368 protein-coding genes, 3 tRNA genes, 5 pseudogenes and 2 riboswitches (2 of these 378 running past the window's edge) are annotated in these 461,373 nt (G+C 46.2%); of the genes and pseudogenes, 202 read left to right on the forward strand and 174 right to left on the reverse strand.

Annotated elements, in window-relative coordinates:
• From OZ401_RS03480 to OZ401_RS03565, 18 genes are all read left to right on the forward strand, one after another.
• Window positions 1-555 carry the 3' portion of an eCIS core domain-containing protein gene (locus tag OZ401_RS03480; RefSeq protein WP_341469320.1) on the forward strand. The gene continues 246 nt to the left of window position 1, outside the view, so only the last 555 of its 801 coding nucleotides appear in the window; its start codon lies off the left edge, out of view; it ends in the stop codon at window positions 553-555.
• A 12-nt stretch (window positions 556-567) separates the two neighbouring features.
• Window positions 568-1,476, forward strand: a complete 909-nt coding sequence (locus OZ401_RS03485) for a Pvc16 family protein (protein ID WP_341469321.1) — start codon at window positions 568-570, stop codon at window positions 1,474-1,476.
• A 52-nt stretch (window positions 1,477-1,528) separates the two neighbouring features.
• A complete protein-coding gene (locus OZ401_RS03490; protein ID WP_341469322.1) occupies window positions 1,529-3,406 on the forward strand; it encodes a phage tail sheath subtilisin-like domain-containing protein in 1,878 nt (625 codons plus the stop codon).
• Between the two features lie 87 nt (window positions 3,407-3,493).
• Window positions 3,494-3,949 (forward strand): phage tail protein, encoded by a 456-nt coding sequence (locus OZ401_RS03495; protein ID WP_341469323.1) that lies wholly within the window; start codon window positions 3,494-3,496, stop codon window positions 3,947-3,949.
• A gap of 75 nt (window positions 3,950-4,024) precedes the next feature.
• On the forward strand, window positions 4,025-4,423 hold the full coding sequence (locus OZ401_RS03500) for a phage tail assembly protein (protein ID WP_341469324.1): 399 nt from the start codon (window positions 4,025-4,027) through the stop codon (window positions 4,421-4,423).
• Window positions 4,420-4,593, forward strand: a complete 174-nt coding sequence (locus OZ401_RS03505) for a DUF6760 family protein (protein ID WP_341469846.1) — start codon at window positions 4,420-4,422, stop codon at window positions 4,591-4,593. Before OZ401_RS03500 ends, OZ401_RS03505 begins: the two co-directional genes overlap by 4 nt.
• 17 nt (window positions 4,594-4,610) lie before the next feature.
• On the forward strand, window positions 4,611-5,102 hold the full coding sequence (locus tag OZ401_RS03510; RefSeq protein WP_341469325.1) for a phage tail protein: 492 nt from the start codon (window positions 4,611-4,613) through the stop codon (window positions 5,100-5,102).
• 3 nt (window positions 5,103-5,105) lie between these two features.
• Window positions 5,106-9,026, forward strand: coding sequence for a hypothetical protein (locus OZ401_RS03515; protein WP_341469326.1), 3,921 nt, complete (start codon window positions 5,106-5,108; stop codon window positions 9,024-9,026).
• A gap of 22 nt (window positions 9,027-9,048) precedes the next feature.
• Window positions 9,049-9,735, forward strand: coding sequence for a CIS tube protein (locus OZ401_RS03520; RefSeq protein WP_341469327.1), 687 nt, complete (start codon window positions 9,049-9,051; stop codon window positions 9,733-9,735).
• Between the two features lie 28 nt (window positions 9,736-9,763).
• Window positions 9,764-11,539 carry a VgrG-related protein gene (locus tag OZ401_RS03525; RefSeq protein ID WP_341469328.1) on the forward strand — a complete coding sequence of 592 codons (1,776 nt, stop codon included), beginning with the start codon at window positions 9,764-9,766 and terminating at the stop codon, window positions 11,537-11,539.
• Between the two features lie 13 nt (window positions 11,540-11,552).
• Complete coding sequence (locus OZ401_RS03530) at window positions 11,553-11,957, forward strand: PAAR domain-containing protein (protein WP_341469329.1); 405 nt, start codon at window positions 11,553-11,555, stop codon at window positions 11,955-11,957.
• Between the two features lies 1 nt (window position 11,958).
• A complete protein-coding gene (locus OZ401_RS03535) occupies window positions 11,959-12,390 on the forward strand; it encodes a GPW/gp25 family protein (protein WP_341469330.1) in 432 nt (143 codons plus the stop codon).
• Between the two features lie 6 nt (window positions 12,391-12,396).
• A complete protein-coding gene (locus OZ401_RS03540) occupies window positions 12,397-14,451 on the forward strand; it encodes a putative baseplate assembly protein (protein ID WP_341469331.1) in 2,055 nt (684 codons plus the stop codon).
• A gap of 12 nt (window positions 14,452-14,463) precedes the next feature.
• Window positions 14,464-14,919, forward strand: coding sequence for a YbjN domain-containing protein (locus OZ401_RS03545; RefSeq protein ID WP_341469332.1), 456 nt, complete (start codon window positions 14,464-14,466; stop codon window positions 14,917-14,919).
• Window positions 14,920-14,927: 8 nt separating this feature from the next.
• Entirely contained in the window at window positions 14,928-15,557 is a 630-nt protein-coding gene (locus OZ401_RS03550; RefSeq protein ID WP_341469333.1) for a phage tail protein, read from the forward strand.
• A 21-nt stretch (window positions 15,558-15,578) separates the two neighbouring features.
• Window positions 15,579-16,769, forward strand: coding sequence for a DUF4159 domain-containing protein (locus OZ401_RS03555; RefSeq protein ID WP_341469334.1), 1,191 nt, complete (start codon window positions 15,579-15,581; stop codon window positions 16,767-16,769).
• Between the two features lie 130 nt (window positions 16,770-16,899).
• Entirely contained in the window at window positions 16,900-22,230 is a 5,331-nt protein-coding gene (locus OZ401_RS03560; RefSeq protein ID WP_341469335.1) for a CHAT domain-containing protein, read from the forward strand.
• A gap of 572 nt (window positions 22,231-22,802) precedes the next feature.
• A complete protein-coding gene (locus OZ401_RS03565) occupies window positions 22,803-23,342 on the forward strand; it encodes a YceI family protein (RefSeq protein ID WP_341469336.1) in 540 nt (179 codons plus the stop codon).
• A 37-nt stretch (window positions 23,343-23,379) separates the two neighbouring features.
• On the opposite strand, the gene OZ401_RS03570 is transcribed toward OZ401_RS03565, so the two are convergent.
• A complete protein-coding gene (locus OZ401_RS03570) occupies window positions 23,380-23,574 on the reverse strand; it encodes a hypothetical protein (RefSeq protein WP_341469337.1) in 195 nt (64 codons plus the stop codon).
• Window positions 23,575-23,802: 228 nt separating this feature from the next.
• On the opposite strand from OZ401_RS03570, the gene OZ401_RS03575 reads away from it, so the two are divergent.
• The 15 genes from OZ401_RS03575 to OZ401_RS03645 all read left to right on the forward strand — a co-directional run bounded on the left by OZ401_RS03575 (window position 23,803) and on the right by OZ401_RS03645 (window position 50,351).
• Window positions 23,803-25,497 (forward strand): hypothetical protein, encoded by a 1,695-nt coding sequence (locus OZ401_RS03575; RefSeq protein WP_341469338.1) that lies wholly within the window; start codon window positions 23,803-23,805, stop codon window positions 25,495-25,497.
• 5 nt (window positions 25,498-25,502) lie between these two features.
• The gene (locus OZ401_RS03580) at window positions 25,503-26,207 is read left to right on the forward strand and encodes a zinc ribbon domain-containing protein (RefSeq protein WP_341469339.1); all 705 of its coding nucleotides are present in this window, start codon (window positions 25,503-25,505) and stop codon (window positions 26,205-26,207) included.
• Between the two features lie 12 nt (window positions 26,208-26,219).
• A complete protein-coding gene (locus OZ401_RS03585) occupies window positions 26,220-26,765 on the forward strand; it encodes a hypothetical protein (RefSeq protein ID WP_341469340.1) in 546 nt (181 codons plus the stop codon).
• A 2-nt stretch (window positions 26,766-26,767) separates the two neighbouring features.
• Window positions 26,768-28,156: a MurT ligase domain-containing protein gene (locus OZ401_RS03590; RefSeq protein ID WP_341469341.1), complete on the forward strand. Its 1,389-nt coding sequence runs from the start codon at window positions 26,768-26,770 to the stop codon at window positions 28,154-28,156.
• Window positions 28,157-28,205: 49 nt separating this feature from the next.
• Window positions 28,206-28,571 carry a hypothetical protein gene (locus tag OZ401_RS03595; RefSeq protein ID WP_341469342.1) on the forward strand — a complete coding sequence of 122 codons (366 nt, stop codon included), beginning with the start codon at window positions 28,206-28,208 and terminating at the stop codon, window positions 28,569-28,571.
• Window positions 28,568-29,293 (forward strand): type 1 glutamine amidotransferase, encoded by a 726-nt coding sequence (locus tag OZ401_RS03600; protein WP_341469343.1) that lies wholly within the window; start codon window positions 28,568-28,570, stop codon window positions 29,291-29,293. The genes OZ401_RS03595 and OZ401_RS03600 overlap by 4 nt, the downstream gene beginning before the upstream one ends.
• A 5-nt stretch (window positions 29,294-29,298) precedes the next feature.
• The gene (locus OZ401_RS03605; RefSeq protein ID WP_341469344.1) at window positions 29,299-30,780 is read left to right on the forward strand and encodes a class I adenylate-forming enzyme family protein; all 1,482 of its coding nucleotides are present in this window, start codon (window positions 29,299-29,301) and stop codon (window positions 30,778-30,780) included.
• Window positions 30,781-30,973: 193 nt separating this feature from the next.
• Entirely contained in the window at window positions 30,974-31,924 is a 951-nt protein-coding gene (locus OZ401_RS03610; RefSeq protein ID WP_341469345.1) for an AAA family ATPase, read from the forward strand.
• A gap of 2 nt (window positions 31,925-31,926) precedes the next feature.
• Entirely contained in the window at window positions 31,927-33,189 is a 1,263-nt protein-coding gene (locus OZ401_RS03615; protein ID WP_341469346.1) for a DUF58 domain-containing protein, read from the forward strand.
• Between the two features lie 3 nt (window positions 33,190-33,192).
• Window positions 33,193-36,189, forward strand: a complete 2,997-nt coding sequence (locus OZ401_RS03620) for a transglutaminase domain-containing protein (protein ID WP_341469347.1) — start codon at window positions 33,193-33,195, stop codon at window positions 36,187-36,189.
• A 422-nt stretch (window positions 36,190-36,611) separates the two neighbouring features.
• Window positions 36,612-36,812 carry a hypothetical protein gene (locus OZ401_RS03625; RefSeq protein WP_341469348.1) on the forward strand — a complete coding sequence of 67 codons (201 nt, stop codon included), beginning with the start codon at window positions 36,612-36,614 and terminating at the stop codon, window positions 36,810-36,812.
• Window positions 36,809-38,440 carry a cytochrome b N-terminal domain-containing protein gene (locus tag OZ401_RS03630; RefSeq protein WP_341469349.1) on the forward strand — a complete coding sequence of 544 codons (1,632 nt, stop codon included), beginning with the start codon at window positions 36,809-36,811 and terminating at the stop codon, window positions 38,438-38,440. Before OZ401_RS03625 ends, OZ401_RS03630 begins: the two co-directional genes overlap by 4 nt.
• 175 nt (window positions 38,441-38,615) lie before the next feature.
• Entirely contained in the window at window positions 38,616-43,310 is a 4,695-nt protein-coding gene (locus OZ401_RS03635) for an amino acid adenylation domain-containing protein (protein ID WP_341469350.1), read from the forward strand.
• The gene (locus OZ401_RS03640) at window positions 43,294-45,819 is read left to right on the forward strand and encodes a condensation domain-containing protein (RefSeq protein WP_341469351.1); all 2,526 of its coding nucleotides are present in this window, start codon (window positions 43,294-43,296) and stop codon (window positions 45,817-45,819) included. Before OZ401_RS03635 ends, OZ401_RS03640 begins: the two co-directional genes overlap by 17 nt.
• Before the next feature lie 20 nt (window positions 45,820-45,839).
• A complete protein-coding gene (locus OZ401_RS03645) occupies window positions 45,840-50,351 on the forward strand; it encodes an amino acid adenylation domain-containing protein (protein ID WP_341469352.1) in 4,512 nt (1,503 codons plus the stop codon).
• Here the strand turns inward: OZ401_RS03645 and OZ401_RS03650 are convergent.
• From OZ401_RS03650 to OZ401_RS03665, 4 genes are all read right to left on the reverse strand, one after another.
• Window positions 50,348-51,781 carry a condensation domain-containing protein gene (locus tag OZ401_RS03650; RefSeq protein ID WP_341469353.1) on the reverse strand — a complete coding sequence of 478 codons (1,434 nt, stop codon included), beginning with the start codon at window positions 51,779-51,781 and terminating at the stop codon, window positions 50,348-50,350. The genes OZ401_RS03645 and OZ401_RS03650 overlap by 4 nt on opposite strands.
• A 55-nt stretch (window positions 51,782-51,836) precedes the next feature.
• On the reverse strand, window positions 51,837-52,034 hold the full coding sequence (locus OZ401_RS03655; protein ID WP_341469354.1) for a hypothetical protein: 198 nt from the start codon (window positions 52,032-52,034) through the stop codon (window positions 51,837-51,839).
• A 141-nt stretch (window positions 52,035-52,175) separates the two neighbouring features.
• Window positions 52,176-53,453 carry a diaminopimelate decarboxylase gene (lysA, locus tag OZ401_RS03660; protein ID WP_341469355.1) on the reverse strand — a complete coding sequence of 426 codons (1,278 nt, stop codon included), beginning with the start codon at window positions 53,451-53,453 and terminating at the stop codon, window positions 52,176-52,178.
• A 27-nt stretch (window positions 53,454-53,480) separates the two neighbouring features.
• On the reverse strand, window positions 53,481-54,917 hold the full coding sequence (locus OZ401_RS03665; protein ID WP_341469356.1) for a hypothetical protein: 1,437 nt from the start codon (window positions 54,915-54,917) through the stop codon (window positions 53,481-53,483).
• Between the two features lie 218 nt (window positions 54,918-55,135).
• Here OZ401_RS03665 and OZ401_RS03670 point away from each other — a divergent pair, with 218 nt between their 5' ends.
• Window positions 55,136-56,128, forward strand: coding sequence for an oxidoreductase (locus tag OZ401_RS03670; protein WP_341469357.1), 993 nt, complete (start codon window positions 55,136-55,138; stop codon window positions 56,126-56,128).
• Between the two features lie 148 nt (window positions 56,129-56,276).
• Here OZ401_RS03670 and OZ401_RS03675 read toward each other — a convergent pair whose 3' ends face one another.
• The 14 genes from OZ401_RS03675 to selA all read right to left on the reverse strand — a co-directional run bounded on the left by OZ401_RS03675 (window position 56,277) and on the right by selA (window position 72,441).
• On the reverse strand, window positions 56,277-57,518 hold the full coding sequence (locus OZ401_RS03675) for a glycosyltransferase (protein WP_341469358.1): 1,242 nt from the start codon (window positions 57,516-57,518) through the stop codon (window positions 56,277-56,279).
• A 3-nt stretch (window positions 57,519-57,521) separates the two neighbouring features.
• Complete coding sequence (locus tag OZ401_RS03680) at window positions 57,522-57,926, reverse strand: diacylglycerol kinase family protein (RefSeq protein ID WP_341469359.1); 405 nt, start codon at window positions 57,924-57,926, stop codon at window positions 57,522-57,524.
• 2 nt (window positions 57,927-57,928) lie between these two features.
• Entirely contained in the window at window positions 57,929-58,420 is a 492-nt protein-coding gene (ybeY, locus tag OZ401_RS03685) for an rRNA maturation RNase YbeY (RefSeq protein ID WP_341469360.1), read from the reverse strand.
• A 4-nt stretch (window positions 58,421-58,424) separates the two neighbouring features.
• The gene (locus OZ401_RS03690; RefSeq protein ID WP_341469361.1) at window positions 58,425-60,974 is read right to left on the reverse strand and encodes an HD family phosphohydrolase; all 2,550 of its coding nucleotides are present in this window, start codon (window positions 60,972-60,974) and stop codon (window positions 58,425-58,427) included.
• A 170-nt stretch (window positions 60,975-61,144) separates the two neighbouring features.
• On the reverse strand, window positions 61,145-62,773 hold the full coding sequence (gene cimA / locus OZ401_RS03695; protein ID WP_341469362.1) for a citramalate synthase: 1,629 nt from the start codon (window positions 62,771-62,773) through the stop codon (window positions 61,145-61,147).
• Window positions 62,774-63,228: 455 nt separating this feature from the next.
• Window positions 63,229-64,341 carry a 3-isopropylmalate dehydrogenase gene (gene leuB, locus OZ401_RS03700; protein ID WP_341469363.1) on the reverse strand — a complete coding sequence of 371 codons (1,113 nt, stop codon included), beginning with the start codon at window positions 64,339-64,341 and terminating at the stop codon, window positions 63,229-63,231.
• An 85-nt stretch (window positions 64,342-64,426) separates the two neighbouring features.
• Window positions 64,427-66,067: a 2-isopropylmalate synthase gene (locus tag OZ401_RS03705; RefSeq protein ID WP_341469364.1), complete on the reverse strand. Its 1,641-nt coding sequence runs from the start codon at window positions 66,065-66,067 to the stop codon at window positions 64,427-64,429.
• Between the two features lie 75 nt (window positions 66,068-66,142).
• The gene (gene ilvC / locus OZ401_RS03710; RefSeq protein WP_341469365.1) at window positions 66,143-67,135 is read right to left on the reverse strand and encodes a ketol-acid reductoisomerase; all 993 of its coding nucleotides are present in this window, start codon (window positions 67,133-67,135) and stop codon (window positions 66,143-66,145) included.
• A 108-nt stretch (window positions 67,136-67,243) separates the two neighbouring features.
• The gene (locus OZ401_RS03715; RefSeq protein ID WP_341469366.1) at window positions 67,244-67,630 is read right to left on the reverse strand and encodes a hypothetical protein; all 387 of its coding nucleotides are present in this window, start codon (window positions 67,628-67,630) and stop codon (window positions 67,244-67,246) included.
• An 86-nt stretch (window positions 67,631-67,716) separates the two neighbouring features.
• Entirely contained in the window at window positions 67,717-68,241 is a 525-nt protein-coding gene (ilvN, locus tag OZ401_RS03720; RefSeq protein ID WP_341469367.1) for an acetolactate synthase small subunit, read from the reverse strand.
• A 64-nt stretch (window positions 68,242-68,305) separates the two neighbouring features.
• Window positions 68,306-70,042, reverse strand: a complete 1,737-nt coding sequence (ilvB, locus tag OZ401_RS03725) for a biosynthetic-type acetolactate synthase large subunit (RefSeq protein WP_341469368.1) — start codon at window positions 70,040-70,042, stop codon at window positions 68,306-68,308.
• Window positions 70,043-70,296: 254 nt separating this feature from the next.
• Window positions 70,297-70,497, reverse strand: coding sequence for a hypothetical protein (locus OZ401_RS03730; RefSeq protein WP_341469369.1), 201 nt, complete (start codon window positions 70,495-70,497; stop codon window positions 70,297-70,299).
• Between the two features lie 163 nt (window positions 70,498-70,660).
• Window positions 70,661-70,825: a hypothetical protein gene (locus OZ401_RS03735; protein WP_341469370.1), complete on the reverse strand. Its 165-nt coding sequence runs from the start codon at window positions 70,823-70,825 to the stop codon at window positions 70,661-70,663.
• A gap of 179 nt (window positions 70,826-71,004) precedes the next feature.
• Complete coding sequence (gene selA, locus OZ401_RS03740; RefSeq protein ID WP_341469371.1) at window positions 71,005-72,441, reverse strand: L-seryl-tRNA(Sec) selenium transferase; 1,437 nt, start codon at window positions 72,439-72,441, stop codon at window positions 71,005-71,007.
• A gap of 119 nt (window positions 72,442-72,560) precedes the next feature.
• Between selA and OZ401_RS03745 the strand changes: the two genes are divergently transcribed.
• The 15 genes from OZ401_RS03745 to OZ401_RS03815 all read left to right on the forward strand — a co-directional run bounded on the left by OZ401_RS03745 (window position 72,561) and on the right by OZ401_RS03815 (window position 87,424).
• Window positions 72,561-73,244: a TlpA family protein disulfide reductase gene (locus tag OZ401_RS03745; protein WP_341469372.1), complete on the forward strand. Its 684-nt coding sequence runs from the start codon at window positions 72,561-72,563 to the stop codon at window positions 73,242-73,244.
• Window positions 73,245-73,249: 5 nt separating this feature from the next.
• Window positions 73,250-73,879 carry a DUF2085 domain-containing protein gene (locus tag OZ401_RS03750; RefSeq protein ID WP_341469373.1) on the forward strand — a complete coding sequence of 210 codons (630 nt, stop codon included), beginning with the start codon at window positions 73,250-73,252 and terminating at the stop codon, window positions 73,877-73,879.
• Between the two features lie 5 nt (window positions 73,880-73,884).
• Entirely contained in the window at window positions 73,885-75,168 is a 1,284-nt protein-coding gene (locus tag OZ401_RS03755) for a glycosyltransferase family 4 protein (protein WP_341469374.1), read from the forward strand.
• Entirely contained in the window at window positions 75,165-76,199 is a 1,035-nt protein-coding gene (locus tag OZ401_RS03760) for an efflux RND transporter periplasmic adaptor subunit (protein WP_341469375.1), read from the forward strand. The genes OZ401_RS03755 and OZ401_RS03760 overlap by 4 nt, the downstream gene beginning before the upstream one ends.
• Window positions 76,200-76,307: 108 nt before the next feature.
• Window positions 76,308-78,044, forward strand: a complete 1,737-nt coding sequence (locus OZ401_RS03765; RefSeq protein WP_341469376.1) for an ATP-binding protein — start codon at window positions 76,308-76,310, stop codon at window positions 78,042-78,044.
• Entirely contained in the window at window positions 78,037-78,783 is a 747-nt protein-coding gene (locus OZ401_RS03770; RefSeq protein ID WP_341469377.1) for a response regulator transcription factor, read from the forward strand. Before OZ401_RS03765 ends, OZ401_RS03770 begins: the two co-directional genes overlap by 8 nt.
• A 166-nt stretch (window positions 78,784-78,949) precedes the next feature.
• Window positions 78,950-79,096 carry a hypothetical protein gene (locus OZ401_RS03775; protein ID WP_341469378.1) on the forward strand — a complete coding sequence of 49 codons (147 nt, stop codon included), beginning with the start codon at window positions 78,950-78,952 and terminating at the stop codon, window positions 79,094-79,096.
• A gap of 18 nt (window positions 79,097-79,114) precedes the next feature.
• Complete coding sequence (locus tag OZ401_RS03780) at window positions 79,115-79,204, forward strand: potassium-transporting ATPase subunit F (protein WP_341469379.1); 90 nt, start codon at window positions 79,115-79,117, stop codon at window positions 79,202-79,204.
• Window positions 79,205-79,219: 15 nt separating this feature from the next.
• The gene (kdpA, locus tag OZ401_RS03785) at window positions 79,220-81,013 is read left to right on the forward strand and encodes a potassium-transporting ATPase subunit KdpA (protein WP_341469380.1); all 1,794 of its coding nucleotides are present in this window, start codon (window positions 79,220-79,222) and stop codon (window positions 81,011-81,013) included.
• A gap of 18 nt (window positions 81,014-81,031) precedes the next feature.
• Window positions 81,032-83,230, forward strand: a complete 2,199-nt coding sequence (gene kdpB / locus OZ401_RS03790) for a potassium-transporting ATPase subunit KdpB (protein ID WP_341469381.1) — start codon at window positions 81,032-81,034, stop codon at window positions 83,228-83,230.
• A 43-nt stretch (window positions 83,231-83,273) separates the two neighbouring features.
• The gene (locus OZ401_RS03795) at window positions 83,274-84,008 is read left to right on the forward strand and encodes a potassium-transporting ATPase subunit C (RefSeq protein ID WP_341469383.1); all 735 of its coding nucleotides are present in this window, start codon (window positions 83,274-83,276) and stop codon (window positions 84,006-84,008) included.
• A 9-nt stretch (window positions 84,009-84,017) separates the two neighbouring features.
• Window positions 84,018-85,247 (forward strand): universal stress protein, encoded by a 1,230-nt coding sequence (locus OZ401_RS03800; protein ID WP_341469384.1) that lies wholly within the window; start codon window positions 84,018-84,020, stop codon window positions 85,245-85,247.
• A gap of 224 nt (window positions 85,248-85,471) precedes the next feature.
• Window positions 85,472-86,704, forward strand: a complete 1,233-nt coding sequence (locus tag OZ401_RS03805; protein WP_341469385.1) for a geranylgeranyl diphosphate reductase — start codon at window positions 85,472-85,474, stop codon at window positions 86,702-86,704.
• 50 nt (window positions 86,705-86,754) lie between these two features.
• Entirely contained in the window at window positions 86,755-87,078 is a 324-nt protein-coding gene (locus tag OZ401_RS03810; protein ID WP_341469386.1) for a DUF2499 domain-containing protein, read from the forward strand.
• Window positions 87,071-87,424 (forward strand): DUF3593 domain-containing protein, encoded by a 354-nt coding sequence (locus OZ401_RS03815; protein ID WP_341469387.1) that lies wholly within the window; start codon window positions 87,071-87,073, stop codon window positions 87,422-87,424. Before OZ401_RS03810 ends, OZ401_RS03815 begins: the two co-directional genes overlap by 8 nt.
• Before the next feature lie 755 nt (window positions 87,425-88,179).
• Here OZ401_RS03815 and OZ401_RS03820 read toward each other — a convergent pair.
• A complete protein-coding gene (locus OZ401_RS03820) occupies window positions 88,180-89,001 on the reverse strand; it encodes a transposase (RefSeq protein WP_341469388.1) in 822 nt (273 codons plus the stop codon).
• A 494-nt stretch (window positions 89,002-89,495) separates the two neighbouring features.
• On the opposite strand from OZ401_RS03820, the gene OZ401_RS03825 reads away from it, so the two are divergent.
• The 4 genes from OZ401_RS03825 (at window position 89,496) to OZ401_RS03835 (ending at window position 91,997) form a co-directional block, all read left to right on the forward strand.
• The gene (locus OZ401_RS03825; RefSeq protein WP_341469389.1) at window positions 89,496-90,572 is read left to right on the forward strand and encodes an IS110 family RNA-guided transposase; all 1,077 of its coding nucleotides are present in this window, start codon (window positions 89,496-89,498) and stop codon (window positions 90,570-90,572) included.
• Window positions 90,573-90,576: 4 nt separating this feature from the next.
• Complete coding sequence (locus tag OZ401_RS03830; protein ID WP_341469390.1) at window positions 90,577-90,726, forward strand: hypothetical protein; 150 nt, start codon at window positions 90,577-90,579, stop codon at window positions 90,724-90,726.
• Window positions 90,727-91,257: 531 nt separating this feature from the next.
• Complete coding sequence (locus OZ401_RS25865) at window positions 91,258-91,449, forward strand: GH-E family nuclease (protein ID WP_425607605.1); 192 nt, start codon at window positions 91,258-91,260, stop codon at window positions 91,447-91,449.
• On the forward strand, window positions 91,446-91,997 hold the full coding sequence (locus OZ401_RS03835; RefSeq protein ID WP_341469391.1) for a suppressor of fused domain protein: 552 nt from the start codon (window positions 91,446-91,448) through the stop codon (window positions 91,995-91,997). The genes OZ401_RS25865 and OZ401_RS03835 overlap by 4 nt, the downstream gene beginning before the upstream one ends.
• A 387-nt stretch (window positions 91,998-92,384) precedes the next feature.
• On the opposite strand, the gene OZ401_RS03840 is transcribed toward OZ401_RS03835, so the two are convergent.
• The 7 genes from OZ401_RS03840 to OZ401_RS03870 all read right to left on the reverse strand — a co-directional run bounded on the left by OZ401_RS03840 (window position 92,385) and on the right by OZ401_RS03870 (window position 99,735).
• Window positions 92,385-93,923, reverse strand: coding sequence for a class I adenylate-forming enzyme family protein (locus OZ401_RS03840; RefSeq protein WP_341469392.1), 1,539 nt, complete (start codon window positions 93,921-93,923; stop codon window positions 92,385-92,387).
• Between the two features lie 44 nt (window positions 93,924-93,967).
• Complete coding sequence (locus OZ401_RS03845) at window positions 93,968-95,071, reverse strand: branched-chain amino acid ABC transporter permease (protein WP_341469393.1); 1,104 nt, start codon at window positions 95,069-95,071, stop codon at window positions 93,968-93,970.
• A 14-nt stretch (window positions 95,072-95,085) separates the two neighbouring features.
• Window positions 95,086-96,147 carry a branched-chain amino acid ABC transporter permease gene (locus tag OZ401_RS03850; RefSeq protein WP_341469394.1) on the reverse strand — a complete coding sequence of 354 codons (1,062 nt, stop codon included), beginning with the start codon at window positions 96,145-96,147 and terminating at the stop codon, window positions 95,086-95,088.
• Entirely contained in the window at window positions 96,144-96,851 is a 708-nt protein-coding gene (locus OZ401_RS03855; protein ID WP_341469847.1) for an ABC transporter ATP-binding protein, read from the reverse strand. The genes OZ401_RS03850 and OZ401_RS03855 overlap by 4 nt, the downstream gene beginning before the upstream one ends.
• Before the next feature lie 16 nt (window positions 96,852-96,867).
• Entirely contained in the window at window positions 96,868-97,647 is a 780-nt protein-coding gene (locus OZ401_RS03860) for an ABC transporter ATP-binding protein (RefSeq protein WP_341469395.1), read from the reverse strand.
• A gap of 387 nt (window positions 97,648-98,034) precedes the next feature.
• Window positions 98,035-99,429 (reverse strand): substrate-binding domain-containing protein, encoded by a 1,395-nt coding sequence (locus tag OZ401_RS03865; RefSeq protein ID WP_341469396.1) that lies wholly within the window; start codon window positions 99,427-99,429, stop codon window positions 98,035-98,037.
• 75 nt (window positions 99,430-99,504) lie between these two features.
• Window positions 99,505-99,735: a hypothetical protein gene (locus OZ401_RS03870; RefSeq protein ID WP_341469397.1), complete on the reverse strand. Its 231-nt coding sequence runs from the start codon at window positions 99,733-99,735 to the stop codon at window positions 99,505-99,507.
• A 186-nt stretch (window positions 99,736-99,921) separates the two neighbouring features.
• On the opposite strand from OZ401_RS03870, the gene OZ401_RS03875 reads away from it, so the two are divergent.
• Window positions 99,922-103,239, forward strand: a complete 3,318-nt coding sequence (locus tag OZ401_RS03875; protein WP_341469398.1) for an AfsR/SARP family transcriptional regulator — start codon at window positions 99,922-99,924, stop codon at window positions 103,237-103,239.
• On the opposite strand, the gene OZ401_RS03880 is transcribed toward OZ401_RS03875, so the two are convergent.
• A complete protein-coding gene (locus tag OZ401_RS03880) occupies window positions 103,236-106,298 on the reverse strand; it encodes an alpha-galactosidase (RefSeq protein ID WP_341469399.1) in 3,063 nt (1,020 codons plus the stop codon). The genes OZ401_RS03875 and OZ401_RS03880 overlap by 4 nt on opposite strands.
• A gap of 287 nt (window positions 106,299-106,585) precedes the next feature.
• A complete protein-coding gene (locus OZ401_RS03885; protein ID WP_341469400.1) occupies window positions 106,586-107,074 on the reverse strand; it encodes an aminoacyl-tRNA deacylase in 489 nt (162 codons plus the stop codon).
• A 233-nt stretch (window positions 107,075-107,307) separates the two neighbouring features.
• Here OZ401_RS03885 and OZ401_RS03890 point away from each other — a divergent pair, with 233 nt between their 5' ends.
• The 4 genes from OZ401_RS03890 (at window position 107,308) to OZ401_RS03905 (ending at window position 114,238) form a co-directional block, all read left to right on the forward strand.
• The gene (locus tag OZ401_RS03890) at window positions 107,308-108,687 is read left to right on the forward strand and encodes an acyclic terpene utilization AtuA family protein (RefSeq protein WP_341469401.1); all 1,380 of its coding nucleotides are present in this window, start codon (window positions 107,308-107,310) and stop codon (window positions 108,685-108,687) included.
• 80 nt (window positions 108,688-108,767) lie between these two features.
• Window positions 108,768-110,642, forward strand: coding sequence for a S9 family peptidase (locus tag OZ401_RS03895; protein ID WP_341469848.1), 1,875 nt, complete (start codon window positions 108,768-108,770; stop codon window positions 110,640-110,642).
• A 66-nt stretch (window positions 110,643-110,708) separates the two neighbouring features.
• Entirely contained in the window at window positions 110,709-113,513 is a 2,805-nt protein-coding gene (locus tag OZ401_RS03900; protein WP_341469402.1) for a cation-translocating P-type ATPase, read from the forward strand.
• Window positions 113,510-114,238, forward strand: coding sequence for an SIR2 family NAD-dependent protein deacylase (locus OZ401_RS03905; protein ID WP_341469403.1), 729 nt, complete (start codon window positions 113,510-113,512; stop codon window positions 114,236-114,238). Before OZ401_RS03900 ends, OZ401_RS03905 begins: the two co-directional genes overlap by 4 nt.
• 6 nt (window positions 114,239-114,244) lie before the next feature.
• Here OZ401_RS03905 and OZ401_RS03910 read toward each other — a convergent pair whose 3' ends face one another.
• Window positions 114,245-116,233: a sensor histidine kinase gene (locus OZ401_RS03910; protein ID WP_341469404.1), complete on the reverse strand. Its 1,989-nt coding sequence runs from the start codon at window positions 116,231-116,233 to the stop codon at window positions 114,245-114,247.
• A 375-nt stretch (window positions 116,234-116,608) separates the two neighbouring features.
• Between OZ401_RS03910 and udk the strand changes: the two genes are divergently transcribed.
• Window positions 116,609-117,307: a uridine kinase gene (gene udk / locus OZ401_RS03915; RefSeq protein WP_341469405.1), complete on the forward strand. Its 699-nt coding sequence runs from the start codon at window positions 116,609-116,611 to the stop codon at window positions 117,305-117,307.
• A gap of 61 nt (window positions 117,308-117,368) precedes the next feature.
• Here the strand turns inward: udk and OZ401_RS03920 are convergent, their stop codons facing one another.
• The 5 genes from OZ401_RS03920 to OZ401_RS03940 are packed head-to-tail and all read right to left on the reverse strand — an operon-like array spanning window position 117,369 to window position 119,917.
• The gene (locus tag OZ401_RS03920) at window positions 117,369-118,004 is read right to left on the reverse strand and encodes an LOG family protein (RefSeq protein ID WP_341469406.1); all 636 of its coding nucleotides are present in this window, start codon (window positions 118,002-118,004) and stop codon (window positions 117,369-117,371) included.
• A 1-nt stretch (window position 118,005) separates the two neighbouring features.
• Window positions 118,006-118,224: a hypothetical protein gene (locus OZ401_RS03925; protein ID WP_341469407.1), complete on the reverse strand. Its 219-nt coding sequence runs from the start codon at window positions 118,222-118,224 to the stop codon at window positions 118,006-118,008.
• A 12-nt stretch (window positions 118,225-118,236) separates the two neighbouring features.
• The gene (locus OZ401_RS03930; RefSeq protein ID WP_341469408.1) at window positions 118,237-118,668 is read right to left on the reverse strand and encodes a molybdenum cofactor biosynthesis protein MoaE; all 432 of its coding nucleotides are present in this window, start codon (window positions 118,666-118,668) and stop codon (window positions 118,237-118,239) included.
• Window positions 118,669-118,723: 55 nt separating this feature from the next.
• The gene (locus OZ401_RS03935) at window positions 118,724-118,987 is read right to left on the reverse strand and encodes a MoaD/ThiS family protein (RefSeq protein WP_341469409.1); all 264 of its coding nucleotides are present in this window, start codon (window positions 118,985-118,987) and stop codon (window positions 118,724-118,726) included.
• 6 nt (window positions 118,988-118,993) lie between these two features.
• Complete coding sequence (locus tag OZ401_RS03940) at window positions 118,994-119,917, reverse strand: proline dehydrogenase family protein (protein ID WP_341469410.1); 924 nt, start codon at window positions 119,915-119,917, stop codon at window positions 118,994-118,996.
• A gap of 233 nt (window positions 119,918-120,150) precedes the next feature.
• On the opposite strand from OZ401_RS03940, the gene OZ401_RS03945 reads away from it, so the two are divergent.
• From OZ401_RS03945 to mnmE, 3 genes are read left to right on the forward strand one after another with little or no spacing between them, the layout of a single operon-like run.
• Entirely contained in the window at window positions 120,151-120,879 is a 729-nt protein-coding gene (locus OZ401_RS03945; RefSeq protein WP_341469411.1) for a CDP-alcohol phosphatidyltransferase family protein, read from the forward strand.
• Window positions 120,880-120,882: 3 nt separating this feature from the next.
• Complete coding sequence (locus OZ401_RS03950; RefSeq protein ID WP_341469412.1) at window positions 120,883-121,644, forward strand: lysophospholipid acyltransferase family protein; 762 nt, start codon at window positions 120,883-120,885, stop codon at window positions 121,642-121,644.
• 35 nt (window positions 121,645-121,679) lie between these two features.
• Window positions 121,680-123,092: a tRNA uridine-5-carboxymethylaminomethyl(34) synthesis GTPase MnmE gene (gene mnmE, locus OZ401_RS03955; RefSeq protein ID WP_341469413.1), complete on the forward strand. Its 1,413-nt coding sequence runs from the start codon at window positions 121,680-121,682 to the stop codon at window positions 123,090-123,092.
• A gap of 46 nt (window positions 123,093-123,138) precedes the next feature.
• Here mnmE and OZ401_RS03960 read toward each other — a convergent pair whose 3' ends face one another.
• Both OZ401_RS03960 and OZ401_RS03965 read right to left on the reverse strand, forming a co-directional pair.
• Window positions 123,139-124,704: an MDR family MFS transporter gene (locus OZ401_RS03960; RefSeq protein ID WP_341469414.1), complete on the reverse strand. Its 1,566-nt coding sequence runs from the start codon at window positions 124,702-124,704 to the stop codon at window positions 123,139-123,141.
• Between the two features lie 74 nt (window positions 124,705-124,778).
• Entirely contained in the window at window positions 124,779-125,315 is a 537-nt protein-coding gene (locus OZ401_RS03965; protein ID WP_341469415.1) for an ArsR/SmtB family transcription factor, read from the reverse strand.
• Window positions 125,316-125,506: 191 nt separating this feature from the next.
• Between OZ401_RS03965 and OZ401_RS03970 the strand changes: the two genes are divergently transcribed.
• On the forward strand, window positions 125,507-126,271 hold the full coding sequence (locus tag OZ401_RS03970) for a hypothetical protein (protein WP_341469416.1): 765 nt from the start codon (window positions 125,507-125,509) through the stop codon (window positions 126,269-126,271).
• A 66-nt stretch (window positions 126,272-126,337) separates the two neighbouring features.
• On the opposite strand, the gene OZ401_RS03975 is transcribed toward OZ401_RS03970, so the two are convergent.
• The 4 genes from OZ401_RS03975 to OZ401_RS03990 all read right to left on the reverse strand — a co-directional run bounded on the left by OZ401_RS03975 (window position 126,338) and on the right by OZ401_RS03990 (window position 134,221).
• Entirely contained in the window at window positions 126,338-127,696 is a 1,359-nt protein-coding gene (locus OZ401_RS03975) for a helix-turn-helix domain-containing protein (protein ID WP_341469417.1), read from the reverse strand.
• Between the two features lie 904 nt (window positions 127,697-128,600).
• Window positions 128,601-129,689: a hypothetical protein gene (locus OZ401_RS03980; protein ID WP_341469418.1), complete on the reverse strand. Its 1,089-nt coding sequence runs from the start codon at window positions 129,687-129,689 to the stop codon at window positions 128,601-128,603.
• 9 nt (window positions 129,690-129,698) lie between these two features.
• On the reverse strand, window positions 129,699-132,200 hold the full coding sequence (locus OZ401_RS03985; protein WP_341469419.1) for a mannose-1-phosphate guanyltransferase: 2,502 nt from the start codon (window positions 132,198-132,200) through the stop codon (window positions 129,699-129,701).
• Window positions 132,201-132,307: 107 nt separating this feature from the next.
• Entirely contained in the window at window positions 132,308-134,221 is a 1,914-nt protein-coding gene (locus OZ401_RS03990; RefSeq protein WP_341469420.1) for an Rqc2 family fibronectin-binding protein, read from the reverse strand.
• A 207-nt stretch (window positions 134,222-134,428) separates the two neighbouring features.
• Here OZ401_RS03990 and OZ401_RS03995 point away from each other — a divergent pair, with 207 nt between their 5' ends.
• The 5 genes from OZ401_RS03995 to OZ401_RS04015 all read left to right on the forward strand — a co-directional run bounded on the left by OZ401_RS03995 (window position 134,429) and on the right by OZ401_RS04015 (window position 138,856).
• Window positions 134,429-136,003 (forward strand): 4-coumarate--CoA ligase family protein, encoded by a 1,575-nt coding sequence (locus OZ401_RS03995; RefSeq protein WP_341469421.1) that lies wholly within the window; start codon window positions 134,429-134,431, stop codon window positions 136,001-136,003.
• A 139-nt stretch (window positions 136,004-136,142) separates the two neighbouring features.
• The gene (locus OZ401_RS04000) at window positions 136,143-136,880 is read left to right on the forward strand and encodes a class F sortase (protein WP_341469422.1); all 738 of its coding nucleotides are present in this window, start codon (window positions 136,143-136,145) and stop codon (window positions 136,878-136,880) included.
• A gap of 250 nt (window positions 136,881-137,130) precedes the next feature.
• Window positions 137,131-138,429 (forward strand): ammonium transporter, encoded by a 1,299-nt coding sequence (locus OZ401_RS04005; protein WP_341469423.1) that lies wholly within the window; start codon window positions 137,131-137,133, stop codon window positions 138,427-138,429.
• A gap of 76 nt (window positions 138,430-138,505) precedes the next feature.
• A complete protein-coding gene (locus OZ401_RS04010; protein ID WP_341469424.1) occupies window positions 138,506-138,640 on the forward strand; it encodes a hypothetical protein in 135 nt (44 codons plus the stop codon).
• 69 nt (window positions 138,641-138,709) lie between these two features.
• The gene (locus tag OZ401_RS04015) at window positions 138,710-138,856 is read left to right on the forward strand and encodes a hypothetical protein (RefSeq protein WP_341469425.1); all 147 of its coding nucleotides are present in this window, start codon (window positions 138,710-138,712) and stop codon (window positions 138,854-138,856) included.
• A 158-nt stretch (window positions 138,857-139,014) separates the two neighbouring features.
• Here OZ401_RS04015 and OZ401_RS04020 read toward each other — a convergent pair whose 3' ends face one another.
• The 3 genes from OZ401_RS04020 to OZ401_RS04030 form a co-directional block, all read right to left on the reverse strand.
• Entirely contained in the window at window positions 139,015-140,379 is a 1,365-nt protein-coding gene (locus OZ401_RS04020; RefSeq protein ID WP_341469426.1) for an MFS transporter, read from the reverse strand.
• 21 nt (window positions 140,380-140,400) lie between these two features.
• Window positions 140,401-140,880, reverse strand: coding sequence for a MarR family winged helix-turn-helix transcriptional regulator (locus OZ401_RS04025; protein ID WP_341469427.1), 480 nt, complete (start codon window positions 140,878-140,880; stop codon window positions 140,401-140,403).
• A gap of 615 nt (window positions 140,881-141,495) precedes the next feature.
• The gene (locus OZ401_RS04030) at window positions 141,496-143,076 is read right to left on the reverse strand and encodes a formylglycine-generating enzyme family protein (protein ID WP_341469428.1); all 1,581 of its coding nucleotides are present in this window, start codon (window positions 143,074-143,076) and stop codon (window positions 141,496-141,498) included.
• Between the two features lie 380 nt (window positions 143,077-143,456).
• On the opposite strand from OZ401_RS04030, the gene OZ401_RS04035 reads away from it, so the two are divergent.
• Window positions 143,457-143,786, forward strand: a complete 330-nt coding sequence (locus tag OZ401_RS04035; protein ID WP_341469429.1) for a hypothetical protein — start codon at window positions 143,457-143,459, stop codon at window positions 143,784-143,786.
• 82 nt (window positions 143,787-143,868) lie between these two features.
• Here the strand turns inward: OZ401_RS04035 and OZ401_RS04040 are convergent, their stop codons facing one another.
• From OZ401_RS04040 to asnB, 11 genes are all read right to left on the reverse strand, one after another.
• Window positions 143,869-144,744, reverse strand: a complete 876-nt coding sequence (locus OZ401_RS04040) for an isocitrate lyase/PEP mutase family protein (RefSeq protein ID WP_341469430.1) — start codon at window positions 144,742-144,744, stop codon at window positions 143,869-143,871.
• 176 nt (window positions 144,745-144,920) lie between these two features.
• Window positions 144,921-146,675 (reverse strand): SulP family inorganic anion transporter, encoded by a 1,755-nt coding sequence (locus OZ401_RS04045; protein ID WP_341469431.1) that lies wholly within the window; start codon window positions 146,673-146,675, stop codon window positions 144,921-144,923.
• Between the two features lie 39 nt (window positions 146,676-146,714).
• Window positions 146,715-148,232, reverse strand: coding sequence for a xylulokinase (xylB, locus tag OZ401_RS04050; RefSeq protein ID WP_341469432.1), 1,518 nt, complete (start codon window positions 148,230-148,232; stop codon window positions 146,715-146,717).
• Between the two features lie 193 nt (window positions 148,233-148,425).
• Window positions 148,426-149,523, reverse strand: coding sequence for a HEAT repeat domain-containing protein (locus tag OZ401_RS04055; RefSeq protein ID WP_341469433.1), 1,098 nt, complete (start codon window positions 149,521-149,523; stop codon window positions 148,426-148,428).
• 222 nt (window positions 149,524-149,745) lie between these two features.
• Complete coding sequence (locus tag OZ401_RS04060; RefSeq protein ID WP_341469434.1) at window positions 149,746-150,180, reverse strand: rhodanese-like domain-containing protein; 435 nt, start codon at window positions 150,178-150,180, stop codon at window positions 149,746-149,748.
• Between the two features lie 294 nt (window positions 150,181-150,474).
• Window positions 150,475-150,900, reverse strand: a complete 426-nt coding sequence (locus OZ401_RS04065; protein ID WP_341469435.1) for a hypothetical protein — start codon at window positions 150,898-150,900, stop codon at window positions 150,475-150,477.
• 13 nt (window positions 150,901-150,913) lie between these two features.
• Entirely contained in the window at window positions 150,914-151,852 is a 939-nt protein-coding gene (locus tag OZ401_RS04070; protein ID WP_341469436.1) for a 4Fe-4S binding protein, read from the reverse strand.
• A 183-nt stretch (window positions 151,853-152,035) separates the two neighbouring features.
• Complete coding sequence (locus tag OZ401_RS04075; protein WP_341469437.1) at window positions 152,036-152,536, reverse strand: IS3 family transposase; 501 nt, start codon at window positions 152,534-152,536, stop codon at window positions 152,036-152,038.
• A 1-nt stretch (window position 152,537) separates the two neighbouring features.
• Window positions 152,538-152,864, reverse strand: coding sequence for a transposase (locus OZ401_RS04080; protein ID WP_341469438.1), 327 nt, complete (start codon window positions 152,862-152,864; stop codon window positions 152,538-152,540).
• Between the two features lie 239 nt (window positions 152,865-153,103).
• A complete protein-coding gene (locus OZ401_RS04085; RefSeq protein ID WP_341469439.1) occupies window positions 153,104-153,400 on the reverse strand; it encodes a transposase in 297 nt (98 codons plus the stop codon).
• A 261-nt stretch (window positions 153,401-153,661) separates the two neighbouring features.
• Complete coding sequence (gene asnB, locus OZ401_RS04090; RefSeq protein ID WP_341469440.1) at window positions 153,662-155,587, reverse strand: asparagine synthase (glutamine-hydrolyzing); 1,926 nt, start codon at window positions 155,585-155,587, stop codon at window positions 153,662-153,664.
• A 334-nt stretch (window positions 155,588-155,921) separates the two neighbouring features.
• Here asnB and OZ401_RS04095 point away from each other — a divergent pair, with 334 nt between their 5' ends.
• The 15 genes from OZ401_RS04095 (at window position 155,922) to OZ401_RS04165 (ending at window position 177,674) form a co-directional block, all read left to right on the forward strand.
• Window positions 155,922-158,447 carry a right-handed parallel beta-helix repeat-containing protein gene (locus OZ401_RS04095; protein ID WP_341469441.1) on the forward strand — a complete coding sequence of 842 codons (2,526 nt, stop codon included), beginning with the start codon at window positions 155,922-155,924 and terminating at the stop codon, window positions 158,445-158,447.
• Between the two features lie 608 nt (window positions 158,448-159,055).
• A complete protein-coding gene (locus OZ401_RS04100; RefSeq protein ID WP_341469442.1) occupies window positions 159,056-160,090 on the forward strand; it encodes a hypothetical protein in 1,035 nt (344 codons plus the stop codon).
• 288 nt (window positions 160,091-160,378) lie between these two features.
• Complete coding sequence (locus OZ401_RS04105; RefSeq protein ID WP_341469443.1) at window positions 160,379-161,377, forward strand: glycosyltransferase family 2 protein; 999 nt, start codon at window positions 160,379-160,381, stop codon at window positions 161,375-161,377.
• Window positions 161,378-161,385: 8 nt separating this feature from the next.
• Complete coding sequence (locus tag OZ401_RS04110) at window positions 161,386-162,522, forward strand: glycosyltransferase family 2 protein (RefSeq protein WP_341469444.1); 1,137 nt, start codon at window positions 161,386-161,388, stop codon at window positions 162,520-162,522.
• The gene (locus OZ401_RS04115; RefSeq protein ID WP_341469445.1) at window positions 162,522-163,745 is read left to right on the forward strand and encodes a glycosyltransferase family 4 protein; all 1,224 of its coding nucleotides are present in this window, start codon (window positions 162,522-162,524) and stop codon (window positions 163,743-163,745) included. The genes OZ401_RS04110 and OZ401_RS04115 overlap by 1 nt, the downstream gene beginning before the upstream one ends.
• Complete coding sequence (locus OZ401_RS04120) at window positions 163,742-164,314, forward strand: hypothetical protein (RefSeq protein WP_341469446.1); 573 nt, start codon at window positions 163,742-163,744, stop codon at window positions 164,312-164,314. The genes OZ401_RS04115 and OZ401_RS04120 overlap by 4 nt, the downstream gene beginning before the upstream one ends.
• Window positions 164,315-164,361: 47 nt before the next feature.
• Window positions 164,362-165,666, forward strand: coding sequence for a hypothetical protein (locus OZ401_RS04125; RefSeq protein ID WP_341469447.1), 1,305 nt, complete (start codon window positions 164,362-164,364; stop codon window positions 165,664-165,666).
• Between the two features lie 12 nt (window positions 165,667-165,678).
• Window positions 165,679-166,860 carry a glycosyltransferase family 2 protein gene (locus OZ401_RS04130; RefSeq protein ID WP_341469448.1) on the forward strand — a complete coding sequence of 394 codons (1,182 nt, stop codon included), beginning with the start codon at window positions 165,679-165,681 and terminating at the stop codon, window positions 166,858-166,860.
• Window positions 166,854-168,017, forward strand: coding sequence for a glycosyltransferase family 4 protein (locus OZ401_RS04135; protein WP_341469449.1), 1,164 nt, complete (start codon window positions 166,854-166,856; stop codon window positions 168,015-168,017). Before OZ401_RS04130 ends, OZ401_RS04135 begins: the two co-directional genes overlap by 7 nt.
• Window positions 168,018-168,021: 4 nt before the next feature.
• Window positions 168,022-171,999 carry a lipopolysaccharide biosynthesis protein gene (locus tag OZ401_RS04140; protein WP_341469450.1) on the forward strand — a complete coding sequence of 1,326 codons (3,978 nt, stop codon included), beginning with the start codon at window positions 168,022-168,024 and terminating at the stop codon, window positions 171,997-171,999.
• The gene (locus OZ401_RS04145; RefSeq protein WP_341469451.1) at window positions 171,986-173,572 is read left to right on the forward strand and encodes a hypothetical protein; all 1,587 of its coding nucleotides are present in this window, start codon (window positions 171,986-171,988) and stop codon (window positions 173,570-173,572) included. Before OZ401_RS04140 ends, OZ401_RS04145 begins: the two co-directional genes overlap by 14 nt.
• A gap of 7 nt (window positions 173,573-173,579) precedes the next feature.
• On the forward strand, window positions 173,580-174,707 hold the full coding sequence (locus OZ401_RS04150) for a glycosyltransferase family 4 protein (protein ID WP_341469452.1): 1,128 nt from the start codon (window positions 173,580-173,582) through the stop codon (window positions 174,705-174,707).
• Window positions 174,704-175,897 (forward strand): glycosyltransferase family 4 protein, encoded by a 1,194-nt coding sequence (locus OZ401_RS04155; RefSeq protein WP_341469453.1) that lies wholly within the window; start codon window positions 174,704-174,706, stop codon window positions 175,895-175,897. The genes OZ401_RS04150 and OZ401_RS04155 overlap by 4 nt, the downstream gene beginning before the upstream one ends.
• Window positions 175,891-176,739, forward strand: coding sequence for a DUF1616 domain-containing protein (locus OZ401_RS04160; RefSeq protein ID WP_341469454.1), 849 nt, complete (start codon window positions 175,891-175,893; stop codon window positions 176,737-176,739). The genes OZ401_RS04155 and OZ401_RS04160 overlap by 7 nt, the downstream gene beginning before the upstream one ends.
• 26 nt (window positions 176,740-176,765) lie before the next feature.
• Complete coding sequence (locus OZ401_RS04165) at window positions 176,766-177,674, forward strand: CPBP family glutamic-type intramembrane protease (RefSeq protein ID WP_341469455.1); 909 nt, start codon at window positions 176,766-176,768, stop codon at window positions 177,672-177,674.
• A 298-nt stretch (window positions 177,675-177,972) separates the two neighbouring features.
• Here the strand turns inward: OZ401_RS04165 and OZ401_RS25870 are convergent, their stop codons facing one another.
• Both OZ401_RS25870 and OZ401_RS04170 read right to left on the reverse strand, forming a co-directional pair.
• Window positions 177,973-178,263: a DDE-type integrase/transposase/recombinase gene (locus tag OZ401_RS25870; protein ID WP_425607606.1), complete on the reverse strand. Its 291-nt coding sequence runs from the start codon at window positions 178,261-178,263 to the stop codon at window positions 177,973-177,975.
• A complete protein-coding gene (locus tag OZ401_RS04170) occupies window positions 178,229-178,648 on the reverse strand; it encodes a DDE-type integrase/transposase/recombinase (protein WP_341469456.1) in 420 nt (139 codons plus the stop codon). Before OZ401_RS04170 ends, OZ401_RS25870 begins: the two co-directional genes overlap by 35 nt.
• A 288-nt stretch (window positions 178,649-178,936) precedes the next feature.
• Between OZ401_RS04170 and OZ401_RS04175 the strand changes: the two genes are divergently transcribed.
• The 5 genes from OZ401_RS04175 to OZ401_RS04195 all read left to right on the forward strand — a co-directional run bounded on the left by OZ401_RS04175 (window position 178,937) and on the right by OZ401_RS04195 (window position 184,857).
• Complete coding sequence (locus OZ401_RS04175; protein ID WP_341469457.1) at window positions 178,937-180,256, forward strand: transposase; 1,320 nt, start codon at window positions 178,937-178,939, stop codon at window positions 180,254-180,256.
• 356 nt (window positions 180,257-180,612) lie between these two features.
• The gene (locus OZ401_RS04180; protein ID WP_341467994.1) at window positions 180,613-181,365 is read left to right on the forward strand and encodes an ISL3 family transposase; all 753 of its coding nucleotides are present in this window, start codon (window positions 180,613-180,615) and stop codon (window positions 181,363-181,365) included.
• 500 nt (window positions 181,366-181,865) lie between these two features.
• Window positions 181,866-183,677, forward strand: coding sequence for a reverse transcriptase/maturase family protein (locus OZ401_RS04185; RefSeq protein WP_341467995.1), 1,812 nt, complete (start codon window positions 181,866-181,868; stop codon window positions 183,675-183,677).
• A 136-nt stretch (window positions 183,678-183,813) separates the two neighbouring features.
• Complete coding sequence (locus OZ401_RS04190; protein ID WP_341467996.1) at window positions 183,814-184,239, forward strand: helix-turn-helix domain-containing protein; 426 nt, start codon at window positions 183,814-183,816, stop codon at window positions 184,237-184,239.
• 75 nt (window positions 184,240-184,314) lie between these two features.
• Window positions 184,315-184,857 (forward strand): transposase, encoded by a 543-nt coding sequence (locus OZ401_RS04195; protein WP_341467997.1) that lies wholly within the window; start codon window positions 184,315-184,317, stop codon window positions 184,855-184,857.
• An 88-nt stretch (window positions 184,858-184,945) separates the two neighbouring features.
• Here OZ401_RS04195 and OZ401_RS04200 read toward each other — a convergent pair whose 3' ends face one another.
• Window positions 184,946-185,263: a hypothetical protein gene (locus OZ401_RS04200; protein ID WP_341469458.1), complete on the reverse strand. Its 318-nt coding sequence runs from the start codon at window positions 185,261-185,263 to the stop codon at window positions 184,946-184,948.
• Between the two features lie 827 nt (window positions 185,264-186,090).
• Here OZ401_RS04200 and OZ401_RS04205 point away from each other — a divergent pair.
• On the forward strand, window positions 186,091-187,071 hold the full coding sequence (locus tag OZ401_RS04205) for a tyrosine-type recombinase/integrase (RefSeq protein WP_341469459.1): 981 nt from the start codon (window positions 186,091-186,093) through the stop codon (window positions 187,069-187,071).
• Window positions 187,072-187,346: 275 nt separating this feature from the next.
• Here OZ401_RS04205 and OZ401_RS04210 read toward each other — a convergent pair whose 3' ends face one another.
• A complete protein-coding gene (locus tag OZ401_RS04210; protein WP_341469460.1) occupies window positions 187,347-188,711 on the reverse strand; it encodes an IS110 family RNA-guided transposase in 1,365 nt (454 codons plus the stop codon).
• Window positions 188,712-189,109: 398 nt separating this feature from the next.
• On the opposite strand from OZ401_RS04210, the gene OZ401_RS04215 reads away from it, so the two are divergent.
• The 5 genes from OZ401_RS04215 (at window position 189,110) to OZ401_RS04235 (ending at window position 192,508) form a co-directional block, all read left to right on the forward strand.
• Window positions 189,110-189,613 (forward strand): transposase, encoded by a 504-nt coding sequence (locus OZ401_RS04215; RefSeq protein WP_341469461.1) that lies wholly within the window; start codon window positions 189,110-189,112, stop codon window positions 189,611-189,613.
• Window positions 189,614-189,680: 67 nt separating this feature from the next.
• Window positions 189,681-191,012 carry an IS4 family transposase gene (locus OZ401_RS04220; protein WP_341469462.1) on the forward strand — a complete coding sequence of 444 codons (1,332 nt, stop codon included), beginning with the start codon at window positions 189,681-189,683 and terminating at the stop codon, window positions 191,010-191,012.
• Window positions 191,013-191,066: 54 nt separating this feature from the next.
• Window positions 191,067-191,828 carry a hypothetical protein gene (locus OZ401_RS04225; protein ID WP_341469463.1) on the forward strand — a complete coding sequence of 254 codons (762 nt, stop codon included), beginning with the start codon at window positions 191,067-191,069 and terminating at the stop codon, window positions 191,826-191,828.
• A gap of 134 nt (window positions 191,829-191,962) precedes the next feature.
• Complete coding sequence (locus OZ401_RS04230) at window positions 191,963-192,109, forward strand: hypothetical protein (protein WP_341469464.1); 147 nt, start codon at window positions 191,963-191,965, stop codon at window positions 192,107-192,109.
• 18 nt (window positions 192,110-192,127) lie between these two features.
• Window positions 192,128-192,508, forward strand: a complete 381-nt coding sequence (locus tag OZ401_RS04235) for a tyrosine-type recombinase/integrase (protein WP_341469465.1) — start codon at window positions 192,128-192,130, stop codon at window positions 192,506-192,508.
• A gap of 141 nt (window positions 192,509-192,649) precedes the next feature.
• Here the strand turns inward: OZ401_RS04235 and OZ401_RS04240 are convergent.
• From OZ401_RS04240 to OZ401_RS04295, 12 genes and pseudogenes are all read right to left on the reverse strand, one after another.
• A pseudogene (locus OZ401_RS04240) lies at window positions 192,650-193,117 on the reverse strand (ATP-binding protein); the annotation flags it as partial.
• Window positions 193,118-193,188: 71 nt separating this feature from the next.
• Window positions 193,189-194,238, reverse strand: a complete 1,050-nt coding sequence (locus OZ401_RS04245) for a hypothetical protein (protein WP_341469466.1) — start codon at window positions 194,236-194,238, stop codon at window positions 193,189-193,191.
• Complete coding sequence (locus OZ401_RS04250; protein ID WP_341469467.1) at window positions 194,229-195,308, reverse strand: recombinase family protein; 1,080 nt, start codon at window positions 195,306-195,308, stop codon at window positions 194,229-194,231. The genes OZ401_RS04245 and OZ401_RS04250 overlap by 10 nt, the downstream gene beginning before the upstream one ends.
• Before the next feature lie 486 nt (window positions 195,309-195,794).
• Window positions 195,795-196,151 (reverse strand): ATP-binding protein, encoded by a 357-nt coding sequence (locus OZ401_RS04255; RefSeq protein ID WP_341469468.1) that lies wholly within the window; start codon window positions 196,149-196,151, stop codon window positions 195,795-195,797.
• Window positions 196,148-197,671: an IS21 family transposase gene (gene istA, locus OZ401_RS04260; RefSeq protein WP_341467827.1), complete on the reverse strand. Its 1,524-nt coding sequence runs from the start codon at window positions 197,669-197,671 to the stop codon at window positions 196,148-196,150. The genes OZ401_RS04255 and istA overlap by 4 nt, the downstream gene beginning before the upstream one ends.
• A 144-nt stretch (window positions 197,672-197,815) precedes the next feature.
• Window positions 197,816-198,121, reverse strand: a pseudogene (locus tag OZ401_RS04265) (IS982 family transposase); the annotation flags it as partial.
• A gap of 252 nt (window positions 198,122-198,373) precedes the next feature.
• Complete coding sequence (locus OZ401_RS04270) at window positions 198,374-198,697, reverse strand: HU family DNA-binding protein (RefSeq protein WP_341469470.1); 324 nt, start codon at window positions 198,695-198,697, stop codon at window positions 198,374-198,376.
• Between the two features lie 115 nt (window positions 198,698-198,812).
• Complete coding sequence (locus OZ401_RS04275) at window positions 198,813-200,162, reverse strand: HD domain-containing protein (protein ID WP_341469471.1); 1,350 nt, start codon at window positions 200,160-200,162, stop codon at window positions 198,813-198,815.
• 86 nt (window positions 200,163-200,248) lie between these two features.
• Window positions 200,249-201,244 (reverse strand): alpha/beta hydrolase, encoded by a 996-nt coding sequence (locus OZ401_RS04280; RefSeq protein ID WP_341469472.1) that lies wholly within the window; start codon window positions 201,242-201,244, stop codon window positions 200,249-200,251.
• Between the two features lie 77 nt (window positions 201,245-201,321).
• Complete coding sequence (locus tag OZ401_RS04285) at window positions 201,322-203,466, reverse strand: hypothetical protein (protein ID WP_341469473.1); 2,145 nt, start codon at window positions 203,464-203,466, stop codon at window positions 201,322-201,324.
• A 13-nt stretch (window positions 203,467-203,479) separates the two neighbouring features.
• A complete protein-coding gene (locus OZ401_RS04290) occupies window positions 203,480-203,947 on the reverse strand; it encodes a CoA-binding protein (protein ID WP_341469474.1) in 468 nt (155 codons plus the stop codon).
• Between the two features lie 178 nt (window positions 203,948-204,125).
• A pseudogene (locus OZ401_RS04295) lies at window positions 204,126-205,261 on the reverse strand (IS3 family transposase).
• A gap of 407 nt (window positions 205,262-205,668) precedes the next feature.
• Here OZ401_RS04295 and OZ401_RS25785 point away from each other — a divergent pair.
• The 6 genes from OZ401_RS25785 (at window position 205,669) to OZ401_RS04325 (ending at window position 216,032) form a co-directional block, all read left to right on the forward strand.
• Complete coding sequence (locus OZ401_RS25785) at window positions 205,669-205,815, forward strand: hypothetical protein (RefSeq protein WP_341469475.1); 147 nt, start codon at window positions 205,669-205,671, stop codon at window positions 205,813-205,815.
• Between the two features lie 8 nt (window positions 205,816-205,823).
• The gene (locus OZ401_RS04305) at window positions 205,824-205,913 is read left to right on the forward strand and encodes a hypothetical protein (RefSeq protein ID WP_341469476.1); all 90 of its coding nucleotides are present in this window, start codon (window positions 205,824-205,826) and stop codon (window positions 205,911-205,913) included.
• 368 nt (window positions 205,914-206,281) lie between these two features.
• The gene (locus OZ401_RS04310) at window positions 206,282-206,680 is read left to right on the forward strand and encodes a hypothetical protein (RefSeq protein WP_341469477.1); all 399 of its coding nucleotides are present in this window, start codon (window positions 206,282-206,284) and stop codon (window positions 206,678-206,680) included.
• The gene (locus tag OZ401_RS04315) at window positions 206,680-215,361 is read left to right on the forward strand and encodes a glycoside hydrolase family 94 protein (protein WP_341469478.1); all 8,682 of its coding nucleotides are present in this window, start codon (window positions 206,680-206,682) and stop codon (window positions 215,359-215,361) included. The genes OZ401_RS04310 and OZ401_RS04315 overlap by 1 nt, the downstream gene beginning before the upstream one ends.
• 216 nt (window positions 215,362-215,577) lie before the next feature.
• Entirely contained in the window at window positions 215,578-215,754 is a 177-nt protein-coding gene (locus OZ401_RS04320; RefSeq protein WP_341469479.1) for a hypothetical protein, read from the forward strand.
• Between the two features lie 59 nt (window positions 215,755-215,813).
• Complete coding sequence (locus OZ401_RS04325; RefSeq protein WP_341469480.1) at window positions 215,814-216,032, forward strand: hypothetical protein; 219 nt, start codon at window positions 215,814-215,816, stop codon at window positions 216,030-216,032.
• Window positions 216,033-216,097: 65 nt separating this feature from the next.
• Here OZ401_RS04325 and OZ401_RS04330 read toward each other — a convergent pair whose 3' ends face one another.
• The 6 genes from OZ401_RS04330 to OZ401_RS04355 all read right to left on the reverse strand — a co-directional run bounded on the left by OZ401_RS04330 (window position 216,098) and on the right by OZ401_RS04355 (window position 224,244).
• The gene (locus tag OZ401_RS04330; protein WP_341469481.1) at window positions 216,098-217,681 is read right to left on the reverse strand and encodes an ABC transporter substrate-binding protein; all 1,584 of its coding nucleotides are present in this window, start codon (window positions 217,679-217,681) and stop codon (window positions 216,098-216,100) included.
• 79 nt (window positions 217,682-217,760) lie between these two features.
• Window positions 217,761-218,633 carry a carbohydrate ABC transporter permease gene (locus tag OZ401_RS04335; RefSeq protein ID WP_341469482.1) on the reverse strand — a complete coding sequence of 291 codons (873 nt, stop codon included), beginning with the start codon at window positions 218,631-218,633 and terminating at the stop codon, window positions 217,761-217,763.
• A complete protein-coding gene (locus tag OZ401_RS04340; protein WP_341469483.1) occupies window positions 218,630-219,643 on the reverse strand; it encodes a carbohydrate ABC transporter permease in 1,014 nt (337 codons plus the stop codon). The genes OZ401_RS04335 and OZ401_RS04340 overlap by 4 nt, the downstream gene beginning before the upstream one ends.
• A 153-nt stretch (window positions 219,644-219,796) precedes the next feature.
• Window positions 219,797-221,113: an N-acetylmuramoyl-L-alanine amidase gene (locus OZ401_RS04345; protein WP_341469484.1), complete on the reverse strand. Its 1,317-nt coding sequence runs from the start codon at window positions 221,111-221,113 to the stop codon at window positions 219,797-219,799.
• A 160-nt stretch (window positions 221,114-221,273) separates the two neighbouring features.
• A complete protein-coding gene (locus OZ401_RS04350; RefSeq protein ID WP_341469485.1) occupies window positions 221,274-223,331 on the reverse strand; it encodes a glycoside hydrolase family 172 protein in 2,058 nt (685 codons plus the stop codon).
• Between the two features lie 10 nt (window positions 223,332-223,341).
• Window positions 223,342-224,244: an alpha/beta fold hydrolase gene (locus OZ401_RS04355; RefSeq protein WP_341469486.1), complete on the reverse strand. Its 903-nt coding sequence runs from the start codon at window positions 224,242-224,244 to the stop codon at window positions 223,342-223,344.
• Between the two features lie 603 nt (window positions 224,245-224,847).
• Here OZ401_RS04355 and OZ401_RS04360 point away from each other — a divergent pair.
• The 3 genes from OZ401_RS04360 (at window position 224,848) to OZ401_RS04370 (ending at window position 227,324) form a co-directional block, all read left to right on the forward strand.
• Complete coding sequence (locus tag OZ401_RS04360) at window positions 224,848-225,156, forward strand: hypothetical protein (RefSeq protein WP_341469487.1); 309 nt, start codon at window positions 224,848-224,850, stop codon at window positions 225,154-225,156.
• A 188-nt stretch (window positions 225,157-225,344) separates the two neighbouring features.
• The gene (locus OZ401_RS04365; RefSeq protein WP_341469488.1) at window positions 225,345-226,625 is read left to right on the forward strand and encodes an acetyl-CoA hydrolase/transferase family protein; all 1,281 of its coding nucleotides are present in this window, start codon (window positions 225,345-225,347) and stop codon (window positions 226,623-226,625) included.
• A gap of 78 nt (window positions 226,626-226,703) precedes the next feature.
• Window positions 226,704-227,324 carry an FMN-binding negative transcriptional regulator gene (locus OZ401_RS04370; RefSeq protein ID WP_341469489.1) on the forward strand — a complete coding sequence of 207 codons (621 nt, stop codon included), beginning with the start codon at window positions 226,704-226,706 and terminating at the stop codon, window positions 227,322-227,324.
• A 6-nt stretch (window positions 227,325-227,330) separates the two neighbouring features.
• Here OZ401_RS04370 and nagA read toward each other — a convergent pair whose 3' ends face one another.
• From nagA to OZ401_RS04400, 6 genes are all read right to left on the reverse strand, one after another.
• A complete protein-coding gene (gene nagA, locus OZ401_RS04375; protein ID WP_341469490.1) occupies window positions 227,331-228,473 on the reverse strand; it encodes an N-acetylglucosamine-6-phosphate deacetylase in 1,143 nt (380 codons plus the stop codon).
• Entirely contained in the window at window positions 228,473-230,032 is a 1,560-nt protein-coding gene (locus tag OZ401_RS04380; RefSeq protein ID WP_341469491.1) for a glycoside hydrolase family 3 N-terminal domain-containing protein, read from the reverse strand. The genes nagA and OZ401_RS04380 overlap by 1 nt, the downstream gene beginning before the upstream one ends.
• A gap of 4 nt (window positions 230,033-230,036) precedes the next feature.
• Complete coding sequence (locus tag OZ401_RS04385; protein ID WP_341469492.1) at window positions 230,037-230,963, reverse strand: BadF/BadG/BcrA/BcrD ATPase family protein; 927 nt, start codon at window positions 230,961-230,963, stop codon at window positions 230,037-230,039.
• Window positions 230,964-230,966: 3 nt separating this feature from the next.
• Window positions 230,967-231,896, reverse strand: coding sequence for an N-acetylmuramic acid 6-phosphate etherase (gene murQ / locus OZ401_RS04390; RefSeq protein ID WP_341469493.1), 930 nt, complete (start codon window positions 231,894-231,896; stop codon window positions 230,967-230,969).
• 134 nt (window positions 231,897-232,030) lie between these two features.
• Window positions 232,031-233,236 carry a Coenzyme F420 hydrogenase/dehydrogenase, beta subunit C-terminal domain gene (locus OZ401_RS04395; protein WP_341469494.1) on the reverse strand — a complete coding sequence of 402 codons (1,206 nt, stop codon included), beginning with the start codon at window positions 233,234-233,236 and terminating at the stop codon, window positions 232,031-232,033.
• Window positions 233,237-233,502: 266 nt separating this feature from the next.
• Complete coding sequence (locus OZ401_RS04400) at window positions 233,503-233,985, reverse strand: dual specificity protein phosphatase 23 (protein ID WP_341469495.1); 483 nt, start codon at window positions 233,983-233,985, stop codon at window positions 233,503-233,505.
• Window positions 233,986-234,147: 162 nt separating this feature from the next.
• Here OZ401_RS04400 and OZ401_RS04405 point away from each other — a divergent pair, with 162 nt between their 5' ends.
• Window positions 234,148-235,173: an aspartate-semialdehyde dehydrogenase gene (locus OZ401_RS04405; RefSeq protein ID WP_341469496.1), complete on the forward strand. Its 1,026-nt coding sequence runs from the start codon at window positions 234,148-234,150 to the stop codon at window positions 235,171-235,173.
• An 89-nt stretch (window positions 235,174-235,262) separates the two neighbouring features.
• Here OZ401_RS04405 and OZ401_RS04410 read toward each other — a convergent pair whose 3' ends face one another.
• Complete coding sequence (locus tag OZ401_RS04410) at window positions 235,263-237,917, reverse strand: hypothetical protein (RefSeq protein ID WP_341469497.1); 2,655 nt, start codon at window positions 237,915-237,917, stop codon at window positions 235,263-235,265.
• Between the two features lie 26 nt (window positions 237,918-237,943).
• Window positions 237,944-240,511 carry a hypothetical protein gene (locus tag OZ401_RS04415; RefSeq protein ID WP_341469498.1) on the reverse strand — a complete coding sequence of 856 codons (2,568 nt, stop codon included), beginning with the start codon at window positions 240,509-240,511 and terminating at the stop codon, window positions 237,944-237,946.
• 818 nt (window positions 240,512-241,329) lie between these two features.
• Between OZ401_RS04415 and OZ401_RS04420 the strand changes: the two genes are divergently transcribed.
• A complete protein-coding gene (locus OZ401_RS04420; protein WP_341469499.1) occupies window positions 241,330-241,539 on the forward strand; it encodes a hypothetical protein in 210 nt (69 codons plus the stop codon).
• On the opposite strand, the gene OZ401_RS04425 is transcribed toward OZ401_RS04420, so the two are convergent.
• Window positions 241,531-242,745 carry an IS4 family transposase gene (locus OZ401_RS04425; protein WP_341469500.1) on the reverse strand — a complete coding sequence of 405 codons (1,215 nt, stop codon included), beginning with the start codon at window positions 242,743-242,745 and terminating at the stop codon, window positions 241,531-241,533. The two genes, OZ401_RS04420 and OZ401_RS04425, sit on opposite strands and share 9 nt — an antisense overlap.
• Here OZ401_RS04425 and OZ401_RS04430 point away from each other — a divergent pair.
• The gene (locus tag OZ401_RS04430) at window positions 242,744-243,898 is read left to right on the forward strand and encodes an IS3 family transposase (RefSeq protein ID WP_341469224.1); all 1,155 of its coding nucleotides are present in this window, start codon (window positions 242,744-242,746) and stop codon (window positions 243,896-243,898) included. The genes OZ401_RS04425 and OZ401_RS04430 overlap by 2 nt on opposite strands.
• Window positions 243,899-244,089: 191 nt before the next feature.
• On the opposite strand, the gene OZ401_RS04435 is transcribed toward OZ401_RS04430, so the two are convergent.
• Window positions 244,090-246,591, reverse strand: a complete 2,502-nt coding sequence (locus OZ401_RS04435; protein ID WP_341469501.1) for a beta-mannosidase — start codon at window positions 246,589-246,591, stop codon at window positions 244,090-244,092.
• Between the two features lie 129 nt (window positions 246,592-246,720).
• Window positions 246,721-247,500 carry an alpha/beta hydrolase gene (locus OZ401_RS04440; RefSeq protein WP_341469502.1) on the reverse strand — a complete coding sequence of 260 codons (780 nt, stop codon included), beginning with the start codon at window positions 247,498-247,500 and terminating at the stop codon, window positions 246,721-246,723.
• A 141-nt stretch (window positions 247,501-247,641) separates the two neighbouring features.
• Between OZ401_RS04440 and lepA the strand changes: the two genes are divergently transcribed.
• The 11 genes from lepA (at window position 247,642) to OZ401_RS04495 (ending at window position 261,901) form a co-directional block, all read left to right on the forward strand.
• Window positions 247,642-249,459, forward strand: a complete 1,818-nt coding sequence (gene lepA, locus OZ401_RS04445; protein WP_341469503.1) for a translation elongation factor 4 — start codon at window positions 247,642-247,644, stop codon at window positions 249,457-249,459.
• A 26-nt stretch (window positions 249,460-249,485) separates the two neighbouring features.
• Window positions 249,486-250,184 (forward strand): dienelactone hydrolase family protein, encoded by a 699-nt coding sequence (locus OZ401_RS04450; RefSeq protein ID WP_341469504.1) that lies wholly within the window; start codon window positions 249,486-249,488, stop codon window positions 250,182-250,184.
• Window positions 250,185-250,281: 97 nt separating this feature from the next.
• Window positions 250,282-252,111, forward strand: coding sequence for a translational GTPase TypA (typA, locus tag OZ401_RS04455; RefSeq protein WP_341469849.1), 1,830 nt, complete (start codon window positions 250,282-250,284; stop codon window positions 252,109-252,111).
• Between the two features lie 104 nt (window positions 252,112-252,215).
• A complete protein-coding gene (locus tag OZ401_RS04460) occupies window positions 252,216-253,223 on the forward strand; it encodes a hypothetical protein (RefSeq protein WP_341469505.1) in 1,008 nt (335 codons plus the stop codon).
• A 418-nt stretch (window positions 253,224-253,641) separates the two neighbouring features.
• Window positions 253,642-254,640 carry a GNAT family N-acetyltransferase gene (locus OZ401_RS04465; protein ID WP_341469506.1) on the forward strand — a complete coding sequence of 333 codons (999 nt, stop codon included), beginning with the start codon at window positions 253,642-253,644 and terminating at the stop codon, window positions 254,638-254,640.
• Window positions 254,637-255,338 carry an alpha/beta hydrolase gene (locus tag OZ401_RS04470; RefSeq protein WP_341469507.1) on the forward strand — a complete coding sequence of 234 codons (702 nt, stop codon included), beginning with the start codon at window positions 254,637-254,639 and terminating at the stop codon, window positions 255,336-255,338. The genes OZ401_RS04465 and OZ401_RS04470 overlap by 4 nt, the downstream gene beginning before the upstream one ends.
• 54 nt (window positions 255,339-255,392) lie before the next feature.
• Entirely contained in the window at window positions 255,393-255,770 is a 378-nt protein-coding gene (locus OZ401_RS04475; RefSeq protein WP_341469508.1) for a hypothetical protein, read from the forward strand.
• Between the two features lie 319 nt (window positions 255,771-256,089).
• Window positions 256,090-256,216: riboswitch (cobalamin riboswitch) on the forward strand.
• 216 nt (window positions 256,217-256,432) lie between these two features.
• Window positions 256,433-257,524 (forward strand): nicotinate-nucleotide--dimethylbenzimidazole phosphoribosyltransferase, encoded by a 1,092-nt coding sequence (gene cobT / locus OZ401_RS04480; RefSeq protein WP_341469509.1) that lies wholly within the window; start codon window positions 256,433-256,435, stop codon window positions 257,522-257,524.
• Between the two features lie 24 nt (window positions 257,525-257,548).
• Entirely contained in the window at window positions 257,549-258,163 is a 615-nt protein-coding gene (locus tag OZ401_RS04485; RefSeq protein ID WP_341469510.1) for a biotin transporter BioY, read from the forward strand.
• 335 nt (window positions 258,164-258,498) lie between these two features.
• Window positions 258,499-261,123 (forward strand): ABC transporter permease, encoded by a 2,625-nt coding sequence (locus OZ401_RS04490; RefSeq protein WP_341469511.1) that lies wholly within the window; start codon window positions 258,499-258,501, stop codon window positions 261,121-261,123.
• Between the two features lie 46 nt (window positions 261,124-261,169).
• The gene (locus OZ401_RS04495) at window positions 261,170-261,901 is read left to right on the forward strand and encodes an ABC transporter ATP-binding protein (protein ID WP_341469512.1); all 732 of its coding nucleotides are present in this window, start codon (window positions 261,170-261,172) and stop codon (window positions 261,899-261,901) included.
• A 73-nt stretch (window positions 261,902-261,974) separates the two neighbouring features.
• Here OZ401_RS04495 and OZ401_RS04500 read toward each other — a convergent pair whose 3' ends face one another.
• Together OZ401_RS04500 and OZ401_RS04505 are read right to left on the reverse strand one after the other, a co-directional pair.
• Complete coding sequence (locus OZ401_RS04500) at window positions 261,975-264,269, reverse strand: xanthine dehydrogenase family protein molybdopterin-binding subunit (RefSeq protein WP_341469513.1); 2,295 nt, start codon at window positions 264,267-264,269, stop codon at window positions 261,975-261,977.
• A gap of 114 nt (window positions 264,270-264,383) precedes the next feature.
• The gene (locus tag OZ401_RS04505) at window positions 264,384-265,403 is read right to left on the reverse strand and encodes a Gfo/Idh/MocA family protein (protein ID WP_341469514.1); all 1,020 of its coding nucleotides are present in this window, start codon (window positions 265,401-265,403) and stop codon (window positions 264,384-264,386) included.
• 251 nt (window positions 265,404-265,654) lie between these two features.
• Here OZ401_RS04505 and OZ401_RS04510 point away from each other — a divergent pair, with 251 nt between their 5' ends.
• The 4 genes from OZ401_RS04510 to OZ401_RS04525 all read left to right on the forward strand — a co-directional run bounded on the left by OZ401_RS04510 (window position 265,655) and on the right by OZ401_RS04525 (window position 268,864).
• Window positions 265,655-266,464 carry a response regulator transcription factor gene (locus OZ401_RS04510; protein ID WP_425607609.1) on the forward strand — a complete coding sequence of 270 codons (810 nt, stop codon included), beginning with the start codon at window positions 265,655-265,657 and terminating at the stop codon, window positions 266,462-266,464.
• A complete protein-coding gene (locus OZ401_RS04515) occupies window positions 266,464-267,780 on the forward strand; it encodes a sensor histidine kinase (protein ID WP_341469516.1) in 1,317 nt (438 codons plus the stop codon). Before OZ401_RS04510 ends, OZ401_RS04515 begins: the two co-directional genes overlap by 1 nt.
• 120 nt (window positions 267,781-267,900) lie before the next feature.
• Window positions 267,901-268,611 (forward strand): phosphate signaling complex protein PhoU, encoded by a 711-nt coding sequence (gene phoU / locus OZ401_RS04520; RefSeq protein WP_341469517.1) that lies wholly within the window; start codon window positions 267,901-267,903, stop codon window positions 268,609-268,611.
• Window position 268,612: 1 nt separating this feature from the next.
• A complete protein-coding gene (locus OZ401_RS04525) occupies window positions 268,613-268,864 on the forward strand; it encodes a hypothetical protein (protein WP_341469518.1) in 252 nt (83 codons plus the stop codon).
• Here the strand turns inward: OZ401_RS04525 and OZ401_RS04530 are convergent.
• Entirely contained in the window at window positions 268,850-270,268 is a 1,419-nt protein-coding gene (locus tag OZ401_RS04530; RefSeq protein WP_341469519.1) for a hypothetical protein, read from the reverse strand. The two genes, OZ401_RS04525 and OZ401_RS04530, sit on opposite strands and share 15 nt — an antisense overlap.
• Before the next feature lie 3 nt (window positions 270,269-270,271).
• On the reverse strand, window positions 270,272-271,636 hold the full coding sequence (locus OZ401_RS04535) for a hypothetical protein (protein ID WP_341469520.1): 1,365 nt from the start codon (window positions 271,634-271,636) through the stop codon (window positions 270,272-270,274).
• Between the two features lie 339 nt (window positions 271,637-271,975).
• On the opposite strand from OZ401_RS04535, the gene rpsF reads away from it, so the two are divergent.
• The 5 genes from rpsF to OZ401_RS04560 all read left to right on the forward strand — a co-directional run bounded on the left by rpsF (window position 271,976) and on the right by OZ401_RS04560 (window position 275,666).
• Window positions 271,976-272,281 (forward strand): 30S ribosomal protein S6, encoded by a 306-nt coding sequence (rpsF, locus tag OZ401_RS04540; RefSeq protein ID WP_341469521.1) that lies wholly within the window; start codon window positions 271,976-271,978, stop codon window positions 272,279-272,281.
• A 106-nt stretch (window positions 272,282-272,387) separates the two neighbouring features.
• Window positions 272,388-272,843: a single-stranded DNA-binding protein gene (locus OZ401_RS04545; RefSeq protein ID WP_341469522.1), complete on the forward strand. Its 456-nt coding sequence runs from the start codon at window positions 272,388-272,390 to the stop codon at window positions 272,841-272,843.
• A 55-nt stretch (window positions 272,844-272,898) separates the two neighbouring features.
• Window positions 272,899-273,300: a 30S ribosomal protein S18 gene (gene rpsR, locus OZ401_RS25790; protein ID WP_341469523.1), complete on the forward strand. Its 402-nt coding sequence runs from the start codon at window positions 272,899-272,901 to the stop codon at window positions 273,298-273,300.
• A gap of 180 nt (window positions 273,301-273,480) precedes the next feature.
• Window positions 273,481-275,241: a peptidylprolyl isomerase gene (locus OZ401_RS04555; RefSeq protein ID WP_341469524.1), complete on the forward strand. Its 1,761-nt coding sequence runs from the start codon at window positions 273,481-273,483 to the stop codon at window positions 275,239-275,241.
• A gap of 20 nt (window positions 275,242-275,261) precedes the next feature.
• Complete coding sequence (locus tag OZ401_RS04560; protein WP_341469525.1) at window positions 275,262-275,666, forward strand: hypothetical protein; 405 nt, start codon at window positions 275,262-275,264, stop codon at window positions 275,664-275,666.
• 71 nt (window positions 275,667-275,737) lie between these two features.
• Here OZ401_RS04560 and OZ401_RS04565 read toward each other — a convergent pair whose 3' ends face one another.
• A complete protein-coding gene (locus OZ401_RS04565; protein WP_341469526.1) occupies window positions 275,738-277,573 on the reverse strand; it encodes a sodium/solute symporter in 1,836 nt (611 codons plus the stop codon).
• Between the two features lie 10 nt (window positions 277,574-277,583).
• Entirely contained in the window at window positions 277,584-278,108 is a 525-nt protein-coding gene (locus OZ401_RS04570) for a DUF485 domain-containing protein (RefSeq protein WP_341469527.1), read from the reverse strand.
• Window positions 278,109-278,550: 442 nt separating this feature from the next.
• Between OZ401_RS04570 and OZ401_RS04575 the strand changes: the two genes are divergently transcribed.
• Genes OZ401_RS04575 through OZ401_RS04585 form a run of 3 tightly spaced genes read left to right on the forward strand, consistent with a single transcriptional unit; the run spans window position 278,551 to window position 281,678 of the window.
• The gene (locus OZ401_RS04575; protein ID WP_341469528.1) at window positions 278,551-279,186 is read left to right on the forward strand and encodes a zinc ribbon domain-containing protein; all 636 of its coding nucleotides are present in this window, start codon (window positions 278,551-278,553) and stop codon (window positions 279,184-279,186) included.
• A 12-nt stretch (window positions 279,187-279,198) separates the two neighbouring features.
• Complete coding sequence (locus OZ401_RS04580) at window positions 279,199-279,885, forward strand: YggS family pyridoxal phosphate-dependent enzyme (RefSeq protein WP_341469529.1); 687 nt, start codon at window positions 279,199-279,201, stop codon at window positions 279,883-279,885.
• A 32-nt stretch (window positions 279,886-279,917) separates the two neighbouring features.
• Complete coding sequence (locus OZ401_RS04585; RefSeq protein ID WP_341469530.1) at window positions 279,918-281,678, forward strand: GAF domain-containing sensor histidine kinase; 1,761 nt, start codon at window positions 279,918-279,920, stop codon at window positions 281,676-281,678.
• 51 nt (window positions 281,679-281,729) lie between these two features.
• Here the strand turns inward: OZ401_RS04585 and OZ401_RS04590 are convergent, their stop codons facing one another.
• A complete protein-coding gene (locus OZ401_RS04590) occupies window positions 281,730-283,313 on the reverse strand; it encodes a type III PLP-dependent enzyme domain-containing protein (RefSeq protein WP_341469531.1) in 1,584 nt (527 codons plus the stop codon).
• A 770-nt stretch (window positions 283,314-284,083) separates the two neighbouring features.
• On the opposite strand from OZ401_RS04590, the gene OZ401_RS04595 reads away from it, so the two are divergent.
• A complete protein-coding gene (locus OZ401_RS04595; protein ID WP_341469532.1) occupies window positions 284,084-285,310 on the forward strand; it encodes a glycosyltransferase family 9 protein in 1,227 nt (408 codons plus the stop codon).
• Window positions 285,311-285,369: 59 nt separating this feature from the next.
• On the opposite strand, the gene OZ401_RS04600 is transcribed toward OZ401_RS04595, so the two are convergent.
• The 13 genes from OZ401_RS04600 to lpdA all read right to left on the reverse strand — a co-directional run bounded on the left by OZ401_RS04600 (window position 285,370) and on the right by lpdA (window position 301,409).
• Window positions 285,370-287,676, reverse strand: coding sequence for a xanthine dehydrogenase family protein molybdopterin-binding subunit (locus OZ401_RS04600; RefSeq protein WP_341469533.1), 2,307 nt, complete (start codon window positions 287,674-287,676; stop codon window positions 285,370-285,372).
• Between the two features lie 142 nt (window positions 287,677-287,818).
• Window positions 287,819-288,604 carry an undecaprenyl pyrophosphate synthase gene (uppS, locus tag OZ401_RS04605; protein ID WP_341469534.1) on the reverse strand — a complete coding sequence of 262 codons (786 nt, stop codon included), beginning with the start codon at window positions 288,602-288,604 and terminating at the stop codon, window positions 287,819-287,821.
• 35 nt (window positions 288,605-288,639) lie between these two features.
• Window positions 288,640-289,197, reverse strand: a complete 558-nt coding sequence (frr, locus tag OZ401_RS04610; protein ID WP_341469535.1) for a ribosome recycling factor — start codon at window positions 289,195-289,197, stop codon at window positions 288,640-288,642.
• A gap of 59 nt (window positions 289,198-289,256) precedes the next feature.
• Window positions 289,257-289,970 (reverse strand): UMP kinase, encoded by a 714-nt coding sequence (pyrH, locus tag OZ401_RS04615; RefSeq protein WP_341469536.1) that lies wholly within the window; start codon window positions 289,968-289,970, stop codon window positions 289,257-289,259.
• Window positions 289,971-290,204: 234 nt separating this feature from the next.
• Complete coding sequence (gene tsf, locus OZ401_RS04620) at window positions 290,205-290,741, reverse strand: translation elongation factor Ts (protein WP_341469537.1); 537 nt, start codon at window positions 290,739-290,741, stop codon at window positions 290,205-290,207.
• Between the two features lie 79 nt (window positions 290,742-290,820).
• Window positions 290,821-291,621 carry a 30S ribosomal protein S2 gene (rpsB, locus tag OZ401_RS04625; protein WP_425607610.1) on the reverse strand — a complete coding sequence of 267 codons (801 nt, stop codon included), beginning with the start codon at window positions 291,619-291,621 and terminating at the stop codon, window positions 290,821-290,823.
• A 562-nt stretch (window positions 291,622-292,183) separates the two neighbouring features.
• Window positions 292,184-293,362, reverse strand: a complete 1,179-nt coding sequence (bchI, locus tag OZ401_RS04630) for a magnesium chelatase ATPase subunit I (protein ID WP_341469538.1) — start codon at window positions 293,360-293,362, stop codon at window positions 292,184-292,186.
• 219 nt (window positions 293,363-293,581) lie between these two features.
• Window positions 293,582-295,345: a single-stranded-DNA-specific exonuclease RecJ gene (recJ, locus tag OZ401_RS04635; protein ID WP_341469539.1), complete on the reverse strand. Its 1,764-nt coding sequence runs from the start codon at window positions 295,343-295,345 to the stop codon at window positions 293,582-293,584.
• Window positions 295,346-295,360: 15 nt separating this feature from the next.
• Window positions 295,361-296,362, reverse strand: a complete 1,002-nt coding sequence (locus OZ401_RS04640; RefSeq protein ID WP_341469540.1) for a Yip1 family protein — start codon at window positions 296,360-296,362, stop codon at window positions 295,361-295,363.
• Window positions 296,363-296,530: 168 nt separating this feature from the next.
• On the reverse strand, window positions 296,531-297,835 hold the full coding sequence (locus OZ401_RS04645) for a dihydrolipoamide acetyltransferase family protein (protein ID WP_341469541.1): 1,305 nt from the start codon (window positions 297,833-297,835) through the stop codon (window positions 296,531-296,533).
• A 19-nt stretch (window positions 297,836-297,854) separates the two neighbouring features.
• Window positions 297,855-298,850 (reverse strand): alpha-ketoacid dehydrogenase subunit beta, encoded by a 996-nt coding sequence (locus OZ401_RS04650; protein WP_341469542.1) that lies wholly within the window; start codon window positions 298,848-298,850, stop codon window positions 297,855-297,857.
• 57 nt (window positions 298,851-298,907) lie between these two features.
• A complete protein-coding gene (pdhA, locus tag OZ401_RS04655; protein ID WP_341469543.1) occupies window positions 298,908-299,969 on the reverse strand; it encodes a pyruvate dehydrogenase (acetyl-transferring) E1 component subunit alpha in 1,062 nt (353 codons plus the stop codon).
• Between the two features lie 15 nt (window positions 299,970-299,984).
• Complete coding sequence (gene lpdA, locus OZ401_RS04660; protein WP_341469544.1) at window positions 299,985-301,409, reverse strand: dihydrolipoyl dehydrogenase; 1,425 nt, start codon at window positions 301,407-301,409, stop codon at window positions 299,985-299,987.
• A 583-nt stretch (window positions 301,410-301,992) separates the two neighbouring features.
• On the opposite strand from lpdA, the gene OZ401_RS04665 reads away from it, so the two are divergent.
• The gene (locus OZ401_RS04665) at window positions 301,993-303,216 is read left to right on the forward strand and encodes a site-2 protease family protein (RefSeq protein ID WP_341469545.1); all 1,224 of its coding nucleotides are present in this window, start codon (window positions 301,993-301,995) and stop codon (window positions 303,214-303,216) included.
• A gap of 155 nt (window positions 303,217-303,371) precedes the next feature.
• On the opposite strand, the gene OZ401_RS04670 is transcribed toward OZ401_RS04665, so the two are convergent.
• The 3 genes from OZ401_RS04670 to OZ401_RS04680 form a co-directional block, all read right to left on the reverse strand.
• Window positions 303,372-304,382, reverse strand: coding sequence for a cytochrome c (locus OZ401_RS04670; protein WP_341469546.1), 1,011 nt, complete (start codon window positions 304,380-304,382; stop codon window positions 303,372-303,374).
• An 819-nt stretch (window positions 304,383-305,201) separates the two neighbouring features.
• Window positions 305,202-306,140: a c-type cytochrome gene (locus OZ401_RS04675; RefSeq protein ID WP_341469547.1), complete on the reverse strand. Its 939-nt coding sequence runs from the start codon at window positions 306,138-306,140 to the stop codon at window positions 305,202-305,204.
• A gap of 1,361 nt (window positions 306,141-307,501) precedes the next feature.
• Entirely contained in the window at window positions 307,502-307,810 is a 309-nt protein-coding gene (locus OZ401_RS04680; protein WP_341469548.1) for an RNA-binding regulator, read from the reverse strand.
• Window positions 307,811-308,376: 566 nt separating this feature from the next.
• On the opposite strand from OZ401_RS04680, the gene OZ401_RS04685 reads away from it, so the two are divergent.
• The 13 genes from OZ401_RS04685 to OZ401_RS04745 all read left to right on the forward strand — a co-directional run bounded on the left by OZ401_RS04685 (window position 308,377) and on the right by OZ401_RS04745 (window position 321,834).
• On the forward strand, window positions 308,377-309,117 hold the full coding sequence (locus OZ401_RS04685) for an LppX_LprAFG lipoprotein (protein ID WP_341469549.1): 741 nt from the start codon (window positions 308,377-308,379) through the stop codon (window positions 309,115-309,117).
• A gap of 6 nt (window positions 309,118-309,123) precedes the next feature.
• Window positions 309,124-310,725, forward strand: a complete 1,602-nt coding sequence (locus tag OZ401_RS04690; protein ID WP_341469550.1) for an MFS transporter — start codon at window positions 309,124-309,126, stop codon at window positions 310,723-310,725.
• Window positions 310,726-310,863: 138 nt separating this feature from the next.
• On the forward strand, window positions 310,864-311,319 hold the full coding sequence (locus OZ401_RS04695; protein WP_341469551.1) for a peroxiredoxin: 456 nt from the start codon (window positions 310,864-310,866) through the stop codon (window positions 311,317-311,319).
• Between the two features lie 486 nt (window positions 311,320-311,805).
• A complete protein-coding gene (locus OZ401_RS04700) occupies window positions 311,806-313,038 on the forward strand; it encodes a hypothetical protein (protein ID WP_341469552.1) in 1,233 nt (410 codons plus the stop codon).
• Window positions 313,039-313,160: 122 nt separating this feature from the next.
• The gene (locus OZ401_RS04705) at window positions 313,161-314,759 is read left to right on the forward strand and encodes a tetratricopeptide repeat protein (protein ID WP_341469553.1); all 1,599 of its coding nucleotides are present in this window, start codon (window positions 313,161-313,163) and stop codon (window positions 314,757-314,759) included.
• A gap of 278 nt (window positions 314,760-315,037) precedes the next feature.
• The gene (locus OZ401_RS04710; RefSeq protein WP_341469554.1) at window positions 315,038-315,493 is read left to right on the forward strand and encodes an AhpC/TSA family protein; all 456 of its coding nucleotides are present in this window, start codon (window positions 315,038-315,040) and stop codon (window positions 315,491-315,493) included.
• A gap of 257 nt (window positions 315,494-315,750) precedes the next feature.
• The gene (locus OZ401_RS04715; RefSeq protein WP_341469555.1) at window positions 315,751-316,596 is read left to right on the forward strand and encodes an alpha/beta fold hydrolase; all 846 of its coding nucleotides are present in this window, start codon (window positions 315,751-315,753) and stop codon (window positions 316,594-316,596) included.
• A 451-nt stretch (window positions 316,597-317,047) separates the two neighbouring features.
• Window positions 317,048-319,450: a PAS domain-containing protein gene (locus OZ401_RS04720; RefSeq protein WP_341469557.1), complete on the forward strand. Its 2,403-nt coding sequence runs from the start codon at window positions 317,048-317,050 to the stop codon at window positions 319,448-319,450.
• A gap of 85 nt (window positions 319,451-319,535) precedes the next feature.
• A tRNA-Ser gene (locus OZ401_RS04725) sits at window positions 319,536-319,621 on the forward strand.
• Window positions 319,622-319,671: 50 nt separating this feature from the next.
• Window positions 319,672-319,756, forward strand: a tRNA-Ser gene (locus OZ401_RS04730).
• 8 nt (window positions 319,757-319,764) lie between these two features.
• A tRNA-Arg gene (locus tag OZ401_RS04735) sits at window positions 319,765-319,838 on the forward strand.
• 102 nt (window positions 319,839-319,940) lie between these two features.
• Window positions 319,941-321,011 (forward strand): magnesium transporter CorA family protein, encoded by a 1,071-nt coding sequence (locus OZ401_RS04740; protein WP_341469558.1) that lies wholly within the window; start codon window positions 319,941-319,943, stop codon window positions 321,009-321,011.
• A gap of 19 nt (window positions 321,012-321,030) precedes the next feature.
• Window positions 321,031-321,834, forward strand: a complete 804-nt coding sequence (locus OZ401_RS04745; protein ID WP_341469559.1) for a DUF4032 domain-containing protein — start codon at window positions 321,031-321,033, stop codon at window positions 321,832-321,834.
• Window positions 321,835-321,986: 152 nt separating this feature from the next.
• On the opposite strand, the gene OZ401_RS04750 is transcribed toward OZ401_RS04745, so the two are convergent.
• On the reverse strand, window positions 321,987-322,328 hold the full coding sequence (locus tag OZ401_RS04750) for a hypothetical protein (RefSeq protein WP_341469560.1): 342 nt from the start codon (window positions 322,326-322,328) through the stop codon (window positions 321,987-321,989).
• A 188-nt stretch (window positions 322,329-322,516) separates the two neighbouring features.
• The gene (locus OZ401_RS04755; RefSeq protein WP_341469561.1) at window positions 322,517-324,073 is read right to left on the reverse strand and encodes a GGDEF domain-containing protein; all 1,557 of its coding nucleotides are present in this window, start codon (window positions 324,071-324,073) and stop codon (window positions 322,517-322,519) included.
• Between the two features lie 229 nt (window positions 324,074-324,302).
• Here OZ401_RS04755 and OZ401_RS04760 point away from each other — a divergent pair, with 229 nt between their 5' ends.
• The 12 genes from OZ401_RS04760 to OZ401_RS04815 all read left to right on the forward strand — a co-directional run bounded on the left by OZ401_RS04760 (window position 324,303) and on the right by OZ401_RS04815 (window position 334,586).
• Window positions 324,303-325,502 (forward strand): class I SAM-dependent rRNA methyltransferase, encoded by a 1,200-nt coding sequence (locus OZ401_RS04760; RefSeq protein WP_341469562.1) that lies wholly within the window; start codon window positions 324,303-324,305, stop codon window positions 325,500-325,502.
• 27 nt (window positions 325,503-325,529) lie between these two features.
• Window positions 325,530-325,832, forward strand: coding sequence for an antibiotic biosynthesis monooxygenase family protein (locus OZ401_RS04765; RefSeq protein WP_341469563.1), 303 nt, complete (start codon window positions 325,530-325,532; stop codon window positions 325,830-325,832).
• A gap of 11 nt (window positions 325,833-325,843) precedes the next feature.
• Window positions 325,844-326,341 (forward strand): SixA phosphatase family protein, encoded by a 498-nt coding sequence (locus OZ401_RS04770; protein ID WP_341469564.1) that lies wholly within the window; start codon window positions 325,844-325,846, stop codon window positions 326,339-326,341.
• A gap of 265 nt (window positions 326,342-326,606) precedes the next feature.
• Window positions 326,607-328,433 carry a magnesium-protoporphyrin IX monomethyl ester anaerobic oxidative cyclase gene (gene bchE / locus OZ401_RS04775; RefSeq protein WP_341469565.1) on the forward strand — a complete coding sequence of 609 codons (1,827 nt, stop codon included), beginning with the start codon at window positions 326,607-326,609 and terminating at the stop codon, window positions 328,431-328,433.
• A gap of 1 nt (window position 328,434) precedes the next feature.
• Complete coding sequence (bchJ, locus tag OZ401_RS04780) at window positions 328,435-329,067, forward strand: bacteriochlorophyll 4-vinyl reductase (protein ID WP_341469566.1); 633 nt, start codon at window positions 328,435-328,437, stop codon at window positions 329,065-329,067.
• Between the two features lie 147 nt (window positions 329,068-329,214).
• Window positions 329,215-330,000 (forward strand): HipA family kinase, encoded by a 786-nt coding sequence (locus tag OZ401_RS04785; protein ID WP_341469567.1) that lies wholly within the window; start codon window positions 329,215-329,217, stop codon window positions 329,998-330,000.
• Complete coding sequence (locus tag OZ401_RS04790) at window positions 329,978-330,373, forward strand: DUF3037 domain-containing protein (protein ID WP_341469568.1); 396 nt, start codon at window positions 329,978-329,980, stop codon at window positions 330,371-330,373. The genes OZ401_RS04785 and OZ401_RS04790 overlap by 23 nt, the downstream gene beginning before the upstream one ends.
• 180 nt (window positions 330,374-330,553) lie before the next feature.
• Window positions 330,554-330,901: a hypothetical protein gene (locus OZ401_RS04795; protein WP_341469569.1), complete on the forward strand. Its 348-nt coding sequence runs from the start codon at window positions 330,554-330,556 to the stop codon at window positions 330,899-330,901.
• 312 nt (window positions 330,902-331,213) lie between these two features.
• Entirely contained in the window at window positions 331,214-331,987 is a 774-nt protein-coding gene (locus tag OZ401_RS04800; RefSeq protein WP_341469570.1) for a LamB/YcsF family protein, read from the forward strand.
• Between the two features lie 2 nt (window positions 331,988-331,989).
• Window positions 331,990-332,814, forward strand: coding sequence for a 5-oxoprolinase subunit PxpB (gene pxpB, locus OZ401_RS04805; protein WP_341469571.1), 825 nt, complete (start codon window positions 331,990-331,992; stop codon window positions 332,812-332,814).
• Window positions 332,798-333,727 carry a 5-oxoprolinase subunit C family protein gene (locus OZ401_RS04810; RefSeq protein ID WP_341469572.1) on the forward strand — a complete coding sequence of 310 codons (930 nt, stop codon included), beginning with the start codon at window positions 332,798-332,800 and terminating at the stop codon, window positions 333,725-333,727. Before pxpB ends, OZ401_RS04810 begins: the two co-directional genes overlap by 17 nt.
• A gap of 22 nt (window positions 333,728-333,749) precedes the next feature.
• Window positions 333,750-334,586, forward strand: a complete 837-nt coding sequence (locus OZ401_RS04815; protein WP_341469573.1) for a class I SAM-dependent methyltransferase — start codon at window positions 333,750-333,752, stop codon at window positions 334,584-334,586.
• A gap of 13 nt (window positions 334,587-334,599) precedes the next feature.
• On the opposite strand, the gene OZ401_RS04820 is transcribed toward OZ401_RS04815, so the two are convergent.
• The gene (locus tag OZ401_RS04820; protein ID WP_341469574.1) at window positions 334,600-334,794 is read right to left on the reverse strand and encodes a hypothetical protein; all 195 of its coding nucleotides are present in this window, start codon (window positions 334,792-334,794) and stop codon (window positions 334,600-334,602) included.
• Window positions 334,795-334,998: 204 nt separating this feature from the next.
• Between OZ401_RS04820 and OZ401_RS04825 the strand changes: the two genes are divergently transcribed.
• Window positions 334,999-335,469, forward strand: a complete 471-nt coding sequence (locus tag OZ401_RS04825; RefSeq protein WP_341469575.1) for a hypothetical protein — start codon at window positions 334,999-335,001, stop codon at window positions 335,467-335,469.
• A gap of 221 nt (window positions 335,470-335,690) precedes the next feature.
• Window positions 335,691-336,941 (forward strand): glycosyltransferase family 87 protein, encoded by a 1,251-nt coding sequence (locus OZ401_RS04830; protein ID WP_341469576.1) that lies wholly within the window; start codon window positions 335,691-335,693, stop codon window positions 336,939-336,941.
• A 113-nt stretch (window positions 336,942-337,054) separates the two neighbouring features.
• On the opposite strand, the gene holA is transcribed toward OZ401_RS04830, so the two are convergent.
• Together holA and OZ401_RS04840 are read right to left on the reverse strand one after the other, a co-directional pair.
• Window positions 337,055-338,092, reverse strand: coding sequence for a DNA polymerase III subunit delta (holA, locus tag OZ401_RS04835; protein WP_341469577.1), 1,038 nt, complete (start codon window positions 338,090-338,092; stop codon window positions 337,055-337,057).
• A gap of 328 nt (window positions 338,093-338,420) precedes the next feature.
• On the reverse strand, window positions 338,421-340,808 hold the full coding sequence (locus OZ401_RS04840; RefSeq protein WP_341469579.1) for an SBBP repeat-containing protein: 2,388 nt from the start codon (window positions 340,806-340,808) through the stop codon (window positions 338,421-338,423).
• A 313-nt stretch (window positions 340,809-341,121) separates the two neighbouring features.
• Here OZ401_RS04840 and OZ401_RS04845 point away from each other — a divergent pair, with 313 nt between their 5' ends.
• From OZ401_RS04845 to OZ401_RS04865, 5 genes are all read left to right on the forward strand, one after another.
• A complete protein-coding gene (locus tag OZ401_RS04845) occupies window positions 341,122-342,351 on the forward strand; it encodes a Bcr/CflA family multidrug efflux MFS transporter (RefSeq protein WP_341469580.1) in 1,230 nt (409 codons plus the stop codon).
• 21 nt (window positions 342,352-342,372) lie between these two features.
• Entirely contained in the window at window positions 342,373-343,593 is a 1,221-nt protein-coding gene (locus tag OZ401_RS04850) for a DUF2252 domain-containing protein (RefSeq protein WP_341469581.1), read from the forward strand.
• A 247-nt stretch (window positions 343,594-343,840) separates the two neighbouring features.
• Complete coding sequence (locus OZ401_RS04855) at window positions 343,841-344,212, forward strand: DoxX family protein (protein ID WP_341469582.1); 372 nt, start codon at window positions 343,841-343,843, stop codon at window positions 344,210-344,212.
• A gap of 13 nt (window positions 344,213-344,225) precedes the next feature.
• Entirely contained in the window at window positions 344,226-345,038 is an 813-nt protein-coding gene (gene ygiD / locus OZ401_RS04860) for a 4,5-DOPA-extradiol-dioxygenase (protein WP_341469583.1), read from the forward strand.
• A 133-nt stretch (window positions 345,039-345,171) separates the two neighbouring features.
• Window positions 345,172-345,296, forward strand: a riboswitch (SAM riboswitch).
• Between the two features lie 142 nt (window positions 345,297-345,438).
• A complete protein-coding gene (locus OZ401_RS04865; protein WP_341469584.1) occupies window positions 345,439-346,599 on the forward strand; it encodes a cysteine desulfurase family protein in 1,161 nt (386 codons plus the stop codon).
• 64 nt (window positions 346,600-346,663) lie between these two features.
• Here the strand turns inward: OZ401_RS04865 and OZ401_RS04870 are convergent, their stop codons facing one another.
• Entirely contained in the window at window positions 346,664-347,440 is a 777-nt protein-coding gene (locus OZ401_RS04870; protein WP_341469585.1) for a hypothetical protein, read from the reverse strand.
• An 81-nt stretch (window positions 347,441-347,521) separates the two neighbouring features.
• A complete protein-coding gene (locus OZ401_RS04875; RefSeq protein WP_341469586.1) occupies window positions 347,522-348,109 on the reverse strand; it encodes a copper resistance CopC family protein in 588 nt (195 codons plus the stop codon).
• A 421-nt stretch (window positions 348,110-348,530) separates the two neighbouring features.
• Between OZ401_RS04875 and OZ401_RS04880 the strand changes: the two genes are divergently transcribed.
• Window positions 348,531-349,397, forward strand: a complete 867-nt coding sequence (locus tag OZ401_RS04880) for an SDR family NAD(P)-dependent oxidoreductase (RefSeq protein ID WP_341469587.1) — start codon at window positions 348,531-348,533, stop codon at window positions 349,395-349,397.
• A 74-nt stretch (window positions 349,398-349,471) separates the two neighbouring features.
• On the opposite strand, the gene OZ401_RS04885 is transcribed toward OZ401_RS04880, so the two are convergent.
• Window positions 349,472-350,023, reverse strand: a complete 552-nt coding sequence (locus OZ401_RS04885) for a hypothetical protein (protein ID WP_341469588.1) — start codon at window positions 350,021-350,023, stop codon at window positions 349,472-349,474.
• On the reverse strand, window positions 350,020-350,937 hold the full coding sequence (locus tag OZ401_RS04890) for an SPFH domain-containing protein (protein ID WP_341469589.1): 918 nt from the start codon (window positions 350,935-350,937) through the stop codon (window positions 350,020-350,022). The genes OZ401_RS04885 and OZ401_RS04890 overlap by 4 nt, the downstream gene beginning before the upstream one ends.
• Window positions 350,938-351,676: 739 nt before the next feature.
• Here OZ401_RS04890 and OZ401_RS04895 point away from each other — a divergent pair.
• Window positions 351,677-355,699 carry a magnesium chelatase subunit H gene (locus OZ401_RS04895; protein ID WP_341469851.1) on the forward strand — a complete coding sequence of 1,341 codons (4,023 nt, stop codon included), beginning with the start codon at window positions 351,677-351,679 and terminating at the stop codon, window positions 355,697-355,699.
• Window positions 355,700-355,903: 204 nt separating this feature from the next.
• On the opposite strand, the gene OZ401_RS04900 is transcribed toward OZ401_RS04895, so the two are convergent.
• The 5 genes from OZ401_RS04900 to OZ401_RS04920 form a co-directional block, all read right to left on the reverse strand.
• Window positions 355,904-357,061 carry a saccharopine dehydrogenase NADP-binding domain-containing protein gene (locus OZ401_RS04900; protein ID WP_341469590.1) on the reverse strand — a complete coding sequence of 386 codons (1,158 nt, stop codon included), beginning with the start codon at window positions 357,059-357,061 and terminating at the stop codon, window positions 355,904-355,906.
• A 193-nt stretch (window positions 357,062-357,254) separates the two neighbouring features.
• Complete coding sequence (locus tag OZ401_RS04905) at window positions 357,255-357,848, reverse strand: thiamine pyrophosphate-dependent enzyme (RefSeq protein WP_341469591.1); 594 nt, start codon at window positions 357,846-357,848, stop codon at window positions 357,255-357,257.
• Window positions 357,849-357,854: 6 nt separating this feature from the next.
• Window positions 357,855-358,397 carry a hypothetical protein gene (locus OZ401_RS04910; RefSeq protein WP_342398995.1) on the reverse strand — a complete coding sequence of 181 codons (543 nt, stop codon included), beginning with the start codon at window positions 358,395-358,397 and terminating at the stop codon, window positions 357,855-357,857.
• A gap of 30 nt (window positions 358,398-358,427) precedes the next feature.
• A complete protein-coding gene (locus OZ401_RS04915) occupies window positions 358,428-359,228 on the reverse strand; it encodes a dolichyl-phosphate beta-glucosyltransferase (protein ID WP_341469592.1) in 801 nt (266 codons plus the stop codon).
• A gap of 245 nt (window positions 359,229-359,473) precedes the next feature.
• Window positions 359,474-360,415, reverse strand: coding sequence for a universal stress protein (locus OZ401_RS04920; RefSeq protein ID WP_341469593.1), 942 nt, complete (start codon window positions 360,413-360,415; stop codon window positions 359,474-359,476).
• A gap of 107 nt (window positions 360,416-360,522) precedes the next feature.
• Here OZ401_RS04920 and OZ401_RS04925 point away from each other — a divergent pair, with 107 nt between their 5' ends.
• Entirely contained in the window at window positions 360,523-360,810 is a 288-nt protein-coding gene (locus OZ401_RS04925; protein WP_341469594.1) for a GIY-YIG nuclease family protein, read from the forward strand.
• Here the strand turns inward: OZ401_RS04925 and OZ401_RS04930 are convergent.
• Together OZ401_RS04930 and miaB are read right to left on the reverse strand one after the other, a co-directional pair.
• Window positions 360,807-361,670 (reverse strand): tetratricopeptide repeat protein, encoded by an 864-nt coding sequence (locus OZ401_RS04930; protein ID WP_341469595.1) that lies wholly within the window; start codon window positions 361,668-361,670, stop codon window positions 360,807-360,809. The genes OZ401_RS04925 and OZ401_RS04930 overlap by 4 nt on opposite strands.
• A gap of 17 nt (window positions 361,671-361,687) precedes the next feature.
• Window positions 361,688-363,085, reverse strand: coding sequence for a tRNA (N6-isopentenyl adenosine(37)-C2)-methylthiotransferase MiaB (gene miaB, locus OZ401_RS04935; RefSeq protein ID WP_341469596.1), 1,398 nt, complete (start codon window positions 363,083-363,085; stop codon window positions 361,688-361,690).
• Between the two features lie 336 nt (window positions 363,086-363,421).
• Here miaB and OZ401_RS04940 point away from each other — a divergent pair, with 336 nt between their 5' ends.
• The 4 genes and pseudogenes from OZ401_RS04940 to OZ401_RS25875 all read left to right on the forward strand — a co-directional run bounded on the left by OZ401_RS04940 (window position 363,422) and on the right by OZ401_RS25875 (window position 365,850).
• The gene (locus OZ401_RS04940) at window positions 363,422-363,562 is read left to right on the forward strand and encodes a hypothetical protein (protein ID WP_341469597.1); all 141 of its coding nucleotides are present in this window, start codon (window positions 363,422-363,424) and stop codon (window positions 363,560-363,562) included.
• Between the two features lie 149 nt (window positions 363,563-363,711).
• Complete coding sequence (locus OZ401_RS04945; protein ID WP_341469598.1) at window positions 363,712-365,373, forward strand: ABC-F family ATP-binding cassette domain-containing protein; 1,662 nt, start codon at window positions 363,712-363,714, stop codon at window positions 365,371-365,373.
• Between the two features lie 43 nt (window positions 365,374-365,416).
• A pseudogene (locus tag OZ401_RS04950) lies at window positions 365,417-365,560 on the forward strand (ISAzo13-like element transposase-related protein); the annotation flags it as partial.
• Between the two features lie 17 nt (window positions 365,561-365,577).
• Window positions 365,578-365,850 carry a DUF1963 domain-containing protein gene (locus OZ401_RS25875; protein WP_425607608.1) on the forward strand — a complete coding sequence of 91 codons (273 nt, stop codon included), beginning with the start codon at window positions 365,578-365,580 and terminating at the stop codon, window positions 365,848-365,850.
• Window positions 365,851-366,259: 409 nt separating this feature from the next.
• On the opposite strand, the gene OZ401_RS04955 is transcribed toward OZ401_RS25875, so the two are convergent.
• Complete coding sequence (locus tag OZ401_RS04955; RefSeq protein WP_341469600.1) at window positions 366,260-366,484, reverse strand: cold shock domain-containing protein; 225 nt, start codon at window positions 366,482-366,484, stop codon at window positions 366,260-366,262.
• Between the two features lie 439 nt (window positions 366,485-366,923).
• On the opposite strand from OZ401_RS04955, the gene OZ401_RS04960 reads away from it, so the two are divergent.
• Together OZ401_RS04960 and OZ401_RS04965 are read left to right on the forward strand one after the other, a co-directional pair.
• A complete protein-coding gene (locus OZ401_RS04960) occupies window positions 366,924-367,883 on the forward strand; it encodes an aldo/keto reductase (RefSeq protein ID WP_341469601.1) in 960 nt (319 codons plus the stop codon).
• Between the two features lie 207 nt (window positions 367,884-368,090).
• Window positions 368,091-370,091: an Ig-like domain-containing domain gene (locus tag OZ401_RS04965; RefSeq protein ID WP_341469602.1), complete on the forward strand. Its 2,001-nt coding sequence runs from the start codon at window positions 368,091-368,093 to the stop codon at window positions 370,089-370,091.
• A 99-nt stretch (window positions 370,092-370,190) separates the two neighbouring features.
• Here the strand turns inward: OZ401_RS04965 and OZ401_RS04970 are convergent, their stop codons facing one another.
• From OZ401_RS04970 to nuoG, 11 genes are all read right to left on the reverse strand, one after another.
• Window positions 370,191-372,113 (reverse strand): tetratricopeptide repeat protein, encoded by a 1,923-nt coding sequence (locus tag OZ401_RS04970; RefSeq protein ID WP_341469603.1) that lies wholly within the window; start codon window positions 372,111-372,113, stop codon window positions 370,191-370,193.
• A gap of 99 nt (window positions 372,114-372,212) precedes the next feature.
• Window positions 372,213-372,965, reverse strand: a complete 753-nt coding sequence (locus OZ401_RS04975) for an enoyl-CoA hydratase/isomerase family protein (protein ID WP_341469604.1) — start codon at window positions 372,963-372,965, stop codon at window positions 372,213-372,215.
• A gap of 55 nt (window positions 372,966-373,020) precedes the next feature.
• On the reverse strand, window positions 373,021-373,944 hold the full coding sequence (locus tag OZ401_RS04980; RefSeq protein WP_341469605.1) for a glycosyltransferase family 2 protein: 924 nt from the start codon (window positions 373,942-373,944) through the stop codon (window positions 373,021-373,023).
• Window positions 373,945-373,954: 10 nt separating this feature from the next.
• On the reverse strand, window positions 373,955-375,478 hold the full coding sequence (locus tag OZ401_RS04985; RefSeq protein ID WP_341469606.1) for an NADH-quinone oxidoreductase subunit N: 1,524 nt from the start codon (window positions 375,476-375,478) through the stop codon (window positions 373,955-373,957).
• Window positions 375,479-375,503: 25 nt separating this feature from the next.
• A complete protein-coding gene (locus OZ401_RS04990; RefSeq protein ID WP_341469607.1) occupies window positions 375,504-376,997 on the reverse strand; it encodes a complex I subunit 4 family protein in 1,494 nt (497 codons plus the stop codon).
• Between the two features lie 8 nt (window positions 376,998-377,005).
• Entirely contained in the window at window positions 377,006-378,946 is a 1,941-nt protein-coding gene (gene nuoL / locus OZ401_RS04995; protein WP_341469608.1) for an NADH-quinone oxidoreductase subunit L, read from the reverse strand.
• Between the two features lie 26 nt (window positions 378,947-378,972).
• Window positions 378,973-379,275 carry an NADH-quinone oxidoreductase subunit NuoK gene (nuoK, locus tag OZ401_RS05000; RefSeq protein ID WP_341469609.1) on the reverse strand — a complete coding sequence of 101 codons (303 nt, stop codon included), beginning with the start codon at window positions 379,273-379,275 and terminating at the stop codon, window positions 378,973-378,975.
• A 6-nt stretch (window positions 379,276-379,281) separates the two neighbouring features.
• The gene (locus OZ401_RS05005; RefSeq protein WP_341469610.1) at window positions 379,282-379,791 is read right to left on the reverse strand and encodes an NADH-quinone oxidoreductase subunit J family protein; all 510 of its coding nucleotides are present in this window, start codon (window positions 379,789-379,791) and stop codon (window positions 379,282-379,284) included.
• A gap of 6 nt (window positions 379,792-379,797) precedes the next feature.
• Entirely contained in the window at window positions 379,798-380,484 is a 687-nt protein-coding gene (locus tag OZ401_RS05010; protein ID WP_341469611.1) for a NuoI/complex I 23 kDa subunit family protein, read from the reverse strand.
• Between the two features lie 52 nt (window positions 380,485-380,536).
• Complete coding sequence (gene nuoH, locus OZ401_RS05015; RefSeq protein ID WP_341469612.1) at window positions 380,537-381,535, reverse strand: NADH-quinone oxidoreductase subunit NuoH; 999 nt, start codon at window positions 381,533-381,535, stop codon at window positions 380,537-380,539.
• Window positions 381,536-381,548: 13 nt separating this feature from the next.
• On the reverse strand, window positions 381,549-383,567 hold the full coding sequence (gene nuoG, locus OZ401_RS05020; RefSeq protein WP_341469613.1) for an NADH-quinone oxidoreductase subunit NuoG: 2,019 nt from the start codon (window positions 383,565-383,567) through the stop codon (window positions 381,549-381,551).
• A 371-nt stretch (window positions 383,568-383,938) separates the two neighbouring features.
• Here nuoG and OZ401_RS05025 point away from each other — a divergent pair, with 371 nt between their 5' ends.
• Window positions 383,939-384,463: a DUF6141 family protein gene (locus OZ401_RS05025; protein ID WP_341469614.1), complete on the forward strand. Its 525-nt coding sequence runs from the start codon at window positions 383,939-383,941 to the stop codon at window positions 384,461-384,463.
• A gap of 50 nt (window positions 384,464-384,513) precedes the next feature.
• Here OZ401_RS05025 and OZ401_RS05030 read toward each other — a convergent pair whose 3' ends face one another.
• The gene (locus tag OZ401_RS05030; protein ID WP_341469615.1) at window positions 384,514-384,714 is read right to left on the reverse strand and encodes a hypothetical protein; all 201 of its coding nucleotides are present in this window, start codon (window positions 384,712-384,714) and stop codon (window positions 384,514-384,516) included.
• A 259-nt stretch (window positions 384,715-384,973) separates the two neighbouring features.
• Between OZ401_RS05030 and OZ401_RS05035 the strand changes: the two genes are divergently transcribed.
• Window positions 384,974-386,170: a TQO small subunit DoxD gene (locus OZ401_RS05035; RefSeq protein ID WP_341469616.1), complete on the forward strand. Its 1,197-nt coding sequence runs from the start codon at window positions 384,974-384,976 to the stop codon at window positions 386,168-386,170.
• Window positions 386,171-386,249: 79 nt separating this feature from the next.
• On the opposite strand, the gene mrdA is transcribed toward OZ401_RS05035, so the two are convergent.
• The 7 genes from mrdA to OZ401_RS05070 form a co-directional block, all read right to left on the reverse strand.
• A complete protein-coding gene (mrdA, locus tag OZ401_RS05040) occupies window positions 386,250-388,427 on the reverse strand; it encodes a penicillin-binding protein 2 (RefSeq protein WP_341469617.1) in 2,178 nt (725 codons plus the stop codon).
• Between the two features lie 153 nt (window positions 388,428-388,580).
• The gene (locus tag OZ401_RS05045) at window positions 388,581-389,996 is read right to left on the reverse strand and encodes a coiled-coil domain-containing protein (protein ID WP_341469618.1); all 1,416 of its coding nucleotides are present in this window, start codon (window positions 389,994-389,996) and stop codon (window positions 388,581-388,583) included.
• A gap of 139 nt (window positions 389,997-390,135) precedes the next feature.
• Window positions 390,136-395,163: a hypothetical protein gene (locus OZ401_RS05050; protein WP_341469619.1), complete on the reverse strand. Its 5,028-nt coding sequence runs from the start codon at window positions 395,161-395,163 to the stop codon at window positions 390,136-390,138.
• Between the two features lie 312 nt (window positions 395,164-395,475).
• Window positions 395,476-398,457, reverse strand: coding sequence for a pilus assembly protein TadG-related protein (locus OZ401_RS05055; protein ID WP_341469620.1), 2,982 nt, complete (start codon window positions 398,455-398,457; stop codon window positions 395,476-395,478).
• A gap of 46 nt (window positions 398,458-398,503) precedes the next feature.
• Window positions 398,504-399,382 (reverse strand): TadE/TadG family type IV pilus assembly protein, encoded by an 879-nt coding sequence (locus tag OZ401_RS05060; protein ID WP_341469621.1) that lies wholly within the window; start codon window positions 399,380-399,382, stop codon window positions 398,504-398,506.
• A gap of 45 nt (window positions 399,383-399,427) precedes the next feature.
• Entirely contained in the window at window positions 399,428-400,345 is a 918-nt protein-coding gene (locus tag OZ401_RS05065; protein WP_341469622.1) for a TadE/TadG family type IV pilus assembly protein, read from the reverse strand.
• 500 nt (window positions 400,346-400,845) lie between these two features.
• Window positions 400,846-401,160 (reverse strand): hypothetical protein, encoded by a 315-nt coding sequence (locus OZ401_RS05070; protein WP_341469623.1) that lies wholly within the window; start codon window positions 401,158-401,160, stop codon window positions 400,846-400,848.
• 272 nt (window positions 401,161-401,432) lie between these two features.
• Here OZ401_RS05070 and mfd point away from each other — a divergent pair, with 272 nt between their 5' ends.
• Genes mfd through OZ401_RS05085 form a run of 3 tightly spaced genes read left to right on the forward strand, consistent with a single transcriptional unit; the run spans window position 401,433 to window position 406,131 of the window.
• The gene (gene mfd / locus OZ401_RS05075; protein ID WP_341469624.1) at window positions 401,433-405,089 is read left to right on the forward strand and encodes a transcription-repair coupling factor; all 3,657 of its coding nucleotides are present in this window, start codon (window positions 401,433-401,435) and stop codon (window positions 405,087-405,089) included.
• Between the two features lie 46 nt (window positions 405,090-405,135).
• Window positions 405,136-405,333, forward strand: coding sequence for a hypothetical protein (locus tag OZ401_RS05080; RefSeq protein WP_341469625.1), 198 nt, complete (start codon window positions 405,136-405,138; stop codon window positions 405,331-405,333).
• 15 nt (window positions 405,334-405,348) lie between these two features.
• On the forward strand, window positions 405,349-406,131 hold the full coding sequence (locus tag OZ401_RS05085) for a hypothetical protein (protein WP_341469626.1): 783 nt from the start codon (window positions 405,349-405,351) through the stop codon (window positions 406,129-406,131).
• A 46-nt stretch (window positions 406,132-406,177) separates the two neighbouring features.
• Here OZ401_RS05085 and coaBC read toward each other — a convergent pair whose 3' ends face one another.
• The 6 genes from coaBC to OZ401_RS05115 all read right to left on the reverse strand — a co-directional run bounded on the left by coaBC (window position 406,178) and on the right by OZ401_RS05115 (window position 412,750).
• On the reverse strand, window positions 406,178-407,398 hold the full coding sequence (coaBC, locus tag OZ401_RS05090) for a bifunctional phosphopantothenoylcysteine decarboxylase/phosphopantothenate--cysteine ligase CoaBC (protein ID WP_341469627.1): 1,221 nt from the start codon (window positions 407,396-407,398) through the stop codon (window positions 406,178-406,180).
• A gap of 145 nt (window positions 407,399-407,543) precedes the next feature.
• Window positions 407,544-408,095, reverse strand: a complete 552-nt coding sequence (locus tag OZ401_RS05095) for a 2-oxoacid:ferredoxin oxidoreductase subunit gamma family protein (RefSeq protein ID WP_341469628.1) — start codon at window positions 408,093-408,095, stop codon at window positions 407,544-407,546.
• 12 nt (window positions 408,096-408,107) lie between these two features.
• Window positions 408,108-408,878, reverse strand: a complete 771-nt coding sequence (locus OZ401_RS05100; protein ID WP_341469629.1) for a thiamine pyrophosphate-dependent enzyme — start codon at window positions 408,876-408,878, stop codon at window positions 408,108-408,110.
• Between the two features lie 19 nt (window positions 408,879-408,897).
• A complete protein-coding gene (gene vorB / locus OZ401_RS05105) occupies window positions 408,898-410,004 on the reverse strand; it encodes a 3-methyl-2-oxobutanoate dehydrogenase subunit VorB (RefSeq protein WP_341469630.1) in 1,107 nt (368 codons plus the stop codon).
• A 13-nt stretch (window positions 410,005-410,017) separates the two neighbouring features.
• Window positions 410,018-410,266 carry an ATP-binding protein gene (locus OZ401_RS05110; RefSeq protein WP_341469631.1) on the reverse strand — a complete coding sequence of 83 codons (249 nt, stop codon included), beginning with the start codon at window positions 410,264-410,266 and terminating at the stop codon, window positions 410,018-410,020.
• A 258-nt stretch (window positions 410,267-410,524) separates the two neighbouring features.
• Window positions 410,525-412,750, reverse strand: a complete 2,226-nt coding sequence (locus OZ401_RS05115; protein ID WP_341469632.1) for a 6-phosphofructokinase — start codon at window positions 412,748-412,750, stop codon at window positions 410,525-410,527.
• 360 nt (window positions 412,751-413,110) lie between these two features.
• Between OZ401_RS05115 and OZ401_RS05120 the strand changes: the two genes are divergently transcribed.
• Window positions 413,111-414,904 carry an ABC transporter substrate-binding protein gene (locus OZ401_RS05120; RefSeq protein ID WP_341469633.1) on the forward strand — a complete coding sequence of 598 codons (1,794 nt, stop codon included), beginning with the start codon at window positions 413,111-413,113 and terminating at the stop codon, window positions 414,902-414,904.
• A gap of 171 nt (window positions 414,905-415,075) precedes the next feature.
• Here OZ401_RS05120 and OZ401_RS05125 read toward each other — a convergent pair whose 3' ends face one another.
• The 9 genes from OZ401_RS05125 to OZ401_RS05165 form a co-directional block, all read right to left on the reverse strand.
• Window positions 415,076-415,681, reverse strand: coding sequence for a serine O-acetyltransferase (locus OZ401_RS05125; RefSeq protein WP_341469634.1), 606 nt, complete (start codon window positions 415,679-415,681; stop codon window positions 415,076-415,078).
• A complete protein-coding gene (locus tag OZ401_RS05130; protein WP_341469635.1) occupies window positions 415,656-416,933 on the reverse strand; it encodes a glycosyltransferase family 2 protein in 1,278 nt (425 codons plus the stop codon). Before OZ401_RS05130 ends, OZ401_RS05125 begins: the two co-directional genes overlap by 26 nt.
• Before the next feature lie 110 nt (window positions 416,934-417,043).
• Window positions 417,044-417,844, reverse strand: a complete 801-nt coding sequence (locus OZ401_RS05135) for a WecB/TagA/CpsF family glycosyltransferase (protein WP_341469636.1) — start codon at window positions 417,842-417,844, stop codon at window positions 417,044-417,046.
• A 234-nt stretch (window positions 417,845-418,078) separates the two neighbouring features.
• On the reverse strand, window positions 418,079-419,542 hold the full coding sequence (locus OZ401_RS05140) for a flippase (protein ID WP_341469637.1): 1,464 nt from the start codon (window positions 419,540-419,542) through the stop codon (window positions 418,079-418,081).
• A complete protein-coding gene (locus OZ401_RS05145; RefSeq protein ID WP_341469638.1) occupies window positions 419,539-420,972 on the reverse strand; it encodes an O-antigen ligase family protein in 1,434 nt (477 codons plus the stop codon). Before OZ401_RS05145 ends, OZ401_RS05140 begins: the two co-directional genes overlap by 4 nt.
• A 1-nt stretch (window position 420,973) precedes the next feature.
• A complete protein-coding gene (locus OZ401_RS05150) occupies window positions 420,974-421,117 on the reverse strand; it encodes a hypothetical protein (RefSeq protein WP_341469639.1) in 144 nt (47 codons plus the stop codon).
• Between the two features lie 73 nt (window positions 421,118-421,190).
• Entirely contained in the window at window positions 421,191-422,000 is an 810-nt protein-coding gene (locus OZ401_RS05155) for a CpsD/CapB family tyrosine-protein kinase (protein WP_341469640.1), read from the reverse strand.
• Window positions 422,000-423,100, reverse strand: a complete 1,101-nt coding sequence (locus OZ401_RS05160; RefSeq protein ID WP_341469641.1) for a Wzz/FepE/Etk N-terminal domain-containing protein — start codon at window positions 423,098-423,100, stop codon at window positions 422,000-422,002. Before OZ401_RS05160 ends, OZ401_RS05155 begins: the two co-directional genes overlap by 1 nt.
• A gap of 537 nt (window positions 423,101-423,637) precedes the next feature.
• On the reverse strand, window positions 423,638-424,318 hold the full coding sequence (locus tag OZ401_RS05165; RefSeq protein WP_341469642.1) for an acyltransferase: 681 nt from the start codon (window positions 424,316-424,318) through the stop codon (window positions 423,638-423,640).
• 461 nt (window positions 424,319-424,779) lie between these two features.
• On the opposite strand from OZ401_RS05165, the gene OZ401_RS05170 reads away from it, so the two are divergent.
• From OZ401_RS05170 to OZ401_RS05190, 5 genes are all read left to right on the forward strand, one after another.
• Window positions 424,780-425,427: a hypothetical protein gene (locus OZ401_RS05170; protein WP_341469643.1), complete on the forward strand. Its 648-nt coding sequence runs from the start codon at window positions 424,780-424,782 to the stop codon at window positions 425,425-425,427.
• A gap of 281 nt (window positions 425,428-425,708) precedes the next feature.
• The gene (locus OZ401_RS05175; RefSeq protein ID WP_341469644.1) at window positions 425,709-426,302 is read left to right on the forward strand and encodes an acyltransferase; all 594 of its coding nucleotides are present in this window, start codon (window positions 425,709-425,711) and stop codon (window positions 426,300-426,302) included.
• Between the two features lie 30 nt (window positions 426,303-426,332).
• The gene (locus tag OZ401_RS05180; RefSeq protein WP_341469645.1) at window positions 426,333-427,382 is read left to right on the forward strand and encodes a glycosyltransferase family 2 protein; all 1,050 of its coding nucleotides are present in this window, start codon (window positions 426,333-426,335) and stop codon (window positions 427,380-427,382) included.
• Window positions 427,379-429,178 (forward strand): glycoside hydrolase family 44 protein, encoded by a 1,800-nt coding sequence (locus OZ401_RS05185; protein WP_341469646.1) that lies wholly within the window; start codon window positions 427,379-427,381, stop codon window positions 429,176-429,178. Before OZ401_RS05180 ends, OZ401_RS05185 begins: the two co-directional genes overlap by 4 nt.
• Window positions 429,179-429,385: 207 nt before the next feature.
• Window positions 429,386-431,158, forward strand: a complete 1,773-nt coding sequence (locus tag OZ401_RS05190) for a tetratricopeptide repeat protein (RefSeq protein ID WP_341469647.1) — start codon at window positions 429,386-429,388, stop codon at window positions 431,156-431,158.
• Between the two features lie 96 nt (window positions 431,159-431,254).
• On the opposite strand, the pseudogene OZ401_RS05195 reads toward OZ401_RS05190, so the two are convergent.
• Window positions 431,255-431,720: pseudogene (locus OZ401_RS05195) on the reverse strand (NADPH-dependent FMN reductase).
• 352 nt (window positions 431,721-432,072) lie between these two features.
• Between OZ401_RS05195 and OZ401_RS05205 the strand changes: the two are divergent.
• The 4 genes from OZ401_RS05205 to OZ401_RS05220 are packed head-to-tail and all read left to right on the forward strand — an operon-like array spanning window position 432,073 to window position 435,241.
• On the forward strand, window positions 432,073-432,573 hold the full coding sequence (locus OZ401_RS05205) for an NUDIX hydrolase (RefSeq protein ID WP_341469649.1): 501 nt from the start codon (window positions 432,073-432,075) through the stop codon (window positions 432,571-432,573).
• Window positions 432,570-433,460 (forward strand): CoA transferase subunit A, encoded by an 891-nt coding sequence (locus OZ401_RS05210; protein WP_341469650.1) that lies wholly within the window; start codon window positions 432,570-432,572, stop codon window positions 433,458-433,460. Before OZ401_RS05205 ends, OZ401_RS05210 begins: the two co-directional genes overlap by 4 nt.
• Window positions 433,461-433,475: 15 nt before the next feature.
• Window positions 433,476-434,282, forward strand: coding sequence for a CoA-transferase subunit beta (locus OZ401_RS05215; protein ID WP_341469853.1), 807 nt, complete (start codon window positions 433,476-433,478; stop codon window positions 434,280-434,282).
• 11 nt (window positions 434,283-434,293) lie between these two features.
• The gene (locus OZ401_RS05220) at window positions 434,294-435,241 is read left to right on the forward strand and encodes a DNA-methyltransferase (RefSeq protein WP_341469651.1); all 948 of its coding nucleotides are present in this window, start codon (window positions 434,294-434,296) and stop codon (window positions 435,239-435,241) included.
• A gap of 67 nt (window positions 435,242-435,308) precedes the next feature.
• On the opposite strand, the gene OZ401_RS05225 is transcribed toward OZ401_RS05220, so the two are convergent.
• Entirely contained in the window at window positions 435,309-435,749 is a 441-nt protein-coding gene (locus OZ401_RS05225) for an Hsp20/alpha crystallin family protein (protein ID WP_341469652.1), read from the reverse strand.
• 354 nt (window positions 435,750-436,103) lie between these two features.
• On the opposite strand from OZ401_RS05225, the gene OZ401_RS05230 reads away from it, so the two are divergent.
• From OZ401_RS05230 to OZ401_RS05295, 14 genes are all read left to right on the forward strand, one after another.
• The gene (locus OZ401_RS05230; RefSeq protein ID WP_341469653.1) at window positions 436,104-437,204 is read left to right on the forward strand and encodes a cbb3-type cytochrome c oxidase subunit II; all 1,101 of its coding nucleotides are present in this window, start codon (window positions 436,104-436,106) and stop codon (window positions 437,202-437,204) included.
• Between the two features lie 63 nt (window positions 437,205-437,267).
• Window positions 437,268-438,374 carry a hypothetical protein gene (locus OZ401_RS05235; RefSeq protein ID WP_341469654.1) on the forward strand — a complete coding sequence of 369 codons (1,107 nt, stop codon included), beginning with the start codon at window positions 437,268-437,270 and terminating at the stop codon, window positions 438,372-438,374.
• On the forward strand, window positions 438,374-439,777 hold the full coding sequence (locus OZ401_RS05240) for a cbb3-type cytochrome c oxidase subunit I (protein WP_341469655.1): 1,404 nt from the start codon (window positions 438,374-438,376) through the stop codon (window positions 439,775-439,777). The genes OZ401_RS05235 and OZ401_RS05240 overlap by 1 nt, the downstream gene beginning before the upstream one ends.
• Before the next feature lie 103 nt (window positions 439,778-439,880).
• Complete coding sequence (locus tag OZ401_RS05245; RefSeq protein ID WP_341469656.1) at window positions 439,881-440,045, forward strand: hypothetical protein; 165 nt, start codon at window positions 439,881-439,883, stop codon at window positions 440,043-440,045.
• Window positions 440,046-440,121: 76 nt separating this feature from the next.
• The gene (locus tag OZ401_RS05250; protein WP_341469657.1) at window positions 440,122-441,228 is read left to right on the forward strand and encodes a cbb3-type cytochrome c oxidase subunit II; all 1,107 of its coding nucleotides are present in this window, start codon (window positions 440,122-440,124) and stop codon (window positions 441,226-441,228) included.
• Window positions 441,229-441,231: 3 nt separating this feature from the next.
• Window positions 441,232-441,525 (forward strand): hypothetical protein, encoded by a 294-nt coding sequence (locus OZ401_RS05255; RefSeq protein WP_341469658.1) that lies wholly within the window; start codon window positions 441,232-441,234, stop codon window positions 441,523-441,525.
• Between the two features lie 92 nt (window positions 441,526-441,617).
• Window positions 441,618-441,935, forward strand: a complete 318-nt coding sequence (locus OZ401_RS05260; RefSeq protein ID WP_341469659.1) for a hypothetical protein — start codon at window positions 441,618-441,620, stop codon at window positions 441,933-441,935.
• Window positions 441,936-441,940: 5 nt separating this feature from the next.
• A complete protein-coding gene (locus OZ401_RS05265; protein WP_341469660.1) occupies window positions 441,941-442,159 on the forward strand; it encodes a hypothetical protein in 219 nt (72 codons plus the stop codon).
• A 13-nt stretch (window positions 442,160-442,172) separates the two neighbouring features.
• Entirely contained in the window at window positions 442,173-442,487 is a 315-nt protein-coding gene (locus OZ401_RS05270) for a hypothetical protein (RefSeq protein WP_341469661.1), read from the forward strand.
• Window positions 442,488-442,519: 32 nt separating this feature from the next.
• Window positions 442,520-443,203: a hypothetical protein gene (locus OZ401_RS05275; RefSeq protein ID WP_341469662.1), complete on the forward strand. Its 684-nt coding sequence runs from the start codon at window positions 442,520-442,522 to the stop codon at window positions 443,201-443,203.
• Window positions 443,204-443,232: 29 nt separating this feature from the next.
• On the forward strand, window positions 443,233-443,850 hold the full coding sequence (locus OZ401_RS05280) for a hypothetical protein (RefSeq protein ID WP_341469663.1): 618 nt from the start codon (window positions 443,233-443,235) through the stop codon (window positions 443,848-443,850).
• A 9-nt stretch (window positions 443,851-443,859) separates the two neighbouring features.
• The gene (locus OZ401_RS05285; protein ID WP_341469664.1) at window positions 443,860-446,049 is read left to right on the forward strand and encodes a cbb3-type cytochrome c oxidase subunit I; all 2,190 of its coding nucleotides are present in this window, start codon (window positions 443,860-443,862) and stop codon (window positions 446,047-446,049) included.
• A gap of 249 nt (window positions 446,050-446,298) precedes the next feature.
• Window positions 446,299-446,610 carry a twin-arginine translocase TatA/TatE family subunit gene (gene tatA, locus OZ401_RS05290; protein WP_341469665.1) on the forward strand — a complete coding sequence of 104 codons (312 nt, stop codon included), beginning with the start codon at window positions 446,299-446,301 and terminating at the stop codon, window positions 446,608-446,610.
• Window positions 446,611-446,663: 53 nt separating this feature from the next.
• Entirely contained in the window at window positions 446,664-447,395 is a 732-nt protein-coding gene (locus OZ401_RS05295; RefSeq protein WP_341469666.1) for a CPBP family intramembrane glutamic endopeptidase, read from the forward strand.
• 3 nt (window positions 447,396-447,398) lie between these two features.
• Here OZ401_RS05295 and OZ401_RS05300 read toward each other — a convergent pair whose 3' ends face one another.
• The 10 genes from OZ401_RS05300 to OZ401_RS05345 all read right to left on the reverse strand — a co-directional run.
• Window positions 447,399-448,172, reverse strand: coding sequence for a hypothetical protein (locus OZ401_RS05300; RefSeq protein WP_341469667.1), 774 nt, complete (start codon window positions 448,170-448,172; stop codon window positions 447,399-447,401).
• 4 nt (window positions 448,173-448,176) lie between these two features.
• A complete protein-coding gene (locus OZ401_RS05305; RefSeq protein WP_341469668.1) occupies window positions 448,177-450,399 on the reverse strand; it encodes a glycosyltransferase family 87 protein in 2,223 nt (740 codons plus the stop codon).
• Between the two features lie 149 nt (window positions 450,400-450,548).
• Window positions 450,549-451,127, reverse strand: a complete 579-nt coding sequence (locus OZ401_RS05310) for a flavodoxin domain-containing protein (protein ID WP_341469669.1) — start codon at window positions 451,125-451,127, stop codon at window positions 450,549-450,551.
• A 40-nt stretch (window positions 451,128-451,167) separates the two neighbouring features.
• Window positions 451,168-452,073: an ABC transporter permease gene (locus OZ401_RS05315; RefSeq protein ID WP_341469670.1), complete on the reverse strand. Its 906-nt coding sequence runs from the start codon at window positions 452,071-452,073 to the stop codon at window positions 451,168-451,170.
• A gap of 4 nt (window positions 452,074-452,077) precedes the next feature.
• Window positions 452,078-453,001: an ABC transporter permease gene (locus tag OZ401_RS05320; RefSeq protein WP_341469671.1), complete on the reverse strand. Its 924-nt coding sequence runs from the start codon at window positions 452,999-453,001 to the stop codon at window positions 452,078-452,080.
• Window positions 453,002-453,047: 46 nt separating this feature from the next.
• Entirely contained in the window at window positions 453,048-454,805 is a 1,758-nt protein-coding gene (locus OZ401_RS05325) for an ABC transporter substrate-binding protein (RefSeq protein ID WP_341469672.1), read from the reverse strand.
• A gap of 320 nt (window positions 454,806-455,125) precedes the next feature.
• Entirely contained in the window at window positions 455,126-457,150 is a 2,025-nt protein-coding gene (locus OZ401_RS05330; protein WP_341469673.1) for an AAA family ATPase, read from the reverse strand.
• 35 nt (window positions 457,151-457,185) lie between these two features.
• Window positions 457,186-459,033, reverse strand: coding sequence for a hypothetical protein (locus tag OZ401_RS05335; RefSeq protein WP_341469674.1), 1,848 nt, complete (start codon window positions 459,031-459,033; stop codon window positions 457,186-457,188).
• Between the two features lie 25 nt (window positions 459,034-459,058).
• The gene (locus OZ401_RS05340) at window positions 459,059-459,643 is read right to left on the reverse strand and encodes a hypothetical protein (protein ID WP_341469675.1); all 585 of its coding nucleotides are present in this window, start codon (window positions 459,641-459,643) and stop codon (window positions 459,059-459,061) included.
• A gap of 254 nt (window positions 459,644-459,897) precedes the next feature.
• On the reverse strand, window positions 459,898-461,373 hold the 3' portion of the coding sequence (locus tag OZ401_RS05345) for a glycosyltransferase (protein WP_341469676.1). Its footprint extends 132 nt past the window's final position; the window shows 1,476 of its 1,608 coding nt (coding positions 133-1,608); the start codon falls outside the window, past its right edge; the stop codon is at window positions 459,898-459,900.

Here is a 461,373-nt window from a genome sequence, read left to right on the forward strand (position 1 = left end):
GGCGGTTCTTTAGAAGAAGAATTGGCTGATGCGGTGCAATCCGAGAGAGGGCGCGGCGCTTCTTTACCTGAGTCGACTCGCAGCACCATTGAATCTAACCTCGGTCAAGATATGTCTCAGCTAAAGGTTAGCGTAAATTCCGATTTGAACCAAGCAATGGGGGCGCGCGCTTTTACCAGCGGGCAAAATGTAGTTTTGCGGGATACTGCCGATCTTTCAGATATTTCGTTGCTGACACATGAAGCGACCCATGCTATCCAGCAAGGCTTTAGCACAACCCGCCCCACTTCAATTGGCGCTGCCGATACCGAGCATGAACATGCTGCCGAGAGGAATGCCACTCAAGCTGGTGTTGCCAATGGTGTGCAGCGTCATGCGGAAAGTGATGAGGTTCAGATGAAACGTGATGAGGCAGTGCAGCGAGAAGCGGAAGATGAAGAACTTCAAATGAAGCGTGATGAGACTGTGCAACGGGAAGCTGATGACGAAGAACTTCAGATGAAACGTGATGAGGCAGTGCAGCGAGAAGCAGAAGATGAAGAACTTCAGGGGTAGCTAGAGGTAACGATGATTGAAGCGCTTGATGAATCCATAAAACTATTGCTAGTAGAAAAAATGCCACTTAACCTTACTGAAGTGGATGTCAGCTTTGATGTACCCAATCGGGAGTGGAGCGCTTCGATTTCTAAGCCTACCTTGAATATATATCTACACGATATTCGCGAAAACCTAAGCTTGAAGCAAAATGATTGGGCTATGGAACGCGATGATAAAGGACGGATTATTAGAAGCAAGTATGGTGGTCGCTATGACTTGTCGTACTTGATTACAGCTTGGACAACCAATGTCGAGGATGAACATCGCTTACTCTGGTACACCTTAGCCACATTGGTACGCTTTCCGGTATTACCACGCGAAGTCTTACTTGATCCATTGCAAAAGCAACCCTATCCGCTATACACCAAAGTGGCGCAACCAGACGGAGTATTGCGAAATGTGGCAGATGTGTGGACTGCTTTGGATAACCAATTGAAGCCAGTTTTACCTTATGTGGTAACAGTGGCGGTTGACTCGACCGTAATTAGCATATCCTCCGAAGTACGCAGCAAGTTTTTGCGCTTTTTGCCGCCAGAAATGTTTCTCTCAGATGGTGAAGTGGTTGTTTCAAACGCAAATGGCAGCACAAATAATTACAGTGAGCATTTGCAGATCGGTGGAAGGATTATAGATGCCACCGATAAGAATAAAGTAGTGCGTGCCGAAGTAGTGTTGCTGGAACAAGGGCTAAATGTAAAAACCGATGCACAGAGTCGTTTTAACTTTAATGCTGTTGTACAACGCCCAAAATATACCTTTTTGGCAATAGCGCCGGGGTATGTAACCGTTAGAAAAGTAATAGACCTTCCTTCCCAATCATATGATCTTGAAATGCAACCGGAGACCGAGCGGGCAGGAACTCAGAACCAGAATAATTAATATTTACAATTCTTTATTTTGACAAGTAAAGCCAAGTTCGAAGGAGAATGATATGCCACAATACCTTTCCCCAGGTGTTTATGTAGAGGAGGTAGATCGCGGTAGTAAGCCTATTGAAGGTGTTGGAACTTCAATTGCCGCGTTCGTCGGCTTTGCCGAAAAAGGTCCTCGTGCAGCAACACTTGTAACCAGTTGGGAACAATACCAGCTAACCTTTGGTGGGTTTATAGCTGGCGCTTTCATGCCAGCTTCTGTTTATGGGTTTTTCCTGAACGGTGGCACACGTGCTTACATTATGCGTGTCTCTCCAGCGGTTACTATTCCTCAAAAGAGTGGTGCTGGTACTGCTTTGGAAGTTACTCCCTTACTGAGCGCGGGCGATGAGGCAGTTTCGGTGACGGTTAGCGATGGCGCTGCCGGACGCTATAAACTAACGGTACATCGCGGTGATACTACCGAAACCTTTGATGATCTTAGCAGCAATAAGAAAGATAAAGCAGGACGTTATGTTGAGGATGTAATAAACGATGCGGCAAAAGGCTCGAAATTTGTCAGAGTTCATGATGCCAGCGGTAACAGAGCCGATGCCGATGTCCGCGCTCCTAAATCAGGTTCTTATTCTTCCCCCTCATCCGGAGGCGATAATAAACCTGCTGCCGAATTACCGCCCGCCTCGGTTCGTTTGAACGCTCGAACGGGTGAGGATGTACCGGCGGTTGAATTGCGCCCTGCTCCCGGTGTTAGTGGTTCTTTGACCGTAGCGGTTGAAGAGATTGCCGGACAGGATGAATTGTTCAAATTGATTGTGAAAGCGTCTTCGGGAGAGTCAGAATCTTTTGATGTAAGTTTCAAGAAAGGTCCTCAATACCTAGAGAGTGTTATTAACGGCGGTAGAACAGGGTCAAAACTGGTACGAGTCAGGGATCTAACGGGTGATAGCCCGACAAGCCCTGCGGACAAACGCCCTAATCCGGGACAGTCCACATTGGCAGGTGCAACTGAAACAAAGGCATTGTCCAGCAAAATTACTCTTACCTCTGCCGATTTTACCGGCGATGTGATGAGTCGTACCGGTTTGGGTGGTCTAGAAGCATTGGATGATGTTACTATTGTTATGTGCCCTGATTTGATGTCACTGTACCAAAAAGGCGTGGTGGATATGAAGGGGGTACAGGTAGTACAAACCGCGATGATGAATCATTGCGAAGCCATGAAGAATCGGGTAGCGATTCTCGATGCCCCTCCCGGAATGAATGCGCAACAAATCCGCAATTGGCGTATGCGCGAAGCCAACTATGACAGTAAATATGCGGCATTGTATTTTCCTTGGATTGAGGTGGATGATCCGGTCAATAAGGGCAAAACCACTCTCATCCCGCCGAGCGGTCATATGGCTGGAATCTGGGCGCGTAGCGATTCAGAACGAGGTGTGCATAAAGCTCCTGCCAACGAAATTGTGCGTGGCGCTATCGGTCTTGAAATGCAGATAACAATGGGCGAGCAAGATGGCTTGAACCCTGAAGGTATTAACTGCATCCGGGCTTTCCCCGGTCGAGGTATTCGGGTTTGGGGTGCGCGTACCCTTTCCAGTGACCCAAGCTGGCGTTATCTCAATGTGCGCCGCCTGTTCAATTACGTGGAAGCTTCTATCGAACGTGGCACACAATGGGTTGTATTTGAGCCAAACGATTTCGATCTGTGGCAGCGTATTAAGCAAGATATAAACGCCTTCCTCACTACGGTGTGGTTGAATGGCGCATTGTTCGGACAAACAACCGATCAAGCCTACTTTGTCAGATGCGATGATTCGACTAACCTTCCGGCTACCATTGATTTGGGTATGGTCATTACGGAAATCGGTATTGCTCCGGTCAAGCCGGCTGAATTTGTGATCTTCCGCATTGGACAGATGACTCAAGGTGGCGCTTAACCTTCTATACATTTTTTTGGGCTACAAGTTCAAATTGTAGCCCGTTACCGGATGCACTTTATTTTTGAACAGGAGGCTATACGATAAATGGCTGAAAAACATTCATCAGAACTGATAGGCGCCAGTAGTTTCTATCTGGATTTAAGGTCGGGTCCCCAGATTTCACTCAAAGAAGTTTCCGGGTTAGAAAGTGAAACTGAAGTGCGCGAACTTATGCAATCGACTAAAGACGGTAAGGTGATAATTATAAAATCACAAGGCGCTACCCCAGTAAAGCCCGGAAAGCTTACCATTAAATATGCGGCTTATAAGGGTGACCCCGTTTTAGATTGGCGGCAACTGGTAGTGAATGGCAAAATGGAGGAGGCCCGACGCGACATCCATATTGTCATTTATGGAGTGGACAATAAAGAAATCATGCGTTTTACCTGCAAAAACTCTTGGCCCTCCAAATATGCTTGGTCTAACCTGAGCGCCAAGAGTAACGAAGCGCTCGAAATTACAGTAACCATTGATCACGAAGGACTGGAAATCGCCAAGTAATTGGCAGGGCGGTAAAACCTTAACTTTGCCGCCCGTTTTCTACCTTCTGTCTATCTTTTTCGATAGGAGATATGCATGGCTGGCTTGCAGACCGAATTTGATTTCGAGTTGCCCAAGGGTTTTATTGATACAACCGGTACTCTACACCGCAAGGGGAAAATGCGGCTTGCTACTGCGATGGATGAAATTATACCGTTGCGTGACCCGCGTGTGCGAAATAATCAGGCTTATCTTTCAATAATACTACTGTCCAAAGTTGTAACTCGTCTCGGAACCCTTGAAACAAGTGATATTAATACCGGGGTTATGGAAAGATTGTTTTCAGCAGACCTCGCTTACCTGCAAGCTTTATATAATCGGATTAATTCGCCCACCTATGATGGCAAAACTTGCCCTACCTGTAATAGACCCTATTATGAAGATGAGGGTGAAAGTAGCGAGGAGGTGGGCCGTGAAGCAGTAGTGGGGGGATAGTTTGCTACCCCTCGGAGCAACTTTACGAGGAGGTAGCATATATCGCTTACTACTTTCACTGGAGCGCGGATGAAATCATGGCTTTGGAGCATGCAGAGCGTCGTCGTTGGGTTGAGCAAATTAGCTGGATTAATGATAGGCTCAACGGTCCGGTTGAGCATTCTATATAAAGTAGGGCAAAGGAAGTATGACAATAAACGCAAGTATATCGGCGAGCATCTCAACCGGGCCTGCTTCACGCAAAGACCCCTTATTGCCGAGCAAGTTCTGGATTGAAATTAATGGAGTAATGGAAGCCTTTTTCACCGAATGTAGCGGGCTTTCTATCCAAACTGAAGTGATGGAATACAAGGAAGGCGGGCTTAATTCGCGTACCCATAAACTTCCGGTGCGTTCTACTTTCTCGAATATTACTCTGAAAAAGGGTATGACCACTTCCAGCCTGATTTACCAGTGGTATATGAAAACTGTTCAAGGTAAACCCGAAACCCATGATTTTAGCATTATTGTCTATTCAAGCAGTTCTCCCGGCAAGCCTGTTAAACGTTGGAATGTAAGCAAAGCCTATCCCATAAAATGGAGCAGTTCGGAATTTAAGGCAAGTGATGGGCAGGGTCATTTGGTTGAAACCATTGAACTGGTGCATAACGGTTTTGTAGAAGTACCGCAATCAATTTAAATTATGGCAGAAAATGAAGAGTTAAAACCGAATATTACTGCCGGACAGGATGCAAACAAGAACATCAAGCCTGTTAGTTCTCCTGCCTTTGCTTCTAACGCCTCATTTTCGATTGCGCGACGCTTCGGCTATTATGATGCCTTATCCTCGCGCTGGTTAAATATCCCCCCCACTGCTCGTATGGGAAATTCTATCGTAGCGCGTTATAGCGTTTTTCCGCTTCCGTTTGATGCGCTTGGACGTGGTTTGCTGAGTGTGCGGCAGCGAAAAACTGCACCTCTCGCGCAAGTGCAACGCAACGTGAGCAATTTATCACCAGCTAAACCTACTTCTTACAATCTAGCGGAGGCTCAGCCGGAATATGAGTTTGAAGAGTTCGGCTATGAGAATGTTCAATCGGATTTTGACGATACAATAATAGCTAGTGATCCAGAGCCGAGGCAAAATTCAATCAGTTCAGCTTCATCCATTGCCCGTATCCGGGAATTTCAAACACCGGTACAGCGCAGCCTTGAAGGTTTGGCGCGTAGCCGTGACTGGCGCGGTATGGCAGGGCAAGATGCGTCTGAACTTGAGGGAGCGGTATTCAACTCATCCGATTCATACTACCTGGATATGGTTCAGGCTTCACGTTCCGGTACACCAGTGCAAGAGGAATCTTTCGTCAGCCCTTCTACTTCATTTAGTGATTCAGGCTTTAGAACAAGCAGTTTGCCAATACAGCCTATTTTGGTTAGCTCTGCCACTTCTTCACTGCAAAGGTTCGTTGCGCCCGAAACATCGGTTTCTTCTACAGAATCGCGCCCAACCGAAGTACCCTCGCCTGCTACTCCAATTCAGAAGCCGACCCATACGGAAAATGAATCGTTATCAGGCTACTCTGAGCCTTTGCCTACCTCACCGAATCAAGAATCAGGTAGTAGCACTCCAATTATAGCTAGCGGTGAAACGGCTGTTCCTTCCATTCAGGTTGCTCAAGGTGTTTCTGAAATAACCCAAACCTCTGCGCTTCAAAATATAGTTTCCAGCCCTTCCGAGACGGGCGGTCAATTGAACTCGCGTGTAAGTTCTGAGTCGCTTGCAAGGGCTTATACAAATGAGGAACGACCGAGCTATTCCTCGGAATCTACCTTAGCGCCTATGGTCTTTCCGCGAGCGCGCCGGGTTAATCCTGCCACTCACCAGAATTCTTTATCCAGCCCAAAAGTAATGCGCCAGCTTTCTGAACTGGCTGCCAGCCGTGAGTGGGGCAATACACTGGAATTCGGTGAAGCGCAAGGAATTCCCCCAATTATTGAGGGTGGCGCTTATACTCCGCCCGAAATGGTACAACGCAATGCTTCTTCTCCTACACAAACGACTCAGGCAGACTCTACGGCAGCCACATCTATTAATCGCAGCCTTGCCTCCGGTTCGGATTCTAACATTACTAGCGCAACTAACCGACTTACCACTAATCCAGTAACAAGTACCGAATATTCGCAAAATCCTATCTTACAAACTAATCTGGGTATTTCATCAAGTCTTGATTCTAAACAAGAGAGTGCCACTACTTCAGCCTTTCAACCGCAACCTAGTCAAATCTCCCGCTCAATAGAAAACAATAATTTAACCCAGAACGATAATGCTGTTAGTAGAGTAAGTGCCAGTATTTCAAGCCAATTACCAGAAAACTTTCCTGAAGCGAAAGAACTAGAAGCTATAAAGGAAGTGGCGCAAGAACCTGAAACGACTACCGCCACTTTGACTACAGCATTGCAGGGACAAAGCGCAATAGCCCGCGCAATTCAGAGAGCGGAAGAGGTTGTTGCAGATGAAGAAAATGATGTTGATAGGTCATATCCCCAATCGGTATCGACAATCGAATCTCCACCGATGGTCTTTCGCAGCCTAGCTACGGGAAATCCGCTCACTGTCACAAGCAATGAAAATGGAGAAAGTATTGCGCCTGAAAACCGATTAACGACAAAGGCGCAATCTAATATTTCCGATAACCGCGCTCCTGCATTGAATGAATTTGAAGAGAGCAATGCCTATGCTCAATCGCCCTCTACCTTGCCTGTTGGAGCGCAGGCTATTAGGCGATTCACCGAAGAGCGTGCCAATATAGCCGCTTGGGCTGAAAACCTACCGCAAACTATTAATGCCGGATTTGAAACTCCTTCACAGTCTGTAGCTGAAACCTACGGCGCTTCTCCATCTATAAACCGCGTGTTTGCCGCGCAGGATAAAACTGGGAACGTTATTGACGAAAATGCTACTGCTGTGACTTCAATGAAAAATAATCCTTCTGAAGTGGCACACACTGTTATGCCAGTGCAAGGTTTAATGTCTTCAACAAACTCGATTCAACGTATTGCTGACCTTGCATCTAACCGCGAGTGGGGAAATGCGTTTGATTTTGAAGGCTTTAATATTGCCGACTCTCGCCAATCAACCAAATCGCCGGATATGGTTTATCCTACTATTACGCCGAACTTGGCAACTTCCTCTGTTCAACGTACCGTTGCTGCGACTGTTGCTCCTTCTTCAAACATAGTTGGCAACCCTTTAGTCGCTTCAACTCTTAGGGAATCTGGCATATCGCCAATAGGTAGTTCAACTACCCCTGCGACTTATCCAACGCCTTCTGGTCAACATTTTGAATCAATTGCGCCAGATCAGGGATTCTTCGGCACTTCCATTTCACGCGCAATTGAGCGTGCCAAGCAACCAAACCAAGATACTGTTGTAGAGAAAAGCACCTCTGATTTAACTTTCACTACTCCAACTTTCCAACCGATTAGAGAATCTGGAATACCTCACACGGTTGGTTCAACTATCCCTGTGACTACCCACACGCCCCCTGGTGTATCCGCTATATCAGGATTGGAATTTTCCCAGACTTCAATTTCGCGTGCAATGGAACGCACTGCTCAGGCAGACGAATGGGTTGCTGCTACTATAGGCACACCTGATTTAAATTTTAGCATACCACCTCTGATAATGCGTAAAGTGGGCGATTTTACACCCACTAGGCAAGACTTTACTACTAACGATAGACCAGATTTTGCAGAATCGGTGCAAGCTTATACCCCCGGTGCATTACCGATAGCCTTGTCATTTGAAGTGGCTTCTTCCGCCAATGCAAGTTCCTCAATAATGCGCAGCCTACCTGAGACTGATTCCAGCTATGATATAGGGCAGGTTTATCTTACTGATATAGCGAGTACTAAAGACATACCGCAACAAACGCTGTTTGAGAACAGGTCTAGAGCGGACGTGCCTTCTTCTACCAATATGTCCCATCTATCCAGTGTTCAGCCACCAACCTCTCAGACAAGCACTTCTGTTGGTGAAGGACGAAAGGTTCAACCAGAATCGTTGCAGATTGGGAGTGGTTTTACTAATGGTTCAGGTTTATTCCGTTCAACTTTACTTCCGGCTTCCTCGTCAATAGATAACACCTCTCAGCCTGCCGGAATAGAGCGAATGATAATGCGCCACTTGAATGTGGCTGCCACTTCAACCGAGTCGGCTTCCGCTGAGGAAGATGTACTAAACTATCCTGCTCGCAATGTTGTTGATCAACACGCTGATATTGAACGTACCGTATTGCGTCATATCTCGCTCGCTAATGCCTCACAAGCTAGCGGTACACACAGCGAATGGGCTTACCCTTCTAGTGAGCCGGTACATCTGCGTCCAGAACCCGTTATGCGCGGTGCTGAAACAGCGGTGGTTTCCTCTGGTATCCAGAGGTTTACGGATGGAATCTCTTCTGAAAGTAACTTCAGCCAGAATTCATCTCAGTTAAGTGGAAATTCACAGCCACAAGCGGAAGTGGATATTGAAAAAATTACGACAGAAGTGTATCGCAAATTGAAACGCGACATGCAAATTGAACGCGAACGCTTGGGTTTGAGAAGCGGTTTAATGAGATAGAGCAGTAAACGGGGAAAATAGTATGTCACAGAATAATATCACCGGGGGTTTACCCAAAGATAAAAAAGCAGTTATTGTCATTAAGAAAAAGAGCGTACCTGAAAAGCGTCTGACATGCCACTTCAACCCGACCGATTATACTATTTCGCGCGATGTAACTTGGCAATTTAAATCAGTACTTGGCAAAGATGTGCCGGTAGCTGATTTTCAAGGGGGCGGCTCTAACAAATTAACCTTAAAACTGCTTTTCGATACCACTATGGAAGCGGGCGCACCTAAAGATGTACGTACTGACACCAAACACCTATGGGATGCCGCTTATATAGATACAGGCAGCAAGGATGCCGTAACCAATAAGGGCGAACCGCCTCATATCCTATTCATTTGGGGTACCACCTGGTCGTTTGAAGCAATTATTACCAATATCAGCCAAGAATTCACCCTTTTCAGCGATAGTGGAATACCCTTGCGTTCCAATGTAACCTTGAGCATGACGCAAGTGGTAGATGACCGTAACTTTGGACGGCAAAACCCTACCAGTGGGGGTATTCAGGGCAAAATCCATGTAGTGCGCGAAGGCGACCGCCTTGATTTGATTGCCAACCAGTATTACAGCAAACCGATGAAATGGCGTGATATTGCGGATTATAACAATATTGATAATCCTCGCTTAATAAAGCCGGGTATGCGTCTGGTAATACCTGAATAAGCTCTTAGAATCAAGTGAGGTTAAGGTAGTGACAACTGAGCAGAAATTAAATAATCAAAAAACCATTGCTTCTTGTCATATAAAAATCGGTGGTAGCCCGGTTAGCTCCGAGATTATGGATTCTATAATGTCGATTGAAGTGAACCAGACCTTGTATCTTCCGTCTATGTTCACGATTAGGCTGCATAACGATAACTTAGCGTGGACTGACAACGCAAAGTTCAAGATAGGCAATGATGTTGTGATTTCGATGGGTTATGGCACTGCTACTGAAGTTATGAGTGGGGAAATAACTGCAATTGAACTAGAATCTTCAATTTCCAGCTTACCCGTTCTGACGATACAGGGCTATGATAAACTACACCGCATGCAGCGAGGACGCTTCACTCGCACTTTTAATAACTCTAAGGATAGCGACCTTGTATCTAGGCTTGCTTCCGAAAAGGGTTTATCTGCTTCAGCTTCCGATACCAGCATCGTTCACCCCTATATTCTTCAAAATAATGAATCCAACTTGGAATTTTTGCAAAGACGCGCCAAACGGATTGGGATGGAGCTATTTTTTCAAGATGGCAAGCTAAATATGCGTAAGCATGTACAGGGAAGCAAGGTAGCTACCTTATCCTATGGTGAGGATTTACTTACTTTAAATGCCAGAATTAGCTATGTAGATAATGTTACTGAGGTTCTGGTGCGGGGTTGGGATGTAAAGAAGAAAGAAGCCATTGTAGGTAAATCCACATCAGCTACAGGTTATTCTTCACTCACTTCCAACAATGAGTCTTCGGCAAAAAAGGCTTTTGGCACAACTAAGACCGCTGCTGTTTTCAGCCCGGTTATGAGTCAGAGTGAAGCCGATAAGGTGGCAGAGGCTATCTTTGAGGAGCTTTCAGGCAGGATTATGCAGGTGGATGGGAGCGTTTTAGGTAATCCTACACTTCTACCAGGAAAATGTATTGAACTCGCCAAGATTAGTACCACCTTTAGCGGGACTTATTATTTAACCTCTTGTATCCATCGCTATGGAATTGAGGGCTATATCACCGAATTTGCAGCAAGTGGCAAACAAGCTAACACCTTTGCCGAGCAAGTTGGTGGTGGCGAGAACCATTGGGAATTATCACGCGGGGTTGTAATCGGGATCGTGACGAATCTAAATGACCCGGATAACTTGGGTCGCGTAAAGATAAAATTCCCGTGGTTACCACAGGCTGACGGTCAGGATATAGAAAGTAATTGGGCAAGAGTAGCAATGCCAATGGCAGGCAATAATAGGGGCTTCTTCTTTATGCCCGAAGTAAATGATGAGGTTCTGGTAGCTTTTGAGCAGGGCGATTTACAGCATCCCTATATTATCGGCGCACTCTGGAACGGTAAGGATGCACCACCAGAACTAAGCCAAGCGCTTTCTAGTGGCGTGGTAAAGCAACGACTGATTAAATCCAAAAGCGGACATATTATCACGCTAGACGAAAGCGATGATAAGCCTAAAATCAGCATTGTGGACAAAACCGGTAGCAATAAGATTATTATCGACTCGCAAAACAACACTATCACTATAGAGTCGAAAGATAAAATCAGCATAACTTCTACTACCAAAGACATAGAACTTAAGGCTGCCGCCGGGAAAGTGACCTTGGATGCAAAAGAGATTGAAATCAAAAGTAGCACTAATACGAAAATATCCGCTACTGCCAAGATGGAAGTACAAGGTTTGAATCTGGAAATGAAAGCTTCTGCCTCCGCCAAGATAGATGGCGGCGGTATGACTGAAATCAAGGGCGGATTAATCAAGCTAAATTAGGAGGTAAAAATAGATGCCACCAGCCGCAACTATGGGAGATAAAGCTAATGGACTATGCACCCATATTATTATGGTTCCAGCTCCTCCCGCTCCACCAGTACCGACACCAATTCCGCACCCGTTCGTTGGTACTATAATGGGCGGGTGCAGCACCAATGTCCTTATAGGGGGCAAGCCTGCTGCGATTATGGGCGCAACTGTACAAAATCTCCCGCCACATGTGCCGCTAGGTCCGGGTCCTTTTGGTCCGCCGCCACCGACCAATTCTGGCACAGTGATTAAGGGTAGCGCAACTGTGTTGATAAATAATAAACCGGCGGTGCGTGCCGGGGATACTTCAACTATTTGTGCCACCAGCGCAGTTCCCGGCACTGCAGTAATTGTCGGCACTGCTATGACTGTTCAAATCGGAGGCTGACTTGGATAGAGACGGTCTTACTGAACTAGGATTTATCGGCTCGGGCTGGACTTTCATTCCCGATAAAGGTACAGGCGTGAATGGCGATGGCGGGATTTCTCTATCCAGCGGAGACCGCGACATTGCCAAATCAATCTTTCTGATTTTAAGTACCGCGCCGGGTGAAAGGGTAATGCGTCCTGAGTTCGGTTGCGGCATTCACGATTTGGTGTTTGCCTCACCCGGTCCGCAAGTTTTCGGACTCATTTCTTACTATGTTACTCAGGCGTTAGGGCGTTGGGAGCCACGTATTGACGTTGAGAATGTTGATACAACGGTGGATGAGCGCAACCCTGAACGGCTTATCATCAATATATTTTATACTGTTCGCCAGACCAATAATGAACGCAATCTGGTTTATCCGTTCTATGTTATACCGCGAGGAGAGGAATAAGAAAGAATGTCTCTGCCGCAAATAAAACTGGACGAACGCACTTTCCAAGATTTAGTGGATGAGGCAAAATTGCGTATACCGCGCTATTGCCCAGAATGGACTAACCATAATGTAAGCGACCCCGGCGTAACGCTGATTGAGCTTTTCGCTTATATGGTTGACCAGTTGTTATATCAGATTAATCGTGTGCCGGAAAAAAATTACCGCTCTTTTCTGGATATGATCGGCGTGAAATTAGCCCCGCCCAATCCGGCGCGAACTGAGGTTACTTTCCGACTTTCCGCGCCCCAACCCGGTGCGGTTATTATTCCAAAATATACCGAAGTATCGACAGTACGCACCGAAACCAATGAAGCGCGGATTTTTACCACCGAGAAAGATTTGCAGATTGTTCCGCCTTCTTTGAAATATGTGTTGACCACCGCCAATTCGCAAACTTTTTCAGACCGCAGCAAAATGACTCTAGATAAGTTACCCAATCCGGTGGCAGTGTTTCAAGATGAGCCGCAACCCGGTAATGCTTTTTACTTGGGTTTTAGCCAGAATATCTCCAGCAATACGCTGGTGGTAGGGTTGGATTGTGAAAAAATCGGGGTGGGCATTAACCCTGATGATGCTCCTCTAATTTGGGAATACTGGGACGAGCGCGAGGGTGATTGGCGTTCGCTGGAATTGATGCGCGATACCACTGGCGGTTTAACCGTGCCATTTGCAGAGGTTGAGTTGGCAATACCCTCTACCGCCGGACAACATGAGATTGAATTGGTCAGCGGTTCGGGCGACCCGTTGATCGCATGGTGGCTGCGCTGCCGTTATCGCGAACTTAGCAAAGGACAACCGGATTATAATAAATCCCCGGTGATACGCAAATTCAGCGCGTATACAATCGGTGGCACAGTCCCGGTCATGCATTGCCAGATAATCCGCATGGAAGAATTGGGACGCTCTAGCGGAGAATCTGGGCAGCGTTTCCGCCTGCGCAATACTCCGGTATTGGCATTGAATCATGCCGAGAATGAAACCATAATGATTGAGTATCTGGATGAACGCGCCCCGGAAATCTGGAAGCATGTGCCGGATTTCTCAGAGTCGGATGCCAAATCCAAAAATTTTACCTGTGACCCGGTGACGGGGGAAGTAGCTTTTGGTCCTGCTATTCGCAATCCGCGGGGCGAAATCGAGCAGCGCGGCGCAATTCCGCCCTTCGATACACGAATTAATATGATAGCCTACCGCAACGGGGGTGGAATAGAGGGTAATGTTGGCAGCCAAACCCTGACTGTTCTGAAAAGCTCGATTGCCTATGTAGATAGCGTAAATAATCGTCGCCCTGCTACGGGAGGAACTAGCGCTGAATCTTTGGAGCATGCTTTACAGCGCGGACCTCGCACCCTACGCGCCCGCAATCGGGCAGTTACCGCAGAAGATTTCGAGGTTCTGACGCGAGAAGCTACCAGCGGGGTAGCGCGGGTACGCTGCCTTACTCCCAGTTCAAACGGCAATGGCAATGGTAACGGCAACGGAGAGTATGAGCGGATTGACCCCGGAACGGTGATATTGCTGGTTGTACCGGAAATTGACCCAGAATTACGTGAATTGCGCCCGGAACATTTAAACATCCCCAATTTTATGCGTACCGATATTCTGGATTATTTGGATGAGCGACGCTTGATTACTACTCAGGTTCAATTGGCTATACCTAAATATCAGTGGGTTACGGTTCAAACTAGAATCAAATCTACCAACTCGTTTGCCAATGAGCGCATCAAACGTGAAGCGGAACGTCGTTTATATCGCTTTATTCGTCCTGTTCATGGAGGACCTGACCCTTCGATGCGCTACGAGACACCAGGTGAAGGCTGGCCCTTTGGGCGGATACTCTATTTATCCGAAATCTTTCCCATACTACAAACCATTGATGGAGTTGAATTTGTAGAACGCATACAACTTTTCCCGGTGACAGATATTTCGCGTGGGCAAGCCGGGAATCCGGTAAATGAAATAAATCCCGGTGCGCGGGGGTTATTATGTTCGTACCGTCATCAGATTGTATTTATTTAAATGGATACGACTATGCCTAAACCTTCACTCTTTGCCATAGCGCTCGAATTTTTCAATAGCCTAGACTGGCATTATGAGATTGCCGGAGATGGTACTGCCTTGAAAGTGAATTTTGAAGGGGAGAATGGCGAATGGCAGTGCTATGCTGACATCAAGGAAGACGAAGAACAGTTTGTCTTTTACTCGGTTTGCCCGGAAACAACCCTGCGCGAACATCGCTCGGTTATGGCAGAGTTTCTGACACGCGCAAACTACGGGATAATTATCGGCAATTTCGAGATGGATTTCGAGGATGGGCAAATCAGTTATAAAACCAGTATAGATGTCGAAGGTGCGAGCCTCACAACCGCGCTATTGCAACGTTTGGTTGAATCGAATCTTGACATGATGGATTTGTTCTTACCGGGCATCAGAGCAATTAATCAAGGGAAAATGACCCCTGCCGAAGCTTTAGCAAAGATTGGGTAGAAAGAGAAATGACTACCGCTTTTGAAAAATGGCTGGAGTCCAGCAAAAATTACCAAAGCCCCAATGGGGTGGAGAAACCTCAACCTAGCGAATTGTTAAAGTATCTGCCGGGTCTTTATGCGCGGGATGAGTTTATGGGGCGTTTCCTCAAGATATTTGAAGATACCCTCAAACCCTTGCAGCAGATGACGGATAATCTGGCTTACTATTTTCATCCGCTTATGACTTCTCCTGAAATGATGGAATGGCTTGCCAATTGGGTAAATCTTGCGCTAGATGAAAACTGGTCTTTGGAACAAAGACGTAAGTTAGTTCTTTCAGCCTCAGATTTGTACAGCAGACGCGGCACTAAACGCGGTTTGGCAGAATACCTAACGCTATATACCGGCATTGAACCGGATATAGCCGAATATATGGATGGAATGTCGCTTGGACCTGAAACGCTGCTTGGCATAAATACTACGATTGCAGGACGCGAACGCTATGGTTTTACCGTTACTCTGCGGATGAACGGAATCAGCCCAGAGGAAATGGCGCAGAAAGAAATAATTATCCGGCGTATTATCGAAGCCGAAAAACCAGCTCATACTATTTATCGCTTGAGAATTTTAACAGGTCAACAGTCCCAGAAAGCTTGATAACTAGCACAGGAGATAGAAATGACCTTCCGACCACAGACAACCACAAAATTTCGATTTATACGGGTAAACCCATTCAGAGGTTTACTTATAGATGAAAATACATGGGCTGACGCGCATGATTACCACCGCAATATGATGCGTTTTCACTTGCTCTCAATGCACGGAGTGGGTATCGTGCAGGGTCTTGAAGTAGTAGCGATGCAACCTGCCGACAATCGCCTTACTGTAAAACCGGGAGTAGCGATTGATTCGGAAGGTCGCTTGTTGTATCTTTCCGAACCACAACTTATTACAATGCCTCCCGCCGATGCAGTTGCTACTGCTTTTATAGTATTGGAATATCAGGAAAAACAGGCGCAAATGCAAGCAGTAACCGATGGCGGCAAGGCACAGCCAACCCGTGTGTTGGAAAGCTGTCAGGTTCGCGCCAGCCTTGAGCCTGTCCCCGGTTCGATAGAGATTGCGCGTATCAGCTATAATCCGGCAACCAAGCAAGTTCGAAATCCTACGGTAGTTATGCAACCCGGTCCGAACGAAATTGATATGACGGCGCGAGTAATGGCAGCCGGAACAGGGGCAGTTGCAAACCCGGTGCGCCAGAATCGTATCAGCCTGACGGTTGGAATAGTACGCTACGGGCCTCCCGCTAGTTCGGAATGGAAACGCCATTCGGATGGGGTGCGCCGTTTGCTGCGTGATGTAGGCGCGAATACTATCCTTGATGCGAACCTATTGGATGGCGTTAGCCCAATGGATGAATCTGCCATTCGTAGTTGTCGGGTATTGTATATGACGGGGCGAGTTGGGTTTGGTTTCAGCCCGGAAGAAGAACAATCATTGAGGCGATTTCTTGATCGCGGCGGTATTTTGTGGTGCGAACCTTGCCGTAACGGCTTACCCAGTGGCGCTCCAGATGATTTCAGCCGCTCTAGTATTGAACTGGCACAACGCCTAAATCGACAATTAATCCAGCCGCGCTTTGGTCATCCTCTTTTAAACTCCCGTTTCCTTTTTGCCAGCCCACCTCCTGCGCTTGACCCTGCCGGAGTGGTAGTCGAAGCCAATCGACTGATAATTACCGGGGGGGATTATGGTTGTCTCTGGGAAGGGCGTGGTCAAGAACGAGCCGAGCCACCCTCCCGCGAAATCTTGCGCTCTGCCGGAGAGTTTGGCGCAAATGCGCTCTTTATGGCGGTTGAGCAAGGCTAATCATATTGAATATTATGTCCTGTCGGCTATAATAGGGCTATTGGGGGCAAGCATTTTGGGGGTATTAGTAAGTTCTATTAACAATGGAACATCCTAGCCCCTTGTTTAGTTTTCCCTAGGAGTTTTTAACTTGGCAGATGCAGGCAATCTGGATCTTGAATTGCATATAAAACCGGTGGATACCGGCTACCAATCCGAATTGAAGACGGCGGACGGCTCGGCTATACTCAATAGTTTTCGCTTGTCCTATGCCCCGCATGAAATAGAAAACCTCATCACCTATTTACGCCAAGCGCAACAATACGGCAATGGCTTACAGAGTCCAGAAATGCAGGTTATCCAGCAATTCGGCTGGAGTCTTTTTAATCAGGTATTCAGCAATCAGATGGAAGGTGCGCTGCGTGAAAATTTAATTCAGGCGCGGCGTGAAGACCACAAAATTCGTCTAAGGCTGGCGCTTGACCCGGAAGATTCTTTACTTAACCAACTTCCGTGGGAATATTTATATTACCCAAGCGCTAATAGCTATTTGAATCTTGCAGGCAACCTTATTTTTTCACGTTCCACCGGGAACGGGCTTCACTACGAATACGCAAAAATCAGTTTACCGCTGAAAGTGTTGGTTTGCGCCGATTCCTCTGCCTATTGTGTAGAAATCGAAGAAGCAGTCAAAGAGCAGCATTATCAAGGATTGCTACAAGTCATTTCAGCCCCAGATGTGGCGGCTATTACGAATGTCCTTGCGAAAGATGAATTTCATCTAATCTGGTTGAAATGCAACTTTGCAGCTAAGTTATCGGATAGTTCCCAAAGTTTTTCTATCTCCGAATCTAGCCGCTGGCTTTCAATTTGTCCGAAATTGCGCATCCTAATTCTTGAAAAAAATACTAATGAACTCACCGAGATGAACACGCTTGGTAATTCGCTGGTACATGAAGGATGGGGCGGTTGTGTACTGATACCCTTCGACTTAAATTCAGAAGGGCGTGAAATTGTAGCGCGTGAGCTGTTGAGCGGATTGGCGCAGGGCTTGGGCTTGGATGAGGCGGTAGCGCGTACTCGTGAACAACTCTTTAATAGCGGGCATGAAGCGGATTGGGGCGATTTGCTGGCTTTCAGCGCACATCCTGCCGGGAAAATGTTCCAGATTGAAAGCCAGAATCCCGAAGATATGCGCAAACGGCAATTATCTACTCTGTCGCGGGATGCCAAATTATCATTGGATCAGGAGAAATGGGCGCAGGCGGAGGAATTGCTGGTGCAATTACTGCAACTTGAACCAGACCGCCCGGAACTAAAGAAGTTGCTTGACTATGCCAGACGTAATCAGGCGTTGGATGAGCAATACCAGTATGCTAAAACTCTGCTACAAGAAGAACGCTGGTTGGATGCTCTGGAAGAATTTCACAAAATTAAAGCGCAGGATTCCCGCAATCGTTTCAAGGATTTGCAATCTCTAATAGCAGAGGCTGAGTCGAAGGTACAAGATAGTCAGAAAATAGAAGAAGCAAACAGCCTTTATTCTTCCGCACAGATGGCGATAATGCTAAAAGATTGGACTCTCGCCATAGAGCGTCTTGAACGGGCGTTGCGCTTGTATCCGGCATTAGAAGAAGCCGAGAACCTTTTAAAGCAAGTCAGGTTGCAGCAACAATTGCTGGAACTTTATAGCGTAGGGCGCGATTGCTTTGAAGCTGAACGCTGGCATGAAGCGCTGGAACGTCTTTACAAGCTAAGGGAACTAGATAGCGGGATGCTCTATGGCGATATTCATAAAATGATCGCCGAAGCCGAAGCCAAAGAGTCGCAGGAGCAAAAAAAAGCCCAAATAATTGAGCTTGAGGCTGAATCACAACACTATTTTGAGCAACAGCGCTGGAATGAGGGTATTAGCTGTCTTGAACAATTATTGCAATTAAAGCCTGACCACCCGAACGCTTCTGAAAAAATCTCTTTTGCCAAAGTTCAGTTAACATTGGCTGATCTCTTTGCAAAGGGCAATACGGCATTAGCTCAAGAACAATGGATGGAGGCAATAGAGTTCTTTAGCCAGCTACGTTCGCTGGATGGGCTGAGCCAATATCCGCAAGCAGCATTGTTGGTAGCTGAAACTGAGCTAAAGATAGATAAAGCACAAAAACGCACCCGTACTGCTACTATGCTGGAAGAGGCCCAGGCGGCATTATCGAAAGAAGCTTGGGCAACTGCTATACGCAAACTTGAGGTGGCGTTAACTCTCGAACCCGCTAACTCCGAAGCCTCGGAAAAACTTGAGTACGCCCGCAATCAGCAAACGCTTAGCGCTCTGTACCAGAAAGGGCGCGAGCACTACGAAGCCAAACGCTGGGATGAAGCGCTAGAGTTATTTGGCAAGTTGCAAACGCTTGATAAGTTGGCGCAATACAGCGATGTCGAAACTCTTATTTCAACTGCCGCCGCACAGCGCAGCGATTCGCAGCTTGAAGCGATGTACGCAGGGGTACAGATTGCGCTTGAAAAGCAAGAGTGGGCGGCGGCTCATCAAAAGCTCGAATCAATTTTTGCAATTAATCCCGGCTTCAAAGATACCGCTGAATTGCTGAGCAAAGTTCGCCAAAGAGTAACCGAGAACCTTTCGCAAAATGCCGCCGCGTTTTTAAGCGAAACTGTAAAGAGCGATAGCGGTGAGTATGGCTATCAAATTGACTTAAAATTGACTACTTCTCTGGCAGGTTATCAACTAGAGATGACTACCAGCGAAGGCAATCGGTATCTTGGCAACTTTTCCCTGACCTATAACGCCCAGCAATTGGACAATTTGCTGTGGTATTTGCGGCAGGCGCGTTATATTGATGCCGGGTTTGATAGCCCTGAAATGCGGGCGGTTCAAAAATTTGGTTGGAATCTCTTTATCGAACTGTTCAACAATGAGATGGAAACTGCCTTACGCAATATTCTGGTACAAGGCGAGCGTGAGGGAAAATTTACCACTATAAGGCTGTTGCTCGGTAGCGATTCCACCTTAAATATCTTACCGTGGGAATATTTGTACTATCCCTATGCCAACAGTTATTTAGGGCTGGCAGGTGATATTTCGCTGGTTAGGTTGGTAGAAACCGAAAAAGAACCTGTTCCGGCGCAAGTGCGTGGTGCTGTGCGGGTTTTGAGTTGGGTAGGAACACCAGAAGGCTATGAAAAAATAGACTCTGAAGAGTATAGGCAAATGCTGGCTGAGTCGGCGGGCGAATACCGACAACGGGGTTTGGTAAGTCTAGAGAGAGTCAAGGGTGCGACATTTTCGGCATTGCAAAAACAACTTTGGGTGGGCGAATACCATATTTTATGGATTGTCGCTCCGGTAGAAAGAGGCGAACTGAGAGTTAATGGTGAAGACGGTGAACCAGAAAGCTTGAGTGCCCTAAAGCTCTGGAATCTGCTAAAGGAACATCCCGGTATCCGCTTAGTAGTTTTTGAAACTTCGGTGGGAGATGGTTCAACCGGAATTAATACTATCGCACAAGCCTTGGTTGAACAAGGATTAGCTGGATGTGTGGCATTGCCTTTTGAAATTTCTGAAAAGAATCGCGCAGTGTTCTCGCGTGAAATTCTGGGCGGAATAAGTCAGGGCAAAAGCATAAATAGTGTGTTGGCACAAGCTCGCTTTGCCATATACGAGAATAAAAATCAAGTCGAATGGGGTACACCCATTTTATACACACAGCGACGCGATGGCATTCTATTCAATATACTTTCAACCCCCCCTGACGAGCAGCGCGTGAAGCAGCTTGAAGCTCTAGAAAATGAAGCGGACGCTGCTATTGAACGTGAAGAATGGGTTAGAGCAATTGACCGCCTTCAAAAACTGCTAGAACTTGACCCCTCTAGAGAGGAAGCTGCCCAAAAACTACGCAACCTTGAATTTCAGCAGGAACAAGCTCGGCTTTACGCCGAAGGGCGCGAATATTTTGACTCTGGTAACTGGGGGGAAGCGCTACGGGTATTTCGCACTTTAAAAGAAAACGATAGCGAAGGGCATTATCTAATAGTCGAGTGGCTCATAACAGATTCGCAACACAAACTAGAAGAACAGATATATGAAGAACACCTGTCACAGCTTTATACCGATGCCGTCTCAGCTTTTGAAACCGAAGAGTGGGATGCAGCTGTAAATGGGCTTGAAATAATTGCCAATAAAGAGCCGGAGTATCGCGAGGTAGAACAATTATTGGCGCAAGCTCGTCAGAAGTTAAAGGAAGCTCAGGAACGAGTTCCGCGACTTTATGAAGAAGCGCGTCAAGCTCTAAAAGAAAAAAACTGGGTGTCGGCGATTCAAAAGCTGGTAGATGTATTGGCAGCCGAACCGGATCATCCCACTGCACAACAATTGCTGGATAAAGTGCGCTATTACCAAATTTTGGAGGCACTTAAATTTACCCTGAAAATGCATATAGAATCCAAAAAATGGGATGAGGCTGCAATTACGCTAGAGTTATTGCGCAAACGCGATAAAAAAGGGGAATTTACCGATATTATCAGTAGCGCGAAGGTGGTCATCACCGAAGTTAGCACTAAGATAAACAATCTTATGGGTGTAGCCAGAGTTGCGATCGAAGAGCAAGAGTGGGATAAAGCTGTTGAAAAATTAACTGCCGTCCTTGAACTTTCCCCTGAACATCCCGAAGCCAATGTATCTTTACCGCGTGTCCAACTCAGCCAAAGCTTGCAATCGGTGTATCAAGCCGCTCGTGAACATTATGCCACAGCCGCATGGCATGAAGCTTTGGATGGTTTTCGTCAAGTTAAGATGATGGATAGAGGCGGCTTATATACCGATCTCGATTGGTATATTACCGATACACAAGCGCGTATGGAGGAGTCCAACCGCCAATCGCAGTTTGTGGCAATGGAACAGGAAGCCCAACTTGCGCTTGACCGAGGTGAATGGGCAATTGCGCTACAAAAATTGGAAAATCTATTAACTATATTTCCTTACCATCCTGAGACTCAGAATAAGCTGACTTACGTTAAACAGCAATTGGAACTTGAGCAACTTTACATAACCGGGAATGATCATTTGCAAGCAGGGCGCTGGCAAGAAGCTTCCGAGACACTGCGTCGATTGCAAGCCTTTGATATGTATGGGCGTTACCCGCAGGTAGGTGGAATGATTGCTTTTGCCGAGAGTAATTATACCCCTCAGATTCAACCGATTACCAGTAGTTTTCCTTTAGTTAGTGCTGCACCAGCACAACCCCGTGATAAGAAAGCTCAAACCTCACAGAAAAACGCTAATGGTAGCCAAGCAACCGAAAAAAATAAAAACAAGGGGACAAAAAGCACTGCAAAAACCGAGGTCGCTAAAAAACCGCGCATCCCTGATTCTACCGTTTCTTTCAGAGTCAGGCTCTTGTTTTTCTTCTGGGGGCTAATACCGATAGCTTTGCTTGTATTACTGATAATAAACTTGTTGCGACGGTCTTGAAATAGTTTCAAAGAGCATGTGCGCCTTATTACCTTCGCGCAAGCGGTCCCGAAACTCACTCAGCACCGAACATCTTGATAAAACACATCCAATTCATTGTTAGAGTTCTATTTTTCAATCTTACGAAATTATCCTAACAAACACTCGCAACCCTTTTCCCAAGAGGGTTCGCCAACGGTATCGAGATTGCGGAAAACTCAAACCGACTCCGTAGATTACAACCACGAACACTTGCTACCAAGTCTTTGATCGAAGCACCTCAAAAGTACTATATATTGCACTATGCCGCTATTTTTTTACGTTTTTGGTAATAACACCACAATAATTTCAGTAACCTATAACATAGCATGCACAAAGGAAATATTTTCCAGCGGCACTTGCCAAACTGAAATTTAGTAACTGGATAGTCGTGATTGAAGAAAAATGGTAAGCAGGGAATTGAAGGAAGCCGCTTAGAACTAAGCATCTCTAAAAGATGTGTGCTTAGCAATAGCAGTGTTTAGACTGTTATTGGCAAAGTTGGTTGATTTCCTGTTTATCTGTTGCGCCCTTTGAAACAGGAGGTTTCCTTTATGATTTGGCAGATAGACGGGGAAAAATCAGCGGTTGGCTTTGGCGTGAAGCACATGATGTTCTCTACGGTGAAGGGTTATTTCCAAAAATTAGAAGGGAAAATTGACTGGGATGATGAAAACCCCGGCAACTCCGAAATCGAGGCTATCATAGAAACAGGCAGCGTCCACACCGATGATACAAACCGGGACAAACACCTGAGAAAAGATTTCTTTGACATCAAGAATTACCCTTATATGACCTTCAAAAGTACCAAAATTAAGCCAATAGGGGAGAACAAATACCACTTGATTGGAAATCTTACGATTAAAAAGGTAACTAGGGAAGTTAACTTTGAAGTAGTTTATTCAGGACGTGCTGGAACACCCTTCGCTGGGGATTTCTCAAACTTTCGGGCAACTACGCAAATCAACCGCAAGGATTTTGGCTTAGTATGGAGTGCCGCTATCGAAGCAAGCGGCGTAATGGTAGGGGATCAGATAAAAATCGAGCTTCTCATAAGTATGGCAAAAGAGTATTCTGAGTTCGCCGCTGCCTAACTCCTTTTGGGGTTTTAGGTAGCGCCATTTTTCACATTTATTTAGGGTAATTTTCCCTTCGGGCTGTGCTTTGGCTGGTTTTTGTACGCAATTTTGCCAGGCGTTGATCTATAGCGGTTTCTAGCTCCACAAAAGTGGCTTTTGGATGTTGCGCGCGCCTTTCTTCCATTTCGCTAAAGATGACTTGGGCTAAATCCTTCCATTTTGACTGTTTTTCGGGCAGGTTTGTCATGTTTTCCTGCTCCTTTTTCTTAGCCTACCCTTTTTTACCCGCTTTTGTCTACCCCTTTGCCCCTTGCAAAATTTTCTCCCAAACTCTACATTAACATAAAGTTTGACAAATGGGGTAGAATTAAGGAAAATGAGTAGTAACTTTAGCATAGTGCAACAACTCGGTTTATGTCTCTTGAATGCTCCATTTGTGCGTATAAGTTGTTACCTCACTGAGGTAAATTAGCCAATGAGTGCGAGAATGAACCAATCCGATTATGTAGGTAATTTATACGAAAATCTGCCTGAACCCTATAGCTCTGAAGCAGATGAAACAGATGCTGATTTGCTGGAGGAGGATATAGCGCCTCTGCCCGGTATGCTGGATTTTGAGACTTGGGCAGATGAACGTATAAATATTTTCGCTTCGCTTGATGCGACAATGACGCACCATATTATGGAAGCGGTTTCAGCCCTTAGTGAATTACGTCGCCGTTCCGAAGAGGATGCGCGTCGAATTGCAATGCAACTAGAGCAACAACGCCTATTATTGCACAATGAAGTAAATACGCTGAAGCAAGAGCGTACCCGTTTACAAGATGAATTGAGGATTGTACGGCGCGAGGTTGAAGAAGAACGCGCCCGAAAATATGCACTTGAAAAAGAAGCTTCGCTTATGCAAGGTGGCGTTGAAAGCTCACCCAGTGTAGCGCGTGAAGTAATTACACTTACTCGCCGTGTTCAAGAATTGAGTGAGCAATTGCAGGCTTTTATGCAAGGCAAGCCTATGCCTGAAGCGCCCATACGGCAAAGTTATACTCCTGCTTCATCTTCACCGCTTCCTGAATCAAATTTTGAGCCTGAAGCTATCCCTGATGAACTGGATAAGATGATGCATTTGACCTTGCAAGAGTTTTCGGATGCACCCACCCCCCAGCTAAAGCCGAATGGTCGAATGAAAAGGCAACCAATTGAAGAATCGGCACCTTCTCTTACTTTGCCTGAAACTCAGAAAGCTCCAGAACCGCAACCAGAAGTTCCCATATTGGTAAATGCTTCCGAACAAAAAGCTGAAATACCCTTCGAGCTACCTTCGGTTGAACCACAGGAAAAAGTTCCAAGCAAACAAGCAAAGGAAGCTGACCAGCGCCTGCAACATTTATTGGGACGACGTTTCTCGCCACCCAGCTTTGAAGCAGCCGCAGATGCAGGCGAGATGCCTGCTAGGGTCATTTCTTATAAAAAAGATACTACCAAAAAGGATACTGCAAACCATAACGCGAAGGAAACTCGCGCGAAAAGCGACAAAGCGGCGCTGGAGGATTTAGGTTCTAGACTTGGCATTGAAGATGTCCAAACTCCTCCACCCATAACTTCTATAAAGCTTGGTCCGGGATTTGCCACACGAAGTTATAATTCTGGCAATAGTTTAATGGATATACTTGGTGATTTATTGCCAGATTCATTTTCGAGTTCAGAGCTTAATAATGCAAACAGCTCCGAGGAACCGAATTCGCCCACTATAGTTAATATTCATCCCGGAGAGACGATTAGGGATTTATCATCGGAAGATGAAAGACCGGTAATACCTCCACACTTGCTACCGCGTACCAATCCTGCGGCGGAGACTATAGTGCCTCCAGCACGTCTCAGCCCACCCCCCGGCGCTACTACGGGTAACGAGACGTTCAATCCCGGTGACATCGAAACCAAGTTGACCATTTCGAATTTGCAGGGGCTTTCGTTGCTAATGATGGAAAAAGTGATTCGTAGTTTGCCCGGTGTACATCAGGTTACTGTAACTGATTTTCGTAAGGGCGAACTGGTTATGGATGTGCGCCACCACCCCTCTCTGGCACTGGATAGAGTGTTGCCTCAATTGCCCGATCTGAATTTGAAACTCATCTCACGAGATGACGGGCTAATGTTTGCTCAGGAGCGATAACCGGGATGAGTAGGGTTACACCACTTTTTGAACTTCAACAGGTAGATTCAAATATAGACCGCCATAACATTAATATTGCGAATATTGAAACAACCCTGTTAGATAAAACAACGCTTGAGGCTGCACGGCAAGCGGTTTCTGACGTAGAAACATTACTCCGTAATACTCGTACAAAGTTGAAAGACTTGGAATTTGAAACACAAACTGTGGAAAAACATGCTTCTGATCTGGAAAAAAAGTTGTACGAAGGTCTGATCAAAGGCGTTAAGGAAATGAAAGCGGCGCAGAGTGAAATAGATACCTTCCGCAAGCGCCGAGCCGAGCTTGAGGATAGCAGCGTTGAAGCGATGCTGGAAGTGGAGGAAGTTGAAAAATCGCTGGAAGTTGTGCGACAAAAGCTTGCGACAGTAGAAAATGAACGTGAAAAGTCGCTAATTCCTTTAACACAAGAATTGACTAAGCTTAAAAAAGAATTGGGCGAGTTGCAACTCGCACGCGAAAAACAGGTTAGAAAAATAACACCTTCTGATCTACCACTATATGAAAAGTTACGCTCTCAGAAACAGGGTGTAGCGGTTGCCGAACTACTGATGGGTAAAATTTGTGGCAAGTGCCGCGTTGATATACCCCTTTCCAAGCAGCGAGATTTGAAAAGCCCAATTGTTATTATAACCTGCCCAAGCTGCGGGCGGATTCTATATTTGCCCTAGAGGTAATCCGAAATGGTAATCCGAGATGGGTCAGCCAATCCTGAAAAATTAATCGCTCAACTTTCGAGTGAGACGGATGTGGCTGATGCGTTTGAGCGGTTGGTGAATATGGGCGACTCGGCTATTCCGGCGCTTATTAAGGCATTGCGCAACTCCGAACAGGAGCGAGAGGTGCTATATTCAGTGCTAAGTTCTATCGAAACTGATGCCGCCTATGCTGTGCTAACCGAACAACTTTTCAAAGCTACCGATAAGCAAGAACAGACCACCCTAGCTCTTTTGTTGGCTCAGGATGGTCGCAGCGAAATTTCACCTTGGCTTGTAAAACAACTTCCTCCAAACTGGCAAGATGGTAAGTGGTGGAATCGGGTTGGTCATGAACAGTCTGAGCATATCGCTACAATACTGGCATCCTTAATAGCTTTGGATGTTGCTCCAATCTATTTGAACTGGTACGAAGAAATTTTGGATGGGGATGATGAGAAAAAACAGGATATTGCCATCTTCATCGCCGAATTACTGAACGAAGTCGATATTATCGAGTACGAGGATATTTGATTTTGCGGCAAAACCTGGCAATTGCAGGCGGCAAAACCATCCTAGAAGTTTTGCGGCTTGCGCGGCGTGGTGGTACTGCGCTCCCCGGTCTTGTAGCGCATCGCCTTGACCCCCATATACTGACCGGAATGACCGCGCGACTCTCTGGAGGTTCTGCGCTGGTAACCGGTACAAATGGAAAGACCACTACTACTCGCCTTTTTTCTTCGATTCTAGCCAGCGCTGGCTTAAAAACGGTCAATAATCGCAGTGGTTCAAACCTGATTCGCGGTTTGACCAGCACGCTTCTTTCCCAAGCAACTTTTACCGGAAAACTCGAAGCCGACATTGGTCTCTTTGAAGTAGATGAGGCTGTTTTCCCACAGGCGGCTACCGAAATTATGCCGCGCCTAGTGTTGATGAACAATCTTTTCCGTGACCAATTGGATCGCTATGGGGAAATCGAGACTATTCGGCGACGTTGGGTGGAAGCGATAAAGAAATTACACTCCGGAACTTTTTTAGTTCTCAATGCGGATGACCCTTCAGTGGCTTATCTTGGAAGGTTTGCGCCTGCTGGTGTGCGAGTGCTTTACTACGGGCTGGATGCACCCGAACAAAGCCGAGAACACTTACAGCATGCCGTTGATGCCACCAAATGTATTGTGTGTGCTACTCCTTTGCAATATTCGGCAATATATATTTCACATATGGGGCATTATCACTGTCCAAACTGCAATTTTGCCCGACCTGCGCCGAATTTTATCGCGCGAGAGGTACGTTTGGAAGGTACGGATGGCTCAGCTTTCGTGCTGGAATTTGAGGGGCAGCGTCTCGATTTGCGAGTAGGCGTTCCGGGCTTGTACAATGTTTATAATGCTATTGGGGCAGCAACCGCTTGTATTGCTCTTGGCATTGCGCCTGAAAATATTCGCCGAGGTTTGGAAAGTTTCAAAGCGGCTTTCGGGAGAATAGAACGCATTTCATTGACGCAAGGGCGCACTTTATTGCTGGCGTTGGTCAAGAATCCGGTAGGCTTTAACGAAGTTTTGCGCATGTTGCTTCAATCTCCGGGCAAATTGCGGCTGATGGCACTGTTAAACGACCTGATAGCCGATGGTCGCGATGTAAGTTGGATTTGGGATGTAGATTTCGAAATATTGCAAGACCGGGTGGAATGGCTATATACCGGTGGTATCCGTGCCTATGATATGGCGTTGCGCCTGAAATACGCCGGAGTTACTCCTGAGCTGATTTGCGCAGAAGAGAATATTAGCAGGGCGTTGGATGAGGCAATTGACCGTCTCAAGCCCAATGAAACACTTTACATAACTCCTACCTATACCGCGATGCTACAACTTCGCGAGATTTTGCAAAAGAAAGGGCTGGTTGTGCCTTTCTGGGAGGAGTAAAAACGGGGAAGCGTCAAGGCTTCACCCTTACTTGTCAGGAGAAGTAAGTATGTCACAAGAAAATAAACCCGAAGATATAGATTATCCCTTTCCAATAGCTGCTGAGGATGCGCCGCCTGCTCCTCAGCCCACTTATACTTACCAACCACAACCCGTCTCTCAACCGGTTTATAGCTACCAGCCTCAGCCTGTAGTTGCGCCGCAACCCGCCCCAATTCCACAACCGCCCACCCAAGCGGTTTACACCTACCAACCTCAACCCGCGCCTGCCCCTACCGTTGAAGCAGCTATGCCTATGCCGCCCGTGCGCACCGGAACAAATACCACCGCAGTTGAAGTGACGGTAGGAATTATTACTTTTCTCGTATTGCTGGCTATTATTGCTTCGGTACTATTTTTGGTTTGGTGGAGATGAAACTCGAAATCGCCTTTTTGTATCATGATCTGATGAATATTTACGGCGATCGGGGAAATATCATTACGCTGGTACAGCGTTGCCAGATGCGCGGCATTGAAGCGGCGGTTTCTTCTCTAACCATCGGTGATTCGATTGACCCTGAGAAATATGATTTGTACTTTTTCGGCGGCGGTCAAGACCGCGAGCAATATGCGGTAGCGGATGATTTGCAGGGCAAAAAAGGCGAAATGCTGCTAAAAGCCATCGAGTATGGCGCGGTTTCGCTCAATATCTGCGGTGGTTACCAATTGATGGGGCATTATTACCAGCCCGATGATGGTCCGAAACTGCCCGGTATCGGTGCGCTGGATGTGCATACTGTGGCGGGAAATCGTCGGTTTATCGGCAATGTGGTAGTGGATACAGAATGGGGCGAACTGGTAGGTTTTGAGAATCACAGCGGTTTGTCCTATATCGGCGCAAAGGCACGCCCACTTGGTAAGAGCGTGGTGGGCTATGGCAATAACGGTCAGGATGGCTTTGAAGGAGCGGTGCAGGGTAAAGTGTATGGCTGTTACCTGCATGGCTCGTTGCTGCCTAAGAATCCCCGCTTTGCCGATTTGCTGATTACACAAGCGTTGGAACGACGCTATGGCAAGGTAGAGCTTCCCCCGCTGGACGATGGAATAGAGTTGCAGGCACATGCCGCTGCTATAAAACGTGCAAAAGAGACTCATTAATCACTATGGCAGATTCAATTCTTGAAGCGTTTCTGAATAATTGCGAAAAGTCTCCCGACAAATTATGCCTCAGCTTTGAAAGCCAATCCCTCAGCTATGCCGCTCTGGCAAAACGCGCGCACCGCTTTGGCGCAGCCTTGCAAGAATGGGGCTTGGAAAAAGGAGAGCGGGTGGCGCTATTCCTCGAAAATTGCCCGGATTTTCTGGCAGCATATCTGGGAATTTTCATGGCGGGGGGCGTGGTGGTGCTGGTTAACACTGCTTACAAGCAAGTGGAGTTGCGCCATATTTTGAACGATAGTGGAGCGCGTTTGTGCTTCACCGACCGAGAGCGGTTGCCCGAACTCGAAAGATTACATTCCGATTTGTCGAGCTTGGAAAAGATAGTAATGCTCGGTGCCACTCTTGACAAATTTCTTCTATGCGAAAGTAATTTCGCTCCCCATTTACCACAACCTGAAGAACTGGCGATTATTGCTTATACTTCCGGTACAACCGGGCGTAGCAAAGGGGCAATGCTACTGCACCGCAACCTGATTTGCAATGTTGAGTCTTTACGACAGGCATGGGGCTGGACTGAAAATGACCACCTGCTTTTAACCTTGCCTCTCTTCCATGCGCATGGCTTGATGGTAGGCGCACACGGCACGCTCACTTCGGGAGCGAGCGCAGAGCTAAAACGCCATTTCAACGCTACTGAAGTTTATGATAGCTTGCTGACCGGGCAATTCTCAATGTTTTTTGGTGTGCCCACAATGTACACCCGTTTGCTTTCAGAAGCATCACAACGCTCTGAAAAGCCCGCGCCCTTGCGCTTGTATGTAGCGGGAAGCGCCCCATTGAGCGCCCAAACCTTTGAGGAATTTAAAGAGGTTTTCGGGCAGCCAATTCTCGAACGCTACGGCATGACTGAAACTATTATGAATATGACCAATCCTTATGAGGGAGAGCGTCGCCCCGGTACGGTGGGTTTGCCCTTTCCCGGTCAAGAGGCACGGGTGGTAGATGTGAAAACTCGCCAGCCTTTACCACCCGGCATGGATGGCGAAATCGAGGTGCGCGGTTCGCATGTATTCAAGGGCTATTGGAATCGCCCTCAAGCTACTGCCGAAAGTTTTAGCGTGGATGGTTGGTTTCGCACCGGAGATTTGGGGCAAATGAGCGCGGATGGCTATTACACCATCAACGGACGCGCTAAAGAATTAATTATCACCGGGGGGTACAATGTGTATCCGCGTGAGGTGGAAGAGCTTTTGCAAAGTTGCCCCGGTGTTGCGGAAGTAGCTGTATATGGCTTACCGGATGCGGAAATGGGTGAGAAGGTAGCGGCAGCAATCGTACGAGCCAATCTTTCGCTGAGCGAAGAAACAGTGATTACCTTTTGCAAGGATAATCTTGCCGGATATAAAAAGCCACGTCAGGTTACATTTGTGGAAGCCTTGCCGCGCAACGCTATGGGCAAAATTCAAAAACACTTATTGCGCTGAATCGTGCGGTAAAGCACGCTAAAGAATAAATTCTCTTATATTTTATTTTCATTTCTATCTGATATATACAATTCCACCTTGTCGGGAAATAAATTGTTACAAATTTAATAATTAATTTACAAAAAGGGCTGGAATAAGAGCTTCAAAACTCGTATGGTATAATATATTGGTTCTGTATATAAGGAGTTATTACATGTCTGTAGCTTTACAGGTAGCCCAACGAGTTATTGCCAACGTTGAGAAAGTCATTATTGGCAAACATCGGGAAGTAGAATTGACCCTTCTGGCGTTATTATGTCGGGGTCATATACTTATTGAAGATGTGCCCGGTGTTGGTAAGACTGCTCTGGCAAAAGCTATTTCGCGTTCACTGGGTTGCACCTTCAAACGTATTCAGTTTACCCCTGACTTGCTGCCTAGCGATATAACGGGTATTTCGATTTACAACCAGAAAATGGGCGAGTTTGAATTTAAGCCCGGTCCAATTCTTTCCCAAATAGTGCTGGCAGATGAAATCAACCGCGCTACTCCCAAAACGCAATCCGCGTTGCTGGAATCAATGGAAGAGCGGCAAGTGACGGTTGATGGTATAACTTACCCATTGGCTGAACCCTTTATTGTGTTGGCAACCCAGAACCCCATTGAATACGAAGGCACTTTTCCATTACCCGAAGCCCAGTTAGATCGATTCATGATTCGAATCTCTTTGGGTTATCCTGCGGCACGAGATGAGATTGAAATTCTCAGTCGGCAGCAAATGACCCATCCGCTCGATAGTCTTGGGCAAGTGGTGAGTTCGCAGGAGATTGTGGCGGCTCAGGCAGCAGTGCGTGAAGTGTACGTGGATGAACTGGTTAAGCAGTATATTGTGGGAATTGTAGAGGCTACCCGCAAGCACGAAGATGTTTACCTAGGTGCAAGCCCTCGCGGTAGCTTGGCGCTTTATCGAGGCTCTCAGGCGCGCGCGCTTTTGGATGAGCGCAACTATGTAATACCGGATGATGTGAAAGCGGTGGCAAGTATTACGCTGGCGCATCGTCTGATTATGAGTCCTAGCGCCCGAATGAAGAATGTGACCGGAGATTCTGTAATCGATGAGATTTTACGGCGTGTGCTGGTACCGGGCACCAGAGTTGGAAAATAGCAGTGAAAGTTTTCCGATTTATTCTGGCAATTGTCCTGATTCTTTTTGCGGCACAGGCTATTAATTTCCGTTTACTCTCAATATTAGCTTATACCCTGCTTGGGGTGCTGATTTTCAGCTTAGTATGGGCAAAATTGAGCCTACGTTGGTTGGAAATTACCCGAAGTAGTCCTAGTGAACGTGCGCAAGTTGGAGATAGCTTTGAGGAATTGATCACACTGCGCAACACAGGGATTCTGCCCAAACTCTGGCTGGAAATACACGATAGTTCGGAATTACCAAATCACTATCCCAATTGTGTGCAAAATTTACACCCGTTAGGAATAGTGCGCTGGAAAGCTCGTACCCTTTGTGTTTTGCGTGGACGTTATCGGCTCGGCCCCATCACGGTTACGGCAGGCGACCCTTTTGGACTATTTCGCTTCAAGCGGGAGTTTAAGAATACGCACCACATGACGGTGTATCCAGCCACGTTTGACATCAACAAATTTGAAGCGCTGATGGGTTCGTTGCCGGGTGGCAACCCAATCAGACAGACCAGTTACCACGTTACCCCTGATATTAGCGGTTTGCGCGAATATCGCCCCGGCGACAGCCTCAATCGAATCCATTGGCGTTCAAGCGCGCGCCAGAATAAATTAATTGTAAAAGAATTTGAATTTGACCCAACCGTAAACGTGCAGATATTTCTGGATATGGATGCTTCAGTTCACTGGGTAGTTGATCGTGCCAATAGCGGAGCAGTGCATGGGGCGAAACTGGCAGCGGTCAGCAGTCGTTCTATTGACAGCACCGAAGAATATGCGGTTACAGCAGCAGCAACATTGGTGCGTTACTATCTGGATAATAACCGAAGCGTTGGTTTGCTGGCTTGGGGGCAGGAACATACTATTTTACCGCCAGATCGAGGCATACGACAGTTCTGGAAGATTATGGAAGCGCTAGCGATCATCCGGGCGCAAGGTAGCACCGAGTTTGGGCAATTTCTGGCAGCAGAAGTTACGCGCACCCGCAGCAGTGATACGCTCATCCTGATTACTCCTTCGCTCAATGAAAGTTGGTTAAATCTACTACCTTTGCTCTTGCGGAGAGGCTCAAAAGTAGCGGTGGTGCTATTAGAACCACGCACATTCGGCGCACAGGTGGAAAGCTCTATGCTGGCGGTTGGTTCGCTGGCGGCTATGAATGTGCCCCTCTATTTGCTCAAACGTGGGGATGATATTGCAATGGCGCTGAATTCAGAGACGGCAGGATTAAGGCGGTAAATAATGGCGGTAGTTCGCGAAAAACTCAATAACAGTTGGCTACGACGGTTACATCTTGAAGAAGGCTGGCTAAGTTTTGTGCTGCTCTTCGTGGTGGTAATGACGGTGGTATGGTCAATACAATCAGCTCACTGGGTTGCCGGTAGCGAAGTATTATCAACTGCGGCGTTATTGGGTTTTGCGGTCGGCTTCGTGCTTGCGCGCACTCGCTTTGTACCGGCGATACTGGCGCACTCATTTATGCTAAGCGTGGGTTTGGTGTTGGTGGGTTTGTTCATCTTTCCCTATACTGACCAACGGTTTGATGAGTGGTATTACAAAATGGGTAGCACAGTTCAGAGGGTGGCGCGCTGGTTAGCTTCGGCTTTTCAGGGTCGCAACATCTCCGATGAACTGGTAGGTCTGGTAGGACTTGCCTTTCTTTCATGGGCGTTGGCTTATATTTCAGCTTGGATGTTGTTCCGCCGCCATTCGGTGTGGTGGTCTATCAGTCCACCGCTAGTGGTGCTGCTACTTAACCTAGCTTACAACCCGCCCAATGCTCTTTTCAATTTCGCTATCTTTCTGATTGCTGCGTTGTTGTTGGTGATTCGTTTCACTGTTTTTGAAAACCACGAACTCTGGCAGCGTGCCCGCTTATATGTAAAACCCGGCATTCTATCTTGGACACTGGGTTTAGGTTTTGGTATTACTTTTCTATTACTGGCGGTTGCTTTTGCCGCGCCCAACAGCACCGAATTTAAACCGCTACAGAACATCTTTGAACAAGTATCAGCGCCCTTTCAAAACATCCAGAACGGGGTGAATAGCTTCTTTTCTGTACCTAACGGTGGGGAAAGGCGCATTGGGCGACTCAATACCGGGTTTAATACCTTTAATAAGTCCTTTACTATCGGCGGTCCGATTTACCTCAGTAATGAACCCGTCTTGAACGTTAAAGGCACTGACCCTTCATATTTGCAAGCGGCAGTAATGGATCAATATGATGGAAAAGGCTGGGTTGCTACATATCAGGATGTACCAGATAGTAATGAGCTGATTTTCCCGCAACTTTCGCTAGGGGTTGACCAACGCCTACCCACCAGTCCTTATACCGGACGTTTTGAGAATACATTGGATATTGTGCCGCTTCAATCTGGTATCGGAACGCTCTTTACCGGAGGCGAGGCAGTAAGCACCAATCGCAATACTTTGCTGGCTTTCCATTGGGAGAAAACGGTTATACGCGCTAACCTTGCTCAAATACAGTCAAAGGAAGTGGGCAAGGATGTGAACGGGCGCGCCCGGATTTTGTTGGTAGATACTACTACCAATAAACCGATACCGCCGGATTTATTGCCGTTGATACGCTTGCTGCGGGATGCAAATACTGTGCCCGGTTTTATAGAGGTGCGCTCTAATGGCGATAGTGCGGTGATCAGAGTCGGTATCGGTGGGGTTTTTAATAGCGGTACTGCAAAAAGTCTAACGGATGGCACAATCCAATTACAAACCGGGAATTGGATTATCCGGTTGGATGGTACTGAAAGCCCCAACTTTACACATGTTTGGGCGAAACGCTCTGATAATACAATCGGTGATATTGAATATCCCCTTACAGCGCGTGGAAATGGGGTCTTTTCTTTCGGACAATCGACTTCAGGCGCTACCCGACAAGATTTTGAAACTACTTCGATTGGTAAGAATATAAAGACAGAATTAGACCAGCTTGTAAATGCGCCTTTTCCCTCTAAAGCGGATTATTCGATTGCTAACGGCGTGCCGAACTTTTTAGCTTATGAAGGCTACCAGCCGAATTATGATGATTTGCTGGCAGTAACGGCTGCGGTAGTGCCGAGCAGTGGTGATAGTTATCGCACTGTCGCCCTGCGCTACAGGGCTGACGAGCAATCTCTGCGCAGTGTTTCTACCACTACCGCAGCAACACGCGGTAGAGCAGCTATTAGCCCGCAATATCCTGACTGGGTTAAAGAGCGCTACCTGCAACTGCCTGATACTGTGCCGCAGCGCGTGAAAGACCTAGCTAAGCAGATTACCGCCGGAAAAACCAATGATTACGATAAGGCGAAAGCGATTGAAGCTTACCTACGTACTTTTAAATATAATCTCCAAGCAGGCTTCACTCCAGATGGACGCGATGTGGTAGATTACTTGCTGTTTGATAGCAAGGAAGGCTATTGTGTGCATTTCTCCACAGCTTTCACCGTTATGATGCGTTCGATAGGCGTACCTTCGCGGGTGGTTACAGGCTTTGTCGGCGGTGAGCCGGACAAACAGAATGGTGGTTATTTAGTGCGGGCTTCGGCAGCCCATGCATGGCCTCAGGTATTCTTTTCTGGGATTGGTTGGGTTAACTTTGAGCCGACTCCAGCTTATAGCCCGATTGTTCGCCCTGCCGATCCTGCTTCGGTAGCGCCACTGCCAACTCCCACGCCCGAAGCAACAGTTGTCACGACTCCTACAGCAGCACCGCTCACACCTGCGCCAACTACTACCGCGCCTAACCCGACCAATTCGGCTGTTGCTGGCTCAGCCGGAACAGGAACTCAAGGTGCACAGGTTAGTATCGAGATTCCATTCTGGGTGTATTTGATTTTAGCTTTGCTGGTTGCTACCGCTGCAATATATTTTGGATTCAAGGCGTGGTACAGACGACAATTTGTACTCAATGATACTTCCCCGCGTGCCGTATATGCTCGTTTGTTGCTTACAGCCCGGAAAGCTGGTTTGCCCAACCGCCAAACCATGACCCCTTATGAGTATTCACGCTTCCTATCAAGCTATTTGCCGGATGCCTCAAATTCGCTAGAGCAACTTACTAGCCGATACGTGCGCGCGCGCTATAGCCAGCAAGGCGAAGCGCATTTAGCAACAATGGAGCATACATCGGAAACAGAAGTTAGTGGCGCATGGCAAGCCTATATGCATACTCTTTTAACGTTTCGCAAACAACGGTTGCTAGAACGCCTGACTCCACGCTTTTTGCAAAAACATAAATAGTTTTTTGTAGGCGAGCTAAAAATATTGCAATTACCCTGTTTCAAATACACTTGCTCTTGTTAATTATGTCAGTTATGCTAAAATGAAGTAAGATACTTGTGTTGGTAGTTTTGTTGACCAATCCACCCTTCCATGTTGCTTATCATTTTGAACCTAATATTATCTAGTAAGCCCCTATTTGTAGTATATTAGCCTCACAAAAACAATCCTCCAGACTAATGTTTATATAGCCTATTTACTGCGTTTCTCTTTCCAAAATAGTATAGCTATCCCACAGGGCTTTGCAGAAGTAGCTCAAATTATTATTAATTTTCCTTGAACAAGACTTGCTGAAGCCGTCATATTGCTTTGTTCCTGCTTCCGGCGCGTGCAAGCCGTGAATTTTAAGCGATTGTAGAAGTCATTGGAAAGGAGATTGAGTTATGGATGGTCCTACCCAGTATTTGCAATGGGGCTTTATACAAATTTCAATTGCTAATCTGATTGTGATTGGCTTGCTGATTGTAGTGTTTGCGCTCGCCGTAATAGCTAGGCGGGGAGAAAAGAACCGCCCCTCTACCCTCGAAGCCTTACCTCTTTCTATAAATGAGAAGGTAGCCAAAGAAACCGAGGTGAACTTATGAACTTGACAGGTGCCCTTCGCAAAAAGGTGAGCGCTTGGATGCCACTGGAAGATTTGCTACCAGATGAACTACCTGCCTATGTGCGCTCTCCCGCCTATTTCTTCGGTGTCGCCGCTCTATCAAGTATGGTGCTTTTGATATTATCAGGAATTGTGCTGGCAATATTTGGACCGCATTGGTGGCATGCAGATGGGGTGGGTCATTTTGTGAATAGCCTCCATTTCTGGTGCTCCGAGTTATTTTTCTTCACCCTAACGTTACACCTATGGACGGAGTTCTTCAAAGGGTCCTGGCGACATGGACGGCGCTTGACATGGGTGGTGGGTGGCATTGGTTTTGCGCTGTGCATCGGCACAGCTTTTACCGGCTATCTGTCACAGACTAATTTTAGCTCACAGTGGATTGGGGTAGAAGCCAAGGACGCATTGAATGCAACTGGCATTGGAGCATTCTTTAATGTGCTGAATTTCGGGCAGATATACGGTTTCCATATTATGCTACTGCCTTTAATACTGGTACTGCTAGTTGGGTTTCACCTGTTGCAGGTGCGTATTCGTGGGGTAGTGCGACCCTACGCCGCGAAACCGCAAGAGGAACGTGAAGTGGAGAAGCTATGGAAACATAAGAAACCGAAGAAGGGTAGCACGGCAAACGAGGAATCTCCACCTATGCCATCTGACCAACGCAGATACTATCGGGGAGTACGGATGATGCCCTACGACCTAATCCGGGAAGGACTATTTGCGCTACTAGGGGTGTTTATTGTGAGCGTAGTGCTGGCAGCTATTTTTTCCTCTCCTGACGAGCCACCGTTGACTTTGCAATCATATTCACAACAAAGCCCTGTGCCTTTTATCACAACCGCTATGAACGAATTAAGTGGCGTGGGAGAAATTGGGCAGTATGGTCCTCCCTATAACAATAGTAACGGTGCGGTGCAGTCTATCGGATCAATTTCATTGCAGACTCTCGCGGGTGTAACAGTTCCTGTGGACGTAGCAAAGTTCTATGTGCTTGAACCGCTCTCTATTGCAGCTATTTCTGACCCAGACTTGGCGAGTGCGCTTCAGACATTTAGCGCTGCTTCGGACAAACAACAGGCAGATTGGGAAGATGCTTATACAAAGGCACTTCCTGATGCGAAGGTTAGTTCAGGTAATTTGGTTCTAGCTGATGGTGATTATGGTCCTCTGCCTGTGATGATGAATCGTTTATTGGGATTGGGTACAAGTGGGGCGTTAGACGGACTGTTGCTGCGGAGTGGGGGTTTTTATCAAAACGATTTTACAAAGCCTTTGCTGTTTCTCTCAGAGGACGCGCTTTCCACACGAGCAGAGCAGTTGAACTTGTTAGGCTCACAGTGGGGTATGATGAACGAAACGGGTAATTACCCCGGTCAGGCATGGCTGTGGTTATATACGTTTTGGTATCAAGTACCGCCCTTCAATACTTCTTCCAACGCAGATTTGCTGGTGTCGATTATAATGGCGATTCTGACGGCGATACTAATATTCTTGCCTTTCCTACCGTTTATTAACCGGGTGCCCTATTATCTGGGAATACACCGGCTGATTTGGCGGGAATATTACAAGGACGTAAAGAAAGCGCAAATACCTGAACCTGTCTAAGCTCTTAAACCCCCCTTCTCTTACAAGGAGGGGGGTGCAAAGTCCTCTATCATTCTTACAATACTAATTATATTTCTGGCGATTTACAATTCCCCATCACCGCTAAAATCTATATAATGCCAATTGAGCTATCATCACCCATTATTTGATATACCCAAAGAATCGGCAAAGACAAATGGGCGAAAATAACAATCTAGCCAACCGTATCGCTGCACTTTCACCGGAAAAACGCGCTCTTCTGCAAAAAATGAGTGTTGAAAAGCGAACGCCGCCAATTCCGGATTATTCGATTTTCCCGCAAACTCATACAGGCATTGTTCCTGTTTCTTTTGCACAGGAACAACTTTGGTTTCTTTATCAGCTAGACCCCGCACGTCTTGATTACAACATGCCGGCAGCCCTACGCCTACAGGGTGAACTTAATGTGGTTGCGATGGAATCAAGCCTACATGAAATTGTGCAACGTCACGAAATATTAAGAACCAACTTTAAGCTAGTGGATAGCTCTCCGGCTCAAATAATCGCACCTACTAGGGGATTACCTGTAAAGAATTTTGATTTACACTCTTTGCCGCCGGAGGAACGAGAGCAGCAAGCGCAAAAGCTTCTTGAAAGTGAAGCTCTCCGACCTTTTGACCTTGAGAATGGCTCACTTATACGCGCTTGCCTCCTAAAGCTGAATCAGGCAGAGCATATACTTTTGCTGGTAGCGCATCATATAATTTTTGATGCAGTATCCATAGATATATTTACGCGAGAACTGGCGCAACTTTACGAGAATTTTCCCAATGAAAGTAAGGAAGTAACGCAACCTCCTTTGCCCATACAATATGCCGATTATGCCCGCTGGCAGCGTCAATGGCTAAGTGGTGAAAGGCTGGAAAAACTTACCCAATACTGGGTCAAACATTTGGGTGGTTCGTTACCATTGCTGGAATTGCCTACCGACCATCCCCGCCCCGCTTCGCCTACCCTACACATCCAGACAAAACGCTTTGTTTTAGCGCAAGAGCTAACTAATAAGCTGAGTAATTTAGGCAAAAATAATAAAGCCTCTCTGTTTATGGTTTTGTTAGCCGCTTTTAATGTATTACTGCACCGCTATAGCGGACAAGAAGATATATTAGTCGGTGTGCCAATTGCTAACCGAACTCAGCCAGAGCTTAGCCAATTAATCGGGTATTTTACCAACACCTTAGTAATACGCTCTAATTTGTCCGCTAATCCAAGCTTTGAGGCTTTGCTTGAAAAAGTGCGGGATGTCACGCTAGCGGCTTACGAACATCAAGATTTACCGTTTGCAAAGCTGATAGAAATCTTGCGCCCAAAGCGTGAGTCAGGCTATTACCCGTTGGTAAGGGTTGCTTTTTCCCATCAGAATAATGCCCCATCTCAGGCAATGCTACCCGGTCTGAAAGCAACAAACATTGAAATCAGCAATGGTTATTCTTCTTTTGATTTGGCGATGATGCTTCAGGAGGAGAACGGCGTAACTAGGGGAAACCTGCTATATAGCCAAGAGCTTTTTGAATCAGCCACAATTGATGAAATGCTTGAGAATTTCAGGCTAATACTGGAAACTATTTCCACCAAGCCTGAAGCACAGCTTTCGGAATTGCCCCTGACTATCAAACCCTCAATTGCGAAAGAATCAAACCTGACGGCAAATCAGCTTTTGGTGTGGTTGGGTCAGCAATTACAGCCGAATTTGCCAATTTATAACGAAATAATGCTGTTCACCATTAATGGCGCACTTGATGTGGGGCGTTTTCAAGCCGCCTTTCAGGGGTTAGCGCAACGTAACGCCTCCCTCCGCACCGTTATTCAAGAGCTAAACGGTATTCCACAACAGGCTTTCAACGCCAATGTTAGCTATAAACTGGATTGTCAGGATTTTTCAAAAGAAGCTCATCCCGCTGATGCCCTTGATAAATTTGTTAGCGAAAGGGGCAGAATATCTTTTGATTTCAAAGAGCGTTTATTTGATACTGCCCTTATAAAACTTTCCGAAGATAAGTTTGCTTGGTATCTTTGCCTGCACCAGTTAATAACCGATGGCTGGACTTTCGCTTTATTGTATCGCCGTATGTCTGAGATATATGACTCACTGACGAGCAGTGAGGAAATCAAGCAAGAAGCCTATCCCGACTATTCAGAGTTCATAGAATATGAAGCTGCTTATCGGAAATCTGCCCAGTTTTCAAAAGCGACAAATTATTGGGATGAGAAACTAAAGAAGGGATATAGTCCGGTCTCTTTTTACAGCCGTCCCAGTCTCGAAAGAGCAAGCAAGGTTGAAAGGGTAACTGTTGAACTTGGCAGCGAGCGCACTCAGGCTATAAAGGCGATTGCTACACAGAAGGGCTTTGCTGCTTTAACCCAAGATATGGCGCTTTCCAACCTTTTCACTATGCTATTCCTTGCCTATCTTTATCGGATAAGCGGCAACCCGGTTTATTCATTGGGCGTACCTTTCCACAATCGCAATACAAAGCCCTTGAAAGAAATAACCGGATTGGTGATGACTGTTTGCCCGTTGCGGGTGGAAATTCAACCGGGCGAAACCTTTCTTTCGCTGGCGGGAAAGGTACAGGCTGAGTTGCGGCAGACCCTCCAATTTTCACAGTATGTTACCCACAACTCTCCTCAGCGTAAAACTTACGACCTGATGTTTAATTATCTCAATGCCACTTACGATAATTTCGCGGGTATGACAGCCGAAGTAAGCCTTCCTAATTCGGGCTTTGAGAATAACAGCCTTTCCCTACAGGTACAGCATTTTGCGCGTGACAAAGGGTTGGTGCTGTATTTTGATTTCAACTGTGACCTCTTTTCGCCCGAAAATAAGCAACGTGCCATTCGCCATTTTACCGCGATGCTCGATATATTTTTGAGTGATACCAATCGGGCAATCGGTCAGATTGAATTGCTGGATTCTCAAGAGGTTCAAATACTCCGCAAATTTAATGCAGCAAGCACACAATACCAGAAGGACAAACCTGTTTTCCGGCTGTTTGAAGAACATGCCGCCCTAAACCCTAACGCGCTTGCGCTAGAGTCAGGCTCTAGCAAAATGAGCTACCGCGAGTTAAATATTCGGGCAAACCGTTTAGCTTACCATTTACAACGAATTGGAATTAAGCCGGATTCGGTGGTAGGGCTATGTTTGGAGCGTTCTCCTGAAGCATTAATAGGGATAATAGGTATTCAGAAAGCGGGCGGGGCTTACCTGTATCTTGACCCACAACTTCCCGCCGAACGGCGCGAGTTTATGTTGAAAGAAGCAAAGGTGCATGCGCTTGTCACCGCTTCAGAGCTTTACCCGCTATCACCGGAGTATCTTGAGCATGTGGTTTATCTGACCGATTTTGGCGATGCTGAGATACCAATAGAAAACCCGCCAACTAGGGTTCACCCGGAGAATTTGGCATATGTGGTTTATACTTCCGGTTCAACCGGAACACCCAAAGGGGTAATGGTCTCACATGCTGCGCTACTGAATTTTACAGAAGCAGCACGACAATTGTATGCAATCACACCGCAGGATAGGGTTTTGCAATTTGCTTCGTTGAGCTTCGATACCTCGGCGGAGGAGATATTCCCATGCCTTGCCAGTGGCGGGACTTTGGTGTTGGGTGGGAAAGATATGCTTGAAACGCCCCGCGCTTTTTTCCAGAAATGCTATGAATTGCGCATTACGGTGCTGGATTTACCCACCGCTTATTGGCACATATTGGCAGCCGAAGTGCGTATCATTGACCCGGTTTTATTTTCAAAGTTGCGTCTAGTTATAATCGGCGGAGAGGAAGCGTACCCTACGGCTATGCTTGCGTGGCAAAGTGCAGTGGGCGATAGGGTTAAATTGCTCAACACCTACGGGCCTACCGAAGCAACTATTGTAACAACCCTTGCTGATTTGCGCGAAGTTGGAACGGGCATAGTACCCATCGGTAAAGTTATACCGAATACAAGGGCTTACATATTAAGCCCCGAAATGCTACAGATGCCGATCGGCGCACCCGGTGAATTATATTTGTCAGGTAGCGGGTTGGCGCGTGGCTACATTAATCAGCCGGATACTACCGCCTCTGTGTTTGTGTCTGACCCTTTCAGTGAACAAAGCGGGGCGAGAATGTACCGCACCGGAGATATGGCGCGTTATCTACCAGATGGAAACATTGAATATCTGGGTAGGCGCGACCGACAGCTAAAAGTGAGAGGCTTTAGGATAGAACCGGGCGAAATCGAAGCGGTATTGACCAGCCATCCGCTAGTTCGAGAGGCAGCAGTGCTATACTCTCATAATCAAGGTCGCTTGGTGGCGTACTTTGCAGCAAATAGCGCAGAAGCTTCTATAGTAGAAGAATTACGCCATTTTCTTGCGCGAAAATTGCCCTCTTACATGATTCCTACTCAACTTGTACAGCTTGAAGCCATGCCCCTGACAACCAATGGGAAAATCAATCGGAATCTTCTGCCAGAACCCTTACCGGAAAGCAACAATAGGGGTATCGCGCCACGCACTTTTGAAGAAAGCCTAATTGCCCAAATTTGGGCTAATTTACTGGGGCTGAAAGCAGACCAAATCTCGGTTTTTGATAATTTCTTTGAATTGGGCGGTCACTCTTTGCTAGGCACTCAGCTAATTTCTAAGCTAAATAATCTTTTCGGGGTGAAAACCCCCTTACAGGCTTTGTTTGATAACCCGACTATAGACGGCTTGATGTTGGCAATTAGCCTTAGTAAGGCACAACAGCTTGCAAAGGAAAATTTATTGCTATTACTGGATGAACTTGAATATTTGGACGAAGAAGAAATAAAGATAGCTCTTGGTGAGGAATCTCCATTTTCAAATGAACAAATCAATTGAGCAGCGTATAACTGAATTGTCGCCCACTAAACGCGCAGTGTTGTTGCGCCGCCTTCAGCGGTTAGTGGGCGCTGCAGATAATAATAAAATTACTCCCAGAGGTCGGGATTCTAATATTTTCCCGCTTTCTTTCAGCCAGCAACGTTTGTGGTTTTTAGACCAACTAGAGCCGGGAAACCCCACCTTTAATGTGCCGTTGGCGGTGCGTCTTTCACAAACTCTTAATGAAGAAGCCTTTGTCAGAAGCCTTAATGCAGTGGTGGCACGCCACGAGGTTTTACGTAGTAACTTCGTTGTAAGGGAAGGACACCCGGTTCAGGTGATTGCTACCGCTCAGTCTGTCCCTTTTATCATAGAAGATTTGCGTACTCTTTCGGCGGAAGCGCGAGAAGCCCGCGTTAATGCGCTTGCGCTTGAGGAAGCTCAATACCGTTTTGACTTGGCGCAAGGTTCACTATTGCGGGCGCGATTATTGCGAATCGGCGTGGCTGAATACGTTTTCTTGCTCACGCTGCACCATATCATCTCGGATGGTTGGTCAATGGGATTGCTGCTTAATGAGTTGGTTACATACTATCGGGGCTTTTGCAATGGGCAATCGGTCAATTTACCGACGCTTGAAGTGCAATATGCCGATTACGCACTGTGGCAGAGAGAATGGATGTCTGGAACAGTACAGGCGCGGCAATTGGCATACTGGAAAAAACAGCTTCAGGACGCGCCTTCACTTCTAAAATTACCGCTTGACCATCCCCGCCGCGAAGTAGAGCAATTTCGGGGCGCAACCGTTTACTTTAAGCTACCTGCACCGCTTACCCAACGCTTGAAAGAAGTGAGTCGGGAGCAGAATATAACGCTCTATATGTTATTGCTGGCAGCTTACCAGATATTGCTATATCGCATTTCCGGGCAGCGAGATATTCTGGTAGGTACGCCGGTGGCAGGTCGCAACAAGGCAGAAACAGAGGATTTAATCGGTTTCTTTGTTAATACGCTGGTAATGCGTACAAACTTCTCCGGGCGAGAAACTTTCAAAGAGCTATTATTGCAAGTCAGGAAAACGGCGTTGGAAGCATACGCAAATCAGGATTTGCCTTTTGAAAAACTGGTAGAAGCGCTTCAACCCGAACGTTCTTTAAGTTATAGCCCGCTATTTCAGGTGATGTTTACCTTCTTTAACGAACCTACCCGGCGCAAACTGCGCGATACCGGGTTTGAGTGGAGCGCGTTAGAAATAGATCGGGGGCTTTCTAACCGCGACCTTACCCTGCGAATGGAAGAATTAGATAATGTTCTGGTGGGACATCTCGAATATAATGTTGACCTTTTTGAAAACAGCACAATCCGGCGATTTATCGCGCAATTTGAAAGGTTATTGGTGCAATTGATGGAACATCCTGATGCTAGAATTGCAGACCTTGATTTGCTTTCGGAGGAAGAAAAGCAGGCAATAGCAAAAGCCGGGCAAACTCAGGAGAAATCCAGCCGCGACAAATTTAAACAATTTCTCGGTAAACGCCCCGGTGGTCTAAACCTTTCTCAGCCTGAACTGGTGAAAATCGGAAGCCTTTCACTGGATATGACATTCCCTTTGCTGATTCAACCTAGCGTTACTGAGGTGTCATTGGTTACGTGGGCAGAGAAAAACCTTGAATTTATACAAACCAATCTTGATAAATATGGCGCAATTCTATGGCGCAATTTCCCTGTGAATGACCCCGCAGAGTTTGAGGGATTTGCCAGAGTTATTGCGCCTGAGTTATTGGATTACGTGGAACGCTCTACTCCCAGAAATCTGGTACAGGGCAAGGTTTTCACTTCAACCTCGTACCCACCAGACCAGTATATTATGTTACACAATGAAGTTTCCTATTCGCATTGCTGGCCCATAAAGCTTTGGTTCTACTGCCAACATGCCCCTTCACAAGGGGGCGCTACGCCTTTGGCAGATAGTCGGCTTGTTTATCAACGCCTTGACCCGACTCTAAAGGAGAAATTCATCAGCAAGCGGGTAATGTATGTCCGAAACTATGGTGAAGGGGTGGACTTGCCTTGGCAGGAAGTTTATCAGACCAATGACCCCGCCGAAGTTGAAAAATATTGTCGTGATGCCGGGATTGAATTTGAATGGAAATCAGGCAACCGCCTCAGAACTCGTCAGGTACGGCAGGCAGTAGCCCAACACCCGCGCACCGGAGAAATGGTGTGGTTTAATTCAGCCCACATGTTTCATGTTGCAGCCCATACGCCGGAGGTACGCGACTCGTTGTTGGCAATTTTTGCGCCGGAAGATTTGCCTCGAAATGTGTATTTTGGGGATGGTACTCCTATTGAGAATGACGAGATAGCCCATATAAGACAAATTTACCGCGAATGTGCTATAAGCTTCCCTTGGCAAACCGGAGATATTATGTTGGTTGATAATATGCTTTTAGCACATGGACGTGCGCCTTTTTCAGGAGAACGCAGTGTGCTGGTAGCAATGGCAGAGCCATATAGCCTGTTGTAGAGTAGCAGAGAGGATAAGCCTTGAACATAGAGCGAAGCGGGGAAAATATTTCCTCCGGCGATAAAATGAAACTGCTCTCCTTGCTGCTTGAGCAGGATGGGCTGAAGCGGGAAGAAGAATCCCGTATTGTTCCTCGGCAGGGTGTTACTAATCCTCCTCTTTCACTCATGCAAGAGCGTCTGTGGTTTTTGGAACAACTGGGAGGCTTGGGGGCAACTTATAATATTCCGGCAATTGCACGGCTAACCGGGCGCGTATCGGAAGAAGCCTTAGCTGTTACTTTTCAGGAAATCGTTCGCCGCCACGAGGTTTTACGCACCACCTTTTCTAGTGAATCCGGCAGACCAGTACAGGTTATACACCCATCGTCCGGTTTCCAGTTGGAAAAGGTGGATTTGACCGGATTCCCTGAACAGGCACGCGAGGTGGAAGCGTGGAAAATAGCCAAAGAAGAAGCAACCCGCACATTTGATTTGCAAAACGGTTCACTTTTTAGGGTTAAACTGCTCCGTTTACACTCACAGGATTATTTTTTGCTTATGACCATGCATCATATTGTCGGCGATGCTTGGTCGCGCTACGTGCTTATCCGGGAAATCACCTTGCTCTACCGCGCTTATGCGGGAGGTGAAGTTTCACCCTTGCCAGAACCACCCATCCAGTATGCCGATTATGCAATCTGGCAAAGACATTGGTTCAGTGAAGAAAAACACAGTGTTCAGCTTGAATACTGGCGCAATAAACTTCAAGGCGCACCCTCAATTCTGCAATTTCCCACCGACCGCCCCAGACCGCCGATTCGCTCCTATCGGGGCGGTAGGGTAAATATCGTTTTTCCGTTAGAGCTACAAACTGCCTTAAATAACCTGAGCAGGCAACAAAACGCTACTATCTTCATGACTTTGCTGGCGGCTTTTCAGGTGTTGCTATGCCGTTACAGCGGGCAAGATGATATTGTAATCGGTTCGCCCATTGCCAACCGCACTCGCCTTGAAACTGAGAATCTTATAGGTTTTTTCGTGAATACGCTGGTGTTGCGTGGCAACCTGTCCGGCAACCCTACTTTTCTGGAACTGTTGCACCGCACTTCTGAAACAGCATTAGAGGCTTATGCTCATCAGGAGTTGCCCTTTGAAAAGCTAGTTGAGGAATTGCACCCTTCCCGCGATTTGAGCTATCAGCCTTTGTTTCAGGTAATGTTTGTTTTACAAAATGCCCCGGTAGAGCCTGTGATTATGCCCGATTTGGTTATCCAGCCCTTATCCATTGACAATAACACCGCTAAGTTCGATCTGCTGCTTGACCTAGCCGAAACCGAGCAAGGTTTGAAAGGTTATCTGGAATACAGTAGCGATTTGTTTGATGAATCCAGCATCAAGAATTTGCTTGAGCATTTTAAAATCTTGCTAGAAGGAATTGTAGCCAACCCAAACCGCAGAATCGGCGAATTGCCGCTCTTACCACCGCAAGAATATAATCGCCAAATTCTGGAGTGGAATAATACCAAAGAGTCTTTTCCTCTTGACGCTTGCTTTCACCACCTCTTTTCCGAGCAAACTGCCCGTTCGCCTCAAAGTATTGCGCTGATCTTTGAGAATCAGCAACTTACCTATGCCGAACTTGAAGCGCGTTCCAATCAACTTGGACACTATCTGCAAACGTTGGGAGTGAGCGCGGAGGTAGTAGTGGGGTTATGCGTGGAACGCTCTCTCGAAATGGTTATCGGGCTATTGGGTATTCTCAAAGCGGGTGGCGCGTATGCTCCGCTTGACCCTGCCTACCCTCAGCATCGTATTGAGATTATGCTGGAAGACAGCCATGCCCCAATTTTATTAACCCAAAGCCATCTTCAAAATTTGATGCCATCACATGGCGCGCAGGTTATTTATCTCGATCAGGATTGGTCTAAGATTGCAGAGTATCCGCAAACGCCTCCCCCTGATTATTGTACTCCTGATAATCTGGCTTATGTGGTTTTTACTTCCGGCTCTACCGGAAGACCCAAAGGCATATTGGCGCATCATCGCGGTTCGCTTAATCATCTGCTTTATACCCGCCGAGCGTATAATATTTCTCCAGCGGATACGATTTTACAGAATGCCTCGTTGGTTTCGGATGCCTCGATAGAAGACCTTATCGGTACGCTTATAGCTGGGTGCAAGGTGGTACTGGTTAGCTCTAGCGATGCCAAAGACCCATCCGCGCTGGTTAGAACAATTGATGAGCAAGCGGTTACAGCGTTGCTGGCAACCACTCCCCGCTTTTTAGGTCAATTGGTAGAAGCGGCAGAACGGGTTGGTTATCATAGCCACTCTTTAAGGCTCATTTTTGTAAATGGTGAAGCGCTATATCATCAGGAATGTCAGGCAGTACAGCGCGTTTTTGGCAAACAAGTTTTGGTAGTAAACCAATACGGTCCGACCGAAGGGGCTATAACCTGTAGCGATTACCGCGTGACTAGCACAAACCCAGAGCAGGGCGCGGTGTCATTGGGACGACCGATTTCAAACACCGAATTTTATCTGCTAGATAATAATTACCAGCCTGTGCCATTAGGAGTTGTAGGGGAAATTTTTATCGGTGGAGTTGGGTTAGCGCGTGGTTATATCGGGCGACCCGACCTAAGCGCAGAGCGTTTCGTGCCGCATCCCTTTAGCATAATTCCGGGAGCGCGTTTATATCGCACCGGAGATTTGGCACGTCTAAACCCGAAAGGTTCTTTTGAGTATGTAGGTCGAGCAGACCATCAAGTAAAGGTGCGAGGCTATCGGGTTGAACCGGGCGAGATAGAAGCGGCTTTAGCGGCATATTCTAAGGTTTCGCAATGTGCGATATTGGCGCGGGAGGACATACCGGGCGATAAACGCTTGGTTGGTTATCTGGTGGCAAAAGGTGTTCAACCGGAAGTTGAGGAATTAAGGGAATATTTGAAAAGTCAGCTTCCAAGTTACATGATACCTTCATCTTTTATCATGCTAGATTCTTTCCCACTTACTCCTAACGGCAAGGTTGATAGAAAAGCGTTACCTGCTCCGGGACAATTTCGCCCCAACTTGAGGCAAAGTTATAATGCCCCGCGCAATGAGTTGGAAGAAAAGTTGGTTAGCCTGTGGGCTGAGGCGTTGTCGCTAGAAGAAGTCGGTATTTACGACAATTTCTTTGAGTTGGGTGGTCACTCCCTCTTGGCAATGCAATTGACCTCTCGTATATCCGGCACAATTGGAAAAGAGGTTTCGGTAAAATTGCTGTTTTTGTACCCAACTATCGCCAGTATGGCTGTTGCTCTGGCAAATACTACTCCGGCGGAGGTAAGCGGTTTAAGTATCGTACCCCCGAAACAAGCGGATACGTCCCATCTAACTATTGAGCGGCTTCCCTTATTGCCAAGAGTTTTGAGCGGGGAAATTGCTCCGGCGCAGTCGGCGGCATTGTCATACCTACCCTCGGATTTACTAAAATTAACCGGGCTTGCCACTGCCGATATTTTACAAAATTGGTTCGAGCAGCGCCCTATCCTAAACGGATTTATGAATACCCCTGCCGGGAGGATTGCGCTCATTTTGCTGCCGATTTTTGGTACTGATTTATACAATGACCAACCGGGTTTGTTGAAAATGATAGGGGAAGGTGTTCAACTTGCCGGACAAGTAGGCGCGAAAACCGTTTCTCTAACCGGACTCCTGCCATCTGCTACTAATTATGGTCGCGCTGTGTTGGAATCATTAGATAAAAGTGTGAACTTGCCCGCCGTAACTACCGGACATGCTACGACTGCGGCTTCGGTAGTTTTATCTCTCAAGCATATTCTTTCTGAAAGCGGGCGAGAACTACCCAACGAACGGGTAGTTTGTTTGGGTCTGGGTTCAATCGGGCTTACCGTATTGCGCCTGATGTTGCAAGTGTTACCACATCCCCAAGAGCTTTGGCTTTGCGATTTATATAGCCGGAGAGAGCATTTGAAAAAAATAGCCCATGAAGTGGTAAATCAAAGTGGCTTTAAGGGAAATATCCGATTGTATGAATCTAGCCCTACCGTACCGGATGCAATATACGAAGCTTCCTTGATAATCGGCGCAAGCAACGTACCGGGCATTATAGAAACTACGCGCCTCAAAGCGGGTACGCTGCTGGTAGATGATTCTGCGCCCCATTGCTTTGAGCCTGAAAAAGCCATCCGGCGATTTGAGCAGCAAGGCGATATTCTCTTTACCGAAGGAGGGACGCTTAAAGCGCCCTTTGCAATTGCACAACAACGCTATTTGCCGGAAGCGGTAGAAGCGAGGATTCCGCCAGAGCAATTTGAGGCGATAACCGCTTATAAACCGTTCAATATTGCAGGCTGTGTTTTATCCAGTATTTTAAGTACAGACGCTGTGGGTTTAGAACCGACCATTGGCGAGATTCGAGTCGATACAGCTTTGCAACATTACAAGCGGTTGGAAGAATTAGGCTATGGCGCAGCAGAATTGCATTGCAATAATTATGAGCTTTCCGAGGAGCGGGTCAGGGCATTTCGCGAAAATCAGGCTTAATCGCGTAATAGGTCGAGAGATAACTCATTCAAGCGTAATTCAGGCTGGCGGACTATATGCTGTAATAAATTCTCATAATTTTGCGCCAAGCGAATTATGAAAGCATCCGAATATAAAGCTGTGGCATATTGCAACCAGCCGACCAGCCTATTGTCTCTTTCTTCCATAATCAGGTTTAAATCGAAGCGCACCAACCCAGTTTCAAATTCTAGCGGGCTTAGTCTTAGCCCTTTAATTTCCAGTCGTTCGCGAGATGGAAAATTGCTGAACTCAAAGCGAGTTTGGAAAAAGGGATGGCTGGCATTATTACCCGGTTTCAAGGCTTCCACTAGCTTCACAAAGGGCATATCTTGATGAGCAAAGGCTTCTAGGCAAACTTTATTCATAAGGCTTAATATTTGTTTGAAGCTGGAATTACCTGAAAAATCAGCCCGGATTACCAGATTATTGACAAAACAACCCAACAACGCTTCCGCCTCGACTGTGCTACGGTTAGCGACCGGAGTACCAAGCGCAATATCCTCTTGTCCACTATATAGATTTATAAGCGCGGCGAAGGCTGACAATAGAAGGGTAAAAAGAGTAACCCCTTCCTGTTGGCTCAGACGTTTGAGCGCGCTTGATAAGTCTTCAGAAAGTTCAAGGCTATAGCTCTTTCCGGCATAATCTGGGTTATTTGGTCTCGCTTCTCCAGCCAATGAGGGCTGTACTTCTGGTAAACCGAATAATTGATTACTCCAATAAGCTAATTGCTTATCAAGCTCGCCTTGTAACCAGTTACGTTGCCACAGCGTATAATCGGGATATTGTATAGGCAACTCCGGCAATGGCGAAGAATTTCCATTAGAAAAAGCGGGGTATAACACCGCCAGTTCCTTTATAAACAATCCGGTTGACCAACCGTCCGCAATAATATGGTGCACTACTAGCGCCAGCACATGGCGAGTATCCGTATGTTTTAGCAAGGCTGCTCTTATTAATGGAACACAGTTAAGGTCAAAGAGTTTGTGAGCCTGGTGCACTGCCAGCTTTTCGGTTTCAATATACTGTTCTGCTTCATTTACCACCGACAAATCATAATAGTTAAGTTCAAATACAGGCTCAGGATTAATCTGCTGGCAAAGCGTACCATCAATTAAAGAAAAGGCGGTGCGCCATGCCGCATGCCGCCGTACTATTTCTCTCAAACTTTCTTCGAGAGAAGCTCTATTCAGCTTGCCTTCCAAAATTAGTGCGAAGGCTGAATTGTAGAAAGGGCTGTTTGGCGCTTGTTGGCAACGCTTCCAGACCCATTCTTGCGAATAGGATGCCGGTATTAGCTCGCTAGGGTTATGCTTTGGAATTGCGTCGGTAGCTGAGGAGGCTAAACCTTCGGCTTGGATAAGACGTGCCAACAAAGCTAGTTTCTCTTGGTTATCGGTTCCACTCATCTCTGCGCTACCTTTGCACTTTTAAACTTAAGAATTGCATAAATATTTCACAAAGTTAGGCGGCGATACAAGCTAAAAGTTGGTCAAGAGGAACACCAGCCAAAGCTTGTTGATAAGCCCATTCACCCTGACCTCGGTGCGCCTCCCGTGCTACCACCTGTCCTAAGCTGACCAACCCCTTTTCCTCTTCAGTGTACTGAGTAATAAAATCTTTGAAATTATCTTTGGAGCCTTTTAGCCTCAAAATTAGCATATCATTTGTACTGCACAGAGTATGTAGAAAACCCTCATCTTAAGTTTTGACAATGGTGTCCACCATAGACTATCCTTTGCCGCCTGCTATTAACACTTATTATTGTGTAAAGCCGCGCTTAGAAGTAAACTATAATCTAGCTTAGCCTTCGGCGCGTATCAAATCCTCAAATGTTTCTCTTGCGCGGATGCTACGCCAATTATCTCCTTCGACCAGTATTTCAGCAGCGCGAGGGCGGCTATTATAATTTGAGGACATGCTAAAACCATAGGCGCCAGCGCTCAGAATAGCCAGCTTCATACCTTCTTCTAGTAGCGGTAAAGCCCGATTTTGAGCTAGAAAATCCCCGCTTTCGCAAACCGGTCCGACTACATCATAATTTATCAGGTCGCTGTTCAATGGCTCAACCAAAGGCACTATCTCATGATATGCCTGATAGAGCGAAGGACGAATCAAATCATTCATTGCTGCGTCCACAATTGCAAAGGTTGTTTCGGTATCGCTTTTCAGGAATAATACTTCTGTTAGTAGTGTGCCTGCTTCTGCCACTAACCAACGCCCCGGTTCTGCCAGTATTTTCCAATTACGCCCGTATCTTGCCAGTGTAGTTGCCACCAGTTGCGCTAAAGCTTCAGGAGAGGCAGCCTGTTCTTCTGCCAGCCTATACGCCACACCCAGACCGCCCCCGATGTCGAGATATTCTAGCGCACAATTATTTTGCCGCTCAACCGTTTGAGCTAATTCTGCCAATCGGTTCGCTGCCTCGCTGATTGGTTCAAGTTCATGCAGTTGTGATCCGATGTGACATTGCACTCCTACCAACCAAAGATATGGCGAATTTGTAGCGTAGCGTGCCAATTCTAATGCCTGCTCGTAGCTTATTCCAAATTTGTTACCTCTTTGTCCGGTTGTAATATAAGCGTGGGTATGGGGATCGACACCGGGATTTAAACGCAGTGAAATTCGCGCATGTAAACTCAATTGTTTGGCTAACCGCTCAATTAGCCTTAACTCCGGTTCGGATTCGACATTGAAGGCGCGAATACCGCTTTTCAAGCCCAATTCAATCTCTTTTGCGGTTTTACCTACTCCGGCAAATACAATTTTATGGGCAGGCACGCCCGCTTTCATGGCGCGTAATAGTTCCCCGCCCGATACTACATCTGCTCCCGCCCCTTCATTGGCAAGCAAACGGATTATTTCAAGATTTGAACAGGCTTTTACCGCATAAAAAATTTCAGCTTCTAAACCGGCTATAAGAAAAGCACGGGTATATTGACGGTAACGCTCACATATTGCAGATGCACTATAAACATAGCAGGGCGTACCCACTTTATTAGCAATTTCGCCAAGCTCAATATTATCAATAAATAAATGGTTATCGCGGTATTCAAATTTATTCGGCAAATTGATTGGCATTGTTTTCCTTCATTCTAGAGTTTTGAGCTACTTCTTCGGGGTATATATCCAGTACAAACCTTGACCATCCCGCCCCCGTAAAATTTTCACCTCGTAATTATCGGCAAGTGCGTTTGCTATCGGTTCAACCCATCGGTACAAACCCGGCGTAACCGTTAGGATTTGCTTCCAGCGTTTTTCTTCGAGGTCTTTTACAAATAGCTTTGAGTCGGCTTTTCCCGAACTTAACATAATAGAATAAATCAGGTAATCACCCGCTCTATCATAATAGCCATTGGCAATCAACGCGCCATCTGCCAATACAAGGCTATCCGGTGTATCCTTGATAACTGTTGCTCCCTCTTGATACGCTTCTGTGAAATTATTGGCGGCGTTAAGTTGCGAATAGCCTATTACCATTCCCGCCCCAATCAAGCACTGTATTCCGATTAGTATTGTCGGCAAGGAGCGTTTTAATTTACTTCGGGTTGCAGGTAAGGGGTTTAAATCCTTATTTTTACTTTGCAAAAAAATACAGGTCATAATACTGGCAAGATAAACCAGTTCGGTAAAATAGTAATCCACTGCCCCATCTTTAATTATAGTAACGCAAGAAAGTGCGCTGAATAGGGCATATAATGGCAAAAAGGTCTGCCCTTTTTTCCATAGGAATGCAACCCCCGCGCTGGCTAGAATTAATATGGGTAGATGGTCAAGCAAAAAGAAAAAGACCATTCCCGGCGCAAGATTAAATATAAATCGCGCTGCTCTAGAGGGGTCAAATATATTAAAGAAAATCCCATCCGAGAGGATATTTGTTGCAAAATAGGCAATTCCTAATGGCAGAATATAGGCGGCGGTGAAAATCCCGGCTTTCTTCCATTTTTTTGCTAACAACAAACTGAGCAACAACGCAATGGGTGCAGCAAGATAAGTTTGTTTGGTGAAAGCGGCAAGCGCAAACAGTAATCCGGTTGTTTTGACGTAACCGTTGCGTAGATAAAGCCATGCCCCGCTCAAGCTCAGAAATAACGCCAGAGGGTCAACTCGTGCAGTCTGCATGTAGATTATCACGGGCCAAAAGCAAAAGGGCAGGAAAATTGTTAGATAGTTATAGCGATGCGCTTGTTTTGGCAACCAATCTTTAACTATGAAACCGGCGACAATTGCCGCCGCGATGTAGCCGCCAAAGCTACAGAAGCGCACCGCCCCTTCTAGGCTCATTCCTGAGATATAGTGCAATAAGGCTGCCAGCACAGGGAACAAGGGTGGGTATTGGATACCGGGCATGCCGTAGGGTGTGTTTGGTGGCGCGTACATCGCTGCGATACCGGTTTTTTCCAACTGCCATGTTCCCGCAACCAGCATTTGTTCGGTGTAGTCCAATACCAACGGCGTGAAAAGTGCAAGAAAACCGCGCACCATCTGGATTGCGCCCAGAAATGCCAATACTGACAGCATTATTTTAAGGATTGATTTTGACATTTGAGCTAATTAACAAACTTTCGAGCCGTTTGACCAAATGATGCTAAATCTAACACAGTTCACTGGGGTTTAGCAAACCTCACTAAGCAATAACACATCTCCGGTTTAAAGACGTAGGTATAATTTTTATGCTAGTATATCGCGTAGTTTGAGTTGAATTTCAGATATTTGGCATAGCATTTCCCAAGAAACTAGGTAGTTTGAGAAAGGAATCTATAATGTCGCAGGAATTCAGAGCGTTTGTTGTGAACAAAACAGATGCCGGTTTTAGCGCAGGCTTGCAAGAAATATCCACCGATCAGTTGTCACAAGGGGAGGTGCTGATAAAAGTAGCTTACTCTTGTGTGAATTATAAAGATGGGCTTGCCTCTAGCGAAAGTGGCAAGGTTGCGCGTAAATTCCCGATGATTCCCGGCGTTGACCTCTCCGGTACAGTTGTAGAATCCTCAGACCCTAACTTCAAAGCGGGAGATGAAATTATCGCTACCAGCTATGATATAGGTGTAGCCCATGATGGCGGTTTTGGGCAATATGCCAGAATACCGGCAAAATGGTTGGTTCTTTTGCCAAAAGGTTTGAGCCTGAAAGAGGCAATGATGCTTGGTACTGCCGGGTTTACTGCCGGAATGGCAATTCACATGCTGCAATTGACCGGAGTAAAGCCCGAAAGTGGTGCGGTTCTGATTACAGGTGCAACGGGCGGGGTTGGTAGCATTGGGGTAAATATACTGGCAGGGCTAGGCTATACTGTAGCAGCCAGTACGGGCAAGGAAACAGAACATGCTTATTTAAAGAGTTTGGGTGCATCTGAAATTATCAGCCGCGCTGAGGCAGCGGCGGAGAGCAACCGCCCGATGGAAAAGGAACGGTGGGCAGGGAGCATTGATAATGTAGGCGGTACTACACTGGCTTACCTAGCGCGAACTACCAAAGCTTTTGGCTCAATTGCAGCTTGCGGCAATACCGGGGGTATTACACTTAACACTACCGTATTCCCTTTTATTTTGCGTGGGGTAAATTTGTTAGGTATAAACTCGGCTGAATGTCCTATGGCTTGGCGGCGTGAGGTATGGGAGAAATTAGCAGGAGAATGGAAACCTGCCAAGCTTTCCGAAATTGCTTTCGATGCTAATCTGGATGAGCTACCGGGTATCTTGGAAAAAATACTTAAAGCGCAGACCAGAGGGCGGGCAGTAATCAGCCTCTGGTAAAATCCAAAGCGGAGTAACAGAAAAGGGCGCAGGATAAGCGCCTTTTTTCATGCGCTGACTATAAGCCTAGCTGGTGTCATTCGAAAAAGAACTTTGTTAGCGCGGGTTATTCGCACTATTACCCCAACTTTACATAAGTCTCTAATATTTAGCGCGAACATAGAATCTCATCTAATAAGGGGGTAATCTTGTGCCAGTCGAAATGCTCGGCTACAAAAGTTCTTCCATTGTCAGCAAGCTCTTTTCTCAGGGTAGGGTTTTGCAATAGTCGTATTGCTGCCGCGCTAAATTCTTGCGAATTATTTGCGATTAACACTTCCTTGCCAGAATTTACAGGTATGCCATCTGCCCCCATTGGCGTAGTCAATACCGCTTTGCCCATTGCCAGCGCTTCTAGTACCTTAAAACGCACCCCGCCTCCCATTCGCATCGGTACGAGGTAAAGCGCTGCCTCCTGCACGAAGGGACGCGCATCTGGCACTGTCCCCGTTACAGTAATTCCGGGCAATTTCGCCAGCGCCTGTACTGCCGGAGTTGGTCTTCGTCCTACTATGAAAAAGGTTGCTTCGGGTCTTGCCAACCTGATTTTGTCCCAAATCTCATTAGCAAACCACAGCACCGCGTCCACATTCGGTCTGAAATCCATTGAACCTGTAAAGACCAATCTATCCGGCAACTCCGCGTCGGCACGGTCTGGTGCATATTCGTCAAGGTCTATCCCGTTTGGAATCACTTTGATATGTGTATTTGGATTTAGCTTGAGCAGCGCTTTGCGGTCATTATCGCTCACGGCAATTGCAGCGTCAAAGAAATGCAAAGCTTCAGATTCGTATTTACTCAAGCGTTGCGTCTGGATATAGCTGTAAAGCGCAGTTGGATAATGGCGCAATCCTGTTTTGAAGTCGCTTTCATAAGCGCGTTTCTGTAATAAATACTCGGCATTATGCTCATCCAAAACCAGTTTAGGGTGCGAAGTCTCCGAGTTTTTGAAAAGCTCTCGTACAAAGGGCGCAAGTTCCAACGCCTCGCACAGTAAAATATCCGGCTTGAATTCTATAACCAAGTGGTTGAGCATTTCTTGAAATTGGGGTGAAGCCAGGCGCAGGGCTAGGTCAGGCAAAGGATTCAAGGCAAGGCTTTGTACACGTCTGCTTTTTGAGCGCGTCGGAGGGTGTGCTACAAATTCAACTCGTTCGCAATACTTTGAAAGTTCAATGTAGGATGCCTCACGGCTTTGGCTAGTTTCTTCAGGGCGGGCAAAAGTAAGTAAAGCGATGTTATATTTACCGGTTGCACCAAGATATTTGATAAAGTTATAATTCCGTATTGGCGCACCTTGATCAGGTGGGAAAGGGTTTTGAGGGGTTAGAATCAGAATTTTGCGTGACATTATTTACCAGCCAAAAGCCCAATGTAGTAGGTGTGGCAAGAAAATTACCAGCCCTACCCCAACCGAGAAAAAAGCCGACAACAGCACCGCTCCGGCAGCCGCATCCTTAGCCACTTTTGCCAAATCGTGGTATTCATTAGTGTACAAATCCACAATAGCTTCGGCTACGGTATTAATCATTTCAAGGCTGTAAACCAGCGCCATAACCGTTAGAAGGCAAGCCCACTCCACCGATGTAATTCCCAGCAGGTAGCCTACTATTATAACTAACAACCCAGCCAGCAGATGTACCCGCATGTTGCGCTGTGTCCGCAAAACGTACGAGATACCTTGCCACGCATAGTAAAAACTTTTGAAAAAAGTAGCACGCTTAACCAAGGGAGCAATAGGCTTATTTGCCTCTTTCATTTCTATTTCCCGTCTAGAATTGTTGCGGCAGCTTCCTCTTTAGCGCGCATTACCTCACGATCGGCATCTTTTTCATGGTCATAGCCTAGCAAGTGGAATATGCCATGAATAACCAGCTCCTGCACTTCGCGAGTAGTGCTGTTCCCAAAATCAGGCGCTTGTCGCTCTGCTTGCGGATACGAGATGATAATGTCTCCCAGATAACGTGCTTCCTGAGCTTCAGGGGGGAGCGCAAAATTGCTATCTTCCTGAGATTCTTCTGCCGCAAAACTCAACACATCCGTAGTATTGTCAACATTGCGGTAACTATTATTGAGTTCGCGTACTTCCGCATCGTCGCTAACCGCCACGGATAATTCAATCGACTGATTCTCCAAACCTTCGGCATATAGCGCTACGGTAGCGGCAGAAATTATCTCCGTGTGGTTCAATTGCGTTTCATATTGCTCGGCTATATCACAATGTATCAAGAAATTTTTGCTTAAGGAAATCACTTTTCTACTCTTCTGTATTTTGTTGTATTCGGTTTATGCGCTGTCCTGCTCCCCCAATTCCCCCAGTACCCTTACGCGGGTTATTGTTGCCGTTTGTTTTGGGGTTATCTATCTCAGGTGGAATATCGGATTCTTTTTCAATACAACCGCTATCGGCTGCCCCCGAAGTAAGGGTGGCAAGAGGTTGCTCAGGCGACAACTCAACCACTGTAGCTGTCACTATTTTGTTTTCTACGCCAGCTTTAATGCCCGGTTGTTCATTATAATCCACACGCGGGTGGTAAATACTGGTTAATTGCTCGATGAACAGCAAGCGTGTTCGCTCGATTTCCCGCAATGTCAGGTCACATTCATCAAGTTGATTATCTTTAACCCGATCATCGAATATTTTATTTACAACTGCGGTAATGGTAAGCGGCTTTTTTAAGTTCGATTCAGGCTTAATTACCTCTACCTCTGGTGTTTTGCCGGTGAGTATTCGACCGCTTTGCACATTGGCACGTACCGCCGCTTCACAACCATCCGCCAGCATAACCAACGCCGCGATTTTGGTTTGAGGCTTTGGTCCGGGATAACGAAAATCTATTTCGTCAATCTCGAAACCCATTTGCTGGGCTTTGTTATAGAAATAGCTGATAACGCAGGTTCCATGGTGCTGGTGAATGATGTCCACTACCCGCTCAGGCAAATTGTGTTCTTTTGCTAATTCTACGCCATAATCCACATGTCGTTTTATTATTCGCACGCTTTCGCGCGGATCAAGTGTATCATGAATATTGGGGCGATTGCCCTGATTGTCTATAAAGTAATCAGGACGTTCAAGCTTGCCAATGTCATGGTAGTAAGCGCCTACTCTTGCCAGTAAAGAATCTCCTTCCAACCGTTCGGCAGCCTGTTCCGCCAAACTACCTACCAACATGCTGTGATGATACGTGCCCGGTGCATCCCGCATCAATTGCCGTAACAAAGGTTGGTTGGGGTGTGAAAGCTCCATCAGGACAATTGGAGAGGTTACACCAAGCGCTCTTCCCAATACGCTAAAAGTAAAGAAGGCGAGACTGGCACTTAATAACCCGTTTACTAGACTAAAGATTAGCAATAAGCCGATATTGCCCGGTTGTATATTGCCTAGAATGAGCGTATAGAAAAGACCTGCCAAAAATTGAATACTTGCGCTTGCAACTCCCGCAAAGGCGAAAAATATAGTACGCTCGGCTTTCCACAGAGTTAGCGCGCCTACCAAGCCACCACAAAAATAAACCAGCATTAACTCCGGCGATTTTCCTTCCAAGCCTGCTACTAACGCAGGCACCAGCGCCACCATCAACCCGATATTGATGTTCATCAGGGCAGTAACCGACATGCTGATTCCGGCGATTGGTAAAAGATATGGCAGCAAACTATGGTCGGAAGTGTCAATCAGTAAACGAATACCGATAGTCGCCAATATCATAGAAAAGGTTATGAAGCCTAATATTTTGTAATTTTTCCATAGGGTATTATAAAGTACGCCTATATAGCTACATAACAGAAAGAGTAAAAGCGCAATTACCCCAACCACTCCGAAAATATAAGTCCATTCATTGAGGCTGTTCCTTAGCCCGTAGCGTTCCATGATTTCGATATGGATAAGTTGGATTAACTCGCCTTTTCTGACTATAACTTGTCCCTTTGTAAGGTTCTGAGTAATCGATTGCGTGTTTTCTCTTGCCAAAATCTGGTTTCGTTTGGTAGCTTCCATATCCAGAATTGCGTTGGAAACGATAAAGGGGCGAACTAATGCTACCACCAAACGACGGTTTTGAATACTTAGCTGTGCAAAAGTGGTGGGTAAACTGGAAGGGTTGCTTACCTCAAGATTTAGCCGATTTAGTTCTTCGCTGAGCTTGCCGGGTATAATCTGGCGACTCATAACAGTATTGAAGGTGCTACGAGTTTCCGCGGATACACTATCCCAATCACTTGCGCTGAGGGCAGCAAGCGCACTCAAGTCATCTTCTGCCAAGCGTGCATTAATAATCTGAGGCTGAATCTTCATTGAGGCAAAAGCAAGCGGACCGGTACTCCGTGCGGCAGTTATTAGATCGAGTAAAGTCAATATAGCTTCTCGCTGCATATTGATACTTACTTCATCACGCTTGTAAACGTTATTGACAGGATTATCTGCATTAAGTTCACGCGCCTCATCGGTTAGGATTTTACTGCTGTAACTGAGATTACGAGGGGCTACTACCTCATCCAGCGCTACATCACCCGCTGATTGCTTATAAACCGCCTTTACGTCAACTTGCCACAGAAGCGCTATAGCTATACCGGCAAGGCTGAAAAAAGCAAAGATAAATGCGGTCAAACGGCGCGCCATTAAGGATTTATCTGTCAGATTAATTAACAATTTTAGCCAGATATTCTTTGAACCGTTTCTTTTAGCATTAGAGGTAATTTTAAGCTGAGCGGTATCCTTTTCTGCCAGATTCTGCTTACTTTTTGTATTGGAAGATGATTTAGTTTTTTTCTGAGGGTCGGGTTTCTGCTTACTTTTTTTCAATAAGCTCATAATTTTACCTAGATTTTGGAAAATTTTCCTGTTGCCTTTTTGACTTCAATCTGTCCCAATTTGACCCGACGTAGCATCATTTTATCGTAACATGAGGCAAACTACAACACAACAAAAAAAGACGCCGCAAGTTAGCGACGTCGTGGCATTTATCAAAAGAAGTTGTCAGGTTAAACTGTCTGTAGCGCCGATGCTTCTGGTTGATTTTGCTTGAACAAATGGTATACCAACGCATATTCAAGGCTATCTGCTAGCGCAAACCAACTGGCTTCTATCACATTGGTGCTACTGCCCACGGTCTGCCAAATTTCATGCCCATCGCTACTGGTAATAGTAACCCGAATACCGCTGGCAGTGCCATCTTCATTTACCACCCGCACCTTATAATCGGTCAGTCGTACCGCATCAAGTTGAGGGTAATATACTACAAGCGCCTTGCGTAACGCTGCGTCCAAGGCATTGACCGGCCCATTCCCATCTGCAACGGTATGCAACATATTTCCGGCAACTTGCAACTTGACGGTTGCCTCGCTCAGCAAGCCTTCATTGCTACTGGCGCGCCGCTCTGATAGCACCAACATGTCGCGCAACTCAAAGGGAGCGATGTAACCCGGTTGTGTGCGCCACATTATCAATTCAATGCTCGCTTCGGCATTTTCAAAGTGGAATCCACGATTTTCAAGTTGCTTTATCTGTTCGATTACTTCTTTTACTTCGGCATCACCCTTGTGCATCTGCAAGCCAAGCTGATAGGCTTTATGCAAAACATTGCTTTGCCCACTCAATTCCGAAATCAAAACGCGCTGGCTATTCCCAACACTTTCAGGCACGATATGCTCATAGGTGCGGCGATCCTTCATAACCGCATCCACATGCACGCCACCCTTATGAGCAAAGGCGCTGCGACCAACGAAGGGTAGCTGATTATTGTGTGAAAGGTTTGCCACTTCTGCCACATATCGGGAGATTTCGGTTAGATTTTTAAGATTGCCTTCGGGCAAGCATTGATAACCCATCTTTAATTCAAGGTTGGGTAATACAGAACAAAGGCTAACGTTACCGCAGCGTTCCCCGTAACCGTTAATCGTGCCTTGTACTTGCTCTGCTCCGTTCCGAACGGCAGTAAGGGTATTAGCACAAGCCAAATCGCCATCGTTATGTACGTGAATGCCCAAACGCGCGTTAGGAATAGTTTCTTTCACCCGCGAGATGATTCCCGGCACTTCTTCGGTCAGCAAGCCACCGTTGGTATCACACAACACAATCCAGTCCGCACCGGCGGCGTGGGCTTGGCGTAGCGTTTCGAGCGCATAATCCGGATTTGCTTTGTAACCATCGAAGAAATGCTCTGCATCGTAAACCACTTCGCGTCCTGCTTTTTTCAAGTAGGCGACACTATCCGAAATCATATTCAGATTTTCTTCGAGAGTAGTACCCAAAGCGCGAATTACATGCAAATCCCAAGTTTTCCCGAAAATTGTTATTACCGGAGTTTTTGCCGCAATCAGCAAACGTAGGTTGGTATCCTCTTCAGGCAAAACATTGGCGCGGCGAGTGCTACCGAAAGCCGAGAGCTTTGCATTTTTTAGCTGCAATTCGCCTGCTGCCGCCCGCGCAAAGAACTCCTCATCTTTAGGGTTGCTGCCGGGCCAGCCTGCCTCGATATAAGCAAGACCAAGCATTTCATCCAGCTTTTTTGCCAGATTTAGTTTGTCTTCCACCGAAAAGCTCAAGCCTTCACCCTGACTGCCATCACGCAGGGTTGTATCGTATACAACTATTCGATTGTCTTCCAACATGTCTGATTCTCCATTTCCAGCCGGGTCAGGCTGCGTGATAAATTTACAATTCCCGTTAGGGTCACAATTAAATGTAAGAATCAGCCAATTTGCGCGCCGACCACCAAACTAAAAGCCCTACTTAAGGCTTCTAGCGGCATGGTCGGCGCTAAACGATTTCCTTTTTCAACTTCTGTAAGCATTTTGCCTCTATTTTCGTGCTCATGTTCTATCAGGACTTTTGTTTGAGTCAGACAAGAGGCTAATAAACTTTAAGAAATTAATCCGTAAATATGTGAGAAAACCGGGCGGTTCACGAACCGCCCCTACAAATCGGCTCTCATAAGGGTTGGTTCGTAGGGGCGCATCGCGATGCGCCCACGCTTGATGGTGAAATCTGGTAGATTTACCCCAATCCTCGTTTTACGGTTTTAATTGTTAATCTTCATAAGCCCCATACCTTAATACCAAATAGTTTAGCGTGTGACTTTGGTGCGAACTCGTTCAGCGACGGCATCACCCATCTGGATAGTATTTAGTTTGGTAGTGCCGGGCTGATAAAGGTCGGGAGTGCGCAAGCCATCGTTAAGAGCCTGCTCGATAGCCTCCTCAATCGTAGAAGCTTCTTTTTCCAGACCAAAAGTTGAACGCAGTAACATTGCCACGCAACCTATTGCGGCTAACGGGTTGGCAATACCCTGTCCGGTTATGTCGGGGGCGGTGCCGTGAATCGGCTCATACATGCCGTATTGTCCACCGTATTCATTGTGGCGCGTTCCAAGGCTGGCGCTTGCCAATAAACCCATCGAACCTGCCAGCATCGAGGCTTCATCGGTGAGGATGTCGCCAAACATGTTTTCGGTTACAATCACGTCAAAAGCCGCAGGCTTGCGAATCAGGTTCATCGCTGTAGCGTCCACCAACAAATGCTCTAGTGCAATATCAGGGTATTCTTGCCCAACTTCGGTGGCTACTTCACGCCACAAACGGCTGGTATGCAGTACGTTTGCCTTGTCAACCGAAGTAACCCGTTTTTTGCCGTTACGCTGGCGTGCCAGTTCAAAGGCAGTTCGCACGATACGGCTGATTTCCTGCTCACTATAGGGCAGGGTGTCAACGGCTTTGCGTCCTTCAGCATCGGTGTAACGTTCTGCCGGTTTCCCGAAATATAGCCCTCCCGTAAGTTCACGCACTACCACTAAATCAACCCCTGCCAACACTTCCGGTTTCAGGTTGCTGGCGTTTTGCAAAGCGGGTAGATTCTTGACCGGGCGTAGGTTGGCATAAAGCTCGAAACCCTTGCGCAACCGAAACAATGCCAGTTCGGGGCGTTTCTCCATCGGGGCAGTGTCGTATTTAGGTAAGCCCACCGCGCCAAAGAGAATTGCGTCGGCGCGATTACACATTTCCATCGCTGAGTCTGAGATCGGCACACCCTCTGCATCGAGCGCAGCGCCACCTACTAAGCCAAATTCGGTATCCAGCGTATGCCCAAACTCCTCGGCTACTACCTCAAAAACTTTAAGCGCTTCTTCCGTTACTTCCTGACCGATTCCGTCACCGGGTAGTACCGCAATCTTGAAGTTCATTAAACAATCCTTGTATTAGAAATATAAATGCAGAATGCAGGAACCGCACCTTCTGAGGGTAACCGTTCCTGTATCTTCTAGTTTGTTATCTTCCGAAAGCGCGGCTCGTTCCGGCAAGCGGTCCGAACTCATCGCGGCGATAAGGGTCTGCGCCCGACTCGTCCGCAAATTCGCCCATTTGCACAAAGCGATTAACCGCTTGCAGGTAAGCACGGGCTGAAGCCACAATTATATCGGTGTGTGCGCCATGCCCGCTAACCGTGCGCCCTTTATATGATACTTTGATTGCCACCTCACCCATAGAGTCGATGCCCTTGGTTATAGCTGTAATATTGAACTCGCTGAGAACGCAGTGAACACCGGTAATGCGATTGATAGCAGCGCAAACCGCATCTACGGGCCCGTCTCCGGTAGCCGAGTCGGTTACAATCGTGCCATCGGGAGCAACTAATTTGACAGTTGCGGTAGGAATAGACTTATCGCCAGAGGTAGCCTGAATCTGTTCAAGTCGGTACAGAGTTTTGTTCTCGTTCTGAACCTGATCAATTACCAATGCTTCCAGTTCGCGGTCGGTGACAGTTTTCTTGCGGTCACACAATTGTTTGAACTCGAAGAAAGCGCGGTTCAATTCCTCACCTTCCAGATAATAGCCCAAATCTTGTAGCTTTTTCTTAAAAGCGTGCCGCCCGCTATGCTTGCCCAGTACCAGATTAGTATCTCCTGCGCCTACCGCCGAAGCATCCATGATTTCGTAGGTGCGGCGCTCTTTCAGCATACCGTCCTGATGTATACCACTCTCATGCGCAAAAGCATTTGAACCGACAATTGCTTTGTTGGGCTGTACCGGAATACCGGTGAAAGAGCTTACCATCCGGCTCGTTTTCTGGATTTGCCCAATGTCCACACCCGTCCACAGGTTAAAGAAATCCCCGCGAGTGTTAAGCGCCATCACAATTTCTTCCAGCGCAGCATTTCCAGCACGTTCGCCGATACCATTGATAGTACACTCAACCTGTCGTGCGCCTGCGCGAAGGGTAGTTAGGCTATTGGCAACTGCCATTCCCAAATCATTGTGGCAATGCACAGAAATTATAACGTTCTCAATGCCTTTTACACGCGCCTTGACGGTCAAAATCATATTCTCATATTCGTCAGGAGTGGTATAGCCCACCGTATCAGGCAAATTCACGGTAGTAGCGCCTGCATCTACCGCCGCTTGAATCATCTGGCAAAGATAATCAAGTTCGGAACGGGTAGCATCCTGTGCGCTGAATTCTATATCGTCACAATATTGTTTGGCATGTGCCACCATTTCGCGAGTTTGCACCAGCGCTTCCTCACGGGTAAGTTTGAAAAGATGTTGGAGATGAATATCGGAACTGGAGATAAAAACGTGGATACGGGGTTTATCGGAATGTTTGACTGCTTCCCAACAGCGATCAATATCTTGAGCGCGAGCGCGGGCGAGACCGGCGATAGTGGGACCTTTTACTTCCTGTGCAATTCGTCGTACTGCTTCGAAATCGCCTTCGCTGCTGATCGGAAAACCGGCTTCGATTACATCCACACCCAACCGTGCCAATTGCTTGGCAATTTCGATTTTTTCATCCACGTTCATAGTTGCGCCCGGTGATTGCTCCCCATCGCGCAAGGTGGTATCGAAAATAATTACACGGTTGTTTTTATCGTGGCTTACTACCCCACTCTCTCCGCTCTGACTGCTCATCTTATCCTCCATTTATTTACGGGCGCAAGCACTCTGGTAATACTCAAACCAGAGTGCCTTTACCTTGTGTGCTTGTTACTTTGCGTTCAACCAACTCATCATTGCGCGCAATTCCTTGCCAACCTTCTCAATTGGATGCTCTTTCTCCACTCTGCGCATTGCTTGGAAGGAAGCTTTACCGGACTGATTTTCCAAAATAAATTCTTTGGCAAACTGTCCGTTCTGAATCTCTCGCAGGATCCGCCTCATCTCGGCGCGAGTCTCATCATTTACGATGCGAGGACCGCGGGTATAATCGCCATATTCAGCGGTATCGCTGATGCTAAAGCGCATATATTCCAGCCCACCCTTGTACATCAAGTCCACGATTAGCTTAAGCTCATGCAAGCATTCGAAGTAAGCTGCTTCGGGTTGATATCCGGCTTCTACAAGGGTTTCAAAACCGGCTTTGGTCAAGGCTGCCAGACCACCACACAATACCGCTTGTTCGCCAAAAAGGTCGGTCTCGGTTTCTTCCTTAAAAGTGGTTTCAAGCACACCAGCGCGCGCTGCCCCGATACCACGTGCATAAGCCAGCGCTTGTTGTTTGGCTTGCCCGGTGTAATCCTGCTGAACTGCTACCAATGCGGGAACGCCACCACCTTCTACATACACGCTGCGTACCAAATGTCCCGGCCCTTTGGGCGCAATCATTGATACGTCTACGAACGATGGCGGTAGAACTTGGTTGAAATGGATGTTAAAGCCGTGTGCGAACATCAAAGTGTCGCCATCTTTCAAGCCCGGCTTAATATCCTGCTCGTAAACCGCACGTTGGGTCTGATCGGGCAGAAGTATCATTATGACATCTGCTTCAGCCGAAGCATCCGCCACGGTTTTAACCGGAAGATGCTTTGCGGCTTCTTCCCAGCTTTTGCTGCCTTTGTAAAGACCGATTCGCACGTCACAGCCACTTTCGTGCAAGTTCAACGCATGTGCGTGACCTTGACTACCGTAACCGATAATTGCTATCTTCTTGTTTTTTATAAGGTCGAAATTCGCATCTTTGTCGTAATAGAGCCTCGCCATTATCTCCTCCTCAAAGGTTTCGGATACCGACTTTCAGGTTTATTATCGTTCATAAATGATACAGCCTTCATGCTCGTTGTTTCCGCAACCTGATTGCACAGCCCGAACCTAGTAAACGTTATCCCAGATATTGTCGTGTGATGGTTTCCAAGTAATTAATCGATCGTAAGCCCGTTGCATCAGGTTTGGTACACGTTCTCGAGCTTCAGATCGATTGGACGTGCCGATTCGTTCTACGAAGAAATGGGTATCACCTTCGTATAACTCATAAGAAGCTTCGATACATATCCTTACCAAATCCTCATTGGCATCCGCCACAATCATAATGCGACGACCTTTGCTCTCGAGATTATCGAGTCTGCAAGAATAATAGACAGAAGCATTGATCTGCTGGATATGGTCTATAGCATCCTGCAAATCGCCTTTAATAAATCTATCCAAAGCGTTTTCCGCTTCCAGCGTATTCACCTGAGTGATTGCGTAGGTTGATCCCATTTTTCTCGAACTCCTCTCATACTACACAGTGTTTTGTTACTAAAATGCTTGAAAGCGGTAGCCCTCACAACTACCGTTTTCGTAATTTAAATTGCTCCAGCAACAGAGGATCCGCGCAACATGGCTACGCTGCCAGTTCGAACGCTCTCCTTGATACCATAACGCTTTAACAAAATAAACAGACGATCAACTTCATCTTCTGGTCCAGTAGATTCAAGTGTTATGCTATCGGGGGCTACATCCAGTACACGTGCTTTAAAGATCTCGGCAAACTGCATAATTTCAGCCCGGTTTTCAGGCTTGTCGGCGGTGACTTTTATCAGTGCCATTTCACGAATAATACTTTGCTCGGCAGTGACATCGGTTACTTTAACTACTTCCAGTACCTTATAAAGATGTTTAACCATCTGCTCGACCTCGTTGTCTTCACCGGCAACGGTCAAAGTCATACGGCTAAGATTGGCTTCTTCAGTATGTCCGACACTCAAACTTTCAATGTTGAAGCTGCGTCTTCGGAACATGCTTACAACCCGATTCAAAGCGCCCGGTTCGTCTTCCAGCAACACAACTAGGGTGTGTTTTGTTCCTGTATTTGCAGTTATAGTAGGCATTCTGGCTTCCTTATATATATTCCAGTATCCCCCTCACTTTATACAAGTGAGGGGATAGGGTTAACTAAGCTTCGGTAATAGCATCCAGGTTTGAGCCACCCGGGGGAACCATTGGGAATACGTTTTCACCTTGCGGGATGATGAAATCAATCAATGCCGGACCGTCCCAATCGTTAGCTTCTTGGATAGTGCGGGCTACTTCATCGCGGTGGGTTACGCGCCAAGCACGCACGCCGAAGGCTTCCGCCAGTTTAACAAAGTCTGGTCCTGTGATTGGGGTGCTATGGTAGCGACCATCATAGAACACCTGCTGCCACTGCCTAATCATTCCTAACACGCCGTTATTCAGGATGGCTATTTTGACGTTGATTTTTTCCTGTACGCAGGTGGCAAGTTCCTGCATATTCATTTGAAAACCGCCATCACCTGTTACCGTCCACACCGGCACATTCTCTCCCAAAGCCATTTTTGCGCCCATCGCGCTCGGCAAGCCAAAGCCCATCGTACCCAAACCGCCGCTACTAATCAGGGAATTAGCCTTGCGGAAGTTGAAGTGTTGCGCCACATACATCTGGTGCTGCCCCACATCGGTAGTAATAACCGCTTCTCCGCCTAAAACCTCACCTAAAGTTTTGATGATGAATTGAGGAGGTAACACGCCCAACCGTGCCATTTCGTTCTCACGGCGTGCTGCGTCTTTTCCGCGCCAGTGGGTAATTTTTTCCAGCCATTCAGTATGCTTGGCAGCATTGACGTGCAAGTTCAAAACCTGTAATACTTTTTTCACATCGCCTACAATCGGGATATGCACAGGTACGTTTTTACCGATCTCAGCCGGGTCAATATCAATGTGGATAATCTTGCAGTTACGGGCGAAGGATTTCAAGTTTCCGGTTACACGGTCATCAAAACGCATACCCATCGCAATCAGCACATCCGACTCATTGATAGCGTGGTTGGCATGCAGGTTGCCGTGCATACCGGGCATACCCAAGCTCAAAGGATGCGCGGTTGGGAAACTGCTCAAACCTTGTAAGGTGCTAATAACCGGAATCTCGGCTCGTTCTGCCAGTTCCATCAGTTCGTTATAAGCTTCGGAAGTGGTTACACCATGACCTACCAAAAGTACAGGACGTTGCGCCTCATTAATCAACTTGGCTGCCTGTTTGATTTGGCGAGCATGACCGAAAACAGTAGGGTTATATCCACGCATTTTTACTTCCGCAGGATACCCGCTGAAATAGGTTTTGCTGGTAAATACGTCTTTAGGAATATCCACCAGAACCGGTCCGGGTCGTCCAGTACCGGCAATGTGAAATGCCTTTTTGATGGTTGTTGCCAAATCGGCAGTATCCATAACCAACCAGTTATGCTTGGTAATTGGCAAGGTGATGCCGGTAATGTCAGTTTCTTGGAAGGCATCGCGTCCAATCAGGCTGCGTGTAACCTGACCGGTAAGAGCAACCACCGGAGCGCTATCCATCATAGCAGTCGCAATACCGGTAACCAAGTTGGTGGCACCGGGCCCGCTGGTTCCCATACAAACCCCTACCTTATTAGTGGCGCGGGCGTAGCCATCTGCTGCGTGCGCTGCTGCTTGCTCATGCCTTACGAGTATATGCCGGATTTCAGGATATTCGCTAAATACATGATAGAGCGGCAAAAGCACACCACCGGGATAGCCAAATATAATCTGTACGCCTTCTGCAATTAAGCACTCGCAGAGAATACGCGCACCGTCTAGTTCGCGTTGGGTAAAGCGAACATCAGCCTGTTGCTGTGTTGAAGTGGTGGTAGCCATTTTTTACCTCTTCCTCCTCAGATTAACATAACAATAACGACGTTTATTAGCCTTATAACAGCTTGAAACGCGTCCTTGCGATCAAAATTCGTTTTCAAATAAATGAAATTATTTAGTTTTACTGTTTTCGCGTCTTTGCGATTATTATTTTGGGAGCTATGTTACCGGAAATTTATTTGGGTCCGCTTGGCTCTTTACTCGAATACCGGGTGATTGAGGTAACGCTTCTTTGCCTTTACCTACCTGGTATCTTACTAAAGACCAAGCGGGCTAATAACGAGCAGGAGACCGATAAGGCTAATAATAATAAGGCTAATAAGTAGAAGAATAAGGGGATTAATGAGGTTAAGGGGAGTAGCAGTGGGTAGCGCGAAAGCTTGAGGCTGGTTAGCCATTCGAGAGTAACAGGCTTGGTTCGCCATCTGGCGTTCCCTCCCCTGCATTGGTTCGTTCATACGGTACATCACTGCAATTATCCTTTCCTCAAAACATCGGGCGGGCGCCCGCTTCTCTTATACTTTATAAATGTTATTACCTGTTGTTAGTAACAAATGCTTTATTTGTGAAAAAACCTCCCTTGTTGGGGAGGTTTCTTAGTTGCTGATTTTGTCTTTTCAGTTAACTAGATTTTTCCCCAGAACCACCCATCTGCTTACGTAGTATTACTACAAGGAGAGTAAGGATTGCAAGGATAAAAAGGAAGCGGAAGAAGCCCCCACCTTTTTTCGTTTTCTTTTCAATTTTTTCGGCTACTTGCGCGCTAGTCTTTTTCTGTTTTGCCATTATGGCATCTCCCTAGGAAGAAGGTTCTAATCAGTATTTACAAATTAAATACTCCCGCAAATTTAACACATTATTGAAGAACTTGTCAAGTTATTTTTCAGTTAATTTTGAATGATTTTGCGAATTTAGCCATTCGTATAGATTATTTAATTACATAAATACTCTTTCAATTAAGAGCTTTATGATGTCGGAAAATCCAAGCGACTGGATGTGGGGAAAGAACAGTTCTTTTTCAAAGCGTCTAATAGTATATCATCTTGATCGGGCAATACGGTACGAGGGTCTAGCAATAGGGTTTCGCGCTCAACTCGGCAAATTATCGCCGGGCGTTGTTGTCGTAGGGCAGCAGTTAGCATTGCAGCGCTCTTTCCCGGTATTGCGGGCAACGCCAGTAGGTAGGTTGGTAGCGTTTCGCTCGGTAGAGAACCTCCTCCCACCGTAGAAAGTCCTTCCACAATGGTAGCGCCCTCCCAGCAATTAGCTAGAACCGCTTGCCAGCTTTTGGCACGTTGTAATATTTCTGCTTGCGACATCGAAATCATTTGCCACACCGGGATTTTGTGTTCTGCTTCTCCCTTTAGATAATGCAAAAAGGTAGCTTGAAGTGCTGCAATTGTCATTTTATCGAGCCGCAACGCGCGCGCGAGGGGATGTTTTTTGAGTTTATCAATTAAGTCTTTGCGCCCGGCAATTATTCCGGCTTGCGCACCGCCAAGCAATTTATCGCCGCTAAAAGTTACCAGATGAACGCCCTTGCTAATGCTTTCCTGTACGGTAGGTTCGTGTGATAAGCCGTATTGAGCAGTGTCCAGTAATGTACCGCTGCCTAAATCTTCCACCACAATCAGGTTGTGCGCGTTTGCCAATTGTACCAACTCTTCCAGTTTGGCTGAATGGGTAAAGCCTACAACCTTAAAATTGCTGCTGTGCACCTGCAATATAATCGCCGTATTGGGATTAATGGCGTTCTCGTAATCTCTTATATAGGTTTTATTGGTAGTGCCTACATCCACCAATTTACCGCCGCTTTGCGCAATTACGTCCGGTACTCGAAAAGAACCGCCGATTTCCACCGCTTGCCCGCGTGAAATTAGCACCTCTTTAGCACGTGCGAAAGCAGAAAGCACCATTAATACCGCTGCCGCATTATTATTTACAGCCATTCCCGCTTCTGCTCCGGTTAACCGCGCTATCAAATCTGAAATATGGCTCATGCGACTACCACGTTCGCCTGTCTCTAGTTCGTATTCAAGATTGCTATAGCCTATCGCAACCTTATTCACTGCTGCCACAGCCTCAATGCTTAAAGGAGCGCGACCTATATTCGTATGTACAATTACTCCGGTAGCGTTTATAACTTCGCGCAAATTCCCGTTACTGATAGTTTTTGCCAAACTTTCGATTTCATCCAACAATTGCTGCGAACTGAGCGGTGCCACGCCCTGTCGGATATTCTGCCGTGCTAAATCCAGCCTTTCACGCGCTATAGCGGTTATAAAGTCGCGTGGCAAGCCCTCTACTTCCATCAACCTTTGTAAAGGCGCTGAAGTTAATAGCTTGTCAATTGCAGGTAGCAAACGATAGGGATTAGAAGGCTCATTTGGTGTATCAGGCATGTATTAATCAAAATTTAAGTTAATGTATTCTCACAATAATTGCGCAGGTATCCTAAAAATGCTACACTCAACTAGAGAAGAAGTCAATCCTATATTTAAAAAAGAAAAGGCAGTAAGCGATGGCAAATACCGTAGAAAAAGATAAAAAAGAACAGGCAACCACCACCGTTAGACCACGCTCATCCCGTCCTGATTCTACCGGTGCAAGGTTGGCACGTTTTGCATTGGGTTCTATTTTTGGTCTTGCCTTTTTGCTTGGTTGCTATATTATGCTTGCTACCGCACTACGTGGACCCGATACCATTACAATGGATGGCGTAACTCAAAAAGCAGGCTTGATTCCTAACCAGAAATTGCCCACCGAAGAACTGAAAGAAAACGATATCGCACCCGACTTTGCACTCTCACAATTGGGTGGTAACCCGGTACAGCTAAGCAAATTTCGAGGCAAGGTTGTTTTCGTGAATTTTTGGGCTTCTTGGTGTATTCCTTGTCAAGATGAAATGAAGGATATTAACGATTTTTACAAACTACATAAAAATGATAGCTCGGTAGCCGTTTTAACCGTAAACCAGAAGGAAGACGATAGCACTATCAAATCGTTCTTTAAGGACAATGGTGGTGTCACTGTTCCCGTGTTACTCGATAAGAATAGTGAGGTAGCTGGCGGTTATTTCGTGACAAAATTCCCAGAGTCATACTTTCTTGATAAGAACGGTAAAATTGTAGCGATTAAGCGCGGACAGCTAAGCGCCGCCGAGATAAAAGACTTTTACCAAAAAGCGTTAGCCAGTGGTATTTAAGTATTATGCCCGCATCGCAATTTCAAAACAGGCAAAATAATATCAAGCCCGATCCTGAAAAACTGGCTTATATTCAGGATGATATACCGGAGTGGCGGCAACATCTTTCCGAGAACACTATTAACGGTTTTACAGGGTTTCTGCGCTTTATGTCGCAGCGCTGGCTAACTGTGCTTAACACTTTTAATATTGGGATGGTCGGTTTAGCTTTGGCAGTACCGCTTGCTGAGCAGCAGGGTTGGCGTTGGTTGAGCGTTCCGGTTAATGGACTATGCAACCTGTTATGTGTACAAGAACCATCCCACTCTTTCTTCATTGAAGGGCATCAAATGGGCTTATGCCAGCGGTGTTTGGCAATCTATGCCTTGTTGGGGTTGACCGGGCTACTATTCCATATCATCAGAAACCGTTTGCAGCCACTTAAGCTGTGGCAATATGGCATTTTTTCCCTACCAATGCTGATAGATGCTTTTACCCAGTTATTTGGCTGGCGGCAAAGCGCATGGGAATTGCGTTTGCTAACCGGAGGTCTATTCGCTATCGGCACTGTTTGGTATATTTATCCTCAGATTGAAATTGGTATGCGCCGCATGAAAGCGCGTTTCAATGCTAGGCTGTTGGAAACGAGGGCTTAACCACGTTGCGTTATCTGCACGTACTTCCACGTTACTACCCCTTTATTGGCGGCTCAGAAGTTTATATCCAGCAAATAGTTGAGCGTCTGGTTGAGCGCGAACCCAGCGCGGAGGTTTCTATATATACTACCGATGCCTGGGATCTTGAACACTTCTGGAGCAGCGGTAAGCGTACCATCGGGCGACCTTCCCACGAAGTAATTAATGGTGTGGAAGTTGAACGCTTCAAAGTACGAAGAGTACCGATTATATCCCCTCTATTCTTTCCGGTTTGGCGTAGGTTGCTTACAATGTTGAGCGCGTCGCCGATACCTTCCGGTGTTGCCGTTCCATTGCTGCAACAAGCCTGCCGAATGACCCCGCTGATACCATCGCTAGGTCACGCTCTCCGGCAAGCTAATTATGACCTTGTGCATGCCGTGAACGCGCCCTTCGACAGTATAATTTACGATTCATGGCAAAATGTGAAGCGTACCGGAGCGGCTTTTGTGTTTACGCCGCATGTACATTTAGGAGAACCAAAAAACCCGCAGGTACGCAAATATTACACTATGCGCCACCAAATGCACTGGATGAACCAAGCTGATGCGGTAATTACCATGACTTTTCTTGAACGTGATTATGTGGTCAGTCTTGGCGTGCCGGGCGAAAAGGTGCATATTGTTGGACCGGGAATAGAACCGACCACCATAATGGGCGGTAATGGTCAGGCATTTCGGCAAAAACATAGTATTGAAACGCCCATTGTTTTTTATCAGGGTACTGCTGCCTTTGACAAGGGAACGGTGCATCTGGTACAGGCAATGCAATTGCTCTGGAAAGAAAAGAAAACTGAAGCCACGCTGGTTATTGCGGGACCGGTGATGAGCCATTTCCAAAAGTTTTATGATGAATTATCCACTGAAGATAAAGCGCGCACCAAAGTATTGGGCTTTATATCCCCGGAAGAAAAGCGTGATTTGTTCGCAGCGGGTGATGTTTTTGCTATGCCAAGCCGCACCGATAGCTTTGGAATTGTTTATTTGGAAGCATGGCTAAACGGTAAGCCGGTGGTGGGAGCGGCTGCGGGTGGCGTTCCCGGTCTGGTAAGCCATCAGCAAGATGGGTTGCTGGAGGAATTTGGAGACATCCCGGCAATCGCCAACAGCATTTTAACCTTATTGGAAGATTCAAGCTTAGCCGCAAAGTTGGCGGCGGCAGGACGAAAGAAAACGCTAGAGCATTACACCGCCGATATAGTTTACAGCAAGGTAAAAGCAATTTACGACCACGCACTTGAGGCTAAATGAGGCGTTATCTGATTCCGGCTTTGGTAATAGTGGTTTTACTAAGCCTGATCGGGGTAGTAGTATATTTTACCGTTGCTCAACCAAAAGGTACTTCAACCACAATTTATACAGTTCGAAGCGGTACAATTACTGCCAGCGTTCGCGCTACCGGGCGAGTAGAATCCTCCCGTTCGCAACAACTTTCTTTTCGTAGCCAAGAAGTAATCCGTAAAATTTATGTGAAGCCCGGTGACATTGTTCCTATCGGTACGTTACTGGCAGAACTAGATACCACAAATCTGGAAAGAAGCTTGGCACGCGCCGAAGGAGATCGAGATATAGCGCGTTTCAACCTCAGTGCAGCCCAAGAACGTGCTAACAATTCGCCAAGCCCAACTCCCAATTCTACTCCCGAACCCCAATCTTATTCAGGTGGTTATGCCGCTGCTCGGCAAGCAGAATTGGCAGACCTTCAAGTTGCAACAGCCCGGCAGGCTTTGGAATCGGCGCGTCTCTATGCCCCTTTTGACGGCACTGTATTAACGGTCAACGCGCAAGAGGGGGAATCAGTAAGTGGCGCGCTCATTCAGTTTTCCGATTTGAAAGCCTTGCAGATACGCGCTGATATAGACGAACTAGACGTTCCCAATGTAGAAATCGGACAGCCTGTAATGATAAGTCTGGATGCTTTTCCCGGTAAAGCCTTTGAAGGTAGAGTTTCAAACATTGCGCCTATTTCCACACAGCGACAGGGTTCTTCTAGTTATTCTTCAATAATTTCTTTCAATCAAAAGCCTGATATTAAAATCCGGATTGGTATGGCATCCACCGTTACTATCACAAGCCTTAGCAAGAATGACGTTTTGCTGGTTCCTTCGCGAAGCCTAGAGTCAATTGGTCTCCAAAAGTATGTAAATTTAATCAAGCCTGATGGAAGCACTGAGAAAGTAGCAGTAGAAATTGGAGTAACTAATGGGACGGAAACTGAGATTGTGAAAGGTATCAGTGCAGGAGACAAAATAAGCGTATCAGTTCAAAAAGTGGGGGGCTAGGCAATATAATTTGTAATATGTGATTGACCAAGAATATTTCCCAGACCTAGATACCAAACGGAACTATAGGGGCTACAACCTTTTAGCTGTTACCAATAAGGTGAACCAGTGAAAATTAGGGGGAAATCGAAGAAACTCTCAGCAATTTTAGCCCAGAATAGATTGTTATATTCTTCCACTGCCCGTTTACGCTGGCAAGGGCTTTTGTTTAGCTTTCTTTCGGTGGCAGTCGCTACGCTCATTCTATTTCTTTTGAATGAAGCTCCCTATAATGTGAACATGGTTTTCATGTTCCTAACCCTCGTTTCGACTGTTTGGTTTGGATTAATGACCGGCTTCCTGACTGCGGTTCTCTCGTTTTTTTGCTTTGATTTCTTTTTTATCCCTCCTTTTTTTACTCTCGTTATTGACGCTTTGCAGGGCTGGACGGCGGTATTGCTTTTTTTTGGGACGGCTCTTTTCGCCAATCAAGTAGCCGGGCGTGCCAGAATTAGCAGTTTTCAGGCACAGCACCGTGCTATGGAAGCAACTGCTCTTTATGAACTCGGAACGGAAGTTTTGACTCGGATAGATCAACGAGAAATGCTGCTGGTAGTTTTGAGGAAAGTCAGCGAAGTGTTAGGCGCGCAACACTGCACGCTCTATCTACTAGATGAGGGGGTGGAAGGTAAATTACTGGAAAGCGCTATGATTGAGTTGCCCTCTTACCGCAATAGACCTCACCGCCACCCAGACCCGGCAATCGCCCAGACGGTTTTCCAACAGAACCGCGCGGTTTATTACCCGGCTCAGCACAATTTTCAACCGGATAGTTCCGGTCAAACTGCTAACAACTTAGTGGGCGAAACCGCTCCGGTAGCCTATTTGCCGCTCACCTATGGTTCTCAGGTAATGGGAGTAATGCTGACGGTAGGGCGAGATAGGGCGGATTATCCTAACTTTAGCATCGAAGAAAAGCGGTTGATTCAGGTATTTGCCAACCATGTAGCGCTAGCAGTAGAACATGCTCGTCTGATTCGCGAGTCGGCGCAAGTCGCTACCTTGCGCGACTCAGACCAGCTTAAATCTTCATTGCTGGCTTCAGTTTCTCACGAACTACGCACCCCCCTCACCTCAATTAAAACTGCCACCGCCAATCTTGGACTGTATGACGAGCCTCAACTAGGGACAGATTATCGGGAAACCTTGAATATTATTGAACAGGAAACCGAGCGGCTAGAGCGACTGGTGAATAATCTGCTTGACCTTTCTAAGATTGAAGCGCATGCTCTTAAACCAGATTTTGGCTGGTATTACCTACCTGAAATTGTCCAAAAGGTGTTGGAACGGCTGAACAAAAGCCCTCTACTAAAGAGTCATCCGGTCACTACCACTTTTGCGTCTGATTTACCCCTAGCGCATGTAGATTACTTGCAGATTGATCAGGCGCTTACTAACCTGATTGAGAACGCTGCTAAATACTCCGCTCCCAATCGCCCAATTACCATCGCAGTAGAGTTACAAACTTGTGCTGAGGTTAAACTACCGAGTGGGCAGACTCTTGATTCGGGCATTTCCAGTACGCAAGTATTACTGGTGAAAGTGTTGGATGAAGGAAGAGGGATACCACCGGGGGAACTCGAAAGGATTTTTGACAAGTTTTACCGGGTGCGTACCAACCAAAACGGTTTGGTTATGGATGTGCCGGGCACTGGAATCGGTTTGGCTATTACCAGAGGGATTATTGAAGCGCACGGTGGTAGAGTATGGGCGCAGAATCGTCTATTTGGTGGGTCAATTTTTAGTTTTGCTTTGCCGGTTGAACCCATCGCCGAAGATTTTGAGGAAGAACAGGATTATGGCTAAAAACCAATTTGATAGCATTTATAAACCGAAAATTCTTGTGGTTGATGATGAACCCGCCATCACTATCGGTCTAAAGCGACAACTTAGCAGTCAAGGCTATGAGGTCAGAACTGCCAGTGGTGGGGTACAAGCGTTAGAAGAGATTGAGCAGAATTCACCCGATTTGGTGATTCTAGATTTAATGATGCCCGACCTTGACGGCTTGCAAGTAACACGCGAAGTGCGCCGTCGCATCCTTAGCAATGTGCCGATAATTGTGCTTTCAGCACGAGGTGAATCTCGGCAGAAGGTTGAGGCTTTGGATTTGGGCGCAGACGATTATCTCACCAAACCCTTTGGGTTGGATGAATTGCTGGCGCGGGTGCGGGTAGCTTTGCGCCATCGCCAGCAAATTAGCAATCCAATGGTTTCAGCCTCACCCACAATTATCAGCGATGATTACCTTACCATCGATCTAGAAAAACATCTTGTGTATAAAGAAGGTCAGGAAATCAAGCTTACTCCTAAGCAATATGAAACCCTGAAATTTCTGGCTTTGAATCCTGACAAGCTGATTACTCACCAAATGTTGCTGCATCATGTATGGGGTCCTGAATACGGCAAGGAAACCCAATACCTCCACGTTTTAATCGGTCAATTGCGCCAGAAACTTGAACCAGACCCCGCTTCTCCGCGTTACATTCTGACCGAACCGGGCTTGGGTTATCGCTTTCGCCTTCTCGCTAGAAACGACAGCTAATATTTTTTAGAAAAATTTTAGTCCTGCACTGCCTCTTTTTAGTAATTCTTTAGAACTAATTGATAACCTGAGAATAGGATAGTCTGCATATAGCTCTGCACGAAGTGGCACAGAGTTATTGAAGGCTGAATTTATTAGCTTTGCCCTTCTTTAGGAGAATGAATCCATGTTAGACCTTTTATTTGTAGCAGTAGGGGTTTTGTTTTTCGTGGTAGCAATCCTCTATGTTTTTGGCTGTGATTGGTTAGTCAAGGAAGAAAAAACTAATTTGGGTGGTTATGTAAAAACTACTCTTGACAAGGCTGAGAATTAACGCTAATCGGAGGAAATTATGCCAATTGATATGCTTCTAGGCTTGATTGCGGGAATCTTGCTGCTGATTTACCTGACTTTTGCGCTGCTACAGGCAGAAAAATTTTAGCGAGGGATTAAGCCAATGACCGCGAATGGGTTGCTCCAAATTGCCCTTTACTTCTTGGTAATTCTATTGATTACCAAGCCGTTGGGGATTTATATGTTTCGGGTCTTTAGCGGGGAACGCACTTTCATGCACCGTGTTATAAGACCGCTTGAGGCGGGTATCTATAAAATAGCCCGCATTGACGAGAAAAAGGAGATGAACTGGATAGTTTATGCGATCGCTATGCTCTTGTTCAGTCTCGTTACTATGCTATTGACCTATCTGGTTTTGCGCCTTCAGGATGTTTTACCGCTCAATCAGACAATTGATGCCAGTGGCACAAAAGTTGGAAAAATGCCCGAAGCGTTGGCATTTAACACCGCTGCCAGCTTTACTACCAACACCAACTGGCAAAATTATGTGCCGGAGGCAGGTTCATATGCAGCTTCAGGGGCAGCCAGCGCGGGAAGTGGCGTTACCTATTTTACTCAGCTAACCCAATTGGCTTTCCACAACTTTGTATCAGCAGCGGTCGGTATCAGTATTGCGGTGGCGCTCATCCGAGGTTTGGTACGGAGGCAAGCCCGCGAATTGGGCAACTTCTGGGTGGACGTAGTTCGCGCAGTCCTGTATATATTGTTGCCCTTGTGTATATTAATTGCGCTCTTCTATGTGTGGCAGGGTGTGCCGATGAATTTTAACGATTATACCGTTGCTACCACAGTGGAAGGGCAACAACAAATAATCGCGCAAGGTCCGGTAGCAAGCCAAGAAGCCATCAAAATGCTTGGCACTAACGGTGGCGGTTTTTTTAACGCCAACTCCGCCCATCCTTTTGAGAACCCTACCCCCTTTACCAATTTCATCCAAATGCTTTCGATATTTGCCATCGGGATGGGCTTACTCTACGCCTTTGGACGTTGGGCAGGTAACACCAAACAAGGTTGGGTGCTGGTGGGAGCTTCCATGTTTTTGTTTGGTCTAGGCTTGTTTGTGTGTTATGTGAGCGAAGCGCAAGGCAATCCGATTGTGGCAACACAAGGCGTAAACCAATCTGTAGCCGATACTAACCCCGGCGGGAATATGGAAGGCAAGGAAATACGCTTTGGTATTGTAGACTCGGCGTTATTTACCACCATTACTACCGATGCCAGTTGCGGAGCAGTTAATAGCTTCCTCGATAGCTATACTCCGCTTGGTGGGCTTGTACCCCTGACAAATATTGCCTTGGGTGAAATAGTAGTAGGCGGTGTAGGCGCAGGTTTCTACGGGAAGATTGTCTTTGTAATACTGGCGGTCTTTATCGCCGGACTGATGGTAGGGCGTACTCCCGAATATCTTGGCAAGAAAATAGAAGCCCGTGAGATGAAAATGGTAATGCTGGTGGTGCTGATTTTACCCCTAAGTATTCTGGGCTTCAGTATGGTAGCTTCGATTAATAACGTGGCGCAAAACAGCATTGCTAATCCCGGGCCGCATGGTCTGACCGAAATGCTTTACCTGTTTACCAGTTCTACTGGGAATAACGGCAGCGCCTTCGCGGGAATAACAGGAAATACCGATTTTTACAATATTACCGGCTCTGCCGCCATGTTAATCGGTCGCTTCCTAATGATAGTACCAATCCTAGCTCTGGCAGGGGCGATGGCACGTAAGAGAACTGTTCCTGCTAGCGTGGGTACCTTCCCCACTACCGGACCATTATTCGCCGGATTGCTGATAGGTGTAATCCTGATTGTAGGGGCGTTAACCTATTTTCCGGCTTACTCGCTTGGACCGTTGGTTGAACAGTTCTTTATGAATGCCGGAAAAGTGTTCCAGCTTAGCTAGGGTTTCAGGAGATTTCAAATGAGTGAGTATAATTTAAATATAAGTACTGGTAGTCTTGAACCTGCATCCCCGGCGTCACAAGTGCCTGCCACTCTACCGAATATTCCGGGAAAGCCGCATCGTCCGCGCCGTTCCAGTAGCCTGCTTGACCCTAAGATAATTCGGCAGGCGCTTCTTCCCGCTTTTACCAAACTCGATCCGAGGGTTCAATTTCGTAACCCGGTGATGTTAGTGGTAGAGGTAGGCAGCCTTATCACCACGATTGCGTTTATCGCCAGTTTCTTCGATGGGGCAAGCCAGAAAGACCAATTTTTCGTGGGCTTTACCAGTCTATGGCTTTGGTTCACCGTTATATTTGCTAACTTCGCCGAGGCAATGGCAGAAGGGCGAGGTAAAGCCCAAGCCGATACGCTGCGCCGAACTAAAACCGAAACTTCCGCGAAATTGATCACCACCGACAAGCCGGGTACGTCTGAGGTTGTTACCGCTCAGGTGGCTGCTCCTCAGTTAAAAAAGGGGGATGTGGTGCTGGTGGTAGCGGGAGAAGTAATACCGGGAGATGGTGAGGTAATCGAGGGCATCGCCAGCGTGGATGAGAGTGCCATCACGGGTGAGAGTGCGCCAGTAATACGCGAAAGCGGCGGTGATCGTTCGGCGGTTACAGGCGGTACCAAAGTGCTATCGGATTGGGTCAAGGTTAGAATCACTTCTAATCCCGGCGAAAGCTTTCTTGATCGTATGATTAGCCTCGTTGAAGGGGCTAACCGTCAGAAAACCCCTAACGAAATCGCCTTAAACATTCTCATTGCGGGTTTGACCATCGTTTTTATGCTGGTGATTATCAGCCTGCAACCCTTCGCCATTTATAGCGGTGCGCCACAGTCCCTTACCATTTTGGTAGCGTTGCTGGTTTGCCTGATTCCCACAACCATCGGCGGTTTGTTGTCGGCTATCGGGATTGCCGGAATGGACAGGCTGGTGCAGCGCAACGTACTGGCGATGAGCGGGCGGGCGGTTGAAGCAGCCGGGGATGTGGATGTGCTATTGCTGGATAAAACCGGCACTATCACGTTGGGCAATCGGCAAGCTTCCGAATTTATTCCACTCGCAGGAATCCGCATAGAAGATATGGCAGATGCGGCTCAACTTAGCTCATTAGCCGATGAAACCCCCGAAGGTCGCTCTATTGTAGTGCTGGCGAAAGAGAAATACGGGCTACGTGGGCGGGAAGTATCGCAGCATAACGCCGAATTTATCCCCTTTACTGCTCAAACTCGCATGAGCGGAGTAAACCTAGAAGGGGTAGAAATTCGCAAGGGCGCTGCGGATGCGGTGGTGCGCTATGTACGTAGCAAAGATGGTACTGTCCCGCCTGAATTGGAAGATATCGTCAGCCGTATCGCCAAAAGTGGCGGTACTCCTCTCGCGGTAGCGCGGAATGGTCAAATGTTAGGTGTAATCCACCTTAAAGACGTAGTTAAGGGTGGTATGCGAGAGCGTTTTGACGAATTGCGCCGAATGGGTATCCGTACCGTTATGATTACCGGAGACAACCCCCTAACTGCCGCTGCCATTGCTGAAGAAGCAGGAGTGGATGATTTTCTGGCGGAAGCCACCCCCGAAACCAAAATGAAGCTGATAAAGCAACAACAGGCTGGCGGAAAATTGGTAGCCATGACCGGAGACGGTACTAATGATGCCCCCGCATTGGCTCAATCCGATGTGGGCGTAGCAATGAATAGCGGCACACAAGCGGCTAAAGAAGCTGGCAATATGGTTGACCTAGACTCTAACCCCACCAAGTTGATTGAGATTGTGGAAGTGGGCAAGCAATTGCTGATGACTCGTGGCGCGTTGACCACATTCTCGATTTCCAACGATGTAGCTAAATATTTCGCCATCATCCCGGCGATGTTTGCCATTGGCTCGACTGTACCCAATCCTAAAACCGCACAGGATTACCTGAATTATCTGAGTCCACTAAACATTATGGGCCTTACCTCGCCCTATACCGCTATCCTGAGCGCGGTGATTTTCAACGCCCTGATTATAGTGGCGCTAATACCGCTTGCGCTTAAAGGCATTAAATACGTACCGTTGGGTGCAGCCAGTATTTTGCGCCGAAATTTACTTGTCTATGGCTTGGGCGGCATCATTGCGCCTTTTATAGGTATAAAGCTGATTGACATAATATTAACGCTGGTGGGTATCAGGTAAGATATATAAGCTTGCCCGAAGGTGGCATTATGGAGAATGAGAAATGTTGAAAACGATTGGACGAGAAACTTGGAACTCGATTAAAATTACACTGGTGTTGCTGGTACTTTGTGTAATATTGTATCCTTTGGTGGTATGGGGCGTAGGTCAACTGGTTTTCAATAAACAGGCTAACGGCAGTTTGATAAAAGACCAGCAAGGAAACGTGATCGGTTCAGAGCTAATCGGTCAGCAGTTCACCCGCCCCGAATATTTTCATGGTCGACCTAGCGTAGTAGGTTATAATGCTGCCGGTTCGGGCGCATCCAATCTCGGACCTACTAACCCACAGCTAATTGAGGGTAACGGCAGCGAGGTAACGGTTGTGCCGGGGGCAACCCCTCCTCCCGGTGGCACGCCCGTTGCCGGAAAGGATAACACCTACTACGTTCCGGGTAGTTATCTAGGAATTAAAAATTATGCCGAACAATTCCGGCTGGAAAACGGTTTGGCTGCCGATGCCAAATTACCTGCCGATATCGTAACTGCCAGCGGTAGCGGCTTAGACCCGCAAATATCGGTGGAAGCGGCAAATCTTCAGGTAACCCGTATTGTGGCGGCGCGAACTGCGCTCGGTGGTAAAAATGCCGGTATTTCAGTGGCTAAAGTGAAGGAACTGATTACCCAAAATACCGATGGGCGCGACTTGGGCGTATTAGGTGAACCGCGTGTAAATGTCCTGAAACTTAACCTAGCGTTAGACGCAGCTTTCGAGAAGCCGCCTGCGCCCGCTAAATAAACAATAATTATGAGCGAAAAAGAACCTTTGCCGGATAAACTTAGCAATGACAGACCAAAACCCCGCCAGATATTTTTGTCGGACGTAGAAGAATCTGTGCCGGAAACAAAGGAAGTTACCGAAGCCACCTTGCTGCCTCCCTATATTAAGCCATGGAAGATGGGAAGTCTGAAAATATTTCTTGGGGCGGCGGCAGGAGTGGGTAAAACCTATGCTATGCTGGAAGAAGGGCAGGAACTTAGAGCGCAAGGTATCGATGTAACTATCGGCTATGTGGAATTACATGGGCGCAAGGATACTGAACGTTTGCTGGAAGGCTTTGAGATTATTCCGGTGCGAAAGGTGTCATATCGAGGTACAACGCTGGAAGAAATGGATAGCGAGGCGATAATTGCCCGCCAGCCGCAATTAGTATTAATAGATGAATTAGCGCATACTAACGCACCGGGTTCAGAGCATGAAAAACGCTACGAGGATATAGAAGAAATTTTGTTGAGTGGTATAGATGTTTACTCTACCGTCAACATTCAACACCTTGAGAGCTTGAACGACCGGGTGTTTGAGCTAACCGGCACTCGTGTACGCGAGACTTTCCCCGACCGCATTCTAGACCTTGCGAAAGAGGTGCGGTTGATCGACCTGCCACCAGAAGATTTACGTGATCGGATAAAGCAAGGTAAAGTTTACCGCCCTGAGAAAATCCAACAGGCGCTAGAGCACTTTTTCAAAACCGCGAACCTGACCGTCCTGCGTGAGTTAGCTTTACGCGAAACCGCCGACTCGGTGGAATCTAGTGCGCCACGAAAAGAATATCGTGAGAAATATGAGGAATCGCCCCCAACCGCTAACGCTTTTGTACTTATATGCGTGGCATTAAAGGAAAAGGATGTGCGAGTTATTCGGCAAGGCTGGCGTTTTGCTCATCGCCTCAATGCCCCTGCCGAAGTAATCACCGTTTGGTATAGCGATTATCGCTCTGCGGAACAAGAAGCAACCATCGCCCTTTTGCGGCGTTTAGCCCGTTCCCTCAATCTGCCATTTCAAGAGCTAAGCGGTGATCCGGTAGAGTTAATCGTTGAAAGAGCTAGGGCAACCCGTGCTACTCTGATTGTTATTGGCGAAAGCTCTCGTAAAACTTGGCGTGAGAGGTTGTTTGGTTCTTTTACCGATAAAGTCCTGAGCAAGCTTGATGGTGTGGATATCTACGTTGTAGGCGACCCTGACCGCCGCCTCGGTTGAAAGCTAATAAAAATGGCGACTATGGGCAGGCTAACTGGTTACAAGTACAGTTGGACAAGGTGAACAGGTTTCGGCATCATTATCAGTCTTATAGGTTTGGAGAAAGCCGAGGTGTTAACTGTAGTTATGGCTACTGAGGGATTGTTTGCTACTCTTTATAATCCTGATAAAGCTGTGGAGACTGATTCTTTTATGCTGTAAAAAAGATTGGGAGGTTCGGCGCAATGGCGAAGCCAAAGATTTTGGTGGTAGGTGGTGGTCCCGGCGGCGCGACGGCAGGGCGTACCTTGGCGGCGGGTGGCGCAGATGTATTGATACTGGAAAAAAGCTTTGGCAGACCCAAACCCTGTGGCGGCGCAATTCCTCCGCTCGTAATTAATGAGTTTGGTATTCCCCCCGAAATTATAGATTGCCGGATGAAGTACACTACTATTTATTCTCCCACCGGACGCGAAACCGATGTAACTGTGGTTGGCACTAAACCCACCGATAAAGATTTTATCGGAATGGTGCGCCGTGAAGTTTACGATAATTATCTACGTGAGCAAGCTTCCAAAGCGGGCGCGGAAGTAATTGAAGCCAAATTGCTTTCAATTAAGATTACGCCTGATGGGGTGAAAGCAGTTTATGAAGAAAAAGGGGTTGAGAAGAAAATAGAAGCCGCCGCTGTTATTGGCGCGGACGGCGCATATTCGATGGTAGCGAAAGCAGTAGGTGCGCCGCGTGTGCCGCAATGTGTGGCAATGCAGTATCGTATTCGCTTGCCAGAAAGCCAGATGCAAGAATGGCGTGAAACTGCCGAACTATATCTTGGCGATGAGGTTTCACCAGATTTCTATGGTTGGGTTTTCCCCAAACACGATCATCTTTCGGTAGGAGTTGGCGTAAGCCCCGACCACTCCACCAAAGTTCGTACCTATCTGAATAATCTAGTAGAGCGCACCGGAAACAAGCTAAAGGATGGCAAAATATATGCTACCGAAGCACACGCTTTGCCGATGCGCCATCAGAAAAAACTTGCTTGGGATCGCGCGATGCTGATTGGTGATGCAGCAGGTATGGTGGTCAGTACCAGTGGTGAGGGTATTTATTGGGCAATGAAAAGTGGCAAAATCGCTGCCGAAACTCTGCTCAAGTTTCAGGAAAATCCCATCGCCGCAAACCTGAACGAATACGAGAAAATTTGGAAAAAGCAATACGGCACGATGTATCGTTTCCTTGATCGCTTGCAAGGTATTTATTTTGGAGATAATCGCAAGTTTGAGGTTTTCACCCAGATGTGTCGGGATGAAGATGTGCAGCGTCTTACCTTTGACAGCTATTTGCATAAAGAGATGGCGAAACTACCGGTTACCAGCGGTCTGAGAATATTCGGCAAAATGGCTTTCAACTTTGCACGCTGGTATGTGCCCGCCTTGCGACCCAAACCTCGCCCGACTCTGGCGTTGGAAGGTTAATATTAATAACCCTTGCCACTTCCGGCAGGAATTTTGTACGGAGTTCAAGTATGATTGGATTGCTTTCCATCCCTACCTGGATAGTCCACTTTAGTAGCGTGATAGAGTGGTCGCTTGCTATGGTGCTTTTCTATGTGATAGGGAAGCGTATGAATAATGTATGGTTCAAACGTATGCCCATTGTTATGATACCGTACATGTTGAGCGGCTTTTGCGCCCTCGTATACCATATTACAGAAGATACTTGGGTAGGCTTGAATGAATTGCAGAGTTATCTGACATTCTTCGGGAGTTGTTGTTTTGCTTTCTGGGCTTTTCTGTTTCTGCGCTCTGTAACGGCTACTTCAAAAAGCAAGGGGGTAGGTCGTGGATAAGATTTTCATGTCAGGTTCTCTCGTTCCCTATGTCCTATTTCTGTTTCTCATCTGGCGAATCCGTAAGCATGACCCGCGTTTGATAAACAAGTTTACTTTCATCGGTTTCTGCTCGATGCTAGGCTTTATCACCGTAACGGCAGTGGCAGGTGCAATTGCGCTGAAAGTAATAAATGCCCCTACACTGGCGCATGTTGATTACTTGCATGGAATTGCAGAAGGCGCTCTCACCATCGTAAACGGTCTTATAGTATTTGGTTTAAAGAAACAAAAGGATGCGCTGGATAGTACTGAGAGAGATGTGCTGGAAGAAGCCAGTGTTACCAGCTATGCGGCGGATGCCTAATAACATAGTTGATAACTTAAGGAATTGATGGACTTTGTCAAGTATAAAACTAGGAATTTTCAGCCTAATCTCATACCAATTTTGGCTGCTGTGTTCTTAATTTTCTCAAATGTGACTGCTTTGGCAATTGCTACTCGGACAAAATACAGGCTTTTTTTGCCAAACGATTATTTTTACCGAAGATTGACCGCTTTGAGTGGCATCGTAATTAGCTTGACAAATTCAGTTGAAGCTTATGTTGTCACCTATGAGCTTAGACTACAGCAAAGTACTCAAAAGCTAATAGACTGATGGTAACGGGAGAACCCAGGTTTCGACTTACGGTTTCATACCTGAACCGTTCTTTATTTATTAGGTCATCAGTGACAACTTAAGAAAATAGTTAAGAAGTCAAGCTTTAAGGAGCTTTTTACGGGAGGCTTTGATAATGCCTAATAACTTGGCATTTTGAGCGTAAAACTGAAAAATAGTTAGAGTTTCACCACGCGCCAAGGCTTGACTATAATGGTACAAACCCCGATACACCATTTCAACACTAATTGCCACAAAATACAACAGCCAAGTCGTCCATAACGACACCGGGGGAATTGTGAAATGACCCAGTTTGTCAAGACAAAAATAAAAGCTTGGTTAAGGAGTGTCGCTTTTATGTCCTACATCTGTCCAATATATGGCTATGATGAGTTAAAAGAACCAGACTAGCTCATAATGCTGGCTCCTCGCCAATTTGCGTGAAAAATCACCATGTCTCCTTTTTAGGCAGCCTTTTCCGTTACAGCTTTCTTCTTTTTTCGCTGCTTTCGTTCCACTTTCACTTCACGATGTAATACCCGTCGCCTCATAAGCTCAAACCCTGCTTGACCATAGGTCTGTCGCTTCAGTAGTTTTAGCCTATTTATCTGACCTTCGCTACCACCATTATTCCATTTCAAACTTAAACCCGTTTTCACTGCCTCATAATCTTTTTCTAACCCCTTAGCAAAGGCTTGTAACTCTTTTACCCCTAGCACTTTGACCTTTTTTAACCACTCGCCCAACCCATTTCCCTCAAGCTGACGTAGCATTACCATAAATTCTTGGACTTGCTCGTATGTCTGGGCTACCTCAGAGTCTATCGCACATAGCTTCTCTAGATATTGCTTTTCCCACTCCTTGCGCTTTTCCACTTTGCTCAGAAACAACCTGGCTACTTGCAACGGGCTTAAGGGTCGGTGTTTTTGGACTGACTGTTGGTAGATTGTCTCGGTTTTTTCTGACTTAAAACTACGAGCTTTTCCGCTATCGTGCCTTAGTCTCGTTATAAATCGACCCACACTGCTGCGAGAAGGGGAATAACCCATTTCTTTAAGCTCTCGCAGCATTTGCTCGGCGTTGCGACAGCCTTCGTTCCAACGCTGGAGCAAGTAGGGGACATAAGGCTCGACTGCTTTCGGTTCGATATGCTGGATAACTGCAGGCTCTGGAGGGCTTTTCATATGCAGATAACGATAAACAGTCCGCCGACTGGATCCCACCTGCCGGGCAATATTAGCAATATCTACCTTTTTGGAGTGTAGACCCTGGATCCTCTGGTACATTTCGACGTAGTGCGCCTGCCGTTTCTCGCTGTTGCAGTCTTGTTTTGAACCTAATGTAATACCAACTGTGACTGGAAGGGCTCTGAGAGTGTTCTCCTCTGATTGCGCGATCAGTTGCTGGGTCTGCTTAAGCAACTCCCGTCGATTCAGAAAAACCTGCTCTAGCGCATCCAATAGGTTTTTCCCCAAATGCCAACGGTCGGCAGACTGGATTGCCTGAGGGGCTCCAAGCTTAGCACCTTGGGCAAATGAACCTCCTTGTATAATGAAAATGTACGACACCAGGTTAAAAGAGAGGTTCAGAACCTCCTTGCGGTCAGACCGCCTGAAAGAGATAGACCCTCTTTTGATCTGGGCCACCTAATAATCTCTACCGTATCTAGCGGCTAAGCAGACCGCCCATACAAGGCCAGAAATAAGGGTAGCCCCGGTGTCAGTTACTGCTTATTAACTCCCGACAAACCTGTGGACTTAATGGAGGCACCATAATTACAATGGCTCCTGCTAAAGACCTGCCTGTCCCCAAATCCCGTCCGAAATATGAGTATTACGCCGGACTGGATATCGCCGCCAAAACCTTCACCGCGGCGACTTGCTACCGCGATGCTGAACCCAGCCGTGCGGTTAGCTTGTCTCAATCGCCCGAAGGCTACGCCAGCCTGACCAAGTTCTTACTTAAAGCCGGTCATCCGCTTGACCAGATTCTGGTAGTGATGGAAGCTACCGGCACTTACTGGATCGAACTGGCTACCTACCTGCAAGGCGAAGGTTTCGCGGTTAGCGTGATCAACCCCAAACAGGCGCACGACTTCGCCGGTGCCCTTGGTCTCAAGCCTAAAAACGACCAGCTCGATGCGCAACTCCTGGCCCGGCTTTCGGCTACCCTGCAACCGGCTCGTTGGACCCCACCACCCCAGATTTACCGCGAGCTTTACCAACGCCTTACCCACCGCCTCAGTCTTTTGGAAGCCCGCCAGCAGTTCCGTAACCAATTGCATGCTCTTTCAGTCGCCCGGCCCGTGGAAGGGGTAGTGACGAGCCTGGAGAACCTAATCGCTACCCTGACCGAACGCATCAAGCAGGTAGATAAGGAGATAAAAGAGCTTCTCAAACTGGACCAAGAATGGGCCGCTTCAGTTACTCTTCTCCAAACCATCACTGGCATCGGGCGGTTGACGGCGGTGTGGCTGGTGGTGGTGACCCTTAACTTTACGAGCTGCTCCAGCGCCGAAGGGTTGACCCACTTTACTGGCCTGGCACCCATCGAACGGAGTAGCGGCACCAGTGTGAGAAACCGGCCTATGATCGGAAAAGGTGGTCATAGTCGGCTTCGTGCGCTCCTTTATATGGCGGCAGGCAGCGCCATGCGGTTCAACCCGGTGATAAAAGCCTACTGTGAACGCATGCAAAAGACTAAGGGTCGGGCTTACAAGGAAGTGCGGTGCGCCGCCGCCCGCAAGTTGATCCACCTGGGTTTTGCCGTGGTTAAGAGCGGGCAGCCCTTCGATCCGGCTTACCAGCCCTCGTCCCAGAAAAAGGCGGGTGCCTCACTGGAGGCAAAGGCCAGCTAGGGCAGTGCGGTTAACGAAAACTAAAACTTATTCTTGCACCGAGCGCGGACAGCCGCCGCTTGGCTTGTTGGTGTTACGGCTCACTTTGCGCCTGTTCGCTGCGATGGCGTGGTGGCGGCTTTGGCTGCAACTTTTTGAATTTTTCTGTCCTTAACAAATTCCTTTCGTCATTTCAAAATTGGCTCTTGACAGCTAATACCGTATCTCATTCTGTAACAGGAGGAGGTTCTTACGAAATTTGCCCATCATGTGGTTTTCAGTTTGGCGTTACGGATGAGGATGAAGGAATATCTTATGAAGCCTGGAGAAAAGATTGGGTAGATCAGGGTATGCCATGGTATAGTAAGGGGCTAAAACCATCAAAATTTTGGAATCCGCTAGATCAATTAAATAAATTGAGATGACTTAACTAACAATTCTGATTAGTTTGGCTCGATCACCTAGATGTGTTGTATATAAGAGCTAAGCCAATCTTTTCTATCCAGTCAGATGCCTATAATTCTGAAAATTCTATAAATACATCAGACCAGCCGGATACGATGAGAGCTACAATTACCAGTAAGGCCATAGGTGACAACTTAAGGATTTGACGGACTTGTCAAGTACAAAATAATGGAGCTATGATATGCCCTACCTGTGGTAATGAGATTTCTGAAACGATTCAGGTAGAAATATTAATGGTCATGTGACCAGACGAGGATATGACCTAGATCATTTTGATACTTGGGTGAACAAAAAGATAAAATTACAAGAGCAAGATCCGCCTCCTACACGAAAAGAAGTTATTGATGAGTATAATAGTGACCTTCGAATTCAATGTCCTTCTTGTAACCAGGGGCATAAATATGAGGGGAAAAGAGGAGCCTACTCGGAATGAGTTTTGGGGAATGTTATTATGATCATTATATTAATTACTTAAAAGACCCAATTAGAAGAAGCATTATTTTTATAAATGATAATTCTCCTAAAATACAAATTTTAATGTTTGAGCACGTATTTAGAGATTGTATAATTTTTTGCACCCTTGGTTTAACACATTATTTTAAGGAAAAGTTCGAAATATTTCTACCAGTAGAAGGTGATGAGAAAGAAGTGCTCCTGGTTTTTTCAAGTATTTTAGACTTCATAGTAGAAAGAAATGTAGTCATTGAAAGGGGTATTTATTTTCGTAATATAGCAAAGTTATTTCCTGCTTTTGTGTACAAGTACCATAAAACTGCAATATATTTTACTACGCCTTTTGGTATTCCAAGTTCTTTTGATATAGTTAAATGCGGGGAAAGACAGGGAAAAATATATCAAGCGATTTTCATCAGTGAAATAGAGTGTGAGTATTTAGAAAAGAATGGGGTGGAAGAGTTGGAAACTTTATTAGAGCAGAAAGAAATTGACATTTATCAGTTAAGTAGAGAATCTTGTATTTAATGGAAATCAGGTACAAATTAAAGAGAGTTTAAATGATATATATTTGTACTGGTTTAGAATTGTGCGGGTTATAACGATCATTATTTAATAAAGTTAAGCAATCGGCTTCATTGCAAAGCTGTTTAATATCCTCAATACATATCAGTTTTCGGGCAAGTGGGCTATGATGATAGCTACAGCTACGACACCATCGGGAATATTACCGTAAGGCGAATGTGGTGAAGCAGTACCCGGTGGGCGGACAGCCTCGCCCGCACACCCCGCTGTCGGTGGGTGGGCAGAACTACAACTACGATGCCAACGGCAACCTGTGGAAGTTGGAAGTAGCATAGCGGTAGCAAATTAATTCCCAAGAAAAATTAGAACTTGTCCAAAATTGCGGGGGTTTTATTTTTGCCAATATGCCTCTCGCATTACTCGTTTGAGGGTTTTGCCCGCCGCATTTCTAGGGAAACTTTCTACAAAGGTAAGACCATGTAATCGCTGAAATTTGGCATGCACATGCTCGTTAATCCAGTTTAGCATTTCCTCCTCGCCGATTTGTGCCCCTGCTTTTAGGATAATCTGAGCAATGGGTACTTCATCCCATTTGGGGTGGGGTACACCGAATACTGCCACTTCGGATACCAGCGGGTGGGTGGCTACCACTTCTTCAATGTCTTTTGGGTACACACTGATGCCGCCGGATTTAATCATATCCTTTTTGCGATCTACCAGATAGATAAAGCCTTCTTCGTCTTGGTAGCCCAAATCGCCGGTACGCATCCATTTGCCCTGATAAAGTGCATCGGTAGAGGCATTGGGGTTGTTGTAATAGCCCGGCATGAGGGTTGGACCTCGCCCCACGATTTCGCCTACTTCCCCCAATTTAAGCGGCTGCATGTCTTCGTCCATAATCATGAACTCGTTAAAGGGCATTGCCGGACCAACCGAACCGGGCTTGCGCATTACATCTTGAGGGCGAAGAGTGGTGAGAAAACCCTCGGTCAAGCCGTAAAGTTCGTAAAGCACACCGGGTAATTTGGCTTCTAGTTCCCGCTTTCGTTCCACTGCCAGCGGTGAGCCGAGCGTCATCAGCACTTTAAGTGAGCGTAAATCGGTTTTGTCAAACAGTGGCGATTCCAAAAGCTGAATTACTTGCACCGGAACTAGCATTGTTTGCGAAACTCGCTCGTTCTGAATGACGTTCAGGGTTATTTCCGCGCTGAATTTTGGCAATACTACATAGGTTGCACCCGCGCAAATCGCCGGGAACATAAAAGCCAGCGTTCCATTGAACACCAAATTACCTGCGCTTAATACTACGCTATCAAAGGTTACGCCGTATTCCATACCCCACAGGAAGGCATACATAACGCGGGTGCGATGGCTATGCACAATGCCTTTGGGTAGTCCGGTTGTGCCCGAAGAATACATGATGTTGTAATGGTCGTATTCACTAAGCTCAACTTCAGGTTCGCTATCACTTGCGTTGGCAACCAATTTATTATACTTTACATAATCATTATCGCCGCCGATTGATACAAATCGTTCCGGGTTTATCAGCGAAAGTTCAAGCTTCATTTCCTCTACTTCGGCGGTATAATCGGGCGCAAAGTACAATGCTCGCGCTTCGCAATCCTGCAAAAGGCGCACCATATCCTTACCCTTGACCATCGGATTGAGCGGTACGATTACCGTTCCGGCTTTGGCGCAAGCCCAGAATAGGTCAAGCATTTCGAGGCTATTGGGCAGCAGCATTGCCACTTTGTCGCCTTTGTTTAAGCCCATTGCCAGCATTGCATTGGCGGCGCGGTTCACTCTCTGGTTGAATTCTCTATAGGATAGCCGATCCTGCCCGACCACAATTGCCAGCTTATTAGGATAATGACGCGCATTCCGGCGCAGCATCATACCGAGGTTCATTTCAAATCTGGCTTCTTGCATTGTTACATATCCCTTCAGTATTTTATTATTACTATCTGAAATTTCTAGGTATTACGATTACCCTTGACCAAGCCCAATATTCGGGTGCGATACAATCGCCAAGTACCTACGATTCCAAAAGGTAGGAAAAGCACTATAAGGGCGTAAATCAAACCTAGCAATAACAGCCAATGTTCCAGAATAGGTCCGACTATAAACCAACCTTTGACATTTTCTACAAACTCACGGCTGCTCAGAGAAAAATTCAGCACTTCGATAAGTGTTGCGCCGATTAATGCCCCGTATAATGTGCCTGCTCCACCCAAAATTACCATTAGCAAGGGCAGCAACGAAACGTCACCGGAGAGAACCCCCGGATTAACTATGCCGTTGCGCAAGCCGTATAGCGTACCCGCGAGGCTGGCAATGATTGAGGAGAAAACCAGCGCTACCACTTTGTAAGACAGGATGTTGAAACCGATCATTTCAGCACGTCGCTCATTTTCACGTATTGAGATTAGCACTCGCCCCAGTGGGGAATTGATAAGTCTGCCAAGCCCAAAATAGCTAATCACTGCCAACGCCAACGCCAGCAAATATACGGTAGTGGCATTGGGCGCATCACTGGCTTTAATAAGCGATAGTCCCTCGTCCCCTTTGGTAATATCTACCAATTTGCTACTCAGGTTATGGGCAGTGGTGGCTAATGCCAGCGTTACCATCGCAAAGAAAACCCCTTGCACCCGCAGCGACACAAAGCCCACAAAAACCCCTAGCACCGCACAGATAAGCGCACCCAGTATTGCGCCACTCCAGATGGGCCAACCCAATTTAAGAGCGCACAGGGCAGTAGTATATGCTCCCACCCCGAAGAAAAGGGCGTGTCCGAAACTAAATATTCCGGTATAGCCAAATAATAGGTCATAGCTCATGGCGTAAGCGGCGAAAATCAAGACCATTGCAATCAGACGCTGGTTTAGCTCAGCAATTCCCAATAGCGGTAAAACCAGCAAAGCCAGCGCTAGTATGGCTACAACCCAACCGGAACGACTGATACCGAGCGGTCCGGAGGATTTACGCAAAATTTCTTGCCCTAATGCCATTCGTTTTTGCGCAGCTTCGCTTAGTGTTTCCTCTGATTTGTCGGTTTCTATCACTTTCACATTCATCTGGCATTACCTCTTTAATAAACCTTGCTGCCGAACAATCCTTGCGGGCGCACCAGCAATACCAGCACCAGTAATATCATTACAAAGCTATCGGCTACAGCCGGGAAATGGTAGCCTACAAACGGCGTTATCAGACCGACCATCAGCGAGCCAACCGCCGCTCCGCTGAAACTACCCAACCCGCCTAACACTACTACCACGAAAGCGGTGAGCAAATATGCTTGCCCCATCGTTTCCGAGCCAGCACCGCTGTTGATGCTGTTGGCAATGCCGCCTAGCGCAGCCAGCAATGAGCCAAGCACAAATACCGCGAAGAAATAACGTTTTACATTATAGCCAAGCGCCTGTACCATCTGGGTGTCTTCCACACCGCCCCGAATTACCAACCCCACTTTGGTGCGGTTCAAGAGCCACGTTACACTGCCGAATACCACCAACCCGGTTATGACGATGGCAACCGACTTCCAGTTCACCAGTATGGTGGGGTCTGGACGAAAGCCGCCGCTGGGCCATTGCTCGGCGGTATAATTTATCGTGCCGTCCTTGCCGAAAATCAAGCGCAAGGTCTCTTCCATAATCAGCACCAAGCCGAGCGTTAACAAAATCTGGAAAACCGGACGACCATAAAGGCGGCGTATCGCAATAAATTCTATTGCTGCTCCTAGTAATGCTCCGCCAATTAGCCCAAAAACTAATGCTAAAAGCGTGGCAGGTAACGGCTCAAGTCCCATGTACATCCATGAAAGGAAATGCCCTTTATCCTCAGTAGGTATGCCGGAAGTGGTAAAACGGTTGAACGCCCACACAAAGATATAACCGCCCCACGTAAAGACTGCTCCATGCGCAAAATTTACCACATCCATCAAACCGAAAATGAGCGAAAGCCCGCTTGCCATCAGAAAAAGCACGCTGCTTTCCACCAACCCGTTGATGAGGAATTTGACAAAGGTAGACCACTTTATCGCGGTATTGATGTATAGTAGAATCAGTAATAACCCCACCACGACTCCGATTACGGTCATAATGCGGGGGTCTCGCAGCAATTGGCGGGGCTTTTCTAATCGAACGACACTCATACTCCACCTACTCCAAGATACTTGCGGGTCAATTCCTTGTCGTTTATTAACTCTTCCATCGTACCGTTGGCAACATTATGCCCATCATCTATCAAGTAGAAATAATCTCCAACGATGCTTGCCATCGTGAAATTTTGCTCTACCAAGAGAATCGTTATATGGCTCTTGAGCTTGACTAATGCCTCAATTACCGCTTGCACTACGATAGGGGCAAGCCCTTTGCTTGGCTCATCAATCAGCAGTAACTTGTTATCTACCATTAAACCCCGACTCATCGCCACCATTTGTTGTTGCCCACCCGAAAGCGTCCCGGCTTTTTGCCTCATAAAGCGTTGCATATCGGGGAAAAGCTCGGTGCAGAAATCTAAGCGTTGGCGATATTCCCCACTGGAAACGCTGCGTGCTGCCAACTTGAGGTTTTCTTCCACCGTCATATCGCGAAAAATTCCGCGATCTTCTGGCACGTAGCCAATACCACGCCGTGCCAACTTGTAGGTGATTTCTCCGTCCAGTTTTGCTCCATTGAAGGCAATTGCACCATTGCGGGGGGGAATTAAGCCCATTATAGTTTTCAAGGTAGTGGTTTTGCCCGCGCCGTTACGCCCAAGCAGCACTGTCGCTGCACCGCGCCTCACCTGCATTGAGATGCCTTGCAAAATATGAAACTGCCCGATATAAGTATGTACATCATCTAGGCTTAACATCGGCGCAGAGGGGTCATTAGACAGCCCGTTCGGTGTAAGTGCCGAGGTAGGCAGATTGGACGGTTTCATTCTTGGCTATCTCCTCCGGCGTGCCGTCGGCAATCAACTGCCCGTAGTGCATCACGGCTACGCTATCGCTAACATTCATTACCATATCCATTTTATGCTCAACCAGCATCACGGTGCAATTACCGGCTTGCTTGATGCGCTGCACCACTTCAATAATGCCCGGCACTTCATCCCGACTCATTCCGGCGGTTGGCTCGTCTAACAAAATCAGGCGTGGGTTGGTGGCAAGCAATATCCCGATTTCCAGCTTGCGCTTATCTCCATGCGAAAGAGTCTGAGCGGGTTGCAACTCGCGCCCGCCTAGCATTACGGTTTCGAGAATGGAATAGGCGCGTTTCTCATCTTGAGGATAGCTTCGAAAAGAGCGCCAGAAAATCATATTACTGCTGCCCCGGCTTTGTGCTGCCAGCCTCACATTTTCGAGTACTGTTAGGTTTGGAAAAACATTGGTAATCTGGAAAGAGCGTCCGATACCTAGATGCGAACGTTTGTGAGCGGGCGTATGGGTAATATCGCTTCCTTCAAAAGTGATATGCCCGCTACTTGGCGGCAGCATGCCACTGATAAGGTTAAAAAAGGTGGTTTTACCTGCCCCGTTTGGTCCGATTATGCTCTTAAACTCACCGCGTTGCACCGAAAGGGAAACGCCGTTTACTGCAACATTTCCGCCAAACGAGCGGGAGAGATTTTCGGTCTGAAGAATTGTAGTTTCATTACTACTTGACATAAATTAGCCCTCGATGGCTAGTTGTACAATCTTGCTTTTACGGATTATTGGTTAGTATCTCAGGAAAGAGGCTCAATATTACAGGATTTTCGCCCGAAACAGTAAAATTGAGTTTGGATTAGAGACAAGGGGCTTATGAACTTTAAGGAATTAATCCGTAAATAGGTGAGATTTCCGAAGGGCGATTCACACCCTCTACGGGGCGCAGGCGAACTGCCCCTACAAAACGACCCCATGAGATTTGGTTCGTAGGGGCGCATCGCGATGCGCCCGCGTTTGATGGTGAAATCTGATGGATTTACCCCAATTCTCGTTTTACGGATTTAATTGTTAATTTTCATAAGCCCCTTGCCTGAAATCTTCTTTGAAGCAAAAGTTGTAAAACTCTTACTTTCGGCGGATAGGTGGCGCTGATTCCTGAGCAGAGAGTTCCTTAAGCAGCTTCGGTACAGGGAAACCAAATGTCCCGGTGGTGTCTTTGGTCATCTCTACCAAGTACATCGGCTGTAGCGCCTGATGGTCTTCCTTGCGGAAAGTCAGCGTACCTTTCGCGCTAGGGAAGGACATGCCTTCCATAACCGTGATAAGCTTTTCAGGGTCGGTATCGCCGTTGGTTTTAGTCAAGGCAGAGTTGATGGCGGAAACCAAATTCATACCACTGGTATCGAATACGTCAGGGAAGGTATTATACTTCTCTTTGTAATACTTCACCAAGAAATCGTTTTCCGCGTTCTTGGGGAACTGATGCCAGTAGATACCCACACCAACAGCCCCGATTACGGTATCGCCCTGTGATTTCACGGTAGCTTTTGCGTCACCGATAGGGCTGACCAGCGCCATTTTGCTGTAGATGTCGTTATCCTTCATCTGCTGGAACAACTTGATGGCGGTTGCGCCTGCCCAGTTCAATACCAGCACGTCCGGTGCGGCATCCAGCACTTTCTGAATATAAGGGGTGTAATCGGTGGCGGTCAAGGGAACAGCCACTTCAGTCCACTGAATACCGGCGGTCTTGGTAGCGATTTCCTTCCAAGCAACGTTAGCGCCTTGCCCGAAAGCATAATCCTGATAGATATGGGCAATCTTCTTGTTTTTCTTAGAAGCCAATTCCACCGCGTAAGGTGCGCCTGCGGCGGCATCTTGGTCGGTGTTGCGGGCAGTGCGGAAGGTGTACTTGTTGAAGGCAGCGCCGGTAACGCTCTGATCGGCAGCAGGGTCAACGATAAAGATTTTCTTCAATTCTTTTTCGTTTACGGCTGCTACCTGAATGGCGGCTGCGCTGCTGACAGTGCCGACCAAAATCTCGGCTTTGTCCTGCTGAACCAACTTGCGGGCAGCTTCTACCGCTTTGTTGGCATCACCAGCATCGTCTTCTACTACTAGCTTAACTTCACGCCCTGCGATTTTGCCGGTGCCTTTGGTGAAATATTCAATAGCGGCGGGCCAGCTATCGTCCACCATTTTGCCATAACCTGCTAACGCTCCGGTACGTGAGTTAATCATACCGATAACCAAAGGCGCGGTACTGGTAGCAGCCCCGGTGGTGGCAGCGGCGACAGTGGTGGCAGCAGCAGCGGTAGTAGTGGCGGCGGCAGCGGTGGTAGTAGCTGAAGTAGTTGCCGCTGCCGTGGTAGCCGCTGCAGTAGTGGCAGCTTTGGTCGGCGCAGCGGTAGTGGCTGGAACCGGGGTAGCGGTATTATCACCGCAAGCTACCAGAAATACAGAAATCAGCATCATCAAAACGGTCAGTATATAAAATTTGACCGGTCGGCTTTTGCTCATGGTACGGTTTCTCCTCCTTGAGTAAAAAGGTTTTTAACATTAAAAAAGCCGGGTAAAAGTGATACCCCAGATTTGCTATTCACCAATGAATTTTTTAATGAAGCTTTCGGCATCATCTAGCGTGGTAAAGTGATGTTCTTCGCCGCTCTGAATATGTTTGATTATACCGCGCCAAGCGGACTGAAGAACTTCACTTTCGCCTTCCGCCTGTTCCTTATCAATAGCAGCCTTTGTTTCCTCTTCCACTTCATGCACAAACCTTAGCATGAAGCTGGATATAACCACACGATGGCGGTTTGGTTCCATAAATAGTTCCTTAATTAAAAGGCTTATTGAATAGCGGTGGGTTAATCTTCATCCAGATACGAGATTGGTAGATTTAAGATAACAAGCTTCAGTTACAAAGCAGTTACAAGATAGATACGTTGGGGTCTGCTATAATAAATAAAACCTCTGGACATGTAAGCTTTAAAATAACCGGACTGGCAAATAATGTCGTTTGGTGATGATTTAATACTACGAACCCGTTTGATACCACCTCGTTTAAGACGCTGGACGCTTAATCGCGCTCGTTTGCTTGAAGCGTTGGAAGGCGCTACCGATTATCGGTTGACCATACTGGAAGCGCCCACCGGCTATGGGAAAAGCACTTTGCTTACCAGTTGGTTGGTTTCCGGTCAACGCACCTACGCCTGGTATTCTCTTGCTCAATTCGAGTTTGACCCTTTTCTGTTCCTACTACATCTAATATATGCTTTTCACCAGACCGATCAAGCGCCGGGTGCTCGTGCGCTTGAAGTGTTGGAGCGAGACTGGAATGAGGCGCAAGGTTCTGCCGAAAAGCGCATTGCCTATCGCCCTGCCTTACAGGTATTTATAAATGAGCTTGCTACTTCCCTCACTGCTGATACTTTTCTGGTGCTGGATGATTTTCACTTTCTAGAGGGTCAAACAGAATTGTTGCGCTTGGCGGAAGAGTTAATTTCTGTTGCTCCTCCCAACTTGCACATTATTATTTCCACGCGCAGCCGCCCCAGTTTTGAATTGCTAGCGCGCTGGCAAGTACAGCAAGAAATGCTATTCATTGACAAAGATGCGCTTGCGTTCACTCCTGAAGAAACGGCACGTTTGTTTGATGAGTGCTACGGTTTTCGTCTGAGTGAATCGCAGGCAATCCGCCTTTCCAGCGAAACAGAAGGCTGGATTATTGCCTTGCAAATGGTTTGGCAGAATTTGCAAGGTGAAAATTCCACTGTCCTTGAAAGCATCTTGAAAGATCTGCCTCGCAATCTTTCCGGCTTATTTGACTACTTGGCGCAAGAGGTGTTAAGTCGCCAATCGCCCGATGTACAACGTTTTTTGCTGGAGAGCGCAGTATTACGTCGCATGTCAGGTCCAATCTGTGATTATGTGCAGGAGCGCAATGCTGGAGAAAGCGAACAACTTCTGCGCCGTCTCAGTGAGAATGGTCTTTTCATAATCGGTCAAGGAGTTGATGAGTCCGAATCGGCGGGCGGTAGATCGCGCCTCTTTTCATATCGCTATCATCATCTGTTTGGAATATTCCTGTATTCCCGTTTGCAGGAAGACCCAGCAAAACTGATAGCCTTACACTCACGCGCTGCTGCTTACCTGAATGGGCGAAACCAAATTGAGGATGCACTCCATCACCGCATCGCTGCACAGGATTGGACTCAAGCTTCAATTTTGTTGGAAGATGGTTTGGGTAAGCAATTAGTGGAAACCGGGCAATTAGAGCGACTGGAATACTGGCTTACTCTCTTTCCCGCCTCTTTTATAGTTAAACAACCCGCTCTTGCATTATTACAGGGCGATTGCCTGCGCCTGACCAGCCGTTTTGAGGCTGCACAGCAAAGTTACCGTTTGGCAATTGCGCGCTATGAACAACTTTTAGAGGAAAACTGTTCCCAAACTGAACTGCTTGAGGGTTTAGCGTTAGCTTTACAGGGTAGGGCGTTGGTTTTCCTCGATACCGTCCAGCCGTTGGCAGCGGAAGAATGGTTGGAGCGTGCGCTGGAAGCGGCAGAGGCTTCTGGCAATTCGCGCTTACACGCTATGTTATTACATGATCTCGCTGAAAATAAATTGAATCGTGGTCGTCCTCTTGAAGCCGAAGACTTGCACCAACAGGCACGAAAATTACTAGGAGAATCGGATAGTGGCAGCCAGCAGGATGCGCGAATTTTGTTGCGAAGTGGTAGGTTAGCAGAAGCGGTTGCTTATCTTGAGCGGCGTTCTGAAGGGAAAAACCGACATCCTCGTCGCGCTGCCCGTAGCCATCGCGAGGAGGTGCTGATTCTATCGTTATTGTATTCGATACGTGGTGAAAAAGAATTGGCGGTACAACTTGCCGAACAGGGCATATTCTTGGCGCGTGAATTGAAAACTCCATTTACCGAAGCAGTGGCATGGCAAAGGCTTGGTCACGCTTTGATGGTTTCAGGCGACTACCAGCGTTCTTTGGAAGCCTATGAATGCGGTCTGGAGTTGGGCGAACAATTACAAGTAAGACGTTTACGGGCAGAAGGCTTGATGGGCAAAGGGCTTTTATTGGGAAGCTACTCGCAGGGAAACCTTGCTACGGCGCAACAGGCTTTAGAAGAAGGGATTCAGGTAGCGCGAAGCGCCGGGGATGAATGGATAGAAGGCTTCCTGCAATTGAGCTTAACCGCAGTATTGGCAGAGCATGGCGAATATGGCGAAGCGTTGGGCACAGCCCAAATTGCCCGTGCCATAATGGAAAATTGCGGTGATAGATTCGGCATAATTCTTGCGCGCTTGTGGGCAGCGCTGGCTAACAGTGATGCGGCTGAACTTTCTTTACTGAAAGCTGAATGCGCCCGTTATGGCTATAAATTCTTGCTGGAATGCCCTAGTATGTACGGACCGAAAGCTCCTGAAACTTTCCAGCGTTTGCATGAATTATCGGCTGGCGTAAACCACAGCATACAATTTCAAATAAATACTCACTCTTATGATGTTAAAGCTCCGGTTGAAGCAATGCTTTTAAGGATAACTACCCTTGGAATCTTTTCGCTACATCGTCCTGATGGCTCAGAGCTTACCCCTCGCGATTGGCAACGTGAGAAAGCCCGCCAGTTATTTCAGCTATTATTGACCCGGCGCGAAAAAGCTCTTTCCAAAGACCAGATATTGGAAAGCTTGTGGCCCGAAAGCGATTATATGTCGGCGGAGGCGCGATTCAAAGTAGCCCTAAATGCGCTGGTACGTGCGCTTGAACCAGAACGCTCAAGTCGCGCCCAATCCACCTATATAATTAGAACCGGTAGCGGCAGCGACTTATCCTATATGCTGAACCTCGATCCCCGCTATGTGTGGCTGGATGCGATTGCTTTTGAGCAACTGGCAGCACAGGGGGCACATATAGAATTACAAGCCAATAGCAAGGATGACGCGCTGGATGCCTATACCCGTGCCCTTGAATTGTATCGGGGCGACTTTTTGCCGGGATGTCTCTATGAGGATTGGGCAGCAGTCGAGCGAGAAAAATTGCTATCTCTTTTTCTGACCACGGCCGAGAGATTGACTCGCTTGTTGGCAGTGCGAGAACAATGGGAACGTTGTATGGGAGTGTGCCGCTTGATTCTGGCACGTGATAATTGTTGGGAAGAAGCCTACCGCATGATGATTTTGGCGCAATGGCGGCTAGGCAATCGTTCCGCTGCTTTACGCACCTACGACAAGTGTGTCAGTACGTTGGCAGAAGAACTTGGCATAGAGCCGATGTACCAAACTCAGAAGCTCTATAATGAGATTCTGGCAGGCTAGTTGAGCCAACCCTCTATCTCTATACCAATAATCTTGACACTGCGCGGCGGTATGTTGATAGCTACGCCTTCTCCGGGCTTAGCTTCTCCCTTTTCTTGCGCTCCGGTCAGGCTACTCCAATCAAAGAGGCGATAACTGTGGTTGGGGTCAAGTTCAAGCTCAGGTGCACTCAATGGTAGGGTAGTTTGCACCTCTTGCGTGGTAGGGTTATTAAGTATGATAAAGCCTTTCCCATTAATGACGTGACCCTCCCCGAAAATTTGGGAGTCGGATGGAAAATCCAAAAGGTGCTGGTACACTTTGAAATATGGCTCAAAACGCTTGCGCCAAGTAAAGAGCTTCTTGATATAGTCCAGTAAATCTTGCGGAGCTTTCGTAAGGTCAAGGCTGGCTCCGGCATTAAACGCACCTGTGCCAATCATACTTGCTTCAGCGTATATAAGTTCCTGCGGAGCTTTCGCTAGGTTATTATCGGAATTTTCACGGTAGCTAATACTATACCAGTCTCCCCAAATTGCATAATAGGGGATGTGATAAGTGGCAGAATAAAATTGTTGTAAGCGCGTAATCTCGCTTTGTCCGAGCGGTAAGTCCCATTTGTCTGAAAGCTGCAATTGTTCGACTGCACCCAATAAATGCACATTAACGGTGCTATTCCACGCCACAATAACAAGCTCAGGACGGATGGCGCGCAATTCATCAGCTAAGGCACTGAGACGCTTTAAACCCTTGATTCTTTCAACACGGCGTTGGTCTTCGGTCAGGTTAGGTACTTCCGAATCAGGGATATTCCAATCTGCGCCGTCCCAATATATAACTTTAACGTTGTAATTTTTAACAAGGTCTATTAACCGCTCACGCACATAGAAATAGTAATCGGTATTAACCCCATATTTTCCGCTGGCGTATGGCTTCCCTTCTATCTGTTGCTCAGTGTCTTTCAAGCGCCATTCAGGATGGGTTCGATACAAATCGGTATAATATACATATTTGCTGTAGCCATTTGAGAAAGGATTAATCCAGATACCCAAACCCATACCTAGCGCAGCAGTTTTATCTGCCAGCGGTTTTAAACCCTGTGGAAATTTCTGAGGATCAGCTTGGAGCGGCATGCCGCCTTCCCATCCCGCATCGAGGTGCAAGACATCGTAAAAACCTAAATCCTTGATTTTCTCAAATTGAGTATTAACAATATCTTGGTTTATCTGGGTGGTAAAGGGATACCAAGTGCTGTACCACACCGGTTGCCATTTTGTACCTATTTTGCTGTAATAATTTTGTAGATATTGGCTAAAGCGCTTATAGCCCAAATCTACCCGTCCCGTATAAACCCCTAGCACTGCTTTGCCACTGATAAAGCCATCTCCAAGCGATTGGTTATCCTCTTGCATTACGGTGAGGCGACGGTTCGTGGCATATTCACCACCCAAGGGAGTGGCAGAAAAGAAATACAAACCGCCATCGCCCGATTCGTGTACCATTAGGTCGGTGAAAATTGCGCCACCGGGCACGCTGCTGGTTTTTTCAACCGGAACAAGCATGGGTATTGTATCCTCTTCCGGTGTTGGAGCTGCCGGGGATAGACTTTTATCAACCTGCGAATCCTCAATTGTAGCGAAGCGCACCCTAAAATCTTTTAGCTTATCATTTGGCGCTAACTGCACCCATTTTTCAATGAAATTTTGCCCTGCCAGCGCGCGGTAAAATAGTTTAAGCTGTAAAGTAGCGCCGAGAAATGAAATTTGCCCGTTTAATACCAGTTCCTTCTCCGTATCATTCCATACTGGCATGTTAAATCCAGTCAGGCTGAATTGGTCGCCGTTTATCTGGTAGGCAACTTGATTTTGCCCCTCTAGCCCAATCGAGAACCCGCTCATATTTACAAATGGCTTTAAGTCGGCATATACCTGCCCGTTTAGCCGATTTATCAGCATGTTGCGGCTCATATGCCCATTTTCTATGGTTATAATCCGCATTATGCTTTCGTTACCTATTATCAGCCTTGCCCCCGTGGTAGTGGTCGCTGCCCCTTGTGCCTTGATATTCTGGGTTGTATCGCTGATGAATTGATTTCCGGCATAGCGCCATTCGTAATAATGCTGACCTATATTAGCGGTATCTACTCTAAGTTCTGGTTTGGCAGAGGGATTATAGATCAATATCTGATTTTCAAAGACCTGAATTAGAATATCCTGATTTCGCTGGTTGATAAGGGCTTTTATCCAGTAAGGTTCGCTGAGTGGCGTTCCAAATTGTTGCGACCAGTTATATAATCGTTCGGTGGTATTTACACCATTCTGAGAAATAGTGCCGCTGCGATTTAGGAAATCCCAGAAAACATTCGGAATATTATGTCCGGCTTGCTCCACAAAATTGACGTTTTTTACATTATAAATTGCCAATCCTTCATCGCTACCGCTTCCTACCTCCCCAGCCTGATTTAGCGTTGCATTTACCGTCAGACCAACTTGCTTTTCAGCTCGGTTAGTGCCGGGTTTCAGGCTGGTAACACTCGAAAGAGATTTATAAGTGGGGGCAGGGTTATCACTACTGACTTCACCATATATATGGGTGTCACATCCCGCCAGTTGGAGCGTTTCTTTATCACCCATGCGCACTTGCCCGCTGATTAACTCGTAGGCAAGGGGCGCTATTACAATCGAAGCGGTGCTATCATTTTCCAGTTGCATCCGACCTTTTTCCCAATATTGCACCATCTTGAGGTTCTGATTATCGGAATGGTACTGTTCGAGAAAAGCAGGACCGGGGTTATTGCCGAATGTATAGGCTCTTTGCACCTTGCCGGAATTAATCGGGCTATCTAGCCGTTGCCATGGAGTGTAAAAAATTTCGTAGGAATAACTAGCAGTAGGGTAATTACTCCGCCCTGCGGAATCAAGCACTATAGGTGTACCACGTACCAGATAACCGGCATCATTAGAAAGTGCATCTCTGGGTGTACTGCGTTCACGTTGCTCCGAAGCTAGAGAGGGCAGCAGGTAGAAACCTAACATGACTAATATTGCCGGAATTGAGAGCATTAAAAAAAGTTGCCACAAGCGTTTGCTCTTACGCTTTCGGTAACTCAGGCTGCTATGTTGCTTGTATCTATTATTTCCACCAAACAAAATTATATACACGCTCAGTTTCAGGGCAAATCAATTAACCTATTCGGCTTATTATAATCGAATAAATGGAATAGTCCAGTTATTAATAGCTTATGTCTACTTAATAAATGGTATCGGTTACTGTTACAAACAAGTTGGCGCTATTGTTTTCACACAAAAAAGGGTGATTTGAGCCTGTTACAGTGCCAATCACCCTTAATTTCTTATGGAATCGAATATTACCTGCTTAATGTATCGGCTACCTCTTTCGCGAAGTTTGTTAAAACCGGTTGCACCAATTTGGCAAAATCGGCATATTTGAGGCTGATTGTTTCTGTGGAAGTCCCCGCTCTGAAATAGATTGTCTCATCTTCGGCAAGAGTTTGATCGACATACACGGGCAAATTATAGAGGTTTCCGAAGGGATGGAGTACGCCAAGCTCGCAATCATCAAAAATATCGGCAAATTCGTATTCATGTGCCAGCCTGAAACTATGTGCTTTAAACGCCCTCACTGCCTCATGTGGGTTTACCACTTTTGAAGCAGGTAATACCAACATAATCACTCTGCCATCCGCAATACCGATCACCACTTTAGCCATTAATTTCCCCGGTAAATGTTCGCTTTCCGCCACATCCCCGGCAGTATATGCCCTTGGATGGATTTGCATCTGATGAGGAATCCGCTGCTGGCGGAGGTAAGTTTCCAATCTATCTCTGCAATCCATTTTAACCCTCCTGTCATTACTAAATATCCACCTTACTATAGACTAACTCTTTAATGTGGCAGTGAAGGTATAAGGGGGTATATGTGTAGTAAATTTCGCTTGCTCATATCGTGATAGCGTTTTGGTTATAGCACTTACAAATAGTGGTAAAATGTTAGTAATGGTTGAAAAGATGTTATTGCAAAGCGCGATATTCTGCATACCGTAGTTTTTTATTAACGAGGAAATGGTTAATGAAAACGGTCAAAATTGGTGGAGGGCAAGGTTTTTACGGGGACACACCGCTCCCGGCGCTGGAAATGGCGCGTAAGGTGGACAACCTCAACTATATCGGTTTTGATTGCCTGAGCGAGCTAACACTATCCATCCTGCAAAAAGACAAGAAACGTGATCCTCAACGCGGCTATACTCTGGATTTATTGGCTTTAATGCCGCGCCTTTTGCCGATAGCCTTTGAAAAAGGCATCAAAATAATAACCAATGGCGGGGGAGCAAACCCACAGGCAGCGCGAGAATTAATACTTGGAATTGCCCGTAAGTTGGGTATCAAAGGCTTAAAAGTTGCGCTGGTAACAGGCGATGATATTTTAACGCGCTTACCGGAGTTATTGGATAACGGCTATCGTTTGGAAAGCCTTGATAATGGGAAAGCTCTTGCCGATAGCGGCATACCACTTGAACGCATTGCCAGCGCAAACGCCTATCTCGGCGCTAATCTGGTTGCCGACGCGCTAGCGCAGGGCGCTGATGTAGTGATTACCGGGCGCGTAACCGATAGCGCTCTTTTCTTGGGTCCCCTTATCCACGAATTTGATTGGAAAGCAGATGATTGGAACTCGCTTGCTTCAGGTATTGTGGTAGGACATTTGCTGGAATGTGCCGGACAGGTGGTAGGTGGCAACTATGCGGGCGGTTGGGAAGCAATAGAAGGATTGGAACACATTGGCTATCCGGTGGCAGAAGTCAATGAGAACGGCACTTTTGTTATAACCAAAACACCCGGAACAGGCGGGCTGGTTTCATGGGATACGGTACGCGAGCAATTACTTTATGAAGTGCTTGATCCTAATCACTACCTAACGCCGGATGTAGATGCCGATTTCACCTCAGTTAAGCTAGAGCAAGTAGGCGAAAACCGGGTAAAGGTATCAGGAATCAGGGGCAGACCTCGCCCAGAAACGCTTAAAGTATGTCTCGGCTACGAGGATGGTTGGATGGGAGAAGCCCAGATATGCTATAGCTGGCCCAAAGCCCTTGCCAAAGCCCGCCGCGCCGACCAAATTTTGCGCCAAATTTTGTTAGCCAATGGGTTGAATTATGAAGAAATACGCAGCGACTTTATCGGCTACAACGCGCTGCATGGTTCACTTTCTTCAGAAGAGGGCGTAGATGCGCTTAACGAAGTGGTTTACCGAATCGCGGTACGGGCTAAGGAAGAAAAGGATGCGGAAAGAATTTTCCGAGAGCTTGTGCCGCTTGGCTTGAATGGACCACCCACCGCAACCGGGAATTTCTTGCGTGCGCGTCCACGCGAACTGTTGGCGCTTTGGACAACTTTATTGCCTCGCCAAGAAATTGAGCAAGGCGCTAAAATTGAAATAAGCGAGTCTTGAGAATAGATTATTTTGTGAAGGAGTATAGCGTGGTTCAGATAGCGCCTTATGGCAGTTGGAAATCTCCTATAAGCACCGAGATGATTATTACCGATGCGGTTGGATTGGCTGATATTGCTCTAGATGGCGCAGATATTTACTGGCTAGAGGGTCGCCCAAAAGAAGGGGGGCGGGTTGTATTGGTTAGACCTGATGCTTCGGGTGCTGGAATTGATTTAACGCCAGCCCCTTTTAACATACGCACTCGTGTACATGAGTACGGTGGCGGGGCGTTGCTGATAAATAATGGGGTTATCTACTTCTCGAACTTTGCCGACCAACGTTTGTACCGTCAGGTTGAAGGGGGCGCACCGGAAGCGCTTACCCCTGCGATTGCTTTGCGCTATGCCGATGCGGTATATGATCAACACCGCAACCGCTTGATTACTGTTCGCGAAGACCATACAGCGGGCGGGCATGAACCTGTCAATACCATTGTGAGTCTGAGCTTGAGCGGTGAGAATGGTGGTGAGGTTTTGGTATCAGGTAAAGATTTTTATGCTTGTCCGCGTCTTAGCCCGGATAGTACAAAACTGGCATGGTTAGAGTGGAGTCACCCCAACATGCCGTGGGACGGTTGCGAACTAAGACTAGCATCGGTATTGCCGGATGGTACGCTAGGCGAGGCTGAACTCGTGGCAGGCGGTTTGCGAGAGTCCATTTACCAACCGACATGGTCGCCCGATGGTTTGTTGTATTTTGTGTCAGACCGCACCGGGTGGTGGAATCTCTACCGGATAACTGATGGGCAAGTTGAGTCACTATATCCGATGGAAGCTGAGTTCGGACAGCCTATGTGGGTGTTCGGAACACAAACCTATGGTTTTACTCTCGATGGGAACATAGTCTGCGCCTTTACCCAGAACGGTTTCTGGAATCTGGGTATTCTCGATCTCCAGAGCAAAGTTCTTTCGCGTATTAACCAGCCCTACAACTATATCGGTAATCTTAAAGTAAGTGGCAATCGGGTGGTGATGATTGCGGGCGGTTCAAACAAAACGATGGCTGTAGTTGAGTATGACCTTTCCAGTGGCGAAATGCGGGTACACAAACTCGCCTCCACCCTTGAAGTAGATTCCGGTTATATTTCAACCCCGCAAGCGATTGAATTTCCCACTAACGGTGGGCTTGATGCTTACGCCCTTTACTACCCACCTGCTAACAAGGATTATCTCGCCCCTGAAGGCGATCTTCCACCCTTGGTGGTGCGAAGTCACGGAGGACCTACCTCTGCCTCGCCTGCGTTGCTTTCGCTTAGCTTTGCATATTGGACTAGCCGAGGATTTGGGATTTTGGACGTGAACTACGGGGGCAGCACGGGCTATGGGCGCGAATATCGTGAACGGCTCAACGGTAACTGGGGGATTGTGGATGTAGATGATTGCGTAAATGGGGCATTGCATCTGGCAAAACAAGGGTTGGCGGATGAAAATCGGCTCGCTATTCAAGGTGGGAGCGCAGGTGGTTATACTACGCTCTGCGCCCTGACCTTCCGAGATACCTTTAAGGCGGGGGCGAGCTACTTTGGGGTTAGCGACTTGGAGGCGCTTGCTCGCGACACCCATAAATTTGAATCGCGCTATCTGGATAATCTGGTTGGTGCTTATCCGGAGCGGCTGGATTTGTACCGCGCTCGTTCTCCGATATATCACACCGAAGGGTTGCGCTGTCCGATAATTCTGTTCCAAGGTCTTGAGGATAAGGTAGTGCCACCTAACCAAGCCGAGATGATGTTTGAGGCGGTTAAGCAGAAGGGCATTCCGGTTGCTTACATCCCGTTTGAAGGTGAGCAGCATGGTTTTAGGCGGGCTGATAATATAAAGCGCGCTCTGGAAGCTGAGTTTTATTTCTATTCAAAAGTCTTTGGTTTTGAAGCGGCAGACCAGATTGAGCCGTTTGAAATCGCCAATCTATAGAGCTTTGATTGGTTCTGTCTGTCGTAACTAACTGCCAAAGACTTGGAAAGGCGAGAAGTAACAGCTATGGAGCTTCTTGTTGAAAACAAGAAGGATGGCTCTCAATTATCCCTCCTTCCTGTTAACGAGATTTACAAGGCATTTAATACCTCCCCGCAGGGCTTAACACAGGCTGAAGCGCAAGTTCGACTGGAGAAATTCGGGCGCAACACGCTCAGCGAAGGACACAAAACTCCCCTTATCTTGAAATTTCTGGCAAATTTTACCCACCTGATGGCGCTTTTACTGTGGGCTGGTGGTATTGTCGGTTTTCTGGCAAATGCTCCTCAACTTGGAATTGCTATTTGGACGGTCAACCTAATTAACGGGGTCTTTAGTTTCTGGCAGGAATACAAGGCGGAGAAGGCTACTGAAGCCCTCAAACGGATGTTGCCCAATTATGCCAGAGTGATACGAGATGGCAGTGAAAGCAAGATTTTGGCGGAGGAACTCGTTCCGGGCGACCTGCTTATGCTGGAAGAGGGCGATAATATTTCCGCCGATGCTCGTATCATTGACGAATCTGATCTTCGGGTTGACCAATCCACCCTGACGGGAGAGTCGCGCCAGGTTCGTAAAACCAAAGAAGCCGCGTTGCATACTGAATTGGGAGTCGCCGATATTGCGAATCTGATTTTCGCCGGAACGGGTGTGGCTTCTGGTAGGGCTACTGCGGTTGTAACCGCAACGGGGATGCAAACCGAATTTGGTAAAATCGCGCATCTTACACTTAATGTAACCGATCAACTAAGCCCATTACAGCGCGAACTCGGACGAGTGACCAAAATCGTTACAATGCTTGCCACCGGGATAGGCTCGCTCTTTTTTGTGCTGGCAATATTTCTGGCTAAAGTCGATCTTGCCACTAGTTTTATCTTCGCAATGGGCATGATTGTAGCCTTTGTACCGGAAGGGATGTTGCCTACCGTCACTTTGGCGCTGGCGTTGGGTGTCCAGCGTATGGCAAAACGCAATGCGCTTGTAAAAAGGCTTTCGGCGGTAGAAACGCTGGGTTGTACCACTGTAATCTGCACCGATAAAACCGGCACGCTGACCCAGAACGAGATGACGGTTACACATTTATGGTTGCCGGGACACATGTATGAGTTCACCGGAACCGGCTATGCTCCGCAAGGTCATATTGTTGAGAATGCTCAAAAGATAAATACTCCTGTCGCCGGAGATTTGCATCTGGCTCTGCGAATTGCCAGCCTGTGCAATGATGCGCGAATATTGCCGCCCGATGGGGATTCAGAAAAATGGCGCGAACTGGGCGACCCCACCGAAGCCTCTCTGGAAGTAGCGGCACTAAAGGGATGGGTTGATTTGAAAGCCGAAGCTACCGAGAACCCACGTATTCGCGAGTTGCCTTTCGACTCGTACCGCAAGCGCATGAGTACTATCAATCGGCAGGGTAATGCGCAGGTGGCGTATGTTAAAGGCGCACCTAAAGAAGTGCTGGAATTATGCAACTTTATCCAGCAGGAAGAAAGCGTGTCGGCAATAAGTGAGAGCCAACGTCTTGAAGTGATGCAGGTAAACGATAGATTAGCGCGTGAAGGCTTGCGGGTACTGGCGCTGGCTTATCGCATTCTACCGGATAACACGATGGATTTTACGGCGGAACAGGTTGAACATGACCTGATTTTTCTCGGTTTGGTGGCAATGCGTGACCAACCAAGAACGGGAGTCGGCGAGGCAATTGCCCGCTGCCATAAAGCCGGTATTCGGGTTGTAATGATAACCGGGGATTATGAATTGACTGCTGCCAGCATTGCCAAGCAACTCGGTATAGTTACTGGTGAGGATTTCAAAGTAATTACCGGCTTGATGCTTGATAGAATGAGTGATGCTGCCCTGAAAGATATTTTAAAGAATGCGCAGGTAATTTTTGCCCGTGTTACGCCTGCACATAAACTCAAAATTGTCACCACTTTCCAAGAATTGGGGCATATCGTCGCGGTTACCGGCGACGGCGTAAACGATGCGCCCGCTCTTAAAAAAGCCCATATCGGGGTAGCGATGGGGCAAGCCGGAACGGACGTGGCAAAAGAAGCCGCTGATATGGTACTGACAGACGACAATTTCGCCTCGATTGTAAATGCGGTGGAAGAGGGTCGCGCTATTTATAGCAATATCCGTAAGTTCGCTATGTATGTATTCAATAGCAATATGGCAGAAGCTGTTCCCTTTGTAGCTATGCTTTTTTCGAGAGGGGCAATACCCTTGCCGCTAACCGTAATGCAAGTGCTGGCGATTGACCTTGGCACTGATATGGTTCCGGCGATTGGCTTGGGCACAGAACCTCCCGAAGCGGGGGTTATGGAATTGCCACCCCGTTCCCAGAAAGAGCCATTGCTCAATCCTAAGTTGCTGGCACGGGCGTTATTGTGGTACGGGCTAATCGAATCGATAGCCTCTATGTCGGCATATTTCTTCCTGAACTGGCGGTTTGGTTGGCCCGGTGTTCCGCTGGCAGCCGAAGGAACCGAGATATACCGCCTTGCTACAACTATGACTCTAGCGGGGGTCGTTGCTACACAGGTAGGAGCGGTTTTTGTTTGTCGTACCGAACGCAACTCTGTTTTCAAAATCGGTTTCTTCAAGAATCGGCTGGTACTCATAGGAATAGTCGTTGAACTGGGTTTGCTGGTTTCACTGGTATATTTGCCTTTTATGCAGGGGCTATTCAATACTGCCCCGCTGGATATTATTGATTGGCTTTTTGTATTTGCTTGGACTCCGGTTATATTTTTCGCGGATGAAGCGCGCAAATTATGGTGGCGTTGGCGCAATAGACAACAAATTAATCATATTACAGGTGGCGTATGAACGAAATTGTTATTCCTGTGCAACTAATCGAAGCCTTGAAAAAGGCGCAACGTGTGGCAATATTGACCGGGGCAGGAATCTCCGCTGAAAGTGGTATCCCTACCTTTCGAGACCAGTTAACGGGCTTATGGGCAAAATATCGTCCTGAAGAGCTTGCCACCTCGAAAGGATTTCAGCGAAACCCACGCATGGTATGGGAGTGGTACGCTGCTCGCCGTGAGAAAGTCCATACGGTTGAACCGAATGCGGGGCATTATGCGCTGGCAGAACTGGCACGTAAAGTCCCTGAATTGACCCTTGCTACCCAGAATGTGGATGGGTTGCATCAGCGCGCCGGGAGTGAAGGCGTTATCGAACTGCACGGCAATATCAATCGAGTTAAATGCTTTGATGAAGGTCTGTTAGTGGATAGCTGGAATGAAAACCAAGGAATACCGCCACGCTGCCCACGTTGTGGCGGATTCCTACGTCCCGATGTGGTTTGGTTTGGTGAAATGTTACCTGACGAGGTTTTTGAAAAAGCTGAATATGCGGCAAAAAAGTGCGATGTTTTTTTCTCCATTGGAACTTCCGGTCAGGTAGAACCTGCCGCTTCATTAGCAAGAATAGCGCACGGAATTGTGATTACAATTAATCTAGAGGTCGAATCACTGATTTCACCGTACCGCTATAATTTTAACGGAAAAGCCGGTGAAATCTTGCCTTTATTGGTGCAAAAGTTGTAGGTATTTTTAATAGTTGGATTTAAGAGGAGCGGAGGCGCGTAGGTATATAGTAAGGTTAGAGCCTTTACCTTCTTCGCTCTGTACTTCTATACGTCCGCCCATTGCTTTAATAAAGTTCTGGCTGATATAAAGCCCTAGCCCTAACCCGTTGGCTTTTGATGGAGAGTTGTTGGCTTTGAAGAAGCGTTCAAAGAGGTGGGGCAAATCTTTTTCAGGAATACCAACGCCTTCATCCTGCACGGCGATAGTGATTTCTTCCAAAGCCTGTTGCACCCTTACCTTTATTAATCCACCTCTAGGCGAGTATTTAACGGCATTGCTAAGAAGGCTTGATAATACTCGTTCGAAAGCCGGTATATCGACATCGCCAATAACCACTGCGGGATTTGTGCGTAATTCAAAGTGATGAACTGGGCGCGGCATACGCACCTGCTTAGCTAGTTGTTCCGCCTCATTGATTTTGTTTCGTATAATCGGTATGAGATCAACCGGACGTTTGTGTAATTCAAGCTTGTTGGTTTCAATATCCGATATACTGGTAAGATCTTCTACCAGTGTTTGCAGGCGATCCAGTTGACCTTCCATAACCCCATTATAATGACGCAAACTCTCGATTAGTTTGTTGAGGTCAATTTTTTCGAGGCTTTCTTCTTCCAAACGTTTGTTGACAAGTCGGTTATAACCAAGTAGCGAGGTTAGCGGGGTTTTTAGCTCATGCGAGATTAAGGTAAGAAAGAGGTCTTTCTCCTGTAAAGCTGACCTTTCGGCTTCATAGTTACGGGCGTTCTCGATGGCGTTGGCGGCACGTTCAGCCAACTGTTGTAGCAATGTTACATGGCGGTCTTCAATTGGTGTAACCTTGATCTCTGGATTCTGGTAGGTAATATTATAGATTGCCAGCGCGCCAATAACCTTACTTCTTACTTTCAAGGGAACACATAGCAAGCTATTTACATGTTCTACATCCCGGATAAACGGTGCTATACGCGACCAATCGGTATTGTCCTTGATAAACATAGCGGTGGCATTTTGCACCACTTTACCCACAATTGTCTGTCCGATTCTTACAGGTTCACTATTTTTGGTGGGTATATATTCCGGTAATTCGGGCGGGGGTGTTTCTTTACTATAGTAGCCTATTGGGAAAATCTGGTCTGTATTTTCTCTAACGATAAATACAACTGAGGTATTGCCAACCATTCTGGTAGACATTTCCCCAATTACAGATAGCACTTCGCGCAATTTCAATGAGCTACTAAGAACCCGGCTTGCTTCCGCCAGCATTTCAGCTTCTTGCTCACGGCGACGGGCTTCTTCATAAAGGCGCGAATTGGTTATAGCCAGCGCTGCTTGATTGGTAATAATAGTTAGCAGGCGTAACTCTTCTCTGGAATAGACTCTGTGCTGGCTGTGGTACAAAACCATAATACCGATCAAACTCTGGCGATAGAGTAGGGGTAGGGTGAGCATTGTCATCAAACCCTCGCGCATACTCAATTCTCGCAAGCCGTTTAAACGCTGTGAAGCTTGAATATCTTCTATATAGACAGGGCTACGGATGGTTTGTAAGCGACTGAACTCACGATCTTCGTAGAATTTAAGAACTTTATCAATAAACAGGTCGGTAAGTCCCCAATTAGCCGCGCAAACCAACCTTCCGATATCGGCGAGGGGTTCTTCTTCGGTAAAAACATTGTGAGGATTAGAGCCATCGGTCAGTTCATGTTGCAGGTTTTTTCGGAGAAAAACAGCCGCTCGACTAGCTTTGAAAAGCCCTGAGACATGTTGTACAAGGTTTATAAGTACATTCCCCGGATTAAGCTCGGAATTTAGCAATGAGGAAATAACCAGGAGAGCTTCTGCTTGTTCAGGGCGAATACTAATTTCTGGCACGAATAAGTCTTCCGCTGGCACCATATTAAAGCGATTAAACGCTTGTGTACCATCCTTATTATTCTGCGAATCGGATGATACTTCATTAATATGCTCTAGCATTTGACCCCACAAAGGGAAATTATATTCCCCCACTTTAATATTATTAAGTAGTATCAAATAGATATAAACCAATTATACACATTTCAATAAATACATACAATACATGCTGTCAGCAGTAAGTGTTCAGAATTATAGTAAATGGTTTACAAGAACAGCCTTAGCCCTGTTGTAAGAAGGGGAAAGGCTTATAAATTGGAACAATATAAGTCATATTGGAACAAGCCTGCGCAGCCGCGAATATACTGCCGATTAACCTCGGTTGACAACCTTACCTTCGCCTTATAAACTCTTCTAATGATAGCGGAATGAGATATGCTATCCGGCGCAGCAAAACAGCGCCGGATATGTTTTTTTATGGTAGGGAGAAAATCGGCTATGCGTAATTCGACCCCGCTTGTTATCGGGGTGGCTGGTGGTACAGGTAGCGGCAAGACTACAGTAGCACGTCACATCGTAGAGAATATCGGCATCTCGCTGGTAGTGCATCTCCAGCACGATTCGTACTACAAAGACCTTTCCCATATGCCTTTTGAAGAGCGCACCCGTGTTAACTATGATCATCCTGATTCGCTTGATAACGATCTCTTATATCAACATCTGTTGGATTTACGAGCAGGCAAACCAATTTTGATGCCCATTTACGATTTTGTGCAGCATAATCGTTTGTCTGAGCCAGTTTTTATGGAGCCTTGTCCGGTTATTGTGGTGGATGGAATTTTGCTTTTCACCGATAAGCGTATCCGCGATTTGATGGAATTGAAAATCTTTGTAGATACCGATGCCGATTTGCGATTTATTCGCCGTTTAAGACGCGACATAAAAGAGAGAGGACGTTCGGTTGACTCGGTAATCGAACAATATCTGACTACAGTGCGGATTATGCATCAGGAATTTGTAGAGCCTACCAAACGTTATGCTGATTTGATTATCCCGGAGGGTGGGTTTAATGTGCCGATGCTATTAGATCGGATTGTGAAATTGGTGCAAACTCTCTACGACCAAGCGCTCGGTGAGCGTATTTCGCCTCTGCTGGAACGCGCTAAATTTTTTGCAGGCGCTAACGAACCCGATTAGGCAAAAAATAACCGCACAAATCTTAAAACCTGTGCGGTTTGCCATAATATTTTCGAAGTTATTATTCTGAACCCGGTACTTCCCCGTTTCCGTTCTTTTTCAGACTTTTCAATTCGTCTTCAGTAACTTTATCAATATGTTGGTGAGGTTGGTAGTTGAAAATGTAATCCAAAGCCTCTTGCGGGGTATTCGCTACATGCAACAAATCCATATGTACCGCTTTGATAAAATGTTCCTCTACCCCTAATTGGAGTTGTGCCAGCAAATGATTATAGTAGCCATTGGTATTGACCAATACCATCGGCTTCTGATGAACCCCTAGTTGCCCACCCGTAAGAATCTCAAAAATTTCTTCCAGTGTGCCAAATCCTCCGGGCAAGGTGATAAATGCATCTGCTCTTTCTTCCATAATAGCCTTACGCTCGCGCATGCCATCGGTCAGGATAAGTTCTCCGGCATCATGGTTGCCGATTTCTATTCTTTCAAGAAAGTAGGGGATTACACCTATTACGCTCCCGCCATTCTTAACCACTGCCTGACTTACCGCACCCATAAGACCAATACGCCCACCACCGTAAACCAGCACCGTTCCACGCTTAGCCATCATTTCGCCAAGTTCGGTGGCTACTTCAAAGTACTTTGGTGCAATTGAGTTACTTGAAGCGCAATATACCGCGATGTGAATAGGTTTATGCATATCAGGTAGCCTTCCTGTCTGCTTCTTCTTTCTTCCTAGCTCTTTCCTTATTGGTGAAGTACATTCGAATACGGAATCCTACTACACTGCCACCAATCATCAGAGACATAAAGAGAATATAGAATACGGCTGTTCCCATCGGTTCATTACCGGGATCAACTTGTAGCGTATTCGGCGTAGGGGTCGCTATTTGCAATAATAAATTATAGATTGAACTCATAGAATTAATTACTCACACCTTATTTTCTACCCAACGTTGACCGCTCTGTTCGTCTCCCTCCCAAGATTCCTTTTTCCAGATCGGGACGGTGGCTTTCAAGGTATCAATTACAAATTGGCATGCAGCAAAAGCTTCTGCCCGGTGTGGGCTACCAATTGCCACTCCTACCGCAATATCCTTGATGCCAAGCTGTCCAATCCGGTGAGACATTGCTATATCCGAAATGCCCCACTGTTTTTCCACTTTACGGGCAATTTCTGCCATAGTTATTTCGGCAGCCTCTTTATAGGTTTCATACTCAAGCCAGTGAACTTCATTACCCTCGTTCCAACGTCGCACTGTGCCGGTAAATAAAACTATTCCACCGTTGCGCTCATTAGAAACCGTCTCAAGCAGTTCTTGTAAATCTATTGGTTGCTCGGTTATTCGAATAAGCTGTCCCATGCATTACTCCTGTGAGTAGTAAATTACAATAACGAGTGTTGTCAACTTAAGGCTATCAGTCGGAACCTCCTCCAACCGGCGGTATAAATGCTACTTCATCACCGGGAGAAAGCGGGGAATTGCTCGAAGCGTACTGCCGATTAATCATGATTCGGCAAGTACGGGCGGGACCACCTAGCGCGGTATATTTCTGAACGAGTTGTGCCAACAGTTCTCCGGCAGTTAAGCTACCGTTTTCAGGTAAAGGAAATTCGAGATTTCCATTACCGATTATTTCTCTGAAGGAAGCAAATAATTTTACTGTTACCTTAGAAGACATCTATAATTACCCTCGCCAGGCATTGTTCAGCATAAAAAACAGGTTGGCAGGGCGTTCTGCCATGCGACGCATCAGGTAGGGATACCACTGTGAACCATAAGGAACATAAGCTCGAACATTATAACCTAAACCTGCCAATTTCTTTTGCAAATCCCGGCGTATTCCGTACAGCATTTGAAATTCAAATTTCTCTGCCGGAATATTCTGCGCTTTTACATAATCCAGAATCTGATTTATGATTTTCTCATCGTGGGTTGCAAACCCTGGATAGTTACCATTGTCCAGCAATTGTTGCATGCACTTGACATAATTACTATCAGTATCGCTTTTCTCAGCATAAGCAACGGTGGGAGGTTCAAGATACGCGCCTTTACATAGCCTTACTCTGGCTTTAAGCTCGATCATGGTATGCACATCATCTTCGGTGCGATACATGTAACTTTGCAGGACTGTGCCAGTATTGCGAAAGCCGCTTTGCCATAGTTCCTTGAAAATGTCGATTGTGCGCTCGGTGTACTCCGAACTCTCCATATCTATTCTGACAAAAATGCCGCCCAAATCACGGGCGCGGGTTAGCACCGCTGTAATATTATTTAAGCACAACCGTCTATCCACATCTAACCCTAGTGCGGTAAGTTTAACTGAAATATTGGCATCTAGTTTCTCACGCGCAATCATTCCTAACAAATTTAGATATTGTTCGGTGGAGGCAACCGACTCCGCTTCACTGAATACGTTTTCTCCCAAATAGTCAAGGCTAACATGGATTCCGAGTTTGTTCATGTCGCGCGCAGCTTTCAATGCATCTTCTAGAGTTTCGCCTGCTACGAAACGACGTGCTGCACTTCGTCCAATCCGGTTATGGCTCACGAAATTTTTCATCCGGGCACTTTTTGATAATTTTAAGATAGGTTCTTTTAAAATTGACATATCTGGGACTCCTCTAAATACCGGGAAATAAATAATATGTATCTTTACTAATGTTACCACCGGCGTAAATCGCTGTAAATTGGCAATACAACTTACTTGATGATAAAAGTATCTACTTCTAACTTTCAAGATTGGCAAAAATGTTGTAATATACTAGACTATACTAATAGGTAAGAATGGGCTTGGTGTCGGCAAGATTACCCAACCGGAAAGTTGTCTTACAGGAGTGGTGCATGTTTTCTAACCTTATCGAAGATTGGGCGCGTGGTATCGCGCGAGTGGTTGTCCGTATTTTTGTAAAAACCCCTCTTACCCCCAATAGGATTACCGTAATCGGGTTTCTGCTTAATATACCGGTAGCCTACGTACTAGCTAACGGTTGGTTTCTATTGGGTGGTTTACTAATCTTGTTTGCGGGTGTTTTTGATATGCTGGATGGGGCGTTGGCAAAAATTACCGGACGCGCCAGCACTTTCGGGGCTTTTCTGGATAGCTCTCTCGATCGTTATAGCGAAGTGGTAGTTTTTCTAGGTTTGCTGCTTTATTATCGCAATATACCTGATGCGGACAAAGATGGCGGCTCGATACTAGTCTATGTATCAATTTGCGGCTCGCTTATGATCAGCTATGTCAAAGCGCGTGCCGAAGGTCTGGGTTTGCAGTGCAAGATGGGTTTGTTACCTCGTCCTGAGCGTGTAGTATTGATTGCGCTTGGAACTTTTATCGCCGCTTTCTGGTCGCCTGCGTTGCCGATTTCGCTCTGGATACTCGCCGTAGGCACTAATTTGACCGCCTTCCAGCGTATAATTTACATCTGGATGCAAACTAATCGGGAAAATCGGGAAAAGTTGCAGAGTGAAGTGGAAATTCGCGCCGAAAATAAAAAAGAAGCCCGCTTGTCAGAAGGCGAAGAAGGCGAACCGATTCGCAAACGCTGGTCATTTAAACGCGCAAACGATTAAACCATGATTCCGGCGCGTAAGAACTTTCTAGGTGAGTTACTGGTTTTTGGGATTGCTCGCCGCTCAGTCTGGCGTGCCTTCCACTCCGTCCACATGCGGGTAGCAGAGCCGCTGCCTTTACCCCCTTCCAAACTAGACGCTCCCATTATTTTCTATGTAAACCACTCCTCATGGTGGGACGGTTATCTGGCACATCTTATTTCCCGCCAAGTTTATAACTTGAGTCCTTATCTGATGATGGATGAGCAGCAACTCAGCCGTTATCCTTTTTTTGCTTGGGCGGGCTGTTTTGGGGTTAATCGCAATGATGCAAGGGAAGCCTTAAAGTCATTGGAATATATCGTTAAAGAGCTAAAGCAAAAATCACCCTGTATATTGTGGATGTTTCCGCAAGGCGAAATAATGCCGCTGGAATTGCGCCCGTTGGGTTTCCACTCAGGACTTGGCTGGTTGGTGCGTGAGTTAGGCGATTGTTATATTGCGCCGGTATCCTTCCGTTTTGATTTTCTGCGTGAACAATATCCCGATATATTTATTAATATCGGCAAGTTCACCCGCTTTAGAGCCGGGGAAAAAATCAATACCCGCAAACTAACCGCTCAACTTGAAGAAACCTTAACGCTTGACCTTGATTGTTTGCGGGATGATGTCAGTAACGGTCGGTTGGCTGATTTTGAAACTATAGTGCAGGGTAAAAGCAGCACCGATATTGTATTCAGTTTCATTGTCGAAAAATTGCTGAGAATAAAGCCGAAAGAAGCGTAAGCGGGCAACTTTGCCCTTTCCATCGGATAAAAGATATGTACAACGATACTATTACCGCTATTTCTACTGCTTTGGGTGAAGGGGCAATCGGGTTGGTGCGCCTTAGTGGACCGAATGCCTATGAAATATTGCAGCAAGTTTTTTTTACGATAAAAGGCAAAACCCGCAAGAGCTTTGAAAGCCATCGTTTGTATTATGGCTATATTGCCGACCCGGCGATTCCGGCTGATCCTTTGGATGAGGTTATGGCGGTTTATCTTGCGTCCCCGCGCACCTATACCCGCGAACCAATGGCTGAGATTAGCTGTCATGGCGGTAGTGTCCCGTTGGAGAAGATATTAAACCTGACTCTTAGAATGGGCGCACGCCACGCCGAACCGGGCGAATTTACCTTGCGAGCCTTCTTGAACGGACGGATTGATTTGGCTCAGGCGGAGGCGGTGCAGGATATTGTTCGCTCCAAAACCGGTCCCGCGCTTGAGCAGGCGTTGGGGCAATTGGCAGGAAAGCTGTCGCAACGTATCGGGGTGGCGCGCCAGAAATTGCTTTCAGCCCTCGCCCAGCTTGAAGCTATGATAGATTTCCCGGAAGATGATGTCCCATTTGCCTCGGTTTCTCCGCAATTGGGTGAAACTTTAGCCGAAATTGATACCTTGTTGGCTACTGCCGATGCCGGACAAATTTATCGGCAAGGAATTCGAGCAGCAATTGTAGGCGTGCCCAATGTGGGTAAAAGCTCATTGCTAAACGCCCTTTTGCGAAATGACCGCGCGATAGTCACGCCAGTTGCCGGGACAACTCGTGACTTGATTGAGGAAACTCTTAATGTACGCGGAATACCGGTGGTGCTGGTGGATACTGCCGGAATAACCGCTACTGAAGATATGGTCGAGCGTATCGGTATCGAGCGGAGCAGGCAAGCGATTGCCAGCGCCGATTTGTTATTGCTGGTGCTGGATAGCTCGCGCCCTTTGCACTCCGGCGACCTTGAGTTAATCGCTGCTGTACAATCTGAACTAGCTATACGCCCAACTACCAAAGCCATGCTGGTTTTGAATAAAACGGATTTAAATCAGGGTGAGAATGAAAATTATAAGCTTGAATCGGAGTTGAATCAGAAGCTTCCAGAGTTGCCTCGTGTAAGTATATCGGCTCAAACGGGCGATAGGTTGCAGGAATTGGAAGATGCGCTGGCAAATCTAGCGTTAGGGGGGCAAAATCTGGCTGGTAGAAGCTTGATGATTACCAACACTCGGCACCGCCGCGCCCTTGAGCGTGCTCGCGAACATTTGCTTTCGGCAATTGCCAGCGATGAAGCAGGCATGGTCGCTGATTTTATCTCAATTGACTTGCGTCTGGCAATGGAAGCAATGGGTGAAATTACAGGCGAGTCGGTGCAAGAATCTCTCCTGCATGAAATCTTCTCAACTTTCTGTATCGGAAAATAAAAACGACCTCGCCTATTAAATAAGCAAGGTCGTTTAAAGCAGTTAACTATTCCATTATCATCGCGGGTTGCTCCGCATGGGACTCGATTTCTTTGCTAAGTCCTTCCGCGCGATGCGGCTTCTTTGGTAAAATTACCGCTACCAGCAGTAGAATTACAGTGCCAATTGTTACGAACATAAACACATCGTTCATACCACTTGTGCCAGCCTGTGCCACAATTAGAGCTTGTGCATCCGCTGTGGTCGGGCGTGGTAATGTACCGGCTGCAATCTGACTACCAATATCGGTGCCATGCTGCGCAGACTGTTGTACGAATAGAGAAGCGAGAACAGCAATACCGATTGAGCTAAATATTTGCCGCGTTACGTTGAAAAGTGAACTGGCTTTCGGCAGCGCAGGGCCGGTTAGCGACATCAAAGCCAGTGTTTGAACCGGTATTGCGGTCATGCCGAAGCCTAACCCACGTATTATTAACCATGGCATCAGGAAAAGCCCATCTGATTCGGGTTTCAAGGATGTCAACATAAAGGAACTGAAAACCAACAATACCGCTCCTGTCATAACCAAAACACGCGGACCAAAGCGGTTATACATTTTGCCGCCCAACCCTACCGCTACTGCTGCTGCAAGACCTTGTGGCATTAGAGCAAGACCGGCATCTAACGCGCTTAAATGCGGTACTCTGACTTGCTCAAGGAAGATTGGTAGCATGAAGAGGCTGCCGAATACCACAATCGCGGATAGCCACGAAATGATGCTAGCCACCGTAAAATCGTAGCTTTTGAATAATCTCAAATCCAACACCGGGTCTTTGCTGATGTAGATTTCATAAATGGCAAAGATAGCCACCAGCGCCAAACCGGCAATTAATAGTATCCAGACAGGTGGGTAGCCCCAACCGTGAATATCACCTCGTGGATTGGCGGCAGTTATTGTGCTTGAATCAGACTCGCTAACCAACGCAAATGCGTAAACCACTGCCAATACACCCAGAATGGACAGGCTCAGACCGATATAATCGAATGCTTTTTTGCTCTGTGCCACGAGGTTGTCGGCAGGGAAAACCCGAATTGCTAGGAAAATTGCAACAAAACCTACCGGTACATTGATGAAGAAAATGTATTCCCATCCAAAGTTAACCGTCAATAAACCACCGATAGTTGGACCAAAGGCTGGCGCTAATAGCACCGGAATACCTACCACTGCGCTGGCTGCCGCCCTTTCGCGTGGCGGGAAAGCCTGTAAGGCGATAGCGTTAGCCAATGGGAAGAGTGCGCCGCCACCAAGTCCCTGAATAATTCGGAACCCGATTAACATGGTCTCACTCTGCGCGAGACCGCACAACAATGAGCCTAGTGTGAAGAAGGCAAGGCAGAGAATAAATAGTCGTTTGATACCAAATCGCAAACTAAAGTAACCAGAAATAGGAATTACTGCGGCTTGTGCTAGAAAGTAGCCGGTAATTACCCACTGAATTGAACTCAAATCGGCTTTCAGACCCGTAGCAATGGGTGTCAACGCCACGTTGACGATGGTGTTGTCTAACACCGCCATAAACAAGCCGAGTGCTGCCGTAAGTGCAATAGCATATTTTGAGGAAGGTTTCCGCATTATTTACTCCACTATATATAATATGTTTATCAATAAGCTAAAGGGTTTTGGCAGCAGTGGCAAAACATATTCGCTTATTTGTTATTTTCAGTAAGGTTTAAATTCTTTGTAACAAATTCTACCAGTAATTCGGTAGGGCAACCGGGGATGCCCTGCTTGATTAACTCTCTTTTTTTGAGAAGTTTCTGATAGAGATTTCCCACAATATCTATTAGATAATCCAAATCAACTCGATAATAGCGCTCTTTACCTTGGCGTTCTACTTTGAGCAAGCCTACTCGTTTCAATTCTTGGAGGTGGTGAGATACCGTTGAAAGAGAAATTTGCATACGCTCTGCAATTTCCGAAACGGTAAAACTGCCCATCTCCCCATTGGTGGTGCCGCGATGCATCAAGAAAAGAAAAATATCCATTCGTGACTCATCGGCAAATGCCCGCAAAGTTCCCACCTGTTCGCGCATTCGAGTCCGCTTCTGTTCGAGCAATTCCACAGTCCATTGTTCTGGGGCATGCTCAAGTCCAAGATATTCTGCGGCAACCGCAATTTTATCTAACTCAGCCGAAGTATAACCGGCTGCGCCTCCCGTAAATTTTATATTACTACTATTCAAAGTAACGAAACCTTTTGTATATGATGAATATGCTTCATTTCGATGTTCATAACAATGTAGCATTGAAAATATAACATTAGAAAGAGATTAGGTAAATAGGTCTTTAGTCGAATATTGTGTTAATGATTGCGATAAGCAAAAATTTTGCATATACTCGTCTTGTTGGCGCAATAGTAAAAGGAGGGTAATCCTTGAGTAATCCCTATGATCCTTACGGTGGTAATCCACCCGGCAATAATCCTTATCCGGTTTATAATAACTATGGTAGTTATACCGATCGTGATGGTGTAAATGAAGCTGCCCTCGCTTTGCAATTGTTGGGCGGGACGATACGGCTCAACGATAGTATCGAAGCAGATGTGATGGATCCGGTTTTTTTTGGCATGAATGACTTTACAGCCAATGGGGTGGTAAAGGCTGTCTCAGATTTGGCAATTGCCGATAATTCGGGTGATTTTAGCTTTTTGATGTTTGGTACGCAAGGTGATTTTGATTATTTGGTGGTGGAAGCTGATACAATCCAATACGCCCGCGCTTTTATTGCTCGTGAAGTTAAGAATTGGGACATGCTGCAATATTTGCTTGCTCAAAAAGAAGCCTATTTGGCAGATTCGGAAGCCAGTATTTACCCTTGCGATTTGAGCAGGTGGGGTCTAGGCGATTGGTCAATGTTCGCCTATCGCGCGCCGGGCAGATTGTTGTTGCGTGATGGCAGTTTTGGTTTCGTAAGTGCGCGTCCTAACTATCCGCTTGAATATCTAGATTTTACGCTATGTCCCGCCGGTGAAGAAGGTCCGCAAGCTCAACACTGGATGCGCCTTATACAGGTAGGGCATAATCAGGCTCTTTTACAGGGTGATGTGCTAGATATATCGCAAAGCTCGCAAAGCCCGGTAAGAATATGGCGGCAAGCGCAGGAACCACCTAAGAAGAAAAAAGGCTTATTTGGATTATGAGAATGAGAAAAGGGGTTTGATCATGCCAATCAAACCCCTTTCTTGAATTCTTTTGTCTTTGCCGCTTTATAGAGAGCGGAAGACACCGGTTTGGAGATTGTAAGCTTTTTCCATTGATCTTAAAGCTTCCTCGGTTTGTCCTAATTGACTCAGCACTTGCCCATATTCAAAATAGGTTTGTGCCAGAATATCGTTTGAACCCGATTCTTTTAGTTGCTCAATGGCTTGCAGGAAATATTCCCGTGCTTTTTCATTATCTCCGTTTTGCATATAAGCTTGACCTAATTTAGCAAAAGACTGTCCGATTGTGGCAGTGTCATTGCTAAATTTAGCGGTTTCGGCGCTCTCTAGGGCGTACATTAAAGCCTCTTGAGGCTTATTTAGTACGACCATTAAGCTGGTTAGATGCAAACTGGCAATAGCCGTCAATCTGTTGTCATTCATACGAAGCGCAAGGTTACGAGCTTCTACCAAATATTGTTCCGCTTGCTGGTATTCATGCCGCTCATACAGCAAAATTCCCAACCTTGTTTTGGAACTTATCAGGCTACTCATACTTTCGATTGACTCATACAGAGCGATTGCTTTGGCAGTAAATGCTTTTGCCAACGGTAAATTATTGGCTTCGCGATACTGATTGGCAATGCGCCAAGTAATTCGTGCCAGCCCATTGCAATCTTGCAATTCGGCAGCAAGCTTAGTAGCTTCAGTCAATAAGCTGATTGAATGCTCATTGTCACCCAGACTTCTATAGCAATCACCCAGATCAGAAAGGACTTCAAGTTTAAGTTTTATATCTTTTACTAGAAGATTATCAATCAGGTCAAGAGCTTTTCTGAAGTTTTCCAATGCCAGCATATATTTGGTTTGCATAACGTAGATAGCGCCCATACTATGCGTTACGCGCGCTTCTGTCTCAATATCACCTAGACTATGAGCCATTTGCAAGGCGGTTTTATATTCTGAAATGGCTAATTCGACATCTGAGGAAAGTAGATGCGTATGTCCAAGCAAAAAATGAAATTGTTTTAGCTGATCGGTGGATAACTGTCGAGTTTTTATTTTTTGAAGCAGTACGGCTTTGGCTTGTTCAGGGTTTTCCTGATAGAGTGCTACTCGTGCTTCATCCAGTGCCATATCCCAGCGGGAAAATATTTCAGGATCACCTTCTAAAGCAGATTGGTTTGAAGAACCCGGAGTTGCCATGCTCAAAAGCTGTTCAACCGTGATACCAAGCCGATTAGCTATTACTCGTAGGGCTTTAGCAGATGGCACTACCCTACCAGATTCTATTAGGCTGATATAGCTTTTAGAAAACTCCCCTTCAATTAAATCCTTTTGTTGTAAGCCTTGCTGTAATCGACTTTCTCTGATTTTCAAGCCAATAACCGCAGCCTGCTCATTTGTAAGTTGAAGTTCAGGCATTTAAATTTCCCCCATGATTTCCACGACTCTCAAAAAATGAGTATTTAGTAAAGTAATAACAAACACAATGGTTCTTGCGTGGCAAACAATCTATATTGAATATTTTTGCTGGGTCTGTAAATTTCTACAAAATAAAACAGTTTAGCAAAGATAAGCTATGTTTTCACATTAAAGAGTGCTGACCGTATACAGTAACCTTGTGGAGAACGAACCCATCAATATAATGAATAATACCATTAACTCAATAGAAATGCAATAGCTTCAGGAGCAAATAGAAATAAATTAAATTAAATTTTCTTATTAAAATTCGGCAATTTGTGGAAATTGTTTAGTGATCTCTTTCACTTTATTCTTTAAGCCAAGCTATAGATACAAACCGTTTCATTTTATTGTACAGAGAATGTATTATGTTTATGCCAAACAAGTCTACCTTTCGATTTATTTTTCTAGTAAATTAAGCTCTAAGGTTGGTTCCCTTACGTTACAAGTTACTTTATTTGTCCAAGCCATATCTCAGATAAGATGCAATAACAAAATACAGCCATATTTGATAAATGCAGCTCTATGATTAATAATTTAGCTATTTAGCTACTAACGGATGAATAGTTTTAAGACACTTATTATACAAATCTCGTTTAAAAATAAATGCTTATGCCATTTGAGCCGCATTAAGCTAAAGGCAGAGATGCTTCGATTGATCAGGAATCACCCTTAAAATTCTTTTCATTTATAAATGGAGAAAGCTGCTCTAGGCAAGATTTTGTTACGTGGACACGCAGATTAGCGATTAACTCTACTTTCGGTTCGTATTCTAAAGTTCATTCTATAAAAATTAATAATCCAAGTAAAATCTGTTTATCTCATACTATTACTAATTCTTCTTTAAGAGAAGGATAGTTAGAATTTATATTGTGGGAATTGTCAAGTGCGGTTCCCAAGGTTTTTGACCACTGTTAAGATAAAAGTTCCTGTTTTCCATCACGTAGAAATCGAAATCCTTTTTCCAAGCATATCGCTGATCTTGCCCTAATAGCTCCGTATAGCCCTGATAAAGCACCGGATTTTGGCTCGCAAAATAGTTGGGATTTCGGAAAAACATCTCAAAATAGCCGGCGCAGAACTCAGTGTCATTCTGGAATACGTAGGGATGTCCAATTGGAAGCGGGTCATTCTCAGAATAAGTGTTGTTAAACCGCTTAAGGTAACGTTCAAGTTCTATACGTTTACCTTCAACAAAAAGTTTTCGAGCGCGCGGTGTGTATATTTTACCATCAGACGGGCTTAGTCCGGGTAATAAACCTTCACTATCCCCCATCTTGCCTGACCCCGAATTAAAGAAATCCAGCATATGACCAAACTCGTGTAGGAAGGGGGCAACTCCGGGCGTACTACCATAAAAGCCTTCGTACAAGCGCGAAAGCACCAATTGTATGCTCTCAGTTTCATGGTTATAGTCGCCCCCGGCTAAACCGCCATCTTGTTCAAAGGCTTTGGGGGTGGTATATAGCCAGATATGCCGGGGAGTGTTTAATAGGCGCGCAAGTATATCTCGTCTGTAAAAGAAAATCTCAGCCAGATGCCCGCCCACAATAAAAGGAATATCGGCGTGCATTTGTGCGGTTGCATCGGTTTTATTTTCAGCTTTAAGTTTAAGGTCGAGGTTAGGATGCTGGATAATTTCTTGAATAAAGCGGTAAAAATCGCTTAATTCAGCATCGTTCAGCATATTTGTGATTGGAAAATACCAATCGAGCGCTTGGTGCTTGCCCGTAACTATAAAAGTCAAAGCGGCAAGCTGTGTCCAGCAAGTTTTGGAAGTTAGGGAATTATAATAGTTGGCGGCTTCTGCCAAATCTTTTACGGCAACATTTCCGATAGGTTCTCCAAAGTTCAATTCATCAGAAAGGTTTAATCTGAGACTCCCTATTTCCAGTTCATTGTCGTTCAAAATCACTCGTTTATTGCGGAGATTTATAAAATCGAGGGTATTCATCCGTTAACCTCAATGCTGCAAGTTATTTACTACAGTAGCATATTTATCAACCAATTGTTGCGCCTGTTCATGCGAATGCGACTCTGCTTGAATATGGAAAAGCGGGCGATCAGGGTCAGGTAAAATTAATACCCACTCATCGCCAAGATTGATGCGAATCCCATCTACCTGACGTACAGTTGAGTTTTGATATTTTTCATTCAGCAAGCGCATAACCCTGCCTTTATCTTCCCAGCGGCAGTTTACCTTAGAACGTACCTGAGCATAAGCCGGTAAGTTGTTAATGACTTCACCGATACGCGCTTCTTGCTTAACGGTTAGTTCAATAATTTTGGCGATTGCGAACAAGCCGTCTGCTGCTGGCTGAAATTCTGGAAAAATGAAACTACCGTCACCATCTCCTACTAATATAACGCCGTTACGAGTAGCTGCCTGCATTTGAGCAAAAGAATTAGCTCTGGTGCGAATTACTTCACCACTGTGCTCGGCGGCGATTCGCTCAATAATGCTCGGCGCGGTCACCGGTATAGCAATAATACCGCCATTGTTAGCTTTTAACATCAACTTGGCTACGGCTGCCAGCAATTGCATAGGCGGAATTTGATTTCCTCGCCCATCTACCGCATAAATCTTTTCTCCCCCAGTATCGATTTTTACTCCGAAATCTGCATCGAGTGTGTTAGTAATAACTCCCAATCGGCGCATATCTTGCTGGAATTGTTCAGGGGTGCGGAAAAGTTTTGCTTCATCCACTGCTGCGTTAAGCGCAACTACGTCACAGCCCAACTTGTCAAGAATTGCTGGTAATATGGTTGAGGTATTGGAAGAACTGTAATCTACTACCAGTTTGCGTCCGCGCATTTGGGTATCATTTGGTAAAGCGTTGATTCTTTTCAAAAAATCGATGCTGTAATGCTCGGAAGGATTGGGTAGATATTCGATTCGCCCAATATCATCAGTATAAACCCGCCGAAAATCCTCGCGAAAGAAGATAGTTTCTACTTTGCGCTCAATACTCTTATCAATATCTATTCCACGCCTGTCCATAAAACGTATATCTACAGTGCGGTTATCAAATGGCGAAAGCCGTACGTGTACACCGCCTAAGACATGTTCCGAGATACGTGTGATGTAGCGAGCCACCGGAATTGGACAACTTCCAAGATCGGCGACATTAATTCCCGCGCTCGGCAAACCACTCAAGAGGGCGCGTTTAATCATTCGTGGGGTGTGATGCGCTTCTCGATTTACTGTAACCACGCTGCCTCTAGGCAATATCGCGCCATAGGATGCGCCCAACCTTGCCGCAAATTCTGGCGTTATATCTACGTTGACCAATCCGGTAACGCCAAAGCGACCGAATAATACACGCCGTCCCTGATTACCCCAGATAATGCTGTTATTTACCTTAGCGCCGCGCTCAATTTCTTTGGAGGGCCATATCTTTACATTTGGCTGTATAACGGCATTTTCACCTACGATTGTGTTATCGCCAATTACCGCCCCTTCAAAAATCATTGCCCGGCTTTTAATAGTAACTTGCCGCCCTATCATGCAACCACGCAGTTCGGCGCGTTCTCCAATATAGCTGTTACGCCAGATGATGCTGCGATCAATATTGGCGCGGGCTTCGACCATACATTGGTCACGGATAACAGTAGGACCTCTTATAATTGCGCCGGGTTGTATTTTTACGCCACTACCGAGATAAATTGGTCCGTATAGTTGTGCGGTAGGGGCTATTACCACATCGTCTTCTACCCAGATTCCGCCACCCAGATGCTTTCCGGTGAGGGCAACGTTAACACGTCCTTCCAGCAAATCGGCAGTGCTGCGCATGTAATCGGCGATACTGCCCACATCCGACCAATAGCCTTCAGCCACATAGCCATAAACCGGATGATTTTTCTCTAGTAACATCGGGAAAAGCTGTTGGCTAAAATCAAAGGTTACATTTTTGTCGTAGTATTTGAATATTTCTGGTTCAAGGATGTAAATACCGGTATTAACCGTATCCGAGAAAACTTCACCCCAACTTGGTTTTTCCTGCATCTGACGTATCCGCCCATCGGCATCGGTAATGATTACGCCATATTCAAGAGGGTTTGCCACTCTGGTCAAGGTTAATGTGGCAATTGCATGACGCTCTTTATGGAATTTAATTATTTCGCTGAGGTTGAAATCGGTAAGAGCATCCCCGCTTATTACCATAAAAGTATCGGTGAGCATCTCTTCTGCCAGTTTAACGCTCCCTGCAGTACCTAGGGGAATTTCTTCAATAGAATACTTTATATTGCAGCCGATTGACCTGCCATCGCCCAAATCATCTTGAATAACATCTGCCATATATTGCAGCGTTACGATGATGTCGGTAATACCATGTTTTTTCAGCAAGCTAATAATGTGCCGTAGTACCGATTGATTGGCAATGGGCACCATTGGCTTGGGGCGACCAACAGTTAGAGGTCGTAAGCGAGAGCCTTCACCGCCCGCCATAACCACCGCTTTCATTTTTGGTTGCCCCTTCTACTTTCGAGTTTTTTAGGGTTAAAGTCGACTGTTACCATTTACTGCTTATTGTAACAGACCGATTCACTTGTGTGCAACAAATTTCACCGTTAACTCCGTGCTGCTGGCTTTTTTGCTACAAGTTTCATCGGCTTAACATTTAAACTCCGGTCATTTGTATAAGTAACCAATCCCGGATGCGCGCCTTTTACTTTCCGAACGAATTTTTGAGGCACATAAGTCACCTCAACTCTGGTGCTATTTTGTCCTTTTGAATAATATGCCGCTAAAGCGGCTGCTTCTACCATAGTACGTTCCGGTACATCACGGCTACCCGATTTTATTATAACGTGCGAACCGGGCATACCTCGTGCATGTAGCCAGATGTCTTGCTTGTCGCCAAGCTGAAAGGTTACATATTCATTGTGCTGCGCGCTTTTACCTACTAAGATGGTAAAACCATCGCTACTGATAAAAACAGGAGTCTGTAAAATCTTTCGTTTTTTGCGAGTCTTTGCAGCAGCTTTCTTGCTTTTCTCATCGTCTTTGGGTCTTGAACCATACCCGGCTTCATCAAACTCGGCTTTTAGGTACATTACCTCTTCAAAGGTTTCGGCAAGCTCAAGTTGAGTTAGCATTTCTTCAAGGTAGTCCAACTCTAGCCGAGTTTCTTCAACCAGTTCAGGCACACCCGCCAATGCTTTTCGGGCTTTGTCGTATTCGCGAAAATATGCTTGTGCGTTATCGCTGGAAGATAAACGTGGGTCGAGCGTTATCTTTAATCCATCTGCTACGAGGCTAGTTGCCCCTTCACTTATTTCATAGAGATTTGAGTAAATTGCTTCGCCTTTACGCCGCAGCAATTCTGCGCTTTCCGCCCGTTTCAGTGACTCTTCGAGTGAGGTAGCCCGCCGTTTTAGTTTATCTTGGTGTTCTCCTACAACGTCTGCAATTTGTTGTTTGCGCTGAGATTGCCCGCTAACGGATTCTAATTGGGCATAATATTCTTCTGCGGCAAGGCTTAATGATTCCACTTGTTCTGGTTCAAGCCCATCCGGGATAAATTGCCGCAGTTCGTAAGGGGCAAAAGCTACTATTTGAGCCTGTTTATCTCTTACCAGTGAGGCTTTTAACCTTGCCAAGTCTTCCTGATAGAGTGGTCGCATCAGGTCTTTAAGTTCACTGTAAACCGCTTCAAAATTATGCGTGTCTGCTAATTTTCTTTCGCTATTTTCCGGCGCGGTGCGATAGGCGATTTCTCTTGCTAATTGTGGGCTTACCCCACTAAAGGAACTAACCAATGCTTGCCAGAGCGGCGTATTGGGATTTTGCGCTTTGCTGCCTTCTAATAGATGTACAAATTCGGCGGGCGATTCGTGGTGCAATAGGCGTTTTTCCTGCGGTGGTGGCGCAATGTAGGGTTGATGCGGCAAAATTGTTCGATAGCGATTTCTGCCGGAAGCAACCCGCTTGATCGCATCAATAATCAAATTATCTTCGCTAAGCAGCATAATATTGCTGTGTCGCCCCATAATTTCACAAACCAGCTTACTTTCATAAATCTCGGTTTCCTCGTCAGTGGCTACAAATTCCTCCTCCTGCTCAAGCTCAGTATCTTCCACCTCAATTTCTTCTTCTATCGCTAAACGCGCGCCGCCTTTTTGAGCAAAAGAGGGTCGCTTGCTTGCCGGAAACTTTTTAGCAATAGTAAGAATAATTATGCGCTCGAACGGCATCTGGTCTATAGCGGTTACAATGCCGTACCGCAAGTAGCGGCGTAAAACCAGCATAAAAGGATTAGCCTCTCCGGGCATCTGGCTGGCTTTTTTGCTTAGCATGTGAAAGCGGGCGTTTTGAGCATCTGCGCTCAGAATGAATTGAACTCTGCGCCTGTATTCTGGGTTATAAGCTTCCAGTACAATGCTCAAAGCTCCGGTAGGAATAATTTTCTGGATTCGGCAACCCTGTAGCAGGGTATCGGCTTCTTGGCACACCGCCGCTAATGCCAATGCATCTATGGTCAATTCCTTCTACCCTCAGTTCTGTTAAATATTTTCCCCAATAACTCTATTATAACGTTTTGGAAAAATATGTCGAAGGTAAACCAAACCGCATAATATTCCTATACAACAGGCTTGTATTATATAATTCCACCAACGCCTTGATTGAGAGACGAATACAAGTCATCGGACTAATGGACAGTTAATTTTATATTGGGCAGGAGAGTTGAAATGATTTTTAAAAGCACTCTACCGGATGTTGAACTCCCCAATGTTGATTTCACCACGCATGTTTTGCACAGAGCTACCGAATTAGGCGATAAGGTAGCCTTTGTGGATAGTGGCAACGGTAACACTTATACCTATAAACAGGTTTCGGATAATGTCAGAAAAATGGCAGTAGGTTTGCACGAACGTGGCTTACAAAAAGGGGATGTGCTGGCATTATTTAGCCCCAATTCACCTGAATACTTTATCACTTTTCTGGCTGTAGCCTCACTTGGTGGTATTAATACCACAATTAACCCGCTTTATACTGTAGATGAACTGACCTTCCAATTGAACGATGCTGACGCGAAGTTTCTAATTACTATTCCCCCTTTATTGGAAAAGGCGAAGGAAGCGGCTTCCAGAGCTAAGATTCAAGAGATTTTTGTCTATGGGGAAGCTGAAGGTCATACCTCTTTCAGCAAATTAGTTGAAAAAGATGGACAGTTGCCACAAATCGAGTGGGATTATAAGGAAGATTTGGCGGTTTTGCCCTATTCCAGTGGTACTACCGGATTGCCAAAAGGGGTAATGCTGACCCAATATAATTTGGTAGCTAACATAAACCAGATGTATGCTGCTCACTTGTATCAGGAAAACGATAACATTTTGTGCGTTTTACCCATGTTCCATATTTACGGTATGATGGTTATCGGTGCAATGGGACTTTTCAACGGCGCAACCATTGTTACTGTACCGCGTTTTGAACTCGAACACTTCCTTCAGACAATGCAAGATACCCATATTACGGTAGCGCCGCTTGTACCACCGATTATGCTTGCCCTAGCCAAACATCCGCTTGTTGACAAATATGACCTATCCGGCTTGAAAGCAATACTTTCGGCGGCGGCTCCGCTTAGCCGAGAATTGCAAGAAGCTTGCCAGAATCGTTTGGGTTGTATAGTTATTCAAGGTTATGGTTTGACCGAAACCAGTCCCGGTATGCATATTAGCCCAATCGACAAAGATAAGGCAAAAGCAGGCTCGGTGGGTATCAATCTGCCTTATGTGGATATCAAGGTTGTAGATATATCTAACGGAGAAGCGCTTGGGGTGAAGCAGGAGGGCGAAATCTGGACTAAGGGCCCACATGTAATGAAGGGTTATTTAAACCGCCCTGACTCCACTGCTGCTACTATTGATAACGATGGTTGGCTACACACCGGAGATATTGGTTATGTGGATGAGGATGGCTATCTGTTCATTGTGGATAGGCTCAAAGAACTGATCAAGTATAAAGGGTTGCAAGTAGCGCCTGCCGAACTTGAAGCGGTGATACTAACTCATCCTGCGGTTGCCGATGCTGCGGTAATTCCTTCTCCCGATGAGGAAGCTGGTGAAGTTCCAAAAGCCTTTGTAGTGCTGAAACCGGGCGTGCAGTTAAGTTCAGGTGAATTGGAGAGTTATGTGGCAGTACGTGTTGCGCCCCACAAGAAAATTCGGCGGCTTGAGTTTATAGATCAGATTCCTAAATCTGCTTCTGGGAAAATACTGCGGCGATTTTTGGTTGACCGTGAGCGTAAAGCTCTAGAACTTTAGATAAAACAACGAATCTTTTTATAAGGCGAGATAGAATATAGGATAGAATACCCTTATTCTACTCGCAATTCTTTTGTTATAATGAACTTGTGAACTTTTAGTCAGAATAAGATTTATACATATCACGAGGTTTACGAAGTTGTTCGGCAAAAATTTGAAAAAGTGGGTATTTTTTTTCTTAATACCTGTTGTAATAATTTTACTTGTAGTAATAGTGCTATTAACCGGTGATAACGGTGTAAAAGTAAGTAGTTTGCCTCCACATGTTGAGCCTACTAAAGCGGGTGGGATTCTGCCCTTTTTGCCTATTACAACTGTTGCAAATACACCCACAGCAGTACCACCCACTGCCACTCCAGTGCCTACCCTAGCCCCAGAACCCACTGCTACAGAGCTTCCTCCACGGCCTACCATTATGCCAATTGTCAGTATTATTCCGGCGCGCTTGAGGATTCCCGTGATTGGAATAGATGCCGATGTGGAACATGTGGGAAAGACCAAAGATGGTGCGATGGATGTTCCCAAGAGCTATTGGACGGTGGGTTGGTACAAGCTTGGATTTAAACCCGGAGAGTTGGGTAATTCCGTGATTGATGGACATGTCGATAATCCGAAGGGTCCTTCTATTTTCTGGGATTTGAAAAAGCTTCAAGCGGGTAATAAAGTATATATTAGTGATAATCAGGGTAAAGAATTGACATTTGAAGTTATAAAACTGGAAAAATATTCTTATGATGGCGCTCCGCTTGATAAAATATTCGGTTCTGCCGACGATGTTTATTTAAATCTCATAACTTGTTCTGGTACTTTTGACCAATCAACCCATAATTATGATCAGCGTTTGGTAGTATTTACAAAGCTAACCACCCAATCATAGGTTTTTTATCAATAAATTTAGCAGTGAGCGGCTTCATTTCAGAAAAATGCTCACTGCCAAACCAGTTTTTCCATTTTAACCCCTCCTTTTGTGCAAATAATACAAATATTTCTATTAATCTTCGTGCGTAGTGATGTAGCATGCACTTGCAGGTTACTTATATGATTGCACTATCGAAGATTAAGAGAATTTTGAAGCTACAAATCAATCGCATGTTTTGTGACTTTTGCACAAGGAGGAATTTCGAGGGATGAGTGTATTATCGGTTCTACTACAAACACAAACACCGCCTGCCCCCAAAATTGATTCTGGGGATACTGCCTGGATAATTGTGGCAACGGCTCTAGTAATGCTTATGACACCTGCTTTGGGCTTCTTCTATGGTGGTTTGGTTCGCAAAAAGAACGTGCTCTCCACCATTATGCATAGTTTCTTCAGCCTTGGCGTAATAAGCGTGGTATGGGTACTCTGGGGTTACTCATTGGCTTTCGGTCCTAGCTCGATTAAAACTGATGCCGGAAGTTTTCTTGGTAGCTTGAATTGGTTCGGTCTTAATGGTGTAACCGGGATTGACACCAACTATGCTCCCACAATCCCCCATCTCTTATTCATGATGTTCCAGATGATGTTTGCAGTTATTACTCCCGCTCTAATTACGGGCGCTTTTGCCGAACGCAAACGTTTCAAGGCATTTACTCTGTTCCTTATTCTTTGGCTCACTATTGTATATGTACCGATTTGCCACTGGGTTTGGGGCGGCGAAGATGGTACTCTCGGCTGGATTCGCCAATTGGGCGCTCTCGACTTTGCCGGTGGTACTGTTGTACACATCAACTCCGGTATTGCGGCTCTGGTTGCGGCTCTGGTTCTTGGTAAACGCCTTGGTTATGGCAAAGAGCAGATGGAAGCTCACGACGTTCCGATGGTGGTTCTTGGTGCTGGCTTACTCTGGTTCGGTTGGTTCGGTTTCAATGCCGGTAGTGCCTTAACCGCCGGTGACCTTGCCGTAAACGCCTTTGTAGTTACTCACTTGGCTGCGGCAATGGGCGCTATCACTTGGACTACCCTTAGCTGGATCCGCCAGGGTGCGCCTAGCGTATTGGGTGCGGCGGCTGGTGCAGTAGCCGGTTTGGTTGCTATCACTCCTGCCAGTGGTTTCGTAGACTCTCGTGGCGCTCTGGTAATCGGTTTCGGCGCAGGTGCAATCTGCTACTTCGGCGTAGTGCTAAAGAGCAAGCTCGGCTTCGATGATGCATTAGATGTTTTCGCAGTACACGGTATGGGCGGTATCTGGGGTGCACTTGCTACTGGCTTGTTCGCCACTAAAGCGGTTAATACCGCAGGCGCTGATGGTCTGTTCTACGGTGGCGGTATCGATCAGCTTGGAAAACAGGCGATCGGTGTAGGTGTCACGGTTTTATGGAGTGGTGTTATGACCTTCGTAATTCTCAAGGTGTTGGATCTGGTAATTGGTCTCCGGGTAGAATCACAGGAAGAACTTTCCGGTCTCGACTCTGCTTTACACGGTGAAAGCGCCTACGAACTCTAGTATTTAGAAATGGGGACACAGTTTGTAAGCTGTGTCCCAGTACTCATCTAAAAGTTATTCAGGAAGGATAAATATTATGGAATGGGTTGCATTAGTTCTTTTCCTTTTGATGGTTCTTTCATGGATTGCCTTACCAGATTCTAAGAAATCTACAAGTGCAGTTGAATTAACTTCTGTAGAATTTTCTCCGGTAAAGGTTGAGAAGGCTTAATTTATATCAAGTTTGTATCAAAGTTGCTACTGCTTAGTGTAGAAGCGAAGAAAGGGAACGAAGAGAATTATGGAATGGGTTGCACTTGTATTGTTTCTGCTAATTGTACTTTCGTGGATTATTTTACCAGACGCAAAGAAAATTACCACTGGTGCGGAGTTTACTTCTTTGGGTGATGATGCTAAAAAAGAAGCCAAAGCCACAGCTAGAAACTAACTAAGTTACAATCATTTGTGAAATAATCAGGGAGACAATTTTTCTTCCTGATATTTTGTTTTCATACCGGAATTTGACTTTGGATAAATAAACTTGCTGTCTAGTTTCAAAACCTCAAAATCCCCTTCTCCATCCGATAAACCCCGGCAGTTTTGAAGCTACAAACTTTCCAATGATTCACGATTTCTGTTCATTAGTATCCAGGCTATCGGTACAGACATAAAGCTTAATACCATACAAATGCCCATAGAAAAAGGTGTGCCACCGACTGAAGCCAGCCACCCTGCCAGTAAACCGCCAATTGGGGTTGTGCCTGCAAACACAAGCATATAAACGCTCATTACCCTTCCACGCAAGTTATCGGGGGTAATCATTTGAACAAGGGTATTTGCGGAAGCCATAACGTTGCTCATTGAGGCTCCTAAACCCACCATTAGCGCTACCGAAACCCAGAAGAACGGTGATATAGCTACTCCAAATCCAAACAAACTAAAGAAACAAGCTCCTTTAACCAGTGTCATATGTTTAGGTTTTTTGCCTGCCATTGCCAGCGTGAGCGCTCTGCCTAATGCGCCAACACCGATGCCAGACATCAATATTCCGTAGCCTTCTGCACCAACTTTCAGATAATTATTTGCGAGAACGGGTATCCATACATTGAAGTTAACCCCAAGCAAGCCTACTATTCCGACCAATATCATGATTATATTAACTGCGGGGGTGTGGAGGGTATATCCTAAACCTTCTTTCAAATGCACGAAAATTTTCCCGGTAGGCTTTTTGCCGATTCCTCCAAACAATTCAGCGTCTCTCATCAAAAATAATCCGGTTAAAACTGCCACGAAACTAAATCCATTTAACCAGAATGCCGGCGCAATACCGATCCATCCGATTAATAGCCCTGCTACCGCCGGACCAACTACTCTTGCTGCATTAAAGATTGAAGAGTTTAGCGCAACCGCATTCATCAATTCTTCTTTGCCAACCATTTCAGAGACAAACGATTGTCTCACCGGCATATCCACGGCATTAACCAGCCCTAGCATTGTAGCCAATACATAAATTTCCCAGAGTTGAACAATATTAAAACTGACTAGAGTTGCCAATATAAAAGCCAAAGACATTGCCGAAGTTTGGGTGAACAGCAGGGTACGACGTTTTGGTAGGCGATCTGCGATAATTCCGCCAAACAACGTGAGAAACATTACTGGCAAAAATTGGAGTGCTGTTACCAACCCCAATGCCAGTGGGTCGTTGGTAATTTTCAGTACCAGCCAACCCTGCGCCAAATTTTGCATCCAAGTTCCGATCAAGGAGACTAACTGACCGAAAAAGAACAAGCGATAATTCCGGTGGTGTAGCGCAGCCGCGCCTCTGGCAAAATAAGCCGGAACAGCTTTTAGCAGCTTTTTAAATTGATTGCTATCTGGCGCAAGTGGTGTATTACCAGCCTCTTCAAGCTTTAGTGTAGGATTTGGATAGGGTGAGTCGAGTTTCCCAGCTTGTGTGGTTTTGGTAGGCATTTCTATATATCCTCGATTTGATTATTCCGATATTTTTTGAAAGACCGGCAGCACCGCAACGATATTTTCAAGCTCTTGCGGGGTTAACTGCTCAAGGCGTCTTTGTAATGTCACATAGCGCGCAGCATCAAAAACCAGTAACGCCCGCTGTCCGCGTTCGGTTGGTCTCACCCAAACGCTACGCCAATCGCTATCATCCCGAGTTCGTTCAATATAACCCTGTAGCACCAACCGCTTGACCATTGAGGTAACAGTCGAGGGAGTAACACCCAATAATTCTGCCAGTTCCTGCATTTTGCATGTTTCTTGTCGCACCAGCACACGCATTAACCGCAATTGTCCTGTTGTAGTTCTCAGTTCGGATACATCTTGCCAGGTAGAATCGTCTTTTTGGTTTAATTCTTGTTCTTGTATTTGACCTAAACGGTAGAGTAAGTTGGGTAGAAGGTCTAGGAGCGCGGTGGCGATTTCCATGATATTGTCAGTATTGGTCTTAGACATAAGTAACATCCTTATTACTTTGATTATCAAACAATGTTATTAATAAATTACTTTGATTATCAAAATATATTATAGTCATAATATAAAGTCAGGTCAATATATATAAAAGTCAAAGATTGGGGTTTCACAGACACTTTGGGCATTGATATAGCGCTCATTGGTCACCGTTATTAGCTGGTGTGTCACGGCATTGAGCGCACCCAGCACATTAAAACGTTGCCGACCGCTTGGAGCGCGGATAACTATTCTGATCAGACACCATAGATAGCCCAGGTAAGCCCCTAACACTAAATGAGCGCTATCTACGAAAAAGACGCTGCGCTTAGCGGCTTTTGCTTCTTCTAAACGCGGTTCTAATTCGTTTTTTTAAAATGAGTTTGTTGTGCCTGATCAAACTTGGCTGGCACGCTGTAAGTTTTTAAGCGTTTGAGACCCAGCTTTTTGAGGAAGATACCAACCTGAGTGGGATTACCCTTAAGACCAGTTAATTCTTCAATCTTTGCCACCGCCTGTGGAATACTGACAGGCGGGGATGTACTAAGAAATAGGCTTCGAGGCTCGCATAAAGTAATAGTTTGTTTTAATATTTCCTATTCTTAACATTCTATAGGTTAGTTAAGGATTTCTGGCGCAACGGAAACCTAAAGTATCATTGGTGGTATCGGGGCGGTCAATGCGCCATGCGGCGTGGAGATAACCGGGGCGAGTTGCCCAGCCTCCCCCTCGTTTAGAATGCTGGACTTTCTGAGTATCTTGGGGTGCATTAAATGGGTTTCGAGTTGGTGCAGTCCGGTAGAAATCGGGATTATACTCATCGGCTATCCACTCTGAAACATTGCCAAGCATATCGTAAAGCCCGTAGTAGCTTTTACCCACCGGGAATTTGCCGACTTCTTCCAGCCCTCTTACTTGGGTATCTCCATTGGATAGGATTTCCACCCAATTTCCAGCATCGGGATTCCAGTCGTTGCCCCACGGGTACAGGTTGCCGGATGGACCACGAGCAGCTTTTTCCCATTCTGCATCGGTTGGTAATCTTTTTTTATCCCACGCACAAAAGTTTTGGGCATCTTCAAAAGAGACATGTACTACCGGATAGCGTGGCTGTGAAATTGAGGTTGTGCCCGGTCCACCCGGCATGTTCCAATTAGCCCAATTGACAATTGCGTACTGGTTGGTATTGTTGTTAAATACCCCGCTCTGCCCAGTTTTTTCGGCGGTAGTAAAATAGTTGGTTTCTTTTACAAAACGCTCAAACTGAGCATTTGTAACCTCGTAAATGTCGATATAAAAGGCGCTTAAATAAACTTGTCGATGTGGCAAGCCCGGTTTTGGATCAGCTACCAATTCGTCGGTGAAAAAATCTAGCATGCAATCTGGTTTGGGTACTTTCAAGCAAAGAGCGTCAAATTTCTGCAATTCTTCAAGGGTACTGCCCTGTATAAAGTTACCTTCCGGGATAAACGCCATATTATCAACAATAGTAGGCGTGAATGAACTAATTGGGGTAATACCGGGTGATAAAACCAATGCCAGTATTCCCAAAGTGGCTGCCACAAAAATAATTGAGCCGGTAATTGCAATTGATGTAGCATTCCACCGCTGGATAAAAAACCCACCTTGACGGCGCGGCACAGGCTTTGGACTCGGTTCGAGACGTAGCGATAAAGAACTGTTTGCTTCCGGTTCTTCCTCACGTAACAGCGTGGTTTCTTCTGGCTCTATTTCTGCTAGAACCCTATTCGCTTGAGCGTCGGATTCCACTGATTGGATTTGGTCGATTTCATTCTCAGGTAAAACTAAAAGAGGCGCATCAGTCACTTTGCTTATGGCTGTGGACTCAGATTTTCCAATTGGCGTAGGTTCCGTTTTTGCTTCTTCATATTGTATTTGCTCTGCTTCAAATCGTTCTTTGTAGCCTTTATAGTTATTCTGATCCGCGGCTAATTGCCAGAGTTCCTCTGCTTCTACTAGGGTTGTAATGACCTTGCGACTCATAAATAAGCCGATCAATTTATACGTATTTTTTTCGTCCGGCGCGTATTTGCCATGAATCCATCCGCTTACGGATTTGGTATCTTTCATGCCAACCAATCGCGCTAGAACGGTATTATTTAGATTTGCTTTCGCGCTATATTCCTGTATACGTTTGCCAAGCCAGTTCGATTCATCGTAATTAGGATCAGTATTTTGCATAATATTCAAGAAGTGAAAAACAAGTGCTTTGATTTAGACGATAATGTTAAAAGGAATGAAATAAGGAACAAAATAGGGAATAAAATAGGGAATAATAAGCTTAAAAAGATTCAATAAATATCCTAGAATTATCAAGGGTTTAGCTAATTATTTCGTGATTATAGTTATATTAACTGTTCGATTTAGGCAGTCTGTGCAGCGCAAGCGAATAGTAGTATTTATTTGTGCATTATAACATGGGGTTAATGATTATTTAAATCCTTTCATAAAACTCCGCACTCTTCCAGAGAACTCCTAATGCATCCAATTTTCCGAAATTTTGTATAAATGTTTCAAGCTTTTTGTAATATAGTTCTGGCAGACACAAAGGAAATAAGGGTATGATTACTTCGGGTAAGCATCTGGAAGAATATCAGTTACTAATTGAAAAATTGGTAAAACAGGGCAATACTCGCAACTCGATTGCAACAATCTTAAAAAAACAGGAATTCCAGTCTCTGGTTAATCGTGATTTGATCACCGCTATGATGGTTTATGCCTTAGCTGCTGCAACTGCGGGAGATTCAGGTGACCTTAAAGCCTCCACCTATTCTACCCAAATATTCGCACGCGCTCGTATCGTTGCTGATATTCTTGGTCAAAGTGTACCTGAAAGACTCGACCATTTGTTGTCAGAAATTGATGAATCCTATAAGTTTGGACTTAACTGATCTTAAGGGCTTCGAAAAAATTAAAGCGAAAGGGTTGCACAAAGTGAGTACAACCCCACATATTTGTACGCCAGCTTTTATTTTAGTTTGGAGTTTCTTCTCGACTGAAATTTTTGTCCACGTTAAGCCACCAACTCATCCTCATCTTTTCAAAGATGTCGTTGGTTAGCTCTAGTTTTTGTTCATACTCATCGTTTCCGGTCTCCTTGAGTATTTGCAAGCGTTGTTCAATCGCAAATATAGCAGCGTAAAGAGCCGTAGTTGGATAAATAACCAACTTATAACCCATCTCTTGTAATTGTGGGTAAGGTATCATTGGCGTTCTGCCCCCGGTGGGTAAATTCATCATGACCGGAGCTTTAACCAGTTTGGGAATAAGCGCCATTTCTTCAACGTTGATAGGTGACTCCACGAAAATCATATCCGCCCCTGCTTCATGGTAATAATTAGCGCGTTCGATAGCATCATCGAAACCGTTTATTGCTCTAGCATCGGTACGTGCAATGATTACTAGATCGGGGTCGGTGCGGTATTCTGCTGCTGCCCGGATTTTCTGGGCAAATTCCTCTTTGGGTATAACCTGCTTGCCGCTCACATGCCCACAACGCTTGGGGAAAGTTTGATCTTCTAGATGCAGCGCCGCCACTCCGCTACGTTCATATAACCGGACGGTGCGCACCACATTTAGAGGGTTGCCGTATCCAGTATCAGCATCGGCAATCACCGGAACCGAAACACACTCTGCAATATTAGCTGCGTGGTTTGCCATTTCCGTTTGGGTGGTAAGACCCAAATCGGGATTGCCCAACAGGCTGGCAGATGTTCCTGCTCCCGTCATATAAATTGCTTTGAATCCGGCTCGTTCAATAAGCCGCGCCGAAATTCCATCGTAAGCGCCCGGCGCAACGATAATACCTTCTTCGCTCATCATTTTTCTGAGCATGGTTGATGCGCGCATATAACCCCCTTTTGCAAAGCCCAGAATCTTGAAATTCTATTTTTTGAGGCACTTCTCTCATAGAAACCATTTTATTACATCACACCGCACTTATCACTGTCCAACCAATTCTCTTAAAACAAAAAGTCGAAGGGTTTTATAAGCCTTCGACTTTTCGCTAACCTATAGAGCGAGCGTTACTTCATTTTTATCACTCCGAAAGGTATCTCGTCATTCGGTTCCTCTTCAGTCCCAACCAATTTACGCCCGGCGTGCCATTCACAAGAAGGATTTTCTGTAAATTGCTCGGTCGCTTTTACAATTGCCTGATCCGCGCCCCAGCAGAACTTATCCACCCCGATAGAGTCAACCAATCCAGCGCGTTCTAGCATACGCTGTACCTGTGGCTGCAAACCCGTGAGAAAAAGCAGCCCACCTTTTTTAATCTGGTCATGCCAGATATTCTCAATAGCATGGATTCCAGAAGCATCAATAACCGGCACGCCGCGCATAGAGAGAATTAGCGCGCTACTAGATGGTAAGCTTTCCAAGCGTTCGGTAAATTGGCTGGCTGCCCCGAAAAAGAGCGAACCGCTGATATATACCACCCTGATATCACTCAATTCGTTACTTACCTTTAACCCGGCGGCACGTAATCGTTCCCAATCCACTTCGGTAGGTACTATATCGAGGCTTGCTACTTGGCTGATAAATAATAGCAAGCTAAACATGATACCGATCAAAATCGCTTGAGTAAGGTCGAAGGTTACCGTGGAAATCATGGTAACAAGCAAAACTAAGGTAGGACTTTTGAGGCGGCGCTTGAAGTAAAACTTTATCAAATGCCATTCGTTCATGCGCCAAGCTGTTACCATTAGCACTCCAGAAAGGGCGGCTAACGGTATTTGACCGATCAGGCTACCCAGTAAAAGAGCGCTTGCTAGCAGTGTGGCGGAATGAATAAAGCTAACCATGCGAGTGACACCGCCCGCCTTGACTCCCACGCTGATACGGGCAATAGCGGCTGTAGCCGGTACTCCCCCTACAAAAGGTAGCAACATATTGCCAAAACCTTGTGCGATCAACTCCTGATTTGCATCGAGTTTTGTCCCGGTCATACGCCCTGCTACTACCCCTGCCAGCAAGCTCTCGATTGCGCCCAGCGCTGCGATGGCTGAAGCCGGACCTAGCAGCTCTCCAATCTGCGAAAAGCGGTTAGGGTCAATATTGAAATGATCATCAAGGATAATGGTGGCAGGTACATTACCGATAAGCGCTACGTTCCAGTTCAATAACCAAGATATAAGGGAGGAAAGCACGATTCCCAATAATGCCGCAGGAACTTTAGCGGTAAGCGTTATCTTGGGAAGCGTCATCATCACCGCCATTACTATCAAGCCGCATGCAATCGAATTCCAGTTTATGTTTGGTATAGACCCGGTGAAATAGCCGATGATTTTCAAGGTAGTGGTATCCGCAGGCTTAGTTTTTACGCCTAAAAAATTATCAATCTGTCCTACGAAAATAATAACCGCGATTCCGCTAGTAAAACCAGTAATCACCGGAGCAGGAATGAAGTTCACGACCCGTCCCAGTCTCAGGATTCCTAGTACCAAAATCATTGCACCTGCCATCCCACCTGCCATCCACAAGCCTTGTAACCCGTAGCGTTGCGCGACCAGTATCAGCACAGCGGACATCGCTCCGGTAGGACCGCTTATTTGGTAAGGTGCGCCGCTCAATGCTCCGATAACGAACCCGCTAATTATTGCGGTGACCAGACCAGCAGCGGGGGTTGCGCCGCTGGCGACCCCAAAAGCTAAAGCGAGCGGTAACGCTACAGCCGCAACCGTAAGACCAGCCATAATATCGCTCTTAAAATGGGTGGCGTTATAGCCGCTGAACTCAGACTGCCATAATTTAAATATTGCCGGTTTCTTTACAAGTTGCATAATATGAAAATTTCCCCTCCTAAAAAAGTTCTTAAATGCTTACAATTGACGATAAAGCGGTTTTAACTTTACATAAATCTCTTTATAAAGCGGATAATATCTGCGATAAACCTCTGAATTGGCGTGGATGGGGGCGGTACGTGAGTTTATTCGGATGCTAGAATCGCATGCGCTTTGCACGTCTTTCCAGAATCCTGTACCTACTCCTGCCAGTAAGGCTACCCCGTAAGCGGGTCCCTCGGTAGCATTAATAGTAACGACTTCACGCTCGAACATATCGGCTTGAATTTGCCGCCATAGCGAGCTTTTGCCACCACCTCCGCTTGCCCGAATTTCCTCAATCGGCAAACCCATGTTTTCTAACAAGCTGAGACAATCCTTTAGGCTGTATGAAACCCCTTCCAGTACCGAACGCACCAAATGGCTGCGGTGATGCGCGGCGGTTAGACCAAACCAGACTCCGCGTGCTTGCGGGTCAAGATGTGGCGTGCGTTCTCCCATCAGGTAAGGCAGGAAAATCAAGCCTTCGCTACCAGCCGAGGCTTCTGCCGCTTGCTGAGTTAAAATTTCATATATGTCTGTACCAGAAGCTTGTGCCGCTTCAATTTCGTGTTTGCCCGCTATTTCGTCTCTGAACCAGCGCAAACTGATACCCGCGCCCTGTGTTACGCCCATTACGTGCCATGCCCCCGGTACGGCATGGCAAAAGGTATGTACTCTGCCGCCGGGGTCGAGCACTGGGGCGGTGCTATGGGCGAATACTACTCCGCTTGAGCCGATAGTGCTGCTCACTAACCCTGCTCGGACAATCCCGTTACCAACTGCACCCGCCGCCTGATCGCCACCGCCGCCAACCACAGGCGTTCCTGTCATTAGACCGGTTTGCGCGGCTGCTTGTGCGCTTACCTGTCCGGACACTACCCACGATTCATAAACATCAGGTAGCAAATCCGAATCGATTTCCAACTTGCGGCACATTTCTTCTGACCATTTGCGATTTGCCACATCAAATAGAAGCGTACCGCTGGCATCGCTAACCTCGCTGGCAAATTCTCCGGTCAATTTATAGCGAATAAAATCTTTTGGTAACAGGAAATGCGCTGCTTTTAGGAATTGATCTGGGCGATGTTCGCGCAGCCATATCAGTTTTGGCGCGCTGAAGCCTACTATTGCCGGGTTTGCGGTCAATTCGATAAGCTTTTCAGCGCCTACTTCCTCGGTTATGTAGTCGCATTGCGCTTGTGCGCGACCATCGCACCAAATAAGGGAAGGTCCAAGTACACTACCTTCCTCATCCAGCAAGACCACACCGTGCATTTGTCCGCTCAATCCAATAGCGGCGATTTCGGGGGCTTTCCCCAGTTTTTTCGCGCCATCGGAAAGCGCTTTTTTAACCGCCTCAATTGTACCGCTCCACCAATCTGCCGGGTTTTGTTCTGCCCAGAGCGGTTGGGGGGTATAGAGAAGGTATTCGCTGCTGCCTGCCGCTACTACCTGACCGTTTTCACCATCTACAATGATGGCTCTCGCGCCAGTAGTGCCCAGATCAATTCCCATAAAATAACTCATAAGTGCCTCATTACACTAATGTATAAATAAAAGCCAATGCAAAACAGCCGGGCAAAAATCATCAAGACCTTTGCCGGCACAAATTTTTACAAAATTTTTAGTTTTAGATATATATTTAATTCCCTACCCCGAAGGGAGGGAGGAAAGAGCTAATGATTAAGCAATTGGTAGAATTAGCTTTTTAATTATTTTCGCGTGCTTTGGTGCTTGCCGATGGCAAAAACCGCCCACCTGCGCTTAGGCTGGAGGCAGTAGTACCCGGCGGCAATTGCTTGATACTATCCAATGCGTTGGCGGCAGCGGCAGCCACATGTTGGTTTGGGTCTTGCAATACTACATTGAGAGCTTCGGTCGCCTGCTGGATATTTAACTCGCCCAAAGCGTTAGCAGCCGCAGCGCGCACCTCCGGCATACGGTCTCGCAAAAGCTGAAGCAAACTCTCTGCGTGCTGATCTTCGCCCAACATAACCAGCGCGCGCGCTAACGCCATTCGCACTTCGGGAAATTCGCTGTTAATCAGCGGTATAATATAGGGTACAGCGCGGCGATCACGTCTTTCGCCCAACGCCATAATGATACCTTCCTGCCGTCTGAAAACTTGCATCTTATCTTCAAAGGGCTTGAATGCTGAATTTTCTAGCAGAATCCTGAACGTTCTATCTTGTTGCATCATACCCAGCGCAGTAGTGGCGCTGTTACGTACCGGAGGCGGTTCGCTATCGCGTAAAACCTCGATCAAGGCATTGGCAGCGGCAGGGGTGTCAAGAAAACCCAAGCCAAATGCTCCTGCTTGTCTCATTTGGGTTTGCCAATCGCTAGGTGCATGGATATAACCCTTGCGCAAGGCTCTGATTAGTATTTCTAGGGCTTTTTCATTTTTGAGGCGACCAAGGGCAATAACCGACTGAATGGTGGCTTTATGTTGGGCTTCACTATTTGGTGAATTTCGCAAACCATATTCTGCCAGTTTAATTAGCGGTTTTAGAGCCGTAGCGTCTCCGATTAATCCAAGAGTAATCGCAGCAGCTTCTCGCACCGGCAAAAAACGATCTTCCAACAATTTTATGAGGATGGGAACAGCTCTAATATCTCGGTATTCGACCAACGCCTGAGCGGCAGCAGCCCGCACTTCTCCTTCGGGGTCATTTAGCGCTTGTAGCAAATAGGGAACAGTAGAAGCCTCTTTAAGTTCGCCTAGTGCAAGGGCAGCCCGACTGCGTAACTCCGGTCCGCCAAATTTGAGTTCGTTTAAAGCCTGATCAAGGGTAATATTTGTCACTTCCTAACCCCGGTCTCGCGCCGTATACTTGCGGCAGTCGTATTGTTAATTCTCTCCAGCCACATTTTACCGTATCCGGTGGCGAATGTGGAAATAATTATACAACGATATTATTATTAAGTCATTAAGAGTGGGAAATGAAAAGGAGTTTATTACGATGCATAGCGGTAAAATTCGCCCTATTGTACTTTGCGCCATACAAAACGAGAATAGCTTGTTGGTTTATGATGGGTACGACCCCAAGCGAGAACTTACTTTTATCGCTTTTTGGGTGGTGGAATCGAATTTGGCGAAAACAGCCTCAAAGGGAAATCGGTGGAAGAGACTTTGCTGGTAGTAAGTGTGGGCGGTGAACGGTACACTTTGCGAACCAGGGAGATGTTCTGTCCAGTAATGTTCCGGTTCGCGAATATCCAGAAGTTTCGCCCCCGTCGGAATTTTAGCCCGCACCTCCTCCCACTGTAATTCGGTTAGCTGCGTTTGCATCTCTGGTGAACCGTCCCGGTTTAACCCTATCATGCGTTTGAAATCGGGCGGGGCAGGAGGTAAATCCGCAGTTAGAAAGTCTACGACCCGCTTGCGGTCAAAAATTTGAAGAGCTGGGTTGGTTTTTTTCTGATAGCCGATGCCCTGAGCATACTCATACGGTTCGCGCACATAACTTGCTGCCTTTTATCTGCTGCTCAGCTTGCTGTTGCCTTATTTCCTAAAAAAGCAAGGCTTTATAATTGAACATTTAGTCTCTTTATTCCTTATTATTCTAGTTTTAATGGCAATTTTGAAGTTTGAAGTTGGTATTTTCTCATCCGGCTGTCACATTAATATGTTAACAAGAAAAAGTGAAGAATCTTTGTGGCAAATATGAAGAATAGTTAAAGAATATTCACCAACAAAAAAACAGTAGTGGAAAGAAATTCTTCCACTACTGCTCTTTGAAAAACAAGCAGATTGTTATGGTTTGGTCTTATCTCCTCCGGCTTTTGGTGTAGAAACCGTTGGTGGGGCTGCTACTCCTAATTTTTGCGCTATCCATGCCTTTAGGGTGGTAGTTGAAAAGTTTTCGCCCTTTCCTTCTAAGTCTTTTACTGCTGTAGAAGCTGCTGTGTCAGCCGGTAGCTTGAAAGCCGCTACTATAGCTGCCAGCGGTACATTATAAGCCGTTGCGATATCTCCCAGTAACATCCAGCCCTTTATCTCAGGCGGGTCTTTGCCCGTAATCTCCACTGCCTTACCGCTGGTATCCACTTTGCCACTGGTAGTCCACACGCCCATTGCTTGTGCTCCCAGAATTATCCCCATAAAGGTAACTACTGCCATAACCCCATACACGTAATGGTTTACTTTCGGTGCCAGTCGCCGCTTTGTAGTCGTTCCCATAATTTCACCTCCTCTACAGTTCTTTCTTAGCGGCTTCTCCCGCCATTACCAGTTCATTTTCTTCTTTTTTGAAAGTCGGTAGCATCGGCAAACGCACTGCCAACGCTCCGGTCGGGCAACCTGCCACACAACTCATGCAGTTTACACATTCACTGCTGCTGATACTCTTCATTTTCTTTACTTCCAGTTTGGAAGGGCAGGCATTGTTGCAGATGGTACAGCCGGATAGGCAGGTGCTTTCATCTCGTCTGATTTTCAGCAAACTAGCTTTTCCCACCAATCCGATTGTTGCACCAAGTGGACAGGCATAAGTACACCAAGGTCGTTCTACGAACAGCGATAACACCAGAGTGGTGAATAGGATAATAGTTCCACCCAGCGCGGCTTCTTTACCCAGGTTTAACAGGGCTGACCAAGGATCATAATCGCGGAAGACCATATATCCAGCCTGAGCGGTTTCCCACAGCAACCAAGCCAACACTAAGTATTTGACACCGTGAAGGGCTTTATCCAGCCAGCGTGGCATAGTGAAGGGTAGCTTTAGGTCTTTCTTGAAGAAGAGGCGGCGGAAATTGTGCAGCCAATCCTGAATTGCACCAAGCGGGCAAATCCAACCGCAGAAAGCGGATTTAGAGACCAGCGTCAGACCTAGCACTGCCACCAGCAGCACTACGTTGGAAAGGTGGGTATGCGCTATATACTTACCACCGGTAGAAATGAAGTTGTAGGCAGTTTCGAGACCACCAAAGGGGCAATAAGCCTCTGGATTGGCGATAGCGCCGTTATCGCCGTTGATGAGATTGCCCACCACGTGGTAAGCGATTAATGTGGTGAAGCCCACCTGCGATGCTCGGCGAAGAAGATGAATTTGCTTGGTGTCTTTTACCAGTTCGGGTTTACGCCGAATTGGGAACGGATGCTTTTTGTCTGTTCCTGAACTTGCGGTAGTCATAATCTGCTTGCCTTTCCTTATCATAAGGAGTTGGAATGTTTTCTACATTCAGTATGGGGTAGAAAAATCAAGGCAAGATGGGAGAAATATCAAGATTTGGTCAAGCTTGGCAGTAAGTAGAAACAAGCGGCAGTAAGACAAAGCAGGGAAAATTGACAGGTTTGGTAAATTAACAAGATGAGACTAGAAGAAGAATTGCAGCAGGCTAAAGCTGAAAATGCTGAACTTAGGCAAAAGCTGGCTCAAGCCTTGGAGCGAGTAGCTTTGCTTGAGGCGCACCTGGCTCAAAATAGCCGTCACCAACTGATTTGCCTCTCTGGCAGCTTTAGGATCATTGACACTGGTCAGTGGTTTCCTCCGTCTCCAGCGTTTCCAGCCCAACCCCCATTTCTTCAGTAAGCGCCTAACCCGCTTGTGGTTGATCTTTTCACCTGCCTTTTGTAAGGCTTTGGTTACGCGCCGATAGCCATACCCGCTGTAAGTACCTAGTATTTGCTCCACTCTTTGCTTCAGGCTTTCCTCCTCCGGGTTGGCTTTTTCCACCTTATTTTGGCGCTGGTAATACCAAGCCCGGTTGACCCCAAACAGATGACATAATTTCCTCAGAGAATAGCCCAGTCCTTGCTTTTGGCTGAGCCGGTATAACCCACCGATCATTTCACACCATTGGGCGATGGGGTACAATTCAGCATCGTCGAGACTTTTTTAGGATCGATATTTCCAGGGCCTGTTGACCCGCTAGTCGTTCCAGTTCACCCACTCGCTGGCGTAAGGCTTCCAACTCCGACTGTTCGGTTGAGGCCGCAAGAGTGCGGGATTGGGTGGGAGCGGTGAAAGCGGCTTCCCCTTTCTCCCGGTAGAGTTTTTTCCAATTATGGATCAGGCTGTCACTGAGATTATGTTCCCGGCAGAGTTGTATTATGGGTTTTTCGCCACTTAACACCGCTCTGACCAGTTTCAACTTAAATTCCGGAGTAAAGGTTCTTCCCTTCATTGCTTCCAGTCCTTTCACATACTAATCTGCTTTTATTCTACCCATTTCTTCTTAGTTTGTGGTCTGGTCTGAAAGGGTTCACTCCAGGGATTGTTCGAATATAGGCTCAATTTCTGCTCCTAGTTCCCGGTCAGCCTTGGCTCTGGCACTTTCTGGTCGTTTCCGCCAGGCGTAATAGCCGCTCTCAGAAACCACCTGCACCTTGCACATTAACCTCACCGCAAATTCCTGCTTGTGCTCATAAATGAACTGAAACCTCACTTTTGGTTCTGCGTGAAGATGGCTAGGGCTTTTTTTAAGATATCCCTTTCCATCCGCAGTCGTTCATTCTCCATTCGCAGCCGACGGAGTTCTTCTTCAGCCTCAGTTTGATGACCTTTACCAGGAAAAGCTTGCTCTCCTTTTTCAGCCAATATTTTACGCCAATGGTAGAGTACACTGTCGGATACCCCTAGTTCTCTAGCGATTTGTACCGCTGTTTTACCGCTGGTTTCCATTAACCGCACTGCTTCTCGCTTAAATTCTACTGGATACTCTTTCTGCTTATCTCCCATTTCTGCCTCTTCCTTTACTCCACGATTCCGGGGCAACTTCAAATTCTAAAAACTCCAATTCGGGCGTATGGGAAAAAAGAATTGGAAACAAAGCAAACCCACCTCTCTTTTCTTTGAGAGACAGTGAGTAGATATATGTTAATTATACTGGTAAACATAGCCAAGATCAGCGAACCTGCGGAGGAGCCTTATTGACAACCACAATCTACAACACCCTTATGAAAGTGTATTCCTACTCTCCACTTTTCCGGGTCAAACTCATTATGAGCTAATATTCCATTGCTTCAGCCAAATAGTCAGCGCTAACAGATTCCAGATAGAAATAAATGGCTCGTTTTCTTCATAGTGGGAGTTTTCCCCTCTTAGAAAAGGATACGCAAATGACTCTACAGCCCGTCCATCGAACAGACCTAACCCTTTAAACGAAGACTGATTCAATTGAGATAAGGCATATTCATTGAGAATCCCCTCTAACCAAGCTTTACCCGGCGCAGCAAAAGGACGTTTGGGACGGTTTAGGACAAAATCGGGCAAAATATCCTTATAAGCTTCTCTTAAAAGAGTCTTTTGTTCTGTGCCTTTAAACTTACGGCTAACCCTTATAGTCAAAGCCATATCTACTATAGAATTATCCTGAAAAGGTACGCGCCCCTCTACTGAGGAAATCATAGTCATGCGATCAATACGTTGGTTAAAATGCTCTCTAACCCATAATAATAAGTCGGCAAAGGCAAATTGGTCGGCAGTGGCGGCTTCTTTTACAGGTTTAAGGGTTAAATCTAAAAACTCCTGTACCACACTAACTCCTTCTGTGGCTCTAGGAATGAGTTTTGCTAGACTGCTGGGCTTAAAATGGCTGTAATTTTGAAGGTATTTAATATAATTGGGCTGTCGATACTTTAGATATAAATCTGTAACTTTTTTATGGAAAATGCTAGAAGGAAGGATAGAGCTTGCCAAGCGTAAGGGTTGGCGTAGAAACGGGATTCGCTCATATTTTTCTAAGGTGGTAGCTCCTAGATACCAAGGATAACCTCCAAAAAGCTCATCGCTACCATCCCCGCTCAATAGCACTTTAACACCTTCTTCTTTTGCCAGTATTGACATTGCATAAATTGACAGATAAGAAGGTTCCCAAACAGGCTCATCCAACGCAAATAGCAACTTTTCTAACAGTTGAATTAAAGTGGAATCATCTTTGATTAATACTTCGTGGTGCTGGGTTTTTAGTTTCAGCGCCACTTTTTTGGCGTAGAAAGAATCCCAGTTGTACATTTCCTCCATACGAGACTTACCAGTTTCAAATCCTACAGAAAAGGTATGCAATGAGTTCAGCTGTTTCCTTGAAGCAATGGCAGCAATTATAGTGGAATCCAATCCTCCGCTTAGCATAATACCCACCGGAACATCACTCATTAATTGGGTTTCTACTGCTCCATCAAGAGTCGCCCGAATCTGTTCCGAAAGTTGTCGGTCATCTCGCAAGTCTGGATTGGGAATAGAAAGAGTCGGCGTCCAGAAAGGGATATCTTTCAGAATACCTTCTTGAAGCACCATATAATGACCCGGTAGAAGCTTTTTCACACCTGCAATCAGGCAGTAAGGAGAGGGCACATAACCGAAAGTTAGATATAAATCGAGGGCTTTAGGATTAAGTTTGCGGATTATGTCTGGATGAGTCATCAGAGATTTTAATTCAGAAGAGAATATTAGCCTTTTTCCGTTCCAGAAATAATACAGCGGCTTTATACCCATACGGTCTCGCGCTAGCACCACTCTAGCATTGATCCGGTCGTATATTGCCAAGGCAAACATGCCATTCAACTTTTTAAAGCAATCTAAGCCAAATTCCTCATAGGCATATAACAGAGTTTCAGTATCAGTGCGAGAATGATACAAATATTCTCGTTTTTCCAAATCAACTTTTAAATCATTATGATTATAAATTTCACCGTTATAGACTAGTACAATATCTCCGGTTCTGTTTTTCATCGGCATATGCCCTGCCAAACTAAGGTCAAGAATACTAAGACGCAGGGAACCCAGTCCTATGGAAAATTTGGAAGTATTCTCCAGAAAGATGCCGGAATCGTCCGGACCCCGATGTGAAATTAACTGGCACATTTTTAGTAGTATATCTGGATTAACCGTTTTTTCCAGATCAATGATTCCGACAATACCACACATATTTTACCTTGATTATATATTTCATAGATTTTTGCCTCTGCCTACTTGCAAGTTTAGATAAACAATATACAGTGTGTCAACATTTGAAGAAAGTAAGGTTTTAATGCTCATATAAAAATTTCATTAAAATATTGTAGACTAGTGTCCGTGGTGATATAATAAACAATTATAACTATGCCGAAATCTAATTCTAACATTTTAAAATTAACAATCATCATTAGATAGATAAATGGAATCGGAAAAATGATCTGGTTTTTGGTTCATTTTCGGCTTAACCCGGTTTGATGTACGTTATTTTATCGCATATTTAGAATTATGGAAGGAAAGCAATTTGATGAGTGGTAAAGATAATGTTGGGGCTACTCCCTTTATCAGGGGACGGGTAAAATCAAGAATTAGTTTGCTCGCTTTTGCGCTTTTAGCCGTAGCTCTTTCGATAATATTTATGCCGGGTATTAAAAAGGCGCATGCTGCTACCTGTGCAGTACCATCGGGTTACACTACTATAAGCCTCGCTTTAGCTGCTGGGGCTGGGACCTGCGACACAATTAATGTTGCAGCAGGCACCTACAAGGAAACTCTTACCATTACCTACCCGGTTACTTTGCAGGGAGCCGGCGCTGCAACTACCATAATCCAAGACCCTGCTACCGTCAATCCATTTGCCGATATTTTAATCAGCATTAATGCCAGTAACGTGACAATCGACGGCTTTACCATAAGTGGCGCCGGTGCATTTACTACAAACAATGCCGTTTTTACGACGAAAACTTCCACTAACCTGAATATTCAGCATAATGTTGTCCAGAATTTCTTCCATGGTATCGTATTGACAGGACCGGATGATACCACTGAGTCTGGCGGTAATGTCATAAGCAATAACACGATAAGCGGTATTTATGGGCAGGGTCGAGCGATTGAAATGTATAATAATTTCTACGCTACGGTCCAAAACAATACCATTACGGATGCTTATATCGGAATCTCCTCTGAATATGCTACCGCCGGAACCGGCACTACCCCAATGCTGATTACCGGAAACACCATAACCTCAAGAGATACCGGCTTATATTTTCGTGAATTATTAAACACCCCTGTACCCTACACTATTAGCGGTAATACTATGCATACCGCCCCCATAACGGATGCGGCTACCCAGAATCAGAGGGGTATGCTTTTTGTCCATATAGATGGAAGTACAAGCCTGAGCGTAAGCAACAATAATGTAGATGGGGCTTTAATCGGCGCTTATATCTGCGGTGTGAGTGGTGCAGCAGGTCTGACCATTAGCGGTGGTACTTTAGATAACAATACCAACGGGGTAATCCTTGAGAATAAAAGTACAAACCCTGTTCTTTGTAGAGGTCAAGACACTCGCATCCCCCCCAACATCTTTACCTTTGGAGGATTAGTAACCCTCAGCGGTGTTACAATCCAAAATTCAATCGATAATGGCATCTGGATTCGCGATACCGATAATACCCAAACTGCGGCTAATTTTATCAAGTTAGTATTGACTAATGCAACCGCAATTACCAATTTTGGGATTGATGGTGTAAAGATTCAAAACCCCAACGCCCAGTTCGTCCCTAATAACGCTGCTTTTAGCGGACAGAGCGGAAGCCAATTATATATGGAATTGGTTGTTAACCCCATTGATATTGATGCAACCGCTACTACCTTTGAGGGCGTATTGGGGAATTCCCTATCTGGCACGCAATTACAATACGTTAAGGACCACAATCATTACAAGCTGCAAGACAATACCTTGGGAGATATCTTTATCAACCAGACCGGGATGATTGTTGCGCCTAAAAATATGCTTATTAAAACATTGACTACTGATTTGCATAGCAACTTTGCCAAGTTTTCTATCACAAACACGGCGCTATCTCCCGGAACGCTTGCCTGGTCACTGGGTAACTTTAGCTATACCGGCGATTTAAGCAATTGGCTATCCTGCGCTGCAACAAGCGGAAGCCTAGTTCCGGGAAATTCAGTTGATGTTAATTGCACGCTCGCTGCCATTGGTCGTCCGGGTACGTATCAGGTTACCATTCCGGTAGATTCTGTTCCTACCATTCCTCCTATATTGAACCCCAATCAAGTTGTCACTATAATACTTATAGTCGGGCTTCCCGAACCAGGGGATTTGGTTGCCCAATTAAGAGTTACTCCCGACCGAGAAGTTTCCAATGTAGCCGGTAGCTTGGTCACCTACAATATCCTGGTTAAAAACATCAGTAATTCGGGAATTGCGCAGGATATTAATGTTAGAGTTCCGATTGATCCAAACTTGGAAACAGGCTACGCAACCTTTACCAATCCAAAAGCTTGGGTAAAAGCGATTGTGCTTGATGCTCCTACACCCTATGTCCTGATTGGATTACCAAACCTCGGGGCAGGCGTAACTGTAGGAGGTACACTGGTATTCCGTGTAAAGCAAGCTGATACCACAGGCGCCAGCCTCTTTGCTCGCTTTACCGTTGACTGGTACAACGGAATACACCCCGTTAATACAACCAGCAACGGAGCCCGTGTCTTCTTTTCTGCTAATGGCGACAGGAATGAAACCGATGGCAATGTGTTGCTATTTTCACCTCCAACCAGCCAAGTTAAAAGCGGTGACAGCCTAGATATTGTATCCGATTTCTACGCACCGTCAGAAATAGTTGATTTGTGGTACACCGACAAAAACGGGCAGAGTGTATCGCTTGGTTATCAGTGGGCTAATCGAGATGGAATCCTAGTTATCCATTTGTCTACTAACTCTCTGATAGCTGGCGAATCCTATGTAGTGGCGGGACACGGAAGGCGCAGTGATATAATAGGCAGCGCTGTCCTTTATATTTTGCCATAACCGCTAAAAAACCCGTAGTAAAAAGCGTATTCTATAATAGAGTCGGCTCTTAGTAGCTGGCTCTATTGTAATAGCAGCTTTAACCTCTTAATATCTGAGCAAAATACTTGAAGTTTGGATACAAGTCATTCGAAAATAGACTCGTTATTTTCCTCAAAACGTTATTTGTCAAGGAATTTTTCGTAATAGCTTTATTTGTTTTATTCCTCCTTACTGATTTAGTACACAACACTAGGCTAAAATCAAATCCACTCTTAAATGCCTTTCCTGCTATTTTTCTTTTCATAATAATAGTAGGGATATTAACCTCTAAATCGGGAAAACCTGATTCACAGCAGCCCAATAAAAAGCTCCTTTTGTTTTTATTCATGTGCCATTTTTTTGCAGTTATAGGCGTTTTTTCCATTCAGGGGTTACTGTTTAACAACATTGGGTATCAATTCTTTTGGTTTGAGCCGGGGATTTTAGGGCTATGCTTTTTTATCTTTTTAGTAATATTTAAGATAGGGCTTGACCAAAATCGTTATAGCTATGAGGTGCCGTTATTCTTTTTCCGGTTGCCTTTCTTTATAATTTTATCCCTTTTGCTATTGACCTTGATATTAGTATTGCAAATTATTTTTTATCCTCTGCTACCGGGTCGCGCCGATATGCTACCGCTGGTACAGAATGCAGCAGATTCCTTCATTAAAGGCTTGCCCCCCTACCAAATGTATCGCTTGCCCACTGGGGTAGACCATGTATCACCTGTCGGCTATTTGCCTGTTACTTGGTTACTATATGTTCCGTCAGTTTTATTACAGATTGACCCGCGCTGGATGCAATTACCTGCGGCACTGGCGCTTTCAACTTTAACTTACGAACTTGTTAAAAGGAAGCTTAATATTTGGTGGGGTCTTATACTGCTTGCCCTTACCCTAAATTTATATAACATCTGGCGACACGACTTATATTTATTGCCCTACACCGCTCTGCTAGGTAGCGCTTTATTCTGTTTTGGTAATAAACATTGGATTGTAGCCACTATTCTTTTCGCCCTATGTACTTGCGCCCGCCAGACCTGCCTTCCTATTATTCCTTTCTATTTTCTTATTCTCTGGCGCGAGAAGGGGCTGAAGCAAGCTTTACTGAATTTTTTGATTTTTGGAGTTGTTGGGGCTGGCATAATCGTTCCATTCTTATTATGGCAAGGTGAGACTTTTGTTTATAGCATTGTGGGCGGTACCCTTCGATGGGATACTGTTGATGCCAAGCTTGATAGCTCAGTTTTCAGCGCCGCTTCCCAACGAGCGGCGGAAGGGCTTGAAATGCCCGGCAGGTTCGGTGGCTTTAGCCTTGTTCCCGTCATATCTCTCATAATCCCAATGCAATCCAAAGCTTATTTCCTCTGGCTGATTGCTTGGTTTATACTAAGTTTAGTAGCGCTATTGGCTGGACTGCTAGAACAAAAACCTGTAAAAGCAATGGGTTTAATGCTCTTACAGATGATGCTCTTTGTTATCTTTTTGGCAGGAGATGAGGTACATTATGCGAGTGAAATAGGCATAATCAGCCTATTCTATGTGGCTTATACTTACAAACAAAGCTTAGAAATATCTCCTGAAAACCTTAGCTCGCGGGCTTTAGATAAAGATCCACCATAGATATTAAAAGTGTATAAAAAATATAAAAATGAGGTGAATTATAGATAGTATTAGTCTTACTATAACTATATAATCATTATGAAGCAGAAAATTTAACAAAGAGAGCCTAGTGTAAGGTATGTAATAAAGGCTATGACAACACCTAGAAAAAAGCATTCACCCAAATCACTTCTGCTCAAGGCTCTAAAACCGCGCTTTTCAACCAATTGTTAAAGAGTCTAGCATACCTTTCAGATTGTAACGTAGCCTTCCGTTATACCGTTCAACTATTTGTGGAGATACAATTTAGTGTACACATCTGTCAGGATTGAAAAATGTGGTGAAGCATCTTTTACTTCACCCTCATGGGGGATAAACCACTTTCAAAGCTTGGCTGTAGTTATTCCCGCATATAATGAGGAACGTTTTATCGGCAGCGTGGTTATTCATGCACTTCGCTACGCTCCAAAAGTAATTGTCATAGATGATGGTAGCTCTGATGCTACTGCCTATATTGCCGAACAAGCCGGAGCAACAGTTATAAAGCATGAAACTAATCTGGGTAAAAGTGAGGCGGTAAATACTGCGCTTAAGTGGGCTAAGCAAAACGACACCCAAGCACTCGTTTTCATAGATGGCGATGGGCAGCATAAACCAGACGAAATTTTAAGAGTTTTTGAACCGATTCTGGCAGGCAAAGCCGATTTGGTGGTAGGCTCACGCTTTTTAACGATTAAAAGTGAAATTCCAGTATATCGGCAAATTGGTCAGCATTTACTAACCTCCTTTGTCAACTTAGCAAGTAATGTTGCAGTTACTGACTCACAGAGCGGTTTTAGAGCTTATTCACGCCGCGCAATTGAGTTATTACATTTTAATGGTTCGGGTCTATCAGTTGAATCAGAAATGCAATTTCTGATCGAAGAACATACTTTGCGAGTGGTTGAAGTGCCAATCAGCGTTATTTATAAAGAAAAGTCCAAGCGCAACCCCTTTTCACATGGTATGCAGATAATTTCAAATGTGGCACGTTTAATGGGGCAGCATCGTCCTCTCTTAATGTTTGGGATACCCGGCTTATTTGCCATATTGATGAGCGTTATAACGGGGCTTCTAGTATTTGACATATACTCCGAAACCCATGAAGTAGCATTGGGGTACTCTTTAATCACTATTATGCTAATAATACTGGGTGTATTATCAATCTTTGTAGGGCTAATTCTTCATTCGGTAAGAGCCTTTTTTTTGGATTTGAAGAAAACGATGCAACATAACTGCGTACTTTCCAATAGAGTCAGCAGGAGGTAAGACGTTTTTTGGCAGGAAAGCATTCATTTGAGTTAGAATATATAGGTTCGTCTGTGCAAACCCTTAAAACAAGGGCTTACCTTCACCAAAATACCCAAGAATATTCAAAGACTGCCACTATTACAATAGTTTGTTATAACCATAGCCGTCATATAGAAGCCTGCCTTTCCTCTGTGCTGAAAACGCTTCCGGAAGGCTGTGAAGTAATAGTGGTGGACAATGCTTCTACCGATGGGAGCGCCGAACTGGTGGAGAAGCTTTTCCCTCAGTTTAGGCTTATAAAGAATACGGTAAATGAGGGATTTGCCGGAGCCAATAATACCGCTTTTAAAGAAGCCAATGGGCGTTACCTAGTTGCACTCAATCCCGATACAGTCGTTACTGAGGGGTGGTTGGAAGCTCTATTGGTTCCTTTCAAGGAGGCTGAAACCGGACTGACTACTGCCCGGATAATGCTGTTGCAAAAACCAAGTCAGGCAAATACATGTGGTAATGAAATGCATTTCACTGGCATAACCACTTGCCGAGGGCTGGGTTGGTCTTTAGATGAACCCGAACTTTATCGTTCCGCAATAGTTCCGGCTATTTCAGGGGCATGTTTTGCAATCAGGACGGAGTTGTGGAACGAGTTGGGCGGGTTTGACCCCACTTTCTTTACTTACCTAGAAGATACCGATTTATCGCTTAGAGTACGCTTGTCCGGTTATAAATGTGTCTATCTACCAGACGCAGTGATATATCATGATTACACCAATCAATTTTCTTCCCGCAAGCTCTATTTTCTGGAACGCAACCGCCTGTTACTATTATTGAAATGCTATTCAACGCGCTCTCTATTGCTTTTATTACCAGCTCTTTTGTTGGCAGAGGCACTGGTCTGGGGTTATGCGTTTACCCATGGCGCTACTCGCTCAATTCTGGAGGCATATGGCTGGGTTTTTATACAGCGCAAGGAAATACTCCAGAAACGGAAGATTGTAAAATCTTACAGGCGAATAAATGATTATGAATTGTTCCGTGAAATGCAATGGAGGCTAAATATCGGGCAGTTGAGCGGACCAACATTGGCTAAACTTGCAGATTTAGCTCTAAATCCGATCTTTTGGCTTACTTATAAAGCCTTCCAGCTTAAGATGTGGCGTTGATGAGTGTGGTTGTTACTCCAACAACTGCCCGTACTCCCCACAACTGGCGCCCGCTTCGCATAGCGCAGATAACTGCTACCTTCCCACCTTATCATGGCGGCACCGGAAATGTCTGTTATTATAATTCTAGAGAACTGGGCAAGCTCGGTCACCAAGTGCATGTTTTTACCCGAACATTGAAAGGGCTTCCCGCTCAAGAAAAGGGTGAGGGGTTTATGGTTCATCGCCTCAGACCTCTTATAAGAATTGGGAATGCTCCAGTTTTGCCGGGACTTTTGAAAGAGTTGCGAGGTTTTGATATTATCCACCTCCATTATCCCTTCTTCGGAGGCGAGTTGTCGGCTCTTAGCGCGGTCTTGCACGGTGTACCCCTCGTAATAACTTATCACCAAGATGTATTGCTAACGGGGGTTTTAGGAGTGGTTGAAAACATATTGAGCCACACCACCGGGCGCATGACCCTCCGTAGCGCCGCCAAGCTTCTTTTCACCTCCACCGATTATGCAACCTATTCTAACGCTCGCCCACTGCTTAAAGGGCGTGAGGCTATAATAGGCGAATTACCAAACGGGGTTGATATTACTATCTTTACACCCGGCGTTCCTCGTTTGGATTTGCTGGCTCGGTACAAGCTAGAGCCTCAGAATCGAATTGCGCTTCTTGTAGCGGCATTGGATCGTCCCCACTATTTTAAAGGGGTCAATGTTTTCCTCGATGCTATGGAGTTGCTTCCGCCCTCGTACAAAGGGTTAATAGTAGGCGAGGGGGAATTGCGACAGGAATACGAGAAACATGCCGAAGAGCTAGGAATTAAATCTCGGATAACTTTTGTCGGTAGGGTTAGTCAGGAAGAATTGCCGGATTATTACAGGCTGGCGCATATTACTATCCTTCCTTCAACAACAAGAGGCGAAGCCTTTGGCATGGTGCTGCTGGAATCCCTAGCCTGTGGGATACCGGTGATAGCTACGGATATGCCGGGTGTGCGTACAGTGGTTGAACCGGGCAGAGACGGGTTACTGGTCACACCGGGTGATTCGATACAATTGAGCCAAGCGATTGAGCAGCTTTTAGAATCGGATGCCCTGCGTCAAACAATGGGAATACAGGGGCGGGCTAGAGTTGAGGAGCATTACAACTGGCTTTCGCTCATTTCCCGTTTGGAAAAAATATATTTTCAGGCGCTGAGTGAAGCCGGAACAGACCGGCGAGGTTTAGCTTGAAAACTGCGGTCGCCAATATCCCATTAGAGTATTTGTATGCGTTGGATGCTGTAATGCCGTTGCTAGCAAAAAACGGCTATAAAACAGTCCTGTGTAATATTCAGGAATTGCTCTCAGAACTGAATATGCGTTTGGAAAGCGTTGAAAATCGAGCGGTGGGAGGCGTAAGCTTATGGATAGAACCTCAAGCCGATGACTGGCAGGCACAATTGAGCCATTTTTCAACTTTAATTACAAGTGGAAATACTTTGCTTATAATTGCTTCCAGACCACTGGCGCGGCTATTACCGGAACGGCGTTTATGGCAGGGCAACCCGCTGGGATTGCAACCGGGAGGTATCCGCCAGCTTAAGAAAAGACTGCCGCTGTCAGGTTTTCGGCTTGAAGCTGCACACGGGATTCACACGCTTTTATCAACCGGGATAAATAGCTTTAGTACGGCGCTTGGTAAGGCTCAGTTGCCTTCTCTCTCCGACCGCCTGTACTTTGCCGCCCGGCTTAATTACAGGGCGAGCGGTTGGCTTTCATCTCTTTCCACTGTTTCGCTGATAGAAGCAAGTGTGTTGTAAAGCTGTAACCCTACACTGGAAAAAATATTCTGGAAAAACTTAGAGCCGTGTCCGAACTGACTAATAGCCCTATTGATGACGCGCTTGCCCGGTTGGAAGCTTGGCTGGAAACTATGCGCTGCCCCGGCGGTTACGGTGGACCTGTGGCGCACTGGTGGCAACAGAGTCTTCTGTATACTGGTCCCGGCTTGGATTGGCGCTACGAGGGTATAATTCTTGGGTATTTGCTGCTATGGAAAAATACTGGACAAGCACAATGGCTAGAGAAAGCTTGTCGAGCTGGAAATGATTTGCTGGAAGGACAGCTAAAAAGTAAAAATTTCAAAGCTTCTTCCTTCGAGAGAAATCCGGCTATCGCAGGGACACCGCATGAAGCAGCTTGCGATATAGGGCTGCTATCTCTGGCATTAGCCCTAGGGGAAATTGACCAGCCTAAGTATGCCATCTGCGCCGAGCAAAATATCAAAGAGTTTCTGATAGAAAAGCTCTGGGATGAACAATCCCGTTCTTTCTGCGATAACATTGCCAAAAACACCTTTGTACCAAATAAGGCGGCTACCATTTGCGAAGCCCTTTTTCTGTTGGCAGAAGTGACCGGGGAGTCTCGTTGGGTGGACTATTACGCTTTACCTACCCTCAACCGCATATTACAATATCAGTGCGGGAAAGAACAGGGCAGGTTGGAAGGCGCGGTAGCTCAGAACAGTATAGATAATCAGATGGTGTTAAAATATTTCCCGCTGTATAACGCCAGATGTGTAACTGCTCTGCTAAAAGGCTATCGGTGGAGTGGGCAGGCGCGTTTCCTAGATTCGGCGATAAAGATTATGCGCTTTATTACAAGCTGGTCTTTCGGCGAAGGCAGTTTTCCTACTGTGGTATATTCCAATGGGACAACCAATACTGCTCCGAACTGGATAGCGGCGTTAGGTGATATATTACGGGCTAATGCTGAGTTAGCGACCTTTGGCGCAGATTTCAAAATGGATGGGTCGCTTCAGAGATTACTGAATGGTCAAGATGATACGGGCGGTATCCAAACGGCGAGTGGCTTTGCTCGCCAAGCTGGAAGAAACAGGTTAAACTTGCCAGATGTGCGCGATGTTTTGCATGTGGCGGGATGGTGTGATAAAGCGTTTCGCTTTTTGGCAGGGTACGTTTCAAAAGCCCCTTTGCCTGAAGCAACAAGCGGAACATTTGAAGTAGCGTGTGTGTTAAAGGGACAGGCTCTTAAGGTGGTAGAAACCCCGGAATTCCTAGAAGTCAAAAACCGCCAATCACAAATCCGGTATCGCTGGCAGAAGGGCAAGATGTGGGCAACGGTAGCTGAAGCTGAATTTTGGCTGAAGTGAGATAACCTGATTATGATGACAATTTATAAAATGCCCGAATCTTCTATTTTAAAGAAACTGCTACAGAAAAAGCATGAGAAAAAGCATGTAGGTAAAACCATTTTATCCATAGGGATAACTGCGGTTGCATTTCTAAATTTGCGTCTGTGGCAACGCGATAAGCGACTATTGACTGAGTTAAAAGCCGAAATAAATCGGGAAGCTTTACTGAGTTACACCCCTAAAATAAGTGTATTGGTAGCGGCTTGGAATGAGCGAGCTAATATAGAAGCGCATCTGCTTTCTTTCAAAAATCTGACCTATCCTGATATTGAGCTTATTTTGTGTGCCGGTGGCGCCGATAACACCCTAGAGCTGGCATGCCGCCATGTCGCGGAGAACATCCTTATTTTGGAACAGTTTCCCGGCGAAGGCAAACAACACGCTTTGTCCCGTTGTTATGAACGAGCAAGTGGTGAACTTATTTACCTGACCGATGCAGATTGCCTGTACCAAGATAGAGCGTTGCTATATTTGCTGGAGCCTGTTACAGAGAATGGAGAACAGGCTGTTACCGGCGCTTCCCGCCCATGGGATTGTCAGATGGGCAAGCCCCTGCCAGACTATCTCTGGGCTTCCGATACGGTTTCAAGTGCGCGTAGCCCTCATTATATTCAGGGGTTACTCGGTCGGAATACGGTTATTACACGCCAAGCTCTTGACCGCAGCGGTGGAATGAATTTCCCGGCTTCCAGCGGCACCGATTACCAACTCGCCCGGCGTTTGGTTAGCAGTGGCGTTCGAATACGCTATGTCCGCGCCAGCCAGATACCTACGGTTTACCCGGAAGCTTTAGGGGTTTATCGGCGCAAGCAATCTCGCTGGTTGCGCAATCTGCTGCAATACGGGTGGCAGTATCGCGCAAAACAAGACTTGTGGCTAACCGTCAAAACGGTATCAATCGGCTTGATAATGCTGGTTTGTCCACTGTTAGCGCTATTATTCAGGTCCAAAACCCTAGCAATCTGGTTCTTAGTGTTAACGCATTCTGTTTTTTCAAAAATGCGTTATCTTAGGTTTACTGCCAAGCTTTACCAGCGTCCGATTTCGCCCCGCACTCTTTTGTATTTATTGCCTCTGACGCTTGCGGATTTTTTCATTTGGGCATCGCCCTTGCTTGACATGTTTCTGTCTAGGAATCGCATTCGATGGTAGAAACTTTTATGCTAAAGACTTCGGTGAAAACTTCATCTCCCAAAAATGAAGCTCTAGCTATAAGGCTTGTGGGCTACAATCCCAACCGCCCCATTTCCAGTGGTGGCATTACAAATTATATACAACAACTGGCAGCCAATTTGCAGAATTTGGAGTCTAGCTTCCAACTTCAAGGCGCAGAAGTGCAGCAGCTTTTCCGGGTATATCCCTACTGTCGAGGGGAAATTTTGCATATTCCAATGATAATGGGAGCGCAGGTATTGCTGACAAGACGGTTCAATCCGGCAGTGGTGACTGTGCATGACCTAGGGGGTTTGCTTTTCCCCTCCGATTTTACCAACCGGAAGTTGGTGGATAAAGTAGTTTTCCGGCTGGCTTTATCAGGAATGCGAAGAGCCACGCATATTTTAGCCGATTCCCTTTACACTAAAATGACTTTAATAAAGCATCTGGCGATACCTGAAAATAAAATAACAGCGATTCCTCTAGGGGTTGACCACGCCCACTTTACGCCACAAGATAAAGCTTACGCCCGTAGCCAACTTGCGACCCGCTTTGGTTTATTCTTTCCAGAAAACCAGCCTACCTTGCTCTATGTAGGAAGTGAGTTGCCTCGTAAAAACTTGGGCGTACTATGGCAAGCCCTTAATCACCTACGAAAAAGCTATCCGAAAGCACTGCTCTTAAAAGTTGGAAAGCCCGGTGGAGCATTTCGGGAGAGAACCATGCGTGAAATTGAGCAGTTCAATGTTTCAGAGGCAGTTCATTTTCTGGATGAGGTGGCAGACGAGCATTTGCCCCTGTTTTATAGCGCTGCCGATATCCTCATACAGCCCTCTCTCTACGAGGGTTTCAGTTTGCCCACTGTAGAAGCTATGGCATGCGGTTGTCCTGTTCTGGCAGCAAGAGCAACCTGTTTGCCGGAAGTGATTGGGGAAGGGGGCATCTTTTTTGACCCCTATTCGTTTGAGGAACTGGCTATGCTTATTGAGAGCCTATATCAAGATGAATGGAAAAAGAAGTTCTTGCGTGAATACGGTCAAAAACAAGCCCTTAAATACGATTGGGCAACCGTTGCAAACCAGACTCTCGGTGTTTATTATAAAATAGCTGAGGCTAACATTATGAACCACCCTAAAAAGCGCATAGGTTTTTAGTAAAATGACCGTACAAAGTAAGAATCAGGGCGGGCAAATTGCTAAGCCGGACGGGAAATCTGCTCTGGCAAAAACTACTATTCTGATGTCTTTTGTTAGCGCGCTGATGGTATTTCTAAATGCCCTCAGCGGTTTCTATGTAGCGCGAAATCTAATACCGTATGAATACGGGCGGCTCACCTACTTTACAAGCCTTTTTCTAATCGTTTCACTTGTTTTCGGTTTTGGTCTGACCGTTTCAGCCATTCAGCACCTCTCCCGCTTTAACATCGTGAAAAACTACTCCGAACTGAACCGGATGTTTTACTCCCTGTTTCTTATGCGCCTTTCAGTACTGCTACCATTGTTGCTGTTAAGCGGGTGTCTGTCTCTGATTACAGGGGACGACTTATATTTCCTAGTTGGTTTGGCGGCTAGCCTATCGGTGGTAGCGGACTTCCTGTGCGGGGTTTTTCAGGGATTACAGCAAATCTGGCGAACTGCCCTGCTTTATCTGCTGCAACCCATCGCCTTTATAGTGTTGCTGGTAGCAGGTTTGAATCAATCCAGCAAATCCGTAATATTAGCGCTTGAGCTATCCTTTGGGCTTGCCTGTGTGTTAGGCATATTATTATTATGGGGAACAGGTATTGCGCGTCCCTTGCTGAAATTTTTTTCGCTGCCTCATATTAAAGTTGCTTTGCCTATTTCAGGTCAATCTTACACTATTTCTCTTTTTCAGACGTTATACTACACTTATGCGCTGGTGTGGCTTGGTAGCCTGAACCAGTATGGTGAGGCAGCTTTACTCAACATCGCGTGGACTTTGGTGAGGATTTTACCGCTTGGGCTAACTCCTTTGCTGAATACTGTGCTATTCCCCCGTCTTAGAAGTTTGGTCACTTCGATCGATGACCTTAATGATAGGAAGAAGGCTGCCTCGAATTTGGTAGCAATCTATTTCAAGGGGGTTGTAGTTTTGGGGTTAAGCGTTTCCGCGCTTATGGCGTTTTTCCCTGAGATAGTAATTGAGTTCTTCTATACCTCGAAATATCTTGCAGCTGCTCCTATCCTAGTAATCCTAGCTCCTACTGTCCTATTTTTAGGGCTTGAGCCGCTCTTGACCGTTACTTTGATTGCGCTTGAAAAAACCATGTTGCCTATAATGGCTAACCTGTTGCGCCTTTTGCTGGTGGGAGTCATTGGGCTAGGTGGTTATATGCTGGGCGCTTTGGATTTGAATCTTTTGCTGGCTTTAGCTTATCTGTTGTCTGCGTTTGCTGGAACTGCCTTGCTGGCTTTTTACTACTTCAGGCTATCAGGCACCTTTCACGCCGGGTTGTTGTTTGGCTTTGCCGCTTCAAGTATGGGTATTGCCGCGACTTGCCGACTTTTACTCCCGGAAATTTCGGGCGACTTTATAGTGCGCCTTTACCGCCCGGCGGTGGGCGGACTTTTAATGGCAGGGATAGCGTTGGTTTTTCTAAAGAAGGATTTCAAATTCAATTTTTTCCGAATAAAGTCGGCAAAGAAAATAGGTGCGCTTGCTCTGTTAGGGTTGTTACCTCTGACATTCATTGCTGCCCCGACTCAATCCACAGCCCTAGCTCAATCAGATTTGAATTGCAGCGGAGCCGCGCAATCACCTCGAATATTAAAACTAGATTGTCTCTCGGAAAGCTCCACCGCCCATTTCTTGATTACAATGTATTCCAGAACAGACCTGCTCTCCAATGTAAGCTGGGAAAAGCAACTGAATTATGAGGATTCCATCTGGCTAATCAGGGTTGCTAACGATGAGCGGGTTAAATTGGCGCTGGATTTTCATCGCGAAGGAAAAGCGCAGTACGCCGACCTGTATGACGATGGGGACGGTGATGGTAACGTTCGCTACGATCTATATGCCGGTAGCCCACGAATATTAGAAAATCAGGGTCGCTGGACTGTGCGAGTAACGGCACAGGAGGGTTGGTGGAAACCAAATGGCAAGCTCAATTTCAATCTGGATATTTTGGTGGATGGCTCGCTTAGAGGCTCTTATGGGTCTGGTTTTATTTATGATTATAAGAAATTACTAAAAAATGACGGTCAGCTTGATTTTGAGATTCATGTGCGAGACCCTAATAATAGCGGTTTTCCAAAATACGAGTGGCGGCAAGATCGGTCTCCGCTGCCGGAAGACCCCACAGTTAGCGGACAGTATCGTACAGAAATTAATGCAAACTTTGAAGGAAATGAAGCGCCTATTAGCGGGGCATTATTCTGGCCCTATTTAAGCCAAATAGTCGGGAATTATATTAAGGGCTATAACGTAAGCGCATCCCCAATTCAGGTGGACTGGGAAAAGGGCAAAATTGTGCAGATTTCCGAGTTTGTAGCTTCACGCGGGAAACCGGGCAATTTTTTTGTCTATTCCTTAAACCGAATCAAGGAGGGACAGCTTAATTCTACCAATTTTGAGAATCCTTTTGCTTTTTATGACCTTTCTGGCGTAAAAGATGGGTGGCCCGATACAGCGATTCGCTTTGAAGCCGCGCTACCCTTTCAATTGCCCGGTGATTTGTCTATTCCGAAACCGATTAATATTCTAGAATATGCTTGGGGAAAAGAACACAATCATAACCTGACTTATCAGGTGAGCCTTTGCGGGACAAAGCCGATAGATCAGATAATTTCCTTCCCGGAATTTACAATAAAGGCAGTGCCTCCTCAAAAGCTACCCGGTTGGGTAACAGGGCAAAACTGGGATGCGGCTACTTTTGTGGAAGTAGAAAAACAGCCCTACTGGACTTCAGAGATAATATACGAATGGACGGTGGAACAGGCTGATAGTAAAGGTCGCGAAAAGGTATTGCCTTGGCGCTATATTACCGGACTTGAAAATACCCCCCCTGCCGATGCTTTTTCCCATATACAAGCCGGATTTCGCGGGGAGTATTCGCTTAACTTGCAGGCAAAACCTTACTTGTATTTCAGCCCGGTGGATCATAAACTTCACTTGTTAAAAGCGGATGGAGGAGTTTGGAATTTAGATGGGCAGTCGGAAATTAGCTACACCGACCTTGACCACGATGGCTATATCGATATGTGGCGTTATAGTTCGCCTGCCTCAAGCGATAGCTTGACTCCTGAAATTCGCCAGCTAAATTTGGCGGGAGATTATTTAGTTTATCAGGACGGGTCGCAAGTATTACTTCGCAAAGCGCGGGTAAACGCCTTTTCTTTTGTCACCTTACCCCCTACCAATCAAACTGAGTGGGAGAATTTGGGCAAAAAACTTAAGGAACAGCAGGCAAGTTTTCAGCCTACAGATTTTAAGGCGATGCTGAATCAGTTCGAGGGGCAGGATATACTATTTTCCCATGCTAGTTTCAGTGATTTTCGGTCTCTTAAAAACGGCTCGTTTAGATTTATTCTTGAGCTTAGAGAGGCTTTCCACTCTCAGGAGAAAGCTTTACCCGGTATTACAGACCTCAAGCCCGGTAAGTATGTGGTGGAAGATTTGGATGGCGCTTTAAGAATTACGCCCTCCACCCCTCCTGCGCTAAGGGTAACACTTTCCACTCAGCCTAAACGCTATCTGGAGCAGAATGAAGTTCTAATAGCTATAAATAATGATGGGGAGGAAGATATTAGCGAGGGTCAACTGGAATTATGGGTCTCGCGCTCCCAAGAAGAGCTGCGCCTAGTAAGTTCGCAGACCATCTCACTACCCGCCAACAGCAAAATTTCGCTGCCTTTTATCTGGACTCCTAGTAGCGCCGGTCTATGGTTGCTTACTCCCAAGCTGCGCTATAAAAATGAGGAGCTAATCAGTCACGTTTCTGAACAGATTACGGTTTTACCTGAGAAAGGGGCTTCATCGGATAATATTGCGCAAATACTCTGGGCTGACACGAACTTATTATTTGTGTTGCTTTGTCTAGGGGCAATCGCTACCCTAGGTGGGTTAGTTTTCTGGAAGCATTGGCAAACTTCAGGTCAGGCGCATGATGCTGAATAAACAGAAACTACCTCAAGGCAACTCGCCTCAAGTTGCGACTAATTATCTTGTTTGTGGCACCCTAGTTGGGTATGTTTTACTTTTAGCCATCTATTATATAGGTCGCTATGGTGGGAACTGGGCAGAGTTAGACTCTAGCGTATTGAGCAAGATAACCCGGAATTTTATTGAAAATAAGCAATTGGTGCCTAGCAGTGGTGAAGTTTATCCAAACGGCTATTCCTACCAAGCCCTAACCGCCTTTATCACCACCCTTACGGGTCTGACTGTCGCGGATTTACAGCAGTTGGTCTATCCTTTGACCGCTATATTGGCAGTTCTACCGGCGTGGTTACTCTATTATGAGCTTACCGGTAGCCTTAAAGGCACTATTCTTGCCACGCTTCTACTTTTCACCCAGCCCGAATATTTGTTTGTGTTATTTCGCAGTTCCCATGAAAAGTTTACGAGAAGCCTCATGTTGCTTTCACTGTACTTTTTGGTAAAAAGCTTTGAGAAACAGGGGCGACCCAGAAAATCCATTCCTTATGTGATTCTTTTTTATTTCGCAATTTACACCCTGATGAGCTTTAATAACCTCATGGGGGCTTCTTTTATTTTTGCGCTATTCTTGACCACAGTAATAGCGTTGCCGGTAGGTAAAATAGGCTTGCAATTGTGGTCTCATGCGTTGCTCCGCTTTCGCTATATAATTTTAACCTGTCTAGTTCTAGCTTACCTATTTACCTTTTATATATACCCTCCGGCAATGCACGATCTTGTATTCCTTAGAAATATCTGGGATCGCGCTATAGCTCTATTCTTGAGTACCCCCAAAGAGCCTGATATTCCGGTTAGTGATGTGATTGGATGGGTAAATCCGATAATTTACCTGTTATTGAGTCTACCTACCTGGATTATTACGATAGCCGCGTTTGTTATCTGGTTGGGAATGAGTTGGAAATGGCTGGTAAAGCAAGAAAAGCCTGACTCACCAGTGCTCTCTTTTGTATGGCTTTTATATCTTGGGTTTGGTATTCAAGGCGTATTATCATGGATAGCGGATAAAAGCGGTAGTGGCGGTAATTTGGTATATCGCCTTTTCCCTTCAATTTCTCTGTTGTCTGTGGCGCTGGCTGGTCGTTTCCTTGCAAACTGGAAACCTCCCAGATATATTAGAGTCTGGAAGGTAGGGCTTGCGTTTGCAATTGCCTGTCTTGCGTTTGTTTCTATCTTAAAAGTCACAAACGAGCCTACTCTTAGCAATAAATGGACTTTCTACTCTATTTCAGAACTGGTAGCGCTGGATTGGACTGATAAAACTGTTCAATATTCACAAGTTTGGACAGATTTTGATGAGCGGCTTTCGGTCGCGTATGCAATTGCAAGGGGGGAATCAAAAAACCACAACGATTTTTATGGTTATGAACTAAGAGAAACGATAACACGCTACTTGCTGGATAGTAGCCTTAACAGATTGCGTAGTAAGCGCTTGCAAAAAGTTATGCCATTTCCGCCGGACGCTCTGATAATATATGATAATGGAGAGACGCAATTACACCGATTATATCCAAAAACCCCTTTTCAGGATTAATGCTCTGATGAGAATTGGCTATCTAACTTATGGTCTTGACCGCTATCCCACCGGAATAGGTCGCTATGCCACCGAGCTTTTAAAAGGTTTTTATGCTTTGCCCGAATCCCCTGATATTGTATTGCTGACCACAGAACAAGAAGATAAAGCAGGGTTATGGAATCATTTTGAGCATTACCCTTTAACAGGTTGCCGTTTGCTGCCCGCACTTATGGCAATAGGAAATCTGGCTCTTTCCCGCGCTTCCCTAAAATATAAGTTGGATCTAATTCATGACCCAAACGGAATCGCCCCTTTCTTTGGTCATGCTGCGGGAGTTGCCCGCGTAGTTACAATCCATGATGCTTTTACGTACATTTATCCCGAAAAGCATAATTGGCTGGATAATTGGCGGTATAAATACTATTTTCCTCACACTGCCCGTAAAGCTGATGCCGTTATTACAGTAAGTAATTGTTCTAAGCAAGATATTATCCGCTATTTAAAACTAGATCCTGATAAGGTTTTTGTCATTCCGGAAGGGGTGGGGGCAGACTTTATAGCACAGCCAGAAGGCAAGAAAAGACGGCAAATACTTGAGCGGTATGGGATTAAAAAACCTTATTTGTTATATGTGGGAGCAATAAATGGGCGTAAAAACTTGGAGGGGCTTCTCAGTGCCTATGCGCTTTTACTTCTGCGCTATCCAGACCTTAACCTGACTATCGTAGGTAAGCGACAATGGAAAACTGGAGGTGTGGAAACCGCTTTACAGCGTCTTAAACTTGAAAATCGAATAAACTTCACCGGATACATAGAAGATGGACATCTGCCGGATATATATAGCGCCGCTGAAGTTTTTGTATTTCCTTCGCTGTATGAAGGCTTTGGGCTTCCCCCACTAGAAGCGATGTCATGCGGCGTACCTGTAGTTACCTCAAATGTCGGATCGCTCCCAGAGGTAGTGGGTAGCGCTGGTCTTATGGTTGACCCCTACGATGTACCTAGCCTTGTCGATGCCATTGAGAAGGCTATGATAGATAGTGAATTGAAAGCAAGGCTAATAAAAAAAGGTTTCGAGCGAGTGGCAGGGTTTACTTGGGAAAATGCGGCGGCGAAAACATTTGAGGTGTACCGAAAACTGAGCAAAATATGACGAGTCATAATATAGTGAAAGAGGAGGAGATACGCCAATTTGCTGTAAGGTTGGTCGGACTAAGCGAAGGTAGTTCCACTGGCTTATCGCGCTATGCTCGAAGCCTTTACCAAGAATTGACCCTGCAAGAGGTAACGGTAGGGGTAACAGATTTTAAAACCCCTTCTATTCCTCCTTTTGTTGGAAAACTGGGATTTGATTCGGCTAAGTTTTTTAGCACTTTCCCTGTAGCGTTACCTGACGCTGTGGGTAACACCGTAACGCATTTGACTACCCAGAATCACGCCTCTGCCGTAGCATTTAAAAAGGTCAAGCGGTTGGTGGTAACGGTTCACGATCTGATTACCCTGTGCTATAATCACTACCCTGAGTTCACTACCCATTTAAAATATTATGATAAATTCTTTAATCGGTTGGCAGCGTATGGTTTGAAGAAAGCTCGTATGCTAATTGCCGTTTCTGAATATACGCGCCAAGACATTATTCGACTCTTATCATATCCCTCTGACCGAATTAAAGTGGTATATGAAGGAGTAGATCGGCAGAATTTTAGAGTTAAAGAAGTGCCGACCAATTTCTATCAACGCTATAATCTGCGTGAAGATATACCCTATTTGCTAAACGTTGGCTCCGAAGATCCTCGCAAAAACATACGGCGGCTTTTAGCGGCATTTGCCAAGGTTTCAGCAGAATTCCCCACTGTAAGATTACTAAAAGTTGGGGCTGCCGAGTTCCGTCACGAGAGGCAATATTTGTTGGATGAGGCAAAACTGCTAGGAATAAGCGACAAGGTGGTTTTTTTTGACCGGGTTTCGGATACAGACTTGGCTTATTTCTATAATATTGCGACAGCCTTTATCTTTCCCTCGCTCTATGAGGGTTTCGGATTACCTGCTCTGGAAGCTATGTCTTGCGGAACTCCGGTTATATGTTCCAATGCTGCTTCCCTTCCTGAAGTGGTAGGAGATGCCGCTTTGTTGTTCAGTCCAACCGATACATTGGAAATGGCTACCTTAATAAAGCGGGTACTTAGCGAACCTGATTTACAAAAGCATTTGCGCCGCTTAAGTATTGAACAAGCTGCCTTGTTTAACTGGGAGAAAACAGCCATAGAAACAGCCAAAATTTACAGGCAAGTGGTAGAGTTAGAAAAAGAGGCTTCCATGAAAAGAAAGCCATCCGTATGCTAAAAGGTTTGAAAGTGCAGTCTAATAATTTTGACTTGCTATTGATAACCCTACTGGCTCTTTTGCTACCTGTTGTGGTACAACTATCTTTACCATGGTTAAGGGTGCCTTTTGGACTGATTATGGTGTTGTTGGCGCCGGGTTATGCCATGTTACAGGCAATCTTCAACTCCGAAGTTGCGCCCGATTGGATATCGCGGCTTGCCCTCAGTTTTGGTTTAAGCCTTACAGCAGTAGCGCTACTGGTACTTATTCTCAACCTACTCCCACAAGGCATCAACCTATGGTCGATTACCATTTCTGTTTCATTATGGGTTATACTTTTCAGTGTAATTGCTGTTATCAGGCGCGGGAATCAGACACGTTTAATAGTAGAAGAGCCGAAAGAGGTAAGTACTCTTGAAAAATGGCAACCTGCCCAAAATTCGTCATCCCGTCTTATTTATATAGTTGGCGGTCTGGTTGTAGTGGTACTCCTGAGTCTTTTGCTAATAGAGTTACAATCCTCTCGTTCGGAGCATTTGACTGAATTTTACATTCTGGGATCAACCGGAAAAGCCGAAAATTATCCTTATAACGTGGTGATAGGTCAGCCTATAAAGATTCAAGCTGGAATTACTAACCGGGAAAATCGGCAGGTAAGTTATCGGATTGAAATACGAGACGGTCTTGAAGTTCTGGCGAGAACGGAAGTAATAAAGCTAGAGAACGAGGGTTTCTGGTTACAACCGCTGCAATTTAATGTCGGTTCTCAGGTAGGAATTCGAACAATTGATTTGTTGCTATATTTCGATAATAATCTTGACCCTTACCGCCAACTAAGACTACGCCTTAACGTGAATTAGCCCTACTAAAAGGAATCCATAAACCTGTGAAAGCCAGCAACATTGCTACTCCCACTCCTTTTGTGCATTATAGGTTAAGCTGGTTTTATCTGGCTCTTTTCGCAGGGGCAGAACTGTTAATAGCTACTGCTAACCCAATGCCCGGTCTTGCGCTGCACTGTTTAATTCTTTCAGCCCTTATCCTGCATAGCGCGTATCTAGCGAACTCTGACCTAGCCAATTTATACCGCTCTCTGATGGTGATAGCGATTTTGCGAATTCTCTCGATGAGCTTACCGCTGGATTTATTCCCACCTATAGCCCGTTACCCTATGATATACCTGCCTGTATTATTTTCAATTTGGCAGGTTGCTAGGCTGGCGGGGCTTCGCGCAGCTGAGTTAAAACTAAGAACCGGTAATTTATTCCTACAACTTCTTATTGCGTCTGGCGGGTTTGGGCTAGGCGCGTTGGAATACCTTATATTACAATCTTCGATACTGTCCGAACCTTTCGCTTGGGTCTCTTTTCTTACATGGACTCTGGTTTTAGTATTATGCACGGGTTTTTGCGAACAATTATTGTTTTCGGGTCTATTGTTAACTTTTTCCACTCGAACCTTTGGAAAGTATGCCATTCTTTATGTTTCACTGCTTTATGCAGCTTTGAACATCAGTACTGGTTCCTTACTCCAATGCATAATTGCATTTGGAATAGGGCTGAGCTTTGCTTTCCTAGCAAAGTGGGGAAATTCGCTACTTTGTGTATCACTTGCTCAGGGGACAGCAAACCTAACGGTACTTTTGTTAATGCCTTATCTGGAGGGAAATAGTACAAACTGGTTGGCAACGTTGACGCGCTGGGTCATTTGGATCAGTTTACCGGCAGCTATCGGTGGTGTATTTGTTCTCTGGTGGCGCTTTAGGCAAGGAAAGGTCAAAATCTCACTACAATGAATATCAGCTTAATACCCAGCAAAATATTATCCAGTAATGGTGATTCTATGTTAGCCCTAGTCGGAATCCTCACCTTATTGGGAGCGCTGTTAGCTAAGGAAGTCACATTATTCAGCGCAAAGCCCCGTGTGAAATTCATCAATAAGAGTTTGAATATAGTTCTTATACCTCTCTTACTCCTTATATTGGTAAACGCTCTAAGCAAGTTTCTGGATATAATGGTTTTATGATCTTGAGGTTGGTTCCGGCGAATTTCAGACAAGAGAACAAATATTCCTCTCGTAGCACCCTTTCAGCTTTAAACTCCTATTTCACTTTGCCGCCATACTAACTGCCTGTTCGTAAACTTACCCTTGAGCTGATAAAACTTGCTGACAAAATCTACCCGCCTCCACCTTGCACCTTTCCTATCTTTATGCCAGCGTCGGTGATTAAAAAAGTCTCTCTGCTCATCGTACGCTTGACAGAACCGTTCAGCACTTTCAGGCTTCTTGAAGCCTTTCATACTCCTGTATCTACTTTTTATGCCGCGGTGGTCTTGTTCGAGTCGATTATTAAGTATATCGAATCGCTCGATGTTCCACTCCACTACCCAGCGCTTTTTCGATTGCTTTGGGATAGGTCACTTCTTTGTCGCTGGTGACCTGAGTTGGCTTGAAGCCCACTGTAGCCACCGTCTGCTCGAAAAAAGAAGTAGTTGCCTCGATATTCCTAACCTCTGAAAGTTTTACCTCCACCAACTTTCCGTTACTGTCGATGGCTCGGTACAAATAATAATATTTTGAACCTACTTTTATAAGTGTTTCATCGGCTTTCCAGCGAAGGGTGGCTTTACCTTTTCGAGATTGCTTTAGCTCGCTGGTAATTAGAGGAGCATATTTCTCCTGCCAATGCCGGAAAGTCTCTTTTGAGAAGCGAAAGCCTTTAAGCAGAAATATTTCGGTCAGATCCTGGAAACTGAGCTTGAACCGCAATCGGTAGAGTACTACTTCGAGGATTGTCTGGTTTTTGGCTTGAGTTCTGTTGAAGGGTGAATTGGTTCTTTCATTGAAAGTTCGACGGCAAAAATTACAAAAAAAGGTAGGGTAACCGTGTTTGGTTAACCTGGAGCGATTAGAAATGGCATGCGAATAACAATGAGGGCATTGCATAAAAACCGGATCTTCTCCACAGCTTGACGTTTAGATAAACCAAAGGGCAAGCAGTGTTGGCACAACTTGCCCAGACGAGTAATGTTCTAATTGAGAAAGGACACTACTCGTATGAACCTTAACACACTTAAAGAATTTCGGCACGAAATCTATGACTGCTTTGAATACGCCAGTGACGCATTGTTTAATCTGGCGGATGCCCTTATGACAGAAAGCCAGGCTCAATCGGTACTGGAACTGACCCTTTCGCCCAATTTTGAGCGAAAATGGCCCAGTTTGTATGAGGCTTTGCAAATGGGTCAAGTTAACCAAACTCGCTTCGAGCAAACCATGGTGCGCTACGCCCCTCATCCCTTCGATGGTGAAAGATTGGTACTGGCAGTGGATGCTACCAATATCGAGCGACCCTTTAGCACTACATCTGCAGATCGTGGCTGGCTTTACAAACACAATCTGCCCAATTGTGATAAGCCCGTGACCGTGGGTTGGCAATTCTCGACCGTGGTGGTGGTGCCGGCTCAAACCAGTAGCCATACATACATTGTCTCCAACCGCAGGATCAAAACCAGTCAAACACCAGCAGAGGTAGCCAGCCAGCAACTGAGCGAATTGCGCCCATATTTTGCTGAAAGACCGCTCAATCTGGGAGACCGGTACTACCCCACCAAAGCATTTATTCAAAATAGCAGTAAGGACTATGACTTGCTGCTGCGGCTCAAGTCTAACCGAGTATTCTATCGAAAAGTGGTGAGAGATGAGCAGAAACGAGGTCGCGGCGCTCCCGCTAAACACGGTGCTCGTTTCCAATGTAATGATCCCAATACGCACGGTTTGCCGCAGCGAGTGTGGGTTGGGACGGACGAAAATGGACACAAACTGGTAGTAAGCGCATGGACTGAGCTGCATTTGAGGGAAGCACCTGAACTGGCACTGAGCATAATCCGAATACAGCGTGAGGCAGCCAGTGGTAAAACCCATGACCCTCTGGAAAGTTGGTATGTGTGGTCGGGTCAAACTGAGCTTGACCTGACGCAAGTCTGGTCGTATTACAAGAGGCGTTACTCGATAGAACACGGCTATCGTTTTGACAAACAAGATTTGTTGTGGGAAAAACCACGCTTGCGCTATCCGAGCCAGTTTGAGTTGTGGACGGCGATAGTCAGTTTGGTACACGACGAATTGCAAATCGCTCAAGGCTTGGGCTTGGAAGTGTTGCGACCTTGGGAAAATAGTCAACGAAAGCCAAGCCCTCAGCAAATTCGACGAGGCTTGTCCGGAATAATTGTGCAGTTGGGCAGTCCGGCCAAAGCCAGCAAAGTGCGAGGAAATGGGAAGGGTCGAGCGGTTGGCACCAAAGTAAGACCGGCTACCCGCTATAAGGTGGTCAAAAAGGGGTTTTCTACCTCTAATTTGACGAATATTCGCTGTTAAATTTGCTGGTAACTGGCTACAAACTGTCATTCTTTTGTAAGTTCCGATACGGGTTTCTATTTCCTATAGCCCCGTTTATCTAAACGTCAACCACAGCAGGTTGGACAGAATTAATAAACCAATTGTCAGGGGAAGTTTAACATAGAGGAAGAGGACAACCAATCAAGAAGAGCAAACTAATAAACCAAATTTGCACGATTTGCTCTTCCTCTCCCGCTATTTCTGGCAGGTTGTTTTTGTCAAGGGAAAAATGGTTCTGGCGCACTATGCGTGAATCGGTGGAAAGGGTAGCTAGCTATTATTGGTATAATTTAGGGGGTAGTAATTGTGTTCTAATTCCTAGAAATAGCTAGCCTATGTTAGAAGAAATTGTTTTACCTACACGCTGGGAAATTCAGCTTGATGCCTGTAAAGAAGAAGGCAGTACCCTGCTTCTCGAAGCACATTTAACATACCAGACTACACAATGTCCGAGTTGTAGATTTACGGCGGAGCGGGTGCATAGCCGTTACAAAAGACAACCGACAGACTTGCCGTTAATCGGGCAACAAGTAAGCTTGAGTTTAACCATACGCCGTTTCTTTTGTGATAATTCTGGTTGCCCGCGTCGCACTTTTGCGGAACAAGTACCAATTCTGCTCGAAAGAAAAGCCAGGCGTACCATTCGCCAATATCATTTGCTCGAAAATCTGGCTTTTGCGCTGGGAGGTAGACCGGGTGTTCGGCAAGCTGCTAAAGAGGGTGTAAAAGTAAGCCGTGATACTCTATTACGCATTATTCGAAAAACGCCGATCCCTTTACAACCTACTCCTCGAATTCTAGGAGTGGACGATTGGAGTTACAAGAAAGGGGTCGAATACGGCACGATCTTGATCGATTTAGAGCAACATTGCCCGGTAGATTTACTAGCTGACCGAAAAGCCGACACATTAGCTAAATGGCTGGAGGAACATCCAGGGGTGGAGGTAGTCAGTAGGGATCGTGCCAGTGCTTATGCTGATGGTGCCAGGCGAGGAGCACCAGAAGCGATTCAGGTGGCTGATAGATTTCACCTCTTGGTGCGCCGTATAGACGCTTGTTGGATACCTTTTAGAGAAAGGAGCGGTTGAGAGTAACAGACCGTTAGGACGGTGGCTTACTCGATGGGGAAAACCCAGACAGGACAGTAGCATGCCACAAAACCTCAGCAGACTGAAGACGTTTAGGTCTGGTTGAGGGTGTCCTGCTCGCTATGGTGAAGCTGAATTGCCGAACCTAATCTACCAACGGTGGTAAGGAACACTCAGCGTTAATAACGTTTATCGCGCTGTCACCGAAATATGCATCAGATTACGAGGGATGCAAAACACTCTCTTCGGTGAGTGATGGGTAATGAACCCATTCAAGGAGATGAAAGGGCACCTAAGGCGAGCTAGAACGTCTAACAAGTGGGATGCGGGATGACCTACGGGTCGCGAGACCTACGGTCACGGAACCCCCATAGTAGTCCGGGCTGAGGAAAACTCAGTACATGGCGAAGGGGCAGCCTTTGAAAGAAGGCCAGAGTTGACCCTTTGACAAAGGTCAGCAGGGTAGGTGTCGGCGAGTTGAGTATAGAAAGGGGCGCGTGATGCGTGAAGCCCGTAATATCCTCGAACTCATCCAAAAGCGCGGTACTCAAAACTTACCACTAGAAAGAGTGTATCGCCTTCTCTACAATCCTAATCTCTACCTAATGGCTTACGGTAAGATATATCGGAACAAAGGAGCCATGACGGCAGGAGCGGATAAAGAAACCGCTGATGGGATGAGCCTGACTAAAATTGAAGCTATCATCGAGAAATTACGTCAGGAGAAATACCATTGGAAACCAGCCAAACGAGTTTACATTCCACGCAAAGATGGCAAACAGAGACCGCTCGGTCTACAATCTTGGTCGGATAAACTGTTACAAGAAGTAATTCGCCTCATTCTTGAAGCTTACTATGAGCAAAGTTTCAGCAACTTCTCACATGGATTTCGACCAAAACGAGGTTGTCATACCGCTTTACAACAAATCTATCATAATTGGGTTGGCACAGTTTGGTTTATAGAAGGAGATATCTCAAAATGCTTCGAGAGTCTGTCTCATGAAAAGATTGAGGCCAGGCTCAGAGAGGATATTAAAGATGAGAGGTTTGTTCGGCTCATCAGCCAATTGCTAAAAGCAGGCTACCTGGAAAATTGGCGATGGAATGCCACCTATAGCGGAGCACCGCAGGGTTCAATTCTTAGCCCCCTTTTGTCGAACCTACTTTTAGACCAACTGGACAAATGGGTCGAAACTACACTTATTCCAGAATACACCAGGGGCGAACGAAGAAGACTTAATCCACAATACGAGAAGATCAAGCACAGTGCCTATTACCAAACTTCCAAAGGGCGAACGGAAATAGGACGCGAACTATGGAAACAGGTTCAAAAACTGCCTTCGCAAGACCCTGATGATCCAAACTACCGACGTTTAAGATACATTCGGTATTGCGACGACTTTCTATTAGGTTTTATTGGCTCTAAGGCGGAAGCAGAAGAGATTAAGCGAAAAATCGGAGAGTTTTTAAGCCAGAAATTGGAATTAAAATTATCCGAGGCTAAAACGTTGATCACGCATGCCAAAACCCAAAAAGCCAACTTTCTCAATTACGAGATACACACAATCCACGAAAACAGTCGGCGCGATACAACTGGTCGTCGTTGTGTCAATGGAAACATTGGCCTCAGAGTGCCAAAGGAGGTTGTGAAAAGTAAATGCCAGCGTTACAAACAACACAGCCGCAAAGTTTTACAAAGAACGGAACTAATTAACGATAGCGTTTTCACCATCATAAATCTGTATCGTTATGAGTTTCGAGGGTTAGTCGAATACTACCGACTAGCCTACAACCTCCACACGTTTACCCGATTAGATGGGGTAATGGAAACTTCCTTAACCAAAACAATAGCGGCAAAACTCAAATTGTCGGTACCTAAAATCTACCAGAAATACCAGACAGAATATGAGTTAGAAGGAAAACGTTACAAAGTCTTGGAAGAAACCATTGAAAGACCAGGGAAGAAACCGTTGGTAGCACGCTGGGGCGATATTTCACTGAAGTGGGATATTAAAGCCTCGATTGAAGACGAGAAGAAAGTTTTCAACTGGCCACCTCGAACGGAATTGGTCAAACGACTTTTAGCGGACAAATGTGAAAATTGTGGAGCCAGCGGAAAAGCTGAGCGAATACAAGTCCATCACATTAGAGCGTTAAAAGAGCTTGAGCGATACCCTGGGCGAGAGAAGCCAGGCTGGGTCAAAGTAATGGCGGCAAGAAAGCGCAAAACTTTAGTTTTATGTGAAAGTTGCCATCAAGATGTAACCTATGGACGACCATTTCGACGAGTACCGAAGTCCGCGACAGGCTAGACCGATGCTGGAAAGCGGTGTGCATTGAAAGATGCCCGCACCGTTTGGGAGAAGGCCGTTGGAAAAGTGCTTTTCTTTGGAAGAGTAACTCGCTGGCGGCCCATCTCACGTGAATCTGGGAGACCATCTCAAAACTATGTTTGAGCGTAAAAGTGCTTGTTTACTCCCCAGGCAAGTTAAGACGGAGCAACTGGAATGTAGCCGGGTAGAACAAGTTGAAAACCAAGAATTTGAGCCTGTAATTCTTTCAGAGAACGAACAAAGAAGGAAGGTAGGGCTAAAACTTGAGACTGCTTTAACCACCCTAGAAAATGAAGATAAGGAAATTTCTGCTGAAGAAACGCCACTAACCATACCAATTAGTCGCAAAGATTATTTATTTGAACATATTAAGGCACTATGTGAGGAGGGCTTAACCCAACGCAGAATTGCCAGGGAATTAAGAATTAGCAGGCAAACTGTAAAGAAATATTTGATAGCCGAACAAGTACCACGTTACACTCCCCGTGCCTCCGGGCCAAGTATATTGGATTTGTACAAACCTTATATTGCACTGAGATAGGCAGAAGGAGTTTACAAAGGGGTACAACTTTTCCTTGAGATTAAAGAGCGTGGTTACACCGGGTCGTGGGCACTTATGGCTCAATATCTGGCAAAATACCGATTGAATCATCCTCCGCCAAAACCACTGAAAACTGGTCGTGGAAGACCACCTGGAGCAAGTAGTGCAGAAGGTAAGGCGCTCCCTAAGCTAAAACCACAACCACTGCTAAGTGCCAGAAAAGCCAGTTTTGTAATGTTGAAGAATACAGAGGATTTAACCGAAAAGCAGCAGGAGTTGTTGATCCATCTACGAACCTTTGATAGTGAAATAGAAACAGCTTACCAACTCAGTCAGGAATTTGTGAAAATGCTACGAGGGCGGCAAGGTCAGAATTTAGAAGAGTGGCTGAAAAAGGTGGAACAGCAGGTGGGGCTGGCACAATTACAGGAATTGGGAAGTTTTGCGAATGGGATAAGGCAAGACCAGGCAGCAGTGAAAGCTGGTCTAACCTTGGAGTTCAGCCAAGGTCAGGTAGAGGGTCAGGTTAATCGATTGAAAACGATTAAGAAAACAATGTTCGGTCGCGCTAGATTCACGTTGCTAAGGGCGAGGGTATTACGCCCTACTGCGGCTTAACTAATCTGGGTTATCGCCCATATTTTCACGCAAAGTGCGCCAGAACCCTTTTTAAATTATCATAAACAGATATTGTCAAAAAACGCTTCTATGTCGGCATCCACCGCCCAACGGTAGCCTTCCCGATAGACTTTTTCAATCTCATCCAGCGCGGTTCGGGTAGAGCGGTCAGGTCGGAAACCAAAGCTGCAGGGCAGAAATTCCGGCTCGAAAGCGGCACAATTACGTTCAGCGCCACCCGTTGCGCCACTCTATCGCGCACAGTGAGTATTGAAAGTACCCGGTAACCACCGCCCGGTTTGGGCAAGCGAAAATTGACAATCGGGTCGGGACGGTAACGCCCACTTAACAACTGGTAGCGCAGGTTGGTCAGGCGCTGTGGTAGGCTGCGCTCGAACAAGTCCAATGAAACTCGATCTGCCGCCCCACTCCAGCGCCGCGCGTTGATCCCACGCCCCTTGCCGTGAAGTGACGTGAAAGGAGATGAGTTGGAGCGCGTTGAGGCTGTTATCTGCCTGCAATCTTTCTATCACGCCCCGGCACAGGGTCGGGATGCAGCTTGAAGTATCTTCGCGTACTCCTCCGGCCGAGTTAGGAATAGTTCGCCCGGTGAGGGCATCATGTTCAAATTCCTCGATTAAGGAAAGCAGGGTGGCACGGGTGGAGAGTTATCTAGGGTCTGGAGTAAATGAGCGGTATTGGCTGCTTTGAAGGGATCGGTTACCTGAAAGCTCAACACTCCTGCTAGAGTTACCTGCCATTTGTCCAGACTGAGGGCGGTTTTGCACCGTCATGTTGACCACCTGCACTACCAAAGGTCCGGCGGGTAGGCTCAAATGAGCGTGGTTGCTGGATCTTAAGGCGGCTTCGTAACCCTGATTGCCTGTGAGCAGGGCACAGGTGCCGGGTCGGACGTTGATGCGCCCGAACAGTTTGAAGACACCTAATCCTCGGAAGGGGATTGAAACTTGACACTTTCTTCACCAGTATAACCCGCAAAGAGTATGTCGGAAAGCACCTAATCCTCGGAAGTTCATCCCAATTGCTGAAAACCTAAACCTAATAGAGGCAAAATTAACTTGGTGAATGTCTATAGGTAATGACGATTACCATTGTTGGAACTTGGCAAGCCTCATTCCTAAGTAATGACAATATCTGTTGTGGGAACTTGGATAGCTGTGGTACACTGTAATAGAAATAAATCAGGTTAAAAACCTCAGCGAAAGAACAAATATGGCAGATGAGCAGGTAATACCAGTAGCACAATCAGTAGAAATAGTCTCGGTAAACCAGGAGGAAACTAACTCGCTGCCGCTTGATCAGAATCCGGCAGCGGTTTATCTCGCTACTCTGCGCCCGGTTGGTCGGCGTGGAATGCTCCGTGCTCTCACTCTTATAGCCGAAGTCGTCAGTGGTGGCAAACAAACTGCCCTGACCCTGCCCTGGCATAAACTGCGTTACCAGCATACCGCTGCCATCGCCCCCGTCCTGGTGGAACGCGGCTACCGCCCCGCCACCGTCAATCAGGCTTTGTCAGGCTTGCGTAGTGTCCTCTACCATGCTTGGAAATTGGGGCTAATGGAAAGCGAAGATTACCAGCGTGCCCGCGATGTTAAAAACCGCCGGGGTGAAACCCTCCCGCGGGGTCGCGCTTTGGATAAAGATGAGTTAAAGGCCCTGATCAAAACCTGCCAAGCTGAAAAAACGCCGGGCGGGTTACGGGATGCTGCCCTGATCGGGTTGATGTACGGCACCGGACTGCGCCGTTCGGAAGTGGTCAAGCTAGAGCTGAAGGATTATAACCCTGCCACCGGGGCGCTAACTATTAGAGGAGCCAAGGGTGGCAAAGACCGACTGGTGTATGTCAAAGGAGGAGCCGCAAAATCTCTGGCGGTCTGGCTGGAGCAGCGAGGTGATACTGCTGGAGCGCTTTTCTGCCCGGTGCATAAAAGTGGTAAGGTTAGAGTGGAAATTATGACCGACCAATCGGTAATGAAAATATTAAAAAAGCGCGGTTTACAAACCGACCTAGAATCGTTTAGTCCACACGACCTACGACGCACCTTCATCTCGGATCTCTTGGATGCGGGAGCGGATATAGCTACGGTGCAGAAGTTAGCGGGACATGCCAGTGTCACCACTACTGCTCGTTACGATCGGCGGGGAGAAGCAGCCAAAAGCAAAGCCACCGACCTACTTGAAATCCCCTACTAAACTGTTGCCACAATGGAATTCGTTTTCTTCCCACGAAATCTTCTGCCAACTTGGGCAAAAGAGTTAGTTCTCAGGTATATTTTTGTCAGAATGGCAAAAAAGCCTCATGCTACAAGGCCTGCTAAGGCGGTTCTTGAGTATGTTGTGCCATATATTGGTACTCTTTGGGGATTAACGGGGCTTAAAACGGCTTGTAGTGAGAGGTCATATTTATGGCTCTGCTATGAAAATCCGGTTTCCCCCTAACCAAATAGAGAAAGCGGTCAGAAAAATGATCAAGCTAATTTGGGTTCAGGGTTTTTAAGATTAACCTGATAACCCAACCGCTCTAACCGCCGAATTAACCGATTAGTAATAGTGCCACGTTTGCGTTCGTCCAAGTAATCATAGCCAAGCTCTTTGTACTCTTCTTTTCGAGTAAACATATAATACACACTTACCAGAATGGAATGCGCTACTGCAATAATTGCTCGGCGTTTACCCCGTCTGCCCGCTAGCTTGGTGTAGAGTGCTCCCAAATAACTTTTCTTACTTTTTGCAGCAGCGTGAGAAGCTTGAATTAAACCCTTTCGTACTGGTCGATCTCCAGAAGATATACGTCCCGGCAATTGTTTTCCGGCACTCCGATTATTGCCCGGTGCCACTCCAGCCCAACTAGCCAGATGTGCGGCTGAGGGAAAACGGCTCATATCAATACCTATTTCAGCGATAAGCAGTTGGGCTACTTTACGGTCAATTCCAGGAATAGTATCTAATAAAGCCACTGCTTCTTCCCAATTCAACGTAGCTACAGCGGTAGCTGGGGTGCTGGGGTCTGGAGTGAAATTATTCTGACTACTTTCAAGAGCTTGACCTATTTTAGTAGCAGGGTCAGGACTGACCAAATTAACCGACGGACCCTCTTTCAATTGTCGTTCAATCTCAGAACTGAAAATCTCAACTTGCTCATCCAGGAAATCAAGATGGGCTAAATGCTGGGTGAGTAGGAAACAGTGTTGATCTCGAACCTGGCCTTTCAGAGCTTTAGCTAATTCAGCTCGTTTGGCACGCATTCTACCACGTGCCAGTTCCGCCAGTTTTTGTGGGTCGGTTTCACCAGCGATGATAGCTTCTAGCATTTGCCTGGCGGATACTCCCCTAATATCTGAAACTACACTAGCCAGTTTTAGGTTGGCCGCTTCCAGAACCTTTTGTAGACGATTGATCACACTGGCACGTTCCCTGACCAGATTGCTGCGCTGCCGGGTCAAATCCCTCAGATCACGTTGAGCACGTGGTGGAATAAAACTAGCTCGTAAGAGACCGTGCTGAAGTAATTCTGCCAACCATTGCGCGTCTAGAACGTCGGTTTTGCGACCAGGGACGTGTTTAACGTGCTGAGCATTAACCAGTAATATCTCAAGTTGACCCTCCAAAATATTATGCACTGGTTTCCAATATTCTCCGGTACTTTCCATCGCTACAATCGTAACTTCCTCTTGTGAGAACCAATCCAACAGTTCCAGAAGCTCAATCGTAGTAGTGCCGAAGGTTCGAGTTTTTTGAAGCTGGGTACCATCTGCTTCCAGCTTAAGGCAACAGGCTACTACGCTCTTTTTATGAACATCCAGACCAGCACAAGAGGGATGAAGCACCAGCATATTTACCTCACTTACTAAGTTAGATATAGTTACTCGTTAAGTAGGGTTGGTTGAATGCCCAGTAAAAAGAACTCTGCTATGCGTGCTCAACTGCTTCTGTTTAACCAAAGCATTGGCAACAATTAAAGGTGCTCAAAGGCATTCCGGTCCGACTGTTGTCCAGGCTAGCAGCACCATTATCCATTAACGACCTCTCGCCCAACTCTACCTTTTTAGAATAACATAGAGCCGCTACACTATCTATTAATTAGAACCCCTAAAATCCATTTTCATGCTTAAAGGTGTCACATGAAAAGTTACATAGTGACTGTTGGCGAAGACAGGGTGGTAAAAACAGAGTAAAATTGTTATCTCCAACTAAAATAATAAGATTACTTGCCCCAATAGGGAGAATAACATTGTCACTCAAACCTGAACCAATTAGTCCAGTACCTGAGCAGACTGCCTTGACCGCCAGAGCCGCTTTCCCAAAAGGCAGTGTTTTTATCAAGATGCGCGATGAAATAGGCACACTATATCAAGATCAAGAGTTTGCCGGGCTGTTTTCTACCACAGGGCAACCAGCCATAGCACCCTGGCGTTTGGTGCTGGTAACTTTAATGCAATTTATGGAAGGTTTGTCTGATAGGCAGGCAGCCGATGCAGTACGCGGTCGTTTGGACTGGAAATATGCTTTAAGCTTGCCTCTAGAAGATAGCGGCTTCGATTTCTCAGTCCTAAGTGAATTCCGTAACCGCTTGGTAGCTGGTAATGCCGAGCAGCTCATTTTTGAGAAAATGCTGAACTACTTTAAGCAAAAGGGTTTGGTGAAAGCAGGTGGTCGCCAAAGAACCGATGCTACCCATGTATTGGCACAAGTAAGAGCCTTGAACCGAGTAGTATTAGTAGGTGAAACCCCATAGGTTACAAGTTAAGGGTTCTAAAGGATTGTCAAGCAAAAAAGAAGCAAAATAGCTTATAATTTGAGGTATGAGTACCCAAAATAATAATAAAAAGAATACCAAAACGAGCCATTCACGTCAGACCAGAGCAATAATGTTGGAGCGCTCAAAACGACCCGTCCCCGCCCCAACCGAGCAGGAAATAGAGCAACTGCTCAATCAGTTGATCGAACCAGCAATTCTAAATCTGACGCAGCATTATCAAAGCTTAGGCTTACGTTGCCGTACCCTCACCCTACCAGTAATGGTTTGTTTCCTGATTAGTCTAATCTGGCGACAATTGGGTTCGGTCAGTGCCGCGGTTAGAGAACTTAATCAGTACGGACAACTGTGGCAACCAGCCCTTAAAGTAAGCCAGCAAGCCGTGAGTGAACGTTTGCGAGAGTTGCCCGCTAGTCTATTTGAAAGTATTTTAAGGGAGGTCTTGCCAGAAGTACAAAAACGTAGCCAAGCCCGCCAACGTCCCCTCCCGAAAGAGTTGCAAAAGGGGCTGGCTGAGTTCAAACAGATAGTGGCAGTGGACGCTTCCAGTTTGGATGCCTTGATAAAGAAAGTGGGTTTGTTACCGGAAACTGAGCAGACGGTATTAGGTGGGCGAATGTTAGCAATGTTAGACTTGCGTAGTCAATTACCTACCCAAGTATGGTATGAGGAGGATAGTTACTGCCACGAACAGAACTGGTGGGAACAAATTTGTGAAAGCCTGCCCAGTGGGGCTTTACTGTTGTTCGATTTAGGCTTCGTGAATTATGGGCGATACGCTCAGTTAAGCTCAGAAGGCAAATACTTTATCAGTCGGGTCAAGAGCAGAATGGTGCATCAAGTTCTCCAGAAGTTAAGCTGGAGAGAGGGGCAGCGTGAATGGCTAATACAAGTGAAAGATGCGGCTAGGCAACCGTTAATATTAAGGCAAGTGGAAATAGAATATGCGGGTAAATGGTACAGTTATGTCACCAATGTGCTGGAGCTAGAGCGGTTAAGTGGCACTCAAATCGCCGAACTATATCGGCAACGCTGGCGGATAGAGGATGCCTTCAAAACGGTAAAACGGTTGCTGGGCTTAGCTTATTTTTATGGCAGTAGCCAAAACGCCATATTATTACAGTTATGGACAACCTGGTTAATGTACAGTGTCTTGATTGATTTGAGTGATGGGGTGGCGGAGGAATTGGAACTGCCTTTGAGCCGAATTTCGGTAGAAATGGTATATCTGGGGCTGGGTCATATAAGCCGTGTGAGGGCTAGAGGGCTAGAAGTTAGTGTGGTTCAGTATTTGGCCACTAATGCCAAACTTTTAGGGATTGTCAAACGTCCAAGACCCAGACCTAAACCTGATTTGACTTTCCCTTTAATTTCTTAACTTGTAACTGATGGGGACACCCTTAGAGCTACTCTAAATGTACTAGCTGTAGTTGTGCCTGAGTGGCTAAAGAGTAGCATACCAGCCGAATGGTTTAATCGCTATGACCGTAAGTTCGAGGAATATCGGCTACCAAAAGAAAAGACTAAGCGCAGCACTTTAGTCGAAACAATTGGTAAGGATGGTAACTTACTACTTGAAGCTATAGTGAACTCCAAAGAAACTAGCTGGTTGTGGCAAGTACCAGCGGTGAAATTATTAGGTCAAGTGTGGCTCCAACAGTTCGAGTGGCAAGAGGCTGAACTCAAATTCAGGGAGGATGATAACATTCCTCCTCCCGCTAAAATGATTTGTTCGCCCTACGATCCAGAAGCTAGCTATGGACGCAAGCGGAAAACCTGGTGGGTGGGTTACAAGGTGCATTTAACAGAGAGTTGTGAGGAAGATAGCCCTCATTTGATTACTCATGTCGAAACCAGTCGTGCTGGTAATGGCGATGTGGATGTAACCCCACGTATTCACCAAGCTCTCCAGCAAAAAGGGCTTTTACCTAAGGAACATTTAACCGACACCAATTACGCCGAAGCCAAACAATTTTTAGCAAGCCAGCGCGATTATGGAATAGATTTAGTGGCTCCCGCCCGTGGTAGTAATGATTGGCAAGCAAAAGGAGCTGGTTTTAATGCCAGTGATTTTGAAATTGACTGGGATAGGCAAAAAGCGAAATGCCCAGCAGGGCAGTCTAGCTCAAGTTGGTCGACTGCTTTAGACCGATATCAAAATGAAGTGATCAAGATTAAGTTTTCGATGAAATAGTGCAAATGTTGTGAGCTACGTTCCAAATGTGGCTCTTCCGCAGGTTCGCTGATGTGTAATCCATTTTGAGATTAGATTACGGTTAAGGTTACAAAATTCCGGTTCAAAATTTAGCTGAATCAGCGAGATTGCGGATGAACCTATTGACAACCGCAATCTACAGGCTAGAACGGATTTATAATGAAGGTCGCTTACATTCGTCTTTGGGTTACTTAGCGCCAGTAGAATTTGAACATAATTGGTTGGCTCAAAAGCGGCTAGAATCTGGTCTGGTCATATAGGGGGCATTCCACACACTGGTGGTACTTCTTTTACATACAGGACTTAGGGCGAGTGAAATTTGTTTGCTTAAACCTGAGCAAGTGAAAATTGCAGGGCGAAAGGGTACCCTGACTGTAGTAGGTAAAGGTAACAAATACCGAGAAGTACCGCTCAACGCCACTGCCCGCGGGGTCTTGGGTAAATACCTTGCAAAGTTAGGAACTGAGTTGGTATTCGTATTCCCCTCAGAAAAAACAGGTGAAGCCCTGACTGAGAGAGCTTTAGGTAAGAAATACGCCGACAAAGCTAAACTGAAAGATGTTAGTCCCCATGACTTACGCCACCGTTTCGGCTATCGGATGGCAGAACATGTGCCCTTGTGTAGATTGCGGTTGTCAAGACCTAATATTCCGGGCTAAAAATGCATCTGAATTTAACCCACTTTTTTAAGAAAAAGCTCCAGGCAGTGGCCTGTCGCACGCTGGCGTTCGCACAAAAGCCAAGCTTTTGCGCTCAACCAGCTCTTATTAGGCTGAAATAATCTTAGCCTCTTGAAATCTTTAAGAACCAGTTCCCGCTTCCGGTTTCTTTTCTTCTGGTGGAAGTTGCCGACGCTCTAAGCCGTAACTCTCCTTTCCTAAAGTGCGGTAACTGCTACCTCTTAAATAAAAAACTTCTCCGTGATGCAATAAACGGTCAATAATCGCCACCATCAAGGCAGTATCACCACCCTCGATCAGTTCGCCCCAGTTAGAAAGGCTTTTGTTACTGGTAATGATCGTAGCACCTCTGAGGTAACGTCCGCTGATCAGCTCATATAAGGCCGGACCTACACGTGCGTCCATCGGTAAATAGCCCAGTTCGTCTAATACCAACACCTGACATTTCAAAAGCGGCTCTAAAATCCTGGCTATTTCCTGGCGAGTGCTAGCCGCAATCACTTGGTTCGCCAGTTGTTGAGCCGTAATGAACTTTACGGTGTAACCCAACTGCACCATCTTAATTCCGGCTGCAATCGAAAGATGGGTTTTAACCCATCCATCAGAATGCCTCCTTTGCTACTATAGGTTCACGCTTTTTTGATTGGTAGGGATTATTTCTAAATCTGACTATTACGTTTCGCTAGCCAGTCCTCTTTCCGCTGCCAGTATTGTCTTAGTTGTGCAATTAACTCCGCATTGTCCTGGATTAAATAACTATGGCGACGAGGATGCTTTTTAAGATATTCCGGCTTTATCCGTTTGTTGGCTATCTGCCTGTATACCCAGTCTACTTTAAAGCCTTCTCGAACAGCCAGTTCCTGCACCGGCAAATAATTGCCTAAGCGCATGGTCTTTAGATTTAATTCTTCAGGATGTTGTTTTAAGTATTGTAGTCGAATGTCTCTCACGGTTGCTGCTGAAACATTTTTTGATCGAGCAGAACGATACCCCTCTCGGCTCACCTGCTCAGCTATTTCTTGTTCCGTAAGACCCTCTTTCCACAAAACCTGTAACCGTTCTGCCAATTCCTCGTACTCTCCCAGATCTCTGGTGCGATGAATAGGGGGGTTTACTTCTAATTTGGTATAGTGACCCGAAATCCAGACTACTCTTAATTCTAACGTGTCACTTTTTACCCGGTCCACTATGACCTTGGCTACCAGTGAGCGTAGTAAATCCTTTTTCTGGGCATTGTCCAGCTGACCGCTTTGCCATAATTCCGGCAGGCTTTCAGAAATTCGACGAAATTGTTCTTTCAGTTCGGTGGGTAATGTCACCGGATAATGGGCCGTTTCAAATCGTCGGTACCCTTCCTGGATTTCTTTCAATGCGATGAGAGCGTTTTCCCAACGTTTTTCCAGTTCACCCGCTACCAGGCGGTTTTCCGGATCCACCAGACTGTACTGCCGTTCGGCTAATTGCACCCCATACTGTGCCCGTTTTAATTTTTCGTCCCAGTGCCGGAATAACTCCCTTCGTTCTTTTTCCTGTGCTACCAGTACGGCTTCCAGGGCATCAAGTTGGGCCGGACGTATTGCCTCAAAAAAAGCCTGCACTACCACTTCTTCCACAGCGGCTGCGCTTACCGATAGGCAAATGCGATCTACCATATTTTTGAATTTTCGGTCACAGAGATATCGAGGGGCATCTTTGTAGCTTACCCGCATTCGAGCACCACACTTCCCACACACCAGTAAACCTTGCAGTAGTGCCTGGCCTTGTCGGCTAACTCCCTGAGCGCCTGCGGTTGTCCGCCTAAAATTTGAGGCATTCTGCCTGAGTTGCGCTTGATTGGACAGGTATTGTTCCCAGCTGATATAAGCTGGATAACATTTTGTTGGATGTTAATCCATTCCTCCATCGGTTTGTGCACCTGAATAGGTCGGCCTGTTATCTGCTTGCGAAAGGGATCGGTTGGTCTGCGTCCGTATACAAAAGCTCCGGCATAACCCGGATTATTTAGTATTTTGTAAACAGCCGCCTCGGTTACCGGTTTCCACAGCAATTGCCCCCGGAAAAAGCCTCCGGTTTGGCACCGGGGTAAAAGAACTCCCGCTTGTTTTAAAGCCTTGGCTACTTTCCAGGAGCTACCTTTTTCGGCAAACTGATTAAATACCAGTTCAATGGTATGGCGAATGCTGTCATCCGGGTCTTTTACCACCGTACCATCTGGCAAGCGCACCAGACCAGTAGGCAAACACTGGCGGTAAGTTCCCTTATGTACCTGATTTAGCCGACCGGCATCCATCCGCTGGCGGATTAAATAAAGTTCAGCTTCGCTCATTGTACCCTTCAATCCTAATAAAAGTCTGTCATTGTACAGGCGTGGATCATAGATACCATCGTTGTCAGCAATCAAAGTCTTAAACAGAGCGGCGAGGTCCAATAAATGATACCAATCGCTGTTATTGCGAGCAAGTCGGGAAACTTCCCAACCAAAGATAATGCCCACCAATCCCAACGATACTTCCGCTACCAGATCCTTGAAGCCAGCACGGTGAGAACTGCTAGAGGCAGTTTGGGCCTGATCCATATCAATAATCCGGATCCGTTCCGTTGACCAGCCCAGCATTTTGGCGCGTTCCACCAGATGATACTGATTTTCCTGGCTCTCTCGATTTCTTTCCACTTGTTTGGCAGTGGATTGGCGTACATAAACATAAGCCAGCCGCTGGCAGTGTTGTAAGGTAAGTTTGGATTGCCCGGTCGCCAAAGCCAGTTTAGTAGAATCAGTCATAATTAACCTCCTCGGTGTTTATTACCCGATTGCCCAGGGTCTGGCAAATCTTTATGAACGTCTCCAGGACCAGTTGCTGTTGCTGGGGAGAGAGATGGGTCCATACCTGAGCAGTGGTTACCTGTAGCACTGTCACCGAGACATTGGGTAGTGGAACTGGACGAGCGGACGGTGGTAGTAGTTCCGGCTGATTTATCTTCATCGGCTATACCCCTTCCTACTAATTGTGATTGGACACGGGTATAGGCTAACACCAAACGCTTTAAAGCTGCTAAGTATACCGGAATAGAAACACTTTCAGGAGGTTCAGGGGCACGGTCGGTAATTCCTATCGGAAGTTGGTGCTCTTGATCCCTGTGATCTAAAACTACACAGGAGAGCCCGATATGTTGTTTGTTGCAAATTCCTAACAGGCGGAAGGTTTGACGGTAAAAGTGGTGCCTGGGATCAATGACCGTAACGGTACCTTCCCAGCAAGACTTTGTACTAATAGGGGTAGTGTTTTGTGTGGGTTTTCCCAAGCCCACTTGCCCCGATTAGGAGTAAATTCCCAGCTTTTTCTACAAAACTGCTGTCGAAATAGCGTAAAATCACGCTGCGCTTCAGTTCCGGGTGGCGACTGAAATCGAATTGTTCCAGGCTGGCTTCAAAAGGGAAACTGGCTGAGTGCAAACGCTTTTTGAGTTGGTTCTCCTGACGAGATAGCAACTCTTCGCTTAACAATTCTTCTAAAAACTCCCCGTAATCCATTCCGGTTTCGCGTGCCCGTTCAATCCAATCGCTGTATACCTGTTTTACCCTGCCCAGTTTTAGGCTGGTGAGTTTATGTTCCAGACTATTCATCCCACCGCCCTTTCTATTTCATTTTCCTCAGGTATGGCCGAAAAACGGTTGGCCACCAGTGGTTCGTATTCACTGAGTAGCCGTTCCACCGCTGGTTGAGTGGGCTTGAGGGTAGCGGCATTACTGCCTGAACCCGCTGGCTTGAGTAATAAACCCTTGAGATATTCCGCCCCGTAAAGCTGTTGTTCCGTTGCCAATTCCACCGCCGCCTGGAATTCTTCCAGCCCTACCTGCTGGGCCAGCGCGTATAGTTGGTGGATTTGTTCACTCATGGTGGCTCTTTGCCGTCGACAGATTACCGCCACATACTGGTACACTTGCGGTCCTAAATTTAACAACCAATCCCGCCACACCATGGTTCTGGCTCTGGGTTTGATCTCAAAAGCTTGGGTGTAATGTTCCGGTATTACTAAGCGGCGGTTTCGGGAATAACAACGGGGGTGCTGTGCCACCAGTTCCGTACCCCGCCATAACTTCAGCCATTCCCGATGTATCCGGGCTGTCAGGGTTTGTCCCATTAGTTCCGCCGGTACGCTATATTTGTTGGTCTCAAAAATGACTACCCCTTCCCGGTTTACCACCAGGCTGGTAAATAAACCGTAATCCCGGGCACTAGCAGGCAATGGGCTGAAGTGTTTACGCTCTATTTCCAGTAAGCTACCCGGAATTTCCCCGGTCGCTGCGCATGTACGCTCGTAATTCACTACCCCTAACCATTCTTCCAACTGCCTTACCAGATCCGCCGCATCGTAGAATGTACGACCAGCTAGAAAATTGTTTTTGGTATACTTTACCAAATTTTCTACGGCACCTTTCTGGTTTCCGCTGGCCGGGGCACAGGCTTCCGGGTGAAACTCGAATTCTAGTGCCAGTTTCTGCCACACCGGATGCCACACTGGTTGGTTCTTTTCATCTCGCCTCAGTACCACCGTCTTCATATTATCCGTGGTAATTACCCACGGTACTCCCCCCATCCGGTTGAGGGCTTCCACCAGGCAGCGCACCAGCGTTTCTTCGGCCATATCTTTCTGAAAGCTCACATACATAAAACGCGAGTATTTCAGCCGGGCACAGAAAAAGTAGAAGGTTTGGGGTACACTATCTTGTTTACTGAACAGCACTCCCCGAATTTCACCCCAGTCTATTTGCAAAAACTCTCCAGGTAAGCCCTCAAAACGTATCTGTACCTGATGAGCCTGGTTCTCTCTGGCTTTTTTGAGCTTGCGCACATAGTCATAGAAGGCGGTGGGTCTGCCACAGTAGGGCTGTTTGGGATCTTCCCACGCTAGTTCCAGCATTCTTTTCACTTGTAGTTTTTGTTCTAGCCAGCCTTCAATCTGTTCTTTGAAGACTGCCACACTACTTTCACGATTGGGGCGGGTTTGTACCTTGTCGCTAGGTTCATTTAGCACTCTTTTTACGGTACGGGCATCATGTTGCACTTTGCCCGCAATTACGTTGTAGTTGTCCCCTCGTTTCCGGTGGTACTTTATTGCGCTTCTGGCCATAACTTCTAACATCTCCTTCTCGTAGCTCCTCTCTTCTCACCCTTCTTGCCAATAGTGTTGCTAGAACAACTATTCTACAAAATTGGTCTTCTAAGAGAAACCCAAAACGGCATTTTTATCCCGGAATCCTTTTCCTTTCCTTCCCGTATTCTACACCTGAGCCAGGTCCAGTAAAGCTAACAGAGACTGACGAATACTATTGATTGCTCCACGTCTGCGTCGGTTGAAGCGGCTACGCTCTGGGATATGCGGGAACAAGTACTGGTAGTTTCGCCAGTTGCTAATCAGTTCTGTTTCCTGATCCCAGCCTTTACACTCACCCACCACAGCCAGGGTAATAAGCTCACTATCAGAGCATGCTGGTTGTGGTCCAGTGCGTGTAAAGGCTGGGCTTAGCTCTTTCCACAGATCATCAATAATAACGAAAGCCCAAGTGCAAAAATCTTCGAAATTGGTTATCATGTTTTTATCCCTCCGATTGGTATAGGTTGATTCGCACCTTCTATACGTTTCGGAGGGTATTTTGTTTTATCTAGCACAAGGGCTTAATTACTAATCGAATTACCGCTTTCCCCTTCCCTTTGCAAATACTAACGCTCACCCTACCTGAAGTGTTGTTGGAGAACAAGATAAAAAATCCCTTCCTGTATATTAGGAAAGGATTGAATATTATTAGGATTCGTTTCAACTGATACATTGTACAAATCTGACTGATTACTTCTTGCCCACCGCAACTTTAGTATCAGCCTTTTTTTCTACTTTCTTACCACTAATAGCAGCTTTTAGCACACTACCGGCGGTAAATCCCGGAACTTTGCCAGCAGGAATGGTGGTTTTGTTCTTAGTTCTGATGGAAGTAACAGTACGGGCGGAGCGATTACGTACTTCAAATGTACCAAAACCAGTTAAAGTAACCTTTTCACCCTTTTTGAGGTTATCTTCGATTACTTTCAAGGCAGTTTTTACTACTTTTTCAGCATCTTTGCGGGTTACTCCCGCAGCTTCGGCAACTTCTTTAATAAACCCGGTTTTCTGCATAGTGAAACTCCTTTACTTCGTTGGTTGTGTCTACACTGACGATGCGTGAGCTTCTTTATACTTGTATTATACTATAACTTGTCAATATTTATGTTGATTGTTATTTAAACTAGGTTTACCCAAGGCTTTTAAATTGCTCAAGCAATATATCTGAGTGTTGTTTGACTATCTCTGTTAACTCATTGTCTTTCACCATAACCAATACACGCCTGACATGACGATGGAATTTCTGCATATCATCGCTATTTAAGCCACTCACTTCCCCCCATGGTACAGGGTTTTGCCAATCGTGCGGGGGTTGATCACATAGAACCCCCAAAGTGATGTCAAAGCTCTTTGGTTCAGGTATATCCAGTAAAATCTCATAGCCCATCAACTTTCTTCCGGTTAGCTCTGAAACTTTAGCGCACCATAGCTCTTCAAGGCGTTTGCGACGGTCTGGCACAAATTTAAGAGTGGCAAGCTGATTATAATAAGAATTTTCTTCACTAAGCGCTAAAGCCCGCTTATAAAAACGTCGAAGATTCAGATCTGTTATTAATTCATAAGCAATTGAGCCTGGTTGAGTATTATTTTGAATAAGTGTGATAATGCTGGCATCATTGCTTCGCTCTAATTCTGCGGCGCTAAAAGCGTTTTCTAGTAAAGCCTCCTGCAAGGCACGCAGAAACATTACGGTGGCAATCCGGGTGGTATGGTGCCAGTACACATTGTAAAACATCAGATAGCGGGCAAAGATAAGCGATTGCAGTGCGCCAACGCCTTTTTCATCAATCACTAACTGGGCTAGCTGTCCCGGTATAGGGATTGCGGGGTAGATTCGCAAGGAGTCGAGCAAACGCTGTACATCCACCATACCGTAGGGCACGTTGCAATAGCGCGAATCACGGGTGAGATAATCCAGTTTATCGGCATCCAACGGTCCGCTAATAAGGCTGCTTAGGACCATTTCATTGGGGGTTAGGGGTAAATCTTTATCTCCGGTAATGAATGCCGCAACCTTTTCTGGCTCAACGCCCCAGCTATTTCGAAGAATTGACCCAATCTCCGCGCCCATTACAATTTCACGCCCGATAGTTTCATGGCTACGAATGATATTCAAATCCAGTTCTTCAACCGCATGACTATAAGGGAAATGTCCGATGTCATGTAATAAGGCAGCAGCAAGCACCGTATTTACTTCGGATTGGGTGAATTGGTACTCTGTGCGGCGCAAAAGGTGTAGCACCGCTTGTCTGGTTAAATGGAATACCCCCAGACTATGCTCAAAGCGCGTATGATGTGCGCCCGGCCATGTCCAACTTGTAAAGCCTAATTGCTGTACTCCGCGCAAACGCTGGTAAGGTGCTGAGTCAAGAATTTGCAACACTTTACGGTCAAGCTGAATATCTCCCCAAACGGTATCACGAATAATAGATACTGATTCTGCCACCAGAGAGAGTATAATTTCGCCTTTTGAATCCAACAGGTCAACCTCTTGCTAGGGATTTATTTAGCTATATTCAACTAAAAGCTTTTAATATCATATGTCAAGCGTACTGTATTTGTCTCTCAATTTTGCGGAGATACTTTAAGTCGTTCGTCCAGCGTAGTAACCGGATGTGCCGCGAATTGAGGCTGCCAGCGTTCTGATTCGGCTTGTTGCTGAGCGGTTTGCCAGTTTACCTTATCAAAAAACGCCAGCACTCGCTTTTTATATTCTTCCGGTATTTTGGCAAACATTTCTACATGTCCTGCTTCTGGGACAACCCAAAGGGATTTCGGTTCTTTTGCCAGCGCGTGCAGTATTCGGCTATTCTCTACTGGAGTCAATCGGTCAGCACCACCATGAATAAAAAAGATTGGACGTGGTGCAATAATGCGTACAAAACTTGAGGGGTGCGTTTTTTTCGCCACGAAGTGATGATGTATTGCCATTTGAGCATAGGCATATTTGGCAAGGGGAATTGCCAGCAACACCGGAAGCTTAAACTGGCGATTTATCTCAGTCGTGATGGAACGCCATAACTCGGCAAAAGGGCTATCGGCTACAACTGCCGCGATGTGCGGGTTCTCAGCCGCCGCTATTATGGCTGCGGCTGCACCCATTGAAAAGCCAATAACACCAATCTTTCTCTCACCCCGATTTAAAAGCCAATCCACCGCCGCATGCAGGTCTATACGCTCAATGTATGCCATCGAAGTACCGTTTGCGCCTTCGCTGCGCCCATGTCCCCGAAAATCAAACATAAGCACATTGTAACCGCCTTGGTGCAACCACTCGGCATGCTGAATATCCGGCACTTTTGAACCGGCGTAACCATGTGCAATTATAATAGTAGCTTTAGAGTTTTCAGCGGGGATAAACCAACCGTGCAACTTTAATTTATCTCGCGTGAGGAAGGTAAATTCTTCAAATTCAAGACCAAGCATTGCTGGAGTTTGTTTATCCAATTGGCGCGGCGGATAACAAAGACGCTTCACCGCATATTTATGTAAAAGCTGTCTAATGCTCAGGCTAACAACCCCGGCAGTAACAGCTATAGCCGCAAGACGCATTTTTACCATACGCTACTAGACCTCTACATTAAAAAGAATGAGTAATCACTACTTATTAAAGTATACGGACAGAATTAGCGCAAGTTTCAACCCGAACCGGGGGGAAGGATGTAGTAAAAAACGCGGGAGTACCAAATCACCAACCCTTCCCATGCCAGATAAATTACCAGAATTATTGAGAGGGTTGGGGCAACTATACGCAATAGCGCAGGTTTTTTTGTGTTCAAGAAATCGGAGAGTCTTACCAGCGCAAAGCCGCTCAGCAAGCAAAGTAAAGGAGCAGCAAAGAGCATATGTTTTTGGAGCAGGTTTACTCGCAAATCAAGCAACGCGAAGAGTAAAAATACCGCCAGCCATGTTGCCCAGAAACCGTAAACCACTTTTTGAGACGGAGTAGCTTCCTTTTTACGATAGGGGAAGAGTGTAACTATGCCACCTAGCGCCAACAAAAACGGTATTAGTCGGAAATGTACCCATAACTGCGGGAAAAAGCCGCTTAGCAGTTCTTTGCCCAATAGTGCTTTAGTTTGACCGATTGAGCCTGAACTTCCGAGCTTTTCTAGCAAAGCCGGGAGTGATACTGTCAAGAAAGAAACCAGATAAAAGCCGTAGTACAGCACCAACGCCAATCCAAAACCAATTGAACCGATTATTGCAAGGCAGAAGGCGGCATTGCGTGTTTCAGGTCGAGCAAGCCACCAGAAAAATAGCACTATCACCAATGTACCTACTAACAAAAAGGTACTGGTATGTGCCAGCAATGCCAAGCCCAATGCCAAGCCCGCCGCAATACTTTTCTTGTTGGAAACTTTGTCAGACTTGATTGCGCTGAGCAGAAGCGCGAAAAAGATGAGGGTTAGCCAGTGGGCGAGCATGGAATTATATCCACCATCGCTAAACAACAAATAACTGAGAGGATAAAATCCCAATAATCCAGCAGCAATAACCCCCGCCCTACCGCCGAAATCCTTGCCGTAAGCGTGTCTTGCGATGATGTATATTAGGAAAAGTTGGGAGGCTTCCAACCACGCCGCGAGGCAATTTACCGCAGCATATAAATCTGGATTGTGTCCCGGAAAGATCAACGCGAGTGGTGCAGCAAAAAGATAGAACAAAGGCGAATAAGGCAAAGTAAAGTTTATGCCCCATTGCCCTAGTACCGCAGAACCAGATTCTGTTCCCGTTACACTTTTCCCGGCGGTAATATTGAAATATTGGTTCCAGAAATCGCCGGGATTTTCCCAGAAACGTAAAATCTGATGAATACGAAACCAATGGTCAATCGTTGAAAAAGCCGGATGATTCATGCCCGCTGCTTTAATTACAAATACGGCGCAAAACAGCAACCCTAACCAACGGGTTTGTGCGGTCGGAATAACGTCTCCCCCCCATCGTCGGGTTACTCGTAACCCCAGAACCAGCAAGGGATAAGCCAGCAAGATATTGAGCCATAGTTCCGTGAGAGGAGGCATAAGATAGGGACGGTAGAAACCGAGCGCAATAGCCAGAGCAATGGCTAAACCCGCGCCCCAATACCCTGCCGCCCGTTCTGACCATCCGGCTCTAACCATCCATAAGAATACGATGGAAAGTATCGCCAGCATTATTGCAAGGTGCGGCAAACTTGGGATTACAGGACGACCTTCAGTGGCGGTTGATTCGAGCCTTACTTTGCTGACAACCACACCAAGCGGTAGATTATGGGCTTTGTCGGGAAAAGGATTGAGGGTGCGCAAGGTAAAAATCAGGTCGCCTTCAAGTTTGCTGCCATTAGCCTTATATTCAAAGCGGTAGGGGTTGTTTCCGGGACCAACTTCGACTTCCCCTAGCAAGGTCTGTTCATGCCACACCTGCACTTTGGCAGGGGCAAGCGCCGCCGGGCGACCCCCCACTGCCATAGTTATAATCAGGCTGGCGGAAGGAACGCGCCCATAGCCATAAAACCTTAACCGACTTTCGTCACTTGACCAGCGAAAGGAAAATTCATCATTCGACTCAGGTTGGTTGAAAGACTGCGCATATAAATTATCACCGGCGCTGGTAATACCGAGGGTGAACTCAAAGACCTGTGGAATCTGATAGGCAAGGGTAAAGAGAATCGTGGCAAAAAGTAGCAGCGCTTGTAACAACCATGAACCTAGTCCCCGCTTGAGATACGCTATCTCGTCCCGCAATAAAACCAGCACACTATTTTTATGTGGCGGTGTTTGTGTGGAGCTAGGACTTTGCACTTGGGACATTGCTCTATATGATACGGCGGCGTGAGGTAATTACGCCGGTATTTAACCCGATGAGGTTTAAGCCTCCAAAGAAACGTGCGTGTTCAATCTTTACGCAGCGATCCATCACCACTTCAAGTCCCGCTTCTTGCGCTTTAAGGGCGGCGGCTTCATTAATTACCCCTAACTGCATCCAAACCACCTTTGCGCCTATCTCAATCGCTTCGTCAACGATTGGTGGTACATCGGCGCTGTTCCTGAAAATATCCACCACTTCGATTTTTTCGGGTACATCCCGCAAGCTCGGATAGCATTTTCTTCCCAGTATTTCGGGGTAAGCCGGATTGACCGGAATGATATTATAGCCCTCGGAAAGCATATATATTGCCGCAAAATGGCTTGGGCGATACTGGTTTGCAGAAAGCCCTACCATCGCAATATTGTGATATTTTGTCAGGATTCGCAAGCGATCATATGCAGTGGGTACTAACATTTGAAGCATCAATTACTCCCATAGTGGTGTTCCTTATCGACTGAGTTAGACTAGCACGCCCCAATAGAGATGTCAAATCTCGTGATTTCAATTTGTAGGGTAGGACGGTTTGTGCCGGAGGATTGGCCTTCTGAGGCCATTGGTGAGCTTGCCCCGGTTTAGTGGAGTGTGGGAATAGTCAGACAGGCAATAGTTCAAATTCTGTAGGTGTCATAAAACCCAACGCCGAATGTAGCCGCTGCCGATTGTAAAATACTTCCATATATTCGAAAATAACTGTTCTAACCTCTGTCATAGTCTTAAAATTATAACGATCTGTACATTCCACTTTCAATGTCCCAAAGAAGCTTTCTATGAGAGCATTGTCCCAACAATCACCCTTTCGGCTCATACTGGTTTCGATCCCGTACTGCTCCAGCAATCCTCGGTAACCCCTACTGGTGTATTGGCTACCTCGATCGGTATGATGTAAAAGACCCTTTCCCGGTTTACGTCGCTCCAATGCCATAACCAAAGCTCTTTCCACCAACGCTTCATCCCGGTTGGCGCCCATCGACCAACCCACCACTTTTCTCGAATATATATCTACCAAGGCTGCTAGGTACAACCAACCTTCATTAGTCCACACCCCGGTAATATCTCCCACCCATTTCTCATCAGGCTTGGTAGCCGTGAAATCCCGCTTTAGTGCCACCGGATTGCTGTGCTGGCTATCAGTCGTTATGACCTTTCGCTTCTTACGACGATGACAGAAGACTAGCCCCAGCAACCGCATCAGTCTGGCTACCCGCTTCCTCGAACAGTTTATCCCCTTACCCCTTAGCGCCGCCTTTACTCTGGGACTACCGTAAGTTTGCCGAGACTGCTCGAATATAGGCTCAATTTCTGCTTCCAGTGCTCGGTCAGCCTTGGCTCTGGCACTTTCTGGTCGCGTAATAGCCGCTCTCAGAAACCACCTGCACCTTGCACATTAACCTCACCGCAAATTCCTGCTTGTGCTCATAAATGAACTGAAACTTCACTTTTGGTTCTGCGTGAAGATGGCTAGGGCTTTTTTTAAGATATCCCTTTCCATCCGCAGTCGTTCATTCTCCTGTCGCAGCCGACGGAGTTCTTCTTCAGCCTCAGTTTGATGACCTTTACCAGGAAAAGCTTGCTCTCCTTTTCAGCCAATATTTTACGCCAATGGTAGAGTACACTGTCGGATACCCCTAGTTCTCTAGCGATTTGTACCGCTGTTTTACCGCTGGTTTCTATTAACCGCACTGCTTCTCGCTTAAATTCTACTGGATACTCTTTCTGCTTATCTCCCATTTCTGCCCCTTTCGTGGTTTATTATAGCATCTGCCTCTTCCTTTACTCCACGATTCCGGGTCAACTTCATTTTAGTAGGGGTTTGTTTGCTGTGGGACTGTGAAATTTCTTTTCATCAAGCCTTTCTTGCAACAGCCCTGGTGTGAAAACTCCTCAGATTTGCAATTAGTTAAAAAGGTTGTATACTGCTTATATAAGGTAAGTAATGACTTGTTTGATGGTGCATAATACTCACAAGATTCTCTCTACTCAAATCTTTTCACAGGATTTGTAAGTTTACATCTTCTTCTAAGTTTCTGCTTCTTCTTTCAAATGGTGTTTTTGCATGATTCCCACAAGGTCAAGATTACACCTGTTACTGCTTGTATACGATAATTCACGTTAATGTAGAAGAAAGAAATTACAAGATGACCAACAAGTTATATGTAGGCGGATTACCGTACAGTATCACGGAGGAAAGCCTTCAGAATCTTTTTATGTCATCAGGTCGGGTTGAGTCCACCCGTATAATTATGATCGTGAAATCGGTCGGAGTAAAGGCTTTGGATTCGTAGAGATGAGTATGGCTGCCGAAGCAGAGCAAGCTATCAAAAGTCTTAATAGTACCGAATTTGAAGGGCGTACTCTCACAGTAAATGAGGCTCGTCCTTAAGTAGGTAGAGCTAGAAGTGGAGGGTATAATAGTCGCTACTAAAGTAAAAGAGTACAAATTCACTATAATAGCCGGAAGATTCTTTTGCGGCTGTCCCATCAAAAAGGCTACATCTACCGCTATACCTGTTGCTCCAGAGTTGTTCCCAAGCGATTTTTCCTACTACTAATAAGTTCTAAATCGAAAATTTGCTTTTTGAATAGAATCACTCTCTAGGCTAGCTATAGCAACAGTGGAATACTAGATATTTCGGTTGTGCAGGTAATAAAGACTAGAGAGACCTGCTAATATTTCGTATTCAGCATACTTTCACGGATATAGTTTCACTCAATCGGTGGAATATGCTCGAAAATTAAAGGAGTAAAGATATGCAAAGACCTACCTCACAAAACAGAGAGTGCAGTAATTGTGGTAATGAGTTAATGTGGACTGAGTCCCACACTTCCAAGGCTTTTGTGTATAGTTGTTCGGTATGCCATTACGAGGAAGTAGCTACAGTATCACCAACAGCCTCTCAAAAATCCCTTACGACCGCCGAAATGGCTAACCAGTTAAAGAATTTGCTCAAGCGCGCGCATGCAGACCACATCGAATCAGAAGAGATTATCAATATATTACGTGCTGAGATTGAGTTTGAAGCGGAAATGGGTCATCTGGGAAGACGTGTCCTAGTACAGATAATAGACCTTGGCTTCCAAGAAACAAATACTGAAATTACCAATGACCGAAATAGCCGCGAAACTCTTCATAATCACGGAACCAATTAATGAACTTTTCTAAAAAAACAGCGCTTTCAGCAGGTATCGGGCTGGGTTTTGTCCTAACACTTGCCTGGAAGCGCTTTAGTTCTCGGCGAATATCCCCTTCAAAAGCTATTTCCGGCACTCAATTTGCTCACCGAGATTTGCTTAGTAGCGAGGCTCTTGAACAAAAAGCCCGCACGCTAGCAGAAGAGCATCGGATAGTACGTCATGCCGGTAGCATCAAGCAACTGAAAACTAAACTGGATATACACCAGCATTCTCTACTTGAGGCTTATCAGGTTTCAGCAGAAGACGCGAGTAAAAAAAGGACGATTTCACCGGCAGCAGAATGGCTCCTGGATAATATGCCGGTGGTGCTCGACCAGTTTCGTGAAATTCGAGAAGACCTTCCCGGGGGGTTTTACAAGAAGTTGCCCAAACTGGCTAACGAACCCTTTGTTGGGTTTCCTCGCGTTTATTCTATCGCAGTAACGCTGGTAGAGCATACTGACGGTCGTTTGGGCTTGGAACAAGTGCTGAATTTCGTTTCGGCATACCAAACAGTTACCCCTCTGCTTATGGGGGAGCTTTGGGCAATTGCTATTATGTTACGGCTTGTGCTCCTTGAGAATCTGGGGCAGTTGTCCACGCTTCTAATGGAAGAACGTAAGCTTCGACAAGAGGCTGACCGCTGGGTTGATCGTCTATTAGAAGGTAAAAATAGCAACGATTCTATCCTAGCAGAGTTAACCGAACAATATTCGGTATTGCCTCCCCCCTTTGCAGCGCAATTTTTGCGAAGGTTGAGAGACTATGACGATGAGAAAAGTATAGAAGCCGAAGTTGAGTGGTTGGAAAACCATTTAACAATCCATTACAGTAGCACCGAAGCCCTCATCCGGTCTGAGAAACTGCGGCAGGCGGCTAATCAAACTACCATCGGTAATATTATAACCACTATGCGCACCATGTCCGCCATAAATTGGGCAGATTGGTTCGAGCAGATGTGCTACGTAGAGCAGATTTTGCGCAAAGACCCTGCCGGTTCATATGGTGTTGATACTTTCGCTACCCGCGACCGCTATCGTCATATCGTCGAGCATCTGGCAAAAGGCACAGCTTTGTCAGAGATAGAAATAGCATGGCGGTTGGTTAAAGCCGTGCCTTCTCGCCTTGAAAATATCCAGACAAATGACGTAGCTATATCCCATGTTGGTTATTACCTTACAGGTTCGGGAAGTAAGTCTTTCCAGAATAGCATTAATTATCATGCCGGTTTGAGGCAGCGTAGCCGGGAGTTTATTCTGAAGCATCCCAAACAATTCTACTTCGGCATAATTACAGGCGGTTCACTTGCGCTGGTAGTAATGGGGCTGAAGTGGGGAAGCCGCAAGTTTTTTCACCGAAGGTTGCCCTTAACCGCGGCACTACTGCTGCTTCCCACCAGTGAAATAGCACAGGGGTTGGTTAATTGGGGTATCTCAAAAGTTTTGCCGCCTAGAGTCTTACCGCGAATTGATTTAAAGGATGGTATTCCCGATACCATGCGCACAATGGTAGTCATACCTACCCTTTTTCTCACAAAAGATAGCCTCGAGGGACAATTTGATCGGCTTGAAGTTTGCCATCTTGCTAACGCTGATCCAAACTTACATTTTGCGCTACTGACGGATTTTGCGGATGCACCTCACGCGGAAATGCCCGAAGATAAAGCGCTTATCGATTTGGCTATTAACCGTATTGAAGATTTAAATTATCGCTATGGTCCTAACCGCTTTTTCCTGTTTCACCGTAGGCGAGAATGGAATAATAGCGAAGGGTGTTTTATGGGCTGGGAACGCAAACGGGGGAAATTGGAAGAATTTAACCGTTTGCTGGCGGGCGCTACCGAAACTGGTTTTCAGATTCAGGTGGGAAACCTCTCTCTGCTATCCCAAATCCGCTATGTAATTACGCTTGACGCTGACACCCGTTTACCGCGTGATCAGGCGAAAGTTTTGATTGGGGCGATAGCCCACCCGCTTAACCAAGCTGTAATAGACAAGTCAACCGGTCGGGTTGTGAAGGGTTACGGTATTTTGCAACCCCGTATCGGAATTGACTTGAGCAGTGCGAATCGCAGCCGCTTTGCCCGAATTTTCTCAGGCAATGTTGGTCTTGACCCCTACACTACCGCCGTTTCAAATGGTTATATGGATCTTTTCGGAGTAGGAATTTATGCCGGTAAAGGCATTTATGACCCACGGATTCTGCAAAAGGTGCTGACCGGGCGTTTTCCTGAGAACACCCTTTTAAGCCACGATCTAATTGAAGGAAGTTACGCCGGAACCGGATTATTATCTGATGTCGAGTTGCTGGACAACTACCCTAGTACTTACCCGGCATACGCTGCTAGGATGCACCGTTGGGTTCGAGGGGACTGGCAAATCTTGCGCTGGATTTTGCCCAACGTGCCACAGGCTGATGGTAATATTGTACCCAATGTATTGTCGCTTATGGCACGTTATAGAATATTCGATAATTTAAGGCGTAGCCTGTTACCGCCGTCTTTAGTGGCGCTAATGGGTGCAGGTTGGCTTGGGATAATACCCGGAAAAGCAGCCAGATGGACTGCAATAGCGGTTTCTCCATTGGCGCTGCCGCTTTTGTTTGATTTGCTCGATGTGATACTTAGTACCGCTTCCTCACGAACTCCTATTACTGTCTTGCAAGCGTCTGTCCAAACCTTAAGGCTAGACTTGGTACGATTACTGATTAATCTCACCTTTTTGGCTGACGAGGCGAGTAATAGCCTGAATGCAATCGGACGTACTCTTGTGAGGTCGTTTATTACCCATCGCAATCTTCTAGAATGGGAAACAGCGGAACAGGTGCATCATCGCAAGGATAAGTCTCACGGTAATTTGCAAAATCGGGTTCTTCTGGGGCTACTCCCTCTGGCGCTTTTTTTATGGCGCTTCTGGAAACGCGCAGGGTTGCCAGCATTGCCACTGCTTTTAGACTGGTTGGCTGCCCCTGCTATGGCAGATTGGTTAACCAGTGCGGTAACTGCGCCAGTCGAACAGCCAAGCGAGGCTGATAACCTTGAACTGCGAAAATTGGCACGTTCTTATTGGGCGTATTTTCATACTTTCACCACAAAAGAGGGTAACTATCTAGCGCCGGATAATTTTCAGGAAGATCCCTATCCTATTGTAGCGTACCGCACTTCCCCTACAAATATTGGTCTGCAATTACTGGCGGATATGGCTGCCTATGATTTGGGTTATATCGGGCTGTATGCTCTTACAGAACGTACAGAACGTACCTTTGCCACCATTAACGCTCTATCCCATTATCGGGGTCATCTGCTGAACTGGTATGACACCCGCACCCTTCAACCGCTCTCTCCTGCCTATGTTTCCAGCGTAGATAGCGGCAATCTGGCAGGCTATTTAATCACGCTAAGGCAAGGCTATCTTAATAGATTAAACCAACCGATTATAGAACCACAAATCAGGCTTGGGCTGCTTGACACCATCTCCTTACTACAAGCGGAATTGCTGCCAAACGACCCGGCACATGAAATAGAAGCGCTGGTTCAGTTTATAACGAATACACAACTTTTGACACTGGGAGATTACGCTCTATTCCTCCAGTTGGCAGAACGCCGGATAAATGCCCTTACGCCTTTTACAGCGAAAGCCCAGAAATGGCTCGAACATCTGGACGAACAAGTTAGCAACTTCCTCACCGACCTTGAAAATCTTGCTCCATGGTCTTTTGAACCGTTGCCACACCCGTCTATGGCAGCTTTGTACGCCCCTATTCCGGTTTTGAGTGAGCTACCCGGACTGATTGATACTGCCCTGAAAGCTTTTTCGGAGGACTCTGCCGATGAGGAGAAGTTAGTCGAAATGCTTCTGAGAACCCGCGATAATACGCTAGAACTTATTAGGCGCCAGGAGAAATTAGCCGAAGAAGCTTTCGAGCAGGTTCAAGCGATGGATTTCCAGTTTTTGTATGACTCCACTCGCAGCCTCTTTTCAATCGGTTATTCGATAAATGATGGGCGAATGGATAACTCCTACTACGATTTGTTGGCATCCGAGGCACGACTGGGAAGTTTTGTTGCAATCGCCAAAGGGGATGTGCCACAGGAGCATTGGTTTCATCTGAGTCGGGCGCTTACTCCGGTCGGAATCGAGGCAGGTCTTATTTCGTGGAGCGGTACAATGTTTGAATACTTATTACCTCTCCTCATAATGCAAAATTATCCTGATACCCTGCTCGACCAAGCCTATAAAACGGTAGTTTCACAACAAAGGCAGTATGGGCGACAGCATAAAGTAGCTTGGGGTATTTCCGAATCGGCTTATAGTTTGCGCGATGTGAATATGAACTACCAGTACCGTGCCTTTGGAGTACCGGGATTGGGTTTGAAACGAGGGTTAGGCAATGAACTTGTCATAGCGCCCTACGCCACAATCCTAGCATTACCCCTTCAACCGCATGCAGTCGTTGAAAATATCAAAGCGTTGATCGCCGAAGGGCTATGGGGAAAGTACGGTTTATACGAAGCAGTAGATTATACGCCAGAACGCCTTTTGACAGGAGAAAAAAAGGTAATAATACGCTCTTATATGGTACATCATCAGGCGATGAGTTTGCTTGCTCTAGATAATTATCTTAATCAGAATATAATGCAGACCCGCTTTCACCGTGAACCGCTGGTACAAGCTACTGAAATGCTTTTGCAAGAGCAATTTTCTCTTCAGGCTCCACGCCTTGCCCACCCGCAAATTGCGCAGGAAAGCTACGAGAACTATGTTCCAGAAGGGCTTGCCACTCGCCAGTATAGCACTCCCCATACTCCTGTACCCTACACCCACCTGCTTTCCAACGGCAAATACACTTTGGTAATAACTAATTCCGGGGGTGGATTCAGTCGTTACAATGGACTGGCGGTATCGCGCTGGCATGAGGATACTACCCAAGACTCTTGGGGTAACTTCTGCTATATTCAGGATGTGCGTAGTGGTGAAACCTGGTCACCGACTTATCAGCCTACCTGCCATGAACCGCAGGAATACGAGGTGATATATTCGTTACATAAAGCGGAATTCCGACAACAAAGAGTCGGGATTGATACCAGAATGGAGGTGACCGTTTCACCGGAGGACAACGCCGAAGTTCGCCACCTTTATCTCACCAATCGAAGCGAATTCGCGCGGGTACTCGAATTAACCAGTTATTGTGAGATTGTTCTAGCCCCATCCTCAGCAGATAAAGCCCATCCGGCGTTTAGTAACCTATTTGTCGAGACCGAGTTTTTGCCGGAACAAAATGCACTTCTGGCATCCCGCCGCCCTCGCAAACCTGAGGAAGAACCGATTTGGGGAATACATGTAGTAGCAGTACGTGGTCATACAATTGGTGAAGTCGAGTATGAAACAGATCGAGCCGCTTTCATTGGCAGAAACCGAACTTTGGAAGAACCCATTGCTTTAAAACAGCCGCTCACCAATACTACTGGGGCAGTGCTTGACCCAATATTCAGCCTTAGAAAGCAGGTACGTCTTGTTCCCGGTGGCATGGTGCACGTAACCTTTACCACTGCTGTAGCACAATCTCGTAAAGAAGCGGTAGAGTTAGCTGACAAATATCACGATCACAATGTGGTTACACGCACTTTCGAACTAGCCTTAGGCGATGCTCAGGTGGAAATGCAGCATCTTAACATCAACCTTGATGATGTACACCGCTTTCAACGCCTAGCATCCCTTGCTATTTACAGTGACTCGTGGCTGAGAGCTGATCCTGCAATATTGAAACGCAACACCGGTACTCAACCGCTACTCTGGAAGTACGGGATTTCAGGAGATTTCCCTCTTATTCTGGTGCAAATTGGCAATCCCGAAGAACTTCCGTTGGTGTGGGAATTGCTACTAGCCCACGAATATTGGCGAATTAACGACTTGCAAATAGATTTGGTGATTCTAAATCAAGAAGGGGAGGGTTACAATCAGCCGCTAGAGGATCAAATAATGGCGATGATTCGGAATAGCTCAGCGGTTGGTTGGTTGGCAAAGCCCGGTGGCATCTTTGTTCTGGGCGCTAAAAACATGTCGGAAGAAGACCACATTCTATTGCAAACAATAGCCCGCGCCGTATTGTTAGGCACATGGGGCGATCTTACGCAGCAATTGCGTTTCAAAAAATCGAAAGTACGCCAAGTTTTGTTACAATTGCCCAAAGCAATTGCCAATACACAAACCTACCCCGACTTACCGACACTAGAAGAACTCGGTTTGGAATATAGCAATGAGTATGGCGGTTTTACGGCAGGTGGGCAGGAGTATGTTATTAATCTAAAACCGGGAAAGCCAACCCCGGCTCCTTGGGCGAATGTGTTGGCAAACGAGAGTTTTGGTTGTCTTGTGACAGAACGCGGAAGTGGCTATACGTGGTCTCAAAATAGCCGTGAGAACCGCCTGACTCCTTGGTCAAATGATCCGGTGTGCGATAAGCCCGGAGAGTTGCTTTACCTACGAGATGAAGAACACCAATTGGTCTGGACTCCTACCGCTGCTACTAGCGGTGTTGGGCATTACCGCACCAGACACGGATTCGGCTATTCTTCCTTTGAACATATTGAGAACGAAATTCACAGCGAATTGACCATCTTTGTACCGCCAAATGATTCGGTAAAAATTTTCCGGTTGCGATTACGCAATCTCTCTGGGGCGAAACGGCGGCTTTCCGCTACGTTTTATGTGGAGTGGGTGCTAGGAGTTCTGCGAGAAGAAACTTCTCTCTTTATAGTTACTTCTCGCGATGAAAAAACAGGCGCGGTACTTGCCCGTAATCCCTATAATACCGAATTTGGTGGCTTGGTTGCATTTGTGGCAGGGGATAAACCGAATTTAAATTATACCTGTGATCGACGGGAATTTATTGGGCGGAACGGCAATTTGGGCAAGCCTGCCGGAATGGCGCTTCCAACTTTATCCGAGCGAAGCGGAGCGGAACTCGATCCTTGCGTTGCTATGCGCTCTTATTTAGAGTTGGCGGCAGGCGAAGAGGGCGAACTAATTTTTCTGCTCGGTCAGGGTGAAAGCGCCTCCCAAGTGCAAGATATGGTAACTCGCTTTCGCGATACAGCGGAAGTGGAAAATGCTTTTGCCGCAACTCGGCACAACTGGCAAACAATTCTGCAAAAGGTGCAAGTGACTACCCCTGAACCTCAGCTTGATATACTGCTAAACGGCTGGATGCTCTACCAGACTCTAGCTTGTCGGGTTTGGGCACGCTCGGCTTTTTATCAATCTGGGGGTGCCTACGGTTTCCGGGATCAACTTCAGGACGTGATGGCGCTGACGCTGGCGGCTCCTGAAATTACCCGCGGGCAGCTTTTACGCGCTGCCGAACGGCAGTTCGTGGAAGGTGATGTGCAGCATTGGTGGCATCCCCCTTCGGGTCGTGGGATACGTACCAGATTCTCGGACGATTATTTGTGGTTACCTTTTGTTACCGCTCATTACGTAAAAACCACCGGGGATATAGAAGTGCTAGACGAACTCCTTCCATTTCTAGAAGGTAGACCACTGGCACAAGGCGAAGCTGAATATTATGGATACCCTGTAACTTCAGGTGAGCAGGGAACGCTTTACAATCATTGCATCAAAGCCATCGAGTATGCACTGGGACATCTTGGCAGCCACGGACTACCCCTGATGGGTTCGGGCGATTGGAACGATGGTATGAATCTGGTGGGGGAAGAAGGCAAGGGCGAAAGCGTTTGGTTAGGTTGGTTTCTCTATCTTAACCTGTTAGAAATAGCGACGCTGGCTGAAAACAAAGGTGAAAACGAACGTGCCAATAGCTATCGTATGTCAGCCTGTAACCTTCAAACTGCGCTTGAGGAACATGCTTGGGACGGTGAGTGGTATCTCAGGGCATTTTATGATGATGGAACTCCGCTAGGTTCGGCTCAGAACGAGGAATGCCGAATTGATTCTCTGTCCCAATCTTGGGCTGTTATTTCAGGAGCGGCTGACCCGATTCGTAGCCGCATGGGTATGGAAGCGGTAGAACAGCAGCTTATTGATCGAGAGGCAGGACTCATAAAGCTTTTTACGCCACCCTTTGATAAGACCTCGCATAATCCGGGATATATAAAAGGCTATGTACCCGGCGTGCGCGAGAACGGAGGACAATATACGCATGGAGCCGTATGGGTAATTTGGGCTTATGCCCAACTTGGGGATGGTCAAAAAGCTATGGAGTTGCTTAATATGATTAGCCCGATTACCCACTCGCTGTTAAACCCTGCGCTTTATAAAGTCGAACCCTATGTAATAGCGGCAGATGTTTACTCTATCGCACCACATACGGGGCGAGGGGGTTGGACATGGTACACTGGGTCTTCTGGTTGGCTATATCGTTTGGGAATTGAGGCGATTCTTGGACTACGTAGGGAAGGTGAATTTCTTGCCTTTGTCCCTTGTATCCCCTCGGCATGGAAACAGTATGAAATAAAATATCTTTACAACAATACCACTTACCATATCAAAGTCGAAAACCCGTCTGGTATAGCAAAAGGGCAAATCAGAGTTGAACTGGATGGGGTCTTTCTCGACACCGGACGGGTTCCTCTGCAGGACGATGGGGTGGAACATAGCATAAAGGTTTTAATTTCTGATATGCCGCCAATAGAGTTTTAGTCCAATGATTGGGCGGTTAATTGGGGAGAGACGCTTGATTTCAAGCTACTTCAAGGCTGGAAACTGGGATGATTCAGCTATTCATCGTTCTTTAATTTCGTATATAATAAGGGTGGCTTTTATTTGACTTTCTTCGTCTTATATTCTTGCAAGACAATTAGGGACTTATTTATTCGGAATAAGCTTCCAATTAATTTCTGAAAGGAAATATCTGTCATGGATGAATTAATTAATCAACTCGTTTCAAAAGTTGGGATTGACAAAGAGACTGCGGAAAAAGTCGCGAATTTTATCAAGGAAAATGCCGGGCAGATACCGCAATGGCTCGCTAAGAGTAATATTGCAGACAAATTGCCGGGCGGTTTAGGTAATATGTTCGGCAATAAAGATTAAGGAACCGACTAAAGCAGTATCTCGTATAATCAATCACTAGAGAATACTTGTGAGACAAAATGGCAAAACCTAAAGATATCGCTAAAGGCAAGGAACCCAGCAAAAAGAAGTCGCGGCGGGGGTTGTTTTTATTATTATTTGTAGCTTCAGTGCTGGTTGTAGTCTGGTTAAAACGTCGCAATGCCAAAACATCGCAGCCTGAAAAAACTATGGATACCCCTTCTCAAACAACCTATAAGCAGAAAAAGGATATACCTGAGATCGAAGAAGCGGAATAAGCAGAACACTAAACAAGATTAATCAAAAAAAGCCCCTTCCCAAACGGGAGGGGGCATTTTTATAACTACTTTTTAACTGTGGCGTTATATTCATCCAATTGTTCATTGGACTTTTTGGCAGCATCATCTAACAATTGCTTGGCAGTACCGCCTTTGGTTATCAATTGATCAACCGCCGCTTCGATGTTTTGGCGAGTTGAGATGAAAGTGCCGAAAATCGCTCCAGCAGTCGGGAAGCCGGAAGGGGAAGCCCGCAACTGGTCAACCGCAACCTGGAACTGCGGGTATTTAGCTAGCGTGTCCTTCATATCCTGTACATTGTAAGCTGCCTTACGAATAGGATAGTAGCCGGTATTAGCTGAGAAGAACGCCTGGATTTCGGGCTGGGAGGTAAACTTCACGAAATCCCATGCGGCTTCTTGTTGTTCTTTGCTACCTTGGTCGGTAATCCACAGAGAAGCGCCACCAATAGCTACGCCACCGGTAGAACCTGTAGGACGTGGCAAGTAAGCAACGCCCACATCTACACCCTTACCTTGGGTTTGAGCGCTACTGATATAACCGCGCAAACTGGCGATACTATTAAAGGTAATGGCAGATTCACCAGTTACAAAAGAAGCATCGCGAGCCGATCCATTGGCAGCTATGCCGCTATCACGCCCGAAATATTTTGCCGAACCATCATCCACCAGCTTCTTTAGCAAGTTTGGATAATTAGCGCCCGCATCACTGTTGAAAACGAGTTTTGTAGCACGAGTCTCGCGTCCGTTAGTAGGGTCGGCGAAAAGGGCGTTCTGAAGCGCCAGTTGCTGTTCGAAAATCCAGCTATACATAGTGAATCCGGCACCGAATTGGGTTGTTTTGCCGCTGCTGTCCTTCTTAGTCAACTTCTTGGCAGCATCGATTACTTCATCGTAAGTCCAGATACGTTTTTCGGTATCCAGACCGGCTTCCTTGAAAGCAGCCTTGTTGAAGTACATCACCGGGGCAGAAGTATTGAAAGGCATCGAATAGAGTTTGCCCCCAACAGTGTAGTAGTTACGTACTGCGGGTTCAATGTCACTGATAAGATCAAGTTTATCACGATCAATAAAATCCTGAACAGGTAAAACGCGCTTGGAATCGATCATACGCTGTGTACCGATGTCGTAAATCTGTACCACGCTGGGCAAGTTGCCACCTGCCTGAGAAGTATTGAACTTGTTCAAGGTAGCATCGTAATCAGGCTGTTGAATTGCTTCAACATAATATTTGGTCTGGCTGCTGTTATACTTGTTTACAACTTGCTGTGTAATCGCACCATTGACCCCGGTTAAGCCAAACCAGAAAGTGATTTTTAGCGAACCGGCGGGTTGTGCGACGGTCGGATAAGGAGTAGCGGTAGGAGCAGGTGCAGCCGCAGTGGTAGCACCTGCCGCAGTGGTAGCAGCGGAAGCGGTTGTTGCCGCCGCAGTAGTCGCGGCAGCCGCAGTGGTAGCAGCCGCAGCGGTCGTCGCACCTGCCGCAGTAGTAGCAGCAGCGGTTGTTGCCGCCGCAGTAGTAGCAGGCACAGGAGTAGCGGTACTGTCACCGCAAGCCACCAGCATAGCAGCCATCATTATGATAACCACTGCCAGCGAAATTGATTTCCACGATTTCCTAATCTTCAAAACGATCTCTCCTTCTTTGCATAATACGGTCATTGACAGCCAACCTGCCTGTAATTTTGGAGTCAACCTCCCCGTTGTTTTAACCTTTAAGCGCACCCGCGGTCAAGCCCCGCACTAATTGGCGTTGACCGAAAATGAGCAGTAGCAGCGTTGGTAACATAACGATAATTGTTGCCGCCATTTGTAGATTGTAAACCGAAATTTCGGAAGACCTGAAAACTGTAATACCGACCTGAGTGGTACGCCATTCAGGGGCATCTATTACCAGCAAGGGCCAGTAATATTGGTTCCAAGTATTCAAAAAGGCATAAACCGCCAGAGTTCCCAAAGCAGGGCGCGATAATGGCAGCAATATAGACCACAGATAGCGAGTACGCCCACACCCATCTATAATAGCGGCTTCGTAAAGGTCACGAGGGATTGTCATAAAATACTGGCGCATCAAAAAGATACCAAAGCCGGATGAAAGAAACGGTGCCACCAAACCTTGATAACTATCTTTCCAACCCCAGTTTGAAATAGTCAAATAGTTGGTAATAATTGTAGATTCCCAGGGTATCATAAGTGTCCCCAGAAATATAAAGAAGAAAAGGCTTCTACCCGGAAAATTAAGGGTTGCCAGCGCGTATCCCGCCAGCGATGAAGTAATAAGTTGTCCGAGTGTAACCAGAAGTGACACCACAAAAGAGTTGAGAATCCAGCGTCCTAAGTTTTTTTCTATTTTAAAGGCATCCCCGAACGCGGAGAAATCCAATTTACTAAAATCTGGTATTAATGTCGGCGCAATTGTAGGACCTTGCAATGCCAGCGAAAATGAGAAAAATAGCGGGAACAGCACAATAAGCGATGCCATTACCAACAAGATATAAGTCGCTATTTTTTTGATTAGGCGAATTATCTGATATGCCCCGGAATAGGCATCCGTTTTAAGCAGCTTAGTTTGGGCGCTCATTGATAATGCACCTTCCTGTCCAACGATTTGAACTGAATAAAGGTCAGTACAAGTAAGACCACAAACAGCACCACCGATAATGCGGAGGCAAAGCCGTAGCGGTTATCTTTCCAGAAGGCAGTAAAAATAGTGTACACCAGCACGTTGGTAGTGCCGTCGGGACCTTCATTACCTACTAATACGTTGAACTGAGTGAACGCTTGGAAGCTGGAAATAACCGAAATGACAAACAGGAAAAGTAGCGTAGGGGTTAATAATGGCAGCGTAATAAATCGAAATGCCTTCCAACCACTTGCGCCATCTATGAGACCACTTTCGTATAAATCCTGCGGGATTGCCTGAATACCCGAAAGGGTAATAATAAAGTTAAAGCCTAGCGAAGACCAAATAGTCATAAAAGCCACTGCCGGTAATGCGGTTAGCGCATCATTAAGCAAAGTGGTGGACTTGATTTGAAGGAAATCAATAAGCCATTGGGTTACTTTTACGTTTGGGCTATAGATTAAAGACCAAATGACCGCGGCACTAGCCACAGAAATTGCCACGCTGCTGGTAAAAATCGTGCGGAAAACGCCTATTATCCGCACTTTAGCAGTTGCCAGAACCGCTAATGCCAGCGAAGCGACAACCCCAAATGGCACTACCATAATAGTAAAAACGATAGTAGTCCAAATACTACGCAAGTATTCGGATCGCCCGCTATCGTCCAAATTCAGAATGCGTGAGTAGTATTTTACATCGTTAAATTTAACCGGGTCGCCTCTAGCATCCGTAATAAAAAAGCTAAGGTAGATTGCTCGGAAAAATGGAACATAAGTGAAAGCTATAAATATTATCAAGGCAGGTAGCATGTAAAGCATCGCCCAAGCAAACTCAATCCGGCGATTTCGCGCCATATTGCGTTTTTCTTCAGGAGTACGCTCAGGCACAATCATTACAGGCTCGCCATTTGCGTTAGCCACTGTCCCTTTTCCATGCACCTCAGTAGAATTATCCTGTTTTATACTCATTGAGGAGTATCCCTTTTATTAATTACAATACGCCCAGATAAATAATTTTGAGAAAAAGGATAAAATTACTGCTCTAAGCTAAAGAATACTAGACCCTTCTTGTAAAGAGCAGATTAAGGAGTTTTTAACAAGATGTGAACATCTTGTTAGCATTCAGGAGCGAGGTGGAAAATCATATGGATAATCCAGTCTCACCAACGCCGAATGTATCCAGCTTTCCTCATGTTCATTGGCAACATGGAGCCAGTACACACTACCCATCAATTCGGGACCGACCACATAACCATCGAATTGAAATCTATTACCTCGTTGAGCAGTTCGTAATACCGTGCCTTGCTCCATAGAAGGCGATTTGCGTATATTTGCCAGATCAACATTAATTATGCCGCTTCCAATAGCTGCCCTGATAAAATTATCTGTAGATTCTTTATATGAAACGGGCTTATTGGCAAATAACTCATCCTGAAAAAAAGACTCAAACTCTTTTTCAACGTCAAAATTAGGCAACACAGGCGGTGGGGGGGGTAATTCTCCGGGATGCGTGAGAGCGTGGTTAAAAAACAAGGCGCGATCATCATCACCGATCATTGACGGAATATCGCTAGAGGGGGCTATCTCATAGTCACTAGGTTCAAACGCAATTTCGATGTCCTCATCTTGTTGCAAATCTTGAGAGTAATCTTCAAAAGTGAAAGGCTTCAAAGGCTCTTCAGAGGCATCTGTCGCTAGTTGTGCTGTTTCATGTAAATCTATTTCTGGTTTTAAATCTAAAGCCTCACTAGAGGAGCTTGGCTCGGACGCTTTGAATACTGACTCACCTACAAATAAATCAGCGACCCCAAAGCTGTGCTCTGAAGGAATCGAGGTCGGGATATCATCCAGCCAAAGTGAAAGCGGTTTTACTTGAGGCTCAATATCAATTTCTACATTATTATGATTAACATTAACGAGAGCTTGTAATAGACGCGCCCATGGAAAGCCCGCTCCGGGGTCGGCAGCCCGCTCTCGCCTGTCTAATTGAGAATGACCAATAATATGCTTCTCATTGGCAGGTATATTCCACTGAGGCAATAATTGGCGGTGCAATTCTACCGCCGCTTCATATTGTTCCTCAGTCAGTGCTTCCCCGCTGTAACCCTCATATTCAATCGAAATAGTTATCGCATTAAGATTTACGCCATCCCTTAATGCGTCAGTAACCCAATCAAGGGTAGTATCATGATCTTGCACTATCCCATTCGCCCAAGCAGTATCCTCAACTGCCACAAATTGCCAGATACGCCCATCCCGCCCTACTCCATAGTGTGCCGAAACCGGGTAATTACCCAACTCGCCGTTAAAATACCGGAACGTATCCTCCAATGTACCATGCATTGTATGCTCAACTATAGCTACCGGGTGATGTTGTCCTCGCCCCTTCCAGAAATTTTTTACCGGGTGTAGCTCAATGGAAATAGCATTTGTTTGCATACTCTCACCTTCATTAGCGAATTCTAGATAGCTTTATGGATTTGTTATGAATATTGCGATTTTTTGGTGTAGCTTTCTATAAAAGATTATAGCTTAAATTTCCAAAGTTATCATAAATCTTAGCTATAAGCCTGTTTTTCGGCAAACAGCTTTTGCTAAATCAAGGACGCGGACAGCTATTGACCGATTGAAATTTGCTGCCTAGCGACAGAACCTCATACCCAAATTCGTTCCAATCCTTAGTAGAATTTACAAACTTAATAGTTATGTTAAGTTTGTCCTTGCCTCTGGTCAAATAAGAAGGTAGCAGGAACTCACTATCGCGCCATTCACCACCCTTGATAGTCAACCGCTCTTGCCACAAACCCGCTGAAATCCCGTTTACCACTACCTCTGCCGCTTGATTTCCGGTTCCCACATCTGTATGTCGTCTCAATAGAATTGCCTTTGCTTCCGGCTTAACTTTTACGTTAAAAGAACTCTGCCCAGTAAAGCCAACTCCATCAAAAGTTCGTAAAGTAACCCTTTGATCGCCCGGATAGGGCAAAGTGCGTGAGCCTAAAAAAGTACGCCCTTGCACCTTATAATCGTGCGCCTTTTCATCTGCGCTGTTTCCAATAGTTAGCGTATCTGTAATAGCAGAAGGAGAATCGGTTACGCCATACCAGAAAGCAACTGCTCGGCGGTCGGTAGCAGCAATATCATTTACCGGCCCGATTTCAAATCCCGCATTAAGACTATTTTGAAAATTAAGAGCATCTGGAATGAGCCAGCGATACCAACTCATATCACGGTCAGGCTCGCCATTATTGTTTAGGCTGTTGGTAGTGGTGCCGGATAGTGGCGAAACCCAGAAGGAGTTTGGTTCATACGCCATATTGAAAAAATCTTCTGTGCCTGTTCCGTTAATTTGAGGAGAACGACTACCATCAATATAAAATCTCTCGTCTCCTTCCCACCAACTATCCTTATCACCTGTCAGGGCTGTGCTCATGACTACCCCTACCAATTGCCCGCGACCTTTGATACTCAATAATTGCCAATCGGTGCCAAGTGTAGTTTTAGGAGTATTGCGATAAGTGGCACGGAAAGTACCGCTTGTATTCTTCTGGTAAATATTAGTACCGGAACTTACCTCAAAATCAACTAGTAGTGGGTTAGCGGTTGAATTTACCAGTTGTATAGTGGCATTTTTCCAGTAGGGCATGGGGAAATAATTATACCATAGACCTTTTTCCGGCATTCCTGCCATCAAGGAACTGAAGGGACGCAAGCTCATTCCCCCGCCAAAGAAAAAACCAACCGGAACTTCAACTGAAGGTGTAGGCTCATCATCCCAAAAAATCTGGATTTTCAGGTTTAGCAACACATCTGCATCTATGCGGTCTGGGCGCAAAGCAATTGCCGAGATTGAACCGGGACTTAGGTCTGAAAATAACGCTACGGGCTTACCATCATTTAACAACTTCTTCTGTGCAGAAACTGTCCTTTGTGCCTTTAGCTCTTTCGGGTCACTACCGCTATTTCCCCAGATGCGGCGCACTTCACTCAGATTTTCCTTGCCGTTATAAGTGCTTACCCCCAAATTAGAAGCATATTTTTTTACATAAAAATGATAATAACCGGGTACATTCTGCAAGGTCACTTTAGCCGATTTCAGAAAACCAATCGGATAACTATTAAAGTAAGTAGATTTACAGCGCACACAGCCGTTAGCATTGCCAACCGCTGCCGTGAAACTCAAAGGTTCAGAAAAGGGTGCGGTTGTGCCATCAAAGAAACTGGCGACAGGAATATCAATAAGCGGCTTGGAAGAGCCATCAAAGTAGAAACGGATGTTTCCACCCGGCAACCCACCACCCGGCAAGCTGGTCATCCACGAATTATAAATATAACCGGGACCTTGTTCATCCAGAATCACATATTCGCCGTTGGGGTCACGATCTAGAAAATTAAAGGCATCCACATTGCCTCCAGTAGGGTCAACACTGGAAATCTCTTTAACTGTGCTGTCTTCCTGAAAAGTTGGCAATGCTTCAAAATCGGTTAATGCTGCTACACCCCGTGAGCCATCTCCTTTTAGCAGACCTGCTATACTGTTCGTCAATTGCAGCAAAGTCGGTTCAACGCAAATATCCGTTGATTTTTGTTCAGGTGGTAGTAATGGTGGCAAGATAAGTTGGAACATCAAAATTACAGCCACCATGAAATTTAACAAGCGCGCCCCCTTATTCTAGGTGTTTGGTTACGAGGCTCATTACCTCATCACGCCCCTGCCCCTCATCCATGAGAATGGTGAAATGGTTAGTTCCGTTAATATCTATTGTTCTACCGCCACCCGGAATACTTTGTGCCATTTTCTCGCTACCATCGGGAGTTAGAATGAAACCGGCTTTGCCGTTGTCAAGCAAGCCATCGGTAGCACGCAGAATCAGGGTTGGCGCTTTGATATGCGTATGCAGAGCGGAAAGATATTTTTCCATATTATTTAGGTTGTGCTGCTCCTCCATTATGGCTTCTTTCTGGCATTTTGGAGTCACAGTTCCATCCTGATTCTGGATTACATCGTACTTATAGTAATTTGCCACATAATCGTTCCAAGTCGGGAAGTAGGGAGAAGCCTTGAACAATGAGAGATAGGCTTCAAGCGAAGGGAAAGTTTTACCGAGGCGGTCTAACGAACGAGCGATTGCTTGCCAAGTGTCTGAAGGTAAAGGTGCGCCGCCATCCAATAAAACCAAACGGCGGACTCTCTCAGGATAGTGTGCGCTAAAATATACCCCTATAGCAGCGCCTAAAGAGTGCCCTAATACGTTAGCTTGCTCAATATTGAAGTAATCTAACAAGGCGCGAAGGTCAAAGCTATGGGTGGTAAGGTCATAACCGTTGGCAGGCTTGCTGCTCTCGCCTCTGCCGCGCAAGTCATAGACGATAAAACGATAGCCAGAAGTTGCTAACTTTTCTGCAAAAGCATCCCAACCTATCAAGTTGGCAGTAATACCATGTACCCCCACAATTGTTTTTTCAGGGGAGGCATCTACGGGACCCCAATCGGCATAAGCTAATTTGATTCCAGGGTGCGAACCGGATGCGAAACCGTTACGAGGCTGGTGTATTGTTCTAATCGTCATCTCACTTCAAATCCTCTACATTGAGTATGAATAAATAGTCTCCAAGAATAACATTTCGTATTTTACCTCAAAATGAGCTAACGTGAAAATAGGAAAAAAAGACGCCTGTATAGTTACAGGCGCCGTTTGTGCTCGCATTATTTGTGTGGGAGGAAAATTTTACAGGAGAATATAAACTTAGAGGCTAATCACTACAATCGCTTCGTTTGCAATTGTAAAGAGGGCTATCTGATTGTGGCTTCATTGCCTCATCATTACCACTCTCAATATATATTACGCCTGTAATACCCTAAATGTTACAATTGCAACAATCGAATTTCTATTTCTTATATAATTCTAATATTATTTATCCATTAATGGATGATAGTTGCATTTATAATTTCTTTTATATCAAGGTAGGGCATTTGTAATTACAAAAATTCCACTCTGAACGTCCAATTTATAAATACCTCAAGTGTAGTAGTAGCCAATATTTCAAATAAATGCTAAGTCAAAAAATCGGTTAGTACACCTTGACAAGAGGAGTTTTAGAATATTATAATTGAGTTATGACGCACTGCGTTATGGATTCAAAATCAACAATATTGATGAGGGATGTAATCTATGGCAAATGATATCAAAATTAAAGTGAGCGATTCGGACGAGATTGAAGAGTTGGACAGCTTTAGCTCCTCCACCGGAAACCTGATTGGCACAGTCAGCAATTTTGCAAAGCAGTTAGTCAATCTGGGTCTCGGAGTTGGCACTATTCCTTTGAAACTGCTACCGGCAGCTTCTCGCTATCACACTAAGAACGCCGTACACGAATGCTTCCTAGCAGTTCGTTCGGTTGTAGACGGTTTCAATGAAACTATTGATAATACTCTGGTAAAGAGTATGGAAAAAGATAAAGCACGCGCTAACATCGATTAATTCGGTGCAGATTTAGGGCGGAGGGAATGCAAATATATTGCATTCCTTTTTTTTTGCCTAGTTTTCCCCGCTTTTCTAGCACTAGATAGGTATTAGTACGCAAAAATTATTCGGCTTTTTTGCTATACTGTAAAAGTAACTGCGTTACCAGCAGTAAATAAATATATTTTTCAGGAGTTTGAACCTTTATGTATACCTACGTTAGTAGCGAAAAAGCAGTAAAAGTAATCAAATCAGGAGACAGGGTCTATATCCATTCTATTTCGGCTGCGCCTCAACGTTTAATAAATGCAATGACCGACAGAGCGCCGGAATTAAGAAACGTGGAAGTAATTCACCTGCACACCGAAGGACAAGCGCCTTACACAGCCCCCGAATTAGCGGAAAGTTTCCAGACCAATGCCCTCTTTGTGGCACCAAATATGCGCAAAGCGGTTGATTTAGGACAAGCTAATTACACCCCCGTATTTCTAAGTGAAGTGCCAAACCTGTTTCGTCACAATATTATACCCTTGGATGTCGCAATGGTGCAGGTTTCTCCGCCCGATAAACATGGCTTTTGCTCATTAGGGATCTCGGTGGAAAGCACTCGCGCTGCCGTACAGATGGCAAAGCATGTAATTGCTCAGGTAAATCCTAATATGCCGAGAACGCATGGGGATGGACTGGTACATATCAGCGAGTTTGATGCAATTGTGGAATGTGATGACCCCCTTCATGAGCATCCTCGCCCGACTCTTTCTGAGGAAGAAAAAGCAATTGGTCGCCATATCGCTGAATTAGTCGAAGATGGCGCTACCCTGCAAATGGGTATCGGCGCAATCCCAGATGCCGTTCTGGATTCTCTCAAGCACCATCAGCGTTTGGGAGTACATACCGAAATGTTCTCCGATGGAGTGATTGAGCTTGTGCAAAGAGGCGTAATTACCGGAGAAGAAAAAGTCACCCACCCCGGTAAAATTGTCGCAGGGTTTGTAATGGGAACCCGCAAATTATATGATTTCGTGGACGATAATCCGTTGGTAGCTATGTTGGATATTGCTTATATTAACGATACCCATGTAATTCGTCGCAACCCAAAAGTTGCCGCGATTAACAGCGCATTGGAAGTGGATTTGACTGGGCAGGTTTGCGCCGACTCAATCGGAACTTACATGTATTCTGGCGTAGGTGGTCAGATGGACTTCATGCGAGGCGCGATGCTCTCACCGGGTGGCAAACCCATTATTGCGCTGCCCTCAGTCACCAGCAAGGGTGAATCCAGAATAACGCCTTTCCTCAAGGAAGGGGCAGGCGTAGTAACTACCCGCGCTCATGTCCACTATATCGTAACCGAATACGGTTATGTTAACCTTTATGGCAAGAATTTAAGGCAACGCGCCCGAATGCTGATTGATATTGCACATCCAAACAACCGCGCTGCCCTTGAAGAATCTGCCTTCAAACGTTTTGGCAAAATCTATTACTAATTGATTCAAACTTTCCGTTGTACAATGCTCTCTTCCTGGGAAGGTAAGAGAGCATTCCCATTTCTGGAGAATAGCTAGATGTATATACCAAAATCCTTTGAAGAAAATGATTTGCCCGAATTGCATGCTATGATGCGTCGCTTTAATTTTGCCACTCTAATAACGGCTTTAAATGGCGCAATTCAAGCTACTCATATTCCGTTTATGCTGGATGAAACAAGGGGTAAGTATGGGACACTTCAGGCGCATATCGCCCGCGCCAATCAACAATGGCAAGATTTTAGCGAAGGGGTAGAGGCGTTGGTGATTTTTCAAGGACCGCACGCTTATATTTCTCCTTCATGGTACGAAGTGCATCCAAGTGTGCCGACTTGGAATTATGTGGCAATCCACGCCTACGGCATACCGCGCCTACTCGAAGGCTATGACAATGTACACCCAATGCTCGGTACATTAGTACAGAATCATGAACAGCATTACCCACACCCATGGACGATGGATTTACCTGAAGATTATATGCAGAATATGGTTAAAGGAATTGTGGGAATTGAAATCGAAATTACCCGGTTGGAAGGCAAGTATAAGATGAGCCAGAATCGGGGAGAAAGCGACCGCAGCGGCGTTATAAGGGCTTTAGAGGGCAGTACCGACCCATTGGTAGCCGAAGTGAGTGATATTATGAAGCGAGTTGAAAAGTAATTCGCGCTAATTATAGAGAATTTCCCCATTCACCAGCGTCATTAGAGTCTCAAAATTGTCGGGCTTGAAAACTGCTATATCTGCATCATAGCCTGCTTCAAGCCGTCCTTTACGCTTATCAATACCAAGTAAACGCGCCGGATTCAGGGAAGCCATTCCCACCGCTTCGGCGACACTACAATCGGTATAGACAATCATATTGGCAATCGCTTGGTTTAAAGTCAAGATACTACCGGCAAGAGTTCCGGCAAAATTAGCCAGCCTTGCCGTTTTGTCGGTCACTATTACTTCCTGTCCACCCAGCACGTATTTACCCGGAGGCATGCCCATGCCAGCCATCGCATCTGTCACCAGTAGAATATTTGCTGCGCCCTTCAAGCGATATACCAGCCTTACTATACCGGGATGGAGGTGTATTCCATCTACTATTATTCCGCAAAAAGTATCTTTGGCTGCCAGAGAAACCCCCACGATACCCGGTTTGCGATGGTGTAAGGAGGGCATGGCATTGAACAGGTGAGTAACCAGTCTGATGCCAGATTCAAAAGCCACTAGACCTTCTTCATAAGTTGCAGCGGTATGCCCCGCCGACACTATTATCCCTTTTTCATGCAACCAGTTTGCAACTTCCAACGCCCCCACCAATTCCGGCGCAAGGGTCATCAATTTCAAGCAGTCACCAGCGCATTCCCATAAACGGTGCGTTTCTTCCAGTGAAGGGTGACGTAAGAAAGTTTCTTCGTGCGCCCCTTTGTAGCGTGGATTTAGGAAGGGTCCCTCAATATGTGCGCCGAGTGGGATTGCTCCTTTTGTAGTTGCCGCATTTGCTTTAAGCCATCCCAAAGCCTCAAAATAGGTTTCAATTGGGGCAGTAATATAGGTAGGTAGAAAGGCAGTAACACCCCAACGTGGTAAGGCTTTAGCCACTTCTCCCACGCTATTCGGCTGCTGGGTAAAATCAAAACCAAGCCCACCGTTTATTTGCATATCAATCAAGCCGGGGCATACATAGCTATCGGGAAAAGAATAATCGGCTTTTAAACCCTCGCCATACTCACAGCCCTGAATTTTACCGTCGGAGATTGTGAGCCTGCCGGCGCGAAAGCCCTCTTCTGTCCAAAGTTGACCGCTGATTGAAAATTCCTGCATTATACTTCCTCTAGCCGTACCGGCAACTTACCAACAGGGGTTAACTTACCAAGCAAAACCTCTGCCAATGCCCTGATCGAGCATGGAGGATCGCCAAAAGTGGCAAGACATGCTGCCGCATCTTTGGTGAGATTCAACTCGTAGGGGTCTCTAGCTGCTACCACCACCGTATGGGGCTGAATTTTGATCAACTCCTTCAATGCCCAAGCCTGTGACTCATTCCTTGCCGCATTGCGGGCAAGTATAGTCAGATTGTCGGCTGTACTTGCCAAGTGGCAAGCAAGCGCAATCTGCTCAGTAGAAGGTTGAGCAGGTAGCTTTAAATATCGCAAGTTCTCCCAGTGGTCGGAAAGCAATGTGCGGAGCAAGAGGGTAGCCTGCCTACCTTCTTCAACCGGAGAAGCGGATGGTAGCGTAAATTCTATAACCGCAGGATTTTCAACATGCACGCCAAAGCGGAAACCCGACCGAACCGAAACCAACGTTAGGCTCTCTCGCGCCACCTCAAGGATTGTTTGAGCATCCAACGCTTCCTGATATAGGTCGTCTAGCGAATAAGCTCTCTGCTCAGGCTTACAAAAACGCTCTTTGAAAGACAATACCCGTTGCAAGCCTTCCTCAAGTTCAAAAGCATTTTCAGAAGCAGCGCTCACCATTTGGCGAATAGTGTCGCGTTGGATTTCCATAGTAAAACACGGCAAAGCAACATCTGCGCCTGCTCGCAAAGTTGCAAGGGCTGATTCGGCAGGGGTGTAGCGTTCGGCAATCGCTTTCATATCAAGCGCATCGGTGAAAACCAACCCACCGAATCCAAGCACTTCGCGTAAAAGTTCGGTCAGAAATTTCCGGCTTAAGGTAACCGGAACAGCCTGTTCCAAAGCCGGAAACATAACATGGGCAGTCATCAGCGCCGGAACGTTAGCAGCGAAGGCACGCCGGAAAGGGATAAGCTCTACCGCGTCCAAGCGTTCGCGGGTGTGCGAAATAACCGGCAAGCCAAAATGACTATCCACGCCGGTATCACCATGCCCCGGAAAATGTTTTACGCAACTGCCAATCTCGGCAGCGTTATACACTTCTATTGCGGCTGCCACCATCTCCGCCACAATAGCAGAGTCGCTACCGTAACTGCGGCTACCTATTACAGGGTTGTGGGGATTATTATTTATATCTGCTACAGGTGCAAAATTGAGGTTGATGCCCATACGTTGCAAGCGTCTCGCCGTTACTCCGGCGGCAGCGCGTACTGCATCAATTCCAGCGGAGGCTTGTGCCATTTGGCTTGGCGCAATCCACGGTGAACCATCCGCGCTCATACGGCTAACTCTACCGCCCTCCTCATCAATCGCGATAATAAAAGGAGGCAACCCGTTTTGGACGGCTAAATCTTGCAAATTTGTTGTAAGCGCAGCTACCTGCTCGATGCTTTTTATATTGCGACCGAATAAAATAACTCCACCGGGGCGACACTCCAGCAACCAATCCCGCAAAGTAGGATTCAATTCAATTCCATCGAATGCTACCACAAAACGTTGACCGACTTTTTCAAGCAAGTTCATACGTTCACTCCACTTCTTGTGCCAACGCTACTGCTGCTGCTAACGCCGGTTCAGGCACTTGCACGATTTTATCCAGTTGAATTTGCGTCCTTAGTAGCGCTTCAACTCTGGCAAGCAGTACCGGGTGATTTAAAATTACCCCACCCGCTACTGCCAGTGAAGGCGACCCAGAAAATTCTAGTTTGCGATAAACCGCTTTTACAATTAAAGCTAGTTCTTCCGCCGCTTCTTCGATTAATGCCACCGCGGTTCTATCGCCTGCTGTGGCAGCTTGAAACACCAGACCCGACAAGCGGGCGATGCGGGCATTATCTACACTGGGGTTGGTATAAACTGCCCCGATTAACTGAGAGGCGCTTGCCAAGTTCCATTCTCGCAAAACTAAATCCAGCAGCAAGGTTTCAGGTTCACGCCCATCTTCCATACGCGCTGCTTTTTGTAGAACCGCGCGCCCGAACCATAAGCCGCTGCCCTCATCCCCGAAGAAATGTCCCCAACCACCGGCGCGAGTACGATTTCCAGTATGGTCACGCCCGATTGCAATTGAACCGGTGCCGCAAATCAGGCACAACCCGATTGAATGCGGTAGCGCCGCCAGCACCAGTTCCCCATCATTTCCAAACAACATCTCGCGCGCTTGCGGAGAATCAAGCTCGGCAGTTTTTTGCTTCCAGATTTCTTGGTCATCAGCGCGATCAAGACCGGACAAACCCAAATAGATTTTATCCAGTACAACGGTAGCAGGTGACAGGTTTGCAACTGAGCATGCCTCCAGCAAAGCCTTTTTAACCGCCGTTACCGCTTTCTCTAGTCCAAGTGCCTGATAATTCGAGCCTGCTGAAACGCCCCGCCCAAGTTCTTGCCCGCTCTCATCTACTATTACCACCAGAGTTTTACTGGCTCCGCCATCTACCGCCGCAAAATAGCGCATCGCTTAGTCTGCCTCTTTTAATGCCAATCGCACCACACCACTGGTTCTGGCAAGTCTTTCGGCTGCCTGATTCGGGCTAACCCCTGCCAACGCCGCTACAATTGCTACTTTTGTTTCTCCATTACAACGCTCCAGCAAAGTGGTAGCTTCTACTTCTGGTAACCCGGTGCAATCAATTACTATCCGCACCGCCCTGCGCCGGAGTTTGGCATTGCTGACACGTACATCTACCATCAAATTGCCGTAGGTTTTGCCCATTAATGTCATAGCCGCAGTTGACAGCATATTCAGCACCATTTTCTGGGCTGTTCCGGCTTTAAGACGGGTTGAACCGGAAACTACTTCGGGACCCGTAACAGGCGCAATATTGATTTGTGCTAACGCTTCCAAAGGGGTGGATTTATTGCAGGCTAGCCCGATAGTGAATGCGCCACAACTACGGGCGTATTCTAGCGCACCCAAAACGTAGGGGGTACGCCCACTGGCAGTAATTCCCACCACCGCATCGTTCGCGTTTAGCTGAACCTTAATCAAATCCTGTTTACCCAGCTCGGCATTGTCTTCGGCTTCTTCCACCGCACTGGTTAGGGCAATCTCTCCACCAGCGATAATGCCGATAACCATTGATGGCGGAGTATTAAAAGTAGGTGGGCACTCGGACGCATCCAACACGCCAAGTCTACCGCTAGTTCCCGCTCCGATATAAATCAGCCTACCACCCTTTTTGAAACGTTCTACAATTTCTTCTACCGCACGGGCAATTGAGGGTATTCCCAACTTAATAGCCTGAGCCACCAAGGCGTCTTGATTATTAATTATTTGCACTATTTCAAGTGCGCTCAAGGTGTCGAGATTAGAGCTTTCCTGATTGCGCCCTTCTGTTGCTAGATTATCGCTATCACGTGCGGATTCTTCTATGTATTTACCTTGCATGCTTACCTCTGAATGTGAATCGAGGGTATTGTATAGATGTATATACCAGTTTACAGGATATGCCTTTTAGCGTCAAGCATACAAAAAAACCCTCGTCCGGTTAAACCAAACGAGGGTTTTTCTAGAACAGAAATTTACATGCCGTATCGCTTGAGAACGCGCTTCGCAAATTCAGGCACAAGTTTGTCTTCGTGTTCCGAGAAATTCTTGCGAATATGATCAAGGTTGCGCGCCCACTTCATAGTGAGAGTACCGCGGGCAAAATTGATGCCCTTCAAACCGCGATGCCTTACCACGAAGGTAAGAAGTTTTGCGCCCCATTTCGGCAATTTGCGGGGTGGCTTATTTAGCATATCTACCGAAAGTTGGACGGCACGATGGTAATCGCCCTTTTCAACCAACGGCGTAAATTCCAAGTGCGGACGCAGCATTTCGAATAGCTCTTCGCCAACCTTAGTACGAACAGTGATCCATTGGAAGGGCATCGTTGCGCCCAAATAACCTATCGTTATATCCGAAAGAGCATTGGCGTAGTCAAAGCAACTCAGGCAACTATCCGGGAAAATATCCGCACCCATCTTGTCCAAGTCCAGTTCGAAGAAGCCGATTTTCTCGATATGTCCATCCTCATGCTTCATCCAGACGCGATAATCCGGCATAAACTCAAGGTGAACTACCGTAGTAGGTGACTCCGATACCACATCAAGGAACTTGTTCCACTTCTGATAAGTCACTACATCGGTACAGGGCAAGCCCAGAAAGTAGATTTTGTCAAAGGGCAGAGTCTCTTGAATAGAACGCACAGCATGCGTTTGGCAACCGTTACCGATAAAGGCAATTCGTTTAAGCCCTCGCTTTTCGGCTTCTTCGATAGCGGAAACGTTTTGGGATAGGCAGGGCTTGTTCCCTTTTGCCGCAATTATTTCTTCAACGGTGGTAGCAACTCTAGGCTGGGGTTTAAAGCGAGTGCCGGGTACATTATCTACCACGATTACGCCGTCCACCATATTATTTTTCAGCAGCATACTTGCCACTGTACTCATAATGCCGGTCCACTGTGCGCCTTCTATCGGCTGTTTCAAGCGGGCAGCGTACATGTGCTGGAAAATGCCAAACATATCCTCATCAGAACCGGGTTGTCGCCCCCGACCATGTACTCGCTGCTCAATTTCTTCGTAGCGATTCCCTACAAAGACACAAGCATCCACCAATTGTTCGCGGCGGTTTGAATAGCAAAGACCACAGCGACTGCACATCAATGGTTTGTCAAGGCGGTTTGAAGTAGATTCGCCCTTGCGGGAGACCTGAATTAATGGATTCTGCTCGTAAGTCTGGCTCATTATCTTAACTCGCTTTTAGTTATCACTATGCTTGCACTTTCTACTATTGCTATGGTTTTGAAATGGTAAACTACTGCCTAGTGTAGTGAGTCCTTTCAAAATCAGCTTAAAATGCTAAAGTGCAAAGGTAGTGTATGTGTATTGTAGGGCTGGCAAATAGCAGCATTAAAAAGCATTTTGAATATTTATAATTGTAAGCATATTAGTGTAGCTGTAGGGCTTGCGTCTGTAGCAGTAACTACCTTATATCCTACCAAGTTGCACCGCTACCAATTTGTCCCCTCTAAGGGCATTACATGCAAACGTCGCGCATATTCCTGTACCGCGCGCTCCTGCTCCTTGATTTCAATCGAACCAGGACGAATCCGCCTTATCTCCGCGATTGCTTGAGAGGCGCTCATACCGCGATGTACCAAATAGCAAGCCAGTATAGTACCGGTTCTGCCATAACCGGCGCGACAATGAATCAGCACAGGCTCTAGACGCTGTATTCGTTTCTCAATAAAGTGGACGAGCTTTTCAATCTGTTCAACTGTAGGCGCGCTAAAATCGGGAAGTGGCAAATGCTTGTGCATTATCTGGTATTTTTGAAGTAAATCGGGGCGTGGGCTTTTTTGGGACAAAGAAACGATGGCACGAATACCCTGTTGATGCAAAAATAGGAGGTCTTCATCCTCTTTACCGCTTCCACCCGGAAGAGCGCTACCCGCCAGTTTCCCTTCGATTACCCAACCCCAATTTTCCAGCATAAAGCCAATACCTTTTCTTCATTTTGGTCTGATAATTCCAGTGATTATATCGCCCGGTGATAGCTTGTACAAGTCTTTTGACAAATCATATTGGCATGGGTAAACTAGGCAAGGTGTTTTTTAGGGTTATCAAAAAAGTAAGAAGTAACTAAAAGTAGCATTATGGCAGGCTATAATCTTGCAATCGTAGGAGCAACCGAGTTAACCGGACAGGAATTGATAAAAATCCTCCAAACCCGGCGGTTTCCTATAAACAACATAAAGTTTCTGACAAATCCAGCCCAATATGTGCCAGGTCGCCGCATCTTTTTCGCAGGTAAAGACTTTGAGGTGCAGGAAATTACCTCCCGCGCTTTTAGAGAGGTAGATATAGCTTTTTTCTGTGGAGATGCCGAAACCGCTCAGCATTTTGCGCCCAATATAAGCGATTTCGGTTGTTTTGTAATTGACGTGAGTGGCGCATTTCGGGGTGATGATAAAGTTCTTTCGGTAATTCCTGAAATCAATGGGGAAGAACTTCAGCAACTAAAAAAGAAACGGCTGGTAGCATCACCCAGTCCCGCCGTTATCCAGCTTTTACTACCATTGAACACCTTGCGACAATGGACTAGCTTGCGTCGTCTGATAGTACACAGCTTTGAGCCTGTTTCGGAGAGTGGACAAAGTGCAGTTGAGTTTCTAACTACCGAGGCACGCACCGTACTGGATGGGAAGAATGTCATCCCGCACACCTACCACCACCAAATAGCCTTTAACCTATTGCCTGAAACCGAGAATTTTCTGGATACAGGCTTAACCCGTAGCGAAGCGCGCATAATCCGCGAAATAAAACGTTTTTGGCGTTTGCCCGACCTCAACATTTCGGTAACGGCAATCCGTGTACCACTTTATCAAGGGATGTCGCAATCGGTAATAGTCGATTTAGGGAAAAAAGTTACTCCCGATGAAATGCGCGAAGTGATGGGGGATACGCCCGGCGTAAAGGTATCAGACGATCCAAGTGTAAATATGTACCCGCAGCCGTGGCAAAGTATCAATACCGATGAAATAGTGGTTGGGCGTATCCGGGAACTGGATAGCACTTACAACACTATGGCTTTCTGGAGTTGTATGGACAATCTCCGAAAAGGCTCGGCTCTAAACGCTATCCAGATAGCGGAGACTGCTTCGCACCTTAAGTTGATATAGCTTCCCGGCTCACCCGCAAATTTAGTGGCATTTTGAACTCAAACCGTTTTTTTTGGCTCTAATTGTCTTATGAATATAGCCTTTAGTATTTACATGCGCGTGCCTTCTATCCTGATACCGAATTGAACCAGTAATAAGGGTGAAGGAGCGGTAAAACGCAAGGAGATTTGCCCGGTACTTGGATTAGTAAAGCGCATCGGGTTATCGATTTCATTGGGCAATACCGGAAGAGCAGAGTTCGGGGTTGTGCCTGAACCGCTGCTAGCGGGTGCGCTATTTTTCAGCCCATTCAGCACTACCCAATCATTTTGCTGCCAATCGAATAATTCTACTTTATCCGGTAAAAAGGGGGTGCGACTGGAATTCGCAGTGAAAGAATTCAGAATCAAAACCATCCGGGTTGTTTTGAAATTCAAATTATCAACCGGTAACCGATAGTTATTCACCACCGTACCGCGTGAGAGACAAATCTGATCGGAATGTTCAATCTTACTGGTGGGGATAGGAGCACCCTGATCATTATAAGAATTTTCAGGATACATATAGCTGGAAGGTATCAGGATTTTGCCTTGTTCAAGCGGGTTTTCCACCGAAACTGGCAGCCGTGATAGTAATACTTGATTCGAGCGCGGTAAAGTAGTCACGCCTGCTACATTTAGCGGAACAGGGTTATTATCTACCCAACCGATAAAATCAAAACCTCTGACAGGGTTTGTAAGGCTATACCTTCCGATCTCATATATTTTACGCAAGAAGGCTGCCCTGTTCTGGTAAAGCTTATCATTCTGGTGATCAGCTTGTAGTAGGTTTTGCATCTTTTCGCCAATGGAAGTGTTATTGTATCCAGTAAAGTTTCCAAACCCCTGTGTGCAAAATGAGGTCACTAACTGATTTTCAGGCGGTAAAGGGAAATCCACCTCAAGAGTTTCGCCGGGTTCAATATCTTTTACTTTTTGAAGCTGATCGCCCATCGCCAGCATAATTCCTCTTATTGGCTGACCAATAGTATTTGTTACCGCGCCTTTAATATGGATTTCGCCATTTTGCTCGACAAAATACAGATTACTTTGTAATTGATATTGACGAGCAGGTACAAGTGCCTCCACACTCACTCCTTGCGCACTCCACTGACGCACATTGAGTTGCTCAACCCGGGGCTGATCACCGCTTACCACGTAACGAACATTGTCCTGATCACTTATGGGAAAAGCAATATTACGGTTTAGCGGTAAAAGCAGAGGGGGCGCAGCGCTATCTGGAAGTACCGGATCAACTTCATACAGATTGTCGTTAGGCGAAAAAAGAGCAGCGTAACTGCGAACCTGAGCATTTGTCTGTCCGGGTGAAACCTGTATCACACTCATTTCACTAATTAATACATCACCTGATGGCTGGTTAAGGCTAAGCCACACCGCAATACTAAAAAATACTATGCCGGTTATTGGCAAAGTTAGCCAAGCCCACACAAGTTTTTTCAGTCGAACTAACACAAGGTAGTTGAGCGGACAAACTACCAATAAATAAATACCAAAAAGTATAAAGAAAGAAGTTATATTAGGAAGCGGCACTTCGGGTATATTGCCTACATACCCAAAGAAATCGGAGTTATTTTTGAGATGGGGATTAGTATCATCATAAATCTGGTAGTAGATGCCACTGTTAAAACTAAAAATATCCTGCCAAGCTTTGGAACTTCCAGCCCAATCTGCCAACGGGTTGGTTGTTAAATCCATAGCAGTAGCTACAATCCTGCCCATTCCCCTAATACGCGCTGCTACTAAAGGAATCACACTTGACCCTGAATTAGAATTGGTAAGCGTAAAAGTGGTTAAGGGCTTTGCGCCTTGCAATACCTGACCTACCGCAATTGTCACAGGCTGGGATAGCGGGAGTTTATCATTTTCTTCTGCCAAAAGTGCGTTAAGATTATCTACTTTCTGGTAATCATACACATCTATAGGCAATAATTTCGGATCAAAGCCGCTACTGACTTTATTCCAGCCATTCCCGCCCATCAAAATTAGCTGACCACCGGAGTTTACCCAATCCATTAAGGCATTTTGTTGGTCTGCGCTCAAACCACTGCTATTAGTATCACTCAAAACCAAGGCATTAAAAGAACGCCAGCCATCTGCCCGATCAGGGAAATCTGCCGGGTTAAGGTTAATTATATCGACCCTAGAATTCAATTTTCCCACTCTCATGTTATTCATATAGCTTACCAAACTAGGGTCACTATTAATAACACCAACCAAATAATCCTTAGGGCTAATCGGTAGAAGGCGTACATTCTGCGCGAAAAGTGTGCGTTCCCCATCGGCAGTTTTTAGCTGGATTGGCTGTTCATAACTGACAAAGCGGGAAACGTTGCTATTAGCTACATAGGGCTGGAAATAAATGTGGAATTTCTTGACCGAACGCTCTCCTAAAGTAATCGGTCGTCTGAAAATAGTGGGGAAATTTGTGCTATTTACGGTATTGGTAACTACCGTTTCAATTTGAACTGAGGTAGCTGCCCCAAAATTTTCTAGAGTAATCTCAATCGGAAGCCAATCCCCGTATTTGTAAGCTCCATCAAACATTGAACGAGCTGTCATTTTCACATTATATTCGAATTGCTGGTTAGGTTGTGCTAGACTTTTATCCCCCTGAGCGGCAGTTACGATTCCCACGCCGCCGAAAACGAAAACGAAAACTATACCGAATAACCAAACGGCACGGCTGAAAAAGTAGAGATGGCGCATATTACTACCTTTATTGCAAATCTTTATTAGGTGAAGTTTTGACCTTCAACCCCTATATTTAACTGTTGTAAAATTATAATTTCCTGATTGGAAGCAAGGCGAAGACGTATTGTGCCTAAGTTGCGGTCAATATAATCGTTTAAATCTGGCATGGTCAAATCAATCCGGTTACGGTTATCTCCAACCTGACTAACTTCCACCCATGAATTTTTCGCCCAATTAAATAGCTCAATTCGAGGGTTATACTGGTAGGTTGTGACAGGTTGCGGATCACGCCAACCAGAAATAGATTGGCTATTACCAAAAATTGAACTGCGCTCACGTTCTCTAAAAGAGTTAATATAAATCGATAAAGTGGTTGGTAGGTATCTGGGAAAGGTTAACCCACTTGGTAATTGATACTGAAAAGTTGAAGGGCTTTGCCCAATAATCGCTACATTGTTATTAGACCCGGTAGTATCGGTTAATCTCTCAGGAATCAGAGTGTACGATGGAATAATAAGCTTATTGTTTGCTTCCCCATATGAAAGTGGTAAAGGGCGAATTATCAAGGCGCTATCCTGCTGAGCAACTTTCATGCCGAGTATTTGGGCTGAGCCAAGTATCGGGCTACTATCCAGCCATCCGGTTAAATATAATTGAGTTGCGCGCTCGTCTGGAATAAAACGACCAGATTGATAGGCAACATTTAAAATATTCCAGTGAAGCGAGCCTAAACGCGCATCATGGCTGTTGCCCGAAAACCAGGGGTTTTGTGAACCAGCCAAACGCACAGAAGATTCAGGGTTAGTTTGCAGGTAAGAAAGCGGCACATAAATATTTGAGTCTATAGCCGGGCGTGGTGTTAAGGTGGGACGACGAGTAATAGTAAAGCTAATTTTTCTCTCATCATTTGGGTTTATCTCTCCCAAATTTAGGTAATTATCTCCATACATCAGTACCGCTTCTGAAAGGTGATAGTTCCCTTTATTTACCAGTGTCCCGTTAATATTTCCGTTATCAATAGTAAATTTACCTTCAAGACCAAGCCTTAAATCAGTTATGCCCTCTCCCGCAAAACTTTGCAAACGACTATTTGAGTCGGCATTCTTTATTGAAGCATTTGTTGAGCCTTCTACCAATACTTGAGGAGGCAGGAAATTAACTTGGGAAGAAATGGAAAGAGGCTGCGGTCTGAGCAAAGACTGCGTCCCTTCCAATTCGAGCTGATATGGAGAATCGGAGGAAGAAGAAACCAGCATATAGCTTTTTACAGCGGCAGGTAATTCATCGCTGGTACTTTCAATCAAACTCACCCTGCTTAAATGTACATCTCCGGCAGGTGTAAATACTGCAAAAATTGCAGTAATGATGGTGAATACTACCACAAAGCACGGCGCTACAAGCCAAAACAACTCAAGACGGCTAAATCTACGAAGGATAAGATAGCTAAACGGTACGACCAATGCCACATATAGCAGCATAATACCCAACAAACTATATTCGTCTGGAAGGCTGGGTCCGGGTGCATTTAGCAATGCCCGTCCGATTCCATCCTGACTAAAGAAATTTTGAGTGGCACGGTTCAATGTGAAATTGGGGTCTGCCGCCAGAATTAAATTTGCCCAGACAAAATTTACCCGATTCCAATTGCTGAGGGGTTGCACTAATAAATCAGCTGCACCCATAGTAATTGAGCCTTGACCAAAAGGTCTGGATACAACTAAAGGCAAATCGGCTTCGGGTAATCCGACATCCTGCCGACTTGCGATGAACGCATTGGGATTGGGAATAAAACGGCTAATTTCAAGATTAAGTGTTCCGGGTACTTCCAACGCTTGATCAGCAAGGTTGGACTTAAAAGAGAGATGATTTACTACCAGCGTAGAATTTGTCATGGCAGGCAGCAAATTAGTATCCAAACCTACAGAGGCAATCAGCGAAGGAAGGTTAGAACCCCCGAATAGAATAAGTTGACCACCATTGGCAACCCAAGCTTGCAAAGCCCGCCTTTTTTCAGCTGTAAATGTATCCGGCTTTATATTTGAAATGACTAGAGCGTTAAGTGGATCAAATTGTTCTTTCCTATCACTCATCTCTACAGATTGCAAACCTAGCCCTCTTATACCCACCGAGTTACCACGTATCGGGGTAAAACCAATACGTGGAATATCAGGTGGCGTGGGTGAGTCATTTAAAATACCTACTATAAAATCTGAAGCAGAAATCTGTTGCAAGCGATGCTGATTCTGAGCTATCAGCTTACCCTGAGAATCATAAAGCCCAACGGTTATATTATTATTACGAGTGGTTGGTTGGATATAGTGAAAATATATTTGGCTTTGGTTGGGCGTCAAACTTACCGGAGTAACAAAGCTGAAATCACTGCTTACCGCATTGACGAGTAGACTAAAATTCGAGCGAATTTCACCTTGAAAAGGATTATTCCCATTGGTAATTTCAATAACTATAGTAGCCCAACCATTCTCACGGTATAAGCCATCCACCAGAGGATGTGATTTAAAAGAAGTTATTGGAGATTTATCGTTAGCGGCAGGAGTTTGGGCGAGTACAGTTCGAGGTAAAAACAAACCGATAATTAAGGAAAGTATCAAAATAAACGCACACACATAAAAAAATAGAACTACTTTTCGTACTCTAATGCTTTGAAAGTATAAGGATTTTAGCCCTGCTCCTATTACGTTTACGGGCTGCGGTAAACTCGGTAACTGCATAGGCTGTGCTTACCTTAGCGAGGAAAAGCTCTTGCGTGTACGATGTTAGAATAGCGCAGCATTAATGGTTTGTCAAAGGTTTTGCGATTTAAAATTCCACCCTTTTTTGACGTTTTGTTACCGTACAGATTTGTGATTTCCACTAGAAACGTAGAAAAAGGACGAATTTACCCTTAAAAGCAAAAAAACCAGTTAAATTTTACAACTACAATAGTTTAACCAACTCATTTCTATAATACACAATAAATGTACCGACTACTCCGTCTTTCCATCCCTATCACAGAAAACACAAACGCCTCTTTTAAACTCTTTTCAAGCTGGTGAATTTATAACTATTCCTTTCACAATAAGGGCATCTGCCGATTGTGATTGGGTTCATCAGCAGATAGATCAATGAACACAATCCTCTAATAGCTAGCAGTAATGCATAGAATAGCTGCAAGCCTTTGAGGAAACGACTATACTGGTAGGATAGTAAGTTGGAATTGCACAAAGTGCAAGTTGATCTAAAAACGGGGGTTAACCGAATGGTAGATTTGCTTGTTTAGCCCTTGTGTACTGTTTACCCGTAGCAACACCCTCTACTATTCTTCGAGACTTCGTAGCCCCCCTCAAATCCGGTGGAAAAGAGTTATATACTGAAAGTAACTTGTACCTTCGCTTGCTCGCTGTCCAGTGTAGGTGAAAGGATTAAAACAATGCAAGATGAAATGCACTGGCAAGCTGACCGGGTCCAACTTCGGTATCTGCAGCAACAACATCCCGATTGGTCTCGCCCTACTCTCGCCCAAACGCTCCACCGCTCCCTCTCCTGGGTCAAAAAGTGGCGCAAGCGTTTGCGTCTGGCTCCTCCCACCGACCATGCGGTGCTGCGCAGCTTTTCCACTGCCCCATGGTCGTCAATTTAAGAGCTGCGGAAGCAAAATAGGAGGACTATTAAGCAGCTGAAAACTGGAGGGTTTGGATTTTTTCCTATCCAAACGACAGCCTTTTTGCATACTAGCACAAATATAAATCAATTCTTGCAATAAGTGGGGCGGATTATCAATACGAAACAGTAAGCTGCGGGCGTGTGCTCGCACAATACGACTAGCCTTGATGAGACTGCGTTCCGCCTCTTGCCACACCCCTGCCAGCACTAACCAGTGCTGAATAATTTGCCCAATCAGTTTGGCATATATTTCGCATAATATCGCCCAAGGCTTGTGGCTATGCCAGCGTTCCAATCCACCCCCACTTTTCCACAATTTGAAAAGAAGTTCAATCTGCCAGCGTAACCGATACAATACTGCCACTTCTGCGGGACTAGCCTGCTCCTGCGATAGATTGGTTAGATACACACTCCAGTAGCTTAAGGCTTGACGTTCGGCGCTGACCGGACGCTGCTGCTTGCGTGCCAACTCCTTGAAAGCCTGCTGACGAGTTTGTACTACTCCAGAAGGTACTTGCCATGCCACTAACCGACAGCGCAAACGTTCTTTTACCCCCACCTCTACTACCCTATCTATCAGCTTTTGTGACTGCTGTCCCAACCATTTACTCAAAGCTAAGGGTTGTTGGTGCGCCCCGTACACTTGTAGTCCGGTTTGAGCTTTGGTTAGGTACAATACCGCTTGCGCTTCTAATTCTTTCAATCGTCCCAATTTGAAATAGCCTAAATCGGTTATCCGTAGCGCCCCCGCTGGTAAACTTAGCTTTTGATGCGGTCCTTGCCGATCGTGCAGACGGGCTGGACTTAATTCCGGTCCCAGTAGCGCCCCGCTTAGCAGTTCCAAACCCACGTGCAGTTTCAGACCAGCCTCACTTTGACTACCCTCTTTCCCACACCCTTGCCAATGGGCGCTCAAGGTTGGCGGTAAACTGATAGTCGAACTATCCAGTACATACACCCCTTTGAAGCGTTGCAGTAGGCTCAAACTCGCTGGTTCCTGCCCTAGCATTTTTTCTACACACCAACCTAACAAAGCCTGTAAATAACTTGCCGCTTGGCTTGTAAAACTCTGGTCAAGCGCTTGTTTGCTAACCTTGGCTATTTGTGCCAGTTCACTCCGTATAATGAACCAGAAGAACTGAACAACTAAAAAGGGTTTGGTAAGGTGTATACTTAAAAACATGACAACACCTAGAAAAAAGTATTCACCCACATTTAAGTCTCAAAGAGTGCAAGAAGTGCTGGAAGGTAATAAAACCCTTACCCAGATAGCTTCTGAATATGGTATTCATCCGAATATGCTCACTAAATGGAAACAACTGGCTCTAAAAGGTCTGCCACAATCCTTTGATGAGCGTACTCAGAAGCAAATCGCGCTGCTGACCGCACAGTACGAACAAGAAAAAGAACAACTTTACGCCGAAATAGGTCGCCTGACTACACCGCTCAGGTGGTTAGGAAAAAAAGTGAAGCAGGCTTTGCCCAGGTCGGTCAGATTAAGCCTAATCGAAACCCAAAAAGCTGAACTTTCACTCTCAAAACAAAGTGAGTTGCTAGGAATTAGCCGTTCCAGTTTGTACTACCGCTCAGTAGCACCAACCGAACGAGAAATTGAGCTCAAACACCGAATTGATGAGATTTACACCGTTTACCCTTTTTATGGATATCGGCGAATTCATCAACAATTACTGCGGGAAGGCAAGCACCTCAACCGCAAAACGGTGCAAAACTATATGCGGGAGATGGGGCTAGAAGCAATCTATCCTGGTCCTAATCTTTCGAAACGAGATCAAAAGCAGCGGGTATATCCCTATCTCTTAAGGAACCTGGCTATAACCAGACCCGCTCAGGTATTCGGTACCGACATCACATATATCAAGCTCAAACACGGTTGGCTTTATCTGGTGGCTGTCATCGACTGGTACAGCAGATATGTGGTAAGTTGGGAATTATCTGATACTTTGGAAATCGATTTTGTGCTTAGAACTACCGAGCGAGCGTTGGCGAAGATAAAACCGGAGATCTTTAACAGTGACCAAGGTAGTCATTTTACCAGTCCTAAATACACTGCTTTGATATTGGGCGCAGGTGTAAAGTTAAGTATGGATGGACGTGGGCGAGCACTAGATAATGTTTTCACCGAAAGGCTCTGGCGTTCCTTAAAATATGAGTGTGTTTATTTAGCACAATTTGAGAACCCCAAAGAAGCAAAGCTAGGGATTGGTGAGTATTTCGATTTCTACAATAATACTCGACCTCATCAGGCTTTGAAATATCAGACACCGGCTCAGGTTTATTTCAATACCGTGACACCAGTAATTATGTTAAAGAGCTAAAAAGAGTTACTAGCTATTTAACATTATTAGTTCTATAGAAAGGACTGTATCACTCCTTAACCAAGCTTTTATTTTTGTCTTGACAAACTGGGTCATTTCATTAATAGCTTGCTAATTATTGTAAGCTGCTATATGTTGACGGTAGGTATAGGTATTTTATAAGTCTCAAGCTTATTCACAAGCTTCTACTGTTAAGCTGTAAATTTTTTAATAATATAGCCACCTTTTGCAAGGCAACAGGCTGTAATTGTCCCTTCGCCTAATCCGCTTGCAACTATTACTTGCGGATCATCGGGCATCAGGTCGAGGAAATTGTCGCTCCATTGCACTTCAACATCCGCGCTCAACCACAAGCCCTTTACTGGCTTCTTTACTTCCAGTAACAAGACCTCGCCCTCCAAACGGGTTATTTTCAACCGCGGGTCTGGGAGAGCAAGGTATTTGAAAGGTTCTTGCCAGAGCGAGGCGCAACGCACAATTTCGCCGTTGTCGAGCAAAGCGGCTACTATTACCAGTGGCTCAACCGCTTCGAATTCCAGTTCATCAAGCTCAGTAGCGCAGTTGGCAGGTATTGTTACCTCACTCCGGTTGCTTACTAACTCTTTTCCTTCCAGAGAAATGACCTTTAGCTCTAGCGTGAGGTTGCGCTCGCGTGAGTCGGTATTTGTAGCCCAATAAGTGGCTTTATTCTTGCTTGCCCAATCCAACCCGATAGCTAGATGGTTAAAAGCGCGTTTTAGAGTGTAGAAAGCCGCTTTGGGTTTACCCAGATAATCGGCTATTGCCCAACTTATGGCAGGGTAACAATCGTTTAATTGCCACACCAGCACACCGGAGACATATTCTTTGCCCTTGCCTTGCCAGCGTCGTTTCCAATCCATAACCGCATATTTGAGCGCCTCAGCTTGGATAAATTGAGTGGCATAGATGTATTCTTCTAGATTAGCGGGTGTAGGCAAATTATCACTAAGATACACTGCCAATCGTCTATAACCATCAGGGGCTTTGTTGTGAAATTCGTAAGTGCGGCTTTGGTGGTGCAACTCACCGGGTGGCAAAAAACTTACTAGAGTCTCTAAGGTAGGACTGCCCTGCATGCCAAACTCTGAAACGAAACGCCCCTCGAATTTCCGGTAATCCTGATATTTAGCCATTTGTTTATGCCAAATTTCCCACGTGTGGCGATCTCCCTGAGTAGGGTCGTCCGCGTCTGCACCACCGTATGGGCTACCGGGTCGATAAGGGCGGGTAGGGTCTAACCGGGCGCAACTTTCCGGCAATAAACGCTCGTAGATTTCACGCGCCGGGAAAGCTGTGGCAGTGAAATCACCCTCGAAATTAACATCGTAAACTCCCAGCGATTGGGCAATAGAATAATCCTCGTTATTGCCGTTCCACAGTACAAGGCAAGGATGATTTCGCAAGCGACGCAGCGTTGCCTCGGCTTCGACTTTCACGCTTTTGAGAAATTCGGGATGTGCCGGATAAATACCGCAAGCAAACATGAAATCTTGCCAGACCATGATGCCCAATTCATCGCACAAATCGTAAAAAGCCTCTTCTTCATAAATGCCGCCACCCCAGATACGCAGCATATTCATGTTGGCAGTTACTGCCAATTGTAGCCAGCTTTCATAATTTTCACGGGTTACGCGGGTTGTAAAAGAATCTGCCGGAATCCAGTTCGCGCCACGACAGAATACCGGCATATTGTTTACCTCAAAGGTAAAGCTACTGCCCTCCTCCCCTTCCAGCGGGTTTTGGAGCAATCGCAATCTCCTTATTCCGAATTTACATGCTTTATTATCAAGCTCTTTCTCACCATATAGCAGGCGGGCTTCTACCCGGTATTGCGGTTGCGCCCCTAATCTGCCGGAAGGCTCCCATAAGAGTGGGTCACTAATTTCAAAAATCTGGTTTATTTTAGAATCGCTAATAGGGATAGTTGCTTCTGAAATAGCTATGCCGTAATGGTCAAATAATATTAAATTGAGGGAGAGTGGCAAAGAGGAAGCATTAACTATTTCTACACTTACCGGAACGGTGGCGCTTTTCAAATCCTCGCTGACTTCGGCAGGGCAAAAAATGTTGTCAATACGGGCGTTGTAGGCTTCCAAACGCACTTCGCGCCATATTCCGGCAGTTATAAGAGTTGGTCCCCAATCCCAGCCGTAATGATACTGTGCCTTACGCACATACACACGCGAGGTATCGGTATTCCAGGCAGCGCGTTTTCCATACTGCTGCTCCAATTCCTTGCCGCGTCGCAACGCCGATTCAAATAGGATACGCAACTCGTTGTGACCTACCTTAGCAATGCCCCGAATTGGAACTCGATAGGGAACAAACATATTGGCTGTGGTTAAAATTTCTTTCCCATTTAGCCAGATGGTGGCGAAAGTATCCAATCCATCAAAGCACAAATCCAGCGCAGGTCGCTTTTCAAATTCATCCGGGATGGTAAAGAAATAGCGGTACAGCCAATCGCTTTCCCCTACCCATTGTACTTCTTGTTCATTCATGCCATAAAAAGGGTCGGGGATAAGGTCAGCGCCTAACAAATCGGTGTGGATGCAACCCGGTACGCTGGTAGGGTTCCAGCCTTCCAACAGGTTGAAATCTTCTTCCAATTGCATTGACTGGTCTCTTTGCTTGAATTGCCAACCTGCCGATAAAGTTAGAAATTCTTTCATTGCGCCACTCCCTTTGTACATCATTGACTCAAGGCTCTATATAAAATTTTAGCATTAAAATCAGCTTTTTCCAAAGCAAATAAAAAACTACCGGAAAATAGTTCCGGTAGCCCAATCTTATTTATTTGACTAACGCTGTGGAAAGTGTTTTTTGAGCCAGTTCAGTCCATCTTCGGCTATTTCGCGCCAATTGGTTTCCAGCATCATATTATGCGCAGTACCATAATACACTTGGCGTTCTGCGCCATAGAGTTGGGCAAATTTATCATCCGGCATAAATTTCCGCATTGTATCGGTGGCGTTAATTTGAAATAGCACCGGGACTTGCTTTACCAGCGCAGGCTTCGGGGATTTTTCCCAAAGTAGCCCCATAAAGCCGAGCATAGAACCGTCACACATCTGGCTGGCATAGTGTTGCAACTGTTCTTCCGGCAATTGCTGCGAAAAAAACATGCGCCGTACTGTCTCTGTGCTTTTAGGAGCAGGAACTTTGCGGTTCTTCATCAAGAAGCGAAACGGCTTTCCCAAGATTGTTCCGGGAATACGCATGTAAAGCGGAAAGGGCAAGGTAGGAGACACCAATAATGCCCCTTTTATAGGGTATTTCTCCAAATATTTTAAGGCTAGGAATGCGCCTAGCGAATGCCCAACCAGCACCGGAGATTCTGGCAATTGTTCCGCTACTTGTCGAATGTCCTGTAAGTAATCGGACAGGGTAGTACCTTCGATTTGACCTTCACTTTTTCCATGCCCGCGAAAGCTCAAAGCATACGACGGATAGCCTGCCTCTGCAAAAAAAGGCACGAAATATTCCGACCAGCACCATGCGCCATGCATTGCACCATGTATAAAGAGAAGCGGCGGACTCTTGGGATTTTCAGGAATTTGCGAGATAATTTCCAGTTTCATGGCGTTTTATCCTTAGTAAAGTATTGATTGCGTAGGATTATATAACATTCTGCCATAGATTACACGGAACTATAACACCTCTTATAGTACAAATCTGCTATAATTAGCCGTGTTTTTGAGTCACTTTAAAGGAAGATATAATTGACTGACCAACGTTTAATCCGAAACTTTTGCATAATTGCCCATATCGATCACGGCAAATCCACACTGGCAGACCGCTTGCTGGAAATAACCGGCACGGTTACGCAGCGTGAGATGAAAGAACAATTGCTGGATAGCATGGATCTCGAACGTGAGAAGGGGATCACTATCAAAGCACGTGCTGTACAAATGCATTACAAGGCACATGATGGTCAGGAGTTTGAACTGAACCTGATTGATACTCCCGGTCATGTGGATTTCAGTTATGAAGTGAGCCGCAGCCTCAGCGCCTGTGAAGGAGCTTTACTGGTAGTGGATGCCTCGCAAGGTATCGAGGCACAAACACTGGCGAACCTGTATCTAGCAGTTGAACATGGACTTGAAATTATCCCAGTGGTCAATAAAATTGACCTTCCTGCTGCCCAACCTGAAGTAGTAATTGCCGAAATAGAAAAAGTTATCGGTATTCGGGGAGAAGAATGTATTCGTGCTTCCGCCAAAACCGGGCTTGGCGTAGATGAAATCCTTGAAGCGATTGTTTATCGCATCCCACCCCCTAAAGGTGACTTTGACAAACCCTTACGCGCGCTGATTTTTGATAGCCATTTTGACTCCTATAAAGGGGTGATTGCTTACGTCCGGTTGATGGATGGCGTATTGAAATCGCGTGACGTTGTTAAAATGATGTCGAACGGCAAAACCGCCGAGGTGCTGGAAATCGGTGTTTTCCGCCCGGTTATGACTCCGCTACCTGAAATTACCGCAGGCGAAACCGGTTATATTGCTACCGGCTTGAAAGTAGTGGGGGATTGCCAAGTAGGCGATACCATTACCCTTTATTCAAATCCTGCGGAAACGGCATTACCAGGGTATCGCCCTGCCAAGCCGATGGTTTTTGCTGGTATTTATCCTATAAGCTCGGATGACTACACCAACCTACGAGAAGCGCTAGACAAATTACAACTGAATGATGCTTCCCTGATATTCCAGCCTGAAACCTCCGCCGCGCTAGGTTTCGGTTTCCGCGTAGGCTTTCTAGGTCTGCTTCATATGGAAATTATTAAAGAACGCTTGGAGCGGGAATATAACTTAGAATTGCTTATCACTGCGCCAAGCGTGGAATACCACGTTATGAAGAATAACGGTGAAGTATTGCTGGTAGATAATCCAAGCGATTTCCCAAATGCGGGTGAGATTATGGAAATCGAAGAACCCTGGATGACTATCCACATAATTACACCAACGCGCTATATCGGGCAGATTATGGAACTGGTTACTAATCGGCGCGGTGAGTACAAAAAGATGGATTATTTGGATGAAACCAGAGTGTTGCTGGATTATGATATGCCATTGGGCGAACTCATCGTGGATTTTTACGACCAGCTAAAATCGCGCACTAAGGGTTATGCTTCACTTGATTACATCTTTGGCACTTACAAGGTTGCAGATTTGGTTAAGCTGGATATTCTGGTGAACGGAACCCCGGTTGATGCGCTTTCGCTTATTACCCACCGCGATAAAGCTTTCTCACAGGGGCGCGTCCTTACTCAAAAGCTGCGCGGCTTAATTCCACGCCAATTATTTGAAGTGCCGATTCAAGCAGCGATTGGCTCAAAAGTTGTGGCACGCGAAACCATTAGCGCGAATCGCAAGAACGTGCTGGCTAAATGTTATGGCGGTGATATAACCCGCAAGCGCAAATTGCTGGAAAAGCAAAAAGAAGGTAAAGCCCGCATGAAGATGGTGGGCAATGTAGAAATACCACAGGAAGCTTTTATGGCAGTGTTGAGTCTTGAAGATGAACGCGAAAAAAAATAGCTAATACATAGTGCTGGAGGATAAAAATGGCTGTAATTCGCACTTATACCGCGTATTACCAAATGGATGGTGGTGAAATACCTGCTTTTATAGCTCGAATAGATGATGATCAAGCTCGTCCCGGAATAGTCCTTATTCAGGAGTGGTGGGGCATCGAGCCACACATCAAAGACTTAGCTCAAAAGCTGGCAGTAGAAGGTTTTGTTGTGGCAGTACCCGATCTCTATCACGGGCAAGTTGCTACTGAGCCAGATGATGCGACTAAACTAATGATGGCTTTAGATGTAGAACGCGCCATTTATGAGATTCAGTCAACTATAAATGGCTTGAAAAACATGCAGGGAGTAGAACCGAAAAAAGTCGGAATAATGGGCTTTTGCATGGGCGGCATGCTCACCTTTAAAGTGGTAGAACGCAGCCACGACTTGGCAGTTGCAATTTCTTTCTACGGTGTTATGCACGAACCCACATACGAATCGGTGGCAAATGTACAGGCTCCGGTGATGGCTTTTTTTGGAGCGTTGGATAATTATACTCCGCCGGAATACATCCAGCGTATTTATGATACTTATACAAATGCTGGAAAAGATTATCAACAATACGTTTACCAAAATGCCGGACATGCTTTTCTGAACCCTACGCATGGTGCAGGGGTTGAGGAGGCGGCGCGTGATGCATGGCCTAAAGCAGTAGATTTCCTAAAAACCAATTTGATGCAAAACTAAATTTGTCGGGCAGGAATATATTGCCCGATTCAAGTGTTAAAGTACGCCCCCTCTCCAAATTGGGAGAAGGGGGCAATTAGTGGAGAAAATAAAGTCGGTGCAACACAAACTTCGTGAAGACATTCGAAATGTAGCCATTATCGCGCACGTAGATCATGGTAAAACCACCCTAGTGGATGGCATGCTTAAGCAGAGCAACATATTCCGCAAGAATGAGACGGTGGGCAACCTGATAATGGACTCGAATGAGTTGGAGCGGGAAAAAGGCATTACCATTCTTGCCAAGAATACCGCAATTATTTATAAGAATGTAAAAATTAACATTATTGACACTCCCGGTCACGCCGATTTCGGCGGTGAGGTAGAACGGGTACTCAATATGGCGGATGGCTGTTTGCTGCTGGTGGATGCGGTGGATGGACCAATGCCCCAGACTCGTTTTGTTTTAAGCAAAGCCTTTGAGATTGGCTTGAAACCAATTGTAGTTATCAACAAACTAGACCGTCCTAACGCCCGCCCTGCCGTAATTCTCGAAATGACTCAAGACCTTTTCCTTGATCTTGCTACGGATGCAGAGCAATTGGACTTCCCGGTTGTTTACGCAATCGCCCGTGAAGGTAAGGCAGCCCTTGACCCTGAAAAAGTAATAAGCGCCCCCGACATTTCGGCGCTCTTCGATACCATTTTGAAATATGTACCTGCGCCAATGGTTGAAGAAAATGCGCATTTCCAAATGCTCGTAACCAGCCTCGATTACAACAATCACCTCGGTCGTATCGGAGTGGGACGTATTATGCGAGGTCAGGTGAAAGCGGGCGAAACAGTCAGCCGAATAGACCGAGAAGGGGTTATTTCCCGCGCAAAAATATCCAGCCTGTTCACATTTCAAGGGTTGGGTAAAATCGAAATAGAGGAAGCCAGCGCCGGAGATTTGATTGCCTTCAGCGGCATTAGCGACATCAGCATCGGTGAAACAATTGCAGATGCTGAGAACCCTGACGCGCTTCCACCTATTGCAGTGGAAGAACCGACTCTCCAACTAACCTTTGGTGTGAATACTTCGCCCTTTGGTGGGCGCGAAGGTACTTATAGCACCAGCCGTCAGTTGCGTGACCGCCTCTATCGCGAACTGCAAACCAATATCGCCTTGCGAGTACAAGATACCGATAGCGCTGATGTATTTCTCGTATCGGGTCGTGGTGAATTACACCTTTCGATTCTGATTGAAACGATGCGCCGCGAGGGGTACGAGTTTCAGGTATCCCGTCCCGAAGTAATTTCCAAAGAAATCAACGGGCATAAGATGGAACCTGTAGAGCATCTTATCCTCGATGTGGAAGAGGAATACGAAGGGCCTGTAATCGAACAATTGGGACGAAGACGCGCCCAAATGATGAAATACGACCCGGACGGTAAAGGACGTGTCAGAATTGAATTTAGTATTCCTACCCGCGGTTTGATCGGTTTCCGCAATCTCTTTCTGACTTTGACTCGTGGCGGTGGTGTTATAGCCAGTCTCTTTACCGGATACGAACCTTGGTATGGTGACATCGGACAGGTTCGTAATGGTGTATTGGTTGCCAGCGAAGATGGCATGGCTACTTCCTACGGATTGGCAAATGCGCAAGAACGCGGTCAAACTTTTGTTGAACCGGGCACGCATGTTTATGAAGGTATGATTATCGGCTTGTACAGTCGCGAGTCGGATTTGCCGGTGAATGTGGCAAAAGAGAAGAAGCTAACCAACATTCGTAGCTCAACCTCGGATATTGGGGTAAGGCTTACTCCTCCGATTATTCTCAGCTTGGAGCAATCGCTGGATTTCATCGAAAGTGATGAACTGGTAGAAGTAACGCCAAAGACTATCCGTTTACGTAAGCGTATATTGAATCACGGTGATCGCGTCAAGCTATTGAAACATAATTAGCAAGAACACCGCGAGATTACATAGGTATGAGTCATCAAGGGCGCGACAGTACGCCCTGATGACTTACTACCAAATTACCCCTCTAAAACCCGTCTGAACAGGCTATGTCATACTCGCATTACGAAGAGGCGGAGAATCCCCCAGATCGCCGCAAATATATTTTTGCCTTAGCTATGATAGTTGTGGGCATTTCATTCTTTTCCACGCTAGCAACCGCTAACAGCTACTGGCAAGGCTTCTTTTATAGTCCTTTTTATACCACTAATGTTTTTACCGATTCAGCCACTCCAGCATGGCAAGTTGGTTTGCGCCCCGAAGACCGAGTCGTTATGGTGGCTGGGCAGCGCATTGATCAGTTGCAATTACTAACCGTAAAAGCTGGGTTAGCGGGTAAATCGCTCAATTTGGTATATGAATTGGGGCGCGTACTGACGGCAATTGACGTAAATATTCAGGTGTTAGATTGGTCTCGATACTTTGAAAAAAATGCGCCCTTCCTATTGGCAAGTCTTTCTCTCATTTGGATTGGCGTTATTACTCGTAAAAGCCCGCTGTTATTAAGAATCTTCTGTACGCTTAGCGGAGTGGCGCTTGGAATCGCTCCCAATTATTATCTGGCAAACGGTTGTGGTTTAGAGAGTGGTTTGGAAACACAATGTTTGCTCTCCGGTAAATGGTCAACCTATCTCTATAATCCGCTTTGGTCTGTAACTGTAGCAATAGGGTTGTGCTGGTATCTGAGCGAATTGGTTGAGAAGAAACGCTGGCGTTTGTGGGCGCAAGGGCTGGTCTTACTGGCTTTACTTATATCCTTAGCAGGCTTCTTGCAAGCGTCTATTATCAGCGCAAATTATAATAATCCGGACTATGTAGTTTGGCAGAGTCGAGGTGAATTTTGGTTCCTGTGGGGTTCGCTGCTGGTATTGGCATTAATGAGAGTATGGCGCAGGAAGCGGCAACGAGAATGGGGCTTACTAACCGTTGCCTGCCTTCTAGTATTTACCGGAGGATTTATTTTCGTAACAGTTTTCGATATCGTAATTATCGGTCTAGGACAGCAATGGTACACTTTGGCACTTCCCTTATACTTTCAAATAAATATGCGACGCTAGCTGATTGAAAATGCCGACAGGTTTGGGTCAGATAGGTGCCCAATCGAACAAAACCCTCTTTTAACAACGGACTTCCATTGCCGTTTACCAAGAAACTTGCGGTTAGAAGTAACTGCCGGATGATTAAGTCCCAAAGCAACCCCGACAGTTTCGTACGACGAGCTTTGTGGGGTTATTTTCATTTTGAAACATGCCCCTCTCAGCCTGAATGTTATTTAATTCCTCGTTCTATACTCGACCAACTGTCCTTTGCCGCCTGTTATTAACTTACTAATGTACAAAGAAGAGCTTAGCCCACTCCTCATTTAAGTAGATTATAGATTATAATTCTTTAATCATTTTAGGTACTCTCCTTAATAAGATAAAAATTCTCAGTGCATATAATTGGAAAGGTGGATTAGGATTTATGAAAAGGGGGTTGATTCTCAAAGCTTACGAATCTTCTCAGCAAGATGCCGTCTTAAGGCTGTGGGAGAATAGCGGACTAAATACCCTATTTCCTGCGAACGGTCATTTGTGGAAAATAAATGTCGAAAATAACCTTGCTTTCAAATCAGAGGATTTTTGGGGAGCATGGAATCAGCAAGGTAAATTGCTCGGTTTTGTCTTAACTCGACGCTTCCGAGATATAACTACACCCTCTATTATGGAAGAACGCTATGGAAAAACAGGCTGGATAAGTCTATTGCTGGTCGAAGAAAGTAGTCGAAGACAGGGCATCGGTACAGGGTTGCTTGAAAAAGCGCATGCGGTACTATCAGATGTTAAATCTATTAGATTGGGTGGGGATTTTAACCACTTTTTCCCGGGTGTTCCAGAAGGGGAATCATTGGGTTTTTTTTCAAATAAAGGCTATACTTTTAATCAAGAATTAATAAATGACCTTTCTTTAGATTTGGATAATTGGGAATTATCCGAACAACCCATTTCAATTATGGGCGGAGATTATTTTTTTACGCAGGGTAAGGCTGGAGAAGAGGAATCGATTCTGGATTTTATAGGATTACCCTCTAACGGGTTTTCTCCACGTTGGCGTTATGACCTTGAGCGAATATTCAAGAAGGGCTACAGCCCGGAAAATGTAACCCTTATAAAAGGTCAAAGTGGTAAGATCGAGGGTTTTTTACAAACTTGGGAGTTAAAAGAAGTAATTGAATGTGCATTGTCACGTCCGACAATATTCTGGGCAATGCATGAAAAACCTATGGAAAAACATGGTAGCATTGGTCCGCTAGGTATAAATAGCACCATAAGAGGTGGAGGAATAGGGCTTGCTCTAGTTGCTGCAGGGACAGCATATCTTAAAAAAAGAGGAGTTACATTTGTTACGATTGATTGGACAGCTTTAACTACTTTTTATTCAAAGCTAGGCTATCACCCATGGCGAAGTTACAGAATTGGATATAAGAATTTATGAACGATGAGGTTAATAGCGTTCCTGATATTAGCGGCACCGAGTTAATCCAAGGGATAATGACCTATCGCTTACGTTCGGCAACTGAGAATACTTCCAGTGGTAAACACCCTTTATTAATTATGCTTCATGGGCGAGGTGCGAATGAAGGAGATATTTATGAATTAGTACCCTTTATCCGCCGCAATATTATAATTGCTGCTCCCCGCGCTCCAGAGCTTTTCGACAATAATCCACGTGGTGCATATAGATGGTTCGCTTGGACTCCTAATCAAGAAATCGGCATTGAGCAATTTGTAAATACAGCCAAAAAGCTTGCTGAACTGGTAACCGAATTAACCTTTAAATATCCAGTAGATAGTTCAAAAATTTATTTTGGGGGCATGAGCCAGGGCGCTGCTATGGCATGTCTTATGTCATTGCTAAAACCAACTCGGGTAAAAGGAGTTATAGCCCATAGTGGATTCTTACCGTATCACCCGGAATTAACTAAATTATATAGAAATGCAAAGGGCAAGCCCTATTTCTTTGCACATGGAACCGAAGATAATGTGGTTTCTATTGAGCGAAGTCGGCATGTAGCAAATGCTTTTTCAAAAGCAGGGGCACGAATCGTTTATAACGAATACCCGATGGCACATACAACTAGCATTGAAAGTAGACATGATTTAGCCGACTGGCTACACAACGAAGTTAAGTAGTAATTATTTGATGTGGTAACAACATTGTAACACAAGCTTGGGGGTTAAAAGGGTATGGATGATTTCGGTGTATTTATGTTGGTAGTGGCTTGGTTAGTAGCCATAATCGGTGGACCTACCATATTAATTTTTAAATTGATCAGACGTGATGAAGACCCTGATCGACGTTATCGTATGGTTACCGGGTTTAAGGGTTGGTTTATCGGGTTAGCTGCCGCACTACTATTGTACATGGTTTTGCCAACTGTTTTTGTAAACCAAAGTGCTGACCCTGATAGCATGGGAGAGATTCAACTCTTTTTCATATTGATACTGCCGCCAATATGTGCTGGAGTTGTCTTCCTTATTTTTGCAATTCTAGCAGACAGATTTAAAACCCAAGACGAGTTCCCCAAAAGTATAGAAGAGGAAGAGGGCATTTACTACAGATAGTAAGTTCGTCTTTACGCAAAACTGTAAGGAACAGCCTACCACTGAAATTAACGACGCTTTTGAGGCTAGAATATCCCAGTTTATTAGCAACAATAGCGACTAGTGGGTCACGCCCCAATTGAGTTGCCATTGCTCTAAGTTCAAATTGCTTGATTTGATAGCAAATTTATTTGCAACTTGACCCACTAGTGTTAACACAGCTATACACGTTCGGCATGTATTATATGGTAGTGTAAATTACTTACTACTTTGGGATATGCTGTTAGACTTAACCCAATTACTTTAAAAAACAGATTGAGGGACTCTTTTCATGCTAATTTATTCGATATTGGCTGAAGATAAAGAGTACACAGGGAAAGATCGGTGCAATTCCGACGCAGTCCCGCTGCTGTAAAGAGGTGGATTTTGCCTCAAGCCAGAAGACCTGCCCTCAAGAGATCGTGTTGACCTTCGCGAGAAAGGGCACGTCAGTAAGAAATTGGCTCAAATTAGCTCAATCCCCACCTTAGAATTTTATAGCAATACTTTCAACCACTTTAAAATACAATGGGATGATTTGTTATTGATTTTGGATTGTGCTTTAAGCATTTCCTGCTCTCGTAATCCTCTTGTAAGGTATCAATACCTATGATAGCAAAACTGAAATGAGAGGAATTTGAACAATGGAAGAGAGCTTGAAACGAGAAATTGAAGCAACTTTAGCCGCTATTAGGCCTATGAATAAAGAGGCAATGGCGGTGGTACGCTCCAGACAGGATCGCCTCACTAAACCAGCGGGTAGCCTTGGGAGACTCGAAGAAATTACTGTGAAACTCGCCGGCATCACCGGAAACCCTCGCCCTAGAGTTGATAGGAAGTGCATAGTATTAATGGCAGGCGACCATGGTGTGGTGAGTGAAGGCGTAAGCGCGTATCCTTCTGAAGTCACCCCTCAAATGGTGTTTAATTTCCTTCAGGGCGGCGCAGCAATCAATGTACTGGCGCGTCAGGTTGGGGCAAGAGTAGTAGTAGCAGATTTGGGAGTAGCCAGCGATTTACCGGAGCATTCCGGCCTATTAAACCGCAAAATCGGATATGGCACTCGTAATATGATGATTGGTCCGGCTATGACTAAGCTCGAAGCCCTAAAGGCAGTACTGACTGGAATTGAAATAGCCCGTCAAGAAGCTGAGAAGGGGATGGATGTGGTCGGAACTGGCGATATGGGCATCGGTAATACCACTCCCAGTAGCGCCATTGTAGCCACTTTTACCGGACTCCCCGTAAGTATGGTTACAGGACGCGGTACCGGTTTGGATGATTCCGGTTTATCGCGTAAAATAAGTGTTATCGAACGTTCTATTGAAATCAATCAACCAGATAAATCCGACCCGCTAGATGTTTTAGCCAAAGTGGGAGGGTTTGAAATCGCCGGGTTGACCGGGTTGATTTTTGGGGCAGCAGCAGCACATATACCAATTGTTGTGGATGGTTTTATTAGTACCGCTGCCGCTTTGATTGCTACCGAATGGTATCCACCAGTGTGTGACTATTTAATCTCTGCTCATAACTCGGTTGAAATTGGACACCGGGCAATGCTGGAACATATGGAGTTAAGCCCCTTGTTAAATCTTAACCTACGGTTGGGTGAAGGTACTGGGGCAGCAATTGCCATGAGCGTGATTGAGGCTGCCACAAGGACACTGGCTGAAATGGCTACCTTCGATGAAGCAGGCGTTTCAGAGTCTGAAAGTAAGTTAGAAATCACTCAATAACAACTAAGTGAAGGAAACCACAAAATGCAAGTTCCTAACAGCAAAGGGAATGGGTTACTTGTAACTCGCCCAACAACATTCTCAGATTTAATACCGACTTCAGGACGGCTCGTATGGGTCAGAGAAGTGAGCCTGATCGTAGGCTTCAGCCTGTTAATAGCCTTAGCAGCACAGGTGCGTTTCTTTATACCACCTATCAGCGAAGTGCCGTTTGTGGCTTCAAACATGATCGTAGTGCTGGCAGCGGCAATATTAGGAAGCAAACGTGGGCTTGCCGCAGTTGGATTATATCTGGCGGAAGGCGCGTTGGGTCTGCCATTTTTTGCCGGTGGTAATTCCGGATTTTCTGCCTTTAGCGGTGTTACAGCAGGTTACCTTTTCGGCTTCGCAGTTTCCGCATTTGTAGTAGGCTTGCTGGCTGAAAAAGGCTGGGATAAACGCTTTGCCACCTCTTTTCTGGCAATGCTGATAGGCAACCTGATAATTCTGGTGATGGGTGGATTTTGGTATTCCCTAACCTTTGGGGTTGAACTTGCCTTTACCCGTGCGATTTTACCGTTTTTACTGGCTGATACTATAAAAATGATACTGGCAGCAGTGATATTACCCTCAGCTTGGTTCCTTGTAAAAAAACGCTAACTTTATATCCACAAGAGCTTTTGAGAGCAAGCAATTTAACTGTTGCTTGCTCTTTTTTATTTTAAAAGCAAGCGATTTATTATTATGTCAACTAAAATTCATTTAATAAATTTGAGGATAGCTGAAACAATAAGGGGGATTATTTTGTCACACATAACAATGGGCATTAAATGAACATGAAATTGGTCTTTCGACTCATATTTTTTAGCCGGGGCGTTTGGTACTATAAAGTACATTGTGGTAACTATAACTTTTTTCTATAGTACAATGATGAAATGCTTCAGCCGGAGAATTAATTGTCCTATCGTGGGATTCGGAATTAGGAAAGGTTATTAATGCAAACACTTATCCTTTATTTCAAGTATGCCTGGCGTTCAATTTGGCGCGGCGGGCAGAGAACTTTTTTTGCAATCTTGTGTATAGCAGTGGGTGTAGGTTCAATCGTTGCGTTGCAATCCACCGGCTATTCCATCCAAGATGCCGTAGCCGGAGATGCTAGAGCTAATTCTCAAGCTGATGTATTGGTCATTAGCCGAGAGGGTTCTTTCAGTAGTCAGAACCTAGCAAAAATTGATGCTCTGAAACCAACCATTATTGAAGATTACACAACATCGGTTAATAGCACAGGTATCACCGTCTACAAAGCCGATGGTAACAAAAGCAATGAATTTGGCAGCAATTACCCATCCTTCGTGGTTGACCCGGCTAAATATCCTTTCTACGGTATCGTAGAACTGCAAAGCCCAAAAGGTAAACATCTCAAAGATGTTTTAACCGAACCTAATCAAATAGTGGTCAACGAAAAAATGGATAATAGCATCGGTGCCAAAGTCGGTGACACTATTAAAGCCCTTTCCAATGATAACAAGATCCAAACTTTGACCGTCGTGGGAATTCTAACCACTAAAAGCCTTACTCCTGCCACAGACACCGGGCAAGCTGGTTTTACTGGCTACGGTTATATAACAATGGATACGGCTAAAGGTCTGTTTAATCCTGAAACCTTGCTGGCACAAAGCGTCTTCATCAAAACTTCTAATGTTAAAAATGTCGATGTCAAAGCCAGAGATACAATTAACGCATTATCTCCTAGTTTCAACGCTCAAACCAGCACCGAACGTAACGACCAACTCAAACAAGCCAGTAAAGGTATCAGCGATTTGTTGAGTTACGTTGGGCTACTTTCCTTGCTAATTGGGAGCGTAGGGGTAGTAAACACCATGCTAGTAGTCGTAGGGCGACGTAGCACCGAAATCGCCACTCTCAAAGCATTAGGAATGGAAGTTGGGCAGACTGTTCAAGTATTCATGATCGAGTCGGCTATTTTAGGATTTATTGGGAGTGTGGTAGGCGTTATTCTTGGTGAATTACTGACCACAGTGATTAATAAAGTAGCGGCAAACTTTATTAACAGCGAGCTATCCTACCAATTCTACTTGCAGCCTGTAATACTTGGTCTAATAGTCGGGATTGTTACGGCAGTGGTTTTTGGTTTGCTACCGGCTTACTCCGCCAGTAAAATTCCTCCGGCACAGGTATTGCGCCAAAAAACCAACGCACTGCCGCGTATTTCGATTTGGGCAACCTTGTTCATTATCGGAGTGATGACCCTTGTAATGGGCTTGTTGGCAGGAGTCATTCTCGATGGGCAACTAATTCTTGGCTTGATTATTGCCTTCGCTACACTGGTAAGTTGCACTATTCTAGTGCTGATATTTAGCGGCATCTTGTGGATAGTGGGCAAAATCCCGTTACCACTTGGCTTGAATTACAAGATGGCTCGCCGTAACCTGAGTCGGGGACGTGCCAAGAGCGCTACGACCATGTTGGTAATGCTGGTGGGTATCTTTGCAATGGCACTGGTGTTTATCTTGGCAAGCAGCCTCAAAGAAACAATTCAAGTTTCTCTAGCAAAAAGTTTTGGCTACAATGCCCAAATATCTAGCACGGATGATGCGCAATCTAATGCTATTAAACAGGCTTTGGACAATAAAAAAGTACCGGGGCTACAAAAATACCTGCTAGACGAAAGGGCTGTTTTGCAATTAGTCAGTGCGGGTGGGCTTACTACCGACCAGCTAATCGCCGAAAAAATCAAGCGTGACCAAGCCAGCGGTAACAACAACAATAATGGGAGCTTTGGCAGTTTTGAATTAGCCAACCTAGCCGGTTTGCCGCAAACTGACTTACTCTCGCTTGGCACAGTCAAAAGTGGCGGGCAAGCTTATCAAAATGATGACCAGATGATTATCAGCGAAAGTGTAAGTGATAGCTACAAACTTAAAGTTGGGGATCAAATGGTTTATCAAGATGTCAATGGTAAGCAGTATACGCTGACCATTACGGGCATTTTCGTCAACAAAAGTTTCATTGTCATTTTCCCGATTGCAACGACCCTAAACCGAATTCAAACTATGCCTAACCACGCTACCGATTTCAATCTAACTATCGAAAATGGTCGAGTGGATGAAGCCCTTAAATATGTACAAAGCACTTTCCCAGGGGTCAGTGCAAGTGATTTGTCGTTTATCAGCAATATTATTAACAGCATCATTGATAATATTACGGCTTTCCCAGTGCTATTGGCATTTTTAAGCTTGATTGCGGGAGCAATTTTAATTGCGAACAACGTGGCGCTGGCAGTGTTAGAGCGGCGCACCGAGATGGGCGTAATGAAAAGCATTGGAGCCGACAGTGTACGGGTGTTGTCTATTATTAACTGGGAAACGGCAATTGTTGGCTTTTTGGGTGGTCTATTTGGCTTAGGATTAGCTATTATGGCAGGCGCAATCGGAGTTGCCCAACTCGGCACCAAGGACGACCCAGGCGTGTTATCAATCTCACCGTTAATTATACTTGGTATGTTGGTATTGGCAGTAGGATTGGCGCTGGCGGCAACAATTGCATCAGCCTGGGGTGCTGCGCAGGAAAAACCAATGGTAGTGTTGCGCTACGAATAATTGATATTCAGCTATAAGAGGATAGAAGGGAGTAATCTTTAACACCATGAGTAATTTAGAGTTAAACAAGCAGGTGGCGCAAATGCCGGTTAATGGTTTAGGTGCCACCATCGTAGATTGCCGCAACATTACTAAAACAGTGCGCATGAGCCGCGACCAGAATCTTACCATTCTGCATGAAGCAAACTTTCAGGTAAAGCAGGGCGAAATGGTGGCAATCGTCGGCGCGAGCGGTTCTGGTAAAACCACTATGCTTGGTATTATAGGCGGGTTAGATGTGCCAACATCCGGCGAGGTTTTTATTGCGGGACAGAATATCAGCAAGCTCAAAGAAAAACAACTGGCTAGAGTGCGAAACCGTACCATAGGTTTCGTTTTCCAGTTCTTCAACCTTGTACCGACATTAACCGCGTTGGAAAATGTTATGCTTCCGGTTCAATTTGATAAGAAGGCTCAATTTAAGCCGGAAGAACGCGCCCGTGAGTTGTTAGGTTTGGTGGGGTTAAGCAATCGCCTGAATAATAAGCCCACCCAATTATCCGGCGGTGAACAACAGCGTGTTGCTATTGCCAGAGCATTGGCTAATCAACCGGCATTGTTGTTGGGCGATGAACCAACCGGGAACTTGGACAGTCAACGCGGTCACGAAATTCTTGATTTGTTAAGCGATTTACGCGCTCGACTCGGTTTAACCGTATGTATTGTTACACACGACCAATATATTGCAGCAAGGTGCGACCGTCAGGTACATATGAAAGACGGGATGCTAATAAATTAGGCTTCTAGTGGTTTTATTCAGGCAAGGGGCATAAGCCCCTTGTTTTATTTTTGCCACAGAGAGTTACAGATGGTTAACTAAGCTCAGATATTATCTTCCACAGCTTTTCATGGCGAAGTGGCATATCCAGATTTGTGACACCATAGGGGCGAAGTGCGTCCAACACTGCATTTACGACTGCCGGAGGCGACCCAGTTGCGCCAGATTCGCCAATACCCTTTGAACCCAACGGATTAAGCGGGCTTGGGGTAAAGGTGCGGTTCAGTGTGTAGGGAGGTAACTCGGTAGCGGTGGGGAAAGTATAATCCATGAGGCTACCGCTCAAAAGCTGTCCATCCTCATCATATACCACTTCTTCGTAAAGCGCCTGTGAAATGCCTTGCGCCAAGCCACCATGAATCTGCCCGTCTACGATCATGGGGTTGATGACATTACCGCAATCATCAACCGAAACATATTTAATAAATTCGACTTCGCCTGTTTCGGTATTGATCTCTAACGCGCAAATGTGTGTGCCAAAAGGAAAAGTCAGATCGGGCGCATTGAAATAACGGCTTGACTCCAACCCCATCTCCATATCGGCAGGAAGGCGATCAGGTTGGTAAGCAGTACGGGCTATTTCTACAAAAGTACGGGAACTGCCGGGTACACCTTTTACGCTGAATGAACCCTCTAATACCTCAATATCATTTTCGGAAGCTTCCAGCATGTGCGCTGCCAATTTGACCATCTTATCGCGCACCGATAGAGATGCCAGTCTTACGGCAGAACCGCCTACCGCGACACTGCGGCTACCATAAGTACCCTGCCCGTAGGGGGTTTCTTTGGTATCACCATGTGAAACCTCAATCCGCTCCATGCTGATCCCTAGTGTATCGGCTACTATCTGCGCCATCGTGGTTTCACCGCCCTGCCCGTGTGGGGATGTACCGGTAAACACCATCACGCTGCCATCAGGATGAACGCGAATAACCGAGTTTTCAAAGCCCATTGAGCCGCGTTCCACATAGCTACCCATTCCGATACCCATAAGTTTATGAGGTAGTTTGCCGCCTGCTTCAGCCCGTCGCTGCGCCTGCATACTCCGCATTTCCTCGTAGCCGAACGACTGAAGGGCAACCTCCATTGTATTTAGATAATCGCCACTATCGTATGTTGCGCTAGTAGGGGATTTATAAGGGAATTGGTTTGGCTTGATGAAATTGCGCCGCCTCACTTCGGGTGGGTCAAGTTGCAACCGGGCTGCCAGCGCATCCATCATCCGCTCAACCAAATAACTGGCTTCCGGTCTTCCTGCGCCACGATAGGCAGTCATAGGAGTAGTATTGGTATAAACATATTCGATACGGGTATAAATATTTTTGATGGCATAACAACCCGATGCCATAAGTGCGGTTAAGGATGGTATCAGCAAAGACTCGTCGTTTGCATATGCGCCGATATCCGCCACCAAGCGCAATTCCAGCCCTTTTATGATGCCTTCTTCAGTTGCGCCGATACGCACATAGTCAATCTGGTTGCGCCCATGATAGGTAGCTATCAGGTTTTCGGTGCGATTTTCTACCCATTTAATAGAGCGCCCCAGTTTCACAGCCGCTGCCGCCACGATTATTTCTTCAGGATACACTGTAATTTTAGCGCCAAACCCACCGCCGACTTCCGGTGCAATTACTCGCACTCGATGTTCAGGCAGATTCAAAGCAGCGGCGAATACACTGCGAGAGAGGTGGGGGGCTTGATTGGAAAGCCAGACGGTAAGTTGCCCGTTACCGCGGTTGTAATCTGCTACTATTCCTCTGGTTTCAAGCGAAATGGCAGCTAAGCGTTGGTTATAAATCCGCTCTTCGACTATTATCGGGCAAGCGTCGATAATGGCAGCAATCGCCGCGCGATCGCCCTTCTCGGATACTTTAGCCAAATTAGATTGCAAGGTGCTATATACAAGAGGCGCATCGGTTTTCAAGGCTTCTTCTGGATTCACTATTACAGGCAGTTGTTCCAAATCCACCAGTATGTCATTAGCCTGATCTTCTGCCGCAGCAGCAGTAGGAGCCACTACCAACGCCACCATTTCGCCAGCCATACGCACCACGCCATCCGAAAGATAAGGGCGATTGGGTAAGCGGCGATACACCGGGTTGAACTTGATAGTATCTTTAAAGTCGTCCCAACGGAAAATCTGGCAATCGGGAAACTGATTGAGAAAATCCAAGCCCGTTACGCGCCCATGTGCGTAAGGACTTCTGACAAAGCTGGCATACAGCATATTAGCTAGTTTGACATCGTCAACGTAAGTAGCACGTCCGGTAATCAGACGCAAATCTTCTTTGCGCTTGACTCTCGCGCCGATCATCGAGTTAATTGTCATTTCTTCTCTCCCGGAAAGTAAAAATGCAGAATCCAGAAAATATTCTTGGCACTATGTTAGCAAATTTCATTATTGCTTGCTTACAACAAAGCATACCAATCCAGAAGCTAAGATCTATTGGTAGCGCACTCTGACACTAGCACCCATTCGAGCCGATTCTCTGGCAGCTAACGCCACCGCCAGCGAATGTAAACCATCCTCACCCGTAGCAGAGGGGCTGCCATGCCCTTCTACTGCTTGCACAAAGTTTCGCACACCTACAACATAAACATCTTCATGTTCACCGGTATCAACTTCTTCCATTTTATCTTCGTGCTGCAAAAAGACTTTTCCCGGTGGGTTGGGTTTCATTACGCCTGCTGCAAATAATGAAGCCTCCGTGCCATGAACCTGAAAGCCCGTTCCGGCATGTTTAATGGTAAAAGCATCGTGGAATTGAGCCAGTAGCCCGCTACGGAAACGCATAACACCCATCACCGTATCTTCAACTGCACCGCTCGCCAGACCCTGTTGTGAAGAAAAAGCGGTTACAGATTCTACATCGTCATTTAAAACGAAACGCAATGTGTCGGTGTCATGCACGGTAATATCCAGAATTACGCCTCCCCCCGCTTCAGGCTTATGTAAGCGCCAACCCTGCAAACGTGGTGGAAGATAGACCGCATGAAAAACTCGTGCTGCTAGCGGTTGCCCGATTTTGCCTTCTGCTATCATTCGACGCATAGTGCGATGTGCCCCCGCGTTGCGCAAATGATGGTTAGTGCCCATTACGACTCCCGCATCCCGACAAGCCTTTACCATTTCGGTAGCAGCTTCAATTGACATGGTAAGAGGTTTTTCGCATAAAACATGCTTACCGGCTTTGGCGGCAGCAAGAGTTTGGGAGTGATGCAATTCGTTAGTAGTACTGATATAAACAATATCTATATCGGGGTCAGCGAGAAGCGCCGCCACCGAGTCGTAAGCAACTGGAATATCTGTTTCCGAAGCGTATTGTTTTGCGCGCTCTAGATTGCTACTCATAACAGCTTTTACAAAATTGTGGGGTTGTGCCCGAATAGCCGGAATCATAGCGTTGCGGGCAATATCGCTCGCGCCAATAAAGCCCCAACCGTGTGGTTTACCAATATTCATTGTTTTTCCTCCCGTGGTGAAAGGTTAATACGTTCCATTATTGTACCACTTTAGCAGTTAGGGTAGGTCAATTTTACCTTTTGGTAATTGGCTACAATCAAATACAAGATTTCTAAAATAGAATATAATTGTGTGGTGTTTGAGAGGAGGGTAATTAAATTCCGCGAGTATCGCAAATGTATTGAGAGGAGTTACAAGAACTGCAAGTTCTTCAAAAAGGCATTGTTAGTTGAGATGCCGAGCAGTTCTACATTATGACAAAAATACTTATAGTCGATGACGAGCAAAATATTGCGGAAACCTTGAAATACAACCTTTTGAGAGAAGGTTATGAAGTAACTTTGAGTGGAGATGGAAGGCAAGCGCTAGAAATTGCACGCCACGAAAATCCCGACCTGATTATTCTTGACCTTATGCTACCGGGCATGAATGGTTTGGATGTATGTCGGAATATTCGACAAACTTCAGCAGTTCCTATCCTGATGCTAACCGCCAAAGAAGAGGAATTAGACAAAATTTTAGGGCTGGAATTGGGGGCGGACGATTATATGACCAAGCCCTTTAACTTGCGTGAGCTTGTTGCGCGTGTCAGAGCGATGTTACGACGCATGGAGATGCTCGAAAGTATCGCCACACAACGTACCGCCGAACGTGAAGCCTTAACTCCGCCCCCTTCTCCTAACAATCCAGTTCAACCAGTCGACTCCGCTCCACAGGAGGTACTTATCATAGGCGAACTCCAAATTAACACCAAGCAACATACAATGTTCATGGGCGAAAAGTTGATAACCTTGAAACCCAAAGAATTTGATTTGCTGGAGTTTCTGGCACGTCACCGAGGGCAGGTTTTAACTCGCGAAACTTTGTTAGAGCGAGTCTGGAATTATGATTATTCCGGCGGTACACGCACCGTGGATGTGCATATCCGTTGGATTCGAGAAAAAATTGAGATTGACCCATCAAAACCTCGTTATATCCATACCGTTTTCGGGGTGGGATATAAATTTGATCCCGAAACTAATAATAGTTTTGGTGAAAACGCAGGGGCTAAGTCTAGCTAGTGGATTCGTTAATTGTAAATATTATCCTAATGATAGGCGCGGGTGGACTGGGGATTCTGGCTTCCGCTCTGTATTTTCGAGGTAAAGCACGCCGCAAGCTCAAGCATATTTCCGCGCTATTAGGGCGACTTTCAATAGACCAACTCGAATACGGAATTGAAACTACTGAAATCGAACGCGATTCGGAACTTGCTGAGATTCTGGAAGCGTTAAAACATGTATCGGGGGAAGTACGCGCGGTTATTTTACATATCAGCAATGAGCGTAACACCATATCGGCGCTTCTGGAAAATATGAGCGACGGTATTATAAGCACGGATGCGGATGGGCAGGTTACACTAATCAATGAGGCGGCACGGCGCTTGTTGGCGATCTCAAATAGCATGAAGGTAGAAGGTCGTTCTTTTATGCAGGTAGCACGTGACCACGAATTAAACGCCTTGCTAAAGAACACCCTTGAAGATGGTAAGGAACGAATTCAGGTGCTGGAGGTAGGCCCACGCCGCCCACAGCTTCAGGTTAAAACCGCACGTATTGATGAGGAATTAGTAGGAGAAAAAATCAGTTCCGGTCTGGTGGTGTTGCAAGACCTCAGCGAACTGGCACGGCTTGAGCGTGTCCGACGGGATTTCGTGGCGAATATCTCGCATGAATTACGTACTCCACTTGCCTCGGTTAAGCTCATGGTTGAAACTCTGGATTCGATAATTGTAGATGACCCCGATGCGGCTCACGATTTTCTGCGCCGGATTGAAAACGAGGTGGATGGCTTAACCCAACTGGTGAGGGAATTGCTAGAACTGAGTCGAATAGAGTCAGGTCAAATCAAATTAAATCTAAGAGCGGTTGATTTAAGGGCGTTGGCAGAAATCACAGTTGAGAGAATGCAACAACAGGCAGTACGACGTGGGCTGAAATTAGTCAATCTCTCGCCTCCTTATGAGGATGCCTTCCCACTGGCGCTAGCAGACCCGGAACGTCTCACCCAAGTTATAATTAACCTGACGCACAATGCCATAAAGTTCACCCCGGTGAGTGGGGAAATAACCCTAAATATTGATAGATTCAACGAGAATAAATTGGTTGCCAGTGTTAGCGATACCGGGGTCGGCATCCCACCTGATGATCTAACTAGGGTATTTGAGCGTTTCTATAAAGTGGATAAAGCGCGAACGGGAAATGAAGCGGGAACGGGTTTAGGGCTGGCAATTTCCAAACATATAGTTCAGGCACATGGCGGCGACATCTGGGCGGAAAGCAAATTTGGAAGCGGCTCTACTTTCTTCTTCACTATACCCATTTATAACCACAGTTAATTTTAACATCGCTATAATATAATTTTAACAGCTTCTTAAAACCAACTCTTGATTTCTACTTTTATATCTACTACACTAAGCTATTACATTTTATATGCCTTCAGTAAGGAGACGAGGATAATGGCCAGAGAAACCTTTCAACGCAACCTACGGCAATTACAAGACCAAATTCTTGAATTGGGTAGTATGGTTGAGAAAGCGTTACACCAAGCGATTACCGCCTTAAAATACGATGATGTTAACCTAGCGGCACAAGTAATCAAAAATGATGTAGCGCTCAATATGTTGCGCTATAAAGTAGAGGAAGATGCGCTAGGTTTGATCGCCAGTCAGCAACCGGTAGCCCATGACCTGCGCATTATCGCTGCCGCGCTCTTTATTGCCGTAGAATTGGAGCGGATGGGAGATCATGCTAAAGGAATTGCACGCATTAGCCAGTTAATGAATACCAATGATTTTACTAAAGTCATGGTTACTATCGGCACAATGGCTGAAAAATGCGGTCAAATGTTGCATACCGCATTAGATTGCTACGTGCAGGAAGACTATAAAACCGCAGCGCAATTGCCTAACCGTGATGATGAGGTAGATGCTCTTTTTGACGAAGTTTTTCGCGAGTTGATAGCTACAATCAATGCGGACTCCTCCAAAGGTAGTAATGTCACCTATTTGATATGGGCAGCCCACAACCTTGAACGTATCGCGGATCGCACCGTGAACATTTGCGAACGGGTTATTTTTACGGCAACCGGCAAATTATTCGAAGAGGAAGTTCACGCTCATGAAGAACTGCCGATACTTGCCAGCGCGTTACTTGAGTTAGAAAACTAAAATGGCAGAGCGCAAGTCTTATATTCGTGCCAGTGAGATTGGAACATATGCCTTTTGTCGCAGAGCATGGTGGTTGCAAAGGGTGGCAGGGCTAGAGGCGCAAGGGGTTCGCGAAAGGCTTGAAGCAGGAATCACGGCTCACAGCATACACGGAAAACAAGTTAAGCGCGTTCGCTCTGCCCGCTTTATTGCCTACCTCTGTTTCTTTCTAGCAATCGTCAGCTTAGTATTGGCTGTGTTATTGGTTCATTAATCGTCTATTTGATTGGTTCAAATTTGCCAAACCAAGCCCAAATGTAAAAATCGCTAGGGGAATAAGATGGGTTAACAGACGGGTTAGTGTAGAGCTTATATGATAACGTATATCAAGTGGCGTAATCACGTAAATAGCAATATAAATCGCTGCCTGTCCCCATAGTACCAGCCAAAGCAATACCAGAGCTAATGATAGCCGATTTCGTGTTGCAAATAACGATGCAAAACCGAGCAGTAGCATTACTCCTAATCCCACATATCTCACATCCGAGGCAAGCTCACTCCCAATCATTTTTACAATTGTGTCGTAACGTTCTGGCAATTGCTCAAAAAACCTATCTGGGTTGAAACCGATCGAGATATCTGTTTCAAATTTATTTAGCTTAGTGTAAAAGTTCCAGCCTAATATTGAAAATAGCAATATACTTGCCACTATCATAATACGAACCGATTTCAGCAAGGATAATATTTGCCTGTACCGAATCAGTAATACTATGCCTATCGAAAGTAGTCCTAACAGTGTGAAGGTAATACCTTCATTTTTCATAGAACCAGCGAGCGCTAATGCAATCAAAGTTAGGGCTAAATGTGAAGCTTGCTCTGATTCAACCCAACTTGTAAACGCTACCGCATAAAAGAGTACCACTACACCCAGCGGAAAATCAGCATAGGCTACGTAATAGCGGTCAAAGTTCATGGTATATACCGGAGGCATCAACAACATTGTCAGCGGTAAGGCTAAGGCTGCCCAGATTGGCAATTTGTTCCTGAAAAAGCCGTAAAAAAGACCGCAAGCAGCAAGCAAGAATAAATAATTAATTCCAAGAGCAAGTTGGTCATTAAAACCTATCCCTATAAGGTAGAAAGCATCTACAATTAGCGGGTATGCAACCGGATAATCTTTGTGGGAATAATCAAAAACCAGACTATAATCAATACCACCGAAGAAGTAGAAATGTTTTGCTTTCTGAAACCAGATGGCGGTTACATCCCACGCATAGAGGGGTAGAGATAATTGAAGTACCAGTAACGCACCTAATGTCCCTACTAAAATTATAGAAATCAACTTGTCCAGCAAGGAAAGATCAAGCCAATAGTGCAGCCACTTTAAAGGTTCGATGGTAATCCTTGGTAAAGCGGCTTTTCTGGAATTCCATAACAACACTAATCCAGCCAACACCCAGGGCGTATAAAGCCAAAAGCCGTTAAATTTAAGTCCAACCAACGAGTAAAGTCCCAACTGTAATACCAGCAAGGCAAACCCGGTGAGCAAAGCCGCGCCTGCTTTTGCAAAGTTGGGTAGTTCAACCTGTAATAGACGAAAGCATATTCGCCCAATAGTATAGCTTGCTACTGTGAATAAACTAAGGAGGGCTACTTGGGTGAAAAAATCAGCCGACATTGATCATATTCCCGACATCCTGACTTTAGAAATAGCGACTTCATTCAAGCGGTATATGCCGAAGAACTCACGGTTACCCTCAAAACTCCTAACCAATGTGTAGCGATTCTGAGTACCAAGTAGATTTGGTAGTGGTGAAGAACAAGTTGATTGTAATAATTCGAAACTGCAAGTGTAGAGCAAATAGGTATTATTATGACTTAAGGCTGCTGCAACCTCTTGCTCATACACTATCCGGCGCGGGTAAAGCCAGTAATTGAAGAAAAAGGATACTCCACCATTGCTATACAAATTATTAGGCAGGATTACCGTGATCGGTGCATCTACGGATATAAGCTTATCGGCATAGTTAACACCTTCTGCGAATGTGCCAAACACATTAGTCTGCCGTTCTTGGTAACTCATTGCGGCGAATCTGGTAGTTTTAGGATTGGAGATAACCCCCCACAGCAGCGGCAGATTGCTTACCGCTATAATAAGTAACAGCAGAAATGCACTTGTGCTCAACAAGCGTTCTGCTATAGCTTTTGGATGAAACTTAAGCGTCAGGCGGTTAGCCAGTGGGTTTATTAGGGCTAGTGTCGCCAGCATGGTACATACCAATACCAACGTTATTAAGCCAAAGTAAAATTGATCGACAGGTCCCACCGACCAGATAAAACCCAGTGCAAGCCCTGCCGCAATAAAAGCCCCGGCAAATAAAATCTTGTCTCGATATTTTATAAAAACAGAACTGCTTTTGAAAGGCACAAAATGCACGATAACAGCCAATACTAGCAAAGCTGCAACGAGCCAAAGCAACCTGACTCGGTTTTTCAATTTATCCCATGCTTTGGTTTTGTCCAGAGTCACACTGGAAATCATAGTACCTAAAGTTCTGCTGTCTCCGGGCGCGGTGAAGGTTCGAGTAACCATTTGTAGGCGCATATCTGAACTGGTTCCGGGTAGGATGAATTCAAAGGGCTGGAAATCCTGCTTGGTCGGATCTGGTTGGAATTGTGTGATTTCTACGCCGTTAACCAGTACCGAAACAGGTGCATTAATTCCGCCTGCCACCGCAGCGCTACGCGCCCACACTACTAACTTCACCGATTCTGAGGTGTGAAAATCAAAAAAGATGCCCGGTCGCTCAGAGGTCCAGACGTAATTATTTCCCGCCTGGTCGATTTGTTTTTCATAGAAACCGGAAGTAGTGGCATTTTCAAGGGTTTTGGAAAGGGCAGCAACAGGGTAAGAGAATTGCAATTTTGGTTGATAAAAGGGCAAGTAAAGCAATAGAAGGATAAATACTAACAAACCCGCTAACCAAAACCTAGTTGACTCATGGACAAGTTTATTAAGGAGTTTTGGAGGCGGTTTGGTAGCCAAAGAGATTTCCTGACAGTTCATGGTCATAAGCTAACGTTTGATTATATTAAAGTTAACAAGCCATGTTTGTCAAATTGTAAGAAATATTATTTTCTGAAAAGCCCTGAATTTAGCCCCCAAAATTTGCAAGGGTAGGGGGTTTATGCTATACTTTTTTTTCGGAAATGTGCCAAGCGGCACTTTTTATTGTCGCTTGTAGATTAAACAAATGAATATGGTACTGAAATGCTAGGGCATTTCTTATACCTTTCTGCGTTGAGCCCTCAGCAATTGTCATCACACCGATTGCTCTATACAAGTGGCTCAAGGCAAACCCATAGGAAGGAGGTTGTGATAGCTTTGCACGACTACGAATTAATGTATATCCTCAATTTTGAAAACGGCGAAGAAAGTATCCCTGCCCTTATCGAAAAAGTTAATAACATGATTACGCGCTACGGTGGTGAGATTACTGAAACAAATCAAAGCGCGCCATGGGGCAGACGAAGACTGGCTTATCTAATCGGTAAGCATCAGGAAGGCTACTACGTTTTATCCAATCTGAAGATGGATCCGGCTCAAGTTCTAGAGTTGGAGCATGATATGCGTATATCCGAAGATATACTCCGTCACTTGATTATTAAACTGGAAGTGGCCAAAAAGTAAGGTCGTACCAGTTAAGCTGATTTGCTCAAGTAGCCGTAACGTTTATTATTGAGCCGAAATCTGAAGAAGTTGTATGATAATTTCTTCTTTTGAAAGGAGCAAAAAAATGGCTAGAGACCTGAACAAAGTGATGCTGACCGGACGGTTGGGAAAAGCGGTGGAATTGCGTTATACACCGGGTGGTAATGCCGTTGCAACTTTCTCGGTAGCCACTAATCGTCCTGTAAAGCAAGCAGATGGTAATTGGGGCGACCAAACGGAATGGTTCCGAGTTGTAGCCTGGGATAAGCTGGCAGAGCGTTGCGCTAACCTGCTAACCAAAGGCAGACACGTCTATATCGAGGGTAGGTTGCAGACCCGTAAATGGACTGACCAAAACGGTCAGGATAAATATACCACTGAGGTAATTGCAACCGACATGATGACTCTTGATAAAAAACCTACGGAAAATCAAGGCGATGAGGAATGGAGTAGCAGCGCACCTTCAGCAAATGCTACCCGCCGCAGTGGCACTGATTATAACGAGGCAGACGAATTAGAACCCGAAGACATTCCATTTTAAGGAATATAAGTCAAATGTCGGCAATGCGCCGCTAAGATAAAGGAGTTTTACTTAGGTGACGACCGAAAACGAGGATAAAGTACCACAACAGCAGGGAGAGCCTTCAACTGATGCGCCCGCACCCGCACCCAGAAGCGGCGGGTACTCTTCAGAGAGAAGTGGCGGATATTCTTCAGATAGAGGTGGACATTCAGGTCCTCCCCGCAGACCCCGCCGTCCCAATTCCAAAGATCGTTTTGCACAACGCCGTAAGGTGGATCAATTTGCAATTGACGGTATTCGCGATGTGGACTACAAAGATTTCAACCGGTTGAAACGCTATCTGTCGGATCGTGGTAAAATTGAGCCACGCCGTAAGACCGGTCTGAGCGCTTTCCACCAGCGTTCGTTGACAACTGCTATCAAGCGTGCCCGTTTTATGGCGCTTTTGCCTTACGTGACCGGGCAGAGCAGATAATTTTTAAACCCGGCGCGTTATTAATGTGAGAATTTTTAATAATCAAAACGCCGCCAGTAACGGTTGTATTAAAGGGCATGGAGCAGTGTGGTGTGCTTAGTTTAAAGCGCCTGATTGTTCTATGCCCTTCTTTTTGATTAATTGAATTGAGCGGAAGCAGGGGAGAAATAGAGTAACCTAATGGCGAATACTCCTAAAGGCGGATCAGAAAAACCGCCGACTAACCAACCAAAAAAAACCGAAACATCTGCCACTACTAAACATACTCCCGGCAAGGGGAGTCATAGTCATAGTACCCAACACATGACTTCGCGGCAACTCACCCGCTACGAACGGGATCGCCGCAACCAGCGTTACCTGATACTAACCGGGGTTATAACTGTAGTGTTGATGGTTTTGATACTGGTCTTCGGCGTTTTTCAAAGTACCATTGCCCCCAATATTAAAGAATTGGCATCGGTAAACGGGCAAAGCGTTACTACCGGAGATTATTACAAGTTCCGCAAGTTAACCCTCTTCAAGCGAATTGCCCAATACCAGCAATTTATGGCAAGCCTTGCAGGTGACCAGCAACAACAATTCCAACAGCAAATTCAGAGTTTCTCCGCTGAAATTGATGATACTCCGTCATATCCGGTTGACCAGCAAACCCTGAGCGATTATATTTCCATTCTAGTTCTGGATAAAGCGGCACGTGACCAGTATGGCATCAATCCTAGCGATGACGATGTAAAGAAAGCAATGGATAGCCAGTTTGGAACCGAGTTGCGCCTCTCCACACCAACGCCTAGCAGTTTTGGAGCAGTAGCAACCCCTACTCTGGCGGCTCTGGGAACAGCAATAGCTGCCCAAAATACGGCTACTGCAAATGTGATTACACCCTTGCCGACTGCAACTCCTTCGGTCAGCGCCAGCCCATCGCCCACCCCAACCACTATTGCGCCTACTAATACCGCAGTAGCGAGCGGAACTCCTAGTGCAAGTGGTACTGCCGTTCCTTCCGGAACACCCGCGACAGCAACTCCAGCGCCCACCAATACCGCGCTTCCGGCTGACAAGGCTCAACAAACCTTGGGCGCGAGCCAGAACTCCTTTTTCGATAGTGTCAAAAAGGTAACAGGCTTGAGCATGGATGAGTACAAAAAGCTGGAAATTCGCCCTCGTCTGCTTAAAGACTTGGTATCCGATAAATTACTTGCTGCGCAACCTAAGCTCGGTGATCCGGTGCTTCAGTTGCATGCACGTGCAATTTCCGTCAAGGAAAAGGTCGAAGCTGAAGATTTGCTCAAGCAGTTAAAAGCGGTTAGCGGTGCAGATCGTGCAGCCTTGTTTACCAAATTGGCGCGGGAAAAGTCGATAGACACGGTGGCAGCGCCCAAAAATGGCGATCTTGGCTGGTTTATGAAATATCAGTTAAGCAGCAGCGCCACCGAGGATACCGCGTGGGATGCTTTGCTCAAACTTCAGCCCGGAGACCTTACTGATCCATTACAGGTATCAGAGGGTTGGCAAATTCTGATTCTGGTTGAGCGCAATGACACCCGCGCTATCGATGAGCGTGAATATCAATCACTGTTTGATACAGACCAGAATGGTGATTACCGGGTTTATGCGCGTTGGCTCCAACAAAAGATTGACGACGCAAAGCCGAAGTATTTCACAGCGCCTACGCCAACTTCGGAACCGACCCAAGTATTACCACCGGTCTTTACGCCTGTTGTTCAGCCTTCGGCTACGCCCAATACAGCAGCACAGACTCCCGTTACAACCAATGTAGTGGGACCTTTACCAATTAGTGGTACAGCTACCGCCAACCCAGTTACAACAACCGCAGCAACTACAACAACTAGCGGTACAACCACGGTGGGCAGCAGTATAACACCTACTGTCACTCCGGTTACGACAGCTTCAGGGGCGGCTTTGCCAACCCCTACAAAATAGATAGAGGAGTAGTATTCTCAATGAGTTCTGCAATGTGGATGCGAGTTTCAGCGTTGTTAGTGGTAATAGTTGGTATTACCATGTTTGCTAATTCAGTGCTGAAACTAGAAATTTCTGGTGGCGTTAAAACTGCCCTATCAGTAGTGCATTTGCTGGCAGCGGTAGGGCTTATCGCTCTCTTTGAAATCAGTATAGGGCGCAAACGCAGAGCTACCGGTGCATCTTCGTCCACATTAGGGCTGGTTGGGCGCATTCTAATAACCGTAGCATTGGCGCTTGGTCTATATATCCTAATCGGTAAAGCTCTGAATTTTGTCGATAGTGGCAATTACAAGCCACTAATCTGGATACATGCGCCAATTGGGCTTATCGCAATTGGTTTAGCGGAAGCTGCGTTAGGCGCAATCGGTAAAAAGACTCGGTAGAGAATCTTTTCTCTCCCCCCCTGTTCAATATGAGCAGGGGGATTTTTTATAGTCTGCCTGCAATGGAGATTTTATTCGTTAATGTAGTCTTTGCGTAAGCCCAACGCTTCGGGTGCATGCAAGCGCAGCATCATCTGGTTTACATCGGCTGGAATCTGTTTGCGGGTAAAGTGCGAAACAACGAGCATTGTTATAAAGGAAAGCGGCACAGACCAGATCGCAGGTTGTGCCATTAATGTAGCCACCAGCGGGTTAACTTTGCTTAAAGTAAGACCCATACCTACAGATGCATCCGCCTCACCGAGCAACATCGTAATAACAATCGAAAGCGATGAGGAAAGCCCGCCAAGCAATACGCCTGAAGTTGCGCCCGCTTTGGTCAATTTTCGCCACCATGTGCCAAGCGCCAGCATGGGGAATAAGGAACTGGCAGCAATCGCAAAAGCCCAGCCAACCAGCAAATTTATATCAAACTTCTCAACAAATAAACCGGCTATAACAGCCGCGCTTCCCGCCAATAAAGCGGAAAGACGGAAGGCATAGCGGCGCGCACGGGTTGAGGCTTTTGGACGCATTGTACGCCCGTACACATCGTGTGAAAGCGCACCGGAGACAGAAACCAACAAGCCGCTAAAGGTGGACATAAAGGCAGCAAACGCCCCTGCTGCGGTAATAGCCAGCAAGATTTGTGACAGCCAATCGGGTTCGATTTTACCCGGCAATTCCAACACCAAACGGTCGGTAGTACCAAGCGCATAAAGTTCAGACGCATGATTTCTGCCCAAGACTCCTAAAATCGGTGGGAACATATAGAACAAACCGATCATACCAAGTACAATCAAGGTGGTATGACGAGCATTCTTCCCATCGGTATTGGTATAGAAACGCACTAATATGTGAGGTAAACCCGCAGTACCAAATACAATTGCTACAATTAGTGAATAGGTATATAGCATCGAAAGACCGGGATTTTCGTTGCTATCACCGGTTAATAAGCCAAACGGTTGTCCCCAGACGCTGCCGTTAGGCGCATTGGGTACTACTTGACCGCTTTCAAAGGTAAGTTGGTTGGCATCTAGAAGCTTGAACTCTCCGTTGCTAATTCCATATTTTTCACCGGAGTTAAGGCTACGGGTAGGTTGCCCATCCAGTTCTACCCGTCCGGAATTAGTCGGTACAAAGGCGCTGGCGGCTGAAAACCTTAAAACGCTGCCCGCTTTGTAGGTAATAGTGGTAGTCTGGGTAAAGCGTGGCACTTTATTATTAACCAAATCCTCGTTTAAATGGTTACCATAGCTACCGAAATACATCAGCAACAGGAAAACGGGAATACTGATAGCAAATAGTTTGAGCCAGAATTGAAAAGCCTGTACAAAGGTTATGCCCTTCATACCGCCAAGCACCACATTTAAGGTGATAACCGCCCCTACTACTACCACACCTACCCAGTAAGGTAGGTTTAATACGGACTCAAGGGTTACCCCTGCGCCCTTCATCTGAGGCAACATGTAGAAGAAGCCTATAATCATTACGAAAGCGACGGCAATTTTGCGGAAACCTGCGCTATTAAACCTGCCTTCAGCGTAATCCGGTACGGTATAAGCCCCGAAACGGCGTAATGGTGCGGCTACAAATAGCAATAAAAAAAGGTATCCGGCAGCGTAACAAACCGGATACCACAAGACATCATAACCGAATTTCATTACCATCCCGGCGATGCCCATAAAACTGGCAGCGCTGAGGTATTCTCCGCTGATAGCAGCAGCATTCATGAGGGGACCAACGGTTCGGCTTGCCACGAAGAAATCTGAAGTGGTGCGAACTACCCGTGTAGCCCAAAGCCCCAAACTTATAGTAGCAAGCACTACTCCAACTATTGCCACAACGCTAAGCCAATTAATTTCCATGTTGTGCTATTTACTCTACCAATTTGGTAAATTCTTCTTCATATTTATCGGCGGTACTCACGAAATAGTAAGCCAGTACCCAGATAAGCGGGTAAATCAGAATTGATAAAAAGAGCCAGTTAATAGGAAACTCGAAGATAATAAGAGTTCCAAATTCGCGAGTAAAAATATTAAGCAGTGGTAGACCGAGGATAATAGCCAGAAAAGTAAAGGCTACACTGAGGCTAAGGGCGCGCTGGCGGCGGATTAGATGATTAAGAAACACTTTTCCGTAGGCAGTTTGCTCGGCAACCTCTTGCAAAGTTTGCTTGCTATCCGAATCCGGGTTCGTTAGTTCTGGCAAACTTTCGTTAAAATAAAGCGACTCATCATAGCCTAAGATTACGTCATCCAATTCGTAATCCAAATCAGGTAGGTAAGCTTTTCCACCCGACAACCCAAAACCACCCGAACTGCTACCGCTATCGGCTGCACCATACGATTGTGGTTCAGGGTGGGATTTATTGCGTTGCCCGCGCCCTGGAAATAATTCCATACCAGTTCTTCCTCGAACCTATAACAGCAAGTCATACTGTAAACTTTAAGTAGGATTGGACTAATTATATCATATGGCTGCAATATCTCGAATCAAAATGTGGTTTTAGTGGGTTTTACAGCTATATACATTAAATCTATACTTACAGCTTAAGCTCGTAAAAATAGCTATTTGCGCTACATTTAAACAAGATAACGCCCGGAGCAGGATTCTGGCTGAAGTAAAACGGTACAACCAGCGTGGAGATTAAGCGTAAAGGCTAGCTTACCTATCACGTATTGAGACTATTGCAATAGCTTAATGGCAATGTTATTATGCGAGTATGAATAGTGCGCGTGTTAAAAATGATTAATTATTCGGACAGTAACTAGCTGCACAATGGGCATCTGTCGTATCAAAGTTTGATTATAATCGACAGTTTCTGCAAAAGGAGATGATAAGAATGCCTCCAATTCCATTCACCCGTAATTATTCTGATCATAGTACAGATATCGGTTTCCAGTTTGAATTTTTCTGTGATCGCTGCGGCAACGGTTTTATGAGCCAGTTTCGAGCTAATAAATTGGGAGCAGCCGGTGAAATTGTACGTGGCTTGGGTAATGTTTTTGGTGGTGTATTTGGCAGGGTTGCGAGCGGTTCGGATGAAATGGATCGTCTAACACGTGGGAAAGCACGGGACGATGCTTTTAATGCTGCTATAACCGATTTGAAACCGTTGTTTAACCAATGCCAGCGTTGCGGAACTTGGGTATGCAAGGAAGTTTGCTGGAATCAGGAAGTGGGCATGTGCGTCAATTGCGCTCCTAAAAAAGAGGGCGAAATCGAGGTGGCTAAGTCTGCGGCTTTTGTGCAGCAAGTTCGTGAAAAGGCAATGGCTACCGATTTTGTTAGCGATGTAAATATACAACAAAAGCGTGTAGTAACCTGTCCTAGCTGTGGCACAAATACCGGCGGCGCTAAATTCTGCCCAAATTGTGGCTATAACCTTGTACCGCAAGAACAGTTCTGTACCGAATGTGGCTCAAAAGTGCCTGCTGGTGCTAAATTCTGCCCTAGCTGTGGCAAGAAAATGGGTTGAGCCTGAAGAAAAATGTCCGATTCCCTAGCAGATAAACTAGCGCGAGTTAGAGAGCGTATCAATAAGGCAGCACTTCGAGCAGGGCGCAAACCTGAAGAAATTACACTGGTTGGCGTTACAAAAACAGTGGGGCGTGAAGTGATTGAAGAAGCCTGTCGTCTCGGCTTGACCGATTTCGGCGAAAATCGGATTGGTGATGCCGAAGACAAGTTTACACCACTCCCCTATATTCCCAATACGGCACGGTTACACCTTATTGGTCATTTACAAACCAATAAAGCCAAACGTGCCGTTGCTTTTTTCGACATGGTTCATTCGGTTGATAGCCTCCGACTGGCGGAGATGTTAGATTACCAATGTGGTGAACAGGGTAAAATCATGCCAGCTCTACTGGAAGTCAATGTTTCAGGAGAGTCCAGCAAACATGGTTTCAGTGTAGCAGAACTTGAGTCTCAAATTGCTGCGTTACTAGAATTGCGCCATTTACAGTGGCGTGGTTTGATGACTATGGCTCCGTTTGTGTTTGCACCTGAAGAAACCCGCCATGTTTTTAGAGAGTTACGCACTCTATTTGATAAAATTAGGAATAATGTTACAATTCCACATTGGAAGGATCTTTCGATGGGTATGACTAATGATTTTGAAATAGCAATCGAAGAAGGGGCAACACTAGTGCGAATAGGACGAGCTATTTTTTAGTCACGCTTGCTCATTTTGCGCTGGATTTTCAGATGTTCAACACCTCGCATTTAATTGAATATCTTACAAACCTGCCATTGTTACAGGTTCCCAGTTCTTTACTGCAAGCCTCTCTTAACGAAGGATTAAGAATTGGTCGTACCGATACAGGTATGGTTATCTTCTTCGATTATGACGAAGGGCGAGAAGCAGGTGGTGAGGTTGGTTTGCTGCGCTATTTTTTAAGTATTAAAGCGGCGAAAGCGCAAAGCCAAATAAATCAAGAAATTCCCCTTTCCGAGCAAAACCCTCTCAGTATCTGGGTTCCGAAGTTGCCAACCCTTTACGAAATGTCATTCTCGCAAGACCAGACCCGCCGTATTTTGGCGCTTCCGCTAGGCAATCCCAACTCCATACAACCTATGGGTGTGGTGCTATTGCTTATGCCGCGCACCGACCCCGGCGGTACCGTCAGCCTTACAATAAGCACTTCCGACTTACCTAATCTGGTGGCATATTGCCGCGCTACCGCAAACGCTTGGTCGAGCTTGCGCTCTTTGACCAATATGTCGCGCCGCCTCGAAGATTTGGTTTTGTTAAACGATGTGGCAACCGCCATTACCCAGAATCGTGACCTTTCCGACTTGTTACGGCAAATTATGGACACTACCGCCCAGATGTTGCATTCTGATGCTTGTACCTTGATGCTACTCGACCGCGCTACCAATGAACTTGTTTTCAGTATCCCAACCGGAGAAGCGGGCGATGAACTAAAACAAATGCGCCAACCTATGAGCGAAGGTATTAGCGGCTACGTGGCAAGAATCGGAGAACCGGTTATCGTAAACGATGTAACCAAAGATCGTCGCTTTAACCAAACTGTAGATAACAAAACCGGCTTCCGAACTCGCTCAATTATGTGCGCCCCTATGATTGTACGTGAAAAAACAATCGGCGTAATTGAAGTTATTAACAAGCAAGATAGTGGTACTTTCAACCCCAACGACCTTGCTTTGTTGTTAACATTGGCAGCCCAATCCGCCATCGCTATTGAAAATGCCCAGCTTTATTCCGATCTTAAAGACGAGCGAGATAAAATCATCGCTAAAGAAGAAGAAGTACGCCGTGAGTTAGGACGTGATTTACATGATGGTCCGGCACAGGTTATGGCAGGTTTGGCGATGCGCTCCAATTTTATCAAGAAGCTGTACCAAGCCGGTAATGAAGAAGCACGCTTACTCAAAGAATTGACCGATATGGAGAAAGTGGCGCAACAAGCCGCCAAAGATATACGTACCATGATGTTCGGGTTGCGTCCATTAATGCTAGAAACCAAAGGGCTTATTCCTACCCTTGAAGCTTACGTAGAAAAATTGCAAACCGAGACTTGGCAAACTCATCTCATTGTAGAAGGTTTTGGTGAGCCTGAAACCGAAAGCGCGCTACGGTTACCCTACAATACGGAAGCGACCGTCTTTATAATAGTACAGGAAGCAATTAATAATATTCGCAAGCACGCCCAGCCAAATAACGTCTGGATAAGCCTGAATCATAATAATGTTCAAACCATTGTAACCGTCCGTGATGATGGCAAAGGTTTTGATAGCGAAGCCACCGCTAAAAACTACATTGAACGTGGTAGCTTTGGTTTGCTCAACATGCGGGAACGAGCACGCTTGATCAACGCGCAATATGAACTTTCTTCCAAGCAGGGGCAGGGAACTACTATTAAACTATTAATTCCCAATAGCTCTATGCCACAGGTAGCTACCCAGCCGCTGATGGTTACAATGCCCAGTATTATCGAAAAATAAAAATGCTCTCTACTCTATCAAGTAGAGAGCATCCTCGGAGTATTCTTCCTACTAGTTCAGCAGACTGTTAGCAACCAAAGATAAAACCCTGCGGCGTGCTTTTTGTAGCTTTCCAAAAGAAAAAATACTATTCTCACGAGTTTTGCCCGAATTTACTGTTGTCGGTTGAGGTGCAACATGCACTTTTTCTTCCAGTAAGGGCAGGTATTTATGATAGCCTAGCAATGAAGCCATTGTTTTTAGACTTTGCGAAGGTGCGGTACAGCGATACTCGTAAGCTCCCGTAACAGGCGATTCTTCTATAACCAGTTCGGATGGTTCTGGCAGCAGGCAGTGATGCACTCCGCCGATACCTGAAAGCATATCCTGATAAGCTCCGGTCATAAAGACTCCGATGGTCAAATGTTCACCCGGATGGAGTTCCGGCAGCATTACAGCATCGTCCTCTTCCCCTGATTTATATACATCATCAGAATCACAGGTCATACCGCTCAGCCACACTTTACGCACCGGACGATCAAAATGTGTTAGAGGTAAAATAATAAATTGCTGCTTGAGCGCCCATGTATCCGGCAAACTGGACATGAGCGAGCCATTGATTACATACCAGCTTACATCCGACTTATGGGAGGACTTGACTAGCTCCACTTTGTAAAGGTCAAACCCATACGCTGCGGCAGTATAACGCCCAAATTCGCCATAAATATCGGGATGCGGGATTTCGTACTGAGCGCACATTTCCATAATTCCGGCGGTTAGCTCATTCGCAAACGCCTGATAATCAAATTGAAAATCAAGGCTGTAAGGTACAGGCATGCCACCGCCAAAATTGAAAGCGCGCATAGTAGGATAGGTTAGGCGTAATTCACAATAGTTGCGGAAAGAGAGCAGTAACGCCTTTACCCAATCCTGACGATCCACACACTGGGTATCAATCATAGCATGGAACATAACCGGGGTTAAGCCGGGAGTCTGGTTTATTGCAGCAGCCACTTTATCAAGTTCGTGGCGCGGTATTCCAAAACGGGAGGTGACTTTTGAGAAATCGCCATCAGGTAGTATGCTTTTATCTACGCGCAGACGAATACCTACTTCATAGTTCAAGCCTGTGCGCTTTAGCGTCTCAATTTCATCGAAAGATTCAATAATCGGAATAATATTCTTGAAACCTTCGCGCTTCAAATTCGCAATATTATCAACATATTGTTGGGTTTTAAAGCCATTGCATAGTATAACGCGATCAGAGGGCAAATTACCTGCTTTCCAGTGCAAACGCGCCATCATAATGTCCATTGGGGAACTGGTTTCATAGTGCGCGCCGGAGGTTAAAGCAGTGCGAATCAAATCTTCATATTGCGCCGCTTTGCTGGCATAGCAATAAGTAAAATTACCCTGATACCTGTTATTGTGGAAAGCACGGGCAAAATAGCCCTGCATTTTGGATATCTGAGTTGAAATAATCGGGTTATAACCGACTTCCAGAGGCGAACCCCACTCGTGGGATAGGTGAGTGAGATCTATATCGTTGAAGAATAAACGATTTCGCTCAATATGTAAAAACTCGTTCAGCCTTGTATTAGTAATCCCGAAACGGCTACGCAAATGTTCGTAGAAGTTCTGGGTGGTATTGATCATTCTTTATCGTACCTCATTTCGCAGCACACTCCCGCTAACCGGCAGTGGTAGATGGATGACGGACAACAGGGTCGTAAAAATGAGCATCTTTGCGCTCAGTTCTTCCAAAATGTGAATGCGATAACATACAATTACCTTTCAGATTGTATTCGCCCAAATCCGGCAGCGCCTGAGTATCTAAGACCAGCGCTTAGGGTAGCCCATAGGACGAAGAAGTGGTTTGTTAAGCACAGCTATGACAAGAAGCCCCCATTAACCAGAATATTCTTGTGCAAAGCTTGTTGAGGTAATACCCAATTTCTTGTTACTTGCCTAACAGTGTATTCTATCATGTTTAATTTGGGCATTACAATACTTTTTTATAAACTTTTATTAAGAACATGGGTTGATTATTGGTTATTTTAGGTGATTGCTATAGCCAAAATAGCCGCAATCTTTTGATGGCTACACGCAAAGCTCGATGCGGTTTTCTACAGTTGCCGGATATGATTTGACAACCCATTTTCTATAGTTAAACAAGCACTTCTAGAAAGGGTTTAACGTCGGAGTGCTAAATTCATGACAGTGCAAAATCGGAAGGGGGTACAGTTACAAAGCCAGTCTGAGATGAATCATTTTCCCTTTTATATGGTGAGAGCAGGGAGTTACACCCTAAAAACGTTTCTTGCAATGCCCTGATTAATAGTTGTACAAAGCGGATAGGCTCTGGTAAGATGTAAACTCCACAGATATGGTAGTAGTACTGGAAACAGAAAAGGGTGGCGAAAAAGATGAAGCGGTTGCTTAAAGGCGTATTGCGACACACAATGCTCAATACAATGAAAATTGCAGCACGCCCAACACTCCTTTATCGCTCTACTCACCCCAATCTGACTAAACCGCCCCGTAAGTTACTGGTGATACGCCCCGACCATCTAGGCGATGTATTGCTTACCACTCCTGCCCTGCACTTATTGCGGCAAGCGTTACCGGATACTGAAATTACAGCATTGGTGGGACCTTGGGGTGCGCCTTCGTTGGTGGGCAACCCTGATATTGACAAACTGGTTCGACTCCCTTTTCCGGGGTTCAGTCGTCAACCCGCCACAAACCCGTTAGCCCCTTATTTACTGGCGCTCCAACAATCACGGGTTTTGCGGCGTGAGGGTTATGATGCTGTTCTAAATATGCGCTATGATTTCTGGTGGGGCGCATTACTGGCGTATCTCTCAGATATTCCCGCCCGCTTTGGTTTCGAGTGGGATGAATCGCGGGCTTTTCTGAATTACCGCCTCTCAATGCGTCACTCAGAATTGCCAGAATTATTTACCCCTTTTGGTCAACCACCGCAACATTTCTCTGCCCTAAGTCTTTCGCTGGCTCAATTTCTGCTCGACTCTTATAGAGTAAAATTATCCTCAGAGGGTTTCGATGCCCGCCTTAAATTTTACCCTTCTCCCGAAGAAAAGCGTTATGTAAACTTGATACTCTCTGAAATGGGATTAGAACGTAATGACAAGCTGGTGGTAATCCATCCCGGCAGTGGAGCAACTCTCAAGTTGTGGACGGTGGAAGGCTTTGCAGGAGTAGCAGATGCGATTAGCCACAAATACGATGTAAAAGTTGTGCTGGTAGGTGGAGAGAAAGAGTCTATACTGGTAAAAAATATCCTGCGCCACTGCCAGAGCCAACCCATTCGCTGGGATTCTGGCGATAGTTGGGGCAAACTAGCCGCCCTATTTGAGCGCAGCCAACTTGTAATCGGGCTGGATAGCGGTCCTATGCATTTGGCGGTAGCAATGGGCGCATCCACCCTCCACCTCTTCGGTCCCACTGATCCTCAGATATTCGGTCCGTGGGGCGACCCTCAAAAGCACCGGATGGTGCGAACCGAAATAGACCTGCCATGCTGTCCATGCGGTGTGCTTGACCCAAATCGTATTTGCTGGAAAGGCGGCTACTGTATGCGCACTATCAAAGTTACACAGGTGCTGGACGAAGTAGCCCATTTTCTATAATCTCCCCTGATACAAGAAAGACAAGGGGCTTAAACCCCTTGCCTGAAAGAAGCTGTAAATTAGTGGGTAATTTTGTCCTGTGCGCCAGAAATAATGGCGGCACGCACACGCTCTGGAACGGCAGGGATTTCGTTTATCCGCACTCCGGTTGCGGCATAAATGGCATTACAAATGGTCGCTCCACCCGGTACGATGGGCGGCTCACCTACGCCTTTTGCCCCAAAAGGTCCGTCAGGAGAAGGAATTTCTATCAATTGTACCTCGATATTTGGTACTTGCGGCGCACTTTGAAGCGCATAATCCATCAAGCTGCCGTTTATCAAAGTTCCTTCTTCATCATAGACCATTTGCTCATAGAGCGCCCAACCTAAACCCTGAGTCACGCCTCCGTGAATCTGTCCGTGTACTTCCGCCGGGTTAATTGCTTTACCCACATCCTGCACTGCGACATAATCCAGCACTTCAACCTCGCCCGTTTCACTATCAACCCGAACTCTAGCCAAGTGTGCGGTGAAACCGGGCGCATTTCGCACAATCGCGCTGTTGCCTCGCCCGAAAACAGGCTCAAAGCGCCCGCCAAAACTCATGCTTTTAGCAGCTATTTCCTTTAAAGTTACCGATTTGCTGGTGACACCCTTTACCGAAACCTTACCATCTTGCAGTTCAAGGTCTTGCGGATTTGCCTCCAGTAGTGAAGAAGCGATGTTGAGAATCTGCTCTTTGGCATCTTGCGCTGCTTTCAGCACTGCCGCGCCTACGGTGTAGAGAGTTTTGCTGCCACCGCTGGCTCCGGCGTAGGGTGCGCTGCTGGTATCGACGTTTTCCACCGTCACATGCTCTGTCTGTAAGCCCAACACCTCAGCCGCAATCAAACCCAAACTGGTTGTAACCCCGCTGATATCCGCTACTCCGGTGGTAACAGTAATATTTCCATCATGGTCAAGGCGGCAGGTGCTACTTGCAGGCTCAAGCCCACCGGGCCACCCGCCAATCGCAACTCCGATACCCTCACCGGGCGCAACTTTATCACGGTTTAACCAAAGAGGATGCTTAGATAGTTGCTCCATACATTCTTTTAGACCGATTCGCGGCATTGGTTTGCCGTTCACCATGATGTCGCCTTCTATGATGCAGTTCTGAAGCCGAAATTCTAATAAGTCACGATTCATAGCACGTGCCAACGCATCTATAGCAGACTCCAGTGCGAAGGTGGTTTGGGGCGAGCCGGGAGCGCGGTATGCCCCCACTCCGGTTTTATGGGTAAGCACTTCAAAACATTCAATGTCAAAATTATCTACCCGATAATAGCCCGCCAACACAATCCCTGCTATACCGAGAGCAGTGCCGGGATAAGCCCCCGTTTCAAAATACACTTTTGCTTTGAGAGCGGATAGTGTACCATTGGCACGTGCGCCTATTTTAAGCTCGATTTTGCCGTTAAAAGATGGGTTTCCGGCGGTGAGGTCTTCCATTCGGTAAAATACCAGACGCACCGGGCGGCGAGCGACTTTTGCCAGTGCTGCCGTAAACGGTTCAATCAATACAAACTTGCCTCCAAACGCACCTCCAATAGTAGTTACCACAATTTTTACTTTGTTTAGTGGCATATTGAGTGCGGCAGCGACTTCTTGACGGGCGATGAAAGCCGCTTGGGTGCTGGTATAGAGCGTGATTCCGCCTCCGGTAGTAGGTTCAGCAAGGCACGATTGTGGCTCAATATAGCTTTGATGTATCATCGGTACGGTGTAAGTATTTTCTACAATCGCAGCGGCTTCCGAAAACCCACTTTCAACATCGCCTCGTTTGAAATGGATATGGTTACTGACATTGTGCGGTAGCTTGAAGCCCACGTCTTGATCTTTGGTTTCGACAGTGGCATGCATCTGGGCATCCGCATCTGCTCCATGCGCCTCACGGGAACGCACGTTCATCGCGTTTGGTTTCAGCGCCTCTTCCATTGAGCTAACCACCGGGAGGGGGTCATAATCCACAAAAACTTGATCTACCCCATCAAGCGCTGCCGCTTCTGTTTCACCCAGCACTACCGCAATAGGCTGCCCGTAAAATATCACTTCGTCTTTTGCCAGCGGGTTACGTCTTCGTGACTCGCTGCTCTCCTGCACAATCGGTAAATCTGCGGCGATTATAACCTTGAACACGCCTGGAACTTTCAAGGCTTCAGAAATATCTATGCTATTAATACGAGCGTGGGCATAACGGCTGGTTACAAGGCGAGCATGCAACATACCGGGCAAAACCAAATCCCCGGCAAAACGAGTCTCCCCGGTAAGTTTCCCCTCGCCATCTTTGCGCAAGGCATCATGCCCAACCACTTTAAAAAGATCAGAATTTATAGTATCGGTCACTTTTTATTCCTTTCTTAATGGGATTTTTAAATATTGTTACGGTTTAACTCCAAGCAATTTGTAACCTGATTATACCAGAGATGCAAAAAAGCGATGGGTTAAATCCCATCGCCGCATAATCTACAATATCAGTTAGCGATTACTAATGATTCTGTTCTAGCTGGTCGGCGGTTTTACCGAATTTGCGGACGCGCTGACTGTAGTCGATCAAAGCCTGCTTGAACTCATCTTTACCCAATTCGGGCCAGAAAAGGTTGGTAAACCAGTATTCGCTATAAGCGGCTTGCCAAATCAGAAAGTTGCTGAGGCGCTGTTCCCCGGCAGTGCGGATAATTAAGTCAGGGTCGGGGCTACCAGTAGAATAAAGGAAACGCCCGATTAACGCCTCGTCAATTTGCTCAGCCGGAACGCCGGATTGCACTATCTTGCGCACCGCATCAACAATCTCACCACGCCCCCCATAATTAAAGCAAACATTCAGAGTAAGGCGAGAATTATGGCGGGTTTTCTCGGTGGCGCGTTCAATCGCCCGCAAAAGGTGGCGGGGCATACGATCTAAGCGTCCCAAGTGGCACACCTTAACCCCTTCGGCGTGCAATTTAGGAGTTTCTCTTTCTATCACTTCACCGAGAATAGTCATCAAACCGCGCACTTCATCTTCCGGTCTGTTCCAATTCTCAGTACTGAAGGCATAAAGAGTCAGGTGTTTTACGCCAAAGCGAACACATGCTTCAACGATGCGCCTTATATTTTCTGCGCCTGCCCGATGCCCGGCGATTCGTGGTAAGCTGCGTTGCTTCGCCCAACGACCATTCCCATCCATCACTATAGCGACATGAACCGGGATAAAACGAGGGTCTATATCTGGGTCCAATGCTACAACCGGAGTGGTGGCAGACACGGCTTCCACAATTTTTACTCTACTCATCCTTGTGAAATTTACCTCTGTAGTACTGCTAAAATTTAAACTTCGAGTATTTCTTTTTCTTTGTGATGTCCTACTTCATCCGCTTCGTGGATGTAGCGGGTGGTAAGTTGTTCAATCTTTTCCTGACCGCGCTTTTCATCGTCTTCACCAATCATTTTCTCTTTCAGCATTTCCTTGAGATCATCATTGTGAGCGCGTCTGATATTACGGATAGAAACTTTACCATCTTCAATTTTATTCTTCGCCACTTTGACCAAATCCTTACGGCGTTCTTCGGTGAGAGGCGGGAACGGTACGCGAATAACCTTGCCATCGTTAGCAGGATTTAAGCCCAGATCTGATTTCTGGATAGCTTTCTCGATTGCGCTAAACGACCCTTTATCGAAAGGCTGTACCACCAGCAACCGCGCTTCTTGAGCAGTGATTGTGGCAAGTTGCTGCAAGGGTGTATTAACCCCATAATATTCGACCTGAAGCTTTTCAATAAGTCCGGGAGCGGCACGCCCTGTGCGGATATTTTGCATTTGCAGCTTGAGAGCCTCAATCGCCTTTTTCATCTGATTCTCAGCTTCGGCAATTATTTCATCTACCATAACAAAACCCTTCCTATAAGTTTTTCTGTTTGCTACCCTGAAAACAGAACCGGATCGGCTTACCTTACCAGCGTTCCGATCTTGTGACCCAACATTGCTTTTTCAAAGTTGCCATCATCTAGGTTCAACACAATGATTGGCATTTTATTTTCCATACAAAGCGATAACGCCGTAACATCCATTACCCGCAAGCCCATATTGATAGCATCCATATAGGATAGCTCTTCAAACTTGCGAGCGTTGGGATTATTGCGAGGGTCATCGTCATAAACACCGTCAACTTCATTCTTCTGCATTATGATGACATCAGCGTTTATTTCCATAGAACGCAGAGCGGCGGTAGTATCGGTAGTAAAATACGGGTTACCACTACCCCCTGCTAATATAACGACACGACCCTTCTCAAGGTGACGTATTGCACGCCTTCTGATATAAGGTTCGGCTACTTGGTGCATCTGAAGAGCAGTCATTACCCGTGTCACCACACCAATACGTTCAAGCGAGTCTTGTAAAGCCAATGCATTAAATACAGTGGCAAGCATTCCCATGTAATCGGCAGTGCTGCGATCCATTCCGCTGGTAGAAGCTTGGAAGCCGCGCCAAATATTGCCGCCGCCAACTACAATTGCCACTTCTACTTTCATTTCATAAATTGTTTTGATTTTGTAAGCCAGAGCTTGGGCTACTTTGGGGTCAATGCCGTAACGCTGCTCACCCATCAGGGCTTCCCCGCTCAATTTGAGCAGAACCCTTTTGTAAACTGGAGTGGACATTAGCGCCTTTCTCTATACAATATTATTCAGTAAAATATTATTGCTGCTGCGCCTTCAGGGCTACCGCCTATTATACCCTATATATGCACCATAAGGGTAGTAATTTTAGCTTAGAATGACTCTTATAACATCTTAAGATTTATAGCAAAAAACGCTAGGAGTGTATAAGCCTAGCGTTTTTAGATTCTAAACCGAGAGGTTATGTAGCCTGAGTGCTAGCCTCACGAAATTTTATTACTTGCCTAGCTCGAAGCGAGTAAAGCGGCGCACCACGATGTTCTCACCCAACTTGCCTTTGGCTTGCTGGATCATATCTGAAATTGAGATTTTACCATCGCGGATAAAAGGCTGCTTTAGTAACACTACCCCCTCATACCACTTATCGAGGTTTTCGCCGAGCTGACTTTGCATATCCGCAACGACTTCAGCCGGAACATCCTCAACACTGATATAGCGAGGGTCAACACCTACGATATGCTGGGCAATATCTTTTGCGAGCTTCTGGAAGTCCTCGGTACGCGCTACAAAGTCGGTTTCGCAATTCAGCTCAACCATAGCGCCTATGCGACCGGTATGAATATAGGTTTCAATAAGACCTTGTTTAGCTTCCCGCCCGGTTACTTTCTCCGCTTTGCGCAAACCACGCTCGTCCAGCCATTTCTTCGCAGCAGCAAAGTCGCCATTTGTTTCTTGCAGAGCTTTTTTACAATCTAGGATACCGGCATTTGTTTCTTCGCGAAGTTGTTTTACCTGCTGAGCCGAAATTTCCACTTTTATATCTCCTTAATTTTATCTTAAAGAACGCTGAGCGGGAGTTTGCCGTTCAGCGTTAGCCTTGCACAATCAGATACTAGCGTCGGCGACGCTGTGGGCGCTGACGTTCGCCATCGCCACCGCTACCCTCATCTTCTTCTTTGCGATCAGAATGTCGGCTGGCGCGTTCAGCCGCTTCATCCATCAACTGGTCTTGCAGCACCTGTGCGCGGCGCTGTGCCCCTTCAATGTAGGCATCTGCTAAGTATGCAGTAATAATTTTGACTGAGCGAATAGCGTCGTCGTTACCCGGAATGACATAATCGATTTCGTCCGGGTTGCAGTTGGTATCGGTAATAGCAATTACCGGAATTTCCAACCGTAGCGCCTCAAGCATAGCAATGCGCTCTTTGTGAGGATCAACCACAAAAATCGCATTAGGCAGATCGTATAGGCTCTTGATACCGCCCAATACATCGTTTAGCTTGGTCTTCTCTTCAGTGAGCTTCTTAGCTTCTCGCTTTGGTAATTGCTCAAATTCACCACGAGTTTCGCGAGCTTCCAGTTCGGCAAGGTAGCGCAAGCGTTGGCGAATGGTGACAAAGTTGGTGAGCAAACCACCGGGCCACCGCTTATTGGCAAAATACTGTCCACAACGTTTTGCCTCTTCAGCCACGGTATCCTGAGCTTGCTTCTTGGTTCCTACGAACAACAGTCGTCCACCTTGAGCCGCCAATTCCTGCACGAAAGCAGCCGCATCTTCCAAACCTGAAACAGATTGACCTAAGTCGATGATATGAATTCCGTTGCGTTCGGTGAAGATGTATTGGCGCATCTTTGGGTTCCAGCGTTTGGTCTGATGTCCAAAGTGTACACCTGATTCCAGCAATGCACGCATTATCTGAGGAACGGTCATGCCCTTCTGGATAGTAGCAAGCGGGCGTGGCGCAGATGGGACAATTTCAGGCGCAGGAGTAGCGCCCGGATTAGCGGTAGTTACCATTGAATGGGATATTCCTTTCTAAATTCGTTTTCTTCCGCTCTCGTCAACCCGGCGATAATCCCGAAGGACACGAATCACACGGTCAGAGAGCGTGCTTATTATTATTTTGGCAATAAATTTGCCGCAAGAGATTATAGCATAGAGAGTTGGCATAATGCAATTCAGCTTGCTTTGCGGTGTATATAATATCATGTGCGAGTAGGGTGAGTTCAAACATCTCTTGCGACCCCGGCAAGCGTTCCACTGCCTGCCTGTGCCCTGAAAGGGATGAACCCACCCCCTTTCCGAACTTGCAACCGCCCTGCTGAACTATCACTAACTATACCTTTATCGGATTCTCTTTTCTGGATGTTCGTGTATAGCGCAAAAATTAAAACCAAGTTTGTGGGAGTAATAAGAAACGGCTGCCTCAATTTCGGCAGCCGCGCTTACAACATGATACTGGAAATCCTGTATTCTACTTCTTAGCAGATTTTTTGACCGGTACTGGACCTAAAACTTTCTCAACCGCCTGCTCAATCTTAACACCGCTATCGGTATTGTCGAGAGGGTCTTTGCGGAGACGATGGCGCAAGGACAGCGTCGCAATCTGCCTAACATCTTCCACAGTAACCGCTTTCTTGTGATTGAAAGCTGCTAATGCGGTAGCAGTGCGAGCAATAGTCAATTCACCACGATGCCCGTCAATATTCAGAGCAAGGCATAATTCGGCGATTTTTATCAAGATTTCGTGCGGCAATTCAACTTTCGGTAGCAAGCGTTGCGCTTCTTTTATCTTGCGCCGTAAAGCTTCCTGCTGTGGGTCATATTCAGCCATAAACTCAGCAGGATTCATCTCGAAGGTGTGGCGGCGCTTTACGATTTCGACACGTTGCTCAAGGTCAAGAATCGTGACGATGCGGGCGTGCAAACCAAAACGGTCGAGCAATTGCGGGCGCAAATCGCCTTCTTCAGGGTTACCGCTACCTACCAGCACGAAACGAGCAGGATGGCGTACACTGATACCTTCGCGCTCTACTACGTTCACACCGCCTGCCGCTACGTCCAGCAGCACGTCAACCAAATGATCTTCCAAAAGGTTAACTTCGTCAATATACAAGAAGCCACGGTTTGCCCGCGCCAGCAATCCAGGCTCAAAGGCTTTAACGCCTTGGCTAAGCGCCTTTTCAATATCAATTGTGCCGCAAACACGATCTTCGGTAGCGCCTAAGGGCAAGTCAACTACAGGAACAGGGGCTATATGCCCGGTCAATTTTTGACCACGAGCGAGTTTGTCGCGGCAATCGCGACAAAGACCACCACGTTTAGTGGTATCTGGATCACAACTATACATACAGTTGTTTATTATTTTGATACGAGGGAGCAAATCGGCAAGCGCACGCACGATCGTGCTTTTACCGGTACCGCGATGCCCCATAATCATAACACCACTGATTCGGGGGTCAATAACGTTGAGCAGTAAGGATAACTTCATTTCTTCCTGCCCTACGATTGCGGTAAATGGGTAAACATAAGAGGCTTCTACTTGAGTATCAGCTTTGCCTTTTGTACCCTTGCCAGCAGGGCTATTCCCATTGATTACAGGTGCAAGCTCTAATTCTTCGGGTTCAATCGTGAGTTCGGTGAGTTCAGACATTGAATTCTTCCTGTTTCGATTAAATATTCCACAATCGGTTTCTGATTAATTATATGCTACATCTTGTAGTTAGGGTGTAGCACTTGTTACTAACTCAACCAATTTTTGCCAGATTACGTACTACAATTTGAGGCTAAAGGCGTAATTGTTACAGAATTTCGGTAAATTACTATTAAAAATCCATGAAATTATGGCGCCACGCTACCAGTTTTTTCATCTTTAGGCAGAGAATCGCATATCTTTTATATATACTTCAAGCCGTTTCTGCCCATGCCACATATTTTGATCTAAATTGAACGCAACATCGATGAGTTTTCCCGGTTTCATGTCCACCGCACGCCAACCCGCCCGAAAAGCAATGCCCTCAAGCGTTTTCATGTTATGCGGATTGAACAATTTCAAACGCAAGTGTGAACCATCAATACCCACTGGGCGTGCCTCCCGCACCTTCAGTCCGGTACAGGCATAGAGCGGTTGCAAGTTTTCGCTTCCAAACGGCGCTAATAAGCGACTCTCAGTATAGGCAGACATAATTTGGTCAGGTTCAATGATTGCATCCACCAGCAAGCGCGGTTGCAAGTCAGAGTCGGTCATTCTGTCGGCAATTTTATATAAGCGACTTTCCAACTCGGCTAAGTTTGAAGCTGCTACCGTGAACCCGGCAGCCTGACGATGCCCGCCGAAGCGTTCGAGCAAATCGCTACACTCGCTTAGAGCCTCAATTATATTAAAAGCGTAGATGCTTCGCGCCGACCCCTTACAATGCTCACCGCTACGCTCGACCACCACTACCGGGCGAGAATATTCCTCACAAAGACGACCGGCTACCAACCCCACGATTCCGGCTTGCCAGTTAGTACCACTGAGCAGCATCAGTTTATTTTTCTCAGCCAGCCTTTTCTCCGCTACCTGATAACGTGCTTCCTCCAGTACGGTACTTAGCATATCCTGACGCTCACGGTTTTTGGAATTTAGCTGGTTAGCCAGTTCGCGGGCTTCCGATAACGAGTCGGTTAGAAGTAACTGATACGCCAGAATCGCATCATCCACCCGTCCGGCAGCGTTTATACGAGGAGCTAGCCCAAATCCAATGGAACTCGCTTCAAGTTCTCCTTGCTTTAAGCCTGCGGCATCAATCAACGCAATAATACCTGGGCGAGAGGTGCGGTTTAAAGCCCTCAAACCGCTAGCAACCAACACTCTGTTTTCACCGTTTAGTGGAGATATATCCGCCACAGTGCCAAGCGCGACCAAATCAAGCAGGTCGCTCGGCTTTAGCCCATTACCTTTGATACCAGCTTTACTTAATGCCCTAACCAAATGGAAAGCCATTCCTACACCCGCTACCCCCTTATAAGGGTACTGGCAACCTTCCTGCCTGACATTGAGAATGGCATAGGCTTGCGGTAATGGGTCGGGGGGGCGGTGGTGGTCTGTTACAATAATATCCATGCCGAGTCCACTGGCAAACGCAACCTCTGCCACATTGCTAACGCCGCAATCTACCGTAATAACAAGGGTAACACCCTGTTCGTGCAAACGGGTAAGGGCAGGCGGATTCAAACCGTAACCCTCATCAACCCGGTGCGGAATACGCGGTATAACTTCAACTCCCAACGACCTGAAATATTGCACCAAAAGGCTACAGGCAGTTACACCGTCTGCGTCGAAATCTCCGTAAATAGCGAGAGTTTCATGGGCAGATAGCGCCTGTTGGATGCGCTTTACTGCCCTATCCATATCTTTTATCAGGTAAGGGTCAGCTAAACGGGAATAGTCGGCATTGAAAAAATATTCAATCGCTTCGGGGGTGCGAAGATTGCGGTTATATAAGAGTTGGGCGATGAGCGCGCCATATCCTGATTCGGAGACTCTATCAAGAAATTCGCTCGGAATCGGATTGGGCATAACCCAGATGCGCTCACGTCTGCCCTTTAGGGTAGATGAAGGATCGCCAGATTCAGGAATATCCGCTTGCGACATCCTTCAAACTCCCTACTAAAACGGAACTTGTAAGAATACCTTCAATAATAAAGCAGGAATCAAGACCACCAGCGCGCTTCGGTTCCAATTCAGCTTCATGCTGAAATGAACTCCGGTAATTAGTAGGAATAGTTGGTAAAACAAAGGCGCAAACTGGATGAGTATAACGTAGATATTGACATCGCCCCGACTAAAACCGGGATCATGCAAAATTGAAAGCAGGTTAGGTATCCCAATAGGAATTAAATATAGAAGCCCCAATATTAACAGGTTGACCTGTGCGAAGGTTGCAATAGCGAATAGGCTCTTGAAGTTAGTGCGGGACTCTTCTTTGTAAAAGAGACGTGCTACTACCGAAAGCGCCATTGCAAAAACCGCCGTGAAAGCAACCCGAATTATCGCATTAATCAGGAAGGAACCGATAAAACTGGAATCAATATTTGGAATTTGATCAGGTTGAGGGGTGTTTAACTCGATCTGCTTGTCATTGAGTTTTAAGTTGGAATCGGTGTTATCTCGCAGATAGAGAAATTGCTTGTCGGTTAAGCGTATGCGCTGGTCATCAACATCATTCAGTTCTGCATTCTGGGCATCGGTTAGTTTTAAGGTTGCATCTGAAGGATTAGTCAGCGCATTTCGCTGATCTGTGCTAAGTGGCACTTCACCATTTCGGTCATCCAGTACCTGAACCACTTGATAGCGGCTCAACTGGATTTTATTGTCCAGCACATTTTGTCCATAACTCAAAAGGCTAACAACCTGCGACAAAGCTACAAGCGCTATTAACAGGAAATATAAAAACGCGCCTTGCCAGTAAGGGATTGTAGCAGCAATACGCCGCATTGCCACCAGCGGTCGAATAATTACATCTACAAAGTTGTGCCAGAGAGACACAGGTTTTAGCAGTTCAGTCTCACAATTAAAGCACTTTTCATCATCTATCGGGTTAAGCTCACGACATTCAGGGCATAGTACCTCAGGTGTACCATTTCTGAATTCATCTAATACCTTATTCATTTAAACAAAAACCTGTACCTTTAGTTATGATTGCTAAGTTAATCGGCGCTATTATAGCATAGCTTTTGTACTGACGCAGACAAAAGCACTTTTGTTCTTATTACAACGTAAATAAAACCCCGCCTATCGTAAAAAGCGGGGTTTGACCTATGAGTAGCCAAGTGACGTTTATCCTAATAACTCAAAAGGGTTCTCCAGCAAGGTTTGGAGTTGTCCCAAAAAGCGCGCCACCGTTGCGCCGTACAGCACGCGATGGTCGGCGGAGAGCGTCAGGCTCATGCGATGACGCACCGCTATTTCATGATTTACCACTACCGGTTTCTCGATAATCGCGCCGACTGCCAGAATTGCGCTTTCGGGCGGATTGATGACCGCTTGGAATTGCGTCACATTGAACATGCCGAGGTTCGAGATTGAGAAAGTACCGCCTTGATAATCTTCGGGGCGTAGTTTCCCACTACGGGCTTTTTCAATCAAAGCTTTGGCTTCTTTTGCCAAGCTTCGCACCCCTTTGATATTAGCGTCACGAATCACGGGTACCACCAAACCATTAGGAACATCCACCGCGAAACCAACGTTTACCCGCTTATTGCGATAAAATTTGCCGTCCTTGTACCATGTATTTGCTTCGGGTATCCGTTCCAAGGCTATAGCAGATGCTTTCACAACTAGGTCGTTAAAGCTGATTTTGACTCCACCCTCGCCTAACTTCGAGTTCAATTGCTCGCGTAGCTTTACCGCTTCGGTCATATCTACTTCGGTAGAGACGTAGAAGTGCGGTACTTGTTGCTTAGACTCGGTAAGTCGGCGCGCTACAGTGGTTTGCATCATAGTAGGAGTAATAATCTCTACCTCATCGCCACTTGGAGTAGAAGCAATTGCCTGAACCTGTGTAACGACTGATTGCACCGCTGCATTAACTGCCACAACCGACGTTTCGGGGGCAGCTATAGCATAACCATTACCTTTGTGGTGCGCCCCTTCTACATCATCGCGCAGGATTCGACCACCGGGACCACTCCCGGCAATCGCATGCAAATCAAGCTGATAGGTGGAGGCGAGGTTTCGCGCCAGCGGAGAAGCCTTGACTCTGCCCGAACTAGCAGCACCAACGGGGGTTGAGGCTACCTGAACCTGAGTTGCTGCCGCTTGCACCGCTGCACTTACTGCCGCCACCGCTGGTTCTGGAATAGTTGTGGGGGCAACAGCCACACGCGGAGTAGCCGAAGCAGTTTCGCCAGCTTTGCGAATCGTGGCTACAACTGTACCAATTAGTACAGTTTCGCCGGGTTGCACCAAGATTTGTTCCAGCACGCCATTATCAAAGGCTTCCAAGTCCATAGTAGCTTTATCGGTTTCGATATCTGCCAGCACATCACCCTTTTTTATTTCATCGCCCGGTTTTTTATGCCAAGTGGCGATAGCCCCTTCTTTCATGGTATCGCTCAAGCGCGGCATTATTACATCAACCATTTTTCACTCCCCTACTTTATTACCAGCGTTTGGAAACCGTCTTGCGGATTGCGCTAACCAATTGCTCACCACTGGGCATCGCTGCCAATTCCATCGGCTTGGAATAGGGCAACGGCACTTCCGCCGCCGCAACGCGCAACACCGGAGCATCTAGATAGTCAAAAGCCTCTTCCTGAATAGCCGCCGCAATTTCAGCCCCGATACCGTAGGAACGCCAATCGTGTTCAAAAATAACCGCTCGATTGGTCTTCCTAACCGATTGTAAGATAGTTGGCATATCCAGCGGACGCAACGAGCGCAAATCCACCACCTCGCAACTGATACCCTCATGCTGCAGCTGTTCTGCAACTTCCAACGCCGTATGCACCATCCGCGAGTAAGTGATTAGCGTAACGTCCGTGCCATTGCGTTTGATATCGGCAACCCCAATTGGGATGGTGTAATCATTATCAAAATCCTCGTCCGGCACTTCACCCTTGACATCGTAAACCCCCAAGTTTTCAAGGAAAAGCACCGGGTCATCATCACGGATAGCAGAACGCAACAAACCACGCGCATCATAAGGAGTGGCAGGCGCAACCACTTTTAAGCCGGGAATATGAGAAAAAAAGACCTCAAGGTTTTGCGAATGGGTCGCGGCAAGTTGCTGCCCGCCCCCACCCGGAGTGCGAATTACCATCGGTACAGGCGTTTGCCCACCGAACATGTAATATATTTTGGCGGCATGATTCAAGATCATATCGAGCGCAACAATCGAAAAATTGATGGTCATAAGCTCAACTACCGGGCGCAAACCTAACATAGCCGCCCCTACTGCCGCGCCAACAAAGCCTTCTTCTGCAATGGGTGTATCTTTAACGCGCTTCGCCCCGAATTGTTCTAGCAGCCCTTTAGTAACTTTATAAGAGCCTTCAAAAACGCCGATTTCCTCGCCCATCAAGAAAACCCGCTCATCCCGCGTCATTTCCTGCGCCAGTGTATCATGCAAAACCTGACGATAAGTTAAGGTTGTCACTTCTTTTCCTTTGTTACTCTATTCCAATTACACCTTAAAAGAGTGTATGTTTTCTGCCTAGTAAGTTTTTACTTCCAAAACTGCATTTGGCACTGAAGTCGCATACATAAATTGGAATAAGTCTTCAGGTTTGGGAAAGGCGCTCTTCTCGGCAAATTCCACCGCGCTTTCTACTTCCCGTTCAATCTCGGCTTCAGTTGTTTCGATCATTTCAGGTGTAAGAATTCCCTCAGCAATAAGCTGCTCTTCATAAGCCTGAATCGGGTCATGCTCGGCATAGTAACGTTTTTCTTCGTTGGTACGGTAACGGTCGGGGTCAACCACCGAATGACCCTTCATTCTAAAACTCATCAGTTCAATCAAGCTCGGTTCTTTATCTTCACGGGCAAGCCGAACCGCCCGTTGCATTGCATCACGGACTGCCAGCACATCGTTACCATCTACTCTTTCGGCGTACATATCATAAGCGCGTGCGCGGCGGTACAATTCGGGAACGGCAGATGATTTTTCAACGGGCGTGCCCATACCATACAAGTTGTTGATTACCAAGAAAATCACGGGTAAGTTCCAGAGCTTGGCAAGGTTCAGCGACTCGTGAAATGCGCCGATTGCGGTTGCGCCATCACCCATCTGGGCAATTACCACTCCATCTTCGCCCTTGTAGGTAAGCGCAAAGCCTGCTCCGGTAGCCAGCGGTAATTGACCGCCCACGATGCCATAACCACCCATAAAGTGAAGGTTGTTGTCGAACAGATGCATAGAACCGCCGCGCCCTTTGCTACAGCCATCCTCTTTACCGAAAAGTTCCGCCATTATCGCGCCCGGAGCCATCCCCCGCGCCAGTGCGTAACCATGTTCACGATAGTTGGTGTAAATATAATCACGAGAGTCGAGGGTTGACAAAGCCCCCACAATTGAGGCTTCTTCGCCAAGGTTCAAGTGGCAATACCCACCTATTTTGGCTTTCTTATACATTTCGGCAGTTTTTTCTTCAAACCGCCTAATCATAAGCATTTGCCGAAAATAGCTGAGCAACTCAGCGCGGGAGGCGCGTGCTTCCATATTGCCACGCACTGCCGCTTTTACCTCTTCTGTCTTACCATCAACTCCGCTACTCATATTTTTACCTCTTTTTTATGCGTTGAGGGGTAAACCCTCTACCGCCAAGCCAGCCTCTGCCAGTACCTCAGACAGAGTTGGATGCGGGTGTACTGCCCTATGTAATTCTTCAACTGTGCCTTCTAGCAAGCGCAGAAGGCTAAATTCTGCAATTAACTCGGTCACTTCAGGTCCGATTAGATGCGCCCCAAGAATTTCTCCGGTTTTGGCATCCGTAATTATTTTGGCGAACCCGACCGCTTCCCCAAGCGCTTGCGCTTTTCCATTTGGCTGGAAACCGAACTTTCCACTTTTAACCTCGTAGCCCCGCTCTTTAGCCTGTGCCTCATTCAAACCGATTGAGGCAATCTGGGGAGAAGTATAGGTGCAGCGTGGCATGCTCAGGTAATCCAATTCTACCGTTTCATGTCCCGCGATGTTTTCCGCCGCCACTACACCCATCGCCGAAGCGACATGCGCCAACGCCAGTTTCCCGGTAACATCCCCGATAGCGTAGATGCCGGGTACATTGGTTTGCATCTTTTCATCGACCTGAATAAAACCGCGCTCTACCTTCACTCCAAGTTCTTCTAGCCCTAGCCCATCGCTACTGGGCGAAAAGCCAAGCCCGATTACCACCAGTTCAGCCTCAAGCACCTGCTGCTTGCCACCTTCTACCGCTTCGGCTGTTACCTTAACCAGCCCGTTTTCTTTCACCACCGAAGCCACCTTCTGCCCGGTCATCACCTTGATGCCCTTTTTCTTGAACTCACGGGCAAGAGTGCTGCTTATTTCTTCATCTTCCAGTGGTACCACCCGCGAGAGCATTTCCACCACCGTTACATCAGTGCCGTAAGCGTTAAAGACAGTAGCAAACTCAACCCCGATTGGTCCCGCGCCGAGAATGATTACCGATTTCGGTTGTTTCTTGATATTCCAAAGCTCTTTCGAGGTAATGATGCTTTCTCCGTCAATAAGGGAAGGGTTCATACCGGGTAGCAATTTGACCCGTGAACCAGTAGCAATAATGATGTGCTTTGCCTTTAGTTGCTGCTCGCTGCCATCGGGCGCAATTACCCCCACTGTGTTTTTATCAATGAGTCTGCCAGTTCCGCGCACAACCTCAACTTTGTTCTTGCGCATCAGGAAAGCAACCCCTTTAACCTGACGCTCGATGATACCACGCGCCCGCTCTAATCCTGCGGTAAAATCAGCCTCAACAGTACCGTTTATTTTTATTCCGTAATCTTTTGCGTGGTTGATAGTATTAAGGACTTCTGCATTTCGGAGAATGGTTTTAGAGGGGATACAACCCCAATTAAGGCATATTCCGCCCAAGCCTTCTTCGCGTTCTACCACCGCCGCTTTTAGCCCAAGTTGCGAGGCGCGAATGGCAGCAATATAACCGCCCGGACCACTTCCAATCAATACTACATCATAATCAGTGTTTTGCTCTGCCATTTGAAAGTAAGCTCCTGAATAAATAACCGTCTTAGAGAAACACATATTAAAGGTAGAGCCTAATAGCTCACAGCCTTACAATATATTATACCCTGAAAGAAACTTTCTCTACCCTATCGCGGCTTTTTATTCGTCTTGTGTTACGAAACGATACTGCGTAAATAATTTTCTTCTAAGACCATACCATAGATGGTGGTATTGTGCCATACGATAACGATGATGTCTATTATCGTTAGTAGCGATATATAGCTATGTTCAGGTTCAAAATGAGAAAATTTGGTAAACAAAAGCGGAGTTTATTCCAGAGTTGAGTTCAAATCACCCGGATATAAAAGATTTTTAATCAGCTTTGAAAAACAATTGAAGTTAACTATAGGATAGGTCTTGCTGCTCCCGGCTAAATTTTGTTGCAATTCTATTTTTGCTTCTGCTAAAACTCTAACAAAGGTCTAATACGCAACCCCTAACTCTAAGCTAGGTATTGCGTATATGAGATTATAAAGCACATATTAAGTGGAATAAAACGTTTTATGTAAAGTAAGCTTTTCATGGTCTCTTATATAGAAATAGGATGGTATAAAAAATGGGTAAAGGCATCAAGATAATGAAAATCGGTGGCATCCGAATAGAAGTGGATGTTAGCTGGTTTTTTCTTTTAGGATTTTTCGTATTAATTATTGCGGATTCTTCGGTATTACAGGAGTCGAATTTAAACGGCGGGCTAATCTTTTTGACCGCATTGGCAATTACCCTCATATTCTTTGCCGGGTTGCTGCTACACGAGCTGGCGCATACGTGGGTCGCCCGCTTACGAGGTTTAGAAGTTGATAATATCAGGCTCTTTTTCCTCGGTGGAGTTAGCAATATTAAAAGTGAACCGCGTACTCCTTTTGAAGAATTTATTATCACTATAGTTGGACCGTTGACCAGCGCGTTATTGGGCGGTTTATTCTTGCTAGTTAATCTTGCAGTGGGAGCCCAAGCCGGAGTATTTTATTGGGCTACAGGTTATCTGGCATTTATCAACCTGATAATTGCAGCTTTTAATATGATTCCTGCCTTCCCGCTCGATGGTGGGCACGTCCTCAAATCGGTAATCTGGGCAATTACCAAAGACAATTTCAAAGCTATGCGTAGCGCAAGCCTGGTTGGACAGGGTTTTGGTTTCATCTCTTTAGCCGGAGGCGTATTCATAGCATTGAACGGCGACATTTTTGATGGAATCTTACTGGCATTTTTCGGTTGGTATCTGATAAGCGCGGCGAGGCGGAGCTATTTACAGGCATTAGGCGAAAAATATCTGAAAAATGTAGCAGTTGAGCAAGTAATGTCCCGACCTTTCGCGGTTATTCAGCCCGAAGCTCCCATAAATCAATTGGTATTTGAATTTTTTATGAGGGGCTTTAAAGTTGTGCCGGTTGTGGAAAACGGTTATTTGTTGGGTTTGGTAACTAACAATGAAATTAGCAAAATCCCTAAAGCAGATTGGGTAAATCGGCGGGTAATGGATGTGATGAAGCGACGCGGTTCTCTTGAAGTGGCACAATTGGAAGATAATCTTGAAGAAACCATCAAGAAATTGTTATTAAACGGGCAACCCGCTATGCCTGTGCTAAACGCAGAACGGCTTTTTGTGGGCTTATTAAACCCCGAAGATGTAGGACGCTATTTGCGAATGCGAATACAATATGGCGATAAGTTGCCGACAAGCCAACCGGGTGGGTGGAATTACCCGCAACCGCCCCAGAATAATCAGCCTCAAAATCCATATAGCGGCTATTTGAATGAGCATGGTCCACAAGGCTAATTTTCTTGATTAAAGTCAAAGTCTCCGCTTCCTATCACAAGGGGCGGAGACTTTTGATTTTACTGAGAAGCTTTACTGTTGATAGCCTAACCCGATGCTTGGGGTTTCGAGTCAGGCTATTTTGGAGTGTTACCATCCCCCCATCGTCATTACGACTAAGGGGTAGGGGTAGCAGGCTTCAGAGTAGTATTGATCGTGGTTACGTACTTAACCACATCTTCAAGCTCTTGAGGAGTCAGGTTCGGGCCAAACGGAGGCATTAATGTCCATGTAGGACTGCCGTTGTACACAAAGCTGCGTACATAGTTTGGATTCCAAGTATTTGCACCCAGCGAGTGGTTAGGTTGATTCTTGGGACCGAGAGTGCGACCACCACTAGCATGGCAACGCTGGCAAGAGTTCCTAAAAATGACATCCCCTCTGATAGCGCTACCAACGATAGGATTACCGTCAGCGCCGTTTGGCGGAGTCGGCGCAGGGCGGGTAGGTGCAGCGGTTGGAGTAGCTAAGATAGTTGGCAGCGCTGTCGGTGTTGGAGCAGTATATCCGGCAGGTGCGTACTGGAGAGATACCACATACGCTACAAGGTCTTCAAGCTCGTTGTCGCGAATAAGATCCGGGGTCCAAGTGGGCATATCAATACCCGGAGTTATCGTGCCTTTCTTACCACTGCGAATGATTTGGCGGACAAACGAAGGATCTTTCCGATCAACATCTTGTTCAGCAAGGTTAGGTTGCCCATAAGTGCCGGTTTCGGTTCCGCCTTTAGCGTGGCAAACTTGGCAAGTTCTTCTGAAAATTTGGGAACCTCTCGTAATATCTCCCGGTGCCGCAACAGGTGTAACAGTAGGCTGCCAAATAACGTCAGTAGTCTCAGCAGCGGTATCGGTAGTTGCGCCGGCTGCGGGCGTAGTAGCGGCTCCAGCAGCGGGTGTAGTCGCAGCGTGTGTAGCAGCAGCGGTGGTAGTAGCCGCAACTTGTGCGGCAGTGGTAGAAGCAGCCTGCGCAGCAGTGGTAGCAGCAGCTGTAGTTGCTGCCTTTGGAGCTTCTCTGACTTCCGGTGTAGCAGTAGTCTTAACGGTGCCGTTATCGCCACAAGCAACCAGAACGAGTACAACAAGTGGCAACACCCAAGATAGGCGCAGTAGCTTTCCCTTCAAATGCATAGTAATTCTTACCCTTTCTTAAAACCCAAATCAGCAACGAAATATCTAAATAAACCATATACTAGGGAAAGTAGAAGAGAGAGTTTTTTGAGCAGCAAAAAAACTATTTGAGGTTCAAAAGTAGCACGCTTTTTCTTATCACTCAAACTGTACATACTGGCAACAAGATCAACCAGATTTAGTACACTACTCTCCTAAGGGTGTCCATGCAAAGCTGAATACTGAATTATGTTGCAACACTATACTACAGCATTAAAAAAATTCTTTCAGCATAAACAAAGACCAAACCCGTTTTTATATGGTGTATATTGCGTATTATTTATGATTTACCAAAAGGTTTTAGAAAGAGTAAGGAAGGTCTTTAATTACAGCAGCTTAGCGCTTTCTATAACTAAAGACTTTTGTAAAGGGGATAAAATCAACTATAACCTTTACAACGAGCTTACTTCTACCCTTCACAAATTAGAAAAATTGTGATAGACAAGAAAATAGATTTTTGTTTTCTCTGGGATTTTCCTAATTTATCTCTAACATTTTAACGTGTTTCTAATGTATTCTCTTTTTGACAAGATGTCTAATATAATTTAGGCGATATTTATATAGGTAAGCATGTATGTTTCGTGATTTCGAAATAATGACGGAATGGTGGTAAAGTAACAAATCTAATTTCTGAAAAAAACTCAAAGCTTCTGCCCCCCCTTGTAATAGAAAGCAGAGACTTTGAGTTTTAGCGAGAAGATTTACTGTAGATAGCCTTGACCCGTTGAGTTGGTCAGCGGGTCAGGCTATCTTGGGACGTTACCTAACTACACACCACTGTTACGGTGTAGCTATAGGAGTAGTCGGCTTCTGGGTAGTATTGATGGTGGTTATGTATTTAACCAGATCTTCCAACTCTTGAGGAGTCAGGTTCGGGCCAAACTTAGGCATTAAAGTCGGAGTCGGGCTGCCGTTGTAGATGAAGCTCCGTACAAAGTCGGGATTCCAGGTGTTGCCATTGGTAGAAAGGTTGGGCTGATTAGCATCACCGCGGGTGCGTCCGCCGTTAGCATGGCAGCGTTGGCAAGTGTTTCTGAAAATAACTTCACCTCTAGAAGCGCTGCTCGAGATGACCTTACCGTCAGAGCCGTTTGGCGGAGTCGGCGCAGGGCGAGTCGGAGCGACAGTATTAGCTGGCACTACCACAGTTGGCATCGGGGTCGGGGTCGGGGCAGCATAGCCTGCGGTCTTGATAGAGCCAATATAGGCAACAATATCCTCTAACTCAGCGTCACGAATATTGACGGAGTTAAACGAAGGCATATCGATACCCGGAGTAATAACACCTTTGCGACCATCGCGAACGGTCTGGCGGATAAAGGCAGGGTCATTAGTCTTGGTACTGGCAGCAAGGTTGGGCTGTCCATCCGCGCCGGTGGCAGTACCACCATTGGAATGGCAAACTTGGCAAGTTCTTCTGAAAATCTGGGAACCGTTGGTAGCATTACCAGCGGCAGCCGCAGTAGTTGCAGCCGCAGTGGTTGCAGCGGAGGTCGTAGCAGCTTGTGCCGCAGTGGTTGCAGCAGCTTGTGCCGCAGTGGTAGCGGCTGCCTGTGCCGCGGTAGTTGCAGCAGCAGCTGTAGTTACTGCAGGAGCATTTCTGGCTTCCGGTGTTGCAGTGGTCTTAGAACTGCCGTTATCGCCACAAGCAACAAGCACGAACGCAACAAGCAACAACAGCCATGAAAAGCGGAGCAGCTTTCCTTTTTTCGAAACCATTAGTGATTTTCCCTTTCCTAAACGCTTAGCAGAAAAAACAATTTACTACCATATAAATACTTCGATCGAAATGAAAGAGACCGGGCATTTTTGAGCGGTGAGAAAACTATTTGTTGTTCAAGGCAGCGTACTTTTTCATCTCACTCAAACTTGTAACTGTTTGGCACAATGCCAGTCAAATGTAATGCTCGTCTCATCTTCGAATGTCAATATAAAGCTAAATGTCGAACTATTTGGCAACGGTATGCAACAACATCAGAAAAACTTTCAGCTAATACAAAGACACACCTAGTTCTTACTAGATTTGTAAAACTCGATAATTTATATGGTACTAAAGGGGAATTCAAAAAAGGAAAATCTCCAACTACAATAGCCTGTCACTCTGTACAATAAAGCTTGTTTGCAAAAGGGTTAATCCTATAAGGATTCCTTCTACAATAAGCTTGGACTATTCATAATATAAGTTGCAGGGTTGAGTATACAGCATTTTGCATGCCTGTAATGTAGCTAATTTTTCCTATAATGTCCAATATATTTTTATTATGGTTTGCATAGGTATTTCTATATGATTGATATAAGAAAAGGTGTAAATAAGGTTGATAAATGTGAACAAATATTTAGTTATATTTATCACATTTATGTTTAATGCAATATTGTACAATGCTTGTAGAAATAGTTAGCTATAGCTAAGCTGTAAAGGAACAGCCACCAGTAGAACATTAATAACAGATTAATTACAACATATTGATATATTGTTCTTGGGAACACAATATATTGTGCGTAGCATTAAATTTTAGGGTTGTGCAAAATCTGAAAAAGCGCTCATATAGATGAAATCATAAGAATGTGGCACTATATATAGGATTTTATAATTACATTTTACAATATGCGGGGTATTGTATTTGTAATTCCTCGCTCGATTCCGCAAGCAATATGTAGTTATGACTTACGAGCTTATAACTAATTCAGCTCTGCCAACACAACCCGGCTCATAATCAAAAGGATAAGGCTTATTCCGGTGGCGAGAGATAGAGGAGTATAAGCTAAGCCAATGAGGGCGAAGCAGCTTTTAGTCGATTTTCAGGGTTGTGCAGTTGTAGGTTTTTCGATGAATGTTGATGATAACCTTGTAATACTGGAGTGTGAGGTCCTGACTAATTTTAGCGGTAGGTAGAAAGTTTTACCTTCTAATTAAGAAGGTTATAAAAGGTTTGGGTCGTTCTAAAATGTATCGGTTTTGGGAGATTTTAAAGGGTGGGGTTTTCAGGTGGTTTCCTATGAAAAAAAGTTACAGCCCGTCGGTTAAAAACGGGCTGTATTTTCTATAGCTATAATTTAGCTATTGATGGGAATACGATCGCTTAGTAGCGACCGCCTCCACCACGGTTGCCGTAACCACCGCTGCTACGCTGAGGACGTTCAGTTTGTGGTCTGGCTTCATTAACGGTGATGTTGCGACCTTCAAAATCAGTCCCATTGAACATCGAAATAGCGCGGGCGGCTCCTTCCGCGTCGCTCATTTCCACAAAGCCAAAACCCTTGGCGCGTCCGGTCTCGCGATCGATGATAATCCGCACCGAGTCAATAGCGCCAGCTTGGGCAAATAAATTTTCCAGACTACCTTCGGTGGTATTATACGAAAGACCGCCAACGTAAAGTTTGTTACTCAATTTCAAGTTCCTCTTCATCTTAAAAGCTTAAATACAGAAAGTTAGCGCAAAGTTTCATAATTAGCATATTCTTGCCCGGAAATAACCTATTTTTGGTTAGGTTATTTAACGAAGTAAGTAGAGCTACCTGAACGAGAAAGCATAAAGCACAAAAGAGGAAATCAAAACAAGCAAATCTTACGAGAAGCTCTTATCGAAAAAACTCTAAGGGGCACATTGCCGATATCAAACAGGTTTTATTCACCTTGCATAAATAGTATAGCACACTTTTTAACTTTTGGTTCACTTATTTTGTTAAAGTGTTAATTAAAATTATTGGTGTGATTTTTTAGATGGAAAAAGAGAGAAATAAACTAGGAAATAGGCAGGCTTGATATACCTTCAAAGATTTGGGTAAAAATAAAGCGTCAAAATCAAACCAAGAAGGTCTCTAGTAGTTTGAGAGTAGGGTTGTTGTACTCTTTTTAACATGGCTTATGAGCCTTATACAGCCATAGGCTATGTTATAATCTCTTCTGATTATTAGCTACCGGAAACCCGCTTATTAAGGAATAGGAAATTTACCTATGCGATGTATCAAAGCAAGCTTTTCCGAGTCGCGTGTTCCTTTTGTATTGCTGTTTACGCTGGTATTCAGCTTTATTCTTGCGGCATGCGGCGAAACCACCCCCACTGCTCTTCCGCTGCCTGATCCAAAAGTGCTAGCAAAACAAGCTGCCGATAAACTTTATGGCGTTAATTTTGTGCATTTCTTGGTGGACATTAAGCAAGGAGAAGTGCCGATAGTAACCGGAATTTCATTTCGAAGAGCTGAGGGTGATTATGTCAAGCCTGATAGCTATAAAGCGACTTTGCGCGTGAGTGTAGTGCTTGGACAAGTAGAAGCCACCACCATTGCGTTGGGTAACGAACAATGGATTCTGGTTAAGGGGTTAAACGATAAGTGGCAACCCTTACCCGCCGGAGTGGGCTTCAAAGCAGCCGAGCTTTTCGATTCACAGCGTGGTCTAGGCGCAATTGTGCAAAAAGCTCAAAACCTTGCAATAACCGGAACTGAAACTATCGACGGTGCGGAAAGCTGGAAACTCAGCGGCACTATTCAGGGTAAAGAATTAGAAACCTTTACTGCCGGTACTCTCAATAACAGCGATGTGAATTTCGACATCTGGGTGTCCAAGAGCGATACGCTGCTAAGACAGGCTATTTTAAAAGAAGTTACGCAAGACCCTGCCAAAGGCGTGACGTGGCAAATGAACTTCAGCAAGTTTAATGAAACTGTGACCGTCCAAAGACCACCGGGAGTATAAAGCCTGATGATCAAAGATACGGCGCAACCTGAGCAATCAAAGCCAGCCGAACAGAATAAAAGCGGGTCACCTTGGTTTGTATTAGGAATACTTTCGATTGGGGTAATTCTTGCTGCCCTCGACCTGACGGTGGTAGTGGCAATCCTGACTAGTATTATGGATAGTCTGGATGTCACAATTGATAATATTGATCAGGGAGCGTGGATAGTTAGCGCCTATTTGCTGGCTTACACCGTTACTATGCCCTTTATGGGGCGGGTCTCGGATGTTTTTGGACGACGGGAAGTATTTCTAGGTGCGCTGTTAGTATTTGTGGCTGGCTCGGTAGTGGGTGCGCTCGCTACCTCCCTTCCGATTATGATTGCCGCACGCTCCTTGCAAGCGCTCGGCGGCGGGGCAATGGTGCCGGTTTCGATGGCAGTGGTAGGAGACCTTTTTCCATCTAATAAGCGTGGCATGGCGCTGGGAATAATCGGGGCAGCAGATACGGCGGGATGGGTGCTTGGTCCGTTATACGGTTCACTGATGCTCCGCTATTTTAATTGGCATTCAATTTTCTGGATCAATGTACCGTTAGGTTTGATTTCCGCCGCCATTATTTATTTCATGCTCAAACCCGCTCTAAAAACCAGTCGTACTAGCTCGATTAATTTTGGCAAACTCTGGAAGAATATTGATATACCGGGTTTTCTGCTGCTAGCAGTGTCGCTTACTTGCCTTTCTCTAGCGCTTGGCGGCAAGGATACGGCAGCCTTGAGTGGCGCTTCACTTGAAGAAATCACCAAAAACCCCCTGAAAGAATACCAGATACCTCTGCTAATCGGCGCGGCAGTAGCATTGATACTCTTTGTCCTTACCGAACTGAGAATAGATAAACCGCTAATAAACATACGCACTTTTTTGCGCGTACCCTATTCAGCCGCGAACCTTGCCAATTTGTTTATCGGGGGGGCGTTGGTTGCGGCGCTGGTAGGGATTGCGCTATTTGTTAACTCGACCGACCGCAGCAACAGCGCAATTGACATATCATTCCATAGCGCCTTGGCGCTTGCTCCGTTGACGCTGGGAATGGCGCTGGGAGCGGTTCTTGGCGGTTGGCTTAGTGACAGATTGGGTTATCGACTTGCTACAATTTTTGGTTTAGTGCTGGTTTCGGGTGGCTTTTTGCTGATGAATCGTTGGGATACTCACTGGCAACCACCGAACGACTTGTGGAATATGTTGCCCGGCGCAAGTGTGGCGGGTTTGGGTTTTGGTTTCGTGATTGCCCCGGTGGGCAGTGCGGTCATAGACTGGGCAGAACGCGAAGAAATAGGGGTTGCCGCCGCACTGGTACTCATTTTGCGGTTGGTGGGCATGACTCTTGGCACTTCTTTCCTAACCACATGGACTCTCAATCGCTATAACGACTTGAAGCCAAAGAACATAGATATTACAAAAATTGACGCGCAAGCTTTGAGCCTTCCGTTGGCACAAGCTGTTACCGAGGTCTTTTTAGGGGCGGCAGCGTTGGCAGCGTTAGCAATTTTTCCTGCATTACTACTGTCTCAGCGCAAGCTTAGTTCTCAGGAAGAACAAGACAGGCACGAAATCAGCCATTTACTTTAAACAAAACCTATACACAACCTTTCACAGAAATAATCCCTAAAACTTGCCAATCCGGTTTATTATGTAGGTGGTTATTTGTAAATAAAAAACTTGGATATGCGCATATTAGAAATTGTTTATTGAAAGAAGGGTATATAAATGGCTTTACAAGTAGGTAACACTGCCCCTGATTTTACAGTTAAAGATCACAAGGGGAATATCGTAAAACTTTCCGCGTTCAAGGGGGTCAGCCCGGTAGTGTTGATATTCTACCCCGGCGATGAAACCCCCGGTTGCACTATTCAGCTTTGCAGCGCTCGTGACGATTACGATAAGTATCGCGAAGCAGGAGTAGAAGTGTTCGGGGTGAATCAGGCTGATCAAGAGAAGCATACCCGCTTTGTGGCGAAACACAAATTAAAAACCCCACTGTTGGTTGATCGCAATTATGCGATATCCGAGAAATATGATGCCTTGATGAAATTAGGACCAATGCGCCTGATTAATCGCACCGTAGTTGGCATTGATACAGAGGGTAAAATCGTTTTCTACAAACGTGGGATGCCTTCCACCGCTGAAATCCTTTCAAGCTTTAAAGTAGTAAAGGCGCAATAGGCTTATTCCTGTCGACCATTTAGAAGTTTGTATTAGCCGATAAGGGGTTTTAAACCCCTTATTTCTATTTTAAGCTACTCTTTCTTGGATAATAATGTTCGATTATTTTAATGAACGCTTAATCTTTGCAAAAATTTGATAATTGGCAACACTTTTTTTAGATATTTTTTACAATCGAGTAGTATAGTGTCTGTAGAGGAATTAATCTCCAAAAGTAATCCTCTTGTCCAATAATCCCGCACAAGCTTAGCACAATCCGCCCTTATCCCTTAGGGCGGTTTTTATTTGCCGATTTTCAATAATCCTCATTTTTCTTCGTTCCTTTCTTTTTCTCCAATTCTGTACTACAGCAAAAATAAATAATCATATTCCAACGAGAAAATTCATATGTATAATAAAAGCAGACGTAACAAGTTTGACTATAATTCATCGCCGCTTAATATTGAAGCTATAGTACGGCAAATATTTTCCCAATTGTAAAAACAAATGAAGCAATGGTTTCCAGAATTACTGCTTACTATCACCATAATAATTATGGTGGTTTTAACCTTAACGGTGAAATTATACTCGGTACACCTACTTGCGCCGCCCCGAACTCACCTTGCGGCGACAGGTTGCGACCAAGCGCCCACTAACCCGCCCTCAGCCCGAGCCCTATTTCTAGAACGCTACGCCGAAGATTGGGGAGTTTATTGTGAGAATAGCCCAATCTCACCCTATAACCCACCTATTTGGCAAAAACTGTATTCAAGTTATGGCGGAGGTTCGCTGGAATGTGCGCTGGCATCAGGAAGTGCAGCCTATTCCAATGTTTACTGTTATCACGATATGAACTCGAAGCCCAATGCCAAAAGCTTTATTCTGAGCTTCTCTTTCTGGATACCTGCCACCACCTGCAATAATCAGGGAGGCGAATCAATTATACAGGCGCTGGAATTTACCTTTAACAAATATTACCAATCAAAAAGATACGAGTTCGCGCTACAGTATCAGAATGTGTGGGATGGCTACGGGGTAAACGATGAACCATCGTGGCATTACTGGATACCGACCGCAGATGGAATATCAGGTAGTTGGACAAATCTACCTAACCCAATCCACCAGTGCCTTCAGGGTAATAGTTGGCATACATTCTTATTCGAGGGAGAGATAAATAGCAGCGATCAGGTGGTATATAAAAATTTTACGCTGGATGGAATTGCAAACGATCTGACAACAATTGCCCCGCAAACTGCACCCGCTTCCACCTTTGGAGAGAAACTAACTATTAGCGTGCAGCTTGACAGCAATTCACATGGAGACCCTTACAAATTACTCCTCAACAAAATCAATTTTATAGCAGCAACAAAAAGATGGGAGGTTGCCACCCAAGCAGATGATGGTACGGGGGGTACAAGCGGCGCCTTCTCATGGGCAATCAAAAACGCGGGAATAGACGAGGCAATTACTTTCCAGCCGAGTGTAACAAAAATTAATTTTACCGGGTCGCTGAATTATCATAATTTACAAGTGGGTGCGTTGATTTATGGTAGGTGTAGCGCTAAGGCGGAGATTACCATTGATGGCGCGGGCACAGGCGCAAACTCCAAAGGATTAGTGCTGAATGGAAATAATCTGCTTTATGGCGTTAAAGTCGCCAAGTTCAGTCTCCAACAATTGAGCATACCACTCGCCAGCGGCAATAACCAACTTACCTGTGTATCTACCAGCAAACTATAAATTTTGCCAGATTTGTAGCCACTCTCATTAAAATTGTCACAACTATATGACTACTTGAATTGCTTTACATAAAAGCCGTATAATTCAATGTAGGTTACCGTGATTGAACAGACCTGAAGCAGATGCCAATATTTACGAAACACCCTGAAAGAAGCATAGTTCTGATTGAAGTGGAGACAAGCGAGCCGCGTTCATCATGGTGGCGTGCCCATTGGCTGAAATTGGCTTTGAGCGGCGCAGCGCTGATACTGCTTACGGTTGTCGCAGTAATGTGGTTGCGTAATTCGTTAACCGCCGTTGAAACTGAGCTTGATCGCAGTCGCAATCTTTATTACGCCGGACATTATACCGAAGCGGTGCGCCGACTGCGTGAGTATGTCGTTACCAACCCTACGGACTATGAAAGCCGTCTCTTGCTGGCACAAGGTTTGCTACAATTGCAACAGCCGCAACCTGCCGCCGGATATTTGCGCAATGTGCTGGCAACCCACCCTGATGACCCTGCCGCTACCTATTGGCTAGGACGCGCCCTTTCCGAAGACGGTAAGTATGAGCAAGCCGAACAAACGCTGACCTCTGCCACTAACAACGAATATCGAGCGCGTATTTTGCTAGCGTTGGGGGAAAACTACTACCGACAAAGCCGCTTTCAGGAAGCACGTAGCACCATTAACGAAGCCATGAAGTTGGGTAGCACCCTTGATACCCCTGAAGCGTATCGCGCCAACTATCTTTATGCCTTGCTGCTACTAAGTGACCTGCGCTTTGATGATGCCCGCGCTCAATTCAAACGCACCGCTTCGATATTTCCCGATGGTAAATGGCAAAATAACGCGCCGTTGGCGTGGAATATCTCTAAATACAACGAGCGAATCCGACAGATTACAGCCGCCCTTCCGGCAGACGCAAGCCAAGAAGCCGAAGCGGCGCGGCGCACCAAAGCTGGTTACGCTTTGCTGAGCGGTGAGGAATTTGGACTGGCGGAAGAACAGCTAGTGCGCGTGTTGCAGCTAACGCCAAATTTTATAGATGCACAGGCTTATCTTGCCTCTATTTACTGGCGTACGGGCAGGGTTTTGCAAGCACAGGATACGCTTTATTCGGTGCTGCAAGCCGACCCTACCAACCGCTTTGCTCGTCAAATTTTTGTGCAATTGCTGGTAGATCAGTTGCAACATGCCCAACCTGCCGTTAATTCTACCGAACAGGTCAATAAAGCGCGGGATTTTGCGCAAGGATTAATTCAGGCTTTATTGAAAGAACGCCCTGATGACCCGCTCTTACAGGTGGATTTAGCCCGTTTCTATATGGTGCAAGGACAGTACAGCAAAACGGAAGAAGCCTATATCAAGGCGCTGGAATTGAACGATAAAAGCCCTGCGCCCGGCTTGAACGTGGAAGCATTACTGCTGCAACTCTATACTGAAATAGGGGTTGACCCTTGCGGTAGAGGGGGCATGTTTGCAGAGCGCGTGGTGCAAGATTTCCCGCAAGACCCCGATAGCTGGTATTTTGCCGGGCTTTCTAACGTGCTATGTAACAAATACAACCTTGCCATCACCCAGTTTCAGAGAGCTTTGGAATTAAAACCCAACTGGCCTATTGCTACCTACCGCCTGGGAATTGCTTTCTTCGAGCGAGGCGATAAAGAGCAAGCTACCCGCTATTTTGATATGGCTAATGACCTCGAACCTAGTAGCCGTTGGATGCGCCCCAACTAGCCTAAGCATAGTTGACTCTTTAAGTTAAGTTTTCACGAATGTTCCGCGAATTAGCTCTACTTATTCACATTTCACAGATAGGCTTTGTTATAATCTGTTTGGTCAAGTAAGATAATAATAAGGTGAGAACATTGGCATTACCAAGCATTGGGGCAAAAGCTCCCGATTTTCAATTACCTACTCCGGATGGCTCATTAATACGCCTTTCAGATTACCAACAACCGCAGCTAATATGCTTTATGCGGCACTTGGCTTGAATGCCTTGAGCGGAACATCTGGTGCAGTTGCATCAGCCTAATTTTATACAGCAATTGGCTAACCTGAAGGCACGCTTACTGGTGATTTCTTTCGCCCCACCTGAGCATTTCCACAAATGGCTGGATTATTGGAAACAGATTCACCTTGCCCCCGAACTTGCAGGGAAAAAAACGCCTGAAAGCAACCAACTGTTACAGCAAACTGTCTTTCTCAGTGACCCACAACGAGAGGTATATCGCGCTTACAAACTAGGCAAATACTCAATGTTGACAGTGTATGGTCCTTCTGTGCTGGCGAAATATACCTTATATGCTGCACAGGGCAAGAAAATTCTCAAAACCCGTGAGGATGTATTGCAGAAGGGCGGAGATTTTGTGGTGAGCGCAGAAGGTAAAATTACCTTTGCCCATAGCGGACGCAACCAACTTGATCGACCGCACTCCCAAATTCTGCTTGATTCGCTGCTTCGCGCCTAAGTTTGGAATGGTTTGGACGGGAAATCAGTTCGGTTTACTTTGCCACACCTCCACAAACCCGGCTATAATACGCTAACTCTTATCGCTAAGCCCGTTACAATTTCTATAAGGGCGCTTTCGCCACATCAGGCTTTTATTAAGTTTTTCTGCGTGTGACACTCGGTTTCACCCGACATTATTCTTAAACCCATATACTAATGTATGGACTATTTCTTATTGCTTAACTTGCCAATCAATGATGAATGGAGGACACAAAGATGAGTGTAACTACCAAAACCGGCGAGGTTACTACCGGCGATGGCATAACTTTGCGCTATATCGAAGCGGGAGCGGGGCAACCGCTTGTGATGATTCCGGGCTGGTCACAAACAGCCGCCCAATATAGGGATCAAATCGAGGCTTTGTCGGATCGCTACCGGGTTATTAGCCTTGATATGCGCGGACATGGTGAGTCGGATAAACCCAATAGCGGCTACCGAATAGCGCGTTTTTCTCAGGATTTGCATGATGTGTTGGTAGAACTTGACCTGCAAAACGTGGTGTTGCTGGGACATTCGATGGGCTGTTCAATAATCTGGAGCTATTGGGACACCTTCGGGGCAGAGCGGATTTCAAAACTTGTGCTGATTGATCAAGTAGCCTTCGTAACCTCGAACCCGGCTTGGAGCGCGGAAGAACTGGAAGCAGCAGGCGCAATCTTTGACCATCCAACACTGGTTGGTTTATGTAATGGAATAGCCGGAGCGGAAGGAGTCGCTACCAGTACCGGCTTGGTGGGAAGCATGTTTACCGGAGCCGCCAGCGCGGAGTTGAAACAGTGGGCAGTTGATTTAAATCTGAAACTTCCGCGACAGCACGCCGCCACCTTGTTATACAATCATTGCACACAAGATTGGCGCGATGTGATTCCTCAAATTAACGTACCTAGCCTAGTTATCGGAGGAACGGTCAGTATATTTCCGGCAAAAGCTGTAGAATGGGTACACCAACAAATCCCCGGTTCGCAACTGGCAATTTTCAATGAAAGCGAAGGAGGCAGCCATTTCATGTTTATCGAAGGGGCTGCTAAACTCAACAATCTGGTTAGGGATTTCATCGGTTAATCTCTACGGTGGTTTCCAATCACCTGTTTTGGTCACTTTCCCACCTACAAAAAAAATTGTTTTCAGGCAAGCGGTTATACGCCCCTTGCCTGTTTCTCATTCCTCATTTTTCGTTAGATAGATTCCTTAAACACAAATAGAAAGTACAAAATCATTAATTATATTCAATTCTGAATCGTGAAATATTAACGAGGAAAGTGCCTGTGTTTAAAATGCTTTTATAATATGTATGCTTTAACTTTAGAGAAAATGTGGTTAAATCCTAACTATTCCAACTATATTTAAGTTCAATTTTCAAATAAAAACATTGGGCATGTATAAAATTTAATAACCACTCTCTATTTTTTAACAGCAGTTTGTGATAAAATATCTTTAATCACGGGTATTCTCTTTCTAATTATTGCTCAAACTTGTTCTTACGCTTATCTAAGTCGATAAGGATTAACGATAGATGTCCATTGAGTCACCCAAGAAAAAAACAATTCAAAAGCTTGCATTATATGCGATACCTGAAAAAGCTTACCTCTATCGTTACGGGCTTGCTTTACTTCTGGTTATAATTGCTACACTCATCAAATTGGCTTTAGTGTATTCCACGGATAACCCCAAAGACCCTAATGCCCCATTTTTAGTCTATTTCCCCGCGATAATAATTAGCGTTTGGTATTGCGGTATCAAACCCGGATTATTTACTATTGTTTTGAGCGCAATAGTTGGAGACTTTTTTTTCATAGCCCCGATTTATACTCTTAAGATATTTAATACTAATGGGTTACCCAATTTCTTAACTTTTCTCTTCGATTCATTGCTCATCAATATATTAATCCACAATTTGCACAAATATATCAACCGCTCTGATATAGTAATAAAGGAACTTAGAAAGGCTGAAGCCACTGTAAAAGCGCAAAGTGAACAATTACGAATAACTTTAGTGAGCATCGGAGACGGAGTTATTGCAACAGATACTAACGGCTACGTCACCCTTTTAAACCCAGAAGCACAAAGATTAACCGGTTGGAAAGAAGAAGAAGCAATAGGGCAGACTATATCTAGCATTTTCGAAATCATTAACGAACATAGCAAGAAGAAAGTTGAAAACCCGGTAGAGAAAGTATTGCTTGAAGGCAAAACGGTGGAGATGGCTAACCACACCATGCTAATTTCGAAAGAGGGTAAGCATACGCATATCGCAGATAGTGGTGCGCCAATTCTCGATGATTCAGACAATGTAACCGGCGTAGTTCTAGTTTTCCGCGATGTTACAGCGTCCCGCCAAGCAGAATGCGAACGCGAGCAAATGCTTGAACAGTTGCAAGCAGAACATATCTTCCTTGAAACTGTAATAGAACAATTACCAACCGGCGTTTTTATAACTGAAGTTCCATCCGGTAAAATATTGCGCTGGAATCCTGCGATGGAACATCACTGGCATTATGATGTTAACCTCCATAATGGAATGTTTGATTATCAAAACATACAAATCTTCCATAAAGATGGAAAGCAATATTTGCCGGAAGAATGGCCGCTGGCACGCGCTATTTCGGGCAGAGTAATAATAAAAGATGAAATGATACGTTTCCAACCAGATCAGAAAACGTGGCGCACCCTATTACTCAGTGCCGCGCCGATAAATAACAATCAAGGGGAAATAACCGCCATTGTCAACACCGTCAGAGATATAAGCGATTTATTATCTCTGGAAGAGCAACTACGGCAGACCCAGAAAATGGAAGCTATCGGAAGGTTAGCCGGTGGCGTAGCACACGATTTCAATAATATACTAACAATAATTCTATCATATACAGAACTGTTAGAAATTGAACTTAAAGAGCAAGAGCAAGATATTGATATTATAACCGAGATACAAAAAGCCGCGAAAAAAGCCGCTTCGTTGACCAGTCAGCTATTATCATTTAGTCGCCGCCAAGTAATAAAAGCTGAAGTTCTCGATATAAACCCGGTTATTTCAAATATGAACAATATGCTCCAACGGATTATCGGTGAAGATATAGCGCTTGAATACGAGTTGCAACCTAACTTGGGTAAAGTGTTGGCAGATGCAGGGCAAATAGAACAAGTAATTCTGAATATGGCAGTAAACGCCCGTGATGCCATGCCCGGAGGAGGAACACTCAGGCTAAAAACCACCAATGTAACCCTAGATGAGGCTTATGCTGATGAACACTACGAAGTCAACCCGGGAGCATATGTCCTGATAGAAATCAGTGATACCGGAATAGGAATGGATCATGAAACCCAAAGCCATATCTTTGAACCGTTTTTCACTACCAAAGAATCGAGCAAGGGTACCGGATTAGGGCTTTCAATTGTTTATGGCATAGTACAGCAAAGCAACGGGCATATCTGGGTTTATAGTGAAAAAGGGGTAGGAACTGTATTTAAAATTTATCTGCCCTTGGTCGCGGAATCGGTAAAGCAAGCTGTGAGTTTAAAACCGATCGAGCGGAGCGATTCAAAAGGCTCTGAGACTATATTGCTGGTCGAAGATGAGCAACTTATCAGGAAACTTGCCAGCAAAGTTCTGAAAGAAAATGGCTATACGGTATTAGAAGCACAAAACGGCTTCGAAGCATTGGAAGTTTCCGAAAGTTTTTCTAATACAATACATTTATTAATAAGTGATATGGTAATGCCAAAAATGGGAGGGTGGAGTCTTTCGAGAGAATTGATGAAAAAATACTCCGATCTAAAAATTCTGCTTATGTCGGGATATTCCAGCGAATCAGTACCCAATCTGAATTTAGCCGAAGAGTTGAACTTCCTGCAAAAACCTTTTACCGCTATTGAGTTTATCTCCAAAGTACGGATGGTACTAGATAACAAACTTAATTAATGCGGTGACTGAGAATTAGATGGTTTTTTGCTTGGTTGAAGTAAAGTAGCTAAGTGTGCTATAATCTGCAAGCACAAAAAGAGTTGGAGAGGTCGCATAGCTGGCCTAGTGCGCCCGTCTCGAAAACGGGTATGGTTAACACCATCGTGGGTTCGAATCCCACCCTCTCCGCTTCCTCAGATGGCTGCGCAAAGTAGCCGCTATCTTAGCTATACAAACGGGGGGAGGTCGCATAGTGGCCGAGTGCGCTCGCTTGGAAAGCGAGTAGGGTTAACGCCCTCGAGGGTTCGAATCCCTCCCTCTCCGTTTTTTATGCGCCTGTAGCTCAGTGGACTAGAGCATCGGTCTTCGGAACCGAGTGTCGGCGGTTCAAATCCGTCCAGGCGTATCCTACCTCTTATACTTCTGTTTACTTTTCTCCTATCCTCAATTTTAAATAGTATAATTAGCCTGTTTGATACTCTATATTATGCTGGGAGGGATGCAAAGGATGAATACAACTTCGGATGGAAACAAACCCAATCTAGTTCTTAAGCCATTGGCAAAACTACGGACAGGGATAAACCAAAGAAACGGCACTACCCCTAAGCATCGCTCAGGATTGGATATAGAAAATCGAAAACCTCGTGTGGAAATATGCGAGGAAGAAGGCTTGCCGGTACGCTGGATTAACATAGAACGTGCCGAATCGGTTGAGATAGATTGGCTGCATCGCAGCTTTGAATTTAATCCTCTCCATCTCGATGACGTAACCAGCTATATGCAACGTCCAAAGCTAGACGATTTCGATGATACCGATTACTTATTTCTGGTGTTGCATTTCCCGGTTTACAATAAATCCGAAAAAGTCAGCGTAGCAGAAGAAGTTGATATTTTTCTAGGCTCTGATTACATCATCACAGTCCACGATGGTAAGCTAAATCCGCTTAACCGTTTATTTGAACAATGCAAAAATAATCCCGGCAAACGACACGGTATGCTTAACCGCTCACCCGCTTATACTATGTACAAGATTCTGGATATATTGGTAGAATATATCTTTCCAATTCTTAATAAATTATCGCAAAATCTGGACGATGTTGATAGCAAGATATTTCAAGCAAGTTCGCAGTCAACCATCTACCAGATTTCGACTGTACGACGAGATATTCTGGCAGTACGGCGTATATTAAAGCCTCAAATCTCAGTGTTGAGCAGCCTTGAGCGACGCAAACGAATAGTGGAAGTGGGTGAGGACGACCTTGAACCACTCTACGCCGACATTACCGACCATATAAATAAGGTTTGGGACACGCTGGAAGAATTCCGAGAAGTAATAGAAAGCCTTTGCAGCACCTATGATTCACTCAATACCCATCGCTTGAACATGGTTATCAAAACACTCACTATAATTTCGGTAATTATGCTCCCGTTGACGGTGATTACAGGCTTCTGGGGTATGAATGTAAAAGTGCCGTTCCAGGAAGAGGGTTTTGAATATGCTTTTCTGATAATTCTGGGACTGATGTTTTTTTCAGTAGCCTCTATGCTAGCAATTTTCAAGTGGCGCAAGTGGCTCTGAACCGAAAGGAGTAGTAAAAATGCCCGGAGATATATCGGCAGATGAAGTTTATGCGGACCGAGAATTATTGAACCGGCTAGGCTACGGAATTTTCGATGTGCAATGGGGTAAAAACGGAGTTGGCTTCGAAAATGTGCGCGACTTCTCGTATGTGGTCAGGGAGCATGAAGACCCGAAGTTATACCGCCGCAAGATTTTCGAACTGGTAGGCAAATATTACCCAAACAATCTGGCAAAGGCTGTCTGGGATAAATTTATAGATCATAAATGGGTGTTGAGCGAGCAACGCGGCGAAGAAGTCAGCCTCAAGCTCGCTGCTGAGGATTGGATAGAAAATCACAGCCACGAATTCCTCAAAGAGTGGACTTTCAAACAACCCGAAGTACCATACCGCATCCGCAGCACCAGCGAACCACGCAAAGATTTTCTGAGTATAGTAACAGGGATGATGTTTCCTAACCTCCAAGATTTGTTGAATGTGGGTTTTAGCGTAACCGATATTATATGGGCACGCTTACAAGAGATAAAGCCCATCCGCAAATCGCCCCAAAAGCAGGAAGAAGCAAAAACTGCGCAAGGTGAGGGTTACTACGTAGTCCAGAAAATAAACCCCAGTGAGTTTAATTATATCCGCTTGGTAGCAAATCTGACCGGACATGTTATTCAAACGCAAGAAGAAGCGGAGAAGCGCTGGAACGAGATACTAGAACACAAGTGGTATATGAGCGAACGCGAAGGTAACGATGTAGGGCTGCGAACTGCCGCGCTTGATTATTACCGCAGAATCAACCTGTTAGCCGAAACTGAACGAGGCATGGATTAATAAAAAAACAAGGGATGAATATCCCTTGTCAGAATTTTTACATAGGTATAACTTAAGATAAAAACGCACCCACAACAAAAACTGTACTTTGGAAGCGTCATAACTTAAAGACCGGCAAGGAGTTTTAACCCCCTTGCGCAAACCTATAGAATTTACTTCTTGCCTAAAAGACCGATCTGCTGCGCTTCAGGTTGAGAGGTGCTACTAGGCTGGTCAATCTGATCTGAAAATATTCGGCTTCTCACCAAGAAGTTAGCAGCAATCTGCCAAACAATCAGTACCAGAAAGAAGATAAGCACGCCCAACAAAGACATATCGGGCGGAATATCGGTTGGAGCAAGCTTCTGCGGATTAGAACCCGCAGGAGGCACTAGTGTTGGTGTTGGTGTTTGCGCCAGCACAGTACCAGCGAAAATAAACATGCTCAACATTACCAATGAGATGGCGGTGGTGAGCTTCACCCAAGATTTTTTCACAAATTTAACGGGCTGCATAGGGCTTCCCTCGCTACAATTGCCACGATTTTGAAAATGAGCAAAATTAGAAAATGGTCAATACCTAGCAGTATCTTAGCTCTTTTGAGGCATACTTGTCGGTAACTAATGCTACAATCAGTTTTTACGTGCAAGAGGTGAATCAAAGAAGATTTGAATCCCGCTAGTACAGCCCTACCCTAATTTATCTATCCGCCATTTTCTGCTAACGCTTCCACTAAAGTTGCAGCACGTCCTATTCGAGCCTCGTTTCGAGCTTTTTTGGACTCCAGCAAGGCTATATTCGCTATTTCGAATAATTCCCGGTGGTTGGCGGCATCCTGTGGAAAATAAGCTGCGCCTAAGCTAACGGTAACATATAGCTTGTCATTGTTCGCCAAAATAATAGGGGTATCGCAGATTGCCTTCCTGATTTTCTCCGACACCAGTTCCAAACCCTTGTAAGAAGTACCGGGCAATAACACCGCAAATTCATCGCCACCATAGCGGGAAACAATATCGGTGCGCCGAACATTTCGCGTTATTATTTCCGCGATATGTTTGAGAGCGGTACTGCCAATCAGATAATTGTACTGAGAGTTTATAGTTTTAAGCATATCCATATCTATAATCAGCAAACCGAGCGAATAATTTAGGCGGTGCGCTTTATCCAGTTGCATCGGTAGCTCACGCTCAAAATAATTATGGTTGTAGGTTCCCACTCTTTCGTCAAAATCCGCCATACGCTTTTTCTCTTCGTAAAGACGGCAATTGAGCATAGCAGGTGTAAATAGCGCTGCCATTTTCTCTATCAATAACAAGGGCACTGTATCAGGGCGGTAGGTATTGGGTTCACGATATGAGAGGGCAAGCACCCCATGTAACTTATTGCGATGTATAAGGGGGAGTAATAATAAGGAACTGCCGCGAGGAATATAGGGTAATTCGCCGGGTTGTGCTGGATTGATTAGCGAAGTGCGTTCGCGAATAACAATTTCTATGAGACTACCCTCTATTTTATATTCCTGGCGCGACCGACGGCGTGGTTTATTCTCAGAATTGCTGGAAGTGTATGCCAGTGTATAATAGAAGTGATCTAGTAGGAGAAAAAGTGCCGCATGGCTGATGCTTATTATGTTTTCTAGCTTAGTTAGCATGTATTGCAAAAGTTCTTGCAAATCTAGGCTATCCGTTATTTCTGCTGCAATTTGATTCAAGTAGGCGGTTTCGGCAGCATCGTATTGCAGCGATTCCATACGGGTGGTATTCTCCAACCCAATAGCAATTGTGCTTCCTAACGCTCCGAATAGCCTTAACTCAATTTCCTCAAGTGGTTCAAGGCTACCACCTAGCAACAGCCCATATTGTCGGTTAGAAGCGATCACGGGCATACAATAGAGCCATTTCACCCCAATTTCAGGTTTGAGCGCAGATGGCACAGTAACCTGAACAGGTAGGGTTTGAGGCACAGACGACAACCTTGTACCGTCCAGATGCGATTTCAGTAAATGGTTTAGTTCACCACGTAACCAATCTAACCGCACGCTGGTGATATTCTTACCGACAGTAAGAGCATATAGCTCAGTGGAATGTCCCGGTTCTACTCGCAAAAAGGCGCTGAAGGTCAGATTATTCAGCAATTCAGTTAGTGAGGATGGAGCGAGATTAAAAATCACTCCAGAGGAAACAGCACGTAAAATCACTCCATTTAGAGTTATTAGTTTGTTGAACTGAGTATCGGTTAGGCTTATTAAACTTTCTTCCACAACTTTTGACCCTATTAGTTACTGCTTCTTAACAACTCTCGTGTGCCAGTCTCTCCCTTTACTCTTCCTTTTAGAATGTGGCAAATGGCACAATCTTTTTAATATCTTATATAACGTTCATGCTAATAATTTAATACGCTAAACGTATAAGAAATAAGTAATAGGCAAATTGCTACCAAAAGGACTATTACTGATTTAGGAGATTCTGGCTATGTGATATAATGCCGCTATGAACACACCCAATTATCCAAAATTGAAATTGAAACCAGGACGCGATTGGACAGCACGACGCGGACATCCGTGGGTCTTTTCCGGCGCATTGCAAACACCAGTGCCGCCCCATAAAGCTGGTACTGTGGTTGATTTGGAAGACGCAGGAGGCGAGTTTGTAGCGCGAGGCTACTACAACTCTGGCACCGATATTGCGGTACGCATTCTTACCGCTAATCCTAACATGCCAGCCAACACGCATTTCTTCGCTACACGGCTTGCAGAGGCTTATAATTTAAGAAAGATGCACCTTGACCTTGAAACCACTACTGCGTTCCGTCTGGTTAATGCAGAGGGAGATTTTATACCCGGTTTAATTGCCGATTATTATGCGGGTGTGGTAGTTATTCAATCACATACCGCAGGTATAGATCAGCTGCTTGACTATATTATAGAGGGAATCAGGCAAGTTTTGCAACCTGATGCTTTGCTTGTCAGAAACGATGTGCAGGTACGTACTCGCGAAGGCTTAAAACGAGAAGAGCCTCGATTGATTTTCGGGGAAATACCAAAAGAATTGGTTATCACAGAAAATAGTTTAAAATTTGTGATAAACCCATGGACTGGGCAAAAAACCGGCTTTTACGCCGACCAACGCGATAAACGCCTCGCATTGCTGCGTTACTCCAATGGTGATAGCTTGCTAAATTGTTTCAGCTATTCGGGCGGCTTTTCGGTATATGCCGCCAGTGCAAATCCGAAACTGAAAACTACTAACTTGGATCAATCTGCGGCAGCGCTGGCATTGGCACGCCGCAATTTTAGCATTAACGAGTTAGATGCGGACAAGCATGAATTTGTGGTAGCCGACTCATTTGAATATTTGCAAAGTTGCACTGAACGTTATGATACAGTGATACTTGATCCACCAGCCTTTGCTAAAAGCCACCGTGAAAAAGAAAAGGCGTTGCAGGGATATGTGCGGTTGAACACTTTAGGTTTGCCGTTGATTAAGCCCGGTGGCATTCTGTTAACATGTTCCTGCTCTGGTAGTATCAGTATGGAAGACTTTAGCGGGACAATTGCTCAGGCTGCCGCACAAACACACCGCCGAGTGCAAATTCTGGAAAGTTTTGAGAATGGGTTAGATCACCCGGTAAATATTTTTACGCCTGAAAGCCGTTACCTGAAAGCGTTGTTTTGCCGAGTACTCGATTAATCTAGATAATGATTGGAGAATAATTAAATGATAGTAGTTCAAAATCGTATCACATGTCCGGTTGAAGTTAGCGGACGAGTGGAGCAGGGCTTTGCCCATTCTACAGAAGGTATGAAAAGCAATAAGGGTTTTGTCAGTTTTAACTTGCTGAAATTGGAAAACGAAGTTGAAGCGGGCAAAGTGCTTTACGTGGCGATGACTTTCTGGGAAGATCGCGAAAGTTTTCAGACATGGCGCGAGGGCGATTCCTTTGCAAAAGCTCATAGTAGTCGGGCTTCTGGCGAAAAAAGCCCATTGCAATCTACCGTTGAGGTATTCGAGGTAGTTTAGGTCACAAGAGAATGAGAATAATTCTTATAAGACACGCTGAACGCGAATACACACAGGGAGTTACAGAAGAAAACCAAGCGCTCACCAGCAGAGGAATCAAGAACTGTCGCAAACTTGGTGAGTTGATTGCCCTACATGAGCCGGATGTAAAAGCTATCTTCAGTAGTCCTTTTCGGCGTGCTACCCAAACTGCCGCCTACTTGCTACCCTACTTACCAACTCTCCAAATTTACCGAGTAGAAGAGGCGCTGGCTACCAGCCTTGATACTACGCCGCAACCGCTCATAGAATTATTGGAATCCTGCGGAAATTATAATTGTGTGGCGCTAGTAGGGCATAAACCGGAATTGGAACAACTTCTTACTGCGCTCTGCGGTGAAGAAGTAGAACTAAAAAAAGCCCATGCGGTTTGTATTGAAGTGGGCAAAGACTTCCGAAACGGCAAATTGCTATGGCATCTTAACCCAAAATCTGCCGTGGTTGCCCTTTCGGAAGATGTGGATTTCTAAAGTTCTCGAAGGGCGGTTCATACCCTACTACCGGTCAAAGTTGAACCGCCTATCGAAATTTGAAAATAGTAGTCCGTAGTCTGGATTTTTTAACCTTTTGTTTACCTTAATTTACCGATATATTAACCGGTGTGCGATATTTTAGCATGAATATATTGGTTCACCTCATTGATAATTTCACTCACTAATGGAATAATTCGGGATGCAGGAATAGCATCGAGCCTACACCCGGCAGCAGCTTTGCGTGAGGAAAAAGGAGAGATCCATGCGTATTTTAATGATTCAGCCAAATTACCATTCCGGTGGCGCTGAAATAGCCGGTAACTGGCCTCCCGGCTGGGTCCCCTATATTGGTGGTGCGCTTAAAAAGGCAGGGTACAACCAAGTTAAGTTCGTAGATTCGATGACCAAAGACCTGCCAGATGAGGCTGTTGCCGCGATCATCAAATCATATGCCCCCGACGTGGTGCTGACCACTGCCATTACCCCTATGATTTATCAGTCGCAGAAAGTAATGAAAATTGCGCGAGAGATGGCGCCCAATGCTAAAACCATTCTCGGTGGTATTCATCCTACTTTTATGTATGCTGAAGTGTTGAACGAAGCGCCCTATATTGATTACATCGTGCGCGGTGAGGGCGAGGAAATCATTGTAAATCTGTTGCGTTCTATCGAAGCGGGCACCGACCTGCAAGATCGCAGTACAATACTAGGGCTTTCCTATATACAAGATGGTCAGGTGGTAGCGACACCAGCACACCCGGTAATCCAGAATCTGGATACGATTTCGGCAGACTGGAGTTTGCTGGAGTGGAAGGATTACATCTATCGTCCCCTCAACTGCCGCGTGGCTGTACCAAACTTTGCGCGTGGTTGCCCCTTCACCTGCCGTTTCTGCTCGCAATGGAGTTTCTGGCGCACTTATCGCACGCGCACTCCAAAATTATTTGTAGATGAAATCGAGCAACTGGTAAAAGTGCACAATGTAGGTTTCTTCATCCTCGCTGACGAAGAACCGACCATCAATAAAAAGAAATTTGTGGCGCTTTGCCAGGAATTGATCGACCGCAAACTAGATATTCACTGGGGTATCAATACCCGCGTGACCGATATTTTGCGCGATCAGGAATTGCTACCCTTCTATCGCAAGGCGGGTCTGGTACACGTTTCGCTCGGAACGGAAGCAGCTGCTCAGTTGAAACTAGATCGCTTCCGCAAGCAGACCACTATTGAGCAGAACAAACGCGCCGTCCAACTGCTGAAAGACGCGGGTATGGTCGCGGAAGTACAGTTCATTATGGGTCTGGAAAACGAAACGAAGGAAACCATCGAAGAAACATATCGTTTGGCGATGGACTGGAAACCGGACATGGCTAACTGGAATATGTACACCCCTTGGCCCTTCGCCGAACTGTTCGAGGAACTGGGCGACCGGGTAGAGGTGCGCGATTATTCCAAGTACAACTTCGTAACCCCTATCATGAAACCCGATGCTATGGAACGCGAAGAGGTATTGAAGGGCGTTTTGAAGAACTATGCGCGCTTCTTCGCCAACAAAACCTTTACTTCCTATCCCTTCATCAAGGACAAATGGAAACGCAAATATATGATGGGCTGCTTGAAGGCTTTCGCCGTCACCACCCTAAACAAGCGGTTCTATAACCTTGGACGCATCAAACGCAAGGGCTTCAAGGCTGAAATCGACTTTGGGTTTGACTCTGATCGCATTCTGAACACAGAAGAATTGGCACGTTACAAGGGTATGCGCGGTGATAAAATCTCGCAAGAGAATGTTGTCATGCTAGGCAATATCGGCAACGGGCCTGTTTCTCTACACGGTGCGCCTAAAGGCTTGCCCGAAGAGTATAGTGATGAGAACAGCGACAAAAAGAAGCTGACCATGATTGACTCCATTTCGGTTTCCGCTTGCGGTGCGCCAAACCACTTGCCGGAATATGTCGAGGAGGAAGCCCCTCAAGCTGTCATGAAGATGGTTTCCACCGATGTTTCTGCCTGTGGCGCTCCTAAAGGCTTGCCCGATGTTTACGAGGAGTTGGAAGACGTCGAACCGGTGGCGCAGAAGGAGAGCTAAGATGACTACCGCCGGTCTGGATCATGGCAACGCTTCGGTACATCCTTCCGGTAAGATCGGTCCAAACTCCTTAATCCAGACCGTGCGCGCAATGCGCCGTATCTACGGTGATGAGAAAGCGCGACGGATACTGGAAGAGGGTGGACAGGGCTTCCTGTGGGATCATCATCCGGGTGAAATGATCGACGAGGGTGAGTTTATCACCTTGGCGCGTATGCTCTATTCCAACCTTGGCGTTCAAGAGACTTTACCGTTGTTACGTCTCTCCGGTAATCTGACCGGAGAGTACGTACTGGCAAATCGCATCCCTAAGTTTGCGCAACGTATCATTAAATTTTTGCCGCGCAAGCTACGTCTGAAAGTGATGCTTAATGCTATCGGTAAAAATGCTTGGACATTCGCCGGAAGCGGTAAATACAGCTTCACGCTTTCCCCACAACTCCAGATAAATCTGGATGAAAGTATCATTCGCCATGCCATTAGCAAAGCGAACGTACCGGTATGTAGTTACTACACTGGCGCATTCGAAACTCTGCTCAAAACGCTGGTGGATGCTCACATTCAGGTGGAGGAAATCGAATGTGCTATTCGAGGGGACTCGCGCTGCGTTTTCCAGATAAAATTCACACGCTAGCTTAATTATTCCAGCTAGAGCGGGGACTCGCAATTTCAACGCGAATCCCCGCTTTTTTGTTTCCAAGCAATCTTTTGCTCTGAAACAGCGCATGTGTTATCTTACAACAATGATAATACAAAATAGACCTTTGGAAATTCTAACCTAATGCAATTAAAAACACTGAAAGCAACCCGCTATATTACCCCTTTGCGCGAGGGTGGTTCTCTTCCCGCCATTGTGGAAGCAGATGACAACGCAATGTATGTTATGAAATTCCGGGGGGCAGGGCAAGGAAGCAAAGCGCTGGTGGCAGAACTGGTGGGCGGGGAAATAGCGCGAGCGTTGGGCTTGCCTGTGCCTGAACTGGTTTTTATGGAACTTGAGGCTTGGATGAGCCGTAACGAACCTGACCCTGAAATTCAGGATTTGTTGAAAGCCAGCACCGGATTGAATCTCGCCTTAAAATATCTAGATGGAGCGTTGGCATATGATCCTGCCGCCTCCCCTAAGCCCGATGCTACTTTAGCTTCCGCTATTGTGTGGATGGATGCCTATCTCACCAATGTAGATCGCACCGCCCGCAATACTAATATGCTGATGTGGCAGCGCGAACTCTGGCTGATTGATCATGCTGCTTCGCTGTATTTTCACTTTAACTGGGACGGGTATCTGGAACGCACCTCCAACCGCTTCAGCGCTATCAAAAACCATGTGTTGTTGAAATTTGCCAGCGATTTAACGCAAACTGACGCACGCCTTAAACCACTGCTGTCGGGTAATGTTTTGGAAGAAATCATCTCCATTATCCCTGAAGAGTGGTTCGAAAAAGAAACTATCTTCTCCAGCCCACAGGAAAATCGAGAGGCTTATCTGACCTATCTAACCAAACGGCTAGAAGCCTCAAGCGTATTTGTAGAGGAGGCGGTAAATGCCCGATCTGGTACAGTTTGATTATGCCATTATCCGGGTTGTGCCGAGGGTAGAACGCGGTGAATGTTTAAATGTGGGCATAATCCTATATTGTCGCGCTCACCACTATCTGAACTGTGCGATTGAGCTTGAACGCTATAGGCTGTTGGCGTTGTGCCCAGAAATAGATATAGAAGCAGTAGAGAAACACCTTTCGGTTATCCCACTGATTTGCGCCGGAAATAATGAGGGTGGTCCGATTTCGGCATTGTCGCAACAAGAACGCTTTCATTGGCTCGTAGCGCCTCGTAGCACTAGCATCCAGACCTCACCACCGCACTCCGGTTTATGCGCTGACCCCACTGCATACCTCGAACACTTGATGGAAATGATGGTGCGGTTGCCTCCGCATTAACCATTCTCTGAAGACAAGACTACATAGTATCCATGCTTTCTTCACAAAACCCCGATTTTTTCTGTACAAAATTTATGCTAGTATTAAATTGAAGTTATACGTCATGTAGTTTTTGAAGTTATGTATTACTTCTACAAATGCTGAAATTTCTTTAACTAGAATAAATAGGAAAACAAATATATGGAACCCGTATTAATCACCACCAAATATCAGGATTTATACCGCTTATTGGCAGCAATGGAAGTACTGGTTTACGAAAATGGCAAACCTGAGAATATTCTGATCTGGTCGCCGGAGTCTTCTTCCAAGCTGTTAAACGGTCTCGATAAACTTGAAGTGATCAATCGTTACGCCGGAAAGTTGGGTGTTAACGTGGTTCTATCGGCGGCATCAGATAATAAGCTGCGGAAATTGGCAAAAGCAGTAGGCTGGAAAGTAGTATGGGAGATTCCGACATTGGATGAATCAGCAGATCTTTTCGGTTTCAACCCGAATCAGGTTAGTACCGCTAAGCAACTGGCATCCTAATTGCAAATCCTCTAATAAGCACACGCTAGCAGAAAGAAACAAAATGACTCCCAGCGCATTAGGGAGTCATTTTGTTTTCCAGATATCCTACCTTCTTGAAAACAATTGACAAACCATATTGTACATAATATATTAAGCCCTGTTTTGGCAAGTTATCCTATAATCCCTTAAAATTCCCCCAATATCTCCGTAACGGATAATTCCAGTGGAATTAGGCTATTCGAACAGTTGCCCTGTCCCGGTGAGGAGTGTTATTATCCAACTGAAAGTTAAGAAATTAACATGTGTTCCGAGATAGAATGGGTAAGATTAATGCAAATTGATATAAATTGCGATATGGGCGAGAGTTTCGGACACTATAAGTTGGGAAATGACCTTGCCTTGCTAGAATATGTCACTTCTGCAAATGTCGCGTGCGGTTTCCACGCTGGTGACCCGCTGGTGATGTCCGAAACGGTAAAGCTGGCGTTGGATAAAGATGTAGCAGTTGGGGCGCATCCCTCTTACCCTGATTTGCAGGGCTTTGGACGGCGCAAAATGGAGATGACTGCTGCTGAAATCGAGGCATTTATCCTTTACCAAATCGGCGCACTTTCAGCCTTTGTGCATGCACAGGGCGCAACTCTAACTCATGTTAAAGCGCATGGAGCGCTGTACAATGTGGCTGCGTTGGAGATGCCGGTGGCAGAAGCGATTGCACGTGCCATAGCACGTTTCGACCAAACGCTGATAATGGTCGTACTGGCAACCTCTCCCCTGATGATTGAAGCGGGGCAACGAGCGGGTTTGCAGGTAGCGCGAGAAGCTTTCGCAGATCGGGCTTATAATGCGGACGGTACGCTGGTAAATCGAAAGTTACCGAACAGCCTCATTACCGACCCGGTTAAAGCGACAGAACAAGTGGTGCGTTTGGTTAAAAAAGGCGAAATCATGGCAAGCGATGGCTCAATCTTAGAATTACAGGCAGATACGGTGTGCATACACGGCGATGGTCCTACCGCTTTGGAAATTGCCCGACACTTGAGCGAGACACTTGCCGCCGAAAATATCAAGACTTGCGCGTTACAAAAGCAGGGCAGGAATTAAACGTGTCAATCGACCTTCCCGTATTGCCCCACCGTATCCTCGACCCGCGCCCACTGGGAAATCACGCTATTCTGGCGCGTCTGACCTACCCGCTCGGCATTGAAAATCACGCAGCTTTGGATGCAGAAACACGCTATAAGCGGTTGTTGCTGGCGCGTGGTTGCGCTCAATACCTGCGCAGCATACACCCCGAATGGGGAAAAAGCTTGGTAACAGGTTACGATAGTGTATTAGTTCCGCTCGAAACGACGTACCACAAGATGGGCGCTACGTTGCGCTGGCTTCAGGAACTGGGAGAATCGCCGGAACTGGGAGAATACTTGCGCGGTTATCTAGAAGTAGGTGGTTTAAACCCGGCGCGTCAGCATCGTATCCCGGTGGTTTACGGAGGCGAATACGGTGAAGACCTTGAGGAAGTGGCACAACTTAAGGGCTTGAGCGTCGAGGAAGTCATCAGGCTACATTCTTCCGCCACCTACTCGGTATATATCGTAGGCTTTACTGCCAGTTATGCCTATATGGGCGCGTTACCGCCTGAAATTGATTTGCCACGGTTGGCACGACCCCGCACGCGAGTCCGGCGCGGCACAGTGGCGCTGGCTGCCGGAATGACGGGCATCTATCCTCTTGATATGCCCGGTGGTTGGCGGTTGCTAGGTTATACGCCGCTCTCGGTTTTCGAGCCGGAATGTGAGCCACCCTCTCGTTTTCAACCGGGCGATTTAGTGCAATTTTTCCCTATTAGCACGAAAGAGCTTGAGCAGTATCAGCACAATATACACAACCTCGATTCCAGCTTGGAGCAAATAAATGTTCAGCCAGCCTGAGTGCCGAGTGCAAGTGCAGGACGGCGGAATTTTCACCACCCTTCAAGATTTAGGACGTACCAGCGGCAAACCCTACGGGGTAACGCCCGGAGGCGCGCTAGACCGTTTCGCCCACCGTGCCGCCAATGAATTGGTAGGCAATAACCCCCACGCTGCCACCCTCGAAATGACCTTGCGTGGAGCAACGCTTAGATTCGAGCAAAAGGCGCTCATTGCGATAACCGGCAGCGATTTCAAACCGCGTCTAGATAAGCAACCTATTCCCATGTGGCACAGCGTATTTGTACGCGCCGGGCAAACCTTGGATTTCGGGGGAGCAGAGGGGCGGTTGGCATATCTAGCGGTGTATGGCGGTTGGAATGCACCCTTACTGATGGGCAGCCGTTCCACCAATGTACGCGCCCGCTTCGGCGGCTACGCCGGGCAGGGGCGTGCCTTGAAAGCCGGAGATGTTCTTACCAACACAAACGATTATCTCAAGCCAATGTCGCATTTGGCGGGTGCGGCAGGCTATTCCCACCCGCTCAAGGTGCGCCCACATTATGGTAAAGAGGTAATAGTACGCATAGTTCCGGGACCTTATCTTGAACACTTCGCGCCCGATTCACTGGAAGTGTTTTATCGCACGTCCTATGAAATCAGTAGCGAATCGGAACGGATGGGTTACCGCTTGAAGGGAGAAAGCGTGCCGTATCGGGGCAATGAATGGGCAGAAATTGCCGCATGTGGCACGGTTTTTGGCACAATCCAAGTGCCACCGGACGGACAACCGATAATCTTGATGGCAGACCATCAAGTTACGGGTGGTTATCCCATTATTGGGGTAGTTGCCGAAACCGATTTGCCGCTTATCGCACAATTACTACCGGGTCAAAAAGTCCGCTTCAGGCTGTTCGAGGAAGTAATGATTTAAGCTAAATATTAGGTGAAATAATATGCCAAAACAAGAAGCCAGCAAAACTGCTTTAAGCGTAGCTGCGATGAGAGCAGTGCATCAACTTTTCGATGCAACGCCCAAAATCCTCGATGATAAGGTTGTTGTACAACTCCTGGGTGCGCCGTTTGTGGAACAAATTCAGACTCATCTGGCGCGTTTTCAAACAATAGAAGCAAATGTTTTACGTTCTCACATCCTGTTACGCAGCCGCTATGCCGAGGATCGGTTGGCTAAAGCGATCGAACGAGGCGTGCAACAATATCTTATTTTGGGCGCTGGCTTTGATACATTTCCTTATCGCCAACCAACATGGGCGCACTCGCTGCAAATCTTCGAGGTTGATCAACCTGCTAGCCAGCAAGAAAAGCGCGAACGATTACTTCACAACGATATTAATGTTCCAGCTAACCTTGAATTTGTGACAATTGACTTTGAAACGACCTCGTTAGTTGACGGTTTGAAAAAAAGCAGTTTCGATTCTTCAAAGCCTACCTTCGTATCATGGTTGGGTGTGATGATGTATTTAAACCAAGACGCAATTGATAGTGTTTTAAAGTATGTAGTTGCCCTACCAAGTTCCAGCGAGATTGTATTTACCTTTGTGCCGCCATTATCCAGCGCAAAACAGGTTGAACTTGCCGAACTTGCGGCAAAACAAGGTGAACCTTGGAAGAATTACGTTATGCCAGAAGATTTAGTGCAGTCATTACACTCGTTAGGTTTTACAGACATCACACTACCTACATCAGCAGAGCTTGACGCATGGTACATATGTGGTCGGCAAGATGGGCTTGGTGTATCGAACAGAACCTTAATTGCCAGTGCAATTGTTTAGGTATATAAAGCAATTATCCCCTCCACAGCACATAAAGAGTAAGTGGTAAGGCAAAAGCCACCACTAACCACAATATCTTCTCCAATAGCCGGATTATCAAAAGCCGCTCATCATCTTCCGAAGTTCTGGTGCGCTTGCCAAGTTGCAACCCCAGCAATGATAAAAGCGCGATACCCAACATTATTGAAGCAAAATTCAGATTTTGCATTATCGCCCTGCCTCAATCTCCTAATTAAACCTTTGTAGTATCTTGTAAGGAAAAAGCCCTACAACTATCTGAGACTTATATACCCCTTGTAGGTGCGCCAACCCGCGTAGGCGTAAATAGCCGTAACGCCGGATGTGACATACGCTAATAAAAGTTATTATGACGTTGCAAGAAGAATAATTATAAAACGAAAGGAATCGAAAAATGAGCGTTGAAATTACAGAAAAAGAGCAAAATCCTGCCGATGCGCCGCAAGTTCCGACAAACCCTTATTATTACCAACCTGCTTACCAGTATCCAACTAATTACTGGCAGCAATACCAGTCAATGCGCACCAGTTCCATTAGAACTGTAAATATATTGTTCTGGGTTTTCTATGCATTGGTTGGGTTCTGGGTAGATTTTAGTATTGCTGTATCCCTCTGGACGGTTGCGCTAATATTACCATTCACACTGCCAATTGCGCTGGTACTACGAACCTTTAACAACCAAGATTACTCAATTTACATTAACGGGGTCTATTATAACAATCTAACCGATGCACAGTATTATACCGCTGCGGGGATTATTACAGCGATAGGTATCATGATCTTGATAGGAGCAGTAATGACCATAAAGCCAATGTTGAAATTGCATCGCATCCTCTTCCGCGATTTGGGCGGTTTGAAAATCTGATTAACTCTTACTTATCCATATTCAGCGTCCGGAATTGCTCCTGACGCTTTTTTCATGCAATACAGGGCTTTTAATTATAGTCGTAAGAGGAAACTTTAGTATGATAAAATAATATGAAGCTGTTTTTGAATCCGGTGAATGAAGATGTAGTATTCATACAGAATGAAATGGAAGCAAATGGCATTAAGTGTCTTGCTTGAAACCTCGATGGTTATCTCCAAATGCTCTCAGTAAATACTAGATTTAGTGAGAGTTTCAAGAAAAGATTTAGCTTTGCACTTTTAGGCTTAACTTTATTTCTCTGCCTATTCTTTCTCTTTCAAATTTTACTGATTCTTATACAAAAAAAAGCAATATTCGCTATAGATTTCAAAGTATATTGGGCGAGCGGAAAAGCTATACATGATAATTTCAGTCCTTATGGGGCTAATCTGTTGCAATTTAGCGAAGCACAATTCCTGTATCCCCCTCTTTTTGCTATCCTAATGGTTCCCTTTTCTTTACTACCATTCGAAATTGCAGGAATAATTTGGTTAATATTATCTCTCTGCCTGTTAGGAGCGATTTGTGTTTTTATTATTAAGTTGGTGGGTTATCCAAAAACGATTTTTACAAATACAAAAACAGTAACCTTAATACTGCTAGGAATTTCAACGCTACTCTACCCGGTATTTTCCGCCATCAAATTAGGTCAGATTAGTACCCTCATATTCTTTTTGATTGTTGCAGCGTTACTGGCACAATATCGAAACAAGCCTATATTGGGTGGTTTGCTTTTAGGATTGGCTATTTCATTAAAAATCACACCGCTTCCTCTACTTATTTTTGCATTTTGGGTAGGATGGTATCACCTAGGAATCACAGCCAGCCTGACCTTTTTTGGAACACAAATAGTATCGGCTATATATAATCCCTCTATATTTTTCGAGTATTGGTTCAGTGTGTTTCCCAAAATTGCCTCTATAACTGGTGGTGTCAGCCTATCTCTTCAAGGATTAGTGACACAATTAGCGCCATCACAACTATTATTTCTACTTGTACCAGTAACAATAATAATATCAGCTATAATAATTCTTATACCTTTTAGCCTTGTATTCTCAAAACACGATCCTCAAATAGTATTACAAGGGTTTGTATTACTATTATGCGGTCTTGGAATAGGACTACCTACCGTAGAAGATCATTATTTAATTTGGCTTATATTACCAAACTGGATGATTCTTAATTATTTAATCCAGAAAAATGCTTTGGGCAAAATCGTGCTTTTTCTACTAACCATTATTTTGCTCGCATGGAAGCCTTACGAACTAGGCGGAATAATTACAGGAATTAGCGGTACCGCACAGGAGCAAGCTATAAATAACAGGCTGGTAATTGGGCGAGTAATACTTGAGATTGTATCATTTTGGTTTTATATTATTTTTATTCGTAATTTGGTAGTGCCGCCTACCAACGTGAAAACAGTACCTTAACAACAAAAGACTTGGAAAATTAGCGTCTCTCAAGTCTAATTCTGGTATGAAAACAAACCAACTAAAACCAGAAAAACCGATGGGGGTGGGGACATGTGGCTAAATGGTAAATCTTAGCGGGCGCAAAACTCGCATAACAGCAGATCAAGTTGGGTGGATAAATCGGCACGCCCTTTTTTATCGGCGTAATCCAACTCGGTCAAGCGATTATAGAGGTCGTCGAGGCGGTTAGGGGTAAAATTGCGACTCAATTTCAGAATGATTTCCGCTCTATAGGGGTGTATTTTAAATTGTGTGGCAATTTCAGCAGGGCTTCGACGCTGTACATCCAATTCACGAACCTGTACCAATTCAAACACCTGTTTGCAAATACTACTGAAAACATATCTGGTAAAACTAGGGCGGGCTAAGGTAGTTTCGCTGCGCATTCGGTTCAACTGGGTGAGAGCAACATTTAGATTCTTCTGTCCTAACGCTTCGGTGAGCTTGTAAATCGGAGTATCGGTCACAGATACGCTTAGTTTTTCTACCATCTCAGCAGTGACAGTTTGATTCTCCCCGGCATAAGCCGCCAGCTTTTGAAGTTCATTGTCAATTCGCCAGAGATCGTTGCCCATGTATTGTGCCACCAAAGTTACGGCAGCCGGATGTATTTTTATTTTATTCTCTTTGGCATGATCGCTAATCCATTTTTCCAGCGACATTCCTTCAAGGGGCTTGAATTCTATAACCTTTGCCAGTTTCTCAACCGCTTTGAAAATTGCATCGCTCTTGCCGGTTTTGCTTTCAGCCATTACCAGCACGGTGGTCTCCGGCATGTTTCCCAGAAAATTGAGGAAACGTTCTTTTGGAGTAGTGGCAGTAGGCTGCACCGTTTTTTTACCACCGCGTGAGGTCGGTTTAGGTGATTCTGAATCGCTACTTTTGCCGAATTTGGCAAGGACATCATTTACCAGCACCAAACGTTTCTCGCTCAAGAAAGGGTAGGATTCGGCGGCATTTATCAAATCATCGAGATTGAAACTACTATTGGAGGCATCAAAGCGGGCAAAATTAAAATCCCGTGCTTCTAATGGCAGGGTTTCTTCACGCAGCTTATCAATTTGTTTTCGAAGGCTGAAAGTATCTTCGCCGTAGAATAAATATATCATAGTTAAATGGGGAAATTAATGCCCTACTGGAACGTGTGCCTCATGTTTCCGACCCCTGCTTATGCAAGGTGGGTGTCTATTACTGGTTTTCAGCCTAACGCGCCCAAGTTTATCCAACTAGCGCAGACATACAGCCTGTAAAATCGACTCCCTAAATCGTTGATGTTGAAGTTGAAACATTACTGGCATCACGTATTCAATAGGGCTAAAATTATTATAGCACCTTGAAAATGGCTTTGCAATCAGTTCAAAATAGGAATTTGCAATACCTCCAGAAATGGGGCAAATCTGCATTAAAACCAATTCCCAAAATTTACAAGACGTTTACTTAATGAAGCGAGAATTTCTGGATGCGATTGTTTCTGGTATCGGCAATATAGGCATTATCGAAATTATCAACTGCAATAGCTTCAGGCAAGGAAAATTGTCCATCTGCGCTGCCTTCGCTGCCCCAATCCAGCAGAAAATGACCATCATTATCGAATTTCCAAATGCGTCCGTTGCTGGTTCCCGCTACGTACAGGTTACCCTTACTATCTACGGTGATACTATTCCCGCCATTACCGAACTTTGTCAGGAAATGACCTTTGCTATCAAACTTTTGGATGCGAAGGTCATCAGTTACAAAAACATTATCAGCACTATCAATGCTGATCGAGTAGGGATAGGCAAACTCTCCGTTCTGTAGTCCGGCATTACCCCATTTATATAGAAAATGACCGTTGCTGTCAAAAACCTGAATACGAGCATTTCCCCTGTCTGCTACATAAACGTTGCCTTTTGAATCTACTGCAATTCCATAGGGTCCGCCGGGATAGATAATACCCCCAAACTCACCATCGGCTGTGCCTTGCTTGCCCCACATCAACAGGAAATTTCCCGCGCTGTCGAATTTCTGGATGCGATAGTTCCCACAATCCGCCACGTAGATATAGCCTAAAGGGTCAATTGCTATGGATAGTCGAGTACAGGGCGTGCCGGGGTCATAATCGAATTGACCCGCTCCAGTACCTTTCGAACCGAAAGAAAAAAGAAACCGCCCGGCATAATCAAATTTCTGAATACTATGGTTTCCGGCATCGCCAACGTAAATATTGCCTTGACGGTTCACCGCGATTCCGGTGGGACCACCGATAAAATCGGGATTAAACTGCCCATCACCGTTAAGCGCATTTCCCCACTTGAGCAAAAAGTTACCGTTAGAATCAAATTTCTGTACTCGGTAATTATACAGATCGCTTACATAGACATTGCCCTTGCTATCCAGCGCAATTCCGGTGGGAGCATTAAACTGACCGTTTTGACCTCCCTGTGCACCCCAACTCTTGAGCAATTGTCCTTTATCATCGTATTTCAGTATCCGATTGGTAGCGCCATCGGCAATATAAAGCTCCCCTACCTGTGACACTGCAAGGCTATATGCCGAATTAGTCCGGTCAAATGGGCGCGATTCTAAATCTAGTTTGGAAAGATAAAGCCCATTGTTATCAAACTTTTGCACCCGATGATTATAAATCTCGGCAACATAAACCCGATCTTGCTTGTCAATCGCCAAACTCCAAGGCATATTTAATTGACCGTTACCTGAGCCGTATGTACCCCATTTAAGTAAAAATTTGCCGTTACCATCGAATTTTAGGATGCTATTCCCGATACTATCCGCTACATAGACATTTCCAAGACTATCGGTGGCAATACCTGCTTGCCCGGAAAGGTCGTAAGAAACGGGTGTGCCTGTACCCAAATCTGTCCATTTGAGCAGAAAATTACCGAAAGAATCAAATTTGGCGATGGTAGAACTGCCAATAGCCGGCACAAATATATTGCCCTTTTGGTCGGCAGCGATAGCAGCTACAGCATTGAATTGTCCGTTATGATCGCCTTCCAGCCCCCATTTAGCCTGTATCAATCCGATCGAGTCATACTTGAAAACGCGCTTGCTGAGTTGGTCGGTGATATAAACATTATCCTGAGTATCCACCGCTATACCACCGGGGCTAAAGAAGCGGTTAAAGCCGCCCCCGATTTTCCACATGAACTCGGCTTTTGTTTTGGGAGCTTTTATCTGATTACCCAACAAGCCTAGTAAAATATCATAAGGGGCTTTATTTTCAGGGTGATATTCAAACCTTGCCCTTTCAAACCATTGCGAGATATAAACTTTTCCGGTTTCTGGGTCAGTTTCGGGGTGTTCTTCGGAAATGGGGTAGCCAAATCGTTCCAATCCACCGTTATCTAGCCAATATTGCAAGAAACCAAATCGTAGGTTATGCCCGGTTTCGGGGAGATACCATTGCTGCTCTTTGGGACGCGAGGGGTCGAAAATCTTACCGGCGGGGAAGAAATCAGGGTCAACCGCCAGTGCTTCCCGGCGTAAATCTTTACCCAACAAGCCCAACAAGACTTCAAAGCGAGTTCCGGCAAATTCTGGATGCAATTCAAAGCGGGCGCGTTCAAACCACTGTATGAGAAAGGATTTATTCGTTTCGGGGTCGATTTCGACTTGTGCGTTAGTAATCGGATAACCATAAACAGGCAATCCTCCGTTGTTGTTCCAATAGTCCAGAAACTTGCCGCTTACGGTTTTATCTGTGTCTGGAAAATACCGACTAGATTCAGCAGCATAAACACGCTGAAACGATAAAGAAAATAAGCTAAAAATAATGCAAATAATAATAAAAAGGCTAATCCGCTTATTTGCTAAAAATCTTAACACTTGCTAGATTTCCTTTCACCTATAAGCTGCTACCTAATCCGCTAATGATTTATTAACGTATAAACAGGCAAATTGTTCTGAAAAAATGTGGTATGCAAAGGAAATTAGCTGTTTTTAAGCATCTCTTTTTATAGTTATAGTGGTGTAGCAGAAATTGACAGGTTGATTTTCGGGGCTATAATCAGCTTCTACGATAAAACAATTATGGAGTGAATTGCAGTTGCATTTATGTCAAGTAAATCATTGTGCTTTTTCAAGATGTAATTAGCGATGACACAAAATCACAGAACTATTTCCGCGAATTTGTACAAGGATGATTGAACAAAAAGTTACCTTCACCCAACCAAAAGAAAAGCCGGGGCGTTTGCGTCTGATTATTATTATCGGGGCGTTGTCGGCTTTTGGCCCTCTTTCAATTGATATGTACTTGCCTGGTTTGCCTTCGCTTTCGAAAGATCTCGGCGGTGCAGATTGGCAAGTTCAGCTAACCTTAACTGCCTGTCTACTGGGCTTAGCTAGTGGTCAGATATTGGCTGGCCCGTTGAGTGACGCGAGGGGACGATATCGCCCGTTACTGGTTGGATTGTTGATTTATAGCCTCGCTTCTTTAGCATGTGCTTTAGCGCCTAACATTTTCGTGCTTATACTTACAAGAGTTTTGCAAGGGGCAGCAGGTTCAGCAGGTATTGTAATTGCCAGAGCAATGGTTCGTGATATGTTTTCAGGTGACGAGGTAGCGCGTTTTTTCGCTATGACAATGGCAATAAACGGACTGGCGCCGATTCTAGCGCCAATTCTAGGAGGACAATTGCTGAACTTTACCTCTTGGCGGGGCATATTCATAGTGCTAACTGCAATCGGCATTGTGCTATTTTTTACCGCTGCTTTGGGTTTGAAAGAAACATTACCGCTAGAAAATCGGCATACAGGCGGTATCCTAACGACCATCGGAATATTCCGAAAATTACTTTCCGACCGTATTTTCATTGGATATGCCCTATCCTCCGGTCTCGCTTTTGGGGGAATGTTCGCCTATATAGCCGGGTCGCCTTTTGTGCTAGAAGGCATTTTCGGATTGTCACCACAGATGTTCAGCCTGATTTTCGCTTTAAATGCACTTGGAATTGTTATTACCAGTCAAATCAGCGGCAGATTGGTCGGCAAGGTAAAACCGCGAAAGTTGCTTGGTTTGGGTTTGAACAGCGCCTTGATAGGTGGGCTACTTCTGGCATTAGTTATCGTAACTAATATCGGGTTGGGTGGTGTACTTCCCGCGCTGTTTCTGGTGGTTGCCAGTATCGGGCTAATCGCCCCAAATGCGACAGCGCTGGCTATGGCTGAAAATGCGAAAATTGCGGGAAGCGCTTCTGCACTTATCGGCGTAACCCAGTACATAATCGGAGGATTGGTAACACCACTGGTAAGTATAGGTGGTAGTCAAACCGACCTGCCTTGGTCGTTGGTCATTGTAGTGCTAGTTATTTTAGCGAATATAACTTTTATAATAATGACCCGCCCGCATCCTGAAAGAATCGAGAACTAAAAGGCGCAAGGGAAGATTCTTATGAATATGCAAGATACAAGCGTTATAGAACGAATAAAGAGTTTTAACAAAAATCGAAACCCTGAGTTATTATCCCTAAAATATGAGCGTATGAGCCAAGATGCCTTCAGCTTCTTCCGAGGCACCTGTCATCTATTTTACGAGGATTTGCCTACCGAGACACCACTTAACGAAGCCCCCGCTACATGGATTTGTGGTGATTTGCATTTTGAAAATTTCGGCAGCTACAAAGGCGATAACAAGTTGGTGTATTTCGACCTCAATGATTTCGATGAAGCGATGCTTGCTCCTTGCATATGGGATATGGCGCGCTTCATTACCAGTATTATGGTAGCATCACATTCATTGGGAATAGATCGAGTTGGAAGCCTTGAATTAAGTAGCGATGTGCTAAAAACGTACCGAAATACACTTTCGACTGGCAGAATTAGCACCATTGAAAGAGATACAGCTACCGGGATGGTAAAAGAACTGCTACTCAGTCTAAAAAACCGTAGCCGTCGCGAATTTCTCGATAGTCGTACTCAAATAGTTAAGCAAAACCGAAAATTAATAATCGACCCTAAGCGTACTTTACAGGTAGCCCCTGAAGAGCGCACCAGAATAACCAGCTTTATGGAAAAATGGGCGCTCAAGCAAAGCGAACCGAACTTCTTCAAGCTTCTAGATATGGCTAAAAGGATAGCGGGAAACAGCTCACTTGGAATTGAGCGTTATGTGCTGCTGGTTGAAGGGGAAGGCTCTCAGCACCGAAATTATTTGTTAGACCTCAAGTTTGAGGGTGTTTCATCGTTACAACCCTATCTGAAATTGGCACAACCCAATTGGGCTAATCAAGCGGTGCGCGTAGCAACAATCCAGAAAAGAGTTCAGGGTACACCGCCTGCACTGCTACAAGCTGTAGCAATCGGGGAAAAATCCTATCTGATGCGTGAGTTGCAACCTACGCAAGATAGAGTTAACCTTACGCTATGCAACGGAAAATTGCGCAGACTGGAAAAAGTAGCTAATCAAATGGTACAACTCGTTGCATGGGGGCAGTTGCGTAGCGGAGGGCGACAGGGTAGCGCAAGTGCCGATGAAATGATAGAGTTTGCAGCCTCCAATAAATGGGTCAAACCTCTCCTTGAATATGCCACAGCATATGCCTTAAAAGTACAAAGCGATTATGCTATTTACAAAATTGCTTATAACCAAGGTGACTTCAAATTTTCAAATTAAAGCTCCTATGTAAAAGCATATTTATAGCAACTTATTCCAGAATATGGTAATATCTGCTAACTTACCTCAGCGAAGTAAATAATCTCATTTGATATTCAATTATTGTTGTACTAAGCTAATTATGGTAACCGATTGCACCCAGTGCAACAGGTGTTTATATTTTATCCACAGGAACTGAGGTGAAATTTAGCAGCTAACATATTATTAAAACTTTGAAAATCTATAAGAATAGAAGGATATCATACTTATGAATACAGCATTTTGGATATTACAGGGGTTGTTAGGGTTGGCATTTCTGGCTGCTGGTATTATGAAAGCCACACAACCTCTTGAGAACCTTTCCACACGAATGGATTGGGTTAAACAAGTTCCCGCTGGTTTGGTACGCTTTATCGGTATAGCGGAGGTGTTAGGCGCAATCGGCTTAATAGTTCCGGCAGTTACCGGTATTGCAAGCATCTTAACACCTATAGCCGCCTCGGCGCTTGCAGTGGTGATGTTATTAGCAGCAGGTTTTCATTACAACCGGAAAGAGTATAATCGCATTGCTCCTAGTGCGGTTCTCTTTGTATTGACTGTAGTGGTAGCGGTAGGACGCTTTGCAATTAGACCATTTTAAGGGAATATGTTAGATGTCAAATAACCTTACTGGAGAAAATCTGTTTTCATTTTCAGACCAAAAACTGCCCGCCCTTTTTATAGGGCATGGCAGCCCTATGAACGCCATTGAAGATAACGAATTCAGTCGTAGTTGGGAAGAATTGGGCAAAACCTTGCCAAGACCACACGCAATTCTATGCATCTCAGCCCACTGGGAAACGCGAGGCACACAGGTTACGGCAATGACCCAGCCTGAGACGATACATGACTTTGGCGGGTTTCCGCAAGAACTTTTCGAATATCAGTATCCCGCTCCCGGCTCACCTGAACTAGCAAAATTGGTTCAAGAAATAGTGCAACTCACCAAAGTTGAGCCAGACCTAAGTTGGGGTTTGGATCACGGCACATGGTCAATCCTAACAAAAATTTACCCTGAAGCCGATATACCAATAGTTCAATTGAGCTTGGATCGCACCAAAGAACCTGCCTATCACTATGCCTTGGGCAAAGAACTAAGAGCCTTACGCAACCGAGGCGTTATGATAATCGGCAGTGGCAATATAGTACACAACCTGCGTTTCTTGTCTTTTCAGATAACAGCCTACGATTGGGCAATTGAGTTTGATACTCTGATCAAACAATTGATAGAAAAAGGCGACCACGAATCTATAGTTAATTTTCGAAATCTGGGAAAAGCAGCGCAGCTTTCTATTCCAACCAGCGAACACTTTTTACCACTACTATATATTTTGGCGCTTCAAGAAGAAACAGATAGCCTTCGTTTTTTTGCAGAGCAATTTTCAATGGGTTCTCTTTCGATGAGTTCAGTCTGCTTGGAGGCATAATATCAGCTTGACTTGTTATTCTTGAGTATATCAATTAAATAGGTGAACAATTTTTAACTTGACAGTTTTCACTTTTCTTATTATTATTTGTTTAGCCTTTTAACAGGCAAGGCTTAATAACAGAATATTGTAGCTCTTATCCAGAGAGGTGGAGGGTAAAAGGCCCTGTGAAGCCCGGCAACCAACGCAAGTTAAAACTAATATGCGTAAGGTGCCAATTCCGGCGTAACCATTTAACAGGTTTGCGCAAGATAAGGGAATCTTTCGGTTTCTAAAACCGGTAATTCAAAAGAAGATTTAACCCCCTTATCTAGTTGCAGATAAGCGGGTTTTTTTATTGCCCGCCCAAGCTCAGTTTTTAAAAATAGTAAATCAATTCGCAAAGGGAAGGGTACGAGAAATGAGTTTAACATTACCGATTTATTTGGACTATAACGCGACTACCCCAGTAGACGAGCGAGTTTTGGAGGCAATGTTGCCTTATTTTTCAAGAAAATTCGGTAATGCCGCCAGCGACCATTTGTTCGGGCATGAAGTGCAGGGTTCCATATACAAAGCGCGTCGTCAAATAGCCAATCTTATTGGCGCAAAAGCGGAAAATATCGTTTTCACCAGCGGGGCAACCGAATCTGACAATATCGCGCTCTTTGGAATTGCAGAAAAATATGCTACTAAAGGCGATCATATAATCACCTGCGTTACAGAGCATAAAGCAATTCTAGATTCAGCCCGCCGCCTTGAGCAATTGGGTAAAAATATTACTTTTCTGCCGGTTGACCAATATGGCAGAGTTGATCCTGAAGCAGTACGAAACGCCATTACTCCTCACACAATCCTAATTTCTATTATGGCTGCCAATAACGAGATCGGCACAATTCCCGATCTGAAAGCAATTGGCGCGATTGCGCGCGAGCATGGGGTGCTGTTCCATACTGATGGCGCACAATATGTTGGGCATTTACCCTTGAATGTCGATGAATACAATATAGACCTCCTTTCCATTTCCGCTCACAAAATTTACGGACCAAAGGGAATCGGCGCTTTATATATCAGACCGGGTGTTGAGGTAGAGCCGGTAATTTACGGGGGCGGGCATGAACAGGGTGTACGCTCTGGAACATTAAATGTGCCGGGTATCGTGGGTTTTGGCGAAGCAGCTCAAATTTGCGCGGAACATTTGGAGACAGAAGTGCCACGCTTGCGAAATTTGACTCAGCGCCTATGGGAAGGTATCAGCAAAGCAGTAGAAGGTGTTGAACTGAACGGACATCCTACCGAACGCTTACCTCACAATCTTAATATCAGCATAAAAGGCATAAGCAGTCGTGAATTGATTGTGCAATTGGGCGACATTGCTATCTCAGCGGGTAGCGCTTGTAATGCAGCTGTTGCAAAAGCTTCGCATGTTATCTCTGCGCTCGGTTTTGGGGAAGAACGTGGATTGACCAGCCTACGGTTCGGGTTGGGGAGATATAACACTGAAGAGGAAATAGATTACGTAATTGAAAAGGTAATCGGGTTGGCAAACAGTAAAACCCACGTACTAAGCTATAGCGCGTAAAATCTTGGGGAAGGGGATGAGGGTTGCAGTAACCGCATCCCCTTCGAAATTACAGAAGGACTTATCAGCCTTTTTCAGGTTCAGTGGGTTTAGCACTACCCCTGCTACGCAAACCAATTATCATCGCGCCAACACCAATCAAAATGCCAACTACGCCTGCAACAAGCCCTACTATACCAAATAAAGCGGCATTATCGGCAGCAGATTTAGCATCCTGAGCCGTTTTTTGCTGTGCCAGCAATTGATCCTTAAGCGCTTGAACATCGGAAGAAGCTACCGAAGCAGCAACCGGAGTTATAGTAGTCGAAGGTACACTTGTAGCAACTTGAACCGCAGAATTAAAGCCCGGTTTGTCAGGAAATTGAATGGCTGTCAAGGGTTGCACACTATCGAAAGTATTTGGGCTGGAAACAAACTTTTCATCTATCTTGTCCTGACCGATAGAGCCGAAGAAATGAAAGGCATAATCCCCGATTTTGGTAGGAATAAAAATCGCATCATATTTACCGGGATTGCGCGGCACCGGTAATAAGGTAAGCGGCATAGACTGGCTTCCATAAATAACCTCCGCTTTGAGGGTATCAAAAGCGCCCGTCTCCCCATTAGAATAAGTGCCATCTCCTTTAGAATCGCATTTGCCCCGACATATAAGTAATTCAAGACCATTAGCGATACCCTGATAAGTTGGCTCAGAAATCCAACCTACCCTGAATAGGTACTTTCCGCTACTAACCTCGCGATCTTCATGCGCGCTGGCAATTCGGGTTTCAGCCAAAATCGGCAATAGCAAGAATAGCAATAAAACTAGCAGACTTATTTTTACCAGATTAGATTTGTTCACCTGAAACCCACATCCTCTTGATAAACTCTAGATTTACATCGCTTCTGCCAAGCATACACTTATGTCAACTTCATGGCAGGGTTAGCGGTTTCTCTGTCTATTGATTACAAATCCAGCGCTTGCCAGAATCAGGATTGAGGTAAGCAACACTAGAGGAGCTAGTAGACTGAAACTATCCTTATTAATTCCAAGCCCTGTGCTAGGCAGTTGAGTAAGAGAAGTATCATAGCTTTCGGTTTGCGTGACAGCATTCGCGTCACCCGCTGAAACTGCACCACTTTTCGCTACAGTAAAGCTGAACTCACCGTTTACAACACCGCTATCATCCTCGGTAAAAGTACGAAATTTAACGGTATATTTTCCATCCGAAAGGGTTGTTAAGCTAATAGTAGCCGTATCCTTATCAACTTTGAGATCACCCTTATCGACAACTTTACCAGTTGAGTCCAGTACCTGTAATTTAGTTAGGTCTGTGCTGGTGTCCTCGGTAAAAGTTAAAGTTAAGGTAACCGGAGAACTATTTAAAACTGCATTCGGTAAAATGCTAGAGGTTTTAAGCTGTGAATGCGCTAACGCTATACTAAATTGAAGAAGGAATAGCGTCAACAGTGACAGAGTTGTTGCCAATCCAATTCTTTTAATAAGGCTTTGCCTTTTTTTCCCGATCATAAAGACTCCTTTCAAGTACATCGGTTTACCAAAGATACTTCAGTGTTGTTCTAATTTAGCTCAAGCGCAATAACGAGGAAGAATTAGCCCTAGAATTATTTCCATTTTATATAGCCCTAAGAATAGAGGCTTATAGTTGCTGTAGCCTGATTTCTTGCATTTATAAAAGGCTGTACTGCATAATGGGAAAATATTACAGTAGAAAAAACAACTTGTATTTTCAATAATGGTTTAATTCTACACAAATGTAATGCACTTCCAGATTATAGGTCTTTATCATTAATTTTGGATTAATAATAAGGGCTTGGCAATAGCTCTTTACTGTCACATATAGCTATAAAAGAACTATAACTTACAAGCTCATTAGTAGCACATTCTGATTATTTGTCTCTAATAAGGATCTATGCAGGAGGGTAAAACTATGCAGAATTTTGCAGGCAAAGTGGCAGTTATTACCGGGGCTGCCAGCGGTATTGGAAAAGGTTTGGCAGAGAAATGTGTTAGAGAAGGTATGAGGGTAGTGCTGGCAGATTTTGAAGAACAAGCTTTGCAGCAAACTGTCACAGAATTGCGCGCTTTTGGAGAGCAAGCCATTTTGCCTGTAATCATAAATGTTGCAAAAGAGGATCAGGTTTTAGACCTTGCCTCACAAACCATTGCAGAATTTGGCGCAGTAGATTTCCTTTTTAATAACGCCGGAGTAGGGGTAAACAAACCGATTTGGGAATTTACCCATGCGGATTGGGAGTGGGTACTAAGTGTTAACTTATGGGGTGTTATTAACGGTATCCATGCTTTTCTTCCATTGATGCTCAAACAAGAGCAAGGAGGACACATTATAAATACCAGTTCGGTTTCCGGTTTGACCTCCGCGCCCTATATGGCTCCTTATAATATTACCAAACATGGCATTGTGACCCTATCTGAAACGCTCTATATTGATTTACAGGTAGCAGGTTATAAACATATCAAAGTATCGGTGCTTTGCCCCGGTTTTGTAAACACCCGCGCTTATGATGCCGAACGCAATCGCCCAGCAGAATGGCAAAATCCTTCCCGTGAAATAGCGCCTGAGGAAGTGCAACGTTACGAAATGGGACGTAAAGCCCTTGAGGGTGGTATGGCTCCTTCCGAAGTTGCAGATAAAACTTTTGCGGCAATTAAGGATGAGAAATTCTATATTCTCACCCATCCTCACTTTAATCCGGTAATCCAAATGCGGATGGAAGATATTTTACTGGGTCGTAATCCCATGTCTGCTAGACCTCAAGGTCGCCCTTCCAATTAGAGCTATAAAGAACAAGTAGAGTAAGAGTTGCCAAAATAAGCTTATGCCAACTCTTACTCTACCATTTCAGCTAATTAGAACCTCAATTGCAAGAGTTGCAATCTGGAACGAATCAGCATATCTATGTTATTGAGAGCGCCCTCTAGTTTTGTAGCTTCCCCTGCATGATTCCACAAATCGGCAGTAATTGCGCGAATACGCTGGTTGAGTTCATCGGCAAATTGCACCAACTGACAATCTAATTGAACAAGTTGGTTTAATAAGGGCAACTCATCGCGTATACGACCCCAGATTTTATCCTGAGTCGGAACAGGCATCCCCAATATCCGAGCGCCTAATTCTCTGAGACGCTCTCGCAAGAGAGTTAAATCTCTAAGGCGGTTTATTGCCTCCGAGTTTGGAAAAGGATTTTCGCGGGTTGCCGCAGGAATGTACTGACGCTGGTAATCCATTTCAAGTCTAGCAATTAGCTCTGCCGCTTCATTGAGAGATTTAGTAGCTCTCTGGCGTACCAACAAATCATCGGCACGTGCTTGATTCTTTTTGTCATAGAAATTATAACCATAACCCAACATTAGCAATTCAAGTTGCTGCTTAAATGGGTTATTTCCCTGTAGGTTACTCATCTAGGTAACTCCGGATTTGGAGGCCATGGCTGGTTTGCCGCGGGAGGGCGTGGAGCTTGAGGGGGCATAGGCGGCATCCCGCCTTGCGGTGGAGCTATAAAGCGTTCGGTATTCATAACTGGCGTAACCGACCCAATATTAAAGGGTTGCCCAATTGCCATATTTGGCGCGCTAACAGTGCCACGTTCTGCCATTATCATAGCGGTATAGTAGCGAACCGCATCTAGCTCACTCAAGCCAAAGGCTTTTAAGGAAATGAGCGCTTTCATCCGCACATCGCTTGGGCGCACCAAAACCTTGACCGTATCAAGGGAAATACCATAAGTGGCTAGAAATTGCTGGAGATGGCTATAAACCAATTGAGTCAAATCATGAATCTTTTCATTTACTCGTTCCAGCGGTGTCACCTGTATTAGCTGGTTTATAGCCTGCTCGACTACCGGTCCGGCATAGGCATTTACTTCCATTGTATTTATCATATGACCCCGATAGGGCATATGTTGTACCAGCGCCACTGCATTATCCGGGGTTGCCACATGAACATAATAATCCACATCGTATGCCATTTCAGCCATCTCACGAGAAAGCGCCAAGCCCGACGTTTTAATAACCAGCTTTGCCCGGTTAATGTAAATTGCTTCATATTGCCAAGGACTCTGTCCACCGTAAAAAGCTTGTTGAATTGAGCCGAATAGAATTTTCTGCGGGGTTTGCACCGGATATTGACCGGTCTCATAAACTGCTAGGATTGCACCTCGTGATTTCAATACGCAAAAATGGTTGCTTTCAACGGTAAGCAGAGAGCCGTTGATAATATCGTTGTTCGGATAGTGCCAAAGTAGCACTTCGGGACCCATAATTTCTTGCCCATCATTGGTTAGGGTAGAAATAACCTGTCTAATTCCTGCCATCATAACACCTCTCCTGAAATAATTTTTCTCAAGGTTGAGTTGAGCATCAAAAAAGAACCGGAGTTCTTAACTTACCAATAACAAGAATTGCACTCGCTCATTCAGTTATAACAAAAACGAGAATTAATAAGTATGATACACAGCACTTTTTTCTAATGTTATTTTAATGTTAGCCTTTCAAAAAGCGATAACGTTGTTCAAAGTTTTGCTACCTAGCGAAAAGTAAGATTTTTCGTGAGGTAATCACATGCTCAGTGTTAGATCCTTACACCCACTTTTCTTATTTACTTTGAACAGGGAAAAACGCTATCATCTATTATTCTCTACCCGGCAGCTAAAAAAATTAAGGAGAATGCGAATAGTGCGGCAAACCAAGCGGGTGACCGGAAGTACGGCATAATCGGAAATTAGCTGAGATGAAAGAAAAAGTTGGGAAGCGCAGAACAATGGCATATACCCGATGAATTATAGTACAGAATGACGCTATATTTTATCGCTTGCGTACTGGTACTCTGAATTTATATCTAAAACCCCATAATTGACTAATGGTGCAACATGTTTTATAATCCATTTCAAATAGTCAATAATGAATATTTACAAATGAATATTGTGTTAGTTTGATTATCTCCAACTCAAAAGTACCAAGCACTACCAGAAGTTTGTAGCCTAAATACTTGCTAGTTATCTCAAGGTTCATTATAAGAAATAAAAGGGAAAGATTTATAATTATATCTCGCAAGAAATCGAGAGAAGGGAGCTAGACGTTATGAAGTTCCTTTTTATGCTGGCTGAAGACAGTATGCTGGGTGCTGTAGAGCAGGGCGCAGCGGCTGTTCAGCGTAAACATGGCATAAAAATTGAAATCAAGTTTTGGACAGCACGCATGCTGAAGGAAGGTTCAACCAACTGGAACCAGTTTGAACAAGATTTGAAGGAATGCGATCTATTTCTAGCGAGTATGATTAGCGCAGATACCCAGCAAGTCTATACGCTTGAAAGATTGCTCAAGACTTATGGGCCAGTGCGACGTGATCGCGCCATTATCGTTCTGAACTCAATGCCTAACCTCATGGCTTTGACACGTATGGGTGATTTTGAGTTCACTAATTTCCTACAGTTTATGAAAAACGGCCCGGTAGGCAAAATTTCAGGCTTCGTAGGTGGTATTCGCAAACTGATGAAGCATGATGATGGTAAAGAGGTTGAGCCAGACTTTGACCCTGATGAGGTACGCGGCAGACAGAAGTTACGCCATCATAAGCCAGCTAAAAAAGGTGTGGTCTCTGGTATGATGGGAGTTCTGCGCCACCTACCCACTGTTCTCAAGCTAGTTCCGGGTCAGGCGCAAGACCTACGCGCTTATCTGGTTATTATGCTTTACTGGCTGAACAGTTCGCCAGAAAATTATGAAGAATTTTTCAAATATGTGATTGACCGCTATATGCCTTCTTATACCGGACCGAAGCTGAAGGCAAAAGACCCGGCTATTTACCCGCAACTGGCTTTGTTCCACCCAGATGCGCCCGGCAAATATTTTCAGACTCGCGAAGAGTATGAAAAGTGGCTAGCTAAAGCCCGACCTCAATCGGTTGGTCGCCCTCGTGTAGGCTTACTGACCATGCAAGGCTCGTACATGTCCGGCAACTATAAGCACATATACGAATTGATACGCCAACTCGATGCCGAAGGGGTCGAGTCGATGCCCTGCTTTGTAGGCGGTCTAGATTATCGCCCCGCCGTAGAAACTTTCTATCTGGACGAAGATAAGAAAGGTAATATCAAACCTGTAATTGATCTACTTATCAATACAGTGGGATTCTCAATGGTCGGTAGTATGGCAGGAGCCGACCCAGAAGCGGGTATAGCCGAGCTTAAACGCCTGAACCGCCCTTACTGGTCTATTATGCCTTTGATCTATCAGAACGAGGCAGAATGGCGCAGCAGCCGCACCGGTCTTAGCCCCTTGCAGACTGCGTTTATGGTTGCAGTTCCTGAACTGGACGGTGCCTCTGAACCGCGGGTTTATGCTGCAACCGGGCAACTTGCCAATGATAAAACAATTCAGGCTTTACCAGCCGAAACTCGCCGCGTAGTGGGGCGAGCGGCACGCTATGTCAAGCTACGAAACAAGCCGAACCGTGACAAGAAAATTTCGGTGGTATTGTTCTGCTATCCGCCTAATAAAGGCGCAATCGGCACAGCAGCTTATCTGGGAGTATTTGAGAGCCTTTACCGCATTATGAAACGGTTAAAATCCGAAGGCTATAATGTGGAAGTGCCACAAGATTCGGATGATTTGCGGAAACAACTGACGGATGGTAACTCAGCGGTTTATGGTACAACCGCTAATGTGCATACTCATATGCCTGTTACCGAATATATGAAGCTATTCCCAGATTATGTAGAACTGGAACAATACTGGGGCAGCCCTCCCGGTCATATGCTCAACGATTCGGAAGGCTTCCAGATATTAGGCAAGCAGTTTGGTAATTTGCTGGTGGCGATTCAACCCACCTTTGGTTACGAAGATGACCCGTTGCGCCTGCTGATGGCAGAAAACGTGGGTACTAACCATGCCTTTGCCGCTTTCTACACTTGGTTGAACAAAGTCTATAAAGCGGATGCAGCCTTACACTTCGGGACTCACGGTGCGTTGGAATTTATGCCGGGTAAACAGGTGGGTTTGACCGCTAAATGCTGGCCCGATCGCTTGATCGGTGATATTCCGAACTTTTACTTGTATTGTGTCAATAACCCCTCGGAAGGCACAATCGCCAAGCGTCGCAGCTATGCAACCCTCATCAGCTATCTATCGCCCCCGATGGAGAATGCGGGGTTGTATCGCCAGCTTTCACAGCTAAAAGATGTCATCAATCAGTATCGCAACAAGCTGAATGAGGGCGGTGATGGCGCATTACTCGAATCTATTATAGAGCAGGCTCAAGCGCTCGAACTGAAAGTAAAGGTTACGCCAGAGCAAGGGATTGAGACCTATTTGCTGGAGCTATACGCCGCTTTGCTTGAAATCGAAGAACGCCTGATACCTACCGGCTTGCATTTACTGGACGAATTACCGGATGAAGCTTTCCTGCATGATGTGTTGAATTCGGTTGGTAGTTTCTCACGCGGCAAACCCGGTAGCAATGAAGAAATACCTGCCCTTACCGAATTGGTAGCGGAAGGCTTCGGCTACAATCTTGACGATGTCCGCAAAAATGCTACCCGCGATTCTGAAACAATGGGAAAGTGGGAAAATATCGAGCGGTCACAGCGTGAATCGGTACGGATTTTCGTGGAGAACTGGCAAAAAGGTAACAAAGAAGCAGCCCGCAACGATGCTGTACAATACCTGCGTACGGTTGCAAAGGTTGATCCAAAGCGCAGTACGCCGATGATGGAATATCTTTCCGAAGTGGCGGAGGGGATGTATATCCAGAATGAGATAAACCAAATCGTGCGCGCTTTCAATGCCGAGTATATCGAACCTAGTCCCGGCAGCAACATAGTACAAAACCCGGCGGTTCTGCCTACCGGACGTAACATTCATGCGGTTGACCCTGCGCTCATCCCTTCGCCTTTAGCCCGCCGCAACGCTGAACGCAGCGTAAAAGCAATAGTGGAGAAGGCACGCCAAGAGATGGAGCTACCGGAAGGGCAGTATCCTGAAACCATCGCGATGGTATTGTGGGGTACAGACAATATTAAGACCGATGGTGAAGGCATCGCTCAGTGTCTAGCTATGGTTGGGGCACGCGCCATCAGCGATGGCTTGGGCAAGATGACCGATGTTAAATTGCTGCCACTTTCAGATTTGAATCGCCCACGTCTTGATGTGGTAGTGACGGTTAGCGGTATTTTCCGCGATTTGTTGCCACTACATATGGGATTAATTGACCGCGCTGTTCGCTTGGCTGCTCAGGCAGATGAATCTGAAGAGCAAAACTTTATCAAGAAGCATGTGCGGGTTGAAATGGAAAAAGGCGCAACCTTCGATGAAGCCGTTACGCGCGTCTTTAGCAATGCACCCGGACAATATGGTGCGAGCGTTAACTCAATGATAGATAATAGTGTATGGCAGGACGATAACGAGCTTAGTGATGCTTTCCTCAGTCGCAAGAGCTTTGCCTACGGTATTAAAGCCGATGGTGAGGGTGCGCGCAAGCTAATGGAAAGCGCCTTGAGCAAAGTTGATTTGAGTTTCCAGAACGTGGACAGCGCCGAAGTGGGTATTACTGATGTTGATCACTACTATGAATATTTGGGAGGTATCAGCAAATCAGTTGAGAAACTAACGGGTCGAAGGGCTACCACCTTAGTTGCGGATAGCCTATCTGCCAGTAGTTCAAGCCTCTCTCAAGGTAACAGTATCAAGACTTTGCAAGAGGCAGTACGACTCGAATCGCGTACCAAGTTACTCAACCCCAAGTGGTACGAAAGCATGCTTAAATATGGCTTCGAAGGGGTGCGCGAAATCGAGGTAAGAGTCAGCAACACTTATGGTTGGAGCGCTACCAATGATGCGGTTGATAAGTGGGTCTATGACGGTGTCAACGAGACTTTTGTCCAAGATGAGGAAATGCGCGACAGGTTAGCCGAACTAAACCCCCATAGCCTTAAAGGTATTGTGGGACGGTTGCTTGAAGCAAATGGACGCGGTTTCTGGGAAGCAGACGCCTCTATGATTGAGAAGTTAAAGGAAATTTTTGCAGGTCTTGAAGATGAGATTGAAGGAGTTGGCGAACCGAATTTGATAGCCCGCAAGTGATTTTGTTATAATAATTTGAGAACCAAACTTGTCCTCAAAATTAACTTTGGGGACAAGTTTTTTTATTGCTATCCAATTATCTATTGGATCAATATTCTCAACCAACTCGCTATTCGGTTTGATGGTAGATTTATCCTGCGATGTTTCCACCCATTTTCATTTACACATTTCTATTGGCATACCCCTTTCGGGGTGAGGGAGCAACTATTTCAGAATAGTATCAGTAATTGTGGAAAGCTCAAGTGAGGCTGTTCCAGCTAACTCAATCTTGACTCCCATCTTTTCCATGTCGAGCAACATCTGGCGTGGTTCAGGCAAGTGTGCCTGATAAAATAATCCGGGCTTGCGAATATCACTATTGAGATATTGCAACAGACAAGCCATCACCGGTATAACAGTAAAGGCATAGCCATCAAGATGGCTGATAGCAAGTTCCGCTTTTACGGGCTTGTAATTTTTCCAACCGTTTGCTTCTAATTTCAGAATAGTGATATAAGGCGGTTTAGACATGCTATTCATCGCCCAAGCAGCTAAACGTGCTACTTGAGGCACTGTTTTTTCAGGACGCACTTTTAGGCTGATAAAAGCCAGCGGCAACACTATGTAATCCATTAACCAATTAAAGCCACCCACATAAAATCCGGTTTCCTCCAAAGATGGGATAAGTTCAGGTACAAGCCGCATCTCTTCCATATACATATGGGTGGTATTGCGTTTACCAAAGACCGGACCGAAATCAAATTTCTTCTGATAATAACCTTTTTTCCATTGCCCTCCTACGAAAGCATCCATCCGCCAATCTTTTAAATCCTCAAGGAATCCCTGTGCATTTGATTGAGTGATTGGATATTCTTTAAAATCTTCCAGAATAACACTACCAACGTTTGCGCTTTCAAGACGATCGAAATAAGGCGCAATATAGCGTACCAACAGCGCGGGCAAGCCGGGATGGAAGCCACCATCGGTAATGAAACAAAGCCCGGCTTGTTGTATCTCTTTTTCCATCGCTTTCAGGGCGTTGATTTTGGTTGAGGTGGAAAGTTGTATGTCGTAATAATCTACACCTGCGGCTATAGCAGCTTTGGCAACATTAACGGTATCTTTAGTAGAACCTGCTGCTAGAATTACCATATCCACTTCGTTAAAGGCTTCATTTAGTGAACTAGGGTCGGTGATATCTACTCTACGTGCTATAACACGTGCTTCAGGATACTGCCGATTTAATTCTTCAGCCGCTGCCTTGGCTTTATCACTGCTTCTTCCGGCTAAAATTACGGTTGAGTCGCTTTCTTTTAGGATCAATTTTGCCAGCAATAGACCTGAATTACCGTAGCCACCCAGAATCAGAAAATTCTTTTTCATTTTATAGCTCTTTCAGCTTGTTATTAAATATTTTATTATTTCATATTTATTGTAGAAGGTTTCCGGGTTAGCTACATCAGGCTGAATGTTGAATTTATATGGTAAAGAAGAATAGGTGTTTGAAGGAAAATCTTCATAGCAATGTAAGGATAATTACTATACTAAAGTAGTTCTATCGGCGAGGCTAAGAATCTTATTCCAACATGGCTTGCTGCCCTAACAGGGCTTCACGCATCCGATTTTTTAGATATGCGCCATCTCGTGGAGGTAAAACCAGCGGGTCAACCGTTAGCGCAATTTTTACTACCGCCATAAGTAGTTCATTGGACAGGTGAATGTCACTCTGCAAAGTTTCTACTTCTTCGATGGTATAAATCGTGCGGGTATTGTTAAAGCCACAGGCTTGTGCTACTGCCGCTAAATTAACCCCATTGGCAGTGTGGGTTTGTTGCTGACCTGTTTCGCCATAACGCTCATTGTCCAATATTACAATGCGCAAGTTGGGGGGCTGTTGAACGCCAATGGTGGCAAACGCTCCCAACCCCATAAGTTGTTCACCGTCTCCGGTTATTACCAGCACTTTTCTATCGGCTTGTGCCAAAGCTAATCCTAGACCCACCATTGCCGCGCCACCCATCGCGCCCCATAGAGGGAAATCCAGTGGGCTATTGCCGGTTGCTGCCAAATCCCAAGCAGACGCTCCTAAACCTGTTACTACCAGTAGGTCGCCCCGTTGCTTCAGTAAGTGCTGTACAACCTCACGCCGCTTCAAGCTCGGCACTGCCATTTCTAACTATTTCCTTCCAAAGCTCTTAGAACCAAGCATACGCTGAGAAAGCAGCACTGCAACCGCGCTATAGCTGTTGTAAGCCAGTTTCAGGGCAGCTTCGATAGTATCCGCCACTTCCCTCGATTCATCAACCCGCATCACATGAATACCGCATGCCTCTAGCACCTGTGGGGTGGCTTGTCCTGTTGGAAGTTGCCATGGATTAAATTCGCCCCATTCACCGCGCATTGTTACTATAGTTAAGAAAGGAAATTGACAGGTTTTAAGCAACGAAAACATATTGATACAGTTACCCACCCCGCTGGATTGCATTAGCAACACCGCACGTTTGCCGCCGAGATACGCTCCGGCAGAGAGTGCAACCCCTTCTTCTTCGGTTGTGAGCGCGACGGTTTTTATACTTGAATCCTGCTGGCACAACTCGATTAACCGCATATGACCTGCATCTGGCACATAAGAAACTATCGCAACACGCTGTTCTTTGAATTTCTTAAAAATATCGTCAGACCAATTGACCATTTGATCAAGAACATTATGCTCAGCCATTATAGTTTCTTCCTTGCGGATTATTCATTACTAATTCTCAGGATAGTCGGTCACAATCGATTCAAAACTGGCTAATTTACTATCGAGCGAAGAATAATTGCCGCGCCAATCGTTAATACGAATTTGGAGCAAGCCCTTCAGGGAGCGTACCACATCCTTAATCAATCTAACCTTCGTGCCACGAACATCATGCCAGTGTACTGGAACTTCCTTGATTTTATAGCCATTCTTACGAGCAATAAAGATAATTTCAGAGTCAAAACTCCAATCATACAACTGTTGGGCGGCATAAATCCTATGACCGATCTCACGGCGATAGCATTTAAATCCGCAGGTTACATCGCTCACATGCGAGTTTGCCACATTATTGCTTAACCACGTAAAAACCTTCCCCATAGATTCACGCAGCCAAGGTTGATGCCGTTCGATTGTTGCGCCGTTCATTTTGCGAGAACCCTGCACAATATCATAACCGCTGTTGTCGGCGTTTGGCTCAAACCAAGGCAACATTTTGTCCAGTTCGTCAATTGGGGTTGCTAGGTCTGCATCGGTGAAGAGTATGAATTTGCCGCGACTTGCCAGAACGCCTTGTTTCAAGGCGTAACCCTTTCCTTTGTTATCGCCATAGCTGATTATGCGAAATTCTACCTTATTATGGAGTGTTTCTTTTGCTAGGGTAATGCCCTGATCTTTGCTGCCATCATCTACCAGAAGTATTTCCCATTTAAATGGTTTGTTTTGAAAATAATCTAGAATCTTAACAAGTGAGGGCTTAATACGTTGTTCTTCGTTGAATATTGGTATAACTATCGATAGATGGGGTTCATCCATAAAAATTAGATTCCTCGTTTAAGTGTCTTAAATTATAGGGGCTGCAATTCTTTTTCAATGCTAATAATTGTATATTCGTATGCTGCATTTCACCCCCCGGTTTGGGCATATCATATTACTTATGGCTTCCTTCGTCAAAAATTAGCTGGCAAAATTTGGGAAGTTAGGCATAAAAAAGCGCAACGTGTATCAATCAGATTCTACGTTGCGCCGGGTCTGAAATTTTTTGATAGCGAAATATAGAGCTATAGTGCGGGCATATGGAAACTGGTATTATCCATTTCCAATAAATCATTTGATTTGGTGCTATGCACAGTGAATACCGGTACACTTGCTTGATGCATGACTCCTGCCACCACACTTCCGAATACTAACTCACCCACTGCTCCTCTAGCATGGGTTGCCATTGCCAGCAGCATCGGACCGGTTTGGTTTATATAGTTGACGATTTCCTCATCGGGTGTGCCTACTCGCACTACTTTTATACAATCCAGCCCGCTTGCCACTACCTTTTCCTGAATTTTACCTAGATAATCATAGGCATCTTCGCGTCGGATACGCGCTTGCTCTTCCAGATCGTACAGATACCACGAACCGCTGAATTCATTGTAAACTACAGGCAACACAATTCGGATTAGATAAACGCTGGCGTTAATTTTCCGTGCCAAATCCAATGTCGGTTCAAGAATTGCCTCAGCTTCGGGGGAACCATCCAGCGTAATGGCGATACGCGGCTTTGGAAGGCGATATGCCACCGATTTTGCCATTGCTTCTTCTAACCCCATTGCTTCTTCACCTTTTTTAGGATGCAATAGTATAACCGGAATCGGGGAATTTTTGATTACCCGTGCTGCCACGCTACCAAGCAGTAGGCGCGACAAGCTATTCCGACTATGGGTTGTCATAGTAATAATATTAGCCCGGTGTTCGCGTGCAGAATGAAGTATTTGCTGGTAAGCTTCGCCCATTCCCACGCAAACTTCGATTACCTCAATTTCCGGGTAATATTTTCTTATCAGATCAGCGATTTGATTTAGATACGGTTCAACCTGTGTTACATCCTGAGGCTTAGCCACCCGGAGTAACACTATGCCGGCTTTACAAATTGATGCAAGCCTGAGCGCAACCGGCAGCGATTTTTCCGCAAGGGCTAATCCGTCTAACGGGACAAGTATCTTGTCATACATCGCCCTGTGCTCCGTGATAAAATATTCCATAATAATGACTAACTTTGTAAAATATTACCTGTATCGCGTTAAAAGGGCGGTTAAAAATAGTAGATGGTAGGTAAAATTTGAGTGTAAATGAGTTGGAATATGGTGATAAAAAGGTAAAGAAGGAGAATCATTTTTATGTGTATATTTTGCGGTGCGCCGATAATACGCTTTACACAGGCTGGACGGTAAACCTCGCGGCACGAGTTGCACGGCATAACACCGGTAAAGGAGCTAAATATACCCGTTCTCGTTTGCCGGTTATATTAGTTTACCATGAGGAATGTGCTGATGAAAAAAGCGCGCGCCGCCGTGAGCTTGCTATCAAACGGTTGACACGCGCCGAGAAATTAGACCTAGTTGACTAGAGTTCGTCAGATTCTGGTTCTTCTAGGTATTCCTCGCTCATATCTATTTCTTCTTCGTTATCTTCAGTATCGCGGTCGTCACTATCGCTGTCGTCAAACATTTCATCTTCATCCTCGAAGCCATATCGAAGTACCGAGTCCTTGATGTAAGCTCGATAACCCACTCCACCATGTCGTGCGGGGAAACTCAGCCGCCCGCGCTGGTTGGGGTGTTGGAAAACTTCGCGGATAATAATGGTTAATTGCTTGTCGGTTACGCTGGTGACAGCAGCAGAATAACGATTGCCCCCTTCAATGAAGCGCACCAAGCGCAAAGCTAACTTAGGCTCGACTTGCCCTAGCATTTCACCTTCGGCATTTTTGACGTAGAGAGCCTGCTTTTTTGAATCCACTTCAAGATAAACCAAATCTCCGGCGGTCAATTTTGCAAGCACAACTGGTTTTCCCAGTTCACGTAGGGTAGTCAACCCGGTTTTCCCGGTTTCTTCGATAAAGCTACTGGGGTCGGCTGCCGAACGCCCACTATTATGCGCCGGTGCGGGAGTTTTGCCGTTCTTGGAAAGAGCCGCATTTTCCGCAATTGCCTGCGCTAATCGTTGCAGGTTTTTCTGGGCAATACTGTTACCTGGATCATTTTTTAAGGCTTTTTCGTAAGCTTCTTTAGCTTCACTGAAGCGTCGCAATTCAAGGCAGGCTTTGCCAAGACGGTTCAACGCCTCCGAGTCATCCGGGAATACACTCAACAGTTCTTGATTAACGTTTACTGCCTCTTCCCATTTTCCCTCACGGGCAAGGCGAATAGCCAGTTCGGTTTTCTGTCGTTTAATTCGGTGTTTATCTTCAGGTTGGTACTGGGTCAATTCTGTTCCCCTGTCTATTAATTACGCGCCATTGTCAGCGGAATCAAGCGTTTACCTGCGACCGGTTCCACCTCGCAAACTTCTGTTTCCACTTGAGTTTGCTCGATGATGGTCGGCGTACCTGCTACATGCCCGACCAGTGACCAGGCGCCTGCCTTTTCAATAACCACATCTACCAGTTTTCCATGCCAATCAAAGCCCTCATATTCAGGCAAAGACGGGTTATCAAAGAAAACCGGCTTGTTATTGCGAGTGCGACCATGCCAGCGTCCCTTTTCCATCCGCTCTACCAAAATTTCTTGAGTTGTGCCGACTAGCGCACGAGAATACTCTAATGCTATCTTTTCTTGTATCTGTTCTACTGCCTGTAATCTCTCGCGTTTTACCTCTATTGGCACATTATCTTCCATTTGTTCGGCTGAAACCGTGCCGGGACGCGGAGAGTAAGCCGCTACATGTACCTCGTTAAATTTCATTCGTTCCAGAAGCTGATAAGTATCTAAAAACTGCTGTTCGGTTTCACCCGGAAAGCCCACAATTATATCGGTGGAGATTGATAAATTTGGAACAGTTTTGCGAATAGTATCAGCGAGTTTTTCGTAAAAAGCTACGGTATAAGGACGTTTCATCGCTTTCAGAATCTGATCATCCCCGTGTTGGATGGGCAAGCTGAAGTATTCGCATACTTTGGGCAAATCCGCAACCGCCTTAATCATCTTGTAGCTCATCATTTTGGGATGGCTAGTCAGAAAACGAATACGCCATAGCCCTTCAATTTCGTTTACCGCCTGTAAAAGATCGGCAAGGTCTGGACGAGTAGGCAAATCGTGACCGTAGGCATCTACAGTTTGCCCTAGTAAGGTGACTTCGCGTACACCGCGCCGCACATAGCCTTTAATTTCCTCAACAATTTCTTCAACCGGGCGACTCTGCTCCTGACCACGCCGCAGCGGTACAATGCAATAGCTACAGGTGTAATTGCAGCCATAAATCACCGAAACAAAAGCGGTAACTCCGATTTTATTCTTGATACTGGCTCCAGCTTGGGGCTGTTCGATACGATCCGGCAAAAGCTCCACCAACCGTTGGGGATCAAGCGTATCAAACAGTAGGTCGATAACCGGGAAACGTTTATATAATGCTGCTTTACCGGCTTCTTCTCGCGGCACCATACAGCCCGTCATTGCTATCAACAGGTTCCGATTTTGGCGTTTAAATGATACCAGTTGCCCAAGTTTTCCTGCTGCGCTATCTTCGGCTCTTTGGCGCACGCTGCAAGTGTTGACAACTACAACATCTGCTTCACCAAGTTCATCTGTAAAGGTGTAACCGGTTTGTTCCAACGCGCTACCGATGCGGATAGAGTCGGCAACGTTCATTTGGCAACCGATAGTATGTATATGATACTGCTTCATTAAATCTTTCTTCTATAATTTATAGTGGGGAAAACCCCTAACTCCCACCTTAAAAATCGCGCGTATTATACAGTCAATTGTTATAGTTTACAAGTGTTACAAGCGATAAAATCACTACTATATAGTAACCGGATTTTTACATATAACTCGCCAGCTAGTGTTATATCTAAATTCAAGCCCATTTCTGGTTATAACAGATAGATTTAACTGCCTGCTTATTCGGAGATACTCCAATCGACCTATTGTACCTGATAAAGAACTTTGATAGGATAGAAAAAGGTTTTAGAAATTATGTATATATTTGTGAGCGCTATTCGTTGAATAGGTTTCAGGAAAATGTGGGCAAGACCAAGCAAATTGTATAGCAAGGATGGTTTGAGCGTTAAAGGCTTTATTTTCGCCCTGTCCATGCCGTACTATGCCCATTTTTCGGTGGCGCTTGTGCGTGAATTACAGGGCTTAAAAGCGATGAATTAACCGCACATTAGCGAAATCTCTCGAAAACGTCGTGGGCTGGTTGGCAGGCTCGCGGCGTTTTTGTTTTAATTGATGACATTGCCTTTACGCCTGCCCTAGCTCACCTACATAGATTTCATTAGAGTTCTGTAATATGGAGGTTTTAGAAAATGTTGATCGCTCGACTTGAACAGGCAGGCTTGAGCTATGGTACTCGCATAATTTTTGAGCAGCTTAGCCTGAGCTTGAACGATGGTGAGAAAATCGGTTTGATCGGTCAAAATGGGACAGGCAAATCGAGCTTGTTAAAGGTACTGGCAGGGGTTGAGGGTTTGAACAAAGGTGAGCGAATCTTGCGAAAGGGTGTTAAGGTTGCTTATCTACCACAGGAATTTAACGGCGAAGATCAGACTAGTGCGCTTGAGGAAGTTTTAAAAGGAAAACCCGAAATACAGGCGCTTGAACAAGCTTTGGAGAAAATCGAGGCGGAACTTGCCAAACCGGAAAATGCCGCAGATATGCAGCATTTTGGCGAGTTATTGGAACGACAGGCTGAGCTACTTGAAAAGCATGAAGAAATTGGCGGTCCTCGTTTGTTGAATGAAGCGCGGGGTTTTCTGGAGCAATTGGGTTTGCCAGCCGACATGCACCAATATCCCGTATCGCTGCTCAGTGGTGGTCAGCGCAAAATGGTGGGCTTGGCGCGCTGCCTCGTCAGCCAACCTGATTTGCTTTTGCTGGATGAGCCGGATAATCACCTTGATTTGGAGGGTAAGGCGCGACTGGAAGAAGTTATTCAGGACTTTCCCGGTGCGCTGATTCTGATTTCACACGACCGTTATTTGCTGGACGATACCATTGAGGAGATTGCCGAGCTTGAGAATGGCGTTCTAACGCTCTATCAGGGCAATTATTCCAGTTATACTGTTCAACGCGAGTTGACCCTTTTAAAGCAACAACAGGACTATGTTTCTCAGCAAAAAGAAATCAAGCAACTGGAAGAGGCAATTACACGCTTTAAGCTATGGGCAAGCATAGTGGTAAATGAGCGCCATATTAAGCAAGCCCGTAACAAGCAACGCCAGATTGACCGAATGGATAAAATAGAACGTCCGGTGTTAGAGCGGCGCAAAATCGGTTTGAAATTCAAATCGGCTGAGCGGGGAGGTCAGAAGGTGCTGGAGGCGCGTCACCTTGCCAAAGCGTTTGATGACAATCTGGTTTTGCTTGATGTGGACTTTACCTTGCGTCGCGGTGAGCGGGTAGGTTTGGTTGGCAAAAACGGCACAGGTAAATCAGTGCTGTTTCGCCTGTTACTTGGTTTGCAGGAAGCTACCGAAGGCGAAATCTGGGTTGGTCCCTCAATTCGGCTTGGCTACTATTCGCAACAGCATGAAACGCTTGATCAATCAATTACACCGCTTCAACTCATCCGAAATTTGCGCCCACTCCGGGAAAATGAAGCTATTAGCGTACTTGGCAGATTTCTTTTTACTTTCCGGCAGGCGCAAGAACCAATTTCCAAGCTGAGCGGTGGTGAAAAAAGCCGTTTACAATTGGCGAGCTTGATGCTCAGCGGGGTCAATTGTTTGTTACTGGATGAACCCACCAATCATTTGGATATTACCTCAACCGAAGTTTTGGAAGAGGCTTTGAATAACTTTGATGGCACAATGCTGACTATTTCGCACGATCGCTACTTTCTAGACCGTAGCTGTAGCCGGATTCTTGAATTAGAAGAGGGTATGGTGCTGGATTATCCGGGTGGCTACAGCTATTATACCGAGCAGAAGCGTAAGATTATTCAGCCCTCCATAACGGCTAAAAGGTAAGGATACCAGTTTGGAGAATACTCTTTTTGAGGCAAGCGGCTCACCACCCTATCATAGCAAGTACAATGCGGTGGAAAGGTGCTGGGGTATTCTAGAACAGCACTGGAATCGCGACATCCTGGACTGTCTGGAAACAGTGAAAAGATTTGCACAGAGTATGGCTTGGAAGGGCAAGTTTCCAGATATTGACAAGCTGTATCAAGCGTGGAGTTAAGCTTTCCAGGGAAGCTATGGCTACAGTGGAATGTTCATCGTGAATGTCAGTTGGAAGCCAATGGGGTAACCGAATTTAATGATCCGCGTAGAGAGTCGTTAAAAAGCGGTATTAAGGATTGGATTCTCCTTTTACAAATCAATTCAGATGCTGTTCCAGATACCGAGTGGGGGGATACCGGACGTATTTATTACTTTATCCGGAAACAAGATTTGGAAAAGTTAGATTTTAATAAAGTATGGTTAATCATGCAGTGTACATAGGAAACCGTCCCAAACCCGAGGTCGGAATCCAGTGCTGGCAAATTCCCATCAAATATGCTCTAAAAAGCGATGTTCAAAATTTCCTACTCGTAAAGTTTATGAAAATATCAAAATTAGGCTCAAATTCCTTTTTCTACGTTTCTCGTGGAAAGCACACTGCGCTTATTGGGGTAACTATTTCTTTGGCTCACAGTCCTAACCTTGCTCCCTTTCATGCCGTTGCTTAACCTGCCAGTATGGGGTCACAGGAATGTTCACTAACCGCTACTACCTTTTATCGTGGGCAAGGAGGTGAATTGTTACTTATAAAAGCAAAAGAGACGTGGTTTCCCACGCCTCTTGCCATATTTAATATGGAATGTTCTTAAAATCCCGCATGTGTTTTGAACGCCAGTCTAGCTAGCACGAATTAGGTTAACTGGGTCTGTCTCGAGGGAAGTGATACACTAACCGCCTGAGGACCTTTGCCGGAGTTCTCAATATCAAACTCGACTTCTTGACCCTCGGTTAAGGTCTTAAACCCTTCCATCTGAATCGCGGAGAAGTGAACAAACACATCTTCGAGGCCGGGGCGCTCAATAAAACCGTAACCCTTGGCATCATTAAACCATTTAACCTTACCTGTTGTTCTCACCGGAGACTTCCTCCCTTTCTTACATCTGTGTACTACGTGCTAGATCTGGTAAAGCACGATCGGGTACAGCAACTACTATTAACGCATAGATGCTCACACCAGGGGCTAAAGATACACCTTGTCAAGTTTTCAGGCAAACAAAAACCAGTACCGACCTCGTTTTCGCATTAATACTGCCAACGATAATGGAGGAAAGATGTAATGGATTCTTGTGGTTTGTAAACTTGCAGACGTGGTAGCCTTTAAGGTGTTACCTTAACTCATAGCTCATGCATCTATATAAGATATTATCATATTTTGAGTTCGATTGTCAAATTTTTATCAAACTTATTTTAAACATGTATAATATTTTACTTTTGTTCATCTTTATTTACCTATATTTAAGTTAGTATATAATTATTGCTAAAGTTTTCAGTTTTTTAGGCAGAAAGGAAATAAAATGAAGTATCGAAATCTGGGACGCACCGGATTAAAAGTTTCGGCTTTATGTCTTGGCACGATGCAATGGGGCTGGACAACCGACGAGAAAAGCGCATTTGAAGTTATGGACGCTTTTGTGGAAGCAGACGGTAATTTCATCGATACCGCCGATGTTTATTCCAAATGGGCAGAGGGTAATCCCGGTGGGGTGGCAGAAGAAGTTATCGGGCGATGGCTGCAAGAGCGTGGTAATCGCTCACAAATCATCCTTGCTACCAAACTGCGGCATCCTATGGGTAGCAGTCCCAACGATGAGGGGCTTTCTCGGAAACATATAATCGACGCGATTGAGGCTTCCTTGCGCCGCCTTCAAACCGACTATATCGATCTTTACCAAGCGCATGCATCCGATGAAAATACCCCAATTGATGAAACCTTACGGGCTTTTGACGATTTGCAACGTGATGGCAAAATTCGCTATCTCGGTGCATCAAATTACAAAGCGTGGGAACTGATGGAGGCGTTATGGAGCGCCGATAAAAATAATACCATCCGGTACGACACGCTTCAGCCTAAATACAACCTAATTACGCGCGCTGAATACGAGCGTGAGCTAAAAGCGGTCTGTGAAAAATTTGGTGTTGGAGTAATCCCCTACAGCCCCTTAGCAGCAGGCTTCCTGACGGGCAAATATCAGCGCGACAACATGCCGGATAGCAAACGCCTTTCCAGTGTAGCAAACCAATTCGCTACCGAACAGGGCTGGAAAATCCTAAATGAAGTGCTGAAAATAGCCGACGAAACCTCCAGCAACCCTTCGGCAGTTTCGCTGGCATGGCTGTTAGCTCAACCTGCCATCACCTCGCCGATTATCGGAGCAAACTCGGTTGCCCAACTGAAAAGCTCGCTGGCAGCCCCTGAGATAAGGCTCAGCGAGGAACAAATCAAGCGACTCGACTCAGTTTCCAGTTGGCTATAGTTCCACAAAATAATCCTAAAGGGATGGCACGTTTATGCCATCCTTTTTTCTATTTTGGTTCTAAAACCCCTTTTAAGATTTGATATTATTTGTTATTATGTAAATACAAGGAATATTATGTCGAGTTTTAGGCTGCACAGAATTCAGATAATTGCTCGCAGTTTTTTTAATCAAGGGATTAACACATAATTGTAAGGACGTAACGACATGAAGGTTTCAAGGCTCACCCCCCTTTTGCTGGTTGCGCTTATTGCAGTAGCAAGTTTGTTGCTAGTTATCAGCGGCTCAACTGCTGGTGCTACATTGATTTCCTGCCCTTTCGCCGTCAATACTAGTGACAGTACTCAAGTTGCTCAGCGCGCTTTAGGACTAAGCCAATGGAACGATGCACGTACCAAGCTGAATATAGGAAATGGCGGTACACAGGTCAGACCGGTAACTGAAAGTTCCACTACTTTATTTAGTGCTGATGTACTGGCACATGCTATATATATATATGCGGTCAGCGATAACAGCGCTAACGACCCTTTAACTGAAAATGTTGCCACTGGTTGTAGCACATCGCAGGGCGTACTAGGGGCATTATGGGGCGTAAGCCGCCCTGGTCAACCTTGGCTGGGCACTACAAACAACTTTTCTAGCATGGATCAGGGAATCAATGCCTTACTGAACAGTGTATTTGATCGCCTTTATGTGTTAAACCCTCGCTTGGGTGGAGTTGGTTTGGGTATATCCAATATTGGCTCCAATGATGCTAAATTTGTCGTTCTTGCGAAGGGTGGTGCTGCCATGATCGACGACACACCTCCAGCACCAATATTCCAGCCATTGGTATGGCCCGCCCGAAACCAGCAGTTTATACCTACAACGATGTCTCAAGGCGAATATCCACCCAGTAATATTACAAATCTCGGCATAGCCTATCCAGCCGGTTATCCTGTTACAGTTATTTTTGACCCAACCGACACTGTAAGTATTACTAGTGCTACGATTACACCTGCGGGTGGTAGCGCCCTTGCAGTTACTCGAATTAATCCCAAATCAAGTTCCTATCCTTCGTCAGTAGTCTCTGATGCGTTGAATAACGCCCTTATACTTGTTCCTACCGCACCGTTAATCGCAAACACCACTTATAATGTGTCAGTTAGCGGAACAACTAGCCTAGAAGGGTCTTTGAACCTTAGCTGGTCATTCACAACCGGCTCAACCGGAACGGGTGTGGCTACCACTGTGGCAGCTACTACCACTTCAGGAAGTGGTACAACACCCCTTGCAGACCGACAGCCACCTGTATTAATCCCATCTCAAACCCCGGTTGCCGTACCCACCCCAACACCGGGGATTCCGGCATATCCGCAGCCAAAACCGTTGCAGCCTGCTCCAGTTGGTGGCGGCTACTTCCCTCTTGTTGCTGCCGATGCCACTAACCCGCTCTTTTACCAACTTTGGCGCAGAGCAGACGACCCGGTATTCAACGGCAAGGCAGCGCGTTCATGGACATGGGGCGACCAACCTTACGGATTCTCTATCTTGCTTGAACCATACGATGGGCAATTTCGTATCGTAAATTACCATGATAAAGCGCGTATGGAGGCAAACAACGCCGATGCTACCAGCACCTCCAACGGCTTGTTAGTACGCGAAATGATTTCCGGCTTGGCGCAAGTAGGCGATAACTCGTACATACCGCGTGTGCCTGCCCAAATCGCCATCGCAGGCGACCAAACCGAAACCAATATTAATGCGCCTACCTATTACAGTTTTTACAATATCGCTTCATTGAACAACGACAGACGCGCCCCTAACCAGACGGGACAAAACGTAATTGCCACCATCTCTAAAGATGGCATTATCAATGTAAATCCCGGTGCGGCGGTGTACAACATCATAAACGTTTACTATGACAACAACCTCGGTCATAACATCCCGCAGGTCTTCTGGGATTTTATGAATCAGCAGGGAGTCATCAATCTGGGCGGTAGCTATCTGAACGGCACTGTTTCCGATTGGCTTTCCACCTACGGCTTGCCGCTTACCGAACCATATTGGACACATGTTATTGTTGGTGGTGTTGATCGTGATGTACTGACTCAACTCTTTGAAAGGCGAGTCCTAACCTTCACACCATCCAACGCTGACCCGTTCAAGGTCGAAATGGGCAACGTAGGGCGACATTATTACAAATGGCGCTACGGAAACGGTTACTAAACATTTAAAAGCGAAACCTCCCCGCATTTGGGGAGGTTTTTTATTGGACTTTGCGCTTCAGGCTAAATTTCTTACTACGCCCCTTGTCCTTTTGTTCTTCTACGGCAGCAGTACGCTCTGGCTAGAAGAAGTAGCACGGAGAGAAACGGATTTTACCAAGTTGGCAGGAGAGTCGCCGTAGGCTGCTACGGAGTAACTGCCATTCTTATAGTAGCTCATCATCCAACTTTTATTTGGAACCAACTTGATAGTAAAAGAACCTTTATCATTGGTGGTAAAATCTAACGAACGCCCTTTAGGTTCAAAACCGTTGGCAGTTTTAGTCCAGCTTTCATCTAGCTTCACCTTAAGACCTGAAAGCGGCTTGCCGTTGCGGTCTAACACCGTCACCGTCACATCCTGAGAAGCTTCCAGCTTATTCTTAGCATCCTGACCTTGGCTGGTAATTCCGAATTTATCCACCAATTCTTGATAACGGGTGATAGCGTTAGCATAATCCTTATCATCGTTCAGCTTATTAGCCAGCGCCAGCAACACACGCGGTTGAGCATCACTGGCTTGCTTGGTGAAATCCACCTGATCGCTATAATCTTTCAAAATAAGGCGATAGCGATCTAGCGCGTTCTGAAAATCGTTATTCTTCTCAAGTTGCTGCGCCCAGTTAAAATAAGAACGGGCTAAATTCGTGCGGAACTGGGCAGTTAAAGGTGGGTTCGGATAATATTGCAACGAACGCTGATAAGTTTTAATAGCGGTTTCAAACTGCTGCTGGTTAAACTGGTCATCGCCGTATTGTAAGTGCAGATTGGACAGGCGCAACTTTAAATCGCTGGTTACATCTACCTTATTGACCACATAGGTCAACGCCTTTTCATAGTTATCAATGGCTTTTGGGTAATCTTTGGCGGCTTCCGCACTGCTACCTTGTGCCATCAGCGCCTCTCCAAGCAACCCCTGTAATTGACTACGGCTATCATAACGCCCGTAAGCAGTAAAAGCAGGAGTAAGTGTGGCAATTAAGTCGCTATAATTATTTTCTGCTAACAGTTTCTTGCCATTAGCGGTGTAACAATCCACAATGGCGAGATTATAAGCACCTACATCGTTGCCATACGCAAAGTTCAAATCCAACTTTTTCAGAGCTTGTTCATAATCACCCTGCGTCAGCAACATTTTACCCCACGCCAAATACGCTTTGGAAATATAGGGTTTCAGGTCGGCTTGCACGCCGCCATACAGGTCAATGGCGCTCTGGTAAGTGGCTACCGCCTTATCGAATTCACCGTTATCAAATTGTCGGTCACCTACTTGGAAAATAATACCCTGTGCCTGATAGCGTGCCTTATCAATGGCTTCCGAATTTGAGCCGTCCTTAACCGTGTCATCGTATTTTATCAACGCTTGATCGGGGTTTTGCTCAAAATCCTCAAGGTATAAGCCCCACTCCAGATAAGCTTGCCCGATGCTCTTACGCGCTAAATCGCCCTGTCGGATTCCCTTATACTCAGGTGCAGAACCGGCACGATAAGCGACAATGGCTTTTTCAAACTGTTTGTCCTTTAGTAGCCCATTGCCCCACAACAAATACGAATCGGCTATGTTAAGGCTTCGATTGTTTTCTATGCCTTTGCGATATTCGACTATTGCCTGCTCGAAATTACCTTCTTTCTTAAATGCGTCAGCTTGTAAGGTATGTACCGGAGTTTCACTCAATATACCTGCTGCCCCAATCGCCACGAAAAAAACCGCCAAGATTAAATAGGCAAGCCCATTAAAGCCCAGAAAAGTGCGTTTGCGAACCAGCGTAATTAAAAAGCCAAGCACACACGCTCCGGCAATAACAGCCGAAACCCAGCCGGCTTGCCCCAAGCCCGAAGCAGCATCCTGTCCGGTTAGAAAAACCACCGTAAGCGACACCAGCGCGATAGTAACCAGCGTCATAGGTACCCAGATAGGCATCTTGGGCGGTTTCTTAGCTTTGGGAATAATAATTATTTCTGGAGCAGTTGCAGGTTGCGTCATATTTCCTTAGTCAAATTAACAAAATTGTATGATTATAAAACAAAAACATCGGGCAGATTATTCTCCCCGACATTTATTTTACCACAAACGCTCTAGCCTTTATTTTTTCAGTGTGTGTTTAACATATTCCTGGATAGACTCAAGTGATTTTTGGCTTGCCCAGCAATCAATCACCGCTTTATCAAATTCTACGCCTTCTTCGCGTAATCGTTTAAGTACCGGAGCGCGCATTTGCTGCTTGGTCAGTGCAAAAGCCTCCGCCGGAAGCGCCGCCATCTTCTCTGCCACACCGATAGCATATTCCAGCAATCTCTCCGGTTCTACCAGCCTATTCACCAGACCAAGCGAGTAGGCGCTCTCCACCGGAAAGGTTGCGCCACCGTATAGCAATTCTTCAAAATGCTGCGGGTCACACACAAAGCGCATAATTTCAAACGCAATCATCGGGAAAGGCACGCCCACCAACAGTTCCGGCACACCAATGCGCTCCTCGTCCAACGCCATTACCTTGTAATCCGCTAAACATGCCAGCACACAACCACCCGCTACGGCATGCCCGTTTATCGACGACACCACCGGTTTTGGATAGAAAAAAAGGGTTTCATATAACTGACTTAAAACCGGCAGAAATTCTCGGATGTAAGGAGCGCCACCGGATATTACGCGCTTTAAATCCACCCCTGCCGAGAAAATCTTCCCCTGCCCGGTTAGTACCAATGCCCGTGCATCGGATTCGCGCAACTCTTCCAGACAGCGCAAGAACTCCTGACAAAATTCCAAATCCTGAACATTCGCCTTGCCATACTTGATATGTACTACATCCACTACTCCGTGGCTTACAATCTCGATCATCTCCATGCCCTCCTGGCATATATCCGGGTAGAACGGGCTACCCAACCCAAAACTCTTACCGAAACTGAAGCCCCGCCACCCGCTTATAACCGCTTAGCCGGGACGAAAATTCTTCACTTTTCATTTTACCTGAAATCCTCGCCCATATTGCTTTGAGAGTCAACCAGAATAACCCTAGCAAGGTCAGAAACTTTGCGGCGAGGCGAAAAGGTAAAGGGTGATGCTTCTGGTAAAACAAAGCGCGACTTTTATGAAGTTGGAAAAACATCTCATCGCGAAACTGGCGGCTGCTTGCCCCGGCATGATGTATTATTTGAGCGGATGGTACGCAAAATATCTCCCAGCCTGCTTGCCTGACCCGGTAACACAGGTCAATTTCCTCCATATACATCCAGAACTGCTCATCCATAAAACCGTTCTGTTCGATTACGGTGCGATTGAAGAGCATGCAAGCCCCTAGTGGGAAATCTACCTTGAAGGGTGCCCCCTCGAACATCCAACGCGGGTACCGCCCGTTCAAACCGCTTTCAGTGAAACGCCAGTTGAGGGGAATAAAATCAAAGAAGATTTGCCATAAACTTGGAAATTTGAAAACACTGTGCTGGAATGAACCATCAGCATATAATAGCGAAGGCGCTACCACTCCGGTATTTGGCGTGCGCTTGCTGAAGTCCAGCATTTTCCAAATGGAATCGCCGATAACCTCCGTATCGGGATTGAGTAGCAGAATATAGTCCCCTTGCGCCTGTGCATAGCCCTGATTATTGGCAGCGGCAAAGCCCCGGTTAGCGCTGTTCGCCACCAACTTAACCTGCGGGAATTCCTCCCTCACCATTAAGGGGGTAGCATCTCGGCTGGCATTATCAACCACAATAATTTCAAAGGTATAATGCGGATGCGGATTAGAAAAAACCGAGGCAAGACATTTGCGGGTCAGATTTACGGTATTGTAACTAACCACAATTATTGAGAGATCCATGCTGCTTCGTTTATCTCAGAAAAGCTACGGCTTGCTTCGCCCATTCAAAAGCCGGTCCGGCTAGAATGCCCAGCGTAAGTGTGCCAATAGATGTTACCATTAATACAAAGACCAATGCCCAACCGGGTCGTCCTTCTACTACCTTGCGGGTACTGTCACCAGCCATATACATTTGTACCACAATCCGAAAATAGTAGAAAACGGCAATTACACTGGTTGCTACCCCTACCAACGCCAGCGCCAGATACCAACCACCCGCTTGAACCGCCGAACCGAATACCAGCGCCTTACCGAAGAAACCCGCAGTCGGTGGAATCCCACCCAGCGAAAGAAGGCATACGGTCATTACGGCAGCAAGACCGGGGTGATTTCGTGCTAGTCCGGTAAAGTAGCTGATATCCTGTCCTTCTCCACGAGGACCTTCCAACGCCAATATCACTGTAAATGCGCCCAATGTCATAAGCGTATAGGAAAATAGATAAAACAGAACGCCCTCTCGCCCTAACGAATTGTCAGAAGCAATACCCACCAGCAAGTAACCCGCTTGTGCAATTGCTGAATAAGCCAGCAAACGTTTTACGCTTTGCTGTGAAAGCGCCATCATGTTGCCAACAATCATTGTCACGATTGCCAGTACGAAGATAATCGGCTGCCATTGCAACTTAATGGGTTCCAGCATTCCGGTATAGACTCGCAAGAAAGCGGCAATAATCGCGGCTTTAGTGCCTACCGCCATTAATGCGGTCACGGGTGTAGGAGAACCCTCATATACATCGGGTGTCCACATATGGAAGGGCACGGCGGAAACCTTGAAGGCAAAGCCCACCGACAGCATTCCCAAGCCCACCAAGGCTAATATGCCATAATCGCCACTGACTCCATTTTTGGTGAAGTACGCAGCGATGCCATTAAATTGAGTAGTACCGGAAACTCCGAATAATAGCGCCATACCGTATAGCATAAAGGCAGTGGCAAAACTACTCAGCAAAAAATATTTAAACCCCGCTTCGTGACCACGCAAGCTACGTGGCAAGAAACCCGCCAGCACATATAACGGCAGCGAGAACAGTTCCAGCGCTACGAAAAATACCATCAGGTTAAGGGAAACTGCCAGCAACCACATCCCGGTTATGGCTGCCAGCATCAGCGCGTAATACTCGCTGCGTGCCTCAACCCCGATGCGGGAAAAGTAATCGGGCGATGCTAGAATCACCAAAGCACCCGCGCCGAATATAAGGGCAGCCATATAGCGGCTCAAATCATCCGCCGCTACCATACCCTGAAACGCCGATGCTTTGTTATCCATCAAGGTGAACGCACTGGCAACGGCAGCCACTAAAGTGATAAAGCTGAGTATTGCCAACGCATTTTTCTGCGATTTTGGCAATATCAAGTCAGCTAGCAATATCAGCAAGATACCGCCCGACACAATCCATGCGGGCCAAAGAGCACCCCACTCGATTTGACCCAGTTTATCCAGTTCGGCTTTATCTATTTTTACCTGATACAGCGCGTTAATTGCAGACAATCCCATAATATAATTTTCTGAAATAATAAGCTTATTTAAGCAGCGTGCTTACGCTACCGTCGAAAATACTTGTCACCAGCGCCGGTGCAAGCCCAAGCAGCACTATTAAAGCCACAAGCGGCACAAACACTAGGTACTCAACCGGGCGCATATCTAGCGCTTTTGCCAACGCCGGAACTTCATTTTCAGCGCGAGGTCCGTGCCAGATTAACTGGAACATCCTGATGCTATACCACGCCGCCAACACAACGCCCACCGCGCCGATTACCGCATACCATGCCGAAGCTTGCCATGCCCCCCCCAATATCAGGAATTCACCCGCAAACTGATTCAAGCCGGGTAAACCCAGCGAAGCAAGGCTCAAAATCAGAAAGAGCGCTGCCAGTCGGGGCATACGACTTTGCAAGCCTGCCATCCCCGCCAATTCGGTAGTTCCGGTGCGATTGGAAAGAGCGGTTGCCGCTAAAAACAGCGCGGGAGTGGTGATGCCATGATTAATCATTTGCAACACCGCGCCGTTCACCCCCTGATTGTTCAGAGCGAATAATCCTAGCACTATGAAACCAGTATGGCTGAGACTACTGTAAGCCAGCAAACGCTTCAGGTCGGTTTGTCCTAGCGCCGCCAACGCCCCATAGATAATACTTGCAAGGGCGAGAATACAGATTAAAGGCGCAAAAGTCTGCGAAGCTGTCGGAAACAGAAATATACCAAAACGCAAGAAACCGTATGTTCCGGTTTTGCTCATCACCCCTGCCAGCACAATGGTTACCGGAGTGGGCGATTCAGCGTAAGCATCCGGTTGCCACGCTTGCAACGGAAACAGCGGGACTTTTACGGCGAAAGCAGCCGCGAAAGCCAGAAACAGCCATTCCTGCGTGCTGCGATCCAACCCGCCAATGCGCTCCTTTAATACCAGTAAATCAAGAGAAGGTTGCCCACCCGCCGGAACGGTCAGGAAAGCCAACGCTAGCATCGCTACCAACATCAGCAAGCTACCCACCAGCGTATATATTACGAAGCGTATCGCGCTTTTCACCCGCTCACGAGTGATGCCCCAACGCCCAATCAGAAAATACGCTGGTATCAGCATTACTTCCCAGAAAACGTAGAAATTGAGCAGGTTGGTAGCAGCAAAAACGCCGAGAATCCCGGTTTCAAGGGTCAGCAGCCAAGCTCGGAAATAGTTGTGACGACCTTGTATTTCACGCGCGCTGAAAGCCGCTACCAGACTCACAAAAGCGGTTAAAGCTATCAGCCACGCGCTGATTGAGTCCACCGCAACCTGATAGTTCATGCCTAACGGTTTGAGCCATTCCAGCTTTTCGCTAAAGGCAAAACCGGAGGTCGATCCGTCCGCAAAGTTCAGTAGCAGCCCTACCGCTATCGCAAACACTACCAGCGACCACACTACGCTCAACCAATAGGAGGCTTTTTGAGGCAGCCGCAACGCCAGCAACAGCAAGGCACCTACAAATGGTAGGAATATTATTAGACTGAGTAACGGAATTTCAATCATGCTCATTAGTTATTTCACCGCTGTATTGCCGCTACCAGCACATATGCCAGCAACGCCACCGCGCCTACCAAAATTCCCAGCGCGTAATTTCTTACATAGCCTGTTTCAGTTTTTCGGATTAGCTTACTACCCGCCCAAAGGCTGCCACCGATGCCCCAGTCCAACGCTTCCGCTACATCCTTATCCGCCTGTTTGGTGAGTAACTTGCTCACCCACACCACCGGAGTAGCTACCACCGCATAATAAAGTTTGTCGAGATACCAGCCGTTTTGCAGAAATGCGGCAAAACCTCTTACTTCATTAGAAGGTGCAACCCGTTCCGCTCTCCCGAAAATTCCGTAGGCTATAAACCAGCCGATTATCGCTGCTCCCACCGCGCCGATCACATTTGTCCATTCGATTGTCTCGTAAGGGATGGAGAGCCAACGCGAGGGAGTGGTTGCACCAAAATCGTGAGCCTTTTCAAACCACTTTTCCAGCAAGTTGTATGCGCCCGGCACATACACAAAACCGCCCACCACCGATAATGCGCCAAGTACCACTAAGGGCAGTTTCATGGTTAGCGGTGATTTGTGCGGATGATAGTTCTTTGCCTTCGGTCCGCTGAACACCAGAAAGTACAGCCGGAACATGTAAGCAGCAGTCATTATTGCCACTAGCAACGCCACCCAACCCAGTATAATATGTCCGGTTTCGTTTAAGCCAAAGCCCACCTGCGCTTCTTTCCCGCCAAACAAAGGATAAGCGGCGAAAATTGCCTCTTTGCTGAAGAAACCGCTAAACACCGGAATACCGCTGATAGACAACGCGCCGATTAAGAATGTCCAACGCGCCAGCGGCAATTGCTTGCCAAGCCCGCCCATTTTGCGTATATCCTGCTCGCCCCCGATGGCGTGAATGACCGCACCCGCCGAGAGAAACAGCAGCGCCTTGAAAAAAGCATGGGTGAGGAGATGGAACATCGCCGCTTCGTACGCGCCCGCGCCCGCCGCCATAAACATATAACCTAGCTGACTCATAGTTGAATATGCCAGCACTCGCTTAATGTCAGTCTGGGTGATAGCGCAAGTGGCAGCATACACGGCTGATGCCGCCCCGATTACGGGTATAGCTATCAACGCTACCTCAGAGTAGGCAAAGATGGGATGCGCCCGCGTTATCAGATAAACCCCGGCTGTAACCATAGTTGCGGCGTGTATAAGAGCCGAAACAGGGGTTGGACCTTCCATCGCATCGGGAAGCCATGTATGCAAAGGCAATTGTGCCGATTTCGCCACTGCCGCAATCAGCAACAGGATTGACGCAATATCGCGCCAACCTCCATCGGCGGCAAATTCCGCCCCCCGGAAAGCGTTGTAATAAGTAGCCGCTCCGGTATTAAGGATTATTACGAAGATGCCCAGCAGCAAACCCACATCGCCGATAGTATTCATCACCAACGCTTTGCGCGCTGCTTTAACCGCACTCGGCTTGTCCTTGTAGAAACCGATGAGCAGAAACGAGCTTAAACCTACCCCTGCCCAACCTACCAGCAGGAAAATAAAGTTGTTGCTTGTTACCAGCAACAGCATCGAGAATACGAATAGGTTCATGTAGGCGAAAAAACGGCGATAATCCGCTTCCGGCTCGCCGTGTTCTCCGGTCATATAACCGATCGAATAGAGGTGGATGAGGAAGCCGACTCCGGTCACGATGAGACACATAAAGACCGAGAGCGGGTCTGCCAGCAAGCCAAAACTGAATTTCCAGTTTCCTGCTTGCGTCCATGTATATGAAAATACATCTTTAGGGTCATATACGGCGGGTATAGATGCCAGCGCCGCGAGAAAGGCAAAGCCCACCGCCGCACATGCCAGATATGCCGCCCCTTTTTCACTTAAAGAATTTCCCAGCAGGGCAATCGCCAGAAAGCCCAAGAGGGGAAACAGTACTACCAACCCGATAGCTTCAGCCACAAAATCCTCCCAGAAGCGCCGCTTATTTACCCATCCATCGAGTGGACATCATCCACGTCAATCCGGTTGCGCTTGCGGAACAAACCCACAATAATTCCCAAACCGATTACTGCTTCTGCCGCCGCCACCGTCAGCACCATCAGCACAAAAATATGTCCTTCTTCGGTGCCGAGGCTGGCAGAAAAACTGATAAGCGCGAGATTTACCGCGTTCAGCATCAGTTCGATAGACATAAACTGTACGAGGGGGTTACGGCGCAGCAACACGCCCATAGCCCCCACCGCAAAAATTACCGCACTAATCAGCAGCCCGAATGTTACATCACTCATCAGGATTTACTTTCTTTTCCCAAGCACCACCGCGCCGATTAACGCGACCAACAACACCAACGAGGTCAGTTCAAAAGGCAACAGAAAGCGGGTGAACAAGTCTATACCGAAGGCTTCCACCGAGCCAAACGAGCCGTTTGTGCCGTCAGTTGACACAAAAACAGGCTGTGTCTTATTGAAAGCCGCCAGAAACGCTCCCACCAGCATTGCCCCTAGAAACAGCCCAAAGCTGATAGTGGCAGCACGTTGCATACGCCGCTTGTCTCTAAAAATATATTCACCTTCCGGGTTGAGCAGTGTTACCACGAAAAGGAATAATACCAGAATCGCGCCCGCATATATAATCAGTTGAGCCGCAAACATAAACTGGGCATGCAGTAGCAAGAAAAGAGTTGCCAGACTCAACAGGTTTAACAGCAACATCATCGCGCTGTAAATCGCGTTCGGCATGAGTACTACCCCCAACGCGGAACCAACTGCTATAACACCCATCAATAACAGAATGACCTGTTCCATTCTAAGTTATTCTTCCTCCCTTTGTCCCGGCAAGCTCTTTGGCACAGCCTGACCCGGTGGAATGAGTGGGGCTTCCTTGCGTAGCGGCTTGGGAGTATCTACCTGACCGGACGCTTCCGGCACAAGGTTTCCCTTGCCAACCGCTGCCGCCGTGGTGCGCCAGCCATCGAATAGTCCTTCAAAATCAGGGATTAATGCCTTGGCTTCGGGTGGTGGAGTAGGTTCCCACGCCAACGCCGCGCCTCTAGTGGCTGTCCCTTTAGGCTCTATAAGATCTTCCTTGTTATAAAGCATCTTTTCGCGAGTGTAGCTGACCAGTAAATTATTGCTTTCAAGAGTTATAGCGCCGGTTGGGCAAGCAGCCTGACAATAACCGCAGAAAATGCAGCGCAGCATATCTATCTGGAAAATTCGCGCATGCCTTTCGCCAAACGAAACCGGTTGGGTAGGATCATTTTCTTCCGGTTCGATATAAATCGCATCTGCCGGGCAAGTTCCGCTGCAAAGCATACAGGCAATACACCGTTCCAAACCGTTTTCATAGCGGTGCAACACATGTCTGCCGCGCTCGCGGGGCGGTAACTTGCGCATATGTTCCGGATACTGCACCGTAAGCGGCTTGTGAAAGATATTCTTGAGGGTAATACCCATACCTTTAAAGGTATTAACCGTAACTTTAAACGGATTCGCCATTACAACACCTTTTATTTGAGAGTTTCAGGTTATAGCCCAAAACTTATATAGCTTAAGAAACCAGTGCCACTACTATGCTGGTAATTACAAGGTTCAAAACCCCCAAGGGCAAGAGCCATTTCCAGCCTAGTTGCATCAAGCGATCATATTTCAAACGCGGTAAGGTAGCGCGCAACCATATAAATCCAAAGAGAAATACCAGCACTTTTAGCACAAACCATAGTGGACCCAACTCGACAGGCAAGAACCATAGCGGGGGTTGCCAACCACCTAGAAACATTGTGGTGGCGATGCTGCTAACCGTGACCATATTGATATATTCTGCCGCAAAATACATCGCAAAGCGCATACCACCGTATTCGGTGTGATAACCTGCAACCAGTTCTTGTTCCGCTTCCGGTAGGTCAAAGGGAGCGCGGTTTACTTCTGCCACTGCCCCGATACAGTATATGATGAAACCGGGTATTTGCAGGAATACAAACCAGACCGTTTTTTGTGATTCTACAATGTCATTCATGCGGAGCGAGGAAGCAAGGATTATAACTCCTAGCAAACTCAAGCCCAAGCTCAATTCATAGCTGATTATCTGCGCAGACGAGCGGATAGCGCCCATCAGCGAATATTTATTGCCGCTACTCCAACCGCCCAGCGTAATTCCGTACACCGCCAGCGAAGAAATCGAGAGGATAAACAGGATACCAATGTTAATATCGGCTACCCAGAATTTTGCCCCGAATATTTCTAGCGATGCGGGACCAAGCGGTATCACAGCATAAGCGGTAATTGCCACTATCAGCGACAACATAGGCGCAATATCATAGAGCGGGCGTTGCGCTTTTTTTGGAACGATGTGTTCTTTAAATGCCAGCTTCACCCCGTCTGCAATCGGCTGTAGCGTACCAAATGGACCTACCCGGTTTGGTCCGTAGCGGTTCTGCATGCGTGCTATTGCCTTGCGCTCAAACAAGGTCATATAAGCAAACGCACCCAACAACACGGCTGTAAGAATAAAGGCTTTTATCACAAATTGCAGAAAATCAGTCCAACTCATTCAGGTCTCCCTGCTACAAGGATTTGGAAGCGAGTTCAGCCCGCCCGCTAATTATGCCCTGCTCGCCAAGCGCCTCATAAGTTAAGCCGGCAAAGGCAGGGATTGTCTTTGTAATCTCGCTAAAAATATCCGCAATACTCAACGCAGGGAGTGCTTTACCCAAACGTGATGACATTTCGTATATTATCGCTATATTGGGCGCAGTACCAGTGATGGGCGGGATGGCAGGCTCTATTTTCTGCACACGCCCTTCCAAATTGGTAAAAGTGCCTTCGATTTCAGCAAAACTGGCAACCGGTAAAACCACATGCGCCAATTGTGCCGTCTCACTCATAAACATTTCCTGCACTACCAATAGTTCAAGACCTGTCAGGCTTTCTGCCTTGCCACCGTATAGCGCTATATCAGTAAGGGGGTTTGTACCCATCACCATCGCGGCTTTCAAATTGCCTTCGCCCCTTAGAAACCCGCTATAGCTCAGGCTGCTTTTGGCAACAGCGGAGATATTGCGCGCGCCCACACTGTTGTTATCCTGAGAAAGCGCCCCCAAACCAACTCCGGGTTTGCCAAAACTTCCGGTTGCTTGTGCTAGTTGTACCAGCATCTCAAACAGCTTTTCGTTACCGGGAGCAAGGGTGTCGGCTTCATCAAACCAGATTGCCACCTCACCTGCCGCCTTGAGAGTGGACATTATATCCGAATTCGGCTTGCGTAATAATTGCTCCACCGTCTGCGCCAGTTTCCCAGTTTCGACTGTCTCAATTTTAGTGGCATAGCGGCTTAACGCGCCGGGGTTTCCACCCAGAAATAGCAACTTAGTGCCGTTTCGATGGGCTTTTTTCAGGCGCAGTTCGAGAATCGGCTGTCGCGCGCTGATGTCCGCCCCTACCACCAGAATTGCGGCAGCTTTTTCCATTCCGGCAATGGTTGCGGTCAAGTATTGGGGAAGGTCGGCAGTTGCATATTTCCCGAAATTTCCACCCCGATAAACCAGCTTATCCGTCCCGATAGTTTCAAGGGCGAAACGCTGTAAGGTGAAAATCTCCTCATTGGTAGCATGAGAACCGGGTAGCACCGCAACTGATTGTGCCCCATTTGCTTTGATAATCTCGCCCAACCGTTTGGCAAGGTAATCAAACGCCTGTTGCCATGTAACTGCTTCCAGTTTACCGTTGGCGTTTCGCACATGAGGAGATTTGAGTCGCTCACGGTTGTGGATAAAACCGTAGCCATAGCGCCCGCGATCACACAACCAGCCATCATCAACTGCTTCATTGTCACGACTCATGAAGCGCACCACCTCGCGACTGAGGCGAGTATCAATGGTGATATTGCAACCGACCGAGCAATGAGCACAAACGCTGGCAGAGTGACGCAATTCCCACGGGCGGGCTTTAAAGCGATAGGTACGCGCGGTAAGCGCCCCCACCGGGCACATCTCAACGGTGTTGCCCGAAAATTGTGAATCGTAGGCTTTGCCGGGAACGGTAGAAATTTCGGCTTTCGCCCCGCGTTCCGCAATAATCAAGCCTTCATCCTGAACAATTAGTTGCGAAAAACGAGCGCAACGTTGGCACATGATACAGCGTTCGCGATCCAGCACAATGGTAGGTCCAAGTTCAACCGCCTTATCAAGGTGGCGTTTGTGCTCGTGGAAGCGCCCGGTTCCCTGCCCAAATTCAACCGCGTAATTCTGTAAATCGCATTCCCCGCCCTTGTCGCAAATTGGGCAGTCCAACGGGTGGTTGATCAGTAAAAATTCCATCACACCGGAACGGGCATCGCTGGCAAGTTTACTTTCAGTGTGAACCACCATTCCCTCCGACACCTGCGTAGTACAAGCAGCCATCGGTTTGGGCATCTTCTCAACTTCCACCATACAAATTCGGCATGCGCCCAAAGGAGGCATTTTCGGATGGTAGCAATATATAGGGACAAAGATTCCAGCATCTTTAGCAGCTTGCCAAATAGTTGCGCCTTTGGCAGCAGACACCGTTTTGCCGTCAATAGTGAGCGTTATTTGCTCAGACATTTCAAATACCTATCTATAAAATTTTCAGCCCAATATAATTTAATACAGTGGCATATTATCTTACGGGCAGCCACTATATGCAATTTGTTATTTGATTATTGTGCAAAAGCGCCACCTGCAAACCTGAATAGGTTAATACTCCTAGAGTATAGGCGTCTGCGCTGAAGCCAATAATAAATTTAGTGTAAATTTTTGGAATATCTCCAGTGAACTGCTTTTGTATTCGCACTATTATATACACAAGTTACAAAATTCGCAATATTGCAGCTTGTATTTCAGTTGATAACCCCATCTGTTAAGGATTTTATATTTACTTTTAGGGTTATAATAGATAATAGCGAGACTAAGAAATTTTTGTGGAGCAAAATGAAATGGTGAGCAATACTAAAACTGGGGATAATCCCTTAAAATTCCGTGAGGTGCAACGCTTCATGCAATGGTGGATTTGGTTATTATTATGCTCAATTGCTGCAATGATGTGGATAATGGCATTTGTACAACTGGTATTGGGCATCAAATTGGGCAACAAACCTGCACCCGATTTCATACTGGTAGCTTTATGGCTTGTATTTGGAATTGCTTTCCCCTACTTCTTCCTGTCAAACCGTCTGATAGTAGAAGTGCGTGGGGATGGTATCTATTATCGCTTTACCTCTTTGCAATTTAGGTTTCGGCAAGTCCAATTTGACGAACTGGCAGCGGCACAGTTGCGCCAGTATCATCCGCTACGCGAGTATGGTGGTTGGGGAATACGTCTTGGCAAGGGCAGCATTGCCTATAACGTCACTGGCAATCGGGGAGTAATGTTGGAACTGTTGAACGGTAAAAAGATTCTGCTCGGTTCGCAACAACCCGAAGAACTTTTACAGGCAATCGAACAGGGGCGAAAGGGTTAAAACAAAAAAGAGCGTGGGTCGAACTTTTTGTCCACCACGCTCAGATCTAACTATTTTTTATGACCAATCATCTTGACCTCACCGGAAGTATAATATACGCCGGATTGGTCTTCTGGATAATAGGGCGGGCTTGGTATCTCTATGCGTTCCGTATATTTCTTACGTCGAAAAAAAGCAATAATATAAGGTAAATTAACCAACGCCAATATCAGCAAGCCTACAAGAATAATTGTTAGTTTTTTCTGCCTCATATACGATCCTCGTAACATTAGAAAAGTAAATTTTATCACTCTTTTCATTCTTACTATACTAACCTATTGCCATAATGACAAGGTACAAAAGGCTTATTTGAGTTTCCTCTTGTTATACATTTCGGTCAGGAAAACAATAAACGCCAATTTTTAAGCATTTCTTACAACTTACTTTACTAATATCTAACATTTGTAAAGATTTTCTTCATTACAATTAGCAGAAGAATTAAAAGCAGTATTGTATGAAATGAGGTAACTCTTGCAACCGAAACTTAAAGAACGAGAACCGCAGCGAACTAAACCTGCGCCTGCTCCGATAACCCCCCCGGTTATCTCAGCCAGCGCCGCCGTTCTGCCTCTCCGCCTATTCCTATCGATATCCTTTCTCTACGCCGGTATAGATAAATTATTCGATCTAGATTTCTTAAACCCTAACGCTTCGGGATATATTGGCAACCAGCTTACCGGGTTCGCTCAGAATTCGCCCATCGGTGGGTTCTTGACCTCAGTAGCAGTACCCAACGCCACCTTGTTCGGCGTTATGATGCTGGCAGGTGAGCTTGCTATCGGTCTTGGTACGTTAGTGGGTTTGTTCAGTCGCACAGCCGCCTTCTTCGGCATGGTTATTAGCCTGACTTTGTGGGTAAGTACTACCTGGAATGTAACTCCCTTTTTCCTTGCCTCGGACTTACCCTATGCGATGGGCTGGCTGGTCTTGGCATTAGCAGGGGCACATCCCGTATGGAGTCTTGATGGACAAATACAGCTATGGCTTAATGAGCGCAAACGTCAGGAGATACTGAAACAGGGTAAGCGCGCAGTAGTACATCCACCCAACCCTGAACTGGTCAGAACGCAGGCGCGGCGGCACTTTCTAGCAGTTGCGGGTGGGACTCTTGTCGCCGGAAGCTTAACCGGAGTAGCTTGGTTTAATTCAGTTTCAAATCGCAATGCCAACTCGACAACACAGAGCGTTCCGATTGAGACTAGCCCGATTATTACTTCCACGCCTGTCACCAATCCATTTGCCAATAATCCACAACCTGTAACCACCACCGCTCAAGGGCAATTCACCGCAACCACTTCTACACCCGCAAACGCGACAAAGACAACCGCTGTAGCTAATACCAGCGCGCCGATAAACGGTAAAGTGTTAGGGGCTATAGCCAGTTTGCCTGTGGGAGGTTCTTTGAAATTCATAACGCCCGATACCGGTGACCGAGCTATCGTTATTCATAATAGCAATGGCTCGGTAAAAGCTTTTTCCAGTATTTGTACTCATGAGGGTTGTGAGGTCACTTACTACCCAAACCAACAGTATTTGGAGTGTCCTTGCCATGGGGCGCGCTTTGACCCCAATACCGGGGCTGTTTTGCGCCGACCTGCTAACCGACCGCTCAAAGCCTATAATGTTTCGGTAGATAATAGCGGCAATATAATTTATCAGCTTAAATAGTGCTTAGAGCTTTCGCCTATAATTTTGAGCAAGGGGTTTTCAAGCCCCTTGTTTCAGTCAAAGCGTAAGTTCTGATTACCTAAAACGTCAGGGTGTCAATTAGCTGACGCGCTAAGGGGGCAGCTTTTTCATTGCCAAAACCTGCCTCTTCCAATGCAATCACCACCGCATATTTAGGTTTATCGGCGGGCGCATAACAACAGAACCAAGCGTGGGGTGTCTCCTTACCGCTTTCTGCCGTACCGGTTTTGCCTGCCACCCTAATACGCGAACCGGCAAAAGCTTGCGCCCCGGTACCGGATATTGTCACATCCGCCAAGGCGCGGCGAATTATATCGAGGTTAGCAGACGAAATGGGCAATTTCTGCTTAACTTTAGCGGCGTAGGTTTGGGGATTCGCGCCTTTCTCGCTACGCGCTACCAAACGAGGCACCGGGATTTGCCCACCGTTACCGATAGCGGCATACAAAGCTGCCATATGAAGCGGTGTAACCAGCAAATAGCCCTGCCCAATGCCCAAATTTACCGCATCGCCCCGCACCCAAGCTTGTTGGAGGTTGTCCTTTTTCCATTGTGGGTCTGGAACCTGTCCGGGCGCATCGGTCAAGCCTACCAACCCGGTGGAAGAACCTAACCCAAAACCTTTGGTTACTGCTGGTAATAACAGTGGGTCGGTTTCATCCAGCTTTTTGCCAAGCTCGTAAAATACTACATCACACGATTGTACCAACCCTTGATAAAGGGTAATGTTGCCATGCCCGGTTTTAAGATAACAATCTTTGGCAAATTGCTCTCCCAACCCCGTCCAATGTCCGGTGCAGGTAAAACGGTCATCGGGCTTCATCCCAAGTCTTTCCAACGCCGCCGCCATCGTAATAACCTTGAAGGTTGAACCGGGAGGAAGCAAGCCTGTAACCGGACGATTTTGGAAAGGATGGCGCGGGTCATCATTCAGCGCTTTAAACTGGCTACCGCTCAACCCTAGAATAAACCCATTCGGATCATAGCGGGGGTTGCAAGCAAGCGCCAACGTAGAGCCGTCGTTTACATCCAGCACCACTATGCTACCCATCTTGTCGCCCAAAATCCGCTCGGCGTTCTTTTGAATAGTCAGGTCAAGATTTAGCACCAAATTAGAACCGTCAACCGATGCTTTCTCCGCCAGTTTCTCGGAAATACCACCGTCCGGTGTGATAATGGTCAGCTTGCCGCCCTTATCGCCTGCAAGCAACTCTTCAGCCCACGCCTCAACTCCCGCCCGTCCGATCTGGTCATCTTCGCGATAACCTTTAGCTGCCAGCGTTTTCAACTCCTCCGCGTTAACCGCCGAAAGATAGCCCAACGTTTGGGCAGCGGTAGTAGCAGCCGGATATACCCGATCTTCTGTCTCAGCTATGCCCACCCCCTTGATAGCCTGCAAAGTATTCAGGGTAGCTTGCGGCGTACTGCCCGGCAACCGTTTTATATCCATTCGCCAATCCGGTTGCCCGTTCTTGTACAAATCCTTTATGACGTTCTTATCCATCGTAAGACTCTGGCTCAAAGTATCCAGCAATTGTTGCTCATTATCGATTTTACCGGGAACAACAAAAACCGTGTAATAGACTCCGGCTTTTGCCAGCGGTTGCAGCGAACGATCAGAAATTGTCCCGCGTGTAGGATTCAAAGGTATCATGCGTACCAGATTTCCGGTTGCCAACCCTGAAAAAATATTGGTGGGTTGCCAGTCTATTCGCCAACGGTTATTATCCTGCACCAATCGCAAGGTATTTTGCTGAGTGAAATCCCCTGCTCGGATAGTTTTAAAGTTTGCCGTGAAATTAAACCCATAAGGGTCATTCGGAGTGGCGGGAGGCTTTGCGCTACCCAACTTTGTCTGTAAATTGGAAAGAGTTGCCTCTGCTGCAATATTGGTATAGCGGGCAACAAATTTATCACGCTCAATAAAGCCACGCGCTGAAACCGAAAGTAGCGCGTACATATCCTCGTAGCGCTGTTCTTCCCAAGCTTTGAGAAAATTCCCCGCTATATCTTCGGGTTTTTCAGGAGCAGTAGGAGTAGAGGTAGGCATGGGAACTGTACCGGAACGGACAGCCGGAATTGTATCGGAGCGACCCGCCGAAGTAGTGGTAGGATTTGCAGTGTTAGCAGTCGGTTCATCACTGCATGCCTCCAAAAATCCTCCAACAGTGATAACCATTGCTGCCATTTGTAGAAATCGTCTCCGCCCTATCTTCATGCTGTCTCCCTGATTCATAAATAACCTCCAGTTCTTAGAGCGATAACATAACCCCTGTTACTACTCTATGTCAATCCCGGCTACGGCGATTAGGCGGGATATGTACCCTTAAGTGCGGACGGGGAAATAAAAAAAGGTCGGTTTTACACCGACCCACGCGCCTACCAAAATCTAGGAGTAATAGCCGTAGCAATCCACAATAATATTGCAATCGCGTTGTGTGGCTACATTCAGTTGCCCGGTACTGGTATTAATTTTATTGAGAAAGAAAGAGGTGACCACATTATTTGGCGAACTACCGATAGTTACCACCCCACGAGTCGCATCTGCCTTCGGGTAAGACGCACCAGTGGGCCACAGCGTAACATAACCAAATAAGGCTCCTGCATAAAAATAATATATCGAAATTACCCCGAATATAGCGGTGGCGCTGGTTGGAACCCCTGTAGCTGGACCGTTTACTCCTACGGTGCGAGTTTCAAAGGTCTTAGTATAAGGTACTATACTTGAATCAGTAGGCACAACCGTGTTGAAACCGGGTACCTGCCCGGCAGTAGACATACCAACCCCAGCCGCCGAGTCAAATACGCGCACCGGTGCTGGAAGTAAGGTGAGTTGCGGTCCCAGCGACTGCGTTACTTGAGACATCAAAGCCCAGCCCCCACTAGTACGTATATAGAAAACCCCGGTATGGTCAACAAACATTTCTCCCGGAATTCCAGACCAAGATGGCACACCTGTTACAGTAGGATGTGGCTGTACATATAGCTGAGAACTGGTTGAAGAAAAAGTTCTAAATTGACCACCATAAGTGGCAGAGCTAATCCCTAAAACTCCCGGTCCACCTTCGGATGCGCCGAACACACCTGCCGCACCGGTGCTGCCACTGAAACCCGCCACCCCGTGCGAACTTGCGCTGGCACTACCCGAAGAACCTGTCACAGCCCCGGTATTTGAAAGCAAATTGTTATTAATGGTAGGAGTGCTACCGATTAGCCCCTGCACTGCCGCTTTGGAAGTACCTTGAGTTGTACCGCTAATTGCCACGTCATTGGTGGATGCACCGTTAAGCGCCACACCACTCGCAACCGTAACCTTAACGCCATCTAAAAGGGTGCCAGTGGTGGTTGCATTAGTAATATCCAGTACAGGCACAGCCGTACCCGGTGTACTACTGGCGTTAACCACAGTCCAATAAGTTGGAGCATTCGACTTGTTAGGGGTAGCGAAAGTGCCATCACCTGAAGTGGCATCTGATTGAAAATTCAAAGCCCCATACGCATACGCGGGACTAGCCGTCTGTGAAAGGGTAGCCGCGCTGGCTACAGCAACGCCTGCCGCCGCTGCCCCCAAACGTCTGAGCATTTTGCGGCGACTGGTACGCGCTTCTACTACCGCCACTTCTTGCTCGCTGTGCTTCTCTTGTAGGGCGTTCTCCAGCTTATTGATTTTAGCTTCAAGCTCATTTTTCTGAGCCGTAAACTCAGCGCGCTGTTTATCCATCGCAAGCTGCAAATTCTGTACCAGACTTAGCACCTGCTCCAGATTGGGCTTGGAAGAATCCAACGGTGAGTCGTTATTCGACATTTCAGACAACTCCTCTTATCTGTTAAAGTTTTGGTCTAATTTCGGGTTAAAGCTCAATCAAGCAATTTTTTCGAGGGAAACAGTAAAAACTAATCTAGCTTAGAGACAAGGGGCTTAAGCCCCTTGCCTGAAATCACCTTTAAAATCCGGGCGGGATATAGCCGAAGCTAACGTTACCGCCCACCCAACCGTTATAGTACCAATAAAAGATGCGTTCTGCTGAAATCGAGATATCCGAGTCCACTTGCACCGCCACAATACTCTTACCCGCGCCAATGCCCGCTTGTGTGCCTGCGGTAGAAGCGGCATTTACCGCAACACGCTGGTTTGCGCCCACTGTTAGTGTTTTAACGGTGGTTGACCCGCTTGAATCATAGTAGGTCAATGTTACGTTCGCTGCCTGCGACGAATTAGTGTTTGCAATTATATAGCTCAGGCTCGACACCTTACTACCGGGATTCTGAAGAGTATCACCCCCTGCAAACAACCAACGTGTAGCAGTTAGGCTGTTACCCGGTTCTGCAATAATACCGTCCCAGCCTTGCAATGGCAATAACATATAGGTTGCATAACGCCCTACCACAATTTTGGAACTGGCTCGTATCTGCACGCTAAAGCCATAAAGCCTGCCCGGCTGGTTTAGATTAGGATTCTTCATCTGAAAAGCCAAATGCGCCCCTGCCGGGATTGATGTTGTTGTTACCACAGGTGATAATGTGCTTTCAAGCTGGTAGGTGAGCGTGATTACAACCGGAGAGATGTTATTGTTAAGGAAAGAGTAGGTTTCATAATCCACCGCCCCATTCATACCATCGGCAAAGTTCCAGTTGGTTTGCGGCGTATTCAAGCCAAACATGCCGCCAACCCCTTTGCGAGCGCCATTATTGGTGATAGTGGAAGAATACAATTCTTGTTCCACCACCAAGGGTAATTGCTTAGCAGCGCCACAGCCAATAGAATTGTCTGCCACTATAACAACCCCAAAAAGCGAAGTAACAGCCGCAGATGTTCCGTAAGTTAGATCCTGTATGGAGAAGCGCAAGCGCGAATTTGGCGGTATCGTTTTCGCTGATATAGAACGACCCAAACCGCCACTACCATCATTGTAATATCTTATGCTAAAACAACCCGTTATTACATTCGGATTAAAAATCGTAAAATACTGATCGCTTGTCTTATTCGCCTCCGGGAAATACCAAGTGTTACTCGGTGCAGTTGCGCCCGCTATGGTATAGCCGCCGTTAGCCGAAGAGCCGGTTAACAAGCTTCGGTTGGTATATATCGAACGCTCTACCGCTACTGGTGGACTACCGGAAGTAACCGTAACCACTGTAGAATGCTCGGTTCCGGCTACAATTCCGTTGACGCTAATATCGCTGCGGCTATGCGGTTGGACGGTAAATGGTTGCGAACTTAACAAACCGTTCGTACCATAAATCGAAATCAATCCGGTAGCAACCGCCGCCGGGTTGCCATCATTGCCCGAAGTGTTCAAAATGTGCAACACTTCATCGGTTTTATTGACAGCTGAGTTCTGGGTATTACCGACAGCAAAATACCATGCCTTGCCGTCTGCCGCAGTACGTGCCACAATCTCACTAGGATACGAAATTTCGCTCGTAGGGGTAACCGGAGTGCTGTATAATTTTAAATAATAGGTTGTATTTGGCTGTAAAAAGTTAGAGCCAGTACCAGTAATAGTTACACTGTGATCCAGAACACCCGATGGACCAACGAAAACTAGCCCAGTACTCCCCGGTACAGCAGTCCATGTCACACGGCTGCTGGTATCAGGACAAGTGGTATGAAAATTGATATTTACAGTGTTAGTAGTAGGTGTTCCAAGCGTATAGCCATCAATGGTACAGGGTATTGTTGTGAAAATATGATCAATACCAGTGATAGTGCTCGGAACGGTGGGCACAACCGCTGGTGGTAGCGGTACCGGATCAGCATTTGAAAAACTGTTTACTAAATGATAATAGCCGATTTGGGTTGGCTGAAGGTTAGAAGCAACTGAATAATAGTCGAACTCGATTTTATATTGGGCAGCCGGCACGTTCAGGGTATAGGATTTTGTAATAGTAGAACTAGCTATAGGTACTATAACTTTACCCACATATTCAGAAGTATCGAATTGCCATGCTTTTACTACGATTTGACCACCTGCCGGAATAGTCGTGGGGAAGGTAATAATTCCGGTGATAGTAAGCGGCGACGACATTTTTACCGTCAAATCAGTATATTTCCCGGTGGTAATCGGTTGGCTACTAGCATCCGTAATTGTGATCTTATTTGAGTAAAATATCGTCTGTTTGTTTGGATAACTAAAACCTAAATAGTAACTTCCGGCTGGAAGCGGCTTGTGTGTTACATAGCCGTCACTATTTGATAGATTATCTCCGCCTAAGTCTATAGGCGTGCTAGGGAGAGTATTGGTAGAGTAAAGATTCAGCGTCACGCCCGGAAGCGGCGCATTATTATTATCATCTGCATTTAACACCCGCACCCTGAATGCACCGCCCGAAGAGAAAGAAGCGTTGATGTTGTTATAGCTCAGGTCAGGACTAACCGAAAGCAAATCTGCGCCACCAATATCACGATTATATTTAAGGCTATACCATTGCGGTAAATAAGTTTTTGTAATTGTCGGTGTAACAGTAAATTTCAATTTGTAATTTCCGCCCACCAGTTTCGCAACATAAGTATAACTATCATCAATGTTGTGGATCAAGCTGGTAAGTTGTAGAGTAATTTCCGTTAGGTTGCTGTTGATATCATAAGCTTGTATTGTAATATTTGGAGAAGATACCGTGCCGAAATCATAGTGGGGTATATCGCTATCGCTTAATACACCCGTGATAAATGCGGCGCGCTCAACTATTATAGTTTGCGTAACAATACCTGAACTCAATGTCACATTGGGAATAAATTTAGGAGCGCCATTACCCGGTGGTAATACTAGCAGACCATAAGTACCCGCTGGCAACGAGCGGAAGCTGGCAATACCATCATTAATACCGGTCAGGGTTGAAGCAATAATCGGGTAGGGCTGGGCTTGGCTGGTATCCAGCACCCGCACCTCCACCGTACCATAAGGTTTATTAGTTCCTCCTATATCGGGAGTTTGCACAAGCACATCCAGCCCTACTCCCAACGGCAATTGGACATTAACCGAGTTTACCGATGCGCCCAAAATAGTAATTGGCGTAGCTTGTGAGGCATTAGCCACCCAGTTCCCGTTACCACTCTGCCCAAAATAACCGCTAATATAGCCCGGTTGACCTGCAGCAGGTAGTGGGGCAGTAAACTGGATCCTATAAGAGCCATTTGGTAACGGGTTGGTAAAATAGCTATAGGGGCTATTTACAAAAATATCCTGAATAGGAATCGTCCCACTATAAACTGTTACTTTTACCAGACCATTGAAACTACCCGAACTAGGCGTAATTGTACCCTGAATAATATTTCCGCGCGGTATTGTGACCGAAGCAACCACATCATGACCGGTAGGCGGCTCAAAAGTTAATGCAGGAATCGCCGCTGCCAGAGTCGGGTCGGCAACCGCTGTACCGCCGGGAGTGGCATACCATCCCTGAATAAAGGGGGTGGGATTATCAGTCGAGCGGAATCTAACCTTATAAGCTGCGCTGGTATTATAGATGTTATTTTCCAGAATGCCGGATATAGTATAAATGCCCGAACTACCAGCTATATTGACAACAGTTGAGGTTAATACCTGCGCTTGAGTTATCGGAACACTGCCGTCAACCACTTCTACTGTAATGTTTGAGGGACCGCCGCCCCCCAGCGTTATAGTACCGGTAATATTACCTCCGACTATAAATTTCCCGTTTTTGCCTGCTAGGGTTTCATTAACCACGGTTGAGGTAATTGCAGCGGCAGCAGTTATGGTACGGGCGTAATTTGGCGCAGTATCGAGATACCATGTACCCACATAAGGCGCACCGGTAGGCGGATAGAATTTCAGCTTATAACCGACAAACGGCGCGAGTTTCTGAATATCATAAGTGCCAAGCCCATCAGTACTAATATCAGCAGACGACGCGAGTTTTCCATTAGCCCATGCTTCCACCTTGCCGCCGGTGGCAGCGGTTGTACCATCGGGTTGATAGACCGTTCCTTGTATGTGGTTATTGGCAATCATCTGCCCTAGAATAATAGTACCGGAACTTTGCGCGCCCGGTGGATAATAAGTCTCGCTATAATCGGTAGTACTGGTTAATATAATGCTAACCAAGTTTGATAGTTGTAAAGGGGTAAAATTAATGGGGTTAGCTTCAGAGTCCACTTCATAACCCGGTGGATTATAGGTGCCATACCAATTGCTGGTATAACTTGTCTTGGAAAACTTTAGAAATAAAGTGGTACCATCTGTTATCGAGCCAATACTATTGCGGTCAATAATAAAGTTGCCGCGTGTATTTGTCGAAACCGTTCTCACTAATCCCGAAGCAATATCCGGCACGGTGGTTTCGGTTACCAAGCCCTTCACCAGAGTGACTTGAGCAGCACTAATAGGAACTCCATTAGTTATCACGCTGGAGCTGTTACGCACCATCACCCGCCCCGCTACCGAACCTTTAGTATAAAGGAACTGCCCCGCTCCGCCTTGCGAACCCAACGGAAGCCCGGTATCCAAATCAAGCATTTGGCATGAGGCTGAATCGACAAAAGAGAGTGTATCCGCCCCTTCAAAGGTGGGAGAATCCGGATAATATACAATGCCTCTACCCGTAGAGGCTCCGTTAAACCTCAATTTATAATTCAGCGTGGCTGCAATACCGGAGCCAAAATAAAAGATTGTATCGCCATTGCCAAGAGTTTGGGTAGTAGTGGTAGCGATAAGGTTACCGGAAGTATTTAATAAATCCACCTGAATATTTGGGATACCACCAGTACCTACATTCGCGTTACCAAAGATACCACCCGTTGAGTAATTATTCGGGTCAAAATTACAGAAACCGGAAGGGGAATTCAGGATAGGACCTGAACCTGTACCGGGGGGAGTAGTAATACCGGTAGTGGCTAAATTCGCTTGCCAACCCGCGCCCCAGACTTGCGCAGGTGAGAACCACTCCGATAGCAACGGCAACAAAAGCATCATCCCGGCAAGGATAACGCGGCACATCGCTCGCGGTGTCATTCTATTCTGTTCCCTTTCTGTCTTTGCGGCTTGGCGCTACTCTTAATGAAATAAAGAATAATTATTACAGGATAATAGATATCGCTGCCGCAAAGTATTTTAGACCCTGTTCACCGAACTACGCTCCCCTATCTAGCTAAAGAAAGGGGCAAATTTAGAACTTACTTGAACCGATTAGTTACCCGGTCAGGATGTTTTCCTGACCTTGGAGCATACAATAACTTGTATAAATGCAAATATATAAAGCTATTAAAAACGGGGAGGAAATCGCTCCTGAATTTCTCAAAAGCAGACTCCCACCCTGAGCTTATTTTATTGGATCAAGCGAACCGGTTGGTTCCTGATGTTTAATTGCCAAGTTGTAGTATCCTGTGCCGTCAAACCAGCGCTACCATTTAGCAAGTAGTTAACTTGGAAATAATTACACAAGAAATCAGGTACATATTGTAAATTACAGGTGGCTTGCCATGTATCATATTGTGAAGCCGACGGTACTCTAAAAATTAAGAACAGCCATTGATCGTTAAAGAAAGCCCCACCCGTCTTAATCGCGGTACTTGTAGCCGAAAGCGAGCCATAAGCACAACCAATCGAAGGTACACCGACATATTCCATAGGACAAGCCACTGCACGTGCCGACAAAGCCGTACCAATCGGAACAGTGCCATCCGCCTTCAAATTCTGCCCGTAGCCTGAGGGGGTAAGAATTTGAACGTTCAGGTTTTCGATACCAACGTCACCGGCATCAAATAATTCTAGCGTAGCCAACGAATCAGCGTTCTCCACAGGAATATATGCCAAGTCAAAAATAACGTTCAAGGCACCGGCTTGGGTATTAATCGCGTTAACATAGATGTTCATTGAAGAAATACCGTACACCTGTGGCACCGGCGGTATCTGTTTTGTTACGTTATTGCCGGAAACATCGGTAAACACCGCCTGAATTGGCTTGGGATTATCATATTCAGCTTTGATTGAGTAACGGTTCGTACCGCCGCCGCCAAAAACCTGTGTCTGCAACAGATAAACCCCATTGCGTACATTGGGCGGATCGCTAACAGTCGCCGCCAACCGTTGCCCATCAACATACTTGATGCGTTGGAGTTGTCCGCTACCCGGTAAATAACCGTAGTCACTGATATACAAATACGGATTATTATTCACACCCTCTGCCAATTGGCGCAAAATGTCTTTTCTGCCCGGCTGTGAATAGTCACCGTTAGGTCCGGGATTCAACGTATTGCTGGAGTCAAAATCCCACGAACAACGCCAGCCATGATAACTCTGATAACCGCCATTATAAGTTTGATTTCGAGTGTCATAGACCGGTACAAAAGTGCCACGGGTTGTCCATAACGGGTCATAACCACGCATATTGTAAGGAATCCGGTCACCGATATAAGGTGGATCTATCCAACCGTTCAATGCAACGGAATTGGCATAATCGGTACTATTATTGTAAAGCATCGAGTCACCCACCGCGCGGCAACTCTGGCTTGGGTCAACGTTCAGGTTTTCATTTGCATTACCGACCCCATTCACCCCTGAAGCATTCAATGGGCTTATCCGGTTAGTATAACTTAAGGGGAAAGACGCATTTGGATAAGCATTCCAGTATATATCATTAACTGTACCCCCACCTTCACCGCTTGGACAAGCAAAAACTAAGGTTGAGTCAGGGCTTTGCGGGTTAGCGTTATTGGGGTAATTAACATCGGCAAAGTAACAATGTGCGTTAGTAAGCGGAGGATTGGAAGAAGGAGTGTTAATAGCTCCACTATTACTCCAAACCTCATTCTGAGGAGTCAATTCCGTAGCATCGAAAGCTGCTACCAAACTGCCCCTACTTTGCCAAGTAGTAGGCGTACCATCCGACAAAGGCGGATAATAGAGCGAGAAACGAGTGCGCATCCCATTCTGGCAATAGCGGTTTGGCGTGGTAACTGTGCCACCCTCTACCAGTTTGCCGTTTTCATAACGTGATTGAGAGCCAACCGCCGGTAAATTGGTGGTTACACAGTTTAGAGAAGCTTCGTCAGTTCGGCTAGAACTTGAAGTAGGCAATTTCCTAGCAGTATCACTATTAGTTCCAGAAATACTACCATAGGGTTTGACACCGTAACTGTTTGGCGCACTTGTACCCCAATAGTTATCGCCGGAGCCGAACACTTCCTGACCGCCAACATCTGCTTCAGCCGCATCATAAATCGAAACGCGGAAACTGGTATAACCGTTTGCATCATATGGGTTTCCGGTATAAGGTTTCAAAGCCTGTGTACTTAGCTGCACCGCCACCGAATAGCCAAACCCTCTCGCTCCATTCCCGTCTGGATGGAGGTCTTGATTTGCTACATTCGGTACTGCAGTTAAATCGCAGCCGCTACCAAGTGTAAACCACCACGACTGCGTTAACACCCATGAAGAATAATCATTTTGGCGTACACATGAAGCGCCGGCGTTATAACCAGTACCGGCGTTTACGGTTACGCTATTGGTATATGGATTATTACCTGAGTTGCTTACTGCGGTAGCGCCATCACTCACAGGTGAATAAGCATCCCCGCTGGAATGGTTAGTCTCTGGTCCTTGCGTATTTAGCCAGAAACCGCCTATACATGGATCAGGGCGGCTAGGTTGGTCGCAGCGATTCTTGACATAGCGATTCCAAAGGGTGCGATAATAGTCCTTGTAGTCAATACCCTGAAGGTCGCCACCGCCATAAGTAGCTTGATCGCGGATAATCCAGTCATATTTCAAGGAACTACTGCCAAAATAATTGAAGCTACCTCCTAAACGCGCCGGAGTAGCATACTGAGCAGTCGATGTCCGCTCTATATAATAATCCCCAAACCCAATCACAGACATAAAATAATGTGGAACCTTTATACCAAGTGTAACCTGATATGAATATATTGTGGGCATAGTGCCGGAATAATATACATACTGGTAAGGAGTTCCGGTTTGTGTTTGTGTTTTGGTATAACTGGCTTGCTGGTTACCAGATTCAAAGAAAGCGTTATAGCCTTGTGCCTGCACACTCAAGCGACCGCGAGCATCGGCAACTAAAGGCTGACTAGGAACCCAAACCACCCCGGCGAGGGCGGCTGAGTCAGCCGCGCGTTGGAGTTTCTGTGCTTCCCAGTATGACATTCCGCCGTCTACTGAAAGACCAACTATTGCCACCATTGCTACTGCGGCAGCCGCGATAAGAACCATTGCTTGACCTTCTTCGCGTCGCCGTATAGCTCTATTCAGTCTTTTCCATAGTAAAGGAGTTATAAAAATTGTATTCATAAAAACTCGACCCTCTCTCAGCCCTTAGCCTTGAAAATAGTCCGGATCAGACGCAGATTCCTGGCGATACTTGAGTTCCTTGAAAGAACAATGGCTCGATTTTTCCCGGTACTCGCCTAGTCAGATTAATTGATGAGTTACTGCCTGTCCAGGGTACCAAAGGTGTAATCCATTTATGTTTATAGGATATTTCTACATAGAAACGGTCAGTTGGTTCGCATACATTCCGACCGTTAACCCAGCCCTTTCCGGAATCATAACCTTTTGAAGGCCAGCCACGATAATTATAAGGCAGTTGCGAAAGACTTACTCCTGCTGGCACATAGGAATCATCACTAACATAAGGAGCAAACGTACTCTGCGTAGTTGTATAAACATAATGCGCATAGAAAGGACGCATACCTAAACGGTTTCCATCAGAACCATACGTGGTGTAAACATCTACCGGTAGTGAAGAACCTTTACTAATATAGGTTGTACCAGTTAGAGAAACACTAAGAGAACCGTCAATACTTGTGCGTTGTAGATGTATATAGTTAATATTCTCTGGGGTAAGCGGGGCAGGGTTATCAGAAGCGCTGATAAAAGCTAACGCCGCTATATCATATGGAATTGGCTTTCCTGACGATGAAGAAGCTAGATTGTAATTGTCGCTTGAATCACAGCCATTTGAACAAATCCCTAAAATACGAGTTACCTCACGGGTTGTAAAATCGAGCTTGGCAACATCATTGTATAACAAACCGAATTCGAAGATACCGACCATAGTTATAAGCATTGGAATTGTAACCAACACAAACTCCAGTAAAGCCTGTGCAGAGGTCGGTCTGAAAGCTATACTAGCACCATGCCCGGAAGAACCGCGTATAAAACGAGCGGTTCTGTGTAATAATTCCTTTATTTTTCCACTATATTTATAATTCATAATCTGGCAACCTTTGCATTTGCACTATCCCTTGCACCCGAAAGCCTAACATATAGCCGGGTTTGGCTCTAGTATCTTTATCGCCCGATCAGACAAAGTGGTTGCTGGGAGAAACCCTAAAACTCCGGTTGTATTATTCCAGTTATAGCTGTAGTCAATCCTTACTGCCAGCCAATGTGCGGACACCTGCGGATTATTATAATAATTGGGATTATTCAAGGATTGCGATATATCACTGGTAATCCCCTGTGTAATATCTCGACATCGCCGAAAAGTGGGATACCACGGATCCATGTTATCCTTGGCAGTAGCAGTTGTAACAGTATATGCAGTTGCCTCTATTTTGCGAGGCGGCAATTTTGTAGTATCGGTGGAAGTAGGAATCCAATTATAACCACATGGATTTGAGCCGGCGGTAGGCATACCGGCAGCTGTAAGGGCAGTGGTACAAGCTGTACTTGTCAGCACTTGAGTAGTGTATTGGGTTGAATTGGCATTTTTTGCAAAAACACGTTGGAAAGGTACTCCGCTAGTACGTCCACCTTGTGCTACCGTAGTAACAACAGGCCAAACTTTGGCGGTGCCGTCATTAGTACCTGTGCCGGTTCGTCCGGCGGTAGAATCTGCCCGATAGGTTGTAAGTAATTTAATATTGCCTATTTGATCGCTGAGGTTAGTATTTACCAAGCTTACAATCAGATAATCACCATCTTGCATAGTTGGTTTATAGTTCGTATCATACGGATCGGCGTTACCGGCAGCGCTCGCATTACGAACAGACTCACGCACAGTAGATACTACACTGGTGTGAGTGCGTAGTAGAAAGCCAACTTCTACCATTACTACAATTAACATCAGGAGAAATGGGAGTGCGATTGCAAATTCCAGCAACGATTGCCCGGATTCAGAACGGCGCAGACCCTTATCTAACGCTGGCTTGCGCAAGTTTTTGAGGTGAAACATTAGTTTACTGCTCCCCAATAGTACAAATGACATAGCCCAACTATAAAGATAATCATGAATCTATATAGTATTATATGTTTAAATAGTAGTTAAGTATGCGCTTTGAAACAATAGCAAGATGGTACTGTATCTGGGTATAAGCAATACTTATACCTTTTGTGACAATAACGCTTTCACATTTATTTATTTCTATGAATAATTCTACGACTATAGCTAAAAAATAGGAACTACTTTTTTCGCAAAATTAAGTAATTGTAATTTTGAAAGGGCTTTTTCTATTTCGATTCGGATTATATCATGATAACTTCACATAATTATATGATATAAAACACTGTATGTGAAGTAAGAGGTAATAATTGGCAACAGAAATTATTAGCGGTGAGGAGAATATTTTATGGGGTCTTGAACAGAGATGTTGTGATGACTTTATCGCTTTGCCGCGCGATTTTCGTCTCCTACCATTTACGTAATCTAAAGCAGCGAATCCATGTTTAGATTTCTCATTCGAGATTGTATTTTACAAAAGCGGCTGCCATCGTAGATTTTAGCAAGTTCATAAAATAAGTGGCTTTAGCAACTAATGTTTCTCGTACTTCTGCGCTTGTAATCCCCTTTTTGCTCTCGATAAAAATAGTATCTAGCAAGAGATCGACAGTAAGAGTCATATATTCGATGGTTAAGCCATGCTGCAACGCCTCGAACATCAGGAGTTTCTGCTCGTCTAAATCAAAAGGTTTTGAGTCTAAGCGGTTAATCATGGATTTAAGGCTTTGCGCAGCCAATTTGTGGCATTCCTCGAAAGGAAGAGTTTCCAAACTCTCCAATCGCCTGGCGGCTAGCATATCAGCAAAGCTCGAAATAAGTTCATAATGATTTGTTTTAAGCCAATTTACGCCCTGCTTAGCTAAATCAGCTTTTGTGCTGAAGGATAATGTCATAATTCTGTACCGTTTGAATATCTATACTAACCCTAAGCCCACTTTATTAACTATAGCAGGTTTATATAACATATAAGATTACGAGAGCACCCATGCTATAATCTTTAACCGAGAATAGCTTTGGAATCGTGATTTTTGAAAGGCGCAAAGTGTCACTAAATCTGGCGGGTCTTTTACCCTTAATTACCGATACAGCCTCGTTCAAGCGTCTCGTTGCCGAATTGTCCGCTGGAAACGCGCGGGTAAAAGTGGGCGGGCTTAGTATGGCAGCCCGCCCCTTTTTCTATGCCGCTCTGCAAGTGTATCTCAAACGCCCATTACTGGTCATCGCGGCACGCCCGGCGCAAGCGCGTGTGCTGGCAGAACAGATTTCGATTTACAGCCAAACTCCTAAAAGCGTTTTAAATTGGCACACGCCCGATACTATGCCCTACGAACGCATCGGGCTTGACCCCGACATCAGCGCAGGCAGGCTCGCTACCCTTTCCGCGCTGCATTACTCAAACATGCAAGAACTGGCGCAACTTGTGGTGGTGAGCAGCGCCAAAGCCCTGATGCTACCTACGATTTCGCCTGCCGATTTCCAAAGCGCCAGCTTTACTCTCAAAAAAGGGCAACGTATAGAGCTTAATCAGCTATTGCGGCAACTGGTACGCATAGGCTATAACGCCGAGTCGCTGGTAGAACGCCCCGGACAATTCTCGAAACGAGGCGGCATCCTCGATCTTTTTCCCAGCACAGCCACCGACCCAGTGCGGCTTGAGCTTTTCGGTGACGAGATTGAAAGTATACGCTTGTTTGATACTGCCAGCCAGCGTAGCCGTGAACAAATAGAGCAGTTTGGTATAAACCCACCCGGTGAAGTACCACTGTGGCGTTCAGCTTCGGTTCTTGAGCAGCTTGCGAATATTGAGATTGGGGAGTTACGCAGCGAAGTAAAAGAGGAATGGCAGCGCATCCTTAGCCGTCTCGAAGAGGGCGACTATTTCGAAGGTGTCGAGCAGTTTATGCCCTATTTCGGCGAGAACGGGCAAATCAGCAACCTCACGCATCACTTACCGAACGGCACATTGGTAATAATGGACGGCGAAGCTCAATTTGAGTTTGCGGTGGAAGAACTTGTGGGACAGGCTGAATCTTTACGCGCCGAATTCGAGCGACAGGGTGAAATGCCCATCGGGTTATTGCGTCCCTACTTTAATCGCGCCGAATTGGAAAGTTGCGTGACCGCTTTCACCCAACTAAGCGTAGAGCGTGCCGATGAAGCGGATGATCGCCTTTTTGAAACAGCGCGTCCTATCTATACTCCTACGCCTGCCACCTTTTCAACCAATCTGGATAATTTCCGCAATCCACCCGAATATGCCGGACAAACCGAGCGTTTGGTGGAAGATACCGCTGAATATCTCAAAACCGGGCAGCGCGTGATTATTGTTAGTCAGCAAGCCGAACGCCTACTCGAACAATTCGAAGATCATGACCTGTTTCCGGTGCTACAAAAGAAAGGTAGCGCAAACACCCTCACCGCTATGCCTTCACCCGGCTCTTTTAATTTGTTGGCGGGCGGGTTGCTATCAGGTTGGCGCGCCCCCGAACTAGGCGCGGTGGTACTAACCGATCGTGAGATATACGGCTGGAGCAAGCAAGTTCGGCGCGGCACCGAAAGAGCCGAAGGCACACGGCGCACGCAGAGTCAGCGCGAAGCATTCCTGCGCGAACTCAAGCCCGGCGATTACGTGGTGCATGTTGAGCATGGCATCGCTCGCTACGAAGGGCTGGTAACTTTCAAGCCGGAAGGGGGACAACCCGGCGCGGTGGAACGCGAGTTCTTGTTCCTAAAATATGCCGAAAACGATAAACTCTACGTACCTATCGAGCAAGTTGACCGGGTTTTGCCCTTTAGCTCGCCCGGACTGGCACATCCCACCTTACACCGTTTGGGCAGCGGTGAGTGGACTCGCACCAAACGCAAGGTGCGTAGCGCGGTAGAGGACATCGCCAAAGAATTGCTGGAACTCTACAGCCAACGCGCCATTCGCCAGCGCACCCCCTATTCCATTGATAACTCGTGGCAGCGCGAGATGGAGGATGCCTTCCCCTACACCGAAACGCCCGATCAGTTACGTGCCATTAACGATATGAAATCGGACATGGAATCCGAGCATCCGATGGATCGCCTCATCTGCGGGGATGTGGGCTATGGCAAAACGGAAGTAGCTTTGCGGGGCGCGTTCAAGGCGGTGGTGGACGGCAAACAGGTGGCGGTACTAGTGCCTACCACTATTCTGGCGCAACAGCACTACCAAACTTTCAAGCAACGCCTTGCCGGATTCCCCACCAACATCGAGGTGCTCTCACGCTTCCGCAGCAAAAAAGAGCAAGATATGGTGGTGGAAAGGTTGCGACGCGGCGAAGTGGACATCGTAATCGGCACACATCGCCTATTGCAAAAAGACATCGCCATTAAAAATCTTGGCTTGCTGGTGATAGACGAAGAACAGCGTTTTGGGGTCAAGCATAAGGAAAGGCTCAAACAACTCAAGCACGAGGTGGATGTGTTGACCCTCTCCGCCACGCCGATTCCGCGCACCCTTTACATGTCCCTCACGGGCGTTCGCGATATGAGCGTAATCGAAACGCCCCCCGAAGCGCGACTGCCCGTAAAAACCTATGTCACCGCTTATAACGATTCGATAGTGCGCGAAGTGATTTTGCGCGAACTCGAACGCGGGGGACAGGTCTTTTTTGTGCATAATCGGGTGCAATCCATCGCGCAAGTAGCACACCATCTCAAGGAACTTGTGCCTCACGCCCGCATTATCGTTGGTCACGGGCAAATGGAAGAGCATGAACTAGAGCGGATGATGCTAGATTTTACCAGCGGCGAAGCGGATGTGCTGGTGTGTACCACCATTATCGAGTCGGGGTTGGATATTCCGAACGCCAACACCCTTATAATTGATAATGCCATCATGTACGGTCTTGCCCAACTTTACCAGCTTAGAGGACGAGTGGGACGCGGCGCGAACCGGGGTTATGCCTACTTTCTCTACAAACCCGGCACTGTTATGACCGAAGAGGCACAGAAGCGTCTCGATACCATGCTGGAAACGCAAGAGTTAGGGGCAGGCTTTAAAATCGCTATGCGCGACCTTGAAATACGAGGCGCAGGCAACCTGCTCGGTGCAGAACAGAGCGGGCATATCAGTGCGGTAGGCTTCGAGCTTTACGTGCGATTGCTGGAAGAAGCAATCGAGGAGGCGAAAGGTTCAGAAGTGCGCCCGATCGAGGCGCTGGTGGATGCGCCCACCGTTTCGCTGGCGCTGCCACTCCCTGCTTTCCTTCCCGAAGAGTATGTGCAAGACCAAGCCATACGCCTCGATATGTATCGTAAATTGGCGGCACCGCTCAAATCCTCAACCCAAATTCGCGAGCTTATGCGCGAAATGGAGGAGCGTTTCGGCGCATTGCCCGAACCCGCCCGAAACCTCATCTACCTACTCGACATCAAAGTGTTGGCAATTAGGGCTGGCATCGAAAGTATCATCGAGCAAGAAGGCGAAATCTTCTTGCGCTGGTCTGCCCCAACTCTTGAAACAGAAATGCGTCGTAAGGTGTCAAAACAAGCACAGGCAAATACGAAGCCTCATCCCACCGGGCGCGCTAATGTTGACCCGCGCCGCCTGATGAAAGAATTTGGGGAGGCATTGCGGATTAGCCCGAATCAGATACGGTTGAATACCCGTATTCTTAAAAATAATTGGCAAACTCGTTTGAAAGAACTTTTGGAAGAATTAACCGGCTAAAAAAACCGATGGATCAAAGTAGTAAAGAATGTGAAGGGAGCATCCTATGAGTGAAGAACAGCCGAAAGACTATACTGCACTGGTTGAAAAAATTAATCGGGAGTTGCGCGAGCTTGAAACCACTTTGAACGACCAGCAGCACGCGCTATTGACGCGCTTGTTTGCCGAACGTGGCGTATTAACAGCGATGCGTACCTATCCCAATACCTCTGCCGCCAATAACGACAGACCGAGTCAAGCATAAAGGAAGGCACAAAAAATGGCTCAGGCATGTTTTTTTGGTACAAACGGGCTTCCCGTGCCCGAACTATCCGGCGTTGCCGCTCAGTGGTTTCAGTCGCAGGGTTTTAGCACTTACGTTTATACTGACCCAATCGGGCGTATTTTTGTAGACGCGCACAAGGAAAGTCTTGGACGTAGCATTTTCGGGCTTTCGTTAGCGCTTACGGTTGCCTTTAGTCAGCCGCAAGAAGGGCAAATGCTGGTGGAGTTCGGCGGAGGAATCTGGGGTGATAAACTTGTTAGCGGTGCGGTAGGGCTTTTATTCTTCCAACCGCTGTTGGTTACATCCATTGTAGGAGCTTGGCAGCAAAGCAGATTGGATGACGATGCAAGTTCTTTCCTGAACACTTATATTTACCAACGAACCGGACGGTTTCCTACCTATGCACCTGCCATACCGCTTTGGCAAAATCAGGGCATAGCAACCCCACCGCCACCACCCAACAATTATTACCAGACCGGCTATGCCCCACAAGGGTTGCCTTTGGCGCAATGGCCCGAACCGGGCTTCATTCCACCTCGCGCAAGTTGGTTTGACCCAGAATCGGCGCATCAGGTTTTCTTTGCCACCTACTCACGCATGCCCACTTGGCAAGCCGCTATTGCAGACGGTGTGATTCAACCCGAAGAAATAAAGGCGCAAGAGAAATTGATTGCAGAATTGCACGGTCAGGCAGAAGTCAATCTCAGCAGCCCGCAGCGCATGATGCTCAACGAGATTATGGCGGATATGGACGCGCTGGAAAGCAAAATGCAATAAGCGTACTGGAATCTGGCGTGGGCGTAAGAAACCCACGCTTTTTGATTTATGCTGTCTTCTTTGCCAGCAGTTCCACCACCTTATCGAGAATTAACTCTGCCACTGCCCGTTTGGGCTTGCGCTCAAACTCGGTAATTATCCCGCCGCGTTCAATCAACGTCACCTGATTATCGCTGTGCCCGATGCTACTCACCGCTTCATTCGCCACAATCATATCCAGATTCTTATTATTCAACTTCTTCTCAGCATTGGCATGCAAATCATCCGTTTCGGCGGCAAAGCCCACCCGCAACAGTTTCTCCAGACCGGGCGCGTCTTTCAAGCCACCCAGAATATCAGGATTTAGGGTTAGCTCAATCGTGGGTGCAGTTTTATCCTTCTTTATTTTGTGGTCGCTAGAAGTCACCGGGCGAAAATCTGCTACCGCCGCTGCCATCACCAACACATCAGCAGGCAATTCGTCCTCAAAAAGAGCGCGTTGCACCGCTGCTTCCATCTCACGGGCGGTTTTTACGCTAACGAACTTGCAACCCACCGGGGGTTTCAGATTCACTGGCCCGCTTATGAGCGTGACATCTGCGCCCCGTTCCAACGCTGCCTGCGCCAGCGCGTAACCCATTTGCCCGCTGCTGCGATTGCCCAGATAACGCACCGGGTCTAACGGTTCTTGCGTCCCGCCTGCCGTAATAATAAGGCGCTTGCCTATCAAATCGCCGGAGTTTTTCCCCAACGCCAGCCTGATATAGCCCAAAATCTCCTCCGGCTCTGGCATCCGCCCAACCCCACTTGCCCCACTCGCCAGCATCCCTACCCCCGGTTCAAGGATAAACGCGCCGCGTTCCCTAAGAGTGGCAAGATTCTGCTGAGTGGCAGGGTGCTGATACATATTGCTCTCCATCGCCGGGACAATTATCAGCGGGGCAGTGCAGCCTAGTATGGAAGTAGTCAGAATATCGTTCGCCAGCCCTTGCGCTAACCGCGCAATTATATCGGCAGTAGCGGGCGCAATAACCGCCAGTTCCGCCCGGTGAGCCAACGTCACATGCCCCTTTTCCTCCTCCGTCCATTCCTGCCACAAATCGGTATAAACCTTGCGATGGGTCAACGCTTGGAAGGTAAGCGGAGTAACAAAACGGGTGGCGGCTTCGGTCATTACCACATCCACCTTTGCCCCCTCTTTAGTGAGGTCGCGGGCGAGTTGCGCCACCTTATAAGCCGCGATTCCGCCGGAAACGCCCAGCAAAATGTTTCTGTCTTTCAGGGTCATAGCAATTAACCTGTTCTAATGAGATTTTTAGGATTTGCGATTTCAGTCTGCTCATATTCTATACGCAAACGCGCCGATTAGACAACAAAAAGAACAGGTGGGGTTGGTAAAATACACCCACCTGTTCTTTCACGTAAGAAAAAGGTTATTTCAAACTTAGCGGAAGGCTGTATTCCGCGCCACGCCGAAGCGCGAGTCGGTTAGAAACCAACGCATCTTGGTGGCGCAGACTCAGGTGTTCTTCCAACACCTTATCCAGCGTTTCAAATTTAACCACGCCAGTAGCTGCCACCAACGCCCCCAGCAAAACAAGGTTGGCAATTTGGTCAAAGCCTAGCTCTGCGGCAATAGCTTTAGCCGGAATCGCCACCTCATGAATATCATCGCGATTAGAGCGTTCAGAAATCATGCCCTCATCCAACACAAGCAAACCGCCCGGTCTAACCAGTGGCATGTAACGCTGGAACGAAGGCGGGTTCATTAGTAATACCGCAGAAGGATGGCGTACCAACGGCGAGCCTATCTCCTCATCGGATATACAAACGGTGCAATGCGCCGTTCCGCCGCGCATTTCCGGTCCGTAGGATGGAATCCAAGTTACGTGGCGCTCTTCCGCCAGCGCGGCATATGCCAGCAACTGCCCGGCAAACAGAACGCCTTGCCCCCCGAAACCTGAAAGTATAATCTCTTCATGCATGGCAAAGCCTCCTTACTCCAGCGCCTTTAACTCGTCAGCTACCTTGAAATCGCCGAGCGGGAAATAGGGTATCATTTTTTCTTTGATAAACTTAAGAGCATCGGGCGGTTCAATACCCCAGTTCACCGGGCATGACGAAAGAATTTCTACCAACGCCAGCCCTTTACCCATCAACTGCGCCTTGAAAGCGGTCTTAATCGCCTTTTTGGTCTTGTTGATGTTGCCAGGGTCATGCACCGAACGGCGCACCACATAACTAACGCCCTCCAGATTTGCCAGCAATTCCGAAACCCGCAAAGGATAGCCCATCGTTGCCACATTCCTACCCAAAGTAGAGGAGGTAGTACGCATACCCGGCAGAGTAGTAGGAGCCATTTGCCCGCCCGTCATGCCATACACCGCGTTGTTGACGAATATAACGGTGATATTCTCGCCCCGTGCCGCCGCATGAATAATTTCAGCTATGCCGATAGAAGCAAGATCGCCATCGCCTTGATAGGTAAAAACTACACTATCGGGATGCACTCTTTTAATGCCCGTTGCCATTGCCGGAGCGCGCCCATGCGGAGCTTGCGCGAAATCGGTATTGAAATAGTTGTAGGCGAAAACCGAGCAACCTACCGAAGCTACCCCGATAGTTTTGTCCCTTATTTCCAGTTCATCCAGCACTTCCGCCACCAAACGATGAATCACCCCATGGGTGCAACCGGGGCAATAATGGGTCAGGGCTGGTGTCAGTGCGTCCGGTCTTTGGTACACAACCTGTAAAGTATCGGTTGACATTTTCCATCATCCTTTCCCACTATGCCATTAATGCCAGTTCTGGCATTTCAGGTTGAGCCGTAACCCGGTAAGCCGATGTTGTTTCATAGGTTATTATCTCGGTCAGAATTTCATCGGGCAGCGGCACAGTCCCGCCCATCCTACCGTAGAATTTAACCATCGCCTGCGAGCCTACCGCCAAGCGCACATCCTCAACCATCTGCCCGGCGTTACACTCCACCACCAGTATTTCTTTGACATGCTGCGACAGTTCTTCCAAACGTGTATAAGGAAAAGGCGAAAGGGAAATCGGGCGGAAGAAGCCCGCCATTATCCCACGTTCGCGCGCTTCCTTAACTGCCGACCACGCGCCACGCGCTGCCGAACCAAACGCTACCACCAATAACTCAGCATGTTCAGTCCAACGTTCCTCATAGCACACTTCATTTTCCCGAATCAGGGCTTCCTTCTCCCGCAAACGCAGGTTTTCAGCTTCCAGTTCTTCGGTTTGCAGATAAAGAGAAGTAATCCATCGGCGCGCGCGCCCTTTAGCTCCGGTTAGTTCCCAACCTTTGTCCTTCTTCTCCAGCGTTTTCATCGGAGGCATCTCGGCGGGTTCCATTATCTGCCCGATATTGCCATCCCCCGCAATTATCACGATAGTGCGATATTTTTCGGCAATTTCAAAAGCTCTATAAGTTATGTCAACTGCTTCTTGCACTGAGTTGGGCGCGTACACAATCGGGCGATAATCGCCATGCCCGCCCCCTTTGGTAAGCTGAAAATAATCGGCTTGCGATGCGCCCAAATTGCCAAGACCGGGACCACCTCGCATCATATCGACAATCACGCAGGGTACATTTGAGGCTGCTATATAGGATAAGCCTTCCTGCATCAAAGACATGCCGGGGCTAGAAGACGAAGTCATGGTATAGGCACCTGCCACTGCCGCCCCATACACCATATTAATGGCTGCCAGTTCGCTTTCCGCCTGAATAAAGACCCGTCCCAGTTCGGGCATACGGCGCGATAAATATTCCAGTAATTCGGTTTGGGGAGTGATTGGATAGCCAAAATAAGCTTCCATACCGGCGCGCACTGCCGCTTCCGCGATTGCCTCATTCCCCTTCCAGAGTTCTTTAACCATAGCATCCTCCTCATCAGGAAACTAAAGCCGCGGCGCTCTGTTTTCGGGCGCTTTCGCGATAAACGGTTATTGCAGTATCAGGGCATATAGTGGAACAAAGCAGACATCCGGTGCAAAGATTCTGTGGGTCTACCAGATGAGCGGGGTGATAACCACGCGGAGTAATGCAATCCGCTATATGGATTATCTCTTTGGGACAGACGGTAGTGCAAAGCGAACAGCCTTTACACCTGTTTTCGTCAATGACGATTGTCCCGCGCATTCCGACACCTCCTTGTGTAAGAACGAAATGATTTTGTACGGAACGTTGTATAGGCGATAAATAAAGTAAATATTGTCCGTACTTAAGGTAGTTACAATTCCAGCATACTCGATTAAGGTTTAAATAATCATAAAATTTGGTAAATATGGGGTAAATTACCGAGTAGACAGCTTAAAATTTTGTGGGGTTAGCGGTTTAAATAAAGGAGAGCGATTGACCTTTTATGGTTAACCGCTCCCTTAATATAGAGGCTAGTTTTTACTTCGGATTATCCCGCGCCAGCAAACGAGCCACCGTTCTCAAATTCAGCCACCATTGGTCTTTAGGTCTGCGACTGACCGGATCAACCATACGCGGCATTTCCTCAATATCAAGTATCTCTACTTTACCGCCCTTAATACCGATGAAAGACCCATCAACTTTGCCGGTTTCGAGTTGCTCGATCAGATGTTTCACACAACGCGCCGCCAGCCTTGTAGCCTGAATCCGGTCAAAGGGGCTAGGGTTGCCGCCCTCTTGCAAATGTCCCAGAATCGCTTGCCGTACATCAAAAATCCCGCGCCCTTCTTCTTCGAACAGCGAACATAAGAAACTGGTAGTGTACAAAGAGTTGGCGTTTTCGTTGCGGATCATTAGACTCAAGCGTTTCCCATGCTTGAAACCTTCGGTCATATCTTGCAAGTCATTTTGCAAATCTTGCAGTCGAATCCCCTCTTCATGAAGATAAACCCGTTCTGCTCCGGTTGCAAGCCCACTCATCAAAGCGAGATAGCCGCAATAACGACCCATCACTTCTACCACGAAGCAACGGCGCGCTGCTACCGCCGACTGCTTTATCTTATCCACTACCTCGACAATATTATTCAGAGCAGTATCCGCACCGATGCTGAGTTCAGAACCGGGTAGATTATTGTCGATGCTGGCTGGCAGACAAATCATCGGGATGTTGAATGCCGGAAAATTAGACTGCTCGGTGTGTAATTTGTATATGGTTTCGTAACACTCCCAGCCGCCAACTACCAATAAAGCATTGATATTGTACGTCTCAAGGTTGCGGGCAATGGAATAAATAGCCTGACCGCTTGGAATCAAGCGGCTGGTGCCCAGTTCCGCCCCACCCGTCGAAGTCCAACCATCAACATCGCCCCATTCCAGTTCTCGAATATCGCCATTGATCAAGCCTTCAAAGCCGTTGTGGATACCCAGTACCGAATGTCCGCGATCTAGTACCAACCTTACTGCCGCCCGCACCGCAGTGTTCATACCCGGAGCAGGCGCACCCGCATTCAAAATGCCAAATCGAAAAACCTTTTCCGGGTGAGTCACAGATGGCAAAGCCTGTGCCAGCGCCTGGAAAGTATTGTACATCTCGCGGAAGCTGCCGCCGCGCAGTTCCATTGCTTTGGCATATTCTTTTTCAGCGATATGTTTTGTAAGAGCGCGGGTTTGCTCGACATCCTGCATCAAGGGAGTATGTGTGATCCGATTATAGCGAATACCGATAAGTTGTGGCTCGCTCTCAGGCGTACTGTTGAGCAATTCCTCAACTGCCATATAGCCTACCAACGTACTCATCCAGCGATCGAAAGCACTCGGAGAACCACCGCGCTGCACATGCCCAAGAATAGTAACGCGGGTATCTTCACCCAAACGCTCTTGCAACACTTTGCGAATATAATCGCTAGAAATCGAGCAGCCATTCTTATCACGAGCGCCCTCTGCCACCACCACGATACTCTCGCGCCTTCCCGCTTTTCTTCCGGCGCGAATCAGATCGCACATATACTGTTCCCAGTCATCAACATCCGGGGGGTTTTCCGGTATCAAAACCCAGTCTGCGCCCCCGGCAACTGCACTCATCAGGGCGAGATAACCACAGTTACGACCCATCACCTCCACTACAAAAGTACGCTGATGACTTGCAGCGGTGCTGGTCAATGCGTCTAGTGCCTCGGTGATACGATGCAGCGCTGTATCTGCGCCAATAGTCATATCGGTTCCATACATATCGTTATCAATAGAACCGACCAAACCTACAATTCCAAGAAAAGGATGTTTGTCTGCTTCCTCTTTGGTGATTCTTCCAGCGCCAACCAACTCCGCTACCAGCGAAGACCATTCCTGGCGGAAAATGTTAGCTCCGGTGAGGCTACCATCGCCTCCGATAATAACCAACCTGTCGATGCCCCGTTCAACCAAATGAAAAGCCGCTTCTAGGCGACCTTCTCTAGTGCGAAACTCGGCACAGCGAGCAGTTCCGATTACGGTCCCGCCGCGCTGCAGGATACCGCCAACATCGTTCCAAGTCATCTCACGGATAAGATCGCCACCTTGCACCATACCCTTATAGCCTTCGTAAATGGCATAAACTGTAGCGTTCCTGATAATGGCTGAGCGCACAATTGCCCTCAGTGCAGCGTTCATACCCTGCGCATCCCCGCCACTTGTCAGTACTCCAATTGCAATTTCCTGTGCAGTGGTCATGAAAAAAAACCTTTCCAGCGCGTGCGTCGCGTTTTAAAACCATGCAGATGCTAAAATCATCTGACTTTTAATATTATAGCACTTGCCAAGTTGTTCCGAAGCAATCGCAATGCCCTCCTCAAGCAAAGTTCTAATCATATGAGATTAAAATTTTCTTAGACAACTATAGGTATATCTTTAAACTAATTTGCGTTTGGTAGTTCAGGTTACAGCGATTAGCCTATTTTAGTGGTACTTTCTATGTAGTAGTCTGAATCGGGAACTACTTTTTCCCCACGTTGAACTATTCCGATTTAGTCCATAGGGTTTAAACAGCCCGTTGTTCTATCAGACAAATTTTAAAAATAGGAGGAGTGAGATTTGAGAAACAGACGTTATTCTCGGCTGTCAGTAGTAGCAGTATTTTTGATGGTTGTTACTGCAATCCTCGGAGCTTGCGGTGACAATACTGCAACCCCCGTGGCTACTACCGCTAGCGCCACTACTGCTGCCGCTACCACCGCTGCCGGTACTACTAAAGCAGCTACTACTGCCGCAGCCGGTGCTACCACTGCTGCCGCTACTACCGCCGCTGCTGGTGCTACTACCGCTGCCGCTACTACCGCCGCTGCCACCGCCGCAGTTGCAAGCAGTGGACATCCCGGTATTTATCGCGAAGTTTGGTTTGGTCCCGATCCGACAACCCTTGACCCGCAAGCCGTCCAACCCGCCGGCTACACTACCCGCTACATGTATGGTAACTTATACATTGGTTTGTCTGATTACGATGAGAAAGCCAACATAATACCGGGTATCGCCAAGGAATGGAAAGTCAGCGCGGATAACAAAGTATGGACTTTCACCCTAAACCCTGCTGCCAAGTTTTCAAGCGGAAGACAGGTAACCGCCGCAGACGTAGCTTATACTTACGAACGCGCCGCTGACAGCAAGCTGAAAAGTACGTCGGCTTACAGCACCGTGAGTGATATTGTAGGCGCAGCTGAAAAATTTGCTGGTACCGCCGACAAAATCAGTGGTATTAAAGTAATTGATGACACTACTATCGAACTCACCCTGAAAAGTTCCGTTCCCTTCTTGCCCAGCAAGTTGGCTAGTAGTGCCGCTTTCATTCTGAACAAAGATATTGTTGAGAGTGACCCGAAATGGTGGGAAACCAAAAGCGCCGGTGCAGGTCCATTCCAATTGGCAGAGTGGCAGCATGGGCAGCAAATTGCGTTGACCCCTAACCCCAACTGGTTTGGTAGCAAAGTCAAACTGACCCGCATCGAATATCTGTTGGTAGGTGATGCAACCAATCGCCTCAGTGTATTCGAGAGCGGCAAAACTGATGCCCACTGGTCACTTCTTACCGATGAAATTAATCGGTTGAAAAAAGACACCGGCGAAATGGGCAAGATGTTCAAACAGTGGGACATCGGGATGGGCTACATACTGTATGTGGGTATGAACGCCAACGGTTACGAACCGTTCAAGAATGCTAAAGTTCGCCAAGCTGTTACTATGGCACTCGATTCACAAGCTATCAATGATACTCCGTTGAACGGCGCAGGTTTCACCGCCACCGGTCTTATCCCCAGTGGTCTGCCCGGCTATGTACCCGGACAGATGAAACTCAAGTATGACCCTACCGCAGCTAAGAAATTGCTGGCGGATGCTGGTTATGCCGATGCTTCAAAAATGCCTGAACTAGTATTGTCGCAGGTTGGTTCCGGTCCCGATATCGCCGGTACTACCCAGTTCATTCAGGAAGCCCTGAAAACCAACCTCGGTATGAACGTCAGAATTAATGTGACCGACCAGCAAAGCTTCATTGCCCAATTGCAACAGGGCAAGGTAGCAGCTTGGGCATCTCTGATGATTGCCTCTCTCCCTGACCAGTATTCGGTGCTGTCCCAGTTCTCCAGCAAAAACCCGCAGAATGTGTTCGGCTACAACAATCCTGAATATGATGCCCTTCTTCAGCAAGCGCTTACTATCTCGGATGACAAAGCCCGCAACGCGGTTTACAATCAACTGGAAACCAAATTGATGGACGATGCTGCAATTATGCCGGTAATGTGGGCGAAGTTCTACACTTTGCAACGCCCTTACGTTTCCGGTTTGCGCGTCAACGTATTAGGCATCATGCCCTACACGAACCTTGAAGTGAAGTAACAAAAACTAGACAGGGGCACAGACAACCGCGTCCCTTTCTAACAAATAACAGGATTGTTACCCTCTGCGGGCAATAGTCCTGTTTTTGTTTGTGCATTCTACTATCATAAATTTTGCTGTGAAATAAAAAAAGCGGGACTCGCGCCCCACCCCTAAATTTCGATACTCGGGCTATTTCACAGGTAATTTGATTTGCGCCGGAACGCCCACAGCGGTTGCACCCGCCGGAACATCTTTAACTACTACTGCGTTTGCACCGATTTGAGCGTTATTTCCAATGCTTATTCCACCCAGTACCCGCGCACCCGCCCCGATAAAAACATTATCGCCAATCAAGGGAAATTCGAAGGTGTTGCGCATGCCGATGGTTATGCTGTTGATTAGGGTTACATTTGAGCCAAGTTGACGCGCCATTATTACAATCCCTACCGGATGTGGTACATAAAGACCGGGACCTATCTCTACAGAGGACGGTACATCGAAACCATGCAGGTTTATATTCATCATGCTGATGATACCCGGCACAACTGGAACACGCCGTTTTTTAAGAGCATAGCCAACACGATGTAAAAGAGTGGCGCGCAAACCCGCATAGTTCCAGATCAATTTAGCAATATCAAGCGAGGTGATTCGTTCTTCAGCATACTTCTGGCGCAACCAAAGTTTAGCCCAGGCCCGGATGTCGCCCATTGCAAAATCGCGGAAGGATAACCGACTATAATCGTTGGGTTTCTGCTCAAATTCCAACATTTCAACTTCGGGTAACTTGGTTGACATCCTGAACCTCTATTTTAGCTCGTTCGGTTCTGACCCATTCACTAGGCAGGCGACGGGTAACCAGTATAACATATACCCACAATTTCCAAGCAATATAGAAAGGAGCGCGAGCCAGCGCAAGATAAGCGCGAGCAGGCACTCTGGCAACCAACAGACCACCTAGCACGAATATTATTATGCCAACCAAGCTCAAGCCAAATAATGAAAGTGTCCAACCAAGCCAAGCCCCACCTACAAGTAACCAAGCTAGCATGTTCAGAAGACTACTAAATATTAGTAAAGCTACGAGTAAGCCCAACGGAGGGATTATCAAATCCATTGCGCGGTCAAAAGCGGCAACGTTACGTTTTAACAGGGCGGTTTTTAGCAATCCGGGAATATCCTTGCGCGCTTGCGCCCCGCGTCCGCCTTCCCACCGCAAACGCTGGCTCAATGCCTGTTTGCTGCTGGCGGCTGCCTGACCGTATAGCTTCGCTTCCGGTACATATTCAACTTTCATGTCTGCTTGAACTAAACGGCTGGTATATTCTATATCTTCAACCAGTGAGTAGGCATTCCAAGGCAATTTTTCCAACACTTTGCGCGATATAAGCATGCCGTTTCCTTTAAGCCCATCGCTCAATTTCAGAACGGCACGTCCGAGCGGACGCACATGGTTGAACAAAGCGAAAGCGACATAGGTTAGGCTACTGCGCCAAGTTTCATGAGGATCTAACACATCATAGCGTCCCTGCATCACCGAAACACCTCTGCTATAAGCGGCGGCGGCTTCGATCATAAACTCAGCATGCGGCACGGTATCAGCATCAAATATTACTACTGCTTCATAAGCGGGGAAATCCTGCGGCAATTTCTCAAAAGCCCAGCGTAAGGCATGTCCCTTGCCACGATTCTCGGTGTCAAACCGTTCATACACCTCAACGCCAACTTCACGGGCTAACTCGGCGGTATTGTCGGTGCAATTATCGGCAATAACCACAATGCGCGGTTTTACTTTACCGGCGCGGTCGAGGCTGAGCATATTAAAGTGTTGTAAGGTAGCCGGAAGAGTAAGCGCTTCATCGTGAGCAGGAATCATAATAACAAGATTGGGGTACTTACCATTACGTTCCAGTTCAAGAAGGCTGCGCTTTTGGGAGTTGGGTTTGCGGTAAAACGCGCCAGCAATTACCAGCATTATCAGATATACCACCAGCGGGAGCAACAGCCCCAACAGAACGGTCATTATCAACCCAAACACGATTTCGAGCATTCACGGCTCCTTCAATCTGGAAATATATTAGTTCGCAGCGTACTGTGTTTTCAACATAATACAAGGCAAACTCAGCTATCATAACCGAGCTTGCCTGCCACTAACAAAGTCTAATTAGCCAACCAAGTAAAGGGTGTTTTTAATGCCACCGCTCCGATAAATTTGGGAACAAATATCGCACGCTTCCAACGATTTTTCTGAGTGAAAATCCGGTAAGCCCATTCCATACCCATTCGCTTGACTGCTTCCGGGGGAGTAGATACAATTCCGGCAATGTAATCGAATGTGCCGCCTATGCCAATACCGACGGCTGCGCCAGTTGCTTTCAGGTTGCGTTCAATCCAGTAATCTTGCTTGACCATACCATAGGCAACCAGCACCACATCAGCGCCACTCTCTCGAATTTTTTCAACGCTTTCAGCATCGCCTTCAGGACCGGAGAACCCGCTAAAAGTTCCGACTATTTCTACGCCCGGATACATTTTGTGCATTTGACAAGCGGCTTGTTCAGCAATGCCGGGGGCAGCGCCCAGCAAAAATAAGCGCATGTGTCCTTTTCCAGTGTTGTGCAATTCGGCGGAATGTTGTGCCAAAGCGTGGGTCAAGGCAACTCCGGTAACGCGCCCTCGCAAGGGGTGGCGCATAATCTTACTAGCGTAAATCAAACCGACACCATCTGGAGTAATAAGCCCGGCTTTGTTTATCAGACTAAGGAATTGTGGGTTGCGTCGCGCCAATGTTACGTATTCAGGATTTAAGGTTACAACTTGCTGTGATACAAAATAAGGATTTGTTTGTTTATTTCTAACCCAGTCTGCAATGATACTAACGGCTTCGCCCATTACTATATCATCAACACTTGCGCCCAGAATTTCTACTCTTTGGGGTTTTACTAATGTTTCTACAGTCATTGCTAACTGCTCCTATCAATAATTAAGTATGCTAGGTTATTTATATACTCCACATACTATTATTCTAGGATTATGTTCTGACAAGAGGTTTACTATATGCGGCTAGTTGATTAGAGTTTGTTCATATTAGCTTTAACGGTGGGAACAAGTCAATAGCTATTCGCATTTATTATGCCAGAAATAAAAATCTCTCTTACCCAAAACAGGATAAGAGAGAGCAACAAATTCACGAACCTAGCCTTGAGCAGGCGACTCACGTTTGAATAGCTGGCGGGGCATAGACAATGCCATACGCATATAGGAAAGCGGTATCAAACCAACAATTATTCCTACCAGCCCATATACTATAACGCCCACCCCAATCGGTAGCAGGAAAAACAGTTCGCGCAAAGGCCAAATTACCAACACCATTACTCCAGTAGTGATTAGGGTTCTAAGCAATACCAGCAAAAACGACCGATTGATTGTGCCTTTAGAAAGCAGCTTTAAGCCAATGCCGGTGGTTACTATCTCACTGATGAGCAAGGTAATACCAGCGCCTACTGCGCCATTATTCCAAAGGTTCTGAGTCAGGGTAATCAAGCCGAGGTTAAGCACAAAATTGACAATGGTGGAAACAACATTAACTTTAGCCCACACTCCTTGTCGATCCTGCGCAATCAGCGATTGCACTACCCCAATACCTAAATAGGTAGGAATGATACACCACCCTAAAATAATTAAAATCGGCACTGAAGGTTCAAAGGCGCTACTATAAAGTAAATTAATTATGGGTAAAGCCAACACGGTAGTACCTGCCGCCATCGGAAAGCTTATGCCAATGAAAAAATTCAAGGTGTTACGGGTCATTTGTATCTGATTGTCGCGGTCTTGTTGTGCCATACGGCAAAGCGCCGGGAGAATAGCGTTTCCTACGATTACGGGTACAAATAATAGCGTACCGAACAAGCGAGTAGGTACATTGTAGTAACCGACCACCGTCTCACTAGTCATTACCGATAACATAAGAGCATCTAAATACAAATATATTTGGAAGGTTATATCCATTACAAAGAAACCAATACCACCTTTTACAACCTCTTTGATGGTTTCTCGCCCCGGTTTCAAAGTTATATGGCTAACACGTGAAAACCACCAGTAATTGAGCAGAACTGAAGGGATTACGGTTATCAAACCTACCGCTGCAATAGCTACTACTCCGAAACCTAATATAGCAAATAAAATGCTCATGCCGGTGAAAAGCCCATTGGAGAATATCGAGTCGTAAAGACTATATTGCATTTTCTCCATACCCTGCAGTGCCGCTCGTATCGGTCCAGTTGATATAGTAAGTACACTGGATATGGCAATGAGGAGTAAAACTGTTTTAAGATCGCTGCTAGTTACAAATAAACTATAAACCAATACTACGCTTGACCAACAAAGCGCACCCAGTACCACGTTTATAACAATAGCCGTACCAACCAGCAGATGTGCTCTCTCAGGATTACGCGCTACTTCCTTTACCAGAAACATACGGTTGCCAAGGGTTGCAAGCACCATAATTATCTGTGAAATAGACCAGCCAATTGCCAGCACCCCCACGCCCTCCGGTCCCAAAAAACGAGGCACGAAGATGGCGTAGGCAATGCTCATTGACCAGGTTACACCTTGACCTGAGCTGAGTAGAAGTATATTTTTAAAGACCTTATTTTTCATTTCAATAACATACCCTTTTTTTGTTTGGTGCGATTAAATAAGAATAGCTTACGACCACCAAACTTATGCACCTCTGGCAAGACTTTTTGATAATGCAGGTTAATAATTGCCAAAAAGACACCCATCAGAGAAGTCAGTCGATACCCGCTGAGCGCGACATCCACAAAGGCAAATACCAAAATCACCACAAGGCTCAGACCCGCAAAAAGGGTAAAACCCAGTTCTGGACCGGCACGGGAGTATTTAATAATCTGTGCCAATTGAAAGAAACCGATACACTGTAACAACCAGAATAGAGCAAAACCTACGATACCTACTTTTAACCAGATCCATAGAATATTTACATGGGGGGTATATAGCTGGAATATAAAGCCATCGAGGCTGATAAGCTCTACGGGTGTATAAAAGGGTTGCCCGAAACCAACACCGAATATACGGTTTTGCATTATAGTGTAATGCACATCATATTTTTCGACCAAGCGATACAGGTCGGAACTGGCATCGCGGGCGGAAGCCTGACCGGAGAGTTGCGAGCGAATTGCGCGCGCCGGCATACCTAGAGGGCTACTCTGATTAGTCCAGAAAACCGCCATGTAAGGAGCACCAATGAGAACCGTAATTACTAACGTTATCCAGAATGCCTTACGCTTGCGAATAAATAAAATAACCAGATAAACTCCGTAGGCTACTACCAGACTGACAAAAGCAGCGCGCCTACCTGAGATCATCATGCTAAAAATGGAAGGGAACAGTAATAGAAAGTTGAAGAATTTATGCCATTTCCAAGTACCAAAACTTATCTGGCTGAGTAAATACATCGTGAGCATTGCAAAGAAAAGCGCGGTGTCATGGTTAGAGCCATTAAGCGAGTCCACATTGGAAGTGTCAAACCCTACAATCGAGTAACGTACTATTGAGATTAGGATTAAGCCGAGTACCCCAACCATAAAAACCCAGCTTACATGCTTCAGGCGTTTGAAATCTTGCAAGAAGAAAGTTCCCAGAAAGTACATTAATATGGCATAGACTAAACCACGCACTTCAATGATGGCAGTATTGAAATCGCCGCCGCGTCTCCAACCCCAAACGAAACCAAAAGCTATAGTTACGGCGAAACCTATCCAGAGCTTATTGGAAGCAGTTTTAATCCAGAATCTATCCCCGTTAGCGCGCGCCTTACTCCAGCCTGAGATAATAGTGGCTAACATCAGAATTTCGAGGGGTGTAAATTTCAGAGGAAAGCCTCGAATTTTGATCATCATCTGGAAAGTAATCATGGAAATCGGGTCGCCGGTAGTGAACATCTCACAGAAAGTGACGGCAAATATAATCAGGCAGAAACCGACAAACGGTCTGGCTAAAACTATGCTGATTACCGCAATGCAGGCGATCAAGGTTATTGGGAGTAGTAGCAAGGAATCAGTTGCCATCTTATAGCGCCCTACCCACATACATATATGCGACTATTCCAAGTATCACCATAACAGTCAAAATGGTGATTACACGCCGATCCAAACGCTCGTAGAAATAACCGACTACTAGCGAACCAAAAATAAGAAATAATACTACTTGCAAAACGACACCCCTTGGAAATTTTAGAGTTGAGAGCTACGAGTTAAAGGTTGGCAACTCGTAGCCCAAAGCTGAGTTAAACACCCAGGAGATTTTTAAGCAAACGTGGCATATTCTGTTTGGTTTTGTTAAGAATTACGCCCGCTTGTTTTTCGGTGGGGATAGTAGCCAACGAACTTTGGATCAAACCTTTCGGAGTGCTACCAGCCAACGCCACCAACATTATACGATCAATGAAACCGGAAAGGCGGGCTGCCTGAGCAGTCTGTTCGATTGGTGGCATATCCACAATAATAGCCGCATATTCCTGCCGTAAATAGCTGAAAAGTTTAGCTAAGCGTTCACTGCGCAAGGTTTTTAAATCTTGCCCCAAGCAATCCCCGGCAGGAATAATCCACAGGTCTGCCAACGCCGTTAAACGTGCCACAGATTCCAGAGCTATCTCGCCTCTCAGATATTCGCTCAACCCGACATTCTCAATACCAAGTTCCTCTGCCAAGTTAGGTCGCGAAAGATCACCCTCTACCAGTACCACCGGTTGCGGGATGCTTTGTGCGATAGCGGAGGCAATCCCCACCGAAGCAGTGGTGCGACCTTCTCCACGGACAGAGCTGGTGATTCCAACTACCAACGGGTCGCCTACTTCAGGAGTAGCTCTGAACTCCTGCTGGATACGATGATAGAATTCTTCATTTAACTCTATCTCGCGCTTACCCTTGCCGAAAAGGCTAAACTTGCTGTTATCAGTTGCCTTTTCTGGTTTTTGAGAGCCGGATTTTGCTGTCAAATTGCTTTTAGTAGTTCCACTTTGTACAGGCTCAATAGAGAGTTGAACCCCTGTATTGGAAGCTTCACCTAATTTGGTTGGCTGGTTGTCGCCTGACATCAGTTTACCCCTCCCTTGTTGTCAAGGTTCCTATCTTCCTGCGCCCATTTCAACTGGGACAACATCCGTTGCTTAACGTCAGGAGATTGAATTATCTGTCCGCTTCGCAGTTTGCGAGGCTTAGGAGTTTTAATGCTGGGCAGTTCAAAGGTTTTAATGTTTTCGAACAACTTCGCAGCGTGTGCCCGCATCCGAACAGTATTGTCAGTCCAAGTCAGTGCTACAATCGCCAGAGCAGAGAGGACTACACCAACTAGGAAACCACCCAGACCAAAGATCAAAAAGGTTAGCTTGTTATTGGTATTAGCCTCATAGGTTTCAGGCTGATCAACCACCCGTAAGGAAATATCTTTGCCATCTAGAGCAGCGTTGTACATATCTTCAGTAGATGACAACCGATTAACCAAGCTATTGTAATTGCTGTTAGCGGTATCGCGCTTCTGAAGTAGCACTTGGCACTGCAAATCTTCTTCTGACACTTGATTATTTTGTGTAGCTGAGGATGTAGTGCAAGGGTAGCGAGCAAGCATGTCCTTCAAGTTGCTTTCAGTGCTATCTAGGGTGCGTTGAGCGGCGTCAATTTGGCTTTTCAAGAGAGAAATGGTGCTCTGCCCGGTACGTTTGATTTCCTCCCGCTGCTCATACAAGAAACGCTCTACTATCGAGCGAGTAATATCGTAGCTGCGATCTGGTGAATTGTTAGAGTATTGGATAGAGAACGAATTATAACCGTTAAGCTTAATGTTATAATTGTCCATAATGTCTTTTATCAGGTCGCCTTCCTTAACAGCATCGCCAAGAAAGACTTGATATGGAGTACCCTTGATAACATCCCTGACGAACGTTCGTAACATCAGATACTCGGAAAGCACGCTAGATTTGCGGCTAGCCGGTGATGCATAGTTACTGCCATCATTTGCAGAACGCTGTAACTGGGAGTCTAGAAATGAAGATTGTTCTACCCAGACTGTGGCGCTGGTAGTGTATTTGGGCTTGATGGTAAAACTAAAACCTACCAATAAACCAGCCATTAATAGCGAGATGTACAAATAGATAGGCCAGTGCCTGAAAAATGTGTTGATGTAACGTGGTAGAGACATTCCTTTTCTTTCCTTCTTGTTACACTACGAGGATAGTCTTTTGTGCCGGTATTTTGCACATGACGCTGTGGCTGTTTACCTTCTATTAATGCTGTGCCACTACCCTCTGATACTTATAAAACTCCTCGAAATTCTTTTTCGTGCCAGACCCCTCTGTCTGCGCTTTTCGTAACAACTTTCACATTACCTATAAAGATGATACAACCAAGCCCTAAATATGATGTGACATTAACCAAAACCTTATATTACATCTTTATAATTGAGGCTTACTACTTTTTACGGGCTTCTGCTGCCTATTTATAAGGGTTTTAGCCCTAATAAGGATTTCAGGTAAAGGGTATAAGCCCTTTAATCAAAATAGCGAGGTTCATTTTTTCTGAGTTTCAAGCAAAAAGCTTTGATTGAGCTACAAAACTAATACTCTTACATTAATTGTAATTTTAGCAGTTTATGCAATAGGCTCTAGCAAGAAAAAAGTACCACTTATTCGAATTTAAACCTGTTGTTCCCGTTAACTAAATGTAATTTTGTCGTCAATTACAGGATGGGCAGGTTATTCAGATTAAAATTGCAAAAGTCGCACCGCCAGGTTGCTTTGTCTTGAGTCTGCGCACTAATTCGCATTGGCTTTCCGCAGTGACATACAAAACCCTCTAAACGAGCTGGATTGCCTACTACCAATCCGTATGCGGGGACATCTTCACTAACCACTGCCCCAGCGCCTACCATTGCAAAAATCCCGATGCGTACCCCCGGTAAAATGACCGCTCCGGCGCTAATAGTTGACCCATAACGCACTAGGATACAATCCATTTCATTTAATTCATCTGGCTTGGGCGCACCATTAAAGTAAATAGCGCGAGGATAACGATAGTTGGTAAAGGTAACATTTGAGCCTATAAAAACCCCTGTCTCAATCATTACACCCTGACAAATACTTACCCCATTCTGGACATGGACATTGGAGCCAACGATCACATCGTGATCGATATAGCATTGCATATCAACAATGCTGTTTTCACCAATTGTAGTTCGTTCGCCGATTTGTGTACCAGCATGAATTTGAACTCTACTACCGATATAAGCAAGCGGTGATATATGGGCACTAGGATGAATGAGACGCTCATCTTGCACCGTCGTATCGGAATTGCTAATCAGTTTTAGGTCTTCTCCCATAGCGTTTACTAAGGCTGCACTTATTATTGTTGTTCTTGTCATTGACCCATCTTCAGTCTTGAGTGGGTGAATTGTACTCTCTGTCGCTCCCATTAAATCACCATTTGTATCAATGTAATTTGTAAGTCACTAGTGATAACCCTAAAATGTCACTAATTTGTTGAGCAGGACTATACATCCCCTTATAATATTTCAAGTTTAGAGCTAATAATTTACAAACACATTACTCCGAAGTTACCTATCATTACATTTTCCTTAATTACTAAGCAACCGCTTGCATGGGCTTATTACAAGGTTGTAATCTCGCTGAAACTATCGGTTACTCACATTTCATTGACTTTTTGAGCAGGGGTTTATAAGCTATAGGGGTGAACTATTTCAAACAAAGATTTTATTCTGAAATCACTTCTGAATCGAAAATCGTAAAAAAAATAAAAATCTTGGGCAGTTTGCTTGTTAAAAATTTAAAGTCGCCTTGTGCGTTAAATTCTGGGGAATGCTGAATGGCAACACATTTTAGGAATACAAGTGGGATCAAAAATGATAGAAAAGCGTACAATTTCTGGCAAGAGTTTGCACTCTTTCTCTGGAATAATGCGCTGCTTATCGGCTTATCCGCTTTCTTTTTTTACCGCACCTTTTTTGAAGGACGGCTGAACCGGGCATTGCTACTGTTTTTGGTGGCATTGATCGGATTTTTAATCTGCCGCCTTTTAACTTTTGGACGCGGCAAGATTAATCAACTGGCTTACCGAATAGTAATGCTAACCAGCGTCAGCTTATTTATGGTAGCACTTTTTATTCAAACGATGCGCTTCATTTTCGTTTTCAAGCCCGGACTGGCAGAACCTACCTTGTCAAAATTGCTGGTACGAGTTGGAATTGCCAGCCTAGTGTTGTACATTTTTGGTCTGATTATTGCCACTGCCTATTATTTGCACGCGCACGACATGTTCAAGCGCATTTGGAATCCTTGGTTACCTAACTTGCTAGAAGCAGTATTTTCGCAAAGAAACTGGAAACAGGTGCGGCGCAGTACCCTAATCCTTACCCGCTTGTTGGTATGGGGTGGAATTATAACAATAATTCTACTGGGAATTGGGTTTGCTGCTTGGATATTGCGTGACTACATTTATGTTCAAATCGGCTAAAGCTTCCCAGCAAAAAATTAAATCGCTTCAAAAAGAGTAACCACATCAGTTGCTCTTTTTTGATTAATTGGCTAACGTTTCTGTAATACAGATGGTTTTTGATTTAACCCACTTTTTAGCACATTAATTAAGAATAATGGTAGTGATAGAATTTAATATTTATGGTTAAGCGGACGTAAAGGGAAATATTGGCAAGTTCGGTTATACTAGAAGTTAGTCGCTACATTGGATTGGCGCAATGAACTTGCCATGGGGCAACCAATAAAAGGAGTTCTTAGTAAATGCCGGTAGTCGATAAAACCCTTGAGACACTCAAGCAATTGAAAGGGCAAGCACGTCTTGCAAAATTGAGACGGTACTTTAGAATCGGGACTAACGTGCTTAGAGCAAAGATATATCTAAGAAAAGCCAGTTTTCTGGGCAAGTATGTACAGGTGTTGGGTAACCCCAGAATCGGAGTATGGGGTGGCGAAATGATAATCCACAATAAGGTGGTTATCGACTCAATTGTAGCACGGGTAGAAATTGTAGCGAACAAGGGTGGCAGGCTCGAAATCGGGGAAGGCACTTACATAAATTACGGCACTTCAATTGCGTGCAGCAAATCAATTGTAATCGGAAAAAAATGCTTGATTGGTACATACTGTAATATCATTGATAATGATTATCATGGCATTTTAGATCGAGATAAGCCCGCCCCATCACAAGAAGTAGTGCTTGAAGATAACGTATGGATTGGCGGTAAAGTTATTATATTAAAGGGAGTAACTATCGGGAAAGACTCGGTGGTTGCCGCAGGCAGTGTCGTAACCCGCAGCATCCCGCCACGATGTATAGCTGCGGGTGTTCCGGCTAAAATCATCAAAACATTCTAGGTAAATTACTTTTTGAAAGTATCAATAATTATGGATAAATTTGAAAATAGAAATGGGCGCAACGACGGTAAATTTTCACTACCTACCGTAACTTTTATAATGCCCAGCCACAACCGTAAAAACCAACTTGAACGAGCGCTCAAAGCATTGGCTGTCCAGAATTATCCTAGCGAATTGCTAGACATGGTTTTGGTGTTGGATGGCTGTTCGGATGGTTCGGCGCAAATGGTGGAAGCAATGAAGCCCGCCTTGCCATATCGTATAACCCTAATAGAACGAGCGCAGGGGGGACCTGCGGCGGCTCGCAATACGGCGGTACGCGCCGCTACCGGCGAAATTATTCTCTTCATAGATGATGATATTGTAGCTACACCTCAACTGGTAACCGAACATATACGTTTGCATCTGGAAGATGACCAAGCAGTGGTACTTGCGCCAATGGCTACCCCGAACGACCATGTACGACCTATCTGGGTACAGTGGGAAGAATACGCGCTGGAACTTAAGTATCGAGACATGGAAAACGGTCGTTATGAACCAACGGCACGCCAGTTCTTTACCGGCAATTGTTCACTCAGACGGCGCTGGTTTCTTGCCACCGGAGAGTTCGATGAGGAATTAAAGCGGGCAGAGGATGTTGAATTTGCATTTCGCCTTGAACAAAAGTGCAAAGTGCATTTTTATTTTAATCCGAGCGCAATAGGCTATCATTATGCCTACCGCACCTTTGAATCTTGGAAACGCGCCCAATATTTATACGGTCGCTATGATGTAATTATGGATCGGGAGAAGGGGCATACTTGGATAAGTAAGGTTATTTTGGAAGAGTTTTTGCAAAGAGATATAATTGTCCGTATGCTTGTGCCGCTATTCGTTAATTATAATTGGGTAAAGGGTGTTATGGGATATGTGTTCTTATTTGGAGCACATGTTCTTAAATTTATGGGCTTCAAGCGACTGGCTTTTAAGAGCTTGAGTTGTTTTTCCAATATTCTATACTGGCAAGGATTAAACGAAGAAATGATTAACGGTAGGAATACTAAACCTACTGAGCCTGCTCTAATGGAGGTTAAATCATGAAGCGAAAGACGCTTCGCAAAAACATTGCTCGTCCCAAATACCTGCTGCCCCTGGCAGTATGCTCCATAATTTTAAGTTCAATGCTCTTGGGCGCTTGTACTGATAATAGCGTACCTAGCTTACCACCGGGAACACGCGGTCCAATTATTTTTGAGTCCACTCCTACTGAGACAGCTAGTACTACAGCAGCAGCTACTACCACAGTCAATCGTGGAATTACCATTGATATTGACCAGACCAAAGTCTTGCACCAAATCAGCCCTTACATCTACGGTATAGCCGGTACAGATCAATCTACCGAGTATCTGCAACAATTACGCCCTACCCTTTTTCGTTGGGGTGGCAACCCTTCCACAAGATATAACTGGGTGCTAGGCAATGCCTGGAATACCGGGCGTGATGGCGGTTTCCACAATACCAGTTATAATAATCCAGCCGACCCCAATACGGTACGCAATGTGCTGGAAGAATCATTGCAAGTTACGAAAGACCTGAACGCCCCAATGCTTGTCACCATTCCCACCATAGGCTGGGTCGCCAAAAATAGTGATCCCCAATTCTTTTCTTGGCAAGTACCCGATCTTGGAGCAGTTCCTGATAAGCCCGGATCCCAAGCAATCATCGGCTATGACCCGACTGCCAACCGTCAACGTACTAGTGTGATTTCTAAAGCTACCAAAGGCGCACCCTTTGTTTTTCAACCCAATCCAGATAGCCCCGTTATCTACCAAGACGAACTGATTGCAAGGTTGGTGAAAAAATTCGGACGTGCTGATCAAGGTGGCGTGAAATTTTACGCAATGGATAATGAGCCGGAATTGTGGAGTACAACCCATACCGATGTACATCCCACCCGGGTGGGTTACGATGAAATTCTGAACCAGTTCCTAGAATATTCTAGCGCAGTAAAGGCGGTTGACCCAACCGCACAAATAGCCGGACCCACCACTAGCGGTTGGACATACTATTTCAATTCGGAGCTTGACCGGGGTAATGACAATTTCCGTACGGCTGCCGACCGCAAGGCGCATAATGATATGGCATTCCTGCCTTGGTTCCTTTCTAAAGTACGTGAATATGATGAGAAAGTTGGTTATCGTACCCTCGATATACTTGATATTCATTATTATCCGCAAGCTAGCGGAGTTTTTGCAGGCGATACCGGCACTAACGCAAACGACCTGCGCTTGAATGCGGTGCGCTCACTCTATGATCCCAATTATGTCGATGAGTCTTGGATTGCTCAAAGAATCCGCTTAATACCGCTTATGTACGAGTGGATAAACCAATATTATCCCGGTACCAAACTGGCAATCAACGAGTGGAATTTTGGAGCAGATCACACTTTGAACGGAGGATTAGCTATAGCCAACGCACTTGGAATCTTCGGGCGATACAATCTGTATATGGCATCATATTGGCAGTCTCCCGAGTCTAACGGAGCAGGTTTCCAAGCCTTCAAAATGTATACCAATTTTGACGGCAACGGTACGCGCTTCGGCGATCAGGCGCTGGATGCCAAAAGCAGTAGCCCTTTGTATATCGCCAGCTATGCGGCGCTAAATAACACAACCGGACATATGCAGATTATGCTGATAAACAACAAACCCGGTCGTAATGTTACAGTAACTGTACAACTGGCTAAAGCCATTGCAGAGCAGGATGCCGATGTTTACGAATTGAGCGCCAATACTAACGACCGTCTTGTTAAACAAACCCCGCTTAAAATTACCGGAGATAACTTCCCGGTAAGCGTTCCCGGTTATTCTGCTATCCTGATTGACCTGAAACCCTAAACTTGACAGTTCTTTCATCCTCTTGCTGTTTACGGGCAAGAGGATTTTTATTATTGCCAGCTTTGCTGCAATCAAGTCAACATAACTATTGATTTTACGCTAATATGCCGTTATAATACGCTGGAGTAAACATAACTCTATATCCTAATGTCTATTAATGTGGGGAATAATCGGCAGATTAAGCGGGAGTAAAGGGGCGCAACAACTATGAACCCTAGTGATTTGTTGCAAGAAGGCATTACCGCGGTGCGCAGCGGCAACAAGAAGCAAGGTGCCGAAAAGTTAATGGAATTGGTTAAACAGGACTCACGCAATGCGGAAGCGTGGTTCTGGCTTGCCGCCGCCACTGATAATCAGGAAGAAGCTGCTCAGTGTTTACGACGGTCACTGCGGATAGACCCCGGTCACACCCGCGCCAAACAAGCGTTGGAATCAATCGAGCAAGGAATGAGCGCGCCTACAAACACACCTTCTTCGGTGCCTCCGCTGAACTTTGACGCGACCGATTCTTCATCTCAAAGTATGCGCCCGCTCAACACCGGCGAATTGCTCAGTGGTTCTATGGGCTTCGATTCTCCTTATACTTCTTTTTCGCCCACGCCACCGCCACGCCAAGAACAACCCACCCGTAGCATGCCTATCGTTTCAAATGATCCGGTATCACTCATCGGCGATTTAAATACGCCGCCGCCGCCGCTTACCGGCAACGAACCGACCCCGCCGCCGCCTTTTGGAATGCCGGCATGGGCTAATCAGGCACCTCCTGTTGCTACAAATCAACCTGCCGCAGCACCTACACGTCCCAATCTTCCCGACCCTTATTCAGCTACGCAAGGTGCGCCCGGTATGCCACCGCCTTTTCAGATGCAGTCAGGAGGCACAGGGCTTTCTTTCGCCCAACTTGACCCGGCTGCCGCGCAAGCTCAACTGGAGGCTGCTGCCAAACCGCAGCCTGTGTCAGACCCTAACGCAGATTTGCGTGCCCGGTTACTTGGAAATATGTCCGGTGGTGTTGCGGCACCTCCCCCTCCGGTTCAACAAGCCGGTCAGGGACGTAATACCTTTACCCCTGATCCAAACTTAAAGCAGGCAAACGTGCAAACAAAAAAGAAAAAAGGCGGGATTAAGCCTATTTACCTGTTGATTGCATTTTTGGTGATTTTTGCGACAGTTGCAGCCGCCGCTTTACTCTTGCGCAAAGGCGACACTCCAATACAAATTACTGCCGATAACCAAACTGCTACTGCGGTAGCCGGAATTACCCAAACTCCCGCAGCAACAACTACGGCAGCGACTACAACCGCCACTGCCACCACCACTCCGCAGGTGGTAGCAACTACTACTGCCGCGGTGTTGCCCACTGCCACAACTACTACTACCGCCACTTCTACAAAGGCTGCGACTACAGCAACAGGAGCGACCGCAACCGCAACTTCGCGAGTCGTTATAATTACTACGGTGGCTTCACAAACTACCACCAAAGCGTCAACTACCACTACCGCACCTGCTACCCCTACGGTTGCGGTACCGACTCCATCCGCCGCAATTACCTTTGGAGCGGAGGTTCCCGAATCGGTACAAATTTTTGTACGCGATACCAATAGTGTGGTTTCGGGGCTTGGCTTCGTGGATACCAATATTGAGCGGCTGATTTTCAATCCCTTTAGGGCTGGCAAGTTGAACACGAACAGCGCTTCAAACAATGAAGAGTTGAATTATTACCTAGTAATTGCCGGGCAACTCTCACGCAAGCTCAAGGACTCTACCCCACCGGAGGGAGCACTTGATCTTGGCACAATCGCAGGCGATTACGCCAACCATATTACGGACATGCTGAATATGATTGACCGCTATAAGGTCACAGGGCAAGATTATTATATGCAGCAAGCATCAGCGCTATTGGATAAATCGCGCTCTGATCGCGCTCAATGGGCTAAGGTTCTGGCAGGTGGTTATCCCTACAAAGCGCTGCTTTCCTAGAATCCTGAAAACGCGATGGGGGCGAGTAAATATCGCCCCTTTTTATTTTGCTTTTCTAAGCAAAGTCATATAAAACGGCGAGACCAGCGGGAAAGCTCAACCAAGAAGGTAAGGGCATTCTACCATTATTTCAGGTTTGCCCATTGGGTGCAACCCTAACTCAAGACAGATATAGCGCAAATGCGTCTGAGCGCGCACCGTGCCTTTCATCCCTCCGGCACCAACAATTCCTAGCGGCTTACCGGACAGCAGGTTAACACGAAGCGGGCGGGAAGACTAATCCAACGCATTTTTTAACACGCCGGAAACCGAATAGTTATACTCCGGGGTGGCAATCAGCAGGGCATCAGCAGCACGGATGCGTTCCTTAAACTCGGTAACAGGCGAGGGTACGCCCGCAGTTTCAAGGTCGCTGTTTATAAAGCGGAATTGGGGCAAGGTCAAAAATCTCAATCTCTAAATCAGCTGGCTTTAATTCGCGGGCGAGATGCAGCAACGCCGTGTTGTACGAATTTTTGCGAAGGCTGCCTGAAAACGCCAGCACATGAATAGGCTCAGACATTTATATGGAATCCTTTCTCAAAAGGTTTTAATTAAGTAAGGTAAATTTTAATGGTGCTTACTTTTTGCAAGTAGTTCCACAGTCTATAATAAGTGCAAACATGCGGCAAGCCAAGCAGATTACAATATTCAAGGTAATAGACCTGTGTAACTAACGGAATTCGAGCGGGGTCTAGAGGTATTCCCTATATCTCTCTCGCTCTTCACCCCCTGAAGGGGTGAACAACAGGCAGAAGCAAAACAAAATAAGCGCAAGTTGCCGGATTGCTTGCCATTATATTTTATGGGGATTACAATTTACAGGATATAATAAGCCTGACTGGAATTATTATTTAGGTTGAAGCTAAAATCACATGGCGAAAGTAGATGAAGAACGAATCCTAAATCAATGGGATGGTCCCGGAGAAGCGGAAGATGTCTCGGCGGGCGGCGTGGTATTCCGACGGTTAGAGCGGGATGGCGTTTCGCGCTGGCAAATCGCCATGATGCGCCGTACCGACAATGGGGGTTGGGACTTACCGAAGGGACATCTTGAAAACGGTGAAAACCACGAGCAGGCAGCGCTCCGAGAAGTAAATGAAGAGGTTGGGCTAGAAGCAGAAATAGTGCTGCAATTGGGAGAGAGCCGCTACATCGCCGATACACGGCGAGGACCGAAGCGCAAATTGGTAGTATGGTATTTAATGCGCGCTACCCCCTACGGTCAAAACCCGCGCCCGCAACCGGGAGAAACAGTGGATACCAATTGGATTGACCTTGAAGGCGCAATCCCTTTGGCGGTGTATCCTACTGCCAGAGTGATATTGTTGCGGGCGCGGCGTTATCTTGAATCCCTAAAAGAGAAAGCCTTATGACAGAGGAAATTCCCAAAGCTACCCGTGTTTCGAAAAAGCTTGAGTTGGCAGAAGTTGTCAGCCGCTACCTGCCAGACGAGGTGGAGAGCCTTGCAATTGGCGGTATGCACATGCACAACAACCCGATGGCGCTGATACGAGAGGTGGTACGCCAGAAAAAGCGCATCAAGCGGCTCATTACCAGTCCTGCCGCTTGCATCAACGCCGATTTGCTCATCGGCGCAGGGCTGGTGGAAGAAATTGTTACCGCTTATGTGGGTTTTGAGCATTTGGGATTAGCGCCCGCTTTCCGGCGTTTTGCTCAGGAAGGCAAGCTCAAGGTTTATGAAATTGACGAACTTACGCTGATTTTGGGGCTTAAAGCCGCTTCGAACGGGCAACCCTTTGCCGCACTGAGTCCTGCGCTTGCCTTTAGTGATGTGTCCAAATTCTCACCGGAATTTTACAAGCCCATTACCAACCCTTTCAACGGACAACCCGCTTTTGCCTGTCCGCCCATCAAGCCTCAGATAGCTTTTATTGCAGTGCAACAAGGCGATGAGTACGGCAACGGGATTTTCAAGGGCGCACCTTTTATAGATCGCGAAATGATGTTTGCCGCCGAGACGGTGCTTTTACAGATTGAGCAACTCACTCCTTCCGAGCAAGTTACCCGCAATCCGCTTCAGGTTACGGTTCCGGGCATGAAAGTTTCCGCAGTAGTAGCAGCGCGTTTTGGCTGTCACCCCACCAGTTGCCACCGTGTGTACCACTACGATGAGGAACATCTGAAGCTGTATTTGCAGATGGCAGCTACCGCTGAAGGTTTTGAAGAGTATCTCCAGAAATACATTATTGGGTATAGCGAAGAAGAATATCTCAAGCGTACCCAATCACGCACCCTTTAGGAAGTAGGTGGTTTGATGCAAATCAGGCTGGAAATGATAGACAGACCCCGCAAGGGTTATTCAATACTCGAACTGATGGCGTGTGTGATGTCCCGCACTTTAATAGATGGCACAACCGTAGGGACTGGCGCAGGAAGCGCAGTGGCAAGGGCAGCTTGCCGTTTGGCGCAATTGACCCACGCCCCAAATCTGAATTATCTGGCGGGAGGTAGCGGTGCGGTAAATCCTTTGCTCGACCCCTTGGTGGCTTCCTCTTGCGATTACACCAATTACATCTGCGAGTCGGTGGTGACAATGAGCGATGTAATCGGCTCAATACCAACCGGCACAACCGACCTGTTTTTTTGCGGAGGCTTGCAAGTTGACCGCTACGGGAATGTGAACCTGAGCGTAATCGGCGATTACAATAAACCACGCTTACGTGGACCCGGTTCGGCGGCTTTGCCGTTAATGACAGGGGCGCGCCACTTCATCATTTTTATGACCGACCATTCGCCCCGCTCTTTCGTGGAAAAGGTGGATTTCCGCACCGCCCCCGGTTTTCTGGAAGGCGGCGAATCGTGGCGAGCCGCTAAGGCGCAGGGCTTGATTAAGGGGGAAGGACCGTTACTAGTGCTTTCACCGTTGGCAGTGCTGGATTTCGAGGAAGAAAGCAAGACGATGCGCTTACTCTCGGTGCATCCAGGCAAAACGGTTGAGGAAGTGATGGCGGCTACGGGCTTTAGCCTGATTGTGCCTGAAAATGTGCCTGAGACAAGCCCTCCATCGCCAGAAGAACTAAAGCATCTGCGCTCTTTTGATGCCGACGGTATTTTGATCTAATAGGCGGATTTATGACAGATAAAACGCGAGGGGAACGCAACAGGACTCTTACACTCTGCCCGGAAGAACTGGAGCTTTTTACCTCGCGTTTGCTCAAGTCTTCTGCGCCCCTCTCGGTTTCAGAAATCCAGAATCGCACGCTTTGCGGTGATTTACCCGAAATTTTACCCCACCTACCTTCGTCTTTTGTTGACCTGCTTTTTCTCGACCCACCCTACAACCTGACCAAAAATTTTAACGGGCGCATCTTCCGAGCACGCGATGGGGAAGAATACGAACTATGGCTGGCTAGCTTGCTGGAAAAACTGGCGCGTTTGCTGAAACCCACCGCTTCGATTTATATCTGCGGAGATTGGCGTTCCACATCGGCAATTTTTAACGCCGCTTCGCGCTATTTTCAGGTACAGAATCGCATCACATGGGAGCGGGAAAAAGGGCGAGGCGCGTTGAAAAACTGGAAGAACTGCGCCGAAGATATCTGGTTTTGTACTGTTTCAGGTGAATTTGTATTTAACTCGGAAGCGGTGAAGCTGAAACGCAAGGTAATTGCGCCCTATCGTGACCACGAAGGTAAACCAAAAGACTGGCAGGAAACCAGCGAGGGCGATTTTCGCCTAACCTATCCCTCGAATCTCTGGACTGATATGACCATACCGTTTTGGTCAATGGCTGAAAATACCGAGCATCCCACCCAAAAGCCTGAAAAATTGCTAGCAAAACTGATATTGGCAAGTAGCCTGTCCGGTCAGGTGATATTCGACCCCTTTGTGGGTTCTGGCACAACTTCGGTGGTGGCGAAGAAACTTGGGCGCAAATTCGTGGGAATCGAGATAGACGAACTATATTGCTGTCTTACTGAAAAACGGCTGCTGCTAGCAGAAACGGACAAATCTATTCAGGGTTATTCCGATGGGGTGTTTTGGGAACGAAACTCAGGAGCAAAACGTCAGGGCGAGTAAAAAGCCCTTCCCTAATTTTGCGGGAAGGGCTTTTTGTCAGTTCAGATGAGAGTTGTTTTATCAGCTATTATTTGGCTTTGATCTCGATTTTGTGAACCTCTTTCTGACCAAGGCGTGGTAAGCTCAGCGTCAATACGCCGCTCTCCATCTTAGCCTCAGCTTTTGTAGTATCAATCGGTTCTGGCAAGCGCATACTACGGTAGAAAGAACCGCTACGGCGTTCACGGTAAACGTAATTCTTATCTTTCTTTTCTTCGCTCTCCTCGTGTTTAGCGCGCAAGGTTAGTAAGTCTCCCTCAAGATTGATTTCGATCTCCTCGGGCTTGTAGCCCGGCATATTAGCATGCAACTCGTAGCCGTTCTCAGTTTGAACGAGGTCAATCGCAGGGCTGAAAACAACCGGAGAGCGGTCAAAGCCCTCATCAAACCAGCGGTCAAATACTTTGTAAACATTTTCACGCATAGTTTCCAATTCTTGAAATGGATTCCAGCGTTCAATCGCGTTCATAAAAATCAACCTCCTTTATGATACATTACCGAACAACTCTGGAATTATCTTCCAATAAATATTGTAGCCAAATTATGTTAGAACAAGGTTAGCCAAATGTTAGAGCTGCGCTAGAGTTAAAAACCATAAAAGGTTGCAAAATCTTAACCTTTATTTACCTTATTTTTACTTATAGCCACTGAAATTAAACAGGGAATATTAATATAATGTTAGAAATCCTAAGTTCTTAAGGGAGCTAACTTAGCTACTGCGACCATCTTATTTCTTTCGGTCTTAGCCTTTTCTTAACTCTTTTGAACAGGTTCATACCCACGTGGTTTAGCGGGTGTGGCTTGAAACACTAGGAGAGTCTGTGTGCATTTAAGAATGTCTTTTGGAACCGTGTTTGCCGGTGCAGTGCTTATGGTCATGACCAGCGTTTTTATGACCGTCGGCTTATCTTCTTTGAGTTTCCAGCCTGCCCCTTCAGATATAGCCCGTCCGCTCACCGCTCAAGAAGCGCGTGGTCGCCAGATTTACATCAGCAACGGTTGCGTATATTGCCATACGCAATATGTCAGACCGCAAGATTGGAATGCGGCAGGTGGTGGAAAAGCATCACGGGTGGCACAAGCCGGAGACTATGTTTTCTTGCAGACTATGCTGCTCGGCTCAGAGCGCACCGGACCTGACCTTTCTCAGGAAGGCGGCATCCATCCTGACGATTGGCATAAAGCGCATTTCAAGAACCCACGCTATACCAGCCCGCAATCTATTATGCCGCAATTCAGCTTCATCAAAGATCAAGAACTGGATGACCTGATTGCCTATGTACAGAGCTTGGGTGGAAAAGCTGCCGACGCTCGTGTTTCCCAAATGCGCGCACAACAAGACGAAGTGCTAAAGGGCTGGTACACCAGCTACGAAACGCATCTTGCCCAAATAAAAGAAATGGTGCCTCCTACTTGGCGCGACCTCAAAAGCGCGATGACACCCACTACCCGCAGCCTGCTACACGGTAAGCAAATTTTTCTGAGCAACTGCGTGGGTTGTCACGGTCAAAACGGCAACGGACGTGGTCCTGCCAGTTCCAGTATGAAGCCCGACCCGGCTGACTTTACCCGCGTGGAATTGCAAGTATCCGCCAGCGACGGTCAATTCTACCAGTATTTGCTGTTCGGCTTACCCGGCACGTCCATGCCGGCTTGGGGCGACTTCCTAACGGTTAACGACATTTGGGATACCATCAACTTCTTGCGCACTATTCCCAAGGGCGGTTTGACCTTGCCAGACTCGGAGTTGAAACCCGAAATGATGCTCAACTACGACCCGCGCTACGGTGGCGAAGGCGCAGGGAAGTATCCCGGTCCGCAACCGAGCAATCCTGATAAAGCGCTGGACAATCCTTATTGCTACATTACACCTGCTGCCAGCGCCACTCAAACGGCGGGTTGCGAAAAGCTGGTGCAAAAGTAAATAGCAGATGCCGCAACGCCGTATTGGTTACGGCGGGCGTTTGAAACAGAAGGTTATATAGTTTTGGCGATTAAACACAAGCAGATGAAAATTGGCAATTCCGCTACCGCAGAGCGTATCGCTCAAGTAAGCCAGACTTTGCGCTGGACGCTGGTGGCGTTGGTGATAGCGGCAGTTGCCGAACTGCTGGTGTGGCGCACTTTCAGTCGGGTGGGGGTGTTCATCCCCAAAAGCGAAGGCTCGGTGTTGCAGACGGTTTACACCGTGAGCGTACAGATTGGCACAATCATGCTCAATTTTGCGGTTGTGCTGGCGCTGGTTTCGCTGACGTTATCGCTGTCGCGCTTTCGAGTGGGCGGAGAGCTATCGAATGGGCTGAGAACGGGCAGTTTGCAACAAAGGCGCAACTTTTACCTAACTATCGCGCTGGTAGCGGCGCTGGTGGTAATGGTAACTTCCACCATATTACTTGGGTTGGTGCAAAACGAGTTTGTAACCGTAACTATCCGAGTAGCTTTGCTGACGGCTTTCTGGGCGTTGGCAACGGACATGTGGTTACGTGAGAAAAACTGGCAGATGCGAATGTTTACCGCGCTAATGCTGGCAGGTTATACCCTACAAATTGTGGATAAGCTGCTGCACGATACGGTGTTCCCTTTGATGGGCGTAAACTGGCAGGAAACGATTTACGAGCCAGTATTGATGGCAGGGGAGTTGTTGGTAGTAATAAATGGGATGGTGGGCTTTCTCGCGTTTACTCGGCGCGCAGCGCTGGAACGAGGTGCATTTCGCAGTATGCTGGAGCATCCCAAAAGCTTGATAGGGGCGGTAGCGTTGGTGGGAATATTTATGTCCCTGACGGTGCTAACCATCGCCGAATCTTCGATAGTGCCAATTTTAGGATTATACGCGCTGGGCTACGGTATGCACTGGAATCTGGCGCTTTACGTTATATCGCTTTTCTTCTTCCTCTACACGGTATTTTTCTGCTTTGGAGAATGGAGGCGGGGCGCGTTTTACCGGGCAACTGCTCTGGGTATGGTGCTGCTATTTGCAGGTGGCTACACCTTCCAAATTTCAGACCAATACCTTTTCGCACTGGTCGGGGTGCTATTACTGGCACGCCCTGAATTGATGGAGAGTAACGATTTGGTTGGAGGCATGAACTGATGAACGAAGAATACAGCGCCGCACGAAGCTGGATATACAGCTCAGCGGTCTGGCTGGCAGTCGGTACCTCATTTGCCATGATTGCGGCAACCGAGATGGTATTCCCCGATTTTCTAGGGGGCGTTAGCTTCCTTGAGTTCGGACGGTTGCGCCCAATCCATGTGAATGGTGTAACGTTCTTCTGGCTTTCAATGGCGTATTACGGAGCCTTTTTCTATATAGTGCCGAAGTTAACCGGACGGGCATTGTGGAGTGAAAACCTTGCCAAGATAGTAATGTGGGCGTGGAACTTCCTCGGCATCTTTATGGTAATTACCCTGATGGCGGGTATGACTCAGGGGCGCGAATATGCCGAAATGATTTGGCCGATTGATATATTTGTGGCTATTGCCACCAGCTTAAACGCCTTCAACATCCTGATGACCATCTCCCAACGTGCGGAAAAAAAGATTTATGCTTCGCTCTGGTACATTATGGGCGCGGTAGTTTGGCTACCGATAGTATATGCCATCGGGAACGTCATTTGGTCGCCACTGGCAGGTGGTGATAATCCCTTTGCCGGTTCGCTGGCGGGCATTAATGATGCTACTTGGAACTGGTTCTACGGGCATAATATTTTGGGCTTGTGGTTTACTCCCGGCGGCGCGGCGTTGGTATATTACATTGTTCCGGTAGTCACCCGCACTCCCTTATACAGCCACATTCTGTCGCTGGTCGCCTTCTGGAGCCTCGCGCTATTCTACCCATTGGTGGGACAACATCACTTGCTTTCCACCCCAACCCCCGGTTGGTTGAAAACCGTCGCTACCGTAGCCTCTATCGGCTTGTTTGTGCCGGTCATTACCTTCCTAACCAATATTTGGATGACCATGCGCGGCAACTGGGGTCGTATATATGCCAGTTTACCCCTGAAATATGTAATAGTCGGTACGGTCTTTTACTTTGTAACCTGTATCCAGGGACCTTTCCAAGCAATCCAAAGCTTTAACCGCTTGGTGCACTTCACCAACTGGATTGTAGGACATGCCCATCTTGCCTTGCTCGGCACGATGACAATGTGGGTGATGGGCGCGATTTACTACATCATACCCGTTACCCTAAAGCGTCGTATCTGGAGTCCGGGCTTGTGTGAAATTCAATTCTGGTTAGTTACGGGCGGCTTCCTGCTGATAATGATTAGCTTGCAAATCGTGGGCTTGATACAGGGCGCAATGTGGCTGAACGGCGAAACCGTTTACAAAACCGTGTCTTCGCTGAAACCCTTCTTTATGATGCGCGCGTTTGGCGGTGCGCTGGTAGTTATCGGTGGATATATCCAGCTTTACAACATTTACAAGACGGTGAGAAGCGGACCAAAAGTGGATTCGTTTGTACCTCAAACCGCCGCCGAAGTAGGGGCGTAACAGTGGAGCGGCAGGGATATTGTCTGGAGCAGTATTCCCTGCCGAAGGCGGGAAAGTTATGGGCGCATACCGATACGCCATCGACTACAGGAGAAATTAAGCAATGGTTATGGAAGAAAAAACCGAATCCGCTACCGCCAACAAACGAAACATGGCAGAAGTGGCACTGATAATTCTAGTAATACTATTCACACTGGTAGCGTTTGGAATGTGTATTGGGGCTACTTTCTTATCAATGAATACTTTAACCAGCAATTTACCGAAATAAATGCAGTGGCTAACAGGCACGCACGGCGGCAGGCGCATTTGCCGGGTTGCCAAATCCTTATAGAGGAGTGAATTTCGTGCATTTGAGAATGTCATTTGGAACCGTATTTGCCGGGGCTGTACTTATGGTCATGACCAGCGTTTTCATGACGGTTGGTTTATCGTCCTTGAGCTTTCAGCCTTCGCCATCCGACATAGCGCGTCCCCTTACCGCCGATGAGGAGAAGGGACGGCAGGTATATATCAGCAACGGTTGCGTATATTGTCATACTCAATACATCAGACCGCAGGACTGGAACGCGGCAGGTGGCGGAAAAGCCGCGCGGGTAGCACAAGCGGGGGATTATGTTTTCTTGCAAACCATGCTGCTCGGCTCAGAACGCACCGGACCTGACCTTTCACAGGAAGGGGGCGTACACCCGGACGATTGGCATCTGGCGCATTTCCAAAACCCGCGCTTTACCAGCCCGCAATCCATTATGCCTCAGTTTAACTTTTTGAGCGTAGAGGATAGAACCAACCTGATTAAATATGTGCAAAGTCTCGGCGGAAAAGCAGCAGATGTGCGGATGGCTATCCAGAGCAGCGAAAAGGATGCGCTGGTAAAATCTCTAAACGGCGGTCAAGGCGACCGTTCAGTGACCGACCCTAAAAAGCCCTATGACCAAGCGCACTTGGATTACCTGATGCAGCAAGTGCCGACAACTTGGAAAAATACCCGTAGCGCGATGCCGCCTAGCAATCGCAGTATTGTACACGGCAAGCAGATATTCCTAAGTAACTGTGTCGGTTGTCATGGTTATAACGGGGATGGCAATGGACCTGCCGCTCAATACATGCAGCCGCGCCCATTCAACTTCACCGATGTAGCGGCGCAAAAAGTCACCAGCGAAGGGCAATATTATCACTTCTTGTTATTTGGCTTGCCGGGTAGTGCAATGCCCGCATGGGGCGATTTCCTGACCGTTAACGACATCTGGGATGTAATCAACTTTATTCGCACCATCCCTAACGGAGGTTTGACCATAGCCGAAGATAAGCTGGATGCTTCGTTGCAGGTAACAGGACCAAACGCCGGGCCTGAGCCTTCACAGTATGATGCCAATCAGGAATTCTGGTCGAAGAATCCGCCAAACCCGGTTCCAACCGTTGCGCCGGATCCTAATACCAGTGGAGGGAGATAAGAAATGACAAAGCGTAAACTTGTTACTGTTCTTTTACTGGTTTTTCTGATGCTGCTGGCGTTTACCACACCCGCCTTTGCGCATGAAAACGTGGGGGGCGATGAACTAGCGGCAGCAGACGCAATGTGGATTGTAGCGTCGTTCTTCTTGATAATTTCAGGGTTGGGTATTATTTATTCCGTTCAAAACGGCGAATTCCGAAACCCAGAGAAAACCAAACGCGATATGCTCAGACGCGCGCTCTTGGATGATTCCGGTGAGGAGCTAGATAAATACATTACCATCGAGGAACAGTGATTAGGGGTGCAGGAGTAATAGGGGTGTCCCCTATAACTTCTTTCTTCCCTCTCCCTCTGTAGGTGAGCGATTAGGAATCAGGAGATAGTCAAATGGCGATTGGCTCAATAATATTACAAACCGTTTCTCAGCCTGATATTGTAGCCCCATGGGATTTACCCGTGTGGTACTGGCTGCTATCGGCAGTGGCTGAGCTATTCGTGGTTCTATTGGTTTTTATGTGGGCGCGCAGCGGACGTGACAAGCATGAGAAAAAAATAGCCTACGACCGTAGCGCTGAAAACTTCAACGGAGTAATTCAGAGTGGTTTTGGAGCTATACCCTATTTTCTAGTGCTAGTGTGGGCATCCGTTTTTGTGGCAATTGCCGGTTACATTACAGTTTCTCTGATTACGGGGGTGCGATACTAAATTATATGGAAAAGCTGGACTCGAAACGAATTGAGGCGCTGGGAGATTTGGCTTTCAGCGAGCATCATGAGCATCTTGAAACCGATGACTCCCAGTTTCCCTATATGCTGTTGGTAATTATGGGAGTATCAGTTGTGGCTATTGGAGTTATGTTGGTACTATTTTTTGGTCTGGGAAACGAGGTGGTAACTCAAACCCTCGGAACCCATTTTCAGAAACGATAGGGGATAGTTCCAAATGTCTTACATGCGTTTAGTATCATTTTCATTGCCCAAAGAAGAAGCCGATGCGATTGTGCCCGGTTCTACCGCTTTTAATGCGCTGGTTGCCGGTCGCAAATTTGTCACCCAAGCCCTTAACGGTTTGGTAAGTTCGCACGTATGGCGTTCCAGTGGCGCTACCGGCGCGGTGGATTTTGTGATTTCCAGCGAGTGGAATTCACTGGAAGATATGCAGGGTTACTCGAATAACCCAAACATTATAAAGTTGGAAGATACCCTTAGCGAAAACAACGAAAGCTTCTCTATTTCGATTTACGAGTTGCTCGGCTAGAAGCGCAGGTTTGTATCCCGGAGAGCATACCTATGGAAGTGATTAATAAACCCGGTAGTGATAAAACAAGCGATTCGAACGAGGCTGGATTTAATCCGCCTCCAAATTCGGATGAGGATAGAGGCGATAATCATGATAATCGCCCCAATCGTCCCTATGGCAAAATGTCAAAAACCGCGCTAAGCTTGCGCCGGGTTGCCTTTGTTTTGTGTGGAGCTATGTTCGGGGTCGCTTTTCTTTTTACCATTTTTACGGTAATAGTCACCTCGACACAACCTGAACTCACCCCTAATTTACCGGATGCCAGTTTGCATCAAGATGAACTCTACATCAAATTTGATGATGAAGATTTCTATCGCTCACTGGTAGTAATCAGAGATCAAATAGCCGACCCTGATCCTCAAGAAGTAACCCAGATTGACGTTGGAAGAAGCTTTAAGCTGGTATTTACGCCCAAACAAATGGATATACCGGAGAATTATCGGATAGTGTATCGCGACCAAAACATGACGGCGGAAAATGCTGCACTGGAAAGTAATCTCGATCGCAAAGCCGGGCGTAATGTAGAGGGTGGTTTTGATACCTTAACTATTTCTCCTCACAATGGCAAATGGCCCGTAGGTCGCTTCCTGATTCTGTATGAGGATGGTGGGATGTTCGGAGGTAGGCTCTTTGCTTATTTTACTGTTAACGAAGCTCCTTCACCAGCGAAATAGGCTTGTCAACCTGCTTATATGAGGAAGTCATGCGCAAACTAAAAAAACTAATACCTATACTGGTTCTAGTAATGTTGTTTTTCAGCCTTAGCGGAATCGCATTGGCGAAGGAAGAAGATAGAGAGAATTTACCACGTATCGCCACCATCGGCAATACCCGGGTAGAAATAGTATTACCGCAACACGATGGAACTAGCGCCGGTTCTGATATTACCTTTGTATTCAAGGTAACTGATTTGGCTGGTAATCCCCTGAACAATCAGGATTTAAGTTTTATGGCGGTACGCGATTACAGCGGTCAGGTTAAGAAAGAGTTCAATGGGCCACATGACCCGGTAATCGGTCCGGACAAACTACAGCCCACTGGAAACCCTGGCGAATACAAAGTAGTTGCCAATTTCTGGCACAACGGGCATTGGCAACTGAGTGTAAGCAGCGCCGATTTTGAAGCCCCCTTGCGCTTTACCCAATCAATCAGCAGCGACCCTGCCGATGGTACGGGGTTTAGCTGGGATTGGCTGATTTGGCCTGCAATGCTGATTATTGCCACTGGGGTTGTTCTGTTTATCGGCAGGAAAGGCGACAAATTCCCTGTCCCGGTTGAAGAAGTCAAAGGCTTCCAAGAAGTTGCCGGAGCAAGAAGGTAGAGGAGACTTATGGCGGATATTCTACTTGAAAAAAGCGGCAAAGCAGAGAAACCCGATATTCTGGCGGGTTATTACGATACCAGTAACCTAGCGCCGGACGGCACCTATTACAGTAACGACTCTATATTGGTAAAATTCTTTTTAGCGCAGGTGCTGGCGCTGTCGGTAGCGGCTATACACGGCGTGTTCCAGCGTTTGCCCTTCATGGCAGAATGGTTGCGCGAAGCCGATTACGGTGGTCACCTTTTCACCAATCTAGGTCTAACCCATATCAACGTGGTACTAGGGGGAACAATTTCCATAGCCGGATTGACCTACTATGTGTTGCCGCGCTTACTCAAACGCCGACTTTTCAGCGAAACGCTTTGCAATATTTCGTTCTGGTTCACCTTTAGCGGAGTGTTGGGCTTTTACATGGCACTGCTGCCGATAGGTTTGACCGAGGGTGCGCTGGTTCATCAGGGCTATACCTATACTCAAGCTAAAGATATTGTCGGCTTTTGGCACAAAGCCCCCGAAGCAATTACCGCTTCGGCAATGGGCATCGGCTACTGGCTATTTGTGACCAACGTAGTTATGACCATTTGGTCGGCGCGCCGCCAATCCAATCGTGAGCAAATATTCGCCGCCAAATTCTTCGTGGTTTCGGTGGTAGCTTTGTTGCTCGGTACGCTTCAGGGCGTATATCAGGTATTGCCGTGGTCGCTGGACTGGCTCTATAAGGTGGGCGCAGCCGGACAACTGATTGACCCGATGTCGCACGCTCATATGAATCTGGTAGGCGGTTGCGTCTTTGCCTTTGCCGGATTTGTCTATTACTTCTTGCCGCGCATTACCGGAAAGCCGGTGTATAGCATCCGCCTTGCAAACTTCTCTTTCTGGTCAATGTTCATCGGCGTATTTACCTTCTGGTTGGTGCTAATTATTCTCGGCTTTATCGAAGGGGACATGGTAATTTCGCAAGGCATTACCCCCATCGCTGCAAAACAGGCGGTTGGCTTCTGGCATCCGCTATTGATTTCGTCCGCCGCTTCAATAATGCTGCTAGGCTTCTGGACTTTTATCGCCAACATAGCCTTAACCTTGAAGCAGGGCATCGGTCAGTCGAAAGAGCGATTTCTGGCGGTTGGTTTGGGTTTCACAGCCATAGCCCTATTTATAAGCACCAGTCAAGGTATCTTACAGGTTATACCAAGCTTTACCACTTGGCTCGATCAAGCGCGCGAAGCCGGAGAAATGATTACTCCTCTTTCCCACGCGCAAATGAACATCATCGGGGTGGTAACTCTAACGTTAGTTACATGCGGTATGTTCGCAGTGCCGCGTATGGTAAATCGCCGCCTCTACAGCTACACCCTCGCTAAGTTTTCCATAACAATGATTGTGGTGGGGGTTAGTCTGCTATATGTAATTCTGGTAGTGCTAGGCGTTACCGAAGGAAACATTATCCGTGAGGGCAATACCTTTGCACAGGCACGCGCCGCCGTCACGGGCGATATGCACGACTGGATACTGGTAGGGTTATACGCTATCATCGGTACGGCATATTTAACCTACGCCTACAATCTACTGCGTACAATGGGTAAAGCTACCCTCGCCAAGATGTTAGGCAAGGCGGGCGATAACCTGCAACGAACCACACGCTATTTGGTAGCAATCAATGTGCCACGCGCCACCTTAGAACAAGCGCAACGCTCTGCAATCCTTGCCAATGGAACGATTAGCGACCCAGATTTCAGTGGAGTGGTGGTTTCGAGTACAACCGCTGCCGCCGATAGCGGTTCTTTACCAGCCGCTAACCTAACTACAATTCGCAAGGGCGGGTATGTTACCCGACTATCGCACATTGTAAATATCAACCCGTGGAAAATCTTTGCGCTGGAAGTAGTTCCGGGTATCTTCGGGTTTTTGGGCGTAGGCTGGCTGTTAAGCCGTCGTCCGGCAATGGCAGTTTTACTGTTTACCGGATGGCAAGCCCTTTTCTGGATTTGCTTCTGGGCAGTAGCGGTACTGATGGCACCCGATTGGTTGCCGATATTTGTAGGGATTTATCTCATCCTACCCTTTGTAAGTGGTTGGGTAGCTGCACAAACCTATCGCAAACGAGCCGCTGAAATTAAGCGCGAGGTTACCCGCAGTCTCATTAGCGATACCGCCGAAAGCACGCTTAATAAAGAACAGCGTGCCGGAGTAGAATAATTATCGATTGGGCAGCGCTTAGCTATAAATGAGGGTAACGTGATTTCGTTGCCCTCATTTTATATCGAAATTAGCCTGAATCGGGGTAGGGTGATTGCTTTAATGCCGGAGTTTGATAAGATTATATTGAAGAAATATTGCATAGATTTGGCAATTCGATTATGCTATACTTGAAAAACATGCTGGCTTTATCCCCTGTTTCGTGTGCCGGGATTAACTTTTGCTGGTAGATAGTTGCGGAGGTTTAAGATGTTTGCTTTTGACAAACCCTTTGTTTGGGTAATTATTCTACTGATTATAATCGTGCTGTTCGGGGCAAATCGCCTGACAGACATCGGGAAGTCGTTGGGACGTGGTATTCGAGAGTTTAAAGAAGAAACTCAGGCTGCAAATAAAGATACCAAGCCGGAATCCACAACCACCACTACTACAGTTGCCAGCAGCGCCGTTACACCTGCGGATGATGAAGAAGTGGTAATTACCCGCCGTGAGCGCAAACGTGAAGATGGCACAACCGAAGTTATAGAAGATCGGGTCATTCGAAAAAAAGCGCAACTTTAAAGCATTAGAATGGCGTGTATAGGTTAATCCCTGACACGCCAGACTGGCAAATTATGAATTTAATCTTTGCCATCGGTACATTGACTTTATTGGGGTTAATGTACTGGGGTGCATATTTTAACGGCAAAGAAATTAAGAGTATCCAAATCCGGGGTAATTTGCTATTGCAATTCCCGGAGTTTCTGTTTAAGCTCGTGCTTCTTGGGCTTTGCCTTGGTTTAGCTTCTACTTATACAATGGCGCGCACCGAAAGAGTTTTCGGTTGGCCTCCCAAAAACTTTGGCATTGAATTAGTTTTGGGCGTGGTTATCGGGCTGGTAGTCCAATACTCCGTCAACTTTCTCTCCGGTTTGGCAATTCGCATCTGGGGTCCGCAAATCTACTCTCCCATCATCATGAAGAATGTAGTGCCGCGCAAATTCAGCGAGTGGGTATTAATCCTGATTCCCTTATTGCTAGCGGTAGCGGTGGAAGAAGTCCTGTTCCGCGCATTGGCGGTGGGCGGATTTTCAAGCCTGATAAACCCATGGATAATGGCGGTAGGTTCTTCTATCCTGTTCGGAATGGTACATGTGCCACAAGGGAAACTTGGTATGGCGTTGACCGGGCTGGTCGGTTTTATCTTTGCGGCGGTTTTTATTATTACAAGCAGTTTATTGGTGGTTATCAGCGCGCATTACGTGATAAACCTACTCCAGCTTGCCAAAGCGGGTGAGGAAGAAAACTGGCTAAAGCGTTTTTCACCACCTGCTAAAGCTGAAAACAAGCCTGAAGCAGAACAATAACTCCTAATTCTGAGATATAAGTTTGTACAGCCGCGCTTTCTTTTTATTCTCCCGCACAATCCACTGAATGTCCGGGTTGCCTGATTTTTCCAGTTCCGAGAAATAGTGTAACCCATCATCCGGCAGTGAAGCAATCGCTACGCTGATGGAATAGCCAAGCGCTTGACGCAGCGTTTTGTATGTCGGGTGTTTACGCTGTGCCGGAGTAACCTGTATAAAGAGCCTGACCACCTCTCGCTGTAGCTGCAAGGCTTCGTAGGTATGCTCATATTCTTTCAATAAACGCGGTTCGGCTACTGCCGCTACCACTGCCCGAAGCGCTAGAAGCTCGCCACCTTTTAGCCACTCACCCAGTGTTAAAACCGTTCGCTCCCAATCCTTCTCCAGCATTGCCTGAAGCGCTTGTGCTACCATCTCTCGTACTCGCCAAGATTCACTGAGGGCTGCTTTGTATAACCGCGCAACCTTTTCTTGCCAACAATCGGGAAGCACTGCCGCCATCTGCCCGTAAGAGGCAACCGCTGCACTTGGCAAAATCGTTTCAGGGGCATTGGCTTCAACCGTTATGGAACTCCAACCTTCGAGTAGCAATTCCAGTTGCGCCACCGGGGATTCGGGCAGCGTTACCAGCGTTTTCACCAACTCGGCAAAGTCGTAAACCAGCGGTAGATTCATACGCGGTCCCGGTAAATTGCTTCTCTCCTTCAAATAGCTTTCCAGCTCGGAAGCATTACCGGAAATGAGAGCCTCTTGCAACAGTTCTGCCAATGAGTTCATAGCTTCAAGCCTCTGTATTTTCACGTAAGGGGCGGCGCACCAATACAAGGCAAAGTAGCCACAGCGCGAACAGGGCGTAGAAAAAGGTACTGCTCGCAATACGCGCCAGCCCATAGGCACGATCCGGGAAAAATTGTACATTTTGATCGGAAGCCAACAAGCCATAAGCCACCGCAAATACCGCCAATTGCCATTTCGCCGCATTTCTGCGCCCTAGCATCACCACTAAAGCTACGATAACCACCAGACTCATTATGGCATATTGCTTCCAGTTAAAAGGCGCGATAAGCAACGCCATCAGCAACAATGTCCCAAATTTGAGTTGTTGCACCAGCCAATCTTTAGCAGGCGCGCGCCAGATAATCCACAAGCTTAGACCGAAAGCCAACGCCGCAAACAAATAGCAGAATATTACCAGTTCGCGGGGGAAGGGCTGCCCCGAAAAACTTCCGTCCACCTCGTTTACTGCCAACCTGCCAGCAAACCCCCAGAAAGAGTGGTTCACCAGCCCGATTTCCGGTTCGTTGACACTCCACAACGCGCGGGTGAAGTAAAACCACAGGTTATCCCAACCGATTACCAACCCTGTCAGCACGTTTACCACTACCGACCCGGCGATTAAGCCTAGCAACCCCCTCCAGCGTTTCTCTAGCAAGAAATATGCACCTGAAAAAACAGGCAGCAATTTCAGCCAGATGGGATACGCCAGCACACTCCCCGCCCAACCCTCGCGCCCTTGCTTAAGCAACAATGCGGTTAAGCTCAGACACAGCAGCAAAATATAGTTGGGCTGCCCTAACGCCACGTTTTCTGCCAATTGGCGGAAGCTCAGTACCAGAAACAGGATAGCGGGCAGCATACCACGTTTTAAGCCAAATAGTTTACCTAGAATTAGTAGAATTGGAATCAGTATTAACTCGTTAACAATGCGCCAGAATAAAAGTGCGGTATAGGCATCCTGTCCGAATAAACGCACCGGTAGCCAGAAAAGGATAACGTAGGCGGGTGGTTGGCGCACCGCCGAACCCGGATATTTGGCAATATCTCGCAGATCATAAAGGGGAGTTAGCCCTTGCTCTGCCTGAACCTGCCGGGTGTAATAGCTGCGAAAGTCGGGTCCGCGATAGGTATCATTTAAAAACACTTGCCCGTGAAGATATATAAAGCTAAGAATAGCAGCGATAGCAAACGCCCACGCGAACAGTCCCGCAAAATATTTCTCAGAGCCTTTGCGCGTGTACGCCACCAGCGATATGCCAAACGCCGCAAGCTGGCTGACCATTATCACCGAGTCGCTGTTTAAGTCACTTAAGCTAAGACGATTGAAGCTAAATTGTGCTAACGGCAGCACAGGCAAAAAACAGGCAGCATAGATAAAGGCTGCGGGTAAGCTAGGGGCGCGTACCACAAATTTATTGGCAGCATATAACGCCAGACAACCAACCCAAGCCACAAATGTCCACGGCGCGTAACCCGGTTCGGCGGCTTCACGCCAGAAAAGCAAACTGGCAAGCAGCATTGCACCCGCTATGACATGCATGCCGTTAATCCAGAGCGGATTGCGAGTAAAGAAACGAGTCCATGCGCGTATCGCCAAACTCATCAACCCTAGCAAGAGCGGCAATATGAGCGAAGCAGCCCAACCCTTGAAACCGTAGGCTGCGTAATCCGGTTCTAATTTAAATGAGTAGACAATAGCGGCAAGGTTGCGGGTATCGCCCTTGCCCGGTTGGAAAGTGCCATCCGCATCGAATTTGAGCAAGAGCGGGTTAGTACGTGGGGCAAGTTGAGCCGGTAAATTAAAGGTTATAACGCTCCCTTCCGCCATACCGTTTATAGGGAATTGCCCGATGGCGGTAGTAACACCGTCCAGTTGGTAGGAAACGGTCAGGGTAGCGCCGACTCGATCGGGAGAACGGGCGGGGCGGGGCGCGCTAGCAACCAACGACAGTTTGCGAGGCAATAACGTTAGAGTCCATGGCAATTCAAGCGTGGCTGATTTAGCCATCCAACGATAGCTGTTTTCTGTATTCTGGTGGTCGGTAGGGCGTTTCTCCGGCGCATAAAAGCCGTTGCCCAAATACACCAAATCAAGCCGATTATCCCCGCCAAAGTCAATTACAAAGGGAGTGTTGAGAAGAGCCAACGCCCACGCCAGCGCCATAATCAGACCTGTGAGCGGTACTGCTTTTAACTTTAAGGATGGTTTGAAGGTAGTAGAACTCAAGCGTCAATTATTCCTATCATTAGTGCAACCAGATCGGGTAAAGCATATCACAAATTAACGGCAGTTTGGTAATCGCTAACAAGCGCAAACAAAAACCGGTTCTGGATTGGAACCGGCTTTTCGATAAGGAAAAATCATCAAATAAATTACTAGCGCGTAGCTTTCTGAGGTTCGGCACTAGCGCTGCTTTTATCCAGCAACGACACGAGGCTCTCGGCAAATTTAGTGACCTGCTCCCAATCAGTGTATTCGTAATCGCGTTTAATATCGGTTGGTCCCAGCGAATTGCGGGTGATATAGCGCATCAACAGTTTGTTGAGAATGTTGTACTTAGTGTACTGCAATGCACCACCGATTAGCGTGGTAGTGGTCGGCTTCCAACCAGTTTCGGTTATGAAGCGTTCTAAATATTTTTCAGCCAGCGCATGAAGTCTCGGGACTTTTGAACCGGCGCTCACACTAACCGAGAAAAAACCGGAGGGTTTGCTATTAAGAGCGCTGAGATTGGATTTCACAAACTTCACCATATAGGGCTGGTGTTTCCCGGTGTGAATCGAAGCGCCCACCAGTATAAAGTGATAATTGGCAAGATTAAGATTAGAGGGTAAGCCGTTCCCGCGAACTAATTCTACTACATGTCCTTTGCCTTGCACTACCTCTGCAATTCGCTGGGCAATTTTGGTAGTTTGTCCTTCCCCACTGCCGTAAACAATCAGTAGCTTAGCCATATATTAGTACCTCTCTTAAAGTATGCGCCGTACAAATTTATTATTCATCCAGCAACCAGTCAGAAATATAGTTGAGCGATAGCACTGTAAAAACCAGACTCATGCTAGGAGCCAAAATCATCCAAGGACTTGTCCTGAAATGCACCCCTACTTCGTTAATCATATTGCCCCAACTTGCCCCCGGCGGCTGAACCCCTAATCCAAGAAAGCTCAAGCTTGCCTCGCTCAAGATAACCAGAGCCATACCGAGCGGAACCAGTGCCGCAATTGGGCGAATAAAGTTGGGGAACAAATGCTTGATTATTATGTGGAAGGAAGATGCCCCCATAACACGGGCTGATTCTACAAACTCTCGCTGTTTCAATGAAAGCACCTGCGCTCTTGTGAGGCGGGTAATGTCAGGCCAGCTTATCAAGGTAATGACAATAAAAGCAGTCAGAATCCTGGGGAAGGTATCCACCACACTGACCACCAATATAATCAAAAGCAAGCCCGGAAAAGCATACAGCAAATCAGCGAAACGCATAATAATAAAATCAGCCCAACCTCCGAAGAAGCCCGATAGCACACCCAGTGTTATACCGATGGAAAGCTGAAGGGTCGCTACACCAACTGCCAGTACCACTGTCACCCGCGCGCCATGAATCAAGCGACTCAGGAAATCGCGCCCCAACCCATCAGTACCAAGCCAATGTGCCGGAGAAGGGTCTTGCCAAGCAACGCCTTTGCCACGTTGCTGATACTCCGGAAGGTAAGGTGAAACCTGGTCGGCAAAAATAGCACAGGTAAGAATCACCACGATAAATAGCAAGCTAAAAAGTACCAGTATATCTCGCTTGCGCCCGAACCAGGTCTTTTGCCGTTTCTTAAGTAGAGGAGACACATCCGCCATTGCAGTAGTAAAGTAGGGATTTTGCTCCTGCGAATTTAGCTCAACTGTTGACATAAGATTAACCAATACTTCTGGTACGCGGGTCGATCATCGTATTCAAGATGTCCACCAGCAAGTTTATGATAATAAAAATAGTAGCCAGCATTAGCGTTGAAGCCTGTATAACCGAATAATCCCGCGAAGGAATTGCTTCGATGGTTAGGCTGGTAAGCCCCGGAATACCGAAGATTCTTTCAACAAAGAAAAGCCCGGTAATAGAACGTCCCGCCAATGGTCCAATAACGGTAATGACAGGAATAAAACCGTTTTTCAGAACGTGCCAGCGCATTATATGGAATGGGGATAGTCCCTTAGCGCGTGCCACCGTCACATATTCCTGCCGTAACACTTCCACCATTGAGGAACGGCACACCCGCGCGATAAAGGCTGCCGGAGCCAGCGCTGCCACTATTACAGGCATTATTAGGTTTTCCGGTTTGCCCCAACCACCGGGCGGTAACCATTTTAAACCTACTGCTAAGCCCCAAATCATAAAATATGATAGCACAAAACCGGGCATTGCACCGAAAAAGCTAACCGCCGCCGTTATAACTTTGTCAACGAACTTTCCCCGTCTAAGCGCACTCCATAAACCCAACCAAACCCCAATAAACGCGCCAAGGGTTATGGATAGCACCCCCACCAATAAAGTAGGACCTATGCTCATTTGGATGAGATCCACTACACGCATATTGGCGCGGGCAAAGGAAATGCCGAGGTCGCCTTGCGCCAGATTGCCTAGATAGGTAAAAAGTTGCTGCCACAGCGGTTGATCAAAACCATAATGGTGGCGCAACTCCTCGATTGTATCGTTATCAACTCCAAGCCCAATTAATTGCTGGAATGGGTCACCCGGTGCAAGCCTTCCAATGATGAAGGTTACAATGACCACACCCAGCAGAGCCGGAATAAAAAACAGAATACGCCGTAATACAAAATTCATTTGATAATTACAGAGGCGTAGTTAGCTACGCCCCTGCCCTATAAGGTTACTTCACTTCAAGTTCAGTGTAAGGCATAATACCCAGCACGTTAACGCGGAAACCGGTAACATACGGGCGTACTAAGCTATAGAACTTACCCCAGATAACCGGAACGATTACCGCATCATCCATCAGCTTGGTTTCAATCTGATTGTAGATGGTGTAACGAGCAGTATTGTCCACAGTGCCAAGCGCTTTAACCAACAAGCTATCTACATCTGGATTGCTATATCCATAATAGTTGAAAGGCGATTTGCTGGCAAAGTTTGATAGCATCGAATACTGATCAGGATAAGAAGCCATCATCAGGGTAGCCCACGCAGCTACCTTGCCCTGCTGCAAGGAAGGACCAAACCGCTGTTGATCGGTTACGTCAATTTTAACATTCATACCGAGATTAGTTTTCAGAGCTTCTTGCATAAATTGGGTAGGTCCTGCAATGTCAGGTCCTGAGCCAACCTGGGTAAGCGTCAGTTCCGGCATTTTGGAGCCATCCGCATAACCGGCTTCAGCCAATAATGCTTTAGCAGCGGTCGGGTCATATTTGGCTTTCATCTGTCCGGATACGTAGCCGGGCAAACCGCTTGGAATCACACCAGAAGCAACGTAACCTGCGCCGTTGAGCGGGGTGTCGTTGATAGCGGCAGTATCGAGCGCCATAGTGACGGCTTTGCGAACTTTGGCATCCTTGAAGGGTTCGTAACCGTTCGAGTTCAAACCGATGTAGAGGGTGAAACCCATACCGATCGGGAATTCGGTCAGTATTTTGGAAAGGTCGCCCTTTTCCTTCTTAATGCGATCAACTTCAGTGGTTAGCAACTGCCAGTGAGCATCAGTCAAGCCGCTCTCAAACTGGTTCAGACGGTTGGTTTGGTCGCCCACTATCAAATATTCGACACGGGTTAATTTAACCTTTTTACCAAACCAATTGGGGTTGGGAACCAGCGCAATTTTCTGACCGTGTTGCCATTCTGTTAGTTGGAAAGGTCCTGCGCCCGCGCTCTTGGTTTCCCACCACTTGGCGCCACTCTCAACAATGTCCTTATCAAGGATAAAACCGGCGGTACTAGCCAACTTGGTGGGGAAGAAGGGAGTGGGTTGAAGTAAGGTAAATTCGATTGTGCCGGGGTCAATCACTTTGATACCGCTGATGCTGTCAGCTTTAGCGGCAAACTTGTCGCTTGCCCCTACAATATCCCCAACTACGCCGAGAGCAACGGCGTTCTTGATTTTAGGATCAACCGCACGTTCGTAGGTATAAACTACGTCTGCCGCAGTTACTTGACGACCACTGGCGAATTTAGCAGTGGGATCAAGGGTAAATGTCCAAACCTTTGCATCCGCGCTGGCTTTCCATTCTTTGGCAATGCCCGGAACTACGTTAGCTTTCACATCAAAATCGGTCAAACCAACGTACAGGTTATTGTACATATAGCGAGTAGTATAACCTTGTGGTTGGCTGGCTTGGGGGTCAAGCGTTACCGGGTCTGGTCCATACCAGACTTCACGATAAATGCCGGGATGACCGCTACTTGCGACTGCGGCGGTAGCGGCGGCAGTGGTAGCTGCCTGTGTAGTCGCTGCTTTGGCAGTGGTAGCGGCGGTACTGGCAGCAGATGTAGTTGTGGCGGATGCCTGTGTAGTAGCGTTTGCTGTAGTGGCGGCGGGAGTGGCAGTATTATCACCGCAAGCTCCAAGTATCGTCGCAACCATCATCAATAAAACAGCTACTAATGACAGGCGGGAAGAATTCTTACTTCTCAATTCTCGCTCCTTTTGGTTCCCTTAAGTTGCCTAGTAGCAGCAAAGGGCTGCTAAAGTCCTTCAGGCTAAATCGGATATGGGTAGCACGGAATAAAGTAGTTCCCGACTCAGACTATTATGTAGAAGTTAACACTAAAGAGGGCAAGTCGCTGTAACCTGAACTACCAAATGCTAGTTTGTTTAAAACTTCACTTGCAATTTTATTGTGCTTTTGGTAACGCCCGCGTGATTTATACGAGACGGTGTAAGCTCTCCTAAAAAATCCCCTTTCCCGATTGGGGGAAAGGGGATCATGTAATTCTAGCTTATCACCTACGCCTTTACCATTTACTCGGTAAGAAATCATCCTCGTCTGTGTAGGCGCTGGTAGTCTTTTGCACCGAAATTACTTCACCTTTGATCACGTTTCGATTTTTGGCAGAGTAAGCCGCTACTCCGGGGAAAATCGAGTCATCATCTTCATCATCTACCTCAACCGCAACAGGCTGGCTTGGCGCAGAAATAGGCGCACTACCTGAACCGGCAGCCGTTTTCTTGCCTTCAGCGTACATTCCACCGTATTGCTCAAGACCGGCGTGTTTGCCCATCTTAGAGAGGCGGAAACCAAGTTGTCGCGCATCATTGGACAATACTGCGGTAAAGCGATTGACAATTTCCAGAACTTCATCGCCTAGCATTTCTTCACGCTGGATCAAAGCTTCTGCCAACGCATGGCACATCTCAGCGTTTGACGACAACAGAGATTTCACTCGGCGATACTGAGTCTGGAGGAAAGCCTCGATTTCCTGTACCGATACCGCCTGCTCGCCCAACACCTGCGAAGAAGAGAGATGCCCGTTCATACCGACGAGGTTGCAATACAATATTGCGCGTTGGGTAGCATTGGCAAGGTCGCCGCTGAATCCGGTCATTGCTGTGTTCAGGAAAAGTTCTTCAGCCGCACGGCTGCCGAGGCTTACCTGAATATCGGCTTCAATTTCATCTTTGGTAAGGGTATAACGTTCTTCTTTAGGTTTGGGCTGCATAAAGCCCAACGCACCGCCATGCCGAATAATGGTCAATTTCACCAAGTCTTCGTGAGGGTTCAGCAACACTTGCGCTACCGCATGTCCAACCTCATGGTAGGCGATGCGCCGTTTCTCTTCGTATGACATACTGCGAATAGGCATGCGAAGACCAACCTCAAACAAGTCGCGGGCGGCGATTAAATCCTTATACGTAATCGCGTCACGACCGTCAAAGTGGGCGCGCACCACCGCTTCATTGATAACGTAGCGGATAGATACCGGGGTATAACCGATAGTCTGGGCTACCACTTTATCCATCGGGATATTTTCGTGGTTTACCTTGTCGAGATAATACTCGATAATCTCGCGGCGACCATCCGAATCCGGCAGATCAACTTTAATCTTGCGGTCAAAACGACCAGGGCGCAAAAGAGCTTCGTCCAAAGTTTCTACCAAGTTAGTTGCGCCAACGGTCAATACGTTTCTTCGCACCGCTTTTTTGGCTCTAAAATCAATACCGAGCCAACGCAAAAACTTGCGATTCATTGAGTCGTGAACGGGGGGTGGATCCATTTGTACCAGCAGTTCGTTAATCAAACCGCTGCCCATACCGCCCATCATACCGCCCATACCCATACCCATGCCGCCCTGTTGCTGCCCAGCGCGTTTTTGCCCGATAGCATCAATTTCATCCAGAAAGAGGATACACGCGCCGTATTGATCTGACAGTTTGTTGGCTTTTTTGTACAGGGCTTTGATGCTCAACATACCGCCCGCTACGAAGGGGCTTTGCAAACTGGCGGCAGAGCAATAACCAAAGGGCAAACCTGCTTCGGTAGCAATTGCTTGCGCCAGATAGGATTTACCTACACCGGGGTCGCCTTCCAACAACAGACCGCGAATGACCTCGCCGCCCATATCCTTAAATTCGCGCGCCCCTTTGAGTAAAAGCACCACTTCCCGCGCCATTTCCAACACTTGCGGATTGCCTTTGTAATCTTGAAAGGAGATGCCCGTTTCACCCGGTTTGAGCCAGAAAGTACGAGGGCGCGCGATGGCAAAGAACATTATGTAAATCTGGAAAAGCGCGAATATGGCAGCAAAAGCCAATTGGAAAGCCAACTGGACGATTGTCTGCGAAATGCCACCCAAACCGCTCTGGCTGTATATCGGAACTAGGAAGTTCCAGATAAGCAGTATAAACAGAGTGAGCGCAATCCAAGAACCGAGGTGTTGGCGAAGGGGGTTGAATTTTACCTTCTTCCCCAATCTTTCTATTGCTTCGTCCACCTCGTCCTTACGAGTTACGGGGCGACGTTTGCTTCGTAAATTCTCCATAAATTAGTCCTCGTTACTTCCTTGCATTTAAACCGTTAAGGAGTAGTAGTCTGCGTCCCGTTAGTCTGGTTGCGCCCTAACATAGCGCTCAGAATCGGGTCGGAGGTGGTAATTGCTTGTATTTTGCCACTGCTATCCAGAATTATCAGATAATCAAATTGTCCAGCACGATCGCCATATTGCAGCGTCGAAGAATAACTGGCTTCAGAATTTCCGGCGGGATAGCTTTTGCCACGAACAAAGCTGTAACCCACATAACTCAGCTTGACATTCTGGGTAACGGCTTCCGCTTTATATTTACCTATTTCGACTGCCATAGTGGCAGGGGTAATCCCTTTTCCGCTCAACTCTTTCTGGTAACTAGCGCTGAACGAAGCCCAGATTTTTTGGGTGTCAAAGGTGGTCAAACCTGACATCAAGCGCTCGGCTACAAAACTAGGAGAGAGCAAATCTGTGCCCGTTTGCGGCAAGGTAGAGCTATTTGAGGGTCTGCGAAGGGCGGTGCTAACGATTGGGTCTTGCGCCACAATCTCAGTGACTTTATCGCTGCTATCATACTTCACCAAAAATACGGTGGTTGTTTCGCGCCCGTTTACGGTATAGCTGACGGTGTACATCTCGGCGTTTGAGCCTGTATCACGGGTTTGTCCGGCTTGCCCCAATTCAAAACGGGTATATTGCGGCTTCTCACTGATTGCGTCAAGCTCCTTGACAGTACTGTCAATAGCGGCTTGCATATTGTTCTGATTGAAACCATCAGCGGCTAGAGCTTTCTTATAGGCATCGCTCAACCCGTTCCAAATGAGCTTAGCATTGAATTTTGAAATGCCCTGCAAAACCTGCACGCCGGCGCTGCGCGGCTTGATAGTCGCATCAGCACTACGCACTATCGATTCGAGAAAGATTGCTTGCAGCGAAGGGTCGTTGCTGGTTACCTGAGTCACATGCCCGGTAGCATCAAGGTTGATAGTATAGGTAAATTGCGGGGTGGTGCTATTTTTCAGATATGCAGCATATTGTTCAATTGTCGCAGTGGAAGTAGTATCAGTTTGATTGCCGCGTAGGGTGAAATGATCGTAATTAGGAACGGTAGCATCTTTTTTAAGCTTATCAAAAGCCGCCTGTATCATTGGCTGATCTACACCGGAGTCGTTCAACTGCTGGTGGTAATCATCAGAAAGCGATGTCCAAACTTCTTTCGCATCATTTTTGAATAGACCAAGCAACAGAAGGGTGCTGCCATCACCCGGCTTTACCAACGGGTTTGCGCTACGCACAGTGGTGAAGAACAGGGTTTTTGACAATTGCGAGTCATCGCTCATAATATCGCGGATACGATCTTTAGCATCAACTTTCAAAGCATAATGTGTTTTGGTTTCAGTAGCACCGATTTTCAGAGTAGCTTCAAAAACATCGGCTTTACCGCTACCGTCACGCAAGTCTCCAAAACCCTGCCATGTAAAGTATTCATACACAACCGGGTCACCACTAGCCTGAGTGGGCTTTTTAGCTTCGTCCAGCAGTTGTTGCAACCGCGCCAAATCAAGTCCATTATGAATCAAGGTTTGGCGATAGTCCTCATTAATGCCCTGCCATATTTGGGAGGCATTGTAGGCGGCAAGACCTTTTAGCACTTGCACGCTGGACTCACGCGCCGTACCTGTCACCCCATCAGCATTACGGACTAATGAACTGGAATTATCCGCACTGACGATATTCAAAAAGTTGGTGGAAACAAGCAAAGTGATTGCTGCCGATAGGAAAGCTATAATAATGAAACTACTCACCGGATGGCGAGTAGTAAACCGCCCGGTATTTATGGTCAACCGTCCTAAACCCCGAAAGAAACGGATTGTAATCCGACCAACTATTTTAAATATCATAAGTGAACTACCCCTTATGCGAATATTAATTAAAGGCGATTATTTTGCCTTGCCCTGCCACTACTAGGGTAAAAGGCTCATCTATTATTTGCTTATTGATGTTTAAATAGCGCGCTACATAGAAATGGATGGTCTGCCCATCTCCACCGTCAAAGCCGCCGATATAACGATATTCTTGGTATTGCATACCTCGTTCTTTAAACTGGGCAAATTGCTGCGCAAAGTAATCTTTACCCCTGCCCATCTGAGCAAGTTGGTTTTGAAGCTGGGCATCGAGTGAATTCCATACATCATCGGCATTGAGATAAATCTGACCGCGCATGAAAGCTTCTGTAATCTGGGGCGCGTTTGTGGTACTTATTTTTGAAGATGTGGCAGAAGCTTGAGCAGAGACGCTTTTGCTTACTACCGGCTGGGGGTTACCTACTACTATATTAATGTTGAGAATTGTTATTAGTAACCAGATGCCACCCACTACAACCGCAGTAAGTACCACGCCACCCAGAATTGTTTCGTGCCGACCAAAAAATTTGAATATTCCTATAGTGAAACGACCTAACCCGCCAAAAAAACGGGTAAGTAATCGACCAAATACGCGGAAAAGTAGCATATACCGCACCCGGTGTTATTTTATTTTGAGATTTAAAACCGGATCAAACGCCGGAAAGCTCGCCTGCAACGGGTCTCCGGGTTAAAATTGAATAAGTAAAGAACAACCTGCGAAGCGGGCATCCTTAGCAAGGATTATAGCTGAGTCTTAAGGCTATAAGTGTTAAATAACTATTAAATGACTCTGAAATGTTTGCTAATATATAGGAGAAATTATAGCACCAAATACCCGAGTGAAACCATGTAAATCGGATTCTATTGCAGATTCCAGCTTCTGAGAAATAATTCCCAGTTTTTGCGACGCTGGCGTTCTTCTTCTTCGGGGCTGAAACCATAATGAGGGGAAGTACCTAGTTGATCAGTGCGCTCCAATAACGGTTCAATATCCGGCAAAATCATCAGTCCAAAGCCTTTATCCTTAAAATTATAGGAATAATCGGCTTCAAGAGCGTAGGGGTGGCGGAAATGCTCGTCCATAAATCCCACTTCGTCCTCAACCAACACGCGCCGGAAGCATAATAAGCTACCTTCAAGCGCATCGGGGTGGGCTCCAGTAAGGCTTAGACCAACCGCTTTTCCCTCCTGCCGTTCAAGCTTCAAACCCGCCAAACCGTAAAGAGCATATTCTTCCATCGCGTAAAGACGGTGATAAAGCGCGTCAAACAGGTCGCCTTTGAGCTTCAAACCCGGTTCGAGCAGCAACAACCAACGCCCGCGGGCTTGCCGAAAAGCGATATTGCGTGCGGCTGCCACACCCAAATCCTCCGCGAATAACGCCCTGAAATTACGGTAAGCGGTGTTGAGAGTTTGGAGATATGTGGTTGTCTCCTCCGCGCCGTTCAAATCCACCACAATCGTCTCAACTGTGCGCTTCGAGTTGATGACCTGTGCCAGCAAACTGTTCAGGGTGATTTTTAGCTCAGGCAAATTCTGGCGCGAAACCAAGCACACCGTAAAATCGAAGCGATCTTCCTCACGCAAGAAAGAGCGCACTATGCGGCTGTTCTTAAGGCGGAGTAAACCCTGCGTTTCCTCTTTCTGCTGCTGTTCTCTCTGCTGTGGCTTTTTCTGGAAAGGCTTGTTTTTGGAATCGCTCATACGGGGCGTGCCTTTTGCCCCTTCCCTGCCTGTAACCGGGTTTTTGGCTTTCTTATCCGGGTAGCGGGTCGGCTCATTTTTCGGTTCGGCAGGCGCGGGATTATCCAGCCCTAGTTCAAAGCCAAGCACCCGATCAAACTCAGCCAGTAAACGCAGGCGGGATGCATCATCCAAATCACTTTGTAATAGCATAGCCCATAGCACCGTCAAGGCACGGGGCAAATTCAGGTCGTCGGCGATTTGCTCATAAAAGCGGTTGCGCCATTCTTCCACTGAGGCAGAGGCTTTGCCGCTTTCGGCTAACCCGCCGTTGGTATTCTGAGCTTTCAGGCGCGAAATAGAGCTTCGCAGCCTTTCCAGCGCAGTTGCCGAATCGGTAAGAGCGCGAAGCGGAGGCATGTTATCACGATAATGGGTTGAAGCCAACCAATAGCGCAACTCGGCTGGACTAAAGCCAATCAGGTCGCCGGGATTTATAGCAAGGTCAGGTGCGCCGGGCAGCAACGTAAAAGCCGCCTGTTTGCGTTCTTCCTCATCGGTTATGAGTAGGCAATCGGCGGTAGCAGCCTCGCTTACACGCTCAAACTTGAGACGCTTTCGCTGCAACGCCTTCCCAAGCCAATCCAACAGGCA

The organism is Candidatus Chlorohelix allophototropha (assembly GCF_030389965.1).
In the GTDB taxonomy this organism is placed as follows: Bacteria; Chloroflexota; Chloroflexia; order Chloroheliales; family Chloroheliaceae; genus Chlorohelix; species Chlorohelix allophototropha.

Coding starts and splice junctions, on each gene's coding strand:
- OZ401_RS03485 (WP_341469321.1), top strand. CDS start 568: ATGATTGAAGCGCTTGATGAATCCATAAAACTATTGCTAGTAGAAAAA.
- OZ401_RS03490 (WP_341469322.1), top strand. CDS start 1,529: ATGCCACAATACCTTTCCCCAGGTGTTTATGTAGAGGAGGTAGATCGC.
- OZ401_RS03495 (WP_341469323.1), top strand. CDS start 3,494: ATGGCTGAAAAACATTCATCAGAACTGATAGGCGCCAGTAGTTTCTAT.
- OZ401_RS03500 (WP_341469324.1), top strand. CDS start 4,025: ATGGCTGGCTTGCAGACCGAATTTGATTTCGAGTTGCCCAAGGGTTTT.
- OZ401_RS03510 (WP_341469325.1), top strand. CDS start 4,611: ATGACAATAAACGCAAGTATATCGGCGAGCATCTCAACCGGGCCTGCT.
- OZ401_RS03515 (WP_341469326.1), top strand. CDS start 5,106: ATGGCAGAAAATGAAGAGTTAAAACCGAATATTACTGCCGGACAGGAT.
- OZ401_RS03520 (WP_341469327.1), top strand. CDS start 9,049: ATGTCACAGAATAATATCACCGGGGGTTTACCCAAAGATAAAAAAGCA.
- OZ401_RS03530 (WP_341469329.1), top strand. CDS start 11,553: ATGCCACCAGCCGCAACTATGGGAGATAAAGCTAATGGACTATGCACC.
- OZ401_RS03540 (WP_341469331.1), top strand. CDS start 12,397: ATGTCTCTGCCGCAAATAAAACTGGACGAACGCACTTTCCAAGATTTA.
- OZ401_RS03545 (WP_341469332.1), top strand. CDS start 14,464: ATGCCTAAACCTTCACTCTTTGCCATAGCGCTCGAATTTTTCAATAGC.
- OZ401_RS03550 (WP_341469333.1), top strand. CDS start 14,928: ATGACTACCGCTTTTGAAAAATGGCTGGAGTCCAGCAAAAATTACCAA.
- OZ401_RS03555 (WP_341469334.1), top strand. CDS start 15,579: ATGACCTTCCGACCACAGACAACCACAAAATTTCGATTTATACGGGTA.
- OZ401_RS03565 (WP_341469336.1), top strand. CDS start 22,803: ATGATTTGGCAGATAGACGGGGAAAAATCAGCGGTTGGCTTTGGCGTG.
- OZ401_RS03570 (WP_341469337.1), bottom strand. CDS start 23,574: ATGACAAACCTGCCCGAAAAACAGTCAAAATGGAAGGATTTAGCCCAA.
- OZ401_RS03575 (WP_341469338.1), top strand. CDS start 23,803: ATGAGTGCGAGAATGAACCAATCCGATTATGTAGGTAATTTATACGAA.
- OZ401_RS03580 (WP_341469339.1), top strand. CDS start 25,503: ATGAGTAGGGTTACACCACTTTTTGAACTTCAACAGGTAGATTCAAAT.
- OZ401_RS03585 (WP_341469340.1), top strand. CDS start 26,220: ATGGTAATCCGAGATGGGTCAGCCAATCCTGAAAAATTAATCGCTCAA.
- OZ401_RS03595 (WP_341469342.1), top strand. CDS start 28,206: ATGTCACAAGAAAATAAACCCGAAGATATAGATTATCCCTTTCCAATA.
- OZ401_RS03600 (WP_341469343.1), top strand. CDS start 28,568: ATGAAACTCGAAATCGCCTTTTTGTATCATGATCTGATGAATATTTAC.
- OZ401_RS03605 (WP_341469344.1), top strand. CDS start 29,299: ATGGCAGATTCAATTCTTGAAGCGTTTCTGAATAATTGCGAAAAGTCT.
- OZ401_RS03610 (WP_341469345.1), top strand. CDS start 30,974: ATGTCTGTAGCTTTACAGGTAGCCCAACGAGTTATTGCCAACGTTGAG.
- OZ401_RS03620 (WP_341469347.1), top strand. CDS start 33,193: ATGGCGGTAGTTCGCGAAAAACTCAATAACAGTTGGCTACGACGGTTA.
- OZ401_RS03625 (WP_341469348.1), top strand. CDS start 36,612: ATGGATGGTCCTACCCAGTATTTGCAATGGGGCTTTATACAAATTTCA.
- OZ401_RS03630 (WP_341469349.1), top strand. CDS start 36,809: ATGAACTTGACAGGTGCCCTTCGCAAAAAGGTGAGCGCTTGGATGCCA.
- OZ401_RS03635 (WP_341469350.1), top strand. CDS start 38,616: ATGGGCGAAAATAACAATCTAGCCAACCGTATCGCTGCACTTTCACCG.
- OZ401_RS03640 (WP_341469351.1), top strand. CDS start 43,294: ATGAACAAATCAATTGAGCAGCGTATAACTGAATTGTCGCCCACTAAA.
- OZ401_RS03650 (WP_341469353.1), bottom strand. CDS start 51,781: ATGAGTGGAACCGATAACCAAGAGAAACTAGCTTTGTTGGCACGTCTT.
- OZ401_RS03655 (WP_341469354.1), bottom strand. CDS start 52,034: ATGCTAATTTTGAGGCTAAAAGGCTCCAAAGATAATTTCAAAGATTTT.
- lysA (WP_341469355.1), bottom strand. CDS start 53,453: ATGCCAATCAATTTGCCGAATAAATTTGAATACCGCGATAACCATTTA.
- OZ401_RS03665 (WP_341469356.1), bottom strand. CDS start 54,917: ATGTCAAAATCAATCCTTAAAATAATGCTGTCAGTATTGGCATTTCTG.
- OZ401_RS03670 (WP_341469357.1), top strand. CDS start 55,136: ATGTCGCAGGAATTCAGAGCGTTTGTTGTGAACAAAACAGATGCCGGT.
- OZ401_RS03675 (WP_341469358.1), bottom strand. CDS start 57,518: ATGTCACGCAAAATTCTGATTCTAACCCCTCAAAACCCTTTCCCACCT.
- OZ401_RS03680 (WP_341469359.1), bottom strand. CDS start 57,926: ATGAAAGAGGCAAATAAGCCTATTGCTCCCTTGGTTAAGCGTGCTACT.
- OZ401_RS03690 (WP_341469361.1), bottom strand. CDS start 60,974: ATGAGCTTATTGAAAAAAAGTAAGCAGAAACCCGACCCTCAGAAAAAA.
- cimA (WP_341469362.1), bottom strand. CDS start 62,773: ATGTTGGAAGACAATCGAATAGTTGTATACGATACAACCCTGCGTGAT.
- leuB (WP_341469363.1), bottom strand. CDS start 64,341: ATGAACTTCAAGATTGCGGTACTACCCGGTGACGGAATCGGTCAGGAA.
- OZ401_RS03705 (WP_341469364.1), bottom strand. CDS start 66,067: ATGAGCAGTCAGAGCGGAGAGAGTGGGGTAGTAAGCCACGATAAAAAC.
- ilvC (WP_341469365.1), bottom strand. CDS start 67,135: ATGGCGAGGCTCTATTACGACAAAGATGCGAATTTCGACCTTATAAAA.
- OZ401_RS03715 (WP_341469366.1), bottom strand. CDS start 67,630: ATGGGATCAACCTACGCAATCACTCAGGTGAATACGCTGGAAGCGGAA.
- ilvN (WP_341469367.1), bottom strand. CDS start 68,241: ATGCCTACTATAACTGCAAATACAGGAACAAAACACACCCTAGTTGTG.
- ilvB (WP_341469368.1), bottom strand. CDS start 70,042: ATGGCTACCACCACTTCAACACAGCAACAGGCTGATGTTCGCTTTACC.
- OZ401_RS03730 (WP_341469369.1), bottom strand. CDS start 70,497: ATGAACGAACCAATGCAGGGGAGGGAACGCCAGATGGCGAACCAAGCC.
- OZ401_RS03735 (WP_341469370.1), bottom strand. CDS start 70,825: ATGGCAAAACAGAAAAAGACTAGCGCGCAAGTAGCCGAAAAAATTGAA.
- selA (WP_341469371.1), bottom strand. CDS start 72,441: ATGCCTGATACACCAAATGAGCCTTCTAATCCCTATCGTTTGCTACCT.
- OZ401_RS03745 (WP_341469372.1), top strand. CDS start 72,561: ATGGCAAATACCGTAGAAAAAGATAAAAAAGAACAGGCAACCACCACC.
- OZ401_RS03750 (WP_341469373.1), top strand. CDS start 73,250: ATGCCCGCATCGCAATTTCAAAACAGGCAAAATAATATCAAGCCCGAT.
- OZ401_RS03760 (WP_341469375.1), top strand. CDS start 75,165: ATGAGGCGTTATCTGATTCCGGCTTTGGTAATAGTGGTTTTACTAAGC.
- OZ401_RS03770 (WP_341469377.1), top strand. CDS start 78,037: ATGGCTAAAAACCAATTTGATAGCATTTATAAACCGAAAATTCTTGTG.
- OZ401_RS03775 (WP_341469378.1), top strand. CDS start 78,950: ATGTTAGACCTTTTATTTGTAGCAGTAGGGGTTTTGTTTTTCGTGGTA.
- OZ401_RS03780 (WP_341469379.1), top strand. CDS start 79,115: ATGCCAATTGATATGCTTCTAGGCTTGATTGCGGGAATCTTGCTGCTG.
- kdpA (WP_341469380.1), top strand. CDS start 79,220: ATGACCGCGAATGGGTTGCTCCAAATTGCCCTTTACTTCTTGGTAATT.
- kdpB (WP_341469381.1), top strand. CDS start 81,032: ATGAGTGAGTATAATTTAAATATAAGTACTGGTAGTCTTGAACCTGCA.
- OZ401_RS03795 (WP_341469383.1), top strand. CDS start 83,274: ATGTTGAAAACGATTGGACGAGAAACTTGGAACTCGATTAAAATTACA.
- OZ401_RS03800 (WP_341469384.1), top strand. CDS start 84,018: ATGAGCGAAAAAGAACCTTTGCCGGATAAACTTAGCAATGACAGACCA.
- OZ401_RS03805 (WP_341469385.1), top strand. CDS start 85,472: ATGGCGAAGCCAAAGATTTTGGTGGTAGGTGGTGGTCCCGGCGGCGCG.
- OZ401_RS03810 (WP_341469386.1), top strand. CDS start 86,755: ATGATTGGATTGCTTTCCATCCCTACCTGGATAGTCCACTTTAGTAGC.
- OZ401_RS03820 (WP_341469388.1), bottom strand. CDS start 89,001: ATGTACCAGAGGATCCAGGGTCTACACTCCAAAAAGGTAGATATTGCT.
- OZ401_RS03825 (WP_341469389.1), top strand. CDS start 89,496: ATGGCTCCTGCTAAAGACCTGCCTGTCCCCAAATCCCGTCCGAAATAT.
- OZ401_RS03835 (WP_341469391.1), top strand. CDS start 91,446: ATGAGTTTTGGGGAATGTTATTATGATCATTATATTAATTACTTAAAA.
- OZ401_RS03840 (WP_341469392.1), bottom strand. CDS start 93,923: ATGCAAGAAGCCAGATTTGAAATGAACCTCGGTATGATGCTGCGCCGG.
- OZ401_RS03845 (WP_341469393.1), bottom strand. CDS start 95,071: ATGAATGTGAAAGTGATAGAAACCGACAAATCAGAGGAAACACTAAGC.
- OZ401_RS03850 (WP_341469394.1), bottom strand. CDS start 96,147: ATGAGTGTCGTTCGATTAGAAAAGCCCCGCCAATTGCTGCGAGACCCC.
- OZ401_RS03855 (WP_341469847.1), bottom strand. CDS start 96,851: ATGTTAAGCCTAGATGATGTACATACTTATATCGGGCAGTTTCATATT.
- OZ401_RS03860 (WP_341469395.1), bottom strand. CDS start 97,647: ATGTCAAGTAGTAATGAAACTACAATTCTTCAGACCGAAAATCTCTCC.
- OZ401_RS03865 (WP_341469396.1), bottom strand. CDS start 99,429: ATGAGCAAAAGCCGACCGGTCAAATTTTATATACTGACCGTTTTGATG.
- OZ401_RS03870 (WP_341469397.1), bottom strand. CDS start 99,735: ATGGAACCAAACCGCCATCGTGTGGTTATATCCAGCTTCATGCTAAGG.
- OZ401_RS03875 (WP_341469398.1), top strand. CDS start 99,922: ATGTCGTTTGGTGATGATTTAATACTACGAACCCGTTTGATACCACCT.
- OZ401_RS03885 (WP_341469400.1), bottom strand. CDS start 107,074: ATGGATTGCAGAGATAGATTGGAAACTTACCTCCGCCAGCAGCGGATT.
- OZ401_RS03890 (WP_341469401.1), top strand. CDS start 107,308: ATGAAAACGGTCAAAATTGGTGGAGGGCAAGGTTTTTACGGGGACACA.
- OZ401_RS03895 (WP_341469848.1), top strand. CDS start 108,768: ATGATTATTACCGATGCGGTTGGATTGGCTGATATTGCTCTAGATGGC.
- OZ401_RS03900 (WP_341469402.1), top strand. CDS start 110,709: ATGGAGCTTCTTGTTGAAAACAAGAAGGATGGCTCTCAATTATCCCTC.
- OZ401_RS03905 (WP_341469403.1), top strand. CDS start 113,510: ATGAACGAAATTGTTATTCCTGTGCAACTAATCGAAGCCTTGAAAAAG.
- OZ401_RS03910 (WP_341469404.1), bottom strand. CDS start 116,233: ATGCTAGAGCATATTAATGAAGTATCATCCGATTCGCAGAATAATAAG.
- udk (WP_341469405.1), top strand. CDS start 116,609: ATGCGTAATTCGACCCCGCTTGTTATCGGGGTGGCTGGTGGTACAGGT.
- OZ401_RS03920 (WP_341469406.1), bottom strand. CDS start 118,004: ATGCATAAACCTATTCACATCGCGGTATATTGCGCTTCAAGTAACTCA.
- OZ401_RS03925 (WP_341469407.1), bottom strand. CDS start 118,224: ATGAGTTCAATCTATAATTTATTATTGCAAATAGCGACCCCTACGCCG.
- OZ401_RS03930 (WP_341469408.1), bottom strand. CDS start 118,668: ATGGGACAGCTTATTCGAATAACCGAGCAACCAATAGATTTACAAGAA.
- OZ401_RS03935 (WP_341469409.1), bottom strand. CDS start 118,987: ATGTCTTCTAAGGTAACAGTAAAATTATTTGCTTCCTTCAGAGAAATA.
- OZ401_RS03940 (WP_341469410.1), bottom strand. CDS start 119,917: ATGTCAATTTTAAAAGAACCTATCTTAAAATTATCAAAAAGTGCCCGG.
- OZ401_RS03945 (WP_341469411.1), top strand. CDS start 120,151: ATGTTTTCTAACCTTATCGAAGATTGGGCGCGTGGTATCGCGCGAGTG.
- OZ401_RS03950 (WP_341469412.1), top strand. CDS start 120,883: ATGATTCCGGCGCGTAAGAACTTTCTAGGTGAGTTACTGGTTTTTGGG.
- mnmE (WP_341469413.1), top strand. CDS start 121,680: ATGTACAACGATACTATTACCGCTATTTCTACTGCTTTGGGTGAAGGG.
- OZ401_RS03960 (WP_341469414.1), bottom strand. CDS start 124,704: ATGCGGAAACCTTCCTCAAAATATGCTATTGCACTTACGGCAGCACTC.
- OZ401_RS03975 (WP_341469417.1), bottom strand. CDS start 127,696: ATGCCTGAACTTCAACTTACAAATGAGCAGGCTGCGGTTATTGGCTTG.
- OZ401_RS03980 (WP_341469418.1), bottom strand. CDS start 129,689: ATGAATACCCTCGATTTTATAAATCTCCGCAATAAACGAGTGATTTTG.
- OZ401_RS03985 (WP_341469419.1), bottom strand. CDS start 132,200: ATGAAAGCGGTGGTTATGGCGGGCGGTGAAGGCTCTCGCTTACGACCT.
- OZ401_RS03995 (WP_341469421.1), top strand. CDS start 134,429: ATGATTTTTAAAAGCACTCTACCGGATGTTGAACTCCCCAATGTTGAT.
- OZ401_RS04005 (WP_341469423.1), top strand. CDS start 137,131: ATGAGTGTATTATCGGTTCTACTACAAACACAAACACCGCCTGCCCCC.
- OZ401_RS04010 (WP_341469424.1), top strand. CDS start 138,506: ATGGAATGGGTTGCATTAGTTCTTTTCCTTTTGATGGTTCTTTCATGG.
- OZ401_RS04015 (WP_341469425.1), top strand. CDS start 138,710: ATGGAATGGGTTGCACTTGTATTGTTTCTGCTAATTGTACTTTCGTGG.
- OZ401_RS04020 (WP_341469426.1), bottom strand. CDS start 140,379: ATGCCTACCAAAACCACACAAGCTGGGAAACTCGACTCACCCTATCCA.
- OZ401_RS04025 (WP_341469427.1), bottom strand. CDS start 140,880: ATGTCTAAGACCAATACTGACAATATCATGGAAATCGCCACCGCGCTC.
- OZ401_RS04030 (WP_341469428.1), bottom strand. CDS start 143,076: ATGCAAAATACTGATCCTAATTACGATGAATCGAACTGGCTTGGCAAA.
- OZ401_RS04035 (WP_341469429.1), top strand. CDS start 143,457: ATGATTACTTCGGGTAAGCATCTGGAAGAATATCAGTTACTAATTGAA.
- OZ401_RS04040 (WP_341469430.1), bottom strand. CDS start 144,744: ATGCGCGCATCAACCATGCTCAGAAAAATGATGAGCGAAGAAGGTATT.
- OZ401_RS04045 (WP_341469431.1), bottom strand. CDS start 146,675: ATGCAACTTGTAAAGAAACCGGCAATATTTAAATTATGGCAGTCTGAG.
- xylB (WP_341469432.1), bottom strand. CDS start 148,232: ATGGGAATTGATCTGGGCACTACTGGCGCGAGAGCCATCATTGTAGAT.
- OZ401_RS04065 (WP_341469435.1), bottom strand. CDS start 150,900: ATGGGAACGACTACAAAGCGGCGACTGGCACCGAAAGTAAACCATTAC.
- OZ401_RS04070 (WP_341469436.1), bottom strand. CDS start 151,852: ATGACTACCGCAAGTTCAGGAACAGACAAAAAGCATCCGTTCCCAATT.
- OZ401_RS04085 (WP_341469439.1), bottom strand. CDS start 153,400: ATGGGAGATAAGCAGAAAGAGTATCCAGTAGAATTTAAGCGAGAAGCA.
- asnB (WP_341469440.1), bottom strand. CDS start 155,587: ATGTGTGGTATTGTCGGAATCATTGATCTGGAAAAAACGGTTAATCCA.
- OZ401_RS04095 (WP_341469441.1), top strand. CDS start 155,922: ATGAGTGGTAAAGATAATGTTGGGGCTACTCCCTTTATCAGGGGACGG.
- OZ401_RS04115 (WP_341469445.1), top strand. CDS start 162,522: ATGAGTGTGGTTGTTACTCCAACAACTGCCCGTACTCCCCACAACTGG.
- OZ401_RS04130 (WP_341469448.1), top strand. CDS start 165,679: ATGATGACAATTTATAAAATGCCCGAATCTTCTATTTTAAAGAAACTG.
- OZ401_RS04135 (WP_341469449.1), top strand. CDS start 166,854: ATGGTAGAAACTTTTATGCTAAAGACTTCGGTGAAAACTTCATCTCCC.
- OZ401_RS04140 (WP_341469450.1), top strand. CDS start 168,022: ATGACCGTACAAAGTAAGAATCAGGGCGGGCAAATTGCTAAGCCGGAC.
- OZ401_RS04145 (WP_341469451.1), top strand. CDS start 171,986: ATGATGCTGAATAAACAGAAACTACCTCAAGGCAACTCGCCTCAAGTT.
- OZ401_RS04150 (WP_341469452.1), top strand. CDS start 173,580: ATGAGAATTGGCTATCTAACTTATGGTCTTGACCGCTATCCCACCGGA.
- OZ401_RS04155 (WP_341469453.1), top strand. CDS start 174,704: ATGACGAGTCATAATATAGTGAAAGAGGAGGAGATACGCCAATTTGCT.
- OZ401_RS04160 (WP_341469454.1), top strand. CDS start 175,891: ATGCTAAAAGGTTTGAAAGTGCAGTCTAATAATTTTGACTTGCTATTG.
- OZ401_RS04175 (WP_341469457.1), top strand. CDS start 178,937: ATGAACCTTAACACACTTAAAGAATTTCGGCACGAAATCTATGACTGC.
- OZ401_RS04180 (WP_341467994.1), top strand. CDS start 180,613: ATGTTAGAAGAAATTGTTTTACCTACACGCTGGGAAATTCAGCTTGAT.
- OZ401_RS04185 (WP_341467995.1), top strand. CDS start 181,866: ATGCGTGAAGCCCGTAATATCCTCGAACTCATCCAAAAGCGCGGTACT.
- OZ401_RS04190 (WP_341467996.1), top strand. CDS start 183,814: ATGTTTGAGCGTAAAAGTGCTTGTTTACTCCCCAGGCAAGTTAAGACG.
- OZ401_RS04195 (WP_341467997.1), top strand. CDS start 184,315: ATGGCTCAATATCTGGCAAAATACCGATTGAATCATCCTCCGCCAAAA.
- OZ401_RS04205 (WP_341469459.1), top strand. CDS start 186,091: ATGGCAGATGAGCAGGTAATACCAGTAGCACAATCAGTAGAAATAGTC.
- OZ401_RS04210 (WP_341469460.1), bottom strand. CDS start 188,711: ATGCTGGTGCTTCATCCCTCTTGTGCTGGTCTGGATGTTCATAAAAAG.
- OZ401_RS04220 (WP_341469462.1), top strand. CDS start 189,681: ATGAGTACCCAAAATAATAATAAAAAGAATACCAAAACGAGCCATTCA.
- OZ401_RS04230 (WP_341469464.1), top strand. CDS start 191,963: ATGAACCTATTGACAACCGCAATCTACAGGCTAGAACGGATTTATAAT.
- OZ401_RS04245 (WP_341469466.1), bottom strand. CDS start 194,238: ATGCGGGTAAGCTACAAAGATGCCCCTCGATATCTCTGTGACCGAAAA.
- OZ401_RS04250 (WP_341469467.1), bottom strand. CDS start 195,308: ATGACTGATTCTACTAAACTGGCTTTGGCGACCGGGCAATCCAAACTT.
- OZ401_RS04255 (WP_341469468.1), bottom strand. CDS start 196,151: ATGAATAGTCTGGAACATAAACTCACCAGCCTAAAACTGGGCAGGGTA.
- istA (WP_341467827.1), bottom strand. CDS start 197,671: ATGTTAGAAGTTATGGCCAGAAGCGCAATAAAGTACCACCGGAAACGA.
- OZ401_RS04270 (WP_341469470.1), bottom strand. CDS start 198,697: ATGCAGAAAACCGGGTTTATTAAAGAAGTTGCCGAAGCTGCGGGAGTA.
- OZ401_RS04280 (WP_341469472.1), bottom strand. CDS start 201,244: ATGGTAAAAATGCGTCTTGCGGCTATAGCTGTTACTGCCGGGGTTGTT.
- OZ401_RS04290 (WP_341469474.1), bottom strand. CDS start 203,947: ATGTTAGTACCCACTGCATATGATCGCTTGCGAATCCTGACAAAATAT.
- OZ401_RS25785 (WP_341469475.1), top strand. CDS start 205,669: ATGACCAACAAGTTATATGTAGGCGGATTACCGTACAGTATCACGGAG.
- OZ401_RS04305 (WP_341469476.1), top strand. CDS start 205,824: ATGGCTGCCGAAGCAGAGCAAGCTATCAAAAGTCTTAATAGTACCGAA.
- OZ401_RS04310 (WP_341469477.1), top strand. CDS start 206,282: ATGCAAAGACCTACCTCACAAAACAGAGAGTGCAGTAATTGTGGTAAT.
- OZ401_RS04315 (WP_341469478.1), top strand. CDS start 206,680: ATGAACTTTTCTAAAAAAACAGCGCTTTCAGCAGGTATCGGGCTGGGT.
- OZ401_RS04320 (WP_341469479.1), top strand. CDS start 215,578: ATGGATGAATTAATTAATCAACTCGTTTCAAAAGTTGGGATTGACAAA.
- OZ401_RS04325 (WP_341469480.1), top strand. CDS start 215,814: ATGGCAAAACCTAAAGATATCGCTAAAGGCAAGGAACCCAGCAAAAAG.
- OZ401_RS04335 (WP_341469482.1), bottom strand. CDS start 218,633: ATGAGCGCCCAAACTAAGCTGCTTAAAACGGATGCCTATTCCGGGGCA.
- OZ401_RS04340 (WP_341469483.1), bottom strand. CDS start 219,643: ATGAGTATAAAACAGGATAATTCTACTGAGGTGCATGGAAAAGGGACA.
- OZ401_RS04345 (WP_341469484.1), bottom strand. CDS start 221,113: ATGCAAACAAATGCTATTTCCATTGAGCTACACCCGGTAAAAAATTTC.
- OZ401_RS04355 (WP_341469486.1), bottom strand. CDS start 224,244: ATGACGATTAGAACAATACACCAGCCTCGTAACGGTTTCGCATCCGGT.
- OZ401_RS04360 (WP_341469487.1), top strand. CDS start 224,848: ATGGCAAATGATATCAAAATTAAAGTGAGCGATTCGGACGAGATTGAA.
- OZ401_RS04365 (WP_341469488.1), top strand. CDS start 225,345: ATGTATACCTACGTTAGTAGCGAAAAAGCAGTAAAAGTAATCAAATCA.
- OZ401_RS04370 (WP_341469489.1), top strand. CDS start 226,704: ATGTATATACCAAAATCCTTTGAAGAAAATGATTTGCCCGAATTGCAT.
- nagA (WP_341469490.1), bottom strand. CDS start 228,473: ATGCAGGAATTTTCAATCAGCGGTCAACTTTGGACAGAAGAGGGCTTT.
- OZ401_RS04380 (WP_341469491.1), bottom strand. CDS start 230,032: ATGAACTTGCTTGAAAAAGTCGGTCAACGTTTTGTGGTAGCATTCGAT.
- OZ401_RS04385 (WP_341469492.1), bottom strand. CDS start 230,963: ATGCGCTATTTTGCGGCGGTAGATGGCGGAGCCAGTAAAACTCTGGTG.
- murQ (WP_341469493.1), bottom strand. CDS start 231,896: ATGCAAGGTAAATACATAGAAGAATCCGCACGTGATAGCGATAATCTA.
- OZ401_RS04395 (WP_341469494.1), bottom strand. CDS start 233,236: ATGAGCCAGACTTACGAGCAGAATCCATTAATTCAGGTCTCCCGCAAG.
- OZ401_RS04400 (WP_341469495.1), bottom strand. CDS start 233,985: ATGCTGGAAAATTGGGGTTGGGTAATCGAAGGGAAACTGGCGGGTAGC.
- OZ401_RS04405 (WP_341469496.1), top strand. CDS start 234,148: ATGGCAGGCTATAATCTTGCAATCGTAGGAGCAACCGAGTTAACCGGA.
- OZ401_RS04410 (WP_341469497.1), bottom strand. CDS start 237,917: ATGCGCCATCTCTACTTTTTCAGCCGTGCCGTTTGGTTATTCGGTATA.
- OZ401_RS04420 (WP_341469499.1), top strand. CDS start 241,330: ATGCAAGATGAAATGCACTGGCAAGCTGACCGGGTCCAACTTCGGTAT.
- OZ401_RS04430 (WP_341469224.1), top strand. CDS start 242,744: ATGACAACACCTAGAAAAAAGTATTCACCCACATTTAAGTCTCAAAGA.
- OZ401_RS04425 (WP_341469500.1), bottom strand. CDS start 242,745: ATGTTTTTAAGTATACACCTTACCAAACCCTTTTTAGTTGTTCAGTTC.
- OZ401_RS04435 (WP_341469501.1), bottom strand. CDS start 246,591: ATGAAAGAATTTCTAACTTTATCGGCAGGTTGGCAATTCAAGCAAAGA.
- OZ401_RS04440 (WP_341469502.1), bottom strand. CDS start 247,500: ATGAAACTGGAAATTATCTCGCAAATTCCTGAAAATCCCAAGAGTCCG.
- OZ401_RS04450 (WP_341469504.1), top strand. CDS start 249,486: ATGGCTGTAATTCGCACTTATACCGCGTATTACCAAATGGATGGTGGT.
- OZ401_RS04460 (WP_341469505.1), top strand. CDS start 252,216: ATGTCATACTCGCATTACGAAGAGGCGGAGAATCCCCCAGATCGCCGC.
- OZ401_RS04470 (WP_341469507.1), top strand. CDS start 254,637: ATGAACGATGAGGTTAATAGCGTTCCTGATATTAGCGGCACCGAGTTA.
- OZ401_RS04475 (WP_341469508.1), top strand. CDS start 255,393: ATGGATGATTTCGGTGTATTTATGTTGGTAGTGGCTTGGTTAGTAGCC.
- cobT (WP_341469509.1), top strand. CDS start 256,433: ATGGAAGAGAGCTTGAAACGAGAAATTGAAGCAACTTTAGCCGCTATT.
- OZ401_RS04485 (WP_341469510.1), top strand. CDS start 257,549: ATGCAAGTTCCTAACAGCAAAGGGAATGGGTTACTTGTAACTCGCCCA.
- OZ401_RS04490 (WP_341469511.1), top strand. CDS start 258,499: ATGCAAACACTTATCCTTTATTTCAAGTATGCCTGGCGTTCAATTTGG.
- OZ401_RS04495 (WP_341469512.1), top strand. CDS start 261,170: ATGAGTAATTTAGAGTTAAACAAGCAGGTGGCGCAAATGCCGGTTAAT.
- OZ401_RS04500 (WP_341469513.1), bottom strand. CDS start 264,269: ATGACAATTAACTCGATGATCGGCGCGAGAGTCAAGCGCAAAGAAGAT.
- OZ401_RS04505 (WP_341469514.1), bottom strand. CDS start 265,403: ATGAATATTGGTAAACCACACGGTTGGGGCTTTATTGGCGCGAGCGAT.
- phoU (WP_341469517.1), top strand. CDS start 267,901: ATGGCCAGAGAAACCTTTCAACGCAACCTACGGCAATTACAAGACCAA.
- OZ401_RS04525 (WP_341469518.1), top strand. CDS start 268,613: ATGGCAGAGCGCAAGTCTTATATTCGTGCCAGTGAGATTGGAACATAT.
- OZ401_RS04530 (WP_341469519.1), bottom strand. CDS start 270,268: ATGTCGGCTGATTTTTTCACCCAAGTAGCCCTCCTTAGTTTATTCACA.
- OZ401_RS04545 (WP_341469522.1), top strand. CDS start 272,388: ATGGCTAGAGACCTGAACAAAGTGATGCTGACCGGACGGTTGGGAAAA.
- OZ401_RS04555 (WP_341469524.1), top strand. CDS start 273,481: ATGGCGAATACTCCTAAAGGCGGATCAGAAAAACCGCCGACTAACCAA.
- OZ401_RS04560 (WP_341469525.1), top strand. CDS start 275,262: ATGAGTTCTGCAATGTGGATGCGAGTTTCAGCGTTGTTAGTGGTAATA.
- OZ401_RS04565 (WP_341469526.1), bottom strand. CDS start 277,573: ATGGAAATTAATTGGCTTAGCGTTGTGGCAATAGTTGGAGTAGTGCTT.
- OZ401_RS04570 (WP_341469527.1), bottom strand. CDS start 278,108: ATGGAATTATTTCCAGGGCGCGGGCAACGCAATAAATCCCACCCTGAA.
- OZ401_RS04575 (WP_341469528.1), top strand. CDS start 278,551: ATGCCTCCAATTCCATTCACCCGTAATTATTCTGATCATAGTACAGAT.
- OZ401_RS04580 (WP_341469529.1), top strand. CDS start 279,199: ATGTCCGATTCCCTAGCAGATAAACTAGCGCGAGTTAGAGAGCGTATC.
- OZ401_RS04585 (WP_341469530.1), top strand. CDS start 279,918: ATGTTCAACACCTCGCATTTAATTGAATATCTTACAAACCTGCCATTG.
- OZ401_RS04590 (WP_341469531.1), bottom strand. CDS start 283,313: ATGATCAATACCACCCAGAACTTCTACGAACATTTGCGTAGCCGTTTC.
- OZ401_RS04595 (WP_341469532.1), top strand. CDS start 284,084: ATGAAGCGGTTGCTTAAAGGCGTATTGCGACACACAATGCTCAATACA.
- uppS (WP_341469534.1), bottom strand. CDS start 288,604: ATGAGTAGAGTAAAAATTGTGGAAGCCGTGTCTGCCACCACTCCGGTT.
- frr (WP_341469535.1), bottom strand. CDS start 289,197: ATGGTAGATGAAATAATTGCCGAAGCTGAGAATCAGATGAAAAAGGCG.
- pyrH (WP_341469536.1), bottom strand. CDS start 289,970: ATGTCCACTCCAGTTTACAAAAGGGTTCTGCTCAAATTGAGCGGGGAA.
- rpsB (WP_425607610.1), bottom strand. CDS start 291,621: ATGCGTGCATTGCTGGAATCAGGTGTACACTTTGGACATCAGACCAAA.
- bchI (WP_341469538.1), bottom strand. CDS start 293,362: ATGTCTGAACTCACCGAACTCACGATTGAACCCGAAGAATTAGAGCTT.
- recJ (WP_341469539.1), bottom strand. CDS start 295,345: ATGTCGCAAGCGGATATTCCTGAATCTGGCGATCCTTCATCTACCCTA.
- OZ401_RS04640 (WP_341469540.1), bottom strand. CDS start 296,362: ATGAATAAGGTATTAGATGAATTCAGAAATGGTACACCTGAGGTACTA.
- OZ401_RS04645 (WP_341469541.1), bottom strand. CDS start 297,835: ATGGTTGATGTAATAATGCCGCGCTTGAGCGATACCATGAAAGAAGGG.
- pdhA (WP_341469543.1), bottom strand. CDS start 299,969: ATGAGTAGCGGAGTTGATGGTAAGACAGAAGAGGTAAAAGCGGCAGTG.
- lpdA (WP_341469544.1), bottom strand. CDS start 301,409: ATGGCAGAGCAAAACACTGATTATGATGTAGTATTGATTGGAAGTGGT.
- OZ401_RS04665 (WP_341469545.1), top strand. CDS start 301,993: ATGGGTAAAGGCATCAAGATAATGAAAATCGGTGGCATCCGAATAGAA.
- OZ401_RS04670 (WP_341469546.1), bottom strand. CDS start 304,382: ATGCATTTGAAGGGAAAGCTACTGCGCCTATCTTGGGTGTTGCCACTT.
- OZ401_RS04675 (WP_341469547.1), bottom strand. CDS start 306,140: ATGGTTTCGAAAAAAGGAAAGCTGCTCCGCTTTTCATGGCTGTTGTTG.
- OZ401_RS04685 (WP_341469549.1), top strand. CDS start 308,377: ATGCGATGTATCAAAGCAAGCTTTTCCGAGTCGCGTGTTCCTTTTGTA.
- OZ401_RS04690 (WP_341469550.1), top strand. CDS start 309,124: ATGATCAAAGATACGGCGCAACCTGAGCAATCAAAGCCAGCCGAACAG.
- OZ401_RS04695 (WP_341469551.1), top strand. CDS start 310,864: ATGGCTTTACAAGTAGGTAACACTGCCCCTGATTTTACAGTTAAAGAT.
- OZ401_RS04700 (WP_341469552.1), top strand. CDS start 311,806: ATGAAGCAATGGTTTCCAGAATTACTGCTTACTATCACCATAATAATT.
- OZ401_RS04705 (WP_341469553.1), top strand. CDS start 313,161: ATGCCAATATTTACGAAACACCCTGAAAGAAGCATAGTTCTGATTGAA.
- OZ401_RS04715 (WP_341469555.1), top strand. CDS start 315,751: ATGAGTGTAACTACCAAAACCGGCGAGGTTACTACCGGCGATGGCATA.
- OZ401_RS04720 (WP_341469557.1), top strand. CDS start 317,048: ATGTCCATTGAGTCACCCAAGAAAAAAACAATTCAAAAGCTTGCATTA.
- OZ401_RS04740 (WP_341469558.1), top strand. CDS start 319,941: ATGAATACAACTTCGGATGGAAACAAACCCAATCTAGTTCTTAAGCCA.
- OZ401_RS04745 (WP_341469559.1), top strand. CDS start 321,031: ATGCCCGGAGATATATCGGCAGATGAAGTTTATGCGGACCGAGAATTA.
- OZ401_RS04750 (WP_341469560.1), bottom strand. CDS start 322,328: ATGCAGCCCGTTAAATTTGTGAAAAAATCTTGGGTGAAGCTCACCACC.
- OZ401_RS04760 (WP_341469562.1), top strand. CDS start 324,303: ATGAACACACCCAATTATCCAAAATTGAAATTGAAACCAGGACGCGAT.
- OZ401_RS04765 (WP_341469563.1), top strand. CDS start 325,530: ATGATAGTAGTTCAAAATCGTATCACATGTCCGGTTGAAGTTAGCGGA.
- OZ401_RS04770 (WP_341469564.1), top strand. CDS start 325,844: ATGAGAATAATTCTTATAAGACACGCTGAACGCGAATACACACAGGGA.
- bchE (WP_341469565.1), top strand. CDS start 326,607: ATGCGTATTTTAATGATTCAGCCAAATTACCATTCCGGTGGCGCTGAA.
- bchJ (WP_341469566.1), top strand. CDS start 328,435: ATGACTACCGCCGGTCTGGATCATGGCAACGCTTCGGTACATCCTTCC.
- OZ401_RS04785 (WP_341469567.1), top strand. CDS start 329,215: ATGCAATTAAAAACACTGAAAGCAACCCGCTATATTACCCCTTTGCGC.
- OZ401_RS04790 (WP_341469568.1), top strand. CDS start 329,978: ATGCCCGATCTGGTACAGTTTGATTATGCCATTATCCGGGTTGTGCCG.
- OZ401_RS04795 (WP_341469569.1), top strand. CDS start 330,554: ATGGAACCCGTATTAATCACCACCAAATATCAGGATTTATACCGCTTA.
- OZ401_RS04800 (WP_341469570.1), top strand. CDS start 331,214: ATGCAAATTGATATAAATTGCGATATGGGCGAGAGTTTCGGACACTAT.
- OZ401_RS04810 (WP_341469572.1), top strand. CDS start 332,798: ATGTTCAGCCAGCCTGAGTGCCGAGTGCAAGTGCAGGACGGCGGAATT.
- OZ401_RS04815 (WP_341469573.1), top strand. CDS start 333,750: ATGCCAAAACAAGAAGCCAGCAAAACTGCTTTAAGCGTAGCTGCGATG.
- OZ401_RS04820 (WP_341469574.1), bottom strand. CDS start 334,794: ATGCAAAATCTGAATTTTGCTTCAATAATGTTGGGTATCGCGCTTTTA.
- OZ401_RS04825 (WP_341469575.1), top strand. CDS start 334,999: ATGAGCGTTGAAATTACAGAAAAAGAGCAAAATCCTGCCGATGCGCCG.
- OZ401_RS04830 (WP_341469576.1), top strand. CDS start 335,691: ATGCTCTCAGTAAATACTAGATTTAGTGAGAGTTTCAAGAAAAGATTT.
- holA (WP_341469577.1), bottom strand. CDS start 338,092: ATGATATATTTATTCTACGGCGAAGATACTTTCAGCCTTCGAAAACAA.
- OZ401_RS04845 (WP_341469580.1), top strand. CDS start 341,122: ATGATTGAACAAAAAGTTACCTTCACCCAACCAAAAGAAAAGCCGGGG.
- OZ401_RS04850 (WP_341469581.1), top strand. CDS start 342,373: ATGAATATGCAAGATACAAGCGTTATAGAACGAATAAAGAGTTTTAAC.
- OZ401_RS04855 (WP_341469582.1), top strand. CDS start 343,841: ATGAATACAGCATTTTGGATATTACAGGGGTTGTTAGGGTTGGCATTT.
- ygiD (WP_341469583.1), top strand. CDS start 344,226: ATGTCAAATAACCTTACTGGAGAAAATCTGTTTTCATTTTCAGACCAA.
- OZ401_RS04865 (WP_341469584.1), top strand. CDS start 345,439: ATGAGTTTAACATTACCGATTTATTTGGACTATAACGCGACTACCCCA.
- OZ401_RS04875 (WP_341469586.1), bottom strand. CDS start 348,109: ATGATCGGGAAAAAAAGGCAAAGCCTTATTAAAAGAATTGGATTGGCA.
- OZ401_RS04880 (WP_341469587.1), top strand. CDS start 348,531: ATGCAGAATTTTGCAGGCAAAGTGGCAGTTATTACCGGGGCTGCCAGC.
- OZ401_RS04885 (WP_341469588.1), bottom strand. CDS start 350,023: ATGAGTAACCTACAGGGAAATAACCCATTTAAGCAGCAACTTGAATTG.
- OZ401_RS04890 (WP_341469589.1), bottom strand. CDS start 350,937: ATGATGGCAGGAATTAGACAGGTTATTTCTACCCTAACCAATGATGGG.
- OZ401_RS04900 (WP_341469590.1), bottom strand. CDS start 357,061: ATGAAAAAGAATTTTCTGATTCTGGGTGGCTACGGTAATTCAGGTCTA.
- OZ401_RS04905 (WP_341469591.1), bottom strand. CDS start 357,848: ATGGCAGTGCCGAGCTTGAAGCGGCGTGAGGTTGTACAGCACTTACTG.
- OZ401_RS04910 (WP_342398995.1), bottom strand. CDS start 358,397: ATGGCTGAGCATAATGTTCTTGATCAAATGGTCAATTGGTCTGACGAT.
- OZ401_RS04915 (WP_341469592.1), bottom strand. CDS start 359,228: ATGGATGAACCCCATCTATCGATAGTTATACCAATATTCAACGAAGAA.
- OZ401_RS04920 (WP_341469593.1), bottom strand. CDS start 360,415: ATGTATGACAAGATACTTGTCCCGTTAGACGGATTAGCCCTTGCGGAA.
- miaB (WP_341469596.1), bottom strand. CDS start 363,085: ATGAAGCAGTATCATATACATACTATCGGTTGCCAAATGAACGTTGCC.
- OZ401_RS04940 (WP_341469597.1), top strand. CDS start 363,422: ATGTGGGCAAGACCAAGCAAATTGTATAGCAAGGATGGTTTGAGCGTT.
- OZ401_RS04945 (WP_341469598.1), top strand. CDS start 363,712: ATGTTGATCGCTCGACTTGAACAGGCAGGCTTGAGCTATGGTACTCGC.
- OZ401_RS04960 (WP_341469601.1), top strand. CDS start 366,924: ATGAAGTATCGAAATCTGGGACGCACCGGATTAAAAGTTTCGGCTTTA.
- OZ401_RS04965 (WP_341469602.1), top strand. CDS start 368,091: ATGAAGGTTTCAAGGCTCACCCCCCTTTTGCTGGTTGCGCTTATTGCA.
- OZ401_RS04970 (WP_341469603.1), bottom strand. CDS start 372,113: ATGACGCAACCTGCAACTGCTCCAGAAATAATTATTATTCCCAAAGCT.
- OZ401_RS04975 (WP_341469604.1), bottom strand. CDS start 372,965: ATGATCGAGATTGTAAGCCACGGAGTAGTGGATGTAGTACATATCAAG.
- OZ401_RS04980 (WP_341469605.1), bottom strand. CDS start 373,944: ATGGATCTCTCAATAATTGTGGTTAGTTACAATACCGTAAATCTGACC.
- OZ401_RS04985 (WP_341469606.1), bottom strand. CDS start 375,478: ATGGGATTGTCTGCAATTAACGCGCTGTATCAGGTAAAAATAGATAAA.
- OZ401_RS04990 (WP_341469607.1), bottom strand. CDS start 376,997: ATGAGCATGATTGAAATTCCGTTACTCAGTCTAATAATATTCCTACCA.
- nuoK (WP_341469609.1), bottom strand. CDS start 379,275: ATGAGTGATGTAACATTCGGGCTGCTGATTAGTGCGGTAATTTTTGCG.
- OZ401_RS05005 (WP_341469610.1), bottom strand. CDS start 379,791: ATGGAACAGGTCATTCTGTTATTGATGGGTGTTATAGCAGTTGGTTCC.
- OZ401_RS05010 (WP_341469611.1), bottom strand. CDS start 380,484: ATGGCGAATCCGTTTAAAGTTACGGTTAATACCTTTAAAGGTATGGGT.
- nuoH (WP_341469612.1), bottom strand. CDS start 381,535: ATGAGTTGGACTGATTTTCTGCAATTTGTGATAAAAGCCTTTATTCTT.
- nuoG (WP_341469613.1), bottom strand. CDS start 383,567: ATGTCTGAGCAAATAACGCTCACTATTGACGGCAAAACGGTGTCTGCT.
- OZ401_RS05025 (WP_341469614.1), top strand. CDS start 383,939: ATGGTGAGCAATACTAAAACTGGGGATAATCCCTTAAAATTCCGTGAG.
- OZ401_RS05030 (WP_341469615.1), bottom strand. CDS start 384,714: ATGAGGCAGAAAAAACTAACAATTATTCTTGTAGGCTTGCTGATATTG.
- mrdA (WP_341469617.1), bottom strand. CDS start 388,427: ATGAATCAGGGAGACAGCATGAAGATAGGGCGGAGACGATTTCTACAA.
- OZ401_RS05045 (WP_341469618.1), bottom strand. CDS start 389,996: ATGTCGAATAACGACTCACCGTTGGATTCTTCCAAGCCCAATCTGGAG.
- OZ401_RS05050 (WP_341469619.1), bottom strand. CDS start 395,163: ATGACACCGCGAGCGATGTGCCGCGTTATCCTTGCCGGGATGATGCTT.
- OZ401_RS05055 (WP_341469620.1), bottom strand. CDS start 398,457: ATGAATACAATTTTTATAACTCCTTTACTATGGAAAAGACTGAATAGA.
- OZ401_RS05060 (WP_341469621.1), bottom strand. CDS start 399,382: ATGAATTATAAATATAGTGGAAAAATAAAGGAATTATTACACAGAACC.
- OZ401_RS05065 (WP_341469622.1), bottom strand. CDS start 400,345: ATGTTTCACCTCAAAAACTTGCGCAAGCCAGCGTTAGATAAGGGTCTG.
- OZ401_RS05080 (WP_341469625.1), top strand. CDS start 405,136: ATGAGTGAAGAACAGCCGAAAGACTATACTGCACTGGTTGAAAAAATT.
- OZ401_RS05085 (WP_341469626.1), top strand. CDS start 405,349: ATGGCTCAGGCATGTTTTTTTGGTACAAACGGGCTTCCCGTGCCCGAA.
- coaBC (WP_341469627.1), bottom strand. CDS start 407,398: ATGACCCTGAAAGACAGAAACATTTTGCTGGGCGTTTCCGGCGGAATC.
- OZ401_RS05095 (WP_341469628.1), bottom strand. CDS start 408,095: ATGCATGAAGAGATTATACTTTCAGGTTTCGGGGGGCAAGGCGTTCTG.
- OZ401_RS05100 (WP_341469629.1), bottom strand. CDS start 408,878: ATGTCAACCGATACTTTACAGGTTGTGTACCAAAGACCGGACGCACTG.
- vorB (WP_341469630.1), bottom strand. CDS start 410,004: ATGGTTAAAGAACTCTGGAAGGGGAATGAGGCAATCGCGGAAGCGGCA.
- OZ401_RS05110 (WP_341469631.1), bottom strand. CDS start 410,266: ATGCGCGGGACAATCGTCATTGACGAAAACAGGTGTAAAGGCTGTTCG.
- OZ401_RS05115 (WP_341469632.1), bottom strand. CDS start 412,750: ATGACCACTGCACAGGAAATTGCAATTGGAGTACTGACAAGTGGCGGG.
- OZ401_RS05125 (WP_341469634.1), bottom strand. CDS start 415,681: ATGTCAACCAAGTTACCCGAAGTTGAAATGTTGGAATTTGAGCAGAAA.
- OZ401_RS05130 (WP_341469635.1), bottom strand. CDS start 416,933: ATGCTCGAAATCGTGTTTGGGTTGATAATGACCGTTCTGTTGGGGCTG.
- OZ401_RS05135 (WP_341469636.1), bottom strand. CDS start 417,844: ATGACTGTAGAAACATTAGTAAAACCCCAAAGAGTAGAAATTCTGGGC.
- OZ401_RS05140 (WP_341469637.1), bottom strand. CDS start 419,542: ATGAAAAATAAGGTCTTTAAAAATATACTTCTACTCAGCTCAGGTCAA.
- OZ401_RS05145 (WP_341469638.1), bottom strand. CDS start 420,972: ATGGCAACTGATTCCTTGCTACTACTCCCAATAACCTTGATCGCCTGC.
- OZ401_RS05155 (WP_341469640.1), bottom strand. CDS start 422,000: ATGTCAGGCGACAACCAGCCAACCAAATTAGGTGAAGCTTCCAATACA.
- OZ401_RS05160 (WP_341469641.1), bottom strand. CDS start 423,100: ATGTCTCTACCACGTTACATCAACACATTTTTCAGGCACTGGCCTATC.
- OZ401_RS05165 (WP_341469642.1), bottom strand. CDS start 424,318: ATGACAAGAACAACAATAATAAGTGCAGCCTTAGTAAACGCTATGGGA.
- OZ401_RS05170 (WP_341469643.1), top strand. CDS start 424,780: ATGGCAACACATTTTAGGAATACAAGTGGGATCAAAAATGATAGAAAA.
- OZ401_RS05175 (WP_341469644.1), top strand. CDS start 425,709: ATGCCGGTAGTCGATAAAACCCTTGAGACACTCAAGCAATTGAAAGGG.
- OZ401_RS05180 (WP_341469645.1), top strand. CDS start 426,333: ATGGATAAATTTGAAAATAGAAATGGGCGCAACGACGGTAAATTTTCA.
- OZ401_RS05185 (WP_341469646.1), top strand. CDS start 427,379: ATGAAGCGAAAGACGCTTCGCAAAAACATTGCTCGTCCCAAATACCTG.
- OZ401_RS05190 (WP_341469647.1), top strand. CDS start 429,386: ATGAACCCTAGTGATTTGTTGCAAGAAGGCATTACCGCGGTGCGCAGC.
- OZ401_RS05205 (WP_341469649.1), top strand. CDS start 432,073: ATGGCGAAAGTAGATGAAGAACGAATCCTAAATCAATGGGATGGTCCC.
- OZ401_RS05210 (WP_341469650.1), top strand. CDS start 432,570: ATGACAGAGGAAATTCCCAAAGCTACCCGTGTTTCGAAAAAGCTTGAG.
- OZ401_RS05215 (WP_341469853.1), top strand. CDS start 433,476: ATGCAAATCAGGCTGGAAATGATAGACAGACCCCGCAAGGGTTATTCA.
- OZ401_RS05220 (WP_341469651.1), top strand. CDS start 434,294: ATGACAGATAAAACGCGAGGGGAACGCAACAGGACTCTTACACTCTGC.
- OZ401_RS05225 (WP_341469652.1), bottom strand. CDS start 435,749: ATGAACGCGATTGAACGCTGGAATCCATTTCAAGAATTGGAAACTATG.
- OZ401_RS05240 (WP_341469655.1), top strand. CDS start 438,374: ATGAACGAAGAATACAGCGCCGCACGAAGCTGGATATACAGCTCAGCG.
- OZ401_RS05245 (WP_341469656.1), top strand. CDS start 439,881: ATGGTTATGGAAGAAAAAACCGAATCCGCTACCGCCAACAAACGAAAC.
- OZ401_RS05255 (WP_341469658.1), top strand. CDS start 441,232: ATGACAAAGCGTAAACTTGTTACTGTTCTTTTACTGGTTTTTCTGATG.
- OZ401_RS05260 (WP_341469659.1), top strand. CDS start 441,618: ATGGCGATTGGCTCAATAATATTACAAACCGTTTCTCAGCCTGATATT.
- OZ401_RS05265 (WP_341469660.1), top strand. CDS start 441,941: ATGGAAAAGCTGGACTCGAAACGAATTGAGGCGCTGGGAGATTTGGCT.
- OZ401_RS05270 (WP_341469661.1), top strand. CDS start 442,173: ATGTCTTACATGCGTTTAGTATCATTTTCATTGCCCAAAGAAGAAGCC.
- OZ401_RS05275 (WP_341469662.1), top strand. CDS start 442,520: ATGGAAGTGATTAATAAACCCGGTAGTGATAAAACAAGCGATTCGAAC.
- OZ401_RS05280 (WP_341469663.1), top strand. CDS start 443,233: ATGCGCAAACTAAAAAAACTAATACCTATACTGGTTCTAGTAATGTTG.
- OZ401_RS05285 (WP_341469664.1), top strand. CDS start 443,860: ATGGCGGATATTCTACTTGAAAAAAGCGGCAAAGCAGAGAAACCCGAT.
- tatA (WP_341469665.1), top strand. CDS start 446,299: ATGTTTGCTTTTGACAAACCCTTTGTTTGGGTAATTATTCTACTGATT.
- OZ401_RS05295 (WP_341469666.1), top strand. CDS start 446,664: ATGAATTTAATCTTTGCCATCGGTACATTGACTTTATTGGGGTTAATG.
- OZ401_RS05300 (WP_341469667.1), bottom strand. CDS start 448,172: ATGAACTCATTGGCAGAACTGTTGCAAGAGGCTCTCATTTCCGGTAAT.
- OZ401_RS05310 (WP_341469669.1), bottom strand. CDS start 451,127: ATGGCTAAGCTACTGATTGTTTACGGCAGTGGGGAAGGACAAACTACC.
- OZ401_RS05315 (WP_341469670.1), bottom strand. CDS start 452,073: ATGTCAACAGTTGAGCTAAATTCGCAGGAGCAAAATCCCTACTTTACT.
- OZ401_RS05320 (WP_341469671.1), bottom strand. CDS start 453,001: ATGAATTTTGTATTACGGCGTATTCTGTTTTTTATTCCGGCTCTGCTG.
- OZ401_RS05330 (WP_341469673.1), bottom strand. CDS start 457,150: ATGGAGAATTTACGAAGCAAACGTCGCCCCGTAACTCGTAAGGACGAG.
- OZ401_RS05335 (WP_341469674.1), bottom strand. CDS start 459,033: ATGATATTTAAAATAGTTGGTCGGATTACAATCCGTTTCTTTCGGGGT.
- OZ401_RS05340 (WP_341469675.1), bottom strand. CDS start 459,643: ATGCTACTTTTCCGCGTATTTGGTCGATTACTTACCCGTTTTTTTGGC.